The 455,537-nt window shown below is 73.7% G+C and carries 432 protein-coding genes, 1 tRNA gene, 3 pseudogenes and 2 riboswitches (2 of these 438 only partly in view); of the genes and pseudogenes, 198 read left to right on the top strand and 238 right to left on the bottom strand.

Annotated features, from left to right (window positions below):
• From O7542_RS11175 to O7542_RS11150, 6 genes are all read left to right on the top strand, one after another.
• Positions 1-1,291, top strand: partial view of an extracellular solute-binding protein gene (locus O7542_RS11175; protein WP_043324313.1) — the 3' portion only. It extends 86 nt beyond the left edge of the window; the window shows 1,291 of its 1,377 coding nt (coding positions 87-1,377); its start codon lies off the left edge, out of view; it ends in the stop codon at positions 1,289-1,291.
• Positions 1,292-1,351: 60 nt separating this feature from the next.
• Positions 1,352-2,311 carry a sugar ABC transporter permease gene (locus O7542_RS11170; RefSeq protein WP_281606186.1) on the top strand — a complete coding sequence of 320 codons (960 nt, stop codon included), beginning with the start codon at positions 1,352-1,354 and terminating at the stop codon, positions 2,309-2,311.
• A gap of 3 nt (positions 2,312-2,314) precedes the next feature.
• Positions 2,315-3,202 (top strand): carbohydrate ABC transporter permease, encoded by an 888-nt coding sequence (locus O7542_RS11165; protein ID WP_210872286.1) that lies wholly within the window; start codon positions 2,315-2,317, stop codon positions 3,200-3,202.
• Positions 3,203-3,277: 75 nt separating this feature from the next.
• Positions 3,278-4,903, top strand: a complete 1,626-nt coding sequence (locus O7542_RS11160; protein WP_281606461.1) for a glycoside hydrolase family 13 protein — start codon at positions 3,278-3,280, stop codon at positions 4,901-4,903.
• A gap of 154 nt (positions 4,904-5,057) precedes the next feature.
• Complete coding sequence (locus tag O7542_RS11155) at positions 5,058-7,928, top strand: discoidin domain-containing protein (RefSeq protein WP_281606185.1); 2,871 nt, start codon at positions 5,058-5,060, stop codon at positions 7,926-7,928.
• A gap of 92 nt (positions 7,929-8,020) precedes the next feature.
• Positions 8,021-12,307: a discoidin domain-containing protein gene (locus O7542_RS11150; protein ID WP_281606184.1), complete on the top strand. Its 4,287-nt coding sequence runs from the start codon at positions 8,021-8,023 to the stop codon at positions 12,305-12,307.
• A 244-nt stretch (positions 12,308-12,551) separates the two neighbouring features.
• Here O7542_RS11150 and O7542_RS11145 read toward each other — a convergent pair whose 3' ends face one another.
• Positions 12,552-13,943 carry a PLP-dependent aminotransferase family protein gene (locus O7542_RS11145; RefSeq protein ID WP_281606183.1) on the bottom strand — a complete coding sequence of 464 codons (1,392 nt, stop codon included), beginning with the start codon at positions 13,941-13,943 and terminating at the stop codon, positions 12,552-12,554.
• Between the two features lie 40 nt (positions 13,944-13,983).
• Here O7542_RS11145 and O7542_RS11140 point away from each other — a divergent pair, with 40 nt between their 5' ends.
• The gene (locus tag O7542_RS11140) at positions 13,984-14,946 is read left to right on the top strand and encodes a DMT family transporter (RefSeq protein WP_281606182.1); all 963 of its coding nucleotides are present in this window, start codon (positions 13,984-13,986) and stop codon (positions 14,944-14,946) included.
• Here the strand turns inward: O7542_RS11140 and O7542_RS11135 are convergent.
• Positions 14,884-16,095: a hypothetical protein gene (locus O7542_RS11135; protein WP_281606181.1), complete on the bottom strand. Its 1,212-nt coding sequence runs from the start codon at positions 16,093-16,095 to the stop codon at positions 14,884-14,886. The two genes, O7542_RS11140 and O7542_RS11135, sit on opposite strands and share 63 nt — an antisense overlap.
• A gap of 331 nt (positions 16,096-16,426) precedes the next feature.
• On the opposite strand from O7542_RS11135, the gene O7542_RS11130 reads away from it, so the two are divergent.
• Positions 16,427-17,992, top strand: a complete 1,566-nt coding sequence (locus O7542_RS11130; protein WP_281606180.1) for a pectate lyase — start codon at positions 16,427-16,429, stop codon at positions 17,990-17,992.
• A 61-nt stretch (positions 17,993-18,053) separates the two neighbouring features.
• Here O7542_RS11130 and O7542_RS11125 read toward each other — a convergent pair whose 3' ends face one another.
• The 5 genes from O7542_RS11125 to O7542_RS11105 all read right to left on the bottom strand — a co-directional run bounded on the left by O7542_RS11125 (position 18,054) and on the right by O7542_RS11105 (position 24,606).
• The gene (locus O7542_RS11125; RefSeq protein WP_281606179.1) at positions 18,054-19,796 is read right to left on the bottom strand and encodes a cellulose binding domain-containing protein; all 1,743 of its coding nucleotides are present in this window, start codon (positions 19,794-19,796) and stop codon (positions 18,054-18,056) included.
• 27 nt (positions 19,797-19,823) lie between these two features.
• Positions 19,824-21,251, bottom strand: coding sequence for a non-reducing end alpha-L-arabinofuranosidase family hydrolase (locus tag O7542_RS11120; RefSeq protein ID WP_069089767.1), 1,428 nt, complete (start codon positions 21,249-21,251; stop codon positions 19,824-19,826).
• Positions 21,252-21,510: 259 nt separating this feature from the next.
• Complete coding sequence (locus tag O7542_RS11115) at positions 21,511-22,575, bottom strand: SRPBCC domain-containing protein (protein WP_064446069.1); 1,065 nt, start codon at positions 22,573-22,575, stop codon at positions 21,511-21,513.
• Between the two features lie 21 nt (positions 22,576-22,596).
• Positions 22,597-23,928, bottom strand: a complete 1,332-nt coding sequence (locus O7542_RS11110; protein ID WP_210883226.1) for a low temperature requirement protein A — start codon at positions 23,926-23,928, stop codon at positions 22,597-22,599.
• A gap of 87 nt (positions 23,929-24,015) precedes the next feature.
• On the bottom strand, positions 24,016-24,606 hold the full coding sequence (locus tag O7542_RS11105; protein WP_281606178.1) for a TetR/AcrR family transcriptional regulator: 591 nt from the start codon (positions 24,604-24,606) through the stop codon (positions 24,016-24,018).
• Positions 24,607-24,727: 121 nt separating this feature from the next.
• Here O7542_RS11105 and O7542_RS11100 point away from each other — a divergent pair, with 121 nt between their 5' ends.
• Both O7542_RS11100 and O7542_RS11095 read left to right on the top strand, forming a co-directional pair.
• A complete protein-coding gene (locus O7542_RS11100) occupies positions 24,728-26,368 on the top strand; it encodes an MDR family MFS transporter (RefSeq protein WP_281606177.1) in 1,641 nt (546 codons plus the stop codon).
• A 74-nt stretch (positions 26,369-26,442) separates the two neighbouring features.
• Entirely contained in the window at positions 26,443-27,291 is an 849-nt protein-coding gene (locus O7542_RS11095) for a phosphatase PAP2 family protein (RefSeq protein ID WP_281606176.1), read from the top strand.
• A 7-nt stretch (positions 27,292-27,298) separates the two neighbouring features.
• Here O7542_RS11095 and O7542_RS11090 read toward each other — a convergent pair whose 3' ends face one another.
• Positions 27,299-29,356 carry a cellulose binding domain-containing protein gene (locus tag O7542_RS11090; RefSeq protein ID WP_281606175.1) on the bottom strand — a complete coding sequence of 686 codons (2,058 nt, stop codon included), beginning with the start codon at positions 29,354-29,356 and terminating at the stop codon, positions 27,299-27,301.
• Positions 29,357-29,600: 244 nt separating this feature from the next.
• Here O7542_RS11090 and O7542_RS11085 point away from each other — a divergent pair, with 244 nt between their 5' ends.
• The 5 genes from O7542_RS11085 to O7542_RS11065 all read left to right on the top strand — a co-directional run bounded on the left by O7542_RS11085 (position 29,601) and on the right by O7542_RS11065 (position 34,453).
• Positions 29,601-30,350 carry a lytic polysaccharide monooxygenase gene (locus O7542_RS11085; RefSeq protein WP_113973967.1) on the top strand — a complete coding sequence of 250 codons (750 nt, stop codon included), beginning with the start codon at positions 29,601-29,603 and terminating at the stop codon, positions 30,348-30,350.
• Positions 30,335-30,964: a DUF305 domain-containing protein gene (locus O7542_RS11080; RefSeq protein WP_281606174.1), complete on the top strand. Its 630-nt coding sequence runs from the start codon at positions 30,335-30,337 to the stop codon at positions 30,962-30,964. Before O7542_RS11085 ends, O7542_RS11080 begins: the two co-directional genes overlap by 16 nt.
• A 312-nt stretch (positions 30,965-31,276) precedes the next feature.
• The gene (locus O7542_RS11075) at positions 31,277-32,866 is read left to right on the top strand and encodes a DHA2 family efflux MFS transporter permease subunit (protein ID WP_043324274.1); all 1,590 of its coding nucleotides are present in this window, start codon (positions 31,277-31,279) and stop codon (positions 32,864-32,866) included.
• A gap of 241 nt (positions 32,867-33,107) precedes the next feature.
• Positions 33,108-33,332: a DUF3040 domain-containing protein gene (locus O7542_RS11070; protein ID WP_064446063.1), complete on the top strand. Its 225-nt coding sequence runs from the start codon at positions 33,108-33,110 to the stop codon at positions 33,330-33,332.
• A 35-nt stretch (positions 33,333-33,367) separates the two neighbouring features.
• Complete coding sequence (locus tag O7542_RS11065) at positions 33,368-34,453, top strand: PIN domain-containing protein (RefSeq protein ID WP_281606173.1); 1,086 nt, start codon at positions 33,368-33,370, stop codon at positions 34,451-34,453.
• A gap of 209 nt (positions 34,454-34,662) precedes the next feature.
• On the opposite strand, the gene O7542_RS11060 is transcribed toward O7542_RS11065, so the two are convergent.
• Entirely contained in the window at positions 34,663-35,901 is a 1,239-nt protein-coding gene (locus O7542_RS11060) for a hypothetical protein (RefSeq protein ID WP_281606172.1), read from the bottom strand.
• Between the two features lie 91 nt (positions 35,902-35,992).
• On the opposite strand from O7542_RS11060, the gene O7542_RS11055 reads away from it, so the two are divergent.
• Together O7542_RS11055 and O7542_RS11050 are read left to right on the top strand one after the other, a co-directional pair.
• Complete coding sequence (locus tag O7542_RS11055; protein WP_166456238.1) at positions 35,993-36,469, top strand: molybdenum cofactor biosysynthesis protein; 477 nt, start codon at positions 35,993-35,995, stop codon at positions 36,467-36,469.
• 153 nt (positions 36,470-36,622) lie between these two features.
• On the top strand, positions 36,623-37,189 hold the full coding sequence (locus tag O7542_RS11050) for a sigma-70 family RNA polymerase sigma factor (protein WP_043324268.1): 567 nt from the start codon (positions 36,623-36,625) through the stop codon (positions 37,187-37,189).
• Positions 37,190-37,217: 28 nt separating this feature from the next.
• Here O7542_RS11050 and O7542_RS11045 read toward each other — a convergent pair whose 3' ends face one another.
• Positions 37,218-37,955, bottom strand: a complete 738-nt coding sequence (locus tag O7542_RS11045; protein WP_043324265.1) for a zf-HC2 domain-containing protein — start codon at positions 37,953-37,955, stop codon at positions 37,218-37,220.
• Between the two features lie 49 nt (positions 37,956-38,004).
• Complete coding sequence (locus O7542_RS11040; RefSeq protein WP_281606171.1) at positions 38,005-39,831, bottom strand: glycoside hydrolase family 15 protein; 1,827 nt, start codon at positions 39,829-39,831, stop codon at positions 38,005-38,007.
• 52 nt (positions 39,832-39,883) lie between these two features.
• Between O7542_RS11040 and O7542_RS11035 the strand changes: the two genes are divergently transcribed.
• From O7542_RS11035 to O7542_RS11025, 3 genes are read left to right on the top strand one after another with little or no spacing between them, the layout of a single operon-like run.
• Positions 39,884-41,086, top strand: coding sequence for a D-arabinono-1,4-lactone oxidase (locus tag O7542_RS11035; RefSeq protein ID WP_281606170.1), 1,203 nt, complete (start codon positions 39,884-39,886; stop codon positions 41,084-41,086).
• Positions 41,083-41,460, top strand: a complete 378-nt coding sequence (locus O7542_RS11030) for a sensory rhodopsin transducer (RefSeq protein ID WP_281606169.1) — start codon at positions 41,083-41,085, stop codon at positions 41,458-41,460. Before O7542_RS11035 ends, O7542_RS11030 begins: the two co-directional genes overlap by 4 nt.
• 33 nt (positions 41,461-41,493) lie before the next feature.
• The gene (locus tag O7542_RS11025; protein WP_030502309.1) at positions 41,494-42,594 is read left to right on the top strand and encodes an FUSC family protein; all 1,101 of its coding nucleotides are present in this window, start codon (positions 41,494-41,496) and stop codon (positions 42,592-42,594) included.
• Positions 42,595-42,603: 9 nt separating this feature from the next.
• Here O7542_RS11025 and O7542_RS11020 read toward each other — a convergent pair whose 3' ends face one another.
• Entirely contained in the window at positions 42,604-44,004 is a 1,401-nt protein-coding gene (locus O7542_RS11020; protein ID WP_281606168.1) for an acyl-CoA synthetase, read from the bottom strand.
• Positions 44,005-44,115: 111 nt separating this feature from the next.
• Here O7542_RS11020 and O7542_RS11015 point away from each other — a divergent pair, with 111 nt between their 5' ends.
• Positions 44,116-45,243, top strand: a complete 1,128-nt coding sequence (locus O7542_RS11015; protein WP_281606167.1) for a CoA transferase — start codon at positions 44,116-44,118, stop codon at positions 45,241-45,243.
• A gap of 13 nt (positions 45,244-45,256) precedes the next feature.
• Here O7542_RS11015 and O7542_RS11010 read toward each other — a convergent pair whose 3' ends face one another.
• Both O7542_RS11010 and O7542_RS11005 read right to left on the bottom strand, forming a co-directional pair.
• Positions 45,257-45,673 (bottom strand): ASCH domain-containing protein, encoded by a 417-nt coding sequence (locus tag O7542_RS11010; protein WP_281606166.1) that lies wholly within the window; start codon positions 45,671-45,673, stop codon positions 45,257-45,259.
• 67 nt (positions 45,674-45,740) lie between these two features.
• A complete protein-coding gene (locus O7542_RS11005; RefSeq protein ID WP_281606165.1) occupies positions 45,741-46,619 on the bottom strand; it encodes an alpha/beta hydrolase in 879 nt (292 codons plus the stop codon).
• Positions 46,620-46,727: 108 nt separating this feature from the next.
• Here O7542_RS11005 and O7542_RS11000 point away from each other — a divergent pair, with 108 nt between their 5' ends.
• On the top strand, positions 46,728-47,264 hold the full coding sequence (locus tag O7542_RS11000; RefSeq protein WP_064446059.1) for a GNAT family N-acetyltransferase: 537 nt from the start codon (positions 46,728-46,730) through the stop codon (positions 47,262-47,264).
• A 1-nt stretch (position 47,265) separates the two neighbouring features.
• Here O7542_RS11000 and O7542_RS10995 read toward each other — a convergent pair whose 3' ends face one another.
• Positions 47,266-47,676, bottom strand: a complete 411-nt coding sequence (locus O7542_RS10995) for an MmcQ/YjbR family DNA-binding protein (RefSeq protein WP_043324249.1) — start codon at positions 47,674-47,676, stop codon at positions 47,266-47,268.
• A 162-nt stretch (positions 47,677-47,838) separates the two neighbouring features.
• On the opposite strand from O7542_RS10995, the gene O7542_RS10990 reads away from it, so the two are divergent.
• From O7542_RS10990 to O7542_RS10980, 3 genes are read left to right on the top strand one after another with little or no spacing between them, the layout of a single operon-like run.
• Positions 47,839-48,954, top strand: coding sequence for a sialidase family protein (locus O7542_RS10990; protein WP_104113139.1), 1,116 nt, complete (start codon positions 47,839-47,841; stop codon positions 48,952-48,954).
• The gene (locus O7542_RS10985) at positions 48,951-49,247 is read left to right on the top strand and encodes a MoaD/ThiS family protein (protein WP_030502317.1); all 297 of its coding nucleotides are present in this window, start codon (positions 48,951-48,953) and stop codon (positions 49,245-49,247) included. Before O7542_RS10990 ends, O7542_RS10985 begins: the two co-directional genes overlap by 4 nt.
• A 48-nt stretch (positions 49,248-49,295) precedes the next feature.
• A complete protein-coding gene (locus O7542_RS10980) occupies positions 49,296-51,245 on the top strand; it encodes a beta-propeller domain-containing protein (protein WP_281606164.1) in 1,950 nt (649 codons plus the stop codon).
• A 50-nt stretch (positions 51,246-51,295) separates the two neighbouring features.
• Here the strand turns inward: O7542_RS10980 and O7542_RS10975 are convergent, their stop codons facing one another.
• The 9 genes from O7542_RS10975 to O7542_RS10935 all read right to left on the bottom strand — a co-directional run bounded on the left by O7542_RS10975 (position 51,296) and on the right by O7542_RS10935 (position 59,977).
• Positions 51,296-51,910: a hypothetical protein gene (locus tag O7542_RS10975; RefSeq protein ID WP_281606163.1), complete on the bottom strand. Its 615-nt coding sequence runs from the start codon at positions 51,908-51,910 to the stop codon at positions 51,296-51,298.
• On the bottom strand, positions 51,907-53,262 hold the full coding sequence (locus O7542_RS10970; RefSeq protein WP_281606162.1) for a hypothetical protein: 1,356 nt from the start codon (positions 53,260-53,262) through the stop codon (positions 51,907-51,909). The genes O7542_RS10975 and O7542_RS10970 overlap by 4 nt, the downstream gene beginning before the upstream one ends.
• Positions 53,262-54,056 (bottom strand): ABC transporter ATP-binding protein, encoded by a 795-nt coding sequence (locus tag O7542_RS10965; protein ID WP_281606161.1) that lies wholly within the window; start codon positions 54,054-54,056, stop codon positions 53,262-53,264. Before O7542_RS10965 ends, O7542_RS10970 begins: the two co-directional genes overlap by 1 nt.
• Before the next feature lie 74 nt (positions 54,057-54,130).
• Entirely contained in the window at positions 54,131-54,943 is an 813-nt protein-coding gene (locus tag O7542_RS10960; protein WP_209961750.1) for a zf-HC2 domain-containing protein, read from the bottom strand.
• Entirely contained in the window at positions 54,940-55,524 is a 585-nt protein-coding gene (locus tag O7542_RS10955) for an RNA polymerase sigma factor (RefSeq protein WP_104113132.1), read from the bottom strand. Before O7542_RS10955 ends, O7542_RS10960 begins: the two co-directional genes overlap by 4 nt.
• 64 nt (positions 55,525-55,588) lie before the next feature.
• Positions 55,589-56,755 carry an SGNH/GDSL hydrolase family protein gene (locus O7542_RS10950; protein ID WP_281606160.1) on the bottom strand — a complete coding sequence of 389 codons (1,167 nt, stop codon included), beginning with the start codon at positions 56,753-56,755 and terminating at the stop codon, positions 55,589-55,591.
• A gap of 74 nt (positions 56,756-56,829) precedes the next feature.
• Entirely contained in the window at positions 56,830-57,669 is an 840-nt protein-coding gene (locus tag O7542_RS10945; RefSeq protein WP_104113130.1) for a sugar phosphate isomerase/epimerase family protein, read from the bottom strand.
• Positions 57,666-58,829 (bottom strand): dihydrodipicolinate synthase family protein, encoded by a 1,164-nt coding sequence (locus O7542_RS10940; protein ID WP_281606159.1) that lies wholly within the window; start codon positions 58,827-58,829, stop codon positions 57,666-57,668. Before O7542_RS10940 ends, O7542_RS10945 begins: the two co-directional genes overlap by 4 nt.
• Positions 58,826-59,977 carry a Gfo/Idh/MocA family oxidoreductase gene (locus O7542_RS10935; RefSeq protein WP_281606158.1) on the bottom strand — a complete coding sequence of 384 codons (1,152 nt, stop codon included), beginning with the start codon at positions 59,975-59,977 and terminating at the stop codon, positions 58,826-58,828. Before O7542_RS10935 ends, O7542_RS10940 begins: the two co-directional genes overlap by 4 nt.
• Before the next feature lie 104 nt (positions 59,978-60,081).
• On the opposite strand from O7542_RS10935, the gene O7542_RS10930 reads away from it, so the two are divergent.
• Together O7542_RS10930 and O7542_RS10925 are read left to right on the top strand one after the other, a co-directional pair.
• Positions 60,082-61,104, top strand: coding sequence for a LacI family DNA-binding transcriptional regulator (locus O7542_RS10930; protein WP_064446046.1), 1,023 nt, complete (start codon positions 60,082-60,084; stop codon positions 61,102-61,104).
• Positions 61,105-61,143: 39 nt separating this feature from the next.
• Positions 61,144-61,653: a pyridoxamine 5'-phosphate oxidase family protein gene (locus O7542_RS10925; protein ID WP_281606157.1), complete on the top strand. Its 510-nt coding sequence runs from the start codon at positions 61,144-61,146 to the stop codon at positions 61,651-61,653.
• Positions 61,654-61,678: 25 nt separating this feature from the next.
• Here the strand turns inward: O7542_RS10925 and O7542_RS10920 are convergent, their stop codons facing one another.
• Positions 61,679-62,299, bottom strand: a complete 621-nt coding sequence (locus tag O7542_RS10920) for a class I SAM-dependent methyltransferase (protein WP_281606156.1) — start codon at positions 62,297-62,299, stop codon at positions 61,679-61,681.
• A gap of 73 nt (positions 62,300-62,372) precedes the next feature.
• Positions 62,373-63,314, bottom strand: coding sequence for a sugar phosphate isomerase/epimerase (locus tag O7542_RS10915; protein ID WP_281606155.1), 942 nt, complete (start codon positions 63,312-63,314; stop codon positions 62,373-62,375).
• A 147-nt stretch (positions 63,315-63,461) separates the two neighbouring features.
• Here O7542_RS10915 and O7542_RS10910 point away from each other — a divergent pair, with 147 nt between their 5' ends.
• A complete protein-coding gene (locus tag O7542_RS10910) occupies positions 63,462-63,875 on the top strand; it encodes an NUDIX domain-containing protein (RefSeq protein WP_043324225.1) in 414 nt (137 codons plus the stop codon).
• Here the strand turns inward: O7542_RS10910 and O7542_RS10905 are convergent.
• Together O7542_RS10905 and O7542_RS10900 are read right to left on the bottom strand one after the other, a co-directional pair.
• A complete protein-coding gene (locus O7542_RS10905) occupies positions 63,872-64,768 on the bottom strand; it encodes an arginase family protein (protein WP_281606154.1) in 897 nt (298 codons plus the stop codon). The genes O7542_RS10910 and O7542_RS10905 overlap by 4 nt on opposite strands.
• Positions 64,769-64,790: 22 nt before the next feature.
• Positions 64,791-65,522, bottom strand: coding sequence for a class I SAM-dependent methyltransferase (locus O7542_RS10900; protein WP_281606153.1), 732 nt, complete (start codon positions 65,520-65,522; stop codon positions 64,791-64,793).
• Between the two features lie 79 nt (positions 65,523-65,601).
• On the opposite strand from O7542_RS10900, the gene O7542_RS10895 reads away from it, so the two are divergent.
• Complete coding sequence (locus tag O7542_RS10895) at positions 65,602-66,069, top strand: hypothetical protein (protein WP_281606152.1); 468 nt, start codon at positions 65,602-65,604, stop codon at positions 66,067-66,069.
• A 35-nt stretch (positions 66,070-66,104) separates the two neighbouring features.
• Here O7542_RS10895 and O7542_RS10890 read toward each other — a convergent pair whose 3' ends face one another.
• A complete protein-coding gene (locus O7542_RS10890) occupies positions 66,105-68,003 on the bottom strand; it encodes a DUF2075 domain-containing protein (RefSeq protein WP_281606151.1) in 1,899 nt (632 codons plus the stop codon).
• A gap of 128 nt (positions 68,004-68,131) precedes the next feature.
• Positions 68,132-68,467, bottom strand: coding sequence for a nucleotide pyrophosphohydrolase (locus tag O7542_RS10885; protein WP_281606150.1), 336 nt, complete (start codon positions 68,465-68,467; stop codon positions 68,132-68,134).
• A 235-nt stretch (positions 68,468-68,702) separates the two neighbouring features.
• On the opposite strand from O7542_RS10885, the gene O7542_RS10880 reads away from it, so the two are divergent.
• The 3 genes from O7542_RS10880 to O7542_RS10870 are packed head-to-tail and all read left to right on the top strand — an operon-like array spanning position 68,703 to position 73,374.
• The gene (locus O7542_RS10880) at positions 68,703-69,293 is read left to right on the top strand and encodes an SAVMC3_10250 family protein (RefSeq protein ID WP_281606149.1); all 591 of its coding nucleotides are present in this window, start codon (positions 68,703-68,705) and stop codon (positions 69,291-69,293) included.
• 9 nt (positions 69,294-69,302) lie between these two features.
• Positions 69,303-72,758 carry a protein kinase gene (locus tag O7542_RS10875; RefSeq protein WP_281606148.1) on the top strand — a complete coding sequence of 1,152 codons (3,456 nt, stop codon included), beginning with the start codon at positions 69,303-69,305 and terminating at the stop codon, positions 72,756-72,758.
• 4 nt (positions 72,759-72,762) lie between these two features.
• Positions 72,763-73,374: a hypothetical protein gene (locus tag O7542_RS10870; protein WP_281606147.1), complete on the top strand. Its 612-nt coding sequence runs from the start codon at positions 72,763-72,765 to the stop codon at positions 73,372-73,374.
• A gap of 1 nt (position 73,375) precedes the next feature.
• On the opposite strand, the gene O7542_RS10865 is transcribed toward O7542_RS10870, so the two are convergent.
• The 3 genes from O7542_RS10865 to O7542_RS10855 are packed head-to-tail and all read right to left on the bottom strand — an operon-like array spanning position 73,376 to position 76,022.
• Positions 73,376-74,035 carry a response regulator transcription factor gene (locus O7542_RS10865; RefSeq protein ID WP_281606146.1) on the bottom strand — a complete coding sequence of 220 codons (660 nt, stop codon included), beginning with the start codon at positions 74,033-74,035 and terminating at the stop codon, positions 73,376-73,378.
• Positions 74,032-75,186 carry a histidine kinase gene (locus O7542_RS10860; RefSeq protein WP_281606145.1) on the bottom strand — a complete coding sequence of 385 codons (1,155 nt, stop codon included), beginning with the start codon at positions 75,184-75,186 and terminating at the stop codon, positions 74,032-74,034. The genes O7542_RS10865 and O7542_RS10860 overlap by 4 nt, the downstream gene beginning before the upstream one ends.
• Entirely contained in the window at positions 75,186-76,022 is an 837-nt protein-coding gene (locus tag O7542_RS10855; RefSeq protein ID WP_281606144.1) for a CPBP family intramembrane glutamic endopeptidase, read from the bottom strand. Before O7542_RS10855 ends, O7542_RS10860 begins: the two co-directional genes overlap by 1 nt.
• A 202-nt stretch (positions 76,023-76,224) precedes the next feature.
• Between O7542_RS10855 and O7542_RS10850 the strand changes: the two genes are divergently transcribed.
• Complete coding sequence (locus O7542_RS10850) at positions 76,225-77,016, top strand: class I SAM-dependent methyltransferase (protein ID WP_281606143.1); 792 nt, start codon at positions 76,225-76,227, stop codon at positions 77,014-77,016.
• Between the two features lie 21 nt (positions 77,017-77,037).
• Here the strand turns inward: O7542_RS10850 and O7542_RS10845 are convergent, their stop codons facing one another.
• From O7542_RS10845 to O7542_RS10800, 10 genes are all read right to left on the bottom strand, one after another.
• On the bottom strand, positions 77,038-77,322 hold the full coding sequence (locus O7542_RS10845) for a hypothetical protein (protein WP_281606142.1): 285 nt from the start codon (positions 77,320-77,322) through the stop codon (positions 77,038-77,040).
• 37 nt (positions 77,323-77,359) lie between these two features.
• On the bottom strand, positions 77,360-77,608 hold the full coding sequence (locus O7542_RS10840; protein ID WP_240638222.1) for a hypothetical protein: 249 nt from the start codon (positions 77,606-77,608) through the stop codon (positions 77,360-77,362).
• Between the two features lie 2 nt (positions 77,609-77,610).
• Positions 77,611-77,862: a hypothetical protein gene (locus tag O7542_RS10835; RefSeq protein WP_281606141.1), complete on the bottom strand. Its 252-nt coding sequence runs from the start codon at positions 77,860-77,862 to the stop codon at positions 77,611-77,613.
• A gap of 68 nt (positions 77,863-77,930) precedes the next feature.
• Positions 77,931-78,155, bottom strand: coding sequence for a DUF4926 domain-containing protein (locus O7542_RS10830; protein ID WP_167435534.1), 225 nt, complete (start codon positions 78,153-78,155; stop codon positions 77,931-77,933).
• A gap of 2 nt (positions 78,156-78,157) precedes the next feature.
• On the bottom strand, positions 78,158-78,631 hold the full coding sequence (locus O7542_RS10825) for a hypothetical protein (protein ID WP_167435533.1): 474 nt from the start codon (positions 78,629-78,631) through the stop codon (positions 78,158-78,160).
• Positions 78,632-78,644: 13 nt separating this feature from the next.
• Complete coding sequence (locus O7542_RS10820; RefSeq protein WP_281606140.1) at positions 78,645-79,943, bottom strand: hypothetical protein; 1,299 nt, start codon at positions 79,941-79,943, stop codon at positions 78,645-78,647.
• On the bottom strand, positions 79,940-80,260 hold the full coding sequence (locus tag O7542_RS10815) for a type VII secretion target (protein ID WP_043324197.1): 321 nt from the start codon (positions 80,258-80,260) through the stop codon (positions 79,940-79,942). Before O7542_RS10815 ends, O7542_RS10820 begins: the two co-directional genes overlap by 4 nt.
• Positions 80,247-80,648 (bottom strand): YbaB/EbfC family nucleoid-associated protein, encoded by a 402-nt coding sequence (locus O7542_RS10810; RefSeq protein ID WP_064446030.1) that lies wholly within the window; start codon positions 80,646-80,648, stop codon positions 80,247-80,249. The genes O7542_RS10815 and O7542_RS10810 overlap by 14 nt, the downstream gene beginning before the upstream one ends.
• A 124-nt stretch (positions 80,649-80,772) precedes the next feature.
• Positions 80,773-82,164, bottom strand: a complete 1,392-nt coding sequence (locus O7542_RS10805) for a pyridoxal-dependent decarboxylase (RefSeq protein ID WP_281606139.1) — start codon at positions 82,162-82,164, stop codon at positions 80,773-80,775.
• 9 nt (positions 82,165-82,173) lie between these two features.
• On the bottom strand, positions 82,174-84,135 hold the full coding sequence (locus O7542_RS10800) for a BTAD domain-containing putative transcriptional regulator (RefSeq protein ID WP_281606138.1): 1,962 nt from the start codon (positions 84,133-84,135) through the stop codon (positions 82,174-82,176).
• A 97-nt stretch (positions 84,136-84,232) separates the two neighbouring features.
• Here O7542_RS10800 and O7542_RS10795 point away from each other — a divergent pair, with 97 nt between their 5' ends.
• A complete protein-coding gene (locus O7542_RS10795) occupies positions 84,233-85,111 on the top strand; it encodes an alpha/beta hydrolase (protein ID WP_281606137.1) in 879 nt (292 codons plus the stop codon).
• Positions 85,112-85,163: 52 nt separating this feature from the next.
• Here the strand turns inward: O7542_RS10795 and O7542_RS10790 are convergent, their stop codons facing one another.
• Positions 85,164-86,135 carry an ABC transporter permease subunit gene (locus tag O7542_RS10790; protein WP_064446026.1) on the bottom strand — a complete coding sequence of 324 codons (972 nt, stop codon included), beginning with the start codon at positions 86,133-86,135 and terminating at the stop codon, positions 85,164-85,166.
• A complete protein-coding gene (locus O7542_RS10785) occupies positions 86,132-86,965 on the bottom strand; it encodes an ABC transporter ATP-binding protein (protein ID WP_281606136.1) in 834 nt (277 codons plus the stop codon). Before O7542_RS10785 ends, O7542_RS10790 begins: the two co-directional genes overlap by 4 nt.
• A 118-nt stretch (positions 86,966-87,083) precedes the next feature.
• On the opposite strand from O7542_RS10785, the gene O7542_RS10780 reads away from it, so the two are divergent.
• The 4 genes from O7542_RS10780 to O7542_RS10765 all read left to right on the top strand — a co-directional run bounded on the left by O7542_RS10780 (position 87,084) and on the right by O7542_RS10765 (position 90,690).
• Positions 87,084-88,202 carry a sensor histidine kinase gene (locus O7542_RS10780; protein ID WP_281606135.1) on the top strand — a complete coding sequence of 373 codons (1,119 nt, stop codon included), beginning with the start codon at positions 87,084-87,086 and terminating at the stop codon, positions 88,200-88,202.
• Positions 88,202-88,849 carry a response regulator transcription factor gene (locus O7542_RS10775; RefSeq protein WP_281606134.1) on the top strand — a complete coding sequence of 216 codons (648 nt, stop codon included), beginning with the start codon at positions 88,202-88,204 and terminating at the stop codon, positions 88,847-88,849. Before O7542_RS10780 ends, O7542_RS10775 begins: the two co-directional genes overlap by 1 nt.
• A 66-nt stretch (positions 88,850-88,915) precedes the next feature.
• On the top strand, positions 88,916-89,884 hold the full coding sequence (locus tag O7542_RS10770; protein ID WP_281606133.1) for an ATP-binding cassette domain-containing protein: 969 nt from the start codon (positions 88,916-88,918) through the stop codon (positions 89,882-89,884).
• Positions 89,881-90,690 (top strand): ABC transporter permease, encoded by an 810-nt coding sequence (locus O7542_RS10765; protein ID WP_281606132.1) that lies wholly within the window; start codon positions 89,881-89,883, stop codon positions 90,688-90,690. Before O7542_RS10770 ends, O7542_RS10765 begins: the two co-directional genes overlap by 4 nt.
• Positions 90,691-90,733: 43 nt before the next feature.
• Here the strand turns inward: O7542_RS10765 and helR are convergent, their stop codons facing one another.
• Positions 90,734-92,905, bottom strand: a complete 2,172-nt coding sequence (gene helR / locus O7542_RS10760; RefSeq protein WP_281606131.1) for an RNA polymerase recycling motor ATPase HelR — start codon at positions 92,903-92,905, stop codon at positions 90,734-90,736.
• Positions 92,906-93,126: 221 nt separating this feature from the next.
• On the opposite strand from helR, the gene O7542_RS10755 reads away from it, so the two are divergent.
• The 5 genes and pseudogenes from O7542_RS10755 (at position 93,127) to O7542_RS10735 (ending at position 96,071) form a co-directional block, all read left to right on the top strand.
• Positions 93,127-93,918: a TetR/AcrR family transcriptional regulator gene (locus O7542_RS10755; RefSeq protein WP_281606130.1), complete on the top strand. Its 792-nt coding sequence runs from the start codon at positions 93,127-93,129 to the stop codon at positions 93,916-93,918.
• Between the two features lie 87 nt (positions 93,919-94,005).
• Entirely contained in the window at positions 94,006-94,152 is a 147-nt protein-coding gene (locus O7542_RS10750) for a hypothetical protein (protein WP_281606129.1), read from the top strand.
• The gene (locus O7542_RS10745) at positions 94,152-95,372 is read left to right on the top strand and encodes a putative sulfate exporter family transporter (protein ID WP_281606128.1); all 1,221 of its coding nucleotides are present in this window, start codon (positions 94,152-94,154) and stop codon (positions 95,370-95,372) included. The genes O7542_RS10750 and O7542_RS10745 overlap by 1 nt, the downstream gene beginning before the upstream one ends.
• Positions 95,341-95,736: pseudogene (locus tag O7542_RS10740) on the top strand (flavin reductase family protein); the annotation flags it as partial. The gene O7542_RS10745 and the pseudogene O7542_RS10740, both read left to right, overlap by 32 nt.
• 23 nt (positions 95,737-95,759) lie before the next feature.
• A complete protein-coding gene (locus tag O7542_RS10735) occupies positions 95,760-96,071 on the top strand; it encodes an NIPSNAP family protein (RefSeq protein WP_043324181.1) in 312 nt (103 codons plus the stop codon).
• Positions 96,072-96,088: 17 nt separating this feature from the next.
• On the opposite strand, the gene O7542_RS10730 is transcribed toward O7542_RS10735, so the two are convergent.
• Positions 96,089-97,087 carry a WYL domain-containing protein gene (locus O7542_RS10730; protein WP_069089710.1) on the bottom strand — a complete coding sequence of 333 codons (999 nt, stop codon included), beginning with the start codon at positions 97,085-97,087 and terminating at the stop codon, positions 96,089-96,091.
• 86 nt (positions 97,088-97,173) lie between these two features.
• Here O7542_RS10730 and O7542_RS10725 point away from each other — a divergent pair, with 86 nt between their 5' ends.
• Positions 97,174-97,752, top strand: coding sequence for a DinB family protein (locus O7542_RS10725; protein ID WP_210869172.1), 579 nt, complete (start codon positions 97,174-97,176; stop codon positions 97,750-97,752).
• 47 nt (positions 97,753-97,799) lie between these two features.
• On the opposite strand, the gene O7542_RS10720 is transcribed toward O7542_RS10725, so the two are convergent.
• Positions 97,800-99,008 (bottom strand): MalY/PatB family protein, encoded by a 1,209-nt coding sequence (locus tag O7542_RS10720; RefSeq protein ID WP_281606127.1) that lies wholly within the window; start codon positions 99,006-99,008, stop codon positions 97,800-97,802.
• 34 nt (positions 99,009-99,042) lie between these two features.
• Here O7542_RS10720 and O7542_RS10715 point away from each other — a divergent pair, with 34 nt between their 5' ends.
• Positions 99,043-99,597: a GNAT family protein gene (locus O7542_RS10715; RefSeq protein WP_104113076.1), complete on the top strand. Its 555-nt coding sequence runs from the start codon at positions 99,043-99,045 to the stop codon at positions 99,595-99,597.
• A 9-nt stretch (positions 99,598-99,606) separates the two neighbouring features.
• Here O7542_RS10715 and O7542_RS10710 read toward each other — a convergent pair whose 3' ends face one another.
• Positions 99,607-100,431: an MOSC N-terminal beta barrel domain-containing protein gene (locus tag O7542_RS10710; RefSeq protein WP_281606126.1), complete on the bottom strand. Its 825-nt coding sequence runs from the start codon at positions 100,429-100,431 to the stop codon at positions 99,607-99,609.
• A gap of 6 nt (positions 100,432-100,437) precedes the next feature.
• Positions 100,438-102,066, bottom strand: coding sequence for an acyl-CoA dehydrogenase family protein (locus O7542_RS10705; RefSeq protein WP_281606125.1), 1,629 nt, complete (start codon positions 102,064-102,066; stop codon positions 100,438-100,440).
• A gap of 177 nt (positions 102,067-102,243) precedes the next feature.
• Here O7542_RS10705 and O7542_RS10700 point away from each other — a divergent pair, with 177 nt between their 5' ends.
• From O7542_RS10700 to O7542_RS10675, 6 genes are read left to right on the top strand one after another with little or no spacing between them, the layout of a single operon-like run.
• Complete coding sequence (locus O7542_RS10700) at positions 102,244-103,782, top strand: ABC transporter substrate-binding protein (protein ID WP_043324168.1); 1,539 nt, start codon at positions 102,244-102,246, stop codon at positions 103,780-103,782.
• Positions 103,782-104,726, top strand: coding sequence for an ABC transporter permease (locus O7542_RS10695; protein WP_030502381.1), 945 nt, complete (start codon positions 103,782-103,784; stop codon positions 104,724-104,726). The genes O7542_RS10700 and O7542_RS10695 overlap by 1 nt, the downstream gene beginning before the upstream one ends.
• Positions 104,723-105,604, top strand: a complete 882-nt coding sequence (locus tag O7542_RS10690) for an ABC transporter permease (protein ID WP_043324166.1) — start codon at positions 104,723-104,725, stop codon at positions 105,602-105,604. Before O7542_RS10695 ends, O7542_RS10690 begins: the two co-directional genes overlap by 4 nt.
• Positions 105,601-106,623, top strand: a complete 1,023-nt coding sequence (locus tag O7542_RS10685) for an ABC transporter ATP-binding protein (RefSeq protein WP_069089707.1) — start codon at positions 105,601-105,603, stop codon at positions 106,621-106,623. Before O7542_RS10690 ends, O7542_RS10685 begins: the two co-directional genes overlap by 4 nt.
• Positions 106,620-107,660 (top strand): oligopeptide/dipeptide ABC transporter ATP-binding protein, encoded by a 1,041-nt coding sequence (locus O7542_RS10680; RefSeq protein ID WP_113974045.1) that lies wholly within the window; start codon positions 106,620-106,622, stop codon positions 107,658-107,660. The genes O7542_RS10685 and O7542_RS10680 overlap by 4 nt, the downstream gene beginning before the upstream one ends.
• Positions 107,661-107,671: 11 nt before the next feature.
• Positions 107,672-109,459 (top strand): gamma-glutamyltransferase family protein, encoded by a 1,788-nt coding sequence (locus tag O7542_RS10675; RefSeq protein ID WP_281606124.1) that lies wholly within the window; start codon positions 107,672-107,674, stop codon positions 109,457-109,459.
• Between the two features lie 123 nt (positions 109,460-109,582).
• On the opposite strand, the gene sthA is transcribed toward O7542_RS10675, so the two are convergent.
• Together sthA and O7542_RS10665 are read right to left on the bottom strand one after the other, a co-directional pair.
• On the bottom strand, positions 109,583-110,986 hold the full coding sequence (sthA, locus tag O7542_RS10670) for a Si-specific NAD(P)(+) transhydrogenase (RefSeq protein WP_043324162.1): 1,404 nt from the start codon (positions 110,984-110,986) through the stop codon (positions 109,583-109,585).
• Positions 110,987-111,068: 82 nt separating this feature from the next.
• A complete protein-coding gene (locus tag O7542_RS10665) occupies positions 111,069-112,433 on the bottom strand; it encodes a glycosyl hydrolase family 18 protein (protein ID WP_281606123.1) in 1,365 nt (454 codons plus the stop codon).
• 146 nt (positions 112,434-112,579) lie between these two features.
• On the opposite strand from O7542_RS10665, the gene O7542_RS10660 reads away from it, so the two are divergent.
• A complete protein-coding gene (locus O7542_RS10660) occupies positions 112,580-113,818 on the top strand; it encodes an ROK family transcriptional regulator (RefSeq protein ID WP_104115733.1) in 1,239 nt (412 codons plus the stop codon).
• Between the two features lie 23 nt (positions 113,819-113,841).
• Here O7542_RS10660 and O7542_RS10655 read toward each other — a convergent pair whose 3' ends face one another.
• The 9 genes from O7542_RS10655 to O7542_RS10615 form a co-directional block, all read right to left on the bottom strand.
• Positions 113,842-115,254 carry a GH1 family beta-glucosidase gene (locus O7542_RS10655; protein ID WP_210882982.1) on the bottom strand — a complete coding sequence of 471 codons (1,413 nt, stop codon included), beginning with the start codon at positions 115,252-115,254 and terminating at the stop codon, positions 113,842-113,844.
• Positions 115,255-115,293: 39 nt separating this feature from the next.
• Positions 115,294-116,301, bottom strand: a complete 1,008-nt coding sequence (locus O7542_RS10650) for an ABC transporter ATP-binding protein (protein ID WP_281606122.1) — start codon at positions 116,299-116,301, stop codon at positions 115,294-115,296.
• Complete coding sequence (locus O7542_RS10645) at positions 116,298-117,344, bottom strand: ABC transporter permease (RefSeq protein WP_064446011.1); 1,047 nt, start codon at positions 117,342-117,344, stop codon at positions 116,298-116,300. The genes O7542_RS10650 and O7542_RS10645 overlap by 4 nt, the downstream gene beginning before the upstream one ends.
• A 3-nt stretch (positions 117,345-117,347) precedes the next feature.
• Entirely contained in the window at positions 117,348-118,325 is a 978-nt protein-coding gene (locus O7542_RS10640; RefSeq protein ID WP_043324151.1) for an ABC transporter permease, read from the bottom strand.
• Complete coding sequence (locus O7542_RS10635; protein WP_043324149.1) at positions 118,322-119,428, bottom strand: ABC transporter ATP-binding protein; 1,107 nt, start codon at positions 119,426-119,428, stop codon at positions 118,322-118,324. Before O7542_RS10635 ends, O7542_RS10640 begins: the two co-directional genes overlap by 4 nt.
• Before the next feature lie 87 nt (positions 119,429-119,515).
• Complete coding sequence (locus O7542_RS10630) at positions 119,516-121,192, bottom strand: ABC transporter substrate-binding protein (RefSeq protein ID WP_104115738.1); 1,677 nt, start codon at positions 121,190-121,192, stop codon at positions 119,516-119,518.
• A gap of 117 nt (positions 121,193-121,309) precedes the next feature.
• Positions 121,310-122,311 (bottom strand): LacI family DNA-binding transcriptional regulator, encoded by a 1,002-nt coding sequence (locus O7542_RS10625; protein ID WP_043324146.1) that lies wholly within the window; start codon positions 122,309-122,311, stop codon positions 121,310-121,312.
• 228 nt (positions 122,312-122,539) lie between these two features.
• Positions 122,540-123,262, bottom strand: coding sequence for an FkbM family methyltransferase (locus O7542_RS10620; protein ID WP_281606460.1), 723 nt, complete (start codon positions 123,260-123,262; stop codon positions 122,540-122,542).
• Positions 123,263-123,710: 448 nt separating this feature from the next.
• The gene (locus tag O7542_RS10615; protein ID WP_281606121.1) at positions 123,711-124,091 is read right to left on the bottom strand and encodes a YccF domain-containing protein; all 381 of its coding nucleotides are present in this window, start codon (positions 124,089-124,091) and stop codon (positions 123,711-123,713) included.
• Positions 124,092-124,414: 323 nt separating this feature from the next.
• Here O7542_RS10615 and O7542_RS10610 point away from each other — a divergent pair, with 323 nt between their 5' ends.
• The 4 genes from O7542_RS10610 to O7542_RS10595 are packed head-to-tail and all read left to right on the top strand — an operon-like array spanning position 124,415 to position 127,451.
• Entirely contained in the window at positions 124,415-125,524 is a 1,110-nt protein-coding gene (locus O7542_RS10610) for a Xaa-Pro peptidase family protein (protein ID WP_281606120.1), read from the top strand.
• The gene (locus tag O7542_RS10605) at positions 125,521-126,663 is read left to right on the top strand and encodes an acyl-CoA dehydrogenase family protein (RefSeq protein ID WP_187693806.1); all 1,143 of its coding nucleotides are present in this window, start codon (positions 125,521-125,523) and stop codon (positions 126,661-126,663) included. The genes O7542_RS10610 and O7542_RS10605 overlap by 4 nt, the downstream gene beginning before the upstream one ends.
• A 9-nt stretch (positions 126,664-126,672) precedes the next feature.
• Complete coding sequence (locus O7542_RS10600; protein WP_030502405.1) at positions 126,673-126,888, top strand: DUF433 domain-containing protein; 216 nt, start codon at positions 126,673-126,675, stop codon at positions 126,886-126,888.
• A 59-nt stretch (positions 126,889-126,947) separates the two neighbouring features.
• Complete coding sequence (locus tag O7542_RS10595; RefSeq protein ID WP_043330145.1) at positions 126,948-127,451, top strand: Lrp/AsnC family transcriptional regulator; 504 nt, start codon at positions 126,948-126,950, stop codon at positions 127,449-127,451.
• Here the strand turns inward: O7542_RS10595 and O7542_RS10590 are convergent.
• Complete coding sequence (locus O7542_RS10590; RefSeq protein WP_210870966.1) at positions 127,384-127,995, bottom strand: histidine phosphatase family protein; 612 nt, start codon at positions 127,993-127,995, stop codon at positions 127,384-127,386. The two genes, O7542_RS10595 and O7542_RS10590, sit on opposite strands and share 68 nt — an antisense overlap.
• A gap of 160 nt (positions 127,996-128,155) precedes the next feature.
• On the opposite strand from O7542_RS10590, the gene O7542_RS10585 reads away from it, so the two are divergent.
• A complete protein-coding gene (locus O7542_RS10585) occupies positions 128,156-128,350 on the top strand; it encodes a CsbD family protein (RefSeq protein WP_043324133.1) in 195 nt (64 codons plus the stop codon).
• A gap of 59 nt (positions 128,351-128,409) precedes the next feature.
• On the opposite strand, the gene O7542_RS10580 is transcribed toward O7542_RS10585, so the two are convergent.
• The gene (locus O7542_RS10580) at positions 128,410-129,816 is read right to left on the bottom strand and encodes a lysine 2,3-aminomutase (RefSeq protein ID WP_104115743.1); all 1,407 of its coding nucleotides are present in this window, start codon (positions 129,814-129,816) and stop codon (positions 128,410-128,412) included.
• Between the two features lie 143 nt (positions 129,817-129,959).
• Here O7542_RS10580 and O7542_RS10575 point away from each other — a divergent pair, with 143 nt between their 5' ends.
• From O7542_RS10575 to O7542_RS10550, 6 genes are read left to right on the top strand one after another with little or no spacing between them, the layout of a single operon-like run.
• Complete coding sequence (locus O7542_RS10575) at positions 129,960-131,021, top strand: hypothetical protein (protein WP_064446002.1); 1,062 nt, start codon at positions 129,960-129,962, stop codon at positions 131,019-131,021.
• A 4-nt stretch (positions 131,022-131,025) separates the two neighbouring features.
• A complete protein-coding gene (locus O7542_RS10570; RefSeq protein ID WP_281606119.1) occupies positions 131,026-132,597 on the top strand; it encodes an amidohydrolase family protein in 1,572 nt (523 codons plus the stop codon).
• Positions 132,594-134,156 (top strand): lysine 5,6-aminomutase subunit alpha, encoded by a 1,563-nt coding sequence (locus O7542_RS10565; protein WP_043324125.1) that lies wholly within the window; start codon positions 132,594-132,596, stop codon positions 134,154-134,156. The genes O7542_RS10570 and O7542_RS10565 overlap by 4 nt, the downstream gene beginning before the upstream one ends.
• Positions 134,149-134,904 carry an OAM dimerization domain-containing protein gene (locus tag O7542_RS10560; RefSeq protein ID WP_043324123.1) on the top strand — a complete coding sequence of 252 codons (756 nt, stop codon included), beginning with the start codon at positions 134,149-134,151 and terminating at the stop codon, positions 134,902-134,904. Before O7542_RS10565 ends, O7542_RS10560 begins: the two co-directional genes overlap by 8 nt.
• The gene (locus tag O7542_RS10555; RefSeq protein ID WP_030502415.1) at positions 134,901-135,293 is read left to right on the top strand and encodes a hotdog domain-containing protein; all 393 of its coding nucleotides are present in this window, start codon (positions 134,901-134,903) and stop codon (positions 135,291-135,293) included. The genes O7542_RS10560 and O7542_RS10555 overlap by 4 nt, the downstream gene beginning before the upstream one ends.
• Positions 135,290-136,624 carry a glutamate mutase L gene (locus O7542_RS10550; RefSeq protein WP_281606118.1) on the top strand — a complete coding sequence of 445 codons (1,335 nt, stop codon included), beginning with the start codon at positions 135,290-135,292 and terminating at the stop codon, positions 136,622-136,624. Before O7542_RS10555 ends, O7542_RS10550 begins: the two co-directional genes overlap by 4 nt.
• 417 nt (positions 136,625-137,041) lie before the next feature.
• Here the strand turns inward: O7542_RS10550 and O7542_RS10545 are convergent, their stop codons facing one another.
• Genes O7542_RS10545 through O7542_RS10530 form a run of 4 tightly spaced genes read right to left on the bottom strand, consistent with a single transcriptional unit; the run spans position 137,042 to position 143,332 of the window.
• Positions 137,042-137,824, bottom strand: coding sequence for an ABC transporter permease (locus O7542_RS10545; protein WP_140946602.1), 783 nt, complete (start codon positions 137,822-137,824; stop codon positions 137,042-137,044).
• Positions 137,821-138,795, bottom strand: a complete 975-nt coding sequence (locus tag O7542_RS10540) for an ATP-binding cassette domain-containing protein (RefSeq protein WP_281606117.1) — start codon at positions 138,793-138,795, stop codon at positions 137,821-137,823. Before O7542_RS10540 ends, O7542_RS10545 begins: the two co-directional genes overlap by 4 nt.
• A 58-nt stretch (positions 138,796-138,853) precedes the next feature.
• Positions 138,854-141,964 carry a BTAD domain-containing putative transcriptional regulator gene (locus O7542_RS10535; RefSeq protein ID WP_281606116.1) on the bottom strand — a complete coding sequence of 1,037 codons (3,111 nt, stop codon included), beginning with the start codon at positions 141,962-141,964 and terminating at the stop codon, positions 138,854-138,856.
• A 51-nt stretch (positions 141,965-142,015) separates the two neighbouring features.
• Positions 142,016-143,332 (bottom strand): low temperature requirement protein A, encoded by a 1,317-nt coding sequence (locus O7542_RS10530; protein WP_210873351.1) that lies wholly within the window; start codon positions 143,330-143,332, stop codon positions 142,016-142,018.
• 112 nt (positions 143,333-143,444) lie between these two features.
• Between O7542_RS10530 and lnt the strand changes: the two genes are divergently transcribed.
• The 3 genes from lnt to O7542_RS10515 are packed head-to-tail and all read left to right on the top strand — an operon-like array spanning position 143,445 to position 146,445.
• Positions 143,445-145,034: an apolipoprotein N-acyltransferase gene (gene lnt, locus O7542_RS10525; protein ID WP_281606115.1), complete on the top strand. Its 1,590-nt coding sequence runs from the start codon at positions 143,445-143,447 to the stop codon at positions 145,032-145,034.
• A gap of 26 nt (positions 145,035-145,060) precedes the next feature.
• Positions 145,061-145,852: a polyprenol monophosphomannose synthase gene (locus O7542_RS10520; RefSeq protein ID WP_281606114.1), complete on the top strand. Its 792-nt coding sequence runs from the start codon at positions 145,061-145,063 to the stop codon at positions 145,850-145,852.
• Between the two features lie 53 nt (positions 145,853-145,905).
• Positions 145,906-146,445: an FxsA family protein gene (locus tag O7542_RS10515; protein ID WP_043324104.1), complete on the top strand. Its 540-nt coding sequence runs from the start codon at positions 145,906-145,908 to the stop codon at positions 146,443-146,445.
• 328 nt (positions 146,446-146,773) lie between these two features.
• Here the strand turns inward: O7542_RS10515 and O7542_RS10510 are convergent, their stop codons facing one another.
• A complete protein-coding gene (locus O7542_RS10510; protein ID WP_007070998.1) occupies positions 146,774-147,115 on the bottom strand; it encodes an RNA polymerase-binding protein RbpA in 342 nt (113 codons plus the stop codon).
• Between the two features lie 224 nt (positions 147,116-147,339).
• Between O7542_RS10510 and O7542_RS10505 the strand changes: the two genes are divergently transcribed.
• Positions 147,340-148,821 carry a peptide MFS transporter gene (locus O7542_RS10505; protein WP_043330143.1) on the top strand — a complete coding sequence of 494 codons (1,482 nt, stop codon included), beginning with the start codon at positions 147,340-147,342 and terminating at the stop codon, positions 148,819-148,821.
• Between the two features lie 6 nt (positions 148,822-148,827).
• On the opposite strand, the gene O7542_RS10500 is transcribed toward O7542_RS10505, so the two are convergent.
• The 3 genes from O7542_RS10500 to O7542_RS10490 are packed head-to-tail and all read right to left on the bottom strand — an operon-like array spanning position 148,828 to position 152,068.
• A complete protein-coding gene (locus O7542_RS10500) occupies positions 148,828-149,418 on the bottom strand; it encodes a pyridoxamine 5'-phosphate oxidase family protein (protein ID WP_043324102.1) in 591 nt (196 codons plus the stop codon).
• A 58-nt stretch (positions 149,419-149,476) separates the two neighbouring features.
• The gene (locus O7542_RS10495) at positions 149,477-150,703 is read right to left on the bottom strand and encodes a hypothetical protein (protein WP_281606113.1); all 1,227 of its coding nucleotides are present in this window, start codon (positions 150,701-150,703) and stop codon (positions 149,477-149,479) included.
• Between the two features lie 12 nt (positions 150,704-150,715).
• The gene (locus O7542_RS10490) at positions 150,716-152,068 is read right to left on the bottom strand and encodes an MFS transporter (protein ID WP_069089682.1); all 1,353 of its coding nucleotides are present in this window, start codon (positions 152,066-152,068) and stop codon (positions 150,716-150,718) included.
• A gap of 79 nt (positions 152,069-152,147) precedes the next feature.
• Here O7542_RS10490 and O7542_RS10485 point away from each other — a divergent pair, with 79 nt between their 5' ends.
• From O7542_RS10485 to O7542_RS10470, 4 genes are read left to right on the top strand one after another with little or no spacing between them, the layout of a single operon-like run.
• Entirely contained in the window at positions 152,148-152,792 is a 645-nt protein-coding gene (locus O7542_RS10485; protein ID WP_030502427.1) for a TetR/AcrR family transcriptional regulator, read from the top strand.
• A gap of 54 nt (positions 152,793-152,846) precedes the next feature.
• On the top strand, positions 152,847-154,154 hold the full coding sequence (locus tag O7542_RS10480; RefSeq protein ID WP_281606112.1) for an NAD(P)-binding domain-containing protein: 1,308 nt from the start codon (positions 152,847-152,849) through the stop codon (positions 154,152-154,154).
• Positions 154,151-155,071 carry an SDR family NAD(P)-dependent oxidoreductase gene (locus tag O7542_RS10475; RefSeq protein ID WP_240925950.1) on the top strand — a complete coding sequence of 307 codons (921 nt, stop codon included), beginning with the start codon at positions 154,151-154,153 and terminating at the stop codon, positions 155,069-155,071. Before O7542_RS10480 ends, O7542_RS10475 begins: the two co-directional genes overlap by 4 nt.
• A gap of 10 nt (positions 155,072-155,081) precedes the next feature.
• The gene (locus O7542_RS10470) at positions 155,082-155,591 is read left to right on the top strand and encodes an NUDIX domain-containing protein (RefSeq protein ID WP_043324087.1); all 510 of its coding nucleotides are present in this window, start codon (positions 155,082-155,084) and stop codon (positions 155,589-155,591) included.
• Here the strand turns inward: O7542_RS10470 and O7542_RS10465 are convergent.
• From O7542_RS10465 to O7542_RS10445, 5 genes are all read right to left on the bottom strand, one after another.
• Positions 155,588-157,765: a glycoside hydrolase family 95 protein gene (locus O7542_RS10465; protein WP_113974079.1), complete on the bottom strand. Its 2,178-nt coding sequence runs from the start codon at positions 157,763-157,765 to the stop codon at positions 155,588-155,590. The two genes, O7542_RS10470 and O7542_RS10465, sit on opposite strands and share 4 nt — an antisense overlap.
• On the bottom strand, positions 157,762-158,781 hold the full coding sequence (locus O7542_RS10460) for a LacI family DNA-binding transcriptional regulator (protein ID WP_281606111.1): 1,020 nt from the start codon (positions 158,779-158,781) through the stop codon (positions 157,762-157,764). Before O7542_RS10460 ends, O7542_RS10465 begins: the two co-directional genes overlap by 4 nt.
• Positions 158,778-161,186 (bottom strand): glycoside hydrolase family 3 C-terminal domain-containing protein, encoded by a 2,409-nt coding sequence (locus O7542_RS10455; protein ID WP_281606110.1) that lies wholly within the window; start codon positions 161,184-161,186, stop codon positions 158,778-158,780. The genes O7542_RS10460 and O7542_RS10455 overlap by 4 nt, the downstream gene beginning before the upstream one ends.
• Before the next feature lie 241 nt (positions 161,187-161,427).
• Positions 161,428-162,627, bottom strand: coding sequence for an ROK family transcriptional regulator (locus O7542_RS10450; protein ID WP_281606109.1), 1,200 nt, complete (start codon positions 162,625-162,627; stop codon positions 161,428-161,430).
• 48 nt (positions 162,628-162,675) lie between these two features.
• Positions 162,676-165,039 carry a TIM-barrel domain-containing protein gene (locus O7542_RS10445; RefSeq protein WP_281606108.1) on the bottom strand — a complete coding sequence of 788 codons (2,364 nt, stop codon included), beginning with the start codon at positions 165,037-165,039 and terminating at the stop codon, positions 162,676-162,678.
• A 115-nt stretch (positions 165,040-165,154) separates the two neighbouring features.
• On the opposite strand from O7542_RS10445, the gene O7542_RS10440 reads away from it, so the two are divergent.
• A complete protein-coding gene (locus tag O7542_RS10440; RefSeq protein ID WP_281606107.1) occupies positions 165,155-167,155 on the top strand; it encodes a beta-galactosidase in 2,001 nt (666 codons plus the stop codon).
• A 54-nt stretch (positions 167,156-167,209) separates the two neighbouring features.
• Here the strand turns inward: O7542_RS10440 and O7542_RS10435 are convergent, their stop codons facing one another.
• Positions 167,210-167,860, bottom strand: coding sequence for a LysE family translocator (locus O7542_RS10435; protein ID WP_043324080.1), 651 nt, complete (start codon positions 167,858-167,860; stop codon positions 167,210-167,212).
• Between the two features lie 199 nt (positions 167,861-168,059).
• Between O7542_RS10435 and O7542_RS10430 the strand changes: the two genes are divergently transcribed.
• Positions 168,060-168,596 carry a GNAT family N-acetyltransferase gene (locus O7542_RS10430; protein WP_043324078.1) on the top strand — a complete coding sequence of 179 codons (537 nt, stop codon included), beginning with the start codon at positions 168,060-168,062 and terminating at the stop codon, positions 168,594-168,596.
• 230 nt (positions 168,597-168,826) lie between these two features.
• Positions 168,827-169,297 carry a DUF1992 domain-containing protein gene (locus tag O7542_RS10425; protein ID WP_281606106.1) on the top strand — a complete coding sequence of 157 codons (471 nt, stop codon included), beginning with the start codon at positions 168,827-168,829 and terminating at the stop codon, positions 169,295-169,297.
• Between the two features lie 4 nt (positions 169,298-169,301).
• On the opposite strand, the gene O7542_RS10420 is transcribed toward O7542_RS10425, so the two are convergent.
• Positions 169,302-169,868, bottom strand: coding sequence for a DinB family protein (locus O7542_RS10420; RefSeq protein ID WP_210882917.1), 567 nt, complete (start codon positions 169,866-169,868; stop codon positions 169,302-169,304).
• The gene (locus O7542_RS10415) at positions 169,865-170,641 is read right to left on the bottom strand and encodes a class I SAM-dependent methyltransferase (RefSeq protein ID WP_281606105.1); all 777 of its coding nucleotides are present in this window, start codon (positions 170,639-170,641) and stop codon (positions 169,865-169,867) included. The genes O7542_RS10420 and O7542_RS10415 overlap by 4 nt, the downstream gene beginning before the upstream one ends.
• Positions 170,642-170,867: 226 nt before the next feature.
• Between O7542_RS10415 and O7542_RS10410 the strand changes: the two genes are divergently transcribed.
• The 3 genes from O7542_RS10410 to O7542_RS10400 all read left to right on the top strand — a co-directional run bounded on the left by O7542_RS10410 (position 170,868) and on the right by O7542_RS10400 (position 173,436).
• The gene (locus O7542_RS10410; protein WP_069089670.1) at positions 170,868-171,800 is read left to right on the top strand and encodes a TerC family protein; all 933 of its coding nucleotides are present in this window, start codon (positions 170,868-170,870) and stop codon (positions 171,798-171,800) included.
• 229 nt (positions 171,801-172,029) lie between these two features.
• Positions 172,030-172,521 carry a hypothetical protein gene (locus O7542_RS10405; RefSeq protein WP_146074848.1) on the top strand — a complete coding sequence of 164 codons (492 nt, stop codon included), beginning with the start codon at positions 172,030-172,032 and terminating at the stop codon, positions 172,519-172,521.
• 54 nt (positions 172,522-172,575) lie between these two features.
• Complete coding sequence (locus tag O7542_RS10400) at positions 172,576-173,436, top strand: MBL fold metallo-hydrolase (protein ID WP_281606104.1); 861 nt, start codon at positions 172,576-172,578, stop codon at positions 173,434-173,436.
• A 3-nt stretch (positions 173,437-173,439) separates the two neighbouring features.
• Here the strand turns inward: O7542_RS10400 and O7542_RS10395 are convergent, their stop codons facing one another.
• The gene (locus O7542_RS10395; RefSeq protein WP_281606103.1) at positions 173,440-174,159 is read right to left on the bottom strand and encodes a hypothetical protein; all 720 of its coding nucleotides are present in this window, start codon (positions 174,157-174,159) and stop codon (positions 173,440-173,442) included.
• 222 nt (positions 174,160-174,381) lie between these two features.
• On the opposite strand from O7542_RS10395, the gene O7542_RS10390 reads away from it, so the two are divergent.
• Complete coding sequence (locus O7542_RS10390) at positions 174,382-174,843, top strand: tetratricopeptide repeat protein (protein ID WP_166457452.1); 462 nt, start codon at positions 174,382-174,384, stop codon at positions 174,841-174,843.
• A 15-nt stretch (positions 174,844-174,858) separates the two neighbouring features.
• On the opposite strand, the gene O7542_RS10385 is transcribed toward O7542_RS10390, so the two are convergent.
• Complete coding sequence (locus O7542_RS10385; RefSeq protein WP_281606102.1) at positions 174,859-175,452, bottom strand: TetR/AcrR family transcriptional regulator; 594 nt, start codon at positions 175,450-175,452, stop codon at positions 174,859-174,861.
• 112 nt (positions 175,453-175,564) lie between these two features.
• Here O7542_RS10385 and O7542_RS10380 point away from each other — a divergent pair, with 112 nt between their 5' ends.
• The gene (locus O7542_RS10380) at positions 175,565-176,767 is read left to right on the top strand and encodes a macrolide family glycosyltransferase (RefSeq protein WP_281606101.1); all 1,203 of its coding nucleotides are present in this window, start codon (positions 175,565-175,567) and stop codon (positions 176,765-176,767) included.
• Positions 176,768-176,806: 39 nt separating this feature from the next.
• Here the strand turns inward: O7542_RS10380 and O7542_RS10375 are convergent, their stop codons facing one another.
• The gene (locus O7542_RS10375; protein WP_245254751.1) at positions 176,807-177,346 is read right to left on the bottom strand and encodes a DUF1062 domain-containing protein; all 540 of its coding nucleotides are present in this window, start codon (positions 177,344-177,346) and stop codon (positions 176,807-176,809) included.
• Positions 177,347-177,670: 324 nt separating this feature from the next.
• Between O7542_RS10375 and O7542_RS10370 the strand changes: the two genes are divergently transcribed.
• The gene (locus tag O7542_RS10370) at positions 177,671-178,279 is read left to right on the top strand and encodes a TetR family transcriptional regulator (RefSeq protein ID WP_187692678.1); all 609 of its coding nucleotides are present in this window, start codon (positions 177,671-177,673) and stop codon (positions 178,277-178,279) included.
• Positions 178,280-178,335: 56 nt separating this feature from the next.
• On the top strand, positions 178,336-179,904 hold the full coding sequence (locus O7542_RS10365; protein WP_209961907.1) for an MDR family MFS transporter: 1,569 nt from the start codon (positions 178,336-178,338) through the stop codon (positions 179,902-179,904).
• A gap of 67 nt (positions 179,905-179,971) precedes the next feature.
• Here O7542_RS10365 and O7542_RS10360 read toward each other — a convergent pair whose 3' ends face one another.
• The 3 genes from O7542_RS10360 to O7542_RS10350 form a co-directional block, all read right to left on the bottom strand.
• Positions 179,972-180,280: a hypothetical protein gene (locus O7542_RS10360; RefSeq protein ID WP_013286318.1), complete on the bottom strand. Its 309-nt coding sequence runs from the start codon at positions 180,278-180,280 to the stop codon at positions 179,972-179,974.
• Between the two features lie 134 nt (positions 180,281-180,414).
• Positions 180,415-181,233, bottom strand: coding sequence for a TIGR04222 domain-containing membrane protein (locus tag O7542_RS10355; protein WP_209961909.1), 819 nt, complete (start codon positions 181,231-181,233; stop codon positions 180,415-180,417).
• A 13-nt stretch (positions 181,234-181,246) separates the two neighbouring features.
• On the bottom strand, positions 181,247-182,788 hold the full coding sequence (locus tag O7542_RS10350) for a glycosyltransferase family 39 protein (RefSeq protein WP_209961911.1): 1,542 nt from the start codon (positions 182,786-182,788) through the stop codon (positions 181,247-181,249).
• Between the two features lie 108 nt (positions 182,789-182,896).
• On the opposite strand from O7542_RS10350, the gene O7542_RS10345 reads away from it, so the two are divergent.
• The 6 genes from O7542_RS10345 (at position 182,897) to O7542_RS10320 (ending at position 186,705) form a co-directional block, all read left to right on the top strand.
• Positions 182,897-183,385, top strand: coding sequence for a GNAT family N-acetyltransferase (locus O7542_RS10345; RefSeq protein ID WP_281606100.1), 489 nt, complete (start codon positions 182,897-182,899; stop codon positions 183,383-183,385).
• A 58-nt stretch (positions 183,386-183,443) separates the two neighbouring features.
• Positions 183,444-183,971 (top strand): DUF2087 domain-containing protein, encoded by a 528-nt coding sequence (locus tag O7542_RS10340; RefSeq protein ID WP_113974114.1) that lies wholly within the window; start codon positions 183,444-183,446, stop codon positions 183,969-183,971.
• Positions 183,968-184,477 carry a GNAT family N-acetyltransferase gene (locus O7542_RS10335; protein WP_280841783.1) on the top strand — a complete coding sequence of 170 codons (510 nt, stop codon included), beginning with the start codon at positions 183,968-183,970 and terminating at the stop codon, positions 184,475-184,477. The genes O7542_RS10340 and O7542_RS10335 overlap by 4 nt, the downstream gene beginning before the upstream one ends.
• A 75-nt stretch (positions 184,478-184,552) precedes the next feature.
• A complete protein-coding gene (locus O7542_RS10330) occupies positions 184,553-184,987 on the top strand; it encodes an Hsp20/alpha crystallin family protein (RefSeq protein WP_030504676.1) in 435 nt (144 codons plus the stop codon).
• A 104-nt stretch (positions 184,988-185,091) separates the two neighbouring features.
• Positions 185,092-186,081, top strand: coding sequence for a tyrosine-type recombinase/integrase (locus O7542_RS10325; RefSeq protein ID WP_281606099.1), 990 nt, complete (start codon positions 185,092-185,094; stop codon positions 186,079-186,081).
• A 165-nt stretch (positions 186,082-186,246) separates the two neighbouring features.
• Positions 186,247-186,705 carry a hypothetical protein gene (locus O7542_RS10320; RefSeq protein WP_064445967.1) on the top strand — a complete coding sequence of 153 codons (459 nt, stop codon included), beginning with the start codon at positions 186,247-186,249 and terminating at the stop codon, positions 186,703-186,705.
• A gap of 3 nt (positions 186,706-186,708) precedes the next feature.
• Here the strand turns inward: O7542_RS10320 and O7542_RS10315 are convergent, their stop codons facing one another.
• The 3 genes from O7542_RS10315 to O7542_RS10305 all read right to left on the bottom strand — a co-directional run bounded on the left by O7542_RS10315 (position 186,709) and on the right by O7542_RS10305 (position 189,658).
• The gene (locus O7542_RS10315) at positions 186,709-187,383 is read right to left on the bottom strand and encodes a thymidine kinase (protein ID WP_205798587.1); all 675 of its coding nucleotides are present in this window, start codon (positions 187,381-187,383) and stop codon (positions 186,709-186,711) included.
• A gap of 95 nt (positions 187,384-187,478) precedes the next feature.
• Complete coding sequence (locus O7542_RS10310; RefSeq protein WP_043324045.1) at positions 187,479-188,870, bottom strand: MFS transporter; 1,392 nt, start codon at positions 188,868-188,870, stop codon at positions 187,479-187,481.
• Between the two features lie 20 nt (positions 188,871-188,890).
• A complete protein-coding gene (locus O7542_RS10305) occupies positions 188,891-189,658 on the bottom strand; it encodes a glycerophosphodiester phosphodiesterase (protein ID WP_069089656.1) in 768 nt (255 codons plus the stop codon).
• A gap of 88 nt (positions 189,659-189,746) precedes the next feature.
• Between O7542_RS10305 and O7542_RS10300 the strand changes: the two genes are divergently transcribed.
• Together O7542_RS10300 and O7542_RS10295 are read left to right on the top strand one after the other, a co-directional pair.
• A complete protein-coding gene (locus O7542_RS10300; protein ID WP_233607745.1) occupies positions 189,747-190,190 on the top strand; it encodes a helix-turn-helix domain-containing protein in 444 nt (147 codons plus the stop codon).
• Complete coding sequence (locus O7542_RS10295; protein WP_281606098.1) at positions 190,183-190,551, top strand: DUF4180 domain-containing protein; 369 nt, start codon at positions 190,183-190,185, stop codon at positions 190,549-190,551. The genes O7542_RS10300 and O7542_RS10295 overlap by 8 nt, the downstream gene beginning before the upstream one ends.
• Positions 190,552-190,624: 73 nt before the next feature.
• Here O7542_RS10295 and O7542_RS10290 read toward each other — a convergent pair whose 3' ends face one another.
• Complete coding sequence (locus tag O7542_RS10290; protein ID WP_064445966.1) at positions 190,625-191,272, bottom strand: NAD(P)H-dependent oxidoreductase; 648 nt, start codon at positions 191,270-191,272, stop codon at positions 190,625-190,627.
• Positions 191,273-191,334: 62 nt separating this feature from the next.
• Positions 191,335-192,105 (bottom strand): lysophospholipid acyltransferase family protein, encoded by a 771-nt coding sequence (locus tag O7542_RS10285; protein WP_064445965.1) that lies wholly within the window; start codon positions 192,103-192,105, stop codon positions 191,335-191,337.
• A 177-nt stretch (positions 192,106-192,282) separates the two neighbouring features.
• Between O7542_RS10285 and O7542_RS10280 the strand changes: the two genes are divergently transcribed.
• Positions 192,283-193,695, top strand: coding sequence for a cytochrome ubiquinol oxidase subunit I (locus O7542_RS10280; protein WP_043324038.1), 1,413 nt, complete (start codon positions 192,283-192,285; stop codon positions 193,693-193,695).
• Positions 193,696-193,712: 17 nt separating this feature from the next.
• Positions 193,713-194,711, top strand: coding sequence for a cytochrome d ubiquinol oxidase subunit II (gene cydB / locus O7542_RS10275; protein ID WP_069089654.1), 999 nt, complete (start codon positions 193,713-193,715; stop codon positions 194,709-194,711).
• A gap of 63 nt (positions 194,712-194,774) precedes the next feature.
• On the opposite strand, the gene O7542_RS10270 is transcribed toward cydB, so the two are convergent.
• The gene (locus O7542_RS10270; protein ID WP_064446491.1) at positions 194,775-195,461 is read right to left on the bottom strand and encodes a hypothetical protein; all 687 of its coding nucleotides are present in this window, start codon (positions 195,459-195,461) and stop codon (positions 194,775-194,777) included.
• A 65-nt stretch (positions 195,462-195,526) separates the two neighbouring features.
• Positions 195,527-195,991 (bottom strand): peroxiredoxin, encoded by a 465-nt coding sequence (locus O7542_RS10265; protein WP_281606097.1) that lies wholly within the window; start codon positions 195,989-195,991, stop codon positions 195,527-195,529.
• 90 nt (positions 195,992-196,081) lie between these two features.
• Between O7542_RS10265 and O7542_RS10260 the strand changes: the two genes are divergently transcribed.
• A complete protein-coding gene (locus O7542_RS10260; RefSeq protein ID WP_043324033.1) occupies positions 196,082-196,474 on the top strand; it encodes a YciI family protein in 393 nt (130 codons plus the stop codon).
• Between the two features lie 19 nt (positions 196,475-196,493).
• On the top strand, positions 196,494-197,714 hold the full coding sequence (locus O7542_RS10255; RefSeq protein WP_281606096.1) for a sigma-70 family RNA polymerase sigma factor: 1,221 nt from the start codon (positions 196,494-196,496) through the stop codon (positions 197,712-197,714).
• A gap of 6 nt (positions 197,715-197,720) precedes the next feature.
• Here O7542_RS10255 and O7542_RS10250 read toward each other — a convergent pair whose 3' ends face one another.
• Entirely contained in the window at positions 197,721-198,554 is an 834-nt protein-coding gene (locus O7542_RS10250) for a patatin-like phospholipase family protein (RefSeq protein WP_069089649.1), read from the bottom strand.
• Positions 198,555-198,629: 75 nt separating this feature from the next.
• Here O7542_RS10250 and O7542_RS10245 point away from each other — a divergent pair, with 75 nt between their 5' ends.
• Complete coding sequence (locus O7542_RS10245) at positions 198,630-199,358, top strand: SDR family oxidoreductase (protein WP_069089648.1); 729 nt, start codon at positions 198,630-198,632, stop codon at positions 199,356-199,358.
• Between the two features lie 51 nt (positions 199,359-199,409).
• On the opposite strand, the gene O7542_RS10240 is transcribed toward O7542_RS10245, so the two are convergent.
• Both O7542_RS10240 and O7542_RS10235 read right to left on the bottom strand, forming a co-directional pair.
• A complete protein-coding gene (locus tag O7542_RS10240) occupies positions 199,410-199,535 on the bottom strand; it encodes a hypothetical protein (RefSeq protein WP_255361250.1) in 126 nt (41 codons plus the stop codon).
• Positions 199,532-200,941 carry an OFA family MFS transporter gene (locus tag O7542_RS10235; RefSeq protein ID WP_064445960.1) on the bottom strand — a complete coding sequence of 470 codons (1,410 nt, stop codon included), beginning with the start codon at positions 200,939-200,941 and terminating at the stop codon, positions 199,532-199,534. The genes O7542_RS10240 and O7542_RS10235 overlap by 4 nt, the downstream gene beginning before the upstream one ends.
• Positions 200,942-201,119: 178 nt before the next feature.
• On the opposite strand from O7542_RS10235, the gene pdxY reads away from it, so the two are divergent.
• From pdxY to O7542_RS10215, 4 genes are all read left to right on the top strand, one after another.
• The gene (gene pdxY, locus O7542_RS10230) at positions 201,120-201,971 is read left to right on the top strand and encodes a pyridoxal kinase PdxY (RefSeq protein WP_043324020.1); all 852 of its coding nucleotides are present in this window, start codon (positions 201,120-201,122) and stop codon (positions 201,969-201,971) included.
• A 98-nt stretch (positions 201,972-202,069) separates the two neighbouring features.
• Positions 202,070-202,534, top strand: coding sequence for a helix-turn-helix transcriptional regulator (locus tag O7542_RS10225; RefSeq protein WP_043324018.1), 465 nt, complete (start codon positions 202,070-202,072; stop codon positions 202,532-202,534).
• 5 nt (positions 202,535-202,539) lie between these two features.
• Positions 202,540-202,953 carry a VOC family protein gene (locus tag O7542_RS10220; RefSeq protein ID WP_043330132.1) on the top strand — a complete coding sequence of 138 codons (414 nt, stop codon included), beginning with the start codon at positions 202,540-202,542 and terminating at the stop codon, positions 202,951-202,953.
• A gap of 56 nt (positions 202,954-203,009) precedes the next feature.
• The gene (locus tag O7542_RS10215) at positions 203,010-205,385 is read left to right on the top strand and encodes an excinuclease ABC subunit UvrA (protein WP_064445959.1); all 2,376 of its coding nucleotides are present in this window, start codon (positions 203,010-203,012) and stop codon (positions 205,383-205,385) included.
• Between the two features lie 39 nt (positions 205,386-205,424).
• Here O7542_RS10215 and O7542_RS10210 read toward each other — a convergent pair whose 3' ends face one another.
• From O7542_RS10210 to O7542_RS10200, 3 genes are all read right to left on the bottom strand, one after another.
• A complete protein-coding gene (locus O7542_RS10210) occupies positions 205,425-206,132 on the bottom strand; it encodes a response regulator transcription factor (protein WP_043324014.1) in 708 nt (235 codons plus the stop codon).
• A 99-nt stretch (positions 206,133-206,231) separates the two neighbouring features.
• Positions 206,232-207,491 carry a histidine kinase gene (locus O7542_RS10205; protein ID WP_281606095.1) on the bottom strand — a complete coding sequence of 420 codons (1,260 nt, stop codon included), beginning with the start codon at positions 207,489-207,491 and terminating at the stop codon, positions 206,232-206,234.
• Between the two features lie 7 nt (positions 207,492-207,498).
• A complete protein-coding gene (locus O7542_RS10200) occupies positions 207,499-208,068 on the bottom strand; it encodes a hypothetical protein (protein WP_069089645.1) in 570 nt (189 codons plus the stop codon).
• 284 nt (positions 208,069-208,352) lie between these two features.
• Between O7542_RS10200 and lanKC the strand changes: the two genes are divergently transcribed.
• The 6 genes from lanKC (at position 208,353) to O7542_RS10170 (ending at position 216,898) form a co-directional block, all read left to right on the top strand.
• The gene (gene lanKC / locus O7542_RS10195; protein ID WP_281606094.1) at positions 208,353-210,968 is read left to right on the top strand and encodes a class III lanthionine synthetase LanKC; all 2,616 of its coding nucleotides are present in this window, start codon (positions 208,353-208,355) and stop codon (positions 210,966-210,968) included.
• A gap of 327 nt (positions 210,969-211,295) precedes the next feature.
• Positions 211,296-212,561: an MFS transporter gene (locus O7542_RS10190; protein WP_281606093.1), complete on the top strand. Its 1,266-nt coding sequence runs from the start codon at positions 211,296-211,298 to the stop codon at positions 212,559-212,561.
• Positions 212,562-212,695: 134 nt separating this feature from the next.
• On the top strand, positions 212,696-213,418 hold the full coding sequence (locus O7542_RS10185; protein ID WP_281606092.1) for a hypothetical protein: 723 nt from the start codon (positions 212,696-212,698) through the stop codon (positions 213,416-213,418).
• Between the two features lie 449 nt (positions 213,419-213,867).
• Complete coding sequence (locus tag O7542_RS10180) at positions 213,868-214,866, top strand: tyrosine-type recombinase/integrase (RefSeq protein WP_064445953.1); 999 nt, start codon at positions 213,868-213,870, stop codon at positions 214,864-214,866.
• 139 nt (positions 214,867-215,005) lie between these two features.
• Positions 215,006-215,938 (top strand): hypothetical protein, encoded by a 933-nt coding sequence (locus O7542_RS10175; protein WP_281606459.1) that lies wholly within the window; start codon positions 215,006-215,008, stop codon positions 215,936-215,938.
• Positions 215,939-216,031: 93 nt separating this feature from the next.
• On the top strand, positions 216,032-216,898 hold the full coding sequence (locus O7542_RS10170) for a tetrahydrofolate dehydrogenase/cyclohydrolase catalytic domain-containing protein (protein WP_043324007.1): 867 nt from the start codon (positions 216,032-216,034) through the stop codon (positions 216,896-216,898).
• A gap of 3 nt (positions 216,899-216,901) precedes the next feature.
• Here the strand turns inward: O7542_RS10170 and O7542_RS10165 are convergent, their stop codons facing one another.
• The gene (locus O7542_RS10165; RefSeq protein WP_064445950.1) at positions 216,902-217,681 is read right to left on the bottom strand and encodes an endonuclease/exonuclease/phosphatase family protein; all 780 of its coding nucleotides are present in this window, start codon (positions 217,679-217,681) and stop codon (positions 216,902-216,904) included.
• 174 nt (positions 217,682-217,855) lie between these two features.
• On the opposite strand from O7542_RS10165, the gene O7542_RS10160 reads away from it, so the two are divergent.
• Positions 217,856-218,626, top strand: a complete 771-nt coding sequence (locus O7542_RS10160; protein ID WP_176722890.1) for a TSUP family transporter — start codon at positions 217,856-217,858, stop codon at positions 218,624-218,626.
• Entirely contained in the window at positions 218,611-219,414 is an 804-nt protein-coding gene (locus tag O7542_RS10155) for a GNAT family N-acetyltransferase (protein WP_281606091.1), read from the top strand. The genes O7542_RS10160 and O7542_RS10155 overlap by 16 nt, the downstream gene beginning before the upstream one ends.
• On the opposite strand, the gene def is transcribed toward O7542_RS10155, so the two are convergent.
• The gene (gene def, locus O7542_RS10150; RefSeq protein ID WP_281606090.1) at positions 219,394-219,903 is read right to left on the bottom strand and encodes a peptide deformylase; all 510 of its coding nucleotides are present in this window, start codon (positions 219,901-219,903) and stop codon (positions 219,394-219,396) included. The genes O7542_RS10155 and def overlap by 21 nt on opposite strands.
• Positions 219,904-220,002: 99 nt before the next feature.
• Between def and pip the strand changes: the two genes are divergently transcribed.
• Positions 220,003-220,953 carry a prolyl aminopeptidase gene (pip, locus tag O7542_RS10145; RefSeq protein ID WP_210868784.1) on the top strand — a complete coding sequence of 317 codons (951 nt, stop codon included), beginning with the start codon at positions 220,003-220,005 and terminating at the stop codon, positions 220,951-220,953.
• 54 nt (positions 220,954-221,007) lie between these two features.
• Here pip and O7542_RS10140 read toward each other — a convergent pair whose 3' ends face one another.
• Positions 221,008-222,201 carry a chorismate-binding protein gene (locus tag O7542_RS10140; protein WP_281606089.1) on the bottom strand — a complete coding sequence of 398 codons (1,194 nt, stop codon included), beginning with the start codon at positions 222,199-222,201 and terminating at the stop codon, positions 221,008-221,010.
• A gap of 123 nt (positions 222,202-222,324) precedes the next feature.
• Between O7542_RS10140 and O7542_RS10135 the strand changes: the two genes are divergently transcribed.
• Positions 222,325-222,525, top strand: a complete 201-nt coding sequence (locus tag O7542_RS10135; protein WP_013286363.1) for a DUF5999 family protein — start codon at positions 222,325-222,327, stop codon at positions 222,523-222,525.
• 94 nt (positions 222,526-222,619) lie between these two features.
• Here the strand turns inward: O7542_RS10135 and gcvP are convergent, their stop codons facing one another.
• Complete coding sequence (gene gcvP, locus O7542_RS10130; protein WP_281606088.1) at positions 222,620-225,442, bottom strand: aminomethyl-transferring glycine dehydrogenase; 2,823 nt, start codon at positions 225,440-225,442, stop codon at positions 222,620-222,622.
• A 72-nt stretch (positions 225,443-225,514) separates the two neighbouring features.
• Positions 225,515-225,606, bottom strand: a riboswitch (glycine riboswitch).
• 59 nt (positions 225,607-225,665) lie between these two features.
• Positions 225,666-226,508, bottom strand: a complete 843-nt coding sequence (locus O7542_RS10125; protein ID WP_281606087.1) for an NAD-dependent protein deacetylase — start codon at positions 226,506-226,508, stop codon at positions 225,666-225,668.
• Positions 226,509-226,588: 80 nt separating this feature from the next.
• Here O7542_RS10125 and O7542_RS10120 point away from each other — a divergent pair, with 80 nt between their 5' ends.
• On the top strand, positions 226,589-227,245 hold the full coding sequence (locus O7542_RS10120; protein ID WP_281606086.1) for an NAD(P)H-binding protein: 657 nt from the start codon (positions 226,589-226,591) through the stop codon (positions 227,243-227,245).
• Positions 227,246-227,288: 43 nt separating this feature from the next.
• On the opposite strand, the gene O7542_RS10115 is transcribed toward O7542_RS10120, so the two are convergent.
• From O7542_RS10115 to O7542_RS10045, 15 genes are all read right to left on the bottom strand, one after another.
• On the bottom strand, positions 227,289-227,972 hold the full coding sequence (locus O7542_RS10115) for a DivIVA domain-containing protein (RefSeq protein ID WP_064445943.1): 684 nt from the start codon (positions 227,970-227,972) through the stop codon (positions 227,289-227,291).
• Positions 227,973-228,027: 55 nt separating this feature from the next.
• On the bottom strand, positions 228,028-229,194 hold the full coding sequence (locus O7542_RS10110) for a globin domain-containing protein (RefSeq protein ID WP_166457425.1): 1,167 nt from the start codon (positions 229,192-229,194) through the stop codon (positions 228,028-228,030).
• Positions 229,195-229,196: 2 nt separating this feature from the next.
• Complete coding sequence (locus tag O7542_RS10105) at positions 229,197-229,586, bottom strand: group 1 truncated hemoglobin (RefSeq protein ID WP_069089632.1); 390 nt, start codon at positions 229,584-229,586, stop codon at positions 229,197-229,199.
• A 437-nt stretch (positions 229,587-230,023) separates the two neighbouring features.
• Positions 230,024-230,611 carry a MerR family transcriptional regulator gene (locus tag O7542_RS10100; RefSeq protein ID WP_064446489.1) on the bottom strand — a complete coding sequence of 196 codons (588 nt, stop codon included), beginning with the start codon at positions 230,609-230,611 and terminating at the stop codon, positions 230,024-230,026.
• A gap of 218 nt (positions 230,612-230,829) precedes the next feature.
• Positions 230,830-231,294, bottom strand: a complete 465-nt coding sequence (locus O7542_RS10095; protein ID WP_043330120.1) for a bifunctional nuclease family protein — start codon at positions 231,292-231,294, stop codon at positions 230,830-230,832.
• Between the two features lie 212 nt (positions 231,295-231,506).
• Positions 231,507-232,208, bottom strand: coding sequence for a MerR family transcriptional regulator (locus O7542_RS10090; protein WP_176722889.1), 702 nt, complete (start codon positions 232,206-232,208; stop codon positions 231,507-231,509).
• A gap of 50 nt (positions 232,209-232,258) precedes the next feature.
• A complete protein-coding gene (locus O7542_RS10085) occupies positions 232,259-232,711 on the bottom strand; it encodes an FHA domain-containing protein (RefSeq protein WP_030503922.1) in 453 nt (150 codons plus the stop codon).
• Positions 232,712-232,927: 216 nt separating this feature from the next.
• Complete coding sequence (gene gcvH, locus O7542_RS10080) at positions 232,928-233,308, bottom strand: glycine cleavage system protein GcvH (RefSeq protein ID WP_043330119.1); 381 nt, start codon at positions 233,306-233,308, stop codon at positions 232,928-232,930.
• 54 nt (positions 233,309-233,362) lie between these two features.
• A complete protein-coding gene (locus O7542_RS10075) occupies positions 233,363-234,292 on the bottom strand; it encodes a DUF881 domain-containing protein (protein ID WP_043323991.1) in 930 nt (309 codons plus the stop codon).
• Positions 234,293-234,302: 10 nt separating this feature from the next.
• Entirely contained in the window at positions 234,303-234,635 is a 333-nt protein-coding gene (locus tag O7542_RS10070) for a small basic family protein (protein WP_007071104.1), read from the bottom strand.
• Positions 234,632-235,588 carry a DUF881 domain-containing protein gene (locus O7542_RS10065; protein ID WP_043323986.1) on the bottom strand — a complete coding sequence of 319 codons (957 nt, stop codon included), beginning with the start codon at positions 235,586-235,588 and terminating at the stop codon, positions 234,632-234,634. Before O7542_RS10065 ends, O7542_RS10070 begins: the two co-directional genes overlap by 4 nt.
• Positions 235,585-236,169 (bottom strand): CDP-alcohol phosphatidyltransferase family protein, encoded by a 585-nt coding sequence (locus O7542_RS10060; protein WP_176722888.1) that lies wholly within the window; start codon positions 236,167-236,169, stop codon positions 235,585-235,587. Before O7542_RS10060 ends, O7542_RS10065 begins: the two co-directional genes overlap by 4 nt.
• 359 nt (positions 236,170-236,528) lie before the next feature.
• Positions 236,529-236,999, bottom strand: a complete 471-nt coding sequence (locus tag O7542_RS10055; RefSeq protein WP_043323983.1) for a MarR family transcriptional regulator — start codon at positions 236,997-236,999, stop codon at positions 236,529-236,531.
• A 48-nt stretch (positions 237,000-237,047) separates the two neighbouring features.
• Positions 237,048-238,235, bottom strand: coding sequence for a GAF domain-containing SpoIIE family protein phosphatase (locus O7542_RS10050; protein WP_043323981.1), 1,188 nt, complete (start codon positions 238,233-238,235; stop codon positions 237,048-237,050).
• 89 nt (positions 238,236-238,324) lie between these two features.
• Positions 238,325-239,071 carry an SAM-dependent methyltransferase gene (locus O7542_RS10045; protein ID WP_281606085.1) on the bottom strand — a complete coding sequence of 249 codons (747 nt, stop codon included), beginning with the start codon at positions 239,069-239,071 and terminating at the stop codon, positions 238,325-238,327.
• Positions 239,072-239,199: 128 nt separating this feature from the next.
• On the opposite strand from O7542_RS10045, the gene O7542_RS10040 reads away from it, so the two are divergent.
• From O7542_RS10040 to O7542_RS10030, 3 genes are all read left to right on the top strand, one after another.
• Positions 239,200-240,039 carry a universal stress protein gene (locus O7542_RS10040; RefSeq protein ID WP_187693231.1) on the top strand — a complete coding sequence of 280 codons (840 nt, stop codon included), beginning with the start codon at positions 239,200-239,202 and terminating at the stop codon, positions 240,037-240,039.
• 69 nt (positions 240,040-240,108) lie between these two features.
• Positions 240,109-240,318, top strand: a complete 210-nt coding sequence (locus O7542_RS10035) for a hypothetical protein (RefSeq protein WP_030503913.1) — start codon at positions 240,109-240,111, stop codon at positions 240,316-240,318.
• A complete protein-coding gene (locus O7542_RS10030; RefSeq protein ID WP_113974167.1) occupies positions 240,315-240,788 on the top strand; it encodes a hypothetical protein in 474 nt (157 codons plus the stop codon). Before O7542_RS10035 ends, O7542_RS10030 begins: the two co-directional genes overlap by 4 nt.
• Here the strand turns inward: O7542_RS10030 and O7542_RS10025 are convergent.
• Positions 240,785-240,985 carry a hypothetical protein gene (locus tag O7542_RS10025; protein ID WP_043323973.1) on the bottom strand — a complete coding sequence of 67 codons (201 nt, stop codon included), beginning with the start codon at positions 240,983-240,985 and terminating at the stop codon, positions 240,785-240,787. The two genes, O7542_RS10030 and O7542_RS10025, sit on opposite strands and share 4 nt — an antisense overlap.
• Before the next feature lie 127 nt (positions 240,986-241,112).
• Between O7542_RS10025 and O7542_RS10020 the strand changes: the two genes are divergently transcribed.
• Complete coding sequence (locus tag O7542_RS10020; RefSeq protein ID WP_043323971.1) at positions 241,113-241,769, top strand: hypothetical protein; 657 nt, start codon at positions 241,113-241,115, stop codon at positions 241,767-241,769.
• 5 nt (positions 241,770-241,774) lie between these two features.
• Here the strand turns inward: O7542_RS10020 and O7542_RS10015 are convergent, their stop codons facing one another.
• From O7542_RS10015 to O7542_RS09975, 9 genes are all read right to left on the bottom strand, one after another.
• Positions 241,775-241,957, bottom strand: coding sequence for a hypothetical protein (locus O7542_RS10015; protein ID WP_064445937.1), 183 nt, complete (start codon positions 241,955-241,957; stop codon positions 241,775-241,777).
• A 66-nt stretch (positions 241,958-242,023) separates the two neighbouring features.
• A complete protein-coding gene (locus O7542_RS10010; RefSeq protein WP_030503909.1) occupies positions 242,024-242,221 on the bottom strand; it encodes a hypothetical protein in 198 nt (65 codons plus the stop codon).
• A 45-nt stretch (positions 242,222-242,266) separates the two neighbouring features.
• Positions 242,267-244,030 (bottom strand): selenocysteine-specific translation elongation factor, encoded by a 1,764-nt coding sequence (gene selB, locus O7542_RS10005; RefSeq protein ID WP_281606084.1) that lies wholly within the window; start codon positions 244,028-244,030, stop codon positions 242,267-242,269.
• A 5-nt stretch (positions 244,031-244,035) separates the two neighbouring features.
• Complete coding sequence (selA, locus tag O7542_RS10000) at positions 244,036-245,328, bottom strand: L-seryl-tRNA(Sec) selenium transferase (protein ID WP_104115415.1); 1,293 nt, start codon at positions 245,326-245,328, stop codon at positions 244,036-244,038.
• A gap of 21 nt (positions 245,329-245,349) precedes the next feature.
• Positions 245,350-245,445 (bottom strand) — tRNA-Sec (locus O7542_RS09995).
• 45 nt (positions 245,446-245,490) lie between these two features.
• Positions 245,491-246,660 (bottom strand): NrfD/PsrC family molybdoenzyme membrane anchor subunit, encoded by a 1,170-nt coding sequence (gene nrfD / locus O7542_RS09990; protein ID WP_064445934.1) that lies wholly within the window; start codon positions 246,658-246,660, stop codon positions 245,491-245,493.
• Positions 246,657-247,700, bottom strand: a complete 1,044-nt coding sequence (locus O7542_RS09985) for a 4Fe-4S dicluster domain-containing protein (protein ID WP_043323965.1) — start codon at positions 247,698-247,700, stop codon at positions 246,657-246,659. Before O7542_RS09985 ends, nrfD begins: the two co-directional genes overlap by 4 nt.
• A complete protein-coding gene (fdh, locus tag O7542_RS09980) occupies positions 247,693-251,016 on the bottom strand; it encodes a formate dehydrogenase (RefSeq protein WP_281606083.1) in 3,324 nt (1,107 codons plus the stop codon). Before fdh ends, O7542_RS09985 begins: the two co-directional genes overlap by 8 nt.
• 302 nt (positions 251,017-251,318) lie before the next feature.
• On the bottom strand, positions 251,319-251,909 hold the full coding sequence (locus O7542_RS09975; RefSeq protein ID WP_281606082.1) for a hypothetical protein: 591 nt from the start codon (positions 251,907-251,909) through the stop codon (positions 251,319-251,321).
• A gap of 745 nt (positions 251,910-252,654) precedes the next feature.
• Here O7542_RS09975 and O7542_RS09970 point away from each other — a divergent pair.
• Together O7542_RS09970 and O7542_RS09965 are read left to right on the top strand one after the other, a co-directional pair.
• Positions 252,655-252,981 (top strand): hypothetical protein, encoded by a 327-nt coding sequence (locus O7542_RS09970; protein ID WP_043323958.1) that lies wholly within the window; start codon positions 252,655-252,657, stop codon positions 252,979-252,981.
• Positions 252,978-253,628 carry a nucleotidyl transferase AbiEii/AbiGii toxin family protein gene (locus O7542_RS09965; RefSeq protein WP_166457416.1) on the top strand — a complete coding sequence of 217 codons (651 nt, stop codon included), beginning with the start codon at positions 252,978-252,980 and terminating at the stop codon, positions 253,626-253,628. The genes O7542_RS09970 and O7542_RS09965 overlap by 4 nt, the downstream gene beginning before the upstream one ends.
• A gap of 139 nt (positions 253,629-253,767) precedes the next feature.
• Here the strand turns inward: O7542_RS09965 and O7542_RS09960 are convergent, their stop codons facing one another.
• Entirely contained in the window at positions 253,768-254,670 is a 903-nt protein-coding gene (locus O7542_RS09960) for an SDR family oxidoreductase (protein ID WP_069089623.1), read from the bottom strand.
• A 152-nt stretch (positions 254,671-254,822) separates the two neighbouring features.
• Between O7542_RS09960 and O7542_RS09955 the strand changes: the two genes are divergently transcribed.
• Positions 254,823-256,613 carry a 5'-nucleotidase C-terminal domain-containing protein gene (locus O7542_RS09955; RefSeq protein ID WP_281606081.1) on the top strand — a complete coding sequence of 597 codons (1,791 nt, stop codon included), beginning with the start codon at positions 254,823-254,825 and terminating at the stop codon, positions 256,611-256,613.
• Between the two features lie 39 nt (positions 256,614-256,652).
• Here the strand turns inward: O7542_RS09955 and O7542_RS09950 are convergent, their stop codons facing one another.
• Positions 256,653-256,838 (bottom strand): hypothetical protein, encoded by a 186-nt coding sequence (locus O7542_RS09950; protein WP_223201055.1) that lies wholly within the window; start codon positions 256,836-256,838, stop codon positions 256,653-256,655.
• A gap of 95 nt (positions 256,839-256,933) precedes the next feature.
• Between O7542_RS09950 and O7542_RS09945 the strand changes: the two genes are divergently transcribed.
• Complete coding sequence (locus O7542_RS09945) at positions 256,934-257,968, top strand: NAD(P)-dependent alcohol dehydrogenase (RefSeq protein WP_113974182.1); 1,035 nt, start codon at positions 256,934-256,936, stop codon at positions 257,966-257,968.
• A 10-nt stretch (positions 257,969-257,978) separates the two neighbouring features.
• Here the strand turns inward: O7542_RS09945 and O7542_RS09940 are convergent, their stop codons facing one another.
• Positions 257,979-258,770 carry a DUF2785 domain-containing protein gene (locus O7542_RS09940; RefSeq protein WP_281606080.1) on the bottom strand — a complete coding sequence of 264 codons (792 nt, stop codon included), beginning with the start codon at positions 258,768-258,770 and terminating at the stop codon, positions 257,979-257,981.
• 9 nt (positions 258,771-258,779) lie between these two features.
• Positions 258,780-259,925 carry a geranylgeranyl reductase family protein gene (locus O7542_RS09935; RefSeq protein WP_113974184.1) on the bottom strand — a complete coding sequence of 382 codons (1,146 nt, stop codon included), beginning with the start codon at positions 259,923-259,925 and terminating at the stop codon, positions 258,780-258,782.
• A gap of 137 nt (positions 259,926-260,062) precedes the next feature.
• On the opposite strand from O7542_RS09935, the gene O7542_RS09930 reads away from it, so the two are divergent.
• Both O7542_RS09930 and O7542_RS09925 read left to right on the top strand, forming a co-directional pair.
• Positions 260,063-260,299 (top strand): hypothetical protein, encoded by a 237-nt coding sequence (locus tag O7542_RS09930; protein ID WP_043323944.1) that lies wholly within the window; start codon positions 260,063-260,065, stop codon positions 260,297-260,299.
• A 7-nt stretch (positions 260,300-260,306) separates the two neighbouring features.
• Positions 260,307-261,734 carry an MFS transporter gene (locus O7542_RS09925; protein ID WP_281606079.1) on the top strand — a complete coding sequence of 476 codons (1,428 nt, stop codon included), beginning with the start codon at positions 260,307-260,309 and terminating at the stop codon, positions 261,732-261,734.
• On the opposite strand, the gene O7542_RS09920 is transcribed toward O7542_RS09925, so the two are convergent.
• Complete coding sequence (locus O7542_RS09920) at positions 261,707-262,264, bottom strand: helix-turn-helix domain-containing protein (RefSeq protein ID WP_043323940.1); 558 nt, start codon at positions 262,262-262,264, stop codon at positions 261,707-261,709. The genes O7542_RS09925 and O7542_RS09920 overlap by 28 nt on opposite strands.
• A gap of 71 nt (positions 262,265-262,335) precedes the next feature.
• Here O7542_RS09920 and O7542_RS09915 point away from each other — a divergent pair, with 71 nt between their 5' ends.
• Together O7542_RS09915 and O7542_RS09910 are read left to right on the top strand one after the other, a co-directional pair.
• Entirely contained in the window at positions 262,336-262,677 is a 342-nt protein-coding gene (locus O7542_RS09915; protein WP_166457410.1) for a hypothetical protein, read from the top strand.
• The gene (locus tag O7542_RS09910; RefSeq protein WP_166457409.1) at positions 262,674-263,591 is read left to right on the top strand and encodes an alpha/beta fold hydrolase; all 918 of its coding nucleotides are present in this window, start codon (positions 262,674-262,676) and stop codon (positions 263,589-263,591) included. Before O7542_RS09915 ends, O7542_RS09910 begins: the two co-directional genes overlap by 4 nt.
• 51 nt (positions 263,592-263,642) lie before the next feature.
• Here the strand turns inward: O7542_RS09910 and O7542_RS09905 are convergent, their stop codons facing one another.
• From O7542_RS09905 to O7542_RS09885, 5 genes are all read right to left on the bottom strand, one after another.
• Positions 263,643-264,194 (bottom strand): hypothetical protein, encoded by a 552-nt coding sequence (locus O7542_RS09905; protein ID WP_166457408.1) that lies wholly within the window; start codon positions 264,192-264,194, stop codon positions 263,643-263,645.
• Positions 264,195-264,519: 325 nt separating this feature from the next.
• Positions 264,520-265,260: a hypothetical protein gene (locus O7542_RS09900; RefSeq protein WP_281606078.1), complete on the bottom strand. Its 741-nt coding sequence runs from the start codon at positions 265,258-265,260 to the stop codon at positions 264,520-264,522.
• Between the two features lie 348 nt (positions 265,261-265,608).
• Positions 265,609-265,734, bottom strand: coding sequence for a hypothetical protein (locus tag O7542_RS09895; protein WP_255481625.1), 126 nt, complete (start codon positions 265,732-265,734; stop codon positions 265,609-265,611).
• A 165-nt stretch (positions 265,735-265,899) separates the two neighbouring features.
• Complete coding sequence (locus O7542_RS09890; RefSeq protein WP_166457406.1) at positions 265,900-266,529, bottom strand: MBL fold metallo-hydrolase; 630 nt, start codon at positions 266,527-266,529, stop codon at positions 265,900-265,902.
• Positions 266,526-267,614, bottom strand: coding sequence for an S-(hydroxymethyl)mycothiol dehydrogenase (locus O7542_RS09885; RefSeq protein WP_043323928.1), 1,089 nt, complete (start codon positions 267,612-267,614; stop codon positions 266,526-266,528). The genes O7542_RS09890 and O7542_RS09885 overlap by 4 nt, the downstream gene beginning before the upstream one ends.
• Positions 267,615-267,753: 139 nt before the next feature.
• Between O7542_RS09885 and O7542_RS09880 the strand changes: the two genes are divergently transcribed.
• Positions 267,754-268,167 (top strand): hypothetical protein, encoded by a 414-nt coding sequence (locus tag O7542_RS09880; protein ID WP_030504610.1) that lies wholly within the window; start codon positions 267,754-267,756, stop codon positions 268,165-268,167.
• Between the two features lie 38 nt (positions 268,168-268,205).
• On the opposite strand, the gene O7542_RS09875 is transcribed toward O7542_RS09880, so the two are convergent.
• The 5 genes from O7542_RS09875 to O7542_RS09855 form a co-directional block, all read right to left on the bottom strand.
• Complete coding sequence (locus O7542_RS09875) at positions 268,206-269,486, bottom strand: MFS transporter (RefSeq protein WP_064445915.1); 1,281 nt, start codon at positions 269,484-269,486, stop codon at positions 268,206-268,208.
• On the bottom strand, positions 269,483-270,133 hold the full coding sequence (locus O7542_RS09870; RefSeq protein ID WP_166457405.1) for a GntR family transcriptional regulator: 651 nt from the start codon (positions 270,131-270,133) through the stop codon (positions 269,483-269,485). The genes O7542_RS09875 and O7542_RS09870 overlap by 4 nt, the downstream gene beginning before the upstream one ends.
• Before the next feature lie 73 nt (positions 270,134-270,206).
• Positions 270,207-271,046 (bottom strand): alpha/beta fold hydrolase, encoded by an 840-nt coding sequence (locus O7542_RS09865; protein WP_166457404.1) that lies wholly within the window; start codon positions 271,044-271,046, stop codon positions 270,207-270,209.
• Positions 271,043-271,957 carry an SDR family NAD(P)-dependent oxidoreductase gene (locus O7542_RS09860; RefSeq protein ID WP_166457403.1) on the bottom strand — a complete coding sequence of 305 codons (915 nt, stop codon included), beginning with the start codon at positions 271,955-271,957 and terminating at the stop codon, positions 271,043-271,045. Before O7542_RS09860 ends, O7542_RS09865 begins: the two co-directional genes overlap by 4 nt.
• The gene (locus tag O7542_RS09855) at positions 271,950-273,440 is read right to left on the bottom strand and encodes an NAD(P)/FAD-dependent oxidoreductase (RefSeq protein ID WP_166457402.1); all 1,491 of its coding nucleotides are present in this window, start codon (positions 273,438-273,440) and stop codon (positions 271,950-271,952) included. The genes O7542_RS09860 and O7542_RS09855 overlap by 8 nt, the downstream gene beginning before the upstream one ends.
• Before the next feature lie 116 nt (positions 273,441-273,556).
• On the opposite strand from O7542_RS09855, the gene O7542_RS09850 reads away from it, so the two are divergent.
• On the top strand, positions 273,557-274,237 hold the full coding sequence (locus O7542_RS09850; RefSeq protein WP_043323920.1) for a TetR/AcrR family transcriptional regulator: 681 nt from the start codon (positions 273,557-273,559) through the stop codon (positions 274,235-274,237).
• Here the strand turns inward: O7542_RS09850 and O7542_RS09845 are convergent.
• The gene (locus O7542_RS09845; protein WP_166457401.1) at positions 274,212-274,667 is read right to left on the bottom strand and encodes a hypothetical protein; all 456 of its coding nucleotides are present in this window, start codon (positions 274,665-274,667) and stop codon (positions 274,212-274,214) included. The two genes, O7542_RS09850 and O7542_RS09845, sit on opposite strands and share 26 nt — an antisense overlap.
• Complete coding sequence (locus tag O7542_RS09840; protein ID WP_166457400.1) at positions 274,667-275,143, bottom strand: hypothetical protein; 477 nt, start codon at positions 275,141-275,143, stop codon at positions 274,667-274,669. Before O7542_RS09840 ends, O7542_RS09845 begins: the two co-directional genes overlap by 1 nt.
• Positions 275,144-275,188: 45 nt before the next feature.
• Between O7542_RS09840 and O7542_RS09835 the strand changes: the two genes are divergently transcribed.
• Positions 275,189-276,172: a WYL domain-containing protein gene (locus tag O7542_RS09835; protein ID WP_166457399.1), complete on the top strand. Its 984-nt coding sequence runs from the start codon at positions 275,189-275,191 to the stop codon at positions 276,170-276,172.
• Here the strand turns inward: O7542_RS09835 and O7542_RS09830 are convergent, their stop codons facing one another.
• Positions 276,173-277,648 (bottom strand): PLP-dependent aminotransferase family protein, encoded by a 1,476-nt coding sequence (locus tag O7542_RS09830; RefSeq protein ID WP_281606077.1) that lies wholly within the window; start codon positions 277,646-277,648, stop codon positions 276,173-276,175.
• A 28-nt stretch (positions 277,649-277,676) separates the two neighbouring features.
• Here O7542_RS09830 and O7542_RS09825 point away from each other — a divergent pair, with 28 nt between their 5' ends.
• Both O7542_RS09825 and O7542_RS09820 read left to right on the top strand, forming a co-directional pair.
• Positions 277,677-278,285 carry a LysE family translocator gene (locus O7542_RS09825; protein WP_210869654.1) on the top strand — a complete coding sequence of 203 codons (609 nt, stop codon included), beginning with the start codon at positions 277,677-277,679 and terminating at the stop codon, positions 278,283-278,285.
• Between the two features lie 24 nt (positions 278,286-278,309).
• Positions 278,310-279,017, top strand: coding sequence for a phenylalanine--tRNA ligase beta subunit-related protein (locus O7542_RS09820; protein ID WP_281606076.1), 708 nt, complete (start codon positions 278,310-278,312; stop codon positions 279,015-279,017).
• Here O7542_RS09820 and O7542_RS09815 read toward each other — a convergent pair.
• The 6 genes from O7542_RS09815 to O7542_RS09790 all read right to left on the bottom strand — a co-directional run bounded on the left by O7542_RS09815 (position 278,955) and on the right by O7542_RS09790 (position 285,490).
• Positions 278,955-279,185 carry a hypothetical protein gene (locus O7542_RS09815; protein WP_247677080.1) on the bottom strand — a complete coding sequence of 77 codons (231 nt, stop codon included), beginning with the start codon at positions 279,183-279,185 and terminating at the stop codon, positions 278,955-278,957. The genes O7542_RS09820 and O7542_RS09815 overlap by 63 nt on opposite strands.
• 266 nt (positions 279,186-279,451) lie before the next feature.
• Complete coding sequence (locus tag O7542_RS09810; RefSeq protein WP_281606075.1) at positions 279,452-280,522, bottom strand: dipeptide ABC transporter ATP-binding protein; 1,071 nt, start codon at positions 280,520-280,522, stop codon at positions 279,452-279,454.
• Positions 280,519-281,583 carry an ABC transporter ATP-binding protein gene (locus O7542_RS09805; protein ID WP_281606074.1) on the bottom strand — a complete coding sequence of 355 codons (1,065 nt, stop codon included), beginning with the start codon at positions 281,581-281,583 and terminating at the stop codon, positions 280,519-280,521. The genes O7542_RS09810 and O7542_RS09805 overlap by 4 nt, the downstream gene beginning before the upstream one ends.
• A gap of 16 nt (positions 281,584-281,599) precedes the next feature.
• Positions 281,600-282,589 carry an ABC transporter permease gene (locus tag O7542_RS09800; RefSeq protein WP_043330115.1) on the bottom strand — a complete coding sequence of 330 codons (990 nt, stop codon included), beginning with the start codon at positions 282,587-282,589 and terminating at the stop codon, positions 281,600-281,602.
• A gap of 64 nt (positions 282,590-282,653) precedes the next feature.
• The gene (locus O7542_RS09795; RefSeq protein ID WP_209961983.1) at positions 282,654-284,399 is read right to left on the bottom strand and encodes an ABC transporter substrate-binding protein; all 1,746 of its coding nucleotides are present in this window, start codon (positions 284,397-284,399) and stop codon (positions 282,654-282,656) included.
• A 59-nt stretch (positions 284,400-284,458) separates the two neighbouring features.
• Positions 284,459-285,490 carry an ABC transporter permease gene (locus tag O7542_RS09790; RefSeq protein ID WP_281606073.1) on the bottom strand — a complete coding sequence of 344 codons (1,032 nt, stop codon included), beginning with the start codon at positions 285,488-285,490 and terminating at the stop codon, positions 284,459-284,461.
• 411 nt (positions 285,491-285,901) lie between these two features.
• Between O7542_RS09790 and O7542_RS09785 the strand changes: the two genes are divergently transcribed.
• The 4 genes from O7542_RS09785 (at position 285,902) to O7542_RS09770 (ending at position 288,080) form a co-directional block, all read left to right on the top strand.
• The gene (locus O7542_RS09785) at positions 285,902-286,294 is read left to right on the top strand and encodes an SSI family serine proteinase inhibitor (RefSeq protein ID WP_281606072.1); all 393 of its coding nucleotides are present in this window, start codon (positions 285,902-285,904) and stop codon (positions 286,292-286,294) included.
• Positions 286,295-286,409: 115 nt separating this feature from the next.
• A complete protein-coding gene (locus tag O7542_RS09780) occupies positions 286,410-287,303 on the top strand; it encodes a pentapeptide repeat-containing protein (protein ID WP_281606458.1) in 894 nt (297 codons plus the stop codon).
• 188 nt (positions 287,304-287,491) lie between these two features.
• Positions 287,492-287,746, top strand: a complete 255-nt coding sequence (locus O7542_RS09775; RefSeq protein WP_113972750.1) for a preprotein translocase YidC — start codon at positions 287,492-287,494, stop codon at positions 287,744-287,746.
• A 73-nt stretch (positions 287,747-287,819) separates the two neighbouring features.
• Complete coding sequence (locus O7542_RS09770; RefSeq protein ID WP_043323893.1) at positions 287,820-288,080, top strand: hypothetical protein; 261 nt, start codon at positions 287,820-287,822, stop codon at positions 288,078-288,080.
• Here O7542_RS09770 and rnhA read toward each other — a convergent pair.
• Complete coding sequence (gene rnhA, locus O7542_RS09765) at positions 287,999-288,562, bottom strand: ribonuclease HI (protein ID WP_166457617.1); 564 nt, start codon at positions 288,560-288,562, stop codon at positions 287,999-288,001. The two genes, O7542_RS09770 and rnhA, sit on opposite strands and share 82 nt — an antisense overlap.
• A gap of 70 nt (positions 288,563-288,632) precedes the next feature.
• Here rnhA and O7542_RS09760 point away from each other — a divergent pair, with 70 nt between their 5' ends.
• Positions 288,633-289,421 carry a tyrosine-protein phosphatase gene (locus O7542_RS09760; protein WP_104115933.1) on the top strand — a complete coding sequence of 263 codons (789 nt, stop codon included), beginning with the start codon at positions 288,633-288,635 and terminating at the stop codon, positions 289,419-289,421.
• A gap of 91 nt (positions 289,422-289,512) precedes the next feature.
• Complete coding sequence (locus O7542_RS09755; RefSeq protein WP_281606071.1) at positions 289,513-290,619, top strand: serine hydrolase domain-containing protein; 1,107 nt, start codon at positions 289,513-289,515, stop codon at positions 290,617-290,619.
• Here the strand turns inward: O7542_RS09755 and O7542_RS09750 are convergent.
• The 5 genes from O7542_RS09750 to O7542_RS09730 all read right to left on the bottom strand — a co-directional run bounded on the left by O7542_RS09750 (position 290,616) and on the right by O7542_RS09730 (position 295,292).
• Positions 290,616-291,800, bottom strand: a complete 1,185-nt coding sequence (locus tag O7542_RS09750; RefSeq protein WP_348651588.1) for a lycopene cyclase family protein — start codon at positions 291,798-291,800, stop codon at positions 290,616-290,618. The genes O7542_RS09755 and O7542_RS09750 overlap by 4 nt on opposite strands.
• Before the next feature lie 48 nt (positions 291,801-291,848).
• Entirely contained in the window at positions 291,849-293,096 is a 1,248-nt protein-coding gene (locus O7542_RS09745; RefSeq protein WP_043323888.1) for an MFS transporter, read from the bottom strand.
• A 42-nt stretch (positions 293,097-293,138) separates the two neighbouring features.
• Entirely contained in the window at positions 293,139-294,284 is a 1,146-nt protein-coding gene (locus O7542_RS09740) for a DUF6596 domain-containing protein (protein ID WP_281606457.1), read from the bottom strand.
• Between the two features lie 8 nt (positions 294,285-294,292).
• A complete protein-coding gene (locus tag O7542_RS09735) occupies positions 294,293-294,700 on the bottom strand; it encodes a YciI family protein (protein ID WP_043323886.1) in 408 nt (135 codons plus the stop codon).
• 178 nt (positions 294,701-294,878) lie between these two features.
• Entirely contained in the window at positions 294,879-295,292 is a 414-nt protein-coding gene (locus O7542_RS09730) for a DUF6069 family protein (protein ID WP_104115936.1), read from the bottom strand.
• Between the two features lie 169 nt (positions 295,293-295,461).
• Here O7542_RS09730 and O7542_RS09725 point away from each other — a divergent pair, with 169 nt between their 5' ends.
• The 4 genes from O7542_RS09725 to O7542_RS09710 all read left to right on the top strand — a co-directional run bounded on the left by O7542_RS09725 (position 295,462) and on the right by O7542_RS09710 (position 298,669).
• Complete coding sequence (locus O7542_RS09725) at positions 295,462-296,565, top strand: histidine kinase (protein ID WP_210870528.1); 1,104 nt, start codon at positions 295,462-295,464, stop codon at positions 296,563-296,565.
• Positions 296,562-297,230: a response regulator transcription factor gene (locus O7542_RS09720; protein WP_069088645.1), complete on the top strand. Its 669-nt coding sequence runs from the start codon at positions 296,562-296,564 to the stop codon at positions 297,228-297,230. The genes O7542_RS09725 and O7542_RS09720 overlap by 4 nt, the downstream gene beginning before the upstream one ends.
• A 241-nt stretch (positions 297,231-297,471) precedes the next feature.
• A complete protein-coding gene (locus O7542_RS09715; protein ID WP_043323881.1) occupies positions 297,472-297,954 on the top strand; it encodes a hypothetical protein in 483 nt (160 codons plus the stop codon).
• 73 nt (positions 297,955-298,027) lie between these two features.
• Positions 298,028-298,669: a class F sortase gene (locus O7542_RS09710; protein WP_069088694.1), complete on the top strand. Its 642-nt coding sequence runs from the start codon at positions 298,028-298,030 to the stop codon at positions 298,667-298,669.
• 3 nt (positions 298,670-298,672) lie between these two features.
• Here the strand turns inward: O7542_RS09710 and O7542_RS09705 are convergent, their stop codons facing one another.
• Positions 298,673-299,674, bottom strand: coding sequence for an aminoglycoside phosphotransferase family protein (locus O7542_RS09705; protein WP_281606070.1), 1,002 nt, complete (start codon positions 299,672-299,674; stop codon positions 298,673-298,675).
• A 110-nt stretch (positions 299,675-299,784) separates the two neighbouring features.
• Here O7542_RS09705 and O7542_RS09700 point away from each other — a divergent pair, with 110 nt between their 5' ends.
• Positions 299,785-300,183: a YchJ family metal-binding protein gene (locus O7542_RS09700; protein ID WP_043323878.1), complete on the top strand. Its 399-nt coding sequence runs from the start codon at positions 299,785-299,787 to the stop codon at positions 300,181-300,183.
• A gap of 97 nt (positions 300,184-300,280) precedes the next feature.
• Here O7542_RS09700 and O7542_RS09695 read toward each other — a convergent pair whose 3' ends face one another.
• From O7542_RS09695 to O7542_RS09655, 9 genes and pseudogenes are all read right to left on the bottom strand, one after another.
• Complete coding sequence (locus O7542_RS09695; protein WP_043323876.1) at positions 300,281-300,670, bottom strand: DUF2267 domain-containing protein; 390 nt, start codon at positions 300,668-300,670, stop codon at positions 300,281-300,283.
• Positions 300,671-300,759: 89 nt separating this feature from the next.
• Positions 300,760-302,622 (bottom strand): transketolase, encoded by a 1,863-nt coding sequence (locus O7542_RS09690; RefSeq protein ID WP_281606069.1) that lies wholly within the window; start codon positions 302,620-302,622, stop codon positions 300,760-300,762.
• An 81-nt stretch (positions 302,623-302,703) separates the two neighbouring features.
• Positions 302,704-303,933: an MFS transporter gene (locus O7542_RS09685; RefSeq protein ID WP_043323874.1), complete on the bottom strand. Its 1,230-nt coding sequence runs from the start codon at positions 303,931-303,933 to the stop codon at positions 302,704-302,706.
• Positions 303,934-304,418: 485 nt separating this feature from the next.
• A pseudogene (locus O7542_RS09680) lies at positions 304,419-305,141 on the bottom strand (hypothetical protein); the annotation flags it as partial.
• Positions 305,142-305,214: 73 nt separating this feature from the next.
• Positions 305,215-306,222, bottom strand: a complete 1,008-nt coding sequence (locus O7542_RS09675) for a hypothetical protein (RefSeq protein WP_281606068.1) — start codon at positions 306,220-306,222, stop codon at positions 305,215-305,217.
• Positions 306,223-306,276: 54 nt separating this feature from the next.
• A complete protein-coding gene (locus tag O7542_RS09670; RefSeq protein WP_281606067.1) occupies positions 306,277-307,914 on the bottom strand; it encodes a serine/threonine-protein kinase in 1,638 nt (545 codons plus the stop codon).
• Positions 307,915-308,206: 292 nt separating this feature from the next.
• Positions 308,207-309,997 (bottom strand): hypothetical protein, encoded by a 1,791-nt coding sequence (locus tag O7542_RS09665; RefSeq protein WP_281606066.1) that lies wholly within the window; start codon positions 309,995-309,997, stop codon positions 308,207-308,209.
• A gap of 41 nt (positions 309,998-310,038) precedes the next feature.
• Positions 310,039-310,479, bottom strand: a complete 441-nt coding sequence (locus O7542_RS09660) for a DUF4395 domain-containing protein (RefSeq protein ID WP_281606065.1) — start codon at positions 310,477-310,479, stop codon at positions 310,039-310,041.
• Between the two features lie 114 nt (positions 310,480-310,593).
• Complete coding sequence (locus O7542_RS09655; protein ID WP_281606064.1) at positions 310,594-311,040, bottom strand: thioredoxin family protein; 447 nt, start codon at positions 311,038-311,040, stop codon at positions 310,594-310,596.
• Between the two features lie 212 nt (positions 311,041-311,252).
• On the opposite strand from O7542_RS09655, the gene O7542_RS09650 reads away from it, so the two are divergent.
• From O7542_RS09650 to O7542_RS09620, 7 genes are all read left to right on the top strand, one after another.
• Positions 311,253-312,386, top strand: coding sequence for an N-acetylmuramoyl-L-alanine amidase (locus O7542_RS09650; protein WP_104114171.1), 1,134 nt, complete (start codon positions 311,253-311,255; stop codon positions 312,384-312,386).
• Positions 312,387-312,645: 259 nt separating this feature from the next.
• Positions 312,646-315,831, top strand: coding sequence for a penicillin acylase family protein (locus tag O7542_RS09645; RefSeq protein WP_104114170.1), 3,186 nt, complete (start codon positions 312,646-312,648; stop codon positions 315,829-315,831).
• A 99-nt stretch (positions 315,832-315,930) separates the two neighbouring features.
• Positions 315,931-317,118: a DNA polymerase IV gene (dinB, locus tag O7542_RS09640; protein ID WP_281606063.1), complete on the top strand. Its 1,188-nt coding sequence runs from the start codon at positions 315,931-315,933 to the stop codon at positions 317,116-317,118.
• A gap of 105 nt (positions 317,119-317,223) precedes the next feature.
• The gene (locus O7542_RS09635) at positions 317,224-318,156 is read left to right on the top strand and encodes a hypothetical protein (RefSeq protein ID WP_043323861.1); all 933 of its coding nucleotides are present in this window, start codon (positions 317,224-317,226) and stop codon (positions 318,154-318,156) included.
• Positions 318,153-318,605 (top strand): ABA4-like family protein, encoded by a 453-nt coding sequence (locus O7542_RS09630; protein WP_281606062.1) that lies wholly within the window; start codon positions 318,153-318,155, stop codon positions 318,603-318,605. The genes O7542_RS09635 and O7542_RS09630 overlap by 4 nt, the downstream gene beginning before the upstream one ends.
• Positions 318,606-318,614: 9 nt before the next feature.
• Positions 318,615-319,832, top strand: a complete 1,218-nt coding sequence (locus tag O7542_RS09625) for a histidine kinase (RefSeq protein ID WP_104114167.1) — start codon at positions 318,615-318,617, stop codon at positions 319,830-319,832.
• Complete coding sequence (locus O7542_RS09620) at positions 319,829-320,455, top strand: response regulator transcription factor (protein ID WP_281606061.1); 627 nt, start codon at positions 319,829-319,831, stop codon at positions 320,453-320,455. Before O7542_RS09625 ends, O7542_RS09620 begins: the two co-directional genes overlap by 4 nt.
• Positions 320,456-320,460: 5 nt before the next feature.
• Here O7542_RS09620 and O7542_RS09615 read toward each other — a convergent pair whose 3' ends face one another.
• From O7542_RS09615 to O7542_RS09605, 3 genes are all read right to left on the bottom strand, one after another.
• The gene (locus O7542_RS09615; RefSeq protein ID WP_069088635.1) at positions 320,461-321,174 is read right to left on the bottom strand and encodes a dimethylmenaquinone methyltransferase; all 714 of its coding nucleotides are present in this window, start codon (positions 321,172-321,174) and stop codon (positions 320,461-320,463) included.
• A gap of 69 nt (positions 321,175-321,243) precedes the next feature.
• A complete protein-coding gene (locus O7542_RS09610; protein WP_069088634.1) occupies positions 321,244-322,542 on the bottom strand; it encodes an FUSC family protein in 1,299 nt (432 codons plus the stop codon).
• 60 nt (positions 322,543-322,602) lie between these two features.
• Entirely contained in the window at positions 322,603-323,355 is a 753-nt protein-coding gene (locus O7542_RS09605) for a dienelactone hydrolase family protein (RefSeq protein WP_281606060.1), read from the bottom strand.
• A gap of 135 nt (positions 323,356-323,490) precedes the next feature.
• Here O7542_RS09605 and O7542_RS09600 point away from each other — a divergent pair, with 135 nt between their 5' ends.
• Both O7542_RS09600 and O7542_RS09595 read left to right on the top strand, forming a co-directional pair.
• On the top strand, positions 323,491-323,889 hold the full coding sequence (locus O7542_RS09600; protein WP_069088632.1) for a DUF2267 domain-containing protein: 399 nt from the start codon (positions 323,491-323,493) through the stop codon (positions 323,887-323,889).
• The gene (locus tag O7542_RS09595) at positions 323,886-324,146 is read left to right on the top strand and encodes a hypothetical protein (RefSeq protein ID WP_064445871.1); all 261 of its coding nucleotides are present in this window, start codon (positions 323,886-323,888) and stop codon (positions 324,144-324,146) included. The genes O7542_RS09600 and O7542_RS09595 overlap by 4 nt, the downstream gene beginning before the upstream one ends.
• Before the next feature lie 34 nt (positions 324,147-324,180).
• On the opposite strand, the gene O7542_RS09590 is transcribed toward O7542_RS09595, so the two are convergent.
• Positions 324,181-325,080 carry a diacylglycerol kinase family protein gene (locus O7542_RS09590; protein WP_281606059.1) on the bottom strand — a complete coding sequence of 300 codons (900 nt, stop codon included), beginning with the start codon at positions 325,078-325,080 and terminating at the stop codon, positions 324,181-324,183.
• A 114-nt stretch (positions 325,081-325,194) separates the two neighbouring features.
• Between O7542_RS09590 and O7542_RS09585 the strand changes: the two genes are divergently transcribed.
• Genes O7542_RS09585 through O7542_RS09565 form a run of 5 tightly spaced genes read left to right on the top strand, consistent with a single transcriptional unit; the run spans position 325,195 to position 332,275 of the window.
• On the top strand, positions 325,195-326,895 hold the full coding sequence (locus O7542_RS09585; RefSeq protein WP_281606058.1) for a sugar ABC transporter permease: 1,701 nt from the start codon (positions 325,195-325,197) through the stop codon (positions 326,893-326,895).
• Positions 326,896-326,942: 47 nt separating this feature from the next.
• A complete protein-coding gene (locus O7542_RS09580; protein ID WP_113972763.1) occupies positions 326,943-327,494 on the top strand; it encodes a hypothetical protein in 552 nt (183 codons plus the stop codon).
• Positions 327,495-327,506: 12 nt separating this feature from the next.
• Complete coding sequence (locus O7542_RS09575) at positions 327,507-328,052, top strand: hypothetical protein (protein WP_113972764.1); 546 nt, start codon at positions 327,507-327,509, stop codon at positions 328,050-328,052.
• Between the two features lie 8 nt (positions 328,053-328,060).
• Positions 328,061-329,482, top strand: coding sequence for a hypothetical protein (locus tag O7542_RS09570; RefSeq protein WP_281606057.1), 1,422 nt, complete (start codon positions 328,061-328,063; stop codon positions 329,480-329,482).
• A 48-nt stretch (positions 329,483-329,530) separates the two neighbouring features.
• Positions 329,531-332,275, top strand: a complete 2,745-nt coding sequence (locus O7542_RS09565) for a LuxR family transcriptional regulator (RefSeq protein ID WP_064445866.1) — start codon at positions 329,531-329,533, stop codon at positions 332,273-332,275.
• A 25-nt stretch (positions 332,276-332,300) separates the two neighbouring features.
• On the opposite strand, the gene O7542_RS09560 is transcribed toward O7542_RS09565, so the two are convergent.
• Positions 332,301-332,879, bottom strand: a complete 579-nt coding sequence (locus O7542_RS09560) for a TetR family transcriptional regulator C-terminal domain-containing protein (RefSeq protein ID WP_281606056.1) — start codon at positions 332,877-332,879, stop codon at positions 332,301-332,303.
• Between the two features lie 69 nt (positions 332,880-332,948).
• Between O7542_RS09560 and O7542_RS09555 the strand changes: the two genes are divergently transcribed.
• Positions 332,949-333,494, top strand: coding sequence for a hypothetical protein (locus O7542_RS09555; protein WP_064445864.1), 546 nt, complete (start codon positions 332,949-332,951; stop codon positions 333,492-333,494).
• A 3-nt stretch (positions 333,495-333,497) separates the two neighbouring features.
• On the opposite strand, the gene O7542_RS09550 is transcribed toward O7542_RS09555, so the two are convergent.
• The 4 genes from O7542_RS09550 to O7542_RS09535 form a co-directional block, all read right to left on the bottom strand.
• Positions 333,498-334,736 carry a low temperature requirement protein A gene (locus O7542_RS09550; RefSeq protein ID WP_069088626.1) on the bottom strand — a complete coding sequence of 413 codons (1,239 nt, stop codon included), beginning with the start codon at positions 334,734-334,736 and terminating at the stop codon, positions 333,498-333,500.
• Positions 334,737-334,840: 104 nt separating this feature from the next.
• Positions 334,841-335,701, bottom strand: a complete 861-nt coding sequence (locus O7542_RS09545) for a Sir2 family NAD-dependent protein deacetylase (protein WP_281606055.1) — start codon at positions 335,699-335,701, stop codon at positions 334,841-334,843.
• Entirely contained in the window at positions 335,698-335,985 is a 288-nt protein-coding gene (locus tag O7542_RS09540; protein ID WP_069088624.1) for a DUF1905 domain-containing protein, read from the bottom strand. The genes O7542_RS09545 and O7542_RS09540 overlap by 4 nt, the downstream gene beginning before the upstream one ends.
• 4 nt (positions 335,986-335,989) lie before the next feature.
• Positions 335,990-336,631, bottom strand: coding sequence for a DUF998 domain-containing protein (locus O7542_RS09535; RefSeq protein WP_281606054.1), 642 nt, complete (start codon positions 336,629-336,631; stop codon positions 335,990-335,992).
• Positions 336,632-336,763: 132 nt separating this feature from the next.
• Here O7542_RS09535 and O7542_RS09530 point away from each other — a divergent pair, with 132 nt between their 5' ends.
• Together O7542_RS09530 and O7542_RS09525 are read left to right on the top strand one after the other, a co-directional pair.
• Positions 336,764-338,047, top strand: coding sequence for a histidine kinase (locus O7542_RS09530; RefSeq protein WP_281606053.1), 1,284 nt, complete (start codon positions 336,764-336,766; stop codon positions 338,045-338,047).
• Positions 338,035-338,694 (top strand): response regulator transcription factor, encoded by a 660-nt coding sequence (locus O7542_RS09525; protein WP_043323831.1) that lies wholly within the window; start codon positions 338,035-338,037, stop codon positions 338,692-338,694. Before O7542_RS09530 ends, O7542_RS09525 begins: the two co-directional genes overlap by 13 nt.
• Before the next feature lie 7 nt (positions 338,695-338,701).
• Here the strand turns inward: O7542_RS09525 and O7542_RS09520 are convergent, their stop codons facing one another.
• Positions 338,702-339,124 carry a thioesterase family protein gene (locus tag O7542_RS09520; RefSeq protein WP_043323829.1) on the bottom strand — a complete coding sequence of 141 codons (423 nt, stop codon included), beginning with the start codon at positions 339,122-339,124 and terminating at the stop codon, positions 338,702-338,704.
• A 71-nt stretch (positions 339,125-339,195) separates the two neighbouring features.
• Between O7542_RS09520 and O7542_RS09515 the strand changes: the two genes are divergently transcribed.
• On the top strand, positions 339,196-339,939 hold the full coding sequence (locus O7542_RS09515) for a hypothetical protein (RefSeq protein WP_064445858.1): 744 nt from the start codon (positions 339,196-339,198) through the stop codon (positions 339,937-339,939).
• A 7-nt stretch (positions 339,940-339,946) separates the two neighbouring features.
• Here O7542_RS09515 and O7542_RS09510 read toward each other — a convergent pair whose 3' ends face one another.
• Entirely contained in the window at positions 339,947-340,252 is a 306-nt protein-coding gene (locus O7542_RS09510) for a DUF1330 domain-containing protein (RefSeq protein WP_043323825.1), read from the bottom strand.
• Between the two features lie 165 nt (positions 340,253-340,417).
• On the opposite strand from O7542_RS09510, the gene O7542_RS09505 reads away from it, so the two are divergent.
• Both O7542_RS09505 and O7542_RS09500 read left to right on the top strand, forming a co-directional pair.
• The gene (locus O7542_RS09505; RefSeq protein WP_281606052.1) at positions 340,418-341,380 is read left to right on the top strand and encodes a hypothetical protein; all 963 of its coding nucleotides are present in this window, start codon (positions 340,418-340,420) and stop codon (positions 341,378-341,380) included.
• A 40-nt stretch (positions 341,381-341,420) separates the two neighbouring features.
• Positions 341,421-341,753, top strand: a complete 333-nt coding sequence (locus O7542_RS09500; protein WP_043323822.1) for a putative quinol monooxygenase — start codon at positions 341,421-341,423, stop codon at positions 341,751-341,753.
• A 52-nt stretch (positions 341,754-341,805) separates the two neighbouring features.
• Here the strand turns inward: O7542_RS09500 and O7542_RS09495 are convergent, their stop codons facing one another.
• A complete protein-coding gene (locus O7542_RS09495; protein ID WP_281606051.1) occupies positions 341,806-342,651 on the bottom strand; it encodes a S1 family peptidase in 846 nt (281 codons plus the stop codon).
• 382 nt (positions 342,652-343,033) lie between these two features.
• On the opposite strand from O7542_RS09495, the gene O7542_RS09490 reads away from it, so the two are divergent.
• Entirely contained in the window at positions 343,034-344,482 is a 1,449-nt protein-coding gene (locus O7542_RS09490) for an endo-1,4-beta-xylanase (RefSeq protein WP_043323818.1), read from the top strand.
• Positions 344,483-344,598: 116 nt separating this feature from the next.
• Positions 344,599-345,531, top strand: a complete 933-nt coding sequence (locus O7542_RS09485) for a superoxide dismutase (protein WP_209962019.1) — start codon at positions 344,599-344,601, stop codon at positions 345,529-345,531.
• Between the two features lie 38 nt (positions 345,532-345,569).
• On the opposite strand, the gene O7542_RS09480 is transcribed toward O7542_RS09485, so the two are convergent.
• Both O7542_RS09480 and O7542_RS09475 read right to left on the bottom strand, forming a co-directional pair.
• On the bottom strand, positions 345,570-347,144 hold the full coding sequence (locus tag O7542_RS09480) for a Na+/H+ antiporter (protein WP_181373756.1): 1,575 nt from the start codon (positions 347,142-347,144) through the stop codon (positions 345,570-345,572).
• Between the two features lie 78 nt (positions 347,145-347,222).
• The gene (locus O7542_RS09475) at positions 347,223-347,843 is read right to left on the bottom strand and encodes an L-threonylcarbamoyladenylate synthase (protein ID WP_064445853.1); all 621 of its coding nucleotides are present in this window, start codon (positions 347,841-347,843) and stop codon (positions 347,223-347,225) included.
• 96 nt (positions 347,844-347,939) lie between these two features.
• On the opposite strand from O7542_RS09475, the gene O7542_RS09470 reads away from it, so the two are divergent.
• Complete coding sequence (locus O7542_RS09470) at positions 347,940-348,284, top strand: hypothetical protein (RefSeq protein ID WP_043323812.1); 345 nt, start codon at positions 347,940-347,942, stop codon at positions 348,282-348,284.
• A gap of 260 nt (positions 348,285-348,544) precedes the next feature.
• The gene (locus tag O7542_RS09465) at positions 348,545-351,529 is read left to right on the top strand and encodes a glycosyl hydrolase (protein WP_281606050.1); all 2,985 of its coding nucleotides are present in this window, start codon (positions 348,545-348,547) and stop codon (positions 351,527-351,529) included.
• A gap of 105 nt (positions 351,530-351,634) precedes the next feature.
• Here the strand turns inward: O7542_RS09465 and O7542_RS09460 are convergent, their stop codons facing one another.
• The 4 genes from O7542_RS09460 to O7542_RS09445 form a co-directional block, all read right to left on the bottom strand.
• Positions 351,635-352,501 carry an SDR family NAD(P)-dependent oxidoreductase gene (locus O7542_RS09460; protein ID WP_043323809.1) on the bottom strand — a complete coding sequence of 289 codons (867 nt, stop codon included), beginning with the start codon at positions 352,499-352,501 and terminating at the stop codon, positions 351,635-351,637.
• A gap of 164 nt (positions 352,502-352,665) precedes the next feature.
• Complete coding sequence (locus O7542_RS09455) at positions 352,666-355,461, bottom strand: FAD-binding and (Fe-S)-binding domain-containing protein (protein WP_064446483.1); 2,796 nt, start codon at positions 355,459-355,461, stop codon at positions 352,666-352,668.
• Positions 355,462-355,497: 36 nt separating this feature from the next.
• The gene (locus O7542_RS09450) at positions 355,498-356,268 is read right to left on the bottom strand and encodes a nucleotidyltransferase domain-containing protein (protein WP_281606049.1); all 771 of its coding nucleotides are present in this window, start codon (positions 356,266-356,268) and stop codon (positions 355,498-355,500) included.
• A 29-nt stretch (positions 356,269-356,297) separates the two neighbouring features.
• Positions 356,298-357,233, bottom strand: a complete 936-nt coding sequence (locus O7542_RS09445; RefSeq protein WP_069088619.1) for a diacylglycerol kinase family protein — start codon at positions 357,231-357,233, stop codon at positions 356,298-356,300.
• A gap of 152 nt (positions 357,234-357,385) precedes the next feature.
• On the opposite strand from O7542_RS09445, the gene O7542_RS09440 reads away from it, so the two are divergent.
• From O7542_RS09440 to O7542_RS09425, 4 genes are all read left to right on the top strand, one after another.
• Positions 357,386-358,528 (top strand): hypothetical protein, encoded by a 1,143-nt coding sequence (locus O7542_RS09440; RefSeq protein ID WP_281606048.1) that lies wholly within the window; start codon positions 357,386-357,388, stop codon positions 358,526-358,528.
• A 130-nt stretch (positions 358,529-358,658) separates the two neighbouring features.
• A complete protein-coding gene (locus O7542_RS09435; protein WP_281606047.1) occupies positions 358,659-359,324 on the top strand; it encodes a hypothetical protein in 666 nt (221 codons plus the stop codon).
• Between the two features lie 192 nt (positions 359,325-359,516).
• On the top strand, positions 359,517-361,835 hold the full coding sequence (locus O7542_RS09430; protein WP_281606046.1) for a transglycosylase domain-containing protein: 2,319 nt from the start codon (positions 359,517-359,519) through the stop codon (positions 361,833-361,835).
• Between the two features lie 404 nt (positions 361,836-362,239).
• Positions 362,240-364,303, top strand: coding sequence for a M4 family metallopeptidase (locus O7542_RS09425; RefSeq protein ID WP_281606045.1), 2,064 nt, complete (start codon positions 362,240-362,242; stop codon positions 364,301-364,303).
• 134 nt (positions 364,304-364,437) lie between these two features.
• Here the strand turns inward: O7542_RS09425 and O7542_RS09420 are convergent, their stop codons facing one another.
• Both O7542_RS09420 and O7542_RS09415 read right to left on the bottom strand, forming a co-directional pair.
• A complete protein-coding gene (locus O7542_RS09420; RefSeq protein ID WP_043323797.1) occupies positions 364,438-364,887 on the bottom strand; it encodes a YbaB/EbfC family nucleoid-associated protein in 450 nt (149 codons plus the stop codon).
• A gap of 183 nt (positions 364,888-365,070) precedes the next feature.
• Entirely contained in the window at positions 365,071-365,715 is a 645-nt protein-coding gene (locus tag O7542_RS09415) for a transglycosylase family protein (RefSeq protein WP_069088616.1), read from the bottom strand.
• A riboswitch (cyclic di-AMP (ydaO/yuaA leader) is annotated at positions 365,714-365,859 on the bottom strand. (Overlaps the previous gene by 2 nt.)
• Positions 365,860-366,031: 172 nt before the next feature.
• Here O7542_RS09415 and O7542_RS09410 point away from each other — a divergent pair.
• The 3 genes from O7542_RS09410 to O7542_RS09400 are packed head-to-tail and all read left to right on the top strand — an operon-like array spanning position 366,032 to position 368,849.
• The gene (locus tag O7542_RS09410; protein WP_043323793.1) at positions 366,032-367,594 is read left to right on the top strand and encodes an LLM class flavin-dependent oxidoreductase; all 1,563 of its coding nucleotides are present in this window, start codon (positions 366,032-366,034) and stop codon (positions 367,592-367,594) included.
• Positions 367,595-367,640: 46 nt separating this feature from the next.
• Positions 367,641-368,117, top strand: a complete 477-nt coding sequence (locus O7542_RS09405) for a helix-turn-helix domain-containing protein (protein ID WP_043323791.1) — start codon at positions 367,641-367,643, stop codon at positions 368,115-368,117.
• Between the two features lie 33 nt (positions 368,118-368,150).
• Positions 368,151-368,849, top strand: coding sequence for an SDR family oxidoreductase (locus O7542_RS09400; RefSeq protein ID WP_064445843.1), 699 nt, complete (start codon positions 368,151-368,153; stop codon positions 368,847-368,849).
• A 561-nt stretch (positions 368,850-369,410) separates the two neighbouring features.
• Here the strand turns inward: O7542_RS09400 and htpG are convergent.
• On the bottom strand, positions 369,411-371,303 hold the full coding sequence (gene htpG / locus O7542_RS09395; protein WP_281606044.1) for a molecular chaperone HtpG: 1,893 nt from the start codon (positions 371,301-371,303) through the stop codon (positions 369,411-369,413).
• 137 nt (positions 371,304-371,440) lie between these two features.
• On the opposite strand from htpG, the gene O7542_RS09390 reads away from it, so the two are divergent.
• The 8 genes from O7542_RS09390 (at position 371,441) to O7542_RS09355 (ending at position 377,938) form a co-directional block, all read left to right on the top strand.
• Complete coding sequence (locus O7542_RS09390) at positions 371,441-372,169, top strand: GntR family transcriptional regulator (protein ID WP_043330104.1); 729 nt, start codon at positions 371,441-371,443, stop codon at positions 372,167-372,169.
• The gene (locus O7542_RS09385) at positions 372,166-372,993 is read left to right on the top strand and encodes a sterol desaturase family protein (protein ID WP_043323784.1); all 828 of its coding nucleotides are present in this window, start codon (positions 372,166-372,168) and stop codon (positions 372,991-372,993) included. Before O7542_RS09390 ends, O7542_RS09385 begins: the two co-directional genes overlap by 4 nt.
• A gap of 11 nt (positions 372,994-373,004) precedes the next feature.
• Entirely contained in the window at positions 373,005-373,664 is a 660-nt protein-coding gene (locus O7542_RS09380; RefSeq protein ID WP_281606043.1) for a lysoplasmalogenase, read from the top strand.
• The gene (gene smpB / locus O7542_RS09375) at positions 373,637-374,128 is read left to right on the top strand and encodes an SsrA-binding protein SmpB (RefSeq protein WP_064445840.1); all 492 of its coding nucleotides are present in this window, start codon (positions 373,637-373,639) and stop codon (positions 374,126-374,128) included. Before O7542_RS09380 ends, smpB begins: the two co-directional genes overlap by 28 nt.
• Positions 374,129-374,237: 109 nt before the next feature.
• Entirely contained in the window at positions 374,238-374,675 is a 438-nt protein-coding gene (locus O7542_RS09370) for a VOC family protein (protein ID WP_187694610.1), read from the top strand.
• Between the two features lie 60 nt (positions 374,676-374,735).
• Positions 374,736-375,311: a helix-turn-helix domain-containing protein gene (locus O7542_RS09365; RefSeq protein ID WP_043323777.1), complete on the top strand. Its 576-nt coding sequence runs from the start codon at positions 374,736-374,738 to the stop codon at positions 375,309-375,311.
• A complete protein-coding gene (locus O7542_RS09360; protein WP_281606042.1) occupies positions 375,308-376,588 on the top strand; it encodes an MFS transporter in 1,281 nt (426 codons plus the stop codon). Before O7542_RS09365 ends, O7542_RS09360 begins: the two co-directional genes overlap by 4 nt.
• Positions 376,589-376,702: 114 nt before the next feature.
• The gene (locus tag O7542_RS09355; RefSeq protein WP_281606041.1) at positions 376,703-377,938 is read left to right on the top strand and encodes a family 16 glycosylhydrolase; all 1,236 of its coding nucleotides are present in this window, start codon (positions 376,703-376,705) and stop codon (positions 377,936-377,938) included.
• A 346-nt stretch (positions 377,939-378,284) separates the two neighbouring features.
• Here the strand turns inward: O7542_RS09355 and O7542_RS09350 are convergent, their stop codons facing one another.
• Together O7542_RS09350 and O7542_RS09345 are read right to left on the bottom strand one after the other, a co-directional pair.
• Positions 378,285-379,469, bottom strand: a complete 1,185-nt coding sequence (locus O7542_RS09350) for a DDE-type integrase/transposase/recombinase (RefSeq protein WP_083297081.1) — start codon at positions 379,467-379,469, stop codon at positions 378,285-378,287.
• Positions 379,470-379,751: 282 nt separating this feature from the next.
• Positions 379,752-385,517 carry a TIR domain-containing protein gene (locus O7542_RS09345; RefSeq protein WP_281606040.1) on the bottom strand — a complete coding sequence of 1,922 codons (5,766 nt, stop codon included), beginning with the start codon at positions 385,515-385,517 and terminating at the stop codon, positions 379,752-379,754.
• 108 nt (positions 385,518-385,625) lie between these two features.
• On the opposite strand from O7542_RS09345, the gene O7542_RS09340 reads away from it, so the two are divergent.
• The 3 genes from O7542_RS09340 to O7542_RS09330 are packed head-to-tail and all read left to right on the top strand — an operon-like array spanning position 385,626 to position 388,147.
• Positions 385,626-386,858 (top strand): SLC13 family permease, encoded by a 1,233-nt coding sequence (locus O7542_RS09340; RefSeq protein WP_043323767.1) that lies wholly within the window; start codon positions 385,626-385,628, stop codon positions 386,856-386,858.
• A 10-nt stretch (positions 386,859-386,868) separates the two neighbouring features.
• The gene (locus tag O7542_RS09335; protein WP_043323765.1) at positions 386,869-387,192 is read left to right on the top strand and encodes a nuclear transport factor 2 family protein; all 324 of its coding nucleotides are present in this window, start codon (positions 386,869-386,871) and stop codon (positions 387,190-387,192) included.
• A gap of 55 nt (positions 387,193-387,247) precedes the next feature.
• Positions 387,248-388,147: a GNAT family N-acetyltransferase gene (locus O7542_RS09330; RefSeq protein WP_069088607.1), complete on the top strand. Its 900-nt coding sequence runs from the start codon at positions 387,248-387,250 to the stop codon at positions 388,145-388,147.
• Positions 388,148-388,227: 80 nt separating this feature from the next.
• On the opposite strand, the gene sigJ is transcribed toward O7542_RS09330, so the two are convergent.
• Complete coding sequence (gene sigJ / locus O7542_RS09325; RefSeq protein ID WP_187694274.1) at positions 388,228-389,088, bottom strand: RNA polymerase sigma factor SigJ; 861 nt, start codon at positions 389,086-389,088, stop codon at positions 388,228-388,230.
• Positions 389,089-389,228: 140 nt separating this feature from the next.
• Here sigJ and O7542_RS09320 point away from each other — a divergent pair, with 140 nt between their 5' ends.
• Entirely contained in the window at positions 389,229-389,993 is a 765-nt protein-coding gene (locus O7542_RS09320; protein ID WP_281606039.1) for an SDR family oxidoreductase, read from the top strand.
• Positions 389,994-390,021: 28 nt separating this feature from the next.
• Here the strand turns inward: O7542_RS09320 and O7542_RS09315 are convergent, their stop codons facing one another.
• The 5 genes from O7542_RS09315 to O7542_RS09295 form a co-directional block, all read right to left on the bottom strand.
• Positions 390,022-390,924 (bottom strand): inositol monophosphatase family protein, encoded by a 903-nt coding sequence (locus O7542_RS09315; RefSeq protein ID WP_064445831.1) that lies wholly within the window; start codon positions 390,922-390,924, stop codon positions 390,022-390,024.
• 15 nt (positions 390,925-390,939) lie between these two features.
• Positions 390,940-391,593 carry a hypothetical protein gene (locus O7542_RS09310; protein WP_064445830.1) on the bottom strand — a complete coding sequence of 218 codons (654 nt, stop codon included), beginning with the start codon at positions 391,591-391,593 and terminating at the stop codon, positions 390,940-390,942.
• Positions 391,590-392,594, bottom strand: coding sequence for a hypothetical protein (locus O7542_RS09305; RefSeq protein ID WP_064445829.1), 1,005 nt, complete (start codon positions 392,592-392,594; stop codon positions 391,590-391,592). The genes O7542_RS09310 and O7542_RS09305 overlap by 4 nt, the downstream gene beginning before the upstream one ends.
• 55 nt (positions 392,595-392,649) lie before the next feature.
• Positions 392,650-393,420 carry a class I SAM-dependent methyltransferase gene (locus tag O7542_RS09300; RefSeq protein WP_064445828.1) on the bottom strand — a complete coding sequence of 257 codons (771 nt, stop codon included), beginning with the start codon at positions 393,418-393,420 and terminating at the stop codon, positions 392,650-392,652.
• Between the two features lie 107 nt (positions 393,421-393,527).
• Entirely contained in the window at positions 393,528-394,466 is a 939-nt protein-coding gene (locus tag O7542_RS09295) for an LpqB family beta-propeller domain-containing protein (protein WP_262419436.1), read from the bottom strand.
• A 148-nt stretch (positions 394,467-394,614) separates the two neighbouring features.
• Between O7542_RS09295 and O7542_RS09290 the strand changes: the two genes are divergently transcribed.
• The 5 genes from O7542_RS09290 to O7542_RS09270 all read left to right on the top strand — a co-directional run bounded on the left by O7542_RS09290 (position 394,615) and on the right by O7542_RS09270 (position 396,823).
• Positions 394,615-395,208: an HD domain-containing protein gene (locus tag O7542_RS09290; protein WP_069088602.1), complete on the top strand. Its 594-nt coding sequence runs from the start codon at positions 394,615-394,617 to the stop codon at positions 395,206-395,208.
• Between the two features lie 83 nt (positions 395,209-395,291).
• On the top strand, positions 395,292-395,933 hold the full coding sequence (locus O7542_RS09285) for a dihydrofolate reductase family protein (RefSeq protein ID WP_281606038.1): 642 nt from the start codon (positions 395,292-395,294) through the stop codon (positions 395,931-395,933).
• A gap of 31 nt (positions 395,934-395,964) precedes the next feature.
• Entirely contained in the window at positions 395,965-396,444 is a 480-nt protein-coding gene (locus tag O7542_RS09280) for a DUF2975 domain-containing protein (RefSeq protein ID WP_043323747.1), read from the top strand.
• Positions 396,444-396,662: a helix-turn-helix transcriptional regulator gene (locus O7542_RS09275; protein WP_030499989.1), complete on the top strand. Its 219-nt coding sequence runs from the start codon at positions 396,444-396,446 to the stop codon at positions 396,660-396,662. Before O7542_RS09280 ends, O7542_RS09275 begins: the two co-directional genes overlap by 1 nt.
• Entirely contained in the window at positions 396,659-396,823 is a 165-nt protein-coding gene (locus O7542_RS09270) for a hypothetical protein (protein WP_166455878.1), read from the top strand. Before O7542_RS09275 ends, O7542_RS09270 begins: the two co-directional genes overlap by 4 nt.
• A gap of 32 nt (positions 396,824-396,855) precedes the next feature.
• On the opposite strand, the gene O7542_RS09265 is transcribed toward O7542_RS09270, so the two are convergent.
• From O7542_RS09265 to O7542_RS09255, 3 genes are all read right to left on the bottom strand, one after another.
• A complete protein-coding gene (locus O7542_RS09265; protein ID WP_064445823.1) occupies positions 396,856-398,055 on the bottom strand; it encodes an RtcB family protein in 1,200 nt (399 codons plus the stop codon).
• A 373-nt stretch (positions 398,056-398,428) separates the two neighbouring features.
• The gene (locus O7542_RS09260; RefSeq protein ID WP_166455879.1) at positions 398,429-399,103 is read right to left on the bottom strand and encodes an HAD family hydrolase; all 675 of its coding nucleotides are present in this window, start codon (positions 399,101-399,103) and stop codon (positions 398,429-398,431) included.
• A gap of 75 nt (positions 399,104-399,178) precedes the next feature.
• Positions 399,179-399,571, bottom strand: coding sequence for a hypothetical protein (locus O7542_RS09255; RefSeq protein ID WP_043323741.1), 393 nt, complete (start codon positions 399,569-399,571; stop codon positions 399,179-399,181).
• 147 nt (positions 399,572-399,718) lie between these two features.
• Here O7542_RS09255 and O7542_RS09250 point away from each other — a divergent pair, with 147 nt between their 5' ends.
• The gene (locus O7542_RS09250; protein ID WP_043323740.1) at positions 399,719-400,492 is read left to right on the top strand and encodes an alpha/beta hydrolase family protein; all 774 of its coding nucleotides are present in this window, start codon (positions 399,719-399,721) and stop codon (positions 400,490-400,492) included.
• Positions 400,493-400,502: 10 nt separating this feature from the next.
• Here O7542_RS09250 and O7542_RS09245 read toward each other — a convergent pair whose 3' ends face one another.
• Genes O7542_RS09245 through O7542_RS09235 form a run of 3 tightly spaced genes read right to left on the bottom strand, consistent with a single transcriptional unit; the run spans position 400,503 to position 402,892 of the window.
• Positions 400,503-401,009 (bottom strand): DinB family protein, encoded by a 507-nt coding sequence (locus O7542_RS09245; protein ID WP_064445820.1) that lies wholly within the window; start codon positions 401,007-401,009, stop codon positions 400,503-400,505.
• Between the two features lie 44 nt (positions 401,010-401,053).
• A complete protein-coding gene (locus O7542_RS09240) occupies positions 401,054-401,866 on the bottom strand; it encodes a M15 family metallopeptidase (RefSeq protein WP_281606456.1) in 813 nt (270 codons plus the stop codon).
• Between the two features lie 60 nt (positions 401,867-401,926).
• Complete coding sequence (locus O7542_RS09235; protein WP_210869142.1) at positions 401,927-402,892, bottom strand: acetylxylan esterase; 966 nt, start codon at positions 402,890-402,892, stop codon at positions 401,927-401,929.
• 199 nt (positions 402,893-403,091) lie between these two features.
• On the opposite strand from O7542_RS09235, the gene O7542_RS09230 reads away from it, so the two are divergent.
• A complete protein-coding gene (locus O7542_RS09230; RefSeq protein ID WP_043323734.1) occupies positions 403,092-404,117 on the top strand; it encodes a substrate-binding domain-containing protein in 1,026 nt (341 codons plus the stop codon).
• Between the two features lie 15 nt (positions 404,118-404,132).
• Here O7542_RS09230 and O7542_RS09225 read toward each other — a convergent pair whose 3' ends face one another.
• From O7542_RS09225 to O7542_RS09190, 8 genes are all read right to left on the bottom strand, one after another.
• Positions 404,133-405,419 (bottom strand): serine hydrolase, encoded by a 1,287-nt coding sequence (locus O7542_RS09225; protein ID WP_069088600.1) that lies wholly within the window; start codon positions 405,417-405,419, stop codon positions 404,133-404,135.
• Positions 405,420-405,519: 100 nt separating this feature from the next.
• Positions 405,520-406,242, bottom strand: coding sequence for a polysaccharide deacetylase family protein (locus tag O7542_RS09220; protein ID WP_069088599.1), 723 nt, complete (start codon positions 406,240-406,242; stop codon positions 405,520-405,522).
• Positions 406,239-407,402 carry a glycosyltransferase gene (locus tag O7542_RS09215; RefSeq protein ID WP_064445817.1) on the bottom strand — a complete coding sequence of 388 codons (1,164 nt, stop codon included), beginning with the start codon at positions 407,400-407,402 and terminating at the stop codon, positions 406,239-406,241. Before O7542_RS09215 ends, O7542_RS09220 begins: the two co-directional genes overlap by 4 nt.
• A gap of 54 nt (positions 407,403-407,456) precedes the next feature.
• The gene (locus tag O7542_RS09210) at positions 407,457-408,725 is read right to left on the bottom strand and encodes a serine hydrolase (protein WP_064445816.1); all 1,269 of its coding nucleotides are present in this window, start codon (positions 408,723-408,725) and stop codon (positions 407,457-407,459) included.
• Between the two features lie 100 nt (positions 408,726-408,825).
• Entirely contained in the window at positions 408,826-409,242 is a 417-nt protein-coding gene (locus O7542_RS09205) for a protein-tyrosine phosphatase family protein (protein WP_166455883.1), read from the bottom strand.
• A 98-nt stretch (positions 409,243-409,340) separates the two neighbouring features.
• Positions 409,341-409,961, bottom strand: a complete 621-nt coding sequence (locus O7542_RS09200) for a hypothetical protein (protein WP_043323730.1) — start codon at positions 409,959-409,961, stop codon at positions 409,341-409,343.
• A 13-nt stretch (positions 409,962-409,974) separates the two neighbouring features.
• Positions 409,975-411,759 (bottom strand): DUF4012 domain-containing protein, encoded by a 1,785-nt coding sequence (locus O7542_RS09195; RefSeq protein WP_281606037.1) that lies wholly within the window; start codon positions 411,757-411,759, stop codon positions 409,975-409,977.
• Between the two features lie 78 nt (positions 411,760-411,837).
• Positions 411,838-413,100, bottom strand: coding sequence for a glycosyltransferase family 4 protein (locus O7542_RS09190; RefSeq protein WP_281606036.1), 1,263 nt, complete (start codon positions 413,098-413,100; stop codon positions 411,838-411,840).
• Positions 413,101-413,244: 144 nt separating this feature from the next.
• Between O7542_RS09190 and O7542_RS09185 the strand changes: the two genes are divergently transcribed.
• Entirely contained in the window at positions 413,245-413,799 is a 555-nt protein-coding gene (locus O7542_RS09185; protein ID WP_043330096.1) for a protein-tyrosine-phosphatase, read from the top strand.
• Here O7542_RS09185 and O7542_RS09180 read toward each other — a convergent pair.
• Positions 413,780-415,231, bottom strand: coding sequence for a polysaccharide biosynthesis tyrosine autokinase (locus O7542_RS09180; RefSeq protein WP_043323724.1), 1,452 nt, complete (start codon positions 415,229-415,231; stop codon positions 413,780-413,782). The genes O7542_RS09185 and O7542_RS09180 overlap by 20 nt on opposite strands.
• A gap of 185 nt (positions 415,232-415,416) precedes the next feature.
• Here O7542_RS09180 and O7542_RS09175 point away from each other — a divergent pair, with 185 nt between their 5' ends.
• Positions 415,417-417,264 carry a nucleoside-diphosphate sugar epimerase/dehydratase gene (locus tag O7542_RS09175; protein WP_281606035.1) on the top strand — a complete coding sequence of 616 codons (1,848 nt, stop codon included), beginning with the start codon at positions 415,417-415,419 and terminating at the stop codon, positions 417,262-417,264.
• A gap of 154 nt (positions 417,265-417,418) precedes the next feature.
• The gene (nhaA, locus tag O7542_RS09170) at positions 417,419-418,717 is read left to right on the top strand and encodes a Na+/H+ antiporter NhaA (protein WP_281606034.1); all 1,299 of its coding nucleotides are present in this window, start codon (positions 417,419-417,421) and stop codon (positions 418,715-418,717) included.
• Positions 418,718-418,772: 55 nt separating this feature from the next.
• On the opposite strand, the gene O7542_RS09165 is transcribed toward nhaA, so the two are convergent.
• The 7 genes from O7542_RS09165 to O7542_RS09135 all read right to left on the bottom strand — a co-directional run bounded on the left by O7542_RS09165 (position 418,773) and on the right by O7542_RS09135 (position 425,447).
• On the bottom strand, positions 418,773-419,360 hold the full coding sequence (locus O7542_RS09165) for a TMEM165/GDT1 family protein (RefSeq protein WP_043323720.1): 588 nt from the start codon (positions 419,358-419,360) through the stop codon (positions 418,773-418,775).
• A 226-nt stretch (positions 419,361-419,586) separates the two neighbouring features.
• Entirely contained in the window at positions 419,587-420,552 is a 966-nt protein-coding gene (egtD, locus tag O7542_RS09160) for an L-histidine N(alpha)-methyltransferase (RefSeq protein ID WP_281606033.1), read from the bottom strand.
• A 38-nt stretch (positions 420,553-420,590) separates the two neighbouring features.
• Positions 420,591-421,337 carry an ergothioneine biosynthesis protein EgtC gene (gene egtC, locus O7542_RS09155; RefSeq protein ID WP_209962058.1) on the bottom strand — a complete coding sequence of 249 codons (747 nt, stop codon included), beginning with the start codon at positions 421,335-421,337 and terminating at the stop codon, positions 420,591-420,593.
• A 9-nt stretch (positions 421,338-421,346) separates the two neighbouring features.
• Positions 421,347-422,675, bottom strand: coding sequence for an ergothioneine biosynthesis protein EgtB (gene egtB / locus O7542_RS09150; protein ID WP_281606032.1), 1,329 nt, complete (start codon positions 422,673-422,675; stop codon positions 421,347-421,349).
• A complete protein-coding gene (egtA, locus tag O7542_RS09145) occupies positions 422,672-423,907 on the bottom strand; it encodes an ergothioneine biosynthesis glutamate--cysteine ligase EgtA (RefSeq protein ID WP_281606031.1) in 1,236 nt (411 codons plus the stop codon). Before egtA ends, egtB begins: the two co-directional genes overlap by 4 nt.
• A gap of 156 nt (positions 423,908-424,063) precedes the next feature.
• Positions 424,064-424,795, bottom strand: coding sequence for a hypothetical protein (locus tag O7542_RS09140; protein ID WP_281606030.1), 732 nt, complete (start codon positions 424,793-424,795; stop codon positions 424,064-424,066).
• A 16-nt stretch (positions 424,796-424,811) separates the two neighbouring features.
• Positions 424,812-425,447, bottom strand: a complete 636-nt coding sequence (locus O7542_RS09135; protein ID WP_069088687.1) for an RNA polymerase sigma factor — start codon at positions 425,445-425,447, stop codon at positions 424,812-424,814.
• Positions 425,448-425,943: 496 nt separating this feature from the next.
• Between O7542_RS09135 and O7542_RS09130 the strand changes: the two genes are divergently transcribed.
• The gene (locus O7542_RS09130) at positions 425,944-427,323 is read left to right on the top strand and encodes a serine/threonine-protein kinase (protein WP_113972802.1); all 1,380 of its coding nucleotides are present in this window, start codon (positions 425,944-425,946) and stop codon (positions 427,321-427,323) included.
• 63 nt (positions 427,324-427,386) lie between these two features.
• Here O7542_RS09130 and O7542_RS09125 read toward each other — a convergent pair whose 3' ends face one another.
• From O7542_RS09125 to O7542_RS09105, 5 genes are all read right to left on the bottom strand, one after another.
• The gene (locus O7542_RS09125) at positions 427,387-429,867 is read right to left on the bottom strand and encodes an ABC transporter permease (RefSeq protein ID WP_281606029.1); all 2,481 of its coding nucleotides are present in this window, start codon (positions 429,865-429,867) and stop codon (positions 427,387-427,389) included.
• A 5-nt stretch (positions 429,868-429,872) separates the two neighbouring features.
• Positions 429,873-430,586, bottom strand: coding sequence for an ABC transporter ATP-binding protein (locus O7542_RS09120; RefSeq protein ID WP_051611472.1), 714 nt, complete (start codon positions 430,584-430,586; stop codon positions 429,873-429,875).
• A 200-nt stretch (positions 430,587-430,786) separates the two neighbouring features.
• A complete protein-coding gene (locus O7542_RS09115; protein WP_043323707.1) occupies positions 430,787-431,452 on the bottom strand; it encodes a response regulator transcription factor in 666 nt (221 codons plus the stop codon).
• On the bottom strand, positions 431,449-432,714 hold the full coding sequence (locus tag O7542_RS09110) for a histidine kinase (protein ID WP_281606028.1): 1,266 nt from the start codon (positions 432,712-432,714) through the stop codon (positions 431,449-431,451). The genes O7542_RS09115 and O7542_RS09110 overlap by 4 nt, the downstream gene beginning before the upstream one ends.
• A 77-nt stretch (positions 432,715-432,791) precedes the next feature.
• Entirely contained in the window at positions 432,792-433,487 is a 696-nt protein-coding gene (locus O7542_RS09105; RefSeq protein ID WP_281606027.1) for a DUF305 domain-containing protein, read from the bottom strand.
• Positions 433,488-433,625: 138 nt separating this feature from the next.
• On the opposite strand from O7542_RS09105, the gene O7542_RS09100 reads away from it, so the two are divergent.
• A complete protein-coding gene (locus O7542_RS09100) occupies positions 433,626-435,077 on the top strand; it encodes a hypothetical protein (RefSeq protein ID WP_043330087.1) in 1,452 nt (483 codons plus the stop codon).
• A 114-nt stretch (positions 435,078-435,191) separates the two neighbouring features.
• Positions 435,192-435,620: a hypothetical protein gene (locus O7542_RS09095; protein ID WP_281606026.1), complete on the top strand. Its 429-nt coding sequence runs from the start codon at positions 435,192-435,194 to the stop codon at positions 435,618-435,620.
• On the opposite strand, the gene O7542_RS09090 is transcribed toward O7542_RS09095, so the two are convergent.
• Positions 435,599-436,591 (bottom strand): carcinine hydrolase/isopenicillin-N N-acyltransferase family protein, encoded by a 993-nt coding sequence (locus O7542_RS09090; RefSeq protein WP_281606025.1) that lies wholly within the window; start codon positions 436,589-436,591, stop codon positions 435,599-435,601. The two genes, O7542_RS09095 and O7542_RS09090, sit on opposite strands and share 22 nt — an antisense overlap.
• 48 nt (positions 436,592-436,639) lie before the next feature.
• Positions 436,640-437,113, bottom strand: a complete 474-nt coding sequence (locus tag O7542_RS09085; protein WP_281606024.1) for a DUF1203 domain-containing protein — start codon at positions 437,111-437,113, stop codon at positions 436,640-436,642.
• Between the two features lie 122 nt (positions 437,114-437,235).
• On the opposite strand from O7542_RS09085, the gene O7542_RS09080 reads away from it, so the two are divergent.
• Complete coding sequence (locus O7542_RS09080; protein WP_281606023.1) at positions 437,236-438,111, top strand: transglutaminase domain-containing protein; 876 nt, start codon at positions 437,236-437,238, stop codon at positions 438,109-438,111.
• Positions 438,112-438,142: 31 nt separating this feature from the next.
• Here O7542_RS09080 and O7542_RS09075 read toward each other — a convergent pair whose 3' ends face one another.
• The 9 genes and pseudogenes from O7542_RS09075 to O7542_RS09035 form a co-directional block, all read right to left on the bottom strand.
• A complete protein-coding gene (locus tag O7542_RS09075) occupies positions 438,143-439,753 on the bottom strand; it encodes an asparagine synthase-related protein (protein ID WP_209962080.1) in 1,611 nt (536 codons plus the stop codon).
• Between the two features lie 4 nt (positions 439,754-439,757).
• A complete protein-coding gene (locus tag O7542_RS09070; protein WP_043323699.1) occupies positions 439,758-440,717 on the bottom strand; it encodes a hypothetical protein in 960 nt (319 codons plus the stop codon).
• Between the two features lie 102 nt (positions 440,718-440,819).
• Positions 440,820-441,614 (bottom strand): isocitrate lyase/phosphoenolpyruvate mutase family protein, encoded by a 795-nt coding sequence (locus O7542_RS09065; RefSeq protein ID WP_210886246.1) that lies wholly within the window; start codon positions 441,612-441,614, stop codon positions 440,820-440,822.
• On the bottom strand, positions 441,611-442,615 hold the full coding sequence (locus O7542_RS09060) for a cytochrome P450 (RefSeq protein ID WP_247677535.1): 1,005 nt from the start codon (positions 442,613-442,615) through the stop codon (positions 441,611-441,613). The genes O7542_RS09065 and O7542_RS09060 overlap by 4 nt, the downstream gene beginning before the upstream one ends.
• 105 nt (positions 442,616-442,720) lie before the next feature.
• Positions 442,721-443,464, bottom strand: coding sequence for a winged helix-turn-helix domain-containing protein (locus O7542_RS09055; protein WP_064445798.1), 744 nt, complete (start codon positions 443,462-443,464; stop codon positions 442,721-442,723).
• 57 nt (positions 443,465-443,521) lie between these two features.
• The gene (locus tag O7542_RS09050; RefSeq protein WP_043323695.1) at positions 443,522-444,466 is read right to left on the bottom strand and encodes an inositol-3-phosphate synthase; all 945 of its coding nucleotides are present in this window, start codon (positions 444,464-444,466) and stop codon (positions 443,522-443,524) included.
• 85 nt (positions 444,467-444,551) lie between these two features.
• On the bottom strand, positions 444,552-445,085 hold the full coding sequence (locus O7542_RS09045) for a 2'-5' RNA ligase family protein (protein ID WP_281606022.1): 534 nt from the start codon (positions 445,083-445,085) through the stop codon (positions 444,552-444,554).
• Between the two features lie 44 nt (positions 445,086-445,129).
• A pseudogene (locus O7542_RS09040) lies at positions 445,130-445,734 on the bottom strand (response regulator transcription factor).
• Positions 445,731-446,876: a histidine kinase gene (locus tag O7542_RS09035; protein WP_281606021.1), complete on the bottom strand. Its 1,146-nt coding sequence runs from the start codon at positions 446,874-446,876 to the stop codon at positions 445,731-445,733. The pseudogene O7542_RS09040 and the gene O7542_RS09035 overlap by 4 nt, the downstream one beginning before the upstream one ends.
• Positions 446,877-447,008: 132 nt before the next feature.
• Here O7542_RS09035 and O7542_RS09030 point away from each other — a divergent pair, with 132 nt between their 5' ends.
• On the top strand, positions 447,009-447,836 hold the full coding sequence (locus tag O7542_RS09030; RefSeq protein WP_166455896.1) for a hypothetical protein: 828 nt from the start codon (positions 447,009-447,011) through the stop codon (positions 447,834-447,836).
• A gap of 118 nt (positions 447,837-447,954) precedes the next feature.
• Positions 447,955-449,712, top strand: a complete 1,758-nt coding sequence (locus O7542_RS09025; protein ID WP_043323686.1) for a DEAD/DEAH box helicase — start codon at positions 447,955-447,957, stop codon at positions 449,710-449,712.
• Between the two features lie 60 nt (positions 449,713-449,772).
• Here O7542_RS09025 and lon read toward each other — a convergent pair whose 3' ends face one another.
• Positions 449,773-452,109, bottom strand: coding sequence for an endopeptidase La (gene lon / locus O7542_RS09020; RefSeq protein ID WP_113972817.1), 2,337 nt, complete (start codon positions 452,107-452,109; stop codon positions 449,773-449,775).
• A 245-nt stretch (positions 452,110-452,354) separates the two neighbouring features.
• Here lon and O7542_RS09015 point away from each other — a divergent pair, with 245 nt between their 5' ends.
• Positions 452,355-452,702 carry an Lsr2 family protein gene (locus O7542_RS09015; protein WP_043330078.1) on the top strand — a complete coding sequence of 116 codons (348 nt, stop codon included), beginning with the start codon at positions 452,355-452,357 and terminating at the stop codon, positions 452,700-452,702.
• 234 nt (positions 452,703-452,936) lie between these two features.
• Here the strand turns inward: O7542_RS09015 and O7542_RS09010 are convergent, their stop codons facing one another.
• Together O7542_RS09010 and O7542_RS09005 are read right to left on the bottom strand one after the other, a co-directional pair.
• Positions 452,937-454,229 carry a hypothetical protein gene (locus O7542_RS09010; protein ID WP_069088576.1) on the bottom strand — a complete coding sequence of 431 codons (1,293 nt, stop codon included), beginning with the start codon at positions 454,227-454,229 and terminating at the stop codon, positions 452,937-452,939.
• A 270-nt stretch (positions 454,230-454,499) separates the two neighbouring features.
• The gene (locus O7542_RS09005) at positions 454,500-455,366 is read right to left on the bottom strand and encodes a hypothetical protein (RefSeq protein WP_166455897.1); all 867 of its coding nucleotides are present in this window, start codon (positions 455,364-455,366) and stop codon (positions 454,500-454,502) included.
• A gap of 131 nt (positions 455,367-455,497) precedes the next feature.
• On the opposite strand from O7542_RS09005, the gene O7542_RS09000 reads away from it, so the two are divergent.
• On the top strand, positions 455,498-455,537 hold the start of the coding sequence (locus O7542_RS09000) for a DICT sensory domain-containing protein (protein ID WP_043323680.1). It continues 1,052 nt past the right edge of the window; the window shows 40 of its 1,092 coding nt (coding positions 1-40); the start codon lies at positions 455,498-455,500; its stop codon lies beyond the right edge, outside the window.

The raw sequence follows: 455,537 nt of genomic DNA, 5'->3' as shown, positions 1-455,537 counted from the left end.
CGACGACAGCGGCGACGCCGGCGGCAAGGTCACCATCACCGTCGACTGCCAGCCGGTCGGCGCGCAGAAGGAGCTGCTGAAGAACTGGAACGACGACGTCGCCGAGTTCCAGCGGCAGAACCCGGACATCGTCGTCAAGAGCGTCAGCGTCGGCGAGCAGTGCAACAACCCGCCGGACTTCACCGCCCGCCTGGCCGGCGGCACCGTCACCGACGTGTTCTACGGCTACATGACCGACCTGCAGCAGGTGCTGGACTCCGGCCAGGCGATGGACATCGGCCAGTACGCCACGAAGGACACCATCCCCACCTGGGACAGCGTCGACCCGGCGCTCAAGGAGGTCTTCACCGACGGCGGCAAGCTCTACGCCGTACCGGTGAAGAACTACTCGATGGGCCTGATCTACAACAAGGCGCTGTTCCAGCGGGCCGGGCTCGACGTGAACAACCCGCCGAAGACCTGGCCGGAGGTGCGGGCCGCGGCCAAGAAGATCTCCGCGCTCGGCGACGGCATAGCCGGGTACGCCGAGTACAGCGCGGGCAACACCGGCGGCTGGCACTTCACGTCGCTGCTCTACTCGCAGGGCGGGCAGGTGCTCAGCGCCGACGGCAAGAAGGCCGACTTCAACAACGCGATGGGCAAGCAGGTCCTGCAGAACCTCAAGGACATGCGCTACGGCGACAACAGCATGGGTGCCCGGCAGCTGCTCCAGTGGGGTGACCTGCTCACCAACGCCGGCGCCGGCAAGGTCGGCATGTTCATCGGCGCGCCGGACGCGACCCAGGCGATCGTCAGCCAGTTCCAGGGCAAGTACCAGGACTGGGCGATGGGCCCGCTGCCCGGCCAGGACGGCCCGGCCAAGGCCACGCTGGGCGGCGGCGAGGGCTACTTCTTCAAGAAGGGCCTCAGCCCCGAGCAGGTCAAGGCCGGCCTGAAGTGGCTCGCCTACCAGAAGCTCACCCCGGGTAAGGGCCAGTTCGACTACGTGCGCGCCAAGCCGCAGAACTACCCGGTCGGCCTGCCCCAGCCGCTGCTGTTCACGAACGGCAGCGACGCGCAGAAGCAGGAACTGGAGCTGCGCAAGGCGAACGCGAACGTGGACACCACGAACTTCGCGGTCTTCGAGGCCAACCCGGTGCCGATCAAGGGTGAGCCGCGCAACGCGCAGGCGATCTACGCGGTGCTCGACGCGGCGATGTCCGGTGTGCTGACCAACCCGAACGCGAACATCGACGCGCTGCTCAAGACCGCCGAGGACAAGGTCAACCAGCTGCTGGCCGCCGACAGCTGACCCGACCGGAGGTGGGGCCGGCGCACCGGCCCCACCTCCCCGAGCACCGCAGGAGTCGCCTTGGCGCTCACCACCGCCCCCGGCGCCACCCGCCGTCCCGGCCCCGTCGCGCCGACGCCGTCGCGTACCGCCGGACGCCGCGCCGGTCTCGGCCGCAAGGTCCGGGACAACCTCACCGGGCACACGTTCCTCATCGGCGCTGTCGTCTGCTTCGCCGTCTTCTCCTGGCACCCGATGGTCCGCGGCGTCGTGATGAGCTTCCAGCGCACCCGCCGCGGCGAGACCACCTGGGTCGGCTGGGACAACTACAGCCGGATCATCGCCGATCCGAGCTTCTGGACCGCCTGGAAGAACACGTTCGTCTTCACCGGCCTGGCGCTCGTCCTCGGCTACCTGGTGCCGTTCTTCGTGGCGATCCTGCTCAACGAGCTGCGCCACGCCAAGGGCTACCTGCGGGTGCTCGTCTACCTGCCGGTGATGCTGCCGCCGGCGTCCGCGCTGTTCCTGTTCAAGTTCTACGCCTACGACCCGAGCGAGGCGGGGCTGTTCAACGCGGTCCTCACCGCGCTGGGACTGCCCACGTCGGAGTGGATGCAGTCGCCCACCATGACGATGCCGGCCATGGTGATCGCGTCGACCTGGATGAACATGGGCGGCGCCGTGCTGATCTACCTGGCCGCGCTGCAGAACATCCCCGGCGAGCTGTACGAGGCCGCCGAGATCGACGGCGCCGGGGTGTGGCGGCGCATCGTGCACGTGACGATCCCGCAGACCCGGCTGATCCTGGCGCTGCTGGCGATGCTCCAGATCGTCGCCACCATGCAGCTGTTCATCGAGCCGCTGATCCTCGCCAACGGCGCCGGTACGCAGGACTCGGCGACCTCCGTGGCGTACCTGATCTACCAGCACGGGTTCTTCCAGAACGACCTCAACGGCGCCGCCGCGCTCGGCGTGATCATGCTGGTGGTGCTGGCCGGGTTCTCCGCCGTCTACCTGCGACTGACCGCGAGACAGGACTAGGACATGGCCGCCGACAGCACCACCCGTACCCTCATCTCCCACGCCCAACTGCGCCGCGGTCGCGGCCGCGTCCTCTACTGGGCCGTGCTCACCGTGGTCGTGGCCGGGTTCACGCTGGTGTTCCTCGGCCCGCTGTACTGGATGGTCACCGGCGCGCTGAAGTCCGGCCAGGAGATCGCCCAGACCCCGCCGACGCTGTTCCCGCGCGACCCGCAGCCGGGTAACTACGTCGACGCCTGGACCAACCTGGATCTGGCGAAGCTGCTGTTCAACACGTTCTACTACGCCACCGGGGCGGTGGTGTTCCAGCTCGTGTTCGACACCGCCGCCGCGTACGCGCTGTCGAAGCTGCGTCCGGTGCTGGGCGGGTTGATCCTCGGCATGATGCTGGCGACGCTGATGATCCCGGCGATGGTGCTGATCGTCCCGCAGTACGTCACGGTGATCGACCTGCCGATCGTGCACGTCAACCTGCTCGACTCGCCGTTCGCGATCTGGCTGCCGCTGGTGGCGAACGCGTTCAACATCTTCCTGCTGAAACGGTTCTTCGACTCGATCCCGGAGGACCTGATGGCCGCCGCCGTGATGGACGGCGCCACCCCGCTGCGCACGCTCTGGTCCATCGTCCTGCCGATGTCCCGCCCGATCCTCGGCGTGGTGGCGATCTTCGCGGTGACGGCGGTCTGGAAGGACTTCCTCTGGCCGAAGCTGGTCATGCCGTCGCCGGAGACGCGGACCGTCAGCGTCGGCATCTACGCCTTCGCCGGTGGCACCCCGATGAACGTGGTCATCGCCGCGTCGGTGATCGCCGCCATCCCCACCGTCGTGCTGTTCCTGATCTTCCAGCGCAACATCATGTCCGGCCTGACCACCGGCGGCCTCAAGGGCTGACCGGGCGCCGCCCGCCGCCGGCCGTACCGCCCGCCGCCGCAGAACCGACCCCGCAGAAAGCAGGTGCCCGTGTCCATGGCCGACAACAGCCCGTGGTGGCGCTCCGCGGTGATCTACCAGGTCTATCCGCGCAGTTTCGCCGACGGCAACGGCGACGGGATCGGCGACGTCGCCGGCATCCGGTCCCGCCTGGACCACCTCGCCGCGCTCGGCGTTGACGCCATCTGGTTCAGCCCCTGGTACCCGTCGCCGATGGCCGACGCCGGCTACGACGTGTCCGACTACCGCGACATCGACCCGGTCTTCGGCACGCTCGCCGAGGTGGAGGCGCTGATCGCCGAGGCGCACGCGCTCGGCATCCGCAGCATCGTCGACGTGGTGCCCAACCACTGCTCCGACGCGCACCAGTGGTTCCGGGCCGCGCTCGCCGGCGGGCCGGGCGCGCCCGAACGGGACCTGTTCTGGTTCCGCCCCGGCCGGGGGCCCGGCGGCGACCTGCCGCCCACCGACTGGACCGGCGAGTTCGGCGGCCCGACCTGGACCCGCACCACCGACCCGGACGGCACCCCCGGCGACTGGTACCTGCACCTGTTCGCCCCGCAGCAACCCGACTTCAACTGGGACCACCCCCGGGTCCGCGAAGAGTTCGAGGACATCCTGCGGTTCTGGTTCGAGCGGGGCGTGGACGGCATCCGCATCGACTCGGCCGGGCTGCTCGTCAAGGACGGCACGCTGCCGGAGGTCCACCCGGACCGGCCGCACCCGTTCCGCGACCAGGACGGCGTGCACGACGTGTACCGCGCGTGGCGGCGCATCGCCGACTCGTACCCGGGCGGGCGGGCACTGGTCGGCGAGGTGTGGCTGCCCGACCGGCAGCGGTTCGCGAACTACCTGCGCCCGGACGAGCTGCACACCGCGTTCAACTTCGACTTCCTCGGTTGCGCCTGGGACGCCACCGCGCTGCGGGAGAGCATCGACGGCACGCTGGCCGCGCACGCCCCGGTCGGCGCGCCCGCCACCTGGGTGCTGTCCAACCACGACGTCACCCGGCACGTCACCCGGTACGGCCGCGCCGACACCCGGTTCAGCTTCGCCGCCAAGCGCGAGGGCATCCCCACCGACCTGGAACTGGGCACCCGCCGGGCCCGCGCCGCCGCGCTGCTGTCCCTCGCGCTGCCCGGCGCCGCCTACGTCTACCAGGGCGAGGAGCTGGGCCTGTGGGAGGTCGAAGACATCCCGTACGAGCTGCGGCAGGACCCGATGTGGGAGCGGTCCGGGCGGGTCGACCCCGGCCGCGACGGCTGCCGGGTGCCGCTGCCCTGGCAGGGCGACACCCCGCCGTTCGGGTTCAGCCCCGACGGCGCCGCAGCCGCGCCGTGGCTGCCGCAGCCGGCCGACTGGAAGGACCGCACGGTCCGCGCCCAGACCGGTGACCCGCACTCGATGCTGGAGCTGTACCGGGCCGCGCTGGCGCTGCGCCGCACCGAACCCGCGCTCGGCGACGGCACCCTGGCGTGGCTGCCCGCACCGCACGGCGTGCTCGCGTTCGCCCGCGAACCCGGCTTCACCTGCCTGGTCAACCTCGGCGACGCGGCCGTGCCGCTGCCCGCGCACGACGAGCTGCTGCTCGCCAGCGGCCCACTCGACGACGACCGGCTGCCACCGGACACCGCGGTCTGGCTGCGTACCCGATCGGCCTGACCGCGGCGCCGGCGGCCCCGTCCCGCCGCCGGCGCCGCCGAACCACCCGGCGGCCCGTCCCGGCCGCCACAGACGCCGCGCACCTGGGGAGGAGGAAGGAGAGGCAACGCCGCACGGGGGGATCTGGCCACCGACGAAAGGGAGCACACCCCGCATGGCCGAGCACCGCACCGCGCACCGCCACCGCAGCACCGGCGTGGCCGCCTTGGCCGCCGCCACGCTCGCCGCCTCGACACTCGTCGTCGTGGCGCTCACCACGACCGCCACCCCGGCGTACGCCGCCGGACTGTCCCCGTTCGACATCACCGGACGCGGCGCCACCGTGCCGTTCCGCGAGCAGGAAGCCGAACAGGCCACCCACAACGGCACGAAGATCGGCCCCGACCGGCGCTACGGCACGCTGCCGTCCGAGGCGTCCGGCCGGGAGGCGGTCATGCTCGACGCCGTCGGCGAGTACGTCGAGTTCACGCTCACCGCCCCCGCCAACGCGGTCACGTTCCGGTACAGCCTGCCGGACAACGCCGCCGGCACCGGCCGCGACGCCACCATCGACCTGCGCGCCAACGGCACGCTGGTCAAGGCGGTGCCGGTCACCTCCCGGTACGGCTGGTACTACGGCGGCTACCCGTTCAACAACAACCCGGGCGACACCAACCCGCACCACTTCTACGACGAGACCCGGACCATGTTCGGCACCACGTACCCGGCCGGCACGAAGATCCGCCTCCAGGTCTCCTCGACCGCCCAGTCACCCACGTTCACCATCGACCTGGCCGACTTCGAGCTGGTCGGGGCGCAGATCACCAAGCCGTCCGGCGTGCTGGACGTGGTGACCGACTTCGGCGCCGACCCGACCGGCGCCACCGACTCGACGGCGAAGTTCCAGGCCGCGGTGGACGCCGGCAAGGCGCAGGGCCGGGCGGTGTGGATCCCGGCCGGCACGTTCACGCTCTGGGACCACGTGGTGGTCGACGGCGTGACGCTGCGCGGCGCCGGCCCCTGGTACTCGGTGCTCGGCGGCCGGCACCCCACCGACCGTAAACGCGCCGCCGGCATCTACGGCAAGTACGTGCCGGGCGGCGGCTACTCCGGCGAGATCCGGTCGCACGAGGCCGGTGGGCCCAGCCGCAACGTCACGCTGCGGGACTTCGCCATCATCGGCGACATCCGGGAACGCGTCGACGAGGACCAGGTCAACGCCATCGGCGGCGCGATGAGCAACTCGGTGGTGGACAACCTGTGGTTGCAGCACACCAAGGTCGGCGCCTGGATGGACGGGCCGATGGACAACTTCACCATCCGCAACAGCCGCATCCTGGACCAGACCGCCGATGGGGTGAACTTCCACTGGGGCGTCACCAACTCCACGGTGACGAACACGTTCGTCCGCAACACCGGTGACGACGCGCTGGCCATGTGGGCGCAGAGCGTGCCGAACGTGGGCAACTCCTTCACCCGCAACACCATCGGCGTGACGATCCTGGCCAACCACCTGGTCACGTACGGCGGGCGGGACATCACCATCGCCGACAACGTCACCGCCGACTCGGTCACCAACGGCGGCGGCATCCACGTGGCGAACCGCTATCCGGGCGTCACCGGGCCGACCGCCGTGGCCGGCACGATCACGGTGGCCCGCAACACGCTGATCCGCAACGGCAACTCCGACTACAACTGGCAGTTCGGCGTGGGCGCGATCTGGTTCTCCGCGCTCAACGAGCCGATCCAGGGCGCCGCGATCAACGTCACCGACACCGACATCCTGGACAGCTCGTACGCGGCGTTGCACTGGATCGAGGGGCAGACCAGCGGCATCTCGTTCGACAACGTCCGCATCGACGGTGCTGGCACGTACGCGCTCCAGGTGCAGGCACCCAGCCAGGTCCGGTTCACAAACGTGCGGGCCACCGGCATCGCCCAGTCCAACCCGATCCACAACTGCGTCGGCAGCGGCTTCCAGATCACCCAGGGCGCCGGCAACTCCGGCTGGTACACGCCCACCCCGTACTGCGGGCCGTGGCCGCAGCCGCAGTGGGGCAACGGACCGTCCAGCCCGCCGCCCACCAGCCCGGCGCCGACCACGGCAGCGCCGACGACGGCCCCGCCGACCACCGCGCCGCCGACCACACCGCCGCCGGCCGGCGGGAACCTGGCCCTGGGCCGCCCGGCCACCGCCACCAGCACCACCCAGACGTACGCCGCCGGCAACGCCGTCGACGGCAACCCGGCCAGCTACTGGGAGAGCGCCAACAACGCGTTCCCGCAGTCGCTCACCGTCGACCTCGGCACGTCCCGCACCGTCGACCGGGTGGTGCTGAAGCTCCCGCCCGGCTGGGAACGGCGTACCCAGACGCTGTCCGTGCTCGGCTCCACCGACGGCTCCTCGTACAGCACGCTCGCCGCGTCGGCGGGCCGCGTCTTCGACCCGGCCGTCGGCAACACCGTGCCGATCGCGCTGCCGTCCGGCGACCGGCGGTTCGTCCGGGTCACCGTCACCGGCAACACCGGCTGGCCGGCGGGCCAGCTCGCCGAACTGGAGGTGTACGGCGGCGGCACCACCACACCGCCGCCCACCACGACCCCGCCGCCCACCACCGCGCCACCGACCGGCAACCTGGCGGCGGGCCGGCCGGTCGCGGAGACCAGCCACGCCGACGTGTACGGCGCCGCCAACACCGTCGACGGCAACGCGAACACCTACTGGGAGAGCGCCAACAACGCCTTCCCCCAGTCGGTGACGGTCGACCTGGGCAGCGCCCGGCCGGTCGCCCGGGTGGTGCTGAAACTGCCCCCGTCGGCGGCCTGGCAGACCCGCACCCAGACCGTGGCGGTGCTCGGCTCCACCGACGGCTCGTCGTTCTCGACGCTGAAGGCGGCGGCGGGCTACACGTTCGACCCGGCGGGCGGCAACAGCGTGTCGATCGCGCTGCCCGCCGGTGACCGCCGCTTCGTGCGGCTGACGTTCACCGGCAACACCGGCTGGCCGGCCGGCCAGCTGTCCGAGTTCGAGGTGTACGCCTCCTGACCCGGCGCGGCGGGGACCATCCCCGCCGCGCCACCGCACCCCCACCCCCGAACGCCTCTCCACCTCCCCCGGGAAGAAGGTGTCCGTCCACCATGTCCAGACTCCGTACCGGAATCGTCGCGGCGCTCGCCGCGGTCGGCCTGGTCGTCACCGCGGCCCCCGCCCCACCGGCCCTCGCCGCCGGCGGCCCGAACCTCGCCGCCGGACGCACCGCCACCGCCAGCAGCGTCAACGGCCCCTACGCCGCGGCCAACCTGACCGACGGCAACCAGGGCAGCTACTGGGAGAGCAGCGGCGCGCTGCCCCAGTGGGCCCAGGTCGACCTCGGCACCAGCCGCGCCGTCGACCAGGTCGTGCTGAAGCTCCCTGCCGCCTGGGAGGCCCGCAACCAGACGCTGTCCGTGCAGGCCAGCGCCGACGGCAGCGGCTTCACCACAGTCGTCGCGTCCGCCGCCCGGACGTTCAGCCCGGCCGCCGCCAACACCGTGACGCTCGGCTTCACCGCCACCGACGCCCGCTACCTGCGGGTCCTCATCACCGCGAACACCGGCTGGGCCGCCGCTCAGCTCGCCGAACTGGAGGTGTACGGCGCGGCCACCTCCTCGACCAACCTGGCGCTCGGCCGGACCATGACCGAGAGCGGCCACGCCGACGTGTACGGCGCGGGCAACGCCAACGACGGCAACGCCGGCACCTACTGGGAGAGCCCGAACAACGCGTTCCCGCAGTGGATCCAGGCCGACCTGGGCGCCGCCACCAGCGTCAACCGCCTGGTGCTGCGGCTGCCGTCCGGCTGGGGCGCACGCACCCAGACGATCACCGTGCAGGGCAGCACGAACGGCTCCACGTTCGGCACGCTCGTCGCCTCCGCCGCGTACGCGTTCGACCCGGGCGGCGGCAACGCCGTGACGGTCACCGTGCCCACCGCCTCGACGCGGTACGTGCGGCTGCTGTTCACCGCCAACAGCGCCTGGCCCGCCGGGCAGCTCGGCGAGCTGGAGGTCTACGGCCCGGTCACCGGCGACACCCAGGCGCCGAGCGCGCCCGGCAACCTCGCGTTCACCGAGCCCGCCACCGACCAGGTGCGGCTGACCTGGACCGCGTCCACCGACAACGTCGGCGTCACCGGCTACGACGTGTACGCCAACGGCGTGCTGCGCACCACCGTCGGCGGCACCACGCTGACGTACACCGACACCCAGCCCGCCGGGACCACCGTCTCCTACTACGTGCGGGCGCGCGACGCGGCCGGAAACGTGTCGGCGAACAGCAACACGGTCACCCGCACCGGCAACACCGGGGACACCGTCGCGCCCACCGCGCCCGGCAACCTGGCCTACACCCAGCCGGCGAGCGGGCAGATCCGGCTGACCTGGACCGCGTCCACGGACAACGTGGGCGTCACCGGCTACGAGGTGTACGCCAACGGCACGCTGCGCACCACCGTCAGCGGATCCACGCTCACCTACACCGACAGCCAGCCGGACAGCGCGACCGTCTCGTACCACGTGCGGGCGCGCGACGCCGCCGGGAACGTGTCGGCGAACAGCAACACCGTCACCCGTACCGGCAGCAGCACCGGCGGCACGAACCTGGCGGTCGGCAAGCCCGCCACCGCGTCGTCGATGGTGCACGTGTTCGCCGCCGCCAACGCCGTCGACAACGACGTCACCACGTACTGGGAGGGCGCGCCCGGCGCGTACCCGAGCACGCTCACCGTCGCGCTCGGCGCCAACGCCGCGATCAGCGCCGTCGTCGTGAAGCTCAACCCGGACCCGGCGTGGGGCGCGCGCACCCAGACGTTCCAGGTGCTCGGGCGGGAGCAGTCCGCGTCCGGGTTCACCAGCCTGGTCGGCTCCGCCACGTACTCCTTCAACCCGAACAGCGCGAACACGGTGACCGTCCCGGTCTCCGCGACCGCCGCTGACGTCCGGCTCCAGTTCACCGCGAACTCCGGCTCCTCCAACGGCCAGGTCGCCGAACTCCAGGTCATCGGCGTCCCGGCGCCGAACCCGGACCTCACCGTCACGGCGGTCACCGCCTCGCCGTCCGCGCCGGTGGAGACCGACGCGATCACGCTGTCCGCCACCGTGCGCAACGCCGGCACCGCGGCCTCCGCCGCCACCGACGTCAACCTCTACCTGGGTACGACGAAGGTCGGCGCGGCCGCCGTCGGCGCGCTCGCCGCGGGCGCGTCGAGCACCGTCTCGGCGAGCATCGGCGTACGCGACGCCGGCAGCTACCCGCTCACCGCGAAGGTCGACGAGTCGAACGCGGTGATCGAGCAGAACGAGGCGAACAACTCCTACACCAGCCCGACCCCGCTGACCGTCAGCCCGGTCGCCAGCTCCGACCTGGTCGCCTCCGCCGTCACCTGGTCACCCGGCACGCCGAGCGCCGGCGCCACCGTCTCCTTCGCGGTGACGCTGCGCAACCAGGGCACCATCGCGTCGGCGAGCGGCGCGCACGGCATCAACCTGACAGTGCGCGACCAGTCCGGCGCGGTGGTCCGCACGCTCACCGGCTCGTACAGCGGCACGATCGCGGCCGGTGCCACCGCCGGACCGGTGTCGCTCGGCACGTGGACCGCCGCCAACGGCCGGTACACGGTGCGGGTGGTGCTCGCCGACGACGGCAACGAGCTGCCGGTGAAGCGGCAGAACAACACCAGCGACCGGGCGCTGTTCGTCGGCCGCGGGGCGAACCTGCCGTACGACGCGTACGAGGCCGAGGACGGCACGACCGGCGGCGGCGCGCAGGTGATCGGCCCGAACCGCACCATCGGCGACCTCGCCGGGGAGGCGTCCGGCCGCCGCGCGGTCACGCTCAACACCACCGGCGCGTACGTCGAGTGGACCACCCGCTCGGCCGCGAACGCCCTGGTGGCCCGCTACTCCATCCCAGACGCGCCGGGCGGCGGCGGGATCGACTCGACGATCAACGTCTACGTCAACGGTGTGCTGCACAAACCGATGAGCCTCACCTCGAAGCACATCTGGCTCTACGGCGCCGAGGCCGGTCCCAGCGACTCGCCGAGCGCGGGCGCGCCCCGGCACCTGTACGACGAGGCGAACGTGCTGCTCGACACCACGGTCCCGGCGGGCAGCCGGATCCGGCTCCAGAAGGACCCGGCGAACAGCACCACGTACGCGATCGACTTCGTCAACACCGAACTGGTGTCGCCGCGCGCCAACCCCGACCCGGCCCGCTACAAGGTGCCGACCGGGTTCAGTCACGCCGACGTGCAGAACGCGCTCGACGCGGTACGGATGGACACCACCGGCACGCTGGTCGGCGTCTACCTGCCCGCCGGCACGTACGAGACGGCGCAGAAGTTCCAGGTGTACGGCAAGGCGGTGCAGGTCGTCGGCGCCGGCATGTGGTACACCCGCTTCCAGACGCCGCGCAACCAGCAGAACACCGACGCCGGTTTCCGGGTCGAGTCCTCGGCCAGCGGCTCGACCTTCGCCCACCTGGCGTTCTTCGGCAACTACACCAACCGGATCGACGGTCCCGGCAAGGTGTGGGGCGAACTGAAGGACGTGGACGACCTGACGCTGGACAGCGTCTGGGTGGAGCACACCGTGTGCGCGTACTGGGGGGTGAGTGTGGACGGGCTGACCATCCGGGACAGCCGGTTCCGCAACACCTTCGCCGACGCCGTGAACATGACCAACGGCAGCACGAACAACCTGGTCACCAACTCGGAGGGCCGCTCCAACGGCGACGACGCGTTCGCGTTGTTCTCCGCCACCGACCAGGGTGGCTCAGGCGGCAACCACGGCAACGTGTTCGAGAACCTGACCGCCACGCTGACCTGGCGGGCAGCCGGGCTGGCCGTGTACGGCGGCTACGACAACGTGTTCCGCAACCTGTACATCGCCGACCAGCTCACGTACTCGGGCATCACAATCAGCTCGCTGGACTTCGGCTACCCGTTCGTCGGGTTCGGCGCCAGCCCGCCCACCCGGTTCGAGAACATCTCGCTGATCCGCTCCGGCGGGCACTTCTGGGGCGCGCAGACGTTCCCGGCGATGTGGTTGTTCTCCGCGTCGAAGGAGTTCCGTGGCATCCGGGTGAGCGACGTGGACATCGTCGATCCGACGTACTCGGGGATCATGTTCCAGACCAAGTACAACGGCAGCCAGCCGGAGAACCCGATCACCGACACGGTGCTGACGAACGTGTCGATCTCCGGCGCGCGGCGCAGCGGCGACGCGTTCGACGCGAAGTCCGGCTTCGGCATCTGGGTCAACGAGATGCCCGAGGCAGGTCAGGGCCCCGCGGTCGGCGCGGCCACCTTCACCAACCTCCGCCTGACCGACAACGCCCAGGACATCAAGAACACCACCACAACCTTCACGATCACCCGCAACTAACCTCGCGGCCTCTCCCACCCCCGCGATCTTGCACTTTCGGCCCCCGCGATGCCGGATTACTCCTGGTATCAGGGGGCGCGAACTGCAAGATCGCGGGACGGGACGGGACGGGGCGGGACGGGGCGGGGCGGGCGGCGAGGGCGGCACGGCGATCTTGGAGTTGTGGCGCCTCTGATAGTGGGGCGAAGCCGACAAGCTGTGGCACCACGAGTCCAAGATCGACGGAGGGTATAAGGCTGCGCGGTCAGTGGGGGAGGGCGGTGGACAGGCGGCGGATCGCCTCGTCCATCTGCTCGGGTGGGGCGGCGGCGTACGTCAGGCGCAGGTGCGGGGCGGGGGGTTCTGCGGCGTACCAGGGGCGGCCGGGGAAGACGGTCACCCCCGCTGCCGCGGCAGCCGTGGTCACCGCTACGTCGTCGGTGTTGTCGGGCAGGCGTACCCACAGGTGCAGGCCGCCGCGCGGGACGTCGCGCGGCGCCAGCTGCGGCAGGTGGCGGTTCAGTGCGGCGAGCAGCGCCTCCCGGCGGGCCCGCAGGTGCACGCGCAGGCTGCGGCGGTGCCGGTCCCACGCGGGCGCGGTGAGGAACTCCAGCGCCGCTTGTTGCAGCGGCCCGGCGACGAACAGGTCGTCGAGCAGGCGGGCGGCGCGCAGCCGGGCTCCGGCCGGTCCGCGTGCGCCGAGCGCGGCGATGCGCAGGCCGGGCGCTGCCGGTTTGGTCAGTGAGCGCAGGTAGACGACGTGTCCGTAGGGGTCGTCGGCGGCCAGCGGTGGCGGGGCCTCCCCGTCGATGGTGAGGTCGCGGGCGTAGTCGTCCTCGATGAGGAACGCCCCGGCGTCGCGTACCGCCTCGGCGACCTGGGTGCGTCGTGCGGGGGAGAGCGTCGCGCCGTGCGGGTTGGCGTGCAGCGGCTGGCAGTAGAACAGGCGGGCGCCGGTGCGGGCGAACGCGGCGGCGAGCTGGTCGGGGCGTACCCCGTCGGTGTCGGCGGGCACCGGCACCACCCGCAGCCCGGCGGCGCGCGCGGCGGCGAGCGCGACCAGGTAGGTGGGGGATTCGACGAGCAGCGTGTCGCCGGGTGTGGTGAGCGCCCGCAGCGTGGTGGAGAGCGCGGCCTGCCCGCCCGGGCAGATCACCATGTCCTCGGCGCGCAGGCCCCCGCCGGCCGCTCGGGCGAACCAGGCGCGCAGGTCGGCGCGTCCCTCGACCGGGCCGCGCTGCCACGCCGCCGGTTGCCGGGCGGCGCGGGCGAGCGCCGCGCCGAGCGCGGCGGCCGGCTGGAGGTCCGGGTCCAGGTAGCCGCCGGTCAGCGGGATCGCGCCCGACGGCGGTAGCGCCAGCAGCGCCTGCATCTCCTCCTCGCCGTCGCGCCGTGAGCCCAGCGCGACGGTCTGCCACGACAGGTCCGGCCGTGGTGGGTCGGCGCGCCGGTTCGCCACGTACGCGCCACGTCCCGGCCGTGTCTCGATCAGGCCGTCGGCGACGAGCCGCCGGGTCGCCTCGGCGACGGTGACGGGGGAGACGTGATGGTGGGCGGTCAGCTCCCGTACCGACGGCAGTCGCGTGCCGGGGACGGCGTCCGCCGCCAGCGCACCCAGATGCCGGACGACACGCTCGATAGCGCTACCATCATTCATGACAGCACAGAGTAGCGCTACTGCACCAACGACGGTAACGGTGGGAGCGGGCGGCGGGGTTGCCCTCGGCGCGCTGGGCGTGCTGGCTTTCAGCATGTCGCTGCCGGCCACCCGCGTCGCGGTGCACACACTCGACCCCTGGTTCGTCGCGTTCGGACGGGCCGTCGGCGCGGCGCTGCTCGCGTGGGCCTACCTGCGGTTCACCGGCGCCCCACGCCCCACCCGGGACCAGTGGCGACGGCTGTCCATCGTCGCGCTCGGCGTCGTGGTCGGCTTCCCGCTGTTCACCTCGCTGGCGCTCACCACGCAGACATCGGCGCACGGCGCGGTGGTGGTCACCGTGCTGCCCGCCATGACGGCGGTGTTCGCGGTGCTGCGGGCCGGGGAACGGCCGCCGCCGCTGTTCTGGATCGCCAGCATCGCCGGACTGGCGCTGGTGCTCGCGTTCCTCGCCGCCGGCGGCTCGATCCGCGGGACGCTGGCGCCCGCCGACCTGTACCTGCTCGCCGCCGTGGTGCTCTGCGGACTCGGGTACGCCGAGGGCGGCCGGCTGGCCCGCGAACTCGGCGGCGCCCGCACGATCTGCTGGGCGTTGCTGCTGTCGCTCCCGGTCACCGTGCCGGTCACGGCGGTTGCCGCTTTAGTCCACCCGCCGCACGGCGGCATCGCCGCCTGGGCCGGGTTCGGCTACCTCACAGTGGTGTCGATGTTCCTCGGCTTCTTCGCCTGGTACGCCGGGCTGGCCCGGGGCGGCATCGCCAAGGTCGGCCAGATCCAGCTCGTCCAGCCGGTGCTCACGCTGATCTGGTCGGCACTGCTGCTCGGCGAGGCGGTCACGCCCGGCGCGCTCGTGGTGGCGGGCGCGGTGCTCGCCTGCGTCGTGCTCATCCAGCGCACCCGGGGCGGCGCGACACCGTCGCGCGCCCCGGGCCGGTCGCCCTCAGCAGGGCGCGATGGTGCCGGTCACGCTGGAGACGTACGCGTGGCTGACGAAGTGTCCTGACGCGAGGCGGTTCCACTGGGTGGTGGTCCGGTACGGGCCGCTCACCGACTGGCCGCTGACCGAGCACTCGATCGGCACGTCGGCGTACGTGGCGGCCAGCCCGACGACCGGGTTGCTCGTGCTGGGACCGGAGCGGATGTTGAGCGGCCCGCTGCCGATGCGGCCGCGGGTGCCGGTGCCGGTCCAGAGGTAGGCGACGTCGACCCAGGCGTTGTCGGTCAGCAGCAGGCCGTCCCAGAACGTGCCGTCGGCGAGGTCGATGCCGGCCGGGCTGCCCACCACCCGTCCGAACTGGTCCCGCCCGCCGTTGTAGCCGCTCTGGTACGCCGCCTGCGCCTCGGGCCGGCCCTGCGGCAGGTCCTTCCACATCTCCCGGGTGCTGCCGGGATTCCAGTAGTCGTCCTTGGTGTTCCACGGTCCGACGTCCCAGACCGGCGCGTACTCGCAGCGGCTGCGGGTGGTGGTGCAGACCCGCACGGTGTAGTCGCCGGTGTTCTTCGGCGCGAGTCCGTGGAACGAGGGCAGCGCGACGAAGTGGTCCCGGGAGACGATCACGTGCCCGTTGGCGGTGGTGCCGCCGACCAGGCCCTCGCGGGTGGCGTACACCCGGTAGGTGAGGCCGGGCGTGGCGGCCGTGACGGCGGCGACCGAGTCGGCGGTGAGCCGGACCGTGCGCAGGCTGGGCGCGGCGGACGGCCGGTCGGCGGTGAGGACCACCCGGATCTGCACCCGGGTGACCGGCTGGTCGAAGACGGCGGCGCCGGTCACGGCCCGCCATTCGGTCCACGCGCCCGATCGCCAGCCGCGCGCCGCCACCTCGACGGCGCCGTCGCGGGCGGGGACTGCGACGACGTCGGCCCGGACCCGGTTGGCCGGTGCGGCGAGTGAATGCGGCGCGACGAGCAGCGTGCCCTCGGCCGCGATGCCGCGCCGGGCCGCGGGCCGGTACGCCGGGTCGGCGAGGCGCAGTTCCGTGCCGGTCCAGTGGACGTTGACGTCGTCGGAGTCGACTACGGCCAGGTCGGCGCTCCAGGTGTTGCCGGTGGCCGGTGCCGCCAGGGGCGCGGCGGGGGCCGGGGAGGCGGCCAGGACGGCGGCGACCGCGCCGGCGACGACCGCCGGGGTGCGGGTCCTGCGGGATCGGGACATGGCGCTCCTCGTGGGGGCGGAGTTAGACGGATGTCGATGTGAGGGTGAGGTGCAGGCAACCATCGATCTCGCCGCCCGTCAAGGTGGCGTCCCCGGCGTCCGGCCGTCCTGAGCAGTGCAAAAAACCTGCAAACGCTACCTCTTGCCCTGAGCGAAAGCGCTTTCATACGATCGCGTTACATCGATGTTTCGTTTGCGGCCCGGGCATCGCAGATGAACGACATCCGCCGGCGACGCGCCTGATCGCGTCGCGGCTCCGCACTATTCCCATTCGGTTTGCTGCCGCGGCTCGGCGGCAATTCCCGCGTGCTCGAAAAAGGAATGAGGCGACATGAGAAGACCAGTCGCGCTGCGACTCCACGCGGCACTGGCCACGGCGGTCGTCGGTATCGCCGTCGCCGTGGCGCTGCCGTCCCCGCAGGCGTCGGCGGCGGCCGGCAGCGCCACCGGCTACGCCACCCAGAACGGCGGCACGACCGGCGGCGCGGGCGGGCAGACCGTACGCGCCACCACCGGCACCGCCATCCACGCCGCGCTCTGCGGCCGGGCCAGCAGCAGCACCCCGATCATCATCGAGGTGACCGGGACCATCAACCACGGCAACACCAGCAAGGTCTCCGGATCGAGCTGCAACACCGCCGACGGCGTGATCGAGCTGAAGCAGATCAGCAACGTCACGATCATCGGGGTGGGCAGCGGCGCCGTCTTCGACCAGCTCGGCATCCACATCCGCGACTCCCGCAACATCATCATCCGCAACGTGACGGTGCGCAACGTCAAGAAGTCCGGCTCGCCCACCTCCAACGGTGGTGACGCGATCGGCATGGAGAGCAGCGTCCGTAACGTCTGGGTCGACCACGTGACGCTGGAGGCGTCCGGCGGGGAGTCGGAGGGCTACGACGGCCTGTTCGACATGAAGGACGACACCCAGTACGTGACGCTGTCGTACAGCATCCTGCGCAACTCCGGCCGCGGTGGCCTCATCGGATCGAGTGAGAGCGACCGCGGCAACGGCTACATCACGTTCGAGCACAACCTGTACGAGAACATCGACTCCCGTACGCCGTTGCTGCGCGGCGGGATCGCCCACATGTTCAACAACCACTACAACGGGCTGCACGAGTCGGGCATCAACTCCCGGGCCGGCGCACGGGCCAAGGTGGACAACAACTACTTCCGCAACTCCAAGGACGTGCTCGGCACGTTCTACACCAGCGAGCGCGGCACCTGGCAGGTCGGCGGCAACATCTTCGACAACGTGACCTGGTCCTCGCCCGGGACCGACAACTACCCGGCGGGTCCGAACGTGACCTCGACGACCACCGTGAGCGTCCCGTACTCGTACCGGCTCGACGCGGCGAGCTGTGTGCCGGACATCGTGCGGCAGACGGCGGGCGCGAACACCGGCCTGCGGGTGTCCGACGGCAACTGCACGCCGCAGTCCCCGGCGCCGACGACGCCGGGGCCGACCACGCCCGCACCGACCACGCCGCCGCCCGGGACGACCACCCCGCCGCCGTCCGGCGGGACCAACCTGAGCCTCGTCTCCGGCGCCGGCGCGGACGGGTCCAGCAAGGCCGACGGCACCAGCTACGGCAACGTGCGCGACGGCAACCTGAGCACCTACTGGTCGCCGTCGGGGTCGACCGGCACCGTCTCGATCAAGTGGGGCTCGGCCACCACCGTCTCCCGCGTGGTCATCCGCGAGCCGTCCGGCACCTCGGGCTCGATCGGGTCCTGGCAGCTCGTCAACAACGACACCGGGGCGGTGCTCGCCTCCGGCAGCGGGGCCGGCCAGATCACCTTCGGCGCGACCTCGCTGAAGAAGATCAACTTCAAGATCAACAGCTCCAGCGGTACGCCGAGAGTCGGCGAGTTCGAGACGTACGCCGGCTAGCAGGTCACACACGAGCGGGGGCGGCCGATCCGGCCGCCCCCGCCCTTGTTCGTGTCCCCGGTCAGAGGGTGAGCACGACGGTGGAGATGCTCCGCGCGCCGACGTTCACGGTGACCTGGTTGCCGTTCACGCCGACCGGCTGGCTCGCCGCGCTCGCGTTCTGCGACGTGGCCACGTACTCCGCCCGGCTGACGTTCTGCGGCGCCTGGATGATCGCGTTGTTCACCGCGCTGGTGGACCGGTTGAGGATCACCAGCGTGACCTTCCCGTCGCCGGAATAGGCGGTCACCTCCAGCGGCGACGCCTTGGAACTCTTGGTCAGGGCGACCCGCTGGTAGCCGGGACGCACGTACTTCGCGTACTGCGAGAACGCGTACCCGCGCTTGAGCGGCGCGCCCGCCACGGTGCCGTACGCGGACTCGCCGTCACCGATGAACGAGTAGTAGCGCTTGCCGTACCACCAGACGTACGCGCTCCAGTTCGACTCCATCGACTTGTGCACGGTGCGCATGATGTCGTCGAGCGTCTCGTTCCAGGCCGCGGCGTTGGCCGGGTTGCCCCAGATGCTGGAGCCGCCGCCGTCGGCCTCGTGCAGGTTCCACTCGGTCATCCACACCGGCTTGTTGTACTGCTGCGCCAGCGTGTACGGCTTCAGCCGGCCGGACGCCTCGGTGCCGTAGAGGTGTCCGCCGATGTAGCCGATGTTGTTGCGGGCGGCCGCGTCGTTGAGCGTCGGGTCGGTGTAGCCGTAGTTCAGGTTCACCGCCTCGGCGACCATCAGCTTGGTGTTCTGCACCTTGGCGCCCTGCTCCCGCACGAAGGTCTGGAGTTCGGTGCCGCTCCAGTCCATCGAGTCGTAGTCAGGGTGCCAGTCCGGCTCGTTCTGCACGGACGTGACGTCGATCGTCACACCCTGGTTGCGCATGTACTGGACGTAGCTGTTGAGGTGGTTGGCGTAGTCGTCGTAGTAGTCGGTGCGCAGCTTGCCACCGTTGATCCGGCTGTTGTTCGTCTTCCAGGCCGCCGGGGCGGTCCACGGCGACGCCATGATCTTCACGTTCGACCCGTACGACTTCGCCGTGCGCAGCGCGCTGACCTGGGTGCCCCACTCGCCGGACACCGGCGAGATGCCGGTACGCACGATGGACAGGCCGAGCTGGTTGGGGCCGAGCCCGACGAGCGTCTGCGTCTCGGCCGTCGACCAGGCGCCGCCCCAGATCGACACGGCGGCGCCGAACCCGTCGATCGTCTGGTAGCGGCTGGCGGTGTTGACGGTGATGTCCGCCGCCCCGGTCGGCGGCGGGGTGCTGGGCGAGGTGGTCGGCGAACTCGTCGGTGACGTGGACGGCGAGGTGGACGGCGACGTGGACGGCGACGTGGGCGTCGTGCCGCCGGTGCAGGTCACCCCGTTGAGCGCGAAGCTCGTCGGCGCGGGGTTGCTGCTGGTCCAGGCCCCGTTGAACCCGAACGACGTGCTGCCGTTCGTGGGGATGGACCCGTTGTAGTCGACGTTGCGGGCGGTCACCGCCGCTCCGCTCTGGGTGACGGTGGCGTTCCACGCCTGGGTGACGGTCTGGCCGGCGGCGTAGGACCAGGTGAGCGTCCAGCCGTTGACCGGGTCACCGAGGTTGGTGACCGTCACGTTCGCGCCGAAGCCGCCCTGCCACTGCGACGACACGGCGTAGGTGACCGCGCATCCGGCGGCTGCCGCTCCGGCCGGCAGCGCCGCGGCCATCGCGGTGGACGCCAGCAGGACCGCGCCGGCCGACAACACCGCGGTACGGGTCGTTCTGTGCCTTCTCATGCGACCTTCCTTCCTGGACGGTCCGGCTCAGCGCTGGAGGGTGAGCAGTCCGGGGCGGTAGGGCAGGAGGCCGTAGTCGCCGCCGGAGTTGGGGGAGCGGCCCTGGTAGAGCAGTTGGAGGTTGCAGGGGTCGACGGTGAAGGTCTGGTCCGCGGTGGTGCGGATGAGTTCGCCGTGGCTGATGTCGTTGGTCCAGGTGGCGCCGCTGTTGGCCTTGCCGGCGAACGGGTTGGACTCGGTGGCGGCCTGCGGGGTCCAGGAGCCGTTCAGGCTGGTGGCGGTGAAGGACCGGAAGTAGCGGCCCTGGGAGCCGATGGCCTCGACGATCATCAGGTAGCGGGTCTGGCCCTGCAGCTTGTAGACCTGCACGGCTTCGAACAGGTTGTTCGTGCTGTCGGACATGATGGTGGTGTAGTTGGAGCCGAAGCTGCCGGGGAAGTTTCCGATCGGCATGCTGGAGCGGTAGATCTTGCCGTTGTCACCGGCGAAGAACAGGTACATGTTCTGGTCGTCGGCGATCAGGGTCTGGTCGATCGGGCCGGTGCCGGAGCCGGAGATGCTGCCGGTGAACAGCGGCTGCGCCGACGACCACCCGTTGGGGTTGGTGGGGTCGTTGGAGGTGCGGTAGGAGAACGCGGTCGGTCCCCACTGGTACGCCAGGACCCAGATGTTGCGCGGCGCGAAGTAGAACAACGTCGGCGCCACGGTCCCCGACGACATCGCGTTCTGGCTGGCCGACGCCATCTGCGACCAGTTCGAGAACAGACCGAAGTTCATCGACCCCCACCTCGTGCCGGTGTCGTGGGTGGTGGCGTAGACCAGGTGCTGCCCGTTGTAGGGCACCACCGTGAAGTCCTTCAACGACACCCAGCCCGACCGCGGCTGCGCCAACGCGCCGGTCGAGGACCACCGGTACGACGACGGGAGACTGCAGGTGTTGCCCGGCGGCGGCGTCGTGGGTGGCGCCGTGGTCGGCGGTGCCGTGGTGGGTGGCGCGGTGGTGGGTGAGCCGGTCGGGCCGCCGGTCGGCGTGGTGCCGCCGGTGCAGGTCACGCCGTTGAGCGCGAAGCTGGTCGGCACCGGGTTGCTGCTGGTCCAGGAGCCGTTGAAGCCGAACGACGTGTTGCCGTTCGTCGGGATCGACCCGTTGTAGTCGACGTTGCGCGCGGTGACCGCGGACCCGCTCTGGGTCAGGCTCGTGTTCCACGACTGGGTCACCGTCTGCCCGGCGCCGAACGACCACGTCAGCGTCCAGCTCGACACCGGGTCGCCGAGGTTCGTGATGGTGACGTTGGCGCCGAAGCCGCCCTGCCACTGCGACGAGATCGCGTAGTTCACGGAGCAGCCCGCGGCGGCGGCCCCGGCGGGCAGCTGCGCCACGGCGACCGACGCCGACGCGAGCAGCGCGGCGCCGGCCGACGCCAATATGGCATTGACTGACCTGGATCTGGACATGAATTGACCTCCTGCGGGGGCGGCGGCTCTGGCATTGGCGGTGGCGATTGTTTTGTGAGCGTTAACAGCCGCGTCAGGGATGTTACGGGAGCGCTCCCATGCGCTCAACAACCCATTTCCGCACCCACCGAATCAGCGCGGCCCCCACCCGCCCGCCCCGGACGCGACGATCATGAAGTTGACCGCGTCCAATGCGGACAAATCCGCGGCCTAACTTCATGATCAACGGCGTGGAAGGGAGGGGAGAGGGGTGGGGGCGTCAGGCGGGGGTGCAGGGGGTGTTGTCGGCGGTGCACGCGACGGGGGCGTCGTGCTGGGGGTCCGGGTCGCGTACGTCGAAGCGGATGGTGGCGGACTCGCCGCCCGGCAACGCGCCCCCGGTGAAGGTGACCACGGTGCCGTCCTGGGTGGCCTCGGCTCCGCTGACACTGCCCACAGTGGCGCCCTCGTGCAGCGTCACGGTGACCGTCCAGCCCGGACGCGGTGACGGGCCGGGATTGCGCAGCACCACCTCGCCCCGGTAGCCGAAGATCCGGTCGTTCACCGTCTCGTAGGTGGCGCTCAGCGGCGTCGCCGCCACGGTCGAGGGCGTCGCGCTCGGCGTACGGCTGGGGGTGGGTGACGGCGTCGGCGAGGGCGACTCGCTGCGGCGGCTGGCGCTGGGCGTGGGCCGCGCGGTCGTGGGGCGCGCGGAGGGCGTCGCGGTGGACGGCATGACGAGTGACGTCGTGGGGGCCGGCGCAGCCGGGGCGGGCGGCTCGTCGCCGGTGGTCCATACCGTTGCTCCGGCTGCCGCGGCCAGCAGCGTGACCGCGCCCGCCGCGAGCAGCGCCCGGCGCCGTCCGGGCCGGCGGGGTTCGTCGCCGAGCAGCCGGACCACAGGCAGTTCGGCGGTCAGCCCGCCCTCGGCCCGGCGCAGGTCCACGTTCTGGAACGCCAGCCAGTCCAGAATGGCCGGCAGCCGTCCGGTGACCGCCTGCTCGTGCTGCTCGGCGCGGGCGTCGGCGTCCCAGTCGCCCTCTTCGAGCACCTCGCGTACGGACAGCCGGGTGCCGTGTGCGGTGGGGGCCAGGTCGCAGGCCAGGCGGGTGGCCCGGTCGGCCTCCCGGCAGCGGACGACCAGCCGGTGCGGCGCGCGCAGCTCGACGGTCTCGACCTCGGTGTCGGTGTCGTAGCCCGGCAGCGCGGCGGTGGCGAGGATCCACCGGTCGGACCCGGGCGCGCTGTCGGTGAACCACTTGGCCAGCAGCGCGCGTTCCGTCAACGCCCGCCAGGTCCGGGCGGGCGGGTGGAACAGGTCGACCTCGGTGACGATCTCGATCACGCGGAGACTCTAGGGCCTGTGTCAAGGTCGGTGCGGGGCGCTGTCGCCGCCGTCGTGCCAGCGGGCCCGCCAGGCGGCCTCGCTCTCCTCGGCGCTCGACTTCTCCTCGTGCATGAGCCGGCGCAACGCGATCCGGGAATCGGCGAAGATCACCAGCTCGGCCGCCACGAGCGCCACGCAGATCGCGGTGAGCAGACCCAGCGCGCCGAGCGCCGGCAGGTGCCGCCCGACCGGCAGCGCCACGGCGAGCAGGACCACGGCGCCGACCCGGGTCCAGGACAGCGTCCGCAGCGCGCGCCACTGGAACGCCATGTTCGCGGCGAAGTAGACGAGCACGCCACCGAAGAGCAGCGGCACCGCCGGGCCGTGGCCGCGCTCCATCGGGCCGCCGGCCGGGTCGGTGACGATGCGGACCAGTTCCTCGGCGCCGATCGCGAACAGGATCACCCCGGCGATCATGGGCAGGTAGAGGTAGGCGTACGCGTCGCGGGCAAGCGCCACCCGCGCGTGACCCTGGGTGGCGTGCAGCGCGATCCGGGCGGCCGGGCCGATCATGTCGAAGTGCGCCCACCAGAGCGCGGCGGTGAACAGGATGCCGAAGATCGCCGCCGGGATCGCCGGCCAGGTCACCGGCTGGCCGAGCAGGTTGCCGCCCACGCCGACCGAGATGACCGACTCGCCGAGCGCGATGATCAGGATCAGGTCGTACCGCTCGGTCCAGTGCTCGGCCGAGGTGATCTTCCAGCCGTCGGTGCCGGCCAGCAGACCACTGCTGTACTGGATGGCCACCACGGCGATCCACAGTCCGTCGCGCAGCCACGGGCCGACCTCCGGGGACACTCGCGGCGGCAGCAGCGCCGCCACCAGCAGCAGGGTGGCGGTGACCAGCGCCTCGGGCAGGAACAGCCGCAGCTTGTGCCGGGCCGGCGGGTCGTCGCGCGTGGCGTACCAGTACAGCGCGGTGTGCACGGCCCGGATCACCACATAGCTGATCGTGACCAGGATCGGCCCGGCGCTGCCCTGTTGCAGGTCGCCGAACGTCTGCGGCAACGCGAGCGCGAACGTGAACAGCGCGATCATGCCGACCACCATGAGGATCGGCACGAAGCCCTCGCCGAGGCGCAGCCGGGCGGCCACCGCGCTGTGCACCACCCAGCACCACCACAGCACGGCGAGCACCAGCAGCGCGTGCAGCAGTTCCCCGGGGGTCACGTTGGCGGCGGTGGCCCGCGTGATGATGAAGAAGGACACCACGAAGACGAGGTCGAAGAAGATCTCGAACCGGTCGACCCGGGTGGCGGGGGCGACGCCGGTCGCCGGCCCGAGCCCCTTGCGCCACCGGTCGCCACCCACCGGGCGAGTCTGTCAGCCCAGGTCAGGCAGGGTGCCGCTTTCGCCGGCCATTCCACCGGTCCGACCGGGCGGCGGGCGGGGGAGTGCTCAGCCGGCAGCCGGGGCGGCCAGGGCGAGCACGTCGCGCAGCACGTCGCGCAACGGGCGCCCGGGGCGCTCCAGCCACTCGTGGGCGGCAATCCGCAGGGACGCGAGGAACGTCGCGGCGATGATCCGGGCCCGCAGCGCCGCGTCCGGTCCGGTCAGCCGGCGGGCCAGCTCCGCGGCCATCTCGCGCTCCAGCGCCGCGTACGCGGCGACCTGGTGGGCGGCCAGGCTCGGGTGACCGTGCAGTCGCCGGCGCCGGTTGAGCCAGGGCTCGGCCGGGTCGTCGTAACCGTCCTCGGCCTGGGCCAGGGCGGCCCGGGTCAGCGCGGCCCACGGTGGCAGCTGCGGCGGTTGTCGCGCGACCAGCGCGAGGAGCCGGCGCAGCCGCAGCGTGTCGCCGTGGAAGAGGGCCTCCTCCTTGCCGCTGAAGTAGTTGGAGAACGTGCGCCGGGAGACGTTCGCGGCGTCGGCGATCGCCTCGACGGTGATCCGGTCGGGGCCGTGCTCGACGGCGAGCGACAGCGCCGCCTCGTGCAGCGCCTGCCGCGTGGCCGCCTTCTTCCGCTCGCGCAGCCCGGTGCACTCCTCCATGCGACAAGCCTAGGTGACCCATTTCTCAATGGGCAAAGTTGCCCGACGGGCAAGGTTTAGTGTTGATTGCTTGAGGCAACGAAGCGGCCAACCCGCATCGACACATCTGGAGGACGCGCGCATGAGCGCACCCACCGTGACGGCTGAGGCCGCCCCGATGAGCAAGCGGAAGACGCTGGAGGCGCTCAGCGGTCTGCTGCTCGTGCTCTTCGTGGCCATGCTGAGCAGCACCGTGGTCTCGACGGCCCTGCCGAAGATCATCGGAGCGCTGAACGGATCGCAGACGCAGTACACCTGGGTGGTCACCGCCACCCTGCTCACCGCGACCGCGACCACCCCGATCTGGGGCAAGCTGGCCGACCTGTTCAACAAGAAGCTGCTGATCCAGATCGCCATCGTGGTGTTCCTGGTCGGGTCGATCGCGGCCGGCTTCGCGCAGAGCGCCGGGCAGCTCATCGCCGCCCGCGCGTTCCAGGGCATCGGCGTCGGCGGTCTCCAGGCGCTGGTCCAGGTCGCCATCGCGGCCATGATCCCGCCGCGTGAGCGGGGCCGCTACAACGGCTACCTGGGCGGCGTCATGGCGCTGGCCACCGTCGGCGGCCCGCTGCTGGGCGGCCTGATCGTGGACACCTCCTGGCTCGGCTGGCGCTGGTGCTTCTTCGTCGGCGTACCGGTCGCGGTGGTCGCGCTGTTCCTGCTCCAGGTCACCCTGAACCTGCCCACCGTGCGCCGGAAGAACGTCAAGATCGACTATCTGGGCGCCACGCTCATCGCCGCCGGCGTCAGCGTGCTGCTGATCTGGATCTCGTTCGTCGACGACTCGTTCGCCTGGGCCTCCTGGCAGACCGGGGCCATGGTCGGCGGCGCGGTGCTGCTGCTCGCGCTTGCGGTCTGGGTGGAGGCGCGGGCCGCCGAGCCGGTGGTGCCGCTGCACATCGTCCGGGAGCGCACCACCGCCCTGGCGATCCTGGGCAGCCTCGCGGTCGGCATGGCGATGTTCGGCGGCGCGGTCTTCCTCGGCCAGTACTTCCAGATCGGCCGCGGCTACAGCCCGACCGAGGCCGGTCTGCTGACCATCCCGATGATGGTCGGCGTGTTGATCTCCTCGATCGTGGCCGGCCGGATGATCACGGCCACCGGGAAGATCAAGCCGTACATCGTGTTCGGCGCGGTCGTGCTGGTCGTCGGGTTCGCCATGCTCGGCACCATCGACCACGAGACGTCGCTGGTCTTCGTCGGCCTCGCGATGTTCATCGTCGGCGTCGGCGTCGGCATGACCATGCAGAACCTGGTGCTCGCGGTGCAGAACACGGTCGCGCTCAAGGACATCGGCGCGGCCAGCGCCAGCGTCGCGTTCTTCCGCTCGCTCGGCGGCACCATCGGCGTGTCGGTGCTCGGCGCGGTGCTCGCTCGCCGCGTCAGCGACCGGATCACTCACGACCTCGCCGCGGCCGGCATCCCCGCCTCAGGCGGAGGCGGCGGCAGCACGCTCAACCTCGACGCGCTGCCCGAGCCGGTACGGCAGATCGTGCGGGCCGCGTACGGGGACGCAACGGGGCACATCTTCCTGATCTCGGCCGCCATCGCGGTGGTGGGTATCGTGGCGGCGCTGCTGCTGCGCCCGGTCACCCTGCGTTCCAGCCTCGACCTGCCGGACACCGGCCGGTCGGTGGCGGTGGGAGCGGACGCCGTCGACGGCGCGCCCGCCTTCGACGAGGTGAGCGTGGACTCGGCCGGGCGGGAGGAACGCGCCCGCCGCTGAGCCCGTACCCCCAGGGCCGTCGCCGACCCCGGCGGCGGCCCTGATCCGTGCCATTAGGCACCGAAGGAGGAGTCGTGGACATCACGCGGGCCGCGCCGCCGCGCCTGGCCGCATGGCGGCGGGCCGCGCGTGAGCTGGCGCTCGTCGCCGTGCTCTTCCTCGCCTACAAGGCGGGCCGGCAGGTGGTGGCCGACCACGCCGAGGTGGCGGTCGCCAACGGCGAGTGGATCTGGCGGCTGGAGCGGCTGCTGCGCCTGCCCGCCGAGGCGGCGGTGCAGGGGCCGCTGCTGTCGCACGAGATCCTGATGCGGCTGGCGAACAGCTACTACGCCTTCGTCCACTTCCCGGCCACCGTGCTCTGCCTGGTCTGGCTCTGGCTGCGCCGCCCGGCCCACTACCTGCGGCTGCGGCGCGCCCTGGCGGCGCTGACCGCGGTGGCGCTGGTGCTGCACGTGTGCGTCCCGCTCGCGCCGCCCCGGCTGACCGAGCTCACCGGTCTGGTCGACACCGGCACCCGGTTCGGCCCGAGCGTCTACGGACCGCCCGACACCGACCAGCTCAGCAACCAGTACGCGGCCATGCCGTCGCTGCACGTGGGCTGGGCGCTGGCGATCGCGCTGGCGCTGATGGCGGTCACCACCGGACGCCTCCGCTGGCTCTGGCTGCTCCACCCCCTGGCGACAGCGCTCGTGGTGGTGGTCACCGGCAACCACTACTGGCTCGACGGGCTCGTCTCGGTCGCGCTGCTCGTGGCGATCCTGGCCGTGCTGCCCCGGCCCGCGCCGGACCGGCCCGCGCTCGTCGAGGCAGCCGGACCGGTGCGCCCGCACGTGGTGCCGGCGCCGCGCCGCGCCGGCCACCACCGGAACCCGCGGGTCCCGGCGGCGGCCGACGCGCGGCTGCGCCCTCCCGGGCGGGGCTGAGGGCCGGTCAGCGCAGCGTGCAGACCGTCCCGTTGAGGCGGAACGCGCCCGGCGGCACGTTCGGCCCGCTGTACGCGCCGACGAACCCGACGGTCGTGCTCCCGCCGTCGGCGGCGAGCCGCCGGTTGTCGGCGGTGGGCGTCACCCGGACGTTGCGGCCCTGCTGGTCCCAGGTGGCGCTCCACCCGCTGCTCACCTGCTGCCAGGCCGTCGGCCAGGTCCAGGTCAGCGTCCAGCCGTCGACGGCCTTCGCGCCGGTGTTGATCACCTCGACGTTCGCCACGTACCCGTTGCCCCAGTCGTTGTCGTCGTTGAACCGCACCGCGCAGGAGCTCTCGGCGGGGCTGCCGGTGGCGAACGTCAGCGGCGGGGACGACCAGGAGACCCGCCCGGCCGTGTCCCGGGCGAGCACGTTGACCGTGTAGCGGGCGCCCGGTTCCAGGTTGCCCACCGTCAGCGACGTGCCGGCGGTCTCGCCGAGCTGCTCGCTCACCGCGCCGTACTGCCGGTGCACCTCGTACTTGGCGATCGGGGACGCGCCCGGCGTGGCCGCCGGCCAGGAGATGGTCGCCGCACGGTCGGTCACCGCGCCCGCCGTCGGCCGGCCCGGGGCGCCGGGCCGCCCGGCCGAGCTGCCGGCCGGTCGCAGCACGAGCGTGGTCAGCGAGTACGGCGGCAGCGTGCGCACGGTGGCGCTGCCCGAGCGGTCGGTGCTGATCCCGGTCGCGCCGTTGGCAAGCGTGTGCACTGTCGGCGCCTCGTCGGCCGGGGTGAAACCGGCGTAGTCGAGTGCCACCGGGTGGGCGTTGTCCGGGTCCTTGTTCAGCAGCAGGACCGCGACGCTGCCGTCCGGCCGCCGGACCGCGTGCGCGGCGACCAGCGGCTCGTCGGTCCCGGCGCGGACGAGCTGGTCACCGGGCCGGGCGAACAGGTTCATCATGGACAGCGCGTGGTACGGCGCGAACGGGGTGTTGAACGCCGGCTGACACACCTCACCGTCGCTGGTGCAGTTGCCGCTGGACAGCAGCCCGAAGTCGCCGTAGTCGGTCTGCCCGGCCACCTCGGAGACGGTGCCGATGCCGTTGTGCACGTTCCACCACTGCACCGTGAAGACGCCCTGCTCCAGCAGGCCGCTGTAGGCGTCGGCCAGGAACAGCGCGCCGGGCGCGGTGGTGCGGCCGGCGTCCACGTTCAGCTCGGTGAAGCTGATCCCGATCCGGTCCGCGCCGGGGCCGGCGTACCTGGCGATCTGCTGGCGCAGCAGCCAGGCCGCCTCGGGCAGGTGGTTGGTCCGGGCCAGCGAGTCGGCGGCGTTGCCGCCGGGGTACCAGTGCACGTCCACGAAGTCGATCTTCGGGCCGGCGAGGGAGAGCACGGTCTGGTTCCACGGGCCCGGGTCGGAGCCGGCGGTGATCCCGTCCGGCCAGTTGCCGGGCATGGTGAGCACCGCGCCGACCTTGATGCTCGGGTCGACCGCCTTCATCGCGTCGGCGTACTCGATCACCAGCCGCGCGTACTGGGCGGCGCTCTTGTCCGGGTGGTCGTCGGCCTCCCAGGCCGAGCCGTAGTGGCCGTTGCCGTAGTTCTCGTTCCCGACGGTCCACCACTTGGCGCCGTAGCCCTTTGTGACGTTGGCGTACCGGACCCAGGCGGCGGCCTCGGCGGGCGTGCCGGTGCCGTAGTTCGCGATGATCATCGGCTGGGCGCCGACGCGGCGGGCGCCGGCCATGAACGTGTCGAAGTCGGTGTTCGGCGCGACGTAGCCGCCGGGCGCGGTGTGCGTCTCCCAGTGGTAGATGTCGGCGTACGAGCCGCCGGGGTAGCGCAGCATCTTCACACCCGCGGCCTTGAGCAGGTCGGACGTCTCGGCGCTGCCGAGCTGCGAGTCCCAGATGGCGTGGTTGACGCCGAGCGCGGTCTCCGGGACCGTGGCCAGCCCGGCGCGGGTGTTCACGGTGACGGTGACCGGGTCGGTGGGGTCGGCGGCGGCGACCGGTCCGCCGACGGTGCTGAGCGCGGTGGCGAGCAGCAGCAGGCTGGCCGCGAACGCGGTGGTTCTCCTCATGCGGGGGTGTCCTCCGGGGAGTGGGACGACGAGGCGATGCCCGGTCTGCGTCGTCCTCCCGGACGCCTGGCGGCGGCGGGATGCCCAGGAACGACGATCGGCTCCGCGCGGCGAGCCATCGACGAGGATCATACGCCCGGCGTCGGGGAGTGCAGGGCTTAATTTATAGACAGGAGTCTTTACTGTAAACAATGTTTAATTTATGTTCGGGGCACCTTCCGTTCCCCCTGAAGGAGTTGCCACCATGCGTCGAAGAATCACCCTCCCGCTGCTTACCGCAGGAGCCGTGACCGGCACGCTGGCGCTCGCCGCGCCCGCGCAGGCCCACGGCTACGTCTCCTCGCCGCCCAGCCGCCAGGCGCTGTGCGCGCAGAACCGGGTGCCCGACTGCGGCCAGATCAAGTACGAGCCGCAGAGCGTCGAGGGCCCCAAGGGCCTGCGCAGCTGCCACGCCGGCATCGCCCAGTTCGCGGTCCTCAACGACGACAGCCGCAACTGGCCGGCCACCTCGGTCGGCAGCACCGTCACGTTCACCTGGGTCAACACCGCCCGCCACGCCACCGCCAACTGGGAGTACTGGATCGGCGGCACCCGGGTCGCCGTGGTCGACGGCGGTGGCCGTCAGCCCGGCGCGACCGTGTCGCACACGGTCAACCTCGGCGGCTTCTCCGGCCGGCAGAAACTGCTCGCCATCTGGAACATCTCCGACACCGCCAACGCCTTCTACTCCTGCGTCGACCTGCAGATCGGCGGCGGTGGCGGCAACCCGACCCCGTCGCCCACGCCGACGGCGGCGCCGACCACCCCCGCGCCCTCGCCCACGCCCACCCGGACCAGCACGCCGGCGCCGGGCGGCACGTGGACGGCCGGACGGGCGTACCAGGTCGGCGACACGGTGACCTACGACGGCCGCACCTACCGCTGCCGCCAGGCGCACACCGCCATCGCCGGCTGGGAGCCGCCGAACGTGCCGGCGCTGTGGCAGCAGATCTGAGCCCGCGTACCCGCGCGGCGGAGCCGGCCGGTCCCCGGCTCCGCCGCGCGTCCGCGGCGCTGCTCGGCGTGGTGCTGACCCTGGCCGGATGCGGCGGCCCGCCCGCGGCCGATCCGTCCCCGCCGGTCCCGTCCGCCACAGCTTCGGTCTCGGCCGGCACGGACGCCACGGTCAGCGGGATCGACGCCCTGTTCCTGGCCATGATGGTGGCCCACACGGAGCAGACACTGGAGATCGTCCGGCTCGGTCTGGACCGCGTCACCGACCCCCGCATCCGCACGCTGATCGACGCCGTGCGGGCCACCGAGACCGACGAGCTGGCCACCATGCGCGTGTGGCTGCGCGACGCCGGCCCGTCGGCCGCCGCCGCGGCCGCCCGGCACGACCACTCCGGGCACAGCGACGCCGCCGCCGGACTGGCCCGGCTGCGCGCCGCCGCGCCCGCCGACGCCGACCGCGTGCTGGTCGACGTGCTGAGCCGGCACCAGCGCACCGCGGCCGACCTGGCCCGCGCCCAGGTCGCCGCCGGCACCAGCGAGCGGGTACGCGAGCTGGCCCGCCGGATCGAGCGCTCCCGGACCGCGGAGATCGAACTGATGGGCCGGATGGGCTGAAACAGCGCGCTGGCAGGCCTGCGAGCTGCCCGGACGTGTGATGACCTTCGTCACGTCGCCGGAGCGCCCACAGCCCCGCCGAGGTTCACGAATCGGCGCGCAACCACCCTTTTCCGTGAGCCGCCGGCCCGCCGTACGGCCGTGCGCAGGCCCGGGACGCCTCGTCCGTCGGCATAATTCGCCCCGGTCTGTCGCCGGTCGTGGTTAGGCTTCCCGCCGGACGTCGCCCCGCCGCGCGTTCCGCCCGCGCCCGGACGGTGCGTGGCGACCCCCACCGCCTTCGGCAGCCGAACCGGATCCAGGAGACCGTTAGTGACCCAGCAACCCGTCGCGACGTCGACAAAGCTCGACGCCGCGGTGCTCAAGGTGGCCGGCGTCGTCGTGCTCGGCGCGATCATGTCGATCCTCGACGTGACAGTCGTCAGCGTGGCGCTCCCGACGTTCCAGAGCGAGTTCGACGCCTCGTACGCGCGCGTCGCGTGGACCATGACGGGCTACACGCTCGCGCTGGCCACGGTGATCCCGCTCAGCGGCTGGGCCGCCGACCGGTTCGGCACGAAACGCCTCTACATGGTGGCGCTGGCGCTGTTCACCATCGGCTCCGGGCTCTGCGCCACCGCCGACTCGATCGGCGAGCTGATCGCCTGGCGTGTGGTCCAGGGCCTCGGCGGCGGCATGCTCATGCCGCTCGGCATGACGATCATGACCCGGGCCGCCGGCCCGCACCGCATCGGCCGCCTGATGGCAGTGCTCGGCATCCCGATGCTGCTCGGCCCGATCACCGGCCCGATCCTCGGCGGCTGGCTGATCGACGTCGCCAGCTGGCACTGGATCTTCCTGATCAACCTGCCGATCGGCGTGGTCGCGCTGATCTACGCCCAGCTCGCGCTGCCGAAGGACAACGCCGAGCCGTCCCAGGCGTTCGACTTCCTCGGCATGCTGATGCTGTCGCCGGGTCTGGCCCTGTTCCTGTACGGCATCTCCACGCTGCCCGAGACCGGCACGATCGCCGACACCAAGGTCTGGCTGCCGATGCTGGCCGGCGGCGCGCTCGTGGTCGCCTTCGTGGCCTACTCGTTCCGGCCCCGCCACCCGCTGCTCGACCTGCGGCTGTTCCGCAACCGCAACCTCACCATCGCCTCGATCACCATGTTCGTGTTCATCATCGCGTTCATGGGCGCGGGCCTGCTGTTCCCGAGCTACTTCCTGCAGGTACGCGGCGAGACGACGCTCGCCGCGGGCCTGCTGATCGCGCCGCAGGGCATCGGCGCCATGCTGACCATGCCGATCGCGGGCACGCTCGCCGACCGGGTGCCGGTCGGCCGGACGGTGCCCTTCGCGCTGGTGCTCATCGCGGCCGGGTTCTTCACCTTCACGCAGCTCGGCACCGACACCTCGTACTGGCTGCTCTGCGGCTCGTTGTTCGTGATGGGCCTCGGCATGGGCGGCACGATGATGCCGATCATGACCTCGGCGCTGAAGACGCTCAGCGCCGCCGAGGTGGCGCGCGGCTCCACGCTGGTCAACATCCTCCAGCAGATCGGCGGATCGATCGGCGCCGCGATCATGTCGGTCATCCTCACCAGCGAGCTGAACGGCTCGCGGCCCATCCCCGGCGTGACCGACCCGGGCACCGGCGCCCCGCTGACCGAATCCCAGCTCGCCATCGCCGCACAGCAGCGGCCCGAGCTGATCCAGCAGTTCCCGGTGCCGCCGTCGCTCATCGAGCGGGGGCTCGACTACGCCGCGGGCGCCTTCTCGACCACGTTCTGGGTCGCGTTCGGGCTGGTGCTGCTCACCTTCGTCCCGGCCGCCTTCCTGCCGCGCCGGCGTGAGCCGTCGCACCTGCTCGACGGCGAGACGGGCGAGGACAAGCAGCCGATGGCGCTGCCGATCCACTGACCGCCGTGACCGGGGCCGGACGCCTGAGCGTCCGGCCCCGCGCCACATCGGTGCGGTGCCGCCCGCCGTGCCGGGTGGGCGCGTTGTCGGCCACCCGCCGGTGTCCTCGCGCTGTCGGCCCGCCCGGCCGTGTCGGCGTGGCTTTCGCCGCCGGGACCGTGCCGGCGGGGCCAACCCGCCACCGGGGCCGTGACGAGCGCCTACGATCGGCACAGGGGGCCGGCGGGGAGAGGCGGGCAGCGTGAGCGCAGACGACGCGCAGCGGTCGGCGCGACGGCGTAACCGCATGCTGCTGGCGGGCCTGCTCGCCGTCGTCGGGCTCATCCTGCTGCTGCTCGGGCTCACCGTCGCCAGCGGCACCGTGGCCGGCGTCGAGGTGGTGCTGGCGCTGCTGCTCCTGGTCAGCAGCTACGCGATCCAGCGGCTGGCCCGCCGCGAGACCGTCTACCGCGACGAGCGGCGCTGACCGGCGCGGCGGTCCGGCCGGGCTAGGCTGCCAGTGTGGATCACGAAGACCGGATCGCGCTGTTCCTCGACTACGAGAACCTGGCCCTGGGCGTACGCGACCACCACGGTGGTGGTGCGTTCGACTTCCGGCCGATCGCCGACGCGCTCGCCGAGCGGGGGCGGGTGGTGGTGCGCCGGGCGTACGCGGACTGGTCGTACTTCGACGAGGACCGGCGGATGCTCACCCGGTCGCACGTCGAGCTGATCGAGATCCCGCAGCGCATGGGCGCCTCCCGCAAGAACGCCGCGGACATCAAGATGGCTGTGGACGCGGTCGAGCTGGCGTTCGAGCGCGGCTACATCTCCACGTTCGTGATCTGCACCGGCGACAGCGACTTCACCCCGCTGGTCCACAAGCTGCGCGAACTCAACAAGCGGGTGATCGGTGTGGGGGTGGAGAAGTCCACCTCGGCGTTGCTGCCGCCGGCCTGCGACGAGTTCCTCTACTACGACCGCCTCGAAGGCGTCGACGTGCCGCCGCCGTCCGCCCGCCGGTCGCGTCCGGCCCGGACGGCGCCGCCCGGGCCGGTGGCGGAACCGGTGGCGGAGGTCGCGCCGGAAGCCGCTGCGGGCGAGGAGGGGCGGGCCCGGGACGTCGACACGCTCGCCGTCCAGCTCGTTCAGACGGTGGCCGGCATGCAGGGCAGCTCCAGCGGTGACGTGACCGCGTCCGCGCTCAAGCGCGCGCTGCTGCGCAAGGACCCGACGTTCAGCGAGTCCGACTACGGCTTCCGTACCTTCGGCGAGCTGCTGCGCCACCTCGCCGCGCGCAACGTGGTGGAGCTGGCGGCGGGGCCGGCGAAGGGCGACCCGGAGGTGTCGCTTCCCGAACAGGGCGACCGGGACGTCGCGTTCGGGCTGCTGCGATCAGTGGTGGTGGACCTGGCCGGGGAGGGCGGCGCGGTCGCGCTGTCCGGGCTGAAGGACCAGCTCCGGCGGGCCCGGCCCGACTTCAGCGAGAAGAAGCTCGGATATCGCAGCTTCCTGCAGTTCTGCAAGGCGGCCGCGACGGGCGGCGCGGTGGAGCTGCGCTGGAGCCCCGAAGACGGCGACTACCTCCTGACCCCCCATACCCCCTGATCCCCACCCCACCCGCCCCTCGCCCTCCCCGGCCCCTCACCCCCGCGATCTTGCACTTGTGGCCTGCTCAAAGCGGGGCGAAGCCGGCATCTTAGGGGCGTTAAGTGCAAGATCGACGAGGGCGAGGGCGCGATCACCGCGAGGGTGGGCGTGGCGACGCCGAGGGAAGGGCGGCGGGGAAGTGGGAGAGCGGCGAGCGTGGGGCGGGGTCAGGGGAGGGTTGCGTCTTGCTGGGCTGTTGCGCCGGAACCGACGGCCAGGCCGAGGTGCAGGCCCACCAGGTCCAGGATGCTCGGCTCGGCGGATGCGGCGGACGGGCTCGGCTCCGCTGTCGGATCGGGCTCGCCGGTCGGAACCGGATCAGCCGTCGGGCTCACGCTCGGCGCCGGTGTCACCTGGCCTGCGGGTGGGTCGGACGATTCGACGATCACGGGCGTACGGCCGCTCACGTGCGTCGACGGGGATCCGGCGGCAGGTGGCGCGGTGGTGGGGACCCGATCACCCGAACCGGCGGCCGGAGGTCGCGGCGCGGGCCGGGGCGGCCGGGACGCGGGGGGAGACGACGGGTTGACCGGGGTCGCCACGGGCGGCACTGACGAAACGGCCGGTGGGGGTGCGGTCGCCGGGTGGGTCGCGGTTCGGGCTGCCGGGTCGGTCTGCCCGGCGGTCGCGGTCCAGGTGCCGGCGGAGGTGACGCCCAGCAGTACGGCCATCGCTGCGACGCCCGCCGCGGCCAGCCGCTGGGGGAGCGCCCGTTCGGCGGGGGCGTCCCACGGCCCGAGTGGCCGGGGTGGGCGGGGCCGGGCGGCCCGGTGGGCGGACCACAGCGCCTCGACGTCCTCCACCACCGCGGTGCGCGTACCGGTGGCGTCGGCGTGGGCCAGGGTGAGGTAGAACCGGGCGTTCGCCGCGCCCGGCGCCGGCACGCGCAGACCCGCCGGTGCGCCGCCGTCCGTGCCGTGCAGCAGGGTGACCGGACGGCCGGGGTGGTGCCCGAGTCCGCGCAGAGTCGGCAGGGGCCACTCCCGGCCGACGCCGGGCCCGGTGAAGGCGACCCGCCGGTCGGTCACCACGGCGGCGCCGCTGGCGATCACGCGCAGCCCGGCCGGTAGCGGGCCCTCGGCCGGGTCGAGACATCCGGCGAGCGTGCCGTCCGGCACCGGCAGTCCGGGTAGGTGCCGGGCCGTGGCCTCGACGAGGTCGACGGTGGGCAGGATGCGGTAGACGACCTCACCGTCGTCCAGTGGCACCGGTAGCGGGGTGCCCGTCAGGACGCACCCGTGGAAGCCGGCCGCCTCGATCCGCAGCCGGTCGAGGTGCTCCGCGCGCCGCCGCCAGGCCCGCGCCGCCGTCTCGTACGCCTGGCGCCGGCGCTCGTTCTCGCGCCGCGCCCAGGACAGCCGCCGCCGGAGATGAGCCCCGATCGCGTCGGGTCGCCTCGCCGTCACACCTGGTACAACGGCCTGCCCACTGCGCGGATACGTGAGTGCGGCTATCGTCCGGTTTGGCGGTGGTATGCCCGCGATTACACTTCGGGGCATGCCGCGGATCGTCCAGTTGCTGGCCTCGCCCGTGCACCGGTACGTGGGCCGCCCCGCGGACGGGCCCGCCCCCGCGCCGCCGGGTGAACTGGTCGAGCGGGTGGAGGTGCGCGCCGGGCTCGGCATCGTCGGGGACCGCTACTTCAGCCGCCCGGCGCACCGGCAGGCGAGCGTCACGCTGATCGCGCGGGAGTCGCTGCCGCCCGGGGCGGACCTCACCCAGCTGCGGCGCAACGTGCTGACCGACGGCATCCCGGTGGACGAGCTGGTCGGCCGGGTGCTCACGCTCGACTCCGGCGACGGTCCGGTCCGCCTGCGGGTGCACCGGGCCGCGCCGCCGTGCGCCTGGCTCGACGTGGTGGTCGCGCCCGGCACCTGGAAGGCGATGCGTCGCCGGGGCGGTGTGCGCTGCGCGCCGCTCACCGACGGCGTCCTGCGGGTCGGGCCGGTCACCGTCTCCGTCGACGACGACTGACCCGGTTCGGGAACTTTTCCCGCCCGCCGGCCGACCAACCGGAGGTCGCCGACAGTCAGGCCCGGTGGCAGGAGGGACGCCAGGGATGAACCGAGCGGGCAGCGGATCCGTACCGTCGGGCATGACGATGTCGGGCCGGCGGGCCGGCCGAGGATGAGCCCGGACGCCGACGACGAGCAGGTGACCGGGTGGGCCCGGAGCGCCGCCCGTGGTGACCGGCTGGCCGCTGCCGCGTTCGTCCGTGCCCTCCAGGCGCCGGTGTGGCGGTTCCTCGCCCACCTGGCCGGGCCGGCCGAGGCCGACGACCTGGCCCAGGAGACGTTCCTGCGCGCGCTGCGCAGCCTGCCCGGCTTCGCGGGCCGGTCGTCGGCGCGTACCTGGGTCTTCACCATCGCCCGCCGGGTCGCGGTGGACCACGTGCGGGCGGCGACCGCGCGGCCCCGGACGGCCGCGCTGGCGGACTGGCAGGCCGCCGCCGAGGCGGCCGGGGCGGTGACCCGCGGCGGGGACGACGGGGTGGTGTTGCGCGGGCTCATCGCGGCGCTCGCCCCGGACCGCCGGGAGGCGTTCGTGGCCACCCAGGTGCTGGGCCTGTCCTACGCCGAGGCCGCCGAGGTGTGCGGCTGCCCGGTCGGCACGATCCGGTCACGGGTCGCCCGCGCCCGGGAGGACCTGGCCGCCGCCTGGTCCGGCGACGTCCGTGACCGCCGGGCCCGCTGACACCCGCGGGCCCCGGCCGTCCGGCGGTTCAGGCCGCGCGCCGGTTGCGGGCCTGTGCGGGGTACGGGCCCGGCTGCACCAGCCGCAGCGGCGCCGGCGCGGCCGGTTCCTCGGTGCGCAGCGCCCACCGCGATCCGCTCGACCGGCCCCGCCCGGGCGGCGTGTCGCCGGGGCGCCAGCCCGGCCGGGACAGCACCAGCATCACGGCCCAGCCGACCAGCAGGAAGCCGTGGCTGACCAGCCGGGTCATCGCGACCTGACCGGTGATCAGGTCGTTCACCGACAGCAGCACCAGCGTGGCGACGAACGCGCTGAGCATCGGCAGCAGGCCGGACGGCGTGGTCCGGCGTGCCGCCACGTAGAGGAACCCGGCGCCGACTGCTACGTTCCACGCCGCCGACTCGTGCCACAGGTGCTGGCCGGAGGTGTGGGCGTGCGCGACCACCGCCTCCCGGCCGATCTGGGCCAGGCCGAGTACGAGCTGCACCGCGCCGAGCAGCCCGAGCGCCCCGCGCAGTCCGAGCGCGATCCGCTGGCGGCGGCTCGGCCGGGGCGGCGGCGCGGCGGCGAGCACCGCGTCGACCAGGTCGGGTACGCGCGGGGCGAGCTGCGTACGGGCCCGCCGGGTGACCGCCGCGGCCGAGTCGAACCAGCCCCGGCAGCCGGCGCAGCCGGTCAGGTGCGCCTCGGCCGCCTCGATCTCCGAGCGGGACGCCTCACCGTCCAGCTGTGCCGACAGGATTTCCCGCCACTGCTCACACGCCATACAGGGATAGTCGTCGGGAGGGGCGCGCTGGTTCCCGGCGGGGTGCCGGTCACGCCGCCGCGGCCGCTGACCGTTCCGCCCACGCGTGCAGCGCGTCACGGTCGCCCGCCGAGTCCAGGTTCAGCGCAGCCTCGATCAGTGCCAGATGGGTGAACGCTTGCGGGAAGTTGCCCAGCGCCGTGCCGTCGGGCGCGCGTTCCTCCGGATGCAGGCCGAGCGGCCCGGCCCGGCCGGCCAGCCGGTCGAAGATGTCCCGCGCCTCGCCGTGCCGGCCGGCCAGTACCAGCGCCGAGACCAGCTCGAAGGAGCAGAGCAGGAACGCCCCCTCGGTGCCGGGCAGCCCGTCGTCGGCCCGGTAGCGCCGGATCAGGTCGGGCGCGACGGCGAGGTCGGCGCGGATCCGTTCGACGGTGGCGACCACCCGGGCGTCGTCGCCGGGCAGGAACCCGACGAGCGGCATCCGCAGCAGCGAGGCGTCCGGCTCGGTCCCGCCGTACGCCATGACGAAACTGCCGGCGCGCTCGTCGTACCCGCGGTCGAGCACCTCGGCGTGCAGCGCGTCACGTTCCCGGCGCCACCGGTCCACCGGCGCGGCGCCGTCGCCGAGCAGCCCGGCGAGGCGGATGCCCCGGTCCAGGCAGACCCAGGTCATCACCTTCGAGTAGACGTAGTGCCGGCACGGGCCGCGGATCTCCCACACCCCGTGGTCCGGTTCCCGCCAGCGCTCCGCCATGGTCTCGACGTGCCGCCGCAGCAGCGCCCACTGCGGGCCGGTCAGCTCGCCGGTGAGCAGCTGGTAGGCAAGCGCCGCGTCGAGGATGTGCCCGTACGTGTCGAACTGGATCTGGTTCGCCGCCTCGTTGCCGACCCGCACCGGCGCCGAGCCGGCGTAGCCGGACAGGTGCGGCAGCTCACGCTCCTCGGTGGCGTGGCCGTGGATGCCGACGAGCGGCGCGAGCGGATGCTGCCGCGCGCAGATGCCGAGCAGGAACCGCAGATAGCGGCGGCCCTCCTCGGCGTGGCCCAGGCGGAACAGCGCGAGCAGCAGCAGCGCCGCGTCCCGGTGCCAGGTGAAGCGGTAGTCCCAGTTGCGGACCCCGCCGATCTCCTCGGGCAGCGATGTGGTCGGGGCGGCCAGCAGCGCGCCGGTCTCGTCGTAGGACAGGCCGCGCAGCACCAGGGCGCTGTGCCGGACCGCGCCGGCCGCGAAGCCCGTGTAGTCGCCGCGCGCCGACCACGCCCGCCAGCTGTCGGCGGTCCGCTCGGTCAGCTCCTCGGCGTCGGCGAGGGCGGGCACCGGGTCGGCGTACCCGAGAAGCAGCGTGGCGTCCTGCCCGGCGCGCAGCTCCGCCTCGGCGACGAGCGTGCCGCCCTCGACGGTGACCGGCAGGTCGGTGCGCAGCCGCAGCGGCGTGCCGTCGGCGTGCCAGCCGGTACCGTCGCGCCGCCAGCGCACCGGGCGTGCCCCGTACCCGGGGCGGGGCGTCAGCTCGGCGCGGACCCGCAGCACACCGTCGGTGACCCGCAGTCGGCGCACCAGCACCCGCTCGGCGTGGATCGGCCGGTCGGCGGCGCCGGGCCGGACCGCGAGCAGGTCCTCGCCGGCCGCCGCGCCGGACGGGGCGGCCCAGCCGTTCTCCAGCACCAGCGTGTCCGGCCGGTAGCGGCGCCGCGGCGCCGGGCAGCCGGCGACGGTGAGCGTGAACCGGCCGCCCGCGTCCCGGTCGAGCAGCCGGGCCGCGACCGCGTCGCCCGCCGCGTCCGGTACGCAGAACCACTCGACCGCCCCGTCCGGCGCGACCAGCGCCGTGGTGTGCGTGTCGGACAGGAACGCGTACGCGTCGATCGGCGGGAACGACGGCGGCGACTCGGGCACGGCGGTGACTACCCGGGGCGGGCACGGGTAAGCGGGTCGGGGAGGGGCCGCTGTGACACGCGAGTTCGTGAACTGGTCCGGCAGTCTCCGCTTCACACCGGCGGACCGGGCCGAGCCCGCCGACGAGGCCGAGGTACGCGCGCTGGTGCGCCGTGCCCGCGAGAGCGGCGCGACCGTCCGGCCGGTCGGCTCGGGGCACTCGTCCAGCCCGCTGGTGCGTACCGACGGGATCCTGCTGAGCCTGGACCGGATGGCCGGGGTGATCTCCGACGACGGGCGGGTCGCGACCGCGTGGGCCGGCACGAAGCTGCGGGCGCTGGGCGAAGGGCTCTACGACGCCGGGCTGGCCATGGACAACCTGGGCGACGTCGACTACCAGTCGATCGCCGGGGCGACCGCCACCGGCACCCACGGCACCGGTCTGGGCTTCGGCAACCTGAGTACCCAGGTCACCGGCGTACGCCTGGTCACCGGCACCGGGGACGTGCTGGACGTCGACGCGCGGCGCAACCCGGAGCTGCTGCCGGCCGTCCGCCTCTCCCTCGGCGCGCTCGGCGTGGTCACCCGGGTCACGCTCGACGTGCAGCCGAGCTACCAGCTGCACCGCCGCTCGTGGTGCGCGCACCTGGACTGGACCTTGGACCATCTCGCCGAGTTGCAGCACACCAACCGCAACATGGACTTCTACTGGTATCCGCGCAGCGACCAGACGCAGATCCGCGTGATCAACCGCACCGACACGGACGCCGCGCCGGACCGGGCACAGCCCCGGCTGCCGGACGGCGAGCCGCGGCAGAGCCAGGTCGGGCCCACCCACCGCACCATTCCCCGGCACCGGGAGCTGCGCTTCGAGGAGATCGAGTACATGCTGCCGTCGGAGGCGTTCCCGGCCTGCTTCGCCGAGGTACGCCGCCGGGTGCGCGACCGGCACCGCCGGGTGGCCGCCTGGCGGGTCCTGGTCCGCACCATCGCCGCCGACGACATCTGGCTCAGCAACGCCTACGGCCGCCCCACCACCACGATCGCCTGCCTGCAGAACACCTCGCTGCCGTACGACGAGTACTTCCGGGACATGGAGGCGGTGTTCCGGCACTACGGCGGACGCCCGCACTGGGGCAAGAAGCACTGGCTCGGCGCGCGGGAGTTGCGTCCCCTCTATCCCCGCTGGGACGACTTCCAGGCGGTGCGCCGCCGGCTCGACCCGGACGGGGTGTTCCTCACCCCGGACCTGGCCCGGCTGCTGGAGGAGTCGTGAGCGCGCCGGTCGGCGCCCGGGTCTGGGTGGTGCCGGGCGGGCACGTGCCGTTCCCCGCGCACGGCCCGGAACCGGCGTTCAACGCCTTCGACCAGCTCTGCGTGCTCAACGCCGCCGACGAGGACGCCGAGCTGGAGCTGGACTTCTACTACCAGGACGTCGAACCGGTCGGACCGTACCGGCTACTGGTCGGCGCCCGCCGGATCCGGCACGTACGGGTGAACGACCTGATCGACCCGGAGGCGGTGCGACTGGACCGCCCGTACGGCTGCGTGCTGCGTTCCCCGGTCCCGGTGGTGGTGCAGTTCCTGCGCCAGGACACCCGGCTGCCCGGCGTGGTGGCGCTGACCGGCACGATGGCGTACCCCGGGTGAGGTTCGGGCGGGCGACCGCGGGTACCCGGCCGCATGCGGGATGCCGTCGACCGGGTACGCGACGCCGGGCGGTCCAGCCGCCGGCGACTGGGCACGTACTTCATCGTGGCGGTCCAGGCCGGCCTCGCGGCCACGCTGGCCTGGACGGTGGCCCGCGAGGTGCTCGGCAACCCCGACCCGACGTTCGCGCCGGCCGCGGCGGTCAGCGTCATCGCCGCCTCGCTCGGCAACCGCACCCGGCGGACCGTGGAGCTGGTGGTCGGGGTGGTCCTCGGCATCGTCGTCGGTGACCTGCTGGTGCATCTGTTCGGCACCGGGCCGTGGCAGACCGGCGTGATCGTGTTCCTGGCGGTCTCCGCGGCGGTGCTCGTACGCGGTACCGGCGCGCTCGTCACCCAGGCCGGCGGTACGGCGGTGCTGGTCGCCACGCTGACCCCGGTGTCGCCCGACCTGGAGCTGCCCCGGACCCTCAACGCGCTCGTCGGCGGCGCCGTCGGCCTGCTCGTGGTGCTGGTGATCGCGCCGCTGAACCCGCTGCGCGCGGTCCGCCGCGTGGCAGACCCGGCGCTCGACACGTTCGCCAGTCAGATGACCGCGTCGGCGGAGGCGCTTGCACACGCCGACGTGCGCGCGGCCGACGAGGTGCTGGCCCGGATGCGCGCCGCCGAGACGGAACTGGACCGGATCGACGAGATGGTCGGCGCCGCCGACGAGGTGGTCCGGTTCTCCCCGGTGCGCTGGCGGCGACGACGCGCCCTGGCCGCGTATCGGCACGGCGCCGAGCACCTGGACCGGGCGTTCCGCAACAGCCGGGGCATGGTGCGCCGCATCGGCACCGCGTTACGGGACCGGGAGCCGGTGCCGCCGCACCTGCCCGCCGCGCTGGAGCACTTCAGCGAGGCGATTCGGCTGCTGCACCGGGCGTTCCTGGCCGCCGAGGAGCCGGCCGCCGCCCGGGAGCGGGTGCTGCGCGCGGTCCGCGACGCGGGCGAGGCGTGCCGGCAGGAGATCGGCTTCTCCGGCACCATCGTGGTCTCGCAGTTGCGGACCGTCGCCAACGACCTGCTGCGTGCCACAGGCGTGCCGGCGGACGAGGCCCGCCGTCAGGTCCGCCGCGCGGCAGCGGCCCGCTGAGAGGGCCACTCACGCCTCGGTCAGCAGGGTCTTCTGCACCTTGCCCATCGCGTTGCGGGGCAGCGCGCCGACCAGCCGCACCTGCCGGGGACGCTTGTGCGCGGACAGGTGCCGCGCCACGAAGTCGATCAGCTCGGCCTCGGCCACGCCGTCGCCGACCACGTACGCGGTCACCTGCTGCCCCAGGTCGGGGTGGGGCGTGCCGACCACCGCCGCCTCCCGCACACCCGGGTGGGCCAGCAGCGCGTCCTCCACCTCGCCGGCCCCGATCCGGTACCCGCCGCTTTTGATCAGGTCGGTGGCGGCCCGGCCGACGATGCGGTGGACGCCGTCCGGGTCGACCGTGGCGACGTCGCCGGTGCGGAACCAGCCGTCGGCGGTGCGACCGGCTGCGTCGGCGTCCGGCCGGTTCAGGTAACCGTCGAACAGCGTGCCGCCGCGTACCTGCAGCTCACCCATGGCCGCGCCGTCCGCCGGCAGCGGGTCGCCGTGCTCGTCCCGCACCCGCGTGTGCACGCCGGGCAGCGGCACACCCACGGTGCCGGGCCGCCGGGGACCGTCCGCGCGGGCGCTCACCGTCACGAGCGTCTCGGTCATGCCGTACCGCTCCAGCGGCCGGTGCCCGGTCAGCCCGGCCAGCGCCGCGAAGACCGGATCGGGCAGCGCCGCGCTGCCGGACACGAGCAGCCGGGCGCCGCGCAGCGCCCGCGCCGCCGCGGGTTGCGCCGCGATCCGCGACCAGATCGTGGGTACGCCGAAGTACAGCGAGCCGCCCGCCGCCGCGTACCGTTCGGGGTGGGGACGGCCGACGTGGCGCAGGCGGCTGCCGACGCGCAGCGGGCCGAGCACGCCCAGCACCAGCCCGTGCACGTGGAACAGCGGCAGCCCGTGGACCAGCAGGTCGTCCGGTGTCCAGGCCCAGGCGTCGGCGAGCCCGTCCAGGCAGGCGGCGACCGCGCGGCGGGACAGCATCGCGCCCTTGGGCGCGCCGGTGGTGCCGCTGGTGTAGAGGATCAGCGCGGTGGCCGCCGGGTCGGGCTCGGGATGGCTGGTGTCCGAGCGCCGGGCCAGGTCCAGCGGCACGAGCGGCGGCGAATGGGCTTTCCGTGTGCCCGGCGCCGCCAGCAGCACCTCCGCGCCGGAGTCACGCAGGATGTGGTCGCGTTCCATCGGTCCGGCGTCGGGCGGCACCGGCACCACCGCCGCGCCGGCGAGCAGCCCGCCGACCACGCCGACCACCGTCTCCAGGGTCGCCGTCGCGGGCACCGCCACCCGGGCCGCGCCGCGCAGGTCGTCGGCGACCGCGGTGGCCGCCCGGCGCAGCTCCACCCAGGACAGCGAGCGGTCCTGCACCCGGATCGCGCCCGGGCGCTCGTCGGTGGCTTCGGCGAGCCGGCTGAGCAGCGGCACGGGCACCCCTTTCCGGTACGTCCCCGAGGCGACCGTAGCCGGACGGCCCACCCCGGCCGGGTGGGCCGTCAGGAATGTGTCATCGTGGTCGGCGGCGAGAAAGGGGTCGGCATGTCGGATCCGTTGCACGGGGTGCTGGTCGCCGACTTCTCCCGCATCCTCGCCGGACCGTACGCGACGATGCTCCTGGCCGACCTCGGCGCGGACGTGGTCAAGGTGGAGTCACCGGGCGGCGACGACACCCGCGGCTGGCGGCCCCCGGTCCGCGACGACGTCTCCACCTACTACCTGGCGGTCAACCGCAACAAGCGCTCACTGGTGCTCGACCTGACCGACCCCGGCGACCTGACGCTGGCGCACCGGCTGGCCGACCGGGCCGACGTGCTGATCCAGAACTTCCGTCCGGGCGCGCTGCGCCGCTTCGGCCTCGACCACGACACGGTCACCGCCCGCAACGCCCGCCTGGTGTACGCCTCGATCAGCGGCTTCGGCGCCGCCGGGGGCGCCGACCTGCCCGGGTACGACCTGATGGTGCAGGCCGCCGCCGGGCTGATGAGCCTCACCGGGGACGCGGACGGCCCGCCCTACAAGGCCGGCGTCGCGGTGTTCGACGTGATCGCCGGGCTGCACGCGGCGGTCGGGATCCTGGCCGCGCTGCGGCACCGCGAGGAGACCGGGCGCGGGCAGCACGTCACGGTGGACCTGCTCTCCTCGGCGCTGTCCGGGCTGGTCAACCACACCAGCGCGCACGTGGCCGGGGCCGCGCAGCCGCACCGGATGGGCAACGCGCATCCGAGCATCGTGCCGTACGAGCCGCTGCCCACCGCCGACGGCGAACTGGTGGTGATCGCCGGCAACGACGGGCAGTTCCGTACCCTCTGCCGGGTGCTGGGCGTGCCGGAGCTGGCCGGCGACGCGCGGTTCCGGCGCAACGCCGACCGCGTTGCGCACCGCGACGAGCTGCGGCCGCTGCTGGTGGCGGCGCTGTCCCGGCGCGGCAGCGCGGAGTGGTTCGGCGAACTGCGCGCGGCGGGCGTGCCGTGCAGCCCGATCAACTCGGTGGCCGAGGGGGTGGCGCTGGCGGAGGGGCTGGGCCTGGAGCCGGTGGTGACGACCGGCGGCGTGCCGGGGATCCGCAACCCGATCGGCCTGTCCGGAACCCCGCCGCGCTACGAGCTGCCGCCCCCGGAGCTGGACGAGCACGGCGACCAGCTGCGCGCCTGGCTCGCCGCCCCCTGAGCCGGGCGCGCGGTCAGAGCGTCTCGACCAGGCGGAAGCGTTCCAGCACGGCCATGGTGTCGTCGTCGACGGTGAACGTGGGGTCGCCGAGCCAGCCGCGGTAGTCCTCGCCGTGCCAGAACCGCTCGTGGCCGGCCCGCCAGGCGGCGACCGACTCGTAGCCCTCGCCCTCGTCCCGCGCGTGGTCGAGATCGACGTCGCCGAGGCGGGCGACGCGGACCTCGACCAGCTCGATCACCGCCACCGGCCGACTGTCGGAGTCGATGACCGCCGAGCGGCTGCCGACGGCCGGCAGTGGCTCGCCGTCGATCTCGTAGTCCTGGACCAGCGCGGTAGTGGTGCTCTTGCTCCCGTCGAGCACCGCGGCGACGAGCTGGTCGCGCAGCGGGCCGGGGAAGGCGAACTCGAACGTGGGCAGCGCGGCATCCATGCCCGGCAGGCTAGCCGTCGGCGGCGGCGCGGCGCGCGGAGAATTGGAGGCGGAACCGGCAGCCCGCTCAGCCGGCCGGCGGCAGCAGGCGGTCCAGCCAGCCCAACAGCACCCGCTCGTACTGCGGGCTGACGCTGTCCAGGTCCTCACCCTCGCCGAGCGTGGGCGCGTGGTCGCAGCCCGCCAGCCGGGCCACCGTCAGCTCGGCGTCGCGGGCCGTCCGCCGCCACACCTCGAGGCTGTCCTCGATCGGGATCCAGGCGTCCGTCTCGCCCCAGCAGAGCAGCACCGGGCAGGTCAGCCGCGCCAGCACCGGCGCCGGGTCGTAGTCCATGTCGGTCCACGTGCCGGGCGTGGCGGGCAGTTCCTCGGGCAGGGACGCCAGTGGGAACCAGGGGTGGCGCACGGCGACGTCCAGCTCCGCCTGCGCCACCGCGCGTGGCACGTCGCCGCGCAGGTAGTCCTCGGCGAGCGCGCGCAGCCGGGTCAGCTCCACCACGTCGGCCGGCCCGTACCCGTGCCGGCGCAACTGCTCAGCGGTGCCGTAGCGCATCTGCCTCGCGGGGCTCACCCCGCTGCACCCGACCAGAACCAGGAAGTCGACCGGGTGCCGGGTGGCGGTCAGCGCCGCCGCCCACGCGCCCTGGCTGAACCCCCACAACCCGACCGGGACCGCCCCGACGTGCCGGCGCAGCTCGGTGAGCGCGGCGGAGGCGTCGTCGGCCTGGTCGGCCAGCGGCACGTCGTGCCCGTCGACGCGGGGGCGGCGGTCGTAGCGCAGCACCGCGATCCCGGCCCTGGGCAGCAGCCGGGCCAGGTGCGCGTACAGGAAGTGGGAACGCTGCCCGGCGTGCGAGCCGTGCAGCACCACCAGGCCTCCCCGTACCGGCGCGGCCGGCAGGTCGAGGACCGCGGGCAGGCCCGCCGTGCCGATCGTCGTCTCCATGCCGGGCAGTGAACCACCAGCCGTCCCGCCCCGTGGTCCCGGCCGCCGGCCGCGACGCCCGCGTGCGTACGCTGACCAGGTACGCAGCCGCGACCGTGGAGAACCGCCATGACCAGCCCCGCATCCCGTACCGTCCGGGTCGCCCGCCCCGGCGACGTGGCCGCCCTCGTCGACCTGATCGAGTCGGCGTACCGGGGTGAGCGCAGCCGGCAGGGCTGGACCCACGAGGCGGACCTGCTGGCCGGGCAGCGCACCGACCCGGACATGGTCGCCTCGGCGGTCACCGCCCCGGACGGCGTGGTGCTGGTCGCCGAGCAGGACGGTGACCTGCTCGCCTGCTGCCAGCTGGAACGCCGCGACGACCACGTCTACTTCGGGATGTTCGCGGTGGCCCCCGGCCGGCAGGGCGGCGGCCTGGGCCGGGAGCTGCTGGCCGAGGCCGAGCGGTACGCGACGCAGCAGTGGCATGCCGGTGAGATGCGGATGACCGTGATCGTCCAGCGCGACGACCTGATCGCCTGGTACGAGCGGCGCGGCTACGTCCGCACCGGCGAGCTGAGCCCGTTCCCGTACGGCGATGAACGCTTCGGCGTGCCGCTGCGGCCGGACCTGGCGTTCGAGACGCTGCGCAAGAAGCTCGGCTGATTCAGCCGGGCCGGTCGACGAGGGCGACCAGCTTCTTCGGGGCCAGCACGCAGTAGCTTTCGGTGAGCAGCTCGGCGACCTCGGTCCAGTCCGTGTCCGCGTCGAGTCGCAGGCCGACCACGTCGGCGGCCCAGTCCGGCTTGAAGAAGTGCGGCCCGGCCGCGAGCAGCCCGGCGATCTCGTCGCCGGGGGAGCGGAACGTCATCACGCAGACCGGCTCGTCGGTCGCCGCGGCCCGTGCGTACGCGGCCTGGTGGCCGGGGTCGACGGTGAGCACGTGGGCGAACGTGCGGCCGCGCACGCGCCACCGCACACCCACCCAGGCCGGCTCCTCGTAGGCGTCGGGCAGGCCGAGGCAGACCGGGCGCAGGCGGTCGAGGTGCTCGGGCGGAACGTCTCCGGGACCGGTCATGCCCGCACGCTAGCCGCAGCCCCCGACATTCCCGCCGTACCGGCGTGGCGCCCGGTCGCCGCGCGTCCGGCGGAGAAATGTCAAGCCTGGGAGTACCACGACGATGAGTTTCGGCGAGGCCCGCGGTCAGTGCAGGGAAGACACCTGGATGGAGGACGAGACATGAGCGGCGTACGGGTACTTGTCGGCACGCGCAAGGGCGCGTTCATTCTGACGTCGGACGGCAAGCGCGACGACTGGACCGTCGACGGACCGCACTTCGGCGGATGGGAGATCTACCACCTCACAGGTTCACCCGTCGAACCGGACCGGCTCTACGCGTCCCAGTCCGGCGGCTGGTTCGGGCAGCTGATCCAGCGTTCGGACGACGGCGGCCGGAACTGGACGACAGTCGGCAACGACTTCGCCTACAGCGGCGAGGTCGGGCAGCACCTCTGGTACGACGGCACCCCGCGCCCGTGGGAGTTCAAGCGGATCTGGCACCTGGAGCCGTCCCGCCACGACCCCGACACCGTGTACGCGGGCGGTGAGGACGCCGCGCTCTACCTGTCCACCGACGGCGGCCAGAAGTGGTCCGAGCTGACCGCGCTGCGGCAGCACCCGACCGGCCCGTCCTGGCAGCCCGGCGCGGGCGGGATGTGCCTGCACACGATCATCCTCGACGCGGCCGACCGGGACCGGATCTACGTCGCGATCTCGGCGGCGGGCGCGTTCCGCAGCGACGACGGCGGCGCGAGCTGGCTGCCGATCAACAAGGGACTTCGTTCCGGCGAGATCCCCGACACCGACTCCGAGGTGGGGCACTGCGTGCACCGCCTCGCCCAGCACCCGTCCCGGCCGGACACGCTGTTCATGCAGAAGCACTGGGACGTCATGCGCACCGACGACGCCGGCGGCAACTGGCGGGAGATCAGCGGCGACCTGCCGACGGACTTCGGCTTCCCGATCGCGGTGCACGCGCACGAGCCGGAGACGGTCTACGTGGTGCCGATCACCAGCGACTCGCTGCACTACCCGCCGGAGGGCAAGCTGCGCGTCTACCGCAGCCGTACCGGCGGTGAGCACTGGGAGCCGCTGACCGAAGGGCTGCCGCAGTCGCACTGCTACGTCAACGTGCTGCGCGATGCGATGGCCGTCGACACGCTCGACCCCTGCGGGATCTACTTCGGCACCACCGGCGGTCAGGTCTATCACTCGGCCGACGGCGGCGACACCTGGGCGCCGATCGTGCGGGACCTGCCGGGCGTGCTCTCGGTCGAGGTCCAGGTGCTGCCGTGATCCGGGTGGTGCTGCCGGCGCACCTGAAGAACCTGGCGCACGTCACCGGCGAGGTACGCGTCGAGGTGGCCGGGCCGCCGACCCAGCGGGAGGTGCTCGACGCGCTGGAGGCCGCGTACCCGATGCTGCTCGGCACGATCCGCGACCGGCACAGCGGGAAGCGCCGGCCGTTCGTCCGCTTCTACGCCTGTGAGCTGGACCTGTCGAACGAGTCGCCGGACGAGCCGCTGCCCGAGGAGGTCGTCAAGGGCAAGGAGCCGTTCATCGTGCTCGGCGCGATGGCCGGCGGCTGAGCGCGTTCGGCCGGGAACCGTGCTCGCCGCGGCCACGTCTGACGGCCCATGACCTTTCGCAGATTCCGGACGATCGGATGGACGCTGGCCGCCGCGCTGGCCCTCGGTGGCTGCACCGCGTCACCGTCGGCCGATCCGCCGCCCACCGGCCGGCCCGTTCCGGCCGGTGGGTTGCGGCTCGTCGCGTTCGACTCCTGCGACGAGGCGCTACGGCAGATCCGGGCGGCCGCTCGGGCGGCGGTGGGACCGTGGGGTCTCGGGCCGGGCCGCGACCTGCTCCGGTTCGGCGCGGAGGCCGGGGCCGACAGCGGCGCCCAGAAGGCGGCCGGGCCGGCGTCCACTCCGGACTTCTCCGGGACGAACGTGCACGAGGCCGGCGTGGACGAGCCGGACCTGGTCAAGACCGACGGCCGGCGCATCGTCACGTACGGCCGGGGCGTGCTGACGGTCGTCGACCCGGCGACCCGCCGGCAGACCGGCCGGCTGGCGCTCGATCCGGCCGCCGACCGGTTCTCCGGGCAGGAGGGCAGCCTGCTGCTGCACGGGGACCGCGCGCTCGTGCTGCTGCGCGCCGGAAGGGTCCCAGAGTCCACGGTGCCCGGTCGGCGTCCCGCACCCGGCGTGGTCGGGCAGGCCCGGCTGGTCCTGGTCGACCTCGCCGCAGCGCCGCGCGTCGTCGGCGAGTACCGGGTCGACGGCCGGATGGTCGACGCACGGCAGGTCGGCGCGACCGCCCGCATCGTGATCAGTTCCGGTCACCGGCTCGAGTTTCCGCAGCAGCCGGGGGAGCGTACCGACGCGCAGCGGATCGCCGCGAACCGCGCGGTCGTCGACAAGGCCACGCTCGACGACTGGCTGCCCCGCTACGAGATCCGCGACAGTGTCCGCACTGTCGGCAGCGGTCGGGTGGGCTGCGACCGGGTGAGCCGGCCGGCCGGCTTCTCCGCCGCCTCGACGCTCACCGTGCTCAGCTTCGACCTGGCCGCGTCCGCGCTCGGCGCCGGTGACCCGGTCACCGTGTTCGCGGACGGCGACACCGTGTACAGCAACGGTCGACGCCTCTACGTCGCCGCCGACCAGCGCTGGCGGACGTGGCGCGCCGCGTCACCGGAGGCGCGCGACGTCAGCACCGAGATCTATCAGTTCGACACCGCCGCGGGCACGCCGCGCTTCGTCGCCGCCGGGTCGGTGCCCGGCTGGCTGATCAACCAGTACGCGCTGTCCGAGTGGGACGGTCACCTGCGGGTCGCCACCACCACCGGCGACACGTGGAGGCGGGAGAGGTCCTCCCAGTCCGGCGTCTACGTGCTGCGCGCCGACGGTCCCACGCTCAAGCGGGTCGGCGCGGTCACCGGCCTCGGCAAGGGCGAGCGGATCTTCGCGGTGCGGTTCGTCGGCGGCACCGGATACGTGGTCACGTTCCGGCAGACCGACCCGCTGTACGGCGTGGACCTGCGCGACCCGGCCGCGCCCCGGGTGACCGGCGAGCTGAAGATCAACGGGTATTCGGCGTACCTGCACCCGGCCGGCGACGGCCGCCTGATCGGCGTCGGCCAGGACGCCACTGACGAGGGGCAGGTGACGGGCACCCAGGTGTCGCTGTTCGACGTCGCCGACCCGGCCCGGCCCACCCGGATCGCCCAGCACCACGTCGCCCGTGGCTGGTCGGAGGCGGAGCACGACCCGCACGCGTTCCTCTACTGGCCGCCGGAGCGGCTGGTGGTGATCCCGGTGATGCAGTCGGGCGTGGACACCGATGGGCCCGACGGCACAAAGCGCCCGCCGTTCGGTGGTGTGCTGGCGTTGCGGCTCGGCGACAAGGGATTCACAGTGGCCGGCGCGGTGGACCATCCGGGGAGCCTGGCCGACGGCGGCGAGCGGACGCCGATCCGCCGCTCACTGATGATCGACGGTGTGCTCTGGACGCTCTCCGACGCCGGTCTCAAGGCGACCGCCCTGGCCGGCATGACCACCCTGGCCTGGGTGCCGCTGACCTGACATCGGCCGGACCTCGCCGCGCGCGTGGGCGCGCGACGAGGCCCGGCACGTCACTGTTCCAGCGCCGCCTCGGCCGCCGCCACCTGCGGTCCCACCCGCGCCGCGTACGCGACGACGCCGCCGAGGAGGAACGTCGTGGCGGTGACCGCGGCGATCCGGTTGCCCGGCTCCTGCGCCATCCACAGCGCCGCCTGCCGCCATTCCGGCCCGCCCGGCGCGGCCATGAAGGACGCCATGGCGGCCCAGGCGGTCGGCGCCTGCCAGGCGGCCCGGGCGCCGGCCAGCGCCGCGCCGAGGCCGACCAGCCCGATCAGCCCGGCCGTGTTGCGGGCCAGCACGTCCAGCGGCCCGAAGTCGGCGCCGAGAACGCGGGCGGCGGCCAGCAGACCGACCACCACCACGCCGTACCCGAGCAGGTGCCCGGCCCGGCGCGGCGCCCACTGCCACGCGGCGGTGCGCTCCAGCGCCGGGTCGTTGCCGGCGAGCGTCGGCCCGAGCGGCGCGACCGCCAGCGCGGTGGTGAGCACGGCGAGGCCGGCGGGCACCTCGGGGCGGTCGGTGAAGCCGGACCAGGCGACGGCCATCACGGCGACCGCGATAGCGGATCCGGCCAGGGCGGCGGGTAGCCGGCGGGACCGCACGTACAGCGGCAGCCAGCGGGTCACGGCGCGGCCCGTCCGGTGAGCGCCGGCATCAGGTCCGGCTCGCAGCGCGCGGCGGCGTCCCGCAGCGCGGTGATGCGCCGCAGCTGCTCCGGCTCGGGCAGCGCGCGCAGTTGCCGCACCCCGTCCCGGATCTCCTCCTGCTTCTCGTCGGCGTACCGGTATCCGGTCCAGGAGTCCCACAGCCGCACCGTCTCGGCGTCGAGCAGCCAGGCCGCGGCGATCGCCGGGGCGATGTCGTCGCCGCTGCGCCCGCAGCCGTACCACATGGTGCCGCCGCCCAGGGCGATGCGCTCTGCCACGTCGGCGGCCTGGCCGGTGTCCGGGTCGACCTCCAGGAGGAACTGCACGGTGCCGGGTGCCGGCTTGGGCCGGTGCCACTGCTCGCTGTCGTTGCTGCCGACGGTGTCCAGCCGCACTTCCACCGCGCGGGCCGGCGCGTTCGGCAGCTTTGCCAGCGCCTTGAGCCCTCGGCGGGCCTCGGGAGTGATCTCGGGCAGCAGGTGCGCGTTGACGGCGGTGACGCACACCTGCGGCGTGCCGTCGGCGCAGACGAAGCGGCGTGCGTCCGGATCGAGCTGCCAGATCCCGGTCGGGCCGGGCACGCCGATCAGCAGGAGACCCGCCACGCCCCCGGCGAGGCTCGCGAGCGCCCCGGCCCGGACCGGCCACGACCGGCCCGCCGCCAGCAGCAGCCCGGCGAGGACCAGCCCGACGCCCAGCGCGAGGCGGCTGAGCAGCAGCCGGTCGGACAGCGTCTCCCACGGCGTGTCCGGCGGCCAGGAGATCATCAGGGAGGCGTTCGACAGCCGGCTGGTGCTGCCCGGACCGCCGAGCATGGCGGTGCCCTCCTGCGCGACCAGGCCGGCGGCGGCCAGCAGCGGCGGCAGCAGCGGCGAGGACCACAGCCGGCCGACGGCCACCCCCACCCAGGCCGCGCCCACCAGCACCAGCACGTCGGTCAGGGGCCCGGCGAGTCCGCGTACGCCGAGGTAGGCGCCGTCGAAGGCGACCACCGCGCCGGCGCCGGCGAGCACGAGCAGGTGCGCGGCCGCGACGGCGACGCCGAGCGCGGTCATCGCGGGCAGCGCGCGCTGCCAGCGGGGCCGGCCGGTGCTGTTCATCAGCTCGTCGGCGCGGGTACGCCGGTCCCGGCGGCCCAGTACCGCGCCACCGGCCAGCGACAGGGGCATCAGGAGGAACATGCCGGAGGAGTGGACGTAGCCCAACCGCAGCCACTGTCCCTGCCAGAAGCTGTACATGCTGGCGGCGCCGAGGATCCCGATGATCAGGAGCAGGACCGCCACGGTCGGCGCGTTGGAGCGGCGCAGTTCGACGCGTACCTGTCGGATCATCAGGCGCTCCGGTGCTGCTGGAGGAGGTACGAGTAGCCGCGCTCGGCGGGGCTGTCGCCGACACCGCCGGTCTCGCCGTGGCGGACCAGGTCGGCGGGCAGGCCCTGGAACACGCGGGTGCCCTGGTCCATCAGGATGACGTCGGAGCAGGCCGCCACCACGTCCTCCACCAGGTGGGTGGAGACCAGCACGCAGGCGTCCGCGCCGAGTTCGCGGATCAGCTCACGGAACTCGACCCGCTGTTCCGGGTCCAGGCCGACTGTCGGTTCGTCGAGCAGCAGCAGGTCCGGTTCGTTCACGATCGCCTGGGCGATGCCGGCCCGGCGCAGCATGCCGCCGGACAGCGACTTGAGCTTGGCGTCGGCCCGGTCGGTGAGGCGTACCCGGTCGATGGCCCGCTGGGTCGCGCCCGGCACCGCCGAGGCCGGCATCTCCCGCAGCCAGGCCACGTACTCGACGTACTCCCGGACGGTGAACCGGGGGTAGTAGCCGAACTGCTGCGGCAGGTAGCCGAGCCGGCGGCGCATCGGCCGCAGCTCACGGGTTGTGGCGGCGTCCGCGCCGAGCAGCCGCAGCGTGCCGCCGTGCGGTTTGACCACTGTGGCGAGCGCGCGCATCAGGGTGCTCTTGCCGGCGCCGTTGGGGCCGAGCAGCCCGTGCACACCGGTGCCGAGCGTCAGGCCGAGGTTGTCGACGGCCAGGTGCCGTCCGGCCTTCACCGACAGTCCCACCGCCTCGATCCGCCAGGCGTGCCGGGTCGGCGCCACCTCGTCGGCGCTCACTGCGCGTACCAATGTCGTCTCCTTCTCGGGGCAGGGTCGTCCGCGGCGCCGGCGGGGCGCCGTGGCGTGGTTCCGGGGGGCCGGCGTCAGCCGGCGGGCCGCCGCAGGTGTTCGGCGCGCAGCGTGGTCAGCACGGTGAGCACGACGGCGGCCGCCGCCCAGGCGGGCATGGTCGCGGGCCGGAGCAGGGCCTCGGTCGTGGCGGCGGCGCGGGCCGCGTCGGCGGCGCCGGTGAACGACATGGCCGCGACCGCTGCGAGCCAGCCGCCCCCGAGGAGCGCGGCGGCCAGCGGCACCCCGACGCGGCTGCCGAGCAGCAGCGTCGCCGCGGTGAACGTCAGGCAGGGCAGCAGCCACAGCGCGGGGTTGCGGCCGACCGCCAGCCCGGCCACCGCGAGCACGGGCGCGACCAGGAGCAGAACCGCGAGGGTACGGCGCAGCAGCAGTTCCAGCCCGGCGCGGGCGGTGCCGGCGACCACCTCCCAGTTCGGATTGGCGCGTCGGGACCAGGCCACCGCGAGCCCGGCCAGCGGCGCGACCGGCGCGAGCAGCAGCACCGTCGAGGGCTGCTCGGGGTAGTTGCGGTCCAGCAGCACCGCGGCGAGGATCGCCGTGCACGTCATCGCCGCCCAGGCCAGCAGCGACCAGTCGGTCCAGCGCAGCCACCACCGTCGCAGCGGTCGCCGGGGCACCGGTCGCGGCCCGGTGCGGGCCTGTGCCAGGATCGCCTCCCGGGCGTCGCCGAGCAGCGCCCGCAGCGGCGGCGCGGCCAGCTCGCCGAGCCGGTCGCGGCACTCGGCGCAGCCCTCCAGGTGCACCTCGATCGTCCAGGCGGCGGCGTCGTCGGGGCTGCCCGCCGCGTACGCGACCAGTGCCGGCGGGGGAACGTGAGCGGTCATGCCAGTGCCTCCCGTAGCGCGTTGCGGGCACGCCGCGCCCGGCTCTTCACGGTGCCCTCCGGCACCCCCAGCAGGACCGATGTCTCCCGGACGGTCAGTCCGTCCAGGACCATCGCGGCGAGCACCGCCCGCAGTTCCGGGGCCAGCGCGTCCAGCGCGGCTCCTACCTCCGAGCCGAACGACCCGGCGAGCGCCTCGTCCTCGGCGGCCGGCGCGCTGCGTACCGGAAGCACGTCGGTGGGCACCTCCTGGACGCGGGCGCGGCGGCGCAGCGCGTCGACCAGGCGCCGGGCCGCGATGGTCCAGATCCAGCCGGCGGCCGAGCCGCCCGGCGCGTCCGATCCACCGGAGCGCCGGATGCCGGAGAACGAGCCGGCGGCCCGCCACACCGTCAGGTACGTGTCCTGGAGGACCTCGGCGACGATGCCGTCGTCCGCGCAGCGCCGCCGCAGCCGGATCGCGAGCCACGGCGACGTACGCCGGTACAGCTCGTCGAACGCGTCGAGATCGCCGCGTGCGACCCGCCGCAGCAGCCGCTCCTCGTCCTGTTTGCTTCCTCCCACGCCTAGATGGTCGTTCATGGCCCCTCCGACGGATCACGGCGCGGCGTGACCTGGGTCACACCGCGCCGTGGGCGGGTGTCCGTCACTGCGCGGCGGCGAACGGTCCCTTCGGTCCGAACGCCAGCGCGGCGAACCGCTCGCCGATAAGCCGGTCGGCGGCCGGGTCGGGGTGCAGCTCGTCGGGCAGCGGCAGCTCGGCGTAGTCGGCCTCGCCGTACAGGTCCAGCCCGTCGAGGTAGTGCAGGTTCGGGTCCGCGCCGGCCCGGGACGCCACGATCCGGGCCAGCTCGGCGCGGATGACGCGCAGCGTGAGCCGGCCGGATGCCACCTCGGCCGGGTCGCCGGTGGCCCGGAACCGCACCTTCCCGTCGATGAACTCGACAGCGCCCGGGCCGGGCGTGTCCTCCTGGATCGGGCACAGGATCGACGACACGACGAGCAGCGGCGTGTCCGGGTGCCCCTCCCGGATGGTGTCCAGGAAGCCGTGCACGGCCGGGCCGAACGCCCGCAGACGCATCAGGTCGGCGTTCACCACGTTGATGCCGATCTTGACGCTGATCAGGTCGGCCGGGGTGTCGCGCATCGCGCGGGCGGTGAACGGATCGAGCAGCGCGCTGCCGCTGAACCCCAGGTTGACCAGCTCCACGCCGGCCAGCGTGGCGGCCACCGCCGGCCAGGTGCCGGTGGGGCTCTCCGCGTCCGAGCCGTGGCTGATCGAGCTGCCGTGGTGCAGCCAAACCCGGCGGTCACCCGTGTCGACCGGCTCGACCGGCGCATCCGTGCGCAGCGCCACCAGCTCGGTGATCTCCCGCTGCGGCAGCCAGATCACCACCTCCTTGTCGGTGGCGGGCAGGTCGGTGAAGCGCACCGTGCCGACCGGGCCCGGCTCGATGCCGGACGTGCCGGTGGCCAGGTCGATGGTGAGCACCTTGCCGCCACCGGCGGTGGCCTGACCGGCGAGGCGGCCGTCCACGACCAGGTCGTAGCGGCCGTCGGGACGCGGCCCGGTGCCCCGGTAGACCATCTTCATCGGCAGCACGTCCAGCTCGACGGTGGTGGCGCGGGTGCGGAACACCAGCCGTACGCCCGAGGGCATCGCCTCCGCCGTCGTCAGCTGCGGGTCGATGTTCTGCGCCCGGGCCCACGCGGGCAGCCGGTGCGGCAGCACCCCGTCGGCGGTCTGTTCCAGGTCGAGCGCGCCGCGCAGCAGGTCGGAGGTGATCGGAGTGGTGAGGTGCGGGGATGCCATGATCCCGATCCTGCCCCCGGATCCGGGGGACCGGCCACCTGATTTATCCGACAGGCCGGACTCATGACACTGAGTCAGTCGGTGAGCACGAGATCCACGTACCGGGCGGTCATGGTGGCGAGCACCTGGTCCGGGTCGGTGGCCCACACCTCGGCGTTGAAGATCTCCACCTCGACGTCGCCCGAGTATCCGGCGGCCTCCACCGCGCGGCGCAGCGGCGGGAAGTCGATGTGCCCGTCGCCCATCATGCCGCGCCCCAGCAGCACGTCGGCCGGGAGCGGGGTGAGGAAGTCACAGATCTGGAAACTCGCGATCCGCGTCCCGGCGCGGGCGATCTGCCGCCACACGTCCGGATCCCACCAGACGTGGAACGTGTCCACCACGACGCCGACCTGCTCGGCCGGGAACGCCTCGGCCACATCGAGGGCCTGCCCGAGCGTGGACAGCACGGCCCGGTCGGCGCAGTACATCGGGTGCAGCGGCTCCAGCGCGAGGCGTACCCCGCGCGCAGCCGCGTACGGGGCCAGCTCGGCCAGCGCGTCGGCGACCCGCTGCCGGGCGCCCGCCAGGTCACGGGAGCCGGGCGGCAGCCCGCCGACGACGAGCACCAGGCAGGCGGCGCGCAGCGCGGCGGCCTCGTCGATCGCGCGCCGGTTGTCCGCCAGGGCCGCGGCCCGTCCAGCGTCGTCGGCGGCGGTGAGGAACCCGCCCCGGCACAGCGACGACACCCGCAGCCCGGCGTCGGTGACGAGCCGCGCCGCGGCCGGTACGCCGATCTCGGCCACCGGCTCGCGCCACAGCCCGATCGCCGGGATGCCGGCGCGCACACAGCCGTCGACCGCCTGCGCCACCGACCAGCGTTGCGTGGTGCGCTGGTTGAGCGACAGCCGGGCCAGCCGGGGATCGGCGCTCATCCGGGCACGCCCGCCACGTCCAGGTACGCGCGCATCCGCTGTGCCGCCAGCTCGGGGTCGAGCAGCAGCCCGGCGGCGTCGGCCAGCCGGAACGCCTCGACCAGGTGCGGGACGCCGCGCCCGCCGTGCAGGCCGCCGACCATGGTGAAGCCGGGCTGTCGGCCGTTGAGCCAGGACAGGAACGCGATGCCGGTCTTGTAGTACGGCGTCGGCGGGGCGAACAGGTGCCGGGACAGCGGCACCGTCGGGTCGAGGATCGCCCGGAACCCGGCCCTGTCGTCCGCGTCGAGCCGGGCCAGCGCGGCGGAGGCGGCCGGGGCGATCGCCGCGAACGCGCCGAGCAGCGCGTGGCTGAACCGTTTCCCGTCGCCCTCGATCAGCTCCGGGTAGTGGTAGTCGTCGCCGGTGTAGACCTTCACCGTCGGCGGCAGCAGTTCCCGCAGCCGCACCTCCCGCCCGGCGTCGAGCAGCGACACCTTCACGCCGTCGACCAGGTCGGCGTGGGCGTGCACCAGCGCGGCGAACGTGGCGGTGGCCTCGTCCAGGTCGGTCGAGCCCCAGTAGCCGGACAGCGCCGGGTCGAACATGTCGCCGAGCCAGTGCAGCACCACCGGCGCGCCGGCCTCCCGCAGCACCCGCTCGTAGACGCGCAGGTAGTCCTCCGGGCCGGTGGCGAGCGCGGCGAGGTGCCGGCTGGCCATCAGCACCGGCGTGGCGCCGTACCCCTGCACGACCGCGAGCTGCTCGGCGTACGCGGCGACGACCTCGTCGAGCGTGCGCGGGACGCCGGTGAGCTGGTCGGTGCCCACCCCGGCGACGATCCGCCCGCCGCAGGAGGCGGCCTCGGCGGCGCTGCGCCGGATCAGCTCGCGGGTGGCCGTCCAGTCCAGCCCCATCCCGCGCTGCGCGGTGTCCATCGCCTCGGCCACGCCGAGCCCCCACGACCACAGGTCGCGCCGCACCGCGAGCGTCGCGTCCCAGTCCAGGCCCGCCGGGCGGCCGGGGGAGTTGTCGGCGTACGGGTCGGCGACGACGTGCGCGGCCGCGTACGCGATCCGGCTGGCCGGCGGCGCGGACGGCCGCTGCCAGGCGGGCGGCTCCCGTAGCGTCAGCTTCTCGGAGCCGCCGTCCGGCGCCGGCAGCGTGATCTGCGTGCTCACCGGGGGATCTCCTCGATCGTCACCCGCCGCCCCTCGCGGGCCGAGCGCAGCCCGGCCTCGGCGAGTTGCACGCCGCGCGCACCGGCGAGGAAGTCCCACGGGAACGGCTCGTCGTCGACGACGTGCCGCAGGAACGCCTCCCACTGCACCTTGAACGCGTTGTCGTGCTCGCCGTTGTCCGGCACTGTCTGCCACTGCGCGCGGAACGGCTCGGTGACCGGCAGGTCGGGGTTCCACACCGGCATCGGGGTGACGCCCCGGTGCTGGATGCGGCAGTCGCGCAGCCCGGCGACAGCGCTGCCGTGCGTGCCGTCGACCTGGAACTCGACCAGCTCGTCCCGGTGCACGCGGACCGCCCAGGAGGAGTTGATCTGCGCGACGATGCCGCCGGCCAGCTCGAAGATGCCGTACGCGGCGTCGTCGGCCGTGGCGCGGTAGTGGCCGCCGTTCTCGTCGACGCGCTCGGGGATGTGCGTGGCGGTGACGGCGGTGACGGCGGTGACCGGGGCGATGATCTGCTCCAGCACGTAGTGCCAGTGCGGGAACATGTCCAGCGTGATGCCGCCGCCGTCCTCGGCGCGGTAGTTCCAGCTCGGACGCTGCGCGGCCTGCCAGTCGCCTTCGAACACCCAGTAGCCGAACTCGCCGCGCACCGACAGGATCCGGCCGAAGAAGCCGCCGTCGACCAGCCGCTTGAGCTTGCGCAGGCCGGGCAGGAACAGCTTGTCCTGTACGACGCCGTTGCGGACGCCCTTCGCGGCGGCGAGCCGGGCCAGCTCCAGCGAGGCGAGGAAGTCCTCGGCGAGCGGCTTCTCGGTGTAGACGTGCCTGCCGGCCTCGATCGCCGCCCGGATCGCCTTCTCCCGCGCGGCGGTCACCTGGGCGTCGAAGTAGATCTGGTGGGCGTCGTCGGCGAGCGCCGCGTCCAGGTCGGTCGTGTACGCCGACAGCCCGTGCCGCTCGGCGATCTCGGCCAGGCGGCCCGCGTCGCGGCCCACGAGCGTCAGCTCGGGCCAGATCCGGCTGCCGTCGCGCGCGGGCACGCCGCCCTGGTCGCGGATGGCCAGCAGGGACCGGACGAGGTGCTGCCGGTAGCCCATCCGCCCGGTGACGCCGTTGAGGATGATCCCGACGGGTGTGCGCTCCACTGTGCCCCTCCCAGCGCTGAATGCGCTTTCAGTAAGCGCTTTCAGGGTGCTACCGTAGCCACGCCGGAACACCGGGTCAAGACGTTCCGCAGGGAGACTCATCGATGCCGCACGTGACGCTGGAAGACGTGGCCAGAGCGGCCGACGTCTCACTGGCCACCGCCTCCCGGGCGCTCAACGGGCGGCGGGTCACCCCGCACCTGCACGACCGCGTCCTGGCCGCCGCCGCGCGGCTCGCGTACACCCCGAACGCCCACGCCCGCGCGCTGGCCGGCGCGTCGCACCGCAGCGTCGGCGTGATCTGCCACGACGTCACCGACCCCTACTTCGCCGCCGTCGCCGGTGGCGTGATGCGGGTCGCCGCCGACAACGACCTGCTGGTCATGCTCGCCAGCACGTTCCGCGACCCGGAACGCGAGATCGCGTACGTGTCGATGCTGCGCGCCGAACGCGCCCCGGCCATCCTGCTCATCGGCTCCGGCTTCGAGGACCCGCGCTGGGACCGCGCGCTGGCCGCCGAGCTGACGCCCTACCTCGACGGCGGCGGCCGGGTCGCCGTGGTCAGCCGGCACCGCAACCTGAAGGTCGACAGCGTCCTGCCGGAGAACCGGGCCGGGGCCGCCGCGCTGGCCCGCGCGCTGCTCGGCCTCGGGCACCGCCGCTTCGCCGTGCTCTCCGGCCCGTCCGAGCTCACCACCGTCGCCGACCGGTTCGGCGGGTTCCGCGACGAGCTGGCCGCCGCCGGCGTGACGCTGTCCCCGGCGGCGGTGGCCGAGGCGGAGTTCACCCGTGACGGCGGCTACCAGGCGATGACCGAGCTGCTCGGCCGTGGCCTCGACGCCACCTGCGTGTTCGCGCTCACCGACGTGATGGCCGTCGGCGCGTACGCGGCGCTGCGCGACCACGGGCTGTCCGTGCCCGGCGACATCTCGGTGGCCGGCTTCGACGACATCCCGATCGTCCGCGACCTCACCCCACCGCTGACCACAGTGGCGCTGCCGCTGCGCCAGCTCGGCGAGAAGGCGATGGAGCTGGCGCTCACCGAGAACCCGGGCCGCCGCCGGCGGATCACCCGCCTGCCCGCAGAGGTGGTGCTGCGGGCCAGCACCGCGCCGGCCCGCGCCTGAACCCGGCCGGTAGGGTGCCGTCATGATCGAGGATGCCCCGTGCCGCTGACGAACCCCTGGCTGACCGGGCCGGCGCCGACGAGGAAGCTGGACCGGGACCGCCTCGCCGAACGCATCCTCAACCTGCTGTCGTCGCAGAACATGTGCGTGCTCGCCACAGTCGGGCCGGACGGCCCGCTGGCCACGCCGGTGCGCTACTACCCGCTCGGCTTCACGCTGATGTTCACCGCCGCGCCGCGCTCGCCGAAGATGCGCAACATCGCCGCCGACCCGCGCGTGTCGGTCGGCGTCTTCGCGCCGCTGGTCGGGCTGGCCAGCAGCCGCGGCGCGCAGGTGTTCGGCACCGCCCGGGTGCTCGGGCCGGAGCATCCGGACCGGGCCCACCACTGGGCCGCGTTCCGCTGGGAGAGCGAACACGCCGAGCGCGGCCGGTCACTGGCCGAGCCGCCCGAGGACCCGCTCGTCGTGATCGAGGCCGACCGAATCGTCTACACCGAACACTGGCTGCGCCGCGAGGGCTACGCCCCACGTCAGCACTGGCGCCGCTGACGCCGCCCACTGTGCGCCGGTCCCGCTACGGACCGACGGGGGAGCGGTTGGCGCGCAGCAGATTGCCGGCCAGCCGCAGGTCCGCGCCCTCGACCCGGGCCAGCACGTCGATCCGCTCCACCGTGACGTGTGACCACAGCGGCTCCGGAAACGCCGCGCGCAGCGTGCCGGCGTCCAGACCCCAGCCCTGGCCCGCCTCCGGCGACACCGCCAGCACGAACACCGCCCCGCCGGGCGCGGTCAGGCGCGGCAGCAGCGCCAGGTAGTCGCGTACGGCGGCGCCCCGCCGGTCCAGCGAGTGCAGCAGCCCGGAGTCGAACACCGAGTCGTACGGCGCCGGCGGCACCGGGATCGCCGTGGCGTCGCACACCTCGAAACGCGCCGGCAGTCCCGCCTCGGCGGCCCGGGCCCGCGCCTGACCGATCGCCACCGCCGAGATGTCGACACCCGTCACGTCGAGACCGCGGCGGGCCAGCGCGAGCGCCAACTCCCCGGTGCCGCAGCCGACGTCGAGCACGCGCGGCCCGCGTACCCCGGTGTCGAGAACCTCGGCGAGCGCCGGCTGCGGACCGCCGATCTCCCACGGCGGCCGTTCGGTGTCCCGGTAGAGGCGGTCGTAGTGGACGTCGTCCGGCTCGTCGGTCATCGCGTACCCCCTCGGTCGGCGCGGCCACCCCCGAGCGTGTCACGCCCGGCGGCCGTCCGTGCCCCGCCGGGGGTCAGAACCGCAGGCGGCGCAGGTAGCGGTAGCCGACCTCAGCGGTCCGTTGCGGCGTCACGTCCGGCGTGTCGTTCTCCACGATGTACTCCAGCACCTGGTGCCCACGGAAGATCCGCGCGAAGTCGATCATCCCGGTGCCCAGGTCGGCCATGTCGCCGGTGGCCGGGTCGCGGTCCTTGACGTGGTACTGCAGGACCCGCTGCGGCGCCGAGCGGATCACGTCGAGCGTGAAGCCCTCCGGGTCGGCGACGCCGTCGCCGGAGGTGATGCCGCCGGTGACCGCCCAGTAGATGTCGATCTCCAGGTGCACCAGTCGCGGGTCGAGTTCCTCGGTCAGCACGTCCCACGGCCGGCGGCCGTTGCCGAAGTCGATGGTGAACTCGTGCGCGTGGTTGTGGTAGCCGTACCGCAGGCCCGCCTTGCGCGCGGCGGCGGCCTCGACGTTCATCTGCTCCGCCCAGCGCTTCCAGTCGTCCTCGCGGTCGGAGTTCAGGTACGGCACCACCATGAACCGCTGGCCCAGCGTACGGGCGTCGGCGATCTTCTGGTCCAGCCCGGCGGCGTCGGCGGCGATGCCGTCGTGGCTGGAGCTGGCCTTGATGCCGATGCCGTCCAGGAAGCGGCGCAACTCCTGGGCGGTACGGCCGAAGTAGCCGAGCGCCAGCTCGACCCGGGGGTAGCCGATGCGGGCCAGGTGCGCCAGCGTCGCGTCGTAGCCGGGGGAGCCGTTGAGCGCGTCGCGGACCGTCCAGAGCTGGAGGCTGATCATCTCCTTCGGCACCGGGCGCCGGCCGTGGTGGTGCCCGCCGGCCTGGGCGGCCGTCGCGCCGAGCCCGGTGGCGAGCCCGATCCCGGCGAGCGCCGCCAGGGAGCCGCGCAGCAGGCCACGCCGGTCAAGTGACTGTTGCAGCGCGGCGTGTCCGTCATGTCCGTAGCACATGGTCGCACTCCTTCGTCGCCTGTGCGCTGACGCTACAAAAGCTATGTCGATATGTCTATGGCTTCTGGTGCTCTGAATCGAACTTTCGGTCGATGCTGCGGAAAGTGGGGGCTGCGTGTCGCCGGTGCCGCGTGGCAGGCTCGGGGAGTGGCCGCATACGACGTCGCCCTCGTCCTGCTCGTCGACCGGACCGGCGCGATCCTCATGCAGCACCGCGACGGCAACGCGCCGGTGTCTCCGTACCAGTGGAGCCTGCCCGGCGGCAGCATCGAACCCGGCGAGACACCGGAGCAGGCCGCCCGGCGCGAGCTACTGGAGGAGACCGGGCTGACCGCCGGGGAGCTGCACCTGCTGTGGAGCGGTCCCCGCCCGCACGAGGACGGCTTTGCGCACACGGTCACCGTGTACGTCTTCCGCGGCACCACCGACGCGCGCCAGGAGGACGTGGTGCTCGGCGAGGGACAGGCGATGGTCTTCGTGCCCCGCGACGAGGTGCTCGACCGCGACCTGGCGGTGAGCGCGGCGAAGGTGCTGCCGCTGCACCTCGCGGAGACCGCCTAGCCCTCGGTCAGCGCCCCGGCGAACACACCGGCGAACCGGGGGAGCAGCTCGTCGTCCGGCAGATGGTGCGGGTTGATCTCGGTGACCGACAACCCGGCGAAGCGCGGGCTCGCCACCAGCTCCGCCAGCGTCACCGCCGCCTCGTCCAGGCTCAGCCCGGACGGCTCCGGCACGTCCGCCAGCGGCGCGTCCACGAAACGCAGCACGTCCACGTCGAAGTGCACCACGAACGCCTCGGCCGCGGCCTCGGCCACCGACCGGGCCCGGCGCGCCGCCGCCCGCGCGTCGGCGTGCACCTCATCGGCGGGCACGTACGCCAGCCCCAGCTCCGCCACCAGCTCCCGCTCGTGGTCACCCCGGGGCAGCGAATCCCCGTACACCACCACGCGCTCCGGCGACAGCAGCGGCACCACCGGCCCGATGCCCGCCACCTCAGGCAGCGTCCCCGGCAGGCCCAGCATGTGCGCCAGCCCCATCGCATCCAGGTTGCCGTTCGCGCGGGTCACCGGCGTGTAGAGATCCGGGCCGCCGTCCACGTACACCAGCGCGGGCGACATCCCGGCCCGCGCGCACCCGGCGACCAGGCCGACAGTCACGGTGCAGTCGCCGCCGAGCACCAGCGGCACGCGGCCCCGGCCCAGCGCGCCCGCGACCCGGTCGGCCACCGCCGACGCGACGGCGGCCACCGCGCCCGCGTTCTGCCCCCTCGGGTACGCCGGATCGGGCCGCCACCGGAAGCCCGGCACGTCACCGCAGTCCTCGACGTCCGCCCCGTCGCGCAGCAGGTCGAGCAGGCCGGCGGCGCGCAGGGCGGCCGGGGCGCGCTCGACACCCGGGGTGTGCGCGCCGGCGCTCGACGGCGCGCCGACGACCGTCCACTGACGATGATCCATCGCCCCACCCTAACCGCGTGTTTCAGCGCAGCACGAGCAGATCGAGGGCGTCGACGACCGGGCCGTCGACCGTCCTTGCTGCCTCGCGTAGCCGCTGGATGCCGGCGGCGTACTCCGCATCGGTGATGAGCTGAAGCGGCGTGTGCGCCTCCCGGCGCAGGCCGGCCGCCGCCTCCCGCAGCGAGGGTGCGGTGATCTGCGGGACCGCCTCGACCGCCGCGGTGGCGAAGCCGGCGGCGGCGAAGGCGGCCCCGACGTCGGCGATGCTCGGGTACGTGTCCAGCACGCGGACCGCCTCCGGGAAGTAGTCGAACAGCGTGATCGCCTCGTGCCTACCGGCGAACGCGGACCGGATGAGCACCGGGGCGCCGGGACGCAGCACCCGGCGCAGCTCGCGTGCCGTCGCGGCCAGGTCGGGCACGTGGTGGATGACCGTGGACAGCCAGGCGCCGTCGACACTGCCGCCGGCCAGAGGGAGGTGCCCGGCGTCGCCTGCGACGAGTGGCGCGAACACACAGCGGGCGCGCATCGCCGCCGACGGCTCGACGGCGACCACCTCGACGCCGGGAAACCAGTCGGTGAACGCGCGTGCCCAGCTACCCGTCCCGGCACCCAGGTCGAGCAGTCGCATCCCGGAGCGCGGGGTGAGATGCCGGGCGACGGCGGCCCGCCAGGCCGTGAGACCGTCGTCGGTGAGGTGCCGGGTCGCGGCGAACGCCTCGGCGTCAGCGTCGTGGTACGCAATGCGGGCCATACTCGACAGCCAACTCCCCGGCGGGCCGCCGAGGCAAGACACTGTGGCGGATCGGGCTCGGCTTCGGAGAGGGGCAGGGGTGCGATATCGGATCCACTTCGAGGCCGAGCTGCCGGCGGACGCCCTCCGCCGGTTCCTGCTGACGGAGTACGGCGTCGCGCCGGAGAGCGTGTACGTCGGTCGGGTCGAGGACCGCGCCGTGGACGATCCGCGCCCGGTGGCGATGCTGACGCCGCCCGACGCGGACGAGCGATTCGGCTGGATCCTCACCGGCGATACCGAACTGGCCGCCGCCACCGACCACGGCGAGCGTGATCTCGCGGTCACCCTCGCCCGCGAGTTCGGAGTATGGGCGCTCGTCGACGACGGCAGCATCCACCCCGACCGGTGGCTGCTGGTCAGCACCGACGGCAGCAGCGGCCGGGTGCTGACCGACTCCGACGCCGCCGCCGACGGGGACCTGCGGATCGTGCACGCGCTCGAACCGATCAGCGGGGAGCCGCAGCTCGCCGTCGTACCGCCGCCGGACTGGGCCCGCGACCGGTGACCCGGCCGTGCCCCGAACCGGCAATTCCCAGGGAATTATGAACCGCCGAGCTGCTCGTAGATCGTCTCGAGGCCGCGTTCCACGCGGATCAGCGAGCCGAGCCATGCACGGGTCTCGGCGTCCGTCGAGTACAGGATCGTGCCGCGCATGCCTCGCGTCATCAGCACCTTGTAGGTGTTACGGATCAGGCGGTCCGCCTCCGCGTCACTGAGCGACTTGCGGCTACGGAAAGCCGGATCCTTCGACTCCGCCCGCTGGGTGACGAGCCGTCCGCCCCGGGCGACCAGGTCGGGTCCGAGGATGACACCGGACCACTCGTACTCGAAGCCCTGTGCGGTGTACACGCAACCGACCTGGCCGAAACCGTGCGAGTCGGTGGCCCAGAACGCGCTGCCCGGCGCGTCGCCGACGCTGCGGTCGCTCTTGACGTTCCAGGGACGCGCCCAACCACCGATCCGTACGTCGGCCACCAGCGAGTCGTCCGGCCGTGGATCGCTCCACGGCCAGCAGTAGCCGGCCGACATGCGCGCCGTCTCCCCGGCTTCCTGCTTCGCGGCCAGGAAAGCCTCCATCTCCTCCGGCGAATCCGCCAGCCGCAGGTCGAAGCGTCCGTCTCCGGCCCACACCGACGGCTTGCCGCCGTCGAGGCCGAGCAGGTCGACGACCCACTCCTCGTACGCCTCACTGCCGCCGCACCGGAACTGGTCGTGCAGTGACACCACCTCGATGTCCAGATCGAGCTGTTTCGCGTACGTGGAGATGACGTCGACGTTCCCCAGCTCGCCCGGCTTGACCACCTGGTGCTCGTCGAGCAGGAAGACCGGTACCCGGGCCGCGGCGATGAGTTCATCGATCTGCGGCCGGGCACGGTCCCGCTTCGCCTTCGGCGTGAACCGGTTGACCGACGTCTCCCTGATCCGGTGCGCCTCGTCGCAGATCAGCACGTCGAGGCCGTTCCGCTCGGCGGTCATGAAGCTGTTGAAGTAACCGAACAGGTTCTTCAACCGGGTGGAGCCCTTGCCCGCGTAACGCCGCAGCGTCTGGGTAAACGAGCGGGAGCCCGTGGCGTGCATGACCGAGCGCTGCTGCCGGGCGAGCTCACCGAGCACCGAGAGTGCGATGACGCTCTTGCCGCTGCCGGGCCCGCCGGCCACCACCACTACCGACTTGCGGTCGGCGCTGCGCGCACGTTCCACGGCGTGCAGCACCAGCTCGTACGCCAGGCGCTGCTCGTCGAGCAGGGTGAAGTGGGACCGGTCCTTCAGCTCGGCGGCGGCGTAGGACAACAGGCGCTTGCTGGGGCGTACCGAACTGGTGAGGAAGCGATCCGCGGCGGCCGCGCCGGAGCCGGGGGCCAGGTGGCTGCGCAGGTAGTCGAGGAACCGGCCGCGGCGCTGCTTGGTGAAGATCCGGCTCTGCTCCGTCGCCCGCCGGGCGAAGAGGTCGTCGATGTCACGGTCGACGGCGTTGTGCAGGTAGGCGGCCCCGACGATCGGGTTGTGCGAATGGGCGAGCGCCCCGAGGAAGTCCGCGAGGTATTCGCAGTAGTCCTCGACCTGCACCCCTGGATGCAGCCGAGGGGTGGCGGCGTGCTCGACCAGGACCAGGCTCTCGGACCCCTCGTACGACTCGACCCGCGACCACTGCTTCAACTCCACCACGACGTAGGAGTCCTCGGCCGTCCTCGGATGTGTCCCGGCGAGGACGACGTCGATCCGCTTGCTGGTCAGCGGGAGCTGGTACTCCACCAGCATCTCGACCTGGCCCAGACCCGCGTCGGCGAGATCCTGGGCTAGCACCGGCAGGCTCCGCTCCCAGGACCGCCGTTCGGAGGCGCTCACGTTGTGCCCGATGTGCTCCGCGATCCGGTCGGCGAGGGCGCCACCGGCCGCGTAGCGCAGCAGTCCGTCGGCGGAGGTGCGAAAGGCTGACACGACTTGCCCCCGGGCAGCACGAAATGATCGTGCGCATGGGGGGCGTGTCCGGCGACGACCGGAAGCCCGTCGTTACGCGCTTGTACGGGTGGACTGTAGCGGAGAGATCATCCGCATGGCACGCCCTGCTACCGCTTGGCCGGCGAGCCCTTGACGTCTTCGGCGGGATACCGGACGGCGACCTCGGTCAACTTGGCGAGGGCGGCCTCCGTCAGGTCGATGCCGAGGACGTCCGCCAGCCTCGTCAGGTAGATCATGACGTCGCCGATCTCCGCTCGCACGCGTGCGCCCGCCTCGCGGTCGTCCATCACCGTGGCGGCCTGCTCCGGGGTCAGCCACTGGAACTCGGCGACCAGTTCCCCGACCTCGCCGGCCAGTGCCATCGCGAGGTTTTTCGGCGTGTGGAACTGCTGCCAGTCTCGTTCCTCCGCGAACGCCCGAACGCGGGCCGTCAAGTCCTCCATCCCCGCAGTCTGACACCGCTCTCGGCAGCCCGAGAACGGGCTTCGCCCCACTACCTGCGGCGGCGTGCGCCCGGATCTCCGCGGCTTCCCCCGTGGCGGTGCCGGCGTCGGCGAAGGGGAGGATGTCGTGGTTGGTGGCGTGGCGGACACCGATGGTCGTCGATTGAGGGTCGGCATCACGAGCGTGCGCCACGTAGGGTGGGCTTCGGACGTCTCCCCGTAACCGGAGTGCATCTTGAGCCTCAAGTACTACCTCTACCTGTCGCATCTCAAGATCGGGCTCCTGGCGGCGCAGGTCGCCTCCTCCGCGCAGCACGAGACCGAGCTCGCCGTGGACCTGAAGGTCGTCCGCTACAGCCGCAAGGCGGTCCTGCCCGAGCGCCACGACCTCGACAAGCTGGAGAAGGTCATCCGGCACCTGCAGGACGCCGACCAGATCGGCGCCGCTTACGAGGAACGCCCCTACGTCCAGGCCTGTCTGGAGATGCGCTGGCAGGTCTTCCCGACCGCCGGCATCGTGGTCTTCGCGGGGACGCTCGACGACCAGGTCATCGTCCTCGGCGGGTCGGCGTCGCACGTGGTCGGTGGCGGCGACGCAGAACCGGTCGGATCGGTCCCGCCGTACCTGTTCCGCAAGCTCCAGGAACTGCGAGCCGACCCAGGCGAGTTCGACGACGAGCGCTTCCACGAGTCGCTGGCGCAGATCGGAGCCGCGCTCCCCGGGCCGGCGCAACGGGTCGAGTTCGTCGCGAAGCGACTCGCCGAGAAACCGGGCCCGAACGGCACGCTGCTGGGCAGCCCGATCTACGTGGCGCTCGTCGACTAGGGCCTCGGCGTGGACGCGGGGCAGGTCATCCGGTGGCGGCCGGGGGAGACCGTCCTCGACACGTTCCGCATCGAGGAGGTCGTCGAGACCGGCGGCACGGGGTTTGTGTACCGCGCCCATCACCTCGCCTGGGGCGTCGACCTCGCGGTGAAGACGCCGCGCCCGGACCTGGCCTCAGCGCCCGGGATCCTCGACCTGCTTGCGCAGGAGGCGCAGGCCTGGACCGATCTCGATCCCCATCCGAACGTGGTCGGCTGCAACTACGTGCAGCGCGTCGGCGCGTACCCGGTGATCTTCGCCGAATGGGTCGCGGGCGGTGACCTGACCGCGGCGGTCCGGGACGGGCGGTGCCGCGACCTCCCGCGGGCCCTGGACGTCGCGATCCAGATGCTGCGCGGCATCGGCCACGCGCACGCGGCAGGTCTGGTGCATCAGGACATCAAGCCCTCAAACGTCATGTATGACGGCGAGACCGCACGGGTGACCGACTTCGGCACGGCCAAGGCGAAGGCGTCCGTCTCCGCGCCCCCGCAGGGTGGCGACGAGATTTCGTACGCGACGCTCGGCGGCTTCACACCGCAGTACTGCTCGCCGGAACAGGTCGATCCGGAGGGCCGGATCGGCCGGGCCAGCGACATGTGGTCCTGGGCGCTGACGGTGATCGAGCTGCTGCACGGGCGCCGGCTCTGGAAGTGGGGACACGACGGTGCGGATGCGCTGGCGTCGCTACGCGGCGATCTCCCGCGGCCGCTGCGCGACCTCCTGTCCGGCTGCCTGGTGCGCGACCCCCGGTCGAGGATCGGCGACACCGCCGAGGCGGAGGCCGTCCTGCTCAGCGTCTACGCGGACTGCGCATCTGGTCCCTACCCGCGCCCCGACGAGGTGTCGCCGTCTCTCCAGGCCGACGGCTTGTCCAACAAGGCGCTGTCCCTGTGGGACCTCGGCGACCAACGCCGCGCGATCGAGATGTTCGAGCGGGCCAAGGCGATCGACCCGCACAACGTCCGCGCGGTCTACAACCACGGGCTCCTCAAATGGGCCGACGGTTTGGTCACCGACGAGATCCTCCTGTCGGAACTGCGCGCCACGGGCGACTCCTGGGAGGCGGACTACCTGGCCGCGATGGTGCACATGGAACGCGGTGACGGCGTCCTCGCGGCCCGGCACCTGGCTGAGGCGGACCGCAAGCATCCGGGATCGCCGGAGATCGCGGCCGCGCGGGAGCGCTGTGCCCGACTGGAGCCGAGGGGCACGCTCGAGGTGTTCGGGCAGCTGTCCGGCCAGGTGGTCGCGATGGCCTGCGATCACGACGCGACACACGTGGTGGTGGCCGAGAGGTCAGGGCGGGTGCGGGTCTGGGACGCCTTCGCGGGCCGGGTGGTCGCGGAACTCGCCGCCTCCGGCCCGGCTCCCGTCGACGTCGCGATCGACCACGCCGGAGCGCGGATCCTCGTCTGCTACCAGGACTCCCGCGTCGAGCGGTGGCGGCTCGCCGGCGGCACGGCCCACCTCGAAGGCCGGCTGGACGGAGGAACAGCCGTGGCGCTCAGCCCCGAGAGTGGCTTCGCGGCTGTGGGTACGGCCGACGGCCGCGTCCTCGTCTTCCGCACCGACGCGTGGAAGCCGGTCGCCGGCATCCGCCCCCACGACGGCACTGTCACCCGGGTGATCCTCGGCCCGGACGCCGAGGTGTGCGTCTCCGCCTCACTGGGCCGTCCCGGCTCCGCCGTCGACCACCGGGTGGAGCAGTGGTGGCCCCTGCGGGACACGAGGATGCGGGGCCTGCACATACCCACCGACGAGATGGACGGCGACGGCCAGAAGGTCGCCCTGGCGCCGGACGGGTCGACCGTCCTGAGAACCGGCTACCAGTCCCTGACCGTGGTGGACATGCGGGTCTGGGACGAACCGCGACGGTGGGAGATCCCCTGGCTGACCGGATACCGCATGCTCGGCGTCTCCGGCCGGGCCGGCTGGGCTCTGCTCGACCCCGGGACCGGAGACCTTCAGGTCCTCGAACTCGCCATCCGCCGATGCGTCCGCACCTTCCCGAAGGACTGGGCGCGGGGCTCACGCCGCGACGCGACGGCGTTCAGCGGGGACTGCGGCTACGCCGTCATCGCCGAATCGCACGGCTACAGTGGCCAGACCTCGCTCTCCCGACTACCCATGCCGCTCAGCGGACACCTCGCTCCGCGGTCGTACGCGCCGCCCCGCCCGGTCGGTGCCCTCGCGCGCGACGAGCGGGCGTTCGACCAGGTCATGGAGCGCGTCGAGGCGATGATCGCGGCCGGAGAGGATCGGCGCGCAGCGGACGCGATCCGCGAGGCGCGTGCCGTTCCCGGCCACGAACGTCATCCGCGGCTACGCCGGGCCTCCAGGGCCCTGGGCCGGAACCTGCGGCGCACCGGATTGACCGGCATCTGGCTGGAGCAGGAGCTGTCCGATGTCATGCTCACCCGTGGCACCTTCGACATCGGCGCCTCCGGCCGGTTGTTCGCCTTCCCGGCCAACGTCGACGAGGTCGAGATCTTCGACCTGGAGACGCTGGAGAAGGCAGGCGGGGTCACCAAGCGGCGGAACCCGGCCGTCAGCCTGTCCTTCGCCAGGGGCGGCCGGGACATGATCATCAGCTACTCGGACGGATCGGTCGCCTGCCACGACACCAGGACGTTCCAGCCCCGCTTCAAGGTGGCCGGCGCACTGCCTCGCGACGACGGGAACACCACGCTCGACATCTCGGGCGACCTGTTGGCGGTCGGCTTCGGCCACGGGTTGGCGACGGTGTGGTCGCTGGAGGCGGCTGCCTGCGTCGCGACGGTCCGCACCGGACCCGGCACGATCGTCGGCGTCACGGCCGACGAGGCGTCCCGCTCGATCGCCGTGCAGCTGCGAACCCACGACACGGCCGCCGTGGAGGTCCGGTCGATGGACACCGGAAAGCCCGTGAAGACCTTTGCGGACGTCGACCCGCACACGGAGATCCGGTTCGCCTCCGGGATGCTGCTGCTGGCCGGGATGACCCGCCTGACCGCGTGGCGACCGGGTGACAGGCGCCCGTCGTACCAGCTCGACCGGGTCAAGCACAGCTCGTCGGCGGCGTTGGCCTTCACGGACTCCCGCCGGCTCGCCGTCATCGCCGGGCTGACCGGCTTCGTCGTCTGGGACGCCGCGAGCGGAGAGCCGGTGTTCGACGGGAGGGCTCTCGACGACCCGGCTGGACGCCTCTCCGGGGTCGAGGAGGTGGTGGTCTCGCCCGACGGGAGGTTCGCGGTGGCCGGAGACCCGGGAGAGCAAACCGTCGACGTCTGGGACCTGCGCGCCGGACGCCGGATCCGCTCACTGCACGGTCACCACGCCCAGGTCACAGCGATACGCGCCGACGACGCGTTCGGCACCGTCGTGACCGGCGACCACCAGGGCAATGTCCGCATCTGGGGCCTCGATTGGGACTACGGAGAGTGATCCGATGACCGGACGCCGCCAGCGCGATGAACTGCGAGCCGCGTTCCTGGCCAACCGCGAGCGCGTCAGAACCTGGCTCGACGCCTGGGAGATTCCCGAAGTCGTGTGGACCGACGAGTTCAACGAGATCCCTCTGCCCTGGGTCGTGCGGGAGCAGGACAGGGAGAGCTGGCTCAAGCGCCACGCACCCTTCCTGGACGCGTACGACTGGTTGTTCGTCGGACGGCCGCTGACCCCGGGGGTCCGCGAGGTGCGGGCACTGTGGCACTTCGGGCCGGCACACCGGTTCGCGGAACTCGACCTGACGATCACCAGCGTCTGCGACCCCGAGTACCTGGCGGAGAAGCTGACCCTGGCGGTTCACCACGCCGGCTTGAAGGGCTGGCGTGACGCGGACGCGCAGCCGCTCTATCAATGGCTCGTCGAGGGTGTGCACACGATGCCCCTCGGCAACGGCGTGCGGGGCAGCAACCGTTCGGGGTTCGTCCTGTTGCGTTTCACCCGCTTTCCGACCTCCGACGGCGACGTGATCGTGCGTCTGACCGCCGCGGAGACCGATCGCGCCCTGGACGGCTCACCTCTCGACGACGATGGTGTGTCGGTTCCTGGCGGGTAGATCAGGTGACCAGGCCGGTGCGGTACGCGTACACCACCGCCTGCACCCGGTCCCGCAGGTCAAGCTTCGTCAGGATCCGTGACACGTACGTCTTCACCGTCTCCTGGCTGATCACCAACCGGGCCGCGATCTCGCTGTTCGAAAGCCCGTCGGCGATCAGCCGCAGCACCTCCAGCTCACGCGGCGTCAGCCCCACGTCCTCCGGCGCGCCTTCGGCCGGGCGGATCCGCGCCGCGTACCGGCCGACGAGCTGCCGCGTGACCTCCGGGGCGAGCAGCGCTGCGCCGGAGGCGACGGTGCGGATGCCGTGCAGCAGCTGCGCCGGTGGGGCGTCCTTGAGCAGGAATCCGCTCGCGCCGGCGCGCAGCGCCTCGTAGACGTACTCGTCGAGGTTGAACGTCGTCACCACCAGCACCTTGACCGGCTGGGCGATGCCCGCGCCGGCCAGCAGGCGGGTGGCCTTGATGCCGTCGAGCACCGGCATGCGTACGTCCATCACCACCACGTCGGGCCGCAGGCGGCCGGCGAGGTCGACAGCGGCTCGGCCGTCGCCGCACTCGCCCACCGCCGTCATGTCCGGCTGCGCGTCGATGATGGTGGTGAATCCGGTACGGATCAGCGCCTGGTCGTCGCAGACCAGCACCCGGATCGGCGTGGTCACGACGCGCTCCCGGTGGGGATGCGCGCGCGGACGACGAAGCCGTCGCCCGCCCTGCCCCCGGCGTCGAACTCGCCGCCGAGCACCGAGACGCGCTCGCGCAGCCCGGCCAGGCCGCGTCCGCTTCCGCCCGGACCCGCGGCGCGCGGGCCCGGGCCGTCCGTGCTGATCTCCACCGTGATCTCCCGGTCTCCATGGTGTACGTGGACAGCGGTGGGGCGGCCGTGGGCGTGCTTCAGGGCGTTCGTCAGCGCCTCCTGCACCACCCGGTACGCGGCCATCTCCGCGCCGCCGGTCACCTCCGCCGGGGTGCCCTGCTGCGTGAACTCCACCGGCTGCCCGGCCTGCCGGGTCTGCTCCACCAGGGTGTGCAGCTCGCCGACCGACGGGGCGCGTGGCTCCGTACCGTGGTCGGGGTTGAGCACGTCGAGCAGCAGCCGCAGGTCGCCGATGGCACGGCGGCCGGTGTCGGTGATGGCGGTCAGTGTGGTGTCGAGGCGGTCGGGCGCGGCGGTCAGGTAGCGGGCCGCCTCGGCCTGCACCACCATCGCCGTCACATGGTGGGTGACCACGTCGTGGAGTTCACCGGCGATGCGGGCGCGTTCGGCGGCGCGGGCGGTGTCGGCGACGTGCCGGCGGCGTTCGGCCTCGGCGACGCGGTTCTGCCGCAGCCACGACCCGGTGCCCCAGGCGAGCGCCAGCAGCAGGTAGAACGTGGTGAACCCGACCACGCCCTCGGTCGACCCCTGCCGATCCAGCACGACCGCCAGACCGATGTACGCGAGGGAGCCGGCGAGCACCGTCGTACGGCGGCCTCGGTCCAGGTGGGCGCCCGCGCTCACCAGCGCGACGGCGAGCGCGGCGCCCGCGAAGGTGTGGTAGGCGCGCACCTGATCGAGCGCGAAGCCGAGTGACACCAGGGCGAGGGACAGCGCCGGGCGGCTGCGGCGCAGCGCCAGCGGAAGGCACTCCAGGGCGATCACCACGACTGTCAGCGCGTCGAACGGCCGGGCGGGCAGATCGCCGAGCTGCGTACCGATGCCGCGCAGTGGTGGGGTCACTGCTGCGAGCGCGATCACCAGCGCGAGCGGGAGGTCCCGGACCGTGACGGGCCAGTGCCGCCACGAGTCCTGGAGCATCCGTCGGGTGATCATCAGGAGACCGTAACGCTCTCCGCCGGGGCCTCGGCCGCGCGGCGGCGCCGCGTCACGATGTGACCACGGCGGTGCGCCAGCCAGAGGAAGACCACTGTCAGCGCCGCCCCGGCAGCCACCGTGTAGAGGCTGCCCTCCGGCCCGAAGCCGCCGCCGCTGAGCAGCGTCGAACCCGACGTGGTGGCGTCCAGCAGCCCTTCCGATTCGCCGTTGCCGGAGACGACGAGGCCGAAGATGCCGCCGGCGGCGAAGTTCCAGCCGAAGTGCAGGCCGATGGGTACCCACAGGTTGCGGGTCGCGGCATAGCAGGCCGCCAGCATGAACCCGGCCTCGATCGTGATGGCGGTGGCACCCCACAGGCTGGCGTCCGGGTTCAGCAGGTGCATCAGGCCGAACAGTACGCCGGTCAGCAGCAGCGAGAGCCACGTACCGAGCCGTTCCTCGACCAGGCGGAACAGCAGCCCGCGGAACATCAGCTCCTCGGTCACCGCCGCGGCGGCCATGAACCCGACCATGCCCACCGCGCCGGACACCGAGCCGATGCCGTGCACCTGATAGCCGCCCATCAGGGCGATGTTGACGATGACCGCCGCGAACATGGCGAACCCGATCAGCACCCCGCGGTTGAGCCGGGCGGCCGCGCCGCTCCGGGCCAGCTCGGTGACCTCGCGACGCTCGGTACGACGCACCACCCACCCGTACACGATGATCGCGGCCGCGGCGGTCGCGGCGCCGAGGATCAGGCTGAGCACGGCGTTGTCCTGTGCCGCGACGACCGCAAGGCTGCCGACGAGACTGACCGCGACGACGGCCAGGAACTGCTTCACCACACGCATGACGTTTCCTTCGAGAGGTCCGCGGCCGGAGCGCCACGGTTCACCTGGAACGCTATGGATTCGCAGGCCGGGAAACGTCACCGCGCGGTGGACACTTGCGGGTAGCTCCCACGGGGGACAGGCGCGGCGGTCGCGGCGTTTCGGGGCGTGCCCTGAGCAGAACGGCTGGCCTCGGGACGGTCGCGGCGGGCAGGCTGCCGGCATGGCGACGGGCTTCGGCGGTGAGGTGGCGACCTACTACGCACGGCATCGGCGCGGCTATCCGCCCGAGGCGGTCGACGCGCTGGCGGCAGCCTTCGGTCTCGGTCCTGACGACACCGTCGTCGACCTCGGCTGCGGCACCGGTCAGTTGAGCATCCCGCTCGCCGACCGGGTGGGCGCTGTCGTCGGCATGGACCCGGAACCGGACATGCTGGCCATCGCCCGGCGTGCCGCCCTGGACCGGGGGACCGCCAACGCCACGTGGGTGCTCGGGAGTGACGCTGACGTGCCCGCGTTGTCCCGGCTGCTCGGCGAGGGGAGTGTCGGTGCGCTGACCGTTGCCGTCGCCATTCACTTCATGGACTGCGACGCCCTGTTCGAGGCGGCACGGCCGTTGTTGCGCTCCGGCGGTGGAATCGCGGTCGTCACCAACGGCGAACCCCTGTGGATGCAGGACACCGAGTGGTCGATCGCGCTGCGCGGATGCCTGGAGCGGATGGTCGGCCACCCGGTCACCGGAAGATGCCAGACCGACGAGGATGGGCGTCGGCGCAACCGGGAGGCGCTCGTGGGGGCCGGATATCGGTACGAGGAGACGTCGGTGCGGTACGACGCCCCGCTCACCGTCGACGACATGGTCGGCGGTGTCTTCTCCGCCATGTCCGCAGAACGGCTGCCTACTTTGCATCAACGTGCGGAGTTCGCCGCCGACGTACGCGACGCTCTCGGCGAGGTGGATGTGGTGACCGAGCGGGTCATCGTCAGGTTGCAGTGCGGGATCCTCGGCTCGTAGCCGATTCCCGACGGGATTCAGCTATGTCACGAGGCGGTAGTTGGGGATGCCCCTGGTGCGTTCCTCGATCGGGGCGGCAGTGGACAGGGCCGTCACTCCGGCGGGAACCGGTGCCCGCGAGACGTGGATGCCCTCCAGGCAGGTGTCGCACCAGAACGAGACGTAGCCGTACCCAGCGCCGGGCGGCGTGGTGAACACCATGCGCAGGGTTCGGTGACCGCAGTTCGGGCACTGGTGGTCGGACTCGGCGGGCAGGGCGCGGTAGACGACCTCGTAGACGTCCAGCCACTCGTCGAATGAAGCCACCAGGGGGTTCCTCCGGTCTGAGTGGTTGGTTTCCCAGCTAACTCGCGACGAGCATGCGTTCCGGGAAGTCGCCCCGGTCGCGCCAGGCATTGACGATCTTGGCGGTGATGGCGCTGGCGGCGGCGTTGAAGTCGTCGTCCTCGACTCGTGCCTGCAACGTCTGCGGGTCGATGACGAGGATGCGATCGAACCTGTCCTCAAAACCAAACGCATACCGCACCTCGTCCGCCGGAGCCTCGATCCGACGGGCGGCCACCATCATGCCCATGTCGCCCTTTCCGACCATCCTTACTCCGCGGGCAAGCTGTGAGTCGCGGCGACGAGTTCTCGGAGATGTGCCACCACAACAGATTTCTGGGCTGTCTCCGGCAGATGCTGTTCACCCGCCGTGACCAGACCCTCGCGCAAATGGGCGACGACCTCGCGCTGGGCTTCCGGCGACAGGTCATCCAACCGGAATGAACCGAGGTTGTTGTCGACGATCTCTTGAAGATGCGCTGCGGCGTCTCTGTCAGTGAGCCGAGCGATCAGGAACTCCACGGTCCAGTCGAATAACCCTCCGGTCGCTGTCCAGTCGACCCCGGGCCGCAGAACGACGAGGCCGGCCACTACTGTGCTGCCGACTGTCCGTCGCCACCCGTGGTGTCGACCTTCTGGATCTTGTCCGGCGTCAGGGCCACAGCACTGAGGGGCCGGCCGTCCTGATCGGCGAACTCCACCTCATAGGCGAGGTCGGGGCGGTGGAACACGCGCACGATGGCACCGACCGCTCCGGCGGGGAGATTCTCCTCAGGCACGGCATCCCTGAGTTCTACCAGCTCGTACGGGTCCACGATCAGTGGCGGAGACGGGCGAGATACTCTTGCCAGGCGTCCCGATCGACCGCGTCCGGTGACGTCCCCGAGGGAAACCAGGTGGACCCGAGATCCGGATCCCAGGCGGCGATCAGCGTGTCGAGACCCGCCACCAGCACAGCCGGCCACAGCCGCGCCGCGGAGAGCTGCTCGAAGACGCGGCGGGCTTCACGCAGTTGGACATCCCGGTCTCTGCCCGTGTACCCGAAATCCCAGAGGATCTCATAGGCGTCCAGGAGCGACTGCTCCTCCGGGACGTTGGAGGGATAGGCGAGATAGTTGCGGGCAACCTCGCCGCCGACCTCCCCGCCTGGGCCGCACTGCGCGGGACGGCTCAAATAAATGCCTCCCTCAGGACTGATCGAAGCTCGCAACCCGATCGCCGAAGCAATCCTGTCGGCCACCGCTTTCGGCTCCTCCGCAGCGTGGAGAAAAATGTGTTCCAAAGTCGACATGTGCGACACCAGACTAGTCGGGAAGCGTGATTATTCGGTTGTCGCCGAGGATGATTCGGACCTGGCCGGGCATGGCGCTGCCGTGCTGTCTGTGCTGACCCAGCGCTCGTGCGAAACCCCGCCGGGCCTCCTCCTCGCTCAGGTTTACCGGGCGTCCGTCGATGACCGCGTTGCCGCCGCCGGTCTGGTCGACCTGCTTACCGGCGGCCATGATGTTACGGCGTACGGCTTCGCTGCTGGAGCGGTCGAGGGTCTTGAATTCGGTCACCACGCCGGGATCGTCTGGACCGGACCGCACCATCGAGTCCGGATTCTTGAGCTTGTACAGGCTGTCGTCACGTTCCCGTGGATGGACCATGTCCCCTTCCTCGGCGAGGCGGTCACCGACCGCTCTTTCCTTGTCGTCGAACAAGCCGCGAGGGTCATTCACCTCGGGCCGGAAGTCGGCGCCGAGGGGACCATGCTGCTTGCCCGGGTCGAAGTCCGGGGGCCTCGTCGGGTGACCGTTATGGCGCCCGGGGCCACCGCTGCCAGGAGTCTTCTCCGGTCCGGCGGACGAGAGGCGGCGCAGCGCCTCCTTCAGCTTGCCGATCAGCTCACCCAGCCGCCGCATCTCCGGAATCAGCCGCCGCAGACTTGCCAGCAACCCCCGCAACAACCGCCCGATCCGCGCCGCCCACGACGCCACTGTCGTCGTCACCTGCTCCACCACGAGCGGCGTCGCCAGCCCCGCCGTGGCGACCAGTTCGGCCGCGTACACGATCAGGCGGGACACGCAGGCGGCGATCGCGTCGCGGACCAGCAGCCGCACTGCAGCGACCAGGCCGGCGGCGCCTTCGGTGATCGCGGCCATCGCCTCGGCGCCTTGCGCGAGCCCGGTGATTGCCTGCTGCTGTTCGCCCGCCCAGCGCCGGTAGCCGGTGGCGGCGGCGCCGGTCCAGCCGGCGACCTCGGTGCGTACGGCGTGGGCCAGATCGGCGGCGTCCTCGCGCAGGGACGCGGCGACGTTGCGCCAGGTCTGCGCGTGCGCGGTGATCTCGGCGGGGTCGCCGGCGAGCCAGTCGAGGGCTTCGCTGAGCGGCTTGACGTGTTCGATGAGCCAGGCGATGCCGTACTGGAGGAGTGCTCCGGCCGGGTCGGACACGAGCGCGAGCGCGTCGAGGCCGGCGCTGACCACGCCGAGGCTGCCGTCGATCCAGCTGCCGGTGCGGACGCCCTGGGCGATGAGTTCGATGTCCTCGCAGATCCACACGCCGGCCCAGGGACTCGGACCGGAGTCCGCCGCGGCGGCGACCAGTGGGTTCGTGGTCACCGCCGCTGCCGTACCCGGTCGAGCAGGTCGGCGGCGTGCGCGTCGGAGGCGCGGTAGCGCTCGGCGCTGGACCGCAGCTTCCCGGCGGTGTCGCGGACCGACGTGGCGGCGGTGCCGATGCCGTCGGTGAGCGTCCGCTGGAGACCGTCGAGCAGGACCGGCATGATCGCGCAGAGCTGCCCGTACGCGTCGGCGCCCAGCCTGACGTGCTGGCCGGCCTGCCGGGCGGTGTCGATGCTGTCGGCGCAGCGGCGGAGGTGTGCGGCGTGCGCGGTCAGGTCGTCGGGGTCGACCTGGAGGCCGTCACCGGGCGGCATCCGGCATGCCCGGGTCGGGGCCGAGCCGCCGCTGGTGGGACTCGACGATCGCCTGCCCGGCCGGGTCGTCCGCGCCGAGTGCCGCGGTGGTGGCCTCGGTGAGCCGTCGCAGCAGGTCGGCGCGGGCGTCCCGGGTGACGGCGAGAATCTGCCGGGCGGTGTGTGCGGCGGAGTGCTGCCGGACGCGTTCGTCCAGCCGCAGGTCGGCGAGCAGCCCGGACGAGTCGACGGTGACCTCAACCAGACCGTCGGCGCTGCGCGCGATGCCGGTCAGCGTCTGGGTGCGGGCGGACAGGTCGCGGGCCCGTGCCGCCCGATCGGCCAGGGACGACTCCCACTCGTCGAGCCGGCGTGCCGCCGCGTCCAGCGCGGCCTCGTCCGCCCACATCACGACCCTCCCCAGGGGACAGTGGTGAGCGCCACGCTACCAACCGATCGCGCTGCGTGTGTGCCCCGCCGAGGCATGTGAAGCGGTTCGGCCAGGCAACTGCCGCCGCGGCCGGTAACCGTCCTCAGTGAACCATGTCGCCGCCGTCCCGGTGGGCCACCCGGATGATGGCCGCCACCGACCGGTCCACGTCCGCCTCCGTCGTGGTCGCGTTCGACACCGAGATCCGCATCAGCCGCCGCCCCCGCCACGTCGTCCCGCCCACCCAGCACGTCCCGTCGACCTGCGCTGCGGCCACCACCCGGTCGGTGCGCGCGTCGTCGCCGAACCCGACGAGCACCTGGTTGAGCACCACGTCGTTCACCACCTCGAACCCGGCTCCGGCGAGCCCGTCGGCGAACCGGCGCGCCAGCGCGCAGCACCGCTCGACAAGCGCGCCGACGCCGTCGCGGCCCAGCTCCCGCAGGCCTGCCCAGACCGCGAAACCCCGGGCGCGGCGCGAGGACTCCGCGGTCAGGTCCGCGCCCGCCGGCACACCACCGGAACCCACGAGGTACGCGGCCGCGAGCGACATGGCCGCCGTATGCGCGTCGGGCCGGGCGCAGAACGCGAACGCGCTGTCGTACGGCAGGTTCAGCCACTTGTGGCCGTCGCAGGCCCACGAGTCGGCGTTCTCCAGCCCGTCGACCAGGTGCCGGGTCGACGGGCTGGCAGCCGCCCACAGCCCGAACGCGCCGTCCACGTGTGCCCAGCCGCCGTACCGGTGGACCAGGTCGCAGGCCCGGCGCAGGTCGTCGCACGCGCCGGTGTTCACGTTGCCCGCCTGCAGGCAGACGATGGTCGGGCCGGGACCGGCGTCGCGCAGCGCCGCTTCCAGGGCGTTCGGGTCGATCGCGCCCTGCGGGCCGGTCGGCACCAGGCGCAGCGCGTCGGTGCCGAGGCCGAGCAGCCGCAGCGACCTGTCGATGGTGGCGTGCCGTTCGGCCCCGGCGAACACACGCACCGCCGGCGCGCCGGCCAGGCCGCGCCGCTCCACGTCCCAGCCGGCGTCGGCGAGCACCTGGTGGCGGGCGGCGGCGAGCCCGGCGGTGTTCGCCGCCTGCGCGCCGGTGACGAAGCCGACGGACGCGGTCGCCGGGATGCCCAGCAGCTCTTTCAGCCAGCCGCCCGCTGCCGTCTCGGCGGCCACGGCGGCGGGGGAGGTGACCGCGTTGAACGCGATCTGATCCCACCCGGCGGCCAGCATGTCGGCGGCGGTGGCGGCCGGGGAAGCGCCGCCGACGACGAAGCCGAAGTAGCGGGGACCGGCGGTGGCGACCAGGCCGGGTTCGGCGGCGGCCACCAGGTCGGCGAAGACCTGCTCGGGCGGGGTGGGCGCGTCCGGCAGCGGACCGGCGAACGCCTCGGTCAGCGCGGCCTGGTCCACGGGTACGCCGACCGGCCGCTCCGGCAGAGACCGCCGGTAGTCGGCCGCATGGTCGGCGGCGCGCCGCAACAGGTGCCTCAGCTCGTCCATCGCCGCACCCTAGCCCCGGTCGCCGCTCCCTTCGAGGGCGGCGTCGAGGCGGTCCAGGTGTGCGGCCACCGGCCCGACGGTGAGCAGACCGCTGCCCGCCCCGGCCACCTCGCCCGCCGCCGGGACGAGCGCGTCGCGCGCCCGGAGCGTCGCGTCCCGGTCCCCGAGCGCCACAGCGGCGCGGCCGGTGAGGCACCACAGCGCCTCCTGCAGCAGGTCACGCGGCGGCGCCGGGGTGCGGCGCAACGCCCTGGCTGCCTCGTCGCGCCGGTCCGCGGCGAGCAGCAGCAGCGGGCGCGTCCAGGGCGCGTACGGGCCCCAGTCGGTGTCGGCCGGGAAGTCGGCGGGCCGGTCGTGCCACACCCGCAGGCACAGCAGCGCCAGCGGCAGCAGCCCGCGTTCCACGCCGGGCATCCCGCAGCCGGCCAGCCCGGTCGCCCACGACCGGTACGCCGCCTCCGCATCCGGGTACGCGGCGCCGGTGGCGGCGGTCCGCATGGCCCGGTAGCCACCGGTGAACACACCGACGAGGGGGCTCTCGTGCCGGGCGGCGAGCCGGTCCGCCGCCTCGGCGTGCGCGTCGGCGGTGGTGAAGTCGGCGAGCGCGCTGCGCGCCTGCACGCGGATCAGGTGTCCGAGGATCTCCACTGTGGCCAGGCCGTGCCGGGCGGCGAGCGCGACCAGTTCGACGCCGACCGCGTCCCGCTGCGGGGCGAGCCCGGCCCGCTGGAACGTCTGCATGTAGACGCCGTTGAGCGCCTGGGCCAGCAGCGCCGGGTCGGCCACCCGTCGGGCGATCGCCTCCGCCTCCCGCGCGGCCTGCGCCGGGCCGGGTGACGCCGTACCTCGGGACTCGATGGCGACGGTGGCCAGCAGCCGGGCGCGGGTCGCCGCCGGCGCGTCCGGGCCCAGCCCGGCCAGGGCCCGCTGTGCCGCCGCGACGACCCGGGCCGCCTGCGCCGGGTCGTCCGAGCGGGTCCAGATCGCGGGTACGTCGTATCCGCCGATCACCCGCGCGGTGAACTCCGGGTCGCCCAGCTGCTCGGCGGCGGTGATTGCGGCTTCGCGCTGGTCCCGGGCGGCCTCCAGTCCGCCCGGCCCGGTCACCGCGAGGCTGCGCAGCAGGCCGACAGTGGACTCCAGCCGGGCCCGCGCGCCGGGCACCACGCTGCGCTCGTACGCCGCTGCGGTCTCGGCCCAGACGCGCGCCGCGCCGGTCGGTTCGGGTTCGGTCTGGCGCAGCAGGTCGGTCTCCAGCCGCCGCAGTCGGGGTCCGGGGTCCAGCCCGAGCTGGTCGCGCAGCAGTTCCCGGGCGCGGCGCAGCACGGCGAGCGCGTCGGCCTGCCGCCCGGCCCGGTAGAGCGCCGACGCCAGCAGCGCCCACCCGTCCTCCCGCCACGGGTACGCGGCGACGTGCGCGTCGAGATCGGGTACGGCGTCGGCGGCCCGGTCCAGCGCCAGCAGCGCCTCGGCCCGCCGCTCCACGGCGGTGAGCCGGATCTGGTCGAGCCGGGACCGTTCGGTGTGCGCCCACGGCTGGTCGAAGTCGGCGTACGCGGGCCCGCGCCACCAGCCCAGCGCCTCGTCGAGCCGGTCGAGCGCGGCCCGGGGCAGCGCGTCGGCCACCGCGTTGACGGTGTCCTCGAACCGCCAGGCGTCGACGGCGCCCGGGTCGGCGCGCAGCGCGTACCCCGGTCCCTCGGTGACCAGCAGCCGGGCCGGCTCGCGTGGCGGGCGACGCGGTTCCAGGCGGCGGCGCAGCGCCGCGACGAATGTGCGGACCGCGCTCACCGCGCCGGCCGGCGGGTCGTCCCACAGGTCGTCGACGATCTGCCCGACCGGCACCACCCGGCCCCGGGCGGCGACCAGCCGGGCCAGCACGGCCCGGTGCCGGGGCCCCTTCAGGTCGACCGGCTCACCCGCGTCGTCCCAGGCCGTGACCGGACCGAGCACACCGAAACCGACAGGCACCGACCCTCCTCGACAGGGGTCACCGTATCGCGCTCATCGGTTGCTCATCGGGCGCCGCCACGCTGGTCAGGTACGACGAGACGAAAGAGGGATCGAGATGAGCACCACCATCGCGGGATTCGACTACCAGCGCGTTCCGGTCGCCGAGGGCGTGGCGCTGAACGTGGCGGTGGGCGGCTCCGGCAGCCCGGTCGTGCTGCTGCACGGCTTCCCGCAGACCCACCTGATGTGGCGGCACGTCGCCGCCGACCTGGCGGGCGAGCACACGGTGATCTGCCCGGACCTGCGCGGCTACGGCGCCAGCGACAAGCCGGCCGCTGCCAGCGAGGACACGTACAGCAAGCGGACCATGGCCGCCGACGTGGTGGCGGCGGCCCGCGCGCTCGGACACGAGCGGTTCGCGCTCGCCGGGCACGACCGGGGCGCCCTGGTCGCGGTCCGGGCCGGCCTGGACCACCCGGACGCGGTCACCCACTTGGCGTCGCTGGACGTGCTGCCCACCCTCGACATGTGGGACGTGCTGCACGGCGCGTCCGCGTCGGTGGCGTTCCACCTCTACCTGATGGCCCAGCCGCCCGGCCTGCCCGAGCAGATGATCGCGGCCAGCGCTGACGCGTTCTTCGGGCACTTCCTCGACGCCTGGGCGGGTGACCCGGCGGCCATGCCGGCCGACGTGCGCGCCGAGTACCTGCGTGCCTCCGGGGAGGCGGTCGACTCGATCGTCGCCGACTACCGGGCGTCGGCCGGGATCGACGTGGCGCACGACCGGGCCGACCGGGACGCCGGGCGGCGGCTGGCCATGCCGGTCACCGTCATCCAGCAGGACTGGGGTGCCGCGCTCGGCTACGACGCGGCGGCGGTGTGGCGGGCCTGGGCGCCGGACCTGGAGCACCGCACCACCACGGCCGGGCACTTCATGGCCGAGGAGGCGCCGGGCGAGATCGCCGAGGCGCTGCGCGCGCTCCTCAAGCGCTAGGTACGGCGGTCCGGGCGCGCGCCACGCGCCCGGACCGGCCGCCCCCGTCCGCTCAGCCGGCCCGTCTCCGGACGTGCCACAGGCCGAGCGCCGCCAGCAGACCGGCCGCGCCGAGGTGCAGCGCCAGCTCGATCCACTGGAACGTCCAGAACCGGTGGTTCGGCTGGTAGGCCAGGTCCACGTGCAGGTCGAGCTTGCCGAGGCAGACCGCGGTGTCGCCGAACGTGCCGGTGGCGCCGGTACGCGGCGGGTCGCGGAAACAGGTGCCGAACACGGCGTCGGAGAGCTGCCGTCCGTCGGCGGTACGCAGCGGGCTGATGTCGGTGACCCAGGCGCCCGGCACGTCCAGTCCGCCGACGACCGGCGAGCCGGTGATGCTGCCGAGGTTGCGGGCCCGGTTGACAGTGTCGGCGGTCATCGGCACGGTGACCCGCTCCGGCGGCAGGTAGTGCGGGCGCAGCAGGTTCGGCACCGCGAGCTGCGCCAGCACCACGGCCAGGAACACCACTGCCATGGCTGGGAGGGTGCGGCGCAGCAGCAGCCCGGCGACGACGCCGAGGACGAGGCCGAACACGGCGTACCCGACCGGTGCGACGCCGCGCGCGCCGAACAGCACGGTGCTGAACCGGTCGCCCGCGACCCGGTCGACGGGCGAGGCCGCCCAGGTCAGCAGCGCGCCGAGCAGCCCGGCGACGAGCGCGGCGGCGGCCGACAGCACGGCGAGCTTGACCGCCAGCCAGCGGCGGCGCGGCACGCTCTGGTTCCAGACCAGCCGGTGCGTGCCCTGCTCCAGTTCCCGTGCGACCAGCGGCGCGCCCCAGAACGCGCCGATCAGTGCGGGCAGCAGCGCGAACCCGCCGGCGAGGAACAGCATGGTCTGCGCGTACCGGTCGGGCAGCCGGGCCGGGTCGGGCACGGCCCGGATGTCCGCGCCGAGGCGCAGCAGGTAGGCCCCGGCCAGCACCAGCAGGACCGCGCCGGCGAGCGCCGGGAGGCGGAACTGCCGCAGCGTCATCCGGATCATCCGGTCACCACCGGGTGGGCGGCGGCCCGGGACAGGTACGCCAGCACCAGCTCCTCCAGCGTGACCGGCGCGTCGTCGCGTACCGCCGGGCCCCGGACCACGACGCGGCCGGGCTCGGCCCAGACCACCTCGGCCCCGGCGGGCGTGGCGGCGGTCCGGTGGTGGGTGGCGAGCAGGTCCGTGACCGGCCCGGCCACCTGGACCCGGGCGGCGCAGAGCACGACCAGGTGGTCGCAGACCTGCGCGACGTCGCCGAGCAGGTGCGAGGAGAGCACCGCGCCGGCGCCGAGTTCCCGCACGAAGCCGGCCAGGCCGTGCATGAACTCGCGGCGGGCCAGCGGGTCCAGCGCGGCGGCCGGCTCGTCGAGGATGAGCAGGTCGGGGCGTTTCGCGGCGGCCAGCGCCAACGCCAGTTGCGCCCGCTGGCCGCCGGAGAGCCGGCCCGCCTTCTGCGCCGGATCGAGGCCGACCTCGTCGATCCGCCGCCGGGCCAGCGCCGCGTCCCAGGACGGGTTGAGCCACGCGCCCATCCGCAGGTGCTCGGCGACGGTGAGGGAGGCGTAGACCGGTGTGTCCTGGGCGACGAATCCGACCCGGGCCAGGTGCGCGGCGTCGGCGGCCGGTGGTGCGCCGAGCACCGTCAACGTGCCGGAGGTGGGCGCGATCAGCCCGCAGGCGAGTTGCAGCAGTGTGGACTTGCCGGCGCCGTTGGGGCCGACCAGGCCGACCACGTGGCCGCGCGGCACGCTCAGGTCGCAGTCGGCAAGCGCGGTGCGGCGGCCGTACCGTTTGGTCAGCCGCTCGGCGTGCAGGGCGAGTGGTGGATGCATGCGGCTCATCCTGGGCACGGCGGGACCGGCGGGCATCGGTCCGGAGCACGGTCCGGCGCGCGGCCGACCCTACTTTCGGCCGGTTCGCGGCGGCCCGCGATCTCCTAGCGTGCTGGGCATGGCTGGTGAACGGTTCCCCCGGGTGGCGGCGACGGCGGGGCTTGCCGTGGTGCTGCTCGCCGCGATCGGCGTCCAGGCGGTCGCGATCGCCGCGAGCTGGGGGCTGCGGTACTGGCTCGTGGGCGGCGCGGCCGCCGTCGTGGTCGGCGTGCTGGCTCTGGTACGCGACAGGCAGCGCGTCGTCACGGCCACTGCCGGGCTCGTCGTCGCGGCGTCGGCCGTTGCCGCCGCCCGGCTGTTCGACCTGCCCACCGAGCCGGGGCCCACGCTGGCGCTGGCGTCGGCGGTCCTGGTCGGATCGGCGGTACGCGCGTTGCCGCCGCTGCCCGCCGGGCTGATCGCCGCCGGTGGTCTCGTGGTGGCGGCCGGGGCGTGGGCGGTGGCCCGGCCGGGCGCGGGCGGGTCCGGGGTGGTGGCGCTCAACTGCCTGTGCTGGCTCGGCGGGGTCGCCACCGGGCTGAGCCTGCGGCTGCTCGACGAGCGGGCCCGGGCCACTGCCGAGCGGGTACGCCGCGACGAGCGACTGGAGCTGGCCCGGGAGCTGCACGACGTGGTGGCCCACCATGTCACCGGCATCGTGGTGCAGGCGCAGGCCGCCCACCTGGTCGGACGGCGGGATCCGGCGCGCGTCACGGAGTCGCTGGCCGGGATCGAGGAGGCCGGCGGCGAGGCGCTGCGGGCCATGCGCCGCGTGGTGGGGGTGCTGCGCGACACCGATGACGCGCCGCCGGCCTCGGCCGGTACCGAGCAGATCGAGGAGCTGGTCGAGCGGTTCCGCCGGCAGGGCCCGCCGGTGCGGCTGCGCCTACCGGGGGAGACGGCCTGGCCGCCGGAGGTCACCAGCACCGTGCACCGGATCGTCCGGGAGGCGCTGACCAACGTGGCCCGTCACGCCCCGCACGCCGGGCAGGTCACTGTGGACGTGGCGCGGGAGCCGGACGCGGTGGTGGTCGAGGTGACCGACGATGCGCCCGGCGGGCCCGCCGAACACCGGGGCGGATACGGCCTGGTCGGCCTGCGTGAGCGCGTCGAGGCCCTCGGCGGGACGCTGCGCGCCGGTCCCCGCCCCGACGGCGGATGGTCGGTGCGGGCCTCCGTGCCGTGCGGGAGGCCGTGATGGCGATCCGGGTGCTGCTCGCCGACGACCAGGCGATGGTCCGCGGCGGGTTGCGGCTCATCCTGGAGGACCAGCCCGACATCACAGTGGTCGCCGAGGCGTCTGACGGCGTCGACGCGGTCGCCCAGGCCCGCCGGCTGCGCCCGGACGTCTGCCTGGTGGACATCCGGATGCCGCGGCTCGACGGCCTCCAGGTGACCCGGGCGCTCGCCGGGCCCGAGGTGGCCGATCCGCTGCGGGTCGTCGTGGTCACCACGTTCGACCTGGACGAGTACGTCTACGGCGCGCTGCGCGGGGGAGCGGCCGGGTTCCTGCTCAAGGACGCCGGTCCGGCGCTGCTGGTGGAGGCGGTGCGGGCGGCGCACCAGGGCGACGCGCTCGTGTCCCCGTCGGTGACGGTCCGGCTGCTGCGGCACCTGGCCCCGCCCGCCCCGCCCCGCGACGAGCGCCGCCCAGCGCTGTCCGAGCGGGAGATCGAGGTGGTACGCGAGATCGCCCGGGGCCGTACGAACCTGGAGATCGGCGCGGAGCTGTTCATCTCGCTGAGCACCGTAAAGAGCCACGTCTCGGCCGTGCAGACCAAGCTCGGCCTGCGCAACCGTACCGAGATCGCGGTCTGGGCGTGGGAGCACCGCATCGTCGACTGAATCCGTTGGCGGACGGACTACCGTACGTTGTACGGTAGTGGCCGTCGTCAACGGAGGGGGACAGACGTGGAACACGCGATCCTCGCGGATGGCCTGCGCAAGCGGTACGGGGACGCCACCGCGCTGGACGGATTCGACCTGGCGGTGCGACCGGCCACGGTCTGCGGACTGCTCGGCCCGAACGGCGCGGGCAAGACCACAGCCGTACGCATCCTGGCCACGCTGCTGCGCTTCGACGCCGGGCGGGCCGAGGTCGCCGGCTACGACGTGGCCGGGCAGGCCGACCGGGTGCGCCACCGCATCGGCCTGGTCGGCCAGCATCCGGCGGTGGACGAGGCGCTGAGCGGCCGGGAGAACCTGGTCATCTTCGGCCGCCTGTTCCACCTGGACCGGGCCGGGGCGAGACGGCGGGCCGGTGAACTGCTCGACCGGTTCGGGCTCGCCGACGCCGCCGACCGGCCGGTACGCACGTACTCCGGTGGCATGCGCCGCCGCCTCGACCTGGCCGCCGGCATGATCCTCGCGCCGTCGGTGCTGTTCCTCGACGAGCCGACCACGGCGCTGGACCCGCGCGGGCGCAACGAGGTGTGGGAGGCGGTACGGGACCTGGTGCGCGCCGGCACCACGGTGCTGCTGACCACGCAGTACCTGGACGAGGCCGACCAGCTCGCCGACCGCGTCTGCGTGCTCGACGCCGGGCGGGTGATCGCCGAGGGCACCCCGGACGCGCTCAAGTCCCGCCTGGGCGGCGACCGGATCGAACTGGTCGTCCGCGACGCCGCCGACCTCGCCACCGCCGCGCGCCGGCTGCGCGCGGTGGCCCGCTCCGAACCGGCTGTCGATCTGGACCGGCGGGCGGTCAGCGCCCAGGTCGGCGAGCGGGCCGGTGCGCTGACCGAGGTGCTGCGCGCACTCGACGCCGACGGCGTGGGCGTGGCCGACGTGGCGCTGCGCCGGCCCACTCTGGACGAGGTGTTCCTCCAGCTCACCGCCACGTCCTCCGCCGCCCGCACCGGCGTGGAGGTGACCGCGTGACCGCGACGGTGAACCCCGCGCGCCGTGCGTCGCTGGCCGGTGACGCCCTCACGTTGACCGGGCGTGCGCTGGCGCACTGGCGGCGCGAGCCCGGTCCGCTGATCGGCTCGCTGGGCTTCGACATCCTGATGGTGCTGATGTTCGCGTACCTGTTCGGCGGCGCGCTCCAGGTGCCGGGCGGCGGCAGTTACCGCGAGTTCCTGATGCCCGGCATGTTCGCCATGACCATGGTCTTCGGCATCAGCCTGACCACCATGGCGGTCTCGGCGGACCTGGACCGCGGCGTCACCGACCGGCTGCGGTCCATGCCGGTGTCGCGGCTGGCGCCGCTGCTCGGCCGCGCTGTCGCCGACCTGATGTTCGCCGTGGTGACGCTCGCCGTCATGCTGCTCGTCGGCCTGGCCGTCGGGTGGCGGGCACGCGGCGACCTCGGCGACACGCTCACCGCGTTCGGGCTGATCCTGCTGCTGCGGATCGCGCTGGTCTGGGTGGGCGTCTTCCTCGGCCTGACCGTGCAGGGACAGAGCGCGGTCACGGCCGTGCAGACGCTGGAGTTCCCGCTCGGTTTCCTGTCCAGCGCGTTCGTGGCGCCGTCCACCATGCCCGCGTGGCTGGGCGCGGTCGCCGAGTGGAACCCGCTGTCCGCCACCGTCGGCGCCACCCGGGAGCTGTTCGGCAACCCCGGCTGGGGCGGCGACTCCTGGGTGGCCGCGCATCACCCGCTGCTGGCGGTGCTCTGGCCGCTGGCGCTGATCGCGGTGTTCCTGCCGCTGTCGCTGCGCCGCTACCGGGCGCTCAGCCGCTGAGCCGGACCCCGGGGGCGGCCGTGCGTCGCCCCCGGGGCACGGGTCACGGCCCGGTGAGCACGACCAGCTCGCCGGTGGTCCGGGTCATCGCGACGTACCGGTCCACCGCGCCGGAGATGCCGTCGCCGAAGGACTCCGGGTCGACCAGCACCACCAGGTCGAACTCCAGCCCCTTCGCCAGCTCCGGCGTCAGCGACCGGACCCGGTCGGTCGCCGGGAACCCGGGATCGCCGATGACGCACGCGACGCCCTCGGGATGGGCGGCGAGCCAGCCGTCCACCACCGCGCGCAGCTCGGCGCGGTCGCCGTACCGCACGGGCGCGCCGTCGCGGATGGACGTGGGCACGTTGGCGTCCGGGAGCACGGCCCGGATCACCGGCTCGGCCGCCGCCATCACCTGCGCCGGGGTGCGGTAGTTGACCGTCAGCGTCGCCACCTCGACCCGGTCGAACCCGGCCCGCGCCAGCCGCTGCGGCCACGACTCGGTGAACCCGTGCCGCGCCTGCGCCCGGTCGCCGACCACGGTGAAGCTGCGCGACGGGCAGCGCGCCAGCAGCATCTGCCACTGCGCGTCGGTCAGCTCCTGCGCCTCGTCCACCACCACGTGCGCGAACGGCCCGGCCAGCAGGTCCGGATCGGCCACGCTCAACGCGCTGGAGTCGACCAGGCTGGTGCGCATGTCCTCGCCGTACAGCATGGTCATCAGACCCTCGCCGTCGTCGTAGGCGTGCGACGCGATCAGCGCGTCGACCACCGTGTCCATCTCCGCGCGCTGCGCGGCCAGCACCGCCTCGTCGCGGCGCCGCCGCAGCGACGCCTCCGGGTCGCCGACCCGCCGCCGGGCCGCGTCCAGCCACGGCAGGTCCGCGACCGTCCAGGCCCGGGCGTCGGCCCGCCGCAGCGTACGGATCTCCTCGACGCTCAGCCAGGGCACGCACCGGCGCAGGTAGGCCGGCACCGACCACAGGTCGGCCACCACGTCGAGCGGGTCGAGCAGCGGCCACGCCCGGCCGAACGCGGTCACCAGTTCCCGGTCGCGTCCCAGTGCCCGGCGGACCGCCTCCTCCGGCTCGTCCCCGCGGTACTTCTCCACCAGGATCGTGACCAGTTCCTCCCACACGTCGTCGCGGGCCTCGTTGTGCCCGACGCCCGGGCCGGCCGCCTCGAACGCCGTCGCCCAGTCGTCGGCGGTCAGCCGCAGCTCGGCGTCCCCGACCCCGACAGTCATCCCGGTCGCGGGCGGCTCCTCGTAGAACCGGACCGCGGCGTCGACAGCCCGCACGACGTCCGCCGACGCCTTCAACCGGGCCACCTCCGGGTCGGTCTCCGGCGCCGCCGCCGCGCCCTCCGGCACCAGGTCGGCCAGGGTGCAGATCTGCACGTCCTCCTCGCCCAGGCTGGGCAGCACGTCGGAGACGTAGTTCAGGTACGGCTGGTGCGGCCCGACGACGAGGACCCCGCCGCGGCGCTCGCCGAGGCGCGGGTCGGCGTGCAGCAGGTACGCGGTGCGGTGCAGCGCCACCACCGTCTTGCCGGTGCCGGGACCGCCGTCCACCACCAGCGCGCCCCGGGAACCGGCCCGGATGATCGCGTCCTGGTCGGCCTGGATGGTGCCGAGCACGTCACGCATCCGCGCCGACCGGGTCGCGCCCAGGCTGGCGATGAACGCCGACTGGTCGTCCAGCGCGGCGTGCCCGGCCAGAGCGTCGGCGGTGAACACCTCGTCCCAGTAGTCGGTGATCCGCCCTCGGCTCCACCGGTACCGGCGGCGGCTGACCAGGCCCATCGGGTCGGCGTGGGTGGCGCCGAAGAACGGCTCGGCGGCGGGGGAGCGCCAGTCCAGCAGCAGCCGGCCGCCCGCGCCGTCGGTCAGGCCGAGCCGGCCCACGTACACCGGTTCGCCGCCGTCCGCGCCGACCATCCGGCCCAGGCACAGGTCCAGGCCGTAACGGCGCAGCGTACGCAGGCGCGCGCTCAACCGCCGGACCTCCTCGTCCCGGTCGACGGCCTGCCGGCCCCGGCCGCCGGCGGACCGGCGCGTCGCGTCGAGCCGGTCGGTCAACTCGGCGATCGAGCGGCGCAGGCTGTCCGCGATGACGGCGAAGTGCCGCTCGTCGTCGGCGATCAGGTTCGGGTCGGCCTTGGCCGACAGACGCTCGGGAAGATCGAAAACGCTCGTGGCAGGCAGATTCAACTCGTCTCCGATCACGGGCACGGCCGAGCCTCCGCTCTTCGCGGCTTTTCGAATGCCTCGGCAATGGGTTACGGCCGGCAATTCTGCGCCACCACCCGGGGCTTGCCGCAAGACCGGGGGTGCGCTATATGTTGGTAGTGGCGGGAGAACCCGCCATTCTTTTTGCCCGAACAATTCTCGCGGCTTTTCCCGGCGTCCCGCCGACGGCCCGCGAACGGCGTGGCCGGTAGGATGACGGCACCATGTCGAAGGAGCGCCGGCGCAAGGCCGATCCCGCCCGCAGCCTGGCCCTTCTCTGGCGCACCCGGGAACCGGCCAGCCGCGGCGCCGGTCCCGGCCTCAGCGTCGACCGGATCGTGCGCACCGCGATCGAGATCGCCGACGCCGAGGGCATCGACGCGCTCACCATGCGCCGCGTCAGCGAGGCGCTCGGCGTGGGCACCATGTCCGTCTACACGTACGTGCCGGGAAAGGCGGAACTGCTCGACGTCATGGTGGACGCCGTTCTCGGTGACCTCCCGCGCCCGTCCGACGTGCCGGGTGGCTGGCGGGGCCGGCTGGAACGGATCGCGCGGGACAATCTGGCGCTCTACCGGTCCCACCCGTGGCTGCTGCGCGCCGAGACGACCCGGCCGGTGCTCGGCCCGAACGTGCTCGCCAAGTACGACTACGAGCTGCGCGCCGTCGCGGACATCGGGCTCGACGACGTGGAGATGGACGCGGTGCTCACGCTCGTGCTGGGGCACGCCAAGAGCGCGGCGCGGGTCGCGCTGGACGTGGCCGAGCTGGAACGTGAGACCGGGATGACCGACGACCAGTGGTGGCAGACGCACGGGCCCTGGCTGGAGAAGTTCATGACCGCCGGCAGTTTCCCGCTCGCCGCGCGGGTCGGCACGGCCGCGGGCATGGCGCACGGCGCGGCGTACGGGCCGGACCACGCCTTCGAGTTCGGTCTGCAGCGGGTGCTCGACGGCATCTCGGTGGTGGTCGCCGAACGTGCCGCGGGTGAGCCGGAGCGCGGGAAGACCTTGTAATCCTACTGGTTAAGTAGGAAACTCTCCGTGGGGTCGATGAGCCTTCGGCTGCCCTCCCTCGCCCGCGCGTACCCGTAGGAGCCCTCCATGAGCAACGCGCCCACGCCATCCGAACCGCCCACCGCAGGCACGTCCCGGCTCGCCTTCAGCGAGGACTGGGCCGCCACTGTCCTCGGCCTCGCGCTGCTGCTCCTGGTGCTGGTCGGCGTCATCCCCGCCGGGCTGGTGCCGTGATGGCCGCCGCACCGGAGCCCGCCGTTCGCAGCAACGCCGCCGGGCCGCCCGCGGCCTCCACCGCGGACGCCCCAGCCGCCGCGACCTCAGTGGACCGACCGGACGGTACGCCCGCGGACGCGCCGCCCCCGGCCGACCTGCGCTCCGGCGCGTTCTGGGCCTGGACCGCCGTGGGTCTGCTGGTGGTGCTCGGGCTGGCCGCGCTCACCCGCTACCTGGAACAGAACGTGCCGGTCTGGGCCGAGGGCAGCGCGATCGAGGAGGTGGCCGCCGCGATCGAGTACCCGGTCTACGCGATCCTGCTCGGCCTGCTCGGCAACCTGGTCGTCACCGTGACCGGCCTGCGCGACCGGATCTCCGCCGCGTTCCGTACCGAGTTCTTCATCAAGACCGGCCTGGTGCTGCTCGGCGCCTCGATCAACCTCGCCGTCATCGCGAGCGCCGCCGGTCCCGCCATCGCCCAGGCGCTGCTGCTAATCAGCGGCGTGTTCCTGTTCACCTGGTGGCTGGCCGGGCGCTTCGGCCTGGACGACAAACTGCGGGCGCTGCTCGCCTCGGCCGTGTCGATCTGCGGGGTGAGCGCCGCGATCGCCGCCGCCGGCGCGGTCCGGGCACGCCGGGAACAGCTCGCGTACACGGCCAGCCTGGTCATCGCGTTCGCGTTGCCGTCGATCTTCCTGCTGCCGTGGCTGGCCGACGTGCTCGGCCTCTCCGACGCGGTCGCCGGCGCCTGGATCGGCGGCAACATCGACACCACCGCCGCCGTCACCGCGGCGGGCGCGCTCGCCGGTGAGGACGCGCTCCAGATCGCCAGCATCGTCAAGGTCACCCAGAACGCGCTGATGGGCGTGGTCGCGGTGGCCCTCACCGCGTACTTCGCGCTGCGCGTGGAGCGCCGCCCGGACACCCCGCGGCCGGGGCTCGGCGAGCTGTGGCGTCGGTTCCCGAAGTTCGTCCTCGGGTTCGTCGCCGCCTCGGTGATCGCCACCTGGTACCTCGACGTCGCCGGGGCGGACGGCAAGGCCACCATGGCGATCGTCACCGACCTGCGGGTCTGGTTCCTCATCGTGGCCTTCGTCAGCATCGGCCTGGAGGTCCGCGTGTCGTCGCTGCGCGAGGCCGGCTGGCGGCCGGTCACCGTGTTCGGCGCGGCCACCGTGTTCAACCTGGTGCTGGCGCTCGGACTGGCCTCGGTGCTGTTCCACGGCTTCACGGTCTGACCGGCTGGACCTGGGCTCGTCGAGCTGGCCGGTGGTGTCCCGGGCCCGGCACGTCGCGGTGCACCTGCTCGGGCACGGCCAGCACGAGGTGGCCCGGAGGTTCGCCGCCAGCGGGATCGACAGGTTCGCCGAGCCGACCCGCTGGCGGCCCGGCCCGGAAGGGGTGCCGGTCCCCGACAACACACTGGCCTGGCTGCTGTGCCGGGTGGTGGACCGGGTCGTCGTCGGGGACCACGCCGTCGTGCTGGCCGAACCGGAACTGCTGCGGCACGCCGACGTCGGGTCGCCGCTGCTCTACCACCGGGGCCGGTACGCGGGCCTGGCCGACACGACCGACCCCGGCGACCGCCGCTGCGCCGCCTGACCGACCGTCGCTATCGTGGCCGCGTGATCACCTGCGTCGTGCACTACACGATCGACCCCGCACAGATCGAGGCGTTCGAGCGCTTCGCCCGCACCTGGATGCGGCTGGTGGCACGGCACGGCGGCGTGCACCACGGCTACTTCCTGCCCGCCGAGGGCGCCAGCGACCGGGCCGAGGCGCTGTTCAGCTTTGAGAGCCTGGCGGCGTACGAGCAGTACCGGGCCCGGTTCGGAGTGGACCCCGAGTTCGTCGCCGCCGACCGGATCCGCGACGAGTCGGGCTGCGTCCTGCGGTACGAGCGCACGTTCATGCGCCCCCTCCTGCCCACCGACTGACACCCCGGCCGGCCCGGCTACCGAGGCGGGTTCGGGCCCTCCGCTGCTGCGGCGTAGCGGCGGGCCAGGCGGGCGAACGCCTCCCGCAACTCGGGCGGCCCGACCACCTCGATGTCGGCGTCGTAGCGGCCGAGCAGGGCGGCCAGCCCGGCCCACGACCAGCCGCCCTGGGTCAGACGGCAGCGATCGGGCCCCAGCTCCTCGACGATGCCGTCGCGGGTCCACGCGGAGACCGTCCGGGCGGGCAGGTCGAGGATCACCTCGCCCCGGCAGGGCCAGTCACCCGGCCCGGTGGCGCCCTTGAACCGGCCGGCGATGTACGCCGCGACGTCCCCGCCGGGCAGCTCGCGGGGCGTGAACCGGGGGCCGGTGGGCGTACGCGGGCTGATCCGGTCGACCCGGAACGTGCGCCAGTCGTCGCGGTCCAGGTCCCAGGCCACGAGATACCAGCGCCCGCCCCAGGTGACGAGGTGGTGCGGCTGCGCGCGGCGCGGCGGCGCGTCGGGAGCGGACGCCGACACCGAGTCGTAGTCGAAGCGCAGCTCCTCCCGGGCGTGCACGGCGGCGCTGAGTGTCATCAGCAGTCCCGGCTCCACGCGGGCCGCGGCGGGCGTGCCGGCCCGTTCCACGGCGATCACCCGCAGGGCGTCGACCCGGTGGCGCAGCCGGGGCGGCATCACCTGCCGGACCGTGGTCAGCGCCCGCGCGGCGGCCTCCTCGATGCCGGTCACGCCGGTGGCGGCGGTCTGCAACGCCACGGTCAGCGCGACCGCCTGCTCGTCGTCGAAGAGCAGCGGCGGCAGCGCCGAGCCGGCGCCGAGACGGTAGCCGCCCTCCGGGCCCTTGGTGCTCTCGATCGGATAGCCCAGCTCCCGCAGCCGGTCGACGTCGCGGCGCACGGTACGCGCGCTGACCCGTAACCGTTCGGCGAGCAGCGCGCCCGGCCAGTCCCGGCGGGCCTGAAGCAGGGACAGCAGGGAGAGCAGTCGCGCGGAAGTCGTCGGCACGACACGCATTCTGCCCGCAGAAGAGGACACATCCTGACCGCTATGCCTGCGAGTGTGGGCCCGTACCCGATCAGGACCGGAAGGAACCGATGACGATGACCGGCACCACCACGACCCCCACCACCCTGGACGCCGAGCGGGCCGACCTGCTGGCCGAGCTGGCCGAGGCGCGGAACATGCTGATCAACACGGTGCGCGGCCTCACCGACGAGCAGGCCGGGCAGAAGCCGACGGTCAGCGCGCTCTGCCTGGGCGGCCTGATCAAGCATGTGACGTCCACCGAGGAGGCGTGGCTGCGATTCGTGGTCGAGGGCCCGTCGGCGATGTCCTTCGCTCTGCCCGAAGGCGTCACTTGGGAGGACTTCATGGCCGGCAAGGCCCGCGAGCTGCCGCAGTGGGCGATCGAGCGGGGGCGGGACTTCCAGATGCTGCCCGGGGACACGCTGCCGGCCATCCTGGACCGCTACGCGCGCGTCGCCGCCCGTACCGAGGAGATCGTGGCCGGCGTCGAGGACCTGTCGGCGACCTGGCCGGTGCCGGACGCGCCGTGGAACGAGCCGGGCTCGGTCCGCAGCATCCGGCGGGTGCTGATCCACGTCATCGCCGAGACCACCCAGCACGCCGGGCACGCGGACATCCTGCGCGAGAGCATCGACGGGCAGACCACCACCTGAGCCGGCCGGGGCACCGGCGCCGCGGGGCGCCGGTGCCGGCCCGGCCGTCAGCCGGTCGCCGCCCGGCCCATCCGGGTCACCGCCTCGGTGAGCACGGCGGGGGAGGTGGCGAAGTTGAGCCGGACGAATCCGGCGCCGCCGGCGCCGAAGACGTGCCCGGAGCTGAGCGCCACCCGGGCCCGGTCGAGGAACATCCGCGCCGGCCCATCCAGATCGCTGGCCACCCCCGGGCCGTCGCCCGCCTCCGTGGGCACGCCGAGGGCGCGGCAGTCCAGCCAGGCCAGGTACGTGCCCTCCGGCGGCCGCCACGACACCGCCGGCAGGTGCTCGGCCAGCAGCGACCCGAGCAGCGCCCGGTTGGCGTCCAGGCCGTCGAGCAGCCGGTCCAGCCACGGCCCGCCGGCCCGGAACGCGGCGGTGTGCGCGAGCACGCCGAAGTGGCTCGGGCCGTGGCTCACCTCCTCCGGCATCCGGGCCAGGTCGTCGGCGGCGTCCGGCCCGGCAACGGCCAGCGCCGCCTTGAGCCCGGCGAGGTTCCACGCCTTGGACGCCGACAGCAGCGCGAACGCGTTCTGGGCGCCGGGCACCGTCAGGTACGGGGTGAACCGCGCACCGGGTAGCGCCAGCGGCGAGTGGATCTCGTCGGAGACCACCCGGACGCCGTGCCGGGCGGCCAGCTCCGCGACGGTGGCCAGCTCGTCGGGCCGGTGCACCACGCCGGTCGGGTTGTGCGGGTTGCAGAGCAGGAACGCCGGCCGCTCGCCGATCGCGCGAGCGCGCCGGAACGCCTCCTCCAGCGCGGCCGGGTCGAGCCGCAGGTCCGCGCCGAGCGGCGCCTCGAGCACCTGCCGGTCGGCGTGCGTGACGAACGCGTAGAACGGCGGGTAGACCGGGGGAGTGACCACCACCGCGTCGCCCGGCCCGGTGACCAGGCGCAGCACCTCGACCGTGCCCATCATGACGTCCGGCACCAGCGTGGTCCGGCCGACCGGGAAGTCGGCCCAGCCCCACCGCTGCGCGGCGAACCCGCCGACCGCCTCGGCGTACCCGGTGCCGTACGCGTAGCCGGTGTCGCCCAGGTCGACCGCCCGGCGCAGCGCCTCGGCCACCGGCGGCGCCAGCGGCACGTCCTGCTCGGCGACCCACAGCGGCAGCACGTCCGGCGGGTACAGCCGCCACTTCACGCTGGTGCGTGCCCGGAGCTGGTCGAGTGTGAGCTGGGTGAGCGGGTTGCCGTCGTCGGCGGAAACGACCATGCGGCTCACCCTAGGCGCGTCCTACCATCGCCCGATGGCCCACCCGGCGTACCCGCTGCGCACGACCCGGCTGCTGCTGCGCCCGGTGACGCTCGACGACCTCGACGACGTGCACGCCTGGCAGCGCCGCCCGGACGTGGTCCGCTGGATGGCGGGCGCCGCCCCGCGTACCCGGGCGGAGTCCCTGGCGTCGGTGACCGCGATGGCCGGCGAGGACGCGCTGCGCGCGGAGGGCGACTGCCTGACGCTCGCCGTGGTGCGCGACGGGCGGGTGATCGGCGCGGTCGAGCTGGTGTGGCGCAGCGCCGCGGACCGCACCGCCGAGCTGGGGTACGTGTTCCACCCCGACCACGGCGGCCGGGGGCTGGCCACGGAGGCGGCCGGGGCGCTGCTGGACTGGGGTTTCGGCGAGTTCGGGCTGCACCGGGTGGTGGCCCGCTGCCACGCGGACAACGAGCCGTCGGCGCGCCTGATGGCCCGGCTCGGGATGCGGCGGGAGGCGCGGCACGTGCGCAGCTACCGGTTCCGGGGCGGGTGGGCAGACCAGCTCGTCCACGCGATCCTGGCCGACGAGTGGCGTGGCCGCTGAGCGGCCGGATCAGGAGACGGTGACCGGATCGCCGACGCGGATCTCGCCGGTGGTCTCCGGGACCAGCCGGACGCCGAACCAGGTCTTGCCGTCGTGGCGCCGGTGCCGGGCCAGCGTGCGGATGGGCTCCTTCCCGCTGGCGAGGGTCTGCGGGTCGATGAGCGTCACCGAGCAGCGGTCGCAGCGTTCGGAGACCCGGAAGTCGACGGCGCCGATGCGCACCCGTGTCCAGCCGTCCTCGGCGAACGGCTCGAACGGCCCGTCGAGCACCACAGTGGGCCGGAACCGGGCCATCGCCAGCGGCTCCGGGGCCGGTTCGCCGCGTTCCAGCGCGCCCTCGACGATCCAGTCCCGCAGCCGCCGCAGCGACGGCGCCGTGGCGACCAGCAGCGGTCCGGCGTCGGAGAGGTTCAGCGGGTCACCGGGCCGGCCGCCGTGCTCGGCCGACATCGGGCGGCGGCGCGGGTCGTCCAGCCAGGCCAGCCGCACCGGCCGGCCCAGTCGCGCGGAGAGCCAGTCGTGGGCCTCGTCGGCGGCGAGCCGGACCGTGTCCAGCCGGGACACGTCGGTCGGGACGAGCGGCCCGTCCACCGGCTCGGCGACCGTCAGCGACGACCCGTCGCGGTCGGTGAGCGTGATCGACCCGGGCCCGGGCGCGGCGGTCAGGCCGAGCAGCGCCGGAAGGGCGGTCGAGCCCACTTTGCCGCCGTCGGGACGCAGCACCACCCAGCGGCGGTCGTGACGCAACCCCCACGGCTGGACCTCGGCCCGGTCGACGTCGACGCCGCCGAGGGACTTGACCGGATACAGGTGGGCCGAGACCAGACGCGTCATCGCCGCTCAGCCGATCTTCGGGGTGGCGCGGTCGATGATCGCGGACAGGTCCAGTCCGCCGGGTAGCGTCCCGTACGCCTGGCCGTGGTCGCCGCCGAGCCGGGACGCGCAGAACGCGTCGGCGACCGCGGGGTGGCCGTGGCGTACCAGCAGCGCGCCCTGCAGCACCAGCGCCAGTCGCTCCACCACGCGCCGGGCGCGCAGCTCCAGGTCGGTGTGGTCGGCCAGCTCGTCGCGCACCCGGCGCACCGCGGCGTCCAGTCGCGCGTCCGCGCCGGCCGCGGCGGCCACCTCCGCCTCGTACGCGGCGAGGACCTGCGGTTCCCGGGTGAGCGCGCGCAGCACGTCCAGCGCGGCGACGTTGCCGGAGCCCTCCCAGATCGAGTTCAGCGGCGACTCGCGGAACAGCCGCGGCATGCCGGACTCCTCGACGTAGCCGTTGCCGCCCAGGCATTCCAGCGCCTCGGCGGCGTGCCCCGGCCAGCGTTTGCACACCCAGTACTTGCCGACTGCGAGGGCGAGGCGCTTGAACGCGGTCTCGCCGTCGTCGCCGCGCGCCGACCGGTCGGTCGCGCCGGCCAGCCGGATCATCAGGACGGTGGCGGCCTCGGACTCCACGGCCAGGTCGGCCAGCACGTTGCGCATCAGCGGCTGGTCGGCCAGGTAGTCGCCGAACGCCCGGCGGTGGGTGGCGTGGTGCACGGCGGTGGTCACGCCGTGACGCATCCCGGCCGCCGCGCCGATCACGCAGTCGAGCCGGGTCAGGTTGACCATGTCGATGATGGTGCGCACGCCCCGGCCCTCGTCGCCGACGCGCCACGCCACCGCGTGCTCGTACTCGACCTCGGCGGAGGCGTTGGAGCGGTTGCCGAGCTTGTCCTTGAGCCGCATCAGCCGCATCGGGTTGCGGGCGCCGTCGGGCAGCACGCGGGGGACCAGGAAGCAGGTGAGGCCGCCGGGCGCCTGGGCGAGCGTGAGGAACAGGTCGCACATGGGCGCGGAGGTGAACCACTTGTGCCCGACGAGCCGGTAGCTGCCGTCCGGCTCGGGGCGGGCGGTGGTGGTGTTGGCGCGTACGTCCGAGCCGCCCTGCTTCTCGGTCATCGACATGCCGGCGAGCAGCCCGCGCTTGGTCTGCGGCGGGCGCAGCCCGAAGTCGTAATCGCGGGTGGTGAGCAGCGGCTCGTAGCGGTCGGCCAGCTCCGGGCTGTGCCGCAGCGCGGGCACCGCCGCGTAGGTCATCGAGATCGGGCAGCCGTGCCCGGCGTCGGGCCGCCACAGGTAGAAGCCGGCCGCCCGGGCCACGTGCGCGCCGGGTCGGTCGTCGGCCCACGGCGCGGCGTGCAGGCCGTGCCCGACGGCGGTACGCATCAGCTCGTGCCAGGACGGGTGGAACTCCACCTCGTCGATCCGGTTGCCGTACCGGTCGTGGGTGCGCAGCACCGGCGGGTGCTCGTTGGCGAGCCGCCCGTGTTCGGCCGCCTCCTCACCACCGGCGAGACGGCCCAGCTCGTGCAGGCCGGGCAGCGCCCATTCGGCGCCCTCCCGGGTCACGCCGTCGCGCAGTGCCGGGTCGTCGGCGGTGTCGTGGCCGACCATCGGGGGGACCTGGTTGACGACCTCGTGTGTGGTCACGGCGGCAACTCCCAGCGCGGTGGCGGATCGGGTCGGGGCCCGGATTGAACCACCGTTCACTCCGCACCGGCAACACCGATCGACCAGTCATTTTGGCTGGATTCGTTTGACATCATCCGGCTCGGAGACAAGACTCGCCGAAACTTTCTTTTGTCCGGGAAGTGGCAAGGGGGGCCTGTGTCCAGGAACAAGCTCGGCGCGTTCGGCGCCGCACTCATCCTCACCGTCGGCGTCCTGTCCGGATGCACCGGCGGCGAGGCGGTCGACGTCGGCGGCGGGGGGAACGCCGGCGGCGAAGGCGGAATCCTCAACGCCGCGATCGGCGGCGAACCCGACCAGCTCGACCCGCACAAGACCTCGGCCTACTACAGCTTCCAGGTGCTGGAGAACGTCTACGACACGCTCGTCGAGCCGGACGCCGACCTGAAGATGGTGCCGTCGCTGGCGACCAAGTGGACCACCAGCGACGACCAGCTGACCTGGACGTTCACGCTGCGTGAGGGCGTGAAGTTCTCCGACGGGTCGCCGCTGACCTCCGAGGACGTCGTCTACTCCTTCGAGCGGATCATCAAGGAGAAGCTGAACAACGCGTACAAGTTCGCCACCGTCAAGTCGGTCACCGGGCCCGACCCCGCGACGGTGGTGGTGACGCTCAGCGCGCCCACGCCGAACCTGCTCGCCAACCTCGGTGGGTTCAAGGGCGTCGCGATCGTGGAGAAGTCCAACGTGGAGTCCGGCAAGGTGAAGACCGCGCCGGTGGGCAGCGGCCCGTTCACGGTGGCCGGCTACACCTCCGGCGACAGCATCAAGCTGGTGCGCAACGACGCCTACTGGGGTGAGAAGCCGAAGCTCGACGGCGTCACGTTCACCTTCGTCAAGGACCCCACCGTGGCGCTGCAGAACCTGCGCAGCGGCCAGGTGCAGTGGACCGACAACCTGCCGCCGCAGCAGGTCAAGTCGCTGCAGGACGGCGACGACCCGGTGGTGAAGTCGGCGGCCTCCACCGACTACTGGTACGTGGCGCTCAACGAGGCCCGCAAGCCGTTCGACAACCCCGAGGTGCGGCGCGCCATCGGGTACGCCCTGGACCGGGAGGCGATCACCAAGGCGGCGAAGTTCGGCCTGGCCACCGTCAACCAGACCGCCATCCCGAAGGACAGCGCGTTCTACTACGACTACGCGCCCTACAGCCACGACCCGGGCAAGGCCAAGCAGATGCTCGGCCAGGCGGGCGTGAGCAACCTGACCATGGACCTGATGGTCACCAGCGAGTACCCGGAGACGGTCAGCGCCGCCCAGGTCATCGCCGCGCAGCTCAAGGACGTCGGCATCACCGTGAAGATCCGTACGCTGGACTTCGCCCAGTGGCTCGACGAGCAGGCCAAGGGCAACTTCGACGGGTTCATGCTGGGCTGGCTCGGCAACATCGACCCGGACGAGTTCTACTACGCCCAGCACCACAGCGGCGGCACGTTCAACTTCCACAAGTACAAGAACCCGGCGGTGGACAAGCTGCTGGACGACGCGCGCACCCAGACCGACCAGGGCGCCCGCAAGCAGGCGTACGAGCAGGCGGCGAAGCAGATCGTCGACGACGCCAGCTACCTCTACCTCTACAACCCGGACGTGGTGCAGGGCTGGTCGAAGAAGGTCTCCGGCTACGAGGTGCGCACCGACCGGGCGATCCGGTTCCGGTCGGTCGCCCTGGCCAAGTGATGGCCCGCTTCGTCCTGCGGCGGGCACTCCAGTCGGCGGTCGTGCTGATCGGCGTGACCCTTGTGGTGTTCCTGCTGCTGCAACTCGTGCCGGGCGACCCGGTCCGGGTGGCGCTCGGCACCCGGTTCGACCAGGAGACGTACGACGCGTTGCGGGAACGGGCCGGCCTCGACCAGCCGCTGCCGGTGCAGTACGCCAGCTACCTCGGGCACGCGCTCACCGGTGACCTGGGGGTCAGCTTCCGCACCGGCCAGCCGGTGAGCCAGATCGTGCTGGAACGGCTGCCCGCCACGCTGTCCCTGGCCGTCACCGCGGTGCTGTTCGCGCTGCTGGTGGCGTTCCCGCTGGGCATCGTCGCGGCGGTACGCAGCGGCTCCGCCGTGGACCACGCCGCCCGCGTGTTCAGCCAGTTCGGCGTCTCGGTTCCGGACTTCTGGATGGGCATCATGGGCATCCTGCTGTTCGCCGGGGTGCTCGGCTGGCTGCCACCGTCGGGTTACGTGGCGCTGACCGAGGACCCCGGCCGGTGGGCCACCCACGTGGCGCTGCCGGCGGTCACCGTCGGCCTGGTCACCGCCTCCATCCTCACCCGGTTCATCCGCTCCTCGGTGCTGGAGGTGCTCTCCGCCGACTACGTGCGGACCGCCGAGGCGAAGGGGCTGCGCAACCGGGTGGTGATCGTGCGGCACGTGCTGCGCAACGCGCTGATCCCGGTGGTGACTGTGGTCGCCGTGCAACTGGCGAGCCTGCTCGGCGGCGTCATCGTCATCGAGGTGCTGTTCGCCTGGCCGGGCATCGGCCGGCTCACCTTCGACGCCGTGCAGGCCCGCGACTATCCCGTCCTGCAGGGCGCGGTGCTGCTGGTGGCCGCCCTGTTCCTGCTGGTCAACCTGCTGGTGGACATCCTCTACGCCCGCCTCGACCCGAGGATCACGGTCAAGTGAGCGCCACGACCGAGAGCACCGGACGCCGTGTGCTGGACGCGCTGCGCCGCGACCCGCTCGCCGTCGGCGGCACCATCGTGCTCGTCCTGCTGGTCGTGGTGGGCGTGGCCGGCCCGTGGCTGGCCCCGGCCGGCGTCAACGACGTCGACGTGGACCAGATGCTGCGCCCGCCCAGCGGCGCGCACCCGTTCGGCACCGACGAGCTGGGCCGCGACGTGCTCAGCCGGGTGCTCGTCGCCGCCCGCGTGTCACTGCAGGTCGGCGCGGTCAGCGTCGGCATCGCGCTGGTCGCCGGGGTGACGCTCGGGCTGCTCGCCGGCTACTACCGGGGCTGGCTGGACAGCATCCTCATGCGCTGCATGGACGTGCTGTTCGCGTTCCCGGTGCTGCTGCTGGCGGTGGCCATCGTGGCGGTGCTCGGCCCCGGCCTGCTCACCGCCATGGTCGCCATCGGCGTGGTCTACACGCCCATCTTCGCCCGGATCACCCGCGCCGGCGTGCTGTCCGTACGCGAGCAGGTGTTCGTCCGGGCCGCCGTGTCCATCGGCGCGTCCGACCTGCGCATCATGCGCCGCCACGTGTTGCCGAACATCGCCGCGCCGCTGATCGTGCAGACGTCGCTGTCGCTGGCGTTCGCGATCCTCTCCGAGGCCGCGTTGTCCTTCCTCGGCCTCGGCATCCAGCCGCCCGCGCCGGCCTGGGGCCGGATGCTGTTCGACGGGCGCGGCTTCGTCACCGACGCCTGGTGGCTGGGCGTGTTCCCGGGCGCGGCGATCTTCCTCACCGTGCTGGCGTTCAACCTGGTCGGCGACGCGCTGCGGGACGTGCTCGACCCGCGCCAGCTCACCCTCGCCGAGGCCCGCCGGAGCACCCCATGAGCGAGCGCACCGAACGCATGCCGAGCCAGCGCCAGCGCCCCAGGACCGACTCGACGGTGCTGTCCGTGGACGACCTCACCGTCACGATCGGCACCCGCCGCGGCCCGGCCCGCGCCGTGGCCGGCGTGTCCTGGCAGGTACGGCAGGGGGAGACGTTCGCCCTGGTCGGCGAGTCCGGCAGCGGCAAGAGCATGACCCTGCTCGCGGCCACCGGCCTGGCCCCGCGCGCCGCGACGGTCACCGGCCGGGTGCGGCTGCTCGACCACGAGCTGACCGCGCTGCCCGACGACCGCCGCCGCAGGCTGCGCGGCCGGCACGTCGGGTTCGTCTTCCAGGACCCGATGACCTCGCTCAACCCGGTGCTGCCGGTGGGCCGGCAGGTCACCGAGGCGGCCGAGGAACACCTCGGGCTGACCCGCCGCGCCGCCCGCGACCGGGCGGTGGAGCTGCTGGAGCTGGTCGGCATCCCGTCGGCCGCGCGGCGCGTCGACGCGTACCCGCACCAGTTCTCCGGCGGCATGCGCCAGCGCGTCGCCATCGCCATGGCGCTGGCGTGCGAGCCGGACCTGCTGATCGCCGACGAGCCGACCACCGCGCTGGACGTCACCACCCAGGCGCAGATCATCGAGCTGGTCGCCGACCTCCAGGCGCGGCTGGGCACCGCAGTCGTCTGGGTCACCCACGACCTGGGCGTGGTCGCCGGCATCGCCGACACCGTCGCGGTCATGTACGGGGGACGCATCGTCGAGCAGGGCCCGGTCGACGCGGTGTTCGACACGCCCACCCACCCGTACACCCGGGCGCTGCTGGCGGCGCGGCCCGACCCGTCCCGGCGCGGCGAGGACCTGGTCGCCATCCCCGGCGCGCCGCCGAGCCCGCTGGACCTGCCGGCCGGCTGCGCGTTCTGGCCGCGCTGCCCGGTTCGCGCGGACCCGCGCTGCGAGCACGAGCTGCCACCGCTGACGCCGGTCGGCGACGGGCACACGGTCCGCACCTTCTACCGTGGAGAGGCCGGATGAGCGACGACACCCCCGACGTGATCGCCGAGCTGGACGACCTCGCGGTGCACTTCCCGACCCCGGCCGGAACGGTCCGCGCCGTCGACGGCGTCACGCTCGCCGTGCACCGGGGCGAGACGCTCGGGCTGGTCGGCGAGTCGGGCAGCGGCAAGTCCACCGCCGGGCTGGCGCTGCTGCGGCTGGTCGACCCGAGTGCCGGGCGGGTCCGGGTGGCGGGCGCGGACGTGACCCGCTGGTCCCGGCGCCGCCTGCGCGCGACGCGCCGCCACGTGGCGATGGTGTTCCAGGACCCGCAGGCGTCGCTGGACCCGCGCCGCACCGTCGGCGACAGCATCGCCGAACCTCTTGTCGTGCACCGGCTCGCCGCGTCCCGCACCGCCCGGCGGGAGCGGGTGGCCGAACTGCTGGACCTGGTCGGCCTGCGCGCCGACACGGCCGGCCGGCATCCGCACGAGCTGTCCGGCGGCCAGCGCCAGCGCGTCGGCGTGGCCCGGGCGCTGGCCGGCGAGCCGGATCTGATCGTCCTGGACGAGCCGATCGCCTCGCTGGACCTGAGCGTCCAGGCGCAGATTATGAACCTGCTGCGGCGCCTGCAACGCGACCTCGGGCTGACCTACCTGTTCATCGCGCACGACCTGGCCGCCGTGGAGCACATGAGCGACCGGATCGCGGTCATGTACCTGGGCCGCATCGTGGAGACCGGCCCACCGGAGCGGATCTACCGACGCCCGGCGCACCCCTACACGGCGGCGCTGCTGTCGGCGGTGCCGGTGGCCGATCCCCGGGTCGAGCGGCAGCGCCGCCGCATCGTGCTCACCGGCGACATCCCCAGCCCGGTGGACCCGCCGAGCGGCTGCCGCTTCCGTACCCGATGCCCCCAGGCCCGCCCCGCGTGCGCCGAGACCGATCCGGCGTTGGCCGAGGTGGGTCCGGGCCACGAGGCCGCGTGCCTGTTCCCGCTAGACGGCGAGCGCGACGGCAGCCCGGGGGAGGAGGGCGGCGCGACGGACCGCGCCGACGTCGCCGGCACGGCGTAGGCTCACCGCCGATGACGTTCACCACCCGGCCGACGTTGCGCGGCACGTTCGGCATGGTCTCGTCCACGCACTGGCTGGCCAGCCAGTCCGCGATGGGCGTGCTGGAGCGCGGCGGCAACGCGTTCGACGCCGCCGTCGCGGCCGGGTTCGTGCTGCACGTCGTGGAGCCGCACCTCAACGGCCCGGCCGGCGAGGTGCCGGCGATCCTCGCCACCGCCGCCGACCCGGCGCCGCGGGTGCTGTGCGGCCAAGGTCCGGCCCCGGCCGCCGCCACCGTCGCGCACTTCCGGTCGCTGGGCCTGGACCTCGTGCCCGGCGCCGGCCCGCTCGCCGCCGTGGTGCCCGGCGCTGTCGACGCGTGGCTGCTGTTGCTGCGCGACCACGGCACCCGCACGCTCGCCGAGGTGCTGGAACCGGCGATCGGCTACGCCGCCGCTGGCCACCCGCTGGTCGGCGCCGCCGGGCAGACAGTCGCGCGGGTCCGGTCGCTGTTCACCGACCACTGGCCGACGTCCGCGCGGCTCTGGCTGCGCGACGGCCGCCCACCCGCGCCGGGGGAGATGATCACCAACCCGGCGTACGCGGACACGCTGCGCCGCCTCGTCCACGCCGGACGGGCCGCCGGTGCGGACCGGGAGGCGCAGATCGAGGCGGCCCGGCGCGCCTGGCGGGAGGGTTTCGTCGCCGAGGCGATCGACCGTTTCAGCCGGCTGCCGTTCCGCGACTCCAGCGGGCGCGCCCACGCCGGGCTGGTCACCGGCGACGACCTGGCCGGGTTCTCGGCCACCTGGGAGGCGCCGGTCACGCTGGACTGGCGCGGGCACACGATCGCCAAGACCGGCTTCTGGGGGCAGGGCCCGGTGCTGCTGCAGACCCTGGCCGTCCTGGACGCGCTCGACGACCCGGCGGTCTACGATCCGTCCAGCTTGGACGGCATCCACGCGCAGGCCGAGGCGCTGAAGCTCGCGTTCGCCGACCGGGAGGCGTGGTACGGCGACACCGACGTGCCGGGTTCCGCGCTGCTGTCGGCCGGCTACGCCCGTTCGCGGGCCGCGCTGATCGGCGACCGCGCCGACACGTCGCTGCGTCCCGGCAGCCCGGCGGGCAGCCCGCCCCGGCTGCCGTCGCACCTGCGGGCCGACGCGGACCGGCGGGCCGTCCCGCAGGACCCGAGCACCGGCGAACCGACGGTACGCGCCGACGGCGTGACCCGCGGCGACACCTGCCACGTCGACGTGGTGGACCGGTGGGGAAACATCATCTCCGCCACGCCCAGCGGCGGCTGGCTGCAGAGTTCACCCACCATTCCGGAGCTGGGCTTCCCGCTGGGCAGCCGGTTGCAGATGTGCTGGCTGGAGGAGGGGCTCGCCTCGACGCTGCGGCCGGGGCGGCGTCCGCGTACCACGCTCAGCCCGACGCTCGTGCTGCGCGACGGCGAGCCGGTGATGGCCTGCGGGACGCCCGGTGGCGACCAGCAGGACCAGTGGCAGCTGCTGTTCCTGCTGCGGCATCTGGCCGGCGGGCAGGACCTGCAGGAGGCGATCGACGCCCCCACGTGGCACACCACGAGCTTCCCGGCGTCGTTCTACCCGCGCGAGGTCGAGCCCGGCGTGCTGGTGCTGGAGGACCGGATCGACGCGGATGTGCTGGCCGGCCTGCGCGCAAGGGGCCACACCGTCCGGCTGTCCGACCCGTGGAGCCTGGGCCGCATGTGCGCGGTCACCCGCGACCCCCGCACCGGAGTCCTGTCCGCGGCGGCGAACCCCCGAGGCGCCCAGGGCTACGCCGCAGGCCGCTGACCCCTCCCGCGCCCCTCCCTTCCTCGTCGATCTTGCACTTGCGGCCCGGGCACAGCGGTCATAACGGGCGCTCCCGGGGCAGCAAGTGCAAGATCAACGGGGTGGAGGGCGGGGCAGCAGGGGTCAGTCGTTGATCCGGGTTATGTTGCGGATCTTGTTGGCGGCGTCCAGGGCGGCCACCTTGTACGCCTCGGCGAGGGTCGGGTAGTTGAACACCGCGTCGAGCAGGTAGTCGACGGTGCCGCCGCAGCCCATCACGGCCTGCCCGATGTGGACGATCTCGGTGGCGCCGGTGCCGAACACGTGCACCCCGAGCAGCCGTCCGTCCTCGGGTGAGACGAGCAGTTTCAGCATCCCGTACGAGTCGCCGACGATCTGCCCCCGGGCCAGTTCCCGGTAGCGGGCGATGCCCACCTCGAACGGAGTGGACGCCTCGGTCAGCTCCTCCTCGGTCTTCCCGACGAAGCTGATCTCCGGGATGGTGTAGATGCCGATCGGCTGCAGGTCGGACATCCCGCGGGCCGGTTCGCCGCAGGCGTGCTGGGCGGCCAGCCGGCCCTGCTCCATCGACGTGGACGCCAGCGCGGGGAAGCCGATCACGTCGCCGACCGCGTAGATGTTGTCGACGGCGGTGCGGTAGTTCGCGTCGACCGCGATCCGGCCGCGATGGTCGGCGGTGAGCCCGGCCGCGTCCAGCGCGAGGTCGTCGGTCTGTCCCTGCCGCCCGGCCGAGTACATCACCGTGTCCGCGACGATCTTCTTGCCGCTGCGCAGGACGCAGAGCGCTGCGGTGCGGTGCTTCTCGACGGCGGCCACCTCCTCGCCGAAGCGGAAGGTCACCGACAGGTCCCGCAGGTGGTACTTCAGCGACTCGACGATCTCCTCGTCGCAGAAGTCGAGCATCCGGGGGCGGCGCTCGACCACCGTCACCTTGGTGCCGAGCGCGGCGAACAGCGAGGCGTACTCCATCCCGATCACCCCGGCGCCGACCACGACCATGCTGCGCGGGACGGCCTGCAGGTTGATCACGCCGTCGGAGTCGACGATGGTCCGGTCGTCGAAGTCGACGCTGTCCGGTCGGGCCGGGCGGGTGCCGGCGGCGACGACCGCCTTGTCGAAGCTGATCCGGGTCTCCCGGCCGGAGCCGGCGTCCACCCAGACGGAGTGGGCGTCGGCGAACCGGCCGGTGCCGGTGATCAGCGCGACCTTGTTGCGGGCCAGCTGGTCGCGGATCACGTCGGTCTGCCTTGTGATCACGTGCTGGGTGCGGGCGGCCAGGTCGGCGACGGTGATGTCCTCCTTGACCCGGTAGCTGCTGCCGTAGAGGTCGCGCTGGCTCAGCCCGGTCAGGTAGAGGACCGCCTCGCGCAGCGTCTTCGAGGGCACGGTGCCGGTGTTGATGCACACTCCGCCGAGCATGTCGCGGCGATCGACGATGGCGACGCGGCGGCCCAGTTTGGCAGCGGCGATCGCCGCCTTCTGTCCACTCGGTCCGGAGCCCAGCACCAGCAGGTCGTAGTCATACACGAGCGCCAGCCTCGCAGGGTCTCGCAACCCGCGCCAGCGGCAGGGCTCCGCGCCGGGGGTGGAAACGCGGAGCCCTGCCGGGTCAGCGGCCCTGCAGGGAGCGGACGTTGTCGCCGAACGTCCAGCCCTTCGACCCGTCCCAGTTCACCGACCAGGTCATCAGGCCCTTGAGGCGGCCCTGGTAGGTGTTCCACGCCTGGGCCACCAGCGCCGGGCTCATGTACCCGCCGCCGGCGCCGACCTGCGCGGGCAGCCCGGGGACCTGTCGGTCCAGCGGTACGCGGACGGTGGTGCCCTGGATGACCAGGCCGGCGTCGAGGCAGTTGGTCTGCGCGACGAAACCGGCGACGGTGCCGGCCGGGTACGAGTCACCGGCGCAGCCGTACATCGAGCCGTTGTAGTACTGCATGTTGAGCCACCAGAGCCGCCCGTTGTCGGCGTACTTCTTGATGACCGGCAGGTACGCGCCCCAGATCGAGCCGTAGGTGACGCTGCCGCCGGTGACGTACGCGGTCTCCGGCGCCATGGTGAGCCCGAACCCGGCGGGCATCTGGGCCAGCACCCCGTCGATGATCCGGATCAGGTTGGCCTGCGAGGGGGAGAGCTGGTTGATGTTCCCGCTGCCGGTGAGGCCGGTCTCGATGTCGATGTCGATGCCGTCGAAGTTGTGCCGCTTGAGGATCGGTACGACGGTGGCGACGAACCGGTCGGCGACGGCGCTGGAGCTGAGGTCGATGCCGGCGGTGGCGCCGCCGATGGACAGCAGCACGGTGAGTCCGGCGGCCTTGGCCTGGCACACCTGGGCGGGGGTGGGCACCTTGACGCCGGCGTCCATGCCGTCCTCCCAGAGCACGGTGCCGTCGGCGCGGATGACCGGGAACGCGGCGGTCACCACGTTGTAGCCGTGGCCGGTGATCCGGGAGTCGGTGATCGGGATCCAGCCGAGGCCGGGGTGTACGCCGTTGGCGGCGCCGTCCCAGTTCTCCCAGTAGCCCTGCAGCACCTTGCCGGTCGGCCGGGACCGCAGCGCGCAGGTGTCCCCGCCCGGGGTGGTCGGGCTGGACGACACGGTCGGCGTGGGGGAGGGCGTCCGGGTGGGGGAGACGGTCGGGGACGGGGACGGCGAGGGCGTCCGGGTGGTGGGGCTCGGCGACGGCGTGCCGCCGGTGCAGGCGCCGAGGTCGGTCCAGAGCGCCGGTACGGCGGCCGGGTTCCAGCCCGCGCCGGCCGGCGGGGTGTGTGTGACGAGCGCCTGGTACAGCCGGCCGGCGTAGGTGGCCCGGCTGCCGGCGGTCCAGGTGACGCCCTCGGCCCAGGCCGGCGCGTCACACGCGACGAGCGCGCCGACGGCGCCGGTCGTGGTGGCGGCGGTGGCGGGCAGGGCGGCGGTGGCGGCGAGCAGCGCGACGCCACCGAGCAGTGCGGTCATCCCGCGTCCGAGTCGCATTGACATACCTCCTCATCGATGCGCCGGAGGTTATCAGTTAACTTTGTTAAGTGTAAATGCGCAGTACGCTGTCACCGCTTGGTTCACGGCGTGAACGCAGACGAACGCAGGTCGCCGTGGGCGGCCGGGAAGGGACGGCGGCGGACGTGGACGCCAGACGCACCACGGTGCGCGACATGCGCCGGGCCAACCGGTCGGTGCTGCTGACCCGGATCTGGCTGGACGGTCCGCTCAGCCGGCACGAGCTGGGCCAGTCCACCGCGCTCAGCCTGGCCAGCGTCAGCAACCTGGTCGGCGAAATGATCAACGAGGGCCTGGTCGAGGAGGCCGGCTCGGTCGAGTCCGACGGCGGCCGTCCCCGCGTGCTGCTGCGCGTCGCCCCCGGCTACGGCTACCTGGTCGGCGCCGACGTCGGCGAAACCCGCGTCCAGGTCGAGCTGTTCGACCTGAGCATGACCGCGCTGGCCAAGGCCGAGTACCCGATCGCCGCGACCGGGCCCGACCCCGAGCGGGTCGCCGCCCACCTGCGGCACGGCCTCGCCGCGGTCACCGAGCAGGCGGGCGTCGACCCGGCCGCGGTGCTCGGCTTCGGCGTCGCCGTCGCCGGCACGGTCGAGCGCACCGCCGACGCCGTGGTGCACGCCCAGACACTCGGCTGGGACGGCGTCCCGCTCGGCGCGATGCTGCGCGCCGACGTGCCGGTGCACGTGGACAACGGCGCGAAGACGCTCGGCCAGGCCGAGATGTGGTTCGGCGCCGGCCGCGGCGTCCGGCACGCGGTGGTCGCGCTGGTCGGCTCCGGCGTCGGCGCGAGCGTGGTCGCCGACGGCGTCGGATACCGCGGCGCGCACAGCAGCGCCGGGGAGTGGGGCCACACCACCATCGTGTACGGGGGCCGCCGCTGCCGCTGCGGCAACCTCGGCTGCCTGGAGGCGTACGTCGGCGCGGAGGCGGTGCTGGACCGGTTCCGCCAGGCCAACCGGGGCCGCCCGGCGCCGGGCGCGGACGAGGAGACCGCCTTCGGTGAGCTGCTGCGCTCCACCAGCGGCACCGCCGCGAAGGTGATCGACGAGACGGTCGGCTACCTGGGCGCCGGGGTGGCGAACCTGGTGAACCTGTTCAACCCGGAGCGGGTGGTGCTCGGCGGCTGGGCCGGGCTGGCCCTGGGCGAGCGGCACCTGCCCGCGATCCGCGAGGCCACCGCGCGGCACGCGCTGCGCCAGCCGTACGCGCAGACCTCGATCGAGCTGTGCCGGCTCGGACCGGACGCGGTCGCGATGGGCGCGGCCACCCTGCCGATGACCCGGCTGCTGCGCGACGGCGGCGTGCCCCGCGACCCGGCCGCCCGCCCGTCCCCGGCGTGGGGGCCGGCCCGCCGTCACTGACCGGCCCGGCCCCCACGCCGGCGTCAGCGCCGGCCGCGTACCCGCCGCACGGTGTCCCGGTACCACAGCGCGCTGCGCTTGGGGATGCGGCGCTGCGTGTCGTAGTCGACCCGGACGATGCCGAACCGCTTGTCGTATCCGTACGCCCACTCGAAGTTGTCCAGCAGCGACCAGGCGAAGTAGCCGCGCACGTCGGCCCCGGCCGCCCGGGCCCGGGCCACCGCCCGCAGGTGCTCGGCGAGGTAGCCGACCCGGTCGTCGTCGGCGACGAACCCGTCTGCGTCCGGCTCGTCGTCGAACGCCGCGCCGTTCTCGGTGATCACCATGGGCGTGCCCGGGTAGTCGCGGTGCAGCCGCACCAGCAGGTCGGTGAAGGACTCCGGCACGATCTCCCAGTCCATCGCGGTACGCGGCAGGTCACGCCGGACCACCCGGCGTACCGGCTTGCCGTCGTCGTCGCGGTCGCGGCCCTGCTCGTCCACGCCGGAGTGCAGCTGCCCGAAGTAGAAGTTCACGCCGAGCACGTCGATCGGGGTGGCGATGACGTCCAGGTCGCCGTCCTCCACCGGAATCCGCACGCCCTCGGCGGCCAGGTCCGCGATCACGTCCTGCGGGTACTCCCCGCGCAGCACCGGGTCCAGGTAGAGCCGGTTGCCCAGCCCGTCGGCGGCCCGCGCCGCGTCCCGGTCGGCGGCGCTGTCGGTCGCCGGGTCGGCGGTGGCCAGGTTCAGCGTGAGGCCCAGCTCGATCGGCGCCGAGGCCGCCTCGCGCAGCCGCCGCGTCGCCAGCCCGTGCCCGAGCAGCAGGTGGTGCGCCGCGGCGATGCCGTCACCCAGGTTCCGCCGGCCGGGGGCATGGTCGCCGTAGGCGTACCCGAGCATCGCCGAGCACCACGGCTCGTTGAGCGTGGTCCAGGTGCGGACCCGGTCGCCGAGCGCGGCGAAGACCAGCTCGGCGTAGTCGGCGAACCGGTACGCGGTGTCCCGGTTCGGCCAGCCGCCCGCGTCCTCCAGCTCCTGCGGCAGGTCCCAGTGGTACAGCGTCACCCACGGCTCGACGTCGCGGCCGAGCAGCTCGTCCACCAGCCGGTCGTAGAAGGCCAGCCCGGCCACGTTCGCCGGGCCGCGCCCGCCCGGCTGCACCCGCGGCCAGGCCACCGAGAACCGGTACGTGTCCAGCCCCAGGTCGGCGATGAGCGCGACGTCCTGCGGCATCCGGTGGTAGTGGTCGCAGGCCACGTCGCCGTTGTCGCCGTTCGCCACCGCGCCCGGCACCCGGCAGAACGTGTCCCAGATGGACGGCGTGCGGCCGTCGGAGGCCACCGCGCCCTCGATCTGGTACGACGACGTCGCCACCCCCCACCGGAAGGTCGGCGGCAGCGTGTCGATCGGATCCGGACCGGCGACTGACGACGGGCGGGTGAGGTCGGTGTCCATGGCTCTCCTCGCGGGTAGCGGGTGGTGGTGTCGGGCGGGTCAGCGGGACAGGGGCGCGACGGCCGGGTGCAGCCGGCACGCGACGGCCCGCGCCGGGTCGTCGACGTACGGCGCGCCGAGCACCGGCACCTGCTCGTCGCACCCGTCGAACGCCTTCGGGCAGCGGGGGTGGAACGCGCAGCCGGACGGCATGGCGCGCAGGTCCGGCGGGGAGCCGGGGATGCCGGTCAGCTCCCGGCGCGGACCGTGCAGCGCCGGGAACGAGTGCAGCAACCCCTCGGTGTACGGGTGCAGCGGCTCGGCGTACAGCCGGGCGGCGGGCGCCTCCTCGACGATCCGGCCGCCGTACATGATCGCGATCCGGTCGGAGAACTCGACCAGCAGCGACAGGTCGTGGGTGATGAACAGGACCGCGAAGCCGAGGCGTTCGCGCAGCTCGGCGAGCTGGCCGAGGATCTGCCGTTGCATCACCACGTCCAGCGCCGTGGTCGGCTCGTCCATGATGACCACCTGCGGTTCCAGCGCCAGCGCCATGGCGATCATGACGCGTTGCCGCATGCCGCCGGAGAGCTGGTGCGGGTAGCTGTCCAGCCGGTCCGCGGAGATCCCGACCAGGCGCAGCAGCTCCTTCGCCCGGGCCAGCCGGCTCGCCGCGGTGCTCTTCGGCTCGTGTGCCCGGATCACGTCGAGCAGCTGGGTGGAGACCTTGTGCACCGGGTTCAGCGAGTTCATCGCGCCCTGGAACACGATCGACGTCTCCGCCCAGCGGAACTCGCGCAGCTTCGCCGGGCTGAGCGTGAGCACGTCGACCGGCGGGCCGTCGGCCGAGTGGTAGATGACCTGGCCGCCGCTGACCACGCCGGGCGGGGGCAGCAGCCGGGTCAGCCCGTAGGCGAGCGTGGACTTGCCGCTGCCGCTCTCCCCGGCCAGCCCGAGCACCTCGCCGCGGTGCAGTGTCAGGTCGACGTCGCGGACCGCGCGCACCGCGTCCGCGCCGACGCCGTAGTCGACGCACAGCCCGCGGATCTGGAGCACCTGGTCGCTCATGAGGTCGCGTCCTCTCGGGTGGGGTCCGCCGGCCGCCGCATCGGGACCGGCGCCGGATTCGGCGCGAGCACCGGGGTGAACCCGACGCGCATCGCGACGGTGCGACCGTCGGCGGTCCGGATCCGGGTCCGGCCGCCGGTGCGCAGCCGGGGGCTGACGAACTCGTCGATGCCGAAGTTGATCAGCGCGAGCGCGGTGCCGAGCAGCGCGATGGCCAGCCCGGCCGGCACGAACCACCACCAGGCGCCCTGCGCGAGGGCCTGCTGTCCCTGCGCCCAGAACAGGATCGTGCCCCAGTTCCACGACGAGACCGACGAGACGCCGATGAACGCGAGGGTGATCTCCGACATGACCGCGAAGATGACGGTGCCGACGAAGCCGGAGGCGATGATCGCGGTCAGGTTGGGCAGGATCTCGAAGCCGATGATCCGCCAGGTCCGCTCGCCGGTGGCCCGCGCCGCCTCGACGTAGTCGCGGCGGCGCAACGACAGCGTCTGGGCGCGCAGCACCCGGGCGCCCCAGGCCCACGACGTGAGGCCGATGATGAGCGCCACGAGCGTGTCGCTGGCCTGGTCGACAAGGGACGTGACGATGATGATCAGCGGCAGCGCCGGGATCACCAGGAACACGTTCGACACCGCCGACAGGCCCTCGTCGGCCGCGCCGCCCAGGTAACCGGCAGTCACGCCGATCAGGATGGACAGGATCGTGGCGAGCACGCCGGCGGTCAGGCCCACCACCATCACGCTGCGCGCGCCGACCAGGATCTGGCTGAAGATGTCCTGCCCGAGGTGGGTGGTGCCGAACCAGTGCCGGGCCGAGGGTGCCTGGAGCACGTCGGCGCTGCGCGCGTCCGGGTCGTACGGCGCGATCCACGGTCCGATCACCGCCAGGAGCACGTACACCCCGAGGACGGCGAGGCCGGTCGCGGCCTTGCCGTTGGCGACGAAGCGGAACCGGCGGCGGCGGGCCCGGGCCGAGGGCTGCGCCATCGCGCCCTGGCCGGGGATGACCTGCTCGATGCTGGACGGGGAGAGTGTCATCGCTCAGCTCTTTCGGGTCCGCGGGTCGAGGAGCAGGTACGCCACGTCGGCGAGCAGGTTCGCCACCAGCACCGAGATCGTGATGATCAGGAAGATGCCCTGCATGAGCGGGTAGTCCTTCGACCCGACGGCCTGGAAGAGCTGGAACCCCAGACCCGGGTACGAGAAGACGATCTCCACGAGCAGCGTGCCGCCGACGATGAAACCGAGCGACAACGCGAACCCGGACACGTTCGGCAGCAGCGCGTTGCGGGCGGCGTAGCTGAGCGCCACCCGGCGCTCGGAGAGCCCCTTGGCGTGCGCGACGGTGATGTAGTCCTCGCTGGCGACAGTCACCATCATGTTGCGCATGCTGAGGATCCAGCCGCTCATCGACGACACCAGGATGGTCGCCGCGGGCAGGATGCTGTGCTGGATCGCGCTCGGGATGAAGTACGCGTCGAACGCCGGCACCAGGCCCGGCTCGTAGCCGCCGGAGGACGGGAAGAAGCTGCCCGGCCCGGCGAACAACGCGATCGCGACCAGGCCCAGCCAGAAGTACGGGATCGAGGACAGGAACGTGGTGGCCGGCAGCAGTCCGTCGATCCAGGAGCCGCGCCGCCAGCCCGCGCCGACGCCGAGCGCGGTGCCGAGCAGGAAACTCACGATCGTGGTGACGCCGACCAGGCCGACCGTCCACGGCAGGCTGCTGCCGATCACCTCCGACACCGGCGCGGGGAAGAACGTGAACGACAGTCCCAGGTCGCCGCGCAGGAGCTGTCCCCAGTAGGCGACGTACTGCTCCCACAGCGAGCGGTCGGAGTCCAGCCCGAACAGCACCCGCAGCGACGCGATCGCGTCGGCGCTGATCCGGCCCTGGTTGCGGGAGATCAGTGACTGGACCGGGTCGCCCGGCACCATACGCGGGATGAAGAAGTTGAGCGTGATCGCCGCCCAGGCGGTGAACAGGTAGAAGGCCACCCGTTGCAGCAGGAACCTCACCGGGCCGTCTCCGTTCCGGCCTGTTCCGCGTTCTCCGCCTTCTGCGCCGCGACGGTCTCGGCGTCGAACAGCCAGCACGCGGCCCAGTGCCCGGGCGCGTCGTCGACCGGGATCGGCGGCGGCAGGTCGGTGGCGCAGCGCGGCATGGCCGCCGGGCAGCGCGGGTGGAACCGGCAGCCGGCCGGCGGGCGGATCAGGCTCGGCGGCTCGCCGTGGCCCCGCTCGCCCGCCGCCGCGCCGTCGCCGCCCGCGCCGGTGATCCGCTCCGGGTCCGGCGCCGATTCGATCAGCAACCGGGTGTACGGGTGCGCCGGCCGCTGGGTGACGGTCTCGCTGTCGCCGCCCTCGACCATTCGCCCGGCGTACATGACGATCGTCTCGTCGGCGAAGTAGCGGGCCGAGGCGATGTCGTGGGTGATGTAGAGGATCGCCAGGTCGAGCCGGTCCTTGAGGTCCTGCAGCAGGTTGAGCACGCCCAGGCGGATCGACACGTCGAGCATCGACACCGGCTCGTCGGCGAGCAGCACCTCCGGGTCGGCGCCGAGCGCCCGCGCGATCGCGACGCGCTGGCGCTGCCCGCCGGACAGCTCGTGCGGGAACGCGTCGAGGTAGCGCTCCGGCGGGGTCAGGCTGACCCGGGTCAGCAGGTCGGCCAGCGCCTTGTCCAGCCCGTCCGGCCCGGTCCCGGCGTTGCCGTGGATGCGCAGCGACCGGGTCAGGTGGTAGCGGACCGTGTGCACCGGGTTCAGCGAGGCGAACGGGTCCTGCAGGATCAACTGCACCCGCCGCACGTACGCCCGGAACCGGCGTCCGCCGCGTACCCGGGTCGAGCGGCCGTGCAGCCGGATGTCGCCGCCGGTGCGCGGGTAGAGCTGGGCCAGCAGCCGGGCGACTGTGGACTTGCCGGAGCCGGACTCGCCGACCAGCGCGGTCACCCGGCCACGGCGCAACTCGATCGATACGTCGTCGACGGCGTGCACCACCGCCGGGGTCCGGGAGAGAAGGTCACGCAGCCGCCGGCGGACGGGGAAGTGCTTGGTCAGGCCGACGGCCTCCAGCACCACCTCGTCGGCCGGCGCCGGTGCGCTCTCGGTCAACGTCATGCCGAATTCCTGTCTGGGGTTGCCGGTAGCGAGGGGCGGGCGCCGCCGGCCCGGCCGGGCGATCGTGGCCGGGCCGGCGGCGCCGGGTCAGCCGTTGGCCGGCTTGAGGTGCAGCACCACGTCCACCGCGTTGGGCTGGGTGGGCTGGAGAGCGCCGTACGGGTTCGAGTCGTCCGGCCAGCCGACCCAGTTCTTCGTGCTGTACGCGCCGCCGATGTTGTCCGCGCCGACCGGGATCATCGGCATCTGCTCGACGAAGATCTTCTGCAGGGTCGCCAGTGCGGTGGCGCGGGTGGCGTCGTCGGTGGCGTTGGCGTACGACACCAGCGCGTCGGTGGCCTCCTTGCTGTCGAACCGGCCGAAGTTGCCCGCCGGGGAGGCGGTGCCGATCGGCTTGAGCACACGGCCGTCCATGATGGTCCGGTAGATGTCGTACGGCGTGGCGCCGCTCTCGGTCCACCGGAACGTGGCCTCGAAGTTGCCCTGCTCGACGTTGCGGAACCAGGCGTCCTGGTTGGCCTTGTCGATGGTCGCCGCGATGCCGATCTTCGCCAGGTTGCCCTTCACGATCTCCAGGCTGGTCTGGTAGTCCGACCAGCCGGCCGGGTCGGTCAGCCGGATCGTGACCGCCTTGCCGCTGCGGTCCTTCAGCGTGTTGCCGTCCAGCTTGTAGCCGGCGCCGGTGAGCAGCGCCTTGGCGCCCTCGACGTCGACCTTGTGCTCCTGGCCCTTGTACTCGGGCGCGATGAACGAGTCACCGGCCGGACTGGGCAGGCCGGTCACGCTCTTGACCTCGGGGTGGAAGTAGCCGGCCTCGGCGGTGGTGAAGATGTCCGCGCGGTCGATCACCATGTTCATGGCCTTGCGCAGCGTCGGGTCGTCGAACGGCTTCTTCGTGGTGTTCAGGTAGAGACCGTGGATGCCGAGCACCGGGGGCGCCCACATCTTGTGGTTCTTCTGGTCCTTGGCCACGAACACGGTCTGGTAGTTCGGGATGAAGACGAAGCTCCACTCCGCCTCGCCGTTGGCCAGCGCGGTGGTCTGCGCGCTGTTGTCGGTGTACGAGGTGTACCGCAGCTCCTTCACCTTCGGCAGGTCCTGCCAGTAGCCGCTCTCGCGCACCGCCAGCGTCATGCTCGCCGGGGTGAACGACTTGAGCGTGTACGGGCCGCTGCCGACCGGCTGCTTCACCGGGTCGCTGGCCGGGTCGGCGATCTTCTCCCACAGGTGCTTGGGCACGATCGGCACCCGCCACAGCACCTTCTGCTGGTTGACGAACTGCGGGCTGGCCATCGAGATGGTGACCTCGTTGCCGCTGGCGACGGCGTCGGTGTACGGCACGCCCTGGTCGTTGATGGCCGGGAACTTCTTCACCAGGTTGTAGGTGAACGCGACGTCCTCGGCGGTGACCTTCTGCCCGTCCGACCAGGTCGCGTTCTCGCGGATGGTCACCTTCACCGACTTGTAGTCCGACGACCACTCGGCCTTGGTGGCCAGCCACGGCTTGAACGGCTCGGCCGGCTTCACCGGGTTCCACATCATCAGCGGCTCGTAGATCTGCCACCGGTAACCCAGCGAGGCGGCGGCCGAGGTGGTGAGGAACGGGTTGTTGTTCTCGGCCTGCGGGCCGTTGGGCATGCCGACGCTCAGCACCGTCGCGGCCTGGCCGCTCTTCTTGTTCGCGTTCGGGCTGTCGCCGCACGCGGCGGCGGTGGTGACCATCGCGCCGGCCAGCGCGAGGGCGAGGAGTTGCCGTCTTCTCATGGAGGTCTCCCTCGGTGGTCCCGCATTCCTCGGGCGGGATGTGGTGGATGGAGGGTGTGCGGTGGAGCCACCGGCGGGCGGGCCCGCCGGCGTGGTCGCCGGGTACGGCGGGGTGGGTCAGGTGACGCCGGTCGAGTCGCGGGTGGTGAAGCCGGTGGGGATGACGGTCGGGCCCTCCGGCAGCGGGGTGCCGGCGAGGTGGGCGATGAGCAGCCGGGCGGCGGCCGTACCCATCTCCCGCAGCGGTTGGCGCACGGAGCTCAGCGGCGGGTGGGTGTGCCCGGCCAGCGGCAGGTCGTCGAAGCCGACCACCGCGACATCCTGCGGGACGCGCCGCCCGGCGTCGCGCAGCGCCTGCAGCGCGCCGGCGGCCGACAGGTCGTTGTGGGCGAAGACGGCGTCGAAGGGTACGCCGTCGGCGAGCAGCCGCCGCACCGCCGCGCGCCCGCACTCGAACGTGAAGTCGCCCTCCACCACCCGGCCCGGGTCGATCGCCAGGCCGGCTTCGGCGTAGGCGCCGGCGAACCCGGCGAGCCGTTCCCGGGTGCAGCCGAACCGGCGCAGGCCGGTGACGACGAGCGGCCGCCGCCGTCCGAGCGCCAGCAGGTGCGTCGCGGCGGCCCGCGCCCCGGCTTCGTTCGTGGTGCGCACGGACGGGAAGCCGGGTTGGTGTCCCCGGTCGTCGATGAGGATGACCGGCAGGCCGCGCCGGTGCAGCTCGGTGATGTAGTCGAGCGTCCCCTCTGGTTCGACCACGAGCAGCCCGTCGAACGACTTGGCCGACACCTGGGAGGCGAAGCGGCGCATCGACTCGTCGCCGTGGGTGCAGGTGAACAGCAGCATGCCGTAGCCGGCGGCCTCGACCACGTCGGCCGCGCCCTGGAGCACCTCGCCCATCCAGGGCCAGGTCAGCGCCGGCACCAGCATGCCGACCACCCGGGTACGCCCGCGGGCCAGCCCGACCGCGCGGGCGCTCGGCACGTACCCGAGGTCGTTGATCACGGCGCGGACCCGGTCGGCGGTGCGCAGGTGCACCTCGCCCTTGCCGTTCAGCACCCGGGACACCGTCGTCTTGCTCACCCCGGCGCGGGCGGCGACGTCGGCGATCGTGATCGGCACGTGGCGCTCCCGGGTCGAAGGGATGAGCGGGATGTTTCGGAACCGGTTGCGGAAGCGGTTCCGTGGCAGTCAACCCAAGTGGCGCGGGTCACGTCAATCACAGATGGGTAACGATGTATAGCTAAGTTCGAGCCGTGAAAAAAGCGCCCGGGCTGCGTCTGCGCCGATCCGCGCGATGAGCAGGGTCGATGCCTTCCGGCCCGATAGCGCCTGGTCCGAAGTGGAGGTTCAGGGGCGGGCGTACACGTCGCCGGAGTTGGCCTCGTCCGGCAGCGTCCCCAGGTACGCGGCCACCTCGGCGGCCGGCCGCCAGCCCGGCAGCGCGAACGTCGTCTCGTCACCGATCGCCACGGTGAAGCGGGTGAACCCCAGCGCGGTGAGCCGGTCCAGGCAGCGTGCCGCCGCCACCCGGGCGATGGTGGTGAACTCGAACGACAGCGCCGGGACCGGCCGGCTCAGCCCGGCCAGCACGGCGTCCTCGAAGCCCTCCACGTCGATCTTCACGAACGCCGGCACGCCGTACGCGGCCATCAGCGCGTCGAGCGTGGTGCCGGGCACCACGATCTGCGCGTCCCAGGTCTCGCCCGCCCAGCCGGGCGCGCCGTCGGCGGCGCGGACGAACCCGGGGGAGGCGGTGGAGACCGTCGGGTTGGCCGAGTTCACGTGCAGTCGCACCGGCCCGGCGGTACGCCCGCACGCCGCCTCGACCACAGTCACCTGTTCGTCGCCCGCGTACAGCTCGCGCAGCGCCCGCGCGCACAGCGGCTGCGGCTCGACCGCCACCACCGTCGCGCCGAGCCGGCGGAAGCTGCCGAGCCGGTCGCCCACGTGCGCGCCGACGTCGAAGACCAGGTCACCGGCGTGCACGAGCGGGGCGTAGAACCGGTCGAGCGCGGCGTCGCGCGCCGGGTCGCCGTGGTAGAAGTCCAGCGACCGGCGCAGTCCCGACATCGCCGGGTCCGCCTTCAGCCTCTCGATCACCCCGTCCCGCACCCTCCCGACGCTAGCCAGCGAGGCGTTGGTGCGAGCCGCATTCGCATCCTTCGGCGGCCAGCGCCCGCCAACACCCCATCCTCCTAGGATGCTGTAGGGATGGTGAGCCCGGCCGCTCACCGCGAACGGGGAACTGGCCGCTGGCGCGCCTTCGGTGCTCGCGTTCGTTACCTGCGAGATCTTGGTACGAGACGGCCCTCGGAGGGGCGACTCCGCACCAAGATCTCCAACCCGTCTCGTGTTGCGGGACGCCGATCTCGGTTGCCGAGAACGTTGCGGTCGTCCTCGGGTGCGAACGTCAACTCGCCGCGTAACCGTCGCAGAGTGGAACGCCATGGGTGTCAAACAGGGCCGGAGACACCCATGGCGTTCCAGTGGCGGGTAGACCCCGCGTGGCGAGGAGGGGTTACGGGTTCTCGACGACCTCCTGGCCGAGCGGCCACAGCGACGCCGGGACCAGCTTGAAGTTCGCCACGCCGAACGGGATACCGATGATCGTCACGCAGAGCGCGACGCCGGCGAGGATGTGCGACAGGGCCAGCCACCAGCCGGCCAGCACCACCCAGAGCACGTTCGCCAGGCCGGAGGGAAGCCCGGCGCCCGGCTTGCGCACGATGGTGCGGCCGAACGGCCACAGCGAGTACGAGGCGAGCCGCAGCGAGGCGACGCCGAAGGGGATGGTGACGACCAGGACGAAGCAGACCAGGGCGGCGACGCCGTAGCCGAGGGCCAGGACGAAGCCGCCGCCGAAGACGAGCCACAGCAGGTTCAGCAGAAAGCGGATCACCACTCCATGGTCGCTCGTGCCCGCAAGCGCGCGCATATCGGCGCGAGCGGCGGGTAGAGGAGGGCGTGATCGAGCCCGAGCCGTCGTGCCTGTGACCCCTGTCGCTCCGGCGGCGCGCCGGGAGTTCCGGGAGTCGTACGAGCGGCTGCGCCGGTACTTCATCGTGGCGCTGCTGCACCGCGACTTCCTGGCCGGTCGCCTGCATCGCGCGGGCCCGGGCGCGGGAGGCCGCCGAGCAGGCCGGCCGGGCCCGGGCGGCGGGCCTCGGCTTCGATCATCAACCGGACTCCCGCGCTGGCCCAAACGACCGTTAAGCTTCGGTTGTGGGAACCGACGATCTGTACCCGGCCGGGCGACTCGCCGAGGCCCAGCGCGCCGCCGCAGCGGCGGGCCTGGATGCGCTGCTGCTCACCCCGGGCTCGGACCTGCGCTACCTGACCGGCTACGACGCCCGCGAGGGGGAGCGGCTGACCTGCCTGGTGCTGCCCGCCGAGGGTGAGCCGACGCTGATCGTGCCGGTGCTGGAGCGGCCGGACGCCGAGGCCGCGCCGGGCACCGGGTACCGGATCGTCGACCACGCCGACGGCGCCGACCCGTGGCCGCTGGTGCGCGCGGCGCTGCCCGGCCCGGTCCGCGCGGTGGGGCTGGCCGACCGGATGTGGGCGCAGCAGGTCCTCGCGCTGCGCGACGTGCTGCCCGGCGCGGCGCAGCGGCTCGCCTCCGACGTGCTGCGCGAGATGCGGATCCGCAAGTCGCCGGCCGAGGTGGCGGCGCTGGCCGAGGCGGGCGCCGCGATCGACGCGGTGCACCTGCGGATGGCCGAGTGGCTGCGTCCCGGCCGCACCGAGCGGGAGGTCGCCGCCGACCTGGCCGCCGCGATCCGGGCCGCCGGGCACGCCACTGTCGACTTCGTCATCGTCGCCGCCGGCCCGAACGGCGCGAGCCCGCACCACGGTGTCTCGGACCGTCCGATCGGCGTCGGCGAGCCGGTGGTGGTCGACATCGGCGGCACCATGCCGTCGGGCTACCGCTCCGACTGCACCCGCACGTACGTGGCCGGTGGCCCGGCTCCGGCCGAGTTCGTGGACTACTACGCGGTGTTGTGGGAGGCGCAGCGCGCCGCCGTGGCCGCCGTCGCGCCGGGCGTGACCGCCGAGGCCCTCGACGCGGTCGCCCGCGACGTCATCACCGCCGCCGGTTTCGGCGACACCTTCCTGCACCGCACCGGTCACGGCATCGGCCTCGACGGCCACGAGGAGCCGTACGTGGTGACCGGCAACCCCCGGCCCCTCGAGGCCGGCATGGCTTTCTCGGTCGAACCCGGGATCTACCTCGCCGGGCGGCACGGCGCCCGGATCGAGGACATCGTCGTCTGCACGACGGACGGCGGGCAACGGCTCAACACCACCCCCACGGAGCTCATCGCGCTATGAACGTCGACCGGATCCTGCCCACCGACGAGGCCCACGACCTGCTGGACCTCGCCACCGAACTCGCCGACCGGGAGCTGGCCCCGGCCGCCGCCGGTTTCGAGACCCGCGCCGAGTTCCCCCGGGAGGTGCTGCGCACGCTGGGCCGCGCCGGGCTGCTCGGCCTGCCGTACGCCGAGGAGCACGGCGGCGCCGCCCAGCCGTACGAGGTGTACCTGCAGGTGCTGGAGATCCTCGCCAGCCGGTGGCTGGCAGTGGCCGAGGCGGTCAGCGTGCACACGCTGTCCTGCTATCCGGTGGCCCAGTTCGGCACCGACGAGCAGCGCAAACTGCTGCCGGACATGATCGGTGGGGAGCTGCTCGGGGCGTACTGTCTCTCCGAGCCGCAGGGTGGTTCGGACGCGGCGGCCCTGACCACGCGGGCGGTGCGCGACGGCGACGAGTACGTGGTCACCGGCACCAAGGCGTGGATCACGCACGCCCGGGTCGCCGACTTCTACAACATCTTCTGCCGCACCGGCGGCCCCGGCCCGAAGGGCATCTCCTGCCTGCTGGCCGACCGGGCCACGCCGGGCATCCACCCGCAGGCCGCCGAGCGCACCATGGGCCTGCACGCCTCCCCGATCGCGCAGATCGCGTTCGACGACGCCCGGGTGCCGGCGGAGCGGCTGATCGGCGGCGAGGGCGCCGGGTTCACCATCGCCATGTCGGCGCTGGACTCCGGCCGGCTGGGCATCGCCGCGTGCGCGGTGGGCCTGGCCCAGGGCGCGCTCGACTACGCGGTCGGCTACGCCCGGGAGCGGCGCCAGTTCGGCCGCGCGATCATCGACTTCCAGGGGCTCGGGTTCAACCTGGCCGACGCCGCCACCCAGATCTCCGCCGCGCGGGCGCTCACCCTTGCGGCCGCGCGGCTGCGCGACGCGGGCCGCCCGTACTCGATCGAGGCGGCGAAGGCGAAGCTGTTCGCCACCGACATGGCGATGCGGGTGACCACCGACGCGGTGCAGGTGCTCGGCGGCGCCGGGTACGTCGCCGACCACCCGGTCGAGCGGTACATGCGTGAGGCGAAGGTGCTGCAGATCGTGGAGGGCACCAACCAGATCCAGCGGCTGGTGATCTCGCGCGCGCTGGCCAAGGGCTAGCCTGTCGCGGTGACCTTCCCCCGGATCACCGCCGACCCCGACGTCATGGGGGGTGCGCCCTGCGTGCGGCAGTCGCGCATCCCCGTGGCCACCCTGCTGGCCATGATGGCCGAGGGCATGTCCGTCACGGACATCCTCACCGACCTGCCGTTCCTGGACGAGGAGGACATGGCGGAGGTCCTGAACTACGCCGCGGACGCGGTACGCGACCGGACGGCGCGCTGAGCGTCACCACGGCGGGCCGGGTGCGGCGGGAGAGCGTTTTACCGGCTACTGTGCAGCGCGTGGAGGAGATCGACCGCGCCATCGTCGCCGCGCTGACCGGGGACGGTCGGCTGTCGTACACGGACCTGGCCGAGCGGGTGGGCCTGTCGGTGTCGGCCGTGCACCAGCGGGTCCGCCGGCTGGAGCAGCGCGGGGTGATCAAGGGGTACGCCGCGCGGGTGTCGTTCGAGGCGCTGGACCTGCCGCTGACCGCGTTCGTGGCGATCCGGCCGTTCGACCCGTCCCAGCCGGACGACGCGCCGGAGCGGCTCGCCCACCTGCCCGAGATCGACTCGTGCTACTCGGTGGCGGGGGAGGACTTCTATCTCCTGCTGGTGCGGGTGGCCGGCCCGGCCGACCTGGAGCGGGTGCTGCAGGAGATCCGCACCTCGGCGAACGTCACCACGCGCACCACTGTGGTGCTGTCGACGCCGTACGAGAACAGGCCGCCGAAGATCAGTGGCGAGCTGACCGGCCGGGGTCGTCCGCGCCCGTCGGCGGAGCCGGCAGGTTCCACCGCCTGATCACCCGCCGGCCGTGCTCGTGCCCGAGCACGCTGAGCGTGGCGGTGTCCAGCCGCAGCAGCCCGCCGGCCGACGGCGGGAGCCCGATCCAGCGTGCCCCGAGCACCCGCAGGCTGTGGCCGTGCCCGACCAGCGCCACGTCGCCCTGCTCCAGCAGCGGCGCGACCCGGTCCAGCACGCGGTCCAGGCGGGCGCCCACCTGTTCCGGTGACTCCCCGCCGGGGCCGCCGTCGGTCCAGATCGACCAGCCGGGCCGCTCGGTCTGGATGTCCGCGCTGGTGCGTCCCTCGTACTCGCCGTAGTGCCATTCGGCGAGATCGGGCTCGATCGCGTCGACGGCGAGCCCGGCCAGAGCGGCGGTGCGGGTGGCGCGCTGCCGGGGGCTGGACAGCACCCGGGCGAAGCGCCGGCCGGCGAGCAGGGGAGCCAGCGCGCGGGCCTGCCGCTCGCCGTCGGCTGTCAGCTCCAGGTCGGTGTACGAGGTGTGCCGGTGGGCGGCGCTCCAGGTCGTCTCGCCGTGCCGGATCAGCAGGATCTCGTTCACCGGCCCAGTCAACCACGGTGGGTCGGCGTCGGCCGGGCGTCCAGCCTTCAACCTATTGTCCTAGGACGCATTACGCGATGTGCGCAGCACAACAGCGTTTCACCCGACAGTCACCGGGGACGCGACAAGGGCAACGCTCAGCCGGAACGAGGAGGGCGACATGAGCTTCACCGACAAGGCGAAGAACAAGGCCCAGGAGATGAGCGGAATGGCCAAGGAGCGGATCGGCGACGTGACCGACAACGAGCGGTTGCGGGCCGAGGGCGCCTCCGAGCAGAGCGCGGCCCGGGCCCGGCAGGCCGGGGAGCACGCCAAGCAGGCGGGCCGCGACGTCAAGGACGCCTTCAACAAGTGAGTACGCGGAACGGCGGGCCACCTCTGCGATGAGGTGGCCCGCCGTTCGGGTGTCCGGGGTCAGTCGTCGCGGTGGGCGAGCCACCAGGCCTGGCCGGCCTCGGGCAGCGTGTCGATCGGGTCGTAGTAGGCGTAGCGCTTGTTCAGCGCCTCCAGGTCGGCCGACTCGATCGAGGTGCGGTAGTTCTTCGTCCAGTACGAGATGCCGCGCTCACGGTCGTAGTCGGTGAGCATGTGCACCCACCGCTTGCCGACGAACGGCACGTCGCAGACGATCCGCGGGGTGGCGTAGCCGGGCAGGTAGCCCATGATGTCGTGCTGGAGCTGCTGGGCGTGCCACACCGGGACCCGCCAGTGCTCGGCGTTGGGGATCATGTCGCACATGTAGAAGTAGTACGGCAGGATGCCCGCCTCGCCCTGCAGCGCGAAGCACAGGTCGAGCAGGTCGGCGCTGGTGGCGTTGACGCCGCGCATGAGCACGCCCTGGTTGCGCACGTCGCGTACGCCGACGTCGAGCGCGGTCTGAGCGGCCTTGGCGACCAGCGGGGTCAGCGACTGGGCGTGGTTGACGTGGGTGTGGATGGCCAGGTTGACGCCGCGGCGGGCGGCGGTGCGGGCGACCCGTTCCAGGCCCTCGACCACGTCGGGCTGGAGCCAGTGCTGGGGCAGGCCCATGAGCGCCTTGGTGGCGAGCCGGATGTCGCGGATCGTCTCGATCTCCAGCAGGCGCATCAGGTACGACTCGAGGTTGCGCCACGGCACGTTGGCGACGTCGCCGCCGGAGACGACCACGTCGCGTACGCCGGGGTGGGCCTTGAGGTAGGTGATGTGGGCGTCGTAGCGGTCGACGGGCTTGAGGGTGAGCTTGAGCTTGTCGACGGCGGGGGTGGAGTTGCCGACGAGGTCCATGCGGGTGCAGTGGCCGCAGTACTGCGGGCAGGTGGAGAGCAGTTCGGCGAGGACCTTGGTGGGGTAGCGGTGGGTGAGGCCCTCGGCGACCCACATGTCGTGTTCGTGGAGGCTGTCGCGGCTGGCGTACGGGTGCGACGGCCAGTCGGTGCGGCGGTCGGAGGCGACCGGGATCATGTAGCGGCGGATCGGGTCGGCGAGCAGCGCCTCGGTGCTCATCGGCTCAAACGGCACCATGGTGTTGAGCATCTGCGGCGGCACCAGCATGGACATGGTGGCCAGGGCCTTCTGGTCGGCCTCCAGGTCGGCGTAGAAGGTCTCGTCGACGGTGTCGCCGAGGACGGCGCGCAGCTGCTTGATGTTCTTGACGCAGTTGACCCGCTGCCACTGGGCGCTCTCCCACTGGTCGCGGGTGACGTGGCGCCAGCCGGGGAAGCGGGTCCAGTCGGGTTCGACGAGGGGCGCGCGGCGGTATTCGTAGGGCTGTCCGGCGGCTGGGACGGCGGCCGGCGCGTGGCGGGGCGTCGGGATGGTCTCCACCGGTTGGGTCTGGGTCACGGCCCCTCCTCGTCAGTGTGCGGGTTGATCAACGGATGCGTAGGCTACTGGAAAATCTGCGGTGAAGAAATTAGTCTGCCGTAAGTTTTCCCGCGATGCGAGTCCTGACCAGGGGTTCGGGCGGCTGGACATAGGGGGTCGGCGTGACGTCACCGGTGGGACTGCACCGAGTCGTGGAACCGGCGGGGGTGCTCCCGCAGGCGGCCTGGCGGCTGGACCCGGACCCGCGGATCGCGGCGAACGAGGTGCGGATCCGGGTCGAGCGGCTGAACCTGGACGCGGCGAGCTTCCGGCAGCTGGCGGAGAAGCACGGCGGCGACGGGGAGAAGGTCCGCGCCGAGGTGCTGGAGATCGTGTCGACCCGGGGGAAGATGCAGAACCCGGTGACCGGTTCCGGCGGGATGCTGATCGGCACCGTCGAGGAGGCGGGCCGCCGGTCGCCGCTGGGGCTGAAGCCGGGCGACCGGGTGGCGACGCTCGTGTCGCTGACGCTGACGCCGCTGACGATCCTCGACGGGCTGGCCCGCTGGGACGGGCGCAGCGAGCAGGTGCCGTGCGACGGGTACGCGATCCTGTTCGCCCGGTCGATCGCGGCGGTGCTGCCGGCGGACCTGCACCCCGAGTTGTCCCTCGCCGTGCTGGACGTGTGCGGGGCGCCGGCGCTCACCGCGCGGGTGGTGGCCGAGCAGGTGGCGCGGCGCTCACGTGAGGGTGATCCGCGTCCGGTGTCGGTGGCGGTGATCGGTGGGGCCGGCAAGAGCGGGTCGCTGTCGCTGGCGGCGGCGCGGCGGGCGGGCGCCGCCCGTACCGTCGGGGTGGTTCCGGTGGCCGCGGAGCGGGACGCGCTGGCGGCGGCCGGGCTGGCCGACGTGGTGGCGCTGGCCGACGCGCGGGATCCGGTGGGGCTGTCGACGGCGGTGACGACGGCGCTGGGGGTGCCGGCGGACGTGACTGTGGTGTGCGTGGACGTGCCGGGGTGTGAGCACGGCGCGGTGCTGGCCACGGCGGACGGCGGTACGGTGATCTTCTTCTCGATGGCGACGAGCTTCGCGGCGGCGGCGCTTGGTGCGGAGGGCCTGGCGGCGGACGTGACGATGCTGGTGGGCAACGGGTACGTGCCGGGGCACGCGGCGCTGGCGCTGGATTTGTTGCGGACCGAGCCGGGGGTGCGCGGTCTGTTCGAGGCGCGTCTGGCGGCAGACTGAGACCATGACGAACCCCTCGACGCTGTATCGCGGTGGAGTGCTGCACTGTCCGGCCGACCCGAGCGCGACGGCGCTGCTGGTGCGGGACGGGCGGATCGCCTGGTTGGGCACGGACGCGGAGGCGCCGCGGGCGGACCGGGTGGTGGAGCTGGGCGGTGCGCTGGTGACGCCGGCGTTCGTGGACGCGCACGTGCACGCGACTGATACCGGGTTGGCGTTGTCGGGGCTGGATCTGTCGGCGGTGCGGTCGGCGGGTGGGCTGCTGGAGGCGGTGTCGGCGTTCGCGGCGGGTCTGCCGGGTGACGCGGTGGTGCTGGGGCACGGCTGGGACGAGTCGGGCTGGGCGGATCCGGTGTTGCCGGATGCGGCGGCGCTGGACCGTGCTGCGGGTGGGCGGCGGGTGTATCTGTCGCAGGCGTCGATCCATTCGGCGCTGGTGTCGGCGGCGTTGCTGGCGGCGTGCCCGGAGGTGGTGTCGGCGGCCGGGTACGAGGCGTCGGGGTGGTTGCGGCGCGACGCGCACCATGTGGTGCGGGCGGCGGCGTTCGCGTCGGTTTCGCGGGCGCAGCGGGTGGCGGCGCAGCGGCGGGCGCTGGCGCACGCGGCGTCGCTGGGTGTCGCGGCGGTGCACGAGTGCGGTGGGCCGGACATTTCCGACGAGGAGGACTTCACCGGGCTGCTGGCGATCTCGGGGGCCGGGGTGCCGGAGGTGTACGGGTACTGGGGTGAGCTGCTGGGTGCGGCGAAGGCCCGGGAGCTGGGCGCGGTGGGTGCGGGTGGTGACCTGTTTGCCGACGGGGCGCTGGGGTCGCGGACGGCGCACGTGTCGGCGGCGTACCTGGACGGTGAGGCGGGGGCGTGCGGGCACGGGTACGTGTCGGCGGAGCAGGTCCGTGATCATCTGCTGGACTGTGCGGCGCACGGCTTGCAGGGCGGGTTCCACGCGATCGGGGACGCGGCGATCGGCACGGTGCTGGAGGGTTTCGGGCTGGCGGCGCGGTCGCTGGGTGTGGACCGGTTGCGGGCGGCGCGGCACCGGGTGGAGCACGCGGAGATCATGAGCAAGGCGTTGATCGCCGGGTTCGTGGAGTACGGGATCGTGGCGTCGATGCAGCCGGCGTTCGACAGGTTGTGGGGCGGCGCGGGCCGGATGTACGAGTCGCGGCTGGGGTTGGCGCGGTCGCTGGAGTCGAATCCGATGGGCGCTATGCACGGGGTCGGGGTGGCGCTGGCGTTCGGGTCGGACTCGCCGGTGACGCCGCTGGATCCGTGGGGTTCGGTGCGGGCGGCGGCGGCGCACCACAACCCGGCGCAGCGGATGAGTGTGCGGGCGGCGTTCGCGGCGCACACGCGCGGCGGGTGGCGGGCGGTGCACCTGGACAACGAGGGTGTGCTGGCGTTGGGGGCGCCGGCGACGTTCGCGGTGTGGGACACCCCGGCGGGCGTGGAGCGGGGGCTTCCGGTGGTGCTGGCCGAGGATCCGGAGTTGCGGGGCGCGGATGATCCGACGCCGCTGCCGGTGTGCCGGACCACTGTGTTGCGCGGTGACGTGATCTATCAGGAAGGGTCTTCGTGACAGGCAAGCTTGGGCTGGATCCGGCGTTGGTGGCGCGGGCGCGGGAGTTGGCGCGCCGGGCCGGGCAGCCGGTGGTGGATCTGGCGCGTAGCCACACCACGGTGTCGGTGGAGCGGGCGGTGCTGCGGCTGGCCGGGGTGACCGGCGCGGACCCGGACGGCATTCCGTGGGTGAACCGGCTGGTCGACGCGGTGGTCGCGGACGTCGGGTTGGGGCACGGGGTGGCGGCGCCGGTGTTCGACGCGCTGGCGCGTGAGGGCATCGCCGATGTGACGTTGCTGGCGCAGAAGGCGGCGGCCGGGTCGGTGCGGTTCGCGCAGCCGTCGGGGAAGGCGGCGACGGCGGCGCGGCGGGCGTCGCGCAAGGCGGTCGCGGCGGGGATCCGCAGCATCGACCGGCGGCGTGCGGAGCGGGACCGCTTGGTGAAGCGGTTCGGGGATCCGGCGCGTCGGCCGTGGATCTACCTGATCGTGGCCACGGGTGACATCTACGAGGACATTCCGCAGGCGCAGGCGGCGGCGCGGGCCGGCGCCGATGTGATCGCGGTGATCCGGTCGACGGGGCAGTCGCTGCTGGACTACGTGCCGGAGGGGGCGACCCGGGAGGGGTTCGCGGGCACGTACGCGACGCAGGAGAACTTCCGGCTGATGCGGGCGGCGCTGGACGAGACGTCCAAGGAGCTGGGCCGGTACGTGCGGTTGACGAACTACGCGTCGGGTCTGTGCATGCCGGAGATGGCGACGCTGGCCGGCCTGGAGCGGCTGGACATGATGCTCAACGACTCGATGTACGGGATTCTGTTCCGTGACATCAACCCGATCCGCACGTTCGTGGACCAGCGGTTCTCGCGGCAGGTGCACGCGCGGGCGGGGATCATCATCAACACCGGTGAGGACAACTACCTGACCACCGCTGACGCGGTGGACGAGGCGCACACGGTGACGGTGTCGCAGCTGCTGAACGAGTTCTTCGCGCACGAGGCGGGGCTGGCGGACTGGCAGCTGGGGCTGGGGCACGCGTTCGAGATCAACCCGGACGTGCCGGAGTCGTTCCGGTTGGAGTTGGCGCACGCGCTGCTGGCGCGGGAGTTGTTCCCGGACGCGCCGTTGAAGTGGATGCCGCCGACGAAGCACATGACCGGTGACGTGTTCCGGGGCAACCTGCTGGACGGGTTCTTCAACCTGGTGGGCACGATGACCGGGCAGGGGATTCTGCTGGTGGGGATGATGACCGAGGCGGTGGTGACGCCGTGGCTGTCGGACCGGGACATCGCGCTGCAGAACGTGCGGTACGTGCTGGGCGCGGCGGGCGGGTTGCACGAGGACTTCGTGCCGGCGCCGGGCGGGTTCATCCAGGCGCGGGCGCACCGGGTGCTCGGTGAGGCGGTGGATCTGCTGGAGCGCATCGGGGACCAGTCGTTGCTGACGGCGATCGCCGAGGGCACGTTCGGGATCATGAAGCGGCCGGCGGACCGCGGGAAGGGCCTGGACGGCGTGGCCCGGCACGAGGCGGACTACTACAACCCGGCCACGGAGATCCTGGAGCAGCCCCATGAGTGAGAAGACGGTTGTGCGGCCGTACGGGGACACCACCGGTGACGGCATGGTGCAGGTGTCGTTCACGTTGCCGGTGCCGCACGACAAGCGGGCCGAGGGCGCGGCGGTGCAGCTGGCGAACAAGATGGGCATGGACCCGGCGATGCTGGTGCACGCCAAACCGATCGGTGACGGGTTCACGTTCTTCGTGGTGTACGGGCGGGTGAACCACCTGGTGGACCTGGCGAAGGTGCAGGTGGTGGAGCGTGACTATCCGCTGCTGTCGGCCAAGGAGGTCAACGCGGTGGTGAAGCGGCGGCTGCGCCGCAAGCTGTCGGTGGTGGGCGCCTGCATCGGCACGGACGCGCACACCGTGGGCATCGACGCGATCCTCAACGTCAAGGGCATCGCCGGGGAGAAGGGCCTGGAGTACTACCGGGAGCTGAAGGTCACGAACCTGGGCGCGCAGGTGAGCGTGCCGGAACTGGTCGAGGCGGCCCGGCGGGAGCGCGCCGACGCGGTGCTGGTGTCGCAGGTGGTGACGCAGCGCGACGCGCATCTGCACAACACGCGGGAGATGTCGGCGGCGTTCCGGGAGGCGATGCCGGCCGGGCGCCGGCCGCTGCTGATCGTCGGTGGGCCGCGGTTCGACGAGACGATGACCGGCGAGCTGGGCGTGGACCGGATCTTCGGGCGTGGCACCACTCCGGGCGAGGTGGCCAGTTACCTCGTCCACGCTTTGATCACCTCCAGGAAGGCGAACGTCGCATGAGCGATCCGCGTGTCGGTCTGACAGTCACCCACCGCCGGTACGTGCCGTACTCCCACGCCCACTACGCGGGGAACCTGGTCGACGGGGCGTACGCGCTGGGGTTGTTCGGGGACGTGGCGACCGAGGTGTGCATCCGTACCGACGGTGACGAGGGGTTGTTCGCCTCGTACGCGGACGTGCAGTTCCGGGCGCCGATGAAGGCCGGTGACGTGCTGGAGGTGACGGCGACGGTGACCCGGGTGGGTACCCGCAGCCGCACGATCGACTTCGCCGCGACGGTGGTGTGCCGGGGCCGCCCGGACAAGGGCGAGTCGGCCGCCGAGGTGCTCGACGAGCCGATCGTGGCGGTCACCGCGACCGGCACGGTGGTCGTGCCACAACGGCCGTGAGCGCCGTCGTCTGCGCCGACGTGGGGTCGACGTACACGAAGGCCGCGGTGGTGGACCTCGACGGCGGCCGGCTGGTCGCGGCGGCGTCGGCGCCCACCACTGTGGGCACTGATGTGCTGCACGGCCTGGACGCCGCGGTCGGCGCGGCCACCGCGTCGGCCGGGGTCGCTGAGGCGCCCTGGTACGTGTGTTCGTCGGCCGGGGGTGGGCTGCGCCTGGCGGTGGTGGGTTACGAGCCCCTCGTCACCGCTCAGGCGGGCCGGCGGGTCGGTCTGTCGGCGGGCGCGAACGTGGTGCACGTGGCGGCGGGACGGTTGTCCGGGGCGGACGTGGCGGCGTTGCGGGCGGCCCGCCCGGACGTGGTGCTGCTCGTCGGCGGCACCGACGGCGGCGATGCCGAGACGGTGACGCACAACGCGACGCGGCTGGCGAAGGCCCGCTTGCGGGTGCCGGTGGTCCTGGCGGGCAACGCCGACGTGCGCGACGAGCTGCACGCGCTGCTGGCCGGCGCGGGGGTGCCGGTGACGGTGGCGGACAACGTGCTGCCGCGCATCGGGGTGCTGGAGCCGTCGTCGGCGCGGGCGGCGATCCGGGAGGTGTTCCTGCGGCACGTCATCGGCGGCAAGAAGCTGTCCCGGGGTACGCGGTTCGCGCGGCTGGTCCGCGCCGCCACCCCCGACGCGGTGCTGACCGGCGTGGAGGTCCTCGCCGGGACGCTCGGCGGTGACCTCGCGGTGGTGGACGTGGGTGGCGCGACCACCGACGTGTACTCGGTGCTCACCCCCGACGAGCGGGACAGCGGCCCGAGCCAGGAGGTGGCGGGGACGCTGTGGCGGGCCCGCACCGTCGAAGGTGACCTGGGCATGCGGTGGAGCGCGCCGGGTGTGGTGCGTGCCGCGGTCGAGGAGCGGCTGCTCGACGCGGCCGAGGAGGCGGATCTGGCGGCCGCGGCGGCGGTCCGGGCCGCCGACCCGGGGTTCCTGCCCGCCGGTGACGCCGACCGGGCCGTGGACCGGCGCATCGCGGCCCTCGCGGCGACGGTGGCGCTGCGGCGGCACGCGCGTGGGGCGGCGACGGGGGAGCGGGCCGGGCGGGACCTGCGGGAGGTGAAGCTGCTCGTCGGCTCCGGCGGGGTGCTGCGGCACGCCGACCCGGGTGACGCGGCGGCGGTGCTCGACGCGGTGCTCACCGACCACGCCGGCGGGTGGGCGTTGCCGCGGGCGGCCCGCCCGGTCGTCGACGTGGACTACGTGCTGGCCGCCGCCGGGTTGCTCGCCGACGATCATCCGGGTGCGGCGGCGGCGATGCTGCGGCACCACCTCGGCGCCTGAAGCAGGCTCAGGAATCGAGACGCGCCGACGCGACACGCCGTGTCGCAACACACGACAGGCCCGGGTGGGTTGACAGCGGCGGGGGTCTACGCCGTACCGTCTTTGAGTCCTACCACGGGAAGCGGCTGTTGTTCGCTTCGTCCCTTCGTCCGCTGGCCGAGCGACCGGAAGGTTGCGGCGGCCAGGTCCAGCGGGCGGGGGTCGGCGGGGCGGCGCGAACCGGCCGCGGTTACCGGTGTACGGGCAAGGTGAGAGGCACGGCCAGTAGACAACGGCCAGGCGGGGGCAGCCAGTCCACGTCGGGTCGGTCCGAAGGTCGGCGCTGATCGTCTTCGCCCCACCGGCCGGGAAGGGCCTGGGAGCATCGGGGCGCGGCTTCGGCCGCGCCCCGATTTCATCCCCCCGATGCTCCCCGTGTCAGCGGCCGAGCCGCCGGTAGCGGCGCACCGCCGCCGGTGCGGTCACCGCGATCAGCGCCAGCGGCCAGGCGACCGCCAGTTCCAGCGCGTGCCGGGCCGGCCACGAGTCCCCGCTCAGGCCCGGGTTGCCGAACAGGTCCCGGGCCGCCGCCACCGTCGCCGACAGCGGATTCCACGCGGCGATCGCGCCCAGCCAGTCCGGCATCAGCTCCGGCGCCACGAACACGTTGGACAGGGCGGTCAGCGGGAACGCCAGCGGGAACACCACCACCGCGACCGTGTCCGGGTTCGGCACGAGCAGCCCGAACAGGATGCCCACCCAGGTCATCGCGACGCGCAGCAGCAGGATCAGCGCCACCGCCGTCAGGGCCGGGCCGACTCCGTCGCGCCACTGCCAGCCCACCAGCAGCCCGCACACCACCAGCGTGGTCATCTCCAGGCACGCGCGTACCAGGTCGGCGCCGGCGCGGCCGGACAGCAGCGCCGAACGGGCCATCGGCAGTGACCGGAACCGGTCCACCACGCCCCGGCCGGCGTCCGCCGCGATCGCCGACGCGGTCGCGCCGAGCCCGTAGAGCATCGTCATCACGAACACGCCGGGCAGCAGGAACTCCCGGTAGTTGCCGCCGCCCGGCACGGACATGCCGCTGCCGAACACGTAGCCGAACACCAGCACGAACATGATCGGCAGGCTGAAGTAGATGATGATCTCCTCCGGGGCGCGGACCACGTGCCGCATGTTCCGGCCCGCCATCAGCCACCCGTCGGTCAGCGCCCTCACGACGCCACCTCCATCCGCTGCGCGTCGAACCGGCCGCCGGTCAGGCGCAGGAACGCCTCGTCCAGCGTCGGCCGGCGCACCAGCACGTCCTCCACCGCCACCCCGGCGTCCTCCAGGGTCCGCAGCACTGTCATGAGCACGGCGATCCGGTCGGCCACCGGCGCGTCGACGCGCCGCAGCTCCGCGTCCACCGTCACGGCCGCGCCGGTGGCGCGTTCCACCACCGCCGCCGCCGTGGGCAGGTCCGCCGCGTCGCGGACCATCAGCTCCAGCCGGTCCGCGCCGATGCGGGCCTTCAACCGCTCCGGGGTGCCCTCGGCCACGACCCGGCCGGAGTCGATGACGCACACCCGGTCGGCGAGGTGGTCGGCCTCCTGCAGGTACTGGGTGGTCAACAGCACGGTCGTGCCGTCGGCGACCAGTTCCCGCACCGCCGACCACAGACCGTTGCGGCTGCGCGGGTCCAGGCCGGTGGTCGGCTCGTCGAGGAACAGCACCCGCGGCGGCACCACCAGGCTGGCCGCCAGATCCAGGCGGCGGCGCATCCCACCGGAGTAGCCGCCCGCCGACCGGTCCGCCGCCTCGGTCAACCCGAACCGGTCCAGCAGCTCCTCGGCGCGGTCGCGGGCCCGGCGCGCGGACAGCCGCCGCAGCCGCCCGAACAGCACCAGGTTCTGCCGCCCGCTGAGCACCTCGTCGACCGCCGCGTACTGCCCGGTCAGGCTGATCGCCTCACGGACCCGGTCCGGTTCGGAGGCCACGTCGTACCCGGCCACCCGGGCCCGGCCGGCGTCGAACCGCAGCAGCGTGGTGAGGACCCGCACCGCAGTGGTCTTGCCCGCCCCGTTCGGGCCGAGCACCCCGTACACCGTGCCGGCCGGCACGGCCAGGTCGAAGCCGTCTAGGGCGGTGGTGCGGCCGTACCGTTTTCGTATCCCGTCGGCCAGTACGGCCGTCGTGTCGTCGCTCATGCCGGCAAGCGTCACCGCCGGCGCTGACCGGGCGCGCACCGCGCGCGCACCGGGCCGGTCATCGCCCGTCGACCAGCGCCAGCGCCCGCTGCCGGGGCAGGCCCGCGCCCCGGGCGTACGCGGTGGCGAACGCCGCCTCACCCAGGTGTTCCCGCAGCTCGACGGCGGTGGGTGTGCCGGCCGGGGCGTCGGCCGCGCCGGTGCCCGCCAGCAGCGCCGCCGCCGCGCCCAGCAGGCGGGCCGCCGACTCGGGGTCGCCGTCGCGCAGCAGCGGCCCGGCCAGCCCGTCCGCGGCGGCGGCCACCACCGGCACGTCCCACACACCGACGCCGGCCGTGAGGACCTGCCGGTAGTAGGCGCGGGCCGTAGCCGGGTCGCCGGTGGCGTCGGCGAGCTGCCCGAGCGTCACCAGCGCCGCCAGCCGCACCACATCGGCGCCGAACCAGCCCGACGGGCACTGCGCGACCGCCCGTTCGCACAACGCCCGCGCCCGCCGCGGGTCGCCGTCGCGGCGGGCGATCCCCCCGAGCCCCAGGTACGCGGCTGCGACCAGCTCCGGCGCGCCGGCCGGACCGGCGATGCGCCGCACCCGCCGGAAGTCCTCGGCCGCGCCGGTCAGGTCACCGGCGGCGAGCCGCCCGTCGGCGCGGGTCCGCAGCAGCTCCGCCAGGTCCAGGGTGGAGCCGAGCTGCTCGGCCAGCTCCAGCGCCTCCGCCATCGGCGCGGCCGCCGACGCGACGTCACCGGTGCGGTAGGCCGCCTCGGCGCGGGTGGACAGCGTCACGATCATGCCCCAGCGGTCGTCGAGCGCCCGGAAACCGGCGAGCGCGCCGTCCAGGTCGGCGTGGGCCTGGGCGTGACGGCCGTGCAGCAGACCGACCATCGCGGTGCCCAGGCGGCCCAGCGCCCGGCTCCACGGGTCGGCGCCGAGCAGCCGGTCCCGGACGGCCCGCTCGTGCAGCGCCGCCGCGTCCTGCGGCGACGGGGGCCCGCTGGCCATGCCGGACAGGTAGAGCAGGAACGGATGCCGGGGCGGCCGGGCCATGGTCCACAGGATCCGCGACGCGGCGTCGACCTCGCTGCGTTCGCCGCCACCGGCGAGCGTGGCGATCAGCAAGGCCAGCGCGTATTCCTCGGCCAGGCCGTCGGGTGGGCCGTCGAGCCGGTCGACAAGCCGCCGGGCCGGCGCCGCGCCCTCCCCGCGCAGACCCCGCAGCCACCAGTAGAACGCCAGCGCCGCGACCAGCCGCAACCCGGTCGCGGTGTCGGCGCGCCGCAGCGCCGCGTGCAGGTCGTCGCGGGCGGCGTCGAGGCGGCGCAGCCACCGCTCCTGGCCGCCGCCGCGCAGGCCCGCGTCGCCGGCCTGCGCCAGACCCAGGAAGTACGCGGCGTGCGCGTCGCGGATCCGCCCGGTCTCGCCGTGCTCGGCCAGCCGGGCGGCGGTGAACTCGCGGATCGTCTCCAGCATCCGGTAGCGCCCGCCGGCCGCCTCCACCAGCGACTTGTCGACCAGGCCGGTGAGGGTGTCCAGGACGTCGCCGGCGTCCGGGCCGCACACCGCCTGCACCGCGGCCAGGTCGGCGGCGCCGGCGAACACGCTCATCCGGGCGGCCAGCCGCCGCTCCGGCTCGTCGAGCAGGTCCCAGCTCCACCCGACGACCGCCTCCAGCGTGCGGTGGCGGGGCGCGGCGGTGCGGTCGCCGCGGCGCAGCAGCCGGAACCGGTCGTCCAGGCGGGCCGCGACCTGCGCCACCGGCAGGGCCCGCAGCCGCGCCGCCGCCAGCTCCAGGGCCAGCGGCAGCCCGTCGAGGGTACGGCAGATCCGCAGCACCGCCGGGGTGGTGTCGGCGTCGAGCGTGAACCCGGGCGCCACGTCGGCGGCCCGGTCGGCGAACAGCCGCACCGCCGGGTACGCGGCCGCCGTCGCCGGTGCGCTCGGCGCGTCCGGGGCGGCCAGGCCACCGACCGGGCACAGTGCCTCACCGGTGAGGCCCAGCGGCTCCCGGCTGGTGGCCAGCACCCGCAGCCCGGGAGCGGCGGCGAGCAGCCGGGCGGCCAGCCGGGCCGCGTCGTCGATCACGTGCTCGCAGTTGTCCAGCACCAGCAGCAGACGCCGGCCGGCCAGCGCCGCCACCAGCCGGTCGGTGAGGTCCCGGGGCCCGCCCGGGGCGCGCAGCCCGGCGTCGCGCAGGTCCAGCGCGGTCAGCACCGCCGGCGCGACCGGCGAGCCGGGCGCGACAGCGGCCAGCTCTACCAGGCACACCGGCCCGTCGTGCCGGGACGCCGCGGTGGTGGCCAGCCGGGTCTTCCCGGCGCCGCCGGGGCCGTGCAACGTCACCAGCCGCGCCGAGGCCAGCAGCTCCTCGACGCGCCGCAACTCCCGTTCCCGGCCGACGAAGCTGGTCAGCGGGGCGGGCAGCCGCGCCGGCGGCGCGGGGTCGTCGCGCAGCAGCGTGGCGTGCAACGCGACCAGCTCCGCCGACGGGTCGGCGCCCAGCTCCTCGGCCAGCACGCGGCGCGCGTCGGCGTACGCGGCGAGGGCCTCGGCGCGGCTGCCCGCGCCGTGCAGGGCGCGCATCAGCAGCCCGTGCAGCCGCTCCCGCAGCGGATGCGCCGCCACCAGGGTCCGCAGCTCGGCGATCAGCGGCGCCCCGGACGGCGCGAGCGCCAGGTCCGCCTCGACCCGGTCCTCGATCGCCGCCAGGCGCAGCTCGCGCAGCCGGGCCGCCTCGGCGTCGGCGAACGGCGCCCCGGTGACATCCGCGAGGGGTTCGCCGCGCCACAGGTCCAGCGCGTCGCGCAGCAGCGCCGCCGCGCCGCGCGGATCGCCGTCGGCCAGCGCCGCCCGTCCCGCCCCGGCCAGCCGGGTGAACCGGTGCACATCCACCCGCTGCGGGTCGACGGCCAGCCGGTAACCGGCCGGACCGAACTCGATGCGCGCGCCGGGCAGCAGCCGCCGCAGCCGCGACACCTGCGACTGCAACGCGTTCGCGGCCTGCTCCGGCGGCCGGTCGCCGTAGACGCCGTCGATGAGCCGACGCGGCGGCACCGTGCGGTCGGCGTCGAGCAGCAGCAGCACCAGCAGGGCACGCAGCCGCTCCCCGGCGACCGGGAGCGCGCTGCCGTCGGCCGCGTACGCCTGGGTCGAGCCGAGCACACCGAACCGCATGGGCCCGATTGTCGCCTGTCGCCGGTACCGCCCACACTCCCCACCCGCCGGTCACAGGTGACGCCGGCGCCATTCGGACTGCTCCCGCTCGGCGGCGACCTGCTCGTCCAACGCGGTCCGGCGCACCTGACGACGCCACGGGTCACCCGCGCGCAGACCGAACAGCACCAGGAAGACGCTGACCGCCGCCAGGATCGCCAGAGCGGCCACCACCGGCAGCCGGCCCGCCCACGGCAGCCCCACCGCCAGCACGAGCACCACACAGGTGGCGACCGCCGGAATCCGTTGGGTCGCCCGCACCGCCAGCGCCAGCAGTCCCAACATGTAGATGACCACCCCGGCGAACAGCACCCGGCTGTCCAGCTCGGCGGCGTGTTCCCACCAGGGATCGCCGTGCGGGTGGGAGATGACGGTGAGGTAGCGCTTGAGCCCGAGGGCGAACAGGATGATCCCGGTGATCAGCGGCAGGTGCAGGTAGGCGTAGGCGTCGCGGGCGAGCGCCGCTCGTGCCCGGACGTCGCGGGTGCGATGCAGCCGCTGCTCCAGCGCGGGTGCCAGAGTGTCGAAGTACAGCCACCACAGGGACGCGATGATGGTGACGCCGAGCACCGACGCCACGATCACCGGCCACGTGGCCGGCAAGCCGGCGCTCAGCTTCGGTCCCAGCCCGAGCGAAATGATCGACTCGCCGAGCGCGATGAGCAGGATCAGCGCGTATCGCTCGGCCCAGTGGGCGGCGGACACGACTGTCAGCCCGGCGCTGGGGGCGAGGCCCCCGGAGGTGTACTCGATGCAGACCGCGGCCAGCCACAGCGCCAGCGGCAGCCACCTCCCCCAGGGCTGCTGGGGTGACTCGGGCAGTGCCTTGGTGGCGAGGATCAACGCCACGCTGGTCAGCGGTGGGAGACCGAGGCGCAGGGCGGTCCGTCCGCGGCGGCTGCTGCGGGCCAGGAACACCAGCACCTGGGCCGCCCGGATGATGAGGTAGCAGCAGGCGAACAAGACCAGACCGGGCGGACCGGACTGCTGCTGCGCCTGCTCCTCGGCGAACGCCGACGGTGTGCTCAGCGTCAGCACGAACAGCGCGGCCACCGTCACCGAGCCGACAAGCGGCATCACCCCCTGGTCGGTGCGGACGACGTTGCCCAGGGCGGCGAAGGACACCCAGCACCACCACAGCAGCAACAGCAACAGCAGTCCCGCCAGCAACGACCTGCCGCTCAGGGTTTCGGAGAGGACGTTCGTGACGTTCAGGAACGCGAACACGAACACCAGGTCGTAGAACAACTCCACCCGGGTGACGCGCGAGCCGGGCGCGGTCGGCAGGACACGACCCCGTCCCCGCTCAGCGTTCATGCTGCCGAGCATGGCAGCGGGCCCCGCCCACCGAGGCGCAGTTGCCCGATCGGTGGCGCAGGGGCGCGGGCCGACGGCCGGTACGGGCGGGTAGCCTTCGGCCCGTGATCGTGGGGAGAAGCCGGTGACGACGCTGGAGCAGGAGCAGTCGCGCACCGTCGCCGACGGGGCGCGTCCCCTGCCGCTGACGCTGGCCGTGCCGGCCGCCGTACTGGCCGGGGTGGCGCTGCTGCTGGCGTTCCCGCCGTACGGGATGTGGCCGCTCGCCCCGGTCGGGGTGGCGTTGCTGGCGGCCGCCGCGCACCGGCGGCGGTTGCGGGCCGGCGCCGGGCTGGGTTTCCTCACCGGGGTGGCGCTGTTCGCGCCGCTGCTGGAGTGGACGAACCTGCACACCGGCTACCTGCCGTGGGCGCTGCTGTCGCTGCTGCAGGCCGCCTACCTGGCGCTGCTGGGCGCCGCCACCGCCTGGGTGTCGCCGCTGGCCGACCGGCACCGGGCGGCATGGCCGCTGCTCACCGGCGTGTTGTGGGTGGGGCAGGAGGCGCTGCGCGACCGCACCCCGTTCGGCGGGTTCCCGTGGGGGCGGCTGGCGTTCAGCCAGGACACGTCGCCGCTGCTGCGGCTGGCCGCGCTCGGCGGCGCGCCGCTGGTCACGTTCGCGGTAGCGGTCGCCGGCGGGATCCTCGTCGCGGTGGCGTGGCGGGACTGGCGTCGCGCGCCCGGGCAGTGGCGGCCGGTGGCCGGGCTCACCGCCGGGCTGGTCGCGCTGCTCGCCGCCGGCCCGGCCGTGCCCGCCGAGGTACGCGGCGCGGACGGCACCGTCACCGTCGCGATCGTGCAGGGCAACGTGCCGCGCCTCGGGCTGGACTTCAACGCGCAGCGGCAGGCGGTGCTCAACAACCACGTCGACGCCACGCTGGAACTGGCCGAACGGGTCACCCAGGGTGGGCAGCCCCGCCCCGACCTGGTGGTGTGGCCGGAGAACTCCAGCGACATCGACCCGCTGCGCAACCCGGGCGCGGGCCAGCGCATCGCCCAGGCCGCCGACGCGATCGGCGCGCCGATCCTGGTCGGCGCGGTGCTCGCCGGCCCGGAACCGGGGCAGGTGCGCAACGTGGGGCTGCTGTGGCGGCCCGGCACGGGCGTCGACCTGGACCAGACGTACGTCAAGCGGCATCCGGTGCCGTTCGCCGAGTACGTGCCGCTGCGATCCCTCGCCCGCATGGTCAGCTCGCAGGTCGACCGGGTCAGCTCCGACTTCGTCCCCGGTGACCGGCCCGGCGTGGTCGACGCCGGCGCGGCGGTCCTCGGCGACGTGATCTGCTTCGAGGTCGCCTACGACGGGATCGTCCGGGACACCGTGACCGGCGGCGCGCAGCTGCTGGTGGTGCAGACCAACAACGCCACGTTCGACGTGGCCGAGGCCCGTCAGCAGCTGGCCATGGTGCGGTTGCGGGCGGTGGAGCACGGCCGGGCCGCGTTGATGGCCTCCACGGTCGGAGTGTCCGGGTTCGTTACCCCCGACGGGCGGGTAGACGGTGCGACCGGGTTCAACACCGCCGCGGTGGTGGTGCGGCAGATGGAACTCGGCGACGGGCGTACCCCGGCGACCACGGCCGGGGTGTGGCCGGAGGTGGCGCTCACGGCGCTGGCGGTCGCGGCTCTGGCCGGCGCGGCCGTGCTGCGCCGGCGCCGGGAGGCCACTCCCGGCTGAGCCGACGAGCGGGAGGCGGTGCGACGGTGGCGGTGACAGCCGACAGGCGGACGGCCGGCCACCCCGGGGTGGGGCGGGTCCTGGTGGTCATCCCCACCTACAACGAGGCCGACAACGTCGAACGGATCGTCGCCCGGGTACGCGCGGCGGCGCCCGCGGTGGACGTGCTCGTCGCCGACGACAACAGCCCCGACGGCACCGGTGCGATCGCGAACCGGCTCTCCGGGGACGACCCGCGGGTGCACGTGCTGCACCGCGAAGGCAAGGAAGGGCTCGGCGCGGCCTACCTGGCCGGTTTCGCCTGGGCCCGCGCACGCGGCTACGACGCCGTGGTGGAGATGGACGCCGACGGCTCGCACGCGCCGGAGGACCTGCCGGCGCTGCTGGACGCCGCCCGCGACGCCGACGTGGTGATCGGCTCCCGGTGGACGCGCGGCGCGCGGGTGCTGAACTGGCCGTGGCAGCGGCTGCTGCTGTCGCGGGTCGGCAACCTGTACGCGCGGCTCGCGCTGGGCATGCCGGTCAGCGACGCCACCGGCGGCTACCGGGTGTACCGGCGCAGCGCGCTGGACGCCATCGACCTGGATTCGGTGCGCTCCCAGGGGTACGCGTTCCAGGTGGAGCTGTCCCGGCTGGCGCACCGAGCCGGGGTACGCATCGTGGAGGTGCCGATCACGTTCGCCGAGCGGGAACACGGCGACAGCAAGATGAGTCCGCTGATCGTGGTCGAGGCGCTGTGGCGGGTCACCCGCTGGGGGGTGCGGGACCGTTTGGCGACCGCGTCCGCCCGCCCGGACGCGCTCGCCCGCTGGCCTTGAGCCGAGGCGTGTCATGCTTGAGGGGCGTGATGACCCCGGGCGGATGAGGTGAGATGCGCCGAGGACTGAAGTACGTACCCCCGGCCCTGCTGCTGTTGGCGCTGCTGGAGCTGACCGTTTTCGTGCTGGTCGGCCGGGCTGTCGGGTTCGGCGCGGCGGTGCTGCTGGTGTTCGGCGCGTCCCTGCTGGGGCTGGTGCTGCTGCGCCGCGAGGGCATGCGGGCGTGGCGCGGATTCCGCGCGGCGGCGCAGGCCGGCCGTCCACCGGGCCCCGAGGTGACCGACGGGCTGGTCGGGCTGCTGGGTGCGCTGCTGCTGGCGATGCCGGGCCTGGTCAGCGGCGTGGTGGGCCTGCTGTTGCTGCTGCCGCCGATGCGCCGGCTGGCCGGTGGCGGGGTGCGCCGGGCCACCGAGCGGCGGGTGTCGTCGATGGTCGCCGGTGACCTGTTCGGGCCACGGCGGGTACGGGTGTACCGGGGTGCGCCGCAGCCGACCCCGCAGCCCACACCGTCACCGTCGCCGGGTCCCGCGCCGACGCCCCAGCCGGTCACCGACCCGGGCAAGGCCATTGAGGGCGAGATCGTAGACCGCTGACGCGCTGCGCTGCGCCCACGCGGTGCCACGCCATCGGCCTTGATCGACTCCACTTCGCCGAGGTGGTGGCATCAGACCGCGCCCGACCCCGCCACCACCCCGAACTGGCGGCCCGTCCACAGACCCGGCACCCCGGTTTGCCCACATGCGGCGGATCGGCCGCCCACGGTCTCCCCACCCGCCCCATGATCGACACCAGTTCGGGGAGGTGGCGGTATCAAGGCACCTGCGATACCGCCACCTCCCCGAAGTGGCGACCGCGCCCCGCCCGGGCAACGGAAACGCCCCCGGGTGATCCCGGGGGCGTTTTCGGTCATGCGGGAGATGCTCAGGCGCGACCGCGACGGGTCCGGACCTCCTGGAGCCGCTCGGCGAGGATGTCCTCCAGCTCGGCGATCGAGCGCCGCTCCAGCAGCATGTCCCAGTGGGTACGCGGCGGCTTGGCCTTCTTCTGCTCCGGCTCGGTGCCGTCGACCAGGCGGGCGACGCTGCCGTCGAACTTGCACTCCCAGGTCGTCGGGACCTCGGCGTCGACGGCGAACGGCACCTCGAACTGGTGGCCCTTGGCGCAGAGGTACTCGCGGGTCTGGCGCGGCGCGAGCTCCGTGTTGCGGTCGGATTCGTAGCTGACCGCGCCCAGCCGGCTACCGCGCAGCATGCGCTCGCCCATGATCGACTTCCCCTCGTCCGTGGTGCTGGTCTTCAGGTGTAACGGCCGGTCACCGTTCGCCCATTCCCCACCCACGTCGGCAGGGCCGTACGCGGGTCGGAAGAACCAAGGGTAACCGGCCATGACAGCTGCCCGGCGGGGTCGTCCCCGGCCGGGCCGAATCGGTGGAGTGTTTCGCCTGTCAATGGGGATGTTACCCACCTGTTTGCGTGCCGGAGGTGACGATGAGCAGTGACGCGCCGGTCGGGGCCCGGCCACCCGCGGGCAAGACCTTCTTCGGGCATCCCCGTGCGCTGTCCACGCTCTTCCTCACCGAGATGTGGGAGCGGTTCAGCTTCTACGGCATGCGGGCGATCCTGGTGCTGTACCTGACCGCCGCGGTCGCCGACGGCGGACTCGACATCGGTGAGTCCAGCGCCAACGCCGTGTACGGCACCTACAACGCCATGGTCTACCTGATGGCCCTGCCCGGTGGCTGGGTGGCGGACCGGCTGATCGGCGCGCGACGCAGTGTGCTGTGGGGCGGCGTGGTGATCGCCGCCGGCCACTACGTGATGGCGATCCCGACCGGGTGGAGCGTGTTCGCCGGCATGGCGCTGATCGTGCTCGGCACCGGCCTGCTCAAACCGAACATCTCCACCATGGTCGGTGACCTGTACGAGCGGGACTCGCCGCGCCGCGACGCCGGGTTCTCGATCTTCTACATGGGCATCAACCTGGGCGCGTTCATCGCGCCGCTGATCACCGGCTTCCTCGGCGAGAAGATCAACTGGCATCTGGGGTTCGGCGCGGCAGCGGTCGGCATGACCTTCGGCGTACTCCAGTACGTGCTGGGCCGGCGCAACCTCGGCGACGCCGGTGCCCGCCCGGCGGACCCACTGCTCGGCGCGGACCGGCGACGCGCGCTGACCCGCATCGGCGTGGCCACAGGGATTCTGCTCGCGGTGCTGCTGGTGCTGCTGCTGGCCGGCTGGTTCACCGTCGACACCGTGGTCAACCTGCTCACCGTGGTGACGGTGCTGGTGACAGTCGGCTACTTCGCGCGGATCCTCACCGACCGGGAGATCAGCGGCACCGAACGCAGCCGGATGAAGGCGTACGTGTGGCTGTTCGTGTTCGCCGCCTCCTTCTGGCTCATCTACGACCAGGCCGGATCGGTGCTGAACATCTTCGCCGCCGACCAGACCGACCGCTCGGTGGGCGGGTTCACGTTCCCGGCGTCCTGGCTGCAGTCGGTGAACCCGATCCTGATCATCATCGGCGCGCCACTGGCCGCCGCGCTGTGGCTCAAGCTCGGGCACCGGGTGTCCACGCCCACGAAGTTCGCGGTCGGCCTGGTGCTCAACGGTCTGTCGTTCGTGCTGATGGCCGCCGCCGCGCGGGCCGCCGTCGGCGGCGACCTGGTCTCACCGCTGTGGCTGGTCGCGGTGTACGCGATCCAGGTGGCCGGCGAGCTGTCGCTGAGCCCGGTCGGCCTGTCCGCCACCACCAAACTGGCCCCGGTCAAGTACGCCAGTCAGATGCTGGGCCTGTGGTTCCTCGCCACCGCCGTCGGCGACGCGATCGGCGGCCAGGTGGCCCGGCTGGCCGGCGCCTGGTCGCAGCCGGTGTACTTCCTGACCTTCGGGCTGGCCTCGGTGGTGCTGGGCCTGGCCGCGGTGATGTTCACCCGTCAGATCCGGACCCTGATGGCCGGCATCCACTGACCTGGCTCACACCGACGGAGTGGGCGGCAGTGGCAGCGGCAGGCCGGGCAGCCCGTCGATGCTGGTGGCGACGTGGTCCTTGCCGGCGAAGTACGCGCTCAGCGACGTGTCGTCCTCCCGCGCGAACCGGCGTTCGTGCAGGTCGCGATCGGCGTCGTAGGTCATGAACGGCACCGCGTAGCCGCACGTGTCGCGGATCAGCTCGGCGTGCGCCACGATGATCGCCCGCAGGCCGTGCGGGCCGGGGTCGATGTCGGGGAAGTGCCGCAGCAGGCCGGGCCAGCGCGGGTCGTCGCGGAACACCGGCTCGCCGCGCCCGTGCACCCGCACGATGTTCGGCGGGCCGGCGAACGCGCACCACATCAGCGTGATCCGGCCGTTCTCCCGCAGGTGGGCGATGGTCTCGGCGTTGCTGCCGGCGAAGTCCAGATACGCCACCGTGTGCTCGTCGAGCACCGCGAAGCAGCCGCGCAGCCCTTTCGGGGACAGGTTGACGGTGCCGTCACCGGACAGCGGGGCGGTGGCGACGAAGAACATCGGCTGCGCCTCGATGAAGTCCCGCAGCCGGCCGTCGATGCGCTCGTATGTCTTTCCCATGCCCCGATCCTCGCCGCCGGCACGGGTCCGGCGCTGCCCCCTTCCCAGCCCGTGGCGGTCAGCCGGTGCGGGTGCCGAGCCGCGCCAGCGCCGTCGCCAGGTCACTGACCTGGTCGGCGAGCTGCCCGGCGCGCCGCTGCGCGGCGTCCCGGTCCGCCTCGATCACGGCCGTGCGCGCGGCCAGGTCGGCCGCCCGCGCCTCGGCGGCGCTCGCGGCACGCCGCGCGTCGGCCAGCTCCGCGGCGAGCGCGTCCCGCTCGGCGGTACGGGCCGCGGCCTGCTCCACCGCGGCGGCCACGTCGGCACGGAACCGCTCTACGGCAGCGGCAGCTTCGGCGCGGACCGCCTCGATCGCCGCGCTCGCCTCGGCGCGGGCCCGCTCCAGCGCCGCCTCGGCGTCGGCACGTACCGCGTCGGCCCGGTCCCGCTCGGCGCGCGCCGCCCGCGCTGCGGTGGCCTCGGCGTCGGCGCGTTCGGCGGCGGTCCGCGCCGCGCGCTCGGCCTCGGTGGCCCGCCCTTGCGCGGCCTGCGCGTCGGCGCGCGCCCGGTCGGCGTCGGCGCGGGACTGCTCGGCCCGGTCCAGGGCCTCGGCGGCGGACCGGGTGGCCCGCTCGGCGTCGGCGCGGGCGGTGTCCCGTTCGGTGGTCAGCTCAGCGACGCGGCGGCGTTCGGCGTCGCGCTCGGCGCGTACCGTGCGCAGGTCGTGCCGGGCGGCGTCGCGGTCGCGTTCGGCCTGCACCCGCAGCGCCTGCGCCGCGCCCGCCTCGGCACGGGCCGCGTCGCGGGCGTCCTCGGCGGCGGCGACCCGCTCGGCGGCCGTCGCGGCCGCCGCCTCTGCCCGCTCGGCCCGGTCGGCGGCGGCGTCGCGTTCGGCGTACGCGGCGCGGGCCTGCTGCCGTTCGCGGGCCGCTGCCGCGGTCGCGTCCTCGGTCTCGCGGCGGGCCTCGTCGCGCTCGGCGTGCGCGGCCGCCACCTGCGCGGACGTCTCCGCGCGCAGCTCGGCGAGCTGCCGTTCCACACCCGCCGGGGACAGCTCGGCGTGCAGCGCCTCGGTGAGGGTCTCGACGATCTGGTCGAGCCGGTCCACCGCCTCCCAGGTGCGCGCCACCTGCCCGGGCAGGCCGGGGGAGTTGCGGTGACGCATCCGCGAGTTGCGCGCGGCCCGCTGGCAGGCGCCGTCGTTGTCCCGGCAGTAGCGGAACGGGCGGCCCGCGCCGACGCGCTGCGGCACGTCGCGCCCGCAGTGGGCGCAGGGTCGGGTGTCGGTGGCGGGCTCGGCGTCCATCGGGGGCGAAGTCTATCCGGCGGCGTCGGCGCGGGCCGCGCCGTCGAGGGTGTAGCGGCGCTGCAACAGCACCGCTACCACCATCACGGCGGCGGGCAGCAGCCCGAAGCCGTAGCGCAGCGCGTCCAGCGCGGCCGGGGACTGGGTCACGGTCTGCCCGGCGGTCGAGGCCACGAACCCGCCGGCGGCCAGGCACAGCGCGTACGCGTACGGGCCGAGCGCCGCGCCGGTGGCCTCGGTGGCGGTCCACACCCCGGTGTACGTGCCGGCCCGCTCGGCGCCGCCGCCCGCGCGGATCACGTCGGGCAGCATCGAGAACGGCAGCAACTGCATGCCGGCGAAGGCAACCCCGAGCACCGCGACGGCGGCCACCAGCACCGGCAGTCCGGCGGGACGGCCGATCGCCAGCACCAGCGACCCGGCGGCGAACGCGGCCTGCGCGGCGAGCAGGGCGCGTTGCTTGCCGATCCGCCGCGCCACCGTCAGCCAGACCGGGGTCACCAGCAGCGCGGGCGCGACGAACGCGGCCACGAGCACTGTGGTGAGTCCGGGGCGGCCCAGCTCGTACTCGGCGTAGTAGGGCACGCCGGCCAGCACGAGGTGGGTGGTGGTGGACATGGCCAGGTATGCGCCGACCAGCCAGCGGAACTGCCGGTCCCGCAGGCTCGCGGCCAGCGCCCGCCACCCGCCCGGACCGTGCGGCGGGGCCGTGTCGGCGGCGGTACGGCGCAGCCGGCCGATCCCGGCGACGCCGACCAGCATCGCGGCGAGCATCCCGGCCGCCAGCACCACGCCCATCAGCAGGTAACCGTCGCGGGTGGCGTCGTCGCCGCCGGCCAGCAGCGGCGCGAGCAGCCCGGAGACCAGGATGCCGAGCGTCAGCACCACCATCCGGAACGCCATCAGCCGGGTCCGCTCGTGGTAGCCGATCCGCAGGTCCGCCGGGGTCGCCAGGTAGGGCACCTGGTACGCGGCGAACAGCAGGTTGCCGGCGACGAAGAACACCGCCACCCAGCCGGCCGCGGCGGCGCCGGTGAGGCCGCCGGGCACGGCGAACAGCGCGGCGAACGCCAGCGGCAGCGCGCACCCGGCCAGCAGCAGCCGTCGGCGGTGACCCCGGCGGGCCTGCTCGACGTCGCAGAGGTGCCCGATCCACGGGTGCAGCAGCACGTCGGCGATCTTCGGCAGCAGCAGGGTGAGCCCGGCCAGCCACGGGGCGACCGCCAGCACGTCGGTCAGGAAGTAGAGCAGCAGCAGCCCGGGCACTGTCACCCAGACGCCCATGCCGAGTGAGCCGGTGGCGAACCCGGCGAGCGGGCCGCGTGGCAGGGTGAGCGCGTCGGAGCGCTGATCCAGCCCGGTCATCGCGGCCTCCTGTCCTCGGGGCACGCCGCCCCCAATCCAACGGTTGCTGGATTGTAGGGGGAACAATGGCCGGATGACCATGCCTCGCCGCCGGCCCGGTCGGCCCCGCCGCGACGACCAGCGCCCGACCCGTGACCTGGTGCTCGCCGCCGCCACCGCGTTGTTCGCCGAGCGGGGCTTCGACGCGGTCAGCGTCCGCGACGTCGCCGCCGCGGCCGGGGTGGACGCCGCCACCGTGGTGCACCACACCGGCACCAAGGCGCAGCTCTACGACGCCTGCTTCGCCCGGGTGTTCAGCGCCGAGCGGGAGGTCATCGAGGCAGCCGGGGAGCGCGCCCGGGCGGCCCTGTCCGCCGGGCCGCACGACGCGCTGCGCGCGCTGCACGACCTGCTGGACGTGTTCGTCGACTTCCTGGAGGACCGGCCGGAGACCACCGCGTTGTGGCTGCGCCGCTGGCTGGAGCCGCAGCGGCACGGCGAGCTGGACCGCCGCTACGCCGCGCCGCTGTACGGGCTGGTCGAGGAGCTGCTCGTCGCGGCGGCCGAGGCGGGCGCGCTGACCGAGCCGACGCCGCACGTGACGGTGCGTTCCCTGGTCTGGACGGTGCACGGGCACGTGGTGGCCCTGGCGGCTGGGACCGGCTCGGGCGCGCGCGAGCGGCGGGAGTTCCGGGCGTTCGTGCACCGCTTCCTCGACGCGCTGTACGGCGGCGCCCGGCCTTGACGCCGGCCCGCGCTCCGGGGACTATCCATCGGTCGTTGGATTAAGGAGGCGGGTATGGCCACACCGAGGGTCGCTGTCGTCGGCGCCGGAGCCGCCGGGCTGGCCACGCTGAAGGCGCTCGCCGACGCCGGCATCCCGGCCGTCGCGTTCGAGGCGGCCGACACGCTCGGCGGCCTCTGGGTGTACGGCGCGCCCGGCTCGCCCGCGTACCGGACGCTGCACCTGAACACCAGCAAGGGGCGCACCGAGTTCGCCGACCACCCGATGCCCGCCGACTGGCCCGACTACCCCGACCACACCCGCGTCGCCGGCTACCTCGGCGACTACGCCGACCGGTTCGGGCTGCGCGAGGCGGTACGGTTGCGCCACACCGTCGAGCGGGTCACCCGCACCGGCGACGGCTGGCGGGTACGCGCCACCGGCCCGGACGGCCCGGTCGCTGTCGACGTCGAGGCGGTGGTGGTCGCCAACGGGCACAACCGGGTGCCGAAGCGGCCCGAGCCGTACCCCGGCGAGTGCGCCGCCGAGCAGATGCACAGCCACGACTACCGAGGGCCGGAACAGCTCGCCGGCCGACGGGTCCTCGTCGTCGGTGGCGGCAACTCCGCCATGGACATCGCCGTCGACGCCTCGTACGCCGCCGCGCGCACGCTGCTGTCGCTGCGCCGCGGCGTCTGGGTGGTGCCGAAGTACCTGCTCGGCCGCCCGTCGGACACGCTCAACGGCGCGCTGGCCCGCCGGCTGCCGTGGCGGCTGCGGCAGCGGATCAGCCAAACCATGATCACCACCGCGGTCGGCCCGCCCACCCGGTACGGGCTGCCCGCACCGGCGCACGGCTTCCTCCAGGACCACCCGACGCTGTCCGACGCGCTGCTGTCCCGCCTCACCCACGGCGACATCCAGGCCCGGCCCGGCATCGCCCGCTTCGACGGCGACCGGGTCGAGTTCACCGACGGCCGCCACGACGAGGTCGACCTGGTCGTCTGGTGCACCGGCTACCGCGTCGAGATGCCGTTCCTCGACCCGGCGCTGCTCGGCGACGGCCCCGACCGGCTTCCGCTGTACCGGCACGTGTTCCACCTCGACGCCCCCGGGCTGGCGTTCGTCGGGCTGATGCAGTCCACCGGCGCCGCGTTCCCCCTGGTCGAGGCGCAGGCCCGGCTGGTCGCCGCGCGCCTGGCCGGCACCTGGACGCCACCGGACGCGGCCCGGCAGGCCGCCGCCTGCCGCGACGAGCTGCGCGCCGCCACCGCCCGGTGGGGGCAACGCCGCCCGCACATGCGCGTCGACTTCGACGTCTACCTGGCCGAACTGGGCCGCGAACTGGCCGCCGGCCGGCGCCGCGCCGGAGCGGCACGATGAACGCCCCGGGACGGCCCCCGGCCGAGGACGCGCAGCGGACCGGATCCGGCGCGGCAGGCCGAGGCTCGGCCGCCGGATCCGGCACGCCGGGCCGCAGCGCCCTGGCCGGACGACGCGTGCTGGTCACCGGCGCGCGTGGCACATTCGGGCAGCACCTGGGCGCGGCGCTCACCGCCGCCGGCGCGCACGTGGTCGGGCTGGACCTGCACGCCGACCCCGATGCCACCCCTGCGGTGCTCGGCGTCGACCTGACCGACCCGGCCGCGACGCCACCGGCCGTGGCCGCCGCGATCGACCGGCTCGGCGGACTGGACCTGCTCATCAACAACGCCGGTGTGGGCGGGCCCGCGCCCGCCGAGCTGCCGCCGGACGAGGTGGTACGCCGCCAGATCGAGGTGAACCTGCTCGCCGCCTGGCGTACCACCGCCGCCGCGATGCCGGCCCTGGAGGCCGCCCGCGGACGGGTGATCTTCGTGGCCAGCCGGATGGCCGTGCTGCCGCTGCCGCTCGCAGCCGCGTACGGGGTCAGCAAGCGGGCGCTCGTCGCGTACGCCGACGCGCTGCGCCACGAAGTAGGCACCCACGTCGGCGTCAGCGTGGTCTACCCGAGCATGGTCGCCTCCCCGATCCACGACAGCACGGTGGCGGCCGGGCTGTCGCTGAGCGGAGTGTCCCGCCCGGAACCCGTGGAGGGAGTGGTGGCGGCGATCCTGCGCGCCGCGACCGCCCGCCGCGCGCCACGGGACGTGGCCACCACCCGGCGCGGCCGGATCGAACTGGCGCTGGCCCGGCACGCCCCGGCCCTCGCGGACCGGATCGTGCGCCGTACCGTCGCCGGAAGGCTGGCCGCCGGTGACCTGGACGGTGCGGCGCTGGCCGAGGGCATGGTCCGGCGGCACCGGCAGGACCGCCGGTAGCCTGCTCGCCATGGCCGTCTCGCCCTACATCGCCCGGCTGCGCCGCCACATCGGCCACGACCTGCTCATGCTGTACGGCGTCAGCGGCGTGGTCACCGACGACGCGGGACGGGTGCTGCTGGCCCGCCGGGGCGACAACGGCCGCTGGTCGATCCCGGCCGGCACCGTCGACCCGGGCGAGCAACCAGCCGACGCGCTGGTGCGCGAGGTCCACGAGGAGACCGGCGTCGAGGTGGCGATCGACCGGCTGGCAGGTGTCGCCACCCACCCGGTGGTCTACCCCAACGGTGATGCCTGCGAATACCTGAACGTCTGGTTCCGCTGCCGGGCGATCGGCGGCGCGCCGACGGCCGACGGTGACGAGTCGCTGGCGGTGGCCTGGTTCGCCCCGGACGCGCTGCCCGAACTGGACGACTGGGCGCGGCTGCGGATCGGCACCGCGCTCACCGACGACGCCCCGCCCTGGTACGCCGCGCCGGGCGAGAGCCACCCGGCGCTGCACCAGCCCGACAACCTCTAGCCGAACACCACCTCGCACGGCCGGCCCGGAACCAGATCCACCGCACGGCGGTCCCCGGGCGCGTGCACCACCACGCGCTGCGCCACCGGCGACACCAGCCGCGCCCGCACCCGGCCCGGCGCCCAGCTCAGCTCCTCGACGGTGACCCGGCCCCGGCAGGTGACGCCGCGCAGCGTCCCGGCGGGCAGATCGGGTAGCGGCGCGGGCAGCAGCCGCAGCGTTCCCGGGCGCGACTGCACCAGCGACTCGATCAGCACCGCCGGCAGCGTGTGCGCGGCGTCGGCGTTGTACGTCCTCCGGCCCGGGTTGTGCGCGCTCATCAGCGACCGGAAGAACATGTCCGTGCCGAGGATCTTGCCCAGGTTCGCCGCGACCAGGTCGCCGTCGCGCAGCCGCGCCGCCGCCAGCGCCCGGTGCAGGCTGCCGTGCGCGGAACCGTCCTCGTCGCCGCGCAGCGTCAGCGCCCGGTGCGCGGCGGCGGCCAGTTCCGGGGTGTCGTCCGGGTTGATCTCGTCGAGCGGCCACACCGGATACAGGTGACTGATGTGCCTGTGGTTCTCGTCGCCGGTGCTGCCGGTCCACGCCCACTCGGCGAGCGCGCCGCGCCCGTCCACCAGGTAGCCGGGCGGCCGTACCCCGGCCCACCGGTCGGTGCCGGTCACCTCGGCGGCCAGCCGCAGCGCGTGCCGGGCCGCGGCGACGTCCATGGTGGCGTTGACCGCGACCGGCGCGGTCCGGCCGGTGTCGTCGTACGGGCCGGTCTCCGGCGAGTACGACGGCACCAGCGCCGGCTGCCCGTCCACATCGGTGAGCACGTCGGCGAAGAAGTCCGCCACCTCGGCCAGCCACCCGGCCACCTCGCCCAGCGGCTCACCGGTGACCAGATGATGCTCGTGCAGCGGGTGCAGCAGCCAGTCCGCGCCGGCCAGCCACGCGGTGAACGGCCAGTCCGGGTGGACGTGGAACAGGTGCCCGTGCTCACCGTCGGTGCGGCTGGGCGCCAGCAGCCCGCGCGCGCCGTACACGGCCCGCGCGTTGGCGCGCCAGTCGGCCACCTGCGCGGCGACCAGCCGGGCGTGCGCCGCTGTCACCTCCGGCAGCGCGCCCACGTTCGCCCCGGCGAGCTGGAGGTTCAGATTCGCGTCGGTGGTGAAGTCACCGGCCCACGCCGCGTCCCACGAGCCCAGCCACAGCCCGGTCAGCCGGGGCGGCAGCACCCCGCTGGCGCTGAACAGCAGGTACCGGCCGGAGTGGAACAGCCGCTCCAGCAGCGCCGGGTCCAGCCGGTGCGGCGCGGCGGCCTGCCGGGCCAGCAGCTCACCCACCGGCAGCGCCCGGTCGGCGGCGGACACGCCGAGGTCCAGGCCGACCCGGGTGTACGGGCCGCGATGGCGCGGCGCGTGCCGGGCCAGCAGCGCGGCGTAGTCCCCGGCCAGCGCGGCGAGCCGCCCCTCCGAGTCCCGGGTACGCCACGGCGGCGCGTCGGGCCGGTCGACGAGCGTGGTGAGCAGGGCCGGTCCGCGTACCCGCACCCGGTCGCCGTCGACGCTCACGTCGCCGCGCAGCAGCGTCAACCCCTCGAACCCGTACGCGCCGCCGGCGTGCGGGTAGCGGGCGCGTACCCGCAGGTACACCAGCCCGTCGCGGCGGTACGCGGCCTGCTCGTACACCACGTCGGCGGGCCGGCCGGGCAGCTCACCGGTCACACCGACCACGCAGTCGCCCTGGTCGAGGTGGAGCACCGCCACGCCGTCGGCGCGGGAGACGAAGCAACGCCGCCGCCCGCCCGACCACTGCACCTCCACCTCCCCGGTGGTGAAGTCGGTGTCGCGCCGGTAGCCGCGTACCGGTCCCGGCGGCGCGTCGACGGTGAGCGCGTACCCGGGGTGGAACGACTGGGTCCACTCCAGCTCCCGGCCGCCGGTGAGCAGCCGGGCGGCCTCGGCACGGCGCCCGGCGAGCACCAGCGCGCGGATGTCCGGCATCAGCGCGGCCAGCTCGGGCGCGCGGGCGTCCCGGGCGCCGTTCGGCAGGACGAGCCGGTGGTGGTTCACCACGATCCGCTCCGCGTACGGCTGCCCGTGGACCATGAGTCCCAGCTCGCCGTTGCCGGTGAGGAACGCGTCGGTCCAGTCGGCGGCCGGCGCGGTGTCGTGGACGCGGTGCACGGTCACCGGCGGGCGCTGGTGTCCCGCACGGTGAGGTGCGGTTCCAGCAACGTCACCTCCGGCACTCCCTCGCCGCTCAGCCGCCGCATCAGCAACGCCACCGCCTGCCGGCCGACCTCCTCGGCGGGCACCGGTACGCAGGTGAGCGCGGACTGCTCGGCCAGCTCGTCCGGGCAGATCGCGACCACCGACACGTCGCGCGGCACCCGGCGGCCGAGCAGCGGCAGCGTGGCCAGCACCGGCCCGACCGCCGACTCGTTCTGCACCACCAGGCCGGTGACGTCCGGGTGGTCGGCGAGCAGCGCCTCCAGGTCGCGGCGTACCGCGGCCGGTCCCTCCTCGCAGGGCCGGGTCACCGCGTCGACGCCGAGCCGCCCGGCGGCGGCGCGTACCCCGGCGCGGGTGCGGTGGGCGAACCCGGTGCCCCGGTCGTAGACCGCGGCGGGCGCGCCGAGCAGCGCGATCCGCCGGTGCCCGGCGGCGGCCAGGTGTTCCACGCACAGCTCACCGGCGCGCCGGAAGTCGAGGTCCACGCAGGCCAGCCCGGTGCTGTCGGCGGGGTGCCCGATCAGGACACCCGGCAGCGCCAGTTCCCGCAGCAGCGGCACCCGGGAGTCCTCCAGCTCGATGTCCATCAGCAGCACGCCGTCGACGAGTGCGCTGCCGGCGATGCGGTGCAGCCCGGCCGGGCCCTCGTCGGCGGTGACCAGCAGCACGTCGTGGTCGTAGCGGCGGGCGGTGGTGACCACTGCGGTGGCGAAGCGCATCACCACCGGCACCTGCATGCCGGTACGCAGCGGCAGCACCAGCGCGATCACGTTGGCGCGGCGACTGGCCAGGGCGCGCGCCCCGGCGTGCGGGTGGTAGCCCAGCGCGCGGACGCTGTCGAGGACCCGTCCCCGGGTGGTGGCCGAGATGGTGCGTTTGCCGCTGAGCACGTACGAGACGGTGCTGGCGGCCACTCCGGCGTGCCGGGCCACGTCGGCGATGGTGACCTGCTCGCCGGGGACGCGCCCGCTCACCGGGCGGCTCCACAGCTGCGGTCGGCCGGGGCGACCGTCGTGGCGTCTCCGGTCACGGCGAGCGCGCCGACGATCCGGATGTCGCGAGCGGACCGGCCCACCAGCACCGAGTGGACGGCGTCCTCCACCACCATCGCCGCGCGGGTCTCGTCCCACCAGGCCAGATCGGCGGTACGCAGGCGCATCGTCACCCGGGCCGCACAGCCCGGATCGAGCGTGACGCGGGCGAAGTCGCGCAGCTGCCGCAGCGGCTGCTTGACCCGGGAACGCCGCTGCCGGGTGTAGAGCTGCACCACTTCGGTGCCCGGGCGGCGGCCCGTGTTGGTGACCTCGACGCTCACCTCCACCTCCTCGCCGGCACGTGCCGTGGCGGTGCTCAACCGTAGGTCAGCGTAGTCGAACGCGGCGTAGCTGAGCCCGTGCCCGAACGGGTACAGCGGCTCACCCCGGTGGTAGAGGTAGGTGCTGTCCGCGCCGATGACGTCGTAGTCGAGCAGGTCGGGCAGTTCGGCCGTGTCGGCGTACCAGGTCTGGGTGAGCCGCCCGCCCGGGTCGGCGGCGCCGAGCAGCACGTCGGCGAGCCCGTTGCCGTGCTCCTGTCCACCGTGGGCGCTCCACAGCACCGCCGGCAGATGCTCCTGCGCCCAGCCGGTCGCGTACGGGTAGCTGCTGGTCAGCGCCAGCACGGTACGCGGGTTCGCGGCGTGCACCGCGCGCAGCAGCTCCTCCTGGCCGGTGGGCAGCGTCAGGTCGGCCCGGTCCTCGGTCTCCCGGCCGTTGACCATCGGGTGGTTGCCGAGCACCACCACCGCCACGTCGGCGGCGGCCGCGAGCGCGGCGGCGTCGGCGGCCCCGTCGGCGCGCAGCGTCACGGTGAACACGGCCGGGTCGCCGGTGGCGACGCTCAGCCGCCCGTCAGGTGCGACGCCGACGTGCCGTCCGGTGGCGAGGTGACGCAGCAGCGCCGTGCCGTCGGGCCGGTGGTCCAGGCGGAACGTCTCGCGTACCACCCAGCCGCCCGGTCCGTCGCGGTCGGCCACCAGGGCCCCGGCGTCGTCGGCGCCGACGTACCGGCCGGTGTCCACGGCGCGTAGCGCCACCACGTCGCGCCCCCAGTCGACCACCTCGAACTCGGCCGCGGTGTCGCCGAGCGCCAGCGGGCCGTCGCCGTCGAGGCGTACCGCCCGGTCGCCGACGTGCAGCGTGACCCGGTCCGTGCCGGGGTGGGTGGTCACCTCCGGCAGCCGTCCGAGCAGCCCCGCGTAGGCGCTGATCGTGTACGGCGGGGTGCCGCTGTACCAGTCGGTGAGCACGGTGTCGGCGAGCGGTCCGAGCACCGCGACGCGGGTGCCGGGGCGCAGCGGCAGCAGGCCGTCGTTGCGCAGCAGCACGACCGACTGGCGGGCGGCCTCGCGGGCGAGTTCCCGGTGGGCGAGGCTGTCGAGCGTGTGGGGCGGCACGTCGTCGTGGGGGTCCGGGTCCAGGTCGCCCAGGCGCGACCGGACGGACAGGATCCGCCGTACCGCCCGGTCCACGTGGGAGGGCTCGATGAGACCGCGGGCCAGCGCCTCGGTGAGACGTTCCACTGTGGGGGCGCTGTCCTCGTCGTCCTCGGTGAAGCTGTCGATCCCGGCGCGCAGCGCGGCGGCGAACCCGGCGACGTGGTCGGGCAGGTACTCCTGCACTCCGGCGATGTTGCCGACCGCCCCGGCGTCGCCGACGACCATGATGTCGCCGTCGGCGTAGCCGCGCAGCTCGCTCTCGATGAGCGGGCTCAGGTGCGCCGGTACGCCGTCGACCAGGTTGTACGACGCCATCACCGCGACCGCCGCGCCCGCTGCCAGCGGGGCGCGGAACGCCGGCAGCTCGTACTCGTGCAGCACCCGGGGTGGCAGGTCGCTGGACGTGGTGGCCCGGTCGGTCTCGTTGTTGTAGCCGAGGAAATGCTTGAGCGTCGGCGCTGTGCGCAGCCGGATCGGGTGGTCGCCGCGCAGCCCCATCGCGTACGCGGTGGCCAGTTTGCCGGTCAGCCACGGGTCCTCGGACCAGCCCTCCTCGTTGCGTCCCCAGCGGGGGTCGCGCAGCGGGTTGACCACCGGCGCCCACACGTTGAGGCCGACCCGGACCGGGTCGGCGCGGTGCTTGACCCGTACCTCGTCGCCGACGGCGGCCCCGACCGCCCGGATCAGGTCCGGGTTCCAGCTCGCGGCCAGGCCGATCGCCTGCGGGAAGACGGTGGCGGTGCCGAGCCACGCGACGCCGTGCAGCGCCTCGGTGCCGGTGCGGAACGCGCGCAGGCCGAGCCGGGGCACCGGCGCCTGCCACTGGTGCAGCAGGCCGAGCTTCTCCGGCAGCGTGAGCCGGGCCAGCAGGTCGTCGAGACGGTGGGGGACGGGGTCGGTCATGGTGGGCGCCTCCGGTCGGCGTACGGGCCGCCGCCCAGCCGTCGAAGCGCTTCGACGACCGTGCCGGTGACGGGGCGGCGCGTACGCGAAAAAGGGTGGTGGTCGGTATCGGCAGGGTCGGCCCGGAGCGGTGGTGAAGCGCTTCGACAACCGCCGAAAAACACGCCGCTTTCGCAGGTTGCCCGGTCCCGGAACGCGGCGCTACCGAGGTTGACACCTTCCGGCCGGTGCGGTCAAGGGGTCACCCGGCGGGCAGGCGTCCCGCCTCCACTGTGGCCAGCGCCGCGGTGGCCCCGCCCAGCGCGCCGGCCGCGGACCCGAGCGTGCTGGCCTCCAGCCGCACGCCGGGCGGGACCGGTGTACGGGCGGCGAGTTCGGCGTGGGCGGCCGGCAGCAGCCACGGCGCGAGTGCCGCCAGGTGCCCGCCGACCACCACCACCTCCGGGTCGAGCAGCCCGGCCAGCACCGACGCCGCCTGGCCGAGCAGCCGGCCGATCTCGGTGAGGCCGGTGCGTACCGGCTCGTCCCCGGCGCGGGCGAGCGCCTGGATCCGTTCGATCTCCGGCAGGTGATCGGTGACCGGGCCGGCGTCCGGCAGCAGCCGGCCGATCACCGCGTCCACGCCGAGCAGCGCGGTCAGGCAGCCGCGCCGCCCGCACGCGCAGGGCGGGCCGTCGGCGGCCAGTGGCAGGTGCCCGATGTCGCCGGCGAAGCCCCTGCCGCCGCGCAGCAGCCGCCCACCGCTGATCAAGCCCGCGCCGATCACCGGCCCGCCGGTGAGGTGCACCAGGTCGGCCGTGCCGGCGTACGGGCCGTGCCGCTGCTCGGCCAGGACGGCGAGGTTGGCCTCGCTGTCGACGGTGACGGGGAAACCCGGATCACGCAGGGCGCGGCGCAACGCGGCGGCGAGCGGTACGCCGCGCCAGCCGAGCGCCGGGGCGACCGGCACGTCGCCGTCGGCGTCGACCAGCCCGGGCACGGCCACGGTGAGGCCGAGCACGGTGCGCTCGGCGCCGGTGACGCGGGTGACGGCGCGGCGGGTCAGCGCCGCGAGCGCCTTCACCGTCTCCTCGGCACCGGCGGTGGCGGCGGGGAACGCGCGCCGCCACGTGAGCACCGGGTCGCCGCCCAGCCCGGCGGCCACCGCGACCAGCTCGTCCGCGCCGACGCGCAGCCCGAGCCCGACGTAGCGGGCGCCGTCGAGGACGAGCATGGTGGCGGGGCGGCCCACCCGGTTCTCGGTCAGCCCGGTCTCGCGCAGCAGCCCGTGTTCGATCAGCTCGGCGACCAGGCTGGAGACGGTGGCCTTGTTCAGCCCGGTGTGCGCGGCGACGTCGGCCCGGGAGCAGGGGGCGTGGCGGCGGACGTGCCGGAGCACCGCGGCCCGGTTCGTCACCCGCACGTCGCCGAGGTCGGCCGTCGGCCGGTCGATGCTGATCACGTACTGCCCGCCTCCTGCGCCCGGCCCTGGGTTCGGCTAAAGCTTAAACTAAATAGGCGCGATCCCGGCCGGGTGGGCCCGGCCGGGGAACCACGGCACGAACGGCGTCACGGGGACCGGCTCGCCGTCGAGCACCACCCGGCGCGGCGGGTCCGTGCCGACCACGCTGACCTGCCGCACGTCCAGCGGCCCGTCGACGCGTACCCGCAGCGTGTCGCCGTCGCGCACGGCGGTGACCGTGGTGTCGCCGTCGGGGTCGCGCACCACGCTCACGCCGTCGACGCCGCCCCAGGCCACCACCGTGACGTCCCGGAACGGGCCGGTTCCGACCGTCGTCGCGGGCGCCACAGTGGGGATCAGCGCGCCGTGCCGCACGTACAGCGGCAGCCGGTCCAGCGGCACGCTCACCCGCAGGTGCCGTCCGCCGGTGTGCCGCTGCCCGGTGTACGCGTCCAGCCAGTCGTCGCCGGTCGGCAGGTAGACGGTGCGCTCGCCGGACCTGTCGAGCACCGGCGCCACCAGCAGGTCCGGGCCGAGGCGGTACTGGAGGTCGGCGGTCCAGGCGGCCGGGTCCTCCGGGGTGTCGACGAGCAGCGCGCGCATCATCGGGCTGCCGGTGCGGGCGCTGTCCACTGCCGCCGACCAGAGGTACGGCAGCAGCCGGTAGCGCAGGCGCAGCGCGTCCACCGCGTGCCGTTGCGCCTCGGGCGGGAACTCCCACGGCAGCCGGCTGGTGGTGCCGTGCAGCCGTACCAGTGGTGAGAGCGCGCCGAACTGGGTCCAGCGCACGTACAGGTCCGGTTCGGGGGTGCCGTGGAAGCCGCCGGTGTCGTGGCTCCAGAACGGCACCCCGGACAGCCCGTGGGACAGACCGCCGCGCAGCGTGCTGGCCATGCCGGGCCAGGTGGCGTTGACGTCGCCGCTCCACTGGGCGCTGTGCCGCTGCCCGCCCAGGTACGACGAGCGCGCCCACACGGTGCGGTGCCCGGCCACCTCCTCGGTGACGTCGGCGACCGCGTCGTTGAACAGCAGCGCGTACACGTTGTGCAGCTCGACGCCGGTCATGCCGTTGTGGGCGACGGCATCGGCGGGCACGCCCTCGGCGAAGTCGGTCTTGAACACGGCGACGCCCTGGGCGAGCAGCGGGCGCAGCAGGTCCTGGAACCAGCGCACCGCGGCCGGGTTGGTGAGGTCCACGATCGCGCAGACCGGGTAGCTGCCGTGCCACGTGTCGGCGACGTACGTGCTTCCGTCCGGGCGGCGCAGGAAGTAGCCGGCGGCCTCGGCCTCGGCGTAGAGCGGGCTGCCGGTCATCAGGTACGGGTTCATCCACAGGCACACCCGGAAGCCCTGCTCGGTGAGGTCCTTGAGCATGCCGTCGGGGTCGGGGAAGGCGTCGGTGTCCCAGCGCAGGTCCGACCAGTGTCCGGCGACCTGCCAGTAGCAGTCCAGGTGCAGCACGTCGCAGGGGATGTCGTCCGCGCGGATGCGCCGGGCCCGTTCCAGCACGCGCTGCTGGCTGTCCGGGAAGAAGCCGGAGGAGATCCACGCGCCGAACGCCCACCGCGGCGGCAGGTACGGCCGGCCGGTCAGCGTGTCGAGCCGGTCGAGCACCTGCGCCGGGGTGGGTCCGGCGAGCACGTAGTAGTCGAGCAGGTCGTCCGGGACGAGGATCTGCACGCTGCTGTGCGTGCTGGCGCACATGTCGAACTGCACCGGCAGCCCGCTGTCGACGAGTACGCCGTAGCCGCGGTCGGACAGGTAGAACGGCACGTTCTTGTGCGACCGGTCGGACTCGCCACCGAAGGCGTCGAAGTTCCACATCAGCGGCCGCTGGCCACGCTTGTCCAGTGGGGTGAACTTCTCGCCGAAGCCGACGAACCGCTCGTCGCCGGGCGCCATGAAGCTCTCGTGCCAGGCCACCGGCTCCCCGTCGACTGTGGAGCGGCCCAGCGGCAGCGTGCGGCGGCGGCCGCTGATGTCGCGGGTGCCGGCGTCGGAGGCCAGCAGCAGTCGTCCGTCCGGAGTGTGGAACCGCAGTCCCCACGGGTCCAGGCTCAGATCGGCGACCATGCCACCGGCCGCCACCCGGACCTGCCCGTCGGCGACGGTCACGGTGGCCGGGTGGGGTTGCGGGTGGACCAGTGTCAGCGCCGGTGCGGACCGGCTGCGTACCGAGGGGTCGTCGGCGAGGCGTACCCGGATGATCCCGTCCCCGGCGGCCTCGACGCGCGTGACCAGCGTGCGGCCGGACGCGCAGGTCGCGGTGAGCGTGACCCCGTGCGCGTCGGTCGCGGCGACCTCGGCCCGCAGCACGTCGTCGGCGCCCTCCTCGCCGGGGGCGCGGACCGGCAGGTCGGGCGGGTCGGCCACGAAGGTCTCGTACGGGACCAGCGGCGGGCGGTACGGCATGGGCGTCTCCTCGCGGCGTCCACGGGCGGTCCCGCCAGTTTCTTTGGAAGCCCAACTAACTGTCAATGATCGACGCCATTGACTTTCCTTCTCACCTGTTCCTATTTTGGCCGGGATGACAACTAAAGCGCCGTGGAGCGACGGGCGGCTCTGCTACGGCGGGGACTGGAACCCGGAACAGTGGCCGCCGGAGGTGTGGCGCGAGGACATCGCCCTGATGCGCGCCGCCGGGGTCAACCTGGCCACCGTCGGCGTGTTCGCCTGGTCCCGGCTGGAACCCGAACCCGGCCGCCACACGCTCGACTGGCTCGACCGCGTCCTGGACCTGCTGCACGCGAACGGCATCCGCGCCGCCCTGGCCACCCCCACCGCGTCGCCGCCGCCGTGGTTCTCGCTGCGCCACCCGGACGCGCTGCCGGTCACCGCCGACGGCGTCCGCCTGACCCACGGCAGCCGCGACACCTACTGCGCCGCCGCGCCCGCGTACCGCGACGCCGCCCGCAGCATCGCCGAGGTGCTGGCCGCCCGGTACGCGCACCACCCGGCGCTCGCGCTGTGGCACGTGCACAACGAGTACGGCACCACCTGCCACTGCCCGCACACCGAGGCGGCGTTCCGCCGCTGGCTCACCACCCGCTACGGCGACCTCGACGCGCTGAACGACGCCTGGGTGACCAGCTTCTGGAGCCAGCACTACTCCGACTGGGCGCAGGTCGGCACGCCCCACGCCACGCAATATCTCGCGAACCCCGGCCATCTGCTCGACTTCCGCCGCTTCTGGTCCGACACGCTGCTGTCCGCGTACACCGAGCAGCGTGACCTGCTACGCGCGGCGAACCCTTCGGTGCCGGTCACCACCAATTACGTGCTCGGCGACTGGGTGCCGGTGGACCACGCCCGCTGGGCGCACGAGGTCGACGTGGTCGCGATCGACCACTACCCGTCCGCGGTCGGCGCGGGCGCGCAGGAGCAGACCGCGTTCGCCGCCGACGTGGCCCGCGGCTGGGCCCGCCACGGCGCCGGGCGGCCGGCGCCGTGGCTGCTGGCCGAGAGCGCGCCCAACCAGATCCACGTCGCCGGGCGGATGCACACCAAGGAACCCGGCCGGATGACCCGGCACAGTCTTGCCCACGTCGCACGCGGCTCCGCCGGGGTGATGTTCTTCCAGTGGCGCGCCCCAGCCGGCGGCGCGGAACGCTTCCACTCCGCCGTGGTGTCGCACGCCGGGGCGGACACCCGCGTGTTCCGCGAGGCCGCCGACCTGGGCGCCGCGCTGGGCCGGCTCGCCGGGACCGCGCCGGGCCGCGTCGAGGCGGGCGTGGCCATCGCGTACGACGCGGCGAGCGGCTGGGCGCTGCGGCACCCGGGGATGCCCCGCGCCGGACTCGACCACCCTGGCGAGGCGGCTGCCGCGCACCGGGCGCTGTGGCACGCGGGGGTCACCGCCGACGTGGTGCCGCCCGGCGCCCCGCTCGACGGTTGCCGGCTGCTCGTGCTGCCCGCCCTCTACCTGGCCTCGGACGCCACAGTCGACTGGGTACGCCGGCACGTCCACGCCGGCGGGCACCTGCTGGTGACCTGGCTCAGCGGTGTCGCCGACGAGCACGCCCGGGTACGCCTCGGCGGCTACCCGGGCGCGTACCGGGACCTGCTCGGCGTACGGGTGGAGGAGTTCCACCCGCTCGCCGACGACGAACACGTGCCGCTGACCGGCGGCGGGACCGGCCGGATCTGGTCCGAGACGGTGCACCCGGCCGGCGCGGAGACGATCAGCGCGTACGCCGGGGGAGTGCTTGACGGCCGTCCCGCGATCACCCGGCACCGGATCGGTGACGCGTACGCCTGGTACGTCTCCACCCGCCCCGACGACGACACCTATCGGCGGTTGCTCACCGAGGCAGCAGGGCTCGCCGGTGTGACCCCGACCTGTCCCGGAGCGCCCGAGGGTGTCGAGGCGGTACGCCGCCACGACGGCCTGCTCTACCTGCTCAACCACACCGACCGGCCGCAGCGGGTGCCGGTCACCGGGCTCGACCTGCTGACCGGCGCGACGGCCGACGGCTCGTTGACGGTGCCGCCGGGTGGTGTTGCGGTCGTGCGCGAGGAGCCGTCGTGACGTCGCCCCGGCGGCATGCGTTCGTGACGGACGGCTTGGGTGCGCGTACCCCGGTCAGGGGGTGGCGACGGCGGCGCGGGAGCGGTCCGCGGCGATCCGCACCGCGAGCGCGGCAAGCACCGTGCCCATGACCCACCGCTGCAGGCGCGCCCAGCCCGGCCGCCGGGTGAGGAACGCCGACACCGAACCGGCACTCAGCACGATCAGCGCGTTCACGGTGAGCGCCACGACGATCTGGGTCAGGCCGAGCAGCAGGCTCTGCACCGCCACGTGCCCGCGCGCCGGGTCGACGAACTGCGGCAGCAGCGACACGTACAGGATGGCGATCTTCGGGTTGAGCAGGTTGGTGACCAGGCCCATGGTGAACAGGCGCCGGGGCCGGTCCGGCGGCAACGGCGTCGGGGTGAACGCCGACGTGCCGCCCGGGCGCAGCGTGCGCCAGGCCAGCCACAGCAGGTACGCCGCGCCGGCCAGCTTCACCGCCGTGTACAGCGGCGGGACCAGCACGAACACGGTGGCGATGCCGGCCACCGCGGCGGCCAGGTAGACCAGGAACCCGGCTGCCACCCCGAGCAGCGACACCAGTCCGGCCCGCCGCCCCTGGGTCACCGAGCGGGACACCAGGTAGACCATGTTCGGCCCGGGCGTGAGCACCAGACCGAGCGCCACCAGGGCGATCCCCATCACCGCGCCGACTGTAACCATGTCGCCTCCCCGTTGCCGACCGTGAACCGGACCCTACGCCCACCCGCCGACACCCACCGCCCCGCCGCGCCCTCACCCCTGCTCCCACTCCGGCGATCATGAGGTTGACGGCGACAAATCGGTCACCGACGGCCGCCAACTTCATGATCGCCGGAGTCGGGGGTCAGCGCGGGGCGGGGGCGGTGGGGATACTTGTCGCATGTCGATCGTGCTGTCCGCGCCGGCGACCGCGACCGCGCCCGCCCTGCTGCTGCGCCCGTGGCGCGACGGTGACGCCGACGCGCTGATCGAGGCGTACCGGGATCCGGTGCTGCGCGCCTGGACCAGACATCCGGTGACCGGACCGGCGCAGGCGCGGGTGTTCCTGCGCCGCAGCCACCAGGGCTGGGCCGCCGGGCACCGGTTCATGTTCGCGGTGCTGGAGGAGGAGCAGGTGGCGGCCTGCGTGGTGCTCAAGGACGTCCGCCCGGGCCGCCCGGCCGCCGAGGTCGGCTACTGGACGGCCGCGCCGGCACGGGGCCGGGGCGTCGCGCCACGCGCGGTGGAGGCGGTCACCGGATGGGCGTTCGCCCGGTTCGCCGCCACCGGGCTGACCCACCTGGAGCTGCTGCACCAGGTCGACAACCCGGCGTCCTGCCGCGTGGCGGAAAAGAGCGGGTACGCGTTCGCCGAGGTCCTGCCGGCCCGCGCGCCGTTTCCCCGCGACGGCCACCGCCACGTCCGCCACCTGCCCTGACTGTCCGGCCCGCCGCTGCTCTCATGAGCCGAGCAGGCGCAGCAGCACCGCCCAGCTCCCGACCAGGCAGGCCGTCGCCACAGCGAGGTCGATGAGCCAGTCGCGCACGCCGGCGCCCCCTCACCCCGGGGGCACGCTACGCGGCGGTCCGCGCGGGAACAGCTCGGCCCCGCGCAACGCTGACTCTTGTCGGACGGCGGCGGCTACCGTGGGTACGGGAGGTGACGGCGGTGACGACAGCCTGGGAGGCCGCGGTCGAGGCGCAGATCCGCTCGGCCCAGGAACGCGGCGAGTTCGACAACCTGCCGGGCGCCGGCAAGCCCATCCCGGGGCGCGACACGCCCTACGACGAGGGCTGGTGGATCCGCAGCTTCATGGAGCGCGAGCAGATCCCGTCCGACCTGCTGCTGCCCACGCCGCTGCAGCTGCGCCGCCGCATCGAACAGCTTCCGGTCGAGCTGCGTGACCTGCCCACCGAGGAAGCCGTCCGCTCGTACGTGGCGGCGCTCAACACCGAGGTGGTGGCCTGGCTGCGTACCCCGACCGGGCCACGTGTGGTGGTCCGCCCGGTGAACGTCGAGGACGCGGTGCGCGGCTGGCGTGCCGATCGGGAACGGGCCGCGCCGGTCGTCACGACGTCGGAGCCACCCCGTGCCGCGTCGGCCCGTCCGCGCCGTCGTTGGCGCTGGTGGCGCCGCTGAGCGTTCAGGGGCGCGCCGCCTGCCAGGTCCACGAGGTGCGTCGTGGCCGGTCGCCGAGCGGCGCGCGGCCGGTCAGCCACAGCAGCACCGGCGCCGGCCTGCCGTCGGGCGCATCCGGGAACAACCGGCTCACCACCCGGGCGCACAGCTCGGCGGGTGGCGACCAGTCCAGGCCGAGCCCTCGGGTCAGGTCGTGTGTGTGCAGCAGGATCTCGGCCACGCCCATCGCGGCGAAGCCGCCCGGATCGCAGGGGCCGAAGTGCCACGCCCGGTCGTTCGGGCTCGCGGCGTCGACAGTGGCGGCCAGGATCCCGGCCGCGGCCGCCGCGACGGTGAGCACCTCGGCGGGCGCGGCGTCCGCGTGTACCCGCAGGTCGTACGGGAGGTAGCCGCCGTCGGGCCGGCCGGACACCTGACCGGCGTACGCGATCAGGTCGTGCGCGATGTGCGCGGCCGTGGTCCAGCAGGACCAGTCCAGGTCTCCCGCGCGTACCGTCCAGTCCCGGTCGGCGGCGGGCCGCAGCACGGCGGTCGTCGCCGCGGCGGCGGCGCGGAGGTCCGCGCCGTTCACAATCGCCGCACGCGCAGCACACAGGTGAGCATCGGCAGCGTGAACTCGCCGTCGGCGGTCTCCGGCCGGCTCGCCAGGTACGCGCGGATACGGTCGAGCGTCTCCGTGCGCTCCCGTTCCGGCATGACCAGCATCCCGGCCCGGGTGGCGAGCGTCGCCACGAGCGAGTCGGCGGTCCGGCGCTGCCCGTGCGGGAACTCCGCCTGCTCGGGCGAGCCGAACCGGGCCCCGCCGGTCTTCGGCAGGTGCATGGTCGCCGTCGCGTCGCGCCAGCTCGCGGGCGTGTCCCGGGGGCCGATGGCGGCGCTGCCGCTGACCGCCGCGAGCCCGGCCACCCAGTCGACCCGGTCGTCCACGACGTTCCACAGTCCGGCCAGGACACCGCCGGGGGAGAGGACGCGGGCGATCTCCGGCCCGGCCACGGCCATGTCGAACCAGTGCATGGCGTTGCCGGCGACCACGGCGTCGACGGAGGCGTCCGGCAGCGGGATCGCCTCGGCGCTGCCGGACAGCGCCCGTACGCCAGGCAGGGTGCGGCGGAGTTCGGCGAGCATCGCCGGGTCCGGCTCGACGGCCGTGACGTCGTCGCTCACCTCGGCCAGCGTGGCGGTGAGCTTGCCGGTGCCCGCGCCGAGGTCGAGCACCCGCGCACCGGGCGCGGGTTCGAGCGCCCACCGCAGGGCGGCCCGCGCGTAGTCGGGCCGGTGTTCGGCGTACGCGGTGGCCGCTGCGCCGAACGACGAGGAGTGCCGGCGTCGTGCGTCTTCGTCCATCGGGTCACCCTATCGACGGGCCGGGCTCCTTGACGTGCGAAGCATACTTCGTGAATAATGGATCGTAGTTCGAGGGGGAGTACCCGAGGATCCACGCATCGCCGTCAGTACGGGCCCGGCCCATCCGGATCCCGGCGGTGCAGCCACCGCTGTCAGTGGCCCGGGGAGACCTTCGTCCAGCAGCGCCGGCACCCCGCCGGCCCGGGGCGAGAGGTCTCCCTTCGGTATGTCCGTGTCCCTGTGGATCTGGGCCGTACTCATGCTGGCGATCGCGGCGATGCTCGCCGTCGACCTGTTCCTGCACCGCGACAACCACGTCATCGGATTTCGTGAGGCAGCGGTCTGGTCCGGCATCTGGATCGCCGCCGGTCTGCTCTTCGGCGTCGTCCTGTGGGTCTGGCAGGGCGGTGACGTGGCAGGCACCTACTACGCCGGCTACCTGATCGAGAAGGCGCTGTCGATCGACAACGTCTTCGTCTTCGCGCTGATCTTCAGCTACTTCGCCGTGCCCGCCGCGTTCCAGCACAAGGTGCTGTTCTGGGGTGTCATCGGCGCCCTGGTGTTCCGGCTGGTCTTCATCTTCGTCGGCGCCGAGCTGCTGGAGACGTTCTTCTGGACCGCGTACGTGTTCGGCGCGTTCCTCGTCTACACCGGCTACAAGATGGCGTTCCGCCACGACGAGCAGACCCCGCCGGACCGCAACCCCGTCGTCCGGCTGGTCCGCCGGGTCGTTCCGACCGACCCCGCATTCCACGGTGACAGGTTCTTCGCCCGGATCGACGGCAAGCGGGTCGCGACGCTGCTGTTCGTGGTCCTGATCGCGGTGGAGACCACCGATCTGATCTTCGCGATCGACAGCGTCGCCGCGATCCTGGCCATCACCACCAGCACGTTCATCGTCTGGACCGCCAACGCCTTCGCCATCCTCGGCCTGCGCAGCCTCTACTTCTGCCTCGCCGGGCTGCTGCGCCGCTTCGTGCACCTGCACTACGGCCTGGCCGTCCTGCTCGCCTTCGCCGGCGTGAAGTTGATCCTGTCGGAGACGCCGGTCGGCAAGCTGCCCATCCCGGTCACCCTCGGCGTGATCGTGGTGACGATCGCGGTGTCGATCCTGTGGAGCCTGCGCAGCACCCGCGGCGCCGTTCCGGACGGCCATTAGGGTGTGTCGAAGTCGGTCACAGCCATTCGTTGTCGGCGCCGAGGTTGAACCATCCATCGGAGACCTCGCCACATTTCGATCTCCGACACGCCGAGCGGTCACTCCAGCTCAGGCACCATCGCCGTCTGAGCTGTCATGCAGTGGCGCAGAAGTCCGACGGGCGGCGGCCCCGACGTGACAGCCGCTGCCGACGCCTACCGGACCGGTGACCAGTAAGTGAGGGATGCGCTTGATCGACTCCGTCCGTCGAATCGCTGCGGCTCTGGCACGGCTTGCACCGCCGTACGGGCCGCTGGAGCTGCCACCGCCGGTCCCTCTGGACGAGCCGCTCGACGACATCGCCCCCGGTTACGCCGAGTTCCTCCGCCTCGCCGACGGGGCCGACTGTGGAAGCACCGGCGACATGCGGCTGTGGTCGGCAGCATCAGTGCGCCATACACCGTGGATGGCCGACGACCTGCCGGGCGGTGCTACGCGCTGGTGCGTGGTCGCGGACGTCCTGCAGAATCCCGTCTTCGTTGAGCGTGCAACCGGCGAGGTGTGGTGGTTCTCCGACCTGAACATCGTCTGGTACACCGACAGCGACCTTGCCAGTTTCGCCAAGCTGGCCGACGACGTTGCCGGGTTCATCGACCACCTCATCCTCGGTCCTGGGTACGTCCAGCACCTTTCCACCGGGCGAGACGACCCGTGGCTGGAGGCGCTGTCGACCAGCGAGTGAGGTGCGCCCAGCACTACTGACTTTGACACCGCCCCAGCGCACTACCATCTGCGCATGGGCTCGGGCGGCGGGACGTCTGTCGAAGCCGTGTTCTTCGGCACCACGACCGTCTGGCTGTCCGACGGGGCGTCCGGCATCCTGATCGACGGCTTCCTGAGCAGGCCCTCGCTGCTCCGTGTCGCGTTCGGTCGCGTCGCACCCGACCTCGGGCGGATCACCGGCGCTCTCGCCCGGGCCGGGGTGACCCGTCTCGACGCGCTCTTCGTCGCCCACTCCCACTACGACCACGTCATGGACGCCCCCGAGATAGTCAAGCATCTCGGGGGCAGGCTCTTCGGTTCCGAGTCGACCCTGAACGTGGGGCGTGGCGCGGGCCTCGCCGAGGAGTCGATGACGCGCATCGCGGACGGCGGCGAGCACACGGTCGGCGCGTTCACCGTGCGTGTGCTCGCCGCCGTCCACAGCCCCGGCAACAGGTTCCCGGGCACGATCGACGAACCGCTCGTCCCACCGGTCAGGGCGAGCAGCTACCGCGACGGCGGGTGCTTCTCCTTCCTCATCACCCATCCCGGCGGCTCGCTGCTGATCCATCCGAGCGCCAACTTCGTACCCGGCAAGTTCGACGGGCTCGACGTCGACGTCCTCTACCTCGCGACAGGCGCTCTGGGTGTTCAGCCGCGGCGGTTCCAGGACGACTACTGGCGGCACGTGGTGGAAGCGACGCGGCCCGGCCTCATCGTGCCGATCCACTGGGACAACTTCTTCGTGTCGCTGGACCGCAGGCTCCGCCCGCTGCCGCCCGTCTTCGACAGGTTCGCCGTGACGAAGGCGTTCCTCGACCGCAGGAGTGCGGAGGCCCGGATCCCCGTACGGTTCCCCGAGCCCTTCGAGGTGACCAGGCTGTTCGCGAGGTAGGCGTCAGCGGAACCGGTCGACGGTGACGGGAAGCATCCCCTGCTCGCGCATCCGAGTCGTCAGACCGTACAGCAGCACACCTACGGCCTCATCGCGGTCGCCGAGAAGGTCGCAGGTCACGTCCAGTCCCCAGGCGGCGCCCGCGGCGACGCGGCGCAGATCCCAGCGGAAGGCGTCGCCGCGGACCTGTCGGCGCGCCGATCCCAGGACACGCGTGCCGGGATCCGCCGGGTCGTCGGTGATCGGCATCTGCCACGCCTCGCCGAGTGCCGTGAGACCGTCCGGGCTCAACTCGCCGGCGAACAGGATCCGGTAGACGCGCGTCTCGCGGAACCCCGGCCGGGGTCCGGAGTCGCCCAGCCGCAAAGGGGGCGGCTGAGGCGGAGGGGCGCCGAAGCACTCCCGCAGCGTGTCCTCGTCCGGCAGGTCCGCGCCGCAGAGATCTCGATAGAGCGCCGCCGCCGCGTCGCGGTCGACGGGCGTCACCCGCTCGCGTAACCCGGCGTCCGCACGTAGCCGCCGACTGGTGGCCGACGCCTCGTGCCAACGCCCCTCGGACCGGATCCAGCCAACGCTCACCAGCCCGGCGGAGGAGTAGTCCGCCGCGAGCAGGAACTCCTCGGCCAACAGTCCTTCCGGCGCGCCAGCGGCGTCGTGCAGCACGTAGTAGTGCAGTGCGGGAGGTGAGCCGGCCATCTGGCGCGCGGGGGATGTCGTCGTCACCCGTGGATTGTCGAGCAGGCCGGGAGCCGACGGTGTTCGGCTCGCCGAACACTTTCGGTGCCGCGACGATTATCGGATTACCGGTAACAGTAATCGACCTACCTGGCCGGTCAAATGGGACGAATCGGCACTACACCATAATGACAGTTATGTGCGGGCGGGTTCAGAGGACCGCTGTCGGCGTACGATCACGCCACCGCAGCCGATCCCAGGGAGCAGGCGATGGTGTTCGACGCGACGCTGACCCGGATCAACGACGGCGTACAGATGCACCACCAGCACGGCCGACGCGAGGACGCCCGCGACTTGTTCGCCCGGATCTGGGACGAGATCGGCGGGGAACAGGGTGATCCACTGCACGTCTGCGTCCTCGCCCACGCGATGGCCGACGTGCAGGACGACGCACGTCAGGAGCTTGTCTGGGACCGGCGGGCGCTCGCGGCGGCCGACCTGCTCACCGACGAGCGGGTCGCGCAGGCCGGGGTGCCGATGTCGGTCGCCGGGCTGTACCCGTCGCTGCATCTGAACCTGGCGGAGTGCCACCGCAAGCTCGGTGAACTCGACCAGGCGCGGGACCATCTCCGGCGGGCCCGGGACGGGATCGGGGCGCTCGGCGACGACGGCTACGGGAAGCTGATACGAGGCGGACTGGACCGGCTGTCGCAGGAACTGTCCGCCGGATAGACCGCAGACGAATGGCTAGCGGCCAGCGTTCGTCGACGGGGTGACCGCGGTGACGACCAGGTCGACGATGCCGTCGGCGTAGTCGTCGGTCAGCGGGCCGTTGCGCAGCAGCCAGCGGTGGTACAGCGGGCCGAACAGCAACTCCACCACCAGGTCAAGCGCCGCGTCGGGGCGTACCTGGCCAGCCTCGCGGGCGGCCTCCAGCCGGGCGCGGACCGCATTCAACTGAGGACGGAGCAGCCGGTCGCGCGCCTGGGCGGCCAGTTCCTCATCGGCGAGCGTCTCGATGGTGATGGCACGCGTGGTGGCGGACAGCCGGGGATCGGCGAACTCGGCGACTGTGGCCCGGAGAACCGCACGCAGATCAGCCCGTAGGTCACCGGTGTCGGGCAGCGCGATCACCTCCGGCATGTCGTCGGCGAGCGCGTCCAGGATGACCGCGCCCTTGCCGCGCCACCAGCGGTAGATGGTCTGCTTGCCGACCCCGGCGCGGGCGGCGATCGCCTCGACGGTCAGGGCCGAATAGCCGGTCTCGGTCAGCAGCTCCAGGGCGGCGGCGAGGATCGCGCGGCGGGACTGCTCGTTGCGGCGGGTGGGCTGCGGAGTCACAGCGGCAGCCTACCGCGAGACGAGACGTATCGTCTTGACGGAGGTGGTCGTGCCATGCTCTGCTGGGCAAGCGAGACGGGACGTCTCGTCTCAGCAGAGATCAGGAGATCACTTGCCGCACATCGCCATGGTCAGCATCCCGTTCCACGGGCACGTCAACCCGAGTCTGGAGATCATCCGTACCCTGGTGCGGCGCGGCCACCGGGTCACGTACGCCAATGACCCCGCCTTCGGCGAGGTCATCCGGTCAACCGGCGCGGAGCTGAAGGCGTACGCCTCGACGCTGCCCGCTGACGGCGGCGCCGGCATCGACGACCCGATCGCGCAGCTCACGCTCTTCCTCGACGACGCGATCGCCATGCTGCCGCAGCTGCGGGCCGCCTACACCGACGACCGGCCGGACCTGTTCCTCTACGACATCGCGGGCGCGCCGGCCCGGCTGCTCGGCGAACAGTGGGGGATTCCGGCCGTTCAACTGTCCTCGACGTTCGTGGCCTGGGACGGCTACGAGCAGGAGATGGCATCCGCTGTGGAGGCGATGCGGGCCGATCCGCGCGGCGCCGACTACTACCGGCGGTTCACGGCATGGCTGACCGCGCAGAGTTCGTCGGTCACCGACAGCATGGCGTTCCAGGGGCGGCCGGTCCGCAGCCTCGTCCTGCCGCCGGAGGCGCTCCAGCCGAACGCCGACCGCGTGGACCGGTCGGTCTACAGCTTCGTCGGCCCGGTGCTGGGCGACCGCGCCGAGCAGGGTTCCTGGGTACGACCGGAGCACGCCGGGAAGGTGCTGCTCGTCTCGCTCGGCTCCGCCTTCACCCGGCAGCCCGAGTTCTACCGCCGCTGCGTCGCCGCGTTCGGCGACCTGCCCGGCTGGCACACCGTCCTGCAGATCGGCGAGTACGTCGACCCGGCCGAACTCGGTCCCGTCCCGGACAGCGTCGAGGTCCACCGGTGGGTGCCGCAGCTGGCCGTACTGGAGCAGGCGGATGCCTTCGTCACCCACGCCGGCATGGGCGGCAGCAGCGAAGGTCTCTACTGCGGGACGCCGATGATCGCCGTACCGCAGGCGGCCGACCAGTTCGCGAACGCCGAGCAGCTGGCCGCGCTCGGCGTCGCCCGCGTCGTCGACTCGGGCACCGTCACCGCCGCGGAGCTGCGCGAGACGTTGCTCGCCCTCACGTCGGACCCGGCCGTGGTGGCCCGCAGCGCCGAGCTGAAGCGGCAGGCCCGCGCCGCCGGTGGTGCCGACCGGGCCGCCGACCTGATCGAGGCCGAACTGGCCGCGGTACGGGGCGGCGCCGCGAACAGCGGGTGAGGCGTGGTCGCGGCGGGATGCCGCCGCGACCACGCCCGGTCAGTCCTCCGCCAGCACCGTGAAGGTGAATGCGGTGCTCGTCGGACGCTTCAGCGGGATGTCGCACTTGACCCGGCGCAGCACCTCGGACCGGGTGAGGCCGAACCGGTGGGCGATGAGCCGGTCCGGGCGCACCGGCACCGGGTCGTCGAACGTGACGTTCACCTGCACCGGCCACCCGTCGAGCGGCACGACCGGCGCGTCCAGGCGCCACGCTCCGGTCCAGTCGAGGGTGAAGTGGCAGCGCCGGGCGAACGCCGGGTCCAGCAGTGTGGCCGCCACCAGGTCGGGATCGTTGAGTTGGTGGCCGTGCAGATCGGTGGGATCGAACGAACTGACCGCCGCCCGCTCACGGACGGTGAGCTTGCTGGTCCGGCCGCAGGACACGCAGTGCACCAGCAGCCAGACGTCCAGCAGCTTGCCGTTGGCGTTGACGCGGAACCGGCCCCGGGCGGCGGTGGCCGTCTCCGCCCGGCAGATGACGCAGCGCAGCGACAGCAGCGGAAGGCGGGTCCGGCGTACGACCCAGGGCAGCACCATATGAGGTTGGGATGACATGGAGACCTGATCTCTGAAGACCTGACGCGAGGCCGATTACGCGCGGCCTCGGACGCTGTGGCCGGGCGCGCGAGGGCAGCCCGGGGAGCCGTCGCGCAGGCGACGGCTACAGGCGTGGGGAACGTGTCAGGGTCAGAGAGCAGGAGGGGTCACGCGGAATCGTCCTTCTTCGCTGCGACAGGAGTGCGGGAAACGTACGGGACGTCCGGAACCGCTCTCAACCCGTTTTCCGGGACCGCTGCGTCACGCATCACTTCACTGACTAAAAGTTTGCACTGTCTGCAAGATCGCTCGTAGGGTCGTGGCGTGACCACCGACCAGAGCCGCCCCGGCCTGCGTGACCGAAAGAAGCGGCAAACCCGCGCCGCCCTCAGCGCCGCCGCGCTGCGCCTGGTCGCCGAGCGCGGCCTGGACCAGGTGACGGTGGAGGAGATCAGCGAGGCCGCCGACGTGTCGGCCCGCACCTTCTTCAACTACTTCCCCAGCAAGGACGAGGCGCTGCTCGGCGACCAGCCGACCGACCGCGAGGTGCTGGCCGCCCGCATCGTCGCCGCGCCGCCGGAGGTGTCCGCGTTCGACGCGCTGCGGCTGGCCTTCGGCGACGTCGTCGAAGCCGTCGAGGCCGACCGGGAGGTGTGGCTGCTGCGGCTGCGGGTCATCGCGGCGAACCCGTCGCTGCTCCCGCGGCTGATCAGCGGCAACGCCGAGACCGAGCAGGTGATCGTCGCGGCGGTGGCCGCCCGGCTGGGCCTCGACCCGTGCCACGGCCACCCGACGCTCGTCACCACTGTCGCCGGCGCGATTCTGCGCACCGCCCTGATGCAGTGGGTCGAGCGACCCGACACGACGACGCTGCGCGAGCTGACCGCCGAGGCGTTCGCCGCCGTCGCCGCCGGCCTGCCCGATCCGTCCTGACCCCTCCCATCCGTACCGGCCGTGGCCGCCCGCCCGCGCACACGACAAGGAGTTCGATGACCACCGCCACTGTTCCGCCCGCCGAGACGGGTACGCGGATGTCACGCCGGGAGATCCTCCAGGCGTTGTCCGGCCTGATGGTCGGCATGTTCGTGGCGATCCTCGCCTCGACGGTGGTGGCGAACGCGCTGCCCCGGATCATCGCCGACCTCAACGGCAGCCAGACCGTCTACACCTGGATCGTCACCAGCGAGCTGCTGGCGATGACCGCGACGGTGCCGCTGTGGGGCAAGATGGCCGACCTCTACAGCAAGAAACTGCTGATCCAGTCGTCCCTCGGCCTGTTCGTGGTCGGCTCGCTGGTCGCCGGATTCACCCCGAACGTCGAGGTGCTGCTGCTCAGCCGGGTCATCCAGGGCATCGGCGCGGGCGGCATGACGGCGCTCGCCACGATCGTCATGGCGGCCATGATCCCGCCGCGTGAGCTGGGCCGGTACGCCGGCATCTTCGGCGCCGTCTTCGGTGTCGGCACCATCGCCGGCCCGCTGATCGGCGGCGTCCTGGTCGACACGTCCTGGCTCGGCTGGCGCTGGTGCTTCCTGATCGGTGTGCCGTTCAGCCTGCTGTCCATCGCGCTGCTGCAGAAGACGCTGCACCTTCCGGTGGTCCGCCGCAGGGTCCGCATCGACTGGCTCGGCGCGCTGCTGATCACCTCGGGTGTGTCCACGCTGCTGATCTGGTCGTCGCTGGCCGGGAACAAGTTCGACTGGGCCTCGGGCTGGACCGCGCTGCTGGTCGGCGGCGGGCTGGCGCTACTCGCGCTCGCCGTGTTCGTCGAGTCCCGCACCGAGGAACCGATCATCCCGCTCGGCATCTTCCGCAACCGCACCGTCAGCCTCACCACAGTGGCCAGCATCCTGGTCGGCGTGGCGATGTTCGGCGGCACGGTGTTCCTGTCGCAGTACTTCCAGACCTCGCTCGGCAAGTCGCCGACGGTGGCCGGCCTGATGAGCCTGCCGATGGTCCTCGGCCTGTTGGTCTCCTCGACCGTGGCGGGTCAGCTGATCACCAAGTACGGCCGGTGGAAGATGTTCCTGGTCGCCGGCGCCGCGGTGATGACCGTCGGCATGCTGCTGCTGAGCACCATCGACGCGAACACGAGCGTGCCGATGCTCTCGGTGTACATGGCGGTGCTGGGTGTCGGCGTCGGCATGCTGCTGCAGAACCTGGTGCTGGCCGCGCAGAACGACGTGCCGGCCGCCGAGCTGGGCGCGGCGACCTCGGTGCTGACGTTCTTCCGCAGCATGGGCGGCGCGGTCGGGGTCAGCGCGCTCGGTGCGGTCCTGGCCAACCGGGTCACGTCGCTGACCACCGAGAAGCTCGGGCCGCTGGCCACCGGCGGCGGATCGGCCGAGGTGCCGGATCTGTCGGCCCTGCCGGAGCCGGTGTTGCGGATCGTGCAGGAGGTCTACGGCACCGCGACGTCGGAGATGTTCCTCATCGGCGCGCCGTTCGCGCTGCTCGCCCTGGTCGTCGTGCTGTTCATCAAGGAGAAGCCCCTGAACACGCTCAGCGGTGACGAGCGCCGGGTCCGTGAGGAGGCGGCGGCCGCCGGGATGCACTGATCCCGCACGGTCGAGCGTGGGGCCGCCCCCGGGAGTCACCGGGGGCGGCCCCTTGTGCGATTTGCGGTCAGCGTTCCGTACGGTCGTTGATCTCGGTGCCGGACTCGCCGGGCATGGCACCGATCGACTCCTCGGCGGCCCGGCCGCCGGTGCTCTCGTCGCCCTGCTTCAGCGAACTGCGGGGCAGCCCGGCCAGGTGAGCCGGGTCCTCGATCGGCTGGGGCGGCCACTGGTCCTGCGTACCGTCGGTCACCCCGGCGCGGCGCAGCGCCTCGACCAGTTGGTCCGGCGACAGGCGGTCGACCTCCTGTATCCCGGCCCCGCGCGCAATCGCCTGCAGTGTCTTCAGGTCTTCGCTCACGAATGTCTCGGCCATGCCCGAGCCTTCCCGCCCCTCAAGACAAGGAAACCGGCGGGCCTGCCACCGCCGGGTCGATCATGAAGTTGTACCGGACAAACCGGGCGCCGGACACCGTCAACCTCATGATCGACGCGAAATGGGGGGTTCGGTCAGCGGCGGGCGGGTTTGCGGGCGGGGCGCGGGCGGTCCCGGTCCGGGTCGATCCCCACCTGGACGGCGAAGGCCGGGTCCACGGCCAGCAGGGGGCGGGGGCCGAACAGCGCCATTCCGGTGAGCAGCGTGTCGGTGTCGCGGCCCTGCCAGACCGGGCGGCGCTCGGGGTCGAGGTCGGCGTGCTCGCGGCGCAGCCGCCGCAGCAGGCGCCGGGCGGCGGACCCGGTCTCCGGCACCTCGGTCAGCCACCAGCCGCCGAGCGCGGTGGCCAGGCAGCACAGCAGGAGTCCGGCGACCGAGGCGGGACCACCGGCGGAGCGCCCCTCGACGGCGCTGTCCACGAGCCGGGTCAGCCCGACCGCGGCGACCGCGAACAGCGGCACCGTGCCCAGCGCGATCCGCCGCCGCTGCGCGCGGGTGAGCAGCCAGCCGTCGCGGACCAGCCGCCCGACCGTACGGCGCAGCGCCCGGCCCACCTCCGGGTCGGCGAGCACCGCGGCCCAGGTCTGCGGGCGGCGCAGCGCGCTGTGCAGGGCGCGCACCAGCGCGGGCGAACCGGCCGGGGGACGCCCCTGCGCGTGCAGGGTGGCCAGCTCGCCGATCTCGACGCCACCGGCGCGGCGCAGCGCGGCCACCCCGAGCTGGCAGGCCAGCAGCGCCCGATCGGTCAGGTACGCCAGCTCGACCCGGTCGGGCGTCGCGCCCCGGGTACGGCGGCCGGTCAGTTCGCGTACCGCGATCGCGATCGCGACGGCCACGGCGACCGCGCCGAGGTAGTCGAGGAGGAAGATCGACCCGCTGACTCCCCAGAGCATGGCGGCAAGTATGTCAGGAGCCGTGCCGTACCTCGGAGTCCCAGATCTGCGACCACGGGCGGCGCAGCCCTCGGGCGACGAAGATCGGCTCGCCGTTCTCGTCGTTGTCGACGTCGACCCGCTGGTCGACCCGGCCGGCCTCGGTGACCTCGGTGAACCAGGCGCGCAACCGGTCCGGGCGGGACCAGCCGACGACGATCACCACGTCGGCGTCGTCGGGCGGCCGGCCGAACGTGGCCATGCTGTTGTGCCCCGAGTACGCGCGGGGCAGTCCCCGCTGCGGCCCGTACCGGGCCAGCGCGCCGGCCTCGCCGTAGTTGCCGGTCAGCACCACCGCCCGGTCCCGCTCGGGCGGGGGCAGGGCGCGGTGCACGGCGGCGACCGAGTCGGCGAACTCGGGCCAGCCGATGGTCTCGCCCGCGTCGTAGTTCGCCGCGACCACGAACCCGGGCAGCCGGTCGGCGGGCAGCGTGGGCAGCAGCAGCACCGCGCTGCTCGCGGCCATCAGCACGGCGGCGGTGACCAGCAGCGCCTGCCGGATCCGGGGCGCGCCCCGCCGCGCCCATTCGACGGCCGGCACCACCCCGGCGGCGGTGAGCACCAGCAGCAGCGGCGCGTCGTAGTAGCCCTTGCCACCGGCCACCACCACGATCGCGACGACGACCAGCCAGGCCCAGGCCAGCGACCGGTACGCCGCCCAGTCCGGCCGGCGCAGCAGCGCGACCAGCCCGGCTACCCACACCGGGACCGCGAACGGGCTGATGATCAGGAACTGGAGCACCACGGCGTCGATCCGGCCGCTGTAGGAGCTGTCGCCGCCGGCGATCGACGCGGCGACGTCGAGCTGCGGGAAGCCGTGCGCGGCCTGCCACGCCGCGTACGGCACGGCGAGCAGCACGGCGACGCCCGTGCCGGCGAGCACCCACCGGTCGCGCAGCAGCCGGCGCGGCCCGGCGATCAGCAGACCGGCGACCAGGCCGACGCCGAGCAGGGCGGGCAGCGGCTTGTTGAGCAGGCCGACGCCGAGCGCGAGCCCGGCGCCGAGCGCCCACCGGCTGTCGCCGGTGCGCAGCATCCGCACCACGCACAGCGCCGCGGCCAGCCACACCAGCAGGTCGACGCTCGTGGTGCTGAGCAGGTGGCCGCCGGCCAGCACGATGCCCGAGGCGGCGGCGAGCACCGCCGCGGCGCTCTGGGTGACGCGGTCGGCGCCGAACTGCCGGGCGATGGCGGCGACCAGCACGACCGCCGCGCCGCCGATGAACGCCGACGGGGTACGCAGCACGACCAGGTTGCCCGGCGCAATCGTGTCGGCCAGCCGGGCCAGCGCCGGCACGAGAGGCCCCTGGTCGACGTAGCCCCAGTCGAGGTGCCGGCCGCACAGCAGGAAGTACAGCTCGTCGCGGTGGTAGCCGTAGCGGCCGGCGAGCGACAGCAGGACAGCGGTGAGGACCGCGCCCACCACCAGGGGCGCTGCGGTACGCGGACCGGCGGGCGGCGGGCCAGCGGGCGCGGCGGCCTGGCTCCGATCGACGTCGGCGACTGATTCGGCCACCTGCCCATGATGGACCGCACCGGCGGGCCGTCGATGCCCCGTGACCCTCGGCCGGGTGGACGGAAACCGGTGGCCGGACGGCCGGGGCGACGGTTAGCGTGCCCGGCGATGAGGATTCGTGACTACGCCGACGCCGACTGGGACCAGGTCTGGCCGATCTTCGCCGACGTCGTGACCGCCGCCGACACGTTCGCGTACGACCCGGAATGGTCGCCGGGGACGGCGCGCGAGGTGTGGGTGGAGCGGCCGCCGGGGCGTACCTCGGTCGCGGTGGAACACGACGGCGCGGTGCGCGGCACCGCGAAGATGGGCCCGAACCGGCCCGGGCCGGGGTCGCACGTGGCGACCGCGAGCTTCATGGTGGCGGCGCACGCGCGCGGCGGGGGCGTGGGCCGTGCGCTGTGCGAGGACGCGTTGGACTGGGCGCGGCGGCAGGGCTTCGCCGCGATGCAGTTCAACGCCGTGGTGGAGACCAACACGGCGGCGGTGGAGCTGTACCGGCGGCTGGGCTTCACGGTGATCGGCACCGTGCCGGAGTCGTTCGCCCACCCGACGCTGGGCCGGGTCGGGCTGCACGTCATGCACCGGCGGCTGTGACATCGGCGGCCGGAAAACGCCTGGCCGGACCGGGTGGGTTGCTGACAGGCTGCCCGCCATGACCGCTCATGCCCTCGCCGGGGCGCTCGCCGACGAGCGCCGCCGGACCGTGTTCGCCGCGATCGTGCTCGGCGCCCGGGACCTGTCTGCCGTGGTGGCCCGCACCGGGCTGCCGGCCCGCGACGCCGCGGTGGCCGTACGCCGTCTCACCGACACCGGTGTGCTCGCCGATGACGGGGATGGGCTGCGGGTCGACGCCGAGCGGCTGCGCGAGTTCGCCCGGGCCGGGGCGGCGTCTCCGGCGGCCCCGGCGGCGAACCCGCGCGAGACGATCCTGCGCACGTTCCTGCGTGACGGCGCGCTGACCCGGCTGCCCGCGCAGCGCGGACGCCGCCGCGTGCTGCTGGAGCACATCACCGAACGCACCTTCGAGCCGGGACGTCGTTATCCGGAGCGGGAGGTGGACGACGCGCTGCGCCGGTGGTGCGAGGGCGGCGAGGCCGACCACGTGACGCTGCGCCGCTACCTGATCGACGACATGCTGCTCACCCGCGAGCAGGGCGTCTACTGGCGGACCGGGCCGTGAGCGGCTGGAGCACGCACGTCGTACGCCCGGAGCAGCCGGACGCGACGCTGGTGCTGCGCGAGTACATGGCGGAGATGGTGCGCCGCTGGTACGGGCGTCCGGAGCAGCCCGGTGAGGTGGACGCCGCGCTGGCCGAGGACCCGAGCGACGACCTGGTCCCGCCGAGCGGGCTGCTGGTGCTGGCCCGCCGCGACGGTCGCCTCGCCGGGTGCGCCGGGCTGCGGTGGCAGCCGGACTGGGCCGAGCTGACCCGGGTGTACGTGCGCCCGGAGCACCGTGGCGCCGGTGGTGGAGCGGCGCTGCTCGCCGCGGTCGAGGCGTACGCCGTCGGTGGCGGGGCGACGCGGATCCGGCTGGACACCCGCTCCGACCTGGTCGAGGCGCGGGCCCTGTACGCCCGGCACGGCTACCGGGAGATCCCCGCCTTCACCAGCGGCCCGTACGCGCAGCACTGGTTCGAGAAGTCACTGCCGGCGCGAGTTGACGACGCGGCGCGGGCGCGTTAAAACAGAAACCAGGAACTTGAGTCACCAAGACTCAACTTGAGACCTTGGGCCAGGAGAACCGAGGAGGCAAGAGCCATGTTGATGCGTACCGACCCGTTCCGCGAGATCGACCGGATCGCCGAGCAGTTCTTCGGCACCGCCGCCCGGCCCGCCGTGATGCACCTGGACGCCTACCGCGACGGTGACCACTTCTACGCGGCGTTCGACCTGCCCGGCGTCGACCCGGACAGCATCGACTGCACCGTCGAGCGCAACGTGCTGACCGTCCGCGCCGAGCGCCGCCGCCCCAGCGGCGAGAACGTCGAACTGGTCGCCGCCGAGCGTCCGATGGGCACGTTCACCCGGCAGCTGTTCCTGGGCGACACGCTCGACACCGACCGGCTGGAGGCCGGCTACGAGAACGGCGTGCTGACGCTGCGCATCCCGATCGCCGAGCGCGCCAAGCCACGCCGGATCACCGTGGCCACGCCCGCCGAGGGCAACGGCCGCCGCCAGCTCACCACCGCCTGATCGTTCACGCCGACGCGGGGGAGGCCGGAGTGCCGGCCGACCCCGCGTTGTCGTACCAGCGCGCCTGATCGCCAAACCATCCGCAAGCTGAGAGCCTTTCTCACATGCTTCGCCCCGAGGTGCTGCCGCGCGCCCGCACCGCCGCCCTGCCCGCCGGCCCGGCCGACGTCACCGAGGCGTGGCTGCGCAACCGGCGGCTGTCCGAGCACACCCGTGACGCGTACCGCCGTGACGTCACCGGCTGGCTGAGCTGGTGCGCCGAGCGGGGGCTCGACCCGCTGCGGGCCACCTTCCTCGACGTCAACGCCTACGGCCGGGAGCTGGAGTCCACGCCGCGCGGGCGCGACGGCCGGACGCTCACGCCGGCCACCGTGGCGCGCCGGTTGTCCGCGTTGTCGAGCTGGTACGACTTCCTCGCCAAGCTGGGCGCGGTGACCGCCAACCCGGTGTCGGCGGCGGACCGGCCGCGGGTGGACCGGGACCACTCCGCCACCGTCGGCCTCACGCCGGAGGAGGTCGACGCGCTGATCGCCGCCGCCGAGACGGACACCGGCCCGACCGCCGCCCGCAACCGGGCCGCCGTCGCGCTCCTGGCCGACCTGGGGCTGCGGGTGGGGGAACTGGTCGCGCTGGACGTGTCCGACCTGGGCACCGAGCGCGGTCACCGCAGCGTCCGCTTCGTCGGCAAGGGCGGCAAGGTACGCCGGCGCGCGCTCACCCCGGGCACCGCGTACGCCCTCGACGCCTACCTGACCGCGCGGGCCGAGGCGCAGGGCGTGACGGTGCCGGAGCTGACCGGTCCGCTGCTGGTCACCGCGACCGGCGGCCGGCTGGACCGGCATGCCGTGTTCCGGCTGGTGCGCCGCCTCGCCCAGCGGGCCAGGATCGCCGCCTGGGCGAAACTGTCGCCGCACTCACTGCGCCACGCGTTCGCCACCACGGCCCGCTCCGAGGGGGTGCCGCTGGAGGACGTGCAGGACGCGATGGGGCACGCCGATCCGCGTACCACCCGCCGCTACGACCGGGACCGACACAACCTGGACCGCGACCCGGCGTACGCGATCTGGGCGGCCCGCGCCCGCCGTCGCGGCTGAGCCGTCGCGCGGACCGGTCAGCCCTGCGGGCGGGGGCAGAGGCAGAACGGCTGCCCGATCGGGCGTACCGGCAGTCTGCCGCCGCCCCCTGACATCTTCGGCCCGTCACGGGCGCGCGGCGCAACCGCCTGCGCGGCGCGTTCCGGTTGCCTACCGTCGACGGTGATGGGCAGGCAGCAGGAGTGGCACCACACGGCCCGGCGGCGCCGGCCGCTACGCGCGGGCGTGCTGATCGCCGGTCTCGGCGTGGGCACCTGCCTGATCGGGGTGGCCGGGCTGGCGGTGTGGAACGCGCAGGTGGTGCTCCAGTCCGACGGGCCGGTCCGGGAGACCGCCGACGGGTTCTTCCGCGACGTCGCCGCCGGGGACACCGACGCGGCGTACGAGCGGCTGTGCGCCGAGGCCCGGGGCAGGTGGAGCAAGGCCGGCTTCGGCAGTTGGGTGCGTACGCCGCCGCAGGTCAGCGGCTACGAGATCGTCGACGTGTCGGTGGCGACCCGCTCCGGCAAGCCGACCGGGACGGTGATCGTGCGGATCAACCGTGACGGCGGCGGCAGCGAGGAACGTGAGTTGCCGATCGTGTCGGAGGGCGGGTCGTGGCGGGTGTGCGGGGACCCGTTCTGAGGCTCAGGCGCGGGGGCCGAGGTCCCCGGAGCGGTAGTGCCGCCGGCACAACACCTGGTAGCGCACGTCGGCGGTGTCCACGGTGTCGCCGATGACGACCTGGGCGCCCTCGCGGACCACCGCGCCCTGCACGACCCGGGCGTTGAGCAGCCCTTCCCGCCCACACCAGCACAGCACCTCGACCTGGATCCGGGCCACCTCGTCGGCAAGTTCGAACAGCCGCTGCGCGGCCGGGAACAGGCAGGAGCGGAAGTCGGTGGCCAGCCCGAAGGCGTAGACGTCGACGTCGAACCGGTCGACCAGTTCGGCCATCTGCTCGACGTGTTCGAGGTTGTAGAACGACGCCTCGTCGCAGATCAGGTAGTCCACCCGTACCCCTTCGGCCCAGGCGTCGCGGACCAGGTCGCGCAGGTCCAGGTCGTCGGTGACCTCGACGGCCTCGTGGGCCAGGCCGATGCGGGTGGTGACCTGCGGGCCCAGCGAGCGGTCGATGCGGGTGGTGACCAGGCCGCGGCGGCCCTGGCGGGCGTGGTTGTGGTTCATCTGCAACGCCATGGTGGACTTGCCGCAGTCCATCGGCCCCCAGAAGAACTTCAGGGCGGCGGCGTGCAGCGGCCGACCGTCGACGCCGCGGGCGGCGGCGCAGCCGGCGGCTCGGTCGTCGCCCGGCCCCGGCAGGGGACGGGCCAGGCAGGTCGGGGCGGCGTCGTCGGTCACGTCGGGGCAGCCTAGTCCATCGACGCCGCCGGATCCGGTCCGCGATGATCGACCCGTCAGAGCACCCGGGGCGGGGTGTTGCCGGCGGCGATGATGGCCCGGCGCATCGGCACGGCGGCGAGCAGCGCGAAGCCGACCACGAAGAAGATCAACAGCGACACCAGGCCCACCCGGTACGACGAGGTCAGCTGGAACACCAGGCCGAACGCCAGCGGGCCGAGCCAGCTGGTGCCCTTGTCGCTGATCTCGTAGAAGCCGTAGTACTCGCCTTCCTTGCCGGCCGGGATGAGCTGGCTGAACAGCGACCGGCTCAGCGCCTGGCTGCCGCCGAGGACCAGGCCGATGCAGCCGCCGAGGATCATGAACGGCACGGGCGCCTCGGCCGGCAGCCGGAACGCGGCGATGATCACACCGGTCCAGAGCACCAGCGACAGCAGCACGGTCTTCCAGGCGCCGATGCGCTTGGCGAGCGCGCCGAGGGCGAGCGCGCCGCCGAACGCGAGGAACTGCACCAGCAGGATGGTGACGATCAGCGTGCTCTGGTCCAGTCGCAGCTCCTCGGTGCCGTACTGGCTGGCCAGGGTGATGACGGTCTGGATGCCGTCGTTGAAGACCAGGAACGCGAGCAAGAAGAACAGCGTCAGCGGGTACGTCTTGAGTTCGCGCAGGGTGCGCCCGAGCTGCCGGAACCCGTCGGTGAGCACATTGCCGCCCGCCTGCAGGGCGGCGGCGGTGGGGTGCTCGCGCAGCCAGCGCAGCGGGACCAGGGTGAACGCCGCCCACCACACGCCGGCGGACACGATCGACCAGCGGGCCAGGTCCAGCGTGCGCTGGGCGTTGCCCTCCTCGCTGAGCATGGTGACGGCGACGAGGTTCAGCGCGAGCAGCAGACCGCCGCCGAGGTAGCCGATGGCCCAGCCGCGGCTGGAGATGCCGTCGCGCTCGTCCGGGCCGCCGAGTTGCGGCAGGAACGAGTTGTAGACGACCACGGCGGCGCCGAAGGAGATGTTCGCGACCAGGAACAGCGCGCCGCCGAGCAGGTAGCGCTCACCGGTGACGAACGCGAACGCGATGGTCGCGCCGGCGCCGGTGAACGCCGCCGCGGCGAGCAGCCGCTTCTTGTGCGCCGACCGGTCGGCGATCGCGCCGATCACCGGCAGCACGAACACGGTGAGGAAGACCGACAGCGAGATCAGGTACGGGTAGAACGAGCCGGCGGCGACCTTGACGCCCAGCGGGTACACCGCGCCGTCGCAGCTGTCCGCGCCCAGTTCGCAGCCGGCGGCCAGCTCGGTGACGGTGGTCAGGAACGGCCCGAGGAAGACCGTGATGACCGTGGTCTGGAACGCGGAGTTCGCCCAGTCGTAGAAGTACCAGCCGGTGCGCTCGCGGCGGGTGCTGCCCGGTCCGGCGGGGTCGGCGACGGCGGGGGTGACCGTATCGGCCATCGGGGGTCGTCCTCGGGGGGTCAGGCGGCCCAGTGGCCGCGGCTGCGGTAGACGTCGCGGAGCACGCTGACGTGATCGGTCATGATGCCATCCACACCAAGATCAAGTAAGTGGTGCATCTGGGCGGGTTCGTCGATCGTCCAGACGTGCACGTGCAACCCCATCCGGCGGCAGTACGCGAGGAACCGCCGGTCCACCACCGGCACCCGCCCGAAGGAGACCGGGACCTGCGCGGCGACCACGGACGGGGGCAGCCGCACCGGTCGCCCGTGCAGCGAGGCCAGCCGCAGCCGGGCCACGCCGCGCATGCCGAGGCTGGTGGCGACCGTCGGGCCGGCCAGCGCGCGCAGCCGCGACAGCCGGGCGTCGCTGAACGAGGCGAGCAGCACCCGGTCACCCGCGCCGGCCCGGGTGACGGTGGCGACCGTGGGCGCCACGCCGCCGTCGGACTTGACGTCGATGTTGAACCGCACCTGCGGCCAGGCGTTCAGCACGTCGTCCAGCCGGGGCACCAGGGCGGCCCCGCCGACGCGCACCGAGGTCAGGTCGGCCCAGCGCAGGTCCGCGATGCGACCGGGCTCGCCGGTGACCCGGCGCAGCGTCGGGTCGTGGAAGACCACGGGTACGCCGTCGGCGGTGGCGTGCACGTCGGTCTCCACGTACCGGTAGCCCAGGGCGACGGCACGGGCGAACGCGGCGGCGGTGTTCTCGTCGCCGTCGGCCGCGCCGCCGCGGTGGGCGAACGCCAGCGGCGCGGGCGCGTCGAGGTAGCCGTGACGGGGCTGCACGCGGGCAGTATGCCCGGCCCGGGTGGCGCGCACATGGCCGGGCGATGAAATTACCTATCGTTCCCTATCGTGACTAAGATAGGGTGCGATGAGTAGCGACATGTATTCGGTTGAGCAGGTCGCTGACCTGCTCGGGCTGCACGTGCGAACGGTGCGCGGCTACATCCGGTCCGGTCGGCTGCGGGCCACCCGGATCGGCAAGCAGTACCGGATCGCGCGCGCGGACCTGGACGCGCTGACCGGCCGGCCGGCCGTCGCGGCCACCGGACCGGCGGCGGAGGTGTCGAGCGTCCTGCGGCTCGACGGCGTCGACCGGACCGCCGCCGACCGGCTCGCGACGCTGGTGCTGGCCGGCGTGAACACCCACCACGACCCGGACCGTCCGCTGCGGGTGCAGACGGTCCACGACGAGGAGCGGCAACGCATGACCATCATGATCCTGGGCGACCTCACCGCCACCGCCGACCTGCTGCGCCTGGTCGACGGTGTGCTGGGCGGCGGCAACGACCTGCTCGGCGGCGGCCGTGACTGACCTGATGCAGGAGCGCGCCGGCGTGGCGGTGCTGGTCTGCGATCCGGACGGCCCGCCGATCGCCACCGAGCGCGACGCGCTGGACCTGATCGGCGCGGCGTTCCTCGGCGCGACTGTGGTGGCGGTGCCGGCCGAGCGGCTCGACCCCGGCTTCTTCACGCTCGGCACCCGCTTCGCGGGCGAGGTGATGCAGAAGTTCGTCAACTACCGGCTGCGCCTGGCGATTGTCGGCGACATCACCGACCACATGGAGCGCAGTGGCGCGCTGCGCGCGCTGGTGGCCGAGTCCAACCGCCACGACCAGGTGTGGTTCGTGCCCGACCTGACCGCCCTCGACGCCCGCCTGCGCGCCACCCCCTGACCCCCGTCGATCTTGCGATTGCGGCCCTCGTTCGGGGCGGTTTGCCGGGTTCAGCCGGACAGCAACTGCAAGATCAACGGGGGCGGGCGGGGGCGGTGGCTGCGTCGCGGGTTCCGGGGGGCGGGTAGGGCTGCTCGGCGAGCAGCCGGGCCAGGTGGGCGCTGTTGAGCGCCAGCGCGGCGGTGGTGCGGCCGGTCGTGTCGGGTTTGGGGCGGGCGTCGACGTAGTCGGTCTTGTGCAGCGCCTCGCCGACCCAGTAGGTGGCCCCGGCGGCCGGGCAGGTGAACCCCACCTCGTTGAGGGCCTGCTGCACCTCGGCGATGGTGTGGTGCGCGCCGTCCTCGTTGCCGACCACTGCCACCCCGCCGACTTTGCCGTAGGTACGCAGGCGGCCCTGGTCGTCGGTCTCGGACAGTTCGGCGTCCAACCGTTCCAGGACCATCTTGGTGACCGACGAGGGCTGACCGAGCCAGATCGGCGTGGCGATGATCAGGATCTGGGCGGCGAGCAGCTTGGCGCGGATGGCGGGCCAGCCGTCGCCGGCACCCTCGTCGACGGAGACCCCGAAGCGCACGTCGTGGTCGACCACGCGGACGATCTCGCCGTCGACACCCTGATCGGCCAGCGCGTCGAGCACCTCCTGACCGAGCACCTGGGAACTGGACGTCGCCGGTGAGCGCTTCAGGGTGCAGTTGAGGACGAGTGCTCGAACAGCGGTCATGGCCGGATCCTCTCCGCCTCGGGATTGCGGGACTTGATACCCGCCTCCGGGGCCGGGATGCGTCAGCCGGGGCGGTGGCGGCGGTGGGCGCGGGCGGTGTCGACCGGCCGGCCCGGGTCGACGTGGCGCGGCAGGTCCGGCTCGTCGGGGCGCAGCGGGACCAGGTCGTCGGTGATCGCGTCGATGATCCGGTCGGTGGCGTGCCGGGCCGCGCCGGGAGAGCCCGACCGCAGGTCGTCGATCGGCACCGGGGCGCCGAAGTGCACCCGGATGGCGGGCCGGCGAACGAGCGCGCGGGCCACCCCACGCAGCATCCCCTTCGGCGCGCGGTACGGCAGCACCTCGTGCGAACCCCACTGCGCCACCGGTACGACGGCGGCGCCGCTGGCGAACGCGAGCCGGGCCGTGCCGGTCTTGCCCCGCTCGGGCCACATGCCCGGGTCGAGCCCGATGCGTCCCTCCGGGTAGACGAGCACCACCGAGCCGCCGGCCACGGCCTGGGCGGCGACCTCCAGCGAGCGGTGCACGGCGGCGGTGCCGCGGTCGACGCGGATGTGCCCGGCGCGGCGCATCAGCGCCCCGATCACCGGGGTGCGGAACAGGCCGCCGGTGGCCATGATCCGTGGCGCGACGTCGCGGACCCGGCAGGCGGCGGCGAGCACGACCGGGTCGAACGGGCTGATGTGGTTGGCGGCCAGGATCAGCGGGCCGCGGCGCAGCGCGTCGGGCACGTCGCCGGTGACCTCCAGCCGGCCGACCAGCCCGACGGCGGCGCGGGCGAGCGTCTGCGCGCCCCGCCACAGCAGCGGCGCGCGCCAGAGGGTGCTGTTCATCAGTGCTGGATGGTCGCACGTGCAGGGGTGGCGGTGGGAGCCGGTGGGGGTCCTCCGGCAAGGGTGATCAGGGTCATTGGTCCCGGGCCGGGTGGGGCCCTGCGGCCCTGCTGCTTTCGCTACGACGCCGAGTAGTATCTACTACGTCTCGTAGTATGCACAGCTGGGGGTTTTCTGGTGGACGCGTTGGACGTCGCCCGCTGGCAGTTCGGTGTCACCACCGTCTACCACTTCTTGTTCGTGCCGTTGACCATCGGCCTGTCCGTGCTGGTGGCGATCCTCCAGACCATGTGGCACCGCACCGGCAACGAGCGGTACCTCAAACTCACCAAGTTCTACGGCAAGCTCTTCCTGATCAACTTTGCGATGGGTGTGGTCACCGGCATCGTGCAGGAGTTCCAGTTCGGCATGAACTGGAGTGACTACTCCCGCTTCGTCGGTGACATCTTCGGCGCGCCGCTGGCCATCGAGGCCCTTGTCGCGTTCTTCCTGGAGTCCACGTTCATCGGCCTGTGGATCTTCGGCTGGGACCGGCTGCCCAAACGCCTGCACCTGGCCGCGATCTGGGCCGCCGCGATCGGCACCAACCTGTCGGCGTACTTCATCCTCGCCGCCAACTCGTTCATGCAGAACCCGGTCGGCTTCCGGATCAACCCGGAGAGCGGCCGCGCCGAGCTGACCGACTTCGTCGCCGTGCTTACCAACAAGGTCGCCCTGGTCACCTTCCCGCACACGCTGGCCGGCTCGTTCCTGGTCGCCGGGTCGCTGATGGTCACCGTCGGCCTGTGGCACGTGATGCGCAACCGCGACAGCGCCGACACCGGCGCGTACCGCTTCGCCACCAAGCTCGGCTCCTGGGTCGTCCTGATCTCCTCGGCGCTGGTGATCCTCACCGGCGACATCCAGGGCAAGATCATGACCGAGGTGCAGCCGATGAAGATGGCCGCCGCGGAGGGCCTCTACACCACCGAGAGCCCCGCCTCGTTCTCCGTGCTCACCGTCGGCAGCCTCGACGGCAGCCGCGAGATCTTCGCTCTCAAGATCCCGTACCTGCTGTCGTTCCTCGGCACCGGCGACCCCAACGGCACCGTGCAGGGCATCAACGACCTCCAGGCCCAGTACGCCAGCCAGTACGGCCCCGGCAACTACGCCCCGATCATCCCGGTCACCTACTGGAGCTTCCGCTTCATGATCGGCTTCGGGCTGGCCGCCGCCGCGATCGCGCTGCTGGTGCTCTGGAGCCAGCGCAAGGGCCGCACCCCCACCAGCAAGTGGCTGCTGCGCGCCGGCCTGGTCATGCCCGTGCTGCCGCTGCTGGCCAACTCCTTCGGCTGGATCTTCACCGAGATGGGCCGCCAGCCGTGGATCGTCTTCGGCGAGATGCTCACCCGTGACGGCGTGTCCCGCAGCGTCTCCTTGACCGAGGTCCTCACCTCCTTCACCGCGTTCACGCTCATCTACGCCGTCCTCGCGGTGGTCGAGTTCAAGCTGCTGGTCCGCTATGCCCGCGCCGGCGTCCCGGACGTCACCCCGCAGACCGACGACGACGACACCGACGACGCCGAGCGCCCGCTGGCGTTCGCCTACTGACACCCCGGAGCCCAACCGTGGAACTGACGACCGTCTGGTTTCTCCTCGTAGCAGTGCTCTTCACCGGCTACTTCATCCTCGAAGGCTTCGACTTCGGCGTCGGGATGCTGCTGCCGGTGCTCGGCCGCGACGACCGGCAGCGCCGTGTCCTGATCAACACCATCGGCCCGGTCTGGGACGGCAACGAGGTGTGGCTGATCACCGCCGGCGGCGCCATGTTCGCCGCCTTCCCCGAGTGGTACGCCACCCTGTTCTCCGGCTTCTACCTGCCGCTGCTGCTCATCCTGCTGGCCCTGATCGCCCGCGGCGTCGCCTTCGAGTACCGCCACAAGCGGCCCGAGGCGTCCTGGAAGCGCCGCTGGGACCAGGCCATCTTCTGGGGCTCGGCGATCCCGGCCGTGCTGTGGGGCGTGGCGTTCGCCAACATCTTCCGCGGCGTGCCGCTGGACGCCGACCACGAGTACGTCGGCGGGCTGCTCGACCTGCTCAACCCGTACGCGCTGCTCGGCGGCCTGACCACGCTGGGGCTGTTCCTCACCCACGGCGCGGTGTTCCTGGCGCTCAAGACCACCGGCGACATCCGCGAGCGCGCCGGCGCCCTCGCCGTCAAGCTCGGCGTCGGCACGGCCGTGGCCGCCGTGGCGTTCCTGAGCTGGTCGCTGACCATCCGCTCCAGCGCCGCCGCCGTCGTGCTCGCCGTCGGCGCCGCCCTCGCCCTGCTCGGCGGTCTGGCCGCGGCCAAGGTACGCCGGGAGGGCTGGGCGTTCACCGGCACCGCCGTGGCGATCGCGCTGGCCGTGGCGACGCTGTTCGCGGCGCTGTTCCCGAACGTGATGCCGTCCACGCTCGACGCGGCCGGCACGCTCACCGCCACAAACGCCGCGTCCACCCCGTACACCCTGAAGATCATGACCTGGGTGGCGGTGATCTTCACGCCGATCGTGCTGGCGTACCAGGGTTGGACGTACTGGGTGTTCCGCCGCCGGATCGGGGTACAGAACATTCCGCAACACTGATCGACCTGTGGGCGCAGGGGCGCGGGGCCGGTGCGAGGGGGTCGCACCGGCCCCGCGGGGCGTTCAGCGCGCCTCGCGCAGCTCCGCCAGCCGCGCCTCGATCTCGGCCAGCTCGGCGCGCAGCTTCTCCGCCTGCTGCTCCGCCTCGGCCCGCTCGGCGGCGAGGATCTGCTCCACCGCCTCCTGCACCCCCGGCACGTCCACCAGCGCCACCATCCGCAGCGCCTCGGCCGGCTTCACCACGTACGGCCGGGCCAGCGCCTTCGTGCCCTGCTGCGCGGCCACCGTCCACTCGCCCTCGGCGTACGCCAGCGTCACCGTCAACCCCGGCGGGGTCTTCGGCTTCGCGGCCTTCACCGCCCGCTTCGCCGGCTTCGGCTCCGCCTGCGGCGCCTCGGTCTTCGGCTCCTCCCGTCGTGGCGCCGGCACCCGCGGGGTGTCCAGCACGAACTCCGGCTCCGGCGCGGCCGGCGGCTGCTCCGGTTCCGGCTTCGCCTCGGCGGCCGGACGCCGCCCGGCGCCCTTCGGCGCGACCGCCACGTCGGCGGGGGAGAACGGCAGCTCGTCGCGGCCGAACCGCACCACCACGAACTCCTCCGACGCCTCCGGGTCGGTCAGCTCCACCACCTGCCCGATCTGCCCGGCGATCTGCCCGGCCGCCTCGGTGAACACCACCCGGGGCTTGCGGCCCGCCGCGAGCGCCTCCCGGATCCCCTGAACCTCGTCAGTGGACAAACCCTGACCCGCCATCACGCCCTCTTCCGTACACCTGTTTGACGCAGCCTTGATACCAGCCGGCTGCGACACCACGATGATCAGCCCCCGAGGGCCCGCAACGCCGCGTCGGCGTGCTCGTTCATGCTCAGCTCGCTGCGCACCACGGCGAGGACCCGCCGGTCCGTGCCGATCACGAACGTCATCCGCCGCGTGCTCAGCGGCCCCAGCGGCAGCCGCCGCCGCACCCCGAACGCGTCCGCCACCGCGCCGTCGACGTCGGAGAGCAGCGGATAGTCGAACCCGTGCCGGCGGGAGAACTCCGCCTGCCGCTGCACCGGATCACGGCTGATCCCGACCCGCTGGGCGCCCACCGCGGCGAACTCCGCCGCCAGATCCCGGAAGTGACAGCTCTCCGCCGTGCAGCCCCGCGTCATCGCCGCCGGATAGAAGAACAACACCACCGGCCCGGCGGCCAGGAACTCCGACAGGCGACGCGGCGTCCCCGTCTCGTCCGGCAGCGTGAAATCCTCGACCAGGTCACCGACACCCAACGCGTTACTCATGACGCGAGGATATGTAGACATCGGCGATGCGGCTCCGTCGTACCCGGCGAGCGGCGGGGAGGCACCGCCGCACGACGCGAAGGACCGACAGTGAAGTACGTCATCATGATCCACTCCAACCCGGAGCCGTGGGGCCACCCCACCTCCGAGTATCTGGCCTCCTACCAGGAGCTGCCCGCCGAGGTACGGGACCGGCTCAACGCCGACTTCGAGCAGGTGCTGACCGAGCTGCACGCCAACGGTGAGCTCGTCGTCGGTGAGGCGCTCGCCGACCCCGCCACCGCACGGCTGTACCGGTGGAGCGACGGCGCGCCGCTGGTGACCGACGGCCCGTACTCCGAAGCCAAGGAACACCTCGCCGGGTTCTTCCTGATCGACGTGGAGGACCAGGCCCGCGCCGAGGCCGTCGCGGCGAAGTTCGCCGGGCCGGGGGAGACCGTCGAGCTGCGGCCCCTGATGTGGCCGGGCGGCTCCGATCAGTAGCGCCACAGCGCTGGCGGACGTGTGGCGCCGGGAGGCGCCGCACGTCCGCGCCGCGCTGCTGCGCCGCTACGGGCACCCCGACGCCTGCGAGGACGCCCTGCAGGACGCGGCGGAGGCGGCCGCCGCCAACTGGCCGCGCACCGGCGTCCCCGACGACCCCCGCGCCTGGCTGATCCGGGTCGCCGCGCGGCGGCTGATCGACCGGATCCGCGCCGACGCGGCCCGTACCCGCCGCGAGCGGCTCGACGCGGCCCGGCAACCCGACGCAGGCCGCGTACCGCCCGTCGACGACACGCCGGTGACCGGCGCCGACGACACGATGCGGCTGCTGTTCCTGTGCTGCCACCCGGCGCTGAGCCGCCCCTCACAGGTCGCGCTGACCCTGCGCGCGGTGGCCGGCCTGCGCGTCGAGCAGATCGCCGCCGCCTACCTGGTGCCGGCCCGGACCATGACGCAGCGGCTGAGCCGGGCCCGCGCGACGCTGCGCGAGGCGGGCGCCCGGTTCACCATGCCGCCGCCGCACGCGCTGCCCGCCCGGGTGGCCGCCGTGCTCGACGTGTGCCACCTGGTGTTCAGCGAGGGCTACACCCGCACCTCCGGCGACCAGCTCCTGGACGTCGCACTCGCCGAGGAGGCGATCCGGCTCACCCGCCAGGTCCACACCGCGCTGCCCGAGCACCACGAGGTGACCGGCGCGCTGGCGCTGATGCTGCTCACCCACGCCCGGTCGCCCGCCCGCACCGACGCCGCCGGTGACCTCGTGCCGCTGGCCGACCAGGACCGCTCCCGCTGGCGCGCCGACCTGATCGACGAGGGCGTCGCGCTGCTCGGCCGGGCCCTGCCCCACGGCCCGGTGGGCCGCTACCAGCTCCAGGCGGCCATCGCCGCCGTCCACGCCGAGGCCCCGACGTTCGACGACACCGACTGGCTGCAGATCAGCGTCCTCTACGACATGCTGAGCCGGGTCGCCCCCAGCCCGTTCGTCACACTCAACCAGGCCGTCGCCGTGGCCATGGCGCACGGCCCCGACGTCGGGCTGGCGCTGCTCGGCCCGCTGCTGACCGACCCGGCCATGCGCGGCCACCACCGGCTGCACGCCGTCCGCGCCCACCTGCTGGAGCTGCACGGCGACCCGCAGGCCGCCGCCGAGCACTACCGGCTGGCCGCCCGGCTCACCGGCAGCCTGCCCGAACAGCGCTACCTCAACCGGCGGCTGGCGCGCCTGACCAGCGACTCCTGATCGCGGTCACCGCCACACCCCGGCCACCTCGGCGGCCACCGTGTCGGCCTGGGCGAACCCGGCCCGCGCCGACGCGGCCCGCCGCGCCGGATCCAGCACGTTACGGCCGATCGCCGTGCGCGCCGCCCGGTCCGGCGACACCACCGCCACCCGCGCGCCGGCCGCCCGCAGCGCCGTCACCTGCGCCGACAGCCGCGGCATCGGTCCGACCGCCGCACGGGTCGGCGCCAGCACCACCACCCGCTCGCACCCGGCCGCCAGGTCCGCGTTCACCGGCGACCGGACGCCGCCGTCGACGAAACGCCGGTCACCGATCGTCACCGGCGGCCAGACCCCCGGCACCGCGCAACTGGCCCCGACCGCGTCCACCAGCGACGCCCCGCTGTCCGCGTCGAACACCACGAACTCGCCGGAGGCCGCGTCCACGGCGGTGACCAGCAGCCGCGCCGCCGGCCAGTCCGACGACGGCAGCCGCGCCGCGATCACCGCCCGCCGCGACTGCTCCGACGGGGTACGCGCCGACAACGCCATCGCGCCGATACGCGCCCGGGCCCGCGCCGCGTCCCGGCCCCGCCCACCGGCCCACGCCCAGCGCAACAGCACCCCCGTCCCGAGGCGCGCCGGCACCTCCTCGCGGGGCGGCCGCAGCTGCGCCTCGTACAACTGCGTCACCGGCGTACCCGAACGCACCTGCGCCCCGACCACCGACCCGGCCGACGTGCCCACCACCAGCTCCGCCTCGTCCAACCGCAGGCCGTGCCCGGCCAGCCCGGCCAGCAGACCCAGCTCCCAGGCCACCCCGGTGACCCCGCCGCCACCCAGCACCAACGCGCGCCCCATGTGACAGTCCTCTCCACCCCGGATGGTCCCGCCCACGGTAACGTCGCCCCCACCGCAAGGCAGGGGAGAATTGCATTGACCTCCGTCACCATCGTCACCGGGGGAGGACGCGGCATCGGCGCGGCCACCGCCCGGCGGCTCGCCGCCGAGGGCCACGACCTGGTCATCGGCTACCGCGCCGACCACACCGCCGCCGAATCCGTGGCCGCCGACGTGCGCGCGGCCGGCCGCCGCGCGGTCACCGTCGCCGCCGACACCACCGACCCGGACCAGGTACGCCGCATCTTCGACGCCGCCGACCGGCTCGGCCCGCTCACCGGCCTGGTCAACAACGCCGGCGTCACCAGCCCGATCGGCCCGTTCACCGACCTGCGCGTCGACGACCTGCGCGAGGTCGTCGACGTCAACCTCATCGGGTACGTGCTCTGCGCCCAGCAGGCGGCCCGGCGGCTCACCCGCGGCGGCGCCATCGTCAACGTCTCCTCCGTCGCCGCCACGCTCGGCTCACCCGGCGAGTACGTCCACTACGCCGCCGTCAAGGCCGCCACCGACACCCTCACCGTCGGGCTCGCCAAGGAACTCGCGCCGCACGGCATCCGCGTCAACGCCGTCGCCCCCGGCATCATCCGCACCACCATCCACGCCCGCTCCGGCGTGCCCGACCGCCCCGACTCCGCCGCCGGGCGGATCCCGATGGGCCGCGCCGGGGAACCCGAGGAGGTCGCCGGCGCGATCGCCCACCTGCTCGGCCCGGACGCCTCGTACACCACGGGCGCGGTCCTGCGCGTCGGCGGCGGGCTCTGACACGACGGCGGCCCGGGGTGTCCGCCCCGGGCCGCCGCCTCGCCTTCTGCGCTACTGGGTGAACAGCTTCGCCGCCGTGATCACCGTCTGCACCACCCCGTAGCCCAGCAGCACCGACACCACCAGCCACGACACCACCAGGCGGGTCCGCTGCCCGCCACCGCTGTGCTCGTTCACGATCCGCTCCTCTCCGTCGGCCCCTGCGCTGTCCCGTCCCGCCCCGACGCCGGCTCGTGGTAGCGCTCCGGCACCGGCCGCACCAGCAGGTTCGCCACCAGGCCGACGGCCAGCACGCCGACCATCGTGAACAGCGCCGGCCGGTACGCCGCCGCGGTCAACGTGCCCGGCTCGCCCTGCGCGTCGAGGAACCCGTTGACGATCAGCGGCCCGGCCACCCCGGCCGCCGACCACGCGGTCAGCAGCCGGCCGTGGATCGCGCCCACCTCGAACGTGCCGAACAGGTCCCGCAGGTACGCCGGAATGGTCGCGAACCCGCCGCCGTAGAACGACAGGATCACGGACGCCAGCAGCACGAACAACGCCGTCGAGGTCTGCCCCACCAGCGCCAGCAGCAGGTACAGCACCATGCCCACACCCAGGTACACCACGTAGATCGGCTTACGGCCGATCACATCCGACGTGGACGACCACACGAACCGGCCCGCCATGTTGAACAGCGACAGCACTCCCACGAACCCGCCGGCCGCCGCCACCGACACCGCCGAGGTCCCGTTGTCGCGGAAGAAGTCCTGGATCATCGGGCTGGCCTGCTCCAGGATGCCGATACCCGCCGTCACGTTGCAGAACAGCACCACCCACAGCAGCCAGAACGACCGCGTCTTCAGCGCGTTGGCCGCCGACACGTTCGCCGTGGTCACCAGCGGCTTCTCCGCCACCGTCGACGGGTCGAAACCGGCCGGCCGCCAGTGCGGCGCCGGCACCCGCACGTTGAACACCCCGAACATCATGATCACGAAGTAGCCGATGCCGAGCGTCACGAACAGCCACACCAGCGCCGAGCCCGACGCGGTGGAACCGCTGTCCGACGGGTCGTACCCGGCGTCGTAGAACGACAGCAGCTGCCGGGACAGGGGAGATGCCACCATCGCCCCGCCACCGAACCCCATGATCGCCAGCCCGGTCGCCAGCCCCGGCCGGTCCGGGAACCACTTGATCAACGTGGAGACGGGGGAGATGTACCCGATCCCCAGACCGATCCCGCCCAGCACCCCGTACCCCAGGTACAGCAGCCACAGCTGCCCGGTCGCGATGCCCAGCGCCCCGACCAGGAACCCCGCCGCCCAGAAACACGCCGACACGAACATGGCCTTACGCGGCCCGTTCGCCTCCACCCACGTACCGGCGACCGCGGCCGACAACCCCAGCATCACGATCGCGATGCTGAAGATCACCCCGATCGCCGTCTGACTTGTGTCGAAATGCGCGATCAGGGAGTTCTTGTACACGCTCGTCGCGTACACCTGCCCGATGCACAGATGGATCGCCAGCGCCGCCGGAGGAATCAGCCAGCGGCTGTACCCCGGCGGCGCGACGGTGTGCCGACGATCGAGTGCGGAAAGCATCGTTGCTTCCTCCGTCCAGAAGGCGAGAACAGCCCGTTCATGCCCCCACCGCACGCTGCGCCCAAACCCGCCCCGCGCCCGGCGGTCGAAACCCTGAGCCGAACGGTCACCGCGGTCCCGGCCCGTCATCACCCCACCACGGGCCGTCAGCCCTCGCCGGGGATGCGACCATGAGCAGGTGAAGATCCTGTCCATCCAGTCGTCGGTCGCCTACGGCCACGTCGGCAACTCCGCCGCCGTGTTCCCGCTGCAACGCCTCCGACACGAGGTCTGGCCGGTCCTGACCGTGCACTTCTCCAACCACACCGGCTACGGCGCCTGGCGCGGCCCCCTGCTCGCCCCCACCGACGTCGCCGACGTCATCGCCGGCATCGCCGACCGCGGGGTGCTCGGCACCGCCGACGCCGTGCTCTCCGGCTACCAGGGCGACCCCGCCGTCGGCGCGGTCATCCTCGACGCCGTCGCCCAGGTCAAAGCGGCGAACCCGGCCGCCCTCTACTGCTGCGACCCGGTCATGGGCGACGTCGGCCGCGGCATGTTCGTCCGCCCCGGCATCCCCGAGTACCTCCGCGACACCGTCGTCCCCCGCGCCGACATCGTCACCCCCAACCAGTTCGAGCTGGAGTTCCTCGCCGGCCGCACCACCGACACCCTCGACGACCTGCTCGCCGCCGTCGACACCGTCCGCGCCACCGGCCCCCGGCACGTCCTGGTCACCAGCGTCCTGCACGGCGACCTGCCCGCCGGGCACCTGGAAGTCGTCGCCGTGTCCGACGAGGGCGCCTGGGCCGTCACCACCCCGCTGCTGCCGATCGCCCCCAACGGCGGCGGCGACGTCACCGCCGCCCTCTACCTGGCGCACCTGGCCACCACCGGCTCACCACAGACCGCGCTGGAACGCACCACAAACTCGATCTACGCGGTACTCGAGGCGACCCTCGACGCCGGCACCCGGGAGCTGCAACTCGTCGCCGCCCAGGACGCCATCGCCGAGCCGCCCACCCGGTTCACCGCCCGCCGGCTGCGCTGACCGCCGCCCGGGTGCACCAGCGGCCCAGGTGCACCCGGGCGGCGACTCGCCGCTCGAACAGGTGGACGACACCACCGCCCAGCAGGCAGGATGCGGACGTGTCACCGCACCAGGGCACCGACGACCCCGCGTTCGCCCAACGGCTGCGCGACCTGACCCGGCTGCGCCGCGTCCGCGACCGCATCGACCGCGAGTACGCCAGCCCCCTCGACGTCGAAGCCCTCGCCCGCGGCGAGCACATGTCCGCCGGCCACCTCAGCCGCCAGTTCCGCCAGACCTACGGCGAGTCCCCGTACTCGTACCTCATGACCCGCCGCATCGAACGCGCGATGGCCCTGCTGCGCCGTGGTGACCTCAGCGTCACCGATGTCTGCTTCGCCGTCGGCTGTCAGTCCCTGGGCACCTTCAGCACCCGGTTCACCGAACTCGTCGGCGAACCGCCCAGCGCCTACCGCGCCCGTCACGCCCCCGACACCGCCGAGCCGCCCCCGTGCCTGACCAAACAGGCGACCCGACCGATCAGGAATCGAGAAGCCCGCACCGGCCGGCCACCGTTAGCGTGACCACCATGACGATCACCATTCACTACACGTTCCTGCCGCACACCGACGCCGACGCCGCCATCGCCTTCTACCGCGACACCCTCGGCTTCGAACTGCGCAACGACGTCGGCCAGGGCGACACCATGCGCTGGCTCACCGTCGGCCCACCGAACCAGCCCGAGACCGGCATCGTCCTGCACCCGCCGGCCGTCGACCCCGGCATCAGCGACGACGAGCGCCGCACCATCCTCGAACTCATCGCCAAGGGCAGCTACGGCGCGCTCACCCTCGCCACCGACGACCTCGACGGCCTGTTCGACCGGCTGGCGGCCAGCGGCGCCGACGTGGTCCAGGAACCCACCGAACAGCCCTACGGCGTACGCGACTGCGCGTTCCGCGACCCCACCGGCAACCTCATCCGCATCAACGAGCGGCGCTGACGGCGCCCGCGGCGGACGCTGGCTCGACCGGAACACCCGACCCGGACGGAGAGACCATGAGCGAGGCCACCACCGGCCTGCACCGCGCCGACAGCCACGACGTCATCCGCGTCCTCGGCGCCCGCGAGAACAACCTGCGCGACGTCCACGTCGAACTGCCCAAACGCCGCCTCACGGTGTTCACCGGCGTGTCCGGCTCCGGCAAGAGCTCACTGGTCTTCGGCACCATCGCCGCCGAGTCCCAGCGCCTGATCAACGAGACCTACAGCGCCTTCGTCCAGGGTTTCATGCCCACCCTGTCCCGGCCCGAGGTCGACGTCCTGGAGGGCCTCACCACCGCCATCATCGTCGACCAGGAACGCATGGGCGCGGACCCACGCTCCACCGTCGGTACCGCCACCGACGTCAACGCGATGCTGCGCATCCTGTTCAGCCGCCTCGGCGACCCCCACATCGGCCCGCCCAACGCCTACTCGTTCAACGTCCCTTCCGTACGCGCCGCCGGCGCGATCACCGTCGAGCGGGGCCCCGGCAAGACCCAGACCAGGAAGGGCACCTTCAACCGCCTCGGCGGCATGTGCCCCCGCTGCGAGGGCCGCGGCGCGGTCACCGACTTCGACCTGACCGTCCTCTACGACGAGAAGTTGTCCCTCAACGAGGGCGCCATCACCATCCCCGGCTACAGCATGGACGGCTGGTACGGCCGCATCTTCCGCTCCAGCGGCCTGTTCGACCCGGACAAGCCGATCCGCGACTACACCAAGCGGGAACTGAGCGACCTGCTCCACAAGGAACCCACCAAGATCAAGGTCGACGGCATCAACGTCACCTACACCGGCCTGATCCCCGCCATCAGCAAGTCGATGCTCGCCAAGGACGTCGACGCCATGCAGCCGCACATCCGCGCCTTCGTCGAACGCGCCATCACGTTCACCACCTGCCCCGACTGCGACGGCACCCGCCTGGCCCCCGAAGCCCGCTCCTCGAAGATCAACGGCGTCAGCATCGCCGACGTCTGCGCCATGCAGATCAGCGACCTCGCCACCTGGGTACGCGACCTGCGTGAACCCTCCGTCGCCCCGCTGCTCAAGGCGCTGGGGGACACCCTCGACTCGTTCGTCGAGATCGGCCTGGGCTACCTCAGCCTCGACCGGCCCGCCGGCACCCTCTCCGGCGGCGAGGCCCAGCGCACCAAGATGATCCGCCACCTCGGCTCGTCCCTCACCGACGTCACCTACGTCTTCGACGAACCCACCATCGGGCTGCACCCGCACGACATCGCCCGCATGAACAACCTCCTGCTGCAACTGCGCGACAAGGGCAACACCGTCCTCGTCGTCGAACACAAACCCGAAACCATCGCCATCGCCGACCACGTCGTCGACCTCGGCCCCGGCGCCGGCACCGCCGGCGGCACCATCTGCTACGAGGGCACCGTCGCCGGCCTGCGCGCCAGCGGCACCACCACCGGCCGCCACCTCGACGACCGCGCAACCCTCAAGGACAAGCCGCGTACGCCCACCGGCGCGCTGCCGATCCGCGGCGCCCGCACCCACAACCTGCGCGACGTCGACGTGGACATCCCCCTCGGTGTCCTGGTCGTGGTCACCGGCGTCGCCGGCTCCGGCAAGAGCAGCCTCATCCACGGCTCACTGGCCAGACGCGACGACGTCGTCAGCGTCGACCAGACCGCCATCCGCGGCTCCCGCCGCAGCAACCCGGCCACCTACACCGGCCTGCTCGACCCCATCCGCAAGGCGTTCGCCAAGGCCAACGGCGTCAAACCCGCCCTGTTCAGCGCCAACTCCGAAGGCGCCTGCCCGACCTGCAACGGCGCCGGCGTCATCTACACCGACCTCGGCATGATGGCCGGCGTCGCCAGCACCTGCGAGGACTGCGAAGGCAAACGGTTCCAGCCCGCCGTGCTCGACTACCACCTCGGCGGCCGCGACATCAGCCAGGTCCTCGCCATGTCCGTCGACGAGGCCGAGATCTTCTTCAGCGACGGTGAGGCCCGCACCCCGGCCGCCCACACCATCCTCGACCGGCTCGCCGACGTCGGCCTCGGCTACCTCACGCTCGGCCAGCCGCTGACCACGCTGTCCGGCGGGGAACGCCAGCGCCTCAAGCTCGCCACCCGGATGGGGGACAAGGGCGGCGTGTACGTCCTGGACGAACCCACCACCGGCCTGCACCTGGCCGACGTCGCCCAGCTGCTCGGCCTGCTCGACCGGCTCGTCGACGCGGGCAAGTCCGTCATCGTGATCGAGCACCACCAGGCGGTCATGGCGCACGCCGACTGGATCATCGACCTCGGCCCGGGCGCCGGTCACGACGGCGGCCGGATCGTCTTCGAGGGCACCCCGGCGGATCTGGTGGCCGCCCGGTCCACGCTCACCGGCGAACACCTCGCCGACTACGTCGGCGCCTGACCGGCGCGCCCGCTGAGACCCCCGGCCGCGCCGCGGACCTCAGCGGGACAGACCGGCCATCCGGGCCGGCGGCGCCGTGCCGGGCTCCACCAGGCCGCACTGGTACGCGGCCACCACCGCGTGCGTCCGATCCCGCAGCCCCAGCTTCGTCAGCACCCGGCTGACGTGCGTCTTGACAGTCGCGTCGCCCAGCACCAGATGCTCGGCGATCTCCCGGTTCGACATCCCGTACGCCATCAGCACCAGCACCTCCCGTTCCCGCGGGGTGAGCCGGCGCATCTGCACCGGGGTGGGCAGTCCCGGGTCGGGCCGGGCGGCGAGGTCGTCGAGCAGCCGCCGGGCCACCGCCGGATCCAGCCACGCCTCGCCGTCGGCCACCGCCCGGATCGCCGACACCAGCTCGGCGGGCGCGGCGTCCTTGAGCACGAAACCGGACGCGCCCGCCCGCAACGCGGCGTGCACCGCCTCGTCCACGTGGTACGTGGTCAGCATGATGATCCGTACCGGCTGCTGCGGGTCGTCGATGAGCTGCTCGTCGGCCATCAGCCTGGTCGCGGCCAACCCGTCGGTGCCGGGCATCCGCACGTCCATCAGCACCACGTCCGGGCGCAGCCGCCGACTGACCTCCACGGCCTGCGCCCCGTCGTCGGCCTCGGCGACGACCTCGATGTCGGGTTCGTTGGTGAGCAGCATCGCGAGTCCCGCCCGTACGAGCGGCTGGTCGTCGGCGAGCAGCACCCGGATCATGAAGGCTCCCGTCGTCGGCGGCCGGGACAGTGGCCCCACCACATGATCATCGACGCCGGCGGCGGCGGCCACCCTGATGTCGCACAGCGGACACGCCGTTCACCCGACAGCCGGCGCCCCGCCGTCACCGGAGGCCGCCACGAGGTCGCCGTGCTGCGCGACCGGCAGCGTCGCGCTCACCCGGAACCCGCCCTCGGCACGCGGCCCGGCGACCAGACGACCGCCGACACGCTCCAGCCGCTCGGCGAGGCTGGCCAGCCCGTTACCGGTCGACAGCCCCGCCGCCGCGCCCGCCTCGCGGCCCGAGCCGTCGTCGTCGACCCGCAGCAACAGCACCCGCTCCTGCCACCCGAAATGAACAGTCGCGCAGGCCCGCCGGCCGACGTGCTTGAGCGTGTTCGTCAGGCTCTCCTGCACCGTCCGGTACGCCGCCAGCTCGATACTCGGATCCAGCGGCCGAGGGCTGCCGGACACCGACATCGTCACCGTCAGCCCCGCGCACCGCATCGACGTCAGCAGCACCTCGATGTCGTCCAGCCGCGGCTGCGGACCCGGCTCACCGTCGCCCACCGGCCCCGACTCAGCCCGCATGACCGCCAGCAGCCGCCGCAACTCCGCCATCGCCTGCTGCCCGGCCTGCTGAATGTGCAGCAGCGCCTCCCGGGTCCGCTCCGGATCGGACGCGCTGATCCGCGCCGCGCCGGCGGCCTGCAACACCATCACCGTCACCGAGTGGGACACCACGTCGTGCAGCTCCGCGGCGATCCGGCGACGCTCCAACGCCACCGCCTCCGCCCGCGCCACCCGCCGCTCCCGCTCCAACTGGGCCACCCGCCGCCGGTGCCGCCGCACCACCGACCCGGCCGCCCACGCAGCCGCGTAGATGAGCGCGAACATCAACGCGGTCACCACGAACTCCCCGGCCCGCGCGCCCGCACTCGGCTCCACCCGGAACGAGTCGAACGCGCTGAGCAGGCTCCGCGCGCACGCCGCCGCGTACGCCGCCGCCGACACCACCAGCGGCCGCAACGCCGCCACCGTGTACAACGCCACGATCAGGCCCACCCACGGCCGGTAGTCGTGCAGCAGGAACCACATCGCCACGCCGTGCGCGCACTCGAACGCGAACACCGCCACCGGCGCGCGGGCCCGCCACCACAGGGCGCCGACCGACAACACCGCGGCGAGCACCTGCAGCCACTGCCGGGCCGGGCCGACCGGCTCGCTCTGGATCACCACGGACGACGCCGTGAACAGGTCGAGCAGGCCCAGCACCGGCAACAGCAGAAGATCGTGACGCCACCACCTCGCCGCCCGCGCCGGGGCGGACGGCGCCACCGCACCGGTCACCGACGTCATCGGCGGATCAGGAGTTTTCCGCGGGGCAGCCGATGCCGAACAACCGGCACGTCCAGGACAGCGGCGAGCCATCGTCGTCACCGCCGCCGTCACCGTCCGGCGACGGCGTGGCCGCGCCCACCCGGTGCGTGGTCACCGGCACCGCCGTCCGGCCCGGCGCACCCGCCCGGCCCGCCCCCACCAGCACGACCGGCGCCACGACGTCGGCCGCCGCGTCCGCGGCCACCCGCCACCGCCCGTCCGCGTCGTCGGCGAGCATCGCCAGCACCCGCCGCACCGCCAAGGCATCAGTGCCGTGCCCACCGGGAACCGTCGCACCGGCCAGCGACACCATCACCAGGTCCGCCTCGTCACGGTGCAACACCGACACCTCGGCGACAGCGAGCGACCGCGCGTCCCCGCCGGCCACCCCCACCAGACGCACCGCGTCGCCGGAACGCGCCCGGCCCGCACCCACCGTCCTCAGCAGACACCGCCGTCCGTCCAACGGCACCCCACGCGCGACGGTCACCCACCCCGCCGGCCGCTGCGCCTGCAGGAACACCACCACCGGCGGCGACTGGACCTCGGTCCTCATCACAGACCTCCACAGAAGGAAATGCGGGCGAACAGCCCGCGTACGCGAGAAATTCTGGTCCACACCGGCCCGCCGGACGTCCCCGTACCGGGTGACATCCGGTGTCCACTTCCAGACGGACCCCCGACGTCCACCACCGGGCCGGGACGGACCCCGAACCTCGCCCCACGGCCGGACGCCAGGACCGGCCGGCTACCACCACGATGGAACCAGTCCAGGCGACAACGGCAACACACCGAACCGCCCCGGACACCCAACCCATCGTCACGGCCGCGAGGTTTGCCATGCCCACGCCCGGAGCGTTCCTGATCGCCGACCCGGTCCACGTCGACTCACCGGCGTACGTCGCCGACACGGTGAGCCGGTTCCCGCTGGCCGACCAGACCCCGCCCGACGGCTGGCGCGTCGCCGAACACGGCGGCTGGATCATGTGGCACCCGCCGCAGGCGCAGCTGCCCCAGCAGGGCTGGAAAGTCCACGTCTCGGTGAACCTCGACGACGCCGCCGACGTCCTCGACCTGGTACGCGACCACTGCGTGACCCACCGGGTCGCCTTCAAGTTCCAGCGCAGCTGCCGCCTCGCCCTGGTCAACAACGAGAAGTACGCCCACCGCGCCGGCAGCGGCAAACTCGCCGCCCTCTACCCGGCCGACGACACCGCCCTGCGCCGCGTCCTCGACGACCTCGGCGCCCGCCTCGCCGGCTACCGCGGCCCGTACGTCCTCAGTGACCTGCGCTGGCACGACGGCCCCCTCTACCTGCGCTACGGCGGATTCGCCGAGCTCTGGTGCGTCGACGGCGACCAGCCCGTCCCCGCCGTCACACGCCCCGACGGAACCCTCGTCCCCGACCGCCGCGAACCCGTCTTCACCGTGCCCGACTGGGCCCCCGTGCCCGACTTCGTCGCCGAGCACATCGCCGCCGTCGCCGCTGTCGACGCGCAGACGGACGACGAACCCCCGTACCGCATCGAGGAAGCCCTGCACCACTCCAACGCCGGCGGCGTCTACCGCGCCACCGACCTGCGCGACGGCCGCACCGTCGTCCTGCGCGAAGCCCGCCCGCACGCCGGCCTCGACGGCGCCGGCACCGACGCGCTCACCCGCCTGCGCCGCGAAGAGACCATGCTGCGGCGGCTCGCCGGCCTCGACTGCGTCCCACAACTGCTCGACCGCCTCACATGGTGGGAACACCAGTTCCTGGTCGAGGAGCACATCGAGGGCGACACCCTCCAGCACCACCTCGCCATGCGGCACCCGCTGATCCACCCCGACCCCACCCACCAGGACCTGACCGACTACACCACCTGGGCACTCGACGTCATCGACAAGGTCGAAGCCGCCCTTGCCCAGGTACACGCCAGGGGAGTGGTCTTCGGCGACCTGCACACCGCCAACGTCATGATCCGCCCCGACGGCCGCGTCGTGCTCGTCGACTTCGAACAGGCGTACCTGACCGACGAGGACTTCACCCCGTCACTGGGCGACCCCGGCTTCGCCACACCCCGGATCCGCCGAGGCACCGCCGTCGACACCTACGCGCTCGCCTGCCTACGCCTCGCCGTCTTCGTACCGCTGACACCACTCGCGGCGCTGTGCGACGAGAAGTTCGACGACCTCCTCACGGTCGCCCGACGCTTCCCGCTACCGCCCGGCTACCTCGACCGCATCCGCGACGACCTGCGCACCGCACTGCACCCACCCGCGCCCGGCCGCCGCCGCGTCACCCGCCACCAGTGGTCCGCCGACCCGCGCCAGCTGATCGAATCCCTGGCCGCCGGCATCCGCGCCACCGCCACACCACACCGCACCGACCGGCTCTTCCCCGGCGACCCCGGCCAGTTCCCGCACGGCGGCGCCACCCTCGCGCACGGCGCCGCCGGCGTCATCTGGGCACTCGTCAACACCGGCGTCGACTACCCCGAACGCGACGAACACCTCGACTGGCTCACCCGCGCCGCCCACCGCCTACCCGCCGCCCACCTCGGCCTCTACGACGGCCTCGCCGGCATCGCCGCCCTCCTCGACCGCACCGGACGCCACGACGACGCCGACGAACTGCTCGACCGATGTCGCACCGGCCTGCACCACCGCTACGGCCCCGGCCTGCACAGCGGCCTCGCCGGCATCGGACTCGCCCTGCTGCGCCCCGGCCGACCCGCCCCCGACGACGCCCTGCACATCGGCGACCGACTCGCCCGCACCCTCACCGGCGACACCACGCAACCCGTACCCGAACCCACCCGCCCCGGCCTGCTCCACGGCTGGTCCGGCCCCGCGACCTTCCTCACCCGCCTGCACGAAACCACCGGCGACCCCGCCTGGCTCCGCGCCGCCCGCACCGCCCTGCGCCGCGACCTGCAACACACCGTCCGCGACGACAACGGCAACCTCCACGTACGCGACGGCGCACGACGACTGTTCTACCTCGACGAAGGCAGCGCCGGCATCGCCGTCGCCGCCCACACACTGCTCCGCCACGGCGAACGCCAGTGGCTGCGCGACATCGTCACCACCGTCCGCCGCACCATCGACGTCGAATTCGTCCTGCTGCCCGGCCTCTTCCACGGCCGCGCCGGACTCCTCGCCACCGCCGCCCTGCTCACCGACGACCCACCGCGCCGCGCCACCCCGCACCGCCCCATCGGACTCGTCCGCGACGACGCGCCCCACCACGTCCCCGCGCACCTGACCCGCCTCGCCTGGCACGCCTACGCCCTCGACGGCCACCTCGCGTTCCCCGGCGACACCCTGCTGCGCATCTCCACCGACCTCGCCGCCGGCGGCGCCGGAATCCTCTCCGCCATGCACGCCGCGCTGCACCGCACCGCCGTGACGCTGCCCTTCCTCGACGCGCCCACCCACGTCGCACCCAACGGCCACCTCCTCGCCGCGAGCTGAACCCGCCCGGCGCCCACAGACCCCGTCGGAACCACCGACGGCCAACCCACCACACCCGAAAAGGAGGTGAACCCCCATGACGAAGCTCCTCAACCTGCAGGCCATGGCCACGCAGAACGGCACCCGCCACGCGGTCCCGCCGCAGTCCAGCAGCATCAGCATCGCCTGCTGCAACGGCTGAGACGGCAGTGGCGAACGGGCCACCAGCCCCAGCCACACCTGATCCGCCTGGCGACCCGGGCGGGCGGCCACCGCCCGCCCGGGTCCGTCGTCAACCCGGCCCGGTGAAGCCGGCATCCCGCCCGCCACCACGCACACGGAGCCCCCATGCCGCCCACCGGCCTACGACACAACCGCGACTTCCTCCTCATCACCGTCGCCCGCACCGCGTCGAAACTCGGCACCCAGGTCACCGCCGTCGCCACGCCGCTGCTCGTCCTGCTGACCACCGGCTCCGCCACCGACGCCGGCCTCGTCGCCTTCGCCGAAGGAATCGCCCTGGTCCTCGTACTCCTGCCCGCCGGCCTGCTCGCCGACCGCCGCGACCGGCGCATCCTCATGCTCTGCTGCGACGCCGGCGCGCTGCTCGCCGTCACCGGCGTCACCGTCCTCGCCCTCGTCGGACACGCGCCAGTCCTGCTCATCGCCGTCCTCGCCGCCGCCACCGCCGGCCTCGGCGCCGCGCTGCAACCCGCCGCCGCAGCCGCCACCCGCGCCGTCGTCCCCGCCCGCGACCTGCGCACGGCCACCGTGTTCAACGAGACCCGCAACGGCGTCGTCCACCTCGCCGGCCCACCGCTCGGCGGCTTCCTGTTCGGCCTCGCCCCGGCACTGCCGTTCCTCGTCGACGCGCTCTCCTACGCCGTCTCCCTGGCCGCCGTGGCCCTGCTGCGCGGCCCACTCGGCCGGTCGGCGACCACGCCGGGGGAGTCCCTGCCCCGGCAGGCCGTCGCCGGGGTCCGGTTCCTGTGGCGGCAACCGTCGCTGCGGTTCACGCTGCTCTGCGGCGCCGTCCTGAACTTCGCGTTCGCGGGCGTCCTGCTGGCGATCATCGTCGTGCCGGTCCGCAACGGCGCCTCCGGCCTGTCCGCCGGAACCGTCATGGCATGCGTCGGCCTCGGCGCCGTCGCCGGATCACTCGTCGCGTCCTGGCTGACCGCCCGGGTACCCACCCGCTGGCTGATCCTCGCCGTCGTCTGGGCCTGCGCCGTGCTGACCGCCGCGATGGCCACCACCGACAACGGACTGGTCCTCGGTGCGCTGGCCGGCGCCTGCGTCCTGGTCGTACCGGCCGCCAACATCAGCATGCTGACCCTCCAGACCCTGCTCACCCCCGGCGACCTGCAGGGGAGAGCGAACGCCGCGACCAGCTTCATCGCGCTGATCGTGGCGCCGTTCGGCCCGGCCCTGTCCGGCCTGCTGATCGACCGCGTACCGGCGCCGGTGGTGTTCGGCAGCTTCGCGGCCGTCATGCTGGCGCTCGCCGTCGGCGCGGCCGTCGCGCCCGCCGTACGCGCCATGCCCGACCTGCGGGCCGTCGAGGAAGCCCCGGAGCCCGGCGAGGCCGAGCGCCGCGACCCGCAGCCGGTCTGAGCTGATCTTCGTACCGGCAGGCAGGGGAGAGGTGCTGGTCTTTCCGGGGACGTTCGGATGATCACGAGAGCGCCTCGCCCGTGCCACCATGTAGGGCCCCTCCCAGGACAGGCCACAAGGGACGAGGTGCCGGCATGGAGCTGCGTAGGAGCCGAGAGAAGCTGTGGAGGGGCCTCACGGTCTTCGGAGTCGGCGTGCTCCCGCTGCTGTACCACACTTCCGCGTCGACCGGACGATGGATCCTTCTCGGCCTCTGGCTGGTGTCGGCCGGCTTGTTCGTCGCCTACCAGCTCAGGCCGTTCCGGTTCCGCATCGGAGCCGACGGACTGGATCTGCGGGTCGCCGGGCTCAACCGGCTCGTGGCATGGGCCGAGATCGACGCTGTCGTGCTCGACCAGCCGCTACCGTCCCGTGGCCGGAACCAGAGAGCCGCAAAGGTGCTGCTGGTGCCGGCCACCGCCGCGACGATCGACCATCCGCTCACCAGCCGGAGCCCGGTCGACGGGCGGCCGGCCCTGAAGCTGCTCGACCTCGATCAGGTGCGGCAGCCGGCGGACGACGTGGCGGACGCCCTGGCCCGGTTCGGGGCAGGGCGATTCGCAGACGTCCGGCAGCAGGCCCCGGAACTGTCCGACGACGCGGATACGCCGGACACGGAGGCCCTGACGTTGTTGGCCGACCTGACACCGCGAGTCCAGAAGGCGCTCGACTCGGGGCAGGTGTCGCAGCGGCAGGCGGTCAAGGCAGAGGTGGACGCGGCACTCGCGAGACTGCAGGCCGGAGGTCACCAGCCACGGCTGGCCGCGCTTCTGAAGGTCATGTCGGACACCCTCGGCGAAGACGTAAAGCCCTCCTGAGCCGCGATTCGATAATGCACATTATGTCAAGTAGAGCTCCGGCGCGCCTCCCCGGACGTCCTCGCGAGGCGGCTGACCTTCCGGGGCTTGGAGGTCCGGCCGGCTGCCCCGTCGCACCGCACACCTAGGCGCGGCCCGCCGACGCCGCACTCTCAACCCATCCACCGCTCCGGCGATCATGAGGTTGGCGGCGACAAATGGGACAGCATCCGCGGTCAACTTCATGATCGCCGGAGCAGAGAGGGCACCGGCCCCTTTCACCGCCCTCCCTGCTCCGGCCGAGTGCCGACAGGTGTGGCTGCCGCCGCCAGTACGCGGATGTGGCTGCATCGGAGCGCCCGGGTTGCCGCCACCTCGGCGTAGTGGAGTTGATCATCGACTGAGCGGGCCGCGCTCCCCCTCGAAAGGACCCCCTGACGGGAACGCGAGAATCATGCATAATATCCCTTATGCATGACAAACCGGACGAAACGGTAGGCGCTCTGATTGAGGAGTTCCTGACCGCCCGGGCCACCCGCAAGCCCTCCCCCCACACCTTGGCCGCGTACCGGAGGGATCTGACCGCAGTGGCCGAGCTGATCGCCGCCGACGGCGACGCCACTCCCCTCCCCCTGGACCGGGTCGCGGTCAGCTCCCTCTCCCCCAGGGTCATGCGCGCGGCGTTCGCGCGGTTCGCCGCTCCCCGCGCGGCCGCCTCGGTCCATCGTGCCTGGTCGACGTGGAACAGCTTCTTCACGTTCCTGGTGGCCGAGGGCGTCGTACCGGGCAATCCGATGCCGGCGGTGGGGCGGCCCCGTACGCCGCTTCCCCGACCCAAGCCGCTCCGGGGCGAGGACACCCCGGAGGAGCTGCTGGCGGCGGTGGCCCGGGCGGAGGGCCGGCAGCGTGACCCGTGGCCGGAGCGCGACCTGGCGGTGCTGGCGCTGGCGTTGTGCGCCGGGTTGCGCCTGTCGGAACTGCTGGCGCTGCGGGTGTCGTCGGTGGCGGGGCGCGACGGCGAGCGGCGGGTGGACGTGGCGGGCAAGGGCGGGCGGCCGCGTACGGTGCCGATCGAGGATGCCGTGGACCGGGTGCTCACGGGTTATCTGGACAGCCGGCGGCTCCGGTTCGGGGCGCGCAGTGTGCGGCCGGACTCTGCGTTCCTGGTGGACCGCCAGGGTGAGGCGTTGCGGCGGGGTGGGCTGCAGTACCTGGTGGAGTCGTGTTACCGGCGGGCGGGCATCGGTGACCGGGTGCCCCGGGGCGCGCGGTTGCACGCGCTGCGGCACACGTTCGCGACGCGGTTGGCGGAGGACGGGGCGAGCGCGGCGGAGATCATGCGGTTGCTGGGGCATGCGTCGTTGGCGTCGTCGCAGACGTACATCGAGGTGACGGCGGGTCAGCAGCGGGCGGCGGTGGCGGCGAACCGCACCAATCGGGCGTTGTCGGGGTTGGCGCCGCGGCGGTGAGGGCCGCGCGGCGGTCTGCCGGGCTGGCAGGATCGGGCGGATGCGGGTGGGTGTGGCGCGGGCGGTGGCGGCCGGGTGGGTACGGGAGCGGATGCGCGTCGATCCGGCGATCGAGGGGGCGTTGTTCAGCGGGTCGACTGTGGGGTTGCCGGACGACGCGTTGTTGCCGCCGTGGTCGGACGTGGACGTGTTGCTGGTGCGCCGGGAGCCCGGTGCGAAGGTGGGCAAGTTCGTGTATCGGGGGGTGCTGCTGGAGGTCAGCACGATCACGTGGGCGGAGTTGGGCGGCCCGGAGGATGTGCTGGGGTCGTGGGTGTTCGCGCCGATGTTGCGTACCGATGGGGTGATCGCGGATCCGTCGGGCCGGTTAGGCGCGGTGCGGGAGCGGGTGGCGGCGGCGTTCGCGGATCCGGTGTGGGTGCGGGCGCGGTGTGCGGGTGTGCGGCGGCGGATCGAGGCCGGGTTGCGGGCGGTCGACGCCGAGCGGCCAACCGCGGAGCAGGTGTTGGCGTGGGTGTTCCCGACGTCGTTGCTGGCGGTGTGGCCGGCGGTGGCGGGGCTGGTGGATCCGACGGTGCGGCGGCGGTACGTGCGGGCGGAGCGCGTGTTGTCGCGGTTCGGGTTCGCCGATCGGTATCCGGGGTTGCTGGACACGCTCGACGGCGGCGGGGTGGGGTTGGATCCGGCGCGGGTGCGGGCGCATCTGGCCGGGTTGGCGGTGGTGTTCGACGAGGTGGCGCGGTTGCCGCGGGAGGGGTTCGCGTTCGGGGCGGATCTGGGTGCGGCGGGGCGTCCGGTGGTGTTCGACGGTGCGGTTGAGCTGATCGGGGCGGGCCGGCATCGGGAGGCGATGTTCTGGATGCTGGTGACGTACGCGCGGTGTCATGTGGTGTTGGGCACGGTGGCACCGGAGCGGGAGCGGGCGTTGCGGCCGGCGTTCCAGGCGGTGCTGGCGGATCTGGGTGTGGCGTCGGCGGCGGATCGGCGGCGGCGGGCGGACGGTCTGCTGGCGGCGTTGCCGGGGTGGCAGGCGGTGGTGGATGCGGTGGCGGCGGAGGCTGTGGCAGGCTGAGGGGGAACGCGACTGGCGGCACGGGGATGGGTGAACCATCGGGGAGCTCGTCGTGGGGGTCGACCGCCTGGGCCCCTGCGGGCGAGGTGTCGTATGTCTTCTGCGCGGTTGTTGCCGGGTGCTCCGGTGGCGGAGCGGGTGTTGTCGGAGGTCGCCGCGTCGGTGGCCGAGTTGCGTGCGGCGGGGGTGACGCCGGCGCTGGCGACGGTGCTGGTGGGTGACGACGACGCGAGCGCGGGTTATATCCGGATCAAGCAACGCCAGGCGGCGGAGTTGGGTTTCGTGTCGCCGCACGTGCATCTGCCGGCGTCGGCGTCGCAGGCGGATCTGCATGCGGTGCTGGCGGATTTCAACGCGGACGCCACGGTCCACGGGGTGCTGGTGCAGTATCCGATCCCGGGTCATCTGGACTACGACCGGGCGTTGGCGGTGCTGGATCCGGACAAGGACGTGGACGGGATGCATCCGGTGAACATGGGCCGGCTGGCGTTGGGGTTGCCGGGTCCGTTGCCGTGTACGCCGGCGGGGATCGAGGCGTTGCTGGCGTTTCACGGTGTGCCGGTGGCGGGGCGGGAGGTGGTGATCCTGGGCCGGGGTGCGACGTTGGGTCGGCCGCTTGCGATGTTGCTGGCGCAGAAGCGGCCGACGGCGAACGCTGCGGTGACTGTGGTGCACACGGGGGTGGCGGACTGGCCGCGGTACACGCGGCGGGCGGAGATCCTGATCGCGGCGGCGGGGGTGCCGGGGATCGTGCGGCCGGAGCATGTGCGTCCGGGTGCGGTGGTGGTCGGTGGTGGGGTGCGGTACGAGGGGCGGCGGTTGTTGCCGGACGTGGACGAGTCGTGTGCCGAGGTGGCGGGTGCGATCACGCCGCGTGTGGGCGGGGTGGGTCCGACGACTGTGGCGATGTTGTTCCGTAATGCGGTGGAGGCGGCGCGGCGGCAGGCCGGGCTGGGTTGAGCGTCAGCCGAGGTCGACGACGAGGGGCCGGTGGTCGGAGATGGTGGCCAGCGGTGTGTGGACGGCGGTGACGGGTGGGAGCCGGTCGAGGGCGTGCCGGTCGGCGAGGATGTGGTCGAGTTGGACGCGGGGTTGCCCGGCCGGGTAGGTGGGGCGGCGGGCGAGGGGTCGCCAGCGGGTGAGCGCGGCGGCGGGTCCGGCGGGCAGGTTGAGGTCGCCGAGCAGGATCCGGGGTGCGGGCAGGGTGCGCAGGGCGCGGATGACGCGGCGTAGTTGCCAGATGTTCCAGCCGGGGACGAAGGACAGGTGGGTGGCGGCGACGGTGAGGGGGCCGTGGGGGGTGTCGAGGACGGCGGCGAGCACGACGCGGGGTTCGTCGCGGAGCAGGATGAGGCCGCCGCCGGGTCCGGGTGCGTAGATGGGTGAGCGGACGGGGGCGGCGCGTAGGCGGGTGACCTGCCAGGAGCGGACGGGGTGGCGGCTGATCAGGCCGATGCCGTAGAGGGGTTCGCCGTGGCCGTCGTCGTCGTGGGTGAGGGGGCGGAACTGTTCGCCGGGGGTGCCGACGACGGCGGCGGCGAAGCGGTGGTGGTCGGCGTGCAGGGCGCGGGCGGCCAGGGCGGTGAGGTCGAGTTTGCCGCTGCGGGTCTGGTCGCGGTCGACTTCCTGGAGGGCGAGGACGTCGGCGTCGAGGGCGGTGACGGCGGCGGTGAGCCGGTCGGGGTCGACGAGTCCGTCGGTGAGGGATCGGCCGTGCAGCAGGTTGAAGGTGGCCAGGCGCACCTGGACACCCTACGTCGTCGTGGCAGTCTTGCCGGGTGCTGAGGCTGTTGTGCTGTTCGATGCTGGTGTTCGTGGCGGTGGGGTCGGTGGGGGTGTGGTTGCGGCGTCGTCGGGGCCGGTGAGGCTTGCCACAGGTGGCGTTGTCGCTGGTGGCGGGGTGGGCAGAATGCGGCGGTGGATGCCCTGTCGTTGACGACGTTGCTGACCGCTGCCCTTGTCGCGGGGTGGGTGGACGCGGTGGTGGGTGGCGGTGGTCTGTTGTTGTTGCCGGCGTTGCTGGTGGCGGCGCCGGGTGTGCCGGTGGCGACGGCGTTGGGCACGAACAAGCTGGCGGCGATTTTCGGTACGTCGACGGCGGCGGTGACGTATGCGCGGCGGACGAAGCTGGACTGGGGTGTGGCGGGTCCGGCGGCGGGGTTGGCGGTGCTGACGGCGGGGTTGGGTGCGGCGCTTGCGGGTGCGGTGCCGGGTGGCGCGTACCGGCCGGTGGTGCTTGTGGTGCTGGTGGCGGTGGCGGTGTTCGTGATGGCGCGGCCGTCGCTTGGTGTGGTGTCGTCGCCGCGGCGCACGCCGGGGCGGGTGGTGGTGGCGGTGGCGGTGGCCGGGTTGGGCATCGCCCTGTACGACGGGTTGATCGGTCCGGGCACGGGCACGTTTCTGGTGTTGGCGTTCACGGCGATTCTGGGTTCGGATTTCGTGCACGCGTCGGCGATGGCGAAGGTGGTGAACGCGGGTACGAATCTGGGTGCGCTTGTGGTGTTCGGGTTGACGGGGCACGTGTGGTGGGCGTTGGGTGCGGCGATGGCGGTGTGCAACGTGGTGGGGGCGGCGGTGGGCGCGCGGATGGCGTTGCGGCGGGGTGCGGGGTTCGTGCGGGTGGTGCTGCTGGTGGTGGTGCTGGCGTTGGTGGCCCGGTTGGGTTACGACCAGTGGTTGGCGGGCTGATCGCGGTGGCGGTGCGGGCGGAGCACGATCGGGCGGTGCTGGCGGGTCTGCTGGGCCGGGATCCGGTGTTGCACGCGTACCAGTTGGGTGATCTGGACGATTTCTTCTGGCCGTACACGTCGTGGTTCCGGCGTGGCGACCAGGTGGTGTTGCTGTATCACGGGGTGGAGTTGCCGACGTTGCTGGCGTTCGCGGCGCCGGATCGGGTGCCGGAGTTGGCGGGGTTGCTGGCGGAGGCGGCGCCGGTGTTGCCGGCGCGGATGTGGGCGCACCTGTCCCCCGGGCTGGAGGCGGTGGTGGGCCGCTGGTTCGTGGTGTCTGAGGCGGCGGCGCATCACCGGATGGCGTTGACGGATCCGGGTCGGTTGGCGGCGGTGCCGGCGGTGGGTGAGCCGTTGGGGCCGGCGGACGCGGCGGAGCTTTCCGGGTTGTACGCGGTGGCGTATCCGGGGAACTGGTTCGATCCGCGGATGCTGGACACGGGCCAGTACGTGGGGGTGCGGGAGCGGGGCCGGCTGGTGGCGGTGGCGGGGGTGCACGTGTTCTCGCCGCGGTGGCGGGTGGCGGCGTTGGGGAACGTGACGACGCATCCGGACGTGCGGGGTCGGGGTCTGGGCGCGGGGGTGGTGGCGGCGTTGTGCGCGCGGCTGCGCACGTCGGTGGATCATGTGACGCTCAACGTGCGGGCGGACAACGCGGCGGCGGTGCGGCTGTACGAGCGGTTGGGGTTCTCCCGGGTGGCCGGGTTCACCGAGTGCGCGTTGACGTCAGCGGCCGCGGCTGGGTGAGTCGAATCGGCCGGCGCGGATCTCGCGCAGGGCCCGGCGGCGGGTGTCGCCGCGCAGGGTGTCGACGTAGAGGCGTCCGCGCAGGTGGTCGGTCTCGTGTTGCAGGGCGCGGGCGAGAAAGCCGCTGCCGGTGACGGTGAGGGGTTCGCCGTGCTGGTCGTAGCCGTGGGCGGTGGCGTGCAGGGCGCGGGGGGTCGGGAAGTACAGGCCGGGGATGGACAGGCAGCCCTCGTCGTCGTCCTGGAGTTCGTCGGACAGTTTCAACGTGGGGTTGATCATGTGGCCGCGCCGGCCGTCGGCGTCGTAGACGAACACCTGGGCGTTGACGCCGATCTGGGGCGCGGCGACGCCGGCGCGTCCGGGTGCGCCGAGCAGGGTGTCCATCAGGTCGGTGACGAGGGCGCGCAGTTCGGCGTCGAAGCTGGTGACGGGTTCGCTGGGGGTGCGCAGCACGGGGTCGCCGATGATCCGGATCGGGCGCATAGTCATGTCCGGAAGGCTATCCGTTGCTTACCGCGCGGTGGGGGGCACCCGCCGGGGCGGCGACGCTCGTAGGGTGTGCGGACACCGACGCTGGGAGGCCGCCGCATGTATCCGCCGATCGAGCCGTACGCCCACGGGATGCTGGACGTCGGGGACGGGCAGCGCGTGTACTGGGAGACGTGCGGCAATCCGGACGGCCGGCCGGCGCTGGTGGTGCACGGCGGCCCGGGTTCGGGCGCGGGCGCGGGGTGGCGGCGGCTGTTCGACCCGGCCGCGTACCGGATCGTGTTGTTCGACCAGCGTGGCTGTGGGCGCAGCACTCCCCTGGCGTCGGATCCGGCCACGGACCTGTCGGTGAACACCACCGGGCATCTGCTGGCCGACATGGAGGTGCTGCGCGCGCACCTGGGGATCGGCAGGTGGCTGCTGTGCGGCGCGTCGTGGGGGTCGTCGCTGGCGCTGGCGTACGCGCAGCGGCACCCGCAGCGGGTCACCGCGCTGGTGCTGTTCAGCGTGGTCGCCAACACCAGCCGGGAGATCGAGTGGTTGACCCGGGACATGGGCCGGGTGTTCCCGCAGGAGTGGGCGCGGTTCCGTGACGGGGTGCCGGAGGCCGACCGCGACGGTGACCTGTCGGCGGCGTACGCCCGGCTGCTCGACGACCCGGACCCGGCGGTGCGGGAGCGGGCGGCGCGGGACTGGTGCGACTGGGAGGACGTGCACGTGTCCCTCGCGGGCGGGTACGCGCCGGATCCGCGGTTCGCCGATCCGGTGTTCCGGTACGGGTTCGCCCGGCTGGTGACGCACTACTTCGCGAACCGGGGTTTCCAGCCGGACGGGCAGGTGCTGCGCGACGCGGGCCGCCTGGCGGGGATTCCGGGGGTGCTGGTGCAGGGCCGGCTGGATGTCAGCGGCCCGCCGGACATCGCGTGGCTGCTGACCCGGGACTGGCCTGATGCGCGGCTGGAGATCGTGGAGTCCGGCGGGCACGGCGGCGGGCACGGCATCAGCGAGCGGGTGGTCGCCGCCCTGGACGCCTTCGCCGCCGGCCGGTAACCGCCGCGCACGGCCGCTACCGGCCGGCGGAGCCGCCGCGAGCGGGCCGGCCCGTCAGCCGGCGAGCAGGGCGCGGATCGGGGCGGCTTTGGCGGCGGCCTCGGCGACCTCGGCGGCCGGGTCGCTGTCCCAGGTGATGCCGCCGCCGGCCCACAGGTGCAGCAGGTCGCCGTCGGCGGCGGCGGTGCGGATGGTCAGGCCCAGGTCGAGCCGGTCGGGTCCGACCCAGCCGAGCGCGCCCATGCTCGCGCCGCGTCCGACCGGCTCCAGCGCGGCGATCTGCGCCAGCGCGGCGCGTTTGGGCGCGCCGGTGACCGAGCCGCCGGGGCAGACCGCGCGCAGCAGGTCGGCCAGGCCGAGGCCGTCGGCGGGCGCCGCGGACACCGTCGACTCCGCCTGCCACAGGTCACACCAGCGGCGTACGGCGAACAGCTCGTCGACGCGCACCGAGCCGGTGCGGGCGACGCGGGCCAGGTCGTTGCGTTCCAGGTCGACGATCATGACGTGTTCGGCGCGTTCCTTGGCGGAGGCGAGCAGCTCGCGGCGGCCGGCGGGGGTGGCCGGGCGGGTGCCCTTGATGGGGCGGGTGACCAGGCGGCCGTGTTCGACGGCGATGAGGGTTTCCGGGGAGGCGCAGCCGAGCGCCCAGCCGGGGCCGTGCAGGGTGCCGCCGTAGCGGGCGCCGGGTAGCGCGGCGAGGCGGGCCAGCGCCGGCCGGGGGTCGCCGGTGTACGGGGCGGCGGCGTGGCCGACGAGGTTGGTCTGGTAGACGTCGCCGCGGGCGATGGCGGCGCGGACCGCGTCGACGGCGGCGGCGTGCGCGGCCGGGGTCCAGCTGTCGCGCCACGGTCCGAGCCGCCACCGGGTGTGGGCCGGTGGCGGGGTCGGCGGGGGCCGGTCGGTGTGGTGGTAGACGACCACGACCAGGTCGGGCAGCGTCGGCGCGGGGCTCGGCGCGCCGGGCGACACGCCGAGGGTGTACGCGCCGGCGGCGGCGGACAGGTAGAGCGCCGCGCCGCAGACCGCGTCGTCGGGGTCGTGGCGGCCGGGGCGGGTCAGGTCGTCGCGGGTGACGCCGTGCGCGGCGAGGAAGCGTTGTGCCAGGTCAGCGGGGTCGCCGCCGTCGGTGGCGGACCAGTTCAGGCGGGCCGTCTCGACCAGTCGGCGACGGCATCCGGGCGGGGCGCCGGGGGTATCGACCTCCACCTGTGGGAGCGCTTCCACAACGTCTGGCCCGTTACGGGTCATCCGTTCAGCCCATTCTCGGTGAACAAGACGCATCCTTGCTCGTTGCCGCTCAGTTTTCCTTGGTACTGTGCGTCACTGGTCATGTGAACCATGACACAGTGCCCCCACAGTCCGGAGAACCCGATGTGTCAGCACCAGCCCACCTGCCCCTCCGCCGACGCGACCGACCGCGAGGCCGCCCGCGTCCTCGCCTGCTTCCCTGAGCAGGGCTGGAGCCTGCTCTGCAACGGTGTCATCGTCTTCGAGGACACCGGTGAGCTGCTCCCCGACGGACGCACCATCGCCCCGCACCGGGGTCCGGCCCGTCACGCTCTCGTGGCCTGAGCCATCACGCAGCGTCAGTGAGCGTACGCGCCGGTCATGACCGGCCGGCGCGCCGGCCGGGGCGGCGAGAGCCCACCGCCCCGGCGTTCGCCGCTCAGTCCTCGAACGCCTCCGGCGCGGGACACGAGCAGACCAGGTTCCGGTCGCCGTACGCGCCGTCGACGCGCCGCACCGGAGGCCAGTAGCGGCCCGCCCGGTCCACGCCCGCCGGGTAGGCGCCCACCGACCGCGGGTACGGGTGCGGCCACTCGTCGGCCGACACCATCGCCGCGGTGTGCGGCGCGTTGGACAGCGGGTTGTCCCCCGCCGGCCACTCCCCCGAGCCGACCTTGTCGATCTCCGCCCGGATCGCGATCATCGCGTCGCAGAAGCGGTCCAGCTCGGCGAGGTCCTCACTCTCGGTCGGCTCCACCATCAGCGTCCCGGCCACCGGGAACGACATCGTCGGCGCGTGGAAGCCGTAGTCGATCAGCCGCTTCGCCACGTCGTCGACGCTCACGCCGGTGGCCTTGGTCAGCGGACGCAGGTCCAGGATGCACTCGTGCGCGACCAGGCCCTTGTTGCCGGCGTACAGCACCGGGAAGTGGTTACGCAGCCGCGCCGCCACGTAGTTCGCGGCCAGGACGGCCACGCCGGTGGCGCGGGCCAGCCCGTCGGCGCCCATCATCCGCAGGTACGCCCACGGGATCGGCAGGATCCCCGCCGACCCGTGGTTGGCCGCCGAGATCGCCGGCCGCCCGTCGGCGCGGGCACCGAGGGGGTCGCCGGGCAGGAACGGCGCCAGGTGCGAACGCACCGCCACCGGCCCGACGCCGGGGCCGCCGCCGCCGTGCGGAATGCAGAACGTCTTGTGCAGGTTCAGGTGCGACACGTCCGCGCCGAACCGGCCCGGCTTGGCGAACCCGACCAGCGCGTTGAGGTTCGCGCCGTCGACGTACACCTGACCGCCGGCGTCGTGGACCTTCGCGCACAACTGCGCGATGCCGGTCTCGTACACGCCGTGTGTCGACGGGTACGTCACCATGATCGCGGCGAGCGCGTCCCGGTGCTTGTCGATCTTCGCGTCGAGGTCGACCAGGTCGACGTTGCCGTCGGCGTCGCAGCCGACCACCACGACCCGCATGCCGGCCATCACGGCGGACGCGGCGTTGGTGCCGTGCGCCGACGACGGGATCAGGCACACGTCGCGGTGGGCCTCGCCGCGCTCGCGGTGGTAGCCGCGGATCGCCAGCAGCCCGGCCAGCTCACCCTGCGACCCGGCGTTGGGTTGCACGCTGACCGCGTCGTAGCCGGTGACCTCGGCCAGCCAGCCCTCCAGCTGCGCGATCAGCTCCCGGTACCCGGTGGTCTGCGCGTGCGGCGCGAACGGGTGCAGGTGCGCGAACTCCGGCCAGGTGATCGGTTCCATCTCGGTGGTGGCGTTGAGCTTCATCGTGCACGACCCCAGCGGGATCATGCCGCGGTCCAGCGCGTAGTCGAAGTCGGCCAGGCGGCGCAGGTAGCGCAGCATCGCCGTCTCCGAGTGGTGGCTGTGGAACACCGGGTGGGTGAGGAACTCCGACGTGCGGGCCAGCCCGTCCGGCAGGGCTGCGTCCACCTCGCCGTCGAACCCGTCGACGCCGAACGCCGCCCACACCGCCTGCAGGTGCGCGGGCGTGGTGGTCTCGTCGCAGGAGATGCCGACCCGGTCGGCGTCGACCAGCCGCAGGTTCACGTTGCGCGCCGCGGCGGCGGCCACCACGTCGGCGGCCCGGCCCGGCACGGTCGCGGTGACGGTGTCGAAGAACGCGACGTCCGCGACCTGAACGCCGCCGGCGCGCAGCCCGGCCGCGAGCCGCGCCGCCGCCTCGTGGGTACGCCGGGCGATGGCGCGCAGCCCGTCCGGGCCGTGGTAGACGGCGTACATGCCGGCCATCACGGCGAGGAGCACCTGCGCGGTGCAGATGTTGCTGGTCGCCTTCTCCCGCCGGATGTGCTGCTCGCGGGTCTGCAACGCCAGCCGGTACGCCGGGTTGCCGTCGGCGTCGCGGGACACCCCGACCAGGCGGCCGGGCAGCATCCGCTCCAGCCCGGAGCGCACCGCCAGGTAGCCGGCGTGCGGGCCGCCGAAGCCCATCGGCACACCGAACCGCTGGGTGGTGCCGGCGGCGATGTCGGCGCCGATCTCGCCCGGCGGGCGCAGCAGCGTCAACGCCAGCAGATCCGCGGCGACGGTCACCAGCGCGCCCACGCCGTGCGCCGCGTCGACCAGTGCCCGGTCGTCGCGGACCGCGCCGGACGCGCCCGGGTACTGCAGGTGCAGGCCGAAGAACTCCGCCGGCAGCTCGTCGCGCTCCACGTCGATCACCCGCACGTCGATGCCGAGGGGCTCGGCGCGGCTGGTGATCACCGCGACGGTCTGCGGCAGCGCGTCGGCGTCGACCACGTACACCGGGCTCTTGCTCTTGGACGCGCGGCGCGCGAGGGTCATCGCCTCGGCCGCGGCGGTGCCCTCGTCGAGCATCGAGGCGTTCGCAGTGGCCAGACCGGTCAGGTCGGTGACCATGGTCTGGAAGTTCAGCAGCGCCTCCAGCCGGCCCTGGCTGATCTCCGGCTGGTACGGCGTGTACGCGGTGTACCAGGCGGGGTTCTCCAGCACGTTGCGGCGGATCACCGCCGGGGTGTGCGTGCCGTGGTAACCCAGACCGATCATGGACACGGCGACGGTGTTGCGGGACGCGAGGGCGCGCAGCTCGGCGATCGCCTCCCGCTCACTGGCCGGGGCGGGCAGGTCCAGGGTGCCGTGCCAGCGGATCACCTCGGGGATCGCGGCGTCCATCAGCTCGTCGACGGAGCCGTAACCGACGGCCTCCAGCATCCGGCGCTCGTCGGCCGGGCCGGGGCCGATGTGCCGGTCGGCGAACTGCTCTGCGGTCATGCGCTGCGCTCCTTGGGGGGCGAGGTCGACGGGTCGGCCTCCCCCTGAGTCGCGCTGACGCGCTCCACAGCGCCTGCCCACGTGGTCCTTTTGCCTGAGAGGTTCCGGGGAGAATCTGCCCCTTCGGCGCCGCCGGGATCGGCGGTCTCTCCCACGTGGGTGGTACCGGCACCCCCAACGCTACCAGCGGGCGTGTTTCCGGCTCATGTCCCGGGGTTGTCGATCACACCGGCGCCGGGGCCGCCGCGCACCGGTCCGCCAGCGCGCGCAGGGTGGCGCCCAGCGGCGCGTCCAGGCGCAGCGTCGCGTAGGTGTCGCCGCGGGTGACGCCCTGGTTGACGATCGCCACCGGGATGCCGTGGCGGGCCGCGCGCAGCACGAACCGCCGCCCCGACATCACCGTCAACGACGACCCCAGCACCAGCAGCGCCCGGGCCCCCTCCACCAGTGCGAAACAGTCGGCCACCCGCCGCGCGGGCACCGTCTCGCCGAAGAACACCACGTCCGGTTTCAGCATGCCGGTGCCGCACAGCGCGCAGTCGACGGTGCGGAACCCGGCCACCGCCTCGTCCGGCAGGTCCACGTCGCCGTCGGGGTTGACGTGCGCCACCCGCGCGTCGAAACCCGGGTTCGCCTCCGACAGGCGCCGGTGCAGCTCCTCGCGGCCGGTGGCGTTGCCGCAGTCCAGGCACGTCACCTCGTCGAGGCGGCCGTGCAGTTCGATCACGCCGGTGGCGCCGGCGGCGGTGTGCAGCCCGTCGACGTTCTGGGTGATGATGCCGCCGAGCAGCCCGGCCGCCTGCAGCCGCGCCACCGCCCGGTGCCCCTCGTTCGGGGCGGCCCGCGCGATCATCTGCCAGCCCAGGTGGCTGCGCGCCCAGTACCGCCGCCGCGCCAGCGGATCCCGGGTGAACTCCTGGTACGTCATCGGGGTGTGCCGGCGGGACGCGCCGCTGGGCCCCCGGTAGTCCGGAATGCCCGACTCGGTGGACAGGCCCGCGCCGCTGAGCACCACCACGTCCCCGGCGGCCACCAGCCGCGCCAACGCCTCGAACGCCTCACTCACCCGTCCATGGTCCCTCGCCGGACCCGCACCTCCCACCCGGACGCCCGGCGGGGCGCGCCCGGCCGGGCTACGTTGATCGCATGCGCGTCGTCATCGCCGGAGGGCACGGAAAAATCGCCAAACTGCTGGAGCGGGAACTGGCCGGCCGCGGAGACACCGCGCTCGGGCTCATCCGCAACCCCGACCACGCCGCAGCGCTACGTGCCGCCGGCGCCGAACCGGTCGTCTGCGACCTGGAACACACCGACGTCGACACCCTCGCCGCCCACCTGGCCGGCGCCGACGCCGTCGTGTTCGCCGCCGGCGCCGGACCGGGCAGCGGCGCCGCCCGCAAGGACACCGTCGACCGTGGCGCCGCAGTGCTGCTCGCCGACGCCGCCGCACAAGCCGGCGTACGCCGCTACCTGCTGGTCTCCTCCATGGGCGTGGACGACGCACCCGCCGACGGCACCGACGACGTGTGGGCGGCGTACCTGCGGGCCAAGAAAGCCGCCGAGGACGACGTCACCGGCCGGGACCTCGACGTGACGGTGCTGCGGCCCGGCCGGCTCACCGACGACGAACCCGAAGGCCGCATCACGCTGGCCCGGCACGTCACCGGCGGCGCGATCAGCCGCGCCGACGTCGCCCGGGTCCTGCTGGCCCTGCTCTACGCCCCCGGCACCGCCGGGCACACCCTCGAACTGGTCAGCGGCGACACCCCCATCGCCGAAGCGATCACCGCCGTCACCACCTGAGCCGTACCGCCCGGCCCGCCGCACCGCAGGCCGGGCGGTACGGTCACCGCTGATGCCGGGGCAACGCCGGCTGCGGCGCGCCGCCACCAGCCGCCGGCAACTCCCGGGAGATCCGCTCCATCGTGCGCGCCAACTGCTCACTACCGTCGTCGAGATGCCGCGCCGCCGCCTGCATGTGGGAGATCATCATCTCGCCGAAGATCCGCAACGCCTCCCGCGTCGCCACCGAGTCGTCGAAGCTGCCCCCGGCGGCGCTGCGGTACTCCGCCACCGCCCGCTCGGCCTCCTGCTTCGCCTCCTCCGCCGCCGCCCGCATGTAACTCTCGTACTGGGTACGGGCGTACTCGGCCACCCGGCGCGCGTAGTCGTGCGCCTGCGCGATGATCTGCTCGGCCTCCCGCTGCGCCGCCGACAGCAGGTTGACCTCCTTCGCCGCCGGCGCCGCCGGCGCCTTCTCCGCGCTCGGGATCACCCCGTGCCGGTGCAGCTCCAGATGGTCGTTGAGGCGCTCGTTCTCCGCCCGCAGATCCCCCACCTGCGCCGCCAGCAGATCCAGCTCGTCGGCCACCTGCAACCGGAACCGGTCCACGTCCGCCGGGTCGTACCCGCGCCGGGTGAACGCCGCCGACCCGAACTCCCACCGACGCACCCGGTCCGCGGTCAGCCGCACCTGCACCGGACCCGACACGTGCTGCGAGTCATAGCTGCTGATCGGGCTCGCGCTCACCGGATCACCTCTGTTCGCGACTGCGGGGCTCGCAACCCCGGCTCACTCCTCGCGCTCACCGGATCACCTCTGCTCCCTCGGAACCGGCCACCGTCCGCCAGGACGGGCCGTACCAGTGCTTGCCGAAACCCTCGTGGTGCAGCTGGCCCGGCTGGTAACCCGCCGCGGTCAGCGCCGCCACCGAATCAGCGACCATCTCGTCGGACCCGCACACATACACGTGCCTCGACCGCCAGTCCCCGTCGGCCAGCACCCGGTCGGCCAGCCGCACCATCTCCCCCGGCCGCTGCGGATCCGATCCGGCCACGTACGACACCCGCAACCACGGATGCGTCGCCGCCAACTTGTCGATCGCCTCACTGTCGTAGAACTCCGTACGCGAACGGGCCCCCACATACAGGTCGACCCGCCGCCCGGAACCCTCCGCCGCCACCTGCTCCACCAGCGCCTTCACCGGCGCCCAGCCGGTCCCGGCGGCCAACAGCAGCAGATCCGACGACCCGGCCTGCCACAACGTCAACCGCTCCCCCACCGGCGACGCCAGATGGATCTGATCACCCGCCGCGCACCCGTACACCAGACGCGACGACACCACGCCACCCGGCGCGGCCCGCACGTGCAACTCCACCGTGCCGTCCGAACGCGGCGCGTTCGCCGGCGAGTAGTACCGCCACGACCGCACCGCCGGATGCGACACCCCGATCGACTGCCCCGGCCTGAACGGCAGCAGATACTGCGGGCGCACCGTCAGCACCGCCACGTCGAACGTGCGCTGCTCGTGCGACAGCACCTCCGCCACCCACCACGGCGGCGACTGCGACTCCGCCGCCTGCGCCCCGTCGGTCATCACCTGCGCCACCAGGCCGTACGCCGCGGTCCAGTCGGCCGCCAGCTCGTCGGTCCACGCCTCACCGCAGAAATGCCGCAACGTCGCCAGCAGCGCCTCACCGACCGCCGGATAGTGCTCCGCGCGCACCGCGAACTTCCGGTGATCCGCGCCCAGGTCCCGCAGGAACCCGACCAGCTGATCCACCTGGTCCACGTGGGACACCACATGCCCCAGGGCCGCCACCAGACGATCCCGCTGCCCGGCCATGTTCGTCGGGAACATCTGCCGGGTCTCCGGATGCGCCAGGAACAGCGTCGAATAGAAGTAGAGCGGCACCTGGTCGCCGTGCGCGGCGACCAGGGACCAGCTCTGCTTCAGCCGTGCCGCGTCCACGCTCAGGCATCCCCCGCCGACACGACCTGATCGCGGACCTGCCCGAGCACGACCTGCACGTCGGCGATCACGTCGGCCGGCACGCCCAGCTCCACCAGCGTCGCCGTCAGGTGCTCACCGACCTTCGCGTAGTGCTCACCCGGAATGTTCAACGGCTGGTGCGCCTCGGCCAGCCCACGGCCGGCGTACTCGTTCGGCCCACCGAGCACCACCGCCAGCATGAGCGCCAGGTGCCGCCGCTGCTCCACCATGTCCACCCCGGTGAAGTAGCCCGCGAGATCCGCATCGGCCAGCACCTTGTCGTAGAACAACTCCACAGCGGCCTTCACCGCCGCCGCGCCGCCGATGCGCTCGTAATGGGAGATCGGGGTGGTCTCGCTCGTCACCGTCATGCTCGGTCCTTCCACCAGGGGTCCGCGGGCAGCGCCGCGTCAGGGGCTCACCGTCCGGCGCGCGAAGTCACACAGCGTTCCACCGTGACGTCGACACGCCGACGATCGGAACGGACGATAGCGCGCCCCCCACCACGCTTCACGCCGCCCCTGTCCCGATCCCGAGAACCGTCAACTACGGACAGTCAACAACAGCCGCGAATTCGATGAACACACCGCAGTCAGCCGAGCACCCCCGGTCAACCCACAACGCGTACCGTCCCTTTCGGACATTGCGCACCGACCAGCCGCGACCTGCGGATACACCGACCGGGCCGCGCCCGACCACCGGACCGGGCCCGCCCGGCCCGCGCACAGCACACCCCGTCACCAAAACACGAATCGCGCCGCACCCTTTTCGGGCGCGGCGCGATCCCGTCAACGAGACGCGACGCAGGTCACCCGGCCCGGCGCCGCGCCCGACGCGCCGCTAGCTCGTCACCCACCGCGTCCGCCTCCGGCTCCACCGCCGGAGCAGCCGGCTCCTGCCCACCCACCGGCTCCGCCGGCAGATGCGACAACGAACCCTGGATCTCCTTGAACGCCCCACCGATCGCGATGCCGAACACGCCCTGGCCGCCCTGCAACAGGTCGACCACCTCCTCCGGCGACCGGCACTCATACACAGTCGTCCCGTCGGAAATCAACGTGATGCCCGCCAGATCATCCACCCCACGCGACCGCAACGCCTCGATCGCCTTCCGAATGTTCTGCAACGACACCCCGGCGTCCAGCAGCCGCTTCACGACCTTCAACACCACCAGGTCGCGGAACGAGTACAACCTCGACGTCCCCGAACCCGAAGCATCACGCACACTCGGCACCACAAGCGCCGTACGCGCCCAGTAGTCCAACTGCCGGTAACTGATGCCCACCGCCGAACACGCGGTCACACCCCGGTAGCCGACCTCACCGTCACCGACCGACTCAGGCCCCACACCCGCCTGCTGCTCCGCACCCGGACCAGGATCCCGCGGCTCGTGCATCCGGACCAACCTCCCCGCGTCCGTGGCGGTGCCGCGCCGACTCCCCGTCACGCGCACCCCTCGACACGGCAACCCTATCGCCGCCGCCCGCACTTCACCCGCAGGAGACACCGCGACACGCCGCGCGACCGCCCGGCACCAACGACACACGGCGGCCAGCCATCACCCACAGTGACAACCACCGCCGCGCCGACCCCGGCCACCCGGCCGGGCACACCTCAACCCGCGAAGTCCTCCGGACGCACCTGATCCAGGAACTCCCGGAACTTCTCCACCTCGTCCTCCTGCTCGTCCGGAATCACGATCCCCGCCTCGCCGAGGACCTGCTCCGCACAACGAATCGGAGCGCCGACCCGCAACGCCAACGCGATCGAGTCACTCGGCCGCGCCGACACCCGCACCCCGTCACCCAGCAGCAGATCCGCGTAAAAAACGTTGTCCTTCAACTCGGTGATCTCCACCGCCCGCAACGGCGCCTGCAACGCCGCCAGCACATCCCGCAGAAGATCATGCGTCAACGGCCGGGCCGGCTTGACCCCCTGCTGCTCGTAAGCGATCGCCGTCGCCTCGACCGCGCCGATCCAGATCGGCAGATAGCGGTCCCCCTCGACCTCCCGCAGCAGGACGATCGGCTGGTTGCTCGGCAACTCCACCCGAACTCCGACCACGCTCAGCTCGCGCACCGCCGCCTCCGTGTCGTCGTCACCTTGCACCGCGCCCCTCCCTGCACGGTACACGGACCAGGACACAGGAGTCCCACACGCTACGTGCACCACGCCTCGCCGGAAGGGCTTACCCCGGCAAGCCTACGACACGCTCCCCCGACCAGATCTTTCCGCGCCACCCCACGACGAAGGGCCGGGCGTCCACGACACCCGGCCCTTCGTCGACAACCTCACCGGCCCAACGTCGACCGCAGCCCCACCCGCACCAACGCCGCGTGCAACCGCTGCGACAACGCCACCAGCTCCCGCGCCGTCTCCGCCGCACGAGCCCGCGCCGCCGGATCACTCTGCCGCGCCAACGGCGCCACAAGCTGCGCGAACAAACCAACCTCACGATCCGCCGCCGACCGGTACGCCCGCAGATGCCGAGGCTCCAACCCGTACGCCGCCAGACCCGCCACCGCACTCGCGATGATCAAAGCATCCGCGTCGTACCACCCCGGCGGATCCGACACCAGCACACCGAGCCGCTCCAACTCCGCAAGCGTCGACTCGTCCACGCCGCTACGCGAGATCAGCCCCGCCCGGTCCAGCCGCACCTCCGACGACTCGACCGAATCCACCGGCTCCCGGCCCGGCACCTCACCACCCGGACCCACAGCCACCAGATTCGGCCGCCCCCGCCCCGGCGACGGACCAGAACCGTCCCACTCGGCCAACTGCTCCCGGATCACCCGCAACGGCAGATACTGATCCCGCTGCGCGGTCAACACGAACCGCAGCCGCGCCACATCGTCCCAGCCGTACTTGCGATAACCCGCCGGCGTCCGCTGCGGCTCCACCAGGCCCTCGGCCTCCAGGAACCGCAACTTCGAGATCGTGACGTCCGGAAACTCCGGCCGCAACTGAGCCAGCACCTCGCCGATACTCATCAGCGCAGGCGCCCGCCCAGCCCCGGACGGCGTCGAAGCCGCAGGCTCGTTCACCCCCGGCCGGCCTCACCCTCCGGGCGCGGACCGGCGATGAACACCACCCGGAACTTACCGATCTGCACCTCGTCACCGTTGCTCAACGTCGCCGCCTCGACCCGCTCACGATTCACGTACGTGCCGTTCAGGCTGCCCACATCCCGCACCGTGAACGTCCCACCGTCCCGGTGGAACTCCGCGTGCCGACGCGACACCGTCACGTCGTCCAGGAAGATGTCACTGTCCGGGTGCCGCCCACTCGTCGTCACGTCGTGGTCCAACAGGAACCGGGCGCCCGCGTTCGGACCCCGGCGAACCACCAGCAACGCCATACCCGGCGGCAAAGAACCGGACATCCGGCTCGGCACCACATCGGTGTCCGGCCCCTCCAGCACTTCGTCGAGCGAACCGAGATTGAGCGTCGAAGTGACGTCGAGCGGGGGGAACTCGTCGTCTGGGCGCGTCATGGGACCACCTCACGGATCTGTTCGGTCGGCGTCAGGAAATGGCGGGTCTGGCCGCCGGGCAACACCACACCCGGCGGCTGGCTCCCCGTGCCCGGGAAGGCGCATTCCGCAACGCTCAAACTATTGGTTCTCGGTCGACTGGGCGAGCCTAGCCAGCGCCGAAATGCAGGGCAACCGGACGCGCGGAACCACGCCGCCGCCCGGAACAGCACGAACTCAGCTCTCGGTGAGCTCGCGGTACGCATCAGCGGTCAACAACCCCTCGACCGCCGCCGGATCATCCGGAGTGATCTCCACCAACCACCCCGCACCGTACGGATCCGTGTTGATCACCTCAGGGGTGTCGGCAAGCGCCTCGTTGCGCGCCGCCACCGTGCCGCTCAACGGCGCGTAGATCTCCGACACGCTCTTCGTCGACTCGATCTCGCCCAGCGACTCGCCCGCCGCCACCACCGAACCGGAGTCCGGCAGCTGCACGAACACGATGTCACCCAGAGCGTCCTGCGCGAAGTGCGTGATACCGACGCGGACGACACCACCGTCACCACCGACCACCCACTCGTGCTCGGCGGTGTACCGCAGATCCTCAGGAATCACCAACTGCGTCCTTCGTCATCGGTGCACCGGAAAAACCGGCGCGGCCGCGCCCGGTCAGGAAACCGGCCGCGCGTGGTCCAGCTTGATCGGCGCGTGCAGCTGCGAAACCTCCACAACCTCACGATCCTCGGAGGTCACGTTACCGCCGCCGTCCCGCACCGATGCGACCACCCCGCCAGGAATGTTCAACGCCGTACGCATCGTCGCCGGATCCCCGATCACCATGATCGTAAACGGACCCGTCAACCGCCGCCCGTCCACCACCAGAACACCATCGGCCCCGTCCACGAAATACGTCGACGCGATGATCCGCACCGCCGAACCATCAGCGCCCTGGATCTGCATCGCCTCCGCGCCCGCACCCCGCAGCTCCTGCACCGCGTCCAGGATCCGCGTCGACGACACCGCCTTCGCCGGCCCCGAGAACCGCACCTCCAGCCCCGGACCCACCGCCGGCAACGTACCCGCCAGGATGCCCAGCTCGTCCGCCCGCCGCGTCGCCTCCTCCAGCGCCGCCTGCCGACCCTGCTCACCCGAGCGCAACTGCCGCTGACTCTCCTCCAGGGCGTCGATGTCCTGACGCAGCCGCCGCTCCCGCGAATCCAGATCCGACGAGATCCGCACCAGATCCTCCTCCCGCGTCGCCGCGAGCGTCGGATCCGTCGACGTCGTCTTCAACTGCACCACGAGCGTGAAACCCAGCAACGCCAGCAGCACCGCGATCATCAGACCCGCCGAGGAGAACCGCCGCGACCGCGACGGCCGCGCCACCGCACCCGGCTCCGGCTCGGACTCCGGCACCGCCTCCCGCTCCGCCGGCTCCGACGACTCATCCGGCGCCGGCTCCACCGGCGCCAACGGGCTCAACTCGTCCGGATCGGGCGCGTCCGGGCGCGGATCCGGCTCACCCGCCGGACCCGACGGCCGCTCCGGCTCCACCGGACGCGGCCACCCCGTCCCCGTCTCCCTGTGTTCCTCACTCATCGCCACAAACCTACGCCCGGAACAGGTGCCGACGGATCGCCGCCACATTTCCGAAGATGCGCACCCCGAGCACGACCACCACACCCGTGGACAACTGACCACCCACGCCCAACTGGTCACCCAGGTACACGATCAACCCCGCCACCAGCACGTTCGAGATGAACGACACCACGAACTGCTTGTCGTCGAAGATCCGGTCCAGCTTCGCCCGCACCCCACCGAACACCGCGTCCAACGCGGCCACCACCGCGATCGGCAGATACGGCTGCAACGCCGCCGGCACCGTGGGGTCCAGATACACCCCGAGCACCACACCGGCGAGCAACGCCAGCACCGCGATCATCGGCCACCTCCCGAGGGGCTGGAAGAACCACCCGGGCCGGACGACCCGGGACTCGACGAACCGGCAGCCCCCGAACCCGACGGACGCGGACTCGGACTGACCGAAGGCTCGGCGTAGCGTAGCCGCGGCTGCGGCGCCGCCGGCAAGGTGAGGTCGTCGACCCGCTTCACCCCGAACGACAGCCCCGTCGTCCGCGCCACCTCACGCATGAGCGCCGCCGCCCGGCTCTCGTTGAACCGGTCCCGCATCGACCGCGGCCCGATCGCCTGCACCTCGTACGGGCCCGTCACCGGCCGGTAGTCCACCAGGATCGCCTCACCCGCCGACCGGATCGTCGACGTCGCGGTCAACCGCTGGCCGTTCACCGCCACCGCCTCGGCGCCCGCCGCCCACAACGCATTGGCCACCTTCTGCAGATCCGAGTACAGCACCCGGGACGGGCCCGCGTCCCCGCTGGTCACGCCGTCCTGGTCCGCCGTCGCGTCGGCCAGCCGCACCACCACGCCGTCACCGCGCACCCGAGCCAGACCGGTGCCCGCCTCCAGCGTGCGCAACCGGGACGCCTGCGAACCGCTCAGCGCCGCATCCCGCTGCCGGCCGACCTCCTCGCGCAACTGCTCGGCCCGCTCGGTCAACCGGTCGGTCGCCGCCTCACGCCCCTTGATCTCGGCGATCAGCCCCGCCCGCGCCGTCGCCCGGCTCGGCTCCTCCGCCATCGTCTCCCGGTACGCCACCGCGAACAGGAACCCGATCACCGCCAGGACGAGCAGGCTCACCGGACGGCCCAGCACCTGCCGCACCCGCGACATGCCACCCGCCGCCCGGCGCGCCGCCGCGTCCCCGTACCCCGGGTCCAGCGGATTGCGGAACAGCTCGGTCAGGAAGTCCGGCGCGTACACCCGGCTCGACGGGTCGCGCTCCTTCTCCGCGTCGCCGGACGCCGGCCCGGTCACGCCGCCACCTCCGCGCGCCGCGCCCGCATCTGCCGTACGAGACGGCTCGCCTGCACCACGTACATCGCGCCGGCCACCCAGTAGAGGACCAGACCCCACCAGCCCAGGCCCCAGCCGATCGCGCCGGCCGCGGTGCCGATGTCCGGCACGGCGTCGGCCAGCAGCAGGATCGGGAACGCCGCCAGCAGCAGGAAGGTGGCGGTCTTGCCCACGTAGTGCACCGGCGGCGGGCCGTAGCCGTAGCGGCGCAGCACCCCGAGAGAGACCAGCAGCAGCAACTCGCGGGCCAGCAGCGCCCCGGTGAACTGCCAGGGCACCACCTCCCGCGCGGTGAAGGCCAGCAGCGTGGCCAGGATGTAGAGCCGGTCGGCCAGCGGGTCGAGCAGCTCGCCGAGCCGGCTCACCTGCCCCAGCCGGCGGGCGATCCAGCCGTCCACCCAGTCGCTGGTGCCGCCCACGGCGAGCACCACGATGGCCGCGACGTCGGCGCGGACCACGAGGAACAGGTAGAGGAAGATCGGCACGCCGACGAGCCGGACGAAGCTGATCAGGTTGGGCAGCGTGAGGACGCGGTCTCCCACGACCGTGGCGTCCCCGGAATCCGGGTGCTCCGCTGGAGCCGGCCGACGCGACACCGAACCCTCCCTTCGCAGCACGGTCCGGCAGCCGGACGAGCGGCCGCTGGAGGGACGTGCGCGTTGCCGGCCGGTCAGACGCCGGCGCCCTCTGTGATCCCGGGCTGGGACCTCCCCCGACGCGGCCGGTGATCACCGGCCGCTCAGTTGCGCTGCCACTATATCGGGCTCCCCCGCTTCGGCCGCTGGCCGCGCTGCGCCGTTGCTCAGTGTTGTGAGGGTGGGGACCGTCACAACCGCTATGGCATCCTAGGACACTAGCTGACCATCACGGCCGTTGGTCAGGATCAGCGCCGGGGTGGGACTCAGGCGGTGCGGGCGGTGGAGTCGGAGCCCGCCTGCGGCGCGACCGCCGCGGCGGCCTGACTGAACGCCACGAGCGCCAGCAGCAGCTCGTGCTGCGCACGGTTGGGCATCCGGTCGAGCACCGCCTGGACCGCACGGTGCCGCCGCTGCTGCAGATCGCGCAGCAACGTGTCCGCCGCCGCGGTCGGGATCAGGCGCACCTCTCGCCTGTCACGCGGGTCGGCCACCCGGCGCAGCAGGCCGACGGCCTCCAGGCGGTCACAGAGCCGGCTCGCCGACGACGGGACCACGTCCAGCAGCTCGGCCAGCCGGTTCACGTTGGTGTCCGGATGGGACACGATCAGCGACAGCACCCGCAGCTGCGTCGGCGAGACGCTGACGGTGTGCCGTGAGGTCGCGGAGTCGAGCACACCGATGAGCGCCTCGGCAGCCGACTCGATGGCCGCGGCAAGATTCGGAGGTCGCTCCACCCGCTGTCCCCTGCGATCGTCCCGCTCGTGTTCGCTCCGCCGCCCCGATCACTGCCCCGTGACGTCGTCGGACCGGCCGGAACCGCGCCAGTCCAGGCAGACGACGACCGCGTCGTCACGGAGATCCGCGTCGGCGTGGTACGCATGCAGTTCGCGCATCACCGTACCAACTGCCTCGGTCGCCGGCTGCAGCCGAGTAGCCCGCATCGCGCGCGCCATGGCCCGGACGCCGTACGGCTCCTGCCCGTCGGGCTCCGCCGCGTACACCCCGTCGCTGACCACGAAGAGACGATCGCCCGGCTCCAGAGTGAACTCCTGCACGTCGTACCGGGTCTCGGCGAACATGCCCAACGGCAGTTGCTGCTCCAACGCGATCGGGGTGACCCGCCTCCCCCGCAGCCGCAGCAGTTGCGGGGAACCGGCGTCCACCGCCCGCACCACGCCCCGGCGGCTGTCCAGCTCCAGCAGCAGCGTGGCCACGTGCCGGCCGCCCCGGTGCTGGTAGTAGATGGTGTCCGAGGCCAGCTCCGCCTGCTCGACCAGGCTGCCGCCGGAACGCCGGGCGTTGCGCATGGCGTTCACCGTCATCGCCGTGAGCAGCGACGCGGCCAGCCCGCTGCCGGTGCCGTTGAGCACGGTGAGGGTGAGCCGCTCACAGTCCACCGACCAGTCGAAGTGGTCACCGCCCACCGTGTACGCCGGTTCGAGCTGCCCGGCCAGCAACGCGTCGCCGTGGCGCACGCTGCGCCCCGGCAACAGGTCCCACTGCATCTCCGCAGCCATGCTCAGCCGTTCCCGCCGCCGGGCGCGGCGGTACCTGTCGGTCTCCCGGTCGGCCGCGCGGATGGCCACGGCCAGCTCGCCGGCGGCGTCCCGCGCCGCCTCCACTGTGGCCGCGTCCGGGTCACCGGGCAGCTCGACCATCAGGACGCCGAGCCGCTCCCCCCACACCGACAGCGGCAGGTAGGCCCGGCAGCGGCCGTCGTCGATGATGTCCAGGACCGGCTCCTGGCTGCTGAAGCAGCGTTGCGCCACGGTGTGTGCCGGCAACGGGCCACCGTCGGGCACGTCCGGGTCGAGCACCGGCCAGAGGCCGCTGGCGCGGTAGTCGGCGACGAACACCTCCGCCCGCGCGGCCCCGAGCGTCTGGCGCAGCACCGCGTCCGCGGTCTCCACCAGCTGGTCGGGTGGCGCCGTGCGCAGGGCACGTGACACCGATCCGGACGCCTCCGGCATGCTCATCCTCCGATGACGACTATTGCTACAGAGCAAACATCATACGAAGGACCCCCGACCGCCGAACGGCCCGCCTCGACCGGCGCGGCTCAGTCCGCCGGCCGCAGCGCCAACGCGCCGTAGAACGCGTCCGGCACCGGCTCCGGCTCACCCTCGGGCCGCCACCGGGCCACCGGCACGACGCCCTCGTCGGTGGGACGCCAGCGGCCCAGCAGCGGCGCGAACCGCTCGGGCGCGCGCATCCGGAACGCCGGGCCCATCATGGCCAGCGCCTGCGGATGCCCGGCCAGCTCCTCGCTGTCGAAGTCGATCGCCAGCCGGCTGCCCGGCGCAACCGCCCGGTACAACTCGTCCAGCGTACGGGCGAGCGTGTCGTCGTCCAGGAACGCGGCCAGCCCGAGGAACACCACTCCGACCGGCCGTCTCCCCCACCCCGGCACGAAACGGTGCAGCTGCGCCCGGTCGACGGTGCCGATGTCGGTGGCGTCGCCGTGGCCGTAACCGGCGCGGTCACTGCCGGCGAGCAGGCGCTGGCCGAGCCGGACCGTCTCCGGGTCGACGTCGGTGTAGAGGACCGTCGCCTCCGGTGCGACCTCGTGCACGTTTCCGCAGGTGGGCACGCCCGCACCGAAGACCAGGAAGCCGTCCACGCCGTCGCCGGCCATGACGCGCACGGTCCGGCCCAGGAAACCGCGCAGCGAGCGGAAGATCGCCGCGCAGGGCCCGTACGCCGCCTCGAACGCGGCGGCCGCGGCGACGTCGACCGGACGGTGGTGCCGGCCGCCGAGCCAGTAGTCGATCATGCGGGCGGTGCTCGGTCCGTCCGGCTGATCCATCGACGGGCCTCCCTCCCTGGGCGCTGTCCGCCAGCGTACCGACCGGGCGACCGGCGCGGTATCGCCCCGGGCCGGTCCCGCCGGCCGCGATACTGGCCGCGGGAGCGCCGGCCACGAGGAGGTACCTGGTGAACTCCGCTGACGGTGCGGCCGTGGTGGTCGGGGTGGACGGCTCCGAGCCGGCGACCCGGGCCGTGCTCCTGGCCGCCCGGGAGGCCGCCCGCCGCAACCGGCCGCTGCGAGTGGTCCACGGATTCATCTGGCCGCTGCTGGGCGTACCGGTGGCCGCTCCGGCCGGGGCGCCGCCGCACGCCGGCCTGCGTCACCAGGCCGAGCAACTGGTCGCCGACGCGGTCAACGCGGCCCAGGCGCAGGAGCGCGGGCTGCGCATCACCGGCGAGATCATCGACGGGGAGGCGGCCGCCGTGCTGATCGGCGAGTCCCCCACCGCCGCGCTGATCGTGCTCGGCGACCGGGGTCTCGGCGGGTTCGCCTCGCTGGTGATCGGCTCGGTCGCGCTGCAGGTCACCGCGTACGCCGACTGCCCGGTGCTGGTGGCCCGGGGCGCCGCCCGCGACACCGGCCCGGTGGTGGCCGGGGTGGACGGCTCCGCGCTGTCCCGCGCCGCCGTCGAGTTCGCCGCCGAAACGGCGTCCCACCGCGGCGCCCCGCTGCGTGTGCTGCACGCCCACCCGGGCGGCCGGTCGGCGCAGGCCGACGAGCAGGAGCGGGTCCTGGCCGAGTCGGTCGCCGGCGTCGCCGAGCGCTGGCCGGACGTGCCGATCAACCGGGAGGCGGTGCGGGCCCGCCCGGTCACGGCGCTGACCGAGGCGTCCCGGGACGCCCAACTGGTCGTGGTGGGCCGGCAAGGCCGCGGCGAGCTCAGCGGCTTGCTGCTCGGCTCGGTGAGCCAGGGGATCCTGCACCGCGCCGCGTGCCCGGTCGCTGTCGTCCGCGCCCCGGCCTGAGCGCACGGTTGGCCCCGGCCCGGGCGGGTAGACGGGTTCGTCAGCCGACGGCGACCCGAGGAGGCAGTGATGGCAGGACCCCGTCCGGGCAGCAACGCGTACGACAAGCAACGGGCACGGCTGCGCGACCTCGTCGAGCAGTCCGGGCGCGCCACCGACAAGGAGGCCAACCAGGTCGCCAACCGGATCCTGCAGGACGACCGTGGGCAACGCGGCGTGGTCCGGGGCGAACGGACCTACGGCCCCAAGGGCAACCGGGAACCGGGTGACCCGAAGTGAGAGCGGCATCCGCCGTCGACGGCGCCATCGCGGGCGCCGTCGGCAGCGCCGTGCTCAACGCGGTCTCCTACCTCGACATGGCGCTGCGGGCGCGGCCGGCGAGCAGCACCCCGGAGTCGGTGGCCGGACGGCTGGCCGACGTCACGCACGTCGACCTGGGCCCCGGCGACGAGGCGGCGAACCGCCGTTCCGGTCTGGGGCCACTGCTCGGGTACGCCACAGGCATCGCCGCGGGGGCCGCGTTCGGTCTGCTCGCCGGACACCGGCGGATCCCGTTGCCGCTGGCCACGGTGCTGCTCGGCGGTGGGGTGATGGCCACCTCGGACGGCTCGATGACGGTGCTGGGCGTGACCGACCCGCGTACCTGGCGGCGCGCCGACTGGGTCTCCGACCTGATCCCGCACCTGGCGTACGGGCTGTCGGCCGCAGCCACCTGGCGGCGGCTGCGGCCGGCGTCGGCTCGCGGTTAGCTCTCGTCGTCGGCAACCGGCTCACCGGCCGGGCCGTACGGCGACACCTGACCCTTCGGAACGGGTCGTCCCGCGTCGGCGTTCGACGTGCCCCGGCTCCGCGAACGGCCGCCCGCCTGGGTGGCCGTCTTGCGGCTGTCCTGGCTGGTGGCGCCGAGATCGTTCCGGCGCAGTTCCTCCTGCTGCGGCTTGACCACGGCTCTCTCCTTCCCGGTGGGGCGCACGGCCGTCGGCCGCGCACCAGACAGGCGTACCCGTCGCCGCCCGGCGCATTCCGGATCGGCGCGGGGGTCTGGCCGGGGCCGGGACGGGTAAGCCGGATGGATGCCAGACGATCGCAACGTCGCGCGCGCCCTGCTGGACCGGCAGTCCCGCACGTACGCGGAGGAGGCGGGGATCACCCTCGCCGACCGGCCCGGCCCGCTCTACCAGTTGCTGGTGCTCACCACGCTGCTGAGCACCCGGATCCGGGCGTCGGTGGCGGTGGCCGCCGCCCGGGAGCTGTTCGCCGCCGGTTACCGCACCCCGCAGACGATGGAGGCGGCGAGCTGGCAGGACCGGGTCGACGCGCTGGGCCGGGGCCACTACCGGCGCTACGACGAGCGGACCGCGACCATGCTCGGCACCGGCGCCCGGCTCTGCCTGGACCGCTGGCACGGCGACCTGCGCCGGCTGCACCAGGAAGCCGGCGCCGACCGGGCCGCGCTGCGCCGGTTTCTCACCGAGTTCCCCGGCATCGGCCCCACCGGGGCGGACATCTTCCTGCGCGAGGCGCAGTCGGTGTGGCCGGACGTGCGCCCGTACGCCGACCGGCGCACGCTGGCCGGGGCGAAACGGCTGGGCCTGCCGGCGAGCCCCGGCGACCTGGTCGGGCTGGTCGGCGAGGCCGACTTCGGACGGCTGGCGTCGGCGCTGGTGCGGGTGGCGCTGGGCGAGGAGTCGGCCGGCGAGGTGAGCCGCAGCGCCGCCACTGCCCGTTGAGAGTGCTACTTGGCCGGCCCGGGCTTGGTCAGGTTCCAGGCCAGCAGCGAGGCGAGCAGCGCGAGCAGCACCACACCGCCGGAGACGCCGCCCTCCCCGCCGCTGTCGCGGCTGCCCGAGAAGCCGAAGTAGATCACGGCCAGTCCGGCCAGCACGGTGATGAACGTACGCAGTCCCCTGTCCTTCACGCCCGCACCGTACGACCGGCGGCGCCGCCCGGGGCGGGGATCGGGCGGCCGTCCCCCGTCCGGGTGTCAGTCCGTCTCCAGGTCGTCCAGGGAGATCGCGTGGGTCATCAGCCAGCGGGCCAGCGCGGCCATCCCGAACAGCCACAGCGGCGCCGACTCGGTGGGGCCGTTCGTGGCGTAGATGGCGAACCTCAGGTCCGGTGCGCGGTACGCCTCGATCCGCCACTTGTGGTTCTTGTCCCGCCAGACCGCGGAAGGGTCCATGGCGTCACGGTAGGTGACCGGAGCGGGCGGGCGACGCCTGTTGCGTCAGCCCGGCGGGCGGAGCACCTCGCGGGCGTCGTCGGGCAGCCGCCGGGTGGCGCCGCGCCGGTCCAGCAACTCCAGCAGCGGCACCGCCACCCGGCGGGTGGTGCCGAGCGCCTGCCGGGCGGCGCTGAGCGTGAACGGCTGCGGCAGCCCGGCCAGCACGCGTACCGCGTCGTCCGGGGCGCCGGGGAGCAGCACCACGTTCTCGGCGAGCTTCAGCAGCGCGCCGGCCCGGACGGCGGCGCCGATCTCGCGGGGGCCGAGCCCGAGGTCGGCCAGGTGGTGCGCCTCGGGCGCCTGGAACGGTCGGTCGCCGTACTCGGCCCGGACCCGGTCCACCGCCCGCGCCACCGGATCGGGCAGCGTGTGCTGCCCGGCGGCGGTGACCAGGCCGTCGCGCAGCCGCAGCGGCGGGCCCAGCAGCGCCGTCACCAGCGCGCGGTCGGGCAGGTCGAGCCGGTGCCGCAGCACGTCGACCGGTACGCCCGCGGCGAGCGGATGCTCGGCGGTGTACCGGGTCACCTCCTCGGTGAGGCGGCGGCCCAGGTCCCGCCAGTGCTCCGGGTCGGCCAGCCACTGCCCGGCCACCGGCGTCGCGGTCGGCGGCACGCCCATCCGGGTCAGGTCCCCGGCCCGGATCAGCAGCCGCCGGCGCAGCTCCCCGGCCAGGTCCGGGCGCCCGTCCAGCCCGGCGAGCACGGCCGCGCGGGCCGCTGCCGCGCCCCGGCGGCGCAACGGCGGCGGGTCCACGTCCAGCACCGTGACGCCACCGCAGACGTGGTGCCGGCCGGGGTCACGCAGCAGCGCCCGGTCCCCGATGAGCAGCGGCAGCGGCCGGGCCAGGCGCAGCCGGACCGTGTCCGGGCCCAGCGGCCGGACCCGGGCAGGCACCGCCGCCGAGCCGGCGTGCAGCATGAGCGTGGCCGGCAGGTCGGCGGCCGGGTCGCCGGACAGGCGCACGTCGAGCAGGTCGGTACGCCCGAACCGGCCGGGTGTGAGCAGCGCGTCGCCGCGCCCGACGCGGTCCCGGGGCAGGCCGCGCAGGTTCACCGCGACCCGGGCCACCGCCTCGACGGCGGTGTGCGCGGCGCCGAGGGAGTGCAGTCCGCGTACCCGCACCGCCTCGCCGGTGCCGGCCAGCTCCAGTTCGTCGCCGACGCGCAGCCGGCCGCCGCCGAGCGTGCCGGTGACCACGGTGCCGCTGCCGCGTACCGTGAACGCCCGGTCCACCCAGAGCCGCACCGGCGCGTCAGCGGCCGGGTCGGGCAGCCGGGCGGTCAGGCGGTCCAGGGCGGCGCGCAGCTCGGGCAAGCCGGCGCCGGTGACCGCGGAGACCGGCACCGCCTCCACCTCGCCCAGCGACGTCGCGGCGATCTCCGTGCGGGCCCGCGCCGTCGCCGGTCCGGGGTCGGCGAGGTCCGCGCGGGTCACCGCGAGCAGCCCGTACGACACACCCAGCGCGTCCAGCGCGGCCAGGTGCTCGGCGGACTGCGGCATCCAGCCCTCGTCGGCGGCCACCACGATCAGCGCGGCCGGGACCGGGCCGACACCGGCGAGCATGTTCGGCACGAACCGCTCGTGCCCGGGTACGTCGACGAAGGCGACGGTGCCGCCGGAGGGCAGCGTGGTCCAGGCGAAGCCGAGGTCGATGGTCATGCCCCGGCGGCGTTCCTCCGCCCACCGGTCCGGTTCCATCCCGGTCAGCGCCCGCACCAGCGTCGACTTGCCGTGGTCGACGTGCCCGGCGGTGGCCACCACCCACATGCCGGTCAGTCCTCCACGCTCAGCACGGCCACACGGACCCGGTCGTCGGCGCCCTCCGGCACGGCGCGCAGGTCCAGCAGGAGCCGGCCCTGCAGCACCCGTCCGAGGACCGCCGGGTCGCCGGCGCGCAGCGGCTCGGCGTACCGCTCGGGCAGGCTCAGCGCCCACGAGTCCAGCTCCACGCCGGGCGCCCCGCCGCCGCCGACGACTGCCGCGCTGGGCACCACCTCGGCCTTGCAGCCGTCCTCACCGAGCCGGTCACGCAGCCGCTCCACCCGCTCCCGCAGCCGGACCGGGTCGGCGTGCAGCGCGTCGCGGGTGGGCGTGGTCGGGGCGTACAGGGTGGCGGCGAGCGCGGCGAGGGTGAGCTTGTCGACGCGCAGCGCCCGCGCGAGGGGGTGCCGGCGCAGCCGGTGCACCAGGTCGGCGTCGCCGAGCAGCAGACCGGCCTGCGGGCCGCCGAGCAGCTTGTCGCCGCTGGCGGTGACCAGGTGCGCGCCCGCGCGCAGCGTGGTGGCGGCGTCCGGCTCGTCGGGCAGCAGCGGGTCGGGCGCGAGCAGGCCCGACCCGATGTCGACCACCACCGGTACGCCGAGCGTGGCCAGCTCGGCGACCGGCACCGCCGAGGTGAAGCCGGTGACCACGAAGTTCGACGGGTGCACCTTCAGCACGAACCCGGTGTGCTCGCCGATCGCGGCTTCGTAGTCGGCGCGCGTGGTGCGGTTGGTGGTGCCCACCTCGCGCAGCCGCGCGCCGGTGCTGGCCAGCAGGTCGGGCAGGCGGAACCCGTCGCCGATCTCGACCAGCTCACCGCGGCTGACCACGATCTCCCGGCCGGCGGCGAGCGCGGTCGCGGCCAGCGCCAGCGCGGCGGCGCCGTTGTTCACCACGTGCACCGCCCCGGCGTCGGGCACCGCCGCGGCGAGCGCGTCCAGCGCCTCCCGGCCGCGCCGCGCCCGCCGTCCGGTACGCAGGTCCAGCTCCACGTCGGTGTGCCCGGCGGCGGCCACGAGCGCGTCCACGGCGGACGGGGCGAGCGGGGCACGGCCCAGGTTGGTGTGCAGCACGACGCCGGTGGCGTTGAGCACGGCGCGTGGCGTACGGCCGGGCAGGTCGGCGAGCGCCGCGTCGCGTACCTGATCGGGGGTCAGCTCGCCGCGGCGGGCGCGGTCCTGCGCGCTGACGATCGCGGCCTTGACCCGGTCGCGGCCCAGCGTCACGGCGGCGGCGGCCAGCGCGGGATCGGCGAGCAGCGCGTCGGTGCGCGGCACCCGCCGTCGCGGGTCGACCTCACGCATCGCGCACTCCCGGGAACGGTTTGGCGGAGACGGACGGGAATCGAACCCGCCTGGCCCGGGTCCCGGACCACACCGGTTTTGAAGACCGGGAGGGGCACCAGCCGCCTGAACGCCTCCACGCAGCAGTCAACCACAGCGGACGGGAGGCCGCCCGGGGAGGTGTCAGACCTGGTCGGCGGCCCGCCGGTCGGCGCGTTCGCGCTGCGGCACCACCGTGTACCGCGGATCGCGTGCCGAGGCGACGCCGCCGTGGAAGATCCCGAACCGGGTGCACACCGACGCGGCGATCAGCGCGCCGCCGGACAGCGCGGACAGCACCCGGCTGCGGCGACCGACCAGCGCGCCGACCACACCGGCGGCGGTCAGCGCGCGGCCCGCGCGCAGCAGCTTGCCGGGTGTGCCCTGCGTGTAGGGCTCGCTGAGCAGCCCGAGCCGGTTCTCCACCCGGTGCGAACCCCACAGCTCCATCGCCGCGCCCGCGACCGCGAGGCGCCGCGCCGGACCGGCCTGGGCGCAGGGCGCGGCCACCAGCCCGACACCGGCGCCGCTGGCCAGCGCGCTGCCCGCGAAGATGGCCGGCAGTTCCGGGTACGCCTCGTGCCACGACGGCACCGCCGTGTCCGCCAGCAGCACCCCGGTGTACGTGGCCAGCGCGGGCGCGGTGACGGCGGCGACCACACCGGCGGTGTGCCCGGCCGGGGGCAGCAGCCGGCGGCCGAGCCCCAGCACGCCGCGCTCGGGCAGCAGCGGCGCCGCCTCGGCGATCGCGGCGAGCCCGGCGGCCGGGCCGAACACGCTGAGGATCCAGGTGCCCACCGACATCGGCGAGGTCACCTTCGCCACCCGCAGCATGTGGTGGAACCGGGACGGCCGGCCCAGGTCGTTGACCAGGAAGTACGTGCTCGCGCCCACCGCCGCCAGGGCGGTGACCCGGCCGGCGCGGCGCAGCGCCGGGCGGCCGGTGAGCTGCCCGCCCGCGGCCAGCAGCGACGAGCCGGCCGCGAGACCGCCGGTGAACAGGTACGCGGCGATGTCCCACCGCCACACCGGCGGCTTGAGGACGGGCCGGCCGTAGTAGGAGGTGAACTCGGCCGGCGGCACGTTGAGCTGCTCACCACCACCCTTGCCGCGCCGGCGCGGGGCCGCGTCGCGGGGCGGGTGCGGGGCCAGCCGCGCGTCGCGGGAACCCGCGTCGGTGCGTCCCACGCCAGGACCGGCCGCGGTGGCCCGGCTGCCGTTCTCCCGCTCGGCGGCGCCGCGGTCCTCCGGTCCCGTGGACAGGCGCTCGCGGAAGCGGCGGAACAGGTCACCGACCGGGCGGTCCGGGCTCACGACGATCCTCCGACGAACGCGGCGACGGCAGCCGCCGCCATGGCCAACGCGGCGAACCCGGCCCGCTTCCACATCTTCGGCAGGTCCCGGGTGGTGACCACCGGGTCCGGCGGCAGCCCGTACACCTCCGGCTCGTCGAGCAGCAGGAAGAACGCGCCGTCGCCGCCCACGCCGTCGGTCGGGTCGTGGCCGTACAGCCGCGCCTCCGGCACGCCCCGCTCGTGCAGCGCGGCGACCCGAGTGGCGGCCCGTTCCCGCAGCTCGTCGAGCGGGCCGTACTGGATCGACTCGGTCGGGCACGCCTGCGCGCAGGCGGGCGTCATGCCCGCGCCGATCCGGTCGTAGCACAGCGTGCACTTCCACGCCCGGCCGTCGCCCTTGCGCTGGTCGATCACGCCGTACGGGCAGGCGGAGATGCAGTAGCCGCAGCCGTTGCAGATGTCCTCCTGCACCACCACCGTGCCGAACTCGGTGCGGAACAACGAACCGGTCGGGCACACGTCCAGGCAGGCCGCGTGCGTGCAGTGCTTGCACACGTCGGACATCATCAGCCAGCGGAAGTCGGTGCGGGTCTCCGCGCCGCTGTCCCGCCCGGGCGGCTGCGCGCCGGGCATGCCGAGGAACTCCGGACCGGCCGCCATCCGCGCCGCCGCCTCCGGCCGCCCCGGCGGCAGACCGGGATTCGTGCCGGTGTCGGGGGCCGTGCCCGCGCCGACCGCCGCGGACGCGGGGCTGGTCGCCGGGCCGGTCGGGTCACCGGCGAACGGCGGCGTACGGTGCCCGGCCGGCCGGGGCTGCTCGATGAACGCCACGTGCCGCCACGAGTTCGCGGTCAACGCGCCGGTGTTGTCGTACGACATGCCGAGCAGGTCGAACCCGGAGTCCGGGACGCCGTTCCACTCCTTGCAGGCCACCTCGCACGCCTTGCAGCCGATGCAGACGCTGGTGTCGGTGAAGAAGCCCATCCGGGGCGGCGCTTCGACCCAACCCGCGTCGGGGGCCGGGTCCAGCGGACCGTACAGGCTGTTGGCGTCAGGCATGCGGCTCCCCGTCCTGGTGCGCGGCGGGCGACTGCTCGTCGGTGCTGCCGGCGGCGTCGTCCCCGCCGGCCGCGTCGGTGGTCACCAGCGGGATCTTCCGGTCCGGCGTCATCCCGGCCCGCCGCTGGTAGTCGCCGACCAGGTCCAGCAGCGGCGGACCGGTGGGACGACGGCCGGGCCGGATGTCGCAGGTGCCGACCTTGCTCTCCTGGATGAGCACGTTCGGGTCCAGCGTGATGCCGAACAGGTCGTTCGCCGAGTCGCCGGTGACCAGACCCTCGGTGCCGAAGTGGTACGGCAGCCACACCTGGTGGATGATCCGCCCGTCCACCCGCAGCGGAGTGAGCCGATCGGTGACCAGCACCCGCGCCTCGATCACCGCGCGGCCGCTGATCAGGTGCGCCCAGCCCAGGTGCGCCAGCCCGACCTCGTCGGCCAGTTCCGGGGACACCTCGACGAACATCTCCGGCTGCAGCTCGGCCAGGCGCGGCACGGTACGGCTCATCCCACCGGCGGTGTGGTGCTCGGTGAGGCGGCTGACCGTGAACACGTACGGGAAGACCTGGCTGTGCGGCTCCGGCGGACTCGGGTTCATCCGGTTGATCGGGTGCTCGTAGATCTTGCGGGTCGGGTTGGCCTGCTGACCGTAGAGCGGGTTGCGCATCGGCGACTCGGCCGGCTCGTAGTGCGTCGGCAGCGGGCCGTCCAGGACGCCGCTCGGCGCGTACAGCCACGCCTTGCCGTCGCCCTGCATGACGAACGGGTCGTCACCGGCGAGCGCGGCCGGCCCGGAGGCGCCCTCCGGCGGCCGGTACGACGGCGGCTTCGTCTTCTCGAAGTCCGGCACGTCGTAGCCGGTCCACTCGCCGGCATCCGGGTCCCACCAGACGTACTTCTTGCGCTCGCTCCACGGCCGGCCCTCGGGGTCGGCGGAGGCGCGGTTGTAGAGCGTGCGGCGGTTCGCCGGCCACGCCCAGCCCCACTCGGCGGCCACCCAGTCCTGCTCGTGGCGGGACCGGCGGCGGGCCGCCTGGTTCACCCCGTCGGCGTAGACGCCGGAGTAGATCCAGCAGCCGATCGCCGTCGAGCCGTCGTCGCGGGCCTCGCCGAACGCGTTCAGCGGGCGGCCGGTCGCCACCTCGTACCCGTTGATCTCCTTGAGCACCGCCTCGGCGCTCGGCTCCGCGTGCGGACCGTGCGTGGGGTAGTCCCAGGCCAGGTCCAGCAGCGCCCGGTCGCGGCGCTCGGTGGAGCCGGCCAGCTTCTCCCGCAGCACGCGGCCGAGGTGGTAGAAGAACCACAGCTCGGAGCGGGCGTCGCCCGGCGGGTCGACGGCCTTCTCCCGCCACTGCAGCAGCCGCTGCGTCTGGGTGAACGTGCCCTCCTTCTCCACGTGCGAGGCCGCCGGCAGGAAGAACACCTCGGTACGGCACTCCTCCGGCACGATCTCACCGGTGGCGACCTCCGGGCCGTTCTTCCAGAACGTGGCGCTCTCGATCATGAACAGGTCGCGGACCACGAGCCAGTCGAGGTTGGCCATGCCGAGGCGCTGGGCACGGCCGTGCGCCGAGCCGACCGCCGGGTTCTGGCCGAGCAGGAAATAGCCCTTCACCTTGCCGTCGATCATGTTCAGGACCTGCTGGTACGTGCCGTGGTCGCCGGTCATCCGGGGCATGTAGCCGTAGCAGAAGTCGTTCTCCGGCGTCGCCGCGTCACCCCAGTACGCCTTGAGCAGGCTCGCCGCGAACGCCCGCGAGTTGCCCCAGAAGCCCTTCTGCCCCGGGTGCCGGATGCTGTCCACCCACCTGTCGAACGTCGGGTGGTCGGCGTGGTGCGGCATCGGCAGGTAGCCGGGCAGCAGGTTGAACAGCGTCGGGATGTCGGTGGAGCCCTGGATGCTGGCGTGACCGCGCAGCGCCAGGATGCCACCGCCCGGACGGCCCATATTGCCCAGCAGCGTCTGGATGATCGAGCCGGTGCGGATGTACTGCACGCCCACGCTGTGCTGCGTCCAGCCGACCGAGTAGACGAGCGCGCCGGTGCGCTCCCGCCCCGAGTTCTCCGTCCAGGCACGCGCCAGCTCGAGGAATTTCTCCTCCGGGATGCCGCACACGCGGGCCACCATCTCCGGCGTGTAGCGGGAGAAGTGCCGCTTCAGGATCTGGTAAACGCAGCGCGGATGCTGCAACGTCTCGTCCCGCGGGGCCTGCGCCGGCACCGGCTCGCCGTGCGACTCGTGCTCCAGCCCGGAAGCCGAGTCACGCTCCTTGCCGGTACCCCGGATCTTGGCGTTGTCCTCCTGGCCCTCGTACTGCCAGCTGGCGTGGTCGTAGGAGCCGGTGTCCGGGTTGTAGCCGGAGAACAGGCCGTCCAGGTCCTCGGTGTCGGCGAACCGCTCGCTGACGATGTTGGCCGCGTTGGTGTACGCCAGCACGTACTCCCGGAAGTCCAGCTCGTTGTCCAGGATGTAGCGCACCACGCCGCCGAGCAGCGCGATGTCCGTGCCCGCCCGGATCGGCAGGTACGTGTCGGCGAGCGCGCTGGTGCGCGTGAACCGCGGGTCGACGTGGAAGACCTTCGCGCCGCGCTTCTTCGCCTCCATCACCCACTGGAAACCCACCGGGTGGGCCTCGGCCATGTTCGAGCCCTGGATGATGATGACGTCAGCGTTGGCGAGATCCTGCTGGAAGTCCGTGGCGCCGCCGCGACCGAAGCTGGTCCCCAGACCGGGGACGGTGGCGGAGTGTCAAATACGGGCCTGGTTCTCGATCTGGAGTGCCCCCATCGCGGTGAACAGCTTCTTGATGAGGTAGTTCTCCTCGTTGTCCAGCGTCGCGCCGCCGAGGCTGGAGATGCCGAGCGTCCGGTTCAGCGGACGACCCTCGTCGTCGACGTCCTCCCAGGTCTCCGCGCGGGCGGCGAGGATCCGGTCGGCGATCATGTCGAGCGCGACGTCGAGGTCCAGGTCTTCCCACTCGGTCGCGTACGGCCGGCGGTAGCGGACCTTCGTCTGGCGCAGCGGGCTGGTCACCAGGCTCTTGCTGGCCGAGCCCTTCGGGCAGAGCCGGCCGCGCGAGATCGGGCTGTCCGGGTCGCCCTCGATCTGGGTGACCTTGCCGTCGGAGTGGAAGACGCGCTGCCCGCAGCCGACCGCGCAGTACGGGCAGACCGAGCGGGCCATGCCGTCGGCGGTCTCGGTGCGGGCGGTCAGCGCGGCGGAGCGCGCCGACTGGGCGGCGGCGCCGCGACCGAGCGGATCGGTGCCGGTGAGTTGCCGGTAGACCGGCCACCCCTGGATGAAGGTCTTCAGACCCACCCGGGCACCCCCTCCGCGTCGAGAACGGCTCTCACCTCTTCCTTCTCACCCTAGGCCAGCCGCCGGAGGCGTGCGAGTCGAGCCCACAGACAGAGCCGCCCCGGCCGAATGGCCGGGGCGGCTCTGGGCGTCGGTGTGCATGTCGCCTCTCGGCGAGTGGCGCGACGCGGCTCCAGCCGAACGGTATTCCGCGAAGGCAATTTAGGTGAGGCCCGGGGACACTGGACACACCGACGCTCTGCACAACGGTACCGGGGTCACGGTTCTTCCGCTCGTTCCTCGTGACCCCGGTCACCGCCGGGTCAGCTGTTCCAGTGCTCGGCGACCAGGTCGGCGGCCTGCTGCTCCCACTGGGCGTAGTGGTCGGGGTACGCGCTGACCTGGACGGTCTGGGCGGCGACGGTCAGGGGCATGTCGCGCCAGCCGTCGACCTGCTTCAGGCCCTTCAGGAACGCCATGGTCGAGTACTCGGGGTCGGTGATCTGCTCGACCGTGCCCCAACCGCTGGAGGGGCGCTGCTGGAACAGGCCCTGCGAGTCGTGGTCGTTGCGGTCACCGAGGTGGCCGAGGTTCTCCAGCTTCGACTCCTGCAGGGCGGTCGCGATCGACACGACCGCGGCGCGTTCGTCCATGCCGGCCTTCTTCGTCGCCGCGATGATGGCCTTGACGTTGGCGGTCTGCTCGTCGTCGAGGTCGATGCGGGACTGGGTGCCCTGCACGCCGTGCGGGATCAGCGCGGCGCTGTCGAGCTTCGCGGCCTGCGTGGTGGTGACCGCGGCGGCGTTGCGGGTGGTGGGGGTGCTGGTGTCGTGGTTGAGGGGGCCGGCGGCGAGGCCACCGGCGACGGTCAGACCGGCGATACCGAGGATGCTCTTGCGCAGGATCGTGTTCATGAGGGGGCTCCATTCGGGGGTCGACGCACCCGGGGGCGAGTGCGTGGGCACCGTCAGGCGCTCAGAGAAGTCTTCGGGGGGATCCGGCTCGCTGCCCGTGGCTGCGGGGGCCGGAGACATGTCCAACGACCGCCGCCCCGGGATCATTCCGGGGGCGCCGGGGGACGCTGCTGCGGTCGTTCACCAGATATAACGCCCCGGCCCCGCAGGCGATTCCGCCGTGCGGGTGTCCCCGACCACCCCGAAATCAGACACCCGACGCAAACGGACACTCCCTCCCCGACACGCCCCGCTCTCCCCACTCCGGCCGTCGCAGCCCGCCGACCGCTCGGCCCGCGCACGCCAACGCCCGGGCGTCCCTGCCGCGTCGATCATGAGGTTGGCGGCACCTCGTGTCCGGTTTGTCACCGTCAACCTCATGATCGTGTGGAAGGTCGGGCCGCCGACGGCAGACCCGGCGGCACAGCGGGGTCCGCGAGAGATCTTGGACGAACGGCCCCCATAAAGATCTCCCGGCAGGGCGGACGTCAACACGTGCACGCGCCACCGTGAGAGATCTTGGAAGGAAATGGCTGCCATAGGTGCCCAAATCTTCCAAGATCTCCGGCCCTGAGCGCTGCCGGCGACAAACCGGACGCCCCACGCCGTCAACTTCATGATCGACGCGGTGTGGGCGAGGAGGGTGGGAAGGGGGAGGCACGGAAGGGAGGGGGGTGATTGGCCGGGTTGGGGTTACCCTGATGCCATGTCGGCCACCGCGCACGCGTACCTCGCCCGGCCCGGGCGACCCGCCGTGGTGGCGCGCACCCTGGACGAGCTGACCGGCCCCACCACCGGCATCGTCGAACTGCCGGTACGCCTCATGTGGAGCAGCGAGCGCGCGTTCGACCTGGCCGACCCGGACGAACTGCTCTGGATGTACGAGAACGTGCTGCGCGAGACGACCCGGGTGGAGGATCTGCGCGAGCTGATCCACGGGGGCACGTTGCGCCGGTTGTGGCCGCTGTTGAACCTGCCCCGGGGCGTACGCCTGGCCTGGGAGGGCCGGCACCGGAGCCTGCGCCCGGCGTGACCCATCCGCACGACTTCTACCGGGAGGTGGCCCGGGTGGCGCTGGCCGCCGCCGGCCCGCACCGGTTCGTGCTCGGCGGCGGTGTCGCCTGGGCCGCGCACGGCCTGGTCACCCGCCCCACCGAGGACGTCGACCTGTTCGCCGACGTGGAGGGCGCCGCCGCGGCCGCGGCCGACGGGGTACGCGCGGCGCTGGAACGGGCCGGCTACCGGGTGGCCGAGGCGGATCCGGGCGGCCTGGGCGAGGTGTTCGACGGCTTCGACCGGGACCTGCGGGACTTCGTGGTGAGCCGGGACGGCCGGCAGATCCGCCTCAGCCTGGCCCGCCTGGACCGGCACCGCAGCCCGGTGGTGATGGACTTCGGCCCGGTGATGGACGTGCGGGACCTGATCGCCAACAAGACCGCCGCGCTGGTGAACCGGCGGGAGGTACGCGACTACATCGACGTCTCCGCCGCCCTGGACCGGTACAGCGTGGCGGAACTGCTGGAGCTGGCCCGGCAGGTGGACCCGGCGCTGGACGACGAGGACGTGCGCGCCGCCGGCCGCTACCTGGACGGGCTGGCCGACCGGCGGTTCACCCGCTACGGCCTGGACGCGCCGCGCATCGCCGAGGTGCGCCGCCGGATGGCCGTCTGGCCCCGCTGAGCAACGGAACCAGACGACCCCGCCGCGCCGCGCCGGACGGACAGACGCCCGAGTCGCGCCGGACCAGACGACCGAGCCGGGACAAACCGGACCGGCCGGCCGGGCGAGCCGGGACCAGAGACGCAGCCGGACCGGACGCTCACTTCGTCGGGCGGCCGCCCGTGACGCCGAGGATCTCGCCGGTGACGTAGCTGGACTCCTGGGAGGCGAAGTAGACGTACGCGGGCGCCAGCTCGGCCGGCTGACCGGGACGGCCCAGCGGCGTGTCGGTGCCGAACTGCTTCACCTTCTCCTCCGGCATGGTGGCCGGGATCAGCGGCGTCCAGATCGGACCGGGCGCGACCGCGTTGACCCGGATGCCCCGCTCGGCGAGGTTCTGCGCGAGCGCCTTGGTGAAGTTCGCGATGGCGGCCTTGGTGGTGGCGTAGTCGAGCAGCTGCGGCGACGGGTCGAACGCCTGGATCGACGACGTGTTGATGATCGTCGAGCCTTCCTTCATGTGCGGCACGGCGAACTTGCAGAGCCAGAACATGGCGTACACGTTGGTCTTGAACACCCGGTCGAACTGCTCGGTGGTGATGTCGAGCAGGCCGTTGTCCTGCGACATCTGGTACGCCGCGTTGTTGACCAGGATGTCGACGCCGCCGAGGTCGCGCAGCGCCTGGTCGACGAGGTCACGGCAGTTGGCCTCCTCGCGCAGGTCGCACCGGACCGCGACGCCGGTGCGCCCGGCCTGCTCGATCAGGGCGACCGTCTCCCGGGCGTCCTTCTCCTCCTCGTCGGCGAGGTAGGTGACGAGCACGTCGGCGCCCTCGCGGGCGAAGGCGATCGCCACGGCCCGCCCGATGCCGGAGTCGCCGCCGGTGATGATCGCGCGCTTGCCGGTGAGCCGGTCGCTGCCCCGGTACGACTGCTCGCCGTGGTCGGGCTTCGGCCCCATCTGCTGTTCGCTGCCGGGCGGCGTCTGCTGCTGCGAGGGCTGTCCCTCACGCTGTCCGTACTGCTCGGCCGGGTGCTGCTGGGTGAACTGGTCCTCGCTCATGTCTGCGCCCCTACCCCGGTGGCCGGAGGGGAAACAGCAGCACCGTGACCGTAGGGGAAACAAAACGGGCCGGTGTGGCGCACGCGACATGTGGTGGTTATGGTGCGCAACGGCGCCCACGAGGCGCGTACCCCCCATTGGAAAGGCACCTCATGACTTCCTCCTCCGGCGCCTCCCGGCGCCAGGTGCTGGCCGTCGCGGCCGCCGCCGCGACCGCTCCCCTGCTGGCCGGCGCGCCCGCCGAGGCGAAGCCGAAGCAGCCGAAGACCTGGGACCTGACGATCCTCGGCACGTCCGACACCCACGGCAACGTCTACAACTGGGACTACTACAAGGACGCGGAGTTCGACGACAGCAAGCAGAACGACGTCGGCGTCGCGAAGCTCGCCACCCTGGTCAACCAGATCCGCGCCGAGCGCAAGGGCAGGGCCACGCTGGTCCTCGACGCCGGCGACACCATCCAGGGCACGCCGCTGGCCACGTACTACGCCAAGCAGGAGCCGATCACCAGCACCGGTGAGACGCACCCGATGGCCCGAGCCATGAACATCCTCAAGTACGACGCGGTGACGCTCGGCAACCACGAGTTCAACTACGGCCTGCCGCTGCTGGCCACCTGGATCGAGCAGCTCGGCTTCCCGGCCCTGGCCGCGAACGCGCTCAACGCGAAGACCGGCAAGCCGGCGTTCCTCCCGTACGTGATCAAGGAGGTCAAGCTCGGCGGGCACGGCGCGCCGAAGCTGCGCGTGGGCATCCTCGGCCTGACCAACCCCGGCGTGGCCATCTGGGACAAGGGCAACGTCGAGGGCCGCCTCGTCTTCGCCGACATGGTCGCCACCGCCGCGAAGTGGGTGCCGGAGATGCGCCGCCGCGGCGCCGACCTGGTCGTCATCTCGGCGCACGGCGGCGACAGCGGCACCTCCAGCTACGGCCCGGAGCTGCCGAACGAGAACCCGACCGCGCTGATCGCCGAGCAGGTCCCCGGCATCGACGCGATCCTGTTCGGCCACGCGCACAACGAGGTGCCGGAGAAGTTCGTCACCAACCTCACCACCGGCGAGCGGGTCCTCACCTCGGAGCCGTCGAAGTGGGGCCAGCGGCTGACCCGGATGGACTTCACGCTGACCCGGGAGAAGGGCCGCTGGACGGTCACCGCCAAGTCGGCCACCACGCTCAACACCAACACGGTGGTCGAGGACCCGGCGGTGCTCGCGGCCGTGCGCGGCCAGCACACCAAGACCGTCGAGTACGTCAACCGCGTCGTCGCGCAGTCCAGCGTGGAGCTGTCGGCCGCCGAGTCGCGGTACAAGGACACCCCGATCCTGGACTTCATCAACCACGTCCAGACCGAAGTCGTCACCGAGGCGCTCGCGGGCGGCGAGTACGCGGGCCTGCCGGTGCTGTCCATCGCCGCGCCGTTCAGCCGTACCGCGGTGTTCCCGCAGGGCGACGTGCGCATCCGCGACGTGGCGGGCCTCTACGTGTACGACAACACGCTGGAGGCGGTCGTGCTGACCGGCGCCGAGGTGAAGGCGTACCTGGAGTACTCGGCGAAGTACTTCGTCACGCTGCCGGCGGGCGCGCCGGTGAACCCGGAGACGATCAGCGACCCGGCGGTGCCGGACTACAACTACGACGTGTTCTCCGGCGTCGACTACGACATCGACATCGCCAAGCCGGTCGGCCAGCGGATCACCCGGCTGGTGCTGGCCGGCACCGACACCCCGGTCGCGGCGGACGCCCGGTTCGTGGTGGCGGTGAACAACTACCGGCGCAGCGGCGGCGGCAACTTCCCGGGCATCGTGAAGACCCAGGTCTACAACGCCCAGCAGGAGATCCGCCAGCTGCTCATCGACTGGGCGCAGGCCAAGGGCGTCATCGACCCGGCCGACTTCTTCGTACCCAACTGGAAGCTGGTGCGCGACGGCGTGCCGGTCTTCTGACCGTGCGGCGACGGGGTCCGGGCCGGTGCCCGGGCCCCGTCAGCCGCCCGCGCGCAGGTGCCACTCCGACTCCCCGCCGACCGGGTCCGGCCGGTCCGGCGGGGTCTCGGTCTCCACGGACCCCGTGAGGTCCTCCGGGCGTACCCGGGCCGGCAGTTCGCCGAAGCGGACGTGCCGCAGGAACGCGTACTCCTCGTCGGTGAACGACTCGGCCGGCTCACTCATGACCGCATTGTGCGCCCGCCCGTCCCGCCGGCGCATCAACCACCACGGCAGGGGTATGCCGCCGCGACGACCGTCGGCGACGAGGTGGAGGAGACATGCGCGCAGTACGGATGACAGCGCCCGGGGTGCTGGAGCACACGGAGGTGCCCACGCCCGAGGCCGGCCCCGGTGAGGTGCTGCTGCGCGTCGGCGCGGTCGGCGCCTGCCACTCCGACCTGCACATCCTCGACGCTCCGGCCGGCGTGTTCCCGATCCCGATGACGCTGGGGCACGAGATCGCCGGCACCGTCGACACGGTCGGCGCCGGGGTGGTCGGCTGGTCGCCCGGAGAACGGGCCGCGGTCTACGGGATCATCGGCTGCGGCCGGTGCCGGGCCTGCCTGCGGGGCGAGGAGAACCGCTGCCGGGTAACCCCGGTCGGCGGCGTCGGGCTCAGCCGCGACGGCGGGCTCGCCGAGTACGTCGTGGTTCCCGCGTCCCGGCTGCTGCCGGTCGGCGACATGGACCTGACCCAGGCCGCGCCGCTCACCGACGCCGGGCTGACGCCGTACCACGCGGTGGAGCTGGCCCGGCCCCGGCTGCGGCCCGGCACCACCTGCGTGGTGATCGGCATCGGCGGCCTGGGGCACATGGGGTTGCAGATCCTGCTCGCCACCACAGCGGTACGGATCGTCGCGGTCGACACCAGCGCCGCGGCGCTGGACCTGGCCGGGCGGCTCGGCGCGCACCACGTGGTGCAGGCCGGCCCGGACGCGGTGGAGAAGATCCGTGAGCTGGTCGGGCCGCCGCCGGACGGCGCGGACGTGGTGCTCGACTTCGTCGGCGCCCAGGCGACCCTGGACACCGCCCGGCAGGTCGTCGCCACCGGCGGTCAGCTGCTGCTGGTCGGCCTGGCCGGCGGTACGCTGCCGGTCCGGCCGGTCGCCGACGAACCGCCGCCCGTGCCGTTCGAGGCCGCTGTGGCGGTGCCGTTCTGGGGCACCCGGGCCGAACTGCACGAGGTGATCGCGCTGGCCCACGACGGCCGGCTGCACGCCGACGTGCAGACGTTCCCGCTCGCGGAGGCGCCGCAGGCGTACGAGGCGCTGCGCCGGGGCGACGTGCACGGGCGGGCGGTCATCGTCCCCTGACCGGGGGCGTTCAGCCGTGCTGGAAGACCGGGGCGAGCACCTCGGCCAGGCGTGCCTTGACCGCGTCGCGGTGCGGCTGCGGCAGCGCCGGGGCGTCCCGGCTCGGCCCGATGCCGGTGTCCAGCAGCACGTACAGCGCCCGCAACGTCCGCATGCTGTTCGAGGCGTGGGCCGGCGTGGTGCCCCGGGGCAGCGCGGCGTAGCTCGCCGAGACCGGTTCCAGCCAGCCGAGCGCGTCGGCGCCGGACAGGCCGGGCCGGGCCAGCACCAGCGCGATCGCGCGGGCCAGCCGGTCGTCCTCCTGTTCGGCGAAGAGGTGCCCGGTCGGCGCGACGAGGCGGGCCGCGGCCAGGTCGAGCATGCTCGCCGGGTCGACCGACGGGTGGCGGCCGAACGTGGCCAGCAGGTCGGCGCCGTGGGCCACCGCGTGCAGCCAGCCGAGCGTCGCGTCGTACCCGCGCAGGTCGGTCTCGGCCGGGTACCAGGCACTGAACGCGGCGAGCCAGGCCGGGTCGAGGTCGCCCCAGCTGACGATCATGTCCAGCACCAGCGGCGCGAACGTGCGGGCCTGGATCTCCGGGTCGGTGAACCGCTCGGCCATGATCGCGCCCAGCTTCGCCCGGCGGCCGGCGTCGATCACGTCCCGGGCGATCCAGGTGCGCAGCACCACGTAGGGCGCGCCGTCCCGGACCGCCGGGTCGGGGTCGCGCAGCGCGGCGGCGAGTTCGGCGACGAGGTCGTCCAGGTCGCGGCCGTCCGGCACCGCGAAGTCGCGTCCGCAGACGAGATCCCAGTCGGTCACCGCGCCAGGTTAACCGGCCACGGCCCGCGCCCTCGCGGGCAGACGGTCGAGCACCGCGAGCCCGGCGCGTACCGGCCGCCGGTCGAGCATCTCGGCGAAGCTCGCCCGGCCCTGGCAGAACCGGACGAACATCCGCCAGCCGGGCGGGCTGGCGAGCATCGCGTGGAACACGTCGGGCCGCCGCTCGAACGTCTCCAGCAGCCGGTGCCCGGCGCGCATCTCCGGCGTCAGCCGCCGGCCGACCTCCCGGGCGTACGCGCCGAGGTCACCGGCGGCCACCGCCTCCCCGGCCAGCCGGCCGGAGCGCAGCGCGTAGCTGATCCCCTCCCGGCTCCACGGCTCCAGCAGCCCGGCCGCGTCGCCTGCGACCAGCACCCGCCCGTGGCGCAGCGGCGAGTCGTCGGCGCGGCAGCGGGTGAGGTGACCGGAGTCGTGCTCCGGCGTCACCCCGGACAGTCCGAGCCGGTCGGTGAAGTCGCGCAGGTAGGCGCGGGTACGGTCGCCGTCGCCCCGGGCCGAGATGACGCCCACGGTGAGCCGGTCGCCCTTGGGGAACACCCACGCGTAGGAGCCGGGCAGCGGCCCCCAGTCGAGCAGCACCCGGCCGCGCCAGCGTTCCCGTTCGGCACCGTCCACCGGCAGTTCCAGTTCCAGGCCGAGGTCGACCTGGCGGAAACGGACACCGACGTGGCGTGCCGTGACGCCGGAGGAGCCGTCCGCGCCGATGACGGCACGGGCGCGCACCACCTCGCCGTCGGCCAGACGCAGGCGTACCTCGTCGGGGTCCTGCTCGACCGCGCGGACCGCGACGCCCTCGCGGACCTGAGCCCCGGCGGCGACGGCGGCGGCGCGCAGCCGGTCGTCGAACTCCTCCCGGCGGATCATCGTGACCAGCGGCGACGGGTGCCGGCGGGTGAACGCGCGCCGCCCGTCGCGGGTGAACGTGATCCGGTCGACCCGGTCGTGGGCGGGCACCTCGAGGCGGTCGGCGACCTCGGCCAGCGAGGTGCCGATCAGGCCGCCGCCGCAGGTCTTGTACCGGGGGTGGGTGGCCCGCTCGACCACGAGCGTGCGGACGCCGGAGCGGGCCGCGGCATGCGCGGCGGAGAGTCCGGCGGGCCCACCGCCGACCACGACGAGATCCCAGATGATCACTGGTGCAGCCTAGGGCACTGCCGTGCCGCCCCGCCCGGCACGACAGTCGAACGGGTGAGCATCATCGCGGCCCGTCCGGGTAACCGCCGGTCGCCGGCCGTCCGCGGGTCGGACGGTCCACGCCGAGGAGGGAAGCGATGCCTCAGGTCCAGCTGTCTGCGGTCGAGGAACGGGTGTACCAGGCGGTGTCCGCGCTGGAGGTGCAGGGACACGTCCCCTACCCGGACCTGATCGCCCAGGAGACCGGGATGACCGAGGAGGAACTGCGCGAGCCGCTGCACTCGCTCACCGAGCGAGGGCTGCTGCACCGCGAGGACTCCCCGATGTCCGGCCTGGACTTCGGGCCGCGGTGGTGCGCGCGCCAGGTGGCGTGATCGGATCGTGCCGGACACCGGGTACGACGATCGGCGTCGCTGGCGCGCGCTGAGCGTCGGCCTGATCGCGGCGTTCATGACGCTGCTGGACGTCAGCATCGTCAACGTCGCGGTGCCGTCGATCGACCGGGCGCTGCACGCCACACCGAGCGACCTGCAGTGGGTGCTGTCCGGGTACGCGCTGACGTTCGGCCTGGTGCTGGTGCCGGCCGGGCGGTTCGGCGACGCGCGCGGGCGGCGTACCGCGTTCGTGGTCGGGGTGGGCCTGTTCACGCTGACCAGCGCGCTGGCCGGGCTGGCCCGCTCGCCGGAGTGGCTGGTGGTGGCCCGGCTCGTCCAGGGCGCCGCCGCCGGTGTGGTGAACCCTCAGGTCAGCGGCATGATCCAGGAGCTGTTCCGGGGCGCCGACCGGGGTCGCGCGTTCGGCCTGCTGGGCGCGACGATCGGTATCTCCACCGCCGTGGGGCCGCTGCTCGGCGGCCTGCTCATCCAGCTGGGCGGCGCGGAGCACGGCTGGCGGTGGGTGTTCTTCGTGAACATCCCGGTCGGGATCGTGGCGATGCTGCTCGGCTGGCGGCTGATGCCGACCCGGGCGACGAACCCGGCCGGGCGGGGCCGCCTCGATCCACTCGGCGTGCTGCTGCTCGGCGCCGGGGTGACGGTGATCCTGCTGCCGCTGGTGCAGCGGGAGCAGTGGCGGGGCCCGGGCAAGTGGTTGCTGATCCCGGTCGGCCTGCTGCTGCTCGCCGGGTTCGCGCTCTGGGAGCACCGGTACGCCCGGCGCGCCCAGCCGCTGTTCGACCTGCGGCTGTTCACGGTGCGCTCGTACACGCTCGGCGCGCTGATCGGCCTGATCTACTTCGCCGGGTTCACCGCGATCTTCTTCATCTTCACGCTCTACCTGCAGATGGGGCTCGGCTACAGCGCGCTCGTGGCCGGTCTGGCGATCACGCCGTTCGCGCTCGGTTCGGCGCTCGCCTCCGCGCTCGGCGGCCGGGTGGTCACCCGGTACGGCCGTCCGCTCGTCGCGATCGGGCTGCTGGCGGTGGTGGCCGGGCTGATCGCGACCGACCTGGTGCTGGCGGGCGGGCCGCACGACAACGTGCCGCTGCGGACCGCGCTGCCGCTGCTCGTCGCGGGGCTGGGCAGCGGCCTGGTGATCGCGCCGAACCAGACGCTCACGCTGTCCGAGGTGCCGGTGCCGATGGCCGGCAGCGGCGCGGGCATGCTGCAGACCGGGCAGCGCATCGGCTCGGCCGCCGGCATCGCCGCGGTGGGCGCGCTGTTCTTCTCCACGATCGCCGACGACCACGGCGACTGGGGTACGGCGTTCCGCCACTCACTGCTGCTCGCCGCCGGGATCATCGTGCTGGCGCTGGGTGCCGCCGTGGCGGACATCGTGGCCGGTCACCGGCGCTCGGCGGGCCGCCCCTGATCGGCGCCGGGCAGCAGCACGGTGGTGAGCAGCCGCCGGGTGCGGCCGGGCCCGGGGCCGAGCGCGGCGTACTCGGCGAACAGCTCGCGGAACCGGGTGACGAACTCGGCGGTCTCGGCGTCGGTGGCGTGGAACGCGTTCTGCCGGTAGCCGGCCACGTCGCGGGCCAGGTCGGGGTCGCCGCGGTCGAGGTAGCCGTCGAAGTCGGCGAGCAGGCCCGCGACGAAGGTGAGGAACGCCTGGCGGTGCCGTTGCGGGCTCATGGCCCGGGCCTCGTCCGGGTCCACCGACGCGGCGGCCTCGTGGAGCCGGTAGCTGCGCTCGACCGCGCCGCGGGCCCGCCGCTCCCCGACCGTGTGCAGCACGCCGTTCTCGGCGAGCGTGGCGACCTGCCGGTAGAGCGTGGCCGGCGGCACGTCGCTCAGCTCGCTGCGCAGGTCGGCGGTGGTCAGCGTGCGGCCCCCCAGGAACGCCTGGACGATGCGCAGCCGGACCGGGTGCATCAGCAGCTCCACGGTGTCGAGTGCCACAGTCGCTCCCCTTTTTGTTATCGCCTCCGGTAATGTTCTCACCGACGATAACAGAACCGAGGAGCGCGCCGATGGCCACCATCGACATCACCCCCGACCGCATCGACGTCCGGCTCACCACCGCCGAGAAGATCTGGGCCCTGCGCGGCGACCTGTCGTTCCCCCGCTCCGCCGTCGCGGGCGCCGTCGTCGTGCCCGACGGGGCGCGCGCCACCCGCGGCATCCGGGCGCCCGGCCTCGGCGTGCCCCGCACGCGCAACGTCGGCACCTGGCGCGGCAGGGCCGGCAAGGAGTTCGTCAGCGTCCGCGGCGGCCAGCCGGCCGTCCGCATCACCCTCACCGGCCAGGCGTACGACTCCCTGCTCATCGGCGCCGACGACGCCTCCACCCTGGCCGCGGCGGTGCTGCCGTGACGATCGACCGTCCGCTCGTCGTCGACTCGGGCGAGCAGCGGCTGTCCGGCACGCTCACGCTGCCCGACGGCGCCGGAGGGCACCCGGTGGCGCTGCTGCTGCCCGGCTCCGGGCCGATCAACCGCGACGGCGACCACCGCCGCCTGCCCCTGGGCATCCAGCGGCACCTGGCCGCAGCGCTCGCCGGGGCCGGGATCGCGGTCGCCCGGTACGACCGGCGGGGCGTCGGCGAGAGCACCGGCGAGTTCCTGCGTACCGGCTTCTTCGACAACGTCGACGACGCGGCCGCCGTGTTCGCGGCGCTGCGCGACGACCCGGCCGTGGACGCCGGACGGATGTTCCTGGTCGGGCACAGCGAGGGCGCGCTCACCGCTGTCGCGCTCGCCGCGCGCGGCGTACCGGTGGCCGGCCTGGTCCTGCTGTCCGCGCCCGGGCGCAGCGGCGCCGAGGTGCTGCGCTGGCAGGCCGGACGACTGCTGCCCACGCTGCCCGCGCCGGTACGCCTGGTGCTCCGGCTCACCCGCACCGACCTGGTGGCGAAGGTGGCCCGCAACCACGAGAAGATCCTCGCCACCGACAAGGACGTGGCGTGGGTCGGCGGGCAGCGGCTCAACGCCCGCTGGTTCCGGGAGTTCCTGCGCTACGACCCCCGGCCGGACCTGGGCCGCGTCGACGCCCCGATCCTCGCGCTCACCGGCGACAAGGACCTCCAGACCGACCCGGCGGACCTGCCGGTCATCGCCGCGCACGCGGGCGGGCCGGTGCGGACCGGTGTGCTGCCGGACGTCACCCACGTGCTGCGGCGCCAGCCCGGTCCGCCGTCGCTGCGGGCGTACCGGGACGAGGCGAAGCAGCCGCTGGCCCCCGAGGTGGTCGAGCCGGTGCTGTCGTGGCTCGCCGCGCACGGCGGCTGAGAGCACGCGAAAGGCCGGCACCCGATCCGGGTACCGGCCTTTCGGTGGTTCTTACTTGTTCCAGTGCTCGGCGACGATCTCGGCGGCCTGCTTCTCCCACTGCGCGTACGCGTCGGGGTAGGCGCTGACCTGCACGGTCTGCGCGGCCTCGGTCAGCGGCATGTCCTGCCAGCCGTCGACCTGCTTGAGGCCCTTGAGGAACGCCAGCGTCGAGTACTCGGGGTCGGTGATCTGCTCCGGCGTACCCCAGCCGCTGGACGGCCGCTGCTGGAACAGGCCCAGCGAGTCGTGGTCGTTGCGGTCACCCAGGTGACCCAGGTTCTCCAGCTTCGACTCCTGCAGCGCGGTGGCGATCGCGACGACAGCGGCCCGCTCGGGCAGGCCCGCCTTCTTGGTGGCCGCGATGATGGCCTTGGCGTTGGCGATCTGCTCGTCGTTCAGGTCCACGTGCGACTGCTCGCCCTGCGGGCTCACGCCCTGAACCGCTGCCGCGGCCGGCTTGGCGGTCTCCGCCGCGTGGGCGGCGACCGGACCGGCGAACACGCCACCGGTGAAGGCGAGACCGGCGATACCGAGGATGCTCTTGCGCAGGATCGTGTTCATGGTGGGCTCCGTTCGGGGGTCGACGCATCCGGGGGGATGCGTGGGCACCGTCAGGCGCTCGAAGTTCTCGGGGGGATCCGGCAGCGCGGGGCGTGCCGGGTGCATCTGCAACGACCGACGCCCCGGGCTTGTTCCCCGGGGGCGCTCCCCGGCGCCACTCCCGTCGCGCACCGGCTTACAACGCCCCCCACCCGCCCACCCCGCCCCGCCGATCTTGGAGTTGTGGCGCCCAGGATGTCCGGTATCTGAGGTATGCGAGGCACCACAATTCCAAGATCGGCGAGAACGGCCGACCCCGGAGGGCCGGCCGTTCGCTACGGGTGGGTCACCAGACCTGCTGGACGATGTCCGCCGCCTGCTCCTCCCACTGCGCGTACGCGTACGGGTAGGCGGACACCTGGACCGTCTGCGCGGCGGTGGTCAGCGGCAGCTCGTGCCAGCCGCCGACGTTCTTCAGCGCGTTGAAGAACGCCTTGCTGGAGTACTCCGGGTCGGTGATCTGCTCGGACGTGCCCCAACCGGACGACGGGCGCTGCTGGAACAGGCCCTCGGAGTCGTGGTCGTTGTACGCGCCGAGGTGACCCAGGTTGTACAGCTTCGACTCCTGCAGCGAGGTGGCCACGCCGATCACGGCGCCCCGCTCCCCCACGCCGGTCTCCTTGGCCGCCTCGACGATGGCCTTGGCGTTGGCGAGCTGCGCGTCGTCGAGCGGGATGCGCGACTGCGCGCCCTCGACGCCGTGCGGCACGAGCTTCTCCTTGGCCGGCCGGTCCGCCCTGGTCGGCAGCTTGTCCAGGCCGGTGGTCTGGCCGGGCTTGACCGCCTCGGTCGAGGTCTGCTTGCCGGTGGCCAGGTCGATGGCGGCCTTGGCGCCGGCGTGCGGGCCACTGGTCACGGGCGCGGCCACGGCGGTGGGGCCGACGGCCAGCCCGCCCAGGACGGCCACGCCCGCCACGCTCAGCAGGGCGCGGCGGTTCTTGGCGACGGCGACGGTCTTCGCGACGGCGGTCTTCGCCACGGCGGTCTTCGCGATGGCGGGGAGCCATCGAGTGAAGTGCTGCTTCACGATGGTTGCCCTTTCGATCGTTACGACGCGCTCCGGGATGAGCGCCCCTCGGGGGACTACCGCCGGGTAGGTGTTTGGGTTCCGACGGTATGGGGGACACAACGAGACCGCAGTGTCGGTCATTCCGGAAATGCCGGGCAGCGCCGAGGCTGCGGTCCAGGTCACCCGCGATTCCGGGCACCCGGTCCGCATCCTGGGTGAAGGGCGAGGAATGGGACGATCAGGGCGAGACGCCGCGCCGGACCAGCGCGTGCCGGAGCTGCTTGAGGTGCTGCAGCGTCACCGCATCGAGGGCCCGGACCACGGTACGGCCGCCGCGCAGCACCCGGTCCGGGTGGAAGTTGAGCGTCAGCCGCTCGCGGCGACGACCTCCTCGTACCGGCAGGCGGCGAGGCGCCCGACGATGACGGCGAGCGCCGCCGGGCGGTCCAGCAGCGTGGCGGACTGGGCGTCGGTGAGGGTGGCGACGGGCACGGACGCGAGTGTCACCGGGGCGGAACGTCGCCCGGCCACACGGTTTTCCGGACCCGTCCGAAGCGGACGGACACCCGGCGCCACCCGGGCGCGGACGGGCCGGAAGACGCCGCACGCGGGCCCGGACCGGACTGCTCCGGCCGGACCCGCGCGGGTGTGTGGTCCTCAGTGGCCCCGGGCGATCCACTCGTCCAGGTGCGGCGCCTCGGCCCCGATCGTAGTGTCGTCGCCGTGCCCGGTGTGCACCACCGTCTCCGGCGGCAGCGTGAGCAGACGGGTACGGATCGACTCGACGATGGTGCCGAAGTCGCTGTACGACCGGCCAGTGGCGCCCGGTCCCCCGGCGAACAGGGTGTCGCCGGTGAAGACCGCGCCCAGGTCGGGCGCGTACAGGCTGCACGCGCCGGGGCTGTGGCCGGGGGTGTGCAGCACCCGCAGCGTGGTCCCGCCGACGGTGATGGTCTGCCCGTCGGTCAGCTCACCGTCCGGGGCGGTGTCCGGGTGCACCATGTCCCACAGCACCCGGTCGGCCGGGTGCAGCAGCACCGGCGCGCCGGTGGCCCGGGCCAGCTCGGGCGCGACCCGCACGTGGTCGTCATGGGCGTGCGTGGCCACGATCGCCACCACCCGCCGGTCGCCGATCACCTGGCGGATGGCCGCGACGTCGTGCGGCGCGTCGAGGACGACGCACTCGGCGTCGTCACCGATCACCCAGACGTTGTTGTCGACGTCGAACGTCTGGCCGTCCAGGGAGAACGTGCCGGACGTGACGGCGTGGTCGACGCGGGCGGTCACGGGAAGACCACCACCGAGCGCAGCACGTCGCCGTGGTGCATCCGGCTGAACGCCTCCTCGACCTGGTCGAGGGCGATCTCCTCGGTGACGAACGCGTCCAGGTCCAGCCGGCCCTGCCGGTACAGCTCGGTCAGCATCGGGAAGTCGCGGCTGGGCAGGCAGTCGCCGTACCAGCTGGACTTGAGCGCGCCGCCGCGACCGAACACGTCCAGCAGCGGCAGGTCGACAGTCATCTCCGGCGTCGGCACGCCGACCAGCACGACCGTGCCGGCCAGGTCACGGGCGTAGAACGCCTGCTTCCAGGTCTCCGGGCGGCCGACCGCGTCGATCACCACGTCGGCGCCGAAGCCGCCGGTGGCGGCGCGGATGGCTTCCACCGCGTCGTCCTCGGAGGCGTTGACGGTGTGGGTGGCGCCGAACTTGCGCGCCCAGTCGAGCTTGCGGGAGTCGGTGTCCACCGCGATGATCGTGGTCGCGCCGGCCAGGGCCGCGCCGGCCACCGCCGCGTCGCCGACGCCGCCGCAGCCGATCACCGCGACCGAGTCGCCCCGGGTCACGTTGCCGGTGTTCATGGCCGCGCCGAGGCCGGCCATCACGCCGCAGCCGAGCAGGCCGACGGCCGCCGGCCGCGCTGACGGGTCGACCTTGGTGCACTGCCCGGCGTGCACGAGCGTCTTCTCGGCGAACGCGCCGATGCCGAGCGCGGGCGTCAGCTCGGTGCCGTCGGTGAGCGTCATCTTCTGCGTCGCGTTGTGGGTGGCGAAGCAGTACCACGGGCGGCCGCGGCGGCAGGCCCGGCACTGCCCGCAGACCGCGCGCCAGTTGAGCACCACGAAGTCGCCGGGTGCCACGTCGGTGACGCCGTCGCCGACCTGCTCGACGATGCCGGCGGCCTCGTGGCCCAGCAGGAACGGGTAGTCGTCGTTGATGCCGCCCTCGCGGTAGTGCAGGTCGGTGTGGCAGACGCCGCACGACTGGATGCGGACCACCGCCTCGCCCGGTCCCGGGTCGGGCACCACGATGGTGGTGACCTCCACGGGCGCGCCCTTGCGCCGCGACACGACTCCCCGGACTTCCTGGCTCACAGTGCCTCCCTTGTTGCGTGCTTCTGCACCCCGAACCTACCGCTGATCATGACCCGCGAACCAATGAAGCCCGCCGGATTGTCCTGGTCATGACCGGGTACCCGGTGTGCCGGTTCTACCAGGTGGGACGGGAGTGATCATGAGGCTGTCGCATGCGCCGCTGCGGGTCGCCATCGGCGCGTACATCTTGAACTCCGGGCTGGGCAAGCGGGGCCTGGAGGGTGAGGCCGCCGCGGGCATGCACGGCATGGCGGCCGGCGCGATGCCGCAGCTGAGGCAGATCCCGCCGGACCGGTTCGCCGTGCTGCTGTCCCGGGGCGAGACGGCGCTCGGCGCGGCGCTGCTCGCCCCGTTCGTGCCGTCGTTGCTGGCCGGGGCCGCGCTCACCGCGTTCGGCGCGGGGCTGGTGCAGCTCTACCTGAAGACGCCCGGCATGCGGGAGGGCAGCAGCCTGCGGCCGAGCCAGGAGGGCATCGGGCTGGCCAAGGACGTGTGGCTGGTCGGCGCCGGGCTGACGCTGATGCTCGACTCGCTGGTGCGGCACCGGCGCTGAGCCGCCCGCGCCGAAGCCGCTCCGGGCCGGCCGCGTACTCAGACGGGGGCCGCGGCCGTCGCGGCGGCCCGGTCGGCGGCGATCCGGCGGGCGGCGTTGCGGTAGCGCAGCACCTGCGCCGCGCCGAGCGCCCAGAGCAGGAACTGCACGGCGAACGCCCAGCGGAACGCGGACAGCGGCGGCGCGTCGTGCCCGGCCGGGGTGGCCAGGTCGAGCACCAGGCCGACGGCCAGGATCAGCACGATCGAGGCGGCGAAACCGCCGACGTTGACGATGCCGGTGGCGCTGCCGATGCGGTGCACCGGGTTGAACGAGCGGGCGTAGTCGAACCCGATCATCGAACCGGGACCGTTGACCGCGAGCACCACCACGAGCGCCACCAGCAGCGCGTGCGGCGCCCGACCCGGCCACGCCAGCACCACCGCCCACATGCCGGCGGTGCCGGCGGTGATGGCGAAGACCAACACCGAGCGGTGGAACGGGAAGCGGGCGCACAGATGCGCGAGCACCGGCCCGCACACGAGCGTCACCATCGTCATCAGGGTGAGCAGCCCGGCCGCCGCCGTGGGCGAGAAGCCCTGGCCCTGCACCAGGAACGGGTACCCCCACAGCAGCGCGAACACCGAGCCGGAGAACTGCGTGACGAAGTGCGTCCACAGGCCCAGCCGGGTGCCCGGCTCGGCCCACGCCTCGGCGAGCTGGCGGCGCACGGTCGCCAGGTCGGGCGCGAGCGCGGTGGCGTGCTCGGCGTGCGGGGTGTCGCGTACCGCGACGAGGATCATCAGCACCACCGTCGCGCCGAGCGCCGCGGCGGTCAGGAACGCCGGGGTCCAGCCCGCGCGGTGCAGCAGCAGCACCAGGGGTACGGCGCCGAGCACCGCGCCGAGCTGGCCGACGGTGCCGGTGAGCTGCACCAGCAGCGGGTTGCGGCGGCCGGGGAACCAGAACGCGACGATGCGCAGCACGCTGATGAAGGTCATGGCGTCACCGAGGCCGACGAGCACCCGCGCGGCGACGGCGGCCGGCACGTCGGTGGCGACCGCGAAGACGATCTGCCCGGCCACCATCAGCGCGCCGCCGGCCAGCAGCAGCCGGCGCGAGCCGTAGCGGTCGAGCAGCACCCCGACCGGGACCTGCATGGCGGCGTAGACGGCGAGCTGGGCGACGGAGAACGTGGCGAGCGCGGAGGCGTTGATGTGGAACCGATCCGCCGCGTCGACCCCGGTGACGCCGAGTGAGCTGCGGTGGAACACGGCGGTCAGGTACGCGGTCAGCGCCACCGCGTACACCAGGGCCGCGGGCCGGCGGGACACGCTCACCGCAGCGTCCCGAGCATCCGCGCGGCGGTGTCGATGTGCCCGGCGACCGCGTCGCGCCACACCTGCGGGTCGTCGCCGTCGAGCGCGGCGAGCTGGCCGGCGTGCTCGGCCAGGGCGACCTCGGCCCAGCCGGGTGAGAGCCGGAAGCTCGCCTCGCCCATGCGCAGCTGCCGGTCGCGCAGGCGGTGGTACAGCTCGGCCAGGATCTCGTTGCCGGCGGCCTCGACCACGGCGGCGTGGAACGAGCGGTCGGCGCCCATCAGCGCGCTGATGTCACCGGCGGCGTGCGCGCGTCGCATCTCCCCCAGCCGGCGGGCCAGGTCGGCGCGCAACTCGGCGCGGCGGTCCCAGACCCGCTCGGCGGCGTGCAGCTCGACCAGCCGGCGGGCCTCGATGACGTCGGCGATCTCCCGGGCCGACACCGGCCGGATCAGCGCGCCGCGCTTCGGGTAGAGCTTGACCAGACCCTCGGTCTCCAGCCGCAGCAGCGCCTCCCGGACCGGGGTGCGGGACACGCCGGTCGCGTCGGCGATCTCGCCCTCGCTCACGAGCTGGCCGCCCGGGTAGACCTGTTCCAGGATGGCCTGCTTGAGGTGCCGGTACGCCCGCTCGGCGGCGGACGGCGCGGTCCGGCTGGGATGCGTCATGTATCTAAGCTTGCTCCGCGGCTGGTCGCGCCGATCCGGCGCGGGTCCGGGCAGTGGCGCAGGCCACCGCGGGTCAGGCCCACAACTCCCGCAGCAGCGCCTCCACCTCGGCGGTCCGCTCGATCTGCGGCATGTGCCCGGTGTCGCGGAACAGATGGCGGCGCGCGTGCGGCAGCCGGCTGCCGGCGTACGCCAGGTGCGTGGCGGGCAGGATCAGGTCACGGTCGCCCCAGACGAGCAGCGTGGGCAGGTCGAGCGCGGCCACCGCGTCGAGCAGTTCGGCGCGCCACCGCGGCTTCACCCCGCGCCAGGTGCCCAGGTCGCGTACCAGCTCCAGCATCACCCGGGCGGCGTGCGGCCGGCGGGCCAGCGCCAGAGCGGTGGCGATCCGCTCCTCGGTGACGTACGCCGGGTCGAAGAAGATGGCCCGCTCGCTGCGGCGGGCGATCCCCGGATGCGGGCGCAGCAGCAGCGGCGCCAGCGGGCGGATCGCGAGCAGCCGCAGCGCCACCGTCACCTCCCGGCCGAAGCCGGCGCTGTTGAGCAGCGCCAGGCTGGCCGCCCGCTGCGGCGCGTCGACCGCGAGGCGCATCGCCACCGCCCCGCCGAGGGAGTTGCCGACCAGGTGCGCCGGGCCGGTCACCCCGGCCACGTCGAGGAACCGGGCGACCGCGCCGGCCAGGGCGGGCAGCGTGTGCGGCCCGTCCAGCGGCGCGGAGCCGCCGTGCCCGGGCAGGTCCACCGCGAGCACCAGGTGGTCGCGGGCCAGCGCGGCGTGCAGGGCGGTGAAGTCGTCGAGGGTACGGCCGATGCCGTGCAGCAGCACCACGGGCGGCCCGTCGCCGCTGATCCGGCAGCGCACGCGCCGGCCGTCGACGGTGCGCTCGTCGGCCGGCGGGAGGGCCGCTGTCACGCCGTGCGTCCGGGTTCCCGCGCGGCCTCCTCGGCGGGCGTCTCGGCCCGCGGCGCCGGCGCCCCTGCGACGGCCGCCGCCGGGCGGGACGGGCGCATGCCCAGGGCGAGCACCCGGCCGTACCCGGCGGGGGCGACCCGGGCCAGCAGGTCGGGCAGCTTCGCCGACCAGCCGATCAGCACCCGGCCGCGACGCCGCTTCGCGCCGCGCAGGATCGCCTCGGCGGCCTTCGCCGGGTCGATGGTGAGCAGCTTCTCGAACTGCCTGAGCCCGGTCTCGTACTCGGCCCGGTCAACGCCGCTGCCGACCCGGGCGCTGCTGGCGATCCGGGTACGGATGCCGCCCGGGTGCACCGACGTGACGCCGACGCCGTCGTCGACGAGTTCGTGCCGCAGCGCCTCGGTGAAGCCGCGGACGGCGAACTTGCTCGCCGCGTACGCGGCCTGCCCGGCGGGCGCGATGATGCCGAACAGGCTGGAGACGTTGACCAGGTGCGCGCCGGGTTCGGCCTTGAGCGCGGGCAGCAGCGCGTGGGTCAGGCGCACCACCGCCCGGAAGTTGATCTCGACGACCCAGAGGAACTCCTCCACTGTGACCTGGTCGAAACGCCCGCCCAGCGCCACCCCGGCGTTGTTGATCAGCAGCCGGATGCGGGGATGCGCGCGGTGGATCTCGGCGGCGACCCGTTCGGTGGCCTCGGCGTCGGCGAGGTCGACCACGTGCGTCTCGACCCGCAGGTCCGGGTGCGCCGCCGAGATCGCGGCGGCGACCGAGGTCAGGCCGTCGGCGTCGCGGTCGAGCAGGACCAGGTCGGCGCCGCGCCGGGCCAGGCCGTGGGCCAGCGCCGCGCCGATGCCGCTCGCCGCGCCGGTGAGCACCGCGGTGCCGCCGGGAAAGACGAGGTCACGCATCGGTTCCTCCCGAGGTGGCGGCGGCGGGCACACCGGCGCGGGCGAAGCGTACGCCGTCGGTGAGCGGGCCGTGCCGCATCAGGCGTACGTCGCGGGGGTAGTTCTGGTGCAGCCGCCACGGCGCGCGCGGCCCCTGCTTGGGCAGCTGGTCGACGGCGCGCAGCACGTAGCCGGACTGCAGGTCGATGATCGGCGCCAGGTCGTCGGTGTCCGGGGCGAGCGGCGTGACGATCTGCTGGCCGGTCTCGTCGAGGTGGCGCAGCAGCCGGCAGACGTAGGTGGCGACGAGGTCGGCCTTGAGCGTCCACGAGGCGTTCGTGTAGCCGATCGTCATGGCGAAGTTCGGCACGCCGGACAGCATCATGCCCTTGTACGCCACCGTCGAGGCGAGGTCGACGTCGGCACCGTCGACCGCCAGGGTCATGCCGCCGAGCGCGAGCAGGTTCAGGCCGGTGGCGGTGACCACGATGTCGGCGGGCAGCTCCTCGCCGGAGGCGAGCCGGAGCCCGTGCTCGGTGAACGTGTCGATGGTGTCGGTGACCACCGACGCGCGTCCCTCGCGCAGCACGGTGAACAGGTCGCCGTCCGGCACCACGCACAGGCGCTGGTCCCACGGGTCGTACCGGGGCGAGAAGTGCCGCTCGACGTCGTACCCGGCGGGCAGCCGGCCCTTCGCGGCCCGGCGCAGGAACCGCTTCACCACGCCGGGGGCACGCCGGCTGAGCTGGAAGTTGGCCACTCCGAGCGCGACGTTCTTCCACCGCGCCACCGTGTACGCGGCCTTCGGGGGCAGCCAGCGCCGCGCGGCGTCGGCGAACGGGTCGCGCGAGGGCAGCGCGATCACGTACGTGGGTGAGCGCTGAAGCATGGTGACGTGGGCGGCCCGCTCGGCCATCGCCGGCACGAGGGTGACGGCTGTGGCGCCGCTGCCGATCACCACGACCCGCTTGCCGGTGTAGTCCAGGTCGTCGGGCCAGTGCTGCGGGTGCACGAGCGTGCCGGCGTACCGCTCGACGCCGGGGAAACGCGGCGTGTAGCCGGAGTCGTAGCGGTAGTAGCCGGAGTTGGTGAACAGGAACCCGCAGGTGATGGTGACGTCCTCGCCGGTGTCGTCGCGGCGGGCGTGGACCGTCCAGCGGGCGGTGGCGCTGTCCCATTCCGCGCGCACGGCCCGGTGGTGGAAGCGGATGTGCCGCTCGACGTCGTACTCGCGGGCGGTCTGGCGCACGTACGCCCGGATGGAGTCGCCGTCGGCGATGGCCTTCGGGTCGGTCCACGGCTTGAACGAGTAGCCGAGGGTGTACATGTCGGAGTCGGAGCGGATGCCCGGGTAGCGGAACAGGTCCCAGGTGCCGCCGATGGCGCCCCGGGCCTCCAGCACCGCGTAGGTCTTGCCGGGGCACTCGCGTCCGAGGTGGACGGCGGCGCCGATGCCGGACAGGCCGGCCCCGACGATGAGGACGTCGACGTGGTCTGCGGCCATCGGTTTCTCCCGTTCGCACCGGCGGTGGACCGGACACTATCCATCGCCGTCGAGCGCAGTCAACACCGTGTCGAGCTTAATCGACAGGGTGTTGAGCGGGTGTAGCATCAGCCGACATGACCACCGCCCGTACGCCGGCCGGCGCCGCGCCCAGCCGCGGGCGGCGGACCGGCCGCTCCACCGGCGACGAGCGGGAGACCGCGATCCTGGCAACCGCCGAGCGGCTGCTGCGGCAGCGCGCGTTCGGCGACATCTCCATCGACGACCTGGCGCGCGGCGCGGGCATCTCCCGTCCCACGTTCTACTTCTACTTCCCGTCCAAGGACGCGGTGCTGCTCACGCTGCTGGACCGGGTCACCGAGGAGGCCGACGCGGCGGCCGGCGGCGTGTTCGACCGGCTCGCCGAGGACCCGCGCGCCCACTGGCGGGAGCTGATCGCCCGGTTCCACGCCACGTTCGGCGGGCACCGGGACGTGGTGCTGGCCTGCGCCCAGGTACGCGGCACCAACGCCGAGGTGCGGCGGCTCTGGGCCGAGGTGCTGGAACGCTGGGTCCGCGCGGTGCAGGCCGCGATCGAGACCGAACGCGCACGCGGCGCGGCCCCGGACGGGCTGCCCGCCCGGGACCTCTCGATCGCGCTGAACTCGATGAACGAACGGGTCTGGTACGCCACGTTCGCCGGGGACGGCCCGGCGGTGGCCGAGCGGGACGTGGTCGACGTGCTGCTCGACGTCTGGCTGACCGCGATCTACCGGACCACCACCCCGCCGGTCATGCCGTCCGCCGGAACTCCATGATCCAGTTGGTCTCCCAGGCGTGCCCGCCGTCGGTGGAGAACGCCTGCTCCCAGCGGCAGGAGACCGGGGTGATCGCCGACCAGAGGAACCGGCAGCGCACCGGGCGGCCCTCGTCGGTGTCGTCGGCGTGGAACTCACCGACGCCGTCGGTGAACCGGCCCACCACCGGCGGCTGCTCCAGCACGCCCCGCGCGCTGTGCATCCAGTAGATCGACCACAGCCCGGTCGCCGGGTTCAGGACGCGCACGCTGGAGCCGGAGAAGCCCCGGCTGGGGCAGCGCATCTCGTCGAAGCTGCCCGCGCCGTCGAAGAACGAGCGGGCCTCGCTGAAACCGGCGAACTCGTCCCAGTCGTCGCTGCCGACGTGGCGCTGCCGCAGACGCCGGTTGGTCACGTCCCAGGTGCCGACGAGGAAGTCGAAGTCGCCCATCAGAATCCCACCGGCCCCTCGGGCCGGGCGTCGGCCAGGTAGCCGGCCAGGTCCGGCTCGTCCGGCACGAGCACGTGCCGGATCCAGGCGGCGCGTTCGTGCTCCAGCACGCCCAGCTCCCAGACGCAGCCCACCCCGGGACGCTCCAGGTCCACGAAGCGCGCCGGATCGTCGTCCGGGCAGTCGAGCGCAGGCTGCCCGGCGATCGCGATGCGGCACTCGACCACGTTGTCGAAGAACCAGGTGTACGCCAGCAGGTACGCGCCGCTGTCCGCGCCCCGGTGCAGCACCACCCAGCTCGCCGGCGGGGTGCCGCCGTCGGGACCGGGCAGCAGCTTGGGAAGGTACGCGTACGCGGCCTCGACCACACGTGGTTCGAGGCGACGGTCCGGCTGGTCGATGTGGTAGCGCTTGACGTGCCGGCCGGCGACCTCGATCGTCCCCGGCACCGTCAGCTCCTTGTCGTGGAAAGCCATGATCGGGACGGTAGGGGCGGTCCCCTGACAGCTAGTGTCAGCAGAATGCGGGCCAGTCGACTCCTGTCCATCCTGCTGCTCCTGCAGGCGCACGGCCGGCTCACCGCCGCCGACCTGGCCACCCGCCTCGAGGTGTCGGTACGCACCATCTACCGGGACGTCGAGGCGCTGCACACCGCCGGTATCCCGCTGTACGGCGAGGCCGGACACGACGGCGGCTACCGGCTCGTGGAGGGCTGGCGGACCCGGCTGACCGGGCTGACCGCAGAGGAGGCCGACCGGCTGCTCTTCGCCGGGCTGCCCGGACCGGCCGCCAAGCTGGGCTACCAGTCGGTCGTCACCGCCGTGCAGCTCAAGCTGCGGGCCGCGCTACCAGCGCCGCTGGCCGACCGGGCTGCCCGGCTGGAACAGCGGTTCCACCTGGACACGCCGGGCTGGTACTCCGACGGCGACCCGTCGCCGTACCTCGCCGAGGCGGCCGAGGCGGTGTGGCGGGAGCACCGGATCCGGGTGCGCTACCGGGGCTGGCGCGGCGAGACGATCCGGGTGCTCGAACCGTACGGGCTGGTGCTCAAGGGCGGGCGCTGGTATCTCGTGGCCGCCCGCCCGGACCGCGCCGGACCGGCCACCTACCGGGTCAACCAGATCCTCGACCTGGCCCCGCTGGACGAGACGTTCGAGCGGCCCGAGTTCGACCTGCCGGCCTGGTGGCGCGCCCACGTGGTGGCGTTCCGGGCCGGGCTGCACCGCGACGAGGCGCACATCCGGCTGTCGCCGCGCGGGTTCGCCCGGCTGCGCGAGATCGGCAGCGACGTGGTGGTCGCCGCCGCCGAGGCGAGCGCCGGCCCGCCCGACGACAGCGGCTGGGTGCGCGCGGTCATCCCGATCGAGTCGCTCACCCACGCCCACGGCGACCTGCTGCGGCTCGGCGCCGACGTGGAGGTCCTGTCCCCGGAAGAGCTGCGCGCCCGCCTGGCCGAAACCGCCACCGCCCTGGCCGCCCTCTACCCCCCACCTCTCCCTCGTTGATCAAGGAAGGGCGTGGAGGGCATCGGCGACTGTGGACAGGGCTCGGTCGATCTCCGACGGCGGGGTCGCCGCGTACCCGAGGACCAGGCCCGGCGGCTGCGGACGCTGGCCGTGCCAGGACAGCGGATGGACCTTGACGCCCCGGCGCAGCGCCTCCGCCGCGAGCGCCAGGTCGTCCACGTCGCCGGGCAGCGTGACCGTCAGGTGCAGCCCGGCCGCGGCGCCGTGCACCACCGCCCCCGGCAGGTACGCGCGGACCGCCCGGATCATCGCGTCGCGGCGGCGTACGTGCCGGTGGCGCAGCAGCCGCAGGTGCCGCTCCAGCGCGCCCGACTCCATCAGCTCGGCCAGCACGAGCTGCGGCAGCGCCGCGTTGCCCAGATCCGCCGTCCGCTTCGCGTCCACCACGTCGGCGCGCAGCGACGGCGGCACCAGCGTCCACCCGATCCGCAGGGCCGGGGCGAGCAGCTTGGAGATGCTGCCGGTGTAGCAGACCCGGTCGGGGGCCATGCCGCGCAGCGCCGGCACGGGCGGGCGGTCGTAGCGGTGCTCGGCGTCGTAGTCGTCCTCCAGCACCAGGCCGCCGTCGCGCGCCCACCTCAGCAGCCGGCGACGCCGCTCACCGTCGAGCACCACCCCGGTCGGGAACTGGTGCGCCGGGGTGAGCAGCACGGCCGGCGCGCCGGACCGCTCCAGCTCGTCGACGCGCAGGCCCCGGTCGTCCACCGGCACCGGCGGCGTCGCCATCCCGGCGTACGTGAGGTGCTGCCGCACGCCGAGCGAGCCGGGGTCCTCCACCGCGACGGTGCGCGTACCCCGCTCGTGCAGCACCCGCGCGAGCAGGCCGAGCGCCTGGGACACCCCGGCCACTACCACCACCTCGGCCGGGTCGGCGCGGATGCCCCGGTTGCGGGCCAGCCAGTTCGCGACGGCCCGCCGCAGCGCGGGCGTGCCGGTCGGGTCGCCGTAGCCGAGCGCGGCGGGCGTGGCCCGGTGCAGCACGGCCCGCTCGGCCCGCAGCCAGGCCGCGCGGGGAAATGCCGCCAGATCGGGTACGCCGGGCGTCAGGTCCACCCGCGCGGGGGCGGCGCGCAGCGCCTCGAAGACGTCGAGGCCGGGCCGTCCGGTGAACACCTCCGGTGCTCTCCTCGGCTCGGGTGGCCGGGCGCGCACGGCGGCCGGGGTGGCCACCACGACGGTGCCGGCCCGGCCGCGCCCGGCGACCTGGCCGTCCTCGCCCAGCCGCTGGTACGCCTCGGTCACCACGCCGCGTGAGACGCCCAGCTCGGCGGCGAGCACCCGGCTGGGTGGCAGGCGGGTGCCTACTGGCGCGCGGCCGTCGGCGATCGCCGAGCGCAGCCGGGCGGCCAGCCAGTCCGCGCGGCCGCCGGGCGGGGCCTCGCCCACATCGAGCTGGAGGAAGTCCGCGCCGACCGATTTGGACCTCTCGGAAACGACGGCTTTGGCCCTGTCCACCGGACCATTATGGCCAGAGGCTGGACGGGTGACCATCGCCTTCCTGCTGACCGCACTCGTCGTCGCCGTCACTCCGGGCACCGGGGTGACGCACACGCTCGCCACCGCCGTGACCGCCGGACGCCGCGCCGGGCTGGCCGCCGCGGCCGGTGCCACGCTCAGCCTCGTTCCGCACGTGATCGCCGCGGTGACCGGCCTGGCCGCGCTGCTGCGCGCCGGCACCCCGGCGTTCCGCGTGGTGACCTGGCTGGGCGTGGCGTACCTGCTCTGGATGGCCTGGTCGGCGTGGCGCGACCGGAGCGCGTTCACCGTCGACGCGGACCGGCCGCCGCGCCCGGCGTCGGCGGTGTTCCGCGACGGGGTGTTGCTGAACCTGCTGAACCCGAAGGTGACGGTGTTCTTCGTGGCGTTCCTGCCGCAGTTCGTACCCCCGGGCACGCCCGCCGCCCCCGTCCGCATGCTCGCCTGCGGCCTGGTGTTCATGCTGGTCACGCTGCTGGTGTTCGCCGGGTACGCGGTGCTCGCCGGCGCGTTGCGCCGCCGCGTGCTGGCCCGGCCCCGGCTGAGGGCGCTGCTGCGGCACGCCGTGGCCGGCAGCTTCCTCGCCCTGGGCCTCGGCCTCGCGTTCGCCGCCTAGCACTCGCCGACAAGGAGTTCACCAGTGCGTTTCCGGCACTCCCCCGAGATCTGGTCGTCCTTCCCCGAGCTGACCTGCGGCGTCCTGCACGCCACCGGGATCACGCCCGACGCCGACGTCACGCCGCGCCTCGCCGGTCACCTCGACGTAGCCCGCGACCGGCTCGCCGCCGCACCCGAGGGCGGCTTCCCGGAGATCCAGGCGTGGCGGCGCGCGTTCACCCGGATGGGCTGCCCGCCGACGCGCTACCGCTGCGCGGCCGAGTCACTGCTGCGCCGGCTGCGCCGCGACGGCGACCTGCCCCGGCTGCACCCGCTGGTGGACCTCGGCAACGCGCTCTCCGTCGGGTACGCGGTCCCGGTCGCCGTGCTCGACCTGGCCGGGATCGACGGCGACCTGACCGTGCGCCCGGCCGACGGCACCGAGTCCTATCTCGGCCTCGGTGGGGAGTCCGAGCAGCCCGCGCCCGGCGAGGTGATCTTCGCCGACGAGGGCGGACACGCGCACGCCCGGCGCTGGTGCCACCGGCAGAGCGGCGCCTCGGCGGTACGGGCCGACACCGTCGAGGTCCTCGTGGTCATCGAGGCGATGCACGCCGGGGCGGCGCCGACCGTACGCCGGATGCTGGACGAACTGGCGGCGGCGCTGGCCGAGCAGTGGCGCGTGCCGTCACGGACGGCGTTGCTCACCTCGCAGGCCCCGGAGTTCGCCGTGCCCGTCCGGACCGCCTGACGCCGGCTCGGACGGCTCGCTGTGCAGCTCGCGCAGGGCGTCGGCGAGCCGGTCGTCGGCGGTGCCCCACCACTGCCGGGCCAGCTCGACAGTGCGGCCGAGCGAGTCGTCGCCCGCCCGCTCGGCGTGCAGCTCGGCGCTCATCATGCGCAGGAAGCGAACGGTCACGGCATCGGACTCATCGGCTATCACGTCCGTACCCTAGCCACCGCCTCCGACGAAACCGGCGGCCGAGTCGAGGTCGTCCGCCCGGTTGAGGTCGCGGCGCGCGGGTAGTGCTCGGTCATGCCCCAGCGATACGGGCACTACGACCGGGGTCGCGATCGTCACCGGCGCGGACTCCGGCATCGGCGGCCGGGGGCGACCGTGCCCGGCTCAGGGCAGTCAGGCTTGGTCCCTGCTCCGGGCAGGGTCGTCCCCGACCCCGTCGTGGGTCAGGTGCGTTCGTTGCTGCCGGGTTCGCCGGTCGGCACGCCGACCGGTCCGCTCTCCGGGTAGTGGCAGGCGGTGAGCTGCCCGCCGCCGTCCCGGGTGGTCAGCGCCGGTTCTTCGGTGGCGCAGTGGTCGGTGGCTTTCCAGCAGCGGGTACGGAAGCGGCAGCCCGATGGCGGGTTCAACGGGGTCGGGACGTCGCCGGTGAGGCGGATCCGTCCGGCGGGCCCGAGCGTGGAGACGTCCGGAATCGCCGACAGCAGGGCCCTGGTGTAGGGATGCTGGGGCCGGGTGTAGATGTCGTCGCGATCGCCGATCTCGACGATCTTGCCGAGATACATGACAGCGACGCGGTGGCAGAAGTGACGGATGACGGCGAGGTCGTGGGCGATGAACACGAACGCCAGGTCCAGGTCGCGTTGCAGGTCGCGCAGCAGGTTGATGACCTGCGCCTGGATCGACACGTCCAGCGCCGAGACGGGTTCGTCGGCGACGATGAGCTTGGGTTTCAGCGCGAGGGCGCGGGCGATGCCGATGCGCTGGCGCTGCCCGCCGGAGAACTCGTGCGGGTACCTGTTGTAGTGCTCCGGGTTCAGCCCGACGAGTTCCAGCAACTCCTGGACCCGGCGTTTGATGCCGCCGGGTGGGGTGATCCGGTTGACCTGCAACGGCATGGCCACGATCCGCCCGACGGTGTGGCGGGGGTTCAGTGAGGCGTACGGGTCCTGGAAGATGATCTGCAGGTCCTGCCGCAGCGCGCGCAGCTCACGCCGCCCGCCGTGGGTGATGTCCCGCCCCGCGAACATGATGCTGCCCGAGGTGGGTTCCAGCAGCCGCACGAGCATCCGCCCGGTCGTGGTCTTCCCACACCCCGACTCCCCCACCAGGCCGAGCGTCTCACCCGGCCGCACGTCGAAGTCCAGCCCGTCCACCGCCCGCACCGCACCCGTGGCGCGCAGCCCCTGCCGCACCGGGAAGTGCTTGGTCAGTCCCCGCACCGACAGCAGCGGCTCGCCCGCGAGCCGGCTGGCGTCGCCCGCAACCGCCGCCTGCCCGTTCGTCACACCGTTCATCGGGCCACCCCCACCTGCGCGACCTCGTCCCGGTAGATCCGCTCCCGCGCGGCGACCGGCAGATGACACGCCACCAGATGACCCGGCGCACCAGCAGGGCCCAGCTCCGGGATCTCGCTGCGGGACCGGTCACCGTTCACACCGGCCCACCGGCACCGCGGATGAAACGCACACCCCGACGGCAGATTGATCAAGCTGGGCGGGTTACCCGGGATCGGCACCAGGTCCGCGTCCGCGTCACCGTGCAACGACGGCACACTCGACAACAACCCCCACGTGTACGGATGCTGCGGCGCCCGCAACACCCGCTCCACACTCCCGTGCTCCACCGCCCGACCCGCGTACATCACCAACACGTCATCAGCCACCTGAGACACCACACCCAGGTCATGCGTGATCAGAATGATCGCCGACCGGAACTCCGCCTGCAGATCCGCCAGCAGGTCCAGGATCTGCGCCTGCACCGTCACATCCAACGCCGTCGTCGGCTCATCCGCGATCAACAGCTCCGGATCATTCACCAGCGCCATCGCGATCATCGCCCGCTGCCGCATCCCACCCGAGAACTCGTGCGGAAACTGATCGAACCGCTTCCCCGGCTGCGGAATCCCCACCCGGCCCAGCATGTCCACCGCCCGCGTCCGGGCCTCCCGCCGCCCGGCCCTCGGATGATGCACCCGGTACGCCTCCGCGATCTGCCGCCCCACCGAGTAGTACGGATGCAACGCCGACAACGGATCCTGAAAGATCATCGCCATGTCCCGGCCCCGCAACCGACGAATCTCCTCCTCACCCAGACCCACCAACTGACGACCACCGACCGAGATCTCCCCCGAAACGGTCGTCCGCTTCACGTTGTGCAAACCCAGAATCGCCAGCGACGTCACGCTCTTACCGGAACCGGACTCCCCCACGATCCCCAGCGTGCGACCCCGCTCGACAGCGAACGACACCCCGTCCACGGCCCGCACCACACCGTCCTCGGTGTCGAACCGCACCCGCAGATCCGTGACCCGCAGGTACGGGTCCTCGCCGCGTCGCGGCGCCGGAAGCTCCACCATGTCCGTCTCCTCCTCCTCAGCCCAGCCGGACCCGTGGGTCGATCACCGCGTACAGCACGTCGACGACGATGTTGGCGACCACGATGAACACGGCCGCCAGCAGCACCGTCGCCATCACCACCGGCAGGTTGAGGAACTGCACCGCCTCCACTGTCGCCTTACCGAGGCCCTGGAGGCCGAAGATGGTCTCGGTGATGAACGTGCCGCCGAGGCTGGTGCCGATGTCCAGCCCGGCGATAGTGACGATCGGCGTGATCGCCGCGCGCAGCGCGTGCCGGGTGTGCACCTGCCGCGCGGGCAGCCCTTTCGCCCGGGCGGTACGGATGAAGTCCTCCGACAGGGTCTCCAGCATCTGGGCCCGGGACAGCCGGGCGTACAGCGCCGAGTTGAGGAAACCCAGCGTCATCCAGGGCAGCAGCAGCCCGGCCGCCCACCGGGCCGGGCTCTCGGTCAGCGGCGTGTAGCTGGGGAACGGCAGCAGCCCGGTGGAGTAGACGAGCAGGTAGAGCAGGATCAGACCGAAGAAGTAGACCTGCATGGACGCGCCGGCCAGTGTGACGCCGATGGCGGCGCGGTCGAACGCCGTACCCCGGCGCAGCGCCGACACCATGCCCAGGGAGATGCCGAGGCCGAGCCAGAGCACGGCGCCGCCGAGGACGATGCTGAACGTCACCGGGGCGCGCTGCGCGACGATCTCGGTGACCGGCTGGTTGTTGCGGAACGAGTAACCCAGGCAGGGCGCCGGGCAGTCCTGCCGGAAGTCCCCCTCGCCGTAGGTACGGCCGGCGAAGACGCCGCCGACGAAGTCCGCGTACTGCCGGGGCAGCGGCTGGTCGATGCCGAGGCGGCGCTCGACCTGGGCGATGTCCTCGGCCGTGCAGTTCTTGCCGCACATCACCTTCGCCGGGCTGCTCGGCACCGCGAAGAAGAGACCGAATGTGACGAGGCTGATGACGACCAGGGTCAGGGCGGCGACGAGCAGCCGCCGGACGACGAATCGGAGCAACGGGAGCACCTCCCCCGGGTGGGGCGCGGGGACGGCCGCGATGGCAGCCGTCCCCGCGCGGCTGTCACTTCTTCACGTAGATGCCGTTGAGCGAGATGATCCCGAACGCGTCGCTGAGGAAGGCGTTGCCGACCTTCGAGCCGTGCAGCTCGTAGGTGGCGTCGTAGTAGCAGGGCACCACCGGCGCGTACTTCTCCATGATCATGCGGTCGAGCGCCATCCAGCCGGCGTCCTGCTCCGCGGCGGGCAGGGCACGGACCCGGTCGATCTCCGCGCCGACCGACGCCTCGTCGAGGTACGACAGGTTCTGGTTGCCCTCGGCCACGATCTCCCGTCCGTCGTAGACCGGCGGGATGACTGTGGAGCCGGTGGGCCAGTCCGAGCCCCAGCCGGTGAGGTACAGGTCGTAGGGGTTGTCCTTGCGGCCCACCTCGTCGTAGTAGCTGCTGTTGTCGATCGGCTTCATGACGATGTCGAAGCCCATGTCGGTGAGGTTCTTGCGCAGCGCCTCGGCCTGCTGGGTACGCAGTTCCAGGCTGGAGTGGGCGAGCACCAGCTTCGGCCGCTTTCCGGCGAGCAGCTCGGCGGTCTTCGCCTTGTCGCCGGTCACCGGGGCGTTGAACACGTCGTACGGGACGAACCCGGCGGTGGTGGGTGACATCAGCGTGGTCGCGGGTGTCCCGGCGGCCTGGCCGCCGAGCACCTTGAGCAGGGCGTCCTTGTCGACCGCGTAGTTCAGCGCGCGCCGTACGTTCAGGTCGGTGACCCGCTGGGTGTTGATGCTCAGCACCCAGTTGTACTGCGTCGGGCCGCGGACGACCCGGTCGGCGACGCCGGCGCCGGTGGTGCGGGGCAGCACCGACGGCGGCACGTCCGACCAGCTCAGCGCCGCCTGGTCGGCCGGTCCGTCGGCGACCAGCCGCTCGGCGATCTGGGCCTGCTCCAGGCCGAACGTCATCCGGACCGTGTCAGGGTACGCGTTGCGGATCGGGTCGGTCGCCGGATCCCAGTTCGGGTTGCGTTCCAGCTCCAGCGACACGTCGCGCTGGTAGGACTTCACCCGGTACGGGCCGGACGAGAACGGCCGCAGATCGTAGTTGGCGCGGGTGTCCTTGGCGGCGGGCACCGGCGCGCTGGTGGGCAGCGCCGCCGCGTACGGCATGTCGCAGTGCGGCTGCGGGAACGTGAACCGGATGGTCCGGTCGTCGGGGGTGGTGACGCCGTCGGGCACCGGCTTGCCGCCGTCGTACGGTCCCTTGTAGGTGGCGTTGTACGCCCCGCCCGGGTAGAGCCACTGCTGGATGTAGTGCGGGCCCTCGTTGAGGTTCGCCGCGAACGAGCGGGCGATGCCGTGGGCGACATCCTTGCTGCTCACCGGCGTGCCGTCCTCGTAGCGCACGCCGTCGCGCAGCGTGAACTCCCAGACCTTGCAGTCGCCGTCGACGTCCTTGCCGGGGTTGGTGGCCAGGTCGCCGACGAGCAGCAGCTTGCCGGTGCCGTCCTCCTTGTAGCCGTTGAGCGGGCGGTAGAGCATCCCGCCGGCGACCTGCTGCACGTTGACGTAGTTGCGGGCCGGGTCGAGGTGTTCGAAGTCGGCCGGCTGCATGACGGTGAGGGTGCCGCCCCGGGACGCGCCGTCGACGGGCTTCGCCGGGCCCTGGTTGTCGGCGGCCTCGTACGAGATCGAGCCGCTCTGGGTCTTGGTCTTCTGGTCGTCGCCGCCGCTGTCGTCGGGCGTGGGGTTGCAGCCGGCGGCGGCCAGCGCCGCCGCGGCGAGGACACCTGTCAGTGTCCGGGTTCGTGCGCGCACGGTGTGCTCCCTTCGTGCCCGGCGGCCCCCGCCGGCCGGGCGTGTGATGGCCGTGGGGACTACCGGGTGGAGCGGGGATCCAGCGAGTCGCGCAGCGCGTCGCCGAGCAGGTTGAACGCCAGGACCAGCAGGAAGATCGTCAACCCGGGGAACAGGGTGTACCAGGGGTCGCTCGCGACGTAGCCGATGCTGTTGAAGATCATGCGGCCCAGGTCGGGCGTGGGTTCGGTGACGCCGATGTTGACGAACGCCAGCGCCGCCTCGATGGCGATGAACTGGGGCACCATCAGCGAGACGGTGACCAGGATCGGCGCCCAGATGTTCGGCAGCAGCTGCCGCAGCAGGATGTGCGCGGTGCCGGCGCCGGCGGCCCGGGCCGCGTCGACGAACTCCCGCTCCCGCAGCGAGATCACCTGCCCGCGGACCAGCCGTGCGGTGTACGTCCAGCTGAACAGACCGAAGGTGGCGACGATCAGCGCCACCCGGAAGGCCGGCGACGGCGCCTCCCGGTCGGAGTAGAAGCGGTCCTGCAGGATCGGGATGACCGCGAGGGCGAAGATGAGGAACGGGAACGCCAGCGTGAGGTCGATCAGCCAGTTGACGAGACTGTCCAGCCAGCCTCTGGCCCATCCGGCCAGCACACCGACCGCGACGCCGATGCACGAGGCCAGCAGCGCCGAGGTGAACGCGATGAACAGCGACGTTCGAAGACCGTAGACCAGTTGCATCAGGATGTCCCGGCCGCTGCCCGGCTCAAGGCCGAGCCAATGATCGGAACTGATCCCGCCGGCATACCCGATCGGCATTCCGAAATCGTTCAAACGGTCGACGAACTTGTCGGTCGGGTCGATTCCGGTGAGCCGCCCCAGCAGCGGCGCGCCGAGCGCCACCACCGCGGCGACGAGGAGCGTCAGGGCGCTGACCCGGGCCGTACGGTCACGCTTGAGCCGCAGCCAGGCGAGCTGGTTCGGTGACCGGCCGACGAACTCCGCGGCCCGGCCGGCGGGCTCCGGGCCGGCCTGGATCTCCGGGACGGAAATGGTCGCGTCGGCGGCCGTGGTCCGGGGCGGCGGGTGTGAGAGATCGCTCATGAACAGTCCCTCCGACGGGGGCGAAAACGCCCTGCCACCCGACGGTAAAGGGAGACGGAGCACCGGAAAGAATCGTTACGGTAACGGCCGTTCCGGTTGTCGTCCATTGACAACGATCCGGCGTACGGAATGCATCGGCGCAATAACGGGGCGATTTGGTTGTCAGCCTTTCAGGCAGGCGTCACGCTTATTCGGAATGCGTTTACGCGAGGCGCGGAAGCGGTTGTCAGCCGTTCGGGCATTCCCGTACGCCGATGTCACACCGTACGCGCGACGCGGCCCACGGGTGTAACACTTCGTGACTCTTCGCGTTCACACCGTCCACCTAGGGTTCTCGGCGGCCCGGTTGCGCACGACGGACCGGGCCACCCATCGGCCCCGCACCCCGGGGCCCCGACGGAAGGACCACCCATGCCCTTCGCCCGACGTACCGCCGCACTGGCCCTGGTCGCCGCGCTCGGCGCGCCGGCCTCCCCCGCGCAGGCCGCGCCGCGCCCCGGCCCGCAGACCCCCTCGGTGCTGCTGCTCACCGTCGACGACGGCGCCGGCGTACACGCCACGGTGCTGACCTGCGGGCCGACCGGCGGTCTGCACCCCGACCCGATCACCGCCTGCCGGCTCGTCGCCCGCGTCGACGGCGACCTGGACGCGCTCGACGTGGACGGCGCGCCGTGCACCTCCCAGTACGCCCCGGTCGTCGCCCGCGCCGCAGGCTTCTGGCAGAACCGCCCGGTCTCCTACACGCGTACGTTCACCAACCCCTGCCTGATGCAGCGCACCACCGCCTCTCTCTTCACCTTCTGACCCTCCCCTCTCGTTCTGGTTGATCATGAGGTTGGCGGCGGTTGCCGTCCGTTTTGTCGCCGTCAACCTCATGATCGACGGGGTGGGTGGGGTGGGGGTGGGGTGGGTGCGGAGAATGGTGCGGGTGGACGGGGGTGCTGTGGAGGCGCGCACGGTCGGTGGCGGGCGGGAGCTGCGGGCGGACTGTTCGCGCTGCGCCGGGGTCTGCTGCGTCGCGCCGGCGTTCACCGCGTCCGCCGACTTCGCCATCGACAAGCCCGCCGGACGGCCCTGCCCGAACCTGGGCGCCGACTTCCGCTGCGGCATCCACACCGAGCTGCGGCAACGCGGCTTCCCCGGATGCACCGTGTTCGACTGCTTCGGCGCCGGCCAGCACCTCACCCGGCACACGTTCGCCGGCCGCGACTGGCGCGCCGACCCGGCCAGGGCAGCGCGGATGTTCGACGCCTTCGCGGTGTTGCGGCCCCTGCACGAGTTGCTCTGGTACCTGACCGAGGCGGTACGCCTGACCCCGCCCGGCCCGCTGCGCGACGAGCTGACCGCAGTGCTGGACGAGACCGGCCGGCTCGCCGACGGCACCCCTGACGAGCTGCTCGCGCTCGACGTCGACGCGCACCGGGACCGGGCCAACCGGCTCCTGTCCCGCGCCGCCGAACAGGCCCGCGCCGGGAAGGCCGGCCCGGACCGCCGGGGCGCGATGCTGATCGCTGTGGACCTGCGCCGTACGCCGCTGGCCGGGGCGAACCTGCGCGGCGCCTGCCTGATCGGCTCGGACCTGCGGGGCGTACGGCTCGGCGCGGCTGACCTGACCGGCGCGGACCTGCGCGGGGCCGACCTGCGCGGCGCCGACCTGAGCGAGTGCCTGTTCACGCACCAGTCGCAGCTCGACGCCGCGCGCGGCGACCACCGCACGGTCCTGCCGCCCGGGCTGCGCCGCCCGGCTCACTGGTCCCTGACGCTGACCCCGGCCCGCCCCCGCCCCCGGCCACGCCCCCGCCGCCGCCGCTGACCCGCCCGGCCCACCGGTCCGGACACTGGGCGACGATCAAGGAGTTTGTGGCTGGTTCGGGGCCGGATCGGGACACAAACTCCTTGATCAACGGGGAGAAGGGGGCCGGAGGGCGGAGGGGGCGGGGTTTGGTGGGGATGGGGTGGGGTAGGCGGCGCGGACGACTGTTGGTCGAGGGAGGGGCACCGGTGGGATATCGGGCACGCGACGGTGAGGAGCCGGTCGATCCGGCGCACGCCGAGGACGAGGCCGGGCAGGTTCCGCTGGTGCAGACGGCCGCGGACACCGACGTGCCGGCGCCCGCGCCCGGCGTGCCGAAACCGGACGAGGTGACCGAGGACGACGGCTCCGGCATGGCGGGTGGCGCCTCCGGCAGCAGCTCGGGCGGCTCCTCGATGCCGACCCACCCGGACGCGGCCCGCGGACGGGACGCCGCCGGCTGAGCAGGCGCGAGCACCGGCCGGACACCAGGCCACCCGAACGTTTGCCGTCACCCGCTGCGGGCAGGAGTGCGACATGACCAGTGAAGAGTCCTTCGGCCGCGCGGCCGGCGACGAACCCGACGGCGTGACCGCGTACGAGGCGTCCCTGCGCCCGCCGGGCGAGTCCCTGCACACCACCGACGACACCGGTGACGACTTCGCCGACCTGCCCGCCGAGGACCGCCGGTCCGCGCGGGAGGTCAGCCGCGCCGGCTACGACGTCGACGCGGTCTCCGGAACCGGCGACCCGTCCGAGGAGCCGGAGGAGATCGAGGAGGGCCGGCCGCTGCGCTGACGCGTGCGCGGGGCGGCGGCCGTGCCGCTCCGCGCCTCGGTCATGCCCCGGTTCGCCAGCGCGTCCGCGCGTTCGTTCTCCGGGTGCCCGTTGTGGCCCTTCACCCACAGCCACGTCACGTCGTGCCGGGCACAGGCCGCCTCCAGCGCCTGCCACAGGTCGGCGTTCTTCACCGGCTGCTTCGCGGCGGTCAGCCAGCCGTTGCGCTTCCACGAGTTCAGCCAGCCGGTGATGCCGTTGCGCACATAGGTGCTGTCGGTGTGCAGCCGTACCGTGACCGGGCGGGTCAGGCTCTCCAGCGCCCGGATCGCGGCGGTCAGCTCCATCCGGTTGTTGGTGGTCGGGGTGGCCTCGCCGCCGCACAGCTCCCGCTCGTGCCCGCCCCAGCGCAGCACCGCGCCCCACCCACCGGGCCCGGGATTGCCGCTGCACGCGCCGTCGGTCCAGATCTCCACGACCCGGCCGGTCTCCGCCTCCGCCATGCCCGGCAACCTACCGGGTACGCGAGCACGCGGGACCACCCGACCCGCCGCGCGCGGCTAGCGTGCCGGCATGACCGCTCCCCCGGACTTCGCCACCCTCTGCAACTTCCGTGACCTCGGCGGCTGGCGGACCGGCGACGGCCGCACCGTCGCCCGGGGCCGCCTCTACCGCTCCGACTCGCTGGCCAAGCTCGCCGGTGACGACCTGCAGCAGTTCGCGGCGCTCGGCGTCCGCACCGTGATCGACCTGCGCTACCCGTGGGAGATCGCCGACCGCGGCCGGGCCCCGGAGAGCCTCGGCGTGACCTGGCACAACCTGAGCATCGAGCACCGGCCGTACGTGCAGGCCGACATCGATCCCGACGTGGACCCGTGGCGCTACCTGGCCGACCGGTACGCCGAGGTGGCCGAGGACGGCGTGGCCGAGCTGCGCCGGGCGGTCGAGGTGATCGCGGACGGCGAGCATCCGCTGGTGTTCCACTGCGCGTCCGGCAAGGACCGCACCGGCCTGCTCGCCGCGCTGGTGCTGTCCCTGCTGGGGGTGGACGACGACCAGACCGCCGCGGACTTCGCGCTCACCGAGCACGCCACCGACCGGCTGGTCGCCGAGTGGCGGGACCGCAACGGCGGCGCGACACCGGGCTGGCCCGCGTACGGGCGGGCGCCGGCCGAGGTCATCCGGCTGGTGCTGGCCGACCTGCGGGCCGCACACGGTTCCGTGCACGGCTACGTGACCGGCCGGCTCGGTGTCGACGCGCAGACGATCGACGCGCTGCGCGCCCGGCTGCTCACCGGCGACACGGACCCGCTGCCGACCCAGGGCACCACCGGCGCCACGCCGACGACACTCGCCCGCTGAGCGCCGCCGCCCGGCCGAGCACGCAGCGACGGAGAACCGGCGGCCGAAAAGCGAGCGACGGCGGCGCGGCGGTCTGGCACGCTGCGAAATCGTGGACACGCGGTGGGACGGCCTGCGGGCCGAGGTACGGGACACGATCGACGAGCTGGTCTCCTCCGGCCGGGAGGCCGGTGTGCAGGTCGCCGCGTACCTGGACGGGGTCGCGATCGTCTCCGAACACGCGGGGCTCGCCGACACCACCACCGGACGGCCGATGACCGCCGACACGCCCGTGCACGCGGTCTCCACCGGCAAGGGACTCACCGCCACCGTCGTGCACGTGCTCGCCGAGCGGGGACGGCTCGACTACGACCTGCCGCTCGCCGCGGTGTGGCCGGAGTTCGCCCGGCACGGCAAGGACGCCATCACGCTGCGGCACGTGCTCACCCACACCGCCGGCCTGCCCGCGCTGCCCGCCGACGTCACGCCGGAGGACTTCACCGACTGGACGCGCATGTGCGAGCTGCTGGCAGACGCGCGGCCGCTGTGGGCGCCCGGCGAGCGGCTGGCGTACCACGCCTGGACGTGGGGGTGGCTGCTCGGCGAAGTGGTCCGGCGGGTCGCCGGCGCGCCGGTGTCGCGGGTGCTCGCCGACGAGGTGGCCGGGCCGCTCGGCGTGGACCGGGAACTGTTCCTCGCCGTACCGGAGGCGGACCTGGCCCGGCTGGCCCGGCTGGAGGACGCCGGCCTGTCCGCGCTGATGACCTGGGCCGGGGCGAACCTGCCGCACTTCGACGCGGTCGCCCCGCCAGCGGTACGCCCCGACACCGTCATCGGTTCCCGCCCCGACGTGCTGCGCGCCGACGTGCCGTCGGTCGGCACGATGAGCGCCCGCGCGGTGGCCCGGATGTACGCGGCGCTGCTCGGCCCGGTCGACGGGGTACGGCTGATCTCCGCCGCGCGGATGCGGGAGGTGTCCGCCCCTGCGGTACGCGCCCAGGAGTGGGTGTTCGGCCAGGAGAGCACGTTCGGGCTCGGGTACGCGGTCGAGGACGACGGATCGTTCGGCACCGCCGGTAGCGGTGGCAGCCTCGCGTTCGCGTACCCGGATCTGGGGTTGACGGTGGCGGCGGTGCGCAACCGGCTCGGCGCGGGCGACGGCGACCCGATGGAGCAGCTGCGGGTGCTGGTGCGCGACCGCGTCACCGAACGACGCTAGCGGCGCAGGCGGGCCCGCAGCCGGCCGGCCGCGTCGCCGAGCACCGCGCCGGTCATCGGCAGCAGCGGGCTGGACCGCATCACCGCCAGGTCCTCGGCCGGGCTGGTCACGCCGTCGAGGAACCGCAGCACCCGCTCCGCCGGGTTGCGGTCGAACAGCCGCTCGAAGAACTCCACCCCGCCGACGTGCCCCCGGTCCAGCGCGCGCAGCGCCACCGCGTCCATCCACAGGTGCCGCCCCGGGTACGCGGGCGCGGGCACCGGCGGGCGGCCGGCGGCGAGCGCCCGGGCCACCTGGTCGGCCTGGCGCAGCATCGCGGAGAACGTGAACCCGGTGGACGGCCGGGTCGCCCCACCGGCGGTGCCCAGCCGCACCACCCGCGGGCTGGGACGGGGTTCGAACGGGCCGTCGGTCATCGGGATCACGCCGTCCTCGACCTCCCGCACCCGCAGCGCGCTCAGGTCCAGCCCGAGCAGGTCGGCGTAGCCGCGCAGCGCCGTGTCGTAGCCCGCGTCGTCGAGCAGGGCCGGGCCGAACTCGGTGTACTCGACCAGCGCGAACCGGTCGTCGACAGGCAGCACGTACCCGAAGGAGACGCCGCGCTGCGGCTGTGGGGTGCGGAAGTCCATCAGAACGGCCCGCTGCGGATCGAACGTCGGCCGGTCGGCGGCCAGCCACCAGCCCCGGAAGTGCTGCAACCAACTGGTCCGCCCCGGTCGTTTCGGCCGCCGGGGCCGCGAGTCGAGCACCCACCCGGCCCGCACCAGCTCACGCCCCTCCGGGTCGCGGACAGTGACCCGCTCACCGTCGTCGTGCAGCTCCCCCGCCGGAGCGCTGATCCGGACCGCGTCCAGCCGCCGCTCGGCCGCGGCAGCCCGGTCGTAGACCGGGGCGGAGCGCAGCATGGCGTACCGCAGCGGGTCGAGCGTGAGGACGCGGCGGCCGGCGCGCGTGACCACGTCGACCTGCGACCAGCTCGCGCTCAGCAGCGGATCGAGGTCGTCACCGGGCAGGCCCCAGAACGCCCACGTGCGGTCCTGGCCGCGTTTGTGCACCGGGTCGACCACCGCGACCCGCAGCCCGGTCACGCCGTGGCGGTCCAGCGCGGCCAGGACCAGGGACGCGGCGCCGCCGCCGCCGACCAGCGCGAGGTCGACGTCGACCGCTGAGGATGCCTGCACCCGACCACGCTGTCACATCGGCGGGCGCGGCCCTCGGCCGACCCGCGCTCAGGCCACCGGGGCGGGCTCCTGCGGGGCCGGCTGGGCGTAGGCGGCGGCCACCGTCGCCCGGTCGAAGACCCGCCACGTCGCGGCGATCACCGCGACCGCCACCACGAAACCCACCCAGTACGGCGCGGTGATGCCGAACCGGGCCGCCACCACACCGCCCAGCAGCGCGCCGACGCAGTTTCCGCCCGCCGCGACGAACAACGTGGTGCTGCCGACCCGGCCCATCAACGCGGGCGGGGTGAGCCGCTGCCGCAGCGAGTTCGCCACGATGTTCCACAGCGCGCTGTGCGCCCCGAACGCGAACAGCGCGAACCCGACCACGGCGGCGCTGCGGGACGCGGCCAGCGCCAGGTGCAGTCCCGCCTCGACCAGCAGCCCGGTCCGCACCGTCCAGGTGGGCGTGATCGCGGCGATCAGCCGGTCCCCCACCACCGAGCCGAGCACGCCGCCCACTGCCATGCAGGTGAACAACGCGCCGTAGCCGACCGAGCCGAGACCCAGCCGTTCGGTGGCGAGCAGCACCAGCACCGCCACGGCGGCGGTGAGCGTGACGTTGAGCAGGCCGATCAGCACGGTCATGGTGCGCAGCAGCCGCTGCCCCCACAACCAGCGGAACCCCTCCGCGACCTCCGCCCGCGCCGAACGCCGCCCGTCCGGCGCCGGTCCGGCCCGGTACGTCCCGGCGAGCAGCCCGACCAGCACGGCGCTGAGCGCGTACGTGCCGGCGTTCAGGGCGAACGGCAGCGACGCCGCCAGCACGAACAGGAACCCGCCGAGCGGGCCGGCGATCATGTTCTGCATCACCTGGGTGCCGCCGCCCAGCCACCCGTTGGCGCGTTCCAGCAGCGAGCGCGGCACCACCGCCGGCAGCACCGCCTGCGCGGCGGTCCGGAACACCACCTCGCCGGTGTTCACCACGAACAGCACCGCGTACAGCAGCGCGATCCCGGCCCGGTCGGCGAGCATCGCCGCCGCGAGCACGGCGAGCGCGCCGACGCGTACCCAGTCGATGAGCACCATCAGCCGCCGCCGGTCCACCCGGTCGGCCAGCACGCCGCCGGGCAGCGCGAACAGCAGCCACGGCAGCCACGACACCGCCGCCCCGGCCGACACCACCAGCGGATCGTCGGTGAGCGACGCCACGTACAGCGGCGCGGCCACAGTCGCCGTCCCGCTGCCCAGCGCGGACAGCGTGCTCGCCGTCCACAGTCGGGCGAAGCGCCCGCCGAGCCGTTCCCCCGTCACGGCGAGGCAACCTACCAGCGGCGACGAACCCTGCCGACCGGTTTATCCGGGGCGGCGGGAGTTGAGGCGGGCCGCCTGCCGGTTGAGGTGGTCGCGTTCGGCCAGGCTGGCCGCGCGACGGGCCGCGTCGGCGTACAGGCCGGCCGCCCGGTCCGGATCGCCGTCGCGTTCGTGCAGGTACGCGGCCACCGCCGTGTACCGGGGCAGCGTGTCGTCAAGCGCCGCGAGCGCCGCCAGCCCGGCGCGCGGGCCGTCCGCCTCGCCGACCGCGACCGCCCGGTTGAGCCGGGCGATCGGGTTGCCGGTCAGGCGCACCAGCTCGTCGTACCACTCGACGATCTGCACCCAGTCGGTCTCCGCGGCGGTGGGCGCGTCCGCGTGCAGTGCCGCGATCGCGGCCTGGGCCTGGAACTCGCCGAGCCGGTCGCGGGACAGCGCGGTCTGCAGGATGCCCACGCCCTCGGCGATCAGCGCGCTGTCCCACCGGCTGCGGTCCTGCTCGGCCAGCGGCACCAGGCTGCCGTCGGGCGCGGTCCGGCCGGCCCGGCGGGCGTGGTGCAGCAGCATGAGCGCGAGCAGCCCGGCCACCTCGGGATGGTCGATCGCGGCGGCGAGCTGCCGGGTGAGCCGGATCGCCTCGGCGGCCAGGTCCACGTCGCCGGAGTAGCCCTCGTTGAACACCAGGTACAGCACGCGCAGCACGGTGGCGACGTCACCGGGCTGGTCGAGGCGAACCCCGGAGACGGTGCGCTTGGCCCGGCTGATCCGCTGCGCCATGGTGGCCTCCGGCACCAGGTACGCCTGCGCGATCTGCCGGGTGGTGAGCCCGCCGACGGCGCGCAGCGTCAACGCGACGGCCGACGACGGGCTCAGCGACGGATGCGCGCAGAGGAAGTAGAGCCGCAGCGTGTCGTCCACGGCGGGCACCGGGCCGGGCGGCGGCTCCTCCTCGATCAGGTCCTCCCGTCGGCGCCGGGCGGCGTCGGCGCGGACCGCGTCCAGGAACCGGCGCCACGCCACGGTGACCAGCCAGCCCAACGGGTCGCGGGGCGGGTCGGCCGGCCAGACACGCAGCGCCTCGATCAGCGCGTCCTGCACCGCGTCCTCGGCCGCCGCGAAGTCGGCTCCGCGGCGGACGAGGACACCGAGCACGCCCGGGATGAGGCTGCGGAGCGCGACCTCGTCCATCGGACGGATCACTCGGTGATGGTCGGCGGCGCGGTCAGGAACGGGCGCAGCTCCAGCCACTCGTGGATCGGCTTGCCGCCCTGCCCGGGCGCGGCCGACAGCTCGGCGGCCAGTTCGAGCGCGCGCTCGTAGCTGTCCACGTCGATCACCATCCAGCCGGCGATCAGGTCCTTCGTCTCGGCGAACGGGCCGTCGGTGACCGGCGGGCGGCCCTCGCCGTCGTAGCGGACGAACGTGCCCTCCGGGGCGAGCGCCTGGCCGTCGACGTACTCGCCGCTCTCCTGCAGCCGGGCCGCGAACTCCTGCATGTAGTTCACGTGCGCGGAGATCTCCTCCGGCGTCCACTTGTCGATCATCGGCATGTCGGTGACCGGGGTCGGGCCGCCGCGGTAGTGCTTCAGGAGCAGGTACTTCATCTGTGTCTCCTCGTGGAGGGTGCGACCCATTCTGGCCGCGTTCACTCCGGGGACGAAGCCGCCTGCCCGTTCTCGACATCGGTGGTGGAGGAATTTCGAGCGTCACATCGCGTAGGGCATCCTAGGAGGCTAGTTCTGGAGGCCGGGCCGCCTGCCCCCGTCGCGGCGGCCCGGCCCGTCAGGCGGCGGCGCGGCGCAGGCCGGTGATCAGCACCGTGCCCGCGACCAGGTGAAACGCCACCAGTGTCAGCGTCGCCGCGCCCCCCACTCCCCCGCTTAGCGGACCGAGCAGCGACACCAGCAGCACCAGGCCCGCGACCACCGTCCAGACGGTCCGGGCGCGGGCGGTGAGCCGCTCCAGCAGGGCCAGCAGCGCCCAGCCGGACAGCCCGGCGAGCAGCGTGCTCACCGCCACCGCCACCGGCGTCACCCGCTGCACGTCCGAACCGGTGCGCGCGGTCAGCTCCACCCCGGCCAGCGGCACCGCGACCACCCAGCCCAGCAGCGTGGCCACGGTGGCGGCGAGCACCGTCAGCAGCCGCACCCGGCGGCGGGTCGGGCGGGTGGCGGCGGTCGGAATCGTGGTTTCCATCGGTAGCTCCTCGGCATCGGGACGACTGCCGCAGACGCTAGGTCCGGCGGGCCGCTGCGCGGATCGGGCCGCGGAGCGGTTCCCGGCTCCGTCGCCGGACCGATCACCGGCCCGGATCTCCGTCTGGCGACCGATGAGAAGCGGTGCGCCCGCGGCCTAGCATCCGGACATGAGGTGCGCGTCCCGGTCCCGGCTCCTGCTGCTGCTCGACGGCGGCATCGCCACCGTGAGCCTCGCCGTGTGCCTGCTCGCGCTGCTGGCCTCCGACGCCGGCCCGGACACGACCGGCGCGACCGCCGTCGCGGTCGGCCTCGCCGTCGCGCAGGCCGGCTGTCTGCTGTGGATCCGGCGCCACCCGGGGTACGCCCTCGGCGTCGCCGCGCTCGCCGGCGTCGGCCTCGAGGCGCTCTGCCCGCAGCTCGGCTGGCTCGGCCTGGTCGCGGTGCCGATGGCGTACGTGGCCCGGCTGCGCCCGCCCCGGTACTCGCTCGTCGCGCTCGGGCTGCTGCTCGCGCCCACGCCGTGGAAGCTGGTCACCGGCGGCTGGCGGGACCTGCTGCTGGCGGTGACCGCGCTGGGCCTGAGCTGGACGCTCGGCGAGTTGCAGCGGGGCCAGGCGCAGCGGCGTGGCGAGCGCGAACGGCAGGTACGCGCCGCCGAACGGGAGCGGATCTCCCGGGAGCTGCACGACGTGGTGGCGCACCACGTCGCGGTCATCGCGGTGCAGGCCGCCGCCGCCGAGGACGTGTTCGACGAGCAGCCGGAGCAGGCCCGCGCCGCGCTCGCCGCGATCGACACGGCGGCCCGGTCGGCGCTGACCGAACTGCGGGCCATGCTGCACGCGCTCGCCCTCGACGACGGGTCCGAACCGGACGGACCGCAGCCGGGACTGGCACAGCTCGACGCGCTCGCCGACGCGGTACGGGCGGTGGGCCTGCGGGTGACGCTGCGGCGCGACGGCGACGGCGAGGCGCTGCCCGGCGGGGTGCAGCTGTCGGCGTACCGGATCGTGCAGGAGTCGCTGACGAACGCGCTGCGCCACGGTCACGGCACCCGCGCCGACGTGGACGTCGATTACCGCGACGGCGTACTGCGGCTGGAGGTCGTCAACGACGGCCCGGCGCCCGCCCGCCGCCCCGGCACGACCACCGGGCGCGGCATCGTCGGCATGCGGGAACGGGCCCGGCTGCTCGGCGGCACACTCGACGCCGGCCCGCTGCCGGCCGGCGGATTCCGGGTCCACGCCCGGCTGCCGGTGGAGGCGGCCCGATGACGGTACGGGTGGTCATCGCCGACGACCAGGAGCTGATCCGCGCCGGGCTGCGCACAGTCCTCGACGCGCGGCCCGACCTGAGCGTGGTCGGCGAGGCCGCCGACGGCGTCGAGGCGGTCGCGGTGGCGACGCGTACGCGGCCGGACGTGGTGCTGATGGACGTGCGGATGCCCCGCCGCGACGGCATCGCCGCCACCCGCGACCTGGTGGCCGCCGGCAACCCGGCCAAGGTGGTCATGCTGACCACGTTCGACCTGGACGAACACGTCTACGCCGCGCTGCGCGCCGGGGCCAGCGCGTTCCTGCTCAAGGACACCCGCCCGGCCGACCTCGCCGAGGCGGTACGCGTGGTGGCCCGGGGCGAGGCGCTGCTCGCGCCGACGGTGACCCGGCGGCTGCTGGACCGGTACGCCGACCGGCTTCCCGCGCCCACGCCCACCGGTGACGCCCTCGCCGTGCTGACCGCCCGCGAACGGGAGGTGCTGACACTCACCGCGCGGGCACTGTCCAATGCGGAGATCGCCGCCCGGCTGCACCTGAGCACCGCCACCGTGAAGACACACGTCTCGGCGATCCTCACCAAGCTGGGCCTGCGCGACCGGATCCAGGCGGTGGTGCTCGCGTACGACACCGGGCTGGTCCGGCCGGAACCGCCCGTCCGGTAGGCGCGAAACGGACAGCGGACCCAGACACGGCGAAGCGGGACGGCTCGCCGTCCGGCCTGGCCCGGCATGTCCACCCTCCGACGGCGGCAGGGAGCACACCGGACGGCAACGAAGATTTCTCAATTACCCCCAGTGACCGCCGCAACCCTCCTAGTGTTGGCCACACCGGTGCTCGTCACGGAGTTGGCCACCCGAACGACGTCCCACGCCTACAGCGGACGAAAAGTGAGGGAAGACGCGGATGAAGGCACAGTCATTTCTCGGATCGGCGGCGTTCGGCGTGGGCCTCGGCGCACTGCTGCTCCCGGCCGCCGCGCTGGCGGACACCAGAGTCTCACCCGCCGCCACCCCGGTCGGCGGCACCGTCGTGCTGACCACCACGTGCAACCCGAACGCCGGTGACGCGATCTTCCGGGTCACCGGCCCGGACCGGGACCAGAACGTCCGGTCCACCACTGCGGCCGCGGGCGGTGGCCTGAGCGCCGAGCTGTTCACCGCCGGGTTCACGCTCGGCACGTACACCGTCGCCACCACGTGCGGCGACGGCAGCGACGGCGGCAGCGCCACGTTCACCGTCACCCCGATCGGCGGCGCGCAGGCCGGTGGCGGCGGGCGCGACGGCGACACCGGGGTGCTGGTCGCCGGGGGCGTGCTGGCCGCCGGGGCGCTCGCCGGTGGCGCGTACGCGGTCATCCGCCGACGCCGCGCGGGCGCCGTCGCCTGACCGGATCGTCGAGCGGTCCGCCCGCGCCGGAGCACCCGGCGCGGGCGGCACGTCCCTGTCGGACGGAGGTGGGATGCTGTCGGAGTCGCAGCGCCGGTCGCGGTTGCGCACCGCCGTCGTGGTCACCGCCGTCACCGTCGCCGCCGCCACCGGCACCGGACTGGTCTCGGCCGGGCTCGGCACCACGTCGACGCCACCGCCACAGCCCGGCGTCTCCGCCGCGCCCGCCACCGAACGACCGGGTACGGCAGGCCCGGCGCTCCCCCGCGCCACACCGGTGCGGGTGACCATCCCGCGCATCGGCGTGGACGCCGAGATCGTGCCGGTGGCCACCGACGCCGACGGCGCGCTGGAAGTGCCACCGCTGGAACGCCCCGAGGTCACCGGCTGGTACCACCCCGGTCCCGCCCCCGGCCAGGCCGGCAACGCGGTGCTGGTCGGGCACGTCGACTCGCAGCACGGCCCGGCGGTCTTCTTCGACCTCGGCCGGCTGCGCCCCGGCGACACGATCCGGGTGCTGCGCGCCGACGGCCGGACGGCGGCGTTCACCGTGGACGGCGTCGGGGCGTACCCGAAGGAACGCTTCCCCACCGCGCGGGTCTACGGCGGCGACGCGGCTGCGCGGCTGCGTTTGATCACGTGCGGCGGGCGGTTCGACCCGCGGACCGGCAGCTACCCGGACAACATCGTGGTCTTCGCCACCGCTACCCGCTGACGCTCAGCCTTCCAGGTCGGCCAGTTCCGCGTCGAGCAGCTTCGCCAGCAGCGCCACCCGGCCCGGGTCGTTGTCGGCGGTGATGTTCCGGCTGGGCATCTCGACGGTCATCAGCAGGTAGAGGTACAGCCGGTACAACCCGAGCCGCCGCCGCGCCCCGGCGTCGAACGGGAACGGCGCCGCCGCCCGGTAGGCGCGCACCAGCGGGTCGTCCGGCTCGTCCTCGGCGCGGCGGAACAGCAGCGGCGACACCAGGTCCATCAGCGGATCGCCCCACAGGTAGCGTTCGCCGTCGACCAGGCCGGTGAGCCGGGGCGTGCCGTCCGGCCCGTCCACGGCGAGCACGTTGCCGGCCCAGCCGTCGAAGTGCAGCAGCGCCGGACGGCGTACCGCGTCGAGCACCGCCGCGTGCCGCGCCACCAGCTCCCGGATCCGGGACGCCGGCACCGGCAGCGGCACCGCCCAGTCGGCGGCGTCGGCGAGCATGTCGTCCACCATCGCCGTGTACGCGTCCCGCCAGGTAGCCCCGTGCGCCCGGTCGCCGTCGTAGCCGTACCGCTCGCCGGTGACGGCGTGCAGCGCGGCGAGCGCGCGGCCGAACTCCTCGCGCAGCGGCCCGACGTCCGCGCCGGCCTGGCTCAGGTCCCAGAGGGTACGACCTGGTAGCCGCGCCATGATCAGCCAGTCGCCCAGCTCGGGGTCGGTTCCGTGGTGCAGCAGCGCCGGCGTCGGCACCCCCGGTGCGCGGTCGGCGACCAGGCGCAGGTAGTGCGCCTCCGCGCCGACCATGTCCCGCTCGTAGCGCAGCAGCGGCACGTGCGGCGGCGGACCGACCTTGAGCACCACGTCCCGGCCGTCGGTGAGGCGTACCTGCCAGACGGCGGCGAAGCCGCCACCGGTCAGCGGGCCGCAGTCGGCCACCTCGACGCCGGGCCCGAGCGAGGCGGTGAGGTATCGGCGGACCTGATCGGGGTCGAGGACACGCTGAGTCGGACTCACGCTCATGGTCCGGGAAGCCTACTGGGTTGAGGTGTAAGGAGGGGCCCCCTGTTAACGCCTCCGGTAGAGGAAGGGCCCCTTGTTAACACCTCCCCGAGGCTTGGGAGAATCGCGGCATGGCGAGACGGGGTGAACGGACGGCGGCATGCCCGTGCGGCACCGGCCGGCCGTACGCGGACTGCTGCGCCCCGGTCCACCGGGGCGAGGCGACGGCGGCGACCGCGGAGGCGCTGATGCGGTCCCGGTTCAGCGCGTTCGCGCTCGGCGACGCCGCCTACCTGCGGCACAGCTGGCACCCCAGCACCCGGCCCGACCGGCTGGAGCTGGACCCGGGCACGCGCTGGACCCGGCTGGAGATCGTGGAGACCGGTCAGGGCGGCCTGTTCGACAGCGCCGGCACGGTCCGGTTCCGGGCGCACTACCGCGAGGGTGGCCGGGCGGGCGTGCTGGCCGAGCACAGCCGCTTCGCCCGCGAGGACGGCCGCTGGGTCTACCTGGACGCGCTGCCCGAGTGACGCCTCCCCGGCACCGACGCGCGCAGCCTGCGGCGGCGGGTGTTAACAAGGGGCCCTTCCTCTACCGGAGGCGTTAACAAGGGGCCCTTCCTTTCGCCTAGGCCGGGCGCGGGGCGGGCTGGGCCAGCTCGGCGATCTCGCGCGGCAGCTGGGACAGCGCCCGGTTGAACTGGGCGGGCCCGACCACCCGGTGCAGCGCCTGCAGCACCGCCCGCGCGCCGCGCTCGGCGTCGGACGGGGTCGCGCCGGAGCGCTCGGCGACCCGGCGCAGGAACTCGTCATACCCGAAGACCTCCGGGTCCTCGACCCGGGCGCGCGCCAGCAACGGACGCAGCTCGTGCGCGACGTGCGCGGACAGGTCGTCGGCCTCGCCGCCGCTGATCCGTTCGGCGAGCGTGCGCAGCGTCGCCTCGGTCAGCGCGCGGGCCGTCTCGACCGGTACGCCGGCGCGGGCGGACACCCGCGCGTAGAACTCCGGTTCGGCCATCGTCTGTCCTCCCGTCGCAACGGCAGCGTGGCTACCCGCCGCCGGCCTCGGCAAACACCGCCGCTGACCTGGCCCCGGCGACCAGGCGTTCAGGCCAGGGCCCGCGCCGCCGAGACGATCGCGCCGACGCCGATGCCGGCCCGGTCGAACTGCTGGGCGGGGGTGCCGGAGCCGGGCAGCCCGCGTACCGCCAGGTGGTTGACCCGGGATGGTTCGCCCAGGTCGGCGAGCGCCTCCAGCACCGCTGAGCCCAGCCCGCCCTCCGGGTAGTGGTCCTCGACCACCACCAGCCGCCCGCCGGTCTCCACCACGGTCTCGGCGAGGCGCTGCCGGTCCACCGGCTTGATCGAGTACATGTCGATCACGCGCGCGTCGATGCCCTCGCGGGTCAGTTCGTCGGCGGCGGTGAGGCAGAGGTGCACCGTCACGCCGGTGCCGAGCAGCGCCACGTCGCCGCCGTCGCGCACCATTCGGCTGCCGCCGATCGGGAACGGCTCGCCGTCGTCGTAGAGCACCGGGTACTTGCCGCGCGTGGTGCGCAGGTAGGTGATGCCCGGGTGGTCGGCCATCTGGGCGACCAGCGCCGCGCAGGAGACCGCGTCGGCCGGGCTGAGCACCGTGGAGCCGGGCACCGCGCGAAGCGCCGCGATGTCCTCCAGCCCCATCTGGGACGGGCCGTCCGGGCCGATCTCGACCCCGGCGTGCGAGCCGACCAGCGCGATGTCGGCCCGGGACACCCCGGCCATCCGGATGAAGTCGTACGCCCGGGACCAGAACGCGGCGAACGTCGCCGCGAACGGCCGGTAGCCGCGTACCGCCAGGCCCACCGCCGCGGCGGCGAGCTGCTGCTCGGCGATGAACATCTGGAAGAACCGATCGGGGTACGCGGCGGCGAAGCTCTCCGCCCGGGTGGAGTCGCTGACCTCTCCGTCGAGCGCGACCACGTCGGGCCGGGCGGCGCCGAGGGCGCGCAGCGCGTCGCCGTACGCGTTCCGGGTGGCCACCTCCGTCCCGCGCTCGTACCGGGGCAGCTCCGGCTGTCCGTGCTCGGCGGCGGCGGTGCGCGGCGCGGCGGGAGGTTTCGGCCCGGCGACCCGGATCCGGCGGGGGCCGCCGAGCGCCCGTACGGCCCGGTCGGCCAGTTCCGGGTCGAAGGCCTTGCCGTGCCAGGCCGGGTCGTTCTCCACCTCCGGCACGCCCTTGCCCTTGACCGTGCGGGCCAGCACCACTGTCGGCCCGGTGGCCTCGCGTGCCTGCCCGTACGCCTCGTCGATCGCGCCCAGGTCGTGGCCGTCGACGACGATCGCCCGGCAGCCGAACGCCTCGACACGACGCCGGTAGGTGTCCAGGTCCCACTCCAGCTCGGTGGGGCCGCGCTGGCCGAACCGGTTGACGTCCACGATCGTGGTGAGGTTGCGCAGCCCGTAGTGCCCGGCCTTGTCCAGCGCCTCCCACACCGATCCCTCGGCGGTCTCGCTGTCGCCGCAGAGCACCCAGACGTGCGCGGGTGACCGGTCGAGGTACTGGGCGGCGAGCGCCACCCCGACCCCGACCGGCAGCCCCTGCCCGAGCGAGCCGGTGGCGACGTCGACCCAGGGCAGCACCGGCGTGGGGTGGCCCTGCAGGCGCGACCCGGCCTGCCGGTACGTCTCCAGCAGCTCCTGCTCGCTGATCGCGCCGGTGGCCCGGAACACCGCGTACAGCAGCGGCGAGGCGTGCCCCTTGGAGAGGATCAGGTGGTCGTTGCCGGGGTTGCCCGGGTAGGACCAGTCGTAGCGCAGGTGCCGGGCGACCAGCACGGCGAGCAGGTCGGCGGCGGAGAGACTCGATGTCGGGTGCCCGGAGCCGGCCGTCGTGCTGCACCGGATGGCGTCCACCCGGAGTTGGGCGGCCAGCTCCGCCAGCCCGGTCAGGTCCTCGTCGCGCAGTGTGCGCTCTGCTTCCAACGTCACCGCGATCGTCTCCCCGGGGTCGCCGATTTTCCGGACCCACGCTAGGCCGCGAACGCGACCATTGGTCCCTTTTCTGGTGATTCATGCTCGACCGGTGAACAGCCACAGCGCCACCAGCAGGTACGGCAGCACCGCGACCGCGAAGGCAGCCGGGTTGCCGACCGCGCCGGCGAGCAGCCCGTACCCGGCGTAGAAGGCGACGATGGTCAGATCGGTGGCCATCCCGGCCAGCGACGTGACGGTCGCCCGCGCCGACCCGGCGATCCGGGCCTGCAGCCGCACGTCGGCGAGCACCGTGGCGAGCTGGAACGCGGCGAACGCGGCGGCCAGCAGCACGAACCCCGCCGGGTGCCGCAGCAGCGCCCCGGCCGCCGTCGCGCCCGCCGCGAACACCAGCAGGCCCGCGTACCCCCGGTGGGACAGCCGCTCGCCCAGCGGCGCGAGCAGCCCACCCACAGTCATCCCGGCCCAGACCAGCAGGAGCAGCAGCGGTACGCCCACCTCGGCCATACCGGTGTCGGCGGCCAGCAGCCCGGTGTACTCGTCCAGCCCACCCCAGATCGCTGTCACCGCCGCGACCAGCAGCACGGCGGCCCGGACGCGGCGGTCGGCGCGCACCTCGCGCAGGCCCAGGCGCAGGCTGTCCAGCCAGCCGGGCTCGTCGTCACCCGGCGCGGCACTCGCGCGCGGCCCGTCCGGCTCGCCACCTGGAACCGGCGCGGACGATCGTGGGCGGTGTTCCGGGAAGCGGGCCGCGACGGCTGCCGCCAGCAGGCAGGTCGCCACGCTCGCCGCGCCGACCGCGAGGTAGCCGCCGAGCGCGTACGCTGGCCCGGCGAGCACCCCGGACCCGACGGCGCCGAGCACCTCGGCGGTGCGGGCCCGGCCGATCAGCCGGGCGTACCTGTCGGCCGCGCCGAGACGTTCCAGCTCGGTGAAGACCAGTGCCTCCAGCGCGCCCGAGCGCAGCGCGCCACCGGCGCCCCACAGCAGGAAACCCACGGCGAACGCCGGGTAGGACGGCAGCAGCACCCAGAGCGCGAAACCGGCGGCGGCGAGCAGCGGCGCCAGGCACAGCAGCAGCCGGCGCGACACCGTGTCGGCCCACACCCCGGAGGGCACCTCCAGCACGATGCCGGCGGCCGCCCAGAGCACGAACAGCGAGGAGATCTGCCCGACCGACAACCCGGTGTCGGCGAACAGCAGCACGTAGAGCGGGTAGAGCAGGACGAGGTCGGTGAGAAACGCGTACCCGTAGAGCGTCGCCGCCAGGCGGCGGGTCGCGGGTACGCGGGCAGGAGCGACGAGCATGGGACCTTCCCACGGGACGTGACGGACACCGGCCGGAATGCACGGCGTCCGCGGCGGCCCACGGCCTCGTCGCTCAGTAGGGCATCAACATCGCCAGGTCATGCCGGGATCCTATCCGCCGCGAGGCGCCCCGGTGGTCCCCCGGCGGGCACGAGATCGGGGCGGGACCGTGCGGTCCCGCCCCGAGTGTCACTGCCGCCAGGTCAGCGGCGGAACTTCTCCACGTCGGCCTGCGGGATGACCATGGTGGCCTCGCTGTCCGCGGCCTGCTCGGCGGTCGGCTGACGCGGCGTGGCCGGCTGGGTGCGGTCGGAGTCCGCGTACGCCGGAATGTGCTGCGTGGCCTCCGCCGGCACCGGCTCGGTGGCGTCCGCACCGGCGGCGGCCGGGGTGGCCGGGTACGCGGGGACGGGCTGCGTACGGTCCGCCTCGGCGTCCCGGCTCACCGGCTGGGTCAGCTCGGAGTCCGCGTACGGGCCGGTGGCGGCCAGGCGGGCCTCGACGTCGCGGCGCCCGGCCTGGTACGCGCGGGCGTGCGTGGCGATGGTGCGCGACTCCTCCTCGGCCCGGGTCAGCCAGTTCTCCCAGCGGCTCTGCATCGGCCGGACCAGGCCGCCGCCGACGCCGACGACCAGGATGCCACCCACGGTGGCGAGCACCGCGATCAGCACCGGAGTGGTGACAGTGGTGGCGACGCCGATCTGGTTGAGCGCGGCGATGACGCCGAGGCCCAGGATGAACACCGAGGCGAGGTTCGCCAGCACCCGGCCGTAAGAGAGGCCGCCGAGCGCGCTGGAGATGATGTCCTTCACCGCACGGGCGATGGCCGCGGCGACCACCACGATGACGATGGCGACGAACGCCCGGGGCAGCCAGGCGATCACACCGGCGATCAGGTCGGAGATCGGGTTGGGGCCCCAGATGCCGAACGCGAGCTGGAGCGTGACCAGCAGCACGCCGTAGTAGGCGAGCTTGGCGACGATGTCGCTGGCGTCGTACTTGGAGCGGGCCAGCGCGGTCTTGATGCCGCCGCGCTCGACGGCCCGGTCGAAGTGGACCCGCTCCAGCACCTTGTCCACGAGCTTCAGCACGGCCTTGGCGATCAGCCAGCCGGCGATCAGGATCGCGACGAACGCGACCGCCTTGGGCAGGAACAGCATCACCGAACGGAACGCGTCGCCCACCGCGTCCCCGAAGTTGTCTCTCATCGAAGGGCCTCCACGTACGTGGTCCAGGTTTGTTCGGGTGGGGCTACCCGGACCCGCGCGCGGGGAAACGCGGTCAGCCGCCGGGACAGCGGTATCTGACGCGGGTGCCGGCCTGCATCGGCGCCGGTTCGATGATGTTGACGGTGGCCGTGCCGACTGTCGTGCCCACTCCGGAGAACGTCCACTCCAGGGTGAGGGTCGCGGTGTGCTGCCCGCTGCCGACCCGCTCGGTGAGCACCGCGCCGGGCGGGCCGTCCGAGCGGAACCACTGGTAGCGGATCGTTCCGGCGCGCCCGTTGGTCCGTACCGTGGCCACCACGTCCACCGTCACGTCGCACGCGACACCGGCCGGCCGGTTCGCCGCCACCGACACCTGCTCGACCTCCATCGGGCGCAGCCGCTGCCACAGGTACAGGCCGACAGTGAGCAGCAGCGCGGCGGTGAGCAGCGTGGACAGCACCGAGACGACACGCCGCCAGACCGGTCGCGGCCGGATCGGGGGCGCGGTCGGCCAGGGCGGCGCGGGCGGCGGCGTCACCGGCACGCCCGGCCCGAAGCGCAACTCGCCGCCGGGCGCGGGCGCCGGGACGCCGCTGGGCGCCCGCGCGCCCACGGTCCGATCCGGGTACGCCCCGGCGCCCGTCGCCGTCTGCGGCCCGCCGGCCTGGTGCCCATGCGGTACGCCGGTGGGCTGCCACGAGACGGTCGGCTCCACGCCCGGGCCCCTGGCCGGCGGCGCCGGCCGCGGACGCACTGTCGCCTGCCCGGTCACGGTGCCCGGGGCCGGAATCGGAGCCGTTGCCGGAGCCGGAGCCGGACTCAGGTGGACGGTCGGCTCGGCATCTGGCGAGCGGTCCACCTCCGGCCGGGCGAGTGGCACAGTGGGCTCCGCGCCGTCCACGGCCAGCGACACCGTCGGCTCTGCGCTCACCGCAGACAGAGAAACGGTCGGCTCCGCCTCGGCGGCGGCGCGGGGCGCGACGAGGTGGACTGTCGGCTCGGCGGCATCGGCGTCCCCGGGCGGGGTCACCGGCAGGGCGCGGGTCGGCAGCGCCTCGGTGGGCTCGTCGGGCCGGGTCACGCCGGACGTCCCCGGAACGGGCTGCGGTGCTGGGCAGCGGGCACTGTCGTACTCCTAGCCGGGGGTGCAGTCGTGGTAGAGCGTCACGTACACCGGTGACGCCGAGGTGGTCGTGTTGCCGGCGGCGTCGGCGGCGGTGACCCGGATCGGGATGCGGGCGCTGCGCTTGGGCGTGGACAGCGGGCCGAGCGTGCCGGTGAACACGCCGCGGCCGGCGGTGGCCATCCGGACCGTTCCGGTGGCGCCGTCGAGGGTGTAGCCGAAGGTGACGGTCAGCTCGGCCGGGGAGCTGCGGTCGTCGGTGACGGTGGCGGTGACGGTGCTGCTCTTCGCGCCGTAGGGGCAGCCCTTCGGGTCCAGCTCGCCGGGGTCGGCGCGTACCCCGTCCACGACCGGCGCGGTCACGTCCGGCGGTGGCGGGGTGGTGCTGCGCGACGCGCTGGGGGTGGGCGTGCCGGCGCGGGTCGGCGACCCGGTCCGGTCCGGGGTGGCGGACGGCGCGGGCGGCGGTGACGCGGTGGGCGGGGTGGGTGTCGGCGACGGGCTCGGCGTCCCGGCGGCGGTCGGGTCCGCTGTGGGCGCGGTCGTGGTGGCCGGGGCGGCGCTCGCCGGGCCGGTGGGGGCGGCGGCGTCGGTGCCGTCGTTGGCGGCGTAGCTGTAGCCGGCGCCGCCGGCCACGACGGCGGCGGCCAGGGCTCCGGCGGCCAGCGCGGTACGGGTGCGACCCTTGCGGAACAGTCCGCGCCGGCCGGAGCGCGCGCCGAGCGCCGTGTCCGCCACCGCGGTGTGGGCGACGGCGGTGGCCCCCTCGGCCCGCTCGGGGAACGGCCACAGCGCGGCCAGCAGCGCCGCCCGGCGGCCCAGCTCGCGCAGCCCGCGTTCCTCCCACTGCGGGCCGTAGCCGGCGCCGGCCACCTGTTCCAGCAGGCCGAGGAACGCCTCGGCGGACTCGGGCCGCTCGTCGGGGCGCTTGGCCATGCCGTGGCGCAGCAGCTCGTGCACCGGCGGGGGCGCCGCCTCGGCGGGGATCGGCGCCAAGGCGTGCTGGTCGCGCAGCGAGAGCAGGTCCGGTCCCTGGTACGGGGGCCGGCCGGTGAGGCATTCGAAGAACGTGGCGGTGGCGGCGTAGACGTCGCACGTCGGGGCGGCGGGGGCGCCGGTCCACTGCTCGGGGGCCATGTAGCGGGGCGTGCCGGAGACAGTCGTGTCGGAGCCCTGGCCGACCGGCATGGCGATGCCGAAGTCGGCGAGTTTGCTCAGCCCGGCGCCGGTGACGAGCACGTTCTCCGGTTTGTAGTCGCGGTGCACGACACCGCGGGCGTGGGCGGCGGCCAGGCCGGCGAGTGAGCCCTTGAGGACGCAGAGCGCGGCCTCGGGCGTGGTCGGGCCGTGCGCGCGCAGCATCTGGCGCAGCGACACGCCGTCGACCAGTTCCATCACGATGGCCGCGCCGTGCGGGCTCTCCACGTACTCGTAGAGGCGGCTGACGTGCGGGTCGTCGATCTCGCCGAGCAGCCGGGCCTCGGCGCGGAATGCGGTCCGGAACGACGAGTCCTCGCCCAGGTCGCGGACCAGGTACTTGATGGCGACCGGGGTGCCGGTCCGGTCGTGGGTGGCGAGCACGACGCTGCCGGACGCGCCGGCGCCGAGCCGGCGGACCGGCGTGTAGCCGGACAGTTCCCAGCCGCTCATGCGACAGACTCCACCGCGTCCCACGGGCGGGTGTCGGATGCCGCCTCGCTGGTCATTCTCACCGGGCCGGGGCGGCCGGCCATCGGCGCAACGGCTGCTTCCGGCCGCCGGTCGGCGGCCGGGCGCCCGCGCGGCACGGCGCGGCGCGGTAGGTGGTCGGTTTCGGACACACCGCCACGAGTACCAGATCCCGGCAACCACCCTCACCTCGTTGATCATGAGGTTGGCGTGGACAAAAGGGACCGACATCGCCGTCAACTTCATGATCGACGGAACAGGCGGAGGGTGGCGGTCAGAAGCGGCGGGGTGGGGGGATGCCTGCGGGCGGAGGGGTGCGGAGCAGCCAGATCGGGTTGCTGGCGCCCACGATCTCGCCCTCGCGGTCGCGTACCTGGGTGCGCACGTACGTGCCGGCGCCGACGCGCACCGGCTGGTCGTGCCAGCCCGCCCGCAACTGCCGCCACGGGACCCGCCCGACCCGGACCGCCGGAGTCGGGTCCGCGACACCGGCCCGGTCGACCTCGCCGGTGACCACCTCCAGTGTGGCCCCGGCGGGCAGGTCGGTGGCGCGCAGCCGCACCGTGATGGTGTCCTCGGCGAGCACGGCGAGCGCGCCCATGCCGCTGCGGCCACCGAGTTCCAGGTCCAGCGCGCCCCGGTAGCCGGCCAGGTCGGCGAACCACGCCTGCCCGGCGCGCAGCGCCGCGACCAGGTCGTCACGGCCGGTCGAGGCCGCCCAGACGGAGGTGACGTTCCGGTCCCGGCCGGCCCGCCAGTCGGTGCCGTCGTGGTCGTCGGTGACGCCCACGGCGGTCAGCGGGATCGCGTTGCGGGCCGCCACGTCGTACGCCCAGAGGTAGTCCTCGACCGGCCGGCGCCCGATCTCGATCAGGTCGACGCCGAGCGCGTTGCGGCTGACCAGCAGCCGGGCCAGTGACTCGCGGCGTTCGGTGTCCAGCGGATGGTTCCAGCACACCACCCCGCCGTGCGAGTGCAGGAACCGCACCATCTTCTCGGTGGCCTCGACATCGTTGTCCCGGTACGGCGGGGACGGGAAGCTCGGCAGCGTGCCGTCGCCGCCGAACCAGTTGAGGTGCCGCACCATCGACACCTCGTACGCGCGGTGGTGGGTCACGCCCGGGTACGCCCCGTCGTAGCCGCGCAGCACCTCGGCGCGCATCTCCTCGCCGGCCTGCCCGGCGCGGCGGGCGCGGTCGAAGACGAGCCGGTCCACCAGGTACGCGCCGCGCGCGCCTCCTGCCACCGTGACGCCGAGGCGCAGCCCGCGCAGCGAGTTGTCGCCCGCCACCAGGCCGGGCCAGAGCCGCCGCACGTCGGCGAGCAGCTCGAACGTGTGCCGCTGCCAGGCGCCGGCCGGGGCGGGCCGCTCCACGGTGCCGAAACGGCCGTCGACCGAGTGCCGGACCGTGTCGACGCCGCCGAGGCGGTAGCGCAGCACGAGCTGCCCGGCGGGGCGGCCGGGTCCGGCGGGGTGGTGCGACAGCGCGATCTCCACGGTGAGCGTGGCGTCCCGGCCGGCGGCTTCGGGGCGTACGTCGAGGTGCAGCGTGGTGTCGGAGATGTTGGAGGTGTGCGTCCAGTTCCACGCCTTGCCCGCGTACCAGTGGGCGCCGGTCCCGGCGGCGACCAGGCGCAGCGCGCGGCCGGGACCGTCAGGGGCGTCGGGGACGTCCACGAAGTCGGCGGCCGACGCGGTGAGCCGCCCCTCGGTGGCCGGCTGCCACGTCCAGGCCAGCCCGCCCTCGCGTTCCTCCGGGCCGTCGAAGTGGACGACCCGGCGGTGGTCGTGGGCGGCGACCCGGAAGTCGTGGTCGGTCCACCAGAGCACGTCGACGGCGTTGCGGCGGGCCTGGTCGAGGTGGGCGGCGTAGCTGGCCACGCCCTCGCTGAACGAGGCGTGCAGGTGCATCGCCATGCTGATCGGCCGCCGTCCGCGCGGCGCGGGCGGCGGTGGCCGGTCGTTCGTGGCGGCCAGCCCGACCGGCACGCCGATCCCGGCCACCGCGAGTCCGCCCGCCGCGACGAGCACGCTGCGCCGGTCCAGCCGTGCGCGACCTGCCATGCCCCTCCCCCATCCGCCGGGGCCAGCGTACGGGCGGACGGTCAGCGTGGGGGCGCCGCCACCCGGCCGGCCAGCGGCCGCCCGGTCAGACGGCGGATCGTCAGGTACGCCTCGCAGCCGAGGCAGAGCCCGAACGCGGCGTTGAGAAAGGCGGCGGCGAGCGCCGCGCCGGTGGCGGCCAGGCCGAGCGCGGGCATCCCGGCGAGCCAGCCGGCCGCGCCGACGACGCTGAAGACCAGGCCGACGAGCTGGGCGAAGCGCACCGGGGCGACCGGCTCCAGCTCCGCCGGCGGGTCCAGCCGGGGCGCCACCAGGGCGCGGAACAGCAGGCCGTACGGGCCGAGGCGCGGGTTGAGCGCGGTGAGCGCGAACACGACGGCCTGGGCGAGCAGGAGCAGCCCGGAGCCGGTGACGAGGACGATGGCGAGGACGACTGTGGTGAGGACGGCGGCGAAGCGCGGTCCCCGGGGGTCGAGCAGCATGGGGTGGGTCCGTTCGTGCGGGGGCGGTCGGTCAGGCGGGACGGACCGGCGCACAGAGGCTCGCGGCGAGCCGCCCGTGGTCCACCACCCGGCGACGGGTCAGCCGTACGCCGGTCATCGAGCCACCCCGGCGGTGAGCGCGGCGATCAGCTCGTCGCGGTCGGGCACGCCCGCGGCCCGGCGCACGACGCGGCCGGCGCCGTCCACCACCAGCACGGTCGGGGTACGCCACACGTCCAGTTCCCGGGCCGCGTCGAGGTGCTCGTCCACGCCGACCTCCAGCACCGTGACCCCGTCGAGGCGGGCGGCGACGTCGGCGAGGACCCGGCGGGCGGCCCGGCAGGGCGCGCAGACCGGGGCGGAGAACTGCACCAGCGTGCGCTCGCCGGGGCGTACCCCGAGGGCGGTGAGGGTGGCCCGGTGCGGCGCGGCGGCGTCCGATGGGCGCTTCCGGACGGCGCGCAGCCGCCCGTCGTGGCGGCGGCGCCACCAGCCGAACGCGGTGGCGGCCGCGAGCACCGCGACGAGCACGAGAATCCCGGCCGGGCTGGGCGACTGCACGGGTCCAGGCTGCCACGGCCGATCACGACGCGACATGGTCCATCCCGGTCAGCGGACGTGAGATCGCCTACTCCGGCGGTAGGAGCGGCCCGGCGAACGTCGCTTTTGTCCTCTGGCGCGCCGCGCCGCCTTGGCAATATTCTCCACCTCGCGCGCAGCCGTTGGAGTTCCTTTACATCACCCGGCCCCGGCCGGGCCATCGAGGAGGCGGAATGCACTTCGACCACCCCGAGCTGGACCGCCGTACGCTGCTGCGGGCCGGCCTCGGCGCCGCCGCGGTCGCGGTCGTCGGGAGCGAGCTCGTCCGGCCGGCCGCCGCGCACGCCGCGCCGGGCGCGGACCTCGACTGGATCATCGGTTGCGACGAGTGGGCCGCCCGCCCGCCGGCCGATCCGCTGTCGGTGAGCGCGACCCCCACCAACAAGATCATCGTGCACCACATGGCGTTCCCGAACGTCACGGACTACTCCGAGGAGCACGCCAAGCAGCTCGCCCGCGACTGCCAGGACCTGCACATGGACGGCAACGGCTGGTCCGACACCGGGCAGCACTTCACCGTCAGCCGCGGCGGCCACGTCCTGGAGGGACGGCACGGCAGCCTGGACCGGCTGCGCGCCGGCGACCGGCAGATGATCGCCGCGCACTGCCCCGGCGAGAACGGGCGGGCCATCGGCATCGAGAACGAGGGCACCTACGTCACCGAGACGCCGCCGGAGGAACTGCTCGACTCCCTCGCCCGGCTGTGCGCCGCGATCTGCCGGCAGTACGGGCTGCACGCCCACGACATCTTCGGCCACTGGGACTTCCGGGCCACGCTCTGCCCGGGCGCGATGTTCTACCGGGAGTTCCCGGCGCTGCGCCGCGCGGTGTTCAAGCAGCTCGGCACCAGGCTCGGCGACGTGCCGGCCCGCCGCTGGCCGGACATCTGGCGCTTCGTCGGCGGCCCGGTGGTCCAGGTCGCCCAGCGCCTGCTGACGTTCCGCGGCTACACCGTGCCGGTCACCGGCGTGTTCGACGCGGCCACCGTCGCCGCCGTGCAGGACTGGCAGGCGCGCAACGGCATCCCGGTCGACGTCGACGCCACGCTGACCGCGCCGACCTGGGAGACCCTCGCCCCGGAGCTGGACCAGAAGTCCACCGGCGTCCCGGTGGCCGCGGCGCAGTTCATGCTCGCCGCCAAGGGCTACGCCGAGGTGATCGAGACCGGCGAGTACGACCACGCCACCCGCACGGCGGTGAAGGACCTCCAGCGCCTGCACGGACTACCGCCCAACGGCAAGATCAGCACCACCACCTGGTGCGCGCTGGTGGGGGGTGTGGTGCGCCAGTCGTTCCACAAGCACTGACGGCGCACCGGCGGGGAGAGCGGTGGGGGTGGCAACGGTGCCACCCCCACCGCGTCGTTACGGCCGGGATCGCGGCGAAACGTCGGCATTGACGACTGGTGAACGACGGCTATCCCGGACGGCGGTGGTGCCCCGATCATTGCCCGCAGATAGATATGAGTCATTCTCACCTCCGGGCAGGACGCCCGGGCGCGGAGGCCGAGACGCCGTCAGCCGGGCGTACCGAACGGCCCTACTCCGCGTCCCCCGGAGGATCGCCATGCCATTACCCGCCATCCGTGCCCGCCTCGCGGCGCTCACCACCGCCGCCCTCACCGCGAGCGTCCTGACGGTCATCGCGCCGTCACCGGCGCTCGCCGCCACCACGTTCACCCCCGACGACTACTGCCTCGGCCAGTGCGCCGACATCCTGCCGCCCGGGCAGAACGGCAACGCCACGCTCGTGGCGATCCTCGCCCACCAGACGCTCGGCACCCGGCCCGCGCACTCCAGCGACCAGCTCGACGAGTACGCCAACCTGGTCTACAACTACGCCGGGCTGACCGACGAGCAGATCGCCCACTTCTACAACGACGCCTCGTTCGGCGTCCCCGACGCGCAGGTCGAGAGCAGGATCTCGCCACGCTCGGACGTCACCATCGTGCGGGACAAGGCCACCGGCGTCCCGCACGTCACCGGCACCACCCGCGGCGGCACCATGTTCGGCGCCGGGTACGCCGGGGCCCAGGACCGGCTCTGGGTGATGGACCTGCTGCGGCACGTCGGCCGCGGCAACGTCAGCTCGTTCGCCGGTGGCGCCCCCGGCAACCGCGAGCTGGAGCAGAGCGTCTGGGCCAACTCGCCCTACACCGAGGCGGACCTCCAGGCCCAGGTGGACGCGCTGCGCCTCAAGGGCACCCGGGGCCAGCAGCTCTACACCGACGTGGCCGACTACATCGCCGGCATCAACGCCTACATCGACAAGTCGATCGCCGACGACAACTACCCCGGCGAGTACGTGCTCACCGGCGCCGGGAAGCCCAAGCACTTCACCATGACCGACCTGATCGCCACCGCCGGCGTCATCGGCGGGCTGTTCGGCGGAGGCGGCGGCAGCGAGGTCCGGTCCGCGCTGGTCCGGGTGGCCGCCCGCGCCAAGTACGGCCCGACCGAGGGCGACCGGGTCTGGGCGGCGTTCCGCTCGCAGAACGACCCGGAGACCGTGCTGACGCTGCACGACGGGCAGAGCTTCCCGTACGGCGCGACACCGCCCGGCGCCACCAGCGCGGTGCTGCCGGACGCGGGCACCGTGGTCGCCGAGCCGCTCGCGTACGACGCCACCGGCGGGGCCGCCGCCCGCACCGGCAGCAGCGCCGCCACCAAGGACCTGCTCGGCGGCCTGTCCACCCTGCGCACGCACGGCATGTCCAACGCGGTGGTGGTCTCCGGCCGGCACACCACCACCGGCAACCCGGTGGCCGTGTTCGGCCCGCAGACCGGCTACTTCGCCCCGCAGCTGCTCATGCTCCAGGAACTGCAGGGGCCGGGGATCAGCGCGCGCGGCGCGGCGTTCGCCGGGCTGAACCTCTACGTGCTGCTCGGCCGCGGCCAGGACTACGCGTGGAGCGCCACCTCCGCCTCCCAGGACCTGACCGACACGTACGCGGTGCCGCTGTGCACCACCGACGGCACCGCGCCGACGCTGCGCTCCAACCGCTACCTCTACCGTGGGCAGTGCGTGGCCATGGAGGTGCTGGAGAAGCGCAACTCGTGGTCGCCGACGCTCGCCGACTCCACCCCGGCCGGCGCGTACACGCTGCGCGCGCTGCGCACCAAGTACGGGCTGGTCGCCTACCGGGGCATGGTGAACGGGCAGCCGACCGCGTTCACGAAGCTGCGCTCCACCTACCGCCACGAGGCCGACTCGGCGATCGGCTTCCAGGCGTTCAACGACCCGGCGGCGATGGGCAGCGCGGCGGCGTTCCAGGCGTCCGCCGCGAACGTCGGGTACGCGTTCAACTGGTTCTACGTCAACTCGACCGAGGCGGCGTACTACAACTCCGGCGCGAACCCGGTCCGCCCGGCCACGCTCGACCCGAACCTGCCGGCCAAGGCCGAGCCGGCGTACGAGTGGGTCGGCTGGAACCCGGACACCAACGACGCCACCTACGCACCGGCGTCGGCCCACCCGCAGTCGGTCAACCAGGACTACTACGTCAGCTGGAACAACAAGCAGGCGCGGGACTTCGGCGCGGCCGACGGCAACTTCAGCTACGGCGCGGTGCACCGCGGTCAACTGCTCGACGGCCCGGTGAAGGCCGCCATCGCCCAGCGCAAGCTCAGCCGCGCCGACGTCGTCCGGATCACCGCCGAGGCGGGAGTCACCGACCTGCGTGGCCAGCAGGTCCTCGGCGAACTGCTGCGGGTGCTGGACAGCACGCCGGTCACCGACCCGGCGCTCGCCGCCGCGGTGACCAAGCTGCGGGCCTGGCAGCAGGCCGGGTCCCGCCGGGTGGAGACGTCACCAGGCTCGAAGGTCTACCAGCACGCCGACGCCATCCGGATCTTCGACGCCTGGTGGCCGCTGCTGGCGGCGGCGCAGTTCCGGCCCGGCCTCGGCCCCGACCTGTACGGCGCGCTGGTCGACGCGCTGCAGGTCAACGAGTCGCCCTCGGGCGGGCAGAACGCGGCGCGCGACGGCAGCGTGAGCTGGGCGTCGCAGGGCCAGGCGCACAAGGGCTCGGCGTTCCAGTACGGCTGGTGGGGCTACGTCGACAAGGACCTGCGCGCGGTGCTCGGCGACCCGGTGGCCGGCGGGCTCGGGCGCACGTACTGCGGCAACGGCAACCTGGGCGCGTGCCGGCAGGCGCTGCTGGACACGCTCGGCCAGGCCACCGCCGCCCCGGCGGCCACCGTCTACCCGGGTGACTCGTCCTGCGGTGCCGGGGACCAGTGGTGCGCCGACGCGATCGCCCAGTCCGGGCTCGGCGGCATCACCCACCCGTTGATCGGCTGGCAGAACCGGCCCACGTACCAGCAGGTCGTGTCGTTCCCGGCGCGCCGGGGCGACACGGTGACCAACCTGGCGCAGGGCCGTACCGCCACCGCGTCCAGCACGCAGTTCCTGACCAGCAACACCCCGGCCAAGGCGGTCGACGGCAGCCTCGGCACCCGGTGGGCCAGCAGCTACAACGACAACCAGTGGCTGCGGGTCGACCTCGGCTCGGCCCGGACGATCAGCCGGGCGGTGCTGCGGTGGGAGGCCGCGTACGCCACCGGCTACCGGATCGAGGTCTCCGCTGACGGCAACTCCTGGCAGCCGGTGTTCAGCACCACCACCGGCAACGGCGGCGTCGACAACGTGACGTTCGCCCCGGTCAGCGCCCGCTACGTGCGGATGTACGGCGTCACCCGGGCGACCTCGTACGGCTTCTCGCTCTACGAGTTCGAGGTCTACGGACGGTGAGGCGCACGCGACCGGCCGGCGGGAACCATCCGCCGGCCGGTCGCGTGCGTCCGGGCAGGTCAGCCACGCCTGTTCGAACATGTGTGCGAGGATGGCGGGGTGTCGAGCGAGGCCACCATCCTGCACGCCGACCTGGACGCGTTCTACGCCTCGGTCGAGCAGCGCGACGACCCCCGGCTGCGCGGCCGGCCGCTGATCGTCGGCGGCGGCGTGGTGCTCGCGTGCAGCTACGAGGCCAAGGCCCGGGGCGTGCGCAGCGCCATGGGCGGCCGGCAGGCGCGGCGACTCTGCCCGGACGCGATCGTGGTGCCGCCCCGGATGGCCGCGTACACGGCCGCCAGCCGGGCGGTGTTCGAGATCTTCCGGGACACCACCCCACTCGTCGAAGGGCTCAGCATCGACGAGGCGTTCCTCGACGTGGGCGGGCTGCGGCGGCTCGCCGGAACGCCGGCCGCCGTCGCGGCAACGCTGCGGGAGCGGGTACGCCGCGAGGTCGGCCTGCCGATCACCGTCGGCGTGGCCCGGACGAAGTTCCTGGCGAAGGTCGCCAGCGGCGTGGCCAAGCCGGACGGGCTGCTGGTGGTCGAGCCGGAGCGGGAACTGGCGTTCCTGCACCCGCTGCCGGTGGAGCGGCTGTGGGGCGTCGGCCCGGTCACCGCCGCCCGGCTGCGCGAACGCGGCATCCGTACCGTCGGGCAGGTGGCACGGCTGGACGAGCCGGCGCTGGTGTCGCTGCTCGGCGCGGGCGCCGGCCGGCACCTGCACGCCCTGGCGCACAACCGCGACCCCCGGGCGGTGCAGGTGGGCCGCCGCCGCTCCTCGATGGGCGCGCAGCACGCGCTGGGGCGCGGCCCGCACTCCCCCGCCGAGCTGGACGCGGTGCTGGCCGGTCTGGTCGACCGGGTGACCGCGCGGATGCGCGCGGCCCGGCGCACCGGCCGCACGGTGACGCTGCGGCTGCGTTTCGCCGACTACACGCGGGTCACCCGGTCGCACACGCTCGACGAGCCGACCGCGCAGACCGCGCCGCTGCGCGACGCCGCCCGTGACCTGCTGGGCGCCGCGCTGCCGCAGATCGCGCTGCGCGGCGTCACGCTGCTCGGCGTCTCGGTGGCAAACCTCGGCGGCGGGCACACCCAGCTGGCCCTGCCGTTCACCGCCGACCCGGGTCCGGCGCTGGACGCCGCCGTCGACGCGGTACGCGACCGCTTCGGATCACGGGCGCTGACCCGTGGGGTGCTGCTCGGCCGCGACCCGGGCGTCGAGATGCCCCGGCTGCCGGACTGACCGCTCCGCCTCCTCCCCCGGTAGGAGGCGCGCTCCGACCCGGGGTCACGGACGCGGCCTGCGGACGGGCGCGCGGGTCCCGGTCCGCCACCAGCATCTACAGGCATGACTACCGTGCGGAACCGGGCGGCCGGATGGCACCGCCCCCTGATGCTCCTCGTGTCCGCGATGGCGGTGCTCACCGTCGTCGCCGCGGTCGGCGTCGCTGCCGACCCGCGCGTGCTGACCGGCGCGCCCATCTGGGCCAAGCCGCTGAAGTTCGCGATCTCGTTCGTGCTCTACGGCGTCACGCTGGCTTGGATGCTGTCCCTGCTGCCGCGCCGCAGCCGGGCCGCCGAGCGGGCGGCCACACTCATCGTGGCCATGGCGGTGCTGGAGATGACGATCATCGTGGGCCAGGTGCTGCGCGGCACCGCGAGCCACTTCAACGGCGCCACGACACTGGACGCGATGCTGTACAGCGTCATGGGCGCGGCGATCACCGTGCTGTTCGCCGCCCAGCTCGTGCTGGCGGTCGTGCTGTCCCGCCGGTCGCTCGCGGACCGCGCCGGCGGATACGCGGTACGGCTCGGCCTCGCCGTGTCCCTGCTCGGCATGGTCGTCGCGTTCCCGATGGTCATGCGGCAGCCCGCCGGAGCGCCGGCCGGGATCAGCGGCGCGCACAGCGTCGGGGTGCCCGACGGCGGTCCCGGGCTGCCGCTGCTCGGCTGGAGCACCACCGGCGGCGACCTGCGCGTCGGGCACTTCGTCGGGATGCACGCGCTGCAGGCGCTGCCGCTGCTGGCGATCCTGCTCGACCGGTTCCTCGGCCGGCGGCTGGACGGGCTGACCCGGGCCCGGCTGGTGCTCGTCGGCGGGGCCGCGTACGCGGGACTCACGCTGCTGGTGACCGCCCAGGCCCTGCGCGGGCAGCCGCTGCTCGCCCCGGACGCGCTCACGCTCGCCGCGGCGGGAGTGCTGGTGGCGGCCACGGCAACCGCCTCCGCGCTGGTGCTGGCGCGCCGGGCCCGCCGCGCCGGGGTGGTGCTCGTCGGATGATCGGGATCCTGTTCGACCTGACGTTCCTGCTCGCCGCCCCGTTCTGGGCGCTGATGATCCTCGCGCCGCGCTGGTCCTGGACCGCCCGGATCGTCGGCTCACCGCTGATCGTCGCGCCGGTGCTGCTGGTCTACGCCGTCCTCGTGCTCCCGTCGCTCGGAACGGTGCTGCCGGTGGTGACAGCGCCCACCCTCGACGGGCTGCGGCACCTGCTCGGCACCGCAGACGGCGCGGCGGCGGCCTGGGCCCACATGATCGCCTTCGACCTGTTCGTCGGCCGGTGGATCTGGCAGGACGCGCGGGAGCGCGGGCTGCCGGCCCTGCTCACCGCTCCGGTGCTGCTGCTCACCGTCCTGCTCGGCCCGCTCGGGCTGGCCGTCCATCTCGGACTGCTCGCCGTCCGGCGGCGGCGAGCCAACGCGGTGGCCCCGGCCGCGCCGGTTGCCTAGGCTGACGCGGTGGGCTGGGTCGGTCGGCTGTTCGACGCACGCGACACGCTCGCGCGGATCCTGCTGCTGGATCTCAGCGGCATCGGCTACCTGGTCGTCGGCGTGCACGGCCGCCCCGGGCCCACCGGAACGCAGTGGGCGCTGGCGGTCCCGGCGTTTCTCCTGGCGCTGTTGTGCCACCGCCGGCCGCTGCTGAACCTGCTCCTCCAGTCGGCGCTGCTCGCGGCGGCGTTCCCGCTGGTCGACGACGTGATGATCAACCAGGTCGGCGCGAGCTGGGCGCTGCTGGAGCTGACCATGCGGGCCACCCGGCCGCGCACGATCTGGCTCGGCGCCGGGCTGCTCGCCGCCGTCGACCTGACCAATTTGATCGGCGAACCGGTCCGCACAGCGCTGACCGGGCTGTTCGGGCTCGCCGTCACCGTCTGCCTGCCCCTGCTGCTCGGGCTGGTCGTGCGGACCACGAGGGAGCTGAGCCGGCAGGCCGAGGAGCGGGCCGAGGCGGACCGGCGCCGGCGCGAGTCGGAGAGCCGGGCGGCCCGCGCCGACGAGCGCGGCGCCATCGCCCGGGAACTGCACGACGTGCTCGCGCACCACGTCGCGTCGATGGTGCTGCGGGTCGGGGTGGCCCGGCACGTGCTGCCCGACCTGGACCCCCGGGTCGGCGAGGTGTTCGACGACGTGCACGCCACCGGCACGGCGGCGCTGACCGACCTGCGGCGGCTGGTCGCGGTGCTGCGTGACCCGGACGGCGTACGCGGCGACGCCGCCCTGACCGCGATCGAGCCGTCGGCGCTTCCGGCGGCGCTCGGCGCGGCGGTGGACCGGGCCCGGCAGGCGGGCGTGGTGGTGGAGGCCGACGTCGACCCGGCTGTCGGCGCGCTCGACGCGGTACGCGGCCAGGCGGTGCTGCGACTGACCCAGGAGGCGTTGACGAACGTGGCGAAACACGCGGGCGCGGCGGCGCGGGCGCAGCTGACCGTGTCGGTCGAGGACGGCGCGGTGCACTGGGCGGTGTCCGACGACGGGCGGGGCGCGGCGCCGGCCGGGGTGCCCTCCGGCGGCGGCCACGGCATCGTCGGCATGCGGGAACGGGTGGAGGTGCTCGGCGGTCGGCTGGAGGCCGGGCCCACCGGGTCCGGCTGGCGGGTACGGACCGTGCTGCCGGCGGCCGGGCCCGCCCCCGACACGCCCCGCCCCCGCGCGGGCGCGCCGGAGCCGGCGTGATCCGGGTGCTGCTGGTCGACGACCAGCACCTCATCCGGGCCGGTCTGCGGATGCTCTGCGACGCCCAGCCCGACCTCGACGTGGTCGGCGAGGCCGACAACGGCCGGGACGCGATCGCCCTCGCCGCCCGGCTGCGGCCGGACGTGGTGGTGATGGACCTGCGGATGCCCGGCGTCGACGGCATCACCGCGACCAGCCGGATCCTCGCCGACCGGCCCGCCACCCGGATCATGGTGCTCACCACGTTCGGCGACGACGACCACCTCTACCCGGCGCTGACCGCCGGCGCCTGCGGCTTCCTGCTCAAGGACGCGCCCCCGGCCGACCTGCTGGACGGCATCCGCCGCGCCGCCGCCGGGGACAGCCCGTTCAGCCCGGAGATCCTGCGCCGGCTGGTCGAACGCGCGGTGCACGCCCGCGCCGGCGCGCCCCGGCGCGCGGCCGAGCTGACCGCCCGCGAGCGGGACGTGCTGGACCTGGTGGCCGATGGACTGTCAAACACCGAGATCGCCGACCGGCTGCACATCGGCGTGACCACGGTGAAGACGCACATCACCAGGCTGATGACGAAGACCGGCAGCCCCAACCGGGTACGCCTGGCGCTGTGGGCGCGCGGCGGCTGAGCGGCTCACTCCTCGATCGCGCCGCCCACGGCGCGCAGGTGCGCCCGGAACGTCAGCGCCGGGTCGGCCGCGCGGGCCGTCAGGTAGGCGGCGAAGCCGACCTGCGACCGCAGCGACTCGCCGGCCCGGATCCGGTCGGCCTGCCGCCGCTCGGTGTCCCGGATGGACTCGGCCAGGCCGAACAGGTCCCCGGCCCGGTCGGCGGGCACGAACAGCACGCCGTCGTCGTCGGCCAGGGCCAGGTCCCGCGGGCCGACGGTGAACGACCCGACCCGGGCGTGCTCCAGTGCCCCGTCCGGGCGCGGGTCCAGCTCCAGCGGCCCGCTCGGGGTGGCGCCGCGGCTGAACACCGGCAGCCCGACCGCCACCAGGTCGACGGTGTCGCGGTGCGCGCCCCACACCACCAGGCCGGCCAGCCCGGCGGCCCGCGCCTCCAGCACCACCAGGTCGCCGACGCAGGCCCGGTCGGTGCGCCCGCCGTCGTCGACGACGAGCACGTCCCCCTCGGCGGCCCGCTCGATCGCCTCGAGGAAGACGTCCACGCTGCCGACGTGCCGGGCCGGGCGGACCGGCCCGGCAAGCCGCCGCCCGGGCAGCACCGGGCGTACGGCGGCCGGAGCGCACCGGACCTCGACGCCGGCGCGCAGGCAGGCGTCGGCGACGTGAGCGGTGGTCAGCGCGGCGAACCGCGCGACCAGGGCGGCGTGACGGGTGTCCATGGGCCGACGCTAACGAGCCGGACCGGCCGGGGCAGGTGCCAGTTGCCGCCCGGTGGCCTTCGGCGGCGCTCAGCCGACGCGGGTCGGCGGGCGGAACATGTCCGGGCGCCGACCGGGCACGCCCCGCCCGGCCACCCGGCGCCGGACCGGCCGGCTCATCCGGGCCCGGATCGGCGGGCGCGCTTCGGCCTCGCCCGCGCCGGCGGCCCGGCGCACGCTGCCGTTGGCGTCCTCGGCCCGGCAGCCGGTGGCCCGCAGCAGCTCGCTCTGCGCGGTCCGCAGGTCGCTGATCATCGCTTCGCCGTAGGTGCGCACCCCCTGCGACCACGCGCGTCCGGCCAGCTCCGCGCCCTCCCGCACCAACTCCCGGGTGCGTTCCAGGTCCTCGTCGTCGCCGCCGCGGCAGGCCCGGTTCAGCTCCCGCGTGGCCGCGCCGAGGCGGACCACCGCGTCCGGGAGCGCGGGCGGGATCGGCTCGTCGTACTGCAACGCGGTGGCGGAGCGCCGGGCGATCGACCGGGCGTAGAGCACCAGCCGTTCCAGGTGCTGCGTCGCCTCGGCGTACCTGTGGAACTGGGCCCGGCGGCGCCAGCGGACGGGCGCGATGGTCACCACCTCCTCGGCCCCGCTGAGCGCGTCGTTGAGCCGCCCGATGTCCGGCTCGAGTCCGCGCAGGTCCTCCAACGCGCGCTGAGCCTCGTCGGCGTCGCCCCGGGTCAGCGCGTGCGCGACGGCGTCGAGCTGCGCGGTGAGCCCGGCGGTCACCGGCTCCACCGCCTTGCCCAGCACCCGGATCGGGTTGACCGGCAGCAGCAGCGCCACCACGAACAGGCCGACCAGCCCGCCCACCAGCGCGTCGAAGAGCCGGGGCAGTTCCAGACCGGGCTGCACCGGCGCGAGCGTGGCGATCAGCACCGCCGTACCACCGGCCTGGCCGACCAGCGCGCCGCCGCGCCCGGCCACCAGCAGCGCGGTGGCGATGGCGAGCGTGACCACCAGGCCCGTCTGCCAGGAGCCGCTGCCGAGCAGGGCGCGCAGCAGGTCACCGACCACGATGCCGAGGCCCACGCCGATGAGCAGTTCGAACGTGCGCCGGGCCCGCTGGCCGATCGCGGTGGCGATGGTGCCGACCGCGGCGGCCGGGGCGAAGACGTGCCCGCCGGAGCCGAGCAGCCACTGGGCGAGCAGCGCGGCGAGCGCCGCGGCCAGCCCGGCCTGCGCGGAGATCACCAAGGTGATCTCCAGTTGGCGCATCCGGTTCCGGCTGGCCATGCCGCCCTCGGCACGGGCCCGGGCGAGGGCGCTGCCGCCCCGCTCGACCACCCGGTCCAGGGGCGAGCGGACGGTGTCGCGAGGGCGGTCGGCCATGTCGCCGGTTACCCGCACCCGTGCCGGTGAATCGTCCGCCCGGCCCGGCCGGCGCCCGGATCAGCGCCCGAAGGTGCGGTCGAGCAGGTCGAACAACGCGGCCCAGTGCCGCTTCGTGGCCTGCTCGTCGTACATCGGCGTGTCCGACTGGGTGTAGCCGTGGCGGGCGCCGGGATAGACCTCGGAGCGGTAGGTGACACCGGCCGCGTCCAGCGCCTTCTCCAGCACGGCGATCTGCTCGGCGGTCATCGACGGGTCGGCGTCGGCGTGCCCGAAGTAGAGCTCGCCGGTCACCGCGCCGAGGCCCAGGTGCGGGCTGTCCGGCGCGTCGGTGACGACCCGCCCGGCGTGGAACGCGGCCGCCGCGGCGATCCGGTCCGGCAGCACCTCGATCGCGCGCAGCGCGTTCATGCCGCCCATGCAGTACCCGGTGATCGCCGCCGGACCCGGCGCGACGTCCGGCTGGGCGGCGAGGAAGTCCAGGTAGGCGGCGGTGTCCCGGGCCACCGTCTCCGGCGTCAGCGCGGCCATCATCGGCCCGATGCTCTCGAACAGGGCGCCGCGGCGGCTGTCGTCGGCGAGCGCGCCGAGGTCGATCAGCGGGGCGCGTCCGGCGCGGTGGAACAGGTTGGGCGCCAGCACGACGTATCCGCGCTCGGCGATCGTCGCGGCCATCTCCGCCACCCGGGGCCGCAGCCCGAAGGCGTCCATGAACAGCAGGACGGGCGGGAAGGGGCCACCGGAGTCCGGCCGCGCCAGGTAGGCGTCCGCCGTTCCGTCGGGGGTGGGCACGTCCACGGTCGTCGGCTGCACTGTCGGGGCCTCCTTGCTGCGGGTTCCGGGCTGCACGCTACCCCCGGCCCGGCGGCGCCGGCGCCTCGGGCTCGCGACCCGTTTGCCGACGTCCAGCGTGGGAATCCGGCAATCCCAGCGGAGGAAGGCGGCGAGATGGACCAGGATCAGTTCATCGGCGCGGTGGCCCGGCGGTGCGGCGCGTCCGCGGAGCAGGCCACGGCGATCACCCGGGCGACGTTGACGACGCTGGCCGAGCGGATCGACGGCGGGGAGGCCCGCGACCTTGCCGACCAGCTGCCCGAGGCGCTGCGGGCCTACGCGTTCGGCCCGGCCGAGGCGGCCGAGCCGTTCGGGCTCGACGTGTTCGTGGAGCGGGTCAGCGGACGCGCCGACGTGGACGTGGACGCCGCCCGCGACGGCATCACGGCGGTGTTCGACGTGCTGCGCGACGCCGTCGACCCGGCCGCGTACGCCCAGGTCGTCACGCAGCTTCCCGCCGAGTACGGCGACGTGGCCGACCGGAGCGCCCCGTACGTGCGGCGCACGGCGTGAGCGAGGACGCGCTGCGCCGCCCGCCCGAGGCCGACGCGCAGGAACAGCGGCAGGACGAGACGCTCGTCGGGCCACCCGACACGGTCGACAGGGCGGTGCCCGAGGCGAGCGAGGCGGACCTGGCCGAGCAGGGCGTGCTGCGCCCGCCGAGCGACCGGGCGGGCCTGGGCGAGTCGGTGCGCGACGATCTGACCGCCGCCGACGCGGTGGAGCAGAACACGGAGATCCCGCTGCCCGACGAGGAGCACTGGGCCTGACCGGCTCAGTGGTCCGGGCTGTCCGCCCGGGCCATCAGCCGCAGCGCGTTCGGGTCCAGACCGATCCGGACCGGGGTCTGCCCGTACGGCTCGCCTCGACCTCGATGCGGGCCGGCCGGTCGGTGTCCAGCCACAGCTGGCGTACCGCCAGGAACGGCTCGTCGCCGAGCGTGCGGCGGTGGCCGGCCGCCGCGTTGCGCGCCGTCTCGCGCAGCAGCCCGCGCCGGGTCGGCCCACCCACCGGGTACGCGACCAGCAGCCGGTCGTCGGCGGTGGCGTCGGCGGTGATCGGGCGGCCGGCGTGGAAACCGCCGTTTGCCACGTACACCTGATGGGTGGTGAACGTGTGCTCGCGTCCCTCGGCGCGGACTGTCACGCGCAGCGGCCGGTGCCGGGCCAGCAGACCCAGCCCGGTCATCGGGTACGCGAGCCGCCCGGCGGCCCGCTTCAGCCCCGGCGGCGCGGCCTGCATGATGTCGGCGGACAGCCCGATCCCGACGTGGTTGGTGAACCGGGTGTCGCCGATCAGGCCCAGGTCGACGTCGATCACCTTGCCGTCGGTGAGCACCGCGATCGCGGCGTCCAGGTCGAGCGGCACGCCGACGGTGCGGGCGAAGTTGTTGGTGGTGCCCAGCGGCAGCAGACCCAGCGCGACGTCCCGGTGGGCGAGCAGCCGGGCGGCCGCGCCGACGGTGCCGTCGCCGCCGCCGGTGACCAGCAGGTCCGGGCCCAGGTCGGCGGCCTCGGCGAGCACCCGGTCCAGTTCGCCGGGCCGGTCCACCGGGTACGCGCCGAGCAGCGTGAACCCGGCCGCGCGCAGGCGTGCGTGGACGGTGTCGTAGAGCCGCCGGCCACGGCGGGAGTGGGCGTTGACCACCAGCGCCGCCCGCCGTCGTCCCCGGATCGCCGTGGTCAGCTCCTGCTTGCTCCGCACGGTTGCGACAGTAGCCGCCCCGCCCGGCAGCGGTCCGGTCGCGCTGCCGACGTGGACGGCATCGGTTACCGTCGCGACGGCCGTGATCGTCGATCTTCGAGGGTGGATGTCCCGATGAATCAGCCGGCAACACCGCAGGCGCCAGCGCCCCAGCACACCCAGCCGAACCGCCCGGCGCGGACCCTGATCGGGCTGGCGCTGATCGTCCCGGCCGTGATCGCCTGGGTCTGGTCGTACGTCCTGCCCACCCTGTCCACAGTGGCCCGCAGCTTCCAGGGTGACGGGCCGCGCGGCTCGGGCGAGTCGGCCGGTACGGCGAACTACGAGGCCGCCCTCACCTCCGGCTTCGCCGGGCAGGTCGGGTTCGCGGTGCTGCTCGCCCTGATCCCGCTGGCGGTGGCGCTGCTCGCCGCGCCGCTGCTCGCCGTCCTCGCCGACCGGGCCGGCCGGGTCGCCCGCCTGGTCACCCGGGGCGTGCTGGCGCTGCCGCTCGCCGCGTACGCGCCGGTCGCGGTGTACCTCGGCCGGCGCGCCGAGGGCATCGAGGACGGCACCCTCACCCAGGATCTGCAGTCCCCCCGGACGTTCCTCGTCTCGGCGCTGGCACAGGTGACGTTCGGGCTGGTCGTCGCGGTGGCCGCGACGCTGTACCTGAGCGCCCTGCGCCGGCGGGACCCCGACCAGCGGCCCGCGCCCGCCATGCTGACTGTCGGCGGGCTGCTCGGCCTGGGCGTCCTCGCCGCCGCCCTGCAGACCTACACCGCCCCGGTGATCCTGACCGGCGGCGGGCCGCGCGGCGAATCCACTGCGACGCCGGTGTTCACCGCCGTGCAGACCACCTTCCGGACGATGCGCTTCGGTGTCGGGTCCGCCACGTCGACGCTGCTGCTGGTGCTGCTCGGGCTGCTCGGGATGGCCGCGGTGGCGCTCATCCTGGCCACCCGGCTGCGCATCGAGTTCGACGGCTGGCGGGACGGCCCGGCCGTCCGGGAGGCGGAGTCCTTCACCGGCCGCCGGCCGCTGCTCGTCGGGCTGACCGCTGTCGCGCTCGTCGTCGTCCTCGGCGTGACCGTCTGGGCGTCGCTGCCGTGGCTGCGGAACTTCTCCGCCGACACCGGGCCCCTGCCCAAGGGGGTCGAGACGGCGAACCTGTTCGCCAACACCTGGGTGCCGCCGCTGCTGTCCACACTCGTCGCGGTGACGGTCGCGGCGCTGGCCGGGTTCGGGATCGGCGCGCTGCGCCCGCTGGGGCGCTGGAGCGAGCTGCTGCTGGTGCCGTTCGCGCCGTGGTTGTTCGTCGGCGCCGGCCCGCTGGCCATCGCCAATTTCGAACGCACGACGGAGCGCGAACAGCTGGGCCTGTTCCTCGGCCTGGTGCCGCCGACCTGGCTGTCGGTGCCCGCGCTGTTCGCGTTCACGCTGCTGTTCCGGGGCCAGCACGAGCGGTGGCGTTCCGGCGGCGGCGCCGGCCGTACGCTGCTGCTGCCGGCGCTGCCGATGCTGGCCGTGACCGCGTTGCCGACCTGGCTGGCACACGCCCAGTCGCCGTTGTGGTCGATGCTCGTGGGCCGGGGCCCGGACAGCCTCACCGCTCCCGCGCTGGTGCAGATGATCGCCGGCCGCGCCTTCGGTGCCGGGGGCGAGCTTCCGCTGGGCCTGGTCCTGCCGCTGCCCATGCTGATCCTGTTCGTGGTGTTGTTCGTCGCGCTCATGGTCGGCTACCTGGATCGGCTCGCCGTCCGGGTGGGGCGGCGCGGCGGCCCGGACGCGCCGCCTACCGGGGCGCGCGAGCCTGCCGCCAAGGTCACCGCATAGGGAAACCCCCGATTACCGGCGGTGACGTCGCGCCTAGCGTCGCAGGCATGGCAACTGACGCGCTCACACCGGCCCGGACCGCCCGTCTCCACCGCGCCCGCCTGGCGCTGCCCCTGTTGCTGCTCGCCCTGCTCGCGCCGGCCGGGTGCGACTCCGGCGGCGACGTGCTCGACGGAGGCGCGGCCGACACCGTGGCGGGCGAGGACGGCGGCGACACCGACGCGGGCGCGGTGGACGACGTGCGGCCGCCGTGCCCGTTCACCGCCGCCCAGGTCTCCGAACTGGTCAACCGGAAGCTGCGCGACGAGGGCAACTGCTCGTTCGGCGACGGCATCGCCCAGCTGGCGGTCACCACGGCCTCGGCCACCGCCGGCAAGGCCACCTACGACTACCAGCACGAGCAGGCCGGCCAGCAGTACGAGAAGGTCGTCGACCTGGACCGGGGCGAGCGGGGCTACCTCGCGGTCAAGGACGTGCGCGGCGAGGCGGTGCTGATCGACGGCAAGGGCACGTACACGGTGACGATCAGCAGCTTCGGCGGCGGCACCGCCGGCAACGAGCAGATCCTGCGCCGCACGCTCGACGCGATCCCGGCCTGAGCGGGGGCCGGCATGCGAACCCGTCGACTGATCGCGCTCGCGTTGACCGCGATCCTGCTCACCGCGTCCGCCGGTTGCGGCGGCGACGAACCATCGCCCGCCGGTGCCGCCGCGCCCGGCGCGGGCTCGCCGGTCGCGGACCCGACCGGGGAGGCGCCGGCCGAGCCGAGCGCCGAACCGGTGGACGACGCCGCCGGGCCGGACGCCTGCGCGCTGGTGTCCAAGGCCGACGCCGAACGTCTCGCCGGCACGCCCCTCGACGAGCCGGTCGCCGCCGGGCAGTCCTGCACCTACACGGGGCCGACGAGCGGGCCGACCGCCCAGGTCGAGGTGTTCGTGGGCGACGGCGCCAAGAAGTACCTCGACATCGAGCGGCAACTCGAGCACGAGATCCGTGAGCTGGCCGGCACTGCCGACGAGGCCCTGCTCACCGCGGAGGCGTTCTTCCTGCGCAAGGGCGACCTGTGGGTCGCGGTGCGGCTGGTGCGGCTCAACGACCCGCAGGAGAACCGGGCGCCGCTGGAACGGCTCGCCCGTACCGTCGCCGGCCGGATGTGAGGCGGCCGGTGCGCGGCCGTCGGCTGCTCGCGGCCGGCGTGGCGGCGCTGCTGGCGGTGACCGGCTGCGGCGGCCCCACGCCCGGCCCGGCCGACGCGGCCGACGACGGGCAGCCCCGGTACGGGCAGGCGCCGGCGCCCGGGAAGGACGTCACGCTGCAACCGGACGTGGTGCTGGTCGGCGGCGGCAGCCGCACCGTGCGGTCGGTGAGCCCGGACGGGCTGACCTGGCGGCTCGACCCCGGCGCGCGCGACGCCGACCGGCTCGCGCCCGGCCGGGTCATGTTCCTCACCGGACGCGGCGTGGGCCGGGTGCTCGACCTGGCCGAGGAAGGCGACGACCTGGTCGTCACGATCGGCCCGGTCACACTCACCGAGGTGATCCGCGACGGCACGTTCGGCGGGGACGACGTCACCCTCGACCAGCCGACCGTCTACGTGGCCGGCGAGCCGTCGTGGACCCGGGACGCCGCGGCGGCCGGCGGCACGCTCGGCCGATCCCGGCCGCTCGCCGTCGCGCCCGCGCAGCCGCCGCCCGCGCCGGGCGGGCAGGCCGCCGCGAGCGCCCACGGCTACCGGGTACGGACGTTCTGCTGCGCCGGTGGCGTCGGCACGCACTTCACGTACGACGACGGCGGCGTCCGGCTCGCCGGCACCGTCACCCTGACTGTCGGCCGCCCGGCCGCGTCGTTCCACCTGGCCATCGGCGCGGGCAAGGTGACCCGGGCCGAACTGGAGATCGGCGGCGGCTTCGGCATCAAGGTGGACTTCACCGCCGGCGTCGACGGCGGGCAGAACCACCGCAGGACGTTCCCGGTCCCGGTCGACATCGCGTTCCCGATCGGACTGGTCGCCGGCCTGCCGCTGTCGTTCACGGTGAGCCAGACGCTGGAGGTGGCCACCGCGTTCGGCGCGAAACTGGGCACGTTCCGCGGCTCCGGCGAGTACGCCCTGGCCGGCAAGCTCGGGTTCGGCTACGCGAACGGCCAGGTGGGGTCGCGCGTGACGGAGGGCTTCGCGCGCCGGGTGAGCCTGCTCGACTCGCTCACCGGCGTGCCGGTCGGCGTGATGGGGCTGGTCGTCCGGCACGGCGTGCGGTTCACCATGGGGATCAGCGCGTTCCTGTTCACCGCCGGCATCTGGTTCGAGCTGGTCACCTCGTACGGGGCCACGATCGGGTCCGCGCTCGGCGCCCCGTACGCGGTGTGCCGGGGCGTCGGCCTCGGCGTACGGGCGAGGTTCGGCATCGGCTACCGCATCCTGGAACCCGTCGTCCAAGTGATCAACAAGTTCCTCAGCCTGCTCAGCCCGTCCCGGGCGCCCCGGATCCCGCCGATCGCGGCGACCAGCGGGCCGAGTTGGAGCGCCGACGTCTACCGCAACCAGGAGGTGATCCCGCCCGTCTCGATATGCGGACAGGTTCCGGGCTAGGCCGCGCCGACGCTGGGTTCGGGGGCGCGGCTGTGCCACCATCCCGCCATGGACGCCGCACTGGTCGGCCGCGACGCGGTCGTCGAGCGGGTGTGGCGCGCCCTGGCGGCGGGCACTCCGGTGCTCCTCGACGGTCCCAGCGGCATCGGCAAGACGACGCTGTGGCGAGCAGTGCTCGACCACGCCCGGCGCACCGGCTGGCGGGTGCTGTCCGCCGCGCCCACCGAGGCCGAGAGCGCGTTGCCGTACGCGGCGCTGGCGGACGTGCTGCGCCCGCTGGCCGACGCGCTACCGGGGCTGCCGGCGCCGCAACGCGCGGCGGCCGACATGGTGCTCCTGACCGGCGAGCACGACGGCGCGGCGGTCGACGAACGGGCCGTGGGCGCCGCCACCCGCACCCTGCTCGACGCGGCGGTCACGGACGCGCCCCGGCTCCTGCTCGCCGTCGACGACCCGCAGTGGCTGGACCTGCCGAGCGCCCGGGCGCTGCGGTTCGCGCTGCGCCGGCTGTCCCGGTGGCCCGCAGTCCTGGCCACCCACCGCACCGGCGAGACCCCGGCGACGCCGGTGCCGCTCGGGCTGGACGACGACCCGACCGGCCGGCACCCGCTGCTGCGCGCCGACGTACCGCCGCTGCCCGCGCCCGACCTGCACCGCATCCTTCAGGCCCGCCTCGGCGGCACGCTCAGCCGCCCGCTGGTCGAGCGGCTGGCACGCGACGCCGACGGCAACCCGCTGCTCGCCGTCGAACTGGCCCGGGCGGTGCTGCGGCTGCCCCGCCCACCCGCGCACGACGAGGACCTGCCCGTACCGTCGTCGCTGCGCCGGCTGCTCGCCGAGACGCTGCGGGCGCTGCCCGGCCCGAGCCGGGAGGCGGTCCGGCTGGCCGCGCTGCTGACCGTGCCGGACATGCGGGACCTGACTGCGGCGGGCATGCCGCCCGGCGCGCTGGACGCGGCGGAGGACGCCGGGCTGGTCGTGGTCACGCCGAGCCGGATCAGCTTCGCCCACCCCCGGTACGCCGCGGCGGTCCGGGAGAGCATCCCGCCGGGAGCCCGGCGGCGCCTGCACGCGGTGCTCGCCCGCGCGGTCGCCGACCCCGACGAGCGGGCCCGGCAACTGGCCCGGTGCGCTGTCGCGCCGGACGCGGACGTCGCCGCCGACCTGGCCGCCGCGGCGGCCCGGCAGCGCATACGCGGCGCGCCCGCGCTCGCCGCCGACTGGTACGCCCGGGCGGCCGAGCTGACCCCGCAGGCCGCCACCGCCGACCGCAACCGGCGTCGCCTCGACGCGGTGCAGTGCCGCATCGACAGCGGGGACTACGCGGCGGCCGGCCGGGCCGCCGAGGCCGCGGCCGAGGAGCTGACCGGCGCCGAGCGGGGTGAGGCGCTGCTGTTGCGCGCCCTCGTCGCCTGGTGCGCCGACGACCTGGTCACCGCCGTGCGCGTGGCCGAGCAGGCGCTCGCCGCGGCCGGGCCGGACGGCGACCTGGCCGGGCGGATCCACACGCACCTGACGATGTTCCACGACCAGCCGGAGGCCGCGCGGGCGCACGCGCGGGCGGCGATCGCCCGGCTCTCCGACCGCGACGACCACCGCCCGCTGTTCACCGCCGCGCTGCTGCTGTTCTTCTTCCACGAGGTACGCGCCGGTGGCGAGGCGCCGACCGGCCTGCTCGACCGGGCGCTGGCGCTGGAGGCCGGCGAACCGTCCTACCTGGCCGGCTCGGTGCCGGCGATCTGGTGGAAGGCCGTGGACGACCACGACCGGGCGCGGGCCCGGCTGCACCTGATGCTGGACCGGGCGGTGGCGCGCGGGGACGACCCGCTGCGGCACGAGGCGCTCACCCATCTCGGCGAGACGGAACTGCTCGCCGGGCGGTTCGCCGAGGCCGGTACGCACATCGCCGACGCCCGTGACCTGGGTGAGCAGCTCGGCACCGGCCTGGTGGGCGAGAGCTGGCTGGCCGGCATGCTCGACGCGCACCGGGGCCGGCTGGCGCGGGCGGGTGCCACCGCCGCCGGGCTACGTCGCGACGACGACCTCGGCGACGCGTGGAGCCGCCGGCTGCACCACCAGCTCACCGGGCTGGTGGCGCTCGCCTCGGGCGAGTGGGTCACGGCCGCGGCGGCGTACGGCTCGCTCGCGGCCGACCTGGACGGTTCGGGCATCGTCGAGCCGCTGGGGCAGCGGTTCGAGCCGGACTGGATCGAGGCGTGCGTGGGCGCCGGTGACCTGGACACCGCGCACGCGGCGCTGGACCGGCTGGCCCGGCGGCACGCGCGGCTGCCGCGGCCGTGGACGACGCTCGGGCTGGCCCGCAGCCGGGTGCTGCTGGCCGGCGCGACGGGCGCGGACCCGGGCGAGGCGCTGGACGCGCTGACGCAGGCCCGGGCCACGGTGCCGGAGGCGGTGCTGCCGTTGGACCGGGCCCGCTGCCTGCTCGCGGCCGGGCGGGCGTACCGGCGGGTGCGGCGGCGGCGGGAGGCGCGGGCGGCGCTCGACGCGGCGGTGGCCGAGTTCGACGCGCTCGGCGCGTCCGCGTTCGCCGACCGGGCGCGGGCGGAGCTGGGCCGCATCGGCGCCCGCACCCCGGCCCCGACGGCGCTCACCGCGACGGAGGAGCGGGTGGCCCGGCTCGCCGCCCGGGGGCAGACGAACCGGCTCATCGCCGACGCGCTCTACATCAGCCCGAAGACGGTCGAGGCGAACCTGGCCCGGGTCTACCGCAAGCTGGGCATCGCCAGCCGCGCCGAGCTGGGCGCGGCGATGGGCCGGCGTCCGGGCGACTGAGTCGCTCAGGACGCGACCAGGGCGGTCAGGACGCGGCGAGCGTGTCCAGGTGCGCGCCGAGCAGCGCCCGGGCGCGCCCGGGTGGCATCCGCTCGGGGTGCAGCAGCGCGTGCAGCGCGAGCCCGTCGAGCAGGGCGTGCAGCCCGGCGACCGCCTCGGGGTCGGGGGCCGGTTCCCCGGTGAGGAGGCAGACGGCGAACTCGGCGGCGCGGCGGATGCCGTCGTCCGCCTCGGCCATCCGGGATCGCGCGGCCGGGTCGGTCTGGGCGCGCGCGGCGAGCAGCAGCCACACCTCGGCCTCGCGGACGCGCTGCCGGTCCAGCGGCAGCAGGTGTTCCAGCACCCGCTGGGCGACCTCGCGGGGGCTGCCGGTCCGGTCGTCGGCGGCGATCCGCTCGGCCGCCTCGGCCTGTACGTGCTCCATGGCGAACACCAGCAGTTCGGTCTGGGTCGCGAAGTAGTGCCGCAGCGCGCTCGGTGACCAGCCCGCCTCGGCCGCGATGCTGCGCACGGTGGCGGCGCCGACGCCGTCGCGGTAGACGACCCGCCACATCGCCCGCGCCAGCTCGGCCCGGCGCGCGTCGTGGTCGACGATCTTGGGCACGGGCCCTCCGGAACCTGGTCGACGAACGCTGCTACGGTTATCGCACAGCGTACTAAAAAAGGAGGCCGCATGCTCGTGGCAGTGATCGTCGGATGCGAGGTGGCGTTCTGGGTGGTGCTGCTCGCCGGGCTGATCGCCCGGTACCCGCTGCGCCGGCCCCGCCTCGGCGCGGCGCTGCTGATCGCCGTGCCCGTGGTCGATCTCGTGCTGCTGGCCGCCACGATGATCGACCTGCGCCGGGGCGCGACAGCCACGTTCGCCCACGGCCTCGCCGCCGCGTACCTCGGGTTCTCGGTGGCGTTCGGACACAGCATGGTGCGCTGGGCCGACGAGCGGTTCGCGCACCGGTTCGCCGGCGGGCCTCCCCCGCGCCGGGCCCCGAAGTACGGGATGGCGCGGGCCCGGCACGAGTGGCGCGAGTGGGGCAAGGGCATGATCGGCTGGGCGGTCGCCTGCGCCGTGCTGCTCGGTGGCATCGCCCTGGTCGGCGACGGCGAGCGCACCGCCGAGCTGTGGGCGTGGGCCGGCCGGCTCACCGTGGTGATGGCGGGCTGGCTGGTGTTCTGGCCGGTCGCGTACACCGTCTTCCCGAAGCGGGCGCCGCGCGACGCGTGAGGCTCACCCTCCGCCCCCGGCGACCCGGCCTACCGGCTGCTTCGCCGACCGCCCGGCGGCGGACGGCTCGCCGCGCCGATCGACGGCGATCGCGACCAGCAACAGCCCGGCCAGCGCCGCCAGCGCCAGCGGCGGCGGCAGCGCCGTCCCGAGCGCGGCCAGCGGCAACGCCGCACCGGCGACGGCCAGCCGGGCCGCTCCCACCGGCTGACCGGTCAGCCGCCGGAACAGCAGCCGTCCGGCCAGGTAGACGGCCGCGCCACCGAACAGCGCCACCGCGGCCGAGCGGTTCAGCCGGGGCCCGGCCTCCGGGTCGGCGACGTGCTCCAGCACCTGCTCGATGCCGAGCGCCAGGTAGATGACGCCGGCGACGAGCAGCAGATGGGTCTGGCTGTAGGCGTCCGCGGCCATCCGGTCCCGCCGCGCCGCCGGTGCGGCGGCGAGCGCCCGGGCCGCCTCCGGGGACGTGCTGCGGAAGTAGAGCCACCAGAGGCAGACGGTCACCACGAAACCGACGAGCGCCACGGCGAGGACCGACGGCTCGGTGACCGCCGAGGCCGCGCCCACTCCCGCGGCCACCACCGACTCCCCCAGCGAGATGATCAGCACCAGGCCGTACCGCTCGGCGAAGTGCGTCGGGCTGCGCAGCGGCCAGGCGCCCCGGCGGGCGTACGACAGCCGCTGCCCGGCCACCTCGACGGCGAAGCCCAGCACCCACAGCGCCGCGTGCGCGGCACCGTCCAGCAGCGCGCCGAGCAGCAGCGGCACCCAGCCGACGGCGCTGACGCACGCGAAGAACCGGATCCGGGCGCGCAGTTCCGGGTCACCCGCCGCGGCCCAGTGGAACAGCGTCAGGTGCACCGCGCGCAGCACCACGTAGGCCAGCACGACGATCAACGGACCGTCCAGCCCCGGGCCCGGCGTCCACGCCTGCGGCATGGCGAGCGCGGCCAGGAACAACGCGGCCATCGCGACCAGGAACCCGCCGCGCACCACCCCGACGTCGGCGGGCGTGTGGTTGCCCAACCAGGTGTACGACAACCACGCCACCCAGAGCAGCACGAGCAGGAGCAGGCCCTTGGCCATCCCGGCCGGGGTCGGGTGCGGCTCGATCAGCGCCATGATCCGGGTGAGCGCGAAGACGAAGACCAGGTCGAAGAAGATCTCGAAGGGCGTGACCCGACGCTCGTCCGGCCCCGGCCGGGGCGCGCGCGGCCGTCGTCGCACCCGTTCGCGTCCCACGCCCGCCGCCCTCCGCCGGTCCACCTCCTGCGCCGACGGTAGGCGGCGCAGGGCGGGCGATCGGGCGATTCCCGGGATCACGCCGGGCTCGGCCTGCGGTCAGTTCAGCCGACCGCGTCGTCCGGCCAGGCGGCGCGGACCAGCGCGGGCAGCATCTCGCCGGCCGGGCCGCGCAGGTTCACCGCGCAGATCGGGTCCAGCGGCGTCGGTACCGGGTTCACCTGTACCACCGGCGCGCCGAGACGGGCCGCGACGAGCGGGATCTCGGCGGCCGGGTGCACGAGCGCGGAGGTGCCCACCGTCAGCAGCAGGTCGCAGCTGGAAGCCGCCTCGACCGCCGCGTCGAGCGCGGCCGACGGCAGCGCCTCGCCGAACCACACCACCCCGGGCCGCACCGGCGCGCCGCAGTCGGCGCACGCGGGCGGGTCCAGCGGCCCGTCGTGCGCCTCCGGCGCATGCGATTCCGCCCCGCCGTGCGATTCCGCCCCGTCGTGCGGTTCCGCCCCGTCGTGCGGCTCCGGCGGACCGGCGGACGGCGGCAGGTCCGACGGCAGCGGCGCGGGCCGGGCGCAGGCCGAGCAGCGGGGCGCGAACAGGCTGCCGTGCAGGCGTACCGGGGCGGGCACGCCGCCGCGCTCGTGCAGGTCGTCGACGTTCTGCGTGATCACCACGGTCTCCGGCAGCCGGGCCGCGATCGCCGCCACCGCCCGGTGCCCCGGATTCGGTAGCGCCCGGAGCACCCCGCGCCGGCGTGCCTCGTACCAGCCCCAGACCAGCGCCGGGTCGGCGCGGAACGCGGCCGGTGTCGCCAGCTCCTGCGGGTCGTAGCGTTGCCACAGCCCGGTCTGGGCGTCCCGGAACGTCGGCACGCCGCTCTCCGCCGACATGCCCGCGCCGGTGAAGACCACCGGGCGACGCGCGGCGGCCAGCAGCAGGGCCGCCTCGGCCAGCTCCGGCCCGGTCACACGTCCACCGTCAGCCGCACGTCGACCCGGTCACCCAGCTCGATGCCCTCGGCCCGGCGCGCCGCGACCCGCAGCGGCACCACGTACCGGCCGTCCTTGGGCCACAGCGACGTCCGCCAGTCGGTGCCGCCGATGCGGACCGTCACCGGGATCATGCCCCAGCCGTAGGTGACCGACGCCGATGCGGCCTCGATCGCCGCACTCTGCTCGTCGGGCACCGTGACGAAGTGGTACGGCGCCGGGCCGCGCCAGAACCACACCTCGCCGCTGAACGCCAGCTCCATCCGGTCAGGATAGGGGCCGGGACCGACAGAGCCCGAGCAGCCGCAGCCCGGCCGTCGTCACCCAGGCGAACAGCGGGAACACGGCGACACGCTCCATGCCGCCCACGCCGATGCCGGCGTCCACCCGGGACAGGAACAGCACGGTGCCGGCCAGGCCGAGCAGGCCCAGGACCGCGCTGACGGTCCGCAGCTCGCGCAGCAGCGGCGACCGGCCGAGCGCGGCGGCCAGCAGCGCCGCGTTGCCGAGCGCGAAGACCAGCAGCGCGCCGAGCACGTGCAGGTTCTCGTCCACGTCGGCCGGGTAGAGGCCGGCCAGCACGTACCCGGACCCGGCGGCCACTGCCGACGCCACGGTGACGGTCGCGGCGCGGCCCGGGCGCAGCGCCCGGCGCGCGAGCAGCGCGCCGACCGCGAGCAGCAGCCCGGCGGCGACGAACACGGCGTTCATGCCCGCGTGCCACGGTGAGCAGACCGGACGCGGCCGGCTGGTGTCCCACACGCCGCAGGTCACGTTGCCGAGGTCGCTGATGTTGTGCTCGGCCCAGCTGAACCGGGGCTGGTCCCAGGCCAGGCCGACGAGGACGTTGGCGGCCAGGAACGACACGGCGGCGAGCAGCCAGCAGGCGCCCGCGAGACGGTTTCTCACCCGACGAGTGCACGGTCTCGGGGCGCCCCGGCGCACGGGGCGTGGCGGGCCGGTTCGAGGTAGGGCCAGACCTACCCGCGGATGGGGCCTGGATGGCTCGGAAGGGCGGCGGGGTCTGGCTAGCGTCACGGCATGACCGTTGATCACGGGCTGGCGGCAGCGTTGCGCCGCCGCCGCTACCTGCTGTCCGCGTGGCCGTGGCGGGCCCTGGCGTACGCCGTCACGACCCTGCCCCTGGCCGGCACGGCGGCGCTCGGCGCGGCGGTGGTCGCCGCGCCGCTGCTGCTGGTGGCCGGCGCGCTGCGGCGGGGCCGCCCGGTCGACGCCACGGCGCTGGCGGTGCTGGCCGTGCTGGCACTGACGGTGGTGGCGTTCGCGCCGCTGGCCGGCGCGCCGGTGGCGGCGGTCGAGCGGTGGCGCCTCGGCCTGGTCGACGACCGATCGGTGACCGCGCCCCAATGGCGTGGGATCGCCGCCCGCCTCACCACCGCCACCGGATGGCGGGAGGGCGCGTACCTGGCGGTGCTGGGTGTGGCGGTGCCGCTGGCGTACGGGATGTTCGGTCTGCTCGTGCTGCTGGACGTGGCGCTGGTGGCCGGTCCGTGGCTGGCCGGCGGCGAGGACCGCATCGTGCTGATCTGGGCCACTGTCGACTCCCCCGCCGAGGCGGTGCCGTACGCGGTCGCCGGTCTGCTGGCGGTCCCCGCGCTGGTCTACCTCGCCGGGCTGCTCGTCGCGGCCCAGGCGGCGGTGGCTCGCCTGCTGCTCGACGACGCGCCCGGCGGGACGGCGCTGCGCGAGGTGACCCGGTCCCGGGCCCGCCTGGTGAGCGCCTACGAGGCCGAGCGCCGCCGCGTCGAGCGGGACGTGCACGACGGCGTGCAGCCGCGCCTGACCAGCCTCACCCTCCAGCTCGGGCTGGCCCGCCTCGACGTGCCGGACGGCTCCCCGGCGGCGAAGCCGCTCGCGGCGGCGCACGAGCAGGCCAAGGAGCTGATGGTGACGTTGCGCGGGATCGTCCAGGGCATCCGCCCGCAGCAGCTCACCGAACTCGGCCTGGCCGCCGCCGTCGGTGATCTGGCCGCCCGGTCGGTCGTCCCGGTCACCGTGCACGCCGACCTGACCCGCCCGGTGCCGGACCTGGTGCAGACCACCGCCTGGTACGTGGTCTCGGAGACGCTCGGCAACGTGGCCCGGCACTCCGGGGCGACCCGGGCGCAGGTGCGCCTGATCCGCGACGAACGACTGCTGGTGGTGGAGGTGCGCGACGACGGCCGGGGCGGCGCCGACCCGGCGCGCGGCACCGGTCTGACCGGGCTCGCGGACCGGGTGGCGGCGGTGGACGGGCGGCTGCTGCTGTCCAGCCCGCCCGGTGGGCCTACCCTCGTGCGGGTGGAGCTGCCGTGCCGTCCGTGATCCGGGTCGTCCTGGCCGAGGACGAGGTGCTGCTCCGGGAGGGTCTGGTGGGCCTGCTGACCCGGTTCGGTTTCGCTGTGGACGCCGCCGTCGGCTCCGCCCCGGACCTGCTCGACGCGGTCCGCACCCACCGGCCCGATTTGCTGGTGACCGACATCCGGATGCCGCCGCAGCACCGCGACGACGGCCTGCGGGCGGCGGTCGCGCTGCGCGCCGAACGCCCGGACCTCGCCGTGGTGGTGCTCAGCCAGCACGTGCAGAGCGGGTACGCCGCCGCGCTGCTCGACAGCGGCGACGGCAACCGGGTCGGCTACCTGCTCAAGGACCGGGTGGCGGACGTCGAGGAGTTCGCCGCGACGCTGCGCCGGGTGGCGGCCGGCGGCACCGCCGTCGACCCGGACGTGGTGCGGCACCTGCTGCGCCGCCCGCGCGACCCGCTCGGCGCGCTGTCCCCCCGTGAGCGGGAGGTGCTGGGCCTGGTCGCCGAGGGGCACTCCAACAGCGCGATCGCGGCGCGGCTGCACGTGACCGAGGCGGCGATCGGCAAGCACGTGGGCAACATCCTGGCCAAGCTCGGCCTGCCGCCGGACGAGGACACCAACCGGCGGGTGCTGGCAGTGCTCGCCCACCTGCGCGCGGCGGGCTGACCGGGCGCTACAGGCTCATCGGCGCGGGGTCGGTGGCCAGTGCCCGGAACCGCTCGCGCGGGTCGGGCACCAGCCGCCGTTCGGCGAGGTCGAGCAGGCCGCCGACGCCGGACACCGAAGCGACGGGGGTGCCGTCGGCGCGGGTGAACTCCTGGCCGATCCGGAACGTCTTGCCCTCGCCCCAGTGGAACTCGCAGGTCACGTCGACCTCGTCGCCGCCGCGCAGCTCCCGCAGGTAACGCACAGTCACCTCCAGCGCGACCGGTCCGACGCCGCCGGCGATCAGCCGGTCCTGGCCGATGCCGGAGGCGCGCAGGCACTCCCAGCGGGCGTGCTCGGCGTACTGGAGGTAGACCGCCTGGTTGAGGTGCCCCTGCGTGTCGAGTTCGTAGCCGCGTACGGTGACGCGCACCCGGAACGGATCTGCCATGCCGGCAGCCTAACCAGCGGCGCGGACAAAACGGCGTGCGGTCCGGGTCGCGCGGCCCTAACCTGCCCGGCGTGACTCTGGAGATCGTGACCCTGGCGCAGCGGCCGGACCTGGCGCCGCTGCTCGACACCGACTTCGACGGCGCCTGGCCGCCGTTCATGCTCTGGGATCCGATGGGCGCGCTCTACTACGGCGTCGCGCACGAGACGTACCCCGAGTTCGTCTTCGCCGCCGTCGACCCGGCCGAGCCGGGCCGGGCCGTCGCCCGGGGCTACGCGGCGCCGTTGCGCTGGACGGAGGACGAGCTGCCCGACGGCGGCTGGGACCGGGTGATCCAGCGGGCCACGCTCGGGCGGCTCACCGGGTCCACCCCGAACCTGGTGTCCGCGCTGGAGATCTGCGTGCGCCCGGACCGGCGCGGCGGCGGGGTGTCCGGGCTGATGCTCGCGGCCATGCGCGCGGCGGTGGCCCGCGCCGGGTTCGACACGCTGGTGGCGCCGGTGCGCCCGAACGGCAAGGCCGACGCCCCGGACGTGCCGATGACCGAGTACGCGGCCCGCCGCCGCCCCGACGGCCTGCCGGCCGATCCGTGGCTGCGGGTGCACGTGCGGGCGGGCGGGGTGATCGAGCGGGTCGCGCCCCGGTCGATGACGGTGACCGGGACGCTCGCGGACTGGCGGCGCTGGACCGGGCTGCCGTTCGACACCTCCGGGCCGGTGCGGGTGCCTGGTGCGTTGACGCCGGTGCTCGTCGACGTCGACCACGACCACGCCGCGTACGTGGAGCCCAACGTGTGGGTACGCCACCGGCTCTGACCGGGCGTCAGGCCGGCCAGGCGTGACCGATCCCGTCGAGCAGCAGGACCACGCCCTCGGTGGCCGCCTCCCGGTCCCGGGAGATCTCCCGGTACTCCGGCGAGGTGGACCAGCGCTCGAAGTCCTCCCGGCTGTCGAACGACAGCAGCACCGCCTTGTGGTGCGGCCACTCCCCCTCGACCACGCGCGGGCTGGTGTCGGCGGCGAGCAGCCGACCGCCGTAGCGGGCCAGCACCGGCGGGAAGGCGGCGGCATACCTGTCGTAGCGCGCCCGGTCGTGGATGGTGAGCTGCGCGAGGGCGTAGACGGTCACCGGCTCAGGCTACCGACCGCCCGAGCGCTCCGGCCTCGTCCGTCGGGCCGGATCCGCCGCCTCCGCGAGCCGGGTCGACTGTCCGGTGTGCTCTAGCCATTATGGCTCTGACCTGCGAATACTGGTAGCAGGTCCGCGCGGCGTGGGGGAAAGAGGTGGGGCAGGATGATCGAGCAGGAGACCCAGCCGGAGGCCATACCCGAGCCCCGGAACACGCCGGAGGGCGGGCCGTCCCGGCCCGTCACGCCGGTTCCCGGCGCGGTGTGGCAGGTCCGCGTACGGACCAAACTCGACGACCTGTACCAGCAGCTCGCGGTGCTGTCCGCGCGCGACCCCGATCGGGCCGAGGCGCTGCGCGCGCAGCTGTCCCGGGTGGAGGTGGTGCTCGGACGCAGCGGCGTGGTCGAGTGGTTGCGCGGCGGCAACCTGGAGTACGCGTGGCAGACCATCCACTCGGTGGAGCGGGCCATGGTGGGGTTGCGCAGCCCGGACGAGCTGGCCGGGCTGCTGCCGGCGTACCGCAGCGCGGCGGCGCAGGTGCTGCCGGCCGACGACAAGGTGCTCAGCGACCTCGACACCGCGACCGGCGGGGTGCCCGTGGAGTTGCTGCGCGCCCGGGTGCAGGCGCTGCTGCTGCGCTTCCACTCCGCGTCCGACGAGTTCCACGAGTCGGCGCGGCGGCTGCGCAACCGGATGCTGGGGCTGTCGGTGTTCGCGCTGGTGGCGGAGGTCCTCGTGGTGCTGGTGCAGTGGCTCAGCCACGACGTCCGGCTGCTGGAGGCGCCGACCGACGCCGGTGGCGTACCGGCCTGGCGGCTGCTGTTCTTCGTGCTGATCGCCGGGGCGCTCGGCGCGTTCCTCAGCGCGCTGCCGTCGATGATCACGTCCCGGTCCGGCGGGCTGCCCTACAAGCTGCCGTTCCAGCAGGGGCTGCTCAAGCTCGCGGTCGGCCCGCTGGTGGCGGTGGTCGGCATCATGCTGGTCATCGGCGGCCTGGTGGAGACCAGTGTGAGCAGCACCGCCGCGCTGCTGGGCCTGGCCATCGTGTTCGGCGCCGGGCAGCAGGCGGTCACCGCGTTCGCCGACCGGCGGGCGGCCGAACTGCTCGGCCCGGCGGCCAAGAGCTGATCGGGCGCGGGTCACCGGCGGCCCTGGGTAGCCTGATCCCATGATCTTCATTACCGCCAAGTTCCGGGTCCGCCCCGAAGACGCCGACAACTGGCCGCGGATCGCCGCCGACTTCACCGCCGCGACCCGGGCCGAGCCCGGCTGCCTGTGGTTCGACTGGTCCCGCAGCCTGGACGACCCGACCGAGTACGTGCTGGTCGAGGCGTTCCGCGACGACGAGGCGGGCGCGGCGCACGTGCAGTCGGAGCACTTCCGCGAAGCCCAGCGCACGCTGCCGCCGCACCTGGCCGAGACGCCCCGGATCGTCAACGTGACGGTGCCGCAGCAGGACTGGTCGCGCCTGGGCGAGATGGCCGTACCTGGCGACGCCTGACCGGACGGCGCAACTGCGCGCGGGCGGCGCGGCGGGCCGCCCGCGCGGCGGGTCAGGGGATGGTCAGGCCGTAGGCGGCGAGGATCTCCAGGATCGGCTGGTAGTAGCTGGTGCCACCGCTCGTGCAGTTGCCGCTGCCGCCGGACAGCACGCCGAGGACGGTGCCGGTCGCGGCCACGTAGAGCGGTCCGCCGCTGTCCCCCGGCTCGGCGCAGATGTTCGTGCGGATCAGCCCGGTGACGCTGCCCTCGGCGTAGTTGACTGTCGCGTTCAGCCCGGTGACGGTGCCGCACCGCACGCCGGTGGTGGCGCCGCTGCGGCAGACCGCCTGACCGACGTACGCGCTGCCGGCGGCGGTTACGGTGACCTGCCCCGGGTAGGTGTGGATCGCGCTCGGGTGGGCGGCGGTTCCGGTGTAGCGGACCACGCCGTAGTCGTTGCCGGGGAAGCTGCTGCCGGTCCGGCTGCCCAGCACCGTCGTGCGGGCGCTGTCGGCGTACCAGGTGGCGGCGAGGCGCGTGCAGTGTCCGGCGGTGACGAAGTACCAGGTGGCGCCGCTGCGCACGTTCGCGCCCAGTGAACAGCGCCCGCCGCCGCCGTAGATCGCCTGACCGGCGGCGATGAGCGTACGCAGCCGCCCGGGTTCGTGGCGCAGCACCGCGCCGGCCCGGGCCGCGGTCCGGCGCAGCGCGGCCAGCTCGCTGCCGCGTACCGTGTCGTCGGCGGTGACCGTGAGCCGGCCGGTGGCCGGGTCGTGCTCCCAGGCGGTGCCGGGCGTGCGGATCCCGGCGAGCGCGGCGGGCCCGGCCGGTGGAGTGGCGACGCCGGCCCGGGCGACCGCCGGAGCGCCGGTCAGCAGGACGGCGAGGACGAGTACGACGAGCGCGGGTCGGCGCATCCTCCGGGACCTCCTCCATCGTCTACGGTCGATTGGCACAGCATCAGCCCGCGGGCGCGATCCACTCAACCGGCAGAACCGGCGATTCCCGAAACTTCCGGAGTCGCGGCCGGCGGTGCGCGCGCCCGTCCCCCCGCGCCCGCCCTCGGATTCCCGCCCTCCACCCGCCACCGCGTGCCCCGATGTCGACGCATCGAGGTGATTAAGTTTTCGGAACGCTTCCGGTAGGCTCCGGGCAGAGATTCGCTTCGATCCACTCACGATGTGCCGGGGAGTCGCTCCCCGAGTTGGCGCGGCCACCGGGCGACCGCGCGGAGCCGACATCGTGGCGGGCGGTGGCCGAGGCGAGCCGATCCCATTGACAGGCTAGAGAGGCGTTCAGATGGACAAGGTGCTCGCCCGCGGCAGCGGGAGCGCGGCAGCCCGGTCACGCCCGCGGACCGCTGTGGTCGCGATGGTGGCGGGGGCCGCGATGGTCGCCGCCACGATAGCGGTGGCGACCAGCGCCAGCGCCGGCACGACGCTCGGCGCGTCGGCGGCGGAGCAGGGCCGGTACTTCGGCACGGCGGTGGCGGTGAACAAGTTGTCCGACAGCACGTACGTCGGCATCCTGAACCGCGAGTTCAACATGGTCACCGCCGAGAACGAGATGAAATGGGACGCCACCGAGCCGTCCCGGAACCAGTTCAACTTCACCAACGGCGACCGGCTCGTCGCGCACGCCCAGGCCAACGGCATGCGGGTGCGCGGCCACGCGCTGCTCTGGCACCAGCAGCAGCCCGGGTGGACGGGAAGCCTGTCCGGCAGCGCGTTGCGCGACGCGATGATCAACCACGTCACCCAGGTCGCCACCCACTACCGGGGCAAGATCCACTCCTGGGACGTGGTGAACGAGGCGTTCGACGACGGCAACAGCGGCGCCCGCCGCAACTCGAACCTCCAGCAGACCGGCAACGACTGGATCGAGGCCGCGTTCCGTGCCGCGCGCGCCGCCGACCCGGGCGCCAAGCTCTGCTACAACGACTACAACATCGACAACTGGAGCTGGGCCAAGACCCAGGGCGTCTACAACATGGTGCGGGACTTCAAGTCCCGGGGCGTGCCGATCGACTGCGTCGGCCTCCAGTCGCACTTCAACAGCGGGTCGCCGTACCCGAGCAACTACCGCACCACGCTGCAGAACTTCGCCGCGCTCGGCGTCGACGTGCAGATCACCGAGCTGGACATCGAGGGCTCCGGCAGCAGCCAGGCCACCTCGTACGGCAACGTGACCCGGGACTGCCTGGCGGTGGCGCGCTGCAACGGCATCACCGTGTGGGGCATCCGCGACACCGACTCGTGGCGGGCCAGCGGCACCCCGCTGCTGTTCGACGGCAGCGGCAACAAGAAGCAGGCGTACACCGCCGTGCTGAACGCGCTCAACGAGGGCGGCACCCCGCCGCCCACCACCGCGCCGCCGACCAGCACCCCGCCCACCTCGACGCCGCCGACCAGCACGCCGCCGACCAGTGAGCCGCCGACGACGACTCCGCCGCCGACCGGCGCCTGCACCGCCACGATCACCACCAACCAGTGGCCGGGCGGCTTCGTCACCAACGTACGGATCACCGCGGGTTCCAGCGGGCTCAACGGGTGGACCGTGTCGCTCACCGTGCCGTCGGGCTCGGCGGTCACGAACACCTGGAGCGCGCAGGCCAGCGGCACCACCGGCGCGGTGACGTTCCGCAACGTGGACTACAACCGTCAGGTCGGTGCCGGTGGCACCACCGAGTTCGGATTCCAGGGCACCGGCACGGCGCCCTCCGGCACGCCGGCCTGCGCGGCCGGCTGACAGTCGGCGTGACCCGGCACGGGAGCACCGTGCCGGGTCGCGTCCCCGGCGGTCGCCGGCCGGCGACCGTACAGTGGGGCAGGTCCTGTTCCACCGTTTCGTCCGGAAGGACCACAGTGAACCGACGCATCAGGACCGTCCTCGGCGTCGCCCTGGCCGCCACCCTCGTCACCACCGCCGCCCCGGCCCCCGCCGCCGCCCACGACCGCCGCCCGAGCGTGATCGCGCTGCCGGACGGCTTCCAGCCGGAGGGCGTCGCCGCCGCCGGCCGCTACGCCTGGTTCGGGTCGCGGGCCACCGGTGAGATCTACCGCGCCGACCTGATCACCGGGGCGGGCAAGCAGGTCAGCCCCGCCACCGGCACCCCGTCGCTCGGCCTGAAGGTCGACGCGCGGGGCCGGCTCTTCGTCGCCGGCGGCACCGCCGGGGACGCCCGGGTCGTCGACACCCGCACCGGCGCCGTGCTCGCGAGCTACCGGTTCGCCGAGGCGCCGACGTTCGTCAACGACGTGACGCTCACCCGCGACGCCGCCTGGTTCACCGACTCGAACCGGCCGGTGCTCTACCGCCTGCCGCTCGGACACGGCGGCACGCTGCCGCCCGCCGGCGGTTTCACCACACTGCCGCTCACCGGTGACTTCCAGCAGATCGGCACCGGCGTCAACCTCAACGGCATCGCGCCCACGCCCGACGGGCGCGCGCTGATCGTCGTGCAGTCGAACACCGGCACGCTGTTCCGGGTGGACCCGGCCACCGGCGTCACCACCGCCGTCGACGTGCCGGGCGCCACGTTCCTCAACGGTGACGGCCTGCTGCTGCTCGGCCGCAGGCTGTACGTGGTGCAGAATTTCCTCAACCAGGTCGCCGTGGTCGACCTGAACCGCGCCGGCACGGCCGGCGTCGCCCGAGGCGTCATCACCGACCCGGGCTTCGACGTGCCGACCACGGTGGCCGCCGCGCTCGGCCGGCTCTACCTGCCGAACGGCCGGTTCACCACCCCGCCGACTCCGACCACCCCGTACACGGTCGTCGCTGTCGACGCGCGCTGAGCCACGCCGGCCGCCACCCTCTCCGGGTGGCGGCCGGTTCACTCCTCCATCTCCGGCCCGAGCAGGCGGATCTCCTCGATGTCGATGGCCGCCTGGAGCTGCCGCAGCACCACGTCGTCGATCTGCCTGGTGTTGCGCAGCCGGGTGATCTCCTGCCGCTTGTGGTCGAGCACCCGCAACCGCAGCCGGCGGGCCATCTCCCGCTCCCCCTCCGCCTCCTCGCCGCCGGGGTCGCGCGCGGCGGCCAGGTGGTCCTCGTAGTCGGCGCGCAGCCGGTCCACCGTGTCCTGGGTGGCGCCCACGTCGCTGGCGGCCCGGGGCAGCGCCTCCAGGGCTGCCTCGGTGGCCCGGATCCGGGCCCAGCGCACCTCGTCGTCGCGTTCCCGGTCGCCGGTCAGGCCGGCCCAGCTCACGACCGCGGGCAGCGTGGTGCCCTGCACCAGCATGATCAGCACGATCACCACCACGGTCACGAAGATGATCAGGTCGCGTTCGCGCACGTTGCTGCCGTCGTGCATGGTGACCGGCACGGCCAGCGCCGCCGCGAGCGAGACGGCGCCGCGGAACCCGGCCCAGCCCACCGCGGTACGCATGCGGAAGTCGAAGTGCCGCGCCCGGCTCGACTCCCGCCGGTCCGCCCGTTGCAGCGCCGACACCGACAGGTGCACCCAGAGCAGCCGGATCATCACCACGACCAGGGCGACGAGCACCGCGATGCCGAGCGACGCGGCCGGCGAGTGGCTGGTGATGCTGCGCAGTGAACGCGGCACCTGCGTGCCGAGCAGCACGAACAGGCCGCCGTTGATCATGAAGGTGGAGAGGTCCCAGAACGCGAACGCGGTGACCCGGGAGCGGGCCCGGATCACCCGGGGCGCGGCGTAGGACAGCAACAGTCCGGACACCACCACCGCGAGCACGCCGCTGGCGTGCACCGCGTCGGCGAGCAGGAACGCCACGAACGGGGTGAGGATGCTCAACCCGCCCTCGCGCATCGGATCGTCGACGTGCTTGCGGATCAGCACCACGACCGCGCCGACGAGCAGTCCCGCGGCCACGCCGCCGGCCGACTTGCCGATGAACTCGCCGGTGAGCAGCAGCGGCCCGGGCACCGTCCCGCCCGCGATCACGCCGGCCGCCACGGCGAAGAGCACGAGCGCCGTACCGTCGTTGACCAGGCTCTCCGCGCGCAGCGTGGTGAGGATGCCGCGCGGCATCCGTTTGGCCAGGCCGGCCACGGCGGCGGCGTCGGTGGGGGCCAGGACCGCGCCGAGCACCCAGGCGGCGGACGCCGCCACGCCGAGAGCCTGCGCGGTGAACGCGACAGCGGCCATCGTGATGATCACCAGCACGACGGCGAGGCCGATGATCACCACCAGGTTGGCGCGGATCTCGCGCAGGCTGATGACCAGACTCTCCCGGTAGAGGATGGCCGGGAGGAACAGCACCAGCACGACCTCGGGCTCGAGGATCAGGTTGTCGAACGGCGGCAGCAGGCCGATCAGCGCGCCCATGGCGATCAGCAGCACGGGCGGCGCGACGCTGTAGCGACCGCCGATCGTGGTCCCGACGAGCACTGTCGCGCCGAGCACCGTGATCAGCAGGAGTGCTTCCACGCCGTACCCCCGTCACCGTTCCCCCGGGTCCCTACCGTGCCCCACGACGGCGCCCGGACGGGGCGGAATCGGTGATCGTTACTCGAAGCGGGCCGGGTCTCCGGCGCCGCGACGCAGGATCTCCGGCTCCTCGCCGGACAGGTCGACCACGGTGGTCGGCTCGAGCCCGCAGTCACCGGCGTCGACCACGGCGTCGATCAGGTGGTCGAGCCGTTCCTTGATCTCCCAGCCCTGGGTCATCGGCTCGTCCTCGCCGGGCAGCAGCAGCGTGCTGGACAGCAGCGGCTCACCCAGTTCGGCCAGCAGCGCCTGGGTCACCGTGTGGCTCGGCACGCGCGCCCCGACCACCCGCCGGCGCGGGTCCTGCAACCGCCGGGGCACCTCGGCGGTGGCCGGCAGCAGGAACGTGTAGCTGCCCGGGATGACGGACTTGACCTGGCGGAAGACCGCGTTGCTGAGCTTGACGAACTGGCCGAGCTGGGCGAAGTCGGCGCACACGAGCGTGAACGGGTGCCGGTCGTCGAGCCGCCGGATCTCGCGGATGCGTTCCACGCCGTCGCGGTTGCCGATCCGGCAGCCGAGCGCGTAGCAGGAATCCGTCGGGTACGCGATCACCCCGTCGGCGCGCAGCAGGTCCACCACCTGCCGGATCACGCGGGGCTGGGGGTTGTCCGGATGCAGGTCGTAGTACCTCGCCACGACGGCCAGCCTATGCCCGCGACCTGGCGGGCGCAGGTTTGGCCGGGGCGGTTTCCGGAAACAGGTGGGGGCCGTTCACGACAGGGGGACCGAATCATGTCCGAAGCCAGCACAGACCGCGTCACCGACCGCCCCGCGGAGGTGACCGATCCGCTGCTGTGGGACCTGGCCGCCGCGGTGGCAGACGCGCACCAGCCCGACGCCGAACGTGTCTGCGCGAGCCCGAGCTGCGCGGGGGCCGCCTGGCCCTGCGGCGCGTGGAACAACGCGCAGGCGGGGCTGAGCGCCGCCCGGGCGCCCCGGCAGTCCGCCGGCTCGCCGCAGTCCGCCTCGCGGCCCGTCGCCGGACAGCCGGGCGTCAGCCGGCCCGGTGCCGCCGGTGAGCCGGGCACGGCCGCGGCACGGACCGACGCGCGGAGCCTCGCCGCCACCGCCGCCTGACGCAGCGTAGGCACACGGGTCCTCACGCCGCCCCCGGCCGCCTCGGCCCGGGGCGGCGCTCGTGCGCACCGTCGAGCCTGGTCAGCGCGCTTCGTGAGGTGATCGAAGGGTCGGCCGCGTGCGCGGGAGAGCGCTCTCTTCGGTAACAAGACATTGACGGATCCGTAACCCGAACCTTACTGTCCCTTCTCAAGAGAGCGCTCTCACGACTGCTGCACCACCACTCCGTACCCCGCCTTCTCCTCGTGAAGGGGACCTCCATGACCCTCCTGCGGGACTTCTCTCCCGACCCCGTACCCCCGACCGCGCCCGTCCCGTCCCCGGCCCGCCGTCGCGGTCTGCGGGCGACCGCCCTCGTCGCCGCGTCCGTGCTGGCCGCCGGCCTGCTGGGCGCCGTGGTCGGCGGCGGCGGCACCGCCACCGCCGGCGCCGTCGGCGCGGGCAGCTACACCGAGACGCTGCCGCCCGGCGCCCTGCTGCCCAAGGGCTGCGGCGCGATCAGCACCAACCCGCGCATCTTCACCACCGCCGACGCGCCCGCCGGCGCCATCCCCACGAACGACTGGTGGTCGTCGCTGATCTGGAAGCGCAACAACTGCGCCGGCAGCGAGAACCTGCACGCCCACCCGCTGGCGTTCAAGGCCGAGAACAACGGGCTCGGCCTGTCGTACACCACCACGCCCGCCATCAGCGGCACCGCGACCGGCGTCGGCGAGTTCCACTACCCGTACGGCGAGGACGTCCGCGTCGGGATGCCCGGACTGTCGGCGCCGGTGGTCAAGGCCGCCGGCTGGAGCGACTGGACGGTCACCGCCGACTGGAGCGACGGCAGCCGCACCATGCGCGCCACCATCGGCCACGGGCTGCCGTTCAGCTACTACACGGTCAGCGGCGGCACCGCGCAGCTCACCGCCACCGCGACACCCACCGTGTGGCGCAACTCCGGCGCCACCATCGGCTTCACGGTCAACGGCCACGACTACGTCGCGTACGCCCCCACCGGCGCGACCTGGACCGTCAACGGCGCCGGCATCAGCTCGACGCTGGCCGGCAAGGGGTACTTCTCGGTGGCGGTGCTGCCCGGCGGCGGTGACCGGGCCGCCCTGGCCGACACCTACGGCCGGTACGCCCACGCCCACGTCACCGGCACCCGGATGAGCTACACGTACGACCCGTCGGCGGGAACGGTGCGCACCACGTACGCGTTCACCACCACGCCCCGCGAGGGCAGCGAGACGAAGACCGTGGTGGCGCTCTACCCGCACCAGTGGCGCAGCCTCACCGGCGCCACCCCGATCACCCCGACGTACGTCTCGGCGCGCGGCGCCATGCGGGTGCTCACCGGTGTGCCGTCGTTCACCACCACGATGCGCTTCACCGGCGTGCTGCCCGAGGTGCCCGCCGTCGGCGACTCCAGCGGCGCCGACCTGGCCACCGTCACCGGCTACCTGAACGCCGAGCAGGGCAACCCGGAAGGCGTCAGCGGCACCGACACGTACTGGGCCGGCAAGGGACTCGGCCGGGCCGCCCGGATCGCCGAGATCGCCGACCAGCTCGGGCAGACCTCGGTCCGCGACGCGGCGGTGACCGCGATGAAGAACCGGCTGACCAACTGGCTCACCGCGAGCTCGGGCGAGACCGGCCAGCTGTTCTACTACGACCGCAACTGGGGCACGCTCATCGGCTACCCCGCCTCGTACGGCTCCGACGAGGACCTCAACGACCACCACTTCCACTACGGCTACTTCATCGCCGCCGCCGCCACGGTCGCCAAGTTCGACCCGGGCTGGGCCGACGACAGCCGCTACGGCGGCATGATCGACCTGCTCATCCGCGACGCCAACAACTACGACCGCGCCGACAGCCGCTTCCCCTACCTGCGGGACTTCGACATCTACGCCGGGCACGACTGGGCCTCCGGGCTGGCGCCGTTCTTCGCCGGCAACAACCAGGAGTCCTCGTCGGAGGGGATGAACTTCGCCAACGCGCTGATCCAGTGGGGTCAGGCCACCGGCGACACCGCCGTGCGCGACGCCGGGGTCTACCTGTGGACCACCCAGTCCGCGGCCATCTCCGAGTACTGGTTCGACGTGTACGACCAGAACTTCCCGGCCGCGTTCGGGCACAAGACGGTCGGCATGGTGTGGGGCGACGGCGGGTCGTACTCCACCTGGTTCTCCGCGGCGCCGGAGATGATCCAGGGCATCAACATGCTGCCGATCACCGGCGGTCACCTCTACCTGGGCGACTTCCCCGAGTACGTCAAGGCCAACTACGCCGAGCTGGTCACCAACAAGGGCGGCCCGCCGACGGTGTGGCAGGACATCATCTGGGAGTTCCTGGCCCTCGGCGACGGCGAGCAGGCGCTGCGCAACTTCCGCGCGAACAGCGGGTTCACCAGCGAGGAGGGCGAGAGCAAGGCGCACACGTTCCACTGGATCCGCAACCTCGCCGCGCTCGGCACCGTGGACACCACGGTCACCGCCAACCACCCGCTGGCGAAGGTGTTCGTCAAGAACGGCGTCCGCACCTACGTGGCGTCGAACATCACCGCCCGGCCGCTCACCGTCACGTTCTCCAACGGCGTCACGCTCGCCGTGCCGGCCGGCAAGACCGCCACGTCCGGGGCGTACACCTGGAGCGGCGGCAACGCCACCGGCGGCGGGACCGTGCCGACCGGCACGCCGACGACCTCGACGCCCAGCCCCACCCCCACCACCGCGAGTCCCACGCCGACCTCCGCCAGCCCCAGCCCGACGGGTACGGGCAGCGCGCTGAAGCCGGTCCGGTACCTGCGTTCGGGCGGCGGGCTGGACGGCAACGCCGGCACCGCCGGCACGGTGAACGTGGCGGCGGCGAACGGCAACCACGACGGCACGCCGACCAACCCGCAGGTGTTCACGGCCACCGGGCTGACCGGCACGTACACCGGCGGAGCGACCGCCTTCGACCTGGCCGTCGACGCCGGCACGGCGATCGGCAACGGCGTCCAGATCCGGGTCTCCTACGACCTGACCGGCAACGGCAGCGTCGAGCGGGTGGAGACCTACCGGTACTTCGCCACCGATCCGATCCCGGGCGCGGAGCGCTACCGGCAGACCCAGGGCCTGCTCTCGGCCACCGGCACGCTGGGCAATCTGTCCGGCGGCACGGTACGCGTCGAGGTGTGGAACGCCATCGGCGGCGCGCCCACGATCCTCGGCGTCGGCAACAGCTCGACGGTCACCTTGCCGTACGGTTCCTGACCCGAAGCTCCTGAACGCGCGACTCCGGCGCCCCGGCCCTCGTGGCCGGGGCGCCGGCTCGATGCGTCCCCGGCCACGACCGCCGTCGCCGGCGGCCCGGCGGGATCAGGCGGTCACGTGCGCGCTGTCGCCCGCTGTCGCGGCGAACGACGTGCCGCTGACCATGCGCGCCGCGTCGGAGGCGAGGAACACCACCAGCGGCGCGACGTCCTCCGGCTCCACCCACGGCACGCCCAGCGGCGTCTTCGCCCGCAGCGCCCCGACCGCTTCCCGCTCCACCTCGGCCAGGTCACCCGACGGTGACTTCCCCGCCTCCACCAGCGCCTGCACGTAACGGTCCCGGTGCCGGGTCAGCGCGGTGTCGACCAGCCCCGGGATCACCGCGTTCACCGTCACGCCGTGCGGCCCGAGTTCCAGCGCGGCGGACTTCATCAGCCCAATGAGCCCCCACTTGGACGCCGAGTACGCGGACCCGTTCGTGGTGCCGTGCTGTCCCTGGGTGGACGACGTGATGACGATCCGCCCGCCGCCGCGCCGTACCAGCAGTGGCGCGAACACCCGCAGCACGTTCGCGGCGCCGGTGAGGTTCACGTCGATCTGGTCGTGCCAGTGCTGGTCGGTCATCTCCAGCAGCGGCGCGAACGCTTGGATGCCGGCGTTGGCGAACAGCACGTCCACGCCGCCGTGCTCCCGCTCGACCGCCTCGGCAAACGCGCGTACCGCCCCGATGTCGCGCTGGTCGGCCACGTGCGCGGACCAGCGGGCGCCGGCCGCCGTCACCCGGCGCCCGGTCTCGGCCAGGTCCTCCGGCGTGGCGGGCGGGAGGTCCAGGATCGGGCTGACCGGCCCGGCGACGTCCATCCCGGCCACGTCCGCGCCCGACTCGGCCAGCGCCACCGCCGCGGCCCGGCCGATCCCCCGCGCCGCGCCGGTGACCACAGCGACCCGCCCCGACAACACGCCCGCAGCCACCGCGTCACCCCTCCCGTGGACTCCCCCTCCCGCACCGTAAGCCCTGCCGTCCCCGCCCCGCCCGCGATCAAGCCCTCGGTACGCCAGCCCAGCTCACGGCGCCCGCTCCCCTCATCCCCGAACTGGTGTCGATCACGCGAAAAGCCGGCACTCCGCGGACGTCGCTACGGCGAGGTGGCCTCGGCCAGCAACTCCAGCACGTGCCGGTACGGTTGCCCGGTCGCCCGCGCCAGCCCGATCTCGCACGTACGGTTCACCGAGGCGTACCCGTCGAAGGCGCGTGCCGTGACGGCGGCGGCCTCGGCCCGGGTGGCCGACGCGGTCAGCTCCGGGTGCAGCAGTCCCCGGTCCCCGGCGAAGCCGCAGCACTGCCAGCCCTCCGGGACGACCACCTCGTCGGCGACCGCGCGGGCCACGGTGAGCAGCGCGTCGTCGAGTCCGAGGCGGACCGACGAGCAGGTCGGGTGCAGCGCGAGCGAGCCGATCCGGCGGCGCACTGTCAGCCGGGGCAGCAGCGTGCCGGCGGTGTACGCGACGGCGTCGACGACCCGCACGTCCCCGGCGCCGTCGAGCAGCCGCTCGAAGCCCTCGGTGCAGGACGCGGCGTCGCTGACCACCGGCAGCGCGCCGTCGCGGCTGGCGGCGCGCAGCACCGGCGGGACGCGGTCGCGCACCTGCCGGTAGCCCTCGGTGAGTCCCTTCGACGACCAGGGGGTGCCGCAGCACAGGTCGCCGATGCCGTCGGGCACGAGCAGGCGTACGCCGGCCCGCTCGGCGAGCGTGAGCAGCGCGGCAGCCACGCCGGTGCCGCCCTGCGCCGGGGCGAACAGCGTGCCCAGGCAGGACGGCACGAACACCGCGTCCGGGTCGTCGGCCGGGTGGGGGCGGCGCGGAGTGCCGCCGCGCGGCAGGTCCCGTTGCCACTGCGGCACCCGGTCGGCGCCGAGCACCGCGCGGGCGGCCCGGGTGGCGGCCTCGGGCAGCGCGGGCGGCAGCGCCCCGGCCAGATCGAGTCCCCGGGCCATGCCCCGGGTGGTGGCGCCCCAGCGGCGGGCCGCGCCGCGCCAGGCGGTCCCCGCCGCCCGGCCGTGCTCCTGCGCGCGCAGCCGCTTGACCAGGTCACCGGTGTTGATCAGCACCGGGCAGGCGGTCGCGCACATGCCGTCGACGGCGCAGGTCTGCACCGCGTCGTAGTCGTAGTCGTCGGTCAGTTCCCGGACCAGCGCGGTGTCGCCGGCGGCCTGCGCTGCGGCGATCTCCCGGCGCAGCACGATGCGCTGCCGGGGCGTGGTGGTGAGGTCGCGGCTGGGGCAGACCGGCTCGCAGTAGCCGCACTCGACGCAGCGGTCGACCTCCTCCTCCACCGTCGGCACGGTCTTGAGGTGCCGCATGTGGATCTCCGGGTCGTCGCTGAGCAGCACCCCCGGGTTGAGCACGCCGTCCGGGTCGCAGAGCGTCTTCAGCTCGCGCATCACCTCGTACAGCTCGTCGCCGAACTGGCGGCGCACGTAGGGGGCCATCACCCGGCCGGTGCCGTGCTCGGCCTTGAGCGTGCCGCCGTGGCCGAGCACCAGGTCGACCATCTCCTCGGTGAAGTCGGCGTAGCGCGCCGGGGCCGCACCGCCGTCGAAGCGCTCGTTGAGCATGAAGTGCAGGTTGCCGTCCTTGGCGTGGCCGAAGATGACGCTGTCGGCGTACCGGTGCCGCTCGAACAGCTCGGCCAGCGACGCGCAGGTGCCGGCGAGCGCCTCCACCGGCACGGCGATGTCCTCCAGCAGCGCGGTGGTGCCGGACGGGCGCGCGCCGGCCACCGCCGCGTACAGGCCCTTGCGGATGTGCCACAGCGCGGCCCGGGCGGCCGGTTCGCCGCTGAGCCGCGCCGGTGCGCTCAGCGGCAGACCGGCCAGCACAGGTCCGGCGTCGGCGACCCGGTCGGCGAGCGCCGCCGCGTCGGACTCCTGCCACTCGGCGAGCAGCGCGGCGTGCCCGCGCACGGCCAGGCCGCGCAGCGTGGCGTCCGCCTTCGGGTCCCGCTGGGCGACCCGCAGGGCGGCGGCGTCGAGCAGCTCGACCGCCGCCGGCCCGGCGGCCACCAGCGCCGGCATCGCGGCCATCGCCGCGCCCAGCGTTTCGAAGACCAGCAGGCCCGTCGCGGCATGGCGGTGCACGGGTACGGTGCGGAACGTCGCCGACGCGACGAACGCGAGCGTGCCCTCGCTGCCCACCACGAGCCGGGTGAGCAGATCGGCCGGGTCGTCGTGGTCGAGGAACGCGTTCACGCCGTACCCCATGGTGTTCTTCATGGCGTACTGGGCGCGGATGCGGCGCACCGAGTCGGGATTGCCGCGTACCCGGTCGCGCAGCCGCAGCAGCCCGGCGTGCAGCGCCGGTTCGGCGGCGCGCAGCCGGGCGTCTGCGTCCGGGGCGCCGGTGTCCAGCACGGTGCCGCTGGGCAGCACGAGGACCAGCGACTCCAGCGTCCGGTACGTGTTGAACTCGGTTCCGCAGGTCATGCCGCTGGAGTTGTTGGCGACCACGCCGCCGACCGTGCACGCGGACTCGCTGGCCGGGTCGGGGCCGAGCTTGCGGCCGTACGGCGCGAGCCGCGCGTTCACCTGCCGCAGCACCACCCCCGGTTGGACCCGCACCCGCCGCCCGTCGTCGAGCACCGTGAGGTCGCGGAAGTGCCGTCGCACGTCGACGAGCAGCCGGTCGGTGACGGCCTGGCCGCTGAGGCTGGTGCCGCCGGAGCGGAACGTCAGCGGGGTGCCGGTGCGGCGGCTGTGCGCCAGCAGCGCGGCGATCTGACCGGCGTCGGCCGGGGTGATCACCGCGCCGGGGTGCAGCAGATAGTGCGAGGCGTCGTGGGCCATCCGCAGCCGGTCCGCGGCCCGGGTCGCCACGCCACCGGGCACCACCGACTCCAGTCCGGCCCGCGTGGACGCGCTCAGCTCCGTCATGATCACCGCACCTCCCCGGCTCACAGTAGTCGCGGTTCAGTCCGCGGTGATCCGGTCCAGCACCCGCCGCTGGAACGCGCGGGCGGCCGGTCCGGACGGCGGCGTGCCGCCGCGGCGGGCCTCGATCGAGGCGCGGATCAGCGCGGCGTCCGGGTCGTCGGCGGCCACCCGCAGCCCGGCGTCGACCTTGCCCAGCCAGACGCCGTCGCGGTGGCGCACCAGCGCGCGGCAGGCGCCGAGCACCGCGTCCTCCGCGCCGGGAGCCGGTGCGTCGCCGGGTGGGGTGGGCAGCGCCAGCCACCAGCGCAGCGCGTCGGCCAGCAGCGCCCGCAGCGCCTGCGGCGACGGGTCGGCGAACACGTCGGCGGCGGGCGGGCCGAGCAGCGTCAGGCCGGACTGGCGCAGGATGCTGCGGTCCAGCGCGTACCAGAACCGCCCGTCGGCGGCGGGCCGGTCGGCCGGGTCGTAGGTGGCGCGGAACGGCATTGTCGCGCCGGTGTTCAGCTCGACCTCGAAGCCGGGCTCCGGGGCGCCGGAGGCGGCCACGTCGCGGCGGTAGACGACCAGTTCCAGGCCGCGCGCCGGGCAGGGCAGCGACCCGTGCCGCAGCCGGTCCACGAGCAGGCGCTTGTCCGGCGCCGGCATCGGCCCGGCGGCCACGAGCGCCACGTCCACGTCGCTGCGCCCCGGCTGGTACGCGCCCAGCCCGACCGACCCGGCGGCGTACGCGCCGACGAGGTCGTCACCGAGCACGTCCCGGGAGCGGCGGACCAGTTCGGCCAGGTAGTCGCGGATGTCGTCGCGCATGCCGGCATCCTGCCCCGGCCAGAACGCGGTCAGTCCGGCGGGTCGGGACAGCACACCGTCAGCGCGCCCGGGACCACCTTCACCTTGAGCCGTTTCGCCTTGCCCCGCGCGCCGCCGTCCAGCTCGTACGTCTTCGGCGCGTCGAACCGCACCGTGATCTTGCGACCGCGGGTGATCCGCACGAACGGCGACTCCTCGGAGCGCCCGGCGGCCATCCGGCCCAGCGTGCGCGCCCAGTCCACCGCGCCGCTGGCGGTGGACACGCCGACCTCCAGCGCCCCGTCGTCCGGACGGGCGTCGTCGAAGGCCGGGATGCCGCCGGTGATGGTGCCGACGTTGCCGAACAGCACGCAGCTCGCCTCGTCGTCGAACCAGTCCGCGCCGTCGACCCGGATCCGGGTCCGTACGCACTCGCCGCGCACGTGCCGCAGCCCGGTCCAGACGTACGCGATCCGGCCGAACCGGCCCTTGAGCTGCCGGTCGGCGTCCCGGATCAGGTCGCCGTCGAACCCGGCGCCGGCCATCACCGCGAAGTGCTCGCCGTTGATCCGGCCCAGGTCCAGCTCGCGCCGGCGGCCGTGCAGCGCGATCCGTACCGCCTCGGGCAGGTCGACCGGGATGCCCAGGTTCACCGCGAACAGGTTGGCCGTGCCGGCCGGCAGGATGCCCATCGGCACGCCGCTGCCCGCGAGCGCGTCGGCGCACCGCTGCACCATGCCGTCGCCGCCCCACACCAGCACCAGCTCGGCGCCGGAGTCCAGCGCCGCGCGGACCCGCTTGGGCGCCTTGCGGCTCTTCGGCACCTCGTACCAGAGCAGCCGCCCGACCCCGGCGGCGACGAGCCGGGAGCGCAGCTCGTCGAGCCCTCCCCCGAACGTCTTCTTCCGATGGGCGACGACGGCGACCACACCGGCCGGGGGCGCGGCGGGGGCGGTGGCCGGGCGCTCGGCCGTGCTCGTGTTCATGGTTCCGCTGTACCCGGAGCGCGCGCGTCCCACGCCTGCGCCCGGCGCGACGCGCCCGAAACCGATTCGCGGCGTACTGTGCCCGGACGGCCACGTTCGGTACAGTGCGGACGATGATCCGCGCCGCCGGGCGCGGATCCGGAGGGTGTGCGATGACGCGACGGATCGGGTGGGTGGCGTACTACACGCTGCGCCTCGGTTTGCTGCTCGGCGGCGTGGCAGCCGTCTGGGGCGCGCACGAGGTGGCGGCCGGCTCGGCCGCCCACGCCGCCGACCGTCCGCCGCTCACGGCCACCGTGGAGACTCTGACCCACACACTCGGCGCGGTTCTCGGCCTGCCCGCGTCCGGGGCCGTCGGTGTCGAGTCCACACCCGCCGCCGCGCCGGCATCCGGCACGACAGCTCCCGCCGCCGACGCCACCGCGCCGAGCGCTGACGCGCCCGGCACGCCCACGTCCGGCACGCCCACGCCCGGAAAGGCCGTGGCGACGGCCCCGGAGGCGGCCCCGGCCGCCACGACGCCGGTCACCGGCCGCGTCGTCGAGGCGGTGGTGACGCCGGTCCGCGACCACGTGCTGACCCCGGTCACCGACGGCCTGCGCCCGGCCACCGACCCGGTACGCGATCACCTGCTCACGCCGGTCGCGGAGGCCCTGCGCCCGCTCACCGGCCCGGTCACGGAGGGCGTGCTCGAACCGGTCGCGGACGTGCTGTCCCCGGTCGTGGAGCCGCTGAGCCCGATTCTCGGTCCGGTCTGGCGGGGCCTGGAACCGGTGGTCGCGCCGCTGGACCCGGTGCTCGACCCGCTCAGCCCGGTGACCGATCTGCTCGACCCACCGGCGGCGTCGCAGCCGGGCCCGGCCGACCCCGCTGACCCGACCGACCCCGGTGACCCGACAGCCCCCGCCGACCCGGCTGATCCGGCTGGTCCGGCTGATCCGGCCGGCACCGCTGATCCGGCCGTGAAGGCCCGCCCGGCTGCGCCGGCCCGCGCGGGCGACAGCGTTACGGTCGCCGCCGGCCCGGTGGCGCGTGCCTTCGCCGTCGAACAACGGGGCGCCGCCGCGCGCAGCGCGACGCAGGCTGTCCGCACGGCGGCCGACTTCGCCCCGACCCCCGTCGCGCCGCAGCCGTACGACGGCGCCAGCCATGCCGGCGGCGCGGTGCACAGCGAGGCGGCCGACGCGGACGCGTGCCGCTGGGGGCTGCCGACGCTCGCCCACCAGTACGGGCGCCCGTCGCACGAACGCCTGCCGGCCTCCCGCACGTCGCGGCCCGGCACCAGACCCGCCTGAGCGGACTTCACAGGACCACATGCGATCCGGAGCACGGGCGTGTCCCGCCCGACTGCCGCGCCTGCGCGGCGGCGCCGTCGTCCGGCGCCCGCACCAGACCCGATCACGCCTGTGAAACAGGAGTTCGTTCATGAGCACAGCCCTGCCCGTCGCCCGCGCCCGGTGGTGCGACATCGGCCGCATCGCCGATCTCGTCGCCGAGGCCCTGATGCCCACCGCCCTGGCGGCCTGGCTCGTCCCCGACGCGCCGCGCCGTTTGCCGGTCCTCGCCGCCGTGGCGCGGATCTGGACCGAACACGCGCTGCTGTTCGGCGACGCGTTCCTGCTGCCCGACGGCAGCGCCGCCACCGTGTGGTTCCACCGCTACCGGCCGATCCCGACGCCCCACCGGTACGCCGATCGTCTCGCCGACGCCGCCGGCCCGGACGAGGAGCGGTTCCGCCGCCTCGGTGACGCGCTCGCCGCCCGGCGTCCGGTCGAGCCGCACAACAACCTGGCGCTGCTGGCCGCTCCCCGGGGCGGTGCGGCGGAGGCGCTCGCCGGGGCGCAGCGCCGGATGGACACCCTCAGCCTGCCCACCTACGCGCACCCGTGCGCCGGGGAGCAGGAGGAGTTGCTGCGGCGGCTCGGCTACACCGCACGGGAGGCCTTCGCGGCCCCGGACGGCACCGAGCTGCGGGCGCTGTGGCGGTCGACGCCGTTCCGTGCGGGCGGCAACGACCGCTGGCCGGTGCGTCACCGCGGCTTCGGCCGCCCGGACCGCGACGGCCGGGCCGCCGACCGGGCGGCGCGCTGACCGGTTGACCGGGCCGGGGCGGCCACCCAGCCGCCCCGGCTCCCGCCCGCCGCCTTCACACAGACGTCGCTGTGCTCGGCCTCGGCGAGCCGGAGGTTGATCCGTTGCCCCGACGTCGTCGGCCGGTGCGGGCGCCCTACCTCGGTTAGCCTGCGAGCCGGGCACGACTTCGCCGAGCGACCGGAGGTAACGGTGCGAGGAACGGGAGAGACCCCGGGGCCGGCCGGCGCCACGACCGCGAGCCCGAAGCGCAAGCGGCGGCGCCTGCCGGTCGTCCTCGCGGTCTGCGTGCTGCTGGCCGGGTGCGGCCTGGTCGCGGGCGGCTACTACTTCGACAGCGTGCCCACGCCCAGCGACCTGAAGCTGCCCGAGTCGACAACCGTCTTCTACGCCGACGGGCGCACGCCGATGGCGAAGCTGGGCGCGCAGAACCGCACCATCGTGCCGTACGACCAGATGAACGACTCGGCCAAGCAGGCGATCGTGGCGGCCGAGGACCGGACCTTCTGGACCAACCGCGGCATCGACTTCAAGGGCGTGCTGCGCGCCGCCTGGGCCAACGTGAGCGGCGGGCAGCGGCAGGGCGCCTCCACGCTCACCCAGCAGTACGCGCGCATCGCCGCCGACCTGCGCGGCGTCACCTACTCCCGCAAGCTGCGCGAGGCGGTCATCGCGTGGAAGCTCGACGACGCGTACACCAAGGAGGAGATCCTCGGCTTCTACCTGAACACCGTGCCGTTCGGCCGGGGCGCGTACGGGATCGAGGCGGCCGCGCAGACGTACTTCGGCAAGACGGTCCGCCGGGACGCCCCACCCGAGCGGCAGCTCACCCAGGCCGAGGCGATGGTGCTCTGCGCCATGGTGAAGCAGCCGGAGGCGGATCCGGCCGACCCCGAGGGCACGCCCGGCTACGACCCGCGCCGCAACGCGCTGGCCAAGCAGAACTCGATCGACAGGTGGAACTACATCCGCGACGGCATGGTCAAGCTCGGCTACCTGACGTCGCAGCAGGCGGCGGACCTCGCGTACCCGGACACGGTCCGGCCGATCGACAAGGACGCGGGCCGGTCCGACCTGGACCGGCCGACCGGCCTGGTGGTCAACCACGTGCTGGCCGAGCTGCGCGGGACCGAGCCGTTCCGCGGCAAGCCGGACGAGGTGATCCGGGACGGCGGCTACCGCATCGTCACCACCATCGACAAGCGCGTGCAGGACGCGGCCGAGGCGGCGGCGGACATCCGCCGGGACACCGCCCCGCGAGCGGTGCGCGGGCAGCCGCGGAACTGGCAGGCGGCGCTGGTGGCGGTGGAGCCGGGCACCGGCCGGGTGCTCGGCTACTACGGCGGCGACAAGGGCTCGGGCGCGGACTACGCGGGCTGGTACTCCGACGAGGACGGCCAGGCCCGCGGCTTCGGCCAGCATCCGCCGGGGTCGTCGTTCAAGGTGTACGACCTGGCCGCCGCCGTGCGCGACGGGATCTCGGTGAAGGAGCGGTTCGACTCGCCGGACACCAAGGAGTTCCCCGCCTCGGGGCGCACCAAGGGCAGCGCGGCCGGGCCGATCCGCAACGCCGAGCGGGCGCCCTGCCAGCCGGACTGTGCGCTGTGGGAGGCCACCGTCGCCTCGCTCAACGTCACCTACTTCGAGCTGACCGAGCGGCTCGGCACGGACAAGGTGATCGAGATGGCCCGGCAGGCGGGCGTGGAGTCGATGTGGGAGACGGTCCGGGGCAACCCCCGGCCGCAGCGCGTCGACCTGCGCAGCGACCCCGCCAACGAGGTGGCGAAGCGGTTCTCCACCGAGGTCGGCATCGGGCAGTACGGCATCACCGTGCAGGACCACGCGAACGGGATGGCCACGTTCGCGGCCGGCGGCCAGCGCGCCGACGCCCACTTCGTCCGGTCGGTGAGCAAGGACGACGAGGAGGTGTGGACCGAGCAGCTGCGCACCACCGACCTCGGGCTGGACCGGGAGGCCGTCGACCAGCTGGACTGGACGCTGCGCCGGGTCCGGGCGGCCAAGCTGGACAACGGCTGGGACTCCGCCGGCAAGACCGGCACCTGGCAGGCCGGGAAGAGCACCACACAGAACGTGCACACCTGGATGGTGGGCTGGACCGGCGCGCTGGCCTCGGCCGTGTGGCTGGGCACCACCGACGGCAAGCCGCTGCGGACCAGCGACGGCAGCTACGACGTGTACGGCTCGACCGGCGCCGCGCCGATCTGGCGGCAGTTCATGACAAAGGCCACCGAGGCGATGAAGCTCGACCCGGGCAAGTACCGCTTCGGTGAGCCGAAGTTTCCCGGCGACACCCCGGAGCCGACCGCGTCGGCACCGCCGCCGTCCACCGCCGCGCCCACACCGTCGGACTCCCCGAGCCCGAGCCCGACCCCGTCGAGCCCCAGCCCGAGCCCGGAGCCGACCGGGCGGCCGACGTCGCGGCCCACGCTGACGCCCACGCTGCCACCGCCGCCCACGATCACGCCGACGCGGACCCGCGGCCCGCGCTGACGCACCCGGCCGCGCGGTGGCGGCCCGCGTGCGGCGGCGTCCTCGCGTCTATGTGCGCCATTCGCGCACATAGGCAACGTCCGCAATTTGCACGGGCCCCCATCCACTGTCGGCAATGTTCGCCCTGATCAGGGCCTATTGAAGATCATGGTTGCCTGGGACGACACGCGCGGCGACACGCCCGACTGCCAGCCGTTGCCCAGGTCACCCATTGCTCACGGCTCGCGCGGCGTGTGATTGTGCACCAGCGAACCGCCGACCCCCGGCGAATCGCGACGGTCGATCTGTCGACCCGGAGCCACGCCGGCAGCTCCGGTGACCGGCCGTCACCCTGCCTCGCACCACCGCGCCGCCCGTCCCCACCGGGCTCGTGCGGCGCGCCTGTAGAACAGGAGCAAACCTCCGTGAAACTCTCACCTCGCCTCGCCGCGCTCACCGGCGCGGCGGCGGCCGGCGTCATCGCCGCCGGCACCGCCGCGGCCGTGCAGGCCGCGCCACCCGGGCCCGCCGCCCCCAACCCGGCCCAGGCCCGAGCGGCCGCCGCCGACTCGACCCGCGCGCTGGTCGCGAACCGCCCCGCCTACCTCCAGGCCGGTTCCGACGACGCGTTCGTCCAGAAGCCGGTCATCTCCTCCGAGGGCACCCAGTACGTGCCGTACGAGCGCACCTACAAGGGCCTGCCCGTGGTCGGCGGCGACTTCGTGCTGGCCACCGACTCCGCCGGCAACCTCAAGTACGCCTCGGTCGCCCAGCAGCGGCCGATCGGCGCCCTCGCCACCACGCCCGCGCTGACCCAGGCCGCCGCCGCGGCCACGGCGCGCGCCCAGCTCAAGACCGTCAGCGCCGTCGAGGGCACCACGCTCGTCGTCTACACGCTCGGCGCCGCACCGGCGCTGGCCTGGGAGACCACGGTACGTGGCACCAGCGCGGACGGCCCGAGCCGGCTCACCGTCGACGTCGACGCCCGTACCGGCGCGGTCCTGCGCAAGCAGGAGCACGTGGTACGCGGCACCGGCACCGGCGCCTGGAACGGGCCCAGCCCGCTCACGCTCAACACCACCCAGTCGGGCTCCACGTACACCATGAAGGACCCGACCGTCACGAACCTGAGCTGCCAGGACGCGGCGAACAACACCACGTTCAGCGGCTCCGACGACGTGTGGGGCAACGGCACCGCCACGAACAAGGAGACCGGCTGCGTGGACGCGCTGTTCTCCGCGCAGACCGAGCACAAGATGCTCGCCCAGTGGCTGGGCCGCAACGGCGCCAACGGCAACGGCGGCTACTGGCCGATCCGGGTGGGCCTCAACGACCAGAACGCCTACTACGACGGCAGCCAGGTGCAGATCGGCAAGAACACCGCCGGTCAGTGGATCGGCTCGCTGGACGTGGTGGCGCACGAGATCGGCCACGGCATCGACGACAACACCCCCGGCGGCATCTCCGGCGGCGGCACGCAGGAGTTCGTGGCGGACACGTTCGGCGCGGCCACCGAGTGGTTCGCCAACGAGCCGTCCAGCTACGACGCGCCGGACTTCCTGGTCGGCGAGAAGATCAACCTGGTCGGCTCCGGCCCGATCCGCAACATGTACAACCCGTCGGCGCTCGGCGACCCGAACTGCTACTCGAGCAGCATCCCGTCGACCGAGGTGCACGCCGCGGCCGGGCCCGGCAACCACTGGTTCTACCTGCTGGCCAACGGCAGCAGCCCGACCAACGGGCAGCCGTCCAGCTCGACCTGCAACAGCAGCAGCGTGAGCGGCCTGGGCATCCAGAAGGCCATCAAGATCATGTACAACGCCATGCTGCTGAAGACGTCGTCCTCGTCCTACCTGAAGTACCGCGTCTGGACGTTGCAGGCGGCGAAGAACCTCTACCCGAGCAGCTGCACCGAGTTCAACGCGGTCAAGGCGGCCTGGGCGGCGGTCAGCGTGCCGGCCCAGTCGGGTGAGCCGACCTGCGCCGGTGGCACCCCGACGCCCACACCGAGCACCACGACCACCCCGCCGTCGGGCGGCTGCTCCGGCAACAAGCTCGCCAACCCCGGCTTCGAGTCGGGCAACGTGAGCTGGAGCGCCTCGTCCGGCGTCATCACCACCGACAGCGGCCAGGCCGCGCACGGCGGCTCGTACAAGGCGTGGCTGGACGGGTACGGCTCGTCGCACACCGACACGCTCAGTCAGTCGGTGACGATCCCGGCCGGATGCCGCGCGACGTTCAGCTTCTGGCTGCACATCGACAGCGCGGAGACGACCACCGGCACCGCGTACGACAAGCTCACCGTCAAGGCCGGCAGCACCACGCTGGCCACCTACTCCAACCTGAACAAGGCCACCGGCTACGTGCAGCGGTCCTTCGACATCTCGTCGCTCGCAGGCACCACGGCGACCATCTCGTTCAGCGGCGTGGAGGACAGCTCACTGCAGACGTCCTTCGTCGTCGACGACACCGCGGTCACCCTGAGCTGACCGTGGCGTAGCGCGGCCGGTCGTCGTCCTCCCGGCGGCCGGCCGCCTCGTCGTGCCGGGCGGTGCCGCGTCGCGCGTGGCCGCCGCCGCGTGCCGGGGCGGCGCCGCGTCGTGCCGGGCCGTGTGCGGTCAGGTCAGGCCGGACGCCCGGCCTGGGACGCCGTGCCGCGGTCGCGGTGGATCCGCGCGGCCGCCTCGTGCATCGCGCGACCGAACAGCTCGGCCTGGTCACCCATGCTGCCGAGCCGGGCGGCGAGCGCGTCGGCGTCGGCCCGCGCCGACGCGCTGACCCGGGCGTCCAGCTCGGACAGCGCGGCGTTGGCGGCGGCGGTGACATGTCCGCAGAGGACGTCGAGGGGCTCGCCGGCCAAGTCCGGGTCGATCGTCACGGAATCCAGCCGGCCGCCCTGAACGGCGACCGCGCGGACTCGGCCGTCGGCTGCGGTGCCCTCGGCGCGCAGCAGGTCGCCCGGCTCGCCGTCGGCGTGCTCCGAGGCCCGGGAGCGCATCGCGGTGAGCGCCTGCTGCGTGCGGGTCAGCAGTTCGTCGATGCTCGCGGCCGCCGAGAACGGATCGTTGGTCATTTCCGCGCTTTCTTCACGTCTGAGCCGATCATCGTGACCCTAGCAACCGGCTCCGACGAATCGCGGTCAGCGGCCGTCACGGGTGGCGTCCGGCGCCGCGAGCAGGCCGGACACCGGCGGCGCGGCGTGTCGCGGGCGGCCGGACGCCCGGCCGGGTCGAACCGGCCGGGCGTCCGGACCAGATCAGCGCAGACGCAGCCGCTGACCGGGGAAGATCAGGCCGGGGTCGTCGCCGACCACTGCCCGGTTGCGCTCGTGCAGGGCACGCCAGCCGCCGTCGACGCGCTGCGCCACGGCGATCTCCGACAGCGTGTCCCCGCGCCGGACCACGTACGTCCCGGCCGACGGCTGCGGCGCCGCAGTCGTCGCGGCCCGCTCCGGCGCGGTCTTGCGCGTGGCGGCCCGCTTCGGGGCGGACTTCTTCGAGGTGGCCTTCTTCGGGGCCGCCCGCTCGGACCGGGTCGCCGCGGCGTTCGCCGAGCCGCCCTTCTTGCCGCAGACCGGCCACGCGCCGATGCCCTGGCCGCGCAACACCTTCTCCGCGACGGCGATCTGCTCGGACCGGCTGGCCAGGTCGGCGCGGGCGGCGTACTTCTGGCCGCCGTAGCCGTTCCAGGTGGCGCGGGAGAACTGGAGCCCGCCGTAGTAGCCGTTGCCGGTGTTGATCTTCCAGTTGCCGCCGGACTCGCAGCGCGCGACCGCGTCCCAGTTGACGCCCGCGCTGGCCGGTGCGGCCGGGCCGAACAGGGTCGCGACGCCGACGGCGGCGCCGGTCACCACCGCACCGAGAGCGGTACGGCGGCTTCGGGCCGAGTATGCAGTTGCCATGTGGATTCCTCCACGCCGACGAGGTGAGCTGTCGGGTTCGGGCCGAGGAGCCCGGCCGCCGGTGGCGGCTTCACCCCGAGGTGACGATGCACCGTGGAACGTGTGGTTCCCCCGCTCCCGCACGAGGTTCGGTTACCGGGGCCGGCGGCGGGATTTGGCGTTTCCGGCCCGCGGTGCCCGCGAATGCGAACGAAACCGACGCTAAGGACGGTTTGCGACGATCGTCCACTTCTTGTGATGGTGTTCACCCGGCCGGGCTACCACCTGTGGAGCTACCGTGGCAGGGCCGAGCAAGATCACGGGAGGGGCGGGACGGATGACCGATCACGGACACGAGCTGACCTTCGGCGGCTTCATCACGCCCGCCGCCGGGCAGCCCGACCAGGTTGTGGCGCTGGCCACGCTCTGCGAACAGGTCGGGCTGGACCTGGTCACGTTCCAGGACCACCCGTACCAGCCGGGCTTCCTGGACACCTGGACGCTGATGTCCTACGTGGCCGCCGTCACCGAGCGCATCCACCTGGCCGGCAACGTGCTCAACCTGCCGCTGCGCCAGCCGGTGGTGCTGGCCCGCAGCGTGGCCAGCCTGGACCTGCTCACCGGCGGCCGGGTCGAGATGGGACTCGGCGCGGGCGCGTTCTGGGACGCGATCGAGGCGACGGGCGGGCGGCGCCTGTCCCCCGGCGCGGCGGTCGAGGCCCTGGACGAGGCGATCCGGGTGATCCGCGAGGTCTGGGACACCGACCGCCGCGGCATGATCCGCGTCGACGGCGAGCACTACCGGGTGGTCGGCGCCAAGCGCGGCCCGGCGCCCGCGCATCGGGTGGGCATCTGGGTCGGCGCGTACAAGCCGCGCATGCTGCGCCTGGTCGGCCGCGCCGCGGACGGCTGGCTGCCCTCCCTGTCCTACCTGCCCAAGGGCCCCGACGAGCTGCCCGCCCTGAACGCGCTCGTGGACGAGGGCGCGCAGGCTGCCGGGCGCGACCCGGCCGAGATCCGCCGCATGCTCAACGTGACCGGCACGTTCGCGCGCTCGTCGGCCGGCTTCCTGGCCGGCCCGCCGGAGCAGTGGGTGGAGGAGCTGGCCGGGCTCACGCTGGAGCACGGCGTCACCACGTTCATCCTCGGCAGCGACGAGCCGCGCGCGATCCAGATCTTCGCCCAGGAGGTCGCGCCGGCGGTCCGCGAACTCGTCGCCGCCGAGCGCACCGCGCCCGGCAGCGGGGCCCGCGCGGTCGCCGACGACACGGCCGCCACCGGCGGCGCGGCCACGCTGGCGGTCACCCCCACCCCCGACCCGGGGGTACGTCTGAGCGCGCGCCGCCCCTGGGACGAGTCGACCCGGCCGACCGCCCCGCCGCCTCCGGCCGGCCAGGTCTACCCACCCCGGGGGCAGGCCGCCGGGCAGCACCTGGTGGACGTGCACGACCACCTGCGCCAGGAGCTGGCCCAGGTGCGCGACCTGCTGGAACAGGTCAAGCGGGGCGCTGTCTCGCCGGGCCGGGCGCGGGCGGCGCTCAACGAGATGACCATGCGGCAGAACAACTGGACGCTCGGGGCGTACTGCGCGGCCTACTGCACCATGGTCACCCAGCACCACGGGCTGGAGGACGCCTCGATCTTCCCGCACCTGCGCCGCTCCGAGGCCGGGCTGGCGGCCGTGCTCGACCGCCTCGAGGAGGAACACGTGGTGATCCACGGGGTGGTGGAGGGCGTCGACCGGGCGCTCGTGGAACTGGTCCACCGGCCCGGCGACTTCACGCAGCTCCAGGAGGCGGTGGACCTGCTCACCGACACGCTGCTGTCGCACCTGTCGTACGAGGAGCACCAGATCGTCGAGCCGCTGGCCCGGCACGGCTTCTTCCCCGGCCAGCTGTGAGGTAGCTGACTTTTGATTTCCTAAGTCAGGGGGTACCGTCGACGCCATGACGGACCTCCTTGCGCAGCGTGACTCCTGGTCCACCGCCAACTGCTCGATCGCCCGGGCGCTGGAGGTGGTCGGCAACCGCACGACGCTGCTCCTGCTGCGCGAGGCGTCGTTCGGCACCCGCCGCTTCGACGACTTCGCGCGGCGGGTCGGCGTCAGCGAGCCCGTCGCCGCCGCACGCCTCAAGCAGCTCGTCGCCGACGGGCTGCTCGACCGGCGCCCCTACCGCGAGCCCGGGCAGCGCACCCGCGACGAGTACGTGCTCACCGCCAAGGGCAGCGACCTGATCCCGGTGCTGGTCGCGCTGCGGCAGTGGGGCGACACGTACGCCGCCGACGAGGCCGGCCCGGCCGTCCGGCTGACCCACGACGAGTGCGGCGCGGCCGTGCACGCCCGGCTGCGCTGCGACGCCGGACACGACGTACCGCCCGGCGAGCTGGCCGTCCTGCCCGGTCCGGGCCTGCTGTCCGCCTGACCCACCTTCCTTTCCCACCCCTCGGAGCGAGACATGAAGATCGCTGGAAGCACCGCCCTGGTCACCGGCGCCAACCGTGGCTTCGGCCGGCACCTGGCCGCCGAACTCGTCGCGCGCGGCGCGACCGTCTGGGCCGGCGCCCGCAACCCGGACACCGTCGACCTGCCCGGCGTCACCCCGGTACGCCTCGACATCACCGACCCCGCCTCGGTGGCCGCCGCCGCGGAGCGGGCCGGTGACGTGACGCTGCTGGTGAACAACGCCGGCGTGAGCACCGGCGCCGACCTGCTCGACGGTGACCTCGCGCAGATCCGGCTGGAGCTGGAGACGCACTACCTCGGCACGCTGTCGGTGGTACGCGCGTTCGCGCCCCGGATCGCGGCGAACGGCGGCGGCACGATCCTGAACGTGCTGTCGGCGCTGTCCTGGTTCACGATCCCCGGCGTCGGCGCGTACGGCGCGGCCAAGGCCGCCGAGTGGTCGATGACGAACGCGCTGCGCCTGGAACTGGCCGGCCGGGGCGTCCGGGTCGCCGGGCTGCACGTGGGCTACATGGACACCGAGATGGCCGCCGCCGTGCCCGGCCCGAAGGCGCACCCGGCCGACGTCGCCCGGCTCGCCGCCGACGGCATCGAGTCCGGCAGCTACGAGATCCTGGCCGACGACGTCGCCCGCCGGGTCCAGGCGGGGCTGTCCGGTGGGGTGGCAGCGCTCTACCCCGCGCTCCCCTGAACAGACCCGTCTCGCCGAGGTGGCGGGGTCAGAACCCGTCCGATGCCACCACTTCGGCGCAATGGTGTCGATCAAGCACAAGCCACGACAACCGCCCGGACACAGCCGATCAACAGCCTTCGACAAGAGCCCGACATCAGCCGACGCTCGCCAAGCGGCGCTCCGTCAGATCCACCCGCTCGACACCTGCGCATTGGGGCCGCCCCGCCGACGCGGGCCCGCAAGACCATCTCCGCCAGAGCCCTCACTCATCTAGAGCCCCGAGCGTCCCTCCAACTGGGATCGATCTTCCTCATTCCGGGACGCCCCAGGTGATCAACACCAGCTCGGCGAAGTGGCGGGGTCAGAGCCCGCCTGATACCACCACTTCGGCGAGCTGGAGTCGATCAAGCGGCAGCCAGCCGCCCGCACGAGCCCGGCGAAGGACTGACCCGACAACCACCCGGATCGACTTCCCGGCGCTTGATCGACACCAGCTCGCCGAGGTGGAGGCATCGGGGGCACCCAGGTACCGCCACCTCGGCGTAGTGGAGTCGATCAAGCGGGCCGGGTCGGGTCGGGCTACAGGCCGCGGGCCAGGCGGTCGGCCAGGATGCGGGTGAACCGGGCCGGGTCGGCCAGCTCGCCGCCCTCGGCCAGCAACGCCATGCCGTACAGCAGCTCGGCGGTCTCGGTCAGCGCGGCCGTGTCGCCGCCCTCACCGTGCGCCTTGCGCAGCCCGGTGACCAGCGGGTGGGCCGGGTTCAGCTCCAGGATCCGCTTGACCTGGGGCACTTCCTGGCCCATCGCCCGGTACATCTTCTCCAGCGTCGGCGTCATGTCGTGCGCGTCGCCCACCACGCAGGCCGGCGAGGTGGTCAGCCGGGTGGACAGGCGAACCTCCTTGACGCTGTCGGCGAGCGCGCCGCCGAGGAACGTGAGCAGGTCGGCGTACTCCTGCCGTTCGGCCTCGGCCTTCTCCTTCTCCTCCTCGGTCTCCAGGTCCACCTGGCCCTTGGCGACCGAGCGCAGCGTCTTGCCGTCGTACGCGCCGACGCGCTCGACCCACACCTCGTCCACCGGGTCGGTGAGGATCAGCACCTCGTAGCCCTTGGCGCGGAACGCCTCCAGGTGCGGCGAGTTCTCGATGGTGGCCCGGTTCTCGCCGGTGGCGTAGTAGATCTCGCTCTGCCCGTCCTTCATCCGCTCCACGTACGCCCGCAGCGTGGTGGGCTCGGCCGGGTCGTGGGTGCTGGCGGCGCGGACCAGTTCCAGCAGTGCCTCGGTGTTGTCCGCGTCCTCCAGCAGACCCTCCTTGACCACCGCGCCGAACTCGGTCCAGAAGGTGCGGTACGACTCGGCGGACATGTCCTTGAGCGTGGCGAGGACCTTCTTGACCAGCCGGCGGCGTACCGCGCGGATCTGCCGGTCCTGCTGGAGGATCTCCCGGGAGATGTTCAGCGACAGGTCGTGCGCGTCCACCACGCCCTTGACGAAGCGCAGGTAGTTGGGCATCAGCGCGTCGCAGTCGTCCATGATGAACACGCGCTTGACGTAGAGCTGCACGCCGCGGCGGCCCTGCGGGGAGAACAGGTCCAGCGGGGCGTGCGACGGCAGGAACAGCAGCGCCTCGTACTCGAAGGTGCCCTCGCCGCGCATGTGGATGGTTTCGAGGGGGTCGGCCCAGTCGTGCGCGACGTGCCGGTAGAACTCCTTGTACTCGGCCTCGTCGACCTCGTCCCGCGAGCGCGCCCAGAGCGCCTTCATCGAGTTGAGCGTCTGCTCCTCGCGGGTGGTGGCGCCGTCCTCGCCGGGCTTGTCGACCGTCATCCGGATCGGCCACGAGATGAAGTCGGAGTAGCGCTTGACGATCTCCCGGATCGTCCACTCGGCGGTGTAGTCGTGCAGGTTGTCCTCGGTGTCGACGGGCTTGAGGTGCAGCGTGACCGAGGTGCCCTGGGGTGCGTCCTCGACCTCCTCGATCGAGTACGTGCCCTCGCCGGTGGACTCCCAGCGGGTGCCGCCGGACTGTCCGGCGCGGCGGGTCAGCAGCGTCACCTTGTCGGCGACCATGAACGTGGCGTAGAAACCGACGCCGAACTGGCCGATCAGCTCCTGGGACGCGGCGGCGTCGGAGGACTCGCGCAGCTTGCGCAGCAGTTCGGCGGTGCCGGACTTGGCGATGGTGCCGATCAGGCGGACCACCTCGTCACGGGTCATGCCGATGCCGTTGTCCCGCACGGTGAGCGTACGGGCGTCCTTGTCGGCCTCGATCTCGATGTGCAGGTCGGAGGTGTCGGCCGGCAGGTCCTTGTCGACGAGCGACTCCAGCCGCAGCTTGTCCAGCGCGTCGGACGCGTTCGAGATCAGTTCGCGCAGGAAGACGTCCTTGTTCGAGTAGATCGAGTGCACCATCAGCTGCAACAGCTGACGGGCCTCGGCCTGGAACTCCAACGTCTCGACCCCGTCGCTCACACCGGCTCCTTCCCTCTGGCGGCTCCTACGGCGGAAAGGATACGAGGGGTGACCGCTGCGGCACGCACCGGCCGCCCCGGAATTCGACTGGTACAACCAGTTGACGGGTTGATGTGTACGGGGCCACACTGCTGCGCATGACCTTCGATCCCGCGCCCCGCGTCTCGGTCTCCGACCACGTCTTCGGCCGGCTGCGCGACGCGATCGTCTCCGGCCGGTACGCGCCGGACGAGACGCTGCCCGGCGAGCGCGAGCTGGCCGGCGCGTTCGCGGTCAACCGGCACGCGGTCCGGGAGGCGCTGCGCCGCCTGCAGCAGCTCGGCCTGGTCCGGGTCAGCCAGGGCGGCGCGACCCGGGTGCTGGACTGGCGGGTCCACGCCGGGCTGGACCTGGCGCTGTCACTGGCCCGCTCCGGTGACGTACTCCCGGTCGAGACGCTGGTGCGCGACATGCTGGAGATGCGGGCGTGCGTCGGGATCGACGCGGCCCGGCTGTGCGCCGAGCGCGGCGACGCGGCCGTCGTCGCCGCCGTGGTCCGGGCCGCCGAGGAGTACGGCGACCTGGCCCCCGACCTGGACCTGATGAACGAGGCGAACATCGCCATCTGGCGGCTGGTCGTACGCGGCAGCGGCAACACCGCCTACCAGCTCGCCTTCAACAGCCTGGTGGCCGGCACGTTCGCGGTCGGTGACGTCCCCCCGGACGCCCGCGCGGCCGAACTGCTCGACGTCGCCGGGCACCGCCGTCTCGCCACCTCGATCGCCTCCGGTCAGGGCGCGGCGGCCGCCCGGCACGCCCGGGAGCTGCTGACCGCGCCGGTCACCCCCACCCCCACCACCACCCCCGGAAGGGAAGCGCGCGCATGATCCCCGCCGTGCTGTACGCCGTCCCGGCGTTCCTGCTCCTGATCGTGATCGAGGCGGTCTCCTACCGCTTCCTGCCCGACGACGACGAGCGCGGCTACGAGCTGCGCGACACCACCACCAGCCTGTCCATGGGGCTGGGCAGCCAGATCATCGGCTTCCCGTGGAAGCTGCTCACCGTCGGCCTGTTCGCGGCGCTGTGGACCGTGGCGCCGGTGCAGTTGTCCCCCGGCGACTGGTGGACCTGGGTGATCCTGTTCTTCGCCGACGACCTGGCCTACTACTGGTTCCACCGCTCGCACCACGAGGTGCGCGTGCTCTGGGCCAGCCACGTGGTCCACCACTCCAGCGTCTACTACAACTTCTCGACCGCGTTGCGGCAGAGCTGGACGCCGATGACCTCGCTGCCGTTCTGGCTCGCGCTGGCCCTGCTCGGCATTCCGCCGTGGATGATCTTCCTGCAGCAGTCGGTCAGCCTGCTCTACCAGTTCTTCCTGCACACCGAACGGATCAGGGTGCTGCCCCGGCCGATCGAGTGGATCTTCAACACGCCGTCGCACCACCGGGTGCACCACGGCTCCAACACCGAGTACCTGGACCGCAACTACGGCGGCATCCTGATCATCTGGGACCGGCTGTTCGGCACGTTCGAGCCCGAGCGGGCCTCCGCGCGCTACGGCCTCACCAAGAACATCGGCACCTACAACCCGCTGCGGGTGGCCACCCACGAGTTCGCCGCGATCTGGTCCGACGTACGCCGGGCCGACTGCTGGCGGCACCGACTCGGCTACCTGTTCGGCCGCCCGGGCTGGCAGCCGGCCCGATGAGGCGCTCCTGGATGCTGCTCCTGTTCGGGCTGGTCGCCGCCGTCGAACTGGTCGGGGTCGCGCTCGACTCGACGGTGCTCCAGTGGCTGGCCAAGCCGCTGCTCGCGCCGGTGCTGCTGGCGTACCTCTGGGCGCGCCGCCGCCGGGTGGACGCGGTGGCGGTCGGCCTTGTCGCCGCCACCGCGGGCGACGTCGCCCTGCTCCTGGAGGGTGACACCGCGTTCCTGGCCGGCATGGGCTTCTTCCTGGTCACCCAGATCGCGTTCATAACCGCCTTCGTCCGGCACCGGCGCACGCCGGTCGTGGCGTGGGCCGGCTACCTGCTCGCCTGGGCCGGGGCGAACGCGCTGCTGTGGGGCATGCTCGGGCCGCTGCGGCTGCCGGTGCTCGGCTACAGCCTGGCGCTGTGCCTGATGGCCGCCGCCGCGGCCGGGGTGTCCGCGCCTGTCGCCGCCGGCGGCGCGTTCTTCCTCGTCTCCGACCTGCTCATCGGCGTGGGCGCGGCCGGGATCGAGCTGCCCGGGCGGGGCCTGCTGGTGATGACCACCTACTGCGCGGCGCTGCTGCTGATCACCACCGGCTGGGTGGCCGCGACCCGCCCGGCGACCGGCCCGGAGTCGCCGCCCGCGGGTACCCTGCTCGCGTGGCCAGGGAGAACGGGCGCAAGCTGATCGCCTCGAACAAGAAGGCGCGGCACGACTACGACATCCTCAAGACGTACGAGGCGGGCATCGTGCTGGCCGGCACCGAGGTCAAGTCGCTGCGCGAGGGGCGGGTGTCGCTTGTCGACGCGTTCGCCCAGGAGCGCGACGGCGAGATCATGCTGTACGGCCTGCACATCGCCGAGTACGGCTTCGGCACCTGGACCAACCACGCGCCCCGGCGCACCCGCAAGCTGCTGCTGCACCGGGTGGAGATCGCCCGCATCCTGGAGAAGCTGCGCGACGGCGGCGTCACGCTGGTGCCGCTGTCGATGTACTTCGCCGACGGCTGGGCCAAGGTGGAGCTGGGCCTGGCCCGGGGCCGCCGGTCGTACGACAAGCGTCAGGCGCTGGCCGAGCGGGACGCGAAGAAGGAGATCGCCCGGGAGTTGGGTCGCCGGCTCAAGGGCCGCGCCACCGGCCGCCGAACCTGATCCGTCCCGTGTTGAGGACAGTCGCTGTCCGCTGGCTCCGGCAGGCTGGACGGCGACCGATCACACGTGCCGCCGGTTCGCCGGCGGGACCGACGGAAGGTGAGCCGAGATGGCCCGCGACGTGCAAATCACCATCGACTGCGCCGACCCGGCGAAGCTGGCGGCGTTCTGGGCCGAGGTCCTCGGCTACCGGGTCCAGGGCCCGCCGGAGGGCTTCGACTCGTGGGAGCAGGCGCTGACCGCGATGGGCGTTCCGCCGGAGCGGCACAACGACGCCTCGGCAGTGGTCGACCCGGAGGGCGCCGGTCCGCGACTGTTCTTCCAGCGGGTGCCGGAGTCCAAGCGGATCAAGAACCGGGTGCATCTGGACGTCCGGGCCGCGCCCGGCCTGACCGGCGAGGCCCGGATGGCGGCGCTGGAGGCGGCGGCCGACCTGCTCGTTCCGCTCGGCGCGACGCGCGTCGGGCGCTTCGAGCCCGCTCCCCCGCTGGAGGCGGGGCACGTGCTGATGACCGATCCGGAGGGCAACGAGTTCTGCCTCGACTGAGACCGAGGAGATTCGACAAGACTCCTTGTACATTACTTCTTGTCGGTCTAGCCTGACGGCATGACCGACGGAACCGGCAACCGGCGCCTCAGCGACCCGCGCGCCATGCGAGCGCTGGCCCACCCCACCCGGCTGCGGCTGCTCGGCGAGCTTCGCCTGCGCGGCCCGCAGACCGTCGGCATGCTGAGCGAGCGGACCGGCGAGGCGGTCGGCTCGGTCAGCTACCACGTCGGCAAGCTGGCCGAGCACGGCTTCGTGACCGAGGCCCCCGAACTGGCCCGGGACCGGCGCGAACGGTGGTGGCGGGCCGCGCACGCCACCACCGACTGGGATCCCCTCGAACTGCTCGACGACCCCGAGCGCCGGCTCGCCGGCAACCTGCTGCGCCAGGCCGCCATGCAGCGCTACGTGGCCCGCTACCAGGCGTACCTGGAATCGGAGGCCGACCTCGACCCGGCCTGGGTCCGCGGCACCACGAGCAGCGACACGGTGCTGCACCTGACCCCCGACGAGCTGGTGGAGCTGCGGGACGAACTGTCCGAGCTGGGCCGGCGCTGGCGGGAACGCGGCGCCGCCGGCCGGCCCGGCGCGGAGATGGTCACGCTCATCTGGCAGGCGTACCGGGGGCCGCGGTGACCCGCGACCGCCGGCCGCTGGCCGGACTGCTGATCGGGCACGCCGTCTCGCTGACCGGCAACGTGCTCACGCTCATCGCGCTGCCGCTCTACGTGCTGGCCGAAACCGGCTCGCCGGGCGCCACCGGGCTGGCCGGCGCGTTCGCCACCGCGCCGGTGGTGCTCGGCGGCGCGTTCGGCGGCGTGCTCGTCGACCGGATCGGCTACCGGCGCTCCAGCGTGCTCGCCGACGTGGTCTCCGGCGTGACGATCGCCGCCGTACCCCTGTTGCACTCCACCGTCGGCCTGCCGTTCCCGGCGCTGCTGGCCCTGGTCTTCGTCAGCGGACTGCTCGACACGCCGGGGCAGACCGCGCGCACCGCGCTGCTGCCGGAGGCCGCGGCGGCGGCCGGGGTGCCGATCGAGCGGGCGGCCGGGTGGGAGGACGCGACCTCGCGCGGCGCCCGGATGATCGGCGCACCCCTGGCCGGCCTGCTGGTCGGCGTGTTCGGGGCGGTGCCGGTGCTGGCGCTGGACGCGGTGACGTTCGCCGTGTCGGCGCTCGTGGTGACACTGCTGGTGCCGCGTGGCCTGCGGCCGTCCGACGACGGGAGCGAGCCGGAGGCCGGCGGCTACTGGCGGCAGTTCGCCGCCGGGCTGCGCTTCCTGGTCCGCGAGCCGCTGCTGCGCGCCATGGTCCTGCTGGTGCTGGTGACGAACCTGTTCGACGCGGCCAAGAGCCAGGTGCTGCTGCCGGTGGTCGCCGAACGGGAACTCGGCGGGCCGGCCGCGTTCGGCCTGCTGGTGGGCGTCATGGGTGGTGGGGCGCTGGTCGGCTCGCTGGTGTTCAGCGCGATCGGGCACCGCCTGCCCCGCCGGGCCACATTCGTCACCGCGTACGCGCTGTGCGGCGCCCCACCGCTGTGGGCGCTCGCCGCCGCGCCGCCGCTGCCGGTGGTGGCCGCCGTGGTGGCGATGGCCGGGCTCGCCGCCGGCGCGCTCAACCCGCTGATGGGCGCGGTCCAGTTGGAGCGGGTGCCGCCGGCCATGCGGGCCCGGGTGTACGGCGTGATCGGCGCGGGCGCGTGGGCGGCCATGCCGGCCGGCGCGGTCGGCGCGGGATTCGCCGCGGACCGGTTCGGCCCGACGTCCACACTGGTCGTGATGGGCGCCTGCTACCTGCTGGTGGTGCTGACGCCGTTGCTGGGCGGCCCGTGGCGGGACATGCGCCGGCCCACAGTGGTGCGGCAGCGCGAGCCCGAGCCCGTCTCGGAGCGCAGGTGGGAAACGCTCTCTTGACATCGACCGACTTCGTTCATACCTTCATCGAAGTCTATTTGTATGGTTTGTTAACCGTTGGGCGGGGCCGGCCGCCGTGACGGTAACGGCCACCACGCCCGCAGGAGGCGCCCCGTGCGCACCATCCGTACGCTCGCCGCCCTGGCGGTGACAGCGGTCGGCCTCACCGCCGCCCTCACCGTCGTCCCCCACTCCCCCGCGATCGCCGCCCCCGGCGCGGTCACCTGGTCCGACGACTTCAACGGCCCCGCCGGCGCCGCGCCCGACGCGAGCAAGTGGCGCTACGACCTCGGTGGCGGCGGCTGGGGCAACAACGAGTTGCAGTACTACACCAACAGCACCCGCAACGCCGCGCTCGACGGCAACGGCAACCTGGTCATCACCGCCCGCCGGGAGAACCCGTCCGGCTACAACTGCTGGTACGGAAGCTGCCAGTACACCTCGGCCCGGCTGCTCACCAACGGCACGTTCGCCCAGGCGTACGGGCGGTTCGAGGCGCGCATCAAGGTCCCGCGTGGACAGGGCCTGTGGCCGGCGTTCTGGATGCTCGGCAACGACATCGGCACGAACCCGTGGCCCGGCAGCGGCGAGATCGACATCATGGAGAACGTCGGGTACGCGCCGTCGACCGTCTGGGGCACGCTGCACGGCCCCGGCTACTCCGGCGGCAGCGGCGTCGGCGCCTCCACGTCGCTACCCGGCGGTCAGGCGCTCGCCGACGCCTTCCACACGTTCGCCGTGGACTGGGCGCCGGACTCGATCACCTGGTACCTCGACGGCGTGGCGTACTCCCGCAAGACGCCCGCCGACATCGGCGGCAACCGGTGGGTCTTCGACCACCCGTTCTTCATGATCATGAACGTGGCGGTCGGCGGCAACTGGCCCGGCTCGCCGGACGGCAGCACCACGTTCCCGCAGACCATGACCATCGACTACGTCCGGGTCCAGGCCTGGGACAACGGCGGCGGGGGCACCGGCGGCCAGATCACCGGGTACGGCAACAAGTGCGTCGACGTGGCCAGCGCCGGCACCGCGAACGGCACCCCGGTGCAGCTCTGGACGTGCAACGGCACCGCCGCCCAGCGCTGGAACTGGAACACCGACGGCTCGGTACGCGCGCTCGGCAAGTGCCTCGACGTGGCCGCCGGGTCCACGGCGAGCGGCGCCAAGGTGCAGCTCTACGACTGCAACGGCACCGCCGCGCAGAAGTGGGTGTTCAGCGCGGCCGGCGACATCGTGAACCCCCAGGCCAACAAGTGCCTGGACGCCACCGGTCCCAGCTCGGCCGACGGCACCCGGCTGCAGATCTGGGACTGCACCGGCGCCGCCAACCAGAAGTGGCGCCGCTGACCGGCGTCCCGGCCCGGGGCGGGCGGCGCACCCGCCCGCCCCGGCGTCACCCGCACCCGCACCCGCACCCGCACCCGCACCCGCGATCTTGCACTTTCGGCCCGAGTCGCGCCCCGAATGTCCCGTTCGCCCGGGCACGAAGTGCAAGATCGCGGGCATGGGGTGCGGCCGGCCCACCCGCCCCCTGCCCGGCGGCCTGCCCGGCCACCCGAACCAGCCACGCGTGTCCGGTTTCCAGGATTCGCGGACCACATCCCGGGACTGCAGTAGATCTTGGTACGAAAGGGCCCCCATAGGGACTGTCATGTCCCGGGACATGTGTCAACGGGAAGTCCCGATAGATGTGTCAGGGGTTGTGGATCGTGGGGGTGGGGGTGAGGGGGATGTAGTTCTTGTCGGGGTTGAGGTGGAGGTAGCCGATGGGTTGGCCGTCGGGGTGGTAGATGGTGACGTGGTTGTTGTCGCGGATGGCGGTGACGGTGGTGCCGGCGTGGGTGGTGCCGACGCTGGTGCGGTGTCCGGCGACGGCGATGGCGCCGTTGCTGGCGACGGGGCAGTGGTGCAGGGTGGCGTCGGTTTGCAGGGGTGGGCTGGTGGGTCCGCCTAGGGTGGGTGCGTGGGTCCAGGCGTGGGCGGGTGTGGTGCGGTGGGGTAGGGCGCTGTGGCGGCGTTGGGTGTTGTAGTAGCGGCGGTAGGTGTCCAGGAGTGTTTGCAGGGCGGTGAGGGTCTGTGGTGGGGGTTGGGTGCTCAGCCATTTTTTGAGGGTTTGGTGGTGGCGTTCGACCTTGCCGCAGGTTTGTGGGTGGTAGGGGCTGGAGTTGATCGGGCGGGTGCCGTGGTCGATCAGGGTCTGCACGAAGGTGGAGATTGATCCGGGTCGGGTGCGGCGGCTGGTGAACGCGATGCCGTTGTCGCTGAGCACGATGGCCGGCACGCCGTAGGCGGTGAACGCCTGTCTGATCGCGGTGATCGCGGCTCGGGCGGTCTCCGCGGCGGCGGCGTGGCAGGCGACCAGGGTGCGGGTGCAGTCGTCCAGGACGTCGAAGACGACGACAGTGCGGCCGTCGGCGAGTTTCACTTCGGTGGCGTCGATCTGATAGCAGTCGCGGGGCCGGGCATAGCTGAAACGCCGCCACGAGCTACGCGGTCGTTTAGCCGGAGTAGCCACGAGCAGGTCATGCCGGGCCAGCACCCGGTTGACCGTCGAGCGTGACGGCACCGACCAGGACGCGTCGGTGCGCCGGCGCACATCGTCCAACGCGTCTCGGATGAAGTCAGCCCCGTTGTCCGGGCCCAGTTCAGCGCGCAGTTTGCAGATCCACGCGTCCACCTCCGGCGGCGTGACCCGCGGACTGGTACGCGGCCGCCGGGATCGTTCCTGCCACTGACCCTCGGCCCGGATACGTGCGCGGTGCCGGTACACCGTGCGCACCGACACCCCGTGCTCACGCGCGAACTCGGCCGCGTTCACCCGAACCCCCGCCGCCAGCAGCGCGTCCAGCAGGTTCATCACATGCCGCCGAGAAGCCATGCCCGGCAGCACATACCACCCGACCCAAGATCCCTACCACGTGACACATGTATCGGGACTTCAACGCTGACAGATGTCATGGGACTGAACAGCCCCCATAGGGACCCTTTCCTACCAAGATCTCCGGACCGCCCTCGGACGAGGCGCCCACGGCGGCCCGGCGGAACGAGCACCTCCCGGCAGCGCCCACGGCGGTGATCAAGGAGTTTGTGTCCGGATCGGGCGCGGATCGGGACACAAACTCCTTGATCACCGCGGAGAGCACGGGGAGATTCGCGGGGGTCAGAAGGGGGCGTCCACGGGTAGTCGGCGGACCTGGGTCAGGTAAGGATCCAGCTCGCCCACCTCGAAGCGGCATGTGCCGATGACGTGCCAGAACTGGCCGCCCGGGTCACCGTCCAGCTTGTACCGGCCGTCCGGGCTCACCGCCGCCCATCCGTCCGGCAGCCCGATCAGCGTGGTCCGCAGCTGGGCGTGCTCCGGGTCGGCCACGTCCCACAGGCGTACGGTGCCGTCGTCACCGGCGCTGGCGAGCAGGCTGCTGTCCGGGCTGAAGTGCACCGACCAGACCCGCCGGGTGTGTGCCGCCAGCGTGCCGTGCAGCCGGCCGGTGACCGGGTCCCACAGCCGGATCACCAGGTCGTCCCCGGCGGTGGCGAGCAGGTTGCCGTCCGGGCTGAACGCGCACGACCAGAGGCGGCCGTCGTGTTCGGTGAGCACGACACGCGGCTGGCCGGTCTGCACGTCCCAGACCACCGCCGTGCCGTCGTTGCCGGCGCTGGCCAGCAGCGTGCCCTCGCTGTTGAAGCCGACCGAGTAGACCCGGTCGGTGTGGTGTTCCAGCGTCATCCGACAGGTGGCGGTGGCGGCGTCCCACAGCCGTACCGTCTGGTCGTCGCACCCGGTGGCGATGGTCTCGCCGTCCGGGCTGAACGCGACGGTGCGCACCCGGCCCCGGTGCGGGGTGAGCGTGGCGAAGTGGCGGCCGGTGCGGCGGTACCACAGGCGTACCGTGTCGTCGTCGTTCGCGGTGGCGAGCGCGTCGCCGTCGGGGCTGAACGCGACCGCCCAGACGTGGTCGGTGTCCACGTTGAGTTCACGCTCGTCGGCGCCGGTGTCGGTGTTCCACAGGTGCACGCCGCCGTCGCCGCTGGGCGAGGCGACCAGCGGCTCCTCGGGGCAGAACACCACGGACAGCAGCCGGTCGGCGGGGCTGGCGAGCTGGCGCAGCAGGCGGCCGGTACGCGGTTCCCAGAGCCGGATCACGCCGTCGTTGCCGCAGGCGGCGAGCACTTCCCCGTCGTCGCGGAAGGACAGCGCGGTGACCCGCCGGCCGTGCCCGCGCAACGTGTGCTGGAGCTGCCCGGTGCGTACGTCCCACAGCCGGGTGGTGCCGTCGTTGCTGCTGGTGGCCACCTGGTTCTGGTCCGGCCGCCAGACCACCGGCCAGACCGAGCCGCGGTGCCGGGTCAGCTCGTGCCGGACCTGCCCGTCGTCGGTGTCCCAGAGCTGGATCGCGCCGTCGCTGGCGGCGGTGGCGAGCAGGCTGCCGTCGCCGTTGAACCGGACGCTGTAGATCGCGCCCCGCTGCCGCCCGAGCACCCGTACCGGCCGGCCGGTCTCGGTCTCCCACAGCCGCAGCGCGCCGTGCGTGTCGCCGGTGGCCATCAGCGTGCCGTCGGGGTGGATGTCGAGGGCGTACACGTCGGCCTCGTGGCCGCGCGGCGAGCGCAGCAGCTCGCCGTCGGCGGCCCGGCGGACCCAGACCCGGCCGTGCTGCCCGACCGCGGCCAGCAGCCGCCCGTCCGGCGTGTGCGCCAGCCGGTAGACGACTTCCGGCTCGCGCACCTCGAACGCCAGCCGGCCGGTGGGGATGTCCCAGCCGCGTACCGTGCCGCCGCTGTCGGCCACCACGACCCGCCGGCCGTCGGGGCTGAACGAGGTGCCCCAGATCGGCGCGGCGTGGCCGGGCCACTCGTGGCGCAGCCGGGCGGTGCGCGTGTCGTACAGCCGCACCACGCCGGCCGCGTCGCCCACCACGAGCCGGCCGCGGCGGCCGTCGGTCAGCAGCGGCCACACCCAGCCGGTGAAGACGTCCTCGATGACGTGCCGCACGTCGCCGTGGTCGGCGTCCCACAGCCGTACGGTGAGGTCGGCCGCGCCGGTGACGAGCTGGTGGGAGGCGGCGTCGTAGCGGACCGCGTACACCCGGGAGCGGTGTCCCTGGAGCGTGCGTACCGGCAGCCCGGTGGCGGTGTCGCAGAGCAGCACACCGCCGTCGTCGCTGCCGACCGCGAGCACCGCGCCGTCCGGGCTGTACGCCGCCGGCACCGGCAGCCGGCCCACCTCGAAGCCGTAGGCGACGCCCACCGCGGGCGGGGCCAGGCCCGGCGCGACCGGCCGGCCCGGCGCGACGACGGCGCCGCGCAGCTCCGGGGCGCGCAGCATGGCCGCGTCGGCGCTGACGTCGATCAGCGCGGTGCGGTGCCAGCTGCTGCCGCCCACGCGCGCGCCGCGCAGGTCGGTACGGAACAGCCGCGCCCCGGCCAGCTCCGCGTCGCGCAGGTCCGCCCCGGCGAGGCGGGCCTGGTCCAGGCGGGCGCCGCGCAGCCGGGCGTGTTCCAGCCGCGCCTCGGTCAGGTTCGTGGCGACCAGCCGCGCGTCGGTCAGGTCGGCGCCGGTGAGGTCGGCGCCGGCGAGTTCGCGGTGCGACAGGTCCTCGCCGCGCAGCACCGCGCCGCGCAGGTCGGCCCGGTCGGGCAGGCGCAGCCGGGCGGACAGCCGCAGCGCGTTGGCGCGCAGCGTCTCCCCCGCCGACTCGTCGCCGAGCACCCGAGCGGTCCAGGCGGTGCAGCGGGCCGGGTCGGCGAGGTCGCCGAGGAACTCGACGGCGAGCGCGGACAGCGACCGCACCGCCAGCGCGGCCGGTTCCTCGCCCCGGTTGATCTGCTCGGCGACGCCCTCGGCGACCAGCCACTCCATGACCGAGGTGTGGATGAACCCGAACAGTCCGTCGTCGGTGCGGACGAGCAGGCTGCCCGCGCCGACCGCGTGCGCCGCCTGCGGGCCGGACAGCCGCGAGTCGGCGCGCCCGGCGAGCTGGCCGGTGGACTCGGCCAGCTCGGCCAGGCGCAGGTACGCCTCGCCGCTCTCCCAGAGCTGGAACGCCAGCCGGCTCACCGCCTGCCACAGCTCGGGGCGGCGCAGGCTCACCGGCGCGCCCGGGATGCCCTGCGTGCGGCGCTCCTCGAAGTCCAGCCAGGACTCCAGGATCTCCCGGTACAGCGCGGCGGCGCTGAACGTGCCACCCGCGCCGGCGACCGCGGCGAGGCGCCCCTCGTCCAGGTTGGCGATGAAGCCGAGCATGCGCGGGTTGCGGGAGAGCCCGAGCAGGTCCTTCACGCCGGCCAGCAGGTCCATCCGCTCGCGGGCGGCCCGCTCGTCGCCGCCGTACCGGTTGCGCAGGAACGCCTCGATCTGCCCGGGGGTGAAGTCCTCCACGGCGAGCACGCGCCGGTGCGGCAGCAGGCCGACCCGTTCGCCGAGCGCGGTCAGCACCTGCGAGTTGGTCTTGAAGTGCTGGGTCCGGCTGCTCACCACGATCTTCGCGTTGCCCTCGGCGGCCTGCAGCAGCGTCTCCAGGTGGTCGGCCGCCCGGTCGTACGTGACCCGGGCGACCAGCTCGTCGAACCCGTCGAACAGCAGCACGATGCGGCCCTGGCGCAGCATGTAGCGGAACGCCTTGAGGTCGATCACCTGCTCGCCGTGATTCGCGAGGTGCGCGGCGACCAGGCCGTCCACGGAGTGTGCCTTGTCGAGCGCGCGCAGCTCGACAAGGATCGGGATCAGGTCGGGGGCTGCGGTGGGCAGCCGCCGGGCCACCTCGCGCAGCGCGAACGTCTTGCCCCGGCCGAAGTCGCCGAGCACCAGCACGAACCGGCCGTCCGGGGCGGAGACGGTCTCCAGCAGCTCGTCCACCACGTCGTCGCGGACGCGCTGGTCGGCGCCGACGAGGTGACGGTAGCGCTGCGGCACGTACTGCCCGGGCGGGTAGAGCCGGTCGGCCTGCAGCCGCGCGGTCTGCGCCGCGACGTAGTCGCGCAGGTCGAGCAGGCCCTGGAACTCGGTCAGGTGCAGCACGCGCACGCCCCGGCGCTGCGCCTCCTCGGCCAGCCCGCGCGGCACCCGGTCACCGTCGTAGACCAGTTCGGAGGCGATGTCCGGATCGGTGGCGTGCACCCGGCGGGCGAAGACGTCCACGTCGGCGGCGGTGGGGGTGCCCACGTGCGCGCCGACGCGCTGCTGGCGGACCACGCCGTCGGCGCGGTAGCTGATGTAGAGGTGCGGCGGGTCGGTGTCGACGCGGCGTACCACCACCCGGTCGTAGCGGGCCTCGCAGACCTCGGCGAGCCGGTCCAGCAGGCGCTGCACCGGGGCGGCGGTGACCGCCACGCCCTGGGTGGCCCCCTCGACGGCCACCGGGCGGCGCGGGTCGGGCACCTGGGCCGGGCCGGCCGCGCCGAACGTCGCCTCGGCGTGCGGCCAGTTCACCGCCGTCAGCGCCCCGGAGTCGAGGCGGTCGTCACGGCCGAGCACCCAGCGGGTCATCCCGTCGCCGCCGAGCCGCAGCACCTGCGCCCGGCCGTCGCGGGGCGCGGCGGCCAGCGGCACCACCGGGTCGACCCGGGCCGACGGCGCGGCGTCGGAGAGCAGCAGGTTGAGCATCGGGCCGACCAGCCGGTTGACCGCGCCGCGGTCGCGCAGCGACACCGGGTCCGGCGGCACCTCGTCGGCGTACGGGCTGCGCGCCCCCGGCGCGTGCGCCATCGCGCCCAGCCGCAGCCAGCCGGACTGCTGGTAGTGGCGCAGCCGCTGGGCGAACCAGCTGGACTGCGCCTCGCCGAGGAAGCCGTACCGGTCCTCCTCGCGGTGGGTGATGGCGATGGTGGAGTTCAGCCCGGCCACCACCACCCGCAGGTCCGGGACGGGGAACAGCGTCCAGGGCTGCTCGCTGTCGAAGATCCGGTCCTCGAGGCCCTGGTAGAGGTCGTCGAACAGGCGCGCGTAGTGCCGCCACTTCGGCCAGAACGGCGGCTGCGGGTCGACGTCGTCGGCCTCGCAGGTCGCGAAGTACGCGCGGCAGGCGGCCATCGTCACGTCGCGCGGGCCGGGCACCACGATCAGGCGGTGCGGCTCCAGCCCGAGCAGCACCCGGAGGCCGGTGAGGAAGCTCAGCGCGTCGGAGAACTCGCGCGGGCTGCCCGACTCGGTCAGGTTGCCGGCGACGACGAGCAGGTCCGGCCGGGGCACGCCGTCGTTCATCAGCAGCGTGAGGTCACCCATCAGGTGTTCCTGCACCTCGCCGGGGGTGACCGGCGCGCCGGGGGTGATCACGCCCCGGCCGAAGCGCGGCCCGGCGACCTGGAGCACGGTGACGGTGTCCCGGGCGGTCGGCGGCGCCACCGCGGCCGGCGGGAACGGCGGCGGGTTGATCGGGGTACGCCGGGCGCGGCGCGGCGCGGGCGCTCCGGCGGCGGGCGCGGCGAGCACCCCGTGCGGGTCGGCCGGGTGGTGCGGGAACGCCGGCTGCCGCATCGGTTTGGCCCGGCCGTCGAGCGCCTCCCGGATGCGGTCGAGCACCCGGTTACGGGCCTGCGCCGGGTCGTCCACACCGACCAGGTCCACATAGGTGATGGTGGCGAGCAGCCCGTCGATCGGGCAGTCCTCGACGCGTACCGTGACGAGCTTGTTTCCGGTGCCGTCGGGGTCGGCGCGCAGCGCGGCCTGCCACTCCAGCTTGCCGTACGTGGAGTGCAGGTAGCGTTCGGACAGCACCGCCACCACGACCTCGGCCTCGCGGACGCCACGGTCCATGAAGTCGATGAAGTTGGTGCCGGCCACGAAGTCCCACGCCTGCAACAGTGTGCGGTAGCCAGCCGCCTCGAACTCCCACGCCAGCCACGTCGCCCAGCGCTCGTCGGCCGGTGAGTAACTGATGAAGAAGTCGATGGGGCGGTCGGACCGGGTGGGGTGCGCGCCTACAGCCACGTGGTCATTATGGCCACCGACGGTCAACAGATCGACACCCTCGGCAGTCCGGATCGGGCCCGCGTCGGGCTCCTGCCGCCACGCCCGCATGTGCGAGGATCATCATTCGTGGAGACCCCCGGCGATCCGCCGAACGCCGTGCCCGACCGTTCCCGCTGGGGCCGCCTGCACGTGCTGGACTGGATCGCGATCGGCCTGGCCGCGGTCGGGCTGGTGTGCGTGCTCACCGGGCTGCTGCCGCGCGCCGACGCCGAGGGCACGATGCGGCGGATCATCCCGATCCTGATCTTCCTCGGCACGGTGGTGGTGCTGGCCGAGCTGACCGCTGTGGCCGGGGTGTTCGACGCGCTCGCGACCCGGGTGGCGGTGACCGCGCGGGGCAGTTTCCGGGCCCTGTTCTGGCTCTGCGTCGGCTTCGCCTCGGTGACCACCATCGCGCTCAACCTGGACACCACGGCGGTGCTGCTCACGCCGGTGATGATCGCGCTGGCCCGGGCGCTGAACGTGCCGCCGACGCCGCTGGCCATGACCACCGTGTGGCTGGCGAACACGGCCAGCCTGCTGCTGCCGGTGTCCAACCTGACGAACATCCTGGCCAGCGACCGGGTCGACCTGGACCCGGTGCCGTGGGCGGCCCGGATGTGGTGGCCGCAACTGGTCGCCGTGGCAGTGACCGCGCTGCTGCTGTGGTGGTGGTACTGGCGTCCGGCACGCGCCGGGGCCGATCCGTTCGACCCGCCGCCGCCGTACGTGCCGCCGGACCGGGTGCTCTACCGCACCGCGCTCGCCGCCTGCCTGCTGTTCGTCGCCGGGATCCTCGCCGGGGTGGAGATCGGCGTCGCCTCCGGGGTGGCCGCCGCGATCCTGGTCGCCGGCTTCGCGGTACGGGCCCGGCACCGGCTGCGGCTCGCGCTGGTGCCGTGGCGGCTGCTGGTCTTCGTGACCGGGCTGTTCCTGGTGGTGCAGACCATCGGCCGGTACGGCCTGGACTCCGTGATGGGCACGCTCATCGGCACCGACCCGGGCGCGGAGGGCGCGCTGCGGGCGGGCGCGGTCGGCGCGCTGTTCAGCAACGCGGTGAACAACCTGCCCGCGTACCTGGCCGGCGAGGCGGTGATCGCGGCCGACCGGCACACCCAGTTGCTGGCGCTGCTGATCGGCACGAACGTGGGTCCGCTGGCCACGCCGTGGGCGTCGCTGGCGACACTGATCTGGTACGAGCGCTGCCGGGCCGCCGGGGTGGCCGTGCCGCTGGGCCGGTTCGTGGCGACCAGCGCCGCGCTCGCCGTGCTCGCCACCACCGCCACCGTCACAGCGCTTCTTGTCGGTCCCGGCGCCTAGCATCGCGTTCATGAGCAACCCGCCCGAGATCGTCCGCCGCTACTTCGCGCTCGCCGGCCAGGCCGACAAGGAGCCCTGGCTCGCGTTGTTCGCCGACGACGCGGTGGTCGAGGACGAGGGCCGCACCCACCGCGGGATCGGGGAGATCCGCGCCTGGCGCGACGGCACGCCGCTGGTGTCGTACGAGATCACCGACGTCGAGCAGACACCCGCCGGGACGGTCGTGACCGCCACGATCAGCGGTGACTTCCCCGGCAGCCCGTTCGCCGGGCTGCGGTTCCGGTTCGAGGAGTACGACGACACCCGCATCCGGCGACTGCGCATCGCACCCTGAGCCGGGGCGGGAAAACCGCTACGGCCCGGCCGCGGGCAGTGGCTACCGTGCCCGCATGACCGCCGATCCCACCCTGCGCTTCTACGCCGACCCGGAGGAGTTCCTCGCCGCCGCCGGGGCGTACCTGGCCGCCGACCCGGTGGTGAGCACCGTCGTCGCCAGCGTCACGCGCCGGATGGCGGCCCGCCGCGCCGAGGGCGTGGCGCTGCCCGAGGACGACTGGTGGCTGGTGGTGCGGGACGCCTCCGGGGCGGTGGTGGGCGCCGCGATGCGTACCGCGCCGTTCCCGCCGCGACCGGCGTTCCTGCTGCCGATGCCGCCGGAGGCCGCCGAGGCGCTGGCCCGCGCGTGGCACCGGCGCGGCGAGCGGGTCCGCGCGGTGAACGGCGCGCTGCCCGCCGCGCGCGCCTGCGCCGAGGAGGTCGCCCGGCTCGACGGCGGCCGGGTCGCTGTCGCCCAGCACACCCGGCTGCACGTGCTCGACCATCTCAGGCCGCCCGCGCCGGCGCCGGGCGCGTTGCGGACGGCCACCGCCGACGAGGTCGACCTGGTCGCCGCGTGGTTCGCCGCGTTCATGGCCGACGCCGACGAGCAGGCGGGCCGCCCGCGCGGCACGAGCGCCCACGAGACGCCCGACCGCGCCGATCTGCTGCGCCGCATCCGGGACGGCCGGGTCTGGTTCTGGACCGACGGGTCGGGCGCTCCGGTGCACCTGACCGCCGCCAACCCGCCGTCGTTCGGCGTGGCCCGGGTCGGTCCGGTCTACACGCCACCCGAGCAGCGCGGACGCGGCTGGGCCGGCAACGCGGTCGCCGAGGTCAGCCGGCTGCTCACGGCCGAGGGCGCGCGGGTGTGCCTGTTCACCGACCAGGCCAACCCGGTGTCGAACCGGCTCTACGCCGGCCTCGGTTTCCGGCCGGTGGTCGACATGGCCAACCTGGCCCTGGTCGACTGAGCCGACCTGGTCCCGGTCGACCGAGCCGACATGGTCCCGATCGAGCCGACGTGGTCCCGGCCGACCGAGCGGGCTCCGGGTCAGCCGGTGAGGCCGAGCGCGGCCAGCCGGCGCGGATCGGCGATCACGTCCACGGCGGCGATCCGTCCGCCGGTGACGGTGAACGCCATCACCGACAGCGGGCGGTCCCCGGCGCTCACCAGCACCCCGGCGGCGCCGTTGACCAGCACCGGCCGGGCGTGCGGGAACAGCCGCCCGAACGTGGTGGCCTGCGCGGCCACCGTCGTCGCGCCGGTGAGCACGACCGTGTGGCGGGCGCGGGCGGTCCCCGCGTCGGAGCGCAGCACCACGTCCGGGTGCAGCACCGCGATCAGCGCGTCGAGGTCGCCGTCGCGGGCGGCGGCGAGGAAGGCGTCGACCACCGCCCGCTGCCGGGTGAGGTCGGGATCGGGGGTGGGCGCCTGTCCGCGTACCCGGCGGCGGGCCCGGCTGGCGAGCTGCCGGGCCGCCGCCGGTGAGCGGTCGACGAGCGGACCGATCTCGTCGAACGGCACCCCGAACATGTCGTGCAGCACGAACGCGAGCCGCTCGGCCGGGCTCAGCGTGTCCAGCACCACGAGCAACGCCAGCCCCACCGAGTCGGCGAGCACCGCGGCATGCGCCGGGTCGTCGGCGTCCACCACCGGGTCGGGCAGGCGTACGTCGAGGGGGTCCTCCCGGCGGGCGGCGCGGGACCGCAGCGCGTTGAGGCTGACCCGGGCGACCACTGTGGTGAGCCAGGCATCCAGGTTGTCCACGGTGGCCGGGTCGGTACGGGCCAGCCGCAGCCAGGTCTCCTGCACCGCGTCCTCGGCGTCGGTGAGCGAGCCGAGCAGCCGGTACGCCACAGCGCGCAGACGCGGCCGCTCCCGCTCGAACCGTTCCGCCAGCCCGTGGTCCATCACCTGAGCCTCCCTCTCCCGCACGTCGTCCCGACCCGCCACAACCGGCCGAGGTGACCGGAGGTGACCACCGTCACACCTGTCACGTCGACGGGTCGGCGCGGGTCGACGTGGCAGCACAGGCGACGGAGGGAAAGACGATGAACCCACAGATCCTGGTCACCGGCGGCACCGGCACGATCGGCCGGCACGTCGTACCGCTGCTGCGCGCCGCCGGGCATCCGGTGCGGGTGCTCAGCCGGCGCGGCGGACGGTCCGGCGGCGGCGTCACCCACGTGACCGCCGACCTGCTCACCGGCGCCGACCTCGGCCCCGCGCTGCGCGGGGTGTCCACGGTGCTGCACCTGGCCGGCGGCGCGAGGGGCGACGACCGCGCCACCGCCCACCTGGCCCGCGCCGCGCACCGGGCCGGTGTGGCGCACCTGGTGCACATCTCCGTGACCGGCGCCGACCGGGTGCCGCTGGCCTGGATCCGGTCCAAGCTCGACGCCGAGCGCGCGGTGACGGACTCCGGCGTCCCGTGGACGGTGCTGCGCGCCGCGCAGGTGCACGACCTGGTGCTGACCATGCTGACGGCGATGACCCGGCTGCCGGTGACGCCGGTGCCGGGCGGGCTGCGGCTGGAGCCGGTCGACGCCGCCGAGGTGGCGGCGCGGCTGGCCGAGCTGACGCTGGGCGCACCGGCCGGGCTGGTGCCGGACCTGGCCGGGCCGCACACCCACGGCATCGGCGAGCTGCTGACCGGCTACCTGACCGTCACCGGGAAGCGCCGCGCACGCCTGCCGGTACGCATCCCCGGGCGGGCGGGCCGGGCGTACCGGGACGGCGCGAACCTCGCCCGGCCCGGTGCGGCGAGGGGCGTGCGGACCTGGACCGACTTCCTGGCCGACCGAAGGCCGGGGTAGCGCAGGTTCGTCTGCAGCGGATCGCGTCTCACCAGCCGACCGAGCCGAGACTGACCGGGGTGAGGCGGCGCACCTGCGGCTCGATCCACTGTGCCGCGGTGACCAGCTTGACCAGCCGGTCGATGGTCTCCGGCGGCCCGGCCACGAAACTGCGCCGGTCCGCCGGGCAGCCGTACCGGTCGTCGAACGTGCCGCCGTCGAGCGCGCGTACCGCCATGCCGGCCTCGGCGGCCAGCAGCATCCCGGCGGGCAGATCGACCGCCTCGGGGCGGTAGCCGACGATGCCGTCGATGTCGCCGCGGGCCAGCATCACCCAGGACAGCAGCGGCGCCCACAGTTGCAGCACCCGCCGCGCGGTGGTGTCGAGCACCACCTTCAGCGCCCGGGCGGTGCTGTCGTCCCGGCGTACCTCGTGCCCCTGGGTCCAGGCCAGCACCGGCGCGGCCGGCACCGGCCGGTGCGCGGCGCGCAGCGGACGGGCGGCCGGGCCGGAGGGGTGCACGAACGCGCCCCGGCCGCGCACCGCCGACCAGGTACGGCCGGCGACCGGGTCGTGGACCACGCCGAGCACCGGCGAGCCGTTGTCGCACAGGGCGATCCCGACCACGTACGCGGGCAGTCCGATCGCCACGTTGTTGGTGCCGTCGAGCGGGTCGACCAGCCAGGCGAAGGCGGTGTCCGGGGCGTACTCGCCGCCCTCCTCGGCGATCACGCCGTGCTCCGGCCAGCGGGCCCGGATCCGGTCGACGATCAGCCGCTCGGCGGCCAGGTCGAGGTCGGTGACGAGGTCGCCGGTGTCGTTCTTGGCCCGGGCGCGCACCTCCCCCCGGGTGCCCCGGCGCAGCAGCCGGCCCGCCGCCTGGGCGGCCTCCACCGCGAACCGGTGCGCCTCGCGCAGGTCGGGCCCGCCTCTGCTCGGCTCCACGTCCATGGCTCCTCCAGCCAGTCAGCCCCGTGCCACCAGTCGCGCGATCTGCCGCGCCATCCGCGCGGTCTCCACCGCGTCGCATCGGTCCCGGCGCACCCGGTGGCTGCGCCCGTCCACCGCGCCGAGGCTGAGGTCGCACGCGCCGGGAGTGGTCCGGCCGAGCGCCACTGTCACCGCCGGCTCACCGGCGTCGACCTCCGAGGTGTGGAAGCCGCCGGCGCGCAGCGCGTACGAGTCGCCGGCCGAGTGCGTCTCCACAGTGGCGGTCATCGCGGTGACCAGCCGGTCGGTGGCGGCCATCTCGTCCACCTCGCCGAGGCTGCGCACCTCGTAGACCCGCCAGGCCGGGTCGGCCGGCGCGTCGTCGACCTCGATCAGCTCGTTGCGGACGGTGCCGTGCAGCACGTGGCTGAGCAGGTCCCAGCTGTGCGAGTGCATGGTGGAGGTGGTCGGGCGCACCGGCGGCGGGTCGGCGGGCCAGGCGTGCACGCAGACGCCGTCCGGGCCGTCGCGTTCCACCGGCAGGCAGGTGAAGCCGAGCGGGTGCCGGACCGCGCGCAGCGACCGCCGCCCCTCGGCGACGTCGTCGAGCACGTCCAGCGCCCAGCCGCGTAGGAGCTCCGGCCGGGTGCCCCGGTCGATCTCCCGTTCGAGGTCGGCGTAACTGGTCATGAGTAGGGGTTCCTCGCCTGGACGGCCTTGCCGATGATGTCGGCGACCTCGCGGTCGCCGAAGGACCGGGGCAGCGTCAGGCCGAGGGCGGTGAACAACCGCCGTACCTGCTCGACCGACGGCTCGTCGTCGAGCTTGACCTGGGCCGCCGCCTCGATCGGCACGCGCCGGCTCTGCCGGCGGCTGTAGTCCAGCTCGATGTTGAAACGGTTGTAGTAGACCTCGCCGCGGTCGATGCGCAGCGCGGGCGTCTGCGGGTTCTCCTGGGTGACGACGACGCAGGAGGAGGAGAGGTCGTAGCGGAACGTGGTCATCTGCGCGGAGAGCCGCACGTCGACAGTGAGCAGACCGGAGCGTTGCAGGTGCCAGCAGGCGGCCAGCACCGTCGCGTACGACTCCTTGCGGGTGCGGTCGACGGTCCACGGCTCGCCCGGCGCGTCCGGGTCGAGGCTGCGCCGGAACCGCGCGTACCGCTCGCAGACCTCCTCGTCGGTCGGGTCGATGATCTCGATGGCGACGGTGAGCGTGGCGTTGCGCCGCCGGGCGTGTTCCAGGCAGTCCGGCAGCGTGACCGCGCGCAGGAAGGTGCCGGTGCCGCCCTTGAAGCTCCACTGGTCGGTGTGCCGCCGGGCCTCGGCGAGCGCCTGCCCGACCTCGCTGCCGTGCAGCACCCGCACCATGGAGACGCTGTCGATGGCCTCGCGGGCCCGGTTCAGCGCGCCCTCCGGGCCGGTGATCTCCCGCATCTGCGGCACCAGTTCGGTGAGCCGGTCGCGGGTGTCCACGATGACCTGGCGGATCTCCCGCTCGGTGGTGCGCCGGCGCAGCCGGTCCCGCAGCACCGCCTGCGCGAGCAGGCCCAGCACCAGCAGGATCGCGCTGTTGACGACCTCCTGGCTGACCGCGTCGTTGGTCAGGCCGAGCACGGCGACCGTGAGGGCCAGGACGAGACCGATGAACGCGTCGAGGTTGGTCACGACCCAGGCGAGCAGGCGCGTCATGACATCCCCCGGTCGACGACGGAACCTCCATGATAGCCCGCTGTCAATGTCACCATCACACCCTGTTTCCGGCCGGCGGCGGCTGCCGGCGGGCGGCGCAGATCAGCGAGCCGCCGAGCCCGGGCGCGGCGCGGGCCAGCCGCCGCGACGCCACCCACCGCCCGCCGGGCAGCCGCCAGCCGACCTCGTTGGAGCGCAGGGCCACCGGCGTGAACCCGGCCCGGCGCAGCGTGCGGCGCAGCAGCGAGGCGGTGAACGGGCGGATGTGCAGCCACAGATAGGGGTGCAGCGGGTCGACCTGGCGTGGCGCGCGGCCGGCGAGGAACGCCAGCCGGTCCTGCACCGGCGCCAGGTTCGGGGTGGTGAGCACCAGCAGCCCGTCCGGCGCCAGCACCCGGTGACACTCCCGCAGCAGCGCCAGCGGGTCGTACACGTGCTCGATCAGCTCCCCGGCGAGCAGCCCGGCGAAGCTGCCGGCGCGGAACGGCAGCCCGCGGGTGGCGTCCAGGCAGACCGGCAGCGCCCGGCCGCCGGTCACCGCGCGCGCCGCGCCCAGCGCCGCCTCGGCCATGTCGGCGAGCACGAGCGGGCCGGGCAGCGCCGCCGGGTCGAGCATGCCGCGCGGTCCGCAGCCCAGTTCCAGCACCGGCCCGCCGCCGGTCACCCCCTCGGTCACCAGCCGGGCCGCGACCGCGCGGCGCACCCTGTGGTACGGGTCGTCGACGTACCCGTCGACCTCCGCGCCGTCGTGGTAGCGGCGGTGGTTGGCGTGCCGGCCGTGCGCCTGCGCGCGGTGCGACGACGTCCCGGTCGGCGGCTCGGCCATCACCCCTCCAGAGCGGACGCCGGCCCCGTCGGCGGCGTCCGCTCCAAGCCTCGCACCGGTCACGCCCGGCGGCGCGCATCCGGTCCGTGATGCGCGCGCCCGGCACGTCAGATCGCCCGCGCCCAGTCCAGCCGGGTGCTGTCGTCGTACTCGTCGCCGGGTATCCACCACTGCTCGCCGAAACCGCTGGTGGACACGATGATGTTGCCGCCGTCGGGGTACTCGTTCTCCGGCGGGATCGACAGCGCGGCGCAGTAGCGGCCGTCCGGGGAGAACACCGGGGACAGGTAGAACCGGGGTTCGTCGGTGAGCTTCTTCAGCCCGGTCCCGTTGATCCGCACCGAGGCGAGCGACTGGTTGAGCGTCTCCAGGTCCGGATACCAGCGGTCGGTGCAGAACACCACGCGCCCGGAGTCGGGCATGAAGACCGGCGAGCCGAACCGCTCGCCGGCCAGCGGTGTGTAGATCGGCCGCGCCCTGCCGGTCGCCAGGTCCAGCACGCGCAGCTGCGGCCCCTCGGAACGGCTGCGCCACCGCAGGGCGATCGAGGAGCCGTCCCGGGACCAGTCCGGGTCGGCCATGGTGTGCCCCTCGACCAGCACCCGGGTGGCACCGGTCGCCACGTCGACGGCGATCAGGCGGTCGTTGTCCTGCCCGGTGACCAGCGCGATCTCGGTGCCGTCCGGCGACCAGGTCGGCGCGCCGTAGCGGACGCCGAACGGGTCGGCGAGCAGCGTGCGCTTCTGGCCGGTGGTCCGGTCGTACACCGCGACGAACGGCTCCAGCGTGCCGTCGCCGGAGCGGGCCGTGTTGACCCAGGCCACGTACCGGCCGTCGGGCGAGGTCTTGGCGTGGTCCCCGTTCGGCAGCAGCTCCCGCGGCGTGGTGCGGCCCGGGTCGACCTGGAGCACACCCCAGCCGACGCTGACCAGCCACGGCCCGTTGACCGGCTCGGCGGCGGCCGCGCCGTGGGACGTGGCGGCCAGCCCGGTCGCGGCGGCCAGCCCGGTCAACGCGGCGGTACGCAGCAGGGCACGACGATTCATTGCGGTCATTCGACAACCCCCGTGAGAGACGTGGCCCCCACCCTCCCGAGTGGATCGATCGACGGGAATCGGGCGAGCGGCCGCTTCACGTTCGGCTGCTCGTCCATCACCGCTGGTGAGACCGGCGAGGACCGGTACGCTCGCCCCGATGACCTCCGACGCCCTGCGCCGCGCCCTCACCGAGCCGGGTGACCCGCCGCTGCTCCCGCTGCCCGGCGTGGCGGTCGAGCTGCTGGCCGCCCTCGCCGCCCCGCCGCGCCTCGGCGCGCACCTGCGGCTGGTGCACGACGTCGCCTGGCACCTGACCGCCGCGTTCGCCGACCGGTTCGCCACGGTGCCGTTCGACAGGCAGGCGGTGCTGTTCGGCGCCGCGGTGCACGACCTCGGCAAGGTCGAGCATCCGGCCGAGCTGACCGGCCCGGGGTCCGCGCACGAGGAGGCGGGCTACCAGTTGCTGCTGCGCTTCGGCGTACCGGAGGAGCGGGCCCGCTTCGCCGTCACCCACGCCGCCTGGCACTCCCCCGGCGTACAGCTGGAGGACCTGATGGTCAGCCTGGCCGACAAGGTGTGGAAGGGCCGCCGGGTCGCCGACCTGGAGCAACTCGTGGTCGACCGGCTCGCCGGCATCACCGGCCAGGAGCGCTGGCAGACGTTCCTGGACCTCGACGACGTGCTCGCCGAGCTGGCCGCCGGCGCGGACCGCCGGCTGGCGTTCCAGGCCGAACATCCGGTGTACGGCTGACGCCGGACCGAGGACGGCGATGAGTCCGGTGCCGGTGCGCGGTCTTCGGTGAGTCGGTGTTCTCCGAGTCTCCGGGAGGAAGCATGAGCACCAGCGAAGCGCGGGGCCGGGTGCGGGCGTTCGTCACCGTGTCCCTGGACGGCTACGTCACCGGTCCGGACGACCACGCGGGTCAGGGGCTCGGTGCCGGCGGCGAGCGGCTGCACTACTGGGTGATGGGCGGGCCGTGGACGTACGACACGCCACGCGAACCCGGTGCCGGCATGACCGCCGAGGACCGCGCGTACTTCGACGAGCTGCTGGAGGGTGCCGGCGCGGCGCTGTGCGGCCGGGGCATGTACGACGCCGCGGGCGCCTGGGGCGGCCGGAACCCGTTCCAGGCGCCCCTGGTCGTGCTCACCCACCGCACCGCCGACCAGCCCGATCCGGACGCCGGTTTCCTCATGGTCGACGGGTTCGACGCGGCGCTGGCGGCGGCCCGGCGTACGGCCGGGGACGGTGCGGTGATCATCGGCGGGGGCGCCGCCGTCATCCGGCAGGCGCTCGCCGCCGGCGTGGTCGACGAGCTGGGCCTGTCCACGGCTCCGGTGGTGCTCGGCGGCGGGAAGCGGCTCTTCGAGGGCTTCGACCGGGACGTCGATCTGGAGATCCGCGCCGTGCACCACTCGCGGTACGCCGTGCACGTCCGCTACGCCGTCACCCGCCGCGCGAGCGATACCGATTGACTTTCGATAGGTTCCGCGCGATAGTCGATGCATGCTTACGGCGCAACGCGCGGTGACACCACTCCGCGCCTTCCTGGTCCTGCTGTTCGCGATCCTGGTGCTGTTCCAGACCATGTCGCTGCCCGGCCAGTTCGCCCACATGGCCCGGGAAGACCCGGACATGGCGTACCTGCGATGGCCCGCCACCGCAGTCACAGTCTTCTGGGTGCTCTGCGTCCAGGTGGTGATCGTCTGCACCTGGCACCTGCTCACCCTGGTCAAGCGCGACCGCATCTTCACCGAGGCGTCCCTGCGCTGGGTCGACGGGATCGTCTGGGCGGTCGCCGCCGCCTGGGTGGTGCTCGTCGGGGTGTTCCTCTATGTGGGCTTCAACGCCGACGACCCCGGGCTGCCGCTGCTGCTGTTCCTGCTGGTCACCGGCGTCAGCGTGCTGGGGCTGCTGATGGTCGTCCTGCGCGCGCTGCTGCGCCAGGCCACCACGCTGCGCACCGACATGGAAGCGGTGATCTGATGCCGATCGTCGTGCGCATCGACGTGGAGCTGGCCAAGCGCAAGATGAGCGTCGGCGAGTTCGCCGAACGCGTCGGGCTCACCCCGGCCAACGTCGCCGTGCTCAAGAACGGCCGCGCCAAGGCCGTCCGGTTCAGCACCCTGGAGGCCATGTGCCGGGTGCTCGACTGCCAGCCCGGCGACCTGCTCGAATGGGTCCCCGACGAGGAGGAGCGATGAGGCACCTGGCCGCCGCCGTGGCGGTGCTCGCCGTCGTGCTCGGCGTCGCCGGCTTCGTGTACGGCGAGGCCGACGACTCCCCCGGCCTGCAACTCCTGTCCGCGCTGCTCGTCATCGGCGCGGTAGCCATCGGCGTACGCGTCGCCCGGCGTACCCGTTAGGGCCGGCGCCCCCTCGACGCCGGCCCTACCGCTCAGCCCTTCACGCAGACGACCTGCTTGAGGTGGGCGACCACCTCGACCAGGTCCTCCTGCTGGGCCATCACCTCGGTGATGTCCTTGTACGCGCCGGGAATCTCGTCCACCACACCGGCATCCTTACGGCACTCCACACCGGCGGTCTGCGCGGCCAGATCCGCCGTGCTGTACGTGCGCTTCGCCTGCCCCCGCGACATCCGCCGCCCGGCCCCGTGCGACGCCGAGCAGTACGCGTCGACGTTGCCCTTGCCGCGCACGATGTACGACCCGGTGCCCATCGAGCCGGGGATGATGCCCAGGTCCCCCTTACCGGCCCGGATCGCGCCCTTGCGGGTCACCAGCACGTCCACCCCGTCGTAGCTCTCCTCCGCCACGTAGTTGTGGTGGCAGGAGATCGGCTCGTCGTAGCGCACGTGCGGGAACGCCTCCCGGACCACCTGGCTCAGCAGCGCGAGCATGACCGCCCGGTTACGCCGGGCGTACTCCTGCGCCCACCACAGGTCCCGCCGGTACGCCTCCATCTCCGGCGTGCCGGCGAGGAACACCGCGAGGTCCCGGTCCGGCAGGTCGGTGTTGTGCGGCAGCCCGCGCGCCACCGACATGTGCCGCTCGGCCAGTTCCTTGCCGATGTTGCGGGAACCGGAGTGCAGCATCAGCCAGACCCGGCCGTCGTCCGGGCCACCCTGCTCCAGGCAGACCTCGATGAAGTGGTTGCCGCCGCCGAGCGTGCCGAGCTGCCGCTGCGCCCGCGTCTCGAGCTGGGCGACCTTCCGGTCCAGCGTGGCGAACCGCCGCCAGAACTCGTCCCAGCCGGCCTGCTCCAGGCCCCGGACCCGCCGCGGATCGACAGCGTCGTCGCGCATCGCGAAGCCGACCGGGATCGCCGCCTCGATTGCCGAACGCAGCGGCGCGAGGTCGTCGGGCAGGTCGGCGGCGGTCAGCGAGGTCCGCACCGCGGACATGCCGCAGCCGATGTCCACGCCGACCGCGGCCGGCGACACGGCCTGCCGCATCGCGATCACCGAGCCGACTGTGGCGCCCTTGCCGAAGTGCACGTCCGGCATCACCGCGACGCCCTGCACCCACGGCAGCGCGCCGATGTTGCGCAGCTGCCGGGCCGCCTGCGCCTCGATCGTGTACGGGTCGGTCCAGACGCGGACCGGCGCCCGGGTACCGGCCAGCGGGGTGAAACCCATCGTCGTCTCCTTGCTCGTGTCCGTCGGAGATTGGTACCCCGGAAACGGAGAACCGCCCTGCTCCGGTGTCGGGGCGGGCGGTTCGCGCGGATCGTCGCGCCGGCGCTAGACGCGCCACCACCCTGGTTGCCACTGCCGTTCCCGGCCCGTGCCCGGTTCGGGCAGCAGGGCACCGGCGCGCGGCGCTTGCCGCTCGGCGCGGGTGCGGTTCTGCTGCGACACGGTGGACTCCCCTGGTGGATCAGATCGACGTTGCCCGCTCACCGTACGGCCGCCACGCACCGGCGGCAACGCGAATTTGCGACAGCACTGAACCTTTCCGCGCACGCGCTGATTACCAGGAGCTTCACGTGAGTGACCAGCGAAAGACCCGTCAGGACGGAACCTGGGCAAGCCTGAGCACGTATTCGAATCCGCGTTTCTGCGCGGGCGAATCCACCATTGGCAGGATCAGCGCCGGTATGCCGGCGGCAACCGATCCGCCGTCGCCGGCGGGATGATCACCGACCATCAGGGTCTGGCCCGGTGCGGCATGGAGGGCTTCGAGGGCGGCGACCCAGATCAGAGGGTCCGGTTTGACGAAGCCGACCTCGTAGGACAGTACGAACGCATCGACATAGCCGTCGAGTCCATGCCGCGCAAAGCATGTGCGGATGTCCCAGCCGACGTTGCTGACGACGCCGATGCGAACACCGCTGTCACGCAATGCGGACAGGGTGGCGACGGTGTCGGCGTACGGCTCGACTGCTTCGGCGTGTGTTTCGTGCATGGCCGATGCCAGCGCCTGGTCCACCCCAGGAATCTGTTCCAGCACAGCGAGGATCGCCCGATCCCAGAATCGCGGGTCCAGATCTCGGGCGATGTGGGCCGGATCCGTGGCCGTCTCCCGCAACAGTTCCGCGAAGTCGCCGGCAATACGGTGCGCCTCGCCGACAGCCAATGTCCGGTCGATCGATGCCGCCGCGTTGCCCACCCAGCGCTCCGAGTCTCTGGCGAACAGAGTCCACGCGAAGTCGAACAGTACTGTCGTCACGCGCCTGGCGGTCATCGCATCACCCTAGATCGACACGGCGCGTCCGGGAGCGGCGGTCGACCTGGATCGGGCCGGGCCAGGGTGCCGGCCTCAGCCGGCCTGCGCGACCGGGTGGCGCCGCATCTCCTCCATGAACGGGTAGCGCGCGGTCAGCTCGGCGAGCGTGATCCCCGCCCGCCAGGCGGCCGCCACCTGCGCGACCTGGAGCAGGTCGGTGGCGTCGCCGCGGGCCTGGACGTCGCCGTCCACCCTCAGGTCGATCATGAAGTAGCGGGCCTGGGAGCCGAGGCTGACGCAGACCACGCCCCGTGGGGAGGTCATCTCGGCGCAGGTGAAGCGGCTGCGCCCCTGCTCGGGCGCGGAGACCGCGCCGACGTCGAGCTGGTGCGCGGCGGCGGTCGCCACGAGCGCGGGGGCGAGACCACCCGGCTCGACCAGGTCCGGGTAGAGGCGCACACCCAGTGCGGCCGACACGTCGCTCATGCCTCACTCCCACTTCCTTGTGACAGAGACCAGCAGCGCGCAGGTTACGGGTGTGTTACCGGCACGCACGGCCATCCTGTCCCGTACGACCGTCCGGGGGCAATAGGAACGCCCTCATCGAACCCCTGCGAGGTACGCTCCCGCCTCATGGCGCACATCCGGTGTGACTTCTTCTCCGAGGCGCTCGGCGTGGGCACCTCGATGACGGTGCTGCTGCCCGACCCGGGCGCCGCCGGGATCGGCATGGCGGGTTCCGGCGCGGACGGTGACCCGCCGGTGCTCTACCTGCTGCACGGGCTGACCGACGACGACACGGTGTGGACGCGCCGCACGTCGATCGAGCGGTACGTGGCGCCGCTGGGGCTGGCCGTGGTGATGCCGCAGGTGCAGCGCAGCTTCTACTGCGACGAGGCACACGGCAACCGCTACTGGACGTTCCTCAGCGAGGAGCTGCCCGAGGTGTGCCGGTCGTTCTTCCGGCTGTCCGACCGCCGGGAGGACACGTTCGTCGCGGGCCTGTCGATGGGCGGCTACGGCGCGCTCAAGTGGGCGTTGCGCCGGCCGGAGCGGTTCGCGGCGGCGGCCAGCCTGTCCGGCGCGCTGGACGTGACCCGCCGCCGCCACCATCCGACCCACCCGGTCGACCCGGCGGTGTGGCACACGGTCTGGGGCGACGACCCGGTGCCGGCGGACGACGACACGGTGGGGCTGCTGGAGCGCTCCGGCGACGACCGGCCGGCGCTCTACGTCGCGTGCGGCACCGAGGACTTCCTGTACGAGGACAACGTGCGGTTCCTCGACGCGGCCCGCAAGCGCGACGTGCCGGTCACCGTCGACTTCGGTCCGGGGGACCACGACTGGGCGTACTGGGACGCACGCATCTCCGACGTGCTGGCCTGGCTGCCGCTGCGCACGCGTTGATCGGCCGGACTCAGACGCCGACGGTGCCGTCGATCGCCTCGCGGATCAGGTCGGCGTGCCCGTTGTGGCGGGCGTACTCGTGCAGCATGTGCAGCATGACCAGGCGCAGCGACACGTCCTCGCCCCAGCGGGCCTGGTGACCTGTCACGTCGAGGGACTCGGCCTCCCGCTCGATGCGCCGGGCGTGCTCGATCTCGCGCTGCCAGGCCTCGAACGCCTCCGCCACGTCGGCGTCGCGGGCGTCGTACGCCTGCTGGAAGTCACCGGTGTCCGACCACACCAGCGGCACGTCCTCGGCGGCGATGACCCGGCGGAACCAGGTGCGCTCCACCTCCGCCATGTGCCGGACCAGCCCGAGCAGGGACAGCGTGGACGGCGGCGACGCCTGCCGGCGCAACTGCTCGTCGGTCAGCCCCTCGCACTTGAGGGCGAGCGTGGCCCGGTGGAAGTCGAGGAACGCGCGCAGCGACTCCCGCTCCCCGCCGAGCAGCGGCGGGCCGATCCGTTCGGTCTCCATGAACGCCCACCCTAGCCGCAATCGATCATGGTGGAACGACCGCGTCACCGCAGCGACGAACCGGCCACCGGGAAGTCGAACCAGGTGTCCGGGTACGGCTCGTCGACGTAGCGGTAGTGCCACCACTCCAGCGGATAGTTCTCGAAGCCCTGCGCGGACATCAGCCGGCGCAGCAGGTCCCTGTTGTTGCGGGCGGTGTCGCTGATCCGCGCGTCGGCGGTGTGGGCACGCGGGTCGAAGCAGTCGAAGCCGGTGCCCATGTCGATCGAATCGTCGGCGAAGCGGCGGCCGGCCGGGTCGGTGCAGGGCACCAGCGGCTGGCCGGGCGTGTACCCGGCCTGCGGGGGCCCGGAGACCGGGACCAGGGTCAGGTCGACGGTGCTGCCCCGGCTGTGCGCGGTGGGCGCGCCGATGTAACCGTCGGCGAACAGCCGGTCCTTCGGCACGGCGGGGTAGAACTCGCCCTTCATCAGCTGGTCGCCGGGGAGTTTCGCCCAGGCGACGAAGTCGTCGGCCGCGCGCTGCGGGCGGTAGCAGTCGTACACCTTGAGGCTGTGCCCGCCGGCGAGCGCGGCGGTCTGCACCCGGTGCAGCGCCTGCGCCGCCGGGCGGGTGAGCAGGCAGCGTGGTTCGGCGTACCCGTCGATCGGACGGCCGACGAAGTTGTGCGAGCCCGCGTACCGGATGTCGGTGCGGACGGTGGGGTCGACGGTGCTGAGGTCCACGAAGTCCGCCGGGGCCCGCGGGCCGGTCGGGGTGGCTGACGGCGGCGCGGACGGCGACGGCGACGGCGCGGGCCGCTGGCAGGCGGCGGCGAGCAGCGCGGTCGCCACGGCCAGGCCCGCCGTCGCGCGCATGCCGGTGCCCATCCGCCGTGTCTACCAGCCCGGGCGGGCCGGCATCGGCGGAACCGGTGGTCAGGCGCCCAGGACGGTACGCAGGAAGTCCACAGCGGCGGCGTCGTCGTCGATGCCGCCCGCCTCGTGGCCGTTGAACCGCCACACCGTCAGGTCCTTGTCGCCCCGGTAGTCGTGGTAGGCGGCGTAGACCGTGGACGGCGGGACGATCTCGTCCATCAGCGCGACGGAGAACCGGGCCGGCGCGGTGGCGCGGCGGGCGAACGCGACGCCGTCGACGTAGCCGAGCGTGCGCAGCGTCTGCTCCTCGCGGTCGCGGTGCACGGCGAGGTAGTCCCGGATCTCCCGGAACGGCGCCGAGTCGGTGATCATGATCGCGCGCGGGATGTCGCAGAGAAACGGCACGTACGCCACCGCCGCGCGTACCGAGGGCGCCAGCGCGGCGGCCGCGAGCGCGGCGGCCCCGCCCTGGCTGTGACCGAGAACGGCGATCCGGTCCGGGTCGACTGCCGGCAGCTCACGCGCGGCGTCCACGGCGCGGACCGCGTCGGTGAGGAAACGACGGTAGTAGTACTTGTTCGGGTCCTCGATGCCCCGGGTGGCCATGCCCGGGGCCTGCGGCCCGGCGGCGGCCACGTCCGGGGTGTCGCCCCGGCTCCACCCCGAGCCCTGGCCACGGGTGTCCATCTGGAGGTGGGCGAAGCCGGCCGCGGACCAGAGCAGGTTCTCCAGCGCGTGGCCGCGCCCGCCGCCGTACCCGACGTACTGCACGATCGTGGGCAGCGGGCCGGATGCGCCGCGCGGCGCCCGCAGCCACGCGCGGATCGGCTGTCCGGCGAAGCCGGGGAAGGTCACGTCGAAGACGTCGACACCGGTCAGCGGCGTCGGCAGCGGGGTCGCCGTCACGGGGTCGCCGCACGAGCGCGCCTGTGCGAGAGTGTCAGCCCAGAAGGCGTCGAAGTCGGCAGGCTCGTGCAGGTCGCTGCGGTAGGTACGGAGTTCGGCCTCGGTCAGGTCGGTGAGCACGCCTCGGTCTTCCTCGTCGTTCGTCGGGGGTGGACGGCGAGCCGCCGGAAGATGACTGGCGCATTTCCGGAACGTTTCCGCAACTCGTGCGAACGCTAGGGCCGGTCCGGCCTGTCGTCAAGCCCTCTGCGTACGGCAAGATGTGCGTGGGGCGGGACGGTCTACCGGTCGGTTCCGGCAGCCGGCGAAGGGAACACGGGTGAGCGCGGACGACGAACGCAGGGTGACCATCACCGCGATCGCACGGGAGGCCGGCGTCTCGGTCCCGACCGTGTCGCGCGTGCTCAACGGGCGGTCCGACGTCGCGCCGGACACGCGGGAACGGGTCGAGGAGCTGCTGCGCCACCACGGCTACCGGCGCCGGGGCAGCCGTACGGTGCGCCGGGCGGACCTGGTCGACCTGGTCTTCAACGACCTGGACAGCCCTTGGGCCGTGGAGATCATCCGCGGCGTGGAGGACGTCAGTCACGCCGCCGGGGTGGGCACCGTCGTCTCGGCGATCCACCGCGAGTCCAGCTCCACCCGGCAGTGGCTGCACAACCTGCGCGCCCGCGCGTCCGACGGCGTGATCGTGGTGACCTCGCACCTGAGCCCGGCCGTGCAGGCCCAGTTGCGCCGCCTCAACGTGCCGGTGGTGGTGGTCGACCCGGCCGCCGGCGTGGCCGCCACCGACGTGCCGGCGATCGGCGCCACCAACTGGACCGGCGGCCTGGCCGCCACCGAGCACCTGCTCAAGCTCGGCCACCGGCGGATCGGTTTCGTGGCCGGCCCGCCGCACCTGCTGTGCAGCCGGGCCCGGCTGGACGGCTACCGGGCCGCGCTGGCCGCTGCCGGTGTGGCCGCCGACGACCGGCTGGTGCAGCCCGGCGACTTCTACCACGCCTCCGGGTTCACCGCCGGTGGCGCGCTGCTCGACCTCGACGAGCCGCCGACGGCCATCTTCGCGGCGAGCGACCAGATGGCGTTCGGGGTGTACGAGGCGGTGCGCCGGCGCGGACTGCGGGTCTGCGACGACGTGAGCGTGGTGGGCTTCGACGACCTGCCCGAGGCACGGTGGGCCTCACCGCCGCTGACCACCGTCCGCCAGCCCCTCGTCGAGATGGGGCGGCTCGCCGCGCGTACCGTGCTGCGGCTGGCCCAGGGTGAGGAGATCGACTCGCCCCGGGTCGAACTGGCCACCGAACTGGTGGTGCGCGACAGCACCGCGGCGCCCGCCTGCCGCTGACCCGGACCGCCGCTTTCAGTCCTGTTCCGGAATTTCCGGCTCGCGCAGAACCGGCCCGGTCGACATGGTGGCGGCGGCCGCCGCGGCGTGCCGGCGCCGCCGCGCCAGCAGCACCGCTCCCCCGGCCGTCAGCACCGCGCCCACCGCCACCGTCACACCGGCGCTGGGCGCGGCGCCGGGGCCCGGCGCGCCGCCACGCAGGTCGGCGTGCCCGGCCAGGGCCGACGCCCCGCCGCCCGCCGGTGGCGCGGTCCGGTCCAGCTCACCCGGCTCGACCAGCCGCCCGACCGAGGCGTCCCGAGGCTGCGCGAATCCCCAGTCCAGCAGCGCGGCGCCCTGCTGCCAGCCCCGCTGGCTGGTCACCTCGGCGCCGAGCAGCGTGACCACGAGCCGCCGCCCGCCGCGCTCGGCGGCGCCGACGTAGGTGTGCCGGGCCAGGTCGGTGAAGCCGGTCTTGCCGCCGATCGCGCCCGGGTACTGGTCCAGCAGCATGTTGTCGTTGGAGATCGCGAACGCCTTCTTGCGCAGCGCCGGCTGGGCCGGGATCTGCGCCGTACGGGTGGCGGCGTACCGGCGGAAGGCCGGGTTCGCGAAGCACGCCCGCGCGATGAGCGCCAGGTCGTACGCGCTGGTGAACTGGCCCGGACCGTCCAGCCCGGACGGGGTGACCGCGTGGGTCTGCCGCGCGCCGAGCCGGTGCGCCTCCTCGTTCATCGCCCGCACCCCGCCGGCCAGCCCGTCCGGGCCGCCGCCGAGGCGGGCCAGCGCGTTCGCCGCCTCGTTGCCGGAACGCAGCAGCAGTCCCAGCCAGATCGTCTCGATCCGGTACCGCCCGCCCTCGACCAGCCCGACCGCCGAGCTGCCCGGTTCCACGGCCAGATCCCCGGCGGTCACGGTGACCTCCCGGTTCGGGTCCAGCCGGGGCAGCATCGTGGCTGCCAGCAGCAGCTTCTGCACGCTCGCGGGCACCGCGTACTCGTGCGGCCCGCAGCCGCCGAGCACCGCGCCGCTGTCCAGGTCGGCGACCACCCAGGAGGTGGCGGTGACCGGCGGCGGCGCGGTCGACGCGGGCGGGACGACCAGCCCGGCGGTGTCCAGCGCCGCGCCGCCGACGGCCCGCGCGGCCGGATCGGGCGCGGGCGGCGGCTGCGGCGGCCGGGTCGACGGGGGCGGCACGTTCGGGCAGGGCGGCGCGGCCGGCATCCGGCGTACGGGCGCGCGGACGCCCGCCACCGCGGGCGTCGCCGACACCGGCACCAGCAGGGCGGCGGCCAGCGCCACGAAGGATCCCCAGGTCCTCATGACCCGGACGCTAGCCACGCCGACCCGAACGGGTCACCGGCTCCGGGATTCGGGCCCCGGCGCCGGGGCCACGCGGTAGGCTCCCCCGCCCGTGCCCGGATCAGCGCGCGGGCAGCCCGTGACCGCTGAGCGGGCCGACGTGCCATCCGCGGCGACGGCACTCGGCCAGCACGCGCGGAAGCGCGGCGACACCGGCCCGCCAGGCGCCCGGCGCGGCGGTACGGGAGGAGTCGTGCAGCAGGATCGTGCCGCCTCCCTCCAGCCCGGACAGGACGGTTCGCGCGACCGTGTCGGCGGTGGCCGTGGCGGTCCAGTCCCGCCCCCAGCAGCTCCACAGCACCGGCCGCAGACGCAGCCGCCGGGCGGCCGTGAGCGCCGCGGCGGTGAGCACGCCGTACGGCGGTCGCAGGAACCGGGGCGCACGGCCGGTCACGTCCGTGACCAGGTCGTACGCGCGGGTCAGGTCCCGGACGGTGCGGGCCGGGCCGCGCAGCAGCAGGTTGTCGTGCGTCCAGCCGTGCACGGCCACCTCGTGGCCGTCGTCGACCAGCCGGCGGCCCAGCGCCGGGTTGCGCCGCAGCATCGCGCCGAGCACGAAGAACGTGGCCCGGACCCGGTGTGCCGCCAGCACGTCCAGGACGTGGCCGGTGGACTCCGGGTCCGGGCCGTCGTCGAAGGTCAGCGCGACCCGGTCGGGCGCCCCGATTCCGTGCAGGCCGGGCAGCCACCGCCGCCGCACGGCGGGCAGCGCCGTGACCGACGGCGCCACCTGCAGCACCGGCAGCGCGAGCGCGGCGGCCCGGGCCAGGGTCGCCGCTCTCATCGCAGACCGCCGGTGGACTGCAGCATCGCGGCGAGTACGGCGACCGCGTCGCCGACCGGGTCCAGCAGCGGGCGGCGCGTGCCGGCCGAACCCGCGGGCGGCGCCCGGCGAGCCGCCTCGGCGACCAGGCCGGCCGGGTCCTGGGACACGTCGTCGTGGGACGGGACCACCGGTGAAGTCCCGATCACCGCCGCGAGCACCGGCCCGAGCTGCTGCGGTGTGCCCGCCCACCGGCTCAGGCCGGCGCGGGCCAGGATCGCGGCGTTCGCACGCCCGTGTCCGGCGATGGGCCGGTACGTGACCACCGGCAGCCCGGCCGCCAGCGCCTCCTGGCAGGTGAGCCCGCCGGCGTTCTCCACCATCACGTCGACGGCGCGCATCAGTGCCGGCATGTCGTCGACCCAGCCCAGCACGTACCGGCCGGCGCCGTGCAGCCGGCGGCGCAGCGCCGCGTTGTGCCCGCACACCACCACCGGGCGGACACCCGCCGCGGCGACCTCGGCCACCGTCGCCGGCACCTCGCCGGCGCCCCAGGAGCCCGCGACGACAAGCGCGAGCACACCGTCGGCCGGGAGGCCGAACCGCTGACGGGCCCGCTGCCGGTCCTCCGGGCCGGGCCGGGCGAAGGCGCGGGACACCAGCGGCTGCACCACCGTGACGTCGGCGGCGTCGGCCTGGCGCGTCTCGGCGTGGCGGACCGCGCAGTACACGTCCACGCCCGGCGCGAGCCAGGTCGGGTGCACCACGAAATCGGTCACGTAGGTGATCACCGGGACACGGAGCCGCCCGTGCCGCCGCAACGGGCCGAGGAGCTGGTTGGCGAACGGATAGGTGGTGACCACGGCCCGGGTGTCGGACGGGATGCGGCGGCGCAGGCGACGGCGCAACGGCCTCAGCAGCGCGCGGATCGCGCGTACGGCCGTCGGTGAGCTGCCGGTCAGCCGGAACAGCGCGTGGTAGCCCCACGGGAGCCGGTGCAGCACCCCCCGGTACGTCTCGCGCACCGCCCGGTGCAGCGGGCGGGGCAGCAGGTGCAGAAGGTTCAGCCGGTCCACCGCGAAGCCCCGCGCACGCAGCCGTTGCGCCAGCTCGTCAGCGGCCCGGTCGTGTCCGGCGCCGATGTCCGCCGAGACCACCACGATCCGGCCCGGGTGCTCCATGCCGGGCGCATACCCACGGAATCGGTGTCCACGCGACCCGCCGGGACACCGGGTTCAGGCGCGGCGGCGTCCGCGGCGGCGGGACCGGCCCCGGCGGGCGGCGAGCACCGCCGCCACCCCGCCGACGGTGAGGGCGAGCAGACCGGCGAGCGGCACGATCATCCGCCAGTCCCCCTCGCCGACGCGGCGCAGCGCGGTGCCGGCCGGCCCCCGCCACGGCGGCGAGACGGTACGGGCCGGCGCGGCGGCGGGAGCGTTACGGGGTTCCGCCGCCTCGGCGTCCCCCTCACCCGGCTCCACCAGCCGGCCGACCGAGGCGTCCCGGGGCAGCCCGAAGCCCCAGTCGAGCAGCTGGGCGCCCTGCTGCCAGCCGCGTACCGGCCTGGCCTCGGCGCCGAGCAGCGTCACCACGAGACGGCGTCCGCCGCGTTGCGCGGCGCCGACGTAACTGTGCCGGGCCAGCTCGGTGAAACCGGTCTTGCCGCCGAGCGCGCCCGGATAGCGGTAGATCAGCTGGTTCTCGTTCTGGATCTGGAACCCGCCCTTCTTCAGGGCGGGCTGGGCCGGGATCTGTGTGCGTTCGGTGAGCGCGTACCGGCGGAACGCGGCGTCGGCGAAGCAGGCCCGCGCGATCAGCGCCAGGTCGTACGCGGTGGTGAACTGCCCGGGGCCGTCCAGTCCGGACGGGGTGACCGCGTGGGTCTGCCCGGCGCCGAGCCGGCGGGCCTGCGCGTTCATCTCGGCGACGCCGGCCTGCGTGCTGCCGGCGCCGAGACGGGCCAGCATGTTCGCCGCGTCGTTGCCGGACTGCAGGAGCAGGCCCAGCCAGAGCGTCTCCACGCTGTAGCGGCCACCGACGAGCAGCCCGACGGCCGAGCTGCCCGGTTCGATGTCGAGGTCGGCGCGGGTCGCGACGGCCACCTGCTTCGGGTCGAGCCGGCTCAGCATGGTGGCGGCCAGCAGCAGTTTCTGGGTGCTGGCCGGCGTGCCGGGGACGTGCGCCCCGCACGCGCCCAGAACGGCGCCGGTGTCCAGGTCCGCCACGAGCCAGGTGCTGGCGGTGACCGCCGGGGGCGCGGGGCTGCCCGGCGGCGCGACCAGCCCGGCGCCGGCCAGCGCCTCCCCGCCCACCGCCGCCTGTTCGGGTGTCGTGGCCGGCGGCGTCGGGCGGGGCGGCCGGCTCACCTTCGGCGCGGGCTGCCGGGGGCAGGGCACGGTGGCGCCGGGCGCGGGGGCCGTCCCGGGGGCGGCCGGCGCCGGTGCGGGTGTCCCGGCGGCGAGCAGGGTGACGGCGGTGACGGCGGCCAGGACCCGGGCTCTCATGAGAAGGCACCATACCGAGCCCGTTGATCAGGGCCGGGTGGCTCACCGGGGCCGTGACGCGGCGCCGATCGCCCGGCCCCGCTCGGTGACCGGCCGGGGGTCAGCGCACGCCGCGCAACCACCATCGTTGCCACGGCGTCTCCACCGCCTTCCGGTGGTAGCGGGACCGGACCCAGGCCACCGCCCGGGCGGGCGGCAGCCCGTCCAGTACGGCGAAGGCGGCGAGCGCGGTTCCGGTACGCCCCACACCGCCGTGGCAGGCCACCTCGACCCGCTCGCCCGCGTACGCGCGCCGCCATGCCTCCCGCAGCGCGTCGAGCGCGTCGGCGCGGTCGGCCGGGATCCAGAAGTCGGGCCAGCGGATGCGCCGGGCGGGCCACTCCGGTTCGGGGCCGGGCGCCAGCAGCAGCGCGAAGTCGGCGGGCGAGGCGGGCTCGGCGACTCGCCGCCCGCGGACGGTGGCGCCCCCGGGCAGCGTGAGCAGGCCGGCCTGATCGGTCCACGGTGTCGCGTCCATGGCCCATTGTGTCGTGTGGCACGGACACGTGAGTGCCCGCCGGACTCCGTCCGGCGGGCACTCACGATCGAGCCGGGTCTTTCCCGGCGCGCCCCGGATCAGCCGAGGCGACGGCGACGCCAGGCCATGGAGGCCAGCAGCAGCACCGCGCCGGCGGCGGCGAGGCCCCCACCGAGCTTCAGCGGCGTGCCGATGCTGTCACCGGTGACCGGCAGCCCGCCGTGGTGCGGGGACTTGGTCGGCCGCGGCGGCAGGACGGTGCCGGTGGCGCTGGCGATCCGACCGGACGTCAGACCGGTGGCGGTGAACGTGTACCGCCCGGGCCGGGTCGGCCGGTAGGTCACGGTGAAGTTGCCGCTGGCGTCGGTCGTCACGGTGAACGTGGTCGGCGCGGGCTGCGGCTGGGCGCGGTTGGGCGTGTAGGCGACCGGCGCCATCGCCACCGTGCTGCCGTCGCTGCGTCGCGCGGAACCGTCGGCCGGGGCGGCCGCGGGCAGGCCCGAGATCGCCACGTCGATTCGGACCGTCTCGTTCGGCCCGAAGTTCGATCCCCGCAGGGTGAACGTCTCGCCGAGCCGGATGGTCGTCGGTGAGACGGTCAGCGACGCGACCTCGGGCGGGTAGACCGGGGGTTGCGGCTGCGCCGCCCCGGCCGCGGTCGGCACGGCCGCTACGGCCAGGCCCACCGTGAGCGCCATGATGATGCGGGATAGCCGCATGATGGTTTCCCTCCTACTGTTCACAGCTTGGTGCGTTGACTACTTGGGTGGTCCATGGGGTGACGGTGGGCGTGTGCACCAGCTCGGCCGTCCCGGCGCCGGTCTGGCCGGTGAGCACCGTGACGTCGAGCGTCCGGGTCTGCCCCGGGCGGGTCTCCACGTTGGCCACCGCCACCTGGCGGCGGCCGTCGGTGCCGCTGCCCATCGCGGTGTCCCTCCCGTCGAGCCGCCCGGTGAGGACGGCGCCCCCGGTGGGCGTGTGGACGGAGACGAAGGTGCGTGCGGTGTACTTGTCGCCGGACAGGGCCAGCCCGGTCACCGACTTGGTCAGGCCCGACTTCGGGGCGGTGGAGTTCACCGTCACCTTCAGCCGCAGCTCGCGGCGCCCGTCCGGATGGCATTCGCCGACCGTCACGGTGGCCGAGAACCTGAGGTAGTAACCGAGCTTCGCGCCGCTGCCGTCGTTGAGGAACACGCCGACAGTCGGCACGGTGTCCTTCTCCGGGAGCTGACCCGCCAGCCGGGTGTCGGCCAGCGCGCGCTGCTCATCGGATCGGACACTCCAGAACAATATCCGACGTTCGCTAATGGAACGACTAAAAACGGTCAAAAGCGACCGAGGGTCGACCGTCTTGGTGAACAACGTGTCGAACACGCCGGACGCGGCCCGGGCGAAGAACACGTCCTGGTCCTTGGTGTCCAGGTCCCGGTACGAGTCACTGAGCAGCGTCCGCACGGCGGTGGCGGCGGCCAGCGAAGGCCCGTCCGGCACGGTCACCGGGCCGACCACGCCGAGCAGGTACGACAGGACCACGGGGTCCACCGCCAGCACGCCGTCCACGGTGGTGCCGGTACGGCGGCGCACCATGTCCCGGTAGAGCGCGGCGGCGGCCGGGAAGTCCGGGCTGAGGTTCACATCCGCCGGATAGATGCCCGGCAGGTCGCCCCAGAGCCGCTTCGCCTCCGCGCCGATCTTGAGTGGTGGGTCGAAGGGACCCATGCCGGCCGAGGTGCCCTGCTTGACCAACCGGACCCGGCCGCCCTCGGCCCGCAGCACCGCGTACGCGCCGAACATGCCGCCGGTGGCGCGCAGCTCGGCCGGATTCTGCGAGACGAGCAGATAACTGCGTGGCCCGTCCGCACCGAGCAGCGGCGGCAGCAGCCGCGCGCCCCGATCCGCCGCCGAGGTCAGCTCGCCCAGTTTGTCCAGCTCCGCGCGCAGCGCGGTGACCGCGTCGCGCACCTGCGCCACGAGGCTGTCCACCGGCACCTGCCGCAACCGCTCGGCGGTGGCCCGGACCGCCTGGTCGGCCGCCGCGACCTCGGCCGAGACCCCGCGCAGGCGGGCCAGGTCCAGCCGGCCCTGCTTCGGCACCAGCGAGGCGAGGTCGACCCGCAGCAGCGTGGGGAACGCGAGCCGGGCCAGGTCGTCCACCGCCACCGAGATCTGCCGCACCGCGGCCAGGTTGTCCCCCGCGTAGGGGGCCTGCTGGCCGGCCCACCAGACCGGATCCCCGGTAGCGCCGCGCGCGGCGGCCGCCTGCTCCTGCAACGCGGCGAGCGTGCGCTGCGCCCGGGCCACGTCGCCGTCGAGCACCTGGGCGCTGAGCTCCTTGGCCAGCCCGGCGGCGTTGACCAGGTGGGCGCGGGCCTGCCAGCCCCGGAACGCCACCCAGCCACCGGCGCTGAGCAGCACCGAGACGACGACCAGCCCGGTCAGCAGGATCCGGCGGACCCGGGCGCGCCGGCGCCGCCGCGAGCGCCGTCGGCGGCCGGGCGAAGGACCGGGTCCGGACACAAAATCCTCCTACGAGACGAATAAGACACTTTTCGCAATCGAGTTGCTTTCTAGCACGGAAAAGGGAGGCTTAGTTGGCTATTCCGCCGCTCTGTCGGCTTGCATCGCTTCTGCGAGTTTTGCTCGCTTCGGCGCCACACCCGCCGCCTCCTGCAGCAGGGCCTCGATCCGGTCCACGCCGGCCCGCATCGACATCTCCCGCAGGTACGCCCCCCGGCCCCGCCTACCCATGTCGATCCGGGCGGCCGCCGGGATGGCGGCGGCCAGCCAGAAGCGGTCGGCGAGCGCCGCCCAGTCCTCCGGCGGGCAGGACAGCCCCGCGCGGGCCCGCTCGACCAGCTCCGCCGTCTCCCCACCGGCGGAGGCGACCACCGGCGCGGCACAGGAGAGCGCGGCCTGGAGCTTGGCGGGCACGGTCCCCCGCAGCTCGGGCAGGTCGCGCTGCGCCACGAGCTGATAGTCGGCGGCCGCGTAGAGCTGCGGCATGTCCACGGCGGACCGTCGCTCGACGAACCGGACGTTGTCGGCGCCGAGCTCGGTGGCGAGCCCCCGCACCCGCCGCTCCTGCGGACCGGAGCCGACCAGCACCAGGTCCATCCGGTCGCCGAGCGCCGCCGCCGCGCGGACCGCCGTCTCCAGCCCCTGGCGCACGCCGATCGTGCCGGCGTGCATCACCACGCAACGGTCGTCCCGCCGGATGAGCCGGCGGACGGCCGGACCGGCCTGGGTCGGACGGAAGATGCGTTCGTCGGTCCAGTTGAGCACCGTACGCACCCGCGCCGGATCGGCCCCGCGGGCGCGCACCAGATCCGCCATGGACGGCGAGCTGACCGCCACCACTGCCGCCTCCCGGTAGAGGCGGCGCATGGCGGCCTCCAGCCGGGCCGGCGCCCGGTCGCTCTGCGCCGGGCCCGGCTCGTGCTCCGTCCAGACGTCCTGCACGTGCAGGACGGTGGGCGTACGGCCGAGCAGCCGCAGCAGCCCGGACGCCGCGAACGTGACCGCCGGGTGACCGAAGACGTAGAGCGCGTCGACGCCCCGCAGCAGGCCCCGCCCGGCGAGCGCGGCGCTTCCGGCGAAGGAGAGCCAGCTCGCGGTACGGGCCCGGGGCGTGCCGTCGCCGCCGGCGTACCGGGGCACCCGGCGTACGGTCAGCCGCTCGCTGTGCGTCTGGTGCCGCCAGCGCTGCCGCCAGCCCGGATAGACGTGGCCACCCGGGTAGTCCGGGAACCCGGTGAGCACCCGTACCTCGTGGCCCCGGGCGACCAGCTCCTCGGCCAGGCTGCCCGGGACGAACGCCGGCTCCGGCGGGAAGTGGTACGACAGGATGCCGATCCTCATGTCCACGCTCCCGGCGCGGCTTGCCGGACGGGCGCGCGGCGCGGCGCGTACGATTCCGGCAACCCCTCTGCGTCCGGCCGCGACAGCCGGAAGAACGCCGTCGCGGCACTCTGCGCCGCGACCGTGCCGACGAGAGGGGTGCAGATGGTCGACGAGGTCCTCTTCGTCTGCCACGCGAACATGTGCCGGTCACCGATGGCGGAGTTCATCGCCCGCCGGATGCTGGCCGGTCTGCCGCTGGCGGTCGCCAGCGCGGGCACCGACGCGATCGACGGCGCCGCCATGCACCCGTACGCGGTCGAGGTGGCCGCCCGGACCGGCGCGGACCCGGCGGCCTTCCGCACCCGGCGGCTGCGCCCCGAGCACCTGACCGGAGCGGCGCTGGTGCTGACCGCGACCCGCCGCCAGCGCTCGGCCTGCACCGCGATGGCCCCGGCCACGCTGGCGCGGACGTTCACGCTCCGGCAGTTCGCCCGGCTGGCCACCGAGGCCCGGGCGGACGAGGCGGAGGCGGGCACGCCGTTGCGGGCGGCGGTGTCGGCCGCCGTGCGCGCCCGGGGGCGGCTGCAACCCGCCGCCCCCGACGTGGACGACCTGCGCGACCCGATCGGCGGCTCGCCGGCCGACTTCCGGCGGTGCGCGGAGGAGATCGAGCGGTCGATCCGCCCCGTGCTCGCGCTCATCGCGACAGCCGGGTGAGTTCCTGCGTCCGGTCGCCCCCGACGGCCTTGGCGCCCCGGCGGCTGCCGGCCCGGTCGGCCGGCACCGAGGGCGCGGCCGGCGGCACGACCACCTTGTACGCCTCGTACTGGTAGGCGTCCGACTTGGCCACCTTGGCCATGTTGAGCACGCAGCCGAGCAGGCGCACCGAGACCGAGCTGAGCGCGTTCGCCGCCGCCGCCACCTGGCTGCGCGAGGTCCGGCCCTGCTGGGTGACCAGGAGCGCGCCGTCGGCCTGCACGGCCACCACCACGCCGTCGGTGACGGCCAGCAGCGGCGCGGTGTCGATCACCACGATGTCCGCCGAGTCCCGCAGCGCCACCAGCAGGTCCGCCATGGACTTCGAGCCGAGCAGCTCGCTCGGGTTGGGCGGGGTGGCGCCGCTGGGCAGCACGAGAAGGGACTTCTCCCCCCAGCGCTGCACCACGTCACCGACCTGGACGTCGCCGACCAGCACGTCGGTGAGGCCGACGCCGCCGTCGAGGCCCAGGTAGTCGGCCACCTTCGGGCGGCGCAGGTCGGCGTCGATGAGCAGCACCCGCCAGCCCGCCTCGGCCAGCGCGATGGCGGTGTTGCAGGCCATCGTGGTCTTCCCCTCGCCCTGCAACGCGCTCGTGACCGCGATGACCCGGGCCGGCTCGTGCACGTCCACGAAGCGCAGGTTCGTGCGCAGTTTGCGGACCGCCTCGGCCCGGGCGGAGGTGGCCGCCGCGCCGACGATCAGCGGCGCCGCCTTCGCGCCGTTCTCGTACGGGATCTCGCCGAGCAGCGGACTGCCGGTCACCCGTTGCAGCGCGGCGCCGTCGCGCATCCGAACGTCGGCCAGCCCGCGCAGCACGGCCAGCGCGGCGCCGAGCAGCAGGCCCAGCACACCGCCCATGACCAGGTTGCGCGTGGGCTGCGGCGAGACCGGGCTGGACGTCACCCGGGGACCACTGACGACCTCGATCTTGATCGGCGGGGCATTGCCGTCCGGCGGCGTCTCGACCTTGCGCACCAGCTCGGTGAACTTCGTCGCGAGCGTCTCGGTGGTCTTCAGCGCCCGGGTCTGGTCGGTGTCGGTGATCGTGGCCTTGAGCAGGACCGTGCCGGTCGTGCTGGCGGTCCGGATCCGGCTGCGCACCTGGTCGGCGGTGAGACCCAGCGGCGCGTCGGCCACCACGCTCTGCGCCAGCCGGTCGCTGGTGAGCAGGTCACCGTAGGACTTCACCCGCTGCTGAAGGAAGAGGCTGCCCTGGTAGGCGTCGGTGACGCCCTGGCTGGGCGTGGTGACGAAGAACGTCACCGAGGCCTCGTACCGAGGTGCCGTCCGGACCGTCACGAGCGCGGCGGTGCCCAGGGCGAGCATCACCGTCACCAACACGATCCACCAGTGGCGTCGGACCAGGCGCAGGTAGCCGAGAACGTCCATCACGCCCTCCCTAGCGACACGCCGGTCTGCCGATGAAACTGCACGAAAGCCCCCTAAAAGCACCCGTACCCGTGCCAGGATCGAATCGCCTATTCACGACGTTACGTGACTTGACGAATGTAAACGACCGAACAGGCACAGAAGGTCTAATCCTTTCAATCCGGATAGGACACAGAGGGCAGCCCATGGATCGTGAAGCCAGCACAGCAGTGCGACCGCACCGCCGGATCACCCACCGCGCCGCCACCCTTTCCCTGTTAACGCTGGACACGGCCGCGTGGTGCGGAGGATTTCTCGGCGCCGCCTGGACGAGGTACGAGTTCGACCTGACCGTCGCCGCCAGCGCCCGTACGCTCGGCCTGGCGCTGGCCTGCGCCGCGCTGTACGCCGCGCTCACGCTGCTGCGCTCCCGGATCTACGGCCGCTACCCGATCGGCAGCTCGGGGGACGCACAGGGGCTCGCCGTCACCGTCGCGCTCGTCGCGGCCATCGGCGCCGTCGCCGTGATGCAGTGGACGCGGCATCCCGTACCGGCCAGCACGCCGCTCGTCGGCGGCGCGGTGGCGCTGGTGGTGATGGCGACCGCCCGCAGCCTGTGGCGTGCCCACGCCGACCGCCGGCCACCCGCCCCACGGAACGCCGAGCGCTGCCTGGTCTACGGGGTGGACGCGGCCAGCGAGCGGCTCGTCCGGGTGCTGCTGCAGGATCCCGACAGCAGCTACCGGCCGGTCGGCCTGCTCGACGACGCGGCCGACAGCCGCGGCCTGCGGCTGGAGGGGCTGCGCGTACTGGGCGGCCGCGAGCAGGTCGGCGACGCCGTTCGGGCGACCGGGGCGACCACCGTCATCTTCTCGATGAGCGGCTCGGACCCGCAGCTGCTGCGCGACGTGCGTACCCGGACCCTGGAGGCCGGGGCGGCGTTCAAGGTGCTGCCGCCGGTGCGCGAGCTGCTCGACCGGCCGGTCGCCGCCACCGACGTGCGCGACGTCCAGCTCACCGATCTGCTGGGCCGGGCGCACCGGGTGGCGGAGCTGAGCGTGGAGCGGGGTGGGCTGGCCGGCCGGCGGGTGCTGGTGACCGGCGCCGGCGGCTCGATCGGCTCGGAGCTGTGCCGGCAGATCGCCCGCTGCGAGCCGGACGAGCTGATGATGCTCGACCGGGACGAGTCGGCGCTGCACGCGCTGCAGATGTCCCTGCACGGGCGCGCGCTGCTGGACGGGCCGGAGCTGATCCTGGCCGACATCCGCGACGCCGAGGGCATCGCCCGGGTGATCGCCGACCGGCAGCCCGACGTGGTGTTCCACGCCGCCGCGCTCAAGCACCTCACGCTGCTCCAGCGCCATCCCGGTGAGGCGATCAAGACCAACATCCTGGGTACGCTGAACGTGCTGGAGGCGTGCCGGGACGTCGCCCAGTTCGTGAACATCTCCACCGACAAAGCGGCCAACCCGGCGAGCGTGCTCGGCTACTCCAAGCGGATCACCGAGCGGCTCACCGCGTACCACGCGCAGCGGCTCAACGGCACCTACCTCAGCGTCCGGTTCGGCAACGTGCTCAGCAGCCGCGGGTCGGTGCTCACCGCGTTCCAGGCGCAGATCCGCGCCGGCGTGCCGGTCACCGTCACCCACCCCGACGTCACCCGCTACTTCATGACCGTCCAGGAGGCGGTGCACCTGGTGCTCCAGGCCGCGACCATCGGCCGGGGCGGCGAGGCGCTGGTGCTCGACATGGGCGAGCCGGTCCGGATCGCGGACGTGGCGCGCCGGCTCGCCGCCGAGGCGGACCGGCCCGTGGAGATCGTCTTCACCGGGTTGCGGCCCGGTGAGAAGCTGCACGAGCACCTGTTCGGCGCGGACGAGGTGGACACCCGCCCGCTGCACCCGCTGATCTCCCACGTCCCGGTGCCGGAACTGGACCCGGACGAGGTGCGGACGCTGGACCCGTACGCGGAACCGGACGAGCTGATCAAGCGACTGGCGGCGTTCTGCGAACCGGCCGGCGCCGCCCTGCCGGCGCTGCCCGGCCAGCGCTGACCGGAGCCGGTGGGACGCCCGCCCACGAGATGGGACGAGCGTCCCACCGGCCCAGCTCGCCGCCGGTCCCGGCGGCCGTTAGGCTTGGAACCGGTGTGCCGGGAAGCCTGGTCGGCGATGGATTCGCCGACCCCAGCTCCCGAACGGACGCCGCATGACCCACACCCCACCTCCGTCGCGCCTGCTCTCCCGCCGCTCCTGGCCGGAGGCCCGGTTCCTGGCCGACGTGCTGCGCACCGAGACGGTCGGCGGCGCTCTGCTGCTTCTCGGCGCCGTGATCGCGCTGATCTGGGCCAACTCGCCGTGGCGCGCCGGGTACACGGAACTGAGCCACTGGGTGCCCTGGCCCGGCGGCGCGGCGCTGCACCTCGACCTCAGCCTGCGCACCTGGGCCGCCGACGGGTTGCTGGCGATCTTCTTCTTCGTGGTGGGCCTGGAACTCAAACGCGAGTTCGTCGCCGGTGACCTGCGTGACCCCCGCCGGGCCGCGCTGCCGGTGATCGCGGCCGTCGGCGGCATGGTCGCGCCCGCGCTGATCTACCTGGCGGTGACGCTCAGCGCCGGCGGCGCCGGACTGCGCGGATGGGCCATCCCCACCGCCACCGACATCGCGTTCGCCCTCGCCGTGCTCGCCGTGGTCAGCTCCCACCTGCCGCAGGGGCTGCGCGCGTTCCTGCTCACCCTCGCGGTGGTGGACGACCTCTTCGCGATCACCATCATCGCGGTGTTCTACACCGCCGACTTCCACCCGCTGCCGCTGCTCGGCGCGCTGCTGCCGATCGCCGCGTTCGGGTTGCTCGTGCAGCGGCGCCGCACCTGGTGGTGGGCGCTGATCCCGCTGGCCGTGACCGCCTGGACGCTCGTGCACGCCTCCGGCGTGCACGCCACGGTCGCGGGCGTGCTGCTCGGCTTCACCGTGCCCGTGCTGCGCGGACGCGACGGCTCACCCGGCCTGGCCGAACGGCTGGAGCACCGCTGGCGGCCGGTCTCCGCCGGCCTGGCCGTACCGGTCTTCGCCTTCTTCGCCGCCGGGGTGACGCTGGTCGGCGTGGACGTGGGCGGCGTGCTCAGCAACCCGGTGGTGCTCGCGGTCGCCGCCGGACTCGTGCTGGGCAAGGTCGTCGGTGTGTTCGGCTCGACATACCTGCTCGCCCGGTTCACCCGGGCCGAACTGGACGAGGAGATCACCTGGGCCGACCTGCTCGGACTCGCGCTGCTGGCCGGCATCGGCTTCACCGTGTCACTGCTCATCGGCGAGCTGGCATTCGGCACGGGCAGCCCGGAGGAGGACGGCGTCAAGGTGGCGGTGCTGCTCGGCTCGCTGACCTCCGCCCTGCTCGCCTCGGTGGTGCTGGTCCGCCGCAACCGGGTCTACCGCCGGATCAGCGAACGGGAGAACCGGGACGCCGACGGTGACGGCATCCCGGACGTCTACCAGGGCGGAGCCGCCTGACCCGCGTCGCGCCGGCCGTCCCCGGAGCGGGAACGGCCGGCGCGACACGGGCCGATCAGTTCAGCTCCGCCACCGCCTCGAAGATCAGCCACAGGCCGCAGATGGCGAACAGCACTGCCGCGCCGTAACGGATCGCCCGCTCCGGCAGGTGCCGGCCGAGCATCCGGCCCACCAGGATCGCCAGCGCGTCCGCGGCGACCATGCCGAGCGTCGACCCGAGCCAGGTGCCGAACCAGCCGTACTTGGTGGCCAGCGTGATGGTGGCGAGCATGGTCTTGTCGCCCAGCTCGGCCAGGAAGAACGCCACACCCACCGCGAGGATCGCCGACTTGCCGCTGCGCTCGGCCTTGCGCTTCTCCTCCTCGGTCAGCTTGTCGCCGCGCAGCGTCCACGCGCCGAATCCGAGGAACGCCAGGCCGGCGATGAGCGAGATCCAGCCGGTGGGCAGCGCGGCGTTCAGGCCGTACCCGATGGCCACCGAGGCCAGGTGCACGATCGCGGTGGCGATCGTGATGCCGATGAGCACCGGCACCGTCTTGAACCGAGTGGCGAATGTCAGCGCCATGAGCTGGGATTTGTCGCCCAGCTCCGCAACGAAGATCACGCCGAAGCTGACCACCAGCGCGACGAGGAAACCCTCCATGTGAACCTTCCCGATCAAGCCGGGAGGAGGAACGGGGGCGCCCTCGACCCGGCTGCGACAGCCTGAGTCGAAGGTCTCGCCCGCCCCGGAGACCGGGGCCGCGTGGCCGGATGCGGAACGCACCAGTGTGTCGACCACGACATTGGGGGCTACTCCCCTTCGCGCAGCCAGCCTAGCCGATCACCCGCCGGGCACGTCAGCGGGTGTGGCCCGGACCACCCGGACCTCAGTCGGCCCGGGCCAGGGTCACCCCGAACAGCCCGCCCGGGTCGGTCCAGAACGCCTGCCGGGTGAACCCGGCGGCGGTCAGCTCGGCCGCGATCCCCTCCGGCCGGAACTTGGCCGACACCTCGGTACGCAGCTCCTCGCCGGCGGCGAACACGACGTCGGTGTCCAGCACCCGCACCGTCGCCGGGCGCTCGGCGCGCAGCCGCATCTCGATCCACTCCCGCTCCGGGTCCCAGACCGCCACGTGCCGGAACGCGTCGACGTCGAAGTCCGCGCCCAGCTCCCGGTTGATCACCCGGAGCACGTTGCGGTTGAACTCGGCGGTCACGCCCGCCGCGTCGTCGTACGCGGGCACGATCACCGCCGGGTCCTTCACCAGGTCGGTGCCGATCAGCAGCCAGTCGCCGGTCTCCAGCGCCGCGCGCATCGCGGTGAGGAACCCGGACCGCTCCGCCGGCAGCAGGTTGCCGATCGTGCCGCCGAGGAACGCCACCAGGCGCCGGCCGCCGGTGGGCAGCCGGTCCAGGTGGCGGGTGAAGTCACCGACGATCCCCCGCACCCGCAGCCCCGGGTACGCGGCGGCGATCTGCTCGGTGGAGGAGCGCAACGCGCTCACCGACACGTCCAGCGGCACGAACGTGCCCAGGTCGCCGTGCCGGGTGAAGGCGTCCAGCAGCAGGCGGGTCTTCTCCGACGAGCCCGACCCCAGCTCGATCAGCGTCTTCGCGCCGGTCAGGGTGGCCACGTCGTCGGCGTGCGCGGCGAGCACGGCCCGCTCGGCCCGGGTCGGGTAGTACTCCGGCAGGCGGGTGATCTCCTCGAACAGCTCGCTGCCCCGGGCGTCGTAGAACCACTTCGGCGGCAGCCACTTCGGCGTCGCGGCCAGCCCCACCCGTACGTCCTCCCGCAACCCACGGTCGAGGTCCCGCTCCTCCAGGTGGATCTCCAGCGGCTCCGCGCTCATCAGGTGTCCTCTCTGTCCTGCCGGTGATGGGAAGAACGTCAGGCGGCGGTCAGCTCCCGCACGTCGAACCGGCCCGTGGACGCCACCACGAGCCGGCCGTCCGGCACCGCCTGCCAGGCCGGGTCGTCGTCGAACGGCTCGGAGGCCAGCAGCACCGAGTCCGGCCCGCGACGCGCCGACAGCGCGTGGCCGCCCGTGCTCGCCACCACCGTCGTACCGTCGGTGAGCAGCAGATTCAGCCGCGAGCCGGGAGCGGCGGCGGCGACCGCCGCGACCGTGTCCGCGACCGCCTCGTCCGGCGGGGCCCCGGCGCGCAGCCGGTGCCGGACCAGCGCCCACAGCAGCGCCGAGTCGGTCGGCACGTCGAGCGTGACCAGGTCGCGCACGGGCAGGCCGGCGGCGAGCGGGACCAGGCTGTCCGGCCAGCCCCGCACCACGCCGTTGTGGCTGAACAACCAGCGGCCCTCGGCGAACGGCGCCGCCGCCGTCTCGTGCAGCGGCATGCCGACGGTGGCGGACCGGACCGCCGCCAGCACCGCCCGCGCCCGCGTCACGGCGGCCAGCTCCGGCAGCGTGGTGTCGCTCCACATCGGCTGGGCCCGCCGGTACCGGACCGGGTCGCCGTCGTCCGGGTACCAGGCGACGCCGAAGCCGTCGGCGTTTATGGTGCCGCCGCCGCGCATGTCACGCGGCGCCCACGACTGGCGCAGCAGGCCGTACGGCGGGTCGAACAGCAGGCTGCCCAGGAGCACGGGTGGACCGAGGTACGCGAGGTGACGGCACATCGGGCCGGCTCACTCCTCCGGGCCGGCGTCACGGGCGCAGCGGAAACCGCTGAAGATCTGCCGCCGGATCGGGTAGTCCCAGTTGCGGAACGTGCCCCGGCAGGCGGACCGGTCGGTGCCGAACGAGCCGCCCCGCAGCACCCTGTGGTCGTCGCCGAAGAAGACCTCCGAGTACTCCCGGTAGGGGAACGCGGTGAAGCCCGGGTGCCCGCGGAACGGCGACGAGGTCCACTCCCACACGTCGCCGACGAGCTGGTGCACGCCCAGCGGCGAGGCGCCCGCCGGGTACGCGCCCACCGGCGCCGGCCACAGGTGCCGCTGGCCCAGGTTGGCGTGCTCGGCGCCCGGATCCTCGTCGCCCCACGGGTAACGGCGGGACCGGCCGGACGCCGGGTCCCAGCGGGCCGCCTTCTCCCACTCCGCCTCGGTGGGCAGCCGCTTGCCGGCCCACGCCGCGTACGCCTGCGCCTCGTACCAGCAGACGTGCACCACCGGCTCGTCGTCGCGGACCGCCGACCAGCGGCCGAACCGGCGGTACGCCCAGCCGTCGCCGTCGCGCCGCCAGTGCATCGGCGCGCTCAGCTCCGCGTCGATCCGGTGCCGCCAGCCGGCCTCGCTCCACCAGCGCGGCTCGTCGTATCCGCCGTCGGCGATGAACGCGCGGTACTGCCCGTTCGTGACCGGCGCGGCGTCGATGAGGTACGCGGGCAGGTCGACGGTGTGCGCCGGGCGCTCGTTGTCCAGTGCCCACGGGTCGGTGGAGGTGCCCATCGTGAACGGCCCGGCCGGCACCCGTACCTCCCCGCCGACCCGGGCCCGGGGCTCCGGCGGGGGCGGCGCGTCCAGCACCGGGGCGCCGGCGCGCAGCTGGTGGGTGGCGAGCATGGTCTCGTCGTGCTGCTGCTCGTGCTGCACGATCATGCCGAACGCGAACCCGTCGGCGACCAGGGGACGCTCGGTGAAGCGGATGCCGTCGAGCAGGTCGAACACCTTGTCGCGGACCGTACGCACGTAGGCGCGCGCCTCGGCCGGCGGCAGCAGCGGCAGCGCCGGGCGGTCCTTCCGGGGCTGCTTGAACGCGTCGTAGAGGTCGTCGATGTCGTGGCGCACCGGTTCGCGGCCGCCGACGTCGCGGACCAGCCACAGCTCCTCCTGGTTACCGACGTGCGCCAGGTCCCAGACCAGCGGCGACATCAGCGTGGAGTGCTGCCGGACCAGGTCGTCGTCGTCCACCGCGTCGGTGAGCGCCGCGGTGCGGGCGCGGGTCCGCTCCAGCTCCGCGGCGATCCGGTCGCGCAGTCGTTCGGCGTCAGTGCCCGGTCGCTCGGTCGTGGTCACCGGTGTCCCCTCTCCGCGGCGGCACGTCGCCGCCGGATCTCTCGGTGGGTCTCCTCGTGGATGGCGGGCGGCAGATCGAGGCGGGGCAGGGCCGTCAGGGCCAGGTCGAACAGCGCCGCCGCGGCGGTCGCCAGCGGGCGCTCGGCCAGTCCGCACCGGGCCGCCGCGCGCCACCGGTCGGCGACCGGCGCGGCCGCCGCCAGCGCGTCGCGGGTGGTCGCCGGGTCGGCGAAGAGCGCGGCCAGGACCGCCAGCGGCACGGTCCACGCCGCCCCGGGCTGTGCGTCCAGGTAGCGCAGCTCCAGGTAGCCGCGCGGGCGCACCGGCGGGAACAGCGTGCTGACGTGGTACTCCAGGTCGTCGGTGGTGGGCGGGCGGGGCAGCGCGCCGGCCAGCCAGTCGGCGAACGTGACGTCCGGCGGCGCGGTCCAGTCCGGGCCGTCGCCGCGTACGCAGAGCAGCGGCGCGGCGAGCGCGTACCCGGTCCAGGCGGCCACCGGATCCTCGTCGGCGCGTTCGGGCGACCACACCGGACGGGTCCGGGCCGGGTCGATGGCCAGCCAGGTGGCCATCCGGGCGGAGGCCCAGCCGGTGGCCCGGCCCGCGTGCCGGTCGGCGGTGGCGAAGGCGGCCAGCAGCGGCGGGCCGACGGCGTGCGCGGCGGCCCACCGCTGCGCGAGGTGCTCCGGCTCGCCCGCGTCAAGGCAGACCTGCAGGCCCGCCGTGCTGTACATCATCGCCCGCCCCGCCGGGCCGCGCCGGTCGAAGGCGCACCGCATGGCCCGGTAGCGGGGGGTTTCCACGACGGGTCGCGGCAGCCGCCAGGGGTCGATGCCGCTACGGCCGAGCACCAGCCCGGCGGCGTCCAACCGGGCCCGTAGCTCGGCGACGTCGGCCTCGGTGGCCAGGACGAGCGCGCCGACAGTCGGTCGCGGCGCGGCGGAGATCTCCAACTGCCCGCCGGGCTCCACGGTCACGGCGCTCGCGCGCCGGAGCTCGTCGGCCGGGCTGGTGGGGTCGAGCGTCACGGGGCTGTGCCGCCCCAGCGCCCTGCGTAGTCGCTCGCGGTCGACCGGCCGGGCCGGGTCCGCGGCGTCGTGCACGGTCCATTCCAGTTCGACGCCGACGAGCGTGGGTGGTCCGGTCTTGAAGCAGATCCGGGCGAGGTGGCCCCGGGCCGCCTGCTCGTCGCCCAGGACGACGGCGCGGTCCAGGTCCGGCGACATCACCATGGGGCGGCTCCTCCTCGGCGACGGACGACCACGGTGTCGCGACGCGCCCGGCCCGTTCGGCGCGGGACGCCGTCACACCATCCTCTGTCTAGCAGACGTGATCCGCTTGCCCGGAGAGATGAATTTTTGTCCGGAATCTGATTGCGCCCCCCGCGCTCAGTCGCCCTCGTCCTGGTCGTCGTCTTCGGCTGGCGGGGTCCCCGAAGGCTCCCCCACCAGATTCCGGCAGTAGCTCTCCACCTGCTCGGGGCCGCCGGCGGCGGCCACCAGGTCGGCGAAGCCGGGCCTGGTCAGCGCCTTCTCCCGCTGCCGCTCCGACTTGACCAGGTAGGCGCGGCAGTGGGCGACGATCCGGTTGTTCCCCGCCGGGGGCGCGGGCGGCGCGGCCGGGACGCTCGGCGTCGACGTCGGCGTCGGCGTCACGTCGCGGGCCGGCCGGGACGCCGCGCCCGACGCCTCGCCGGCCGGTGTGCTCGGCGCCGGCCGCGACGGCCCGGTGGCGGTGGGGCCGGTGACGCCCGGGCCGCTGGTGGCCGGCGCCGGCGGGATCACCGGGTCCGGGTGGCGGTCCAGGCGTACGGCGGCGAAGGCCACCCCGGCGACCGCGGTGGCGGCCAGCCCGGACAGCGCGGCGGCGATCCGCAGGCGCCGGCGCGGCCGGACCGCGGGCACGGGCCCCGGCGCGGGCGCGGCGCGGGCGGCCCGGAAGGCGGCGACCGCCCGGTCCTCGCCGGCGATCTCACCGGCGGTGGCCGGGCCGGCCGCGGCCGACAGCAGCCGGGTCAGCGGGTCGGTCTGCGGCCCCGGTGGCGACCCGGCGCGCGCGGCGTCGAGCAGACGATCGGATTCCGCCCGGTCGGCGGGCCCGCCGGACCGGCGAGGGTGCATGCCGTCTCTCCTCACGTCAGCCCTCCGCCGGCTCGGCCTCGGGCGCGTGCGGCACCTGGCGGTCGGTACGGGGACGCGGCGCGAGGGCGCCCCGGGAGTCGTCCGGGGCAGTGTCCGCCGCCGAGCGCTCCAGCATGGCAGCCAGCCGGCGAAGGCCCCGGTGCGCCGCGGTGCGCACGGCTCCGGCCCGCCGTCCCAGCACCCGCCCGGCGGTCTCCGCGTCGAGGCCGATGACGGCCCGCAGCATCACCGCCTCCGCCTCGGCCGGCGGCAGCGTACGGATCAGGGCCAGCGCGCTCTCGGTGGCGATGGCCTCGCCGGCCCGGTCGGCGGTGTCCGCGTCGGCGGCCAGGTCGTTGAGCGCCTGCACCGGCACCGGCACCGACGGACGCCGCCGCTGCCGGCGCAGATGGTCCATGGCCCGGTTGCGGGCGATCGTGACCGCCCAGGCGCGGAACTCGCCACCGGTGAAGGAGGGCAGGTCGCGGGAGATCTGGAGCCATGCCTCGGAGGCCACGTCCTCGGCGTCGGCGCCGACGAGAGCGGTCAGGTAGCGCAGCAGGGCGGGCTGCAGGCTGCGGTAGAGGAACCGGAACGCCTCCTCGTCGCCGGCCTGTGCCGCGGCGACCGCCTCGTTCAGCTCGGCCGTCACGGTCGCCGTCCGGACCGGGTCGTGTGCGGGCACCGGGCACGCCGGGGAGCCAGTGGCCACACCGCCATCCGCACCCCGCCCCCCGGTGAGTTGATCTGACACTCGCACACGGGTGCGATGAGCCATGGACACTGCCGCGCGGCACGGGCGTCGGCGGACATACGGTACCGACGGCTCGGGGCGGCCGGGAGCCGGGCCGACGCCTGGGAACGCGGGGCGCTCCGGCAAGACCTCAGGGCCGGAGGAAGAGAGAGAAATGTCTACGCCCGTCACCGGCGTGTCGAGGTAACGCAACGTACGGAATCGACGCTCCCCGGCGCAACCGATCGCGGCGGGGCCTGCGGGCGGACAGCGACGTGCTGTCACATTCTGGCCGATCGTGCCGGTCCGGTCACGGTGCGCCGATCAGCGTCCCGGCTGCTGGAACGCCCCGCTGAAGGCTTTCGATCCCGCGCCGAGATCGCGGGAAATACTTCGCGCCCGCTGTGGGTACGGTATGGGGGTGCTGTCCTCAGACGTCGTACTCAGCGGTCGGTACCGCCTGGAAGACCGTGTCGCCACCGGCGGCATGGGCGACGTCTGGCGTGCCACCGACCTGGTCCTCGGTCGTCCGGTCGCGGTGAAGGTGCTTCTTCCCGCCCTGGTGTCCGACCCCGACTTCATCGCCCGTTTCCGTTCCGAGGCGCGGATCATGGCCTCGCTGCGCCACCCCGGCGTGGTCCAGGTCTTCGACTGCGGCGAGGACGAGCTGCCCAGCGGCGGCCGGGCCGACTACCTGGTGATGGAGTTCGTCGCCGGTGAGCCGCTGTCGCGGCGGATCGAGGACGCGGGGTGCCTCGAGGTCGCCGAGACCATGTCGATCGTGGCCCAGGTGGCGCAGGCGCTGCACGCGGCGCACGGGCGCGGCATCGTGCACCGCGACGTGAAGCCGAGCAATCTGCTGGTGCAGGACGACGGCACCGTGGTGCTCGTCGACTTCGGGGTGGCCCGCTCGACCAACGTCACGAGCATCACCAGCACCAACGCGGTGCCCGGCACCGCCCTCTACATGGCGCCGGAGCAGGCCGCCGGCCGGCCGGTCTCGGGCGCCACCGACGTGTACGCGCTCGGCGCGGTCGCGTACTGCTGCCTCACCGGCAGCCCGCCGTTCACCGGTGACAACCCGCTGCAGGTGGCCGTACGCCATCTCGACGACGAGCCGCCGGAGCTGCCGGCGGAGATCCCGGCGTCGGTGCGCGAGCTGGTGTCCCGGGCGCTGGCCAAGGACCCGGCCGACCGCTACCCGAGCGCCGCGGCGATGGCCGACGCGGCGCGAGCCGCCCGTACCGACTCGCCGACTGCGACGATGGCGCTGCGCGGCGCGGCGGGCCCGGCGCGGTCCCGCGACGACCAGCCGGCGGTCCGGCCGGGCGCCGCGGTGGCGACGTCGCGGCGGCGGGGCCGGCGCGGCACGCTCGTCGGGGCGCTGGGCGCGGTGCTGGTGGCGATGGGCGCGCTGGGCGCGCTGGTGGCCGCCGCGAACGACACCGCCGAACCGGCCACGAAGATCGACAAGACGGCGCCCGCGGTGGCGCCGAGCGACCCGGCCGCGGAGCCGGTCGTCGACGAGCCGACGGCCGGCGACGACTACACCTACCGGCCGGTCGGCCCGGGCGGCCGGCCGTCGGCCACGCCGTCGGTGACGCCGAGCGCCTCGACGGTCCCGTCGGCGCAGCCGAGCGTCAGCGAGGAGCCGGCGCCCACCGGCGCGCCGACCACCACGCCGCCCAGCACGCCGGCGACGACGGCGCCCACCACTACGCCGGCACCCGAACCGACCACCGCCGACCCCGGCACCGGCGGTGACACCGGCGGGCAGCCGGCCACCCAACCCTGACCCACGACGAGCCGGCCCCGCCCGCGGCGGAGCCGGCTCCTCGTCGTGTCCGGGCGGTGGTGCTCAGTCCGCGCCGAGCGACGCCACCACCGGCCGGGACAGCGCCCGGCGGGCCGGCAGGACCGAGGCGAGCAGCGCGGCCACCACCGCCACCGCGACGATCAGCCCGATCCGCGCCCAGGGCAGGACGAGCGTGAAGTCCCCGCCGATGCGGGCCACCACTGCCATCGCCCCGGCGGCCGCCCCGGTGCCGAGCGCGATGCCGAGCAGCGTGCCGACGAGCGCGGTGAGCACCGCCTCGACCGCCAGCACACCCCGCATCCCGGCCCGGCTCAGTCCGACCGCGCGCAGAACCGCCGTCTCCCGGGTGCGTTCCACCACGGACAGGCTGAGCGTGTTGGCGACCCCCACGAGCGAGATCACCACGGCGAGGCCGAGCAGCGCGGTGACGAACCCCAGCACCAGGTCGACGGTGCCGGTGAGCATCTTCTTGTACGCGGCCTGGTCCATCACGTTCACCGTCGGGTAGCGCGCCAGCACCGACTCGACAGCGGTCCGGGCCTCGTCGACGCTCACCCCGGCGGCCGGATCCACCTCGGCCAGGTAACCGCGCACGGTCGGGAACATGGCGGTGAAGTCGGCGTCCAGCACGTCCACCAGGTGACCGGGGGGCACCGGGCTCCCGGCCAGGATTGGCTCCTCGTCGGCCACCACCGCGGCGACCCGGAACGGCCGCCCGGCGAGCGTGATCGTGGAACCGGCCGTCCAGCCCCTGGTCGCGGCCAGCTCGCGGTGCACCAGCACCGCTCCCGGCCCCAGGCCGGCCGGGTCACCGGCGTCCACCGCGGACAGCGTGCGCCGGACCAGCGCCGGGTGCGCGGCGCGCAGCTGCACGTCGCCGACCACCCGGCTGCGCTGCTCGTGCACCACACCCAGCTCCGGGCGGGCGGCCAGTTCGCCGGCAACGGTGGCCGGCAGGTCCCCGCCGATGCCGGTGACCAGGAAGTCCACGCCGATCCGGGCGTCCACCGCGCGTTCGATGCCGGACTTGACGCTCGCCGCGCCGACCACGAAGGCGGAGACCAGCCCGATGCCGATCACCATGGCCGTCGCGGTGGCGGCGACCCGGCGCGGGTTGCGCACCGCGTTCGACACGGCCAGCCCGCCGGTGGCGCCGAACGCCGCGCGGAACGGCCCGCCGAGCACCCGTACCAGCGCCGGCACCAGCACCGGGCCGAACGCCACGATGCCGCCGAAGGCCAGCAACCCGCCGGCCGCGACCAGCACCACCTGGCCGGTGGCGCCGGCGCCGGCCAGCGCCGCCACACCGGCGGCGAGCGCCAGCGCGCCGACCGCCAGCCGGATCCGCCCGGCCGGACGGACCGGGTTGACCGCCGCGTCGGTGAGCGCGGCCACCGGGGCGACCCGGGTGCCCTGCCAGGCCGGCAGCGCCGCCGACGCCACGGTGAGCAGCGTCCCCAGCCCCAGCGACAGCAGCAGCGTACGCGGGGTCAGGGTGAGCCCGCCGCCCAGCGGCGCGCCGGTGCCGGCGAGCAGCACGCCGAGGCCGCCGGCCACCGCCGCGCCGGCCAGCACCCCCACGACGGAGGCGAGCAGGCCGGTCACCGCCGCCTCGGAGAGCGTGGCCCGGTAGATCTGCCCCCGGGTGGCGCCGACCAGCCGCAGCAGCGCGGTACGCCGGGAGCGCTGGGCGAGCACGATGGCGAAGGTGTTGGCGATCACGAAGCCGGCCACCACCACCGCGACGGCGGCGAACGTGCCCAGCAGCATGCCGAACTGCCGCAGGTCGCGTACCGCGTCGTCGACGGCCGCGTCGAGGATGGCGTCGCGGTCCCGGACCGTCACGTCCGGTCCCACCACGGCGCGGATCCGGTCGGCCAGCGCCGCCGTGTCCACGCCGGGGCGGGCCGCCACCATGATCCGGCCGTAGCCCTTCTCGCCGCTGACGGTGAGCGCGTCCGGGCCGGTCAGCCCGATGTAGGGGCCGCCGACGTCGCGGGAGCTGCCGTCCACGTCGACGGTGCCGACAAGCGTGTACGGGCGGGCCGCGCCGTCGCGTCCGCCGATCGACACCGGGCCGCCGACGGTGAAGCGCTGCTCGGCGACTGTCTCGTCGTCGAGCACCACCTCGCCGGGGCGCTGCGGCAGCCGCCCGGCCACCACGTCGTAGGACTGCAGGGCCGCCTCGGTGGGGACGGCGGCGAGCACCGCGTACCCGAGCACGGGACGGCCGTCGGCGCCCACCACCCCGGCGGAGCCGGTCAGCTCGCCCGCGGCGGCGGCCACCCCGTCGAGGGCGCGTACCCGGTCCACGAGCGCCGGGGGCAGCGGGTCGGTCTCGGCGTACGCGGCCAGGTCGGTGTGTCTGTCGAACTCACCGGCCCGCTCGTACGCCCCGGCGCGCATCCCGTCGGTGAACATCAGCGTGCCGGCGACGAACGCGACGCCGAGCACGATCGCCAGCGAGGACAGCAGCAGGCGCAGGCCGTCGGCGCGGACCTGGCGCAGGGTCAGGCGCAGCATCCCGCTCACCGCCCTGCCGGCGCGACGGCCGGGTCGAGCCGGCTGAGCGCGTCCCGGACCGCGCCGACCGTGGGCGCGTGCAGTTCGTCGACCAGCCGGCCGTCGGCCAGGAAGACCACCCGGTCGGCGTACGCGGCGGCGGCCGGGTCGTGGGTGACCATGACGACGGTCTGACCGAGCATGTCCACCGCCTCGCGCAGCAGCCGCAGCACCTCGGCGCCGGAACGCGAGTCGAGGTTGCCGGTCGGCTCGTCGGCGAAGATCACCCAGGGCCGGGTGATCAGCGCGCGGGCCACCGCGACGCGCTGCTGCTGCCCGCCGGACAGCTCCGCCGGGCGGTGCCCGAGGCGGTCGGTCAGGCCCACCGCCGCCACCACCTGCCCCAGCCACGCCGGGTCCGGGCGACGGCCGGCGATCGCCAGCGGCAGGACAATGTTCTCCTGCGCGGTGAGCGTGGGCAGCAGGTTGAACTTCTGGAAGACGAAGCCGATCCGGTCCCGGCGCAGCCGGGTGAGCCGCCGGTCGTCCAGGCGCGTCAGGTCGGCGTCACCGATGTGCACCGCCCCGGCGGTCGGCCGGTCGAGGCCGGCGAGGCAGTGCAGCAGGGTGGACTTGCCGGAGCCGGACGGGCCCATGACGGCGGTGAACCGGGCGGCGGCCAGGTCGAGGTCGACGCCGTCGAGCGCGACGACGCGGGACTGCCCGGCGCCGTACTCCATGCGCAGCGCGCGGGCGGCGAGGGCGACGCCGGTGGTCGGTGGTGCGGACACTGAGGTGCTCCTGTCGGACACGGTCTTTCTGACAGTTCCGACGCTAGGGGCGGCACCACCTGGTTGATCTCCACCTGCGCGCTCGACCTCGATGCGACGGAGGTCGTCCCCCACCGGGAAAACCCGTACGACCTGAGGCGTACGCCGGGTCAGCCGCCGGGCGTGATCAGGCCGCTCTCGTACGCCAGGACGACCGCCTGGACCCGGTCGCGCAGCTGGAGCTTGGCCAGGATGCGGCCGACGTGGGTCTTCACCGTCGCCTCCGCGACGTGCACCCGGGCGGCGATCTCGGCGTTGGAGAGCCCCTGCGCCACCAGCAGCAGCACCTCCCGTTCCCGCTCGGTGAGCTGGGCCAGCCGGGGATCGGCGGCCGGCGCGGGGCCGAGCTGCCCGGCGAACCGGTCGAGCAGCCGCCGGGTGATCGACGGGGCCACCACCGAGTCGCCCTGGGCGACCACCCGGATCGCGGCCATGAGCTCCTCCGGCGGCACGTTCTTGAGCAGGAACCCGCTCGCCCCGGCGCGCAGCGCGGCGAACGCGTCGGCCTCCGTGTCGAACGTGGTCAGCGCCAGCACGCGGGGGCGCCCGTCGTCGCGCCGGGCACAGATCCGCCGGGTCGCCTCCACCCCGTCCATGGTCGGCATGCGCAGGTCCATCACCACCACGTCGACGGCGACCCGGTCCAGCACCCGCAGCGCGTCCGCGCCGTCGATGGCCTCGGCGACCACCGCCAGGTCGGGCTGGGAGTCGAGCACCATCCGGAACCCGGCGCGTACCAGCGCCTGGTCGTCGACGATCATCACCCGTACCGTCACGCCGCCGCGCTCCCTTCCCCGGTGCCGGCCGCCGGGGACAGCGGCAGCCGCGCCCGCACCCGCCAGCCACCGGCAAGTGTGGGTCCGGCGGCGAGGCTGCCGTCGTACACCCCGACCCGTTCCCGCATGCCGACCAGGCCGTGACCGCCGGACGGCGCCGGGCCGTCGACCGGACGGCCGCGCCCGTCGTCCACGGCGCGGATCACGACGGCGTCGGCGCTCCAGTCCAGCGTCAGCTCCACCGACGCGCCGACGCCCGCGTGCTTGAGCGTGTTGGTCAGGCTCTCCTGCACCACCCGGTAGACGGTCAGCTCCAGGCCGGGGGGCAGCGGCGGCGGCGCGCCGGCGCCGCCGCAGGCGACCCGCAGCCCGGCGGCGCGGAACCGGTCGAGCAACGCGGGCAGCTCCACCAGCGCGGGCCGGCGGTGCGCGGGCCCGTCCGCCGGGTCCGGCTGCGTCGCGGTGGGTTCCCGCAGTACGCCGACCAGGCGCCGCATCTCCTCCAGCGCCGCCCGGCCGGTGTCCGCCACCACCTTGGCCGCCTCGCGGGCGATGGCCGGATCCCGGTCGAGCGTGAACCGCACCCCGTCCGCCTGCACGATCATCACGGCCATGCTGTGGGCGACCACGTCGTGCAGCTCGCGGGCGATCCGGGTGCGCTCCTCGGCGACCGCGGCCCGCGCCTGCGCCTCCCGTTCCCGTTCCAGCGTCGCGGCCCGGTCCTCCAGGCTGAGCACGTAGAGCCGGCGGGTCCGCAGGTTCAGCCCGGCCAGCCAGACCGCGCCGACGATCAGGGCGTAGAAGAACGCGCCCATCCACCAGGGCCCGGCGCCGGGCGTCTGGAGCGCGGCGAGCACCCCGCCGAGCACGGCGACGACCCCGGCCACGATGCCGTCACGGAGCCGGTCGGCGTACTTGACCACGCTGTAGAGGGCGATCAGCACGGCGATGTCGTAGGCGAGCGGACCCCAGCCGGCGATCACCTGGACCAGCGCGAGCGCGGCCACCGCGACGGCGACCGCCGTCGGGTGGGCACGCCGGAAGAACACCGCCACCGCCGCCGCCAGCCCGACCGCGAACGCCGGTACGCCGATCTGGCCGGCGACGTACGCGGAGACGGCGAAGAACACGACCAGCCCGCAGACGGCGGTGTCGAAGGCGATGCCGCGCAGCGGACGGCCGAGGATGAGGCGAGCCACGATTCCCCAGCCTAGGCCCGCTCTCCCCACCCCTCCCCCGCCGCCCCACCTCGCGATGATCATGAGGTTGACGGGCGTCGTCGTCCGATTTGTCGCCGCCAACCTCATGATCACCGCGGGGAGCGGCGGGGGTGCGGGGGTCAGGAGGGCAGGAGGGCTCGCATGCGGGTGATCTCGGCGGACTGCTCGACGGCCACACCGGTGGCGAACTCCTGCATGGCCTGGTCGGCCCCGACCTTCAGCAGGTCGGTGGACATCACGATCGCGCCCTGGTGGTGATCGGTCATCATCCGCACGAACATCCGGTCGAACGCCGCGCCCCTTGCGTCGGCGAGCTGCCGCATCGCCTCGGCGGACTGCATCCCGCGCATGCTGCCGTGGTCGTGCCCCGGCACGTCGGCGGGCAGGTCGCGGGTGCTGAGCCAGGCACGCAGCAGGCCGACCTCCGGCCCCTGGGCGGCGCGGATCCGCTCGGCCACGGCGCGGATGCGGGGGTCGGCGGCCCGGTCGGGGGCGAGCGTCGCCATCTCCAGCGCCTGCTCGTGGTGCGGGATCATCATCCGGACGTACCAGATGTCGAGGCTGTTGAACCGGGGCGTCGACGCTGCCCGCACCTGATCGGGCGCACGGGTGGCGGCCGACTCCCCCGGGCGGCCGGGGACCAGCAGCGGCGGCGCCGAGGTGGTGGCGCTCGGGCTCGGCGCGCCCGTCGCGGCGTTCCCCGCCGCGGCCTCGGGCCGGGTGTCGTCGCGCCCGGCGAGCGCCAGCCCGCCGATCACCACGAGCATGACGAGCGCTGTGACGCCCACCCACACGCGCGCCTGCCGGCTGGTCATACGACGCCTCCTCCGGTCAAGGTGAAGGCGATCCTATACATAGATAAAAGTTCCCCAGTGTGACCCAGGTCACATTGATGACGGTCTCCGATCGGTAAGGTTTGGCGAATCATCATCCCCTTTCGAAGGGTGTTGCCGGTGATCAGCATCCGCACGTCCCGCACCCGCATCATCAGCCTCGCCGCCGCCGGCCTGCTGCTCGCCGGCGTGGTCGCCGCGCCGCCGAGCAGCGCCCAGGAGATCCCCCGCGCCCAGGCCGCGCCGGCCACCGTGGACAGCGCCGTCCCCGGTGTCGACGAGATCTCCAGCAGCCCCAACCTGCGGCAGGTGGCCAACCTGCCGAAGCAGGCGCCGTTCGACACCACCGCAGCCCTCGGCACCGACATCGCCTTCCAGGGGCGGTACGCGTTCGTCGGCAACTACGACGGGTTCGTCATCTACGACATCCTCCGGCCGAGCCGCCCGACGATCGTGTCGCAGGTGCTCTGCCCCGGCTCGCAGAACGACATCTCGGTCCACGGCGACCTGCTCTTCCTGTCCACCGACTCCTCCCGCAGCGACGACTCCTGCGCCAGCACCAGCCAGCCGGCGTCGGTGAAGGAGTCCTGGGAGGGCATCAAGATCTTCGACATCCGCGACAAGCGCAACCCGCGCTACATCAAGTCGGTCGAGACGGCGTGCGGCTCGCACACCCACACGCTCGTGCCCGGCAAGGACAAGCGCAACGTCTACCTGTACGTCTCGTCGTACAGCCCGCGCGCCGACTTCCCGGACTGCCAGCCGCCGCACGACTCCATCTCCATCGTCAAGGTGCCGGTGAAGAACCCCACCACCGCCTCCGTGGTGGCCACGCCGAACCTGTTCCCGGACGGCGGCTACCCGGGCATCCCCGGTCAGTCGTCGGCCACCACCGGCTGCCACGACATCACCGCGTACCCGGCGAAGGACCTGGCCGCCGGCGCGTGCATGGGTGACGGCATCCTGCTGGACATCAAGGACCGTGAGGCGCCCCGGGTGATCGAGCGGGTGACCGACGCCGAGAACTTCGCGTTCTGGCACTCGGCCACGTTCAACAACTCCGGCACCAAGGTCGTCTTCACCGACGAGCTGGGCGGCGGCGGCGCGGCCACCTGCAACGAGGTGGTCGGCCCGAACCGTGGCGCGGACGCCATCTACGACATCACCGGCCGCGGCAACGCCCGCAAGCTGGAATTCCGCAGCTACTACAAGATCCCGCGCGTCAACGCCGACACCGAGAACTGCGTGGCCCACAACGGCTCGCTGATCCCGGTGCCCGGCCGCGACATCATGGTGCAGGCGTGGTACCAGGGCGGCATCTCGGTGTGGGACTTCACCAACTCCCGCAAGCCGACCGAGATCGCCTACTGGGAGCGCGGTCCGCTGGACGCCACGCAGCTGCGTACCGGCGGGTCCTGGTCGGCGTACTGGTACAACGGCCACATCTACTCCAGCGACATCCAGAAGGGACTGGACGTGCTGGAGCTGCGTGACCCGCGTACCTGGCTGGCGCAGTTCCTGCTGGTTCCCGAGCTGAACGTGCAGACCCAGGCGGGCTACCTGAGCTGGTGACCCGCTGACCCGTCCCGGGCCCGGCGCTCCCCTCGCGGGGGCTGCCGGGCCCGGTGCGTTGAGACAGCCCGGAAACCCCTGGCCGCACCGGCCGCCGCGGGCGATCCTGTCCGCGTGAAGAGGTACGTGAGCGACCCGCTCGACGGCGCCGACGTCGTGCTCGTCGGGCTCTTCCCGGCCAAGGACAAGGACTACGAGGCCCGCCTCGACCGGCTCGCCGCCGTGGCCGAGCAACGCGGCGCCCGGGTGGTGGGCCGGTTCGTGCAACGCCGAGGCGTCTCCGACCGGTGGCACGCGCGTCCCGGCGGAGCCACCCGGATGTCCCAGCCGTTCTCCCGCCGGACGCTGCTGACGCACGGCAGGCTCCGCGAGATCGCCGAGGCGTGCCGGGAGACCGGCGTCGACGCCGCCGTCTTCGTGAACACCCTGACGCCGGTGCAGCGGACCGTGCTCGCCGACCTGCTGGGCTGCCTCGTGATCAGCGCCGACGACCTCGGCCGGAGCGGTCCACCCGGCCCGGATCAGCTCATCGGCAGGCGGTAGTCACGGGTGCCGCCACCGGCCGTGACCACCCGCACCTCGCCGCTGCGCAGCCCGTACGTGACCGACCAGCGGGTGTGCGACTGGCGTACCGCGTTCAGCAGCCGCAGCGCCCCGGGCGCGTCGACCACCCCACCGGCACGGTCCAGTTCCTTCGCCAGCACCCCGTACCTGCGGTCCTGGCGCAGTTCCCGGTCCGGCACACCGACGGCCGGCACGTTCGTCAGGGCCTGCCACGGGCCGCTGCGCCGGTCCACAGTCATCTTCCCGTCGACGAACTCCACCACCGCCGACGTGCCGGTGGCGTCGGCCAGCAGGTAGTGCAGCGGCGGCCCGCCGTCGAAGTCCAGGTTGTAGCGCTTGAACACGGCGACCGCCTCGTCCACGGTCGCGGCCGAGTCGAGCACCAGGCGCAGGATGCGCACCGAGCCCACCTTCGGCAGTCCCGGCACCGGCTCGGCGCGCGCCCCGTCGTCGGCGGCCAGCCCGACCGCGAGACCCCGCTCGTTCATGCCGTCGAACGGCAGCAGCGGCGCGTCCAGCAGCCGCCGGTCCCCCGTCGGGTCGGCGGCCACCCCCAGGTAGGAGATGTCGACCAGCGAGATCGAGGCGTACCCGTCCGGCGGGTCGGTGCGCAGCACCAGCGCGGGGTTCGGCTCCCAGTCGAAGTTGCGGGCGAACACCGGCCGCTCCCGGTCGCCGAGCGCGGCGAACAACGAGCAGCCGAACGGGCTCGGCGGCGTCGACCCGGCCAGCCCGGCGGTCGGGTCGTAGTCGCCGTCGTACGTCATCTCGTACATCGGCAGGTCGTCGATCTTGCGGAGGCTGGCCAGCGTCCGTTCGACCTGGCCCGGGTCCTGCCGCGAGGCGGTGGGCGAGCCGGCCGCGGCCGGCGGGTCGGACCGGCGGCTCTCCCCGCAGGCCGTGCCGAGCAGGAGCAACGCGAGCCCGCCGGCGATGAGGGTCCTCCGCATGACAGCGACGCTAGAAGAGGCGTCCGCCGATGTCCATCCGGGACCCGGTCAACTCCGCGCGACGGCGAACATCCAGCAGCCGAAGACGACGTTGCGGCTGTGCAGCAGGTCCACCGCCGGGTCGGCGAACAGCTCCGCGACCACCGCCTCCGGGTCGCCGCCGTCGTGTCGCCGTCCGCCCACGATGCGGCCCCGGCTGTCGTACGCGCGCAGCACCTGCTCCCGTCCGCGCCACTGGACCGGGTACGCCGTCACGTCGTGCGGGCCGGCGCATTCGGCGGCGTGCGCGAACACCGGTCCCACCTCGCGGTACGGGCTCGGCGGCAGCGGCGGGGCGTACCCGAACAGCAGCAGCGTCTCGTCCGGCCGGGCGTCGCGCAGGCAGCAGCGCAGCGGCTCGCCACCGGTGGCGCGCCGGTGCTCGGGCGGCTGCCCGGTGGCGTCGCGGCCGGTGCGGCGCAGCTCGGCGAGCGTCCCGGCGGGCAGCGGGTGGATCCGGAACGCGGTACGGGTGGTCGTCACGGTCCCAGCCTGGCGCGGCCCGGACCGCGGCGCTGGCGGTGATCGGACCTGGCATTCGGGCGCCGCGAGATTGCGCGCCGAGCGGGCACCCGCCGGCCGCGTCCCGCGTCGACAATGGCCGGATGGACGTCGACGACTACCGGACCCACTCCCCGTACAGCGATCCCCGCCACCACGCGGCGCTGCTCGAAGCCGTGCCGGCTGACCTGGCCACCGTCGCGGCGACCGCCCGCAACGTGATCATCCACTACCGGGCCGGCGGGGTGGAGCTGCCGGACGTCCGCCGGGCCGAGGTGAATTTGCGCTGGACGGACCGCATCCTCGACGCCGACCAGTCGCGGTTCCCGCTGCCGCTGACCGCCGAGCGCCCGGCCGCCGAGCGGGTCGCCGGGTGCTGCCGGGACCACACGCTGCTCACCGTCGCGGCGCTGCGCCAGCACGGCGTCCCGGCGCGCAGCCGGGTCGGGTTCGCGAGCTACTTCGTGCCCGGCTGGCACCACGACCATGTGCTCGCCGAGTGGTGGGACGGCGAGCGGTGGGTCTGGTCCGACCCGGAGCTGGACCCGGCCGGCGACCGGCCGTTCGACGGCTACGACATCGACCCGGAGGCCGGGCACTTCGAGTCGGCGGCCCGGGTGTGGCTGGCGCACCGGGCGGGCCGGGTCGACCCGGACACCTACGGCGTGGACCCGTCGCTGCCGATCCGGGGCGACTGGTTCATCCACGACTACGTGCTGCTGGAGCTGGCCCACCGGCACAAGGACGAGGTGCTGCTCTGGGACGGTTTCGGGGCGATGACCGAGGACCTGACCGGCGCCGACCTCACGCTCGTCGACGGGGTCGCCGCGCTGCTGGTGGCCGCCGACCGCGGCGACGCCGCCGCCGGGCGGGAGCTGGCCCGGCGGTACGCCTCGGACGCCCGGCTGCGTCCGGGCCCGACGGTGCACTGCATGGACCCGGTCTCCGGCGTGGCCGCCGACGTGGACCTGCGGCGCTGACCCGGCGGCCTCCTACCGGGGCCACGCGGGCTCACCCGGGCAGGGGCGCCTCGTCGCCTCGGGTGCGGCGCGGGTTGACCAGCCGCCGGACCATCGGCGCGGCGTTCCACCGGGCCGCGCCGACCAGGTCCCGGGCGTGTTCCAGCACGGTGTAGTCGGGCCGGGCCATGCCCTCGGCGATGGCCCGGTCGAGGTCGTTGCCGCAGCGGGTGAGCACGCTGTCGAAGTCACGGCGGACCGGTTCCAGCAGGTCGTAGCCGAAGGAGCGGTGCAGCCGGGCGAACAGCGGCTTGTAGAGGCGGGCCCGCTCGTGCAGGCCCGACGAGTACGACATCGGGTTCTTCGGCCGCTGCCGGACGTAGGCGGGCAGCAGGTCGGCGAAGGCCTGCCGGACGATCCACTTCTCCTGCCCGTCGCGCAGCTTGAGGTCCAGCGGCAGCCGCATGGCCAGCTCGACGACGCTGAGGTCGAGGAACGGCACCCGGGCCTCCACCCCGTGCGCCATGCTGGCCCGGTCCACCCGTTGCAGCTCGGTCCGGCACAGGTTGCGGATCTTGTGCAGGAACAGCCGGCGGGACCGCTCCGGCCCGACCTGGTGGTACATCGGATAGCCGCCGAACAGCTCGTCGGAGCCGTCGCCGGTGAGCACCACCCGTACGCCCAGTTCGCGCAACCGCCGGAAGATCGGCACCGAGACGACAGCGTTGATGATGTCGCCGTACTCGGTCAGCTCGGAGACCCGGATCGCCTCACGTACGTCGGCCAGCCGGATGTCACGGGGGCGCAGCTCGATCACCTCGTGCGGCACGCCGAGGTCGGCGGCGAGCCGCCGGGCGTACGCGACGTCGGGGCTCTCCGGCACGCCGATGGTGACCGCCACGCAGTCCGGGTGCAGTTCCCGAGCGTGCAGCAGCGCCAGCGAGCTGTCCAGGCCGCCGGAGAGCACCACGCCGACGGTGAGGTCGGTGTCCAGCCGGGCCCGCATCGCGTCGGTGAGCGCGACGCGGACCAGCAGGGCCGCCTCGTCCGGGTCGTCGATCACCGGCAGGCCGTCGCCGAGGGTGAGCAGGTCGACGTGCGGGCGCGGCCGGACCGGTTCGCCGGGCTCGACCCAGCCGTGGTGCCCGGGCGCCACCTCGCCGATCGGCGCGCCGTGCCCGACGAGCGCCTTGACCTCGGAGGCGAGGTGCAGGCAGCCGGGCAGGCGGGACCAGTACAGCGGCTTGACCCCGAGCGGGTCCCGGGCCAGGTACGCCCGCCCGCTGTCCCGCTCGACGATCACGAACGCGTACTCCCCACGCAGCCGGCGTACCGCGTTCTCGCCCCACTGGCGGAACGCGGTCAGCACGACCTCGGTGTCGCCGGTGGTGCGGAACTCGTGCCCGAGCCGGGTCAGCTCGGCGCGCAGCTCGTGGTGGTTGAAGATCTCGCCGTTGTAGCAGAGCAGGTGCCGCTCGTCCGGCGACATCCACGGCTGGACGGACCGTTCCCGGTCCACGATCTTCAGCCGCCGTACGCCGGCGAGCAGGCCGTTCTCCTGGCGGGTCTCGGTGACCTCACCGCGCGACGCGAGCGCGGTGAGCATCCGGCGGAACGTGGCCGGGTCGGCCTCGGGGCCGATGCTCAGCGCGATGCCGCACACCGGGTCACACCCCCATCTCGGCCTCGTACGCCCGCCGGTAGCGGCGGCGGGCGTCCGGGGCGAGACACACGTGCCAGGCCTGTCCCTCGTCGACCACGTTCACCTCGCCGGCGTCCTGGCGGGCCAGGAGCAACCCGGCGAGGGCCGAACGGGCGCCGAAGCGCTCGTACCATTCCAGCTCGACATCGGCGGCCCAGCCGAGGCAGTGTCCGCTGGGCACCATCGCGGCGTACCCCAGGCGGCGCAGCCGGTACTGGTGCTCGGCGCTACGGGCCAGGCTGGTCACCCAGAGCGGCGGCGTGCGGTCCGGCGCGACGGCCGCGAACTCCCGGGCCAGGTCGTTGAGGAACGCGATCATCTCGCGGCGGGCCCGGCGGAACAGCAGACCGGCGGTACGCGGGGTGGCGGCCGGAAGCAACCGGCGGCGCGCCGCGCGCAGGCCCCGGCCCACGACCGTGGCGGGCTGCTCCTGATAGCGGAACTCGATCAGCCCGCGCCGGCGCAGCCACTCCAGGTCGACGAGTTCGGCGCTGGTGCGGACCTGGTCGTCGGTGAGGAACGTCGGGGCGTCCCGCCACCAGAGCACGTCGACGCGGGAGAGCAGGTAGATCCGCACCAGCGCGGTGAGGTCCTGCGCCGAGCTGCGCGCGTTTGGCTGGTAGCGGGCCATCTCCAGCAGCAGCGTCTCCCGGGCCCCGATCAGCCCCTGGGGCGTGGCGTCGAGGACGGCGGCGATGGCGGGTTCGCGCAGCCGCTGGTCGAGCAGCACCTGGCGGGCGGTGGCCGACGGCGCGTCGGCGAGCGCGCCCACCTCGACCAGGAGGTCCGCCACCGCCGCCCGGTACGCGGACAGGTCCGGTACGGCGTCGCCGCGCCGGCCGGCTGCGGGCACCCGGCGGGCGGGAGCGGTGGGTGCGGCGGCGGGACCGGGCTGGCGACCGGGGCTGCGGCTGGGCACTCGCATGGTCTCCGTCCCCTCTCGGTCAGGACACGGCGTGATTGGGCCTGCACACACCGTAAAGACCGGAGAAGGCGCGATTCCTCCCATCTCCCCCGAAGTGCCCGATCAGGTGGCGGACGGCGACACCAGGGCCTGCACCTCCTCGTATCCGGGTGGCGCCGGCAGGCCCGCGTCGCGCCCGGCGCCGATCGCGTCGGTCAGGTGCAGCGCGGCACCGAGCGCGGCCCGGAACAGCAGCGATCCGGTGCTGACCCGGGCCACGCCGAGCCGCCCGAGGGCTGCGAGGTCCGGGCCGCCCGGCCGGTACAGCACGTTCAGCGGCAACCCCGCCTCGGCGGCGAGCAGGCCGACCAGGTCGTCCGGCGCGCCCGGCACGAACAGGCAGTCGGCACCGGCGGCCCGGAACGCCGCCGCCCGCCGCCGTGCCTCGTCCAGCGGCGCCGGCACGCCCAGCCACCAGGCGTCGGTGCGGGCGTTGACGACCATCCGCGGCACCGCCGCGCGGACCGCCCCGATCACGGCGGCGACGTGGTCCGCCGGGGCCAGTCGCCCGTCCGGGCGCCCGTCCTCCAGGTTCACGCCGACCACCCCGAGCGCGGCCAGCTCGCCCACGAACCCGGCGACCTGCGCCGGGTCGTCGTGGAAGCCGTCCTCGACGTCCACCGTGAGCAGCGCCGGCAGGTCCCGCAGCCGGTACGCCAGCTCCAGCGTCTCGGCGCGGGTCGCCCTGACGGCGTCCGGTCGGCCGGCGGCCGCCGCCACGCCCAGGCTGGTCGTACCGATCGCCTGATGGCCCCTGGCGGCGAGCGCCGCGGCGGAGGCGTGGTCCCAGGCGTTCGGCAGGAGCAGCGGTTCGCCGGGCCGGTGCAGGTCACGGAATGCGCGGTACCGGTCGGTCATCGGAGGATCACCTCGAGTGGGGTCGGCGGGACGTCAGGGGCAGGGCCGGCGGGACGGCAGCGGCGGCGCAGCACGCCGACCACGCCGGCGGCCAGGGCGAGCGCGTGCCGCTGCCCGGGGCAGCCGCGGGGGCCGGCGCCGAACGTCAGCGCGGCGTTCGCCCGGCCGGCGCGGAAACAGTCCGGCTCCGGAAAGACCGCCGGGTCGCGGTTGGCGGCGTCGAACCGCAGCAGCAGCCGCTCCCCCACGCGCACCGGCTGGCCGTCCAGGGTCAGCGGGTCGGCGGCGACCCGGCGGGTGACCCGTACCGGCGGGTCGAGGCGCAGCACCTCGGCGAGCAGCACGTCGGTCTCGAGCCCGTCCGGCGCGTCGAGCCCGTGCCGGACGGCGGCCACGATCAGCCCGGCGGTGGCGTCGGCGGCCTGCACCAGCAGCCCGAGCCGGTTCGCTGTCACCTCGGCCGGAGCGGGCGGCGACATGGCCAGCAGCGCCGCCACCGCCCGGTCCGCCCGCCGCACCGCCGCCGGGCCGGCGCCCGGGTGGTAGGCGGCGGCCACCGCCGTCACCTCCGCGACGGCCGCCGCCGAGTCGGCCAGCCCAAGCCGCTCCGCCAGCACCACAAGGGGTACGCGCCGAGCCAGGTCACCGGTCACGTCCACCCGGTCGCCGCCGTTGTCCGCGCTCGCGGCGCGGTCGAGGATCCGCCCGGTCAGCCGTTCCGCGATCACGCGCAGTTCCCGTGGGTCGAGCGTGTCGAGCGCCGCCACCCCGACGGCTCGCCGCGCGGCATGCCGGGCCGGCGGGCTGAACCGGCTCACCGAGGCGCGCAGCCATGCCAGGCCACCCTCCGGCGCCTCCTCGGCGGGCGGCACCACGCAGCGGGGATCGGTCAGGACGGAGACGACGTCCGCGTACCGGGTGACCACCCAGCCGCCGTCGTCCGAGGTCGGCGGCCCGCAGGGCGGCGTGCCCGGAGCAGCCGTGATCGTCGGTGAATCCATCACCGGACCGTAGGGCGCCGACAGTTCGGCCCGGACCGAACGATCCGGCCGGGCACACCGGGCGGTCAGCCGCGGGCGGGACCGGTGCCGCGGGGCACGGGCGGGTCAGGCGCGCGCCGGGCCGGTGTCGCGGGTGGCGGGCGCGGCCAGCAGCACCGGGTCGAGCCCGAGCGCCTCGGCCAGCGCGTCCCGCCCCGCCGGGGTGACCCGTACCGCCCGGCCGTTGCCGCGCGCGGTCCAGCCGAGGTCGAGGAAGCGCCCGCACAGCGCCGCCCCGACCGCGCCGGCCAGGTGCGGGCGCCGTTCGGTCCAGTCCAGGCAGTCGCGGACGAGCGGCCGCCGGGTGCCGCGCAGTGGTTCGACGGGTACGCCGAGACGGTCCAGCCAGCTCATGCCGGCCTCGGTCAGCGCGAGGCCGCCGGTGCGGTCGAGCACGCCACGGTCGAGCAGGGCGTCGTGCAGCAGCACGCCGAGCCGCCCGGCCAGGTGGTCGTAGCAGGTGCGCGCGTACGCCAGGGCGGCACCGGCCGACGCGGCGCGCAACGTGCGGGGCGGGGCCGCCGGTGCGGGCGCCCGCGCGGCCAGGTCCTCGACGAGCTGGGCGACGCCCGGGTCTGCGAGGCGGACGTACCGGTGGCGGCCCTGCCGCTCCTCGACCACCAGACCGCCCGCCACCAGCCGGGTGAGGTGGCCGCTCGCGGTGGACGCGGCCACCCCGGCGGCGCGGGCCAGCTCCCCGGCGGTCCAGGCGCGGCCGTCGAGCAGGGCCAGGCAGAAGCCGGCCCGGGTGGGGTCGGCGAGCAGCGCGGCGAACCCGGCGAGTCCGCGTCCGTCGGCACCGGTGGTCATCGGCCCATGCTGACACGGGCACGGTTCGGGCCGCGCCGAACGGTCCGGGGGTTGGGGTCAGATCGCGGTTCCGGGTGGGGACTTCAGGAGGGATGCCGCTTCGGCCGGGTAGCCGCCACGACCCGACCGCAGGGCGATGGCCGCCAGACGAATCAGGTCGATGTTGACGCCGGCAGCACCACTCGGGTCATGCACCTGCAGGCGCACCTCCACACTCACCGCCGTCTCGGCCCAGCCCTGCGCTTCGATGTTGAGGTGGGCGATCTTGTGGGATCGCAGGTGCGGCATGTACGCGAGGGGCGCCATCTGGACCTTGCCGGACGACCCCAGGGCGTTCAGCTTGGACTGCTTCTTGGTGTTCGGGTTCTCGACCAGGTTGCGGAAGTCTTCGGTCCCGCCCAGATTGACCTGGTAGGAGCTGCCCAGGGTGAGGCCGCGCTCCTCGATCAGCCGCAGTAGTGCGTGGTGCAGCACGGAGGTGCCGAACTGGCTGGCCAGGTCGTCGCCGAGCAACGGCACACGGGCTTCCTCGAAACGTGCCAGTAGTGACTCGTGCCTGGCCACCGGATCCGACGTGGTGTTCACGAACGCGACTCCCGCTGTCAGAGCCGCCTCGGCGTAAGCCCGAGCCGTGTCCGGCCGGCCGCTCGGAGCGGAGTAGAGCAGCACCTCCGCCCCTTCCAGCGCGTGCGCCACCCGTTCGACTTCCGTCGAGTCCACCAGGCCACGCCGCACCGTCACGCCGGCGGGCGGAAGTTCGGTGTCGAGGCGCGGGAAGTTGTTGGGCGGCATGAATATCGCCTCGTGGAGATCCTTGCCCACCTTTCGGTCGGACATGGCGAAAGCGGCGACGACGTCGATGTCGCTGACGCCCAGTCCCGCGATCTCTGGCCGGTGGAGCCCTACCAGGCTGCCGGTGTTGCGGTAGAAGGCGATGCCCTGCACCAACGCCGACGTGTTGTTGCCCACACCGACGACCGCCAATCGAACACTGTCGATCATGGGGCGAAGAGTACCCGGATCTGCCCACGCCGGGGGTCCCGGTCAGCGGAACCGACGCCCACCAGCGCCGGGTATGACCTCTCGGTCAGCCGCCGGAACGTGGGCAGGCGGTGGTCAGTTCGCTGATCGTGCGGGTGTCGGCGTCGTAGCTGCGCGCCGCCACGAACGCCCCGGCCGGGCGGCCCGCTCCGGCGACCGCCCGGGCCCGGCGCCGGTCCGCGCCGCCGAAGCGCAACGCCAGGCTCAGGTGGGGAATCCAGCGACCGGGCAGATGCCACGAACGCGCGCCGGACGCCTCGGCGAGCACGTCCCAGACCGCGCCGTGCAGCGCGACGAGCTGCGGCGTCGGATGGACCAGCCACACCAGTGGCGCGCTGCCGTCGAGCACCGCCACCCGGTCCAGCCGCACCGGCAGCGGCAGCGCCGCGTCGCAGAGGTCGGCCAGTCGCTGCTCGGCGCCGGGCGGGAACTCCTCGACGGAGGCGAGCGTCAGGTGCGGCCGGTTCGTCGGGTGCGTGTTGCGGGCCAGGCTGGGCAGCCCGGCGGCGGCGAGCCGGTCCCAGGCAGCGCGAACCGCCGCTTCCAGTTCGGATGAGCAGAGCAGTTCGACCGTCCGCACGTGATCAGGCTAGCCGCCGGCAGCGTGCCACGACGTCCCGTACCTCAGAGCCAGCCGGCCTCGCGGGCGAGCCGTACCGCTTCGGCCCGGTTCGCGGCGCCGAGCTTCTGCACGCAGGCGCTCAGGTGGTTGCGGACCGTCCCGGCGGCCAGGTGGGTACGCCGGGCGATCACCGCGACCGGGGTGCCCAGCTCAGCCAGGCGCAGCGTCTCCAGCTCGCGTGGTGTCAACGGGCACTCGGGCAGGGTGAGCGCGTCGGCCGCGAGCGCCGGATGACGTACCGGGCGCCGGAGTGCACGCGGCGGATCACGTCGGCCAGCGCGCCGCCGGGAGCGCCCTTGGCGAGGAAGCCGCGCACTCCGGCGGCCAGCGCCGGCCGGAGCTGGGCGGGGCGGCCGTGTCCGGTGAGGATCACCGGGGCGCAGCCGGGCAGCGCCCGGGTCAGCTCGGCGGCGACCTCGACCCCGCCGGGCGCCGGCATCTCCAGGTCGAGCACGGCGACGTCCGGCCGGTGGGCAAGCGCCGCGTCCAGGGCCGCGCGCCCGTCGCCCGCGTGCGCCACCACCTCGATGTCCGGCTCCAGGTCGAGCAGCGCGGCGAGGGCGATCCGGATCAGCTCCTCGTCGTCGGCCAGCAGCACCCGGATCATCGCGCCACCGGCACGGTCGCGACCAGGCTGAACACGCCGTCGGCGGCGTCCGCCCGGACCCGGCCGCCGACCGGGGCGAGCCGGTCGGACAGGCCGCGCAGGCCGCCGCTGAGCCGGTCCGGGCCGTCGCCGTCACGCACGCCGTCGTTGCGTACGGTCAGCGTCACCGCCGTGTCCTCCCGGGTGATCTCGATCCGGCACCAGCCGGCCCGGCTGTGCCGCAGCACGTTCGTCCCGGCCTCACGCAGCACCGCGGCCAGGTCGGCGGCGACCGGACCGGGCACCTCGCCGGACGGCGGGACCACAGTCGTGCGTACGCCGCTGGAGCGCAGCACCTCCCCCACCGCGGCGGCCTGCTCGGCCAGGTCGACGGCGCGGTAGCCGTGCACCGCCGCGCGTACCCGGGTCAGCGCCGTTGCGGCGAGCCGCCGCGCCTGCGCCGCCTCCCGGGCGGCCCGGTCCGGGTCGGTCGGCGCCAGCCGCTCGGCCAGCTCGGCCTTCAGCGCGATCACCGTCAGGTCGTGGCCGAGCAGGTCGTGCACGTCCCGGGCGAAGCGCAGCCGTTCCTCGGCGGCGGCCAGCCGGGCCTGGGCGGCCTGCCCCTGCCGGGCCTCGACCAGCAGGTCCCAGAACCAGACCTGGACCCAGGTGAGCGCGGCTATCCCGGCCCCCACCAGGCCGGTGACCAGCAGCGCCGTGGTCAGCGGGCCATCGGTCCACCAGGTGACGGCCGCGGACGCCGCGAGGACGCCGGCCGCCGCCACCGCCGCCACGACGGGCCGGAACAGCAGCGGCGTCATGCCGACCAGTGACGCGCCGAGCCACGCCCAGGTGGGCCAGGAGCCGGCCGCGACCGGGCCGAGCAGCGGCAGGCTGAGCAGCGCCGCCACGGTCAGCGCGGCGTGCCGGCGGCGGCGCGCCGGCACGGGCAGCCACGGCGTGACGGCGGCGTGCAGCACCGCGACCTGGGCGGCGGCGAACACGAGCAGCCCGGCGGCGCCGAGCGCGACGCGTGCCGGGTCGGGTTCGCGGGCCAGTCCGACCGCTGGCAGCAGCACCGTCGTCCACACGTTCGTGGCCAGCGACAGCAGCGTGACCCGCCGGGCCCGGCGCAGCCGGTGGTCCGCCGGATCGACGCTCATGCCCGCTGATCCTAGGGCGTGCACCGGTCCGCCCACTCCTGAGAAACGTCACGGTCGGGCCGTGCGATCCGCACGGTTTCCCGATGACTGACGCGCCTTCTCCGGTGCGCCCGGCGGCGGCAGGGTCGGGGCATGACGGAGATGACTGTGGTCGTACCCCGGCGGTGGGCCGGGTGGGCGCGGACGCGGCACCTGGCCGCGATGGTGGTGGCGATGCTGGCCGGGATGGTGCTGCTCGGGCCGCTGTGGCGGGTGGGCGCGGGCGTGCTGGGCGGCGCGGCGGTGCTGGCGCGGCCGGACGTGGGCGCGCTGGTGATGGCGACGAACATGGCGGCGGGCATGGCCGCGTGGATGTGGCACCGGGGGTACGGGCGGGCCGCCACCGCGGAGATGTCGGCGGCCATGTACGTGCCGTTTCTGCTGCTGCTCCCGCTCTGGTGGGCGGGGTGGGCCGGGGACGACGCGCTGCTGCTCGGCGGCCACCTGCTGATGGTGCCGGCGATGCTGCTGGTGGCGCTGCGGCACCGGCACACGTCCGCGGCGCCGCCCCGCCGACACCCGGTCGCGGCAGCCGTGGCGCGCGGGTGGCCGGCCGGGCTGGCGCTGCTCATGACCGTGGACATGTGGTTCGCGCCGACCGTCTTCGCGCCGTGGACGCTGCTGGTCCTGCCGGCCGGCTACCTGCTGATCGGCACCTGGCGGCGGCAGTGGGGCGACCGGCGCGCGCTGGCCGCGCAGCTCGCCGGGGCGGCCGGGTGGGGCGGCCTGGCGGTCGTGGCGATGGTCGCCTCCGCCGACGTCGCCGGGGTGCTCGTCGGGGTGGGCTGGCTCGTCCACGCCGCCTGGGACGCCTGGTACCACCGCACCGGCGCGGTGGTGCCGCGCGGGTACGCGCTGTGGTGCGCGGTGTTCGACGTCGCGGTCGGTTTCACCACGTTGCTGGCCGTCCTGTCCCGGTGATCCGGCGAGGGCACGGGGCCGCGCCGGACCACCCGGAGGGGACAGCACGCAGGTGGCGCGGCGAACGTTTGGCCCGGTCGCCGCGACCGCCGCGCGGCGGTGATGAAAAACTTGTCGCATGACCGCCGCACCGACCCCGACCGACCCCGCCATTCCCGCCGACGCCGAGGACGCCACCGCCTTCGCGGATCTCGGGCTGCGCACCGAGTTGCTGGGCGCGCTGGCCGCGCTCGGCTACGAGGAACCCACCCCGATCCAGCGGGAGGCGATCCCCCCGCTGCTGGCCGGGCAGGATCTGCTGGGACAGGCGGCGACCGGTACGGGCAAGACCGCCGCGTTCGCGCTGCCGCTGCTGCAGCGGATGCCGGTGGGACGGCCGGACGGCGACCCGGTGTCGCTGGTGCTGGTGCCCACCCGTGAGCTGGCCGTGCAGGTCTCCGAGGCGTTCCACCGCTACGGCAAGGACCTGGGCGCCCGGGTGCTGCCGATCTACGGCGGGCAGCCGATCGGCCGGCAGCTGCGCGCGCTCGACCACGGGGTGGACGTGGTGGTCGCGACGCCGGGCCGGGCCCTGGACCACATCGCCCGGGGCACGCTGCGGCTGGGCGCGCTGGCCACGGTGGTGCTGGACGAGGCGGACGAGATGCTCGACATGGGCTTCGCCGAGGACATCGAGGCGATCCTGGAGCACGCGCCGGCCGGCCGGCAGACGGTGCTGTTCTCGGCCACCATGCCGGCCCGCATCGACGGGCTGGCCCGGCAGCACCTGACCGATCCGGTCCGGATCCAGATCGAGCGGGAGCGGCCGGTCGCCGGGGAGGCGCCCCGGGTGCGGCAGAGCGCGTACATCGTGGCCCGGGGGCACAAGCCGGCCGCGCTGGGCCGGGTGCTGGACGTGGAGTCGCCGACCGCGGCGATCGTGTTCTGCCGCAGCCGCGAGGAGGTCGACCGGCTCACCGAGACGATGAACGGCCGGGGCTACCGGGCCGAGGCGCTGCACGGCGGGATGAGCCAGGAGCAGCGGGACCGGGTGATGGGCCGGCTGCGCGCCGGCACGGCGGACCTGCTGGTCGCCACCGACGTGGCCGCCCGGGGGCTGGACGTCGAGCAGCTCACCCACGTGGTCAACTACGACGTCCCGTCGGCGCCGGAGTCGTACGTGCACCGGATCGGCCGGGTGGGCCGGGCCGGGCGGGAGGGTGTGGCGATCACGCTCGCCGAGCCGCGCGAGCACCGGATGCTCAAGACCATCGAGCGGGTCACCGGCCAGCGGATCACCATCGACAAGATCCCCACGGTGGCGGACATGCGGACCCGGCGGCTGGAGCTGACCCAGGGCGCGCTGCGGGAGAGCCTGCTGGAGGACGACCTCGACCCGTACCGGGTGATCGTCGAGTCGCTGACCGACGAGTTCGACCTGGTCGAGGTGGCGCTGGCGGCGGTGAAGCTGGCGCACGAGGCGACGTCGCCCGGCTCGGACGACGAGGAGGAGATCCCGCAGGTTCCGGTCCGGGGCCCGCGCGAGGGCCGCCCGGAGACCGGTGGGCGGGGCGAGCGCCGGGGCCCGGGCCGTCCGCGTACCGGGGGGACCACCCAGGTCTTCATCGGGCTGGGCCGACGCGCCGGGGTACGGCCGCAGGACCTGGTCGGCGCGATCACCGGGGAGACCCGGATCAGTGGCCGGGACATCGGCTCGATCGAGATCGCCGACCGGTTCTCGCTGGTCGAGGTGCCGCAGGCGGTGGCCGACGAGATCATCTCAGGGCTGCGGGGCACCACGATCAAGGGCCGTAAGGCGACCGTACGCCGGGACCGGGACGGCGACGGTTCCGGTGAGCGCCGCGACCGGGGTTACGAGCGGCGCGACCGGCGCTGAGCGCGGGCGGACACGGCGTCGCCCCGGCCACCGTGCGTGCGGTGGCCGGGGCGACGGCCGTCAGGCCGCGGCGAGCGCCGGGCCGTCCAGCGCCTGCGTGTCGAGTTCGGCTGGGCGCAGCGCCAGCGCGAGCACGTCCGCCACGTCGGACAGGGTGTGCACGGTCAGCGCCTCCCGCACCTGCGCCGGCAGGTCGTCCAGGTCCGGCTCGTTGCGCTTCGGGATGATCACCTCGGTGAGACCGGCCCGGTGCGCGGCGAGCAGCTTCTGCTTCACCCCGCCGATCGGCAGCACCCGGCCGGAGAGCGTCACCTCGCCGGTCATCCCGAACTCGGGCCGCACCGGACGCCCGGTCACCAGTGAGGCCAGCGCGGTCACCATGGTGATGCCGGCGCTCGGGCCGTCCTTCGGTACCGCGCCCGCCGGGACGTGCAGGTGGATCCGCCGCCCGGCCAGCGCGTTCGGGTCCAGCCCGTAGCGCCGCCCGTTCGACCGCAGGTACGACCACGCGATGTGCGCGGACTCCTTCATCACGTCGCCGAGCTGCCCGGTGAGCGTCAGCCCGGGCTCGCCCTCCATGGTGGTGGCCTCGATGAACAGCACGTCGCCACCGGCGCCGGTGACGGCCAGGCCGGTCGCCACGCCGGGCACGGCGGTCCGCTCGGCCGACTCCGGGGTGAACTTCGGCCGGCCCAGGTAGCGGGCCAGGTTCCCGGCGTCCACGTGTACCGGCGCGGCGTCCGTGGCGAGCGCGACGGCCACCTTGCGCAGGATCTTCGCCAGGGCCCGTTCGAGCTGCCGGACACCGGCCTCCCGGGTGTACTCGCCCGCGATCAGCGCCAGCGCGTCGTCGGCGACGCTCACCTCCTCGCCGGTCAGCCCGGCCCGCTCCCGCTGCCGGGGCAGCAGGTGGTCGCGGGCGATGGCCACCTTCTCGTCCTCGGTGTAGCCGTCCAGCGCGACCAGCTCCATCCGGTCCAGCAGCGGGCCGGGGATCGCCTCCACCACGTTGGCGGTGGCGAGGAACAGCACGTCGGACAGGTCGAGGTCGACCTCCAGGTAGTGGTCGCGGAACGTGTGGTTCTGCGCCGGGTCGAGCACCTCCAGCAGAGCCGCCGCCGGGTCGCCGGAGTAGCCGGCGGCCAGCTTGTCGACCTCGTCGAGCAGCACGACCGGGTTCATCGAGCCGGCCTCGCGCAGCGCCCGCACGATCCGGCCGGGCAGCGCGCCGACGTAGGTGCGCCGGTGGCCGCGGATCTCCGCCTCGTCCCGGACACCGCCGAGGGAGACGCGGACGAAGTTGCGGCCCAGCGCCCGGGCGACCGACTCGCCGAGGCTGGTCTTGCCGACACCGGGCGGGCCGGCCAGGGCCAGCACCGCGCCGGAGCCGCGTCCGCCGACCACGCCGAGGTTGCGCTCCGCGCGCCGGTTGCGCACCGCGAGGTACTCCAGGATGCGGTCCTTCACGTCGGCCAGGCCGGCGTGGTCGGCGTCGAGCACGGCCCGCGCCGCGGCCAGGTCCGTGTTGTCAGCGGTACGCGTGCTCCACGGCATCTCCAGCACGGTGTCCAGCCAGGTACGGATCCAGCCCGCCTCGGGTGAGGCGTCACTGGCCCGTTCCAGCTTGCCGACCTCGCGCAGCGCCGCCTCGCGTACCTTCTCCGGCAGGTCGGCGGACTCCACCCGGGAGCGGTAGTCGGCGGAGCCGTCGGGCTCGTCCTCGCCGAGTTCCTTGCGGATCGCGGCGAGCTGCTGGCGGAGCAGGAACTCGCGCTGGGACTTCTCCAGCCCTTCGCGCACGTCGCTGTTGATCTGCTCGGTGACCTCCTGCTCGGCCAGGTGCTCCTTCACCCAGCCGACCAGCAGCTCCAGCCGGGCGGTGACGTCCGGCGCGGCGAGCAGCTCGGTCTTCTGCGCCAGGCTGAGCCAGGGCGCGTAGCCGGCCGAGTCGGCCAGCTCGGACAGGTCCGTCATCCGCTCCATCGCGTCGATCACCTGCCAGGCGCCGCGCTGCTGGAGCACCGAGGTCATGAGCGCGCGGTACTCGCGGGCGAGTTCCCGGGCGCGGCCCGCCGGGGCGGGTTCGTCGAGCGTCGCGGCCTCGACCCAGAGCGCGGCGCCGGGACCGGGCACGCCGGAGCCGATACGGGCCCGGACGAGACCGCGGATCACGGCGGCCGGCTCGCCGCTGGGCAGCCGGCCCACCTTCTCGATCGTGGCGACCACGCCGACGGAGCCGTACTCGCCGTCGAGGCGGGGCACGGCCAGGAGTTCCTTGTCGCCGGTGGCGCGGGCCGCGTCGACGGCGGCCTGGGTGGTCGGGTCGAGGGTGACCGGGATGACCATCCCGGGCAGCAGGACGGTGTCGGTCAGGGGAAGTACCGGAAGAGTTGCCATCGGACACCTGCCATCACGTTGGTTGAGCGTGTCTGGCTCAAGTAACAAAAGGTGCCCCTTGTTCCGGGTTGTGACCCACGCCACTGTCCGGCCTTCCCGACGCCTGTTCGCGCACCGGTCCTCTATTGGCCGCGACGCTTACCTGGCACGACCCGCCGAATGCAAAGAGGCGGGTATTGTTGCGAAATTACCGTGAGGTAAGTCAGACTCTTAGCACACCCCGCCCGACACAGGGAGTAATGGCGATGGCAAGGAAAGTAATCACCGTTCTGACCGACGACCTCGACGGCGGAAAGGCCGATCGGACCGTCGAGTTCAGCCTGGACGGCGTGGCGTACACGATCGACGTGTCCGACGAGAACGCGGGCGTTCTGCGCAAGGCGCTGGACCCGTACATCAGCGCTGGCAGGCGGATCGGCCGCGGCGCCACCGAGGTCGCCCGCGCCACCCGGCGCGCGGGCCGGCCGAGCACCTCGGGAATGGACCGCGAGCAGAACCGCGCCATCCGCGAATGGGCAGCCAAGAACGGGTACGAGATTTCCGAGCGCGGGCGCATCCCGGTGTCGGTCGTCGAGGCGTACAAGAACCGCTGAGCGCTAAACACTCACCGTCGGGTATCCCAGGGTCACGCTGAGAAATCGCAGCGCCCGGCCGGCCTTTTGTGTTGTCGGTGACTTTCATCGGGCTGGAGTCCGACGGCACGAAACTTCTTCCCGGAACGATTCCCACGCTCCCCTGCCGGACCCGCCTCGCGTACCCACCACGCGGACACGACACGGCCGCGGCCACCCGGACGGTTCCCGGGCGGCCGCGGCCGTCGCGTGTCCTCAGTTGACCCGGATGCGCACCACGTCGATGGCGGGAGTCTGGTTCGCCCGCTCCATCATCGGGATGCGGTGCGAGCCGTCACCGGCCCAGACCGCGCACTGCGCCACGCCCGACTGCGCCAGGCCCGGGATCTGGATCAGCACGTCGTCCGGCTGGTTGCCGCCGCGGCCGTCCTCGGTGGCGACGAAGAACGCCGGCACGTCCTGCGGGTTCGGGGGCTGCCGGGTGCTGCCGAGCATCCGGCAGGCGGTGTGGAAGTGGCCGCGCACCAGGCCCTGACCGTTGAGCAGCGAGCTCTCCAGGTAGTAGCCGCCCTGCCCGGCCGCGAGGAAGCGGTCCCGCACCAGGTTCTTGGTGGTCACCCGGAGCGTGAACGGCTGGTTGCGCCGCACCTGGTTCGGGAACTGCGTGATCAGCAGCGACGGGTTGTTCGCCGCGGCGCCCACCTCACCGAACGCGGTGCTGACGCACCGGTTGCCGTTCTGGAAGCCGTCGTGCCCCTGCAGCTGGCTGCCGGAGCAGTCCTTGGCGAGCACGTTCAGCCCGTTGCCGCCACCGTTGTTCTGGCCGCCGCCGTTGTTGTTCCCGCCGCCGTTGTTCCCGCCGTTCTGGCCCCCGTTCTGACCGCCGTTGTTGTTGCCGCCGTTCTGACCCCCGCCGTTCTGACCCCCACCGTTGCCGGGGACGTCGGTCAACGCGCACCGGGCGAACTGGTCCAGCCCCTGCGGGCGCTGGCCGAACCGGCCGATGGCGGTGGCGATCCGGTTCAGCGCCGCGGTCCGCTTGTCCGCGAGCGGACCCAGGATCGCGTTGTTGATGAACTCGCCCCCGTTGCGGCCCTCCGCCGCGAGCCGCCGGTTCGCCTCAGCGATCTGGGACGTCAGCGCCGCCAGTTCTCGATCCACCTCGGCACGGGCCCGGCCGGGCACCTGCGGCAGCCGACCCCGGACGTCCGGGCAGGTCACGGTCGGAGTGCCGGCGCCGGCGCCACCCGCGGTCGTCTGCTGGCACTCGGCCGGCGACATCTGGCCGTCGCCCCAGTGGTTACGGACCCAGCGGCCGTTCTGCCAGGTACGGGTGCTGCTGCCCTGGCCGTCCGGGGCGGTCGCCCCCGGGCTGGCGGGCACACAGGACGCCGAGGCGGCGCGCGTGGTCGTCCGCCGGTCCTGGGCGGACGAGATCTGGGTGACGGCCACGATGCCGCCGAAGACCGCGAGCGTGCCGACCACTGCCAGCACCCGCTTGCTCCGCGCGTTACCGGATGACCGGCGCGCCCGTGTGGACCTGCGCATCGAATTGCTCTCCTTCTCGATCCGGTAGTTGACTGGTGATCCCGGCGGACCGATGAATTCGGGGTGTGAGATCACTGCGACGCTCGGGTCGCGCGTCGATGGCCGACGATGCCCTTTCCGCACCGTCTCCGCGCCGTCCGGGCGCGGCGGGGAAGTCTGCGTCCATTCCCGATGAGGTACGGAGCGCCGTCGGCGAAGGTTCAACCGGAGATCGAAAAAAATCGGGACGTGCCGGGCCGGGGCCGGCTCGGCGCCGCGGCCAGGAAGGATTCAGTCCGCGCAGAGGTGGTCGAAGGCGAAGCCGCCGTCGAAGGAGTCCCGCCGGGCCGCGAGCGCGCGCACCCGACCGCGAAGCTCCTCCCGGTCCACCAGGGACGCCCCGGCGGCGTCGAGATCGCGCAGTCGCTCCCCCAGCGCCATCGCGGCCAGGTCCTCGGCGAGCCGGCCCGGGTCCACGCCGCAGGAGAATCCCCGCGACGTCAGCCGTACCCGCTCCAGCAGGCAGCCGCCGGGCCGCACCTCGACCCAGCACCAGCCCTCCGCCGGGCCGCCGGTCCAGCGCACGTGCAGCCCGCGCACGATCGGGTCGGCGAGCCGGCCGGCCACGTACGCCTCGACCGCCTCGACCCGCGCGAGCGCCCCGAGGTCGTTCACCGGTCCACGCCGGCCGTCCGGCAGCCGGCCGATGATGTCCCGGAAGCCGACCGCGTCCCCGGCGTCCGGGTCGGTGCCCTCGGCGTAGGCCCGCGCGTCCAGGACGTACTCGACGAAGCGGCGGACGTGATCGGCGCCGCGCAGCGTCGGTGACTCGACCCGCAGCAGCGGCAGGCCGACGGCGGCGGACACCGCGTCGGTCAGCCGTTCCTCCCGGCGGGCGGGCGACCCGTCGGACGCGGGCGCGGTGAACCGCACCGCGAAGCGCGGCAGGCCGGTGTCGGCGGCGCCGACCACCAGGTCCAGCGGCGCCCGCCCGGCCGTGCTCCACTGGTTGCCGGTGACCCCCGGCGGACGGCCCTGCACCAGATCGCCGAGCCGCCGGCCGGCGTACCCGACGTGCCCGTGGCGGGTCAGGCACGGCGTCGCGCCGGACGGGACCGGCCGCAGCCAGGAGGCGGTCACGCTGCCGGTGTTCGTCATCTCGCCCCGCCCCCCGTCGTCCGGTCGACGCCCGAGTGTAGGGCGTCGGGCGTCCGCCCCGGCGGTGCGGTGGAGCACGCCGGGGCCCGCCGACCGGTGCGCAGCCGCGTCCGTGCCTCTAGGCTCTGCCCGTGCACAGCGGACGGACCCCGGAGCAGTTCACCAAACGCA

Origin of the sequence: Micromonospora sp. WMMC264 (assembly GCF_027497275.1) — a bacterium.
Taxonomy (GTDB): domain Bacteria; phylum Actinomycetota; class Actinomycetes; order Mycobacteriales; family Micromonosporaceae; genus Micromonospora; species Micromonospora chalcea.
This window is presented reverse-complemented; position numbering and strand designations above follow the sequence as displayed.

Bases quoted from the DNA above. Each gene is read 5' to 3' on its own strand.
- O7542_RS10185 (WP_281606092.1), top strand. From the start codon at position 212,696: ATGGAGCTGCGTAGGAGCCGAGAGAAGCTGTGGAGGGGCCTCACGGTC.
- O7542_RS10470 (WP_043324087.1), top strand. From the start codon at position 155,082: ATGGCCGTCTCGCCCTACATCGCCCGGCTGCGCCGCCACATCGGCCAC.
- O7542_RS09930 (WP_043323944.1), top strand. From the start codon at position 260,063: ATGCCTCAGGTCCAGCTGTCTGCGGTCGAGGAACGGGTGTACCAGGCG.
- O7542_RS09405 (WP_043323791.1), top strand. From the start codon at position 367,641: ATGACGGACCTCCTTGCGCAGCGTGACTCCTGGTCCACCGCCAACTGC.
- O7542_RS09180 (WP_043323724.1), bottom strand. From the start codon at position 415,231: ATGGACGTTCTCGGCTACCTGCGCCTGGTCCGACGCCACTGGTGGATC.
- O7542_RS09705 (WP_281606070.1), bottom strand. From the start codon at position 299,674: ATGAGCGTGAGTCCGACTCAGCGTGTCCTCGACCCCGATCAGGTCCGC.
- O7542_RS09285 (WP_281606038.1), top strand. From the start codon at position 395,292: ATGAGCACCAGCGAAGCGCGGGGCCGGGTGCGGGCGTTCGTCACCGTG.
- O7542_RS10530 (WP_210873351.1), bottom strand. From the start codon at position 143,332: ATGCTCGGCAGCATGAACGCTGAGCGGGGACGGGGTCGTGTCCTGCCG.
- O7542_RS09790 (WP_281606073.1), bottom strand. From the start codon at position 285,490: ATGAGCGATCTCTCACACCCGCCGCCCCGGACCACGGCCGCCGACGCG.
- O7542_RS09490 (WP_043323818.1), top strand. From the start codon at position 343,034: ATGGACAAGGTGCTCGCCCGCGGCAGCGGGAGCGCGGCAGCCCGGTCA.
- O7542_RS10100 (WP_064446489.1), bottom strand. From the start codon at position 230,611: ATGCACGAGCCGCGGGATCCTGGTCCGGGTGCGGAGCAGCAGGCGGGT.
- O7542_RS10440 (WP_281606107.1), top strand. From the start codon at position 165,155: ATGACAACTAAAGCGCCGTGGAGCGACGGGCGGCTCTGCTACGGCGGG.
- O7542_RS09275 (WP_030499989.1), top strand. From the start codon at position 396,444: ATGCCGATCGTCGTGCGCATCGACGTGGAGCTGGCCAAGCGCAAGATG.
- O7542_RS09565 (WP_064445866.1), top strand. From the start codon at position 329,531: ATGGACGCCGCACTGGTCGGCCGCGACGCGGTCGTCGAGCGGGTGTGG.
- O7542_RS09165 (WP_043323720.1), bottom strand. From the start codon at position 419,360: ATGGAGGGTTTCCTCGTCGCGCTGGTGGTCAGCTTCGGCGTGATCTTC.
- O7542_RS09080 (WP_281606023.1), top strand. From the start codon at position 437,236: ATGGACGTCGACGACTACCGGACCCACTCCCCGTACAGCGATCCCCGC.
- O7542_RS10710 (WP_281606126.1), bottom strand. From the start codon at position 100,431: ATGACGCGTCTGGTCTCGGCCCACCTGTATCCGGTCAAGTCCCTCGGC.
- O7542_RS09140 (WP_281606030.1), bottom strand. From the start codon at position 424,795: ATGCACCCTCGCCGGTCCGGCGGGCCCGCCGACCGGGCGGAATCCGAT.
- O7542_RS09650 (WP_104114171.1), top strand. From the start codon at position 311,253: ATGCACTTCGACCACCCCGAGCTGGACCGCCGTACGCTGCTGCGGGCC.
- O7542_RS10775 (WP_281606134.1), top strand. From the start codon at position 88,202: ATGGCGATCCGGGTGCTGCTCGCCGACGACCAGGCGATGGTCCGCGGC.
- O7542_RS10180 (WP_064445953.1), top strand. From the start codon at position 213,868: ATGCATGACAAACCGGACGAAACGGTAGGCGCTCTGATTGAGGAGTTC.
- O7542_RS10950 (WP_281606160.1), bottom strand. From the start codon at position 56,755: ATGGCATCCCCGCACCTCACCACTCCGATCACCTCCGACCTGCTGCGC.
- O7542_RS09125 (WP_281606029.1), bottom strand. From the start codon at position 429,867: ATGCTGCGCCTGACCCTGCGCCAGGTCCGCGCCGACGGCCTGCGCCTG.
- O7542_RS10200 (WP_069089645.1), bottom strand. From the start codon at position 208,068: ATGAGGACCGAGGTCCAGTCGCCGCCGGTGGTGGTGTTCCTGCAGGCG.
- O7542_RS09110 (WP_281606028.1), bottom strand. From the start codon at position 432,714: ATGATCATCGCGAGGTGGGGCGGCGGGGGAGGGGTGGGGAGAGCGGGC.
- O7542_RS10750 (WP_281606129.1), top strand. From the start codon at position 94,006: ATGAGCAACGCGCCCACGCCATCCGAACCGCCCACCGCAGGCACGTCC.
- O7542_RS09025 (WP_043323686.1), top strand. From the start codon at position 447,955: ATGACCGCCGCACCGACCCCGACCGACCCCGCCATTCCCGCCGACGCC.
- O7542_RS09215 (WP_064445817.1), bottom strand. From the start codon at position 407,402: ATGGAGCACCCGGGCCGGATCGTGGTGGTCTCGGCGGACATCGGCGCC.
- O7542_RS09410 (WP_043323793.1), top strand. From the start codon at position 366,032: ATGACCGATCACGGACACGAGCTGACCTTCGGCGGCTTCATCACGCCC.
- O7542_RS09105 (WP_281606027.1), bottom strand. From the start codon at position 433,487: ATGACCAGCCGGCAGGCGCGCGTGTGGGTGGGCGTCACAGCGCTCGTC.
- O7542_RS09805 (WP_281606074.1), bottom strand. From the start codon at position 281,583: ATGGTGGAGCTTCCGGCGCCGCGACGCGGCGAGGACCCGTACCTGCGG.
- O7542_RS09635 (WP_043323861.1), top strand. From the start codon at position 317,224: ATGACTACCGTGCGGAACCGGGCGGCCGGATGGCACCGCCCCCTGATG.
- O7542_RS09295 (WP_262419436.1), bottom strand. From the start codon at position 394,466: ATGAATCGTCGTGCCCTGCTGCGTACCGCCGCGTTGACCGGGCTGGCC.
- O7542_RS09220 (WP_069088599.1), bottom strand. From the start codon at position 406,242: ATGAGAGCGGCGACCCTGGCCCGGGCCGCCGCGCTCGCGCTGCCGGTG.
- O7542_RS09250 (WP_043323740.1), top strand. From the start codon at position 399,719: ATGGCGCACATCCGGTGTGACTTCTTCTCCGAGGCGCTCGGCGTGGGC.
- O7542_RS11045 (WP_043324265.1), bottom strand. From the start codon at position 37,955: ATGGCGTGTGAGCAGTGGCGGGAAATCCTGTCGGCACAGCTGGACGGT.
- O7542_RS10810 (WP_064446030.1), bottom strand. From the start codon at position 80,648: ATGTGGGCGGACGAGGCCGCGCTGGACGCGGCGGCACGCCGGCTCGAC.
- O7542_RS10990 (WP_104113139.1), top strand. From the start codon at position 47,839: ATGAGCGGCGTACGGGTACTTGTCGGCACGCGCAAGGGCGCGTTCATT.
- O7542_RS09860 (WP_166457403.1), bottom strand. From the start codon at position 271,957: ATGCGTGACCTCGTCTTTCCCGGCGGCACCGCGGTGCTCACCGGCGCG.
- O7542_RS10265 (WP_281606097.1), bottom strand. From the start codon at position 195,991: ATGAGTAACGCGTTGGGTGTCGGTGACCTGGTCGAGGATTTCACGCTG.
- O7542_RS10500 (WP_043324102.1), bottom strand. From the start codon at position 149,418: ATGGGAAAGACATACGAGCGCATCGACGGCCGGCTGCGGGACTTCATC.
- O7542_RS09130 (WP_113972802.1), top strand. From the start codon at position 425,944: ATGGGGGTGCTGTCCTCAGACGTCGTACTCAGCGGTCGGTACCGCCTG.
- O7542_RS11010 (WP_281606166.1), bottom strand. From the start codon at position 45,673: ATGGATGCCGCGCTGCCCACGTTCGAGTTCGCCTTCCCCGGCCCGCTG.
- egtD (WP_281606033.1), bottom strand. From the start codon at position 420,552: ATGAGCGCGGAGCCGCTGGAGATCCACCTGGAGGAGCGGGACCTCGAC.
- O7542_RS10635 (WP_043324149.1), bottom strand. From the start codon at position 119,428: ATGACGTTGACCGAGAGCGCACCGGCGCCGGCCGACGAGGTGGTGCTG.
- O7542_RS09735 (WP_043323886.1), bottom strand. From the start codon at position 294,700: ATGAAGTACCTGCTCCTGAAGCACTACCGCGGCGGCCCGACCCCGGTC.
- O7542_RS10885 (WP_281606150.1), bottom strand. From the start codon at position 68,467: ATGGAGGACTTGACGGCCCGCGTTCGGGCGTTCGCGGAGGAACGAGAC.
- O7542_RS10435 (WP_043324080.1), bottom strand. From the start codon at position 167,860: ATGGTTACAGTCGGCGCGGTGATGGGGATCGCCCTGGTGGCGCTCGGT.
- O7542_RS10320 (WP_064445967.1), top strand. From the start codon at position 186,247: ATGGGCAGGCAGCAGGAGTGGCACCACACGGCCCGGCGGCGCCGGCCG.
- O7542_RS09305 (WP_064445829.1), bottom strand. From the start codon at position 392,594: ATGACGCGCCTGCTCGCCTGGGTCGTGACCAACCTCGACGCGTTCATC.
- O7542_RS10365 (WP_209961907.1), top strand. From the start codon at position 178,336: ATGACCACCGCCACTGTTCCGCCCGCCGAGACGGGTACGCGGATGTCA.
- O7542_RS09580 (WP_113972763.1), top strand. From the start codon at position 326,943: ATGGCAACTGACGCGCTCACACCGGCCCGGACCGCCCGTCTCCACCGC.
- O7542_RS09710 (WP_069088694.1), top strand. From the start codon at position 298,028: ATGCTGTCGGAGTCGCAGCGCCGGTCGCGGTTGCGCACCGCCGTCGTG.
- O7542_RS10815 (WP_043324197.1), bottom strand. From the start codon at position 80,260: ATGCCGCCCGGTGACGGCCTCCAGGTCGACCCCGACGACCTGACCGCG.
- O7542_RS10870 (WP_281606147.1), top strand. From the start codon at position 72,763: ATGACCGGACGCCGCCAGCGCGATGAACTGCGAGCCGCGTTCCTGGCC.
- O7542_RS09850 (WP_043323920.1), top strand. From the start codon at position 273,557: ATGACCACCGCCCGTACGCCGGCCGGCGCCGCGCCCAGCCGCGGGCGG.
- O7542_RS11125 (WP_281606179.1), bottom strand. From the start codon at position 19,796: ATGAGAAGGCACAGAACGACCCGTACCGCGGTGTTGTCGGCCGGCGCG.
- O7542_RS10755 (WP_281606130.1), top strand. From the start codon at position 93,127: ATGTCGAAGGAGCGCCGGCGCAAGGCCGATCCCGCCCGCAGCCTGGCC.
- O7542_RS11155 (WP_281606185.1), top strand. From the start codon at position 5,058: ATGGCCGAGCACCGCACCGCGCACCGCCACCGCAGCACCGGCGTGGCC.
- O7542_RS11105 (WP_281606178.1), bottom strand. From the start codon at position 24,606: ATGGAGGAGTGCACCGGGCTGCGCGAGCGGAAGAAGGCGGCCACGCGG.
- O7542_RS10855 (WP_281606144.1), bottom strand. From the start codon at position 76,022: ATGCGTGTGGTGAAGCAGTTCCTGGCCGTCGTCGCGGTCAGTCTCGTC.
- nhaA (WP_281606034.1), top strand. From the start codon at position 417,419: ATGACCCACACCCCACCTCCGTCGCGCCTGCTCTCCCGCCGCTCCTGG.
- O7542_RS09855 (WP_166457402.1), bottom strand. From the start codon at position 273,440: ATGGCCGCAGACCACGTCGACGTCCTCATCGTCGGGGCCGGCCTGTCC.
- O7542_RS10720 (WP_281606127.1), bottom strand. From the start codon at position 99,008: ATGGTCGTTTCCGCCGACGACGGCAACCCGCTCACCCAGCTCACACTC.
- O7542_RS09265 (WP_064445823.1), bottom strand. From the start codon at position 398,055: ATGGGTTTCACCCCGCTGGCCGGTACCCGGGCGCCGGTCCGCGTCTGG.
- O7542_RS09520 (WP_043323829.1), bottom strand. From the start codon at position 339,124: ATGGCAGATCCGTTCCGGGTGCGCGTCACCGTACGCGGCTACGAACTC.
- O7542_RS09175 (WP_281606035.1), top strand. From the start codon at position 415,417: ATGGATCGTGAAGCCAGCACAGCAGTGCGACCGCACCGCCGGATCACC.
- O7542_RS09445 (WP_069088619.1), bottom strand. From the start codon at position 357,233: ATGAACACGAGCACGGCCGAGCGCCCGGCCACCGCCCCCGCCGCGCCC.
- O7542_RS09260 (WP_166455879.1), bottom strand. From the start codon at position 399,103: ATGACCGCCAGGCGCGTGACGACAGTACTGTTCGACTTCGCGTGGACT.
- O7542_RS10505 (WP_043330143.1), top strand. From the start codon at position 147,340: ATGAGCAGTGACGCGCCGGTCGGGGCCCGGCCACCCGCGGGCAAGACC.
- O7542_RS09415 (WP_069088616.1), bottom strand. From the start codon at position 365,715: ATGGCAACTGCATACTCGGCCCGAAGCCGCCGTACCGCTCTCGGTGCG.
- O7542_RS09585 (WP_281606058.1), top strand. From the start codon at position 325,195: ATGAATCAGCCGGCAACACCGCAGGCGCCAGCGCCCCAGCACACCCAG.
- egtC (WP_209962058.1), bottom strand. From the start codon at position 421,337: ATGTGCCGTCACCTCGCGTACCTCGGTCCACCCGTGCTCCTGGGCAGC.
- O7542_RS10510 (WP_007070998.1), bottom strand. From the start codon at position 147,115: ATGGGCGAGCGCATGCTGCGCGGTAGCCGGCTGGGCGCGGTCAGCTAC.
- O7542_RS10645 (WP_064446011.1), bottom strand. From the start codon at position 117,344: ATGACACTCTCCCCGTCCAGCATCGAGCAGGTCATCCCCGGCCAGGGC.
- O7542_RS10050 (WP_043323981.1), bottom strand. From the start codon at position 238,235: ATGCCGGAGGCGTCCGGATCGGTGTCACGTGCCCTGCGCACGGCGCCA.
- O7542_RS10310 (WP_043324045.1), bottom strand. From the start codon at position 188,870: ATGGCCGATACGGTCACCCCCGCCGTCGCCGACCCCGCCGGACCGGGC.
- O7542_RS11150 (WP_281606184.1), top strand. From the start codon at position 8,021: ATGTCCAGACTCCGTACCGGAATCGTCGCGGCGCTCGCCGCGGTCGGC.
- O7542_RS09645 (WP_104114170.1), top strand. From the start codon at position 312,646: ATGCCATTACCCGCCATCCGTGCCCGCCTCGCGGCGCTCACCACCGCC.
- O7542_RS10535 (WP_281606116.1), bottom strand. From the start codon at position 141,964: ATGCGGTTCGGTGTGCTCGGCTCGACCCAGGCGTACGCGGCCGACGGC.
- O7542_RS09390 (WP_043330104.1), top strand. From the start codon at position 371,441: ATGACCTTCGATCCCGCGCCCCGCGTCTCGGTCTCCGACCACGTCTTC.
- O7542_RS09280 (WP_043323747.1), top strand. From the start codon at position 395,965: ATGCTTACGGCGCAACGCGCGGTGACACCACTCCGCGCCTTCCTGGTC.
- O7542_RS10790 (WP_064446026.1), bottom strand. From the start codon at position 86,135: ATGATCCGGATGACGCTGCGGCAGTTCCGCCTCCCGGCGCTCGCCGGC.
- O7542_RS09780 (WP_281606458.1), top strand. From the start codon at position 286,410: ATGGTGCGGGTGGACGGGGGTGCTGTGGAGGCGCGCACGGTCGGTGGC.
- egtA (WP_281606031.1), bottom strand. From the start codon at position 423,907: ATGGTGATGTCGCCGGACCTGGACCGCGCCGTCGTCCTGGGCGACGAG.
- O7542_RS10685 (WP_069089707.1), top strand. From the start codon at position 105,601: ATGAGCGAGCGCACCGAACGCATGCCGAGCCAGCGCCAGCGCCCCAGG.
- O7542_RS09315 (WP_064445831.1), bottom strand. From the start codon at position 390,924: ATGGACGTGGAGCCGAGCAGAGGCGGGCCCGACCTGCGCGAGGCGCAC.
- O7542_RS11050 (WP_043324268.1), top strand. From the start codon at position 36,623: ATGAGCCCGGACGCCGACGACGAGCAGGTGACCGGGTGGGCCCGGAGC.
- O7542_RS09880 (WP_030504610.1), top strand. From the start codon at position 267,754: ATGAGGCTGTCGCATGCGCCGCTGCGGGTCGCCATCGGCGCGTACATC.
- O7542_RS10805 (WP_281606139.1), bottom strand. From the start codon at position 82,164: ATGGACGAGCTGAGGCACCTGTTGCGGCGCGCCGCCGACCATGCGGCC.
- O7542_RS10410 (WP_069089670.1), top strand. From the start codon at position 170,868: ATGTCCGTGTCCCTGTGGATCTGGGCCGTACTCATGCTGGCGATCGCG.
- O7542_RS09615 (WP_069088635.1), bottom strand. From the start codon at position 321,174: ATGGACACCCGTCACGCCGCCCTGGTCGCGCGGTTCGCCGCGCTGACC.
- pip (WP_210868784.1), top strand. From the start codon at position 220,003: ATGTATCCGCCGATCGAGCCGTACGCCCACGGGATGCTGGACGTCGGG.
- O7542_RS09255 (WP_043323741.1), bottom strand. From the start codon at position 399,571: ATGAGCGACGTGTCGGCCGCACTGGGTGTGCGCCTCTACCCGGACCTG.
- O7542_RS09845 (WP_166457401.1), bottom strand. From the start codon at position 274,667: ATGGGCGACTTCGACTTCCTCGTCGGCACCTGGGACGTGACCAACCGG.
- O7542_RS09600 (WP_069088632.1), top strand. From the start codon at position 323,491: ATGGACCAGGATCAGTTCATCGGCGCGGTGGCCCGGCGGTGCGGCGCG.
- O7542_RS10400 (WP_281606104.1), top strand. From the start codon at position 172,576: ATGGGCTCGGGCGGCGGGACGTCTGTCGAAGCCGTGTTCTTCGGCACC.
- O7542_RS09685 (WP_043323874.1), bottom strand. From the start codon at position 303,933: ATGCTCGTCGCTCCTGCCCGCGTACCCGCGACCCGCCGCCTGGCGGCG.
- O7542_RS09015 (WP_043330078.1), top strand. From the start codon at position 452,355: ATGGCAAGGAAAGTAATCACCGTTCTGACCGACGACCTCGACGGCGGA.
- O7542_RS10070 (WP_007071104.1), bottom strand. From the start codon at position 234,635: ATGATCGCGGTGCTGGCGTTGCTCGCCGGTGTGGTGCTCGGGGTGTAT.
- O7542_RS10430 (WP_043324078.1), top strand. From the start codon at position 168,060: ATGTCGATCGTGCTGTCCGCGCCGGCGACCGCGACCGCGCCCGCCCTG.
- O7542_RS09975 (WP_281606082.1), bottom strand. From the start codon at position 251,909: ATGAACACGATCCTGCGCAAGAGCATCCTCGGTATCGCCGGTCTGACC.
- O7542_RS10485 (WP_030502427.1), top strand. From the start codon at position 152,148: ATGCCTCGCCGCCGGCCCGGTCGGCCCCGCCGCGACGACCAGCGCCCG.
- O7542_RS09320 (WP_281606039.1), top strand. From the start codon at position 389,229: ATGAACCCACAGATCCTGGTCACCGGCGGCACCGGCACGATCGGCCGG.
- O7542_RS09840 (WP_166457400.1), bottom strand. From the start codon at position 275,143: ATGGCTTTCCACGACAAGGAGCTGACGGTGCCGGGGACGATCGAGGTC.
- O7542_RS09715 (WP_043323881.1), top strand. From the start codon at position 297,472: ATGAAGGCACAGTCATTTCTCGGATCGGCGGCGTTCGGCGTGGGCCTC.
- O7542_RS11025 (WP_030502309.1), top strand. From the start codon at position 41,494: ATGCGGGATGCCGTCGACCGGGTACGCGACGCCGGGCGGTCCAGCCGC.
- O7542_RS10905 (WP_281606154.1), bottom strand. From the start codon at position 64,768: ATGGATCATCGTCAGTGGACGGTCGTCGGCGCGCCGTCGAGCGCCGGC.
- O7542_RS10620 (WP_281606460.1), bottom strand. From the start codon at position 123,262: ATGTCGGGACTGCGCCGGTCGCTGGACTTCTACCACGGCGACCCGGCG.
- O7542_RS10680 (WP_113974045.1), top strand. From the start codon at position 106,620: ATGAGCGACGACACCCCCGACGTGATCGCCGAGCTGGACGACCTCGCG.
- O7542_RS09500 (WP_043323822.1), top strand. From the start codon at position 341,421: ATGATCTTCATTACCGCCAAGTTCCGGGTCCGCCCCGAAGACGCCGAC.
- O7542_RS10085 (WP_030503922.1), bottom strand. From the start codon at position 232,711: ATGACGCGCCCAGACGACGAGTTCCCCCCGCTCGACGTCACTTCGACG.
- O7542_RS10515 (WP_043324104.1), top strand. From the start codon at position 145,906: ATGCGCCGAGGACTGAAGTACGTACCCCCGGCCCTGCTGCTGTTGGCG.
- O7542_RS09385 (WP_043323784.1), top strand. From the start codon at position 372,166: ATGATCCCCGCCGTGCTGTACGCCGTCCCGGCGTTCCTGCTCCTGATC.
- O7542_RS09185 (WP_043330096.1), top strand. From the start codon at position 413,245: ATGGTCGACGAGGTCCTCTTCGTCTGCCACGCGAACATGTGCCGGTCA.
- O7542_RS09070 (WP_043323699.1), bottom strand. From the start codon at position 440,717: ATGCGAGTGCCCAGCCGCAGCCCCGGTCGCCAGCCCGGTCCCGCCGCC.
- O7542_RS10630 (WP_104115738.1), bottom strand. From the start codon at position 121,192: ATGAGAAGACGGCAACTCCTCGCCCTCGCGCTGGCCGGCGCGATGGTC.
- O7542_RS10300 (WP_233607745.1), top strand. From the start codon at position 189,747: ATGAGTAGCGACATGTATTCGGTTGAGCAGGTCGCTGACCTGCTCGGG.
- O7542_RS09010 (WP_069088576.1), bottom strand. From the start codon at position 454,229: ATGCGCAGGTCCACACGGGCGCGCCGGTCATCCGGTAACGCGCGGAGC.
- O7542_RS09660 (WP_281606065.1), bottom strand. From the start codon at position 310,479: ATGCTGCTCGACCCCCGGGGACCGCGCTTCGCCGCCGTCCTCACCACA.
- O7542_RS09760 (WP_104115933.1), top strand. From the start codon at position 288,633: ATGACCGCTCCCCCGGACTTCGCCACCCTCTGCAACTTCCGTGACCTC.
- O7542_RS10475 (WP_240925950.1), top strand. From the start codon at position 154,151: ATGAACGCCCCGGGACGGCCCCCGGCCGAGGACGCGCAGCGGACCGGA.
- O7542_RS09960 (WP_069089623.1), bottom strand. From the start codon at position 254,670: ATGAGCGAGGACCAGTTCACCCAGCAGCACCCGGCCGAGCAGTACGGA.
- O7542_RS09610 (WP_069088634.1), bottom strand. From the start codon at position 322,542: ATGGCCGACCGCCCTCGCGACACCGTCCGCTCGCCCCTGGACCGGGTG.
- O7542_RS09505 (WP_281606052.1), top strand. From the start codon at position 340,418: ATGATCGAGCAGGAGACCCAGCCGGAGGCCATACCCGAGCCCCGGAAC.
- O7542_RS09380 (WP_281606043.1), top strand. From the start codon at position 373,005: ATGCTGCTCCTGTTCGGGCTGGTCGCCGCCGTCGAACTGGTCGGGGTC.
- O7542_RS11085 (WP_113973967.1), top strand. From the start codon at position 29,601: ATGCGTCGAAGAATCACCCTCCCGCTGCTTACCGCAGGAGCCGTGACC.
- O7542_RS10665 (WP_281606123.1), bottom strand. From the start codon at position 112,433: ATGCGACTCGGACGCGGGATGACCGCACTGCTCGGTGGCGTCGCGCTG.
- O7542_RS10695 (WP_030502381.1), top strand. From the start codon at position 103,782: ATGGCCCGCTTCGTCCTGCGGCGGGCACTCCAGTCGGCGGTCGTGCTG.
- O7542_RS10900 (WP_281606153.1), bottom strand. From the start codon at position 65,522: ATGGCCCGCATTGCGTACCACGACGCTGACGCCGAGGCGTTCGCCGCG.
- O7542_RS09245 (WP_064445820.1), bottom strand. From the start codon at position 401,009: ATGGAGACCGAACGGATCGGCCCGCCGCTGCTCGGCGGGGAGCGGGAG.
- O7542_RS09300 (WP_064445828.1), bottom strand. From the start codon at position 393,420: ATGGCCGAGCCGCCGACCGGGACGTCGTCGCACCGCGCGCAGGCGCAC.
- O7542_RS10570 (WP_281606119.1), top strand. From the start codon at position 131,026: ATGACGAACCCCTCGACGCTGTATCGCGGTGGAGTGCTGCACTGTCCG.
- O7542_RS10090 (WP_176722889.1), bottom strand. From the start codon at position 232,208: ATGAGTATCGGCGAGGTGCTGGCTCAGTTGCGGCCGGAGTTTCCGGAC.
- O7542_RS09050 (WP_043323695.1), bottom strand. From the start codon at position 444,466: ATGATCGACAGTGTTCGATTGGCGGTCGTCGGTGTGGGCAACAACACG.
- O7542_RS09945 (WP_113974182.1), top strand. From the start codon at position 256,934: ATGCGCGCAGTACGGATGACAGCGCCCGGGGTGCTGGAGCACACGGAG.
- O7542_RS10285 (WP_064445965.1), bottom strand. From the start codon at position 192,105: ATGAACAGCACCCTCTGGCGCGCGCCGCTGCTGTGGCGGGGCGCGCAG.
- O7542_RS09985 (WP_043323965.1), bottom strand. From the start codon at position 247,700: ATGCCTGACGCCAACAGCCTGTACGGTCCGCTGGACCCGGCCCCCGAC.
- O7542_RS11055 (WP_166456238.1), top strand. From the start codon at position 35,993: ATGCCGCGGATCGTCCAGTTGCTGGCCTCGCCCGTGCACCGGTACGTG.
- O7542_RS10075 (WP_043323991.1), bottom strand. From the start codon at position 234,292: ATGAGTGAGGAACACAGGGAGACGGGGACGGGGTGGCCGCGTCCGGTG.
- O7542_RS11145 (WP_281606183.1), bottom strand. From the start codon at position 13,943: ATGAATGATGGTAGCGCTATCGAGCGTGTCGTCCGGCATCTGGGTGCG.
- O7542_RS09370 (WP_187694610.1), top strand. From the start codon at position 374,238: ATGGCCCGCGACGTGCAAATCACCATCGACTGCGCCGACCCGGCGAAG.
- O7542_RS09695 (WP_043323876.1), bottom strand. From the start codon at position 300,670: ATGGCCGAACCGGAGTTCTACGCGCGGGTGTCCGCCCGCGCCGGCGTA.
- def (WP_281606090.1), bottom strand. From the start codon at position 219,903: ATGACTATGCGCCCGATCCGGATCATCGGCGACCCCGTGCTGCGCACC.
- O7542_RS09365 (WP_043323777.1), top strand. From the start codon at position 374,736: ATGACCGACGGAACCGGCAACCGGCGCCTCAGCGACCCGCGCGCCATG.
- O7542_RS09785 (WP_281606072.1), top strand. From the start codon at position 285,902: ATGCCCTTCGCCCGACGTACCGCCGCACTGGCCCTGGTCGCCGCGCTC.
- O7542_RS10190 (WP_281606093.1), top strand. From the start codon at position 211,296: ATGCCGCCCACCGGCCTACGACACAACCGCGACTTCCTCCTCATCACC.
- O7542_RS10850 (WP_281606143.1), top strand. From the start codon at position 76,225: ATGGCGACGGGCTTCGGCGGTGAGGTGGCGACCTACTACGCACGGCAT.
- O7542_RS11160 (WP_281606461.1), top strand. From the start codon at position 3,278: ATGGCCGACAACAGCCCGTGGTGGCGCTCCGCGGTGATCTACCAGGTC.
- O7542_RS09210 (WP_064445816.1), bottom strand. From the start codon at position 408,725: ATGAGAGCCCGGGTCCTGGCCGCCGTCACCGCCGTCACCCTGCTCGCC.
- O7542_RS11165 (WP_210872286.1), top strand. From the start codon at position 2,315: ATGGCCGCCGACAGCACCACCCGTACCCTCATCTCCCACGCCCAACTG.
- O7542_RS10920 (WP_281606156.1), bottom strand. From the start codon at position 62,299: ATGACCGACGAGCCGGACGACGTCCACTACGACCGCCTCTACCGGGAC.
- gcvP (WP_281606088.1), bottom strand. From the start codon at position 225,442: ATGACCGCAGAGCAGTTCGCCGACCGGCACATCGGCCCCGGCCCGGCC.
- O7542_RS09740 (WP_281606457.1), bottom strand. From the start codon at position 294,284: ATGGACGAGGTCGCGCTCCGCAGCCTCATCCCGGGCGTGCTCGGTGTC.
- O7542_RS09055 (WP_064445798.1), bottom strand. From the start codon at position 443,464: ATGACCACCGGTGCCGACGGACGCGGACTCGCCGGGTTCGCCGCGCTG.
- selA (WP_104115415.1), bottom strand. From the start codon at position 245,328: ATGCGTGAGGTCGACCCGCGACGGCGGGTGCCGCGCACCGACGCGCTG.
- O7542_RS09670 (WP_281606067.1), bottom strand. From the start codon at position 307,914: ATGAGCGGCTGGGAACTGTCCGGCTACACGCCGGTCCGCCGGCTCGGC.
- O7542_RS10010 (WP_030503909.1), bottom strand. From the start codon at position 242,221: ATGGACCCTTCCGCGGTCTGGCGGGACAAGAACCACAAGTGGCGGATC.
- O7542_RS09005 (WP_166455897.1), bottom strand. From the start codon at position 455,366: ATGACGAACACCGGCAGCGTGACCGCCTCCTGGCTGCGGCCGGTCCCG.
- O7542_RS10825 (WP_167435533.1), bottom strand. From the start codon at position 78,631: ATGTCGACTTTGGAACACATTTTTCTCCACGCTGCGGAGGAGCCGAAA.
- O7542_RS10445 (WP_281606108.1), bottom strand. From the start codon at position 165,039: ATGCCGTACCGCCCGCCGCTGGTCCCGTACGAGACCTTCGTGGCCGAC.
- O7542_RS10375 (WP_245254751.1), bottom strand. From the start codon at position 177,346: ATGGTGCTGCCCTGGGTCGTACGCCGGACCCGCCTTCCGCTGCTGTCG.
- O7542_RS11130 (WP_281606180.1), top strand. From the start codon at position 16,427: ATGAGAAGACCAGTCGCGCTGCGACTCCACGCGGCACTGGCCACGGCG.
- O7542_RS09810 (WP_281606075.1), bottom strand. From the start codon at position 280,522: ATGAACGGTGTGACGAACGGGCAGGCGGCGGTTGCGGGCGACGCCAGC.
- O7542_RS10585 (WP_043324133.1), top strand. From the start codon at position 128,156: ATGAGCTTCACCGACAAGGCGAAGAACAAGGCCCAGGAGATGAGCGGA.
- O7542_RS10120 (WP_281606086.1), top strand. From the start codon at position 226,589: ATGCGCGTCGTCATCGCCGGAGGGCACGGAAAAATCGCCAAACTGCTG.
- O7542_RS09730 (WP_104115936.1), bottom strand. From the start codon at position 295,292: ATGGAAACCACGATTCCGACCGCCGCCACCCGCCCGACCCGCCGCCGG.
- O7542_RS10135 (WP_013286363.1), top strand. From the start codon at position 222,325: ATGTGTCAGCACCAGCCCACCTGCCCCTCCGCCGACGCGACCGACCGC.
- O7542_RS10995 (WP_043324249.1), bottom strand. From the start codon at position 47,676: ATGACCGGTCCCGGAGACGTTCCGCCCGAGCACCTCGACCGCCTGCGC.
- O7542_RS09270 (WP_166455878.1), top strand. From the start codon at position 396,659: ATGAGGCACCTGGCCGCCGCCGTGGCGGTGCTCGCCGTCGTGCTCGGC.
- O7542_RS09350 (WP_083297081.1), bottom strand. From the start codon at position 379,469: ATGGCTTCTCGGCGGCATGTGATGAACCTGCTGGACGCGCTGCTGGCG.
- O7542_RS10725 (WP_210869172.1), top strand. From the start codon at position 97,174: ATGACCGGCACCACCACGACCCCCACCACCCTGGACGCCGAGCGGGCC.
- O7542_RS09950 (WP_223201055.1), bottom strand. From the start codon at position 256,838: ATGAGTGAGCCGGCCGAGTCGTTCACCGACGAGGAGTACGCGTTCCTG.
- O7542_RS10780 (WP_281606135.1), top strand. From the start codon at position 87,084: ATGGCTGGTGAACGGTTCCCCCGGGTGGCGGCGACGGCGGGGCTTGCC.
- O7542_RS09905 (WP_166457408.1), bottom strand. From the start codon at position 264,194: ATGAACACGATCCTGCGCAAGAGCATCCTCGGTATCGCCGGTCTCGCC.
- O7542_RS10785 (WP_281606136.1), bottom strand. From the start codon at position 86,965: ATGCATCCACCACTCGCCCTGCACGCCGAGCGGCTGACCAAACGGTAC.
- O7542_RS11100 (WP_281606177.1), top strand. From the start codon at position 24,728: ATGAGCGCACCCACCGTGACGGCTGAGGCCGCCCCGATGAGCAAGCGG.
- O7542_RS09120 (WP_051611472.1), bottom strand. From the start codon at position 430,586: ATGGAGTACGGCGCCGGGCAGTCCCGCGTCGTCGCGCTCGACGGCGTC.
- O7542_RS09450 (WP_281606049.1), bottom strand. From the start codon at position 356,268: ATGCGCGACGACATCCGCGACTACCTGGCCGAACTGGTCCGCCGCTCC.
- O7542_RS09455 (WP_064446483.1), bottom strand. From the start codon at position 355,461: ATGACGGAGCTGAGCGCGTCCACGCGGGCCGGACTGGAGTCGGTGGTG.
- O7542_RS10210 (WP_043324014.1), bottom strand. From the start codon at position 206,132: ATGATCCGGGTGCTGCTCGCCGACGACCAGCCGCTCGTACGGGCGGGA.
- O7542_RS10915 (WP_281606155.1), bottom strand. From the start codon at position 63,314: ATGTGCTACGGACATGACGGACACGCCGCGCTGCAACAGTCACTTGAC.
- O7542_RS10340 (WP_113974114.1), top strand. From the start codon at position 183,444: ATGACCGCTCATGCCCTCGCCGGGGCGCTCGCCGACGAGCGCCGCCGG.
- O7542_RS09035 (WP_281606021.1), bottom strand. From the start codon at position 446,876: ATGAGCGTCGATCCGGCGGACCACCGGCTGCGCCGGGCCCGGCGGGTC.
- O7542_RS10250 (WP_069089649.1), bottom strand. From the start codon at position 198,554: ATGGGGCGCGCGTTGGTGCTGGGTGGCGGCGGGGTCACCGGGGTGGCC.
- O7542_RS10415 (WP_281606105.1), bottom strand. From the start codon at position 170,641: ATGGACGAAGACGCACGACGCCGGCACTCCTCGTCGTTCGGCGCAGCG.
- O7542_RS10045 (WP_281606085.1), bottom strand. From the start codon at position 239,071: ATGGATCAGCCGGACGGACCGAGCACCGCCCGCATGATCGACTACTGG.
- O7542_RS10555 (WP_030502415.1), top strand. From the start codon at position 134,901: ATGAGCGATCCGCGTGTCGGTCTGACAGTCACCCACCGCCGGTACGTG.
- O7542_RS09915 (WP_166457410.1), top strand. From the start codon at position 262,336: ATGGCCACCATCGACATCACCCCCGACCGCATCGACGTCCGGCTCACC.
- O7542_RS10390 (WP_166457452.1), top strand. From the start codon at position 174,382: ATGGTGTTCGACGCGACGCTGACCCGGATCAACGACGGCGTACAGATG.
- O7542_RS09435 (WP_281606047.1), top strand. From the start codon at position 358,659: ATGAGCACAGCCCTGCCCGTCGCCCGCGCCCGGTGGTGCGACATCGGC.
- O7542_RS09630 (WP_281606062.1), top strand. From the start codon at position 318,153: ATGATCGGGATCCTGTTCGACCTGACGTTCCTGCTCGCCGCCCCGTTC.
- O7542_RS10345 (WP_281606100.1), top strand. From the start codon at position 182,897: ATGAGGATTCGTGACTACGCCGACGCCGACTGGGACCAGGTCTGGCCG.
- O7542_RS10960 (WP_209961750.1), bottom strand. From the start codon at position 54,943: ATGACCGCTCACGTTCCCCCGCCGGCACTGGTCGCGTACGCGGCGGGC.
- O7542_RS11135 (WP_281606181.1), bottom strand. From the start codon at position 16,095: ATGTCCCGATCCCGCAGGACCCGCACCCCGGCGGTCGTCGCCGGCGCG.
- O7542_RS11005 (WP_281606165.1), bottom strand. From the start codon at position 46,619: ATGGAGACGACGATCGGCACGGCGGGCCTGCCCGCGGTCCTCGACCTG.
- O7542_RS10560 (WP_043324123.1), top strand. From the start codon at position 134,149: ATGAGTGAGAAGACGGTTGTGCGGCCGTACGGGGACACCACCGGTGAC.
- O7542_RS09770 (WP_043323893.1), top strand. From the start codon at position 287,820: ATGACCAGTGAAGAGTCCTTCGGCCGCGCGGCCGGCGACGAACCCGAC.
- O7542_RS11120 (WP_069089767.1), bottom strand. From the start codon at position 21,251: ATGTCCAGATCCAGGTCAGTCAATGCCATATTGGCGTCGGCCGGCGCC.
- O7542_RS09310 (WP_064445830.1), bottom strand. From the start codon at position 391,593: ATGACCAGTTACGCCGACCTCGAACGGGAGATCGACCGGGGCACCCGG.
- rnhA (WP_166457617.1), bottom strand. From the start codon at position 288,562: ATGGCGGAGGCGGAGACCGGCCGGGTCGTGGAGATCTGGACCGACGGC.
- O7542_RS09955 (WP_281606081.1), top strand. From the start codon at position 254,823: ATGACTTCCTCCTCCGGCGCCTCCCGGCGCCAGGTGCTGGCCGTCGCG.
- O7542_RS11090 (WP_281606175.1), bottom strand. From the start codon at position 29,356: ATGAGGAGAACCACCGCGTTCGCGGCCAGCCTGCTGCTGCTCGCCACC.
- O7542_RS09725 (WP_210870528.1), top strand. From the start codon at position 295,462: ATGAGGTGCGCGTCCCGGTCCCGGCTCCTGCTGCTGCTCGACGGCGGC.
- O7542_RS10220 (WP_043330132.1), top strand. From the start codon at position 202,540: ATGACGATCACCATTCACTACACGTTCCTGCCGCACACCGACGCCGAC.
- O7542_RS10490 (WP_069089682.1), bottom strand. From the start codon at position 152,068: ATGACCGGGCTGGATCAGCGCTCCGACGCGCTCACCCTGCCACGCGGC.
- O7542_RS09205 (WP_166455883.1), bottom strand. From the start codon at position 409,242: ATGGACGCGACACCGTGGACCGATCAGGCCGGCCTGCTCACGCTGCCC.
- O7542_RS09540 (WP_069088624.1), bottom strand. From the start codon at position 335,985: ATGGAGCTGGCGTTCAGCGGCGAGGTGTGGTTCTGGCGCGGCCCGGCG.
- selB (WP_281606084.1), bottom strand. From the start codon at position 244,030: ATGTGGGTGGTGGCCACCGCCGGGCACGTCGACCACGGCAAGTCGACG.
- sigJ (WP_187694274.1), bottom strand. From the start codon at position 389,088: ATGGACCACGGGCTGGCGGAACGGTTCGAGCGGGAGCGGCCGCGTCTG.
- O7542_RS09700 (WP_043323878.1), top strand. From the start codon at position 299,785: ATGGCGAGACGGGGTGAACGGACGGCGGCATGCCCGTGCGGCACCGGC.
- O7542_RS09665 (WP_281606066.1), bottom strand. From the start codon at position 309,997: ATGGCAGGTCGCGCACGGCTGGACCGGCGCAGCGTGCTCGTCGCGGCG.
- O7542_RS09470 (WP_043323812.1), top strand. From the start codon at position 347,940: ATGTCCGAAGCCAGCACAGACCGCGTCACCGACCGCCCCGCGGAGGTG.
- O7542_RS09190 (WP_281606036.1), bottom strand. From the start codon at position 413,100: ATGAGGATCGGCATCCTGTCGTACCACTTCCCGCCGGAGCCGGCGTTC.
- O7542_RS10140 (WP_281606089.1), bottom strand. From the start codon at position 222,201: ATGACCCGTAACGGGCCAGACGTTGTGGAAGCGCTCCCACAGGTGGAG.
- O7542_RS10650 (WP_281606122.1), bottom strand. From the start codon at position 116,301: ATGAGCGACCAGGTGCTCCAGATCCGCGGGCTGTGCGTCGACTACGGC.
- O7542_RS10360 (WP_013286318.1), bottom strand. From the start codon at position 180,280: ATGGCCGAGACATTCGTGAGCGAAGACCTGAAGACACTGCAGGCGATT.
- O7542_RS10945 (WP_104113130.1), bottom strand. From the start codon at position 57,669: ATGAGCGCCGATCCCCGGCTGGCCCGGCTGTCGCTCAACCAGCGCACC.
- O7542_RS09200 (WP_043323730.1), bottom strand. From the start codon at position 409,961: ATGCGGCTATCCCGCATCATCATGGCGCTCACGGTGGGCCTGGCCGTA.
- O7542_RS09335 (WP_043323765.1), top strand. From the start codon at position 386,869: ATGAGCAACCCGCCCGAGATCGTCCGCCGCTACTTCGCGCTCGCCGGC.
- O7542_RS10235 (WP_064445960.1), bottom strand. From the start codon at position 200,941: ATGCTTTCCGCACTCGATCGTCGGCACACCGTCGCGCCGCCGGGGTAC.
- O7542_RS10675 (WP_281606124.1), top strand. From the start codon at position 107,672: ATGACGTTCACCACCCGGCCGACGTTGCGCGGCACGTTCGGCATGGTC.
- O7542_RS10270 (WP_064446491.1), bottom strand. From the start codon at position 195,461: ATGGCGGGTCAGGGTTTGTCCACTGACGAGGTTCAGGGGATCCGGGAG.
- O7542_RS09420 (WP_043323797.1), bottom strand. From the start codon at position 364,887: ATGACCAACGATCCGTTCTCGGCGGCCGCGAGCATCGACGAACTGCTG.
- O7542_RS09720 (WP_069088645.1), top strand. From the start codon at position 296,562: ATGACGGTACGGGTGGTCATCGCCGACGACCAGGAGCTGATCCGCGCC.
- O7542_RS09530 (WP_281606053.1), top strand. From the start codon at position 336,764: ATGACCGTTGATCACGGGCTGGCGGCAGCGTTGCGCCGCCGCCGCTAC.
- O7542_RS11015 (WP_281606167.1), top strand. From the start codon at position 44,116: ATGTCGGATCCGTTGCACGGGGTGCTGGTCGCCGACTTCTCCCGCATC.
- O7542_RS10980 (WP_281606164.1), top strand. From the start codon at position 49,296: ATGACCTTTCGCAGATTCCGGACGATCGGATGGACGCTGGCCGCCGCG.
- O7542_RS10205 (WP_281606095.1), bottom strand. From the start codon at position 207,491: ATGACGTCGGTGACCGGTGCGGTGGCGCCGTCCGCCCCGGCGCGGGCG.
- O7542_RS10325 (WP_281606099.1), top strand. From the start codon at position 185,092: ATGCTTCGCCCCGAGGTGCTGCCGCGCGCCCGCACCGCCGCCCTGCCC.
- lon (WP_113972817.1), bottom strand. From the start codon at position 452,109: ATGGCAACTCTTCCGGTACTTCCCCTGACCGACACCGTCCTGCTGCCC.
- O7542_RS10495 (WP_281606113.1), bottom strand. From the start codon at position 150,703: ATGGACGCCGAGCCCGCCACCGACACCCGACCCTGCGCCCACTGCGGG.
- lanKC (WP_281606094.1), top strand. From the start codon at position 208,353: ATGCCCACGCCCGGAGCGTTCCTGATCGCCGACCCGGTCCACGTCGAC.
- O7542_RS09400 (WP_064445843.1), top strand. From the start codon at position 368,151: ATGAAGATCGCTGGAAGCACCGCCCTGGTCACCGGCGCCAACCGTGGC.
- O7542_RS10955 (WP_104113132.1), bottom strand. From the start codon at position 55,524: ATGAACGACCATCTAGGCGTGGGAGGAAGCAAACAGGACGAGGAGCGG.
- O7542_RS09290 (WP_069088602.1), top strand. From the start codon at position 394,615: ATGACCTCCGACGCCCTGCGCCGCGCCCTCACCGAGCCGGGTGACCCG.
- O7542_RS10355 (WP_209961909.1), bottom strand. From the start codon at position 181,233: ATGCTCTGGGGAGTCAGCGGGTCGATCTTCCTCCTCGACTACCTCGGC.
- O7542_RS09555 (WP_064445864.1), top strand. From the start codon at position 332,949: ATGCTCGTGGCAGTGATCGTCGGATGCGAGGTGGCGTTCTGGGTGGTG.
- O7542_RS09065 (WP_210886246.1), bottom strand. From the start codon at position 441,614: ATGACCGACCGGTACCGCGCATTCCGTGACCTGCACCGGCCCGGCGAA.
- O7542_RS10840 (WP_240638222.1), bottom strand. From the start codon at position 77,608: ATGGTCGGAAAGGGCGACATGGGCATGATGGTGGCCGCCCGTCGGATC.
- O7542_RS10795 (WP_281606137.1), top strand. From the start codon at position 84,233: ATGAGCACCACCATCGCGGGATTCGACTACCAGCGCGTTCCGGTCGCC.
- O7542_RS09465 (WP_281606050.1), top strand. From the start codon at position 348,545: ATGACCCTCCTGCGGGACTTCTCTCCCGACCCCGTACCCCCGACCGCG.
- O7542_RS10730 (WP_069089710.1), bottom strand. From the start codon at position 97,087: ATGCGTGTCGTGCCGACGACTTCCGCGCGACTGCTCTCCCTGCTGTCC.
- O7542_RS09225 (WP_069088600.1), bottom strand. From the start codon at position 405,419: ATGAGGACCTGGGGATCCTTCGTGGCGCTGGCCGCCGCCCTGCTGGTG.
- O7542_RS09970 (WP_043323958.1), top strand. From the start codon at position 252,655: ATGTCGGCCACCGCGCACGCGTACCTCGCCCGGCCCGGGCGACCCGCC.
- O7542_RS10215 (WP_064445959.1), top strand. From the start codon at position 203,010: ATGAGCGAGGCCACCACCGGCCTGCACCGCGCCGACAGCCACGACGTC.
- O7542_RS09835 (WP_166457399.1), top strand. From the start codon at position 275,189: ATGCGGGCCAGTCGACTCCTGTCCATCCTGCTGCTCCTGCAGGCGCAC.
- O7542_RS10715 (WP_104113076.1), top strand. From the start codon at position 99,043: ATGGCCCACCCGGCGTACCCGCTGCGCACGACCCGGCTGCTGCTGCGC.
- O7542_RS10605 (WP_187693806.1), top strand. From the start codon at position 125,521: ATGAACGTCGACCGGATCCTGCCCACCGACGAGGCCCACGACCTGCTG.
- O7542_RS10930 (WP_064446046.1), top strand. From the start codon at position 60,082: ATGCCGCACGTGACGCTGGAAGACGTGGCCAGAGCGGCCGACGTCTCA.
- O7542_RS09240 (WP_281606456.1), bottom strand. From the start codon at position 401,866: ATGCGCGCGACGGCGGGCCTGGCCGTGGCGACCGCGCTGCTCGCCGCC.
- O7542_RS10290 (WP_064445966.1), bottom strand. From the start codon at position 191,272: ATGACCGCTGTTCGAGCACTCGTCCTCAACTGCACCCTGAAGCGCTCA.
- O7542_RS10105 (WP_069089632.1), bottom strand. From the start codon at position 229,586: ATGACGGTGACGAGCGAGACCACCCCGATCTCCCATTACGAGCGCATC.
- O7542_RS09870 (WP_166457405.1), bottom strand. From the start codon at position 270,133: ATGACGCATCCCAGCCGGACCGCGCCGTCCGCCGCCGAGCGGGCGTAC.
- O7542_RS10035 (WP_030503913.1), top strand. From the start codon at position 240,109: ATGGCAGGACCCCGTCCGGGCAGCAACGCGTACGACAAGCAACGGGCA.
- O7542_RS10860 (WP_281606145.1), bottom strand. From the start codon at position 75,186: ATGATCACCCGACGGATGCTCCAGGACTCGTGGCGGCACTGGCCCGTC.
- O7542_RS11000 (WP_064446059.1), top strand. From the start codon at position 46,728: ATGACCAGCCCCGCATCCCGTACCGTCCGGGTCGCCCGCCCCGGCGAC.
- O7542_RS10020 (WP_043323971.1), top strand. From the start codon at position 241,113: ATGCCAGACGATCGCAACGTCGCGCGCGCCCTGCTGGACCGGCAGTCC.
- O7542_RS09090 (WP_281606025.1), bottom strand. From the start codon at position 436,591: ATGCGGAGGACCCTCATCGCCGGCGGGCTCGCGTTGCTCCTGCTCGGC.
- O7542_RS09030 (WP_166455896.1), top strand. From the start codon at position 447,009: ATGACGGAGATGACTGTGGTCGTACCCCGGCGGTGGGCCGGGTGGGCG.
- O7542_RS09495 (WP_281606051.1), bottom strand. From the start codon at position 342,651: ATGCGCCGACCCGCGCTCGTCGTACTCGTCCTCGCCGTCCTGCTGACC.
- O7542_RS09330 (WP_069088607.1), top strand. From the start codon at position 387,248: ATGACCGCCGATCCCACCCTGCGCTTCTACGCCGACCCGGAGGAGTTC.
- O7542_RS09575 (WP_113972764.1), top strand. From the start codon at position 327,507: ATGCGAACCCGTCGACTGATCGCGCTCGCGTTGACCGCGATCCTGCTC.
- O7542_RS10540 (WP_281606117.1), bottom strand. From the start codon at position 138,795: ATGAGCGACGACACGACGGCCGTACTGGCCGACGGGATACGAAAACGG.
- O7542_RS10170 (WP_043324007.1), top strand. From the start codon at position 216,032: ATGTCTTCTGCGCGGTTGTTGCCGGGTGCTCCGGTGGCGGAGCGGGTG.
- O7542_RS09060 (WP_247677535.1), bottom strand. From the start codon at position 442,615: ATGGATTCACCGACGATCACGGCTGCTCCGGGCACGCCGCCCTGCGGG.
- O7542_RS10655 (WP_210882982.1), bottom strand. From the start codon at position 115,254: ATGGACACCGACCTCACCCGCCCGTCGTCAGTCGCCGGTCCGGATCCG.
- O7542_RS10745 (WP_281606128.1), top strand. From the start codon at position 94,152: ATGGCCGCCGCACCGGAGCCCGCCGTTCGCAGCAACGCCGCCGGGCCG.
- O7542_RS10480 (WP_281606112.1), top strand. From the start codon at position 152,847: ATGGCCACACCGAGGGTCGCTGTCGTCGGCGCCGGAGCCGCCGGGCTG.
- O7542_RS10330 (WP_030504676.1), top strand. From the start codon at position 184,553: ATGTTGATGCGTACCGACCCGTTCCGCGAGATCGACCGGATCGCCGAG.
- O7542_RS09440 (WP_281606048.1), top strand. From the start codon at position 357,386: ATGACGCGACGGATCGGGTGGGTGGCGTACTACACGCTGCGCCTCGGT.
- O7542_RS10970 (WP_281606162.1), bottom strand. From the start codon at position 53,262: ATGATCCGACAGGTACGCGTCGAACTGCGCCGCTCCAACGCGCCGACC.
- O7542_RS10455 (WP_281606110.1), bottom strand. From the start codon at position 161,186: ATGACCGACCCCGTCCCCCACCGTCTCGACGACCTGCTGGCCCGGCTC.